This window comes from Vreelandella sulfidaeris Esulfide1, from assembly GCF_054072535.1.
In genome coordinates, this window is record NZ_CM133364.1 from 3,845,634 (window position 1) to 4,215,308 (window position 369,675).

Here is a 369,675-nt window from a genome sequence, read left to right on the forward strand (position 1 = left end):
GACATGGTACTAGAGGACATTGCGGTTACCGGTTCGACCCTGAACTTGGAACAGCGCGCCGAGGGATCAAGTAACTGGACGCTTGGTGACGACGAACAAACCAACCAACAAACACAAGCCGAGGAAAGTAACGCCTCACCTGTCGATTTCCGTAACCTCTCAGTGTCTGAATCAGAAGTGCGTTACTGGCCCGCGGAGACTCAAACCCCACTCGACATCGCCATTTCATCTCTCCAGTTGCAAGCGGATGACGAAGCACTGCATACCCAGGCGACACTCACATTTCAGCAGAAAGAGTTCGAGCTGGAAGCACAAACGGATCCCATCGCCACCTTCCTCGATGATGCCCAGGCATTCGAGGGCGATGCGTCCCTCAGCTCGGGAGATAGCCTACTCTCAAGCACTTTCGAGCTTCCCCAAGCGCCAGCATTCGATCATTTTAAAGCGAGCAGCGAGTTAAGCCTTAATAATCTTGCCGAATGGTCACAATGGCTGGAATTACCTCAGGTCGAGCTGGAAGGCCTTGAAATTGCGGCACAGCTGGAACGCCAAGGCAGTGAATGGCGCTTATTCGACATCGATACCGCCGTCGCCAACAGCCAGGTAAGCGGGGAACTGACGATGGATACCGCGGGTGAAACGCCGAGGCTTAGCGGCCAGTTGAACTCGTCACAACTTGATGTGGCAGCATTGCGCGCGGCCGTGCCTGAGTCGGAGGAAGAAAGGGGATTTTCCTTGCCCGTGTTACCCGATTGGCGCGGAGAAGTTGCTCTCTCTATTGACCGTTTGATACTGAAAGAAGCACGGCTACAAAATATCCAAACTCAGCTGCAGCTTGCCGAACATTCGGCTGTGCTTGCCCCCCTGACCTTTGATATCGCAAATAGCCATGTCGAGGCAGAGATCAACCTGACCAGTAGCCCTGAAAGGGTTACCGCAGGCGCGCAAATCAGCCTGCAAGATTTGGATATGACAGAACTGAGTAGCGACCTGCCCGCTGGCGCCACGCTGGACGCCGACCTTGCCCTTGAGCTTCAGTCACTCGAACAACGCCCGACGTTCGAGTTCGATACGCTGCTTGCCCACCTGCGTATCGACAATGCTCGCTTTGCTTATCGCAATGCCGAGACCGAAAGTGACCTGCAGGGAACGCTTGAAACCGACGGAGAAGCAGAGCCGCCGGGCCTGCTTTTCAATGTGAATGGCAGTTTTCGTGACAAGTCACTGACATTGCAAGCCAGTGGGGCTCCGCTGCCCCGCCTAGTCGACTTGGAGGATATTTCTTTACAACAAGATTACCCCCTTGATATTGAGGCAACCTCAACCGGCTTGTTCGTTCAGGCGGATACCACCTTGGCTTCTGTTTTAGCACCGCAGACCTTTGAAGCGGATATGCTTCTGGATGCGGACGACGGGCGTGCTCTCGAAGCCTGGATTGGCTCGGTGTTGCCCCCTTTGCCTAACTTTCGACTCGCAGGCCGCTTGAACCGCGACCATCAACAGTGGAACGCCACCGGGCTTGAAGGCGAAATAGGCTCGACCAATGTCACCGGCCGACTAGAGGTACTCACTACGGAGCACCCGGTAGTGGATATCGTCGTCAATGCCGGACGTATCTATCTTTCCGAACTGATCGCCGCTGCGAACCGAGAGCCCGACGATGAAGCCCAGGACGTCTCCCTTTTGGCACCGTTACGCAGTTTCGATGGGCAGCTTAATCTACAGGCGGATGCGCTGGTGCTGCCTAACGACTTGGTGTTACCCGAATTCGCGCTAGCAGCAGAGCTTGAGGACGGCAGGCTACAAGCGGAGCCAATCCAGTTTCGCCTGGGTGAAGGCTCACTTACCGCTAACCTCGCACTGGATGCGACACAAACACCGGCCTCCGGTCAGTTGGACGTTGATGTGAACGACCTTTCACTGGCCAGGCTGGGCGACACCTTTAGCCCTATCGAAGACCGGCTGGGCAGAGTATCCGGCGAACTCCACCTGGAAATGCGCGGAACGCTCCCAAGCGACAGACGCGATGATCTGCTGTTACCGTTCATCGGCCAACTTGCTTTCGAACCTTCAGAGCTGCGTTTCAGCGACCCCCAAGCCGGTACCGACCTGACACTGACTATGGAGACCCAAGGTACCGACACAGCGTCGCAAACGTTTCACATGCGAGGGGAAGGCCGCTACGATGGCGCACCAGCCTTCTTTAATTTGCAAGGCGACCCCCTACTGAATGCTCGCGACCCGAATCGCTCTTACGCGGTGGATCTCGACGCAGATATCGTCGACACGACTATTAGTTTAAGGGGCACGCTTCAGCGCCCCCTGGCGCTGGAAGGGTTGAACCTTTCCCTCGCTATTGAAGGGCCGAACCCGCAACGCCTGAGCCGTCTGCTAGGCATTGCGCTACCGGAGCTTCCCGCCTACTCGGTATCGGGAGAGCTGGATCTAGAAGGCCAGCGCTGGGTCTTTACCGAGATACAAGGACGCATCGGTGATAGTGATCTCAATGGGCGCTTAACACTCAATACCAATGTCAGCCCTCTTCACGTGAGTGGCGAGCTTAGCTCCACACATCTGGATATTGCAGACCTGGGTTTCCTTGCCGGGGCTACGCCAGAGGAGATCGACAATAACGACCGTTTCGTATTGCCCGACACCGAGATAATCACCGATGCATGGCAAGGTATATCGGCTGATGTTAGCTATCAGGGCGATTCTGTGCGGGCGGGCGATGTTCCATTGAGCAACGTGGAGATCGATTTTGTTCTTGAAGATGGGCGCGGACAGTTTGACCCCGTAAGCTTCGGCTTCGGCGAAGGAAGTGTTGATCTCACACTCGATTTGGATTCCACCACCAATCCTCCCAGCGGCACGATGCAGGTGGAAGTACAGAGAGTCGATCTCGACGATGCATTACGCAACTGGGATCTGGCGGACGACAGCGTGGGCATCATCGGGGGGCGCGGCAAACTTTGGGTAGAAGGTTCTTCGATTGCAGCGCTTTTGGCCTCCGCAGATGGCGGCGTGGTCCTGCTGATGACCGGCGGAAGACTCGACGCCTTGCTTGTGGAGATGGCGGGGCTCGATGCCGGCCAGACGTTTCTGAGTTGGGCACGAGGACGCGACCCAATCCCCATTGATTGCGCTTACGCTGATCTACAGGTAAGAGACGGTATTACCCAACTGGACACGTTCTTGGTAGACACCGGCGACACCACGTTCACCGCGGGTGGCCAAGTGGACTTGAATACGGAACGCCTAGACGTCAGTATCATCGCCCACCCCCACGACCCCAGCCTCTTTGTAGGTCGCTCGCCGCTTCACCTGGGCGGCACCTTTGCTAATATCGAAACGGGCGTACATCGTGAAGAGCTTATAATGCGTGCAGGCGCAAGCGCGGCACTTGGCGCCCTTGCCGGTCCGCTCACTGCTCTTTTGCCGCTAGTAGATGTGGGCGCAGGCCCCGACATGGAACACTGCCAAGGCTTGATCAGTCGATCTCGCGAGGCCATACAAGAGGGAGATGCCGAATAATGTGTCAACGCCACGGGTACAATCGTTGGATAGTAGGCGGCCTGCTCTTAATCACATTGCTGGTCGGCTGTGCCGGCTCGCCGGTTAATGAATCCGCAAGGCTCGAGCAACAAGATTCACTCGAAGCGGTTCAGATCAAAGCTCAACTTCTCGAGGCCCCAGATTTGGCCGGCTCGGCCATTGACGTGGATTTGGACGGCAACCGAGCCATTCTGAATGGTTTTGTTGAAACCTCGCAGCAGCGCGACCGGGCTGAAGCGATCGCCCAAGACCATGATCAGGTGAAAACGGTGGAAAACAACATCACCGTTAAATAAACATCACCGCCAAATAGCAATGGCTAATTTAAAGCTTACTGCATGGAGATCATGGATGAACCAGCCGTTACAAAGTCTTCAACAATTGCTCGAACGAGTGGGTGAATTGACACGACACAACGATCAGGTCTCGATCGGGATGGTCGTTGAGTCAATTGGCAGCCGTTCTTTCGGCCCCCTGCTAATGCTTATCGGCATCACGCTCTTTTCACCATTGAGTGGCGTGCCAGGCATGTCAATATTTATGGCGTCGTTCGTATTGCTGGTAGCGGTACAGATGTTGTTCGGACGAAAGCAATTCTGGCTGCCACATTACATCCTCAACCGCTCGGTTGAGCACGGCAAGCTGCAAAAGGTGCTGGATTGGCTCAACAAACCTGCACGTGGTATAGACCGGGTGCTCAAGCCGCGGCTAACCTTTCTAGTGCGAAATGGTGGTAGCTATGCGATTGCCGCAATCTGTGTTGTCGTCGGTCTATTTATGCCATTCATGGAACTGGTGCCGTTTTCATCCTCGGCTGCTGGGCTGGCATTACTGGCGCTAGGCCTTTCACTCGTTGTGCATGACGGGGTGCTGGTCCTGCTGGCGCTTGTGATATTCGGCGCAACGTTCACGCTTATCGTTATTAACCTACTGTGAGCTGCTTCTACCCATCTGCATCCCTCCCTATGAGCTAGTTTCTGGTCCCGAATTCTATGCCTATCTAAACGGCAGGTTGCCACAGTAATGGCTCCGATCACACCGAACATAACCTGATTGCAATACTGGTAGAGCCTCGTAGCCGTTTACAGATGGTTTACAGCTTAATTGCTAACTGTAACGAACTCGACTAGGTTGGTATAAACGTAGGGTCGGTAAGAACTCTCAACGCTGGCTTACTCAATTGCCTCTGAACAACGCTGGCTGCGGCTCAGTTCATCTGACACGCCTCATTATCGGCGCAGTCAGCCTGGGTTAACCAGCCAAGGAGAACATCGAATGTCGATAACATCAGAAAAGCAATTACCCGAAGCTGTCGCTGCCTGGCGTGATCCAGAAATGGACTCGGTTAAAGGAACCGAGACCCCCAAGGATCCAAACAAGGGTTATATCGCCCTTCTTGGCTGGAGCGTTAATGCGATCAAGGCTGCACAAAAGTTTGACCGTCGCTATGTCGTTGTTGCTCCAGAATGGGCAGAAGATTTCTGCACTGCCAACAACATACCTTTTATATCCTGGGATTTTATCCGCTTGAATGATCGGTCCATCGAGATTGCGCAAAGATTGAAGGCGGAAGGCGTTGATGTAGCGATACCCCTGTTCGAAGAAACAGTGGAATGGTCGGGCGCTATCAACTCGGTTCTCATGGATAGCCCGCGTATGTATGGGCAGTCCATACTGTTTCGTGACAAAGCACTAATGAAACGCCGCGCTCAGCTGGGTGGTATTCGCGTCGGGATCTTCGAAGAAGCACATGAGAAAGAAGACATCGTTCGCTTTATGAAACGCGTCAACCAAACGTTGCTCAAGCTCGATGGCGACCCGGACGACCCGATTCACGTCAAGGCATTCGACAAGGCCGGTTGCCTCGGCCACCGCATGATCCGCACCATAGAAGAAATCGATAACATTCCGGACGAAGAATACCCGCTGCTGATGGAAAGTCACTTGAGTGGCTGGGAATTCGCGGTTGAAGCCTGGATCCATGATGGCAAAATCCAGTTCCTGAATATTTCAGAATACGTCACGTTGGGTTATTCGGTATTCGTGCCTGCGACGGCTGAGCTTGAGAGCTGGCGTAACGCGATCACCAAGCAAATCGAGTTATTGATCAAGACGTTTGATATCCAGTTCGGCTTAATTCACCCCGAGTACTTTGTCACGGCGGATGGCGAAATGTACTTTGGCGAAGTGGCCTACCGCCCACCCGGTTTCAAAGCGTTTGAGCTGATTGAACGGGCTTATGGGTTCAATGCCTACCAAGCTTCAATGTTGGTGTTCGATCCGAAAAGCACCAAAGAGGAAGTAGCAGCATTCTTCCCCAAAGAAGTGGTCGATGCGAAAGGCTATGCGGGTTGCTTTGGTGTATACCCGCGCCGTCGTGTTGTCAGCAAACTGGAAATGCCTCCAGAATGCGTGGATCACCCCTATTTTGAATCACATGAATTGGTCGCGCCGGCAGAAGAAACGGTTCCTGATCGGTCGGCCTTCGGGACGCATTGGGGGCTGGTCTTCTTCTTCGGTGATGACCCCATCAAGATGCGGGACCTGCTGAAAGCGCAAGAGGATTTGGATTTCTACGTTTAAGCTTATGTGAAACCAAAAATCTTGTAACACAGTACGTTTCATTAGGGGCGCCCTGTCATCATCTGAGATACTTAACCTCAAGATGCTGACAGAGGCGCCTTTTCTTATTTGACAACCATCGCTCTGTCAGCCAAGTGACGTTGCCTTAATTGACTGTTGAGAAATGCGATGCGTCTACCTTTTCTTAGGCACCTAGTGTTCATGCTCCCCCTTATACTGCTGGCTGGCTGCGAGGAGACACCAACTGGGCGCTCCCAACTGGCGCTGGTACCCGAGAACCTGATGGGCCAGATGGGCGAGGACGCTTTCGACCAGATGCGTCGTCACCAGCCAGTATCGAATGATGCGGCCATCAATCAACGAGTACAGTGCGTAGCCCAGGCGATAGTGACCGCCGCCGAGGCAAGCTACCCGGCCGTCAGCCTGCCCAGCGTATGGGAAGTAGTCGTCTTTGACGATTCTTCACCCAATGCCTTCGCCCTGCCTGGGGGCCGCATCGGTGTGCATACCGGCCTGCTGCGGGTAGCTGAGACACCGGCCCAACTGGCGGCAGTGATCGGCCACGAAGTCGGCCATGTATTGGCTGAGCATGGCAATGAGCGACTTACCCAGCAACTCGGCATTAAGGCCGTGCTATTGTTGGTCGGTTTTTTTGGGGAAGGTGATTTAGGGCACCAACAGTTGATGCAGGCCTTGGGCCTCGGCGCTCAGCTCGGCATCAGCCTACCGTTCAGCCGCACCCACGAAGAGGAGGCCGACCTAATGGGTTTGGCGATCATGGCGCGGGCAGGTTTCGACCCGCAACAAAGCGTGGCACTGTGGCGCAATATGGCAGCCGCCGGTGGTGGTCAGCCCCCTGAGTTTCTCTCTACTCACCCCGCCCACGGGTCGCGCATCGAGGCATTGCAGCAGGCGATGGAAGAAGCCATGTCGACCTACCGTACCGTCACACCGGCTGTCTGTTCCTGGTAGAGCATTATCAGCGCCCCTGCCACTAAAAGAGTAGGTTATGTTTTATGCTAAAAGTTGCCATATTGGTTGATGTTCAAAACGTGTATTACACCGTACGCGGAGCCTACGGCAGAAACTTTGATTACAATAAGTTTTGGGCTCAAGCAACCGCAAATAGAGAAGTGGTGAAAGCGTTTTGCTATGCCATTGATAGAGGTGACCAAAAGCAGCGAGAGTTTCAAAACATCCTCAGAGCGATTGGCTTTGATGTGAAGCTAAAACCTTTTATTCAACGATCTGATGGTTCCGCAAAAGGCGATTGGGATGTTGGCATCGCTCTTGATGCCATAGAGTACGCTGAGCAGGCAGATGTGATAGTGCTGGTCTCGGGCGATGGAGACTTCGATCTTCTCGTTAATAAAATTCGTGTTAAATATGGAAAAGAAGTTGAAGTTTATGGCGTTCCTCAATTTACAGCCGCGTCACTAATGAATGAAGCCAGTGAGTTTTTAGCGATTGATGAGAACTTTTTATTGGGTTAAGTTTTCTCTTATATTATTAATCTTCCAGCATCGCTACTAATAGTAAATAAAATACTTATGTATATTTTTATTTCCTTAAGTTATTCCTAAAACCTAACGGAAGTGAGAAAAGGCTGCTTTCGTTTATTTAACGTTTACTAAGGTTTCTAAGTTCCGCCAATGCAGCCGCACGGCACTATACTTTAGTCGTTCATTTCTTCATTTTTGCCCATACCGAACCTGCATAGGCTATGCAAAGAAGCATGCTGACAGTTAAATATTCTCACGCTCTGGCCAGCCAATCTTTATTAATAACTGTCACGGTATGCTCTTATGCCCTATGTCCACGATACGCTTACACGACTTCAGAAAAGTAGTCCTGCACAGTCAGAGTTTTACCAAGCCATCGAAGAAGTGCTCGAATGCCTACGCCCACTGTTCGAACAGACTTCTCATTACCATCAACACAGCATCATTGAGCGAATCGTTGAGCCTGAACGACAAATCATGTTCCGGATAAGCTGGGTAGATGATGCCGGACGCGTACGAGTCAATAAAGGCTATCGCGTACAGTTCAACTCAGCTCTTGGCCCTTACAAGGGCGGCTTACGGTTTCACCCCAGCGTTACGTCAGGCACGATAAAATTTCTCGGCTTCGAGCAGATTTTCAAAAATGCGCTAACTGGTTTGCCTATTGGCGGTGGTAAAGGCGGCTCCGATTTTGACCCAAAGGGCAAATCCGATAACGAGATCATGCGTTTTTGCCAAGCCTTCATGAGCGAACTGTACCGCCATATTGGCCCGAACTGCGATGTGCCTGCAGGTGATATTGGCGTCGGTACGCGTGAAATTGGCTATCTCTTTGGCCAGTACAAGCGGCTCACCGGCCACTATGAAGGCGTGCTAACAGGCAAAGGGCTTACCTGGGGAGGCTCGCTTGGCCGTAAAGAAGCCACCGGTTACGGTGCGGTCTACTTCGCACAAAATATGTTGGCTGACCGTGGAGAAAACATTCGTGACAAGACCTGCCTCGTTTCTGGCGCTGGTAATGTTTCGATCTACACCATTGAGAAACTCTACGAACTGGGAGCCAAACCGGTCACCTGCAGCGACTCACAAGGCACCATCCATGATAAAAATGGTATTGATTTAGGCTTACTTAAGCAGCTCAAAGAAGTGCAACGTACCTCTCTTGAAGCCTACTTAAGCGAACATCCTGATGCGCACTATATTTCATCGCGTGATTACCCCCAGGGCGGGCATGCCGTATGGCGTATTCAAGCCGATGCAGCCTTCCCTTGCGCAACACAGAATGAGCTGACCGAGAGCGATGCAGAAATCCTGCTTGCTAACGGCGTAACGTGTATTAGTGAAGGGGCCAACATGCCCTCCACAAAAGAAGCCGTCGATCTTTTCTTAAAGGCAAAGGTTGCCTATGGGCCGGGTAAGGCCGCCAATGCTGGTGGCGTCGCTACCAGCCAGCTAGAAATGGCGCAAAACAGCAGCATGGAGCAATGGCCGCTGGAAAAGGTCGATGAGAAGCTGAAGCAGATTATGGCTAATATTCACAGGCAGTGTGCAGACACAGCCGCCGAGTTTGGCGATGCGACAAACCTAGTGCTAGGGGCTAATATTGCAGGTTTCAGAAAGGTCGCGGATGCCATGATTGAGCAGGGCGTCACCTGATCGTCTTTATTATTTAAATCACTTATACTGCAAAGAGTATGCAGTCCTTTCTTTATTAAGGAAGGGCTGTTTTTTATTGGCCTAAATGGATTGCTTTCCAAATAAAGTAAATAGGCTAAGGAGAGTAGATATGAAACAACGTACTCCTATTATCATTAACCGTCTTGATGCCGAGCGTCTCCAGCGCTTGATTGATAATGCCTCTGATAAAGACATGCCTGTAGCTCAGCTACTTGAGGAAGAATTGTTGCGAGGAGAAGTCTGCGATCCAGAAGATATTCCGGATGACGTGGTCAGCATGAATAGCCAGGTCCGCTTCACCGACCTCACGCGTGGACTTAAGATGATTCGTACCCTGGTCTATCCTCATTCCATGGATAGCGTCGCGGATGGCATTTCGGTCATGGCGCCCATTGGCGCCGCACTCATCGGTCTCAAAGTCGGCGACACCATCGAATGGCCGCTTCCTAACAATACCGAAGCACGCCTGCGTATCGATGCCATTTATTGGCAACCCGAACGCGAAAAGCAATACCACAGGTAGCGGAAGCGGACGCCACAGAGAGCTAGCGTTACAGAAAGCGTGCTGACTCAGCTAGCTCCTGAAGTTATGGATTTATAAAAATTGCCGGTATCGAATGCCTCTCTCAATAGTTAAAGGTTAGCCAATCTTTAACACCGGCTTGACCGTCGTTCCATCCTTCGAATCTTGAAAGGCTTGATTGATCTGGTCCGCCGGGTAGAACTTGACCAGTTTATCGAAGGGAAAGCGTCCCTCTTTGTAGTAAGCCACTAGTTGCGGTATGAAGACACGCGGTACCGAGTCACCCTCAATGACACCAATCATCGACTTACCCTCAGCCATCAAGTCGTGGTGCACATCCAGCGTGACCTCCGGGGTAACACCGACAATTGCCGAGACACCCAGGGGGCGTAACGCCTGCAGCGATTGACGTACCACAAGGGGCGCACCGGTGGTCTCCACAGCATACTCACTGCCGCCGCCGGTAATCTCGTGCACGCGATCGACCGTTTCTTCCTGCTTGCCATTAACGGTGTGAGTAGCCCCTAACTCACGAGCAAGCGCCAAACGATCATCGTTAATGTCGACTGCGATGATGCGCTGACAACCAATGATCTTAGCTGCCATGACCGCGGAAAGCCCCACCGCACCACAGCCATACACTACTATCGAGCTACCAAACTCAGGTTTAAGACGGTTGAGCACCGTTCCCGCCCCCGTTTGTATACCGCAACCTAATGGGCCGAGCAGCGCCAGCTCTACCTCGGGATCGACTTTTACTGCGTTACGCGCACTTACTACGGCGTGGGAGGCAAACGAAGATTGGCCGAAGAAAGTGGCCAACGCTTCATCATCCCGTTGCAGCCGGTGGCTGCCATCATCCATGGCGCCGCCAAAATTGAGTTCGTTAAAGGTGTCGCAGACGGTTGGATGCCCGGTCAGGCAGTGACCACACCCCCCACAATGAGCAAACGACAGCACCACATGGTCGCCAATATTCAGCCCGGTCACACCTGCACCAAGCGCCTCGACCACGCCCGCCCCTTCGTGCCCGAGCACAATAGGAAACGGTGCAATCCCCAAATCGCGTGCCACCGCATCGGTGTGACAAACGCCGGTCGCAACGATACGCACGCGTATTTCGCCGCTAGCCGGATCAGCCAAGTCCACGCCTTGCCACTGAAAATCGTCGCTTTGCTTTAACATCAACGCTGCTTGAATTTGCATGGCTATTCTCCCTTCATACTCCCGCTCAGTTTGAACGGGAGCCGCTCAAATCAAAAAAATTGGTCAACTGCAAACGGAGAGTGTCACCATCGCTCTCTAGACCTTTTAAGCCACCGGCCTGCGTGTCGTTAGAAGGGATAGTGTCGCGGCGTTTGCTGCACGCTGATCCAGTGATCAGTGGTAAATTCTTCAATCGCCCAGTCGCCGTTAAAGCGGCCAAGGCCGGAGTTTTTCTCACCACCGAAAGGCACATGAGCCTCATCGTTAACCGGCATGTCATTGACGTGTGTCATGCCTGCCTTGATGCCCTGGGCAAAGCGCACGCCACGCTCGATATTGCCACTGAAGATGCTACTGGAAAGGCCATACTCGGTGCCATTGGCGAGTTCTAGCGCGTGTTTTTCGTCGCGGGCTTTTTGTATGCCGACCAACGGGCCGAAGATCTCTTCGCGACTGATCTCCATATCGGGAGTGACGTTACCGAACACGTGCGGCGGCACCAGTTGGCCTTTAATCTCACCCTCTACCAGTACGCTGGCACCTTCACGCTTGGCAGTAGCAATCTTCTCTTCGAGCCCTTCACGCTGTTTGGTATTAATAACCGGTCCAATGACGGTGGTCATCTCGTTGGGATCGCCTACCTGCAGCCCTTTCACTTTGGCGACAAAGCGTTCCACAAAGTCATCATAGATACTTTCATCGACGATAATGCGGTTGACCGCCATGCAGATCTGCCCCTGATGGAGGAACTTGCCCATCGCCGCGGCATTAACTGCCTGCTCAATATCCGCGTCATCCAGCACGACGAAGGGACTATTGCCACCCAGCTCCAGCGCTACCTTTTTGATATGTTCACCGCCGCTGGCGATACGACCGATACCACGGCCCACCGGCGTCGAGCCTGTGAAGGAGATCATCCGCGGCACGCGATGCTCGACAAACGCATCACCGATTTCACTGCCAGCACCGACGACCACACTGAGGAGTCCTGCGGGCAGGCCTGCCTCCTCGAAGATTTTAGCTAGCAGTAATCCACCGGTAACCGGCGTATCGCTGGCGGGCTTAACGACGACTGCATTACCCAGCGCCAGCGCGGGGGCGATGGAGCGCTGAGAAAGATGCAGTGGAAAGTTCCATGGGCTAATCACCCCCACTACACCCAGCGGTTTGCGATAGATGCGGTTCTCTTTACCCGATACGTTGGAGTCCATTGTCATACCATGGACACGCCCCGGCATGCTGGCGGCTTCCTGGGTAATTCCACGCGCCGCGCCCCACTCAACGTTAGCTTTTAACCGGGTGCTGCCCGACTCACGGATCAGCCAGTCGATGATCTCTTCCTTACGCGCATCAAATATCTCGATCACCCGATGCATTAACCCAGCACGCTCGACCGGTGGCGTTGCCGCCCATTCAGCCTGGGCTTTTTCCGCCTGCGTAAACGCAGCGTCCAAATCTTCACGGTTAGCTAGGCGCGTTGTCAGCAGCGTGCTGCCGTCGTAAGGGTTGCTGACGTCAGTGGTGCGCTCGCTACTGCCTTCGCGCCATTCACCGGCGATGGGCTGAAGATGAAAATCGCTGTAGTGTGCGGTCATTTCGATTCCTCCAATGGCCATGTATCACAAATACTAATACTCGATACTATGGCCAAGATATTAGATGACAGGTTTTACTCGTAGATATCGAGATCACTTGCCAGCTTAAAGTTTCCGTCGTAATAGCTGGCCATCTCGTCATGAAGCTGCTCGTCAGTCTGACCAAAGAGTAGCGGATGGGTCATCACCAACAACTCAGGCGCTACCTTGTTACCAATCTCTGCCAGTTGCTGAGTACTAGTGTGAGCGTGATACATATAATCTTGCCAATCCTGCGCCATCTGTCCGACGCCAGCCTCACTCATTACCTCATGAATCAGGATATCGGCCCCCTCGAAGTGCTCATAGAGTGCTTCGTCGTGACGCGTATCGCCGCTGATGACCACGATCTTGTCCGGCGTTTCGACGCGATAACCGAAGGCCATCCCTTCGGCCCAACTGCCATGGGGAACGCGGAAAGCCGTCACCGTAACCTTGTCGTCCTCATGCACCACTTGGTTATCGCTGATTTCGGTCACATCAACCGTGAAGCCAAGCTCATTGGCCGGCTGTGTACCGTACAAGCGATGATCAATGTCACTTTGGTAGGCTTCGATAATGTTGCTGGCCATCTCATTGAGGCCTTGGGGACCAACCATCTTCAGTGGTTCACTTCGTCCCATGATCCAAGGACGCAACATCAGTTCAGGTAGACCAAGAACGTGGTCAGAATCAAGGTGCGTAATAAACACCTTGTTCATCTCTCCATAAACAGAATCGTTACTGAAGTAAATGTCTTCCGGCATAAAGGATTTGCCAGAAAGAGCATCAAAACCCTTGACGAAGCCAGGGCCTGCATCAAAAAGATACATCTGCTTATCCACTACAATCAGTATGGCCTGCCCAGCCCGGTCATGCTTCAGGACGGGGGTCCCGGTCCCCATCATGACCACGGTGGTACGGGTCTGGGGCGATACGTCATTACTACTACCACCCATAGTGTCATCAGCCATGCCTGGCAGGCTGAAGGAAGCAGCCAGTAAGGCAACTACAAAACAATTCCTATAACGCTTAACCATAAATAGCTCCAACTTATTGTTTTAGCTGTTCACGAGGCGTCTCAGGGCCACATCAATGGCCATGAGAACCACTGTTGCGTCGCCACTGAGACACTTCAGTTGCTGGGGATTACTGGCGAATACCCGACTTGCCAGGCGAGAAAATACCGTTGGGATCGAGCGCATTCTTGAGTGCGGTATGTACATTGCGCAGCGGTTCACCGAACGTACCGGCTACTTGCTCCATGAACTCAGTATTGGTGCGGTAGAGGCCATAGCCCCGCTTGGCGAATTCGTCGATCAACTCCGCAAAACAGTCGTGGGCGCGTTGCGTCTCCTCTGGGTCTTCACGGTTATAGAGGAGATCGATGACATGGTGCATATCCCGCCAGCCGACGATGTATTCGGCGACGTAGTCAAAGCCATACTTGCCAAGAATTTGCTGGGCTAGTTCGGTCTGATCCTTGGTCTCGCTGCCCTTAGCTTGAGATACCGGGGCAAACCACATAGAACCGCCGCCCCCACGCCAGTTATAAAGACCAAACTCCTGCAGGTTCATGTCGCCTTTCATCAACGCTGCGCGGTACTCGAAGCCACCGCCACGCTGCTCGGCTTCATCGCCGTACATAATTTTAGCTTTGCCACTAGCGCCGAAAGCTTGCTCGACGATCTTCCAGTTGACCTCGATCTGCTCGGGCGTGCCGTAAAGTGCCGCGTAGACGTTCCACTCGCCGATGCCTTCATCCTGCTTAATGCGCTCAATGGCTTCTCGCGGGATGGAGTCTTTACCATCGTAGTAGCTTTTACGCACCACATGGGTACCGGCATCCCAAAGGGTATGCACGATGACCACGGCATTAGGAATGATCTGCGAGATACGCAGCGGACGCAGCACATCAACGATCTCGGCGATATCTTCCGGGTCCTGATACTGGATCAAAAAGGGACGATACGCTGGCGGCTCGGGCATCAGCCATAGTCCCATTTTGGTCACAACGCCATAGTTGGATTGGGTGAACAATCCATCGATGTAGGGACCATAGCCCCATTTGAACACCTGCCATGAACTGGAGTTTTCAATACCGCCCATGCCGGTGCGAATCATCTCGCCATTGGCCAGCACCACTTCCATGCCGCACTGAAACATAAAGTGTTCGCCGTAAGGCGTATAACCCACACCACGATCCAGCGTATTGCCTACAGGCCCGGCAATGGCAGACGGCGCGGGCGGGTCCAACCACAGCTTATAGCCCTTCTCCTGGATATAGTCGTAGAGCTGCTGATAGGTAACGCCGGGTTCGATCAGTGCGGTACACACTTCCGGATCAACGTTGATAATTCGGTTCATGCGGTGCAGATCAAGAATTACCTGCCCCGTCTCGCCAGGGGCAGCCGACCCATAGCCAAGGTTTTTACCCGTCGAAATAGTCCAAATCGGCACTTTATACTCGTTGCAGATACGTACAAGTTCCTGCACCTGTTCGGCGTCATTGGGCAATAACGCTGCCGAGGGAATATAGTCGGCGTCCTCACCGGCCATCATGATCTTGGTATAGGGTGCTAGCTGTTCGCTCTCAGTCAGAACGCTCTCGCTTCCAATCGTGTCGCGAAAAAGACTTAACGCGGCATCGAAATCAGCTTCCGCAACGCCTTTAGGCAGAATACGCTGTGTAGTGCTCATAAACGTGTCTCTCGATTATTGTGATATAGCTTCAGAGTTGGACCAGGAAGCTCAGCTCGCGGATATTGGCTGCCGTTGCCGCGCGAGGGAGCTCTTTAGCATGACGACCGCGACCGGGAGTCGACACTAAGCGACCATATTCACGCCCGAGGGACGCTTGCCAACTTCCTGTTTCAACTGTCATTGAATCGATGATAGGGCCACGATGGCTTAGCAACTGATGCCGGTCTGCCTCATGGCGCCCTAGCGCAAGAATCCGACCACGCCCGGCAAGTAGGCTCGTCAGCAGCACGATTCCCGACTCATCCGTAAAGCCAGCTGCCAGCGTTCCGCTAGGCAAGGCACTCAGCGCGAGCGGGTTAAAATGCCCTTCATAGCGGGGTACTAAGCCTTGCTGGCGTAGCCCAAGCCCTAGCTCGGTGGTCGACGTATTACTGCCATAAAGGGTGATTGGGCCTTGCGGTGCCACGCTTGCTGGGTTCGAGGCAAGCGCACTGCCAAGCGAAAGTGGGGCAGTGGCGCCCAGCAAGAAGCTGTTTTTGAGTAATGCTCGGCGTGTTAACTTCATGGCACTACTCCTCACCAGTAGCGGTATTCGCCAGTTCACCGCGTAATAAAGCGTCAATCAGCCCCTCAAGTTCGGCATCACTGATTTTGGCTTCACGGAATGAAGGCATCGCCGCACGGCCTTGCCTAACCGTGGTACGAATATGATTACCGCGCGCCTCCCAGGCACCTTCAGGAAAAGGCATGGTAATCATGGGTCCAACTGCTTTATCTAGGTTGTGACAATGAGAGCAAACCTGTCGATACACCTCGGCAGGTTCTCGCTCCTCGGCAGCCGTCACCAAGCTAGCGGTTGCTATTGGCAGTAAGAGGCTACTGACCATTGCCAAGCGCTTAACAGCGGCATATGAAAGGAACCAAAACGGCAGGCGGGTTGTGCCGTTGCTATTCACGGCACACCTATCGGTTATTGTGTTGTACATATCAGCATCATCCGTTATTTCGACAGGGGCATGTCATTAGCAAGGAACCCAGCACGACCATTGAAAATCTAATACTTTAGTATAAATCAATGGCTTATCGCTGGCCTTCTAGCAACTACCTTTCAAAAAACATGCCGATATTAGAAATAGGACGGCTATCAAGGCATTAGCTAACCTACGTGGTTTTCAAGTCCGCCTTGCGAACGCCTGTTCGCAAATACCGTTTAACCATTTGATGAACACTTCATCAAATCATCAACGTCGTTCACCTCTTTGTCACTGTGGTCCTTTTCTAAGGCTGCAAACCAAGTGATACTCTTTTGCCACTATCCCCTTCGCTACCAACCTCAACGTGAGTCGGCATGTTTATCTCATCTTCTGACTACCCGAATGCTCGCGACTTAATGGACGCGCTACGTTTTCTGCCCGAAGAGGGCCAAATTTGGCTAGGCGAGCAGCGCATGCTGCTGATGCCGCTTGCTGCGTCGGCGTTCTTTCGCAACGAGTTAATTACGACGTTGGGTATGGAGCGCGCCCGGGGCATCTTTATGCGCCTGGGATATTACTCAGGACTGATGGATGCCGAGCTTGGCGCGTCATTGAGGGGAGAGCGTTTAGGGTTGGAGGAGAGCTTTCTCGCCGGGCCACAGCTACATGCGCTGCAAGGGCATGTGCAGGCAGTACCGATCAGCCTGGAGATAAATCTCGAACAGGATCGTTTTTATAGCGAATTTATCTGGAAAGGCTCGTTTGAAGTCGACGTATGGCGTTCCCGTGGACCGCAGCGCGAACCGGCATGTTGGACACTGCTGGGTTACGCATCAGGCTACGCCACCCAGCTTCTGGGACGCGAGGTACAATACAGAGAAGTGAGTTGCCGCGCCTGTGGTGACGACAACTGCCGCATTATTGGCAAGCTGGCCGAAGAGTGGCCCGACCATGCCGCCTTTGCTGAATTACTACGCGAGGCCCCGCTAATCGACGAGCTTTACGAGCTGCAAGCACGCATTGCCACACTGGAAAGCGACCTTGCCCGCACGCGTGACCAGGAAACCTGGGGGCTAATTGGCTCAACGCCAGCCTTTCGCGAAATGCTCAACATGCTCGACAGTGCAGCGCCCTCAGAGGTGCCCGTTTTACTGCTGGGTGAAACCGGTACGGGAAAAGAGATTCTTGCGCGACGCTTGCATGATCATAGCCTGCGCGCCAGCGGGCCGTTTATAGCAGTGAACTGCGCGGCCATACCGCCTGAGCTCATAGAATCGGAACTATTTGGTGTCGAAAAAGGTGCCTACACCGGTGCGGTGCAGTCGCGTATGGGGCGTTTTGAGCGCGCCGATGGGGGCACTCTATTTCTCGATGAGCTTGCTGAACTTTCACCGCGAGCGCAGGCAGCACTTTTGCGTGCGCTACAAGAGGGCCAAATCGAGCGTGTCGGCGGAGAGAGCGTCAAAGAGGTCGACGTACGTATCGTTGCCGCTACCCATACTGACCTAGTAACACGCGTTGAACAGGGTAGTTTTCGCCAAGATCTGTTTTACCGCCTTAACGCCTTTACATTAAGTGTGCCACCCTTGTCCCAGCGCCTTGCCGACATCGTGCCATTGGCGGAACACTTTCTCAGCCACTTTGAAAATCACTATCAACGCCGCACGCTCGGCTTTTCCGATCAGGCTCGTTCAGCCATGCACCAGTACCGCTGGCCGGGAAACGTACGCGAACTTAAAAATTGCGTCGAGCGTGGTGTGATTCTTACCGCTGATAACAAACACGTTACTGAAAAAGCGTTATTTGGCGATTATCGCGTCCCTACCCTAGAGCGCGAAAAAGCCCAAGGCCTGGATAATACGGGCATGCTCAAGTCATCACCCGATGAGAGTTCAAGCCACGCCTCTCAACGCCAGCGTATTCAGCCACTGCTAGACGCAGGCATGTCCTTGGAAGAAGTCGAAAAAGCGCTCATTCAAGCCGCCAATAACGACAGCGGCGGTAATATAACGGCGGCAGCACAACGCCTGGGAATGACGCGCGCAGCCTACGCCTACCGACTTAAAAAATATGAGTTCTGATTGTTATCGAAAAGTAATTTACGCCGCGCTCAATGCCTCGGCAGGCCCAAAGTGCTCATAATGTCGCTTCGATTCAGGGACACCCAAGCGCCCCAACTCTTGATTAACAAGCGCCATAAAACCATGTGGCCCCACAAAATAGCAGCGGGCCTGTGGCGGCAGATAGCTCGCCAGCAGACTCTCGTTGATACGCCCTTGATGATCGCCGCCCGCTTCATTTTCATAGAGGGTGACGGTTTCCAGCAGGTTAGGATAGGCGCTGCGTAGCTCCTCTACTGCGTCGACAAAGGCATGGTGCTCGGCATCTAGCGCAGCATGCAGGTAAGTGACATAGCGTCCCTGCTCAAGCGCCTGCTTGGCAATTGGCAGCAAGGGTGTTTGACCGACGCCCCCGCTAATCAGCATTAGCGGCTCTTTATCACCCGCCAAGGTTAGCTCACCCGCAGGCGGCAGCAGTTCGATGGTATCGCCGACGCTAAGCTGGTCATGAAAAAAGCGGCTCGCTTCTCGCTTAATAGGAAGCCGGTAAGAGCGTCCGTTGGGTACATCCGAAAGGCTATAATGGCGATAAACCGACTGGCCATTGATACTGAGTTTGACACCGATATATTGCCCTGGAAGGTGCGCAGCCACTTGGCCACCATCTTTTGGTTCGAGAATAAACGAGCGAATCACGCGGCTCTCAAGGCTGATGCGTATTCATTCCCACTCTCACCGTTCATCACTAACCGCTTGGTTGAAGACTCCTATGCCATTGGGCTCTTTGCCTTACTGCGCCTGGAGAGCCTGCAGCGTCAGCAATTTGCGCCGCTGCACGAAGAGCGTGATCAAAATTACCCGTTGATTAAAGAGATAGTCCACCGAAAAGACATGAGTACGTGGTACCCAAGCGTCACCATCGGTATCGCTATAGCGCACGTTGAAGAGTTCGACCTCGACTCCCTGATCTCGCGAGCAGACAAAATGCTTTATGTTGGCAAGCGCGATGGCAGGAACCGAATTGTGATGTGACTCAAGGCATGATGTTGGAGCTAGGGTTTATTGAGGCACGCATCTTCGGAGAGGGATTAAAGTTTTTATCGATCCGGGCCGATATCAACGATATAGGGATATCAATCTTCGTGATAACGAAGCATAACAAGAGAACGAGAAACTTCATTTGCATGCGCAGCACGCGTGAGTAAATAGCGAATGGCTTTCCTGAAGAACCCTCGTTGAAGCAACGCTTAGGTGGAGTAATCTTCAATGTTAAAATGTAGCGACAATACAAACTTATACTACCCAGCACTGGCCGACGCCTCTGAGCTGAGTGAGACGGGTATTAAACCGCTTACCCAGGCGTTAGTTGAAGTGGGAGCCCAGACATTGGCAAGTGCGAATGGGCAAACCTACCCGACATTTCGAGGGTGGCTAGGAAAGATCTTTCCCTGCAATGCCAAGGTGCCCTATCGTCCCTATGCCACATTCAGCGCCTCGGAAGACTTTGCACGGTGGTTTCAGCGCTTCTATGACACCTCGACTGAAAAATTTTACTACCGATGGTCAATTGAGGGCCCTTTTCATAGCCAGGGGTATTCACTGGTGTGGACGATAGCGCCTTCAGATATTCGATTAGCAAAAGGGGATGTCGAAACAATCTTCATGAAAAATGACCTGCGCGCCCTCGCCACCGTGGTAAGGCAGGCAGCGGTGAACATTACAGTCAGCCCAGCGCCATGTATTTATAAACATTAGCTATTACAATCATCTATATAGCCTATGAAAAACCAGCGTTATATCTCGAACAATCACCTAGACATAAGAAATTAACAGGATTAGGCAATCTTCAGCGAGAAATACACCTACTGCCTGTGCCCCTCCCCCTCTATCATTTCTCTCACGGTCGTTACGGCCATCACATGCCGCCACCTGGGCACCTATCGCAACATATCCCACTGGATCCAAGCGAACGGGTAGATAGAACGAATTCCTCAGGTTATGCGGTTATGTCATTCAACGAGAGGAAGTAATTCCATGAAATACGCCACTATCATTATGCAGACCCTCACCGCTAGCGCTTTGGTCTTGGGCATGGCCGCTCAAGCCACCGCCGCAGAGCCAACCCAAACGAGCTTCGACACCAGCAGCCCTATCCACGGCGGTACGCGGGAAGGCAGCCCTCAGCACCGTTTTGAGACGGAAGATGGCCAAGCCGTTGATTACCAAGCGAACCCCTCCTACCGCACTACTTTCGAGGCCGGTAGCCCTGCACTGGGCGGTACGCGTGAAGCATTGTACCGTGAGCGCGTTAAGATCGAGGGCAATCAGACCATGTCTCAACAGATTGCTCATTCTGATCATGCTGACAACCTGGTACGAGGCACACGCGGCTAAAAACAGCGTTAACCTATCAGACAACACGGGCCACCCAATCGGGTGGCCCGTTCGTGTATCTAAGCAACTATAAGACAACGATAAGTACAATGATAAGTACAACGTCACTGAAAATGCGGTCTAAGCGGGCATGCTAATGCGTGTTTCACCACGCAACTTAATCATATCGGTCCGTGGCGGTGCACCAAACATGCGGCTGTATTCGCGACTGAATTGCGACGGGCTTTCGTAACCGACGCGATAGCTGGCGGTGGAAGCGTCAAGCCCCTCTCTAAGCATCAATAACCGCGCTTCGTGCAGCCTCAACTTCTTCTGGAACTGTAACGGCGACATATACGTGACCTGCTTGAAGCTGTGATACAACGCAGATTCGCTCATATTCACATCTTCCGCTAATTGCCTTACCCGCAGCGGCTCGGCGAAGCGATCTTTGAGTACCGAAATCACCTGAAAAATACGGTTTGACTGGCTATCAGCGGAAGCGAACTCACGCATGCGTGGGCCCATCTCGCCAACCAGTGCTCGGTAAACAATTTCGCGCTGAATTAGCGGCGCCAGCACACGGGCGTCGGCGGGCGAATCAAGCAATCGAACTAGCCTTGTCATCGCATCCAAAATCCCCAGATCGACCGGGGCGACACACATGCCGCAGCCTGAAGAAGAGCCAGTGGATTCACTGGCCTTAGCGCCCTCGTCCAACTGCAGCACTAGCTCAGCGACATCGGCAGGGTCGATATTGATCTTAACGGCTAGAAAAGGCGTCTCTGGCGTGGCATCTATCACCAGCTTATTCACCGGTAGGTCGACGCTGGAAACCATATAACTGAGAGCGCCGTAAACGATCTCCTGATCCCCTAGTTGTACAGTCTCTCGCCCCTGGGCAATGACGCAGAGTGAGGGCTCGTAAACCGTTGACATGCAACTGGTAGGCGCATCCGCGCGAAACAGGTTTAAGCCTGGAATAGCTGTTTCATACAACCCTTCTTCGCTCATTCTGGACGAGACGAGATCGGCAAGTTGCCGACACATGGGTGCCGCAGTTAACGGCGCAGGCGCTGATAAATAATTAGGATAGGTAATATTATTCATGGCTGACCTCTCAATACGTGGAGGCAGCATACAGGATCAGGTAAAACATAGCCCGCTAACGAATATTTGAGAGAAGCAGATATTAAGCTGGCAACATCACTCAAAGCTATGCCTAAAGGCACAATTTTGACGCTATTGGCTAATTTTAAGGGCTCTTTTTTGATTTTGGCTTGTTGTAGCTTGTTTCACTGAAAATAGGATTAGGCAATAATTCAGCAGTAATGTGCATACTGCCATTGCTCCCCAACCGAAACGAAACCCGGCGACCTCGCTGGTCGTCGACATGCGGGGTAATACAAATGCTGGCCGCTATGCTTCTCTAACTGGTCAGACAAGATAACGAGCCTTCATGGCTCATTAGGGCCCGGTCCGCTAGGTGTTGGAAGTTGCGCTACTGAACCCAGCAGGTTAAGAATCTCATCAGCGACAATGACCGGATGATCCTCTGGGTTAAAATGACGTCCACCAGGAATACAATGCAATGGCGCCCCAAGTAAAGTAGCCAGCCTCTCCGCCGATTCGATGCTCAACGAATCCTTCTCTCCCCAGACAATACGCACCGGAATATCATATCCGTCAGGTGGAAGATGATCAGCGATTGCTTGCGTGTCACGCGAGCTGACGTGGCGCGCCTGATTGGCGAAACCGGACGGCCCCGTCGAAGAATTATACGGCTCCCATAGTAGTGTCGCGGCTTCTCTGCCTCGCTGTGCATTGTCATGGCCCAGGTTACGAAGGCCGACATGAAAGATTGGCTTTAGCAGTGTTGGCGGCAATTTATCAAATACAAAATGGAACTGACGGGCCATTTCCATTGCAACCACTGGCCAATTATCAAAAGCCACCGTATCGACTAGCAAGAGACCAGCGACTCGTTCTGGATAAGCCGCCAGTAACCCCTGCATAACACCGCCGCCAACATCATGGCCCACGAAAACAGCTTGATCGATACCCTGGTCATCCAACCAAGCGCGAAGGTATTCGACTTGCTTGGGGATAGAAATATCACGCCCCAACCCAGCATTGATCGACCAACCGAATCCCACTAGTTCCCAGGCAAGACAATGCAGCCCTGAACGGGTCAGTCGTGGAATGACATAACGCCAGATCCGGGGGTTGGTAGGGATGCCATGCACCATAATCACTGGAAGCTGCGACGTTTCTCGCTCACCGTGTTCCTCCCAGCGCATTAGGACACCGTTAATCAAGGCGGTGCGTATCAACTCTGGTGCAATAGGTGGAGAGACACCTTGATGTGGTGCCTCTCGTTGTAACTGCTTTTTTCGATAAGCATGATAGGCCAACCAGGTTGCTGTCCCGGCTAACGCTAAACGGCCAAGGATCTTAAGACTGCGAGGACGCTTATTCATATAATGCCTGCATGCTAAAGGCCAAGGAGCATGGCCCGAGTTGTCTTATGGGGGAACCTGCCCGTTAGCATAGCTTGCAAAAAGCAGTGCGCAAGGCAGGTCCTATTTCTGAGGGCCTCTCGTTGGTGAAGATCCACTTATGGATGTCGATTATTGGCTGCATGATCAGCTCGGCGTGGGGGCATTTTCGGCGATCAGCCCTTCTTCCTTCAGCGCCTGCCAGAATTCAGCCGGAATATCAGCATCCATCGAGGCACGATTTTCCCGTGCCTGAACCGCATTGCGCGCACCGGGAATGGTGGCGGCGACCACATCAGGCGCGGCGGTGAATTGCAGAGCTGCGGTGCGCAGATCGGTGCCATGCTCATGCGCGATGGCGCTCAACCGATCACGCTGCTTCCAATAGCCCTCGGGAATATCCTTGCTGTACATCCAGTAGTTGGTGCCAGCAAGGAAGCCCGAACCCAGCGGCGCGCCGATCACCAACGACACATTGTTGTCGCGGCACTTGGGGAACAGACGGTTCAAGGCGTCTTCATGGTTGATCAGGGTGTACTTGGTGGCCTGTAAAATCACGTCCGGGTCGGCGTTATCGATGGCGGCAAGGCTGGGTTCGATGTCATTGACCCCCATTCCCCAGGCACCGATGATGCCTTCCTCGCGCATGCGGGTCAGCTCGGGCATGGCCCCATCAATCGCGGTCTGAAGGTACTGCCTCCACTCCTCGCCCATATCCTCATTGCTAGGCGCCAGATCATGAATGTAGACGATATCGATCTTGGGCAGCCCCAGGCGCTGAAGGCTGTCCTCCACCGAGCGACGCACCCCCGCGGCACTGTAATCGTAGCGGTAATTGAAATTCAGCCTTCCCGCCCAGATGCTGATATCGCTCGCCGAGGCATCTGGCACCAGTAGCCGTCCTACCTTGGTGGATAGCACATAGTCTTCGGGTGCCTTGTTGTCCAGAAAATGCCCCAGGCGGCGTTCAGATAACCCCAGCCCGTACCAGGGCGAAGTATCGAAATAGCGCACCCCGTTGTCCCAGCATGCTTCGAGCATTAGCCGGGCCTCATCATCGGGGGTCACCCTGAACATGTTGCCGAGCTGAGTACCGCCCACACCGAATCGCGCCTCCGGGGGAAACAGATCCAAGGCGAGTGGCGGATTCTCAGGCAACAGCGACGCGCGGGTGGCTTTAGCAGCGTTGCTCCCGCCGGTTCTATTGTCGGACGCCAGCAGTGGCGATGCAGCGGTGGCGGCAGCAGCCATGACTGCGCCGCTCAGAAATTCTCGACGATTCGGCATCGTTTCTCTCCCTGAAAAGAATAAGACTCCATCGACACTAGAACAGGATTGCCAGACTCGCCAGTCCATCCAACCCTTCGGGTCTTCCCGGTCAGAGACGAGGGCGGCATCCTATCTCAAACGACCGCCCGAGCGACCAACGGAGGCGCTGGGCAATAGAGAATTGTCTCGGGATCGCCTCAGGTGCGATGTCATACCTCGATGCCGTTGCCCCCGGCACGGGGGCTTTCTAAATTAAGCTGCTTTTTCGGCAGTGCTGTCTAACAATAGCTGCGCATATTCACCGCCTAATGTGGCTTCAGAAAGTGCTTCCTCAATTAATGCGCTGGTCACGGGGCTCATTTTGTCGCCTTCATATCGACGAATATTTTCAAGTAACGCCAAAATTCGCTGAAAATGTCCCTGTTGCTGTTCAAAGTGGTTAATCATTGCTATTCCCTTCCTTTGCTTAATTTTTCGTCATGGCTTCACGAATCACTTCGTTTATACATATTGCTTATTATTGGAGCGGCTTCGGGTTTGCTTGCCCGATTGATGCCCGTCAAACTCTATGCCAGCCGCTCTGAGGCCACCCTTTACGCTACCATAATGTAACAAAGTGAAAGTAAAAGTATATGCAAGGTAATCTAAAAAGGCTAATAAAACTCAAGCTTTTAAATTGACCCACTTGACCTAACCGTATTACGTCACTTTTTTTGTGATGGTCTCAAAATCTACGTATCTGGGCTTACCGGGTGAAAGCGCATCGCTTGCTTCAATATCCGCAAATTCCTCGCAGCTGATAAAGGGTTACTGTATGAAGGGGTAGAAAGTTAGAAAGTCCTAGCAATTGACTCATCGTGAATTCGAAGAGCACGACTGGGTTAGTGTGTCACGATTACCTATGGACCATGGCGATAAGGAACGTTTGCATGACCAGCCTGCCAGGGGATGTTCTACGAGACGAAGCGCAATGGGAAAGTCTCTTTAATGAGGTGGGAGGTATGACTTACCACACTAGACGCAGCCTTACTGCCTCAGCCCCGGGGATAAGTCCGATCGTGCTAGTACATGGTTTCGGAATGTCCGGCGGCTATTTAATGCCCACTGCAAAGCGACTCGCCGCACAGGGTGCCGCCGTTTACGTGCCCGATCTACCCGGCCATGGCAAAAGTGATACCCCCGAATCGCCCTTGAACATGCTCGGATTGGCTAATGCCCTGATCGATTGGCTGGATGCCATGGACATTGCACAAGCCGACCTGGTGGGGCATTCAATGGGCTGTCAGATAGCGTCTGATGTGTCTTTTCGTTTCCCCACTCGGGTAAGACGCTTGGCCCTGATAGGGCCGACAGTCGACCCTTCTCATCGTAACATCCGCGCTCAGCTGCCTCGGGCGCTCTACGCCTGTACCTTCGAGCGCCCCGGGCTCTTTCTGCATTTCATGGCTGATTATTGGCGCATGGGAACGCGGCTCTGGCCCGAAGCGATCGCCATGCTCAATTATCCTATCGAAGAGAAGCTTTCTTGCATTGAGCAGCCTGTGTTACTGATTCGTGGCCAGCGGGATAAGATCGCGCCACAACGCTGGCTCGACCAAGCGAGCCAAATGACGGGCGCGGAACGGGTAGTGACCATCCCTAACTGGGGTCATAATGTCATCTACAGTGCGCCTGAGGCGGTAGTGGCGGAGCTATGGTCATTCTTGGGTTAGGGGCTACCTCTTTTGGCCTCCACTTTGCGATCAAGGCGGTGAAGCGACACAGCGGCAGCAGCCTTATCGTTTGTAAAGATAAGCTAGGAAACAGGCTATTTTTGCCCTAGTTATGGAGAGGAATGCTCTACACGTTGATGGCAGGATTTGAACTGCGACCCTCGGCTTCGGAGGCCATGCCTTGCTAGTTTCAGTTTTCTTATTACTAAATCCAAATATTAAAATAACCATTTTAAATCATAAACATACATTAAAAACCAGTAAATAATTCTAGCAACTTAGCACCGACTAACAACGAGACATGCCTTTTCTAGCGATAGCCATGGACACATTTCGTGAATTTCATACGTCTCTTTTTCAGACAGAAATGACCATTGGCCAATGATAAAATTCCTAAGTATAGAAAAATAAAGCTCATGGGAGAGAGGGTTCATATCGGCCTAGGTTTTGTACAAAAAGCTGGCTCGCAAGCAACAGTATTAAAATAAGCGATATGAATAAATGAAGGGAATGAATACTGACAGCCCTTCGTTAAAGCGGGCTCAATGAAATCAGCGAAGGAGATAAATGCATCTCAGTTCGAACCTGTCAAAGCCGCTTTCTTGATGTCGCGCTCAACGCTGGATCATCGGCTGGTGCGTTTCTGAATGCTGAATGCGCTTGCTCAAGTGTTTCGTAAGTGGCGACAGCTGTATAACTACTGGTGCGATCGGTACTAATCGGTACTAGATGTTTAGTCCCGCAAAGAAGTGGTTTAGATCATCATAAAATCTTTGAGGCTCTTTTTGCCGCTGTTCAATAATAAATCCGATGGGTGTCTTGCCTTTGAGCGCCCTGATGGCGGCGACTTGGCTAGACAGTTGGGTGCAGAGGCTCACCTTAACAATGAACGAATGGGTGTCTCATTCCTGACACAGAACGCGGGCAAGGGGTCTGTAACCCTCGACTAGAAAAAGACCGAAGATCGTGAAGCGTTCATTGAACTTGGTAGAGAAAGCCGATGTGTTGGTGGAGAACTTTTGCCCCGGAGTCATGGCACGCCGGGGATTGAGCTACGACTCACTGAAGCAGGTTAACAAGAGGCTTATATACTGCGCCATCTCAGGCTTTGGCCAGGAAGGGCCTCTGTCTACGTTCCCTGCTTATGACCAAATCATTCAGGGCATGTCCGGGGTAATGAGCATCACCGGGGATGCCGAACACTCGTCCTACCGTGTCGGGTATCCATTGGCTGATACCATCGGCGGGCTGACTGCCGCCATGGCGATCAACGCAGCTCTTGCAGAGCCTGAGCGCAAGGCCCGTTTTATTGAAGTTGACGGGTTCATCATGATCAGCAAACCCTGCATTGGTTGATGGGCATAAGCGTTAATATCAAAGTGCTTGCGCCGGGTAAGTGGCCAGTAACCATAAAGGCGAATGCGGCCAAGGTAATCGCGCATTACAAGGGCCTGTTGACGTTTCATCAGCGTAGCGGGGACGGCTCGGGCAAGTGCGATATTGTATCTACGACTTCCGTAATGCCGGTTCTTCTCGATAAACACCAAACTCTCCCGCCACTTCCGCCAGCTTATTGTGTAATGCTGTCAGTAGCTCGGCCTTGGCCGAACTGGCGCGATGGATCATGCCAATTTGTCTGAAGACCTGGGGCTCACCGAACGGCAATGTCAGCATGTCGCGACCGTTCTCGCGCACCGCGATATTTGGCACGATGCTGGCACCAAGACCCGCGGCCACGCACTCCACGATAGCAGGCACGGTGTCAATCTCAGCAATATCCTGCACCGCTATGCCTAGCCGGGCGAGCTCGTTGTTGATCATCGCGCCCAATGGCACGTTACTGCCGAAACGCACGAAGGGCAACGTTTCCAGCAACTGCTGAACCGGCATAGCCGGTGTGCCGGGCGGCGCTATCACTACTAGCGGCTCGCGTATGAACGGCGACCACAAGAGATCGCGCGACACGCCGGAGTGCTCGGCGACCACCGCCACATCCAGCCGGTCGGCGTTGACATCACTGATCAACGTCGAAGACATGCCCACTCGTAGGTTTACGTTCAGCTCGGGAAATTCCTGACGCAGTGTCACGATGGCTCGCGGCAATAGACCGATAGTACTGGTGCGCACCGAGCCAATATTGAGCGTACCCGTCATCTGCTTCCCGGACAGAACGCCACGTGTTTCATCCACCAAGGCCAGAACCTGTTTAGCCGTTTCCAGCATTTTCAGCCCCTGGAGGTTGAGGCTAGGAGGGCGGGAGTCACGATTGAACAGCTTAATATCTAGTTCCTGTTCAAGCGAATGGACCTGTTGGCTAACAGCGGAAGGGGTCAAATTTACAATCAAGGCCGCCCGCGCGAATGTGCCATGCTCAGCGATCGCTACGAATGTTCGTAGTTGGCGAGTGTCCATAACCCCTCCTCAAATGAAGAAATGCTTAATATAAAGGCAAATTTTATTCGCTTTTGTATAAAAAATCTTCCTGTATTCTAAAAATCAATTCGAAAGCAGTCGCCTGTGATGCTACGCCGATCAGTGTTCGGCTGCCTCGTTACAACAGGGAGGATCTGATTTGGCACTACAACCTTTAATTCTAATAACAGGCCCCGACCTTGCTCCCACTGCAAAGCAAATGGCCGAAGACGCTGGCTATACCATCGTTCACACCCCCCCATATCCATCTGAGGAGGTACTCGCTGACTTCCTCAAACAGTACGACCCGGTTGGAGTCGTGTCTCGAATGGGGCAATTTGGTGCCGGTGCTGTCGCAGCAGGGAAATCGCTGCGAGTTATCTCCAAGCATGGCGCAGGCGTCGACAATATCGACATCGATGCAGCAACCCAACATGGCATCCAAGTCATCCGGGCGGCAGGTGGCAATGCCGTCTCTGTCGCGGAACACACGGTTGCTCTAATGTTCTCGACGATTAAACGTTTGCTGCCGCTAGATGCGGGCATGCGGGCAGGGCGCTGGGAAAAGGCGGGTTTCCTCGGTCGAGAATTATCCGGCATGCGTTTAGGTCTTGTGGGTGGCGGTGCAATCGCTGCCGCCGTAGCGAAGCTGGTGAAAGGCATGGGTCTCGATGTGCTCGTCTACGATCCCTATGCCTCGGTGGACGCTATCAACGCTATGGGCGCACGCCGCGTCGAACGCCTCGAGGACCTGCTCCGCCAATCGGATATCGTTAGCCTGCACTGCCCCCTTACCGAAAGCAATACGCACCTGCTTAACGCCGAGATGCTGGCCCTGATGCCGGCCGACAGCTACGTTATCAATACTTCTCGGGGTGGTCTGATCGACGAGGCGGCCCTGCTTGCCGCCCTAGAGAGTGGGCATATCGCAGGTGCAGGACTAGACACGTTCGAACAGGAGCCGCCATTAGACGTGAACGTTCTGGCCGCGTCTGAGCGCGTCATTCTCACCCCTCATATCGCAGGCGTCACCAAAGAAGCTGGCAAGCGCGTCGGCGAACTGGCGGTGAGCGGTATCGTGGACTTCCTCGCTGGAGAAACCCTACCGAAAGCCCGCTTGGCCAACACCCTCGCCCGAGCGAACCATCTTTAATGTTGAGTCACATGACGGAGTAATGCCATGACAGTCGGAAATAGAGTTCTTCAGCGCCAGCGCCGTGTCGACGACAACCTCGTTAAGGCGTTCGCGGCACTGCCCGTCGCGGTGGTCAGCGATAGCATGTCCCGCGTCTTCGCTGGCGGCCCAAATCTTCGCCCGATGCATCGCGCTGGCAACTTAGCCGGGGTTGCCTTTACTGTTCGTACACGCCCCGGTGATAACCTGATGCTGCACAAAGCCATCGACATGGCCCAGCCCGGTGACGTCATCGTCTGCGATGCCGGAGGGGACACAACCAATGCCCTGATGGGTGAGCTAATGCTGGCCTACGCGGTCAAGAAAGGCGTTGCGGGCTTCGTGCTCAACGGTGCGCTGCGCGACCTAGACGGCTTTCGCGATACCAACCTGCCGACCTTCGCCGTGGGCGTCACGCATCGCGGCCCATACAAAAACGGGCCAGGTGAGATCAATACTCCGATCAACCTTGGCGGGATGGTTATCGAGCCGGGCGACCTAATCCTGGGTGACGCCGATGGAGTGCTGGCCGTTCCCTACGCTGATGCCGAGACAGTGCTTAAAGCCGCCCAAGCGAAACAGGTCTCCGAAGAGAAGCTAATGGCCGCCATACATGCTGGCGAGAACGACCGCACCTGGGTCGATAAGGCTTTGGAAACGACGGGCTGCAGCCTACTGCGAGGCTGAGTTTGCACCTGCCCAAAGTCGCGGCCCCGCTGGCAAACGCTCGGCTTCGCGAGTATTTGGCGGGCAACGCGGCTTCGGCTGTTGGCACCTGGGCGCAACGTGTGGTGCTGCTATGGCTCGCCTGGGAGATGACACAGTCGAGCTTCATGCTAGGACTCATGGCAATGGCGGACCTGCTGCCATCAATGGTCGTGGCTCCCTTTGCAGGCACATTGGTCGATAGACAAGACAAAATTCGCCTAGCCCTGTGGCTACAGCTTCTCTCAATAGCACCGTCTTGCATTATGCTGATTGCCATCATGGCCGAGCTTGTCAGCCCGACAATGTTGCTAATCGTGGCTGGATTAACTGGCATCCTGAGCGGATTCGATCATCCAACGCGTATGGTCGTTGTCGGCAGCATCGTCCCTAAAGAAGATGTGCCTGGAGCGATAACGATCAACTCCATGGTGTTTAACCTTGCACGGATGTTAGGTCCAGCCGCCGCCGGCATGGCGCTAACGCTGGAAGCACTTTGGTCGGTCTTCTTATTTAACACAATTAGCTATTTGCTCTTTGCACTGATACTAGCGCGGCTTTCCCAATCAGGAAATACTAACCAAAGGCTAGGGTCTGAGGGACTGGAGGGGTCGACGGAAGGCAAACTCAGCAACTCAACATGGTCAACGGTAATACATGCACTGACTGGACATCACAAACTCTTGCTGCTGTTCTTCGCCCTTCTAGCGCTATGTTATAGGCCTATTTTCGAATTATTACCGGCTTTTGCCGGTCAGGTCGTTATTGGAGAAGCAGCAAAAGCAAAGGCCTTCTCTTTGATGACATCAGCTCAAGGGCTCGGTGCGATAGGCGGTGGGTTGATGACCTCCTTCTTACTAACAAAAGGCTCTCCTCTCTCACTGTCCATAGGCTTCGGACTATCAGCAGTATTGGCATGCGGATTATTCCTAATTAGTCATGTGTTATGGGCAGGATTATTAACCCTCGCCTGTTTGTCAGGAGCCATCCTTGCCAATGGTGTGTGTACACAAGTTGTTCTGCAGACACAGGTGCCAGAGTCGGTGAGAGGAAAAGTGCTGTCACTCTATACAATGATCTTTCGAGGCCTGCCAGCGATGGGGGCCATGGCAGCCGGACTAATCGCCGAAAATACATCCAACCGCGTTATCTTCGGCTTGAGCAGCCTACCAATAGTAGCAATGTTGCTCGTGCTGCTAGTGGCTCTAAACAAGGATCGAAAAAAGCTGAGTGACTCATAGCCCTTGAATCTGCAGAAGACTTCAAATCAATAACGTTCATAGATGCGTTACTATTATGGGTTACTAGATAATCTGTAAAACCTCATCATGTAACAAGCCAACTTACCTCTTTTGTTATGGATTGGCGGGATCCGATTCGGCTCGATTCCCGTTCCAAGATTGTCTCCCCCCAATGCAGTCGTATAGGTTGATATCGCCTAAGGCACATTTGCATCTTTTTGATACGCCACGCCAATAAACTAAAACTAAAGCGGCATATACAAGTCTGCAAAATCGAGGATCTTTAATAAAGAAATTCTTCATACTTCTTCAAGAAAAACGCGCTTTATACAGAAAGTCTTTTCATGTTCAACTTCTGCTAGAAACACGCTTACCAATGGTTTAGATGCCCGTGGCTTGCGTCTTTTCGATCATAGATCAACACCTAACAACCTACGCTGTACCGCCAGTTCCTCGAACGGTAGAGACATAACAACGATTAATGAGGTATCGATATGAAAGCCTTCAAGCCCTCTTTGATAACTAGCCTACTCATCATGGGTATAGCCACGACAGGTGCTGCTCAAGCCGCTGACTGGACCGGCTATACCTATTCGGCGGTTTCAACCACCGCAGCAGTGAAGGGGATGCAGCGCATCATAGATCGTACTGAAGCTGAAACCGAAGACCTGTCGATCACGCTGCATTTGGGAAAGACACTGCAGATCGCCTCCAGCGATATTACCCAGGCGGTCGGTAATGGCTTTATCGATTTCTCGGCTGATCTGTTTTTCTCCGGCAATGTGCCCATCGCGCGCATCCTCAATCTGCCAATGCTGATCCAGAACGATGAGGAGTGGGATAAAGCCTACGCGGCCATGGCTCCCTATCTCACACAGGGCTTCGCCGAGCAGGATGTTACCTTTCTGGGCGCTTATCGCTACCCTCAACAAGTCATTTTCACCTCGTTCGAGATCGACTCCCTCGACGATCTCGAAAACCATAAGATCCGCGTGACCTCGCCCGAGCAGGGTGCCTTCGTCGAGGCCTTCGGGGGTTCGCCGATCACCCTATCTGGCTCCGAGGTTCCAACTGCCCTGGAGCGCGGCGTAATTGATGGTGTGCTAACAGCCAGTGCGGGCGGCGCAAAAAACTGGCACGAGTTCCTCGACTACAACTACCGATTACCGGTGAACTACGCCTATAGCGCCATTATCGCCAATACCAACGCCTACGAGTCCCTGAACGAAGCCGATCGCGAAACCTTCGCCACCATCATCGGAGAGGAGGCTTCTAACATCACCGAGGCCTTCCTTATAGATGAGCAGGCCCAAAAGGAATCTCAGGGGGACGCTGGCATGACCATTGTTGAAGCAAGTGACGCAGAGATCGTCAAGGCCCAGGAAGCCCTAGCCCCCTTCTGGCAGGAATGGGCCAGCGAAGCCGGTCCTGAGCATGAACAGGCATTGCAGGATGTGCTCACAGCGCTCGGCAAGTGATTGATCTTTTAGAGGATCTCAACATGTCTACCCCCCAACATGAAACAAGAAAAGGGCCGGCCTCCGCCGGCCCCATCTTTGACGTGCTCTCCGCTATTGTGCGTATTCTCGCCAGCGCTGGACTAATAACGCTAACGGTATTGGTCGTCGCCGAGATCGGATCACGGTTGCTTTTCAACAGCTCCCTACATGTAGTGGAGGAGCTCTCCGGCTACTTGGTTATCGCCACCACACTGTTCGGCGCTAGCCTAGCGATCAGGAACAATGCATTGTTTCAGGTCGGTTTTATATACGAAACCTTGCCGCCTCGGGTCAGACAGGCGCTTGGTCTGGTGTACGTCGTGCTAGCCATGGGCATCTGCGGCGTACTCGCCTGGCACTCCCTCCTGCTCGTCATGAGTTCGTTCGCACGCGGCAACGTGGCGCCCACTGCCCTGATGACACCGCTTTGGATCCCGCAGATGCTGCTGCCTGTGGGCCTGTCCGTGATGACCCTTTTCCTGTTAGAGCGTGCCTTGCTGCAACTAGGCATCGGAGGACAACGCTGATGGATGCAATCATTGCCTTTTCCGTCTTGCTGCTACTGATCCTCGGCGGTCTTTGGGTGCATTTCGCCGTAGGAGCCGCGGCCCTTGGGTATCTGTGGCTGATGAAGGGATTTGCTGGCTGGAATGCCCTTGGAATGGTTAGCTGGGGGGCATCCAACAGCTTCACTCTAGCCGCCATTCCGCTGTTCATCTTGATGGCGGAAATCCTACTCGGCAGCGGCTTGAGTGGCCGTCTCTATAACGGCATCGCACCATTCATGCGCCGCCTGCCGGGCGGACTGCTACATACCAACATCATAGGCAGCGGCATCTTCGCCGCCGTCGCTGGCGGCAGCGCTCCCACAGCCGCAGCCATGTCGACCGTGGCCCTGCCAGCCCTATCCGCACGGGGCTACCAGAAGCGTATCATCGCAGGTTCACTGGCCGCCGGTGGCACCCTGGGCATATTGATTCCGCCCTCAATCACGATGATCATCTACGCCACCTTCACCGAAACCTCCATCGCCAAGCTGTTCGCAGCCGGGCTGGTGCCGGGTATCCTACTGGCTGGCTGCTACAGCCTGTTTATTGCCGCGCGCTCGCTACTCAATCCCTCGCTGGTGCCACGTGACACCACCCAGTTACGGCTTTCCGATTACCTGAAGGCGGCGCTGGATGTCGTGCCATTCATGATATTGATCAGCTTCGTGCTGGGCAGTATCTATTCGGGCATCGCTACGCCTACCGAGGCCGGTGCTGTTGGCGTAGTTGGGGCAGTAGTGATCGCCGCCGCCTACCGCAGGCTCAGCTTGAGCATATTACGCAAAGCCATCTCACGTACCCTGGTGATGAGCGGCAACGTGCTGTTCATCGTCTTCATTTCGATGATTTTCGCCTATGCCACCGCGCTGTCCGGCGTCGGCGAGGATCTGGTGAGTTGGGTGTCCAACGCGGACATGTCGCCGTTCGCTTTTCTAATGATATTGCTGGTCACCTTCGCCATCCTCGGCTGCTTTATGGAAGGTCTAGGCATGATCGCGATCATTGTGCCGGTCATCTTTCCAGTGCTGATGGCGATGAATATCGATCCAGTGTGGTTTGGCGTGTTCGTGGTCATCCTGGTCGAGCTCGGCCAACTGACGCCGCCACTGGGCATCATCCTGTTCGTGGTCGCCAGTTCGGATCCCACCGTTAAAGTCGAAGACGTCGTCATGGGTGTGCTGCCCTTCTTCCTGATCATCCTGGCCTTCCTTATTCTGCTGATCTGGTTCCCCGACATCGCCCTGTGGCTCCCAACCACGACCTTTGGAGGTTGAACATGGCATTCCCCCATCCCGACCCGATACTGATTGAGGCCGAGGTTTTCACCACACTGCCGACGTCACTGAGAAGATCCGGCCAACGCTCTTACTGGGCGGATCGCAACCGGCGTGGGGCAGTGGTCGACAGCTTTATCGAGGGTCCATCCTTCGATCTTGAGGGCAACCTGTGGTTCGTTGACATTCCCTTCGGTCGGATCTTTCGCGCCTCACCTAACGGCGCCGTCGAGCAGATCAGCGAGTACGAAGGCCAGCCCAACGGCCTGAAGATCAACGCGGCCGGACACATCTACATTGCCGATTTTCGTAACGGCATCATGCAATTGAACCCGAACACCGGCGAAGTGACCACGGCGCTGGGCGATGCTGACACCGAGGGCTTCAAGGGCTGCAACGACCTGCACTTTGGCCCTGACGGGGCGCTTTACTTCACCGACCAGGGCCAGACCGGCCTGCAGGACCCCAGCGGGCGCGTCTACCGCTGGTGCCCGGACAGCGGGCGGCTGGACTGCCTTATCGACAAAGTGCCGAGTCCCAACGGGCTGGTGCTCGATAAGGCTGGCCATGCACTCTATGTGGCGGTAACCCGTGCCAATGCTGTCTGGCGTCTGCCGATCTCGGACAGCGGGCGCGTGGTGAAAGCCGGGCTATTCCTGCAGTTTTCCGGTGGTCGAGCGGGTCCGGACGGCCTGGCACTGACCGAGGATGGCGGCGTGGTGGTCTGTCAGACCGGCATGGGGCTGGTTTGGGTACACGATGCGCTCGGTGTGCCAATCGCCGTGGTGAGATCCCCTCGTGGGCTCGGCACCACCAACTGCGCCTTCGGCGGGCCGGAGAATCGTACGCTATTTATCACCGAGTCTGACACCGGCACCATCCTACACGCAGAGCTGCCCGTCGGCGGCTTTCCCATGGCCTCCGGCTGGGGCCAGTAACCCCTCCGACGATAGCTGGCTCGCCACCATGATTCTGAATCTCGACGACTACGAGGTCGCCGCCCGCCAGCGGCTTCCTCGCCCGCTGTTCCAATACGTCGCTGGCGCCGCCGAGACCTCGGCGGCCTTCGCCGACAATCGCGCCGCCTTCGACGCCCTGAAGCTGGTGCCGCGGATGCTGCGCGGGGTGGAAGGCCGCACCACTCGCCAGCGCCTGTTCGGCCAAGAGTGGTCGGCGCCGTTCGGCATCGCGCCGATGGGCATCAGCGCACTGATGGCATTCGACGGCGACAACGTCGCCGCACGGGTCGCCGCTCGCGAGGGCATCCCCTACGTGCTCAGTGGCTCCTCGCTGACGCGCATGGAGGAGGTCATTGAGGCCAATCCCCAGGCCTGGTTCCAAGCCTACGTGCCTGGCGAGGACGACCGCATCTCGGCGCTGATCGAGCGCGTCGCGGCCGCGGGCTACGAGACGCTGGTGCTCACCGCCGACACCGCCGTGCTGGCCAACCGCGAGAATAACTTGCGCGCCGGCTTCTCCACTCCGCTGCGCTTCACCCCACGCATGCTGTGGGACTTCGGCACCAAACCGCGCTGGCTGGCCGGCACCTTCCTGCGCACGCTTCGGAGGCGCGGTATGCCCCACTTCGAGAACTCCGACGCCCGACGCGGGGCGCCGATTGTCTCGCGCCAGGCCGCCCGCGACTTCGGTCGCAAGGACCATCTCAACTGGGAGCATATCCGCTGGGTTCGCGACCAGTGGAGGGGCCGATTGGTGCTGAAAGGGCTGCTGTCCCATCACGACGTAGCGATGGCGAGAACGATCGGCTGCGATGGCGTGGTGCTGTCCAACCACGGCGGACGTCAACTCGATCACGCTATCTCAGCAATGCGTGCACTTCTCTTGGCGAGAGCCGAGGCGGGCGACATGGCTGTGATGCTGGACGGGGGGGTACGGCGCGGCACCGATGTCGTCAAGGCTTTAGCGCTCGGTGCCGACTTCGTCTTCATTGGCCGCCCTTTTCTCTTCGCCTCCGCGGTCGGTGGAGACAAAGCACTAAGTCACGCTGTGCGCATTATGCAGAGTGAAATTCACCGGAACCTGGGCCTGCTCGGATGTCGTTCCCTAGACGAGCTCGATGCATCGATTATTCTCGATTCAAGCTGGGCACCTTGACCACCCCACGCTTTGAACAAAAAAGCTGCGGGCCAATGAACCAACAGAGGGAGGGATGCGTGTCGACCCAACGGAATCATCAAGACAGTGACGATGCCGCCAACGAGCGACCCTGGCGCCGACGCCCCGCCGTAGACTCACCGAACCCGCCGCCGCGGCCGGACTGGCTCACCCAGGTTCGGGAGCCCTCGCTGGCTCCGGATCAGAAAATCGTCGATGCCCATCACCACCTTTGGGATCGCCGAGGCTTTCGCTATCTGCTTGAGGAGTTCACCGACGACATCGGCGACAGTGGTCATCGGGTGACTGCCTCGATCTACATCCAGTGCCGTACGATGTATCGCGCGAGCGGCCCCCAGGCCTATCGATCCGTCGGTGAGGTCGAGTTCGTCCGAGGCCTCTCCGCCCAGTCGCGTAGCGGCCACTACGGGCCCACCGACGTGGCAACGGCCATCGTTGGCTATGCCGACCTGCTGATGGGTGCCAGCGTCGCGCCGGTGCTCGAGTCGCTGATGGAGGCCGGCGGCGGGCGCTTTCGCGGTGTGCGCATGCCCGTCGCGGCGCATCCCGACCCCACCGTTCGTTCCAACCCTGTGCCAGCACCGGAGGGGCTGATGGTCAGCAAGCCCTTCGTCGAGGGAGCACGGCATCTGTCCCGCCTCGGTCTGTCGTTGGATATATGGGCCTACCAAACCCAGCTCGACGAGGTAGCAACCTTGGCCCGCCGCCTGCCCGAACTGACCATCGTTCTCGACCATGCTGGCGGGCCTCTGGGCGTCGGATCCTATCCCAGTCCTCATAGTGACCATAACTCGATCCATCGCCGGGCCTGGCGCGACGGCTTGGCGCGACTGGCCGAACTCCCCAATGTGATGCTCAAGATCGGCGGCTTTGGCATGCCGATAATGGGCTTCAGCTTCAACACAGGAAAGACGCCACCGAACTCACAGCACCTTGCCGATGCCATCGCCCCCGACGTGGACGCCTGCATTGAGCGCTTTACACCATCTCGTTGCATGTTGGAGAGCAACTTCCCTGTCGATAAGGGCAGTATCTCTTATGGCGTGCTGTGGAATGCCTATCACCGACTCACCGCCTCCTGGAGCCAGGAGGAACGCAACGCCATGTTTCACGACACGGCTACACGGGTCTACCGGCTACCCGCTGGTTCCTGACCTAACTAACCGCGCCGTTAAAGAGCCATGCCCGCAAGTTCAACAACAAGATCGGAGTAAGCCAACATGAAACAACGTTTTTTAAGCTTGTCCCTCGCCGCTGTCGCGTCGACTTCCCTCCTGGCCGGCGCCAGCCTCGCTCTAGCCGACTATCCCGACAAACCGATCAACTTGGTGGTCGGCTACTCCGCCGGTGGCGGCACGGACGTCATGGCCCGCACAGTCGCCAAGTATCTGGAGGAGCAACTGGGCGACGGCGCCACGGTGGTGGTTAAGAACATGCCTGGCGCGGGCGGCCAGATCGGATTTTCGGCTCTAGCCTCGGCCAGTCCAGACGGCTACACGATTGGCACCATGAACCTGCCAGCTGCCCTGGCGCTGACCTATGACCGCGAGGCTGACTACGACGTGGACAGCTTCACCTGGCTGGCCAACTTTGTCTCCGACCCTAATACCCTAGTGGTGCCAAAAGGCTCCGACATCGCCACGGTGGAAGACCTGATCGCACACGCCAGGGACGTCCAAGGCAAGATGCCGGTGGGCCTATCCTCACTAGGCGGCAACGACCATTTCTCCGCTATCCAGTTCGCCGAGGCGGCCGACATTCAACTAAATTACGTACCGTTTAATGGCGCAGCCCAGGCGCGAAGCGCACTGATGGGCGGGCACGTGGCCATGGGTACCATGGCCTACAGCCAGACGGTGGGCTTTGAAGAAGAGCTACGCGTACTGGCCGTGCTGGCCGACGAGCGTCTGGAACAAGCCCCCAACGTGCCGACTGCGAAGGAGCTCGGCTTCGATATCGAGATGGGCTCCTTCCGCGGTTTGGCGGCACCAGCCGACCTGCCGGATGATATCCGCTCTGCCCTGTTGGATGCCCTTGAGGATGTGGCCGAGGACACTAACTTTCGCTCCGACATGGCACAGCAGGGCAATCCGCTGAGCGTCATCTATGGGGAAGACTATAGAGCCCTGGCCGAGACCCAGGATGAGTTGGCGCGGCGCACCTGGGAAGAGACGCCCTGGAAATAATCACATTTAACAGACCGACGCGAGGCACTGCTGTCCCGCGCCGGTTTATCTCTATTCCATCCCCGGCGCATCTTCCTCACTCAACACATTGTCACACTGAATCACCCCCACTCCCCCCGACCATAGTCGTAAGCCCTTTACTGGCCGTTCGTCATAGCATTAGCGGCCAACCCCGATGACATGGGCTTTATAAGCTCCCCTCTCACCAGATACAGAAAAACTTACCATACAGTTAAACATTATTCGCTTTAATCAAGTAATTCTGTACTGTTCACTGCACTAGACAGGCTTAACCTTTTAGACCATCCGTGAATGTAAACGGGAGCACAACAACATGATCACTAAGTTTTCTACCATCGCCGCCACTCTCTGCCTCGCTAGCATTACCTCGACTCAGGCTCTCGCTGACTATCCCGAGAAAAAGATAGACCTGATCGTCGGCTATGCGGCAGGTGGTGGAACCGACGTCATGGCCCGCACCGTTGCGCCTTTCCTTGAGCAGTATCTTGGCGATGACGCTACGGTCGTAGTGAAGAATATGCCCGGCGCCAGCGGCCAGATAGGCGTCACCGCCGCGGCCGAGGCCGATCCCGATGGCTACACTATCGGCACCTACAACCTGCCCGGCATGATGGCCCGTACCCTTGACCGAGATGCCGACTACGACGCCGATAGCTTCACCTACCTGGCCAACGTGGTAGACGATCCCAATGTAATCGTCACCCCTAAGAGCAGCGACATCGACAGCATGGATAAACTGGTCGCTGCAGCCCAGGAACGTGATGGGGCCATCACCGTCAGCATGTCGAGCCTCGGCGGCGATGATCACTTCTTCCTTATTCGGCTCTCCGAAGAGACCGACGCTGAATATACCATCGTTCCCTTCTCGGGCTCCGCGCCAGCACGTAGCGCTCTTATGGGCGGTCATGTCGCCATGGGGATCATCAACTTATCCGAGGTGGTCAATTTCCGTGACGAGCTAAATGTGCTCGGCATTGCAACCAATGAACGCTCTGAACTACTGGAAGGTGTGCCGACCTTTACCGAGCAAGGCTACGACCTTGTCAACGGTTCGCTGCGTGGATTTATTGCCCCCTCCGGCCTGCCGGAAGAGGTCGAGGCAAGTCTTATTAGTGCCTTCGAGAAGGCCTATGAGGATCCAAAATTCCAAGAGGCTATGCTCAAATCTGGGAATCCTATCAGTCTGACGACAGGCGATGATTTTCAAGCACTCAACGCAGAGCAGCTTGAACTGGCCGAGCGTGTGTGGGAATCCTCACCCTGGAAATAAAGTGATTGGCCGGGGTGTTCAATCACCCCGGCTGGCCATAACCAGCCCCCTTCGTCACGCCCCGTCACTGGATAAAACGTCCCCTCCACCATGTCGCTCAACTTGCTTGGTGGTAGACGCTCTACGAGCAAGCCAGCCAGAGAATAGAACATGAAACAAACCACTTCAGGGCAAGGACCTCATCCCGACCTCATCACCGGTATCGCCATCATTGTTGTCGCAGGGTTTCTTTTGCTACGCACACCCGACATGCCGACCATGAGCTCGTTGCTGCCTATAACAATGCTGAGCACGCTAATCGGGCTTTCTGTATTAATGATCTTACGAGTTTTCATCGCCAATCGAAGCGAGCGTTTTAAAGCCCCGCGGTACCAAATCTTCGATAATTTGCCGCGCTTTCTCGGCATCGTCGTAGCTATTGGGCTCTATGTGGCCGGTGTGAGTTTGATCGGCTTTTACACCACCACCGCGGTTATGGTGCCTTTGGTGGCGTGGAGCTTCGGCTATCGGGATATCAAGCGGTTACTGCTGGCGGATCTGATATTCACCGGAGGCTTGGCAATAATTTTCGCCTTGCTGATGGGGCAAGATCTTCCCACTGAATTCTTCATACGCTGAAAGAGGGCTGACACATGTATGGAAGTTTAATTGATGCGCTCCCAGCGGTACTGTCTCTCGGCAATTTCGCCGCTGTCGTGCTCGGCGTCATAACGGGCATCTGTATTGGTGCCTTGCCCGGGCTCAGCGCCACCATGGCAATCTCGGTACTGATTCCCTTCACCTTCGGCATGGACCCACTAGTGGCACTCGGCATGATGGCCGGTATCTATAACGGCGCCATGTACGGCGGTGCTATTCCCGCGGTGCTGTTGCGCATTCCCGGCACCCCCGCCGCCGTAGCCACCAGTTTCGACGGCTACCCAATGGCCCAGCAAGGCAGGGGCGGCTATGCGCTTCAGGTGTCAGTGGTATCTTCCGCCATCGGCGGCATCGTCTCGGCCATCGTGCTCATGCTATTGGCCCCGCCGCTGGCCAAGGTAACCCTGCTGTTTGGTCCCTCAGAGGTTTTCTGGGTCGCCGTCTTCGGCCTCTCGGCCATCGTCTTTCTGCTCGGCGGCGACGTCCTCAAGGGCCTGTTAAGCGCCTGTTTTGGCGTTTTCGTCTCGCTGGTCGGGCTAGACTCCATCTCCGGCTACGACCGCTACACCTTCGGCCACCTAGAGTTACTCGACGGCATCAACATCGTTGTGCTGCTCGTCGGGCTCTACGCCATACCGCCGGCAATCGCCCTCCTGGAGGAGGTCATGGATGTCGACACCTCCACCGCCGGAAGGCTCAATACGACAAGCCTCTGGAAAGCCTTGCCGAGCATGCTGAGATTCTGGAAGACTTGGCTGCGCTCCTCGGTGATCGGCGTGTTCGTCGGCATTCTGCCAGGCGCTGGTGGATCAATGGCGGCCTTTCTTAGCTACAACGAAGCACGTCGCGCATCCAGTAATCCCGACGAATGGGGCAAGGGCGAACCCGAGGGCGTAGCGGCCTCCGAGACCGCTAACAACGCCGATACCGCCTCGGCACTGATTCCCGCCCTGACTCTCGGCATCCCCGGCACTGCGGTGGCTGCAGTGATGCTCGGTGGTCTGATGATCCACGGTCTGCAACCTGGCCCGATGCTCTTCCGTGACAACCCCGACATTGTGTTCGGCTTCATGTGGCAGTTTCTGTTCGCCGCTATCTTGCTGATCGTGCTCGGCGGCGCCCTGGCCACCAATAGTTTTGCCCAAGTGTTACGCCTACCGCGCCCGCTGCTTGGCGCCTTCATCATCACCTTAGTGGTTGTAGGTGTTTACTCGATCAATGGCCGGATGTTCGACGTCTACTTGATGCTAGGCTTCGGTTTTATCGGCTACTTTATGGACAAACTGAAGTTCCCATTGCCCCCCGTCGTGCTGGGCCTAATTCTCGGTGGCTTCGCCGAGCAGAACCTGCGACTGGCTCTGCGTATTGGTGGCGGCGATTGGACAGCCTTGGCAGCGAATACAACGTCGAAGGTGCTTATTGTCATGATTCTTCTGGTCATTCTTACGCCACTCTTTTCACGACTGTCCCGCCGCAAGAAGAGTCAGTCGACGGCATAGAAACCCGTTAATAATTTAGGCCATCCGGTCTGATACGGCATGAAAGCGCGGCGCCCCTGCCGCGCTTTTCTGTTGTTTGCCCCCCGGTGGCCGAGTAGGTGCATGGCAATGCTGATGGCGCGCCCCTTCTCATCGTGCTGGCAGGCGATGCCGGACTGACCGCTCTAAAGGAAGTGATCAGCATGGTCGGCCTGCCGATGTTTATTCTGGTTTTTATTATGATGTTCGTGTTATATCGCGGCCTCTCGCATGAGGAAATCAGGGAGGTGTGGGTAGGTAGCCCAGCCAGGCAGAGTTGAAGCCTGAAGACTTGATGACACAAGACAGGGGGCTGTGAACAATTGCCGGCTCCTATCTTGAGATTGGAAAACCTTGGTAGAGAAGCGATCCACTACATAGTTGCACAAGCTATAGAGCAGAGGGCCTCAGCCACGGGATGCACAACAAAAAATGCAGAGCGTTTTAACTCTGTGGAGCTAAAGGTTAATATAAAATATAGATGTTTAAATTTTAAACTCTTACAAGCTATTCCTTCTCTAGCCTAATATTCAGGCAATGAAAAATAACCACTTTATATGCCCACGGCATTGTAATTAAAAAGATAGTCACTTTGATAATTTTTTATTTCTCGAGGTGGCATCAAGTGCTAGTCTAAAAAGATTCTGTCGCCTTCAGTTAAAGGGGCCATTAAAAGCCAACCATAGATATATTTGCATTCAATAAAAGGAAAAAAACTTCATGTTATGCAATAATAACGCTGGACTAATAGGGTATTATCCTGTAGAGCCTACTGATAAAAAATTACCGGATGATAGAAGTTAATTTTTTCTCAGCTATGTTCTGAGCAAGCTATAACTGCCTAGTTTTATGGCTTGTCTCATAAACTTCAAACTGTCTTGGCTCGCAAACATGCAAATCACCACTTTCGAAAAAAACGAAATTATTCCCTTTTGAAAAAGAGCTTTTAAATAACAAACCTCCAACCCCAGAAACACTTTTAATAAACTCACAAAGGAATTGCGTTGGTATATACTCTAACTCACTACTTTCTTTACTAACTGGCCTAGATAAATCTAAAGACAACTTTTCAAGTAAATTTAAATAATTTAAAACTATTGATAGCTGTTCTTCTTCGAACGAAGAAGCTGCACAAAGGTGCCTTGGATTTGTTAAATCTAGCACTACTAGCTCCTTGATGGGTGAAAACTCTGATATAAACAAACGACTAGCATTTGAAGGTCTTACTTCTGCAACGCAGGTATCAATATTATCTGCCAAGTATAAGTAAGGAATACCAGCAGGATTGGCCCTTCCTGCTGTCGCAATATTTTTAGGCGGACAACCCATTCCAGCGACATCAATTTTAGTTTCTGAGAGCCTTGCTCTATAAAATATTTCTTGAGGATAGATCTGAATTTCTAATTGTTCAAGCAGTTGAAAAAACACAGCAGCATCTACACTTTCCTTTGAATTTGAAAAAAGGGATGAATAAATTGTTCCTCTTGGAAAAAATCGGTTTCCATGCTTAATCTCTTCTTTAAACTCTTCCCACTGCTCTTTGAACCCATCCAAATCAAAATTAAAGATATATTTTTTATTTAAAATATTCTCGCCAAAAGCATCAGAAACTATATTATTAATAACTGTTTTTTCGCGACTAAACACACCATAATAAATTAATATTTCAGCAAAGTCTTCACCATCAGCATCTTCCGTCAAACCATAAAAAAAGATCTCAAGCTTTTCTGACAGATTCCTAACATTAATACAATGAACACCTTTAGAGCCACAATATGTGCATCTGGCAATATTTTCTTCTTGATGAACTTTTGTTAACAAAGCCGAGTCAGAGATACAGTTTACACAGCAGTTAGACATGCTTTTATTCTCCGATATAACAGCACGTTGTTTCAATATGATGTTTCATTGAAAGCTTCTTAACATGCCCAAGCCCTGGAAAAGAGCTGTCTTTTAAAGCAATAAATTCTTTCAAACCAGAAGTTAGGTAAAACTCATTAGGATTTTTTTCGACAAACTCACAAAGATTTAAAAGCGCATTTTTAAATTTACCACCAGGATTTGCAGGAGACTCATCATCATAAGAAGAAAAATGTCTTACACGCATAGAATAAAAAGAATCTTCATCTATATAGCTAAGGTGTATTGTAACAACATATGCTGGGCCACCAGCTTCGGTATATTCTTGACTTAAAACCGTATAATCTCCGAACCCTATAGCTCCATTATAGTTTTTCCACTCCGTATGTAGAGTAGAGAAAAAAGATGTCTCGGCGTAGTCAGCATTCCTGTTTTTTTTATCAAATGAATCTGAATAAAGAATCACTCTATTCAACTGAGCTAAAGCACCAGGATGTATTTTTTCCCTATTGGCTAAAACACATTTAGCTTTATGCAAACAGCTAAGCATATTTTTATCAACACTACCAGATACAAAAACCGCAACATCTTCAAGCTCTAACGAGTAGCTTTTAATATTATCAAAATCGCTTAAACTATTGACTTTTACGCAAGGAGTATACATCTCTGAACATTCGCTTATATCATTAAAAAAAGCTATATTCTCTCCTTTTTTAATAAAATTTCCCACATCAGGATTTATTATTAAAAATGGCTTTATCCCCTTTTTAGAAAGCACTTCCAGCGTCTTCTTCAGAGGGTTTGTATTTATCCTCACAGGCTCAATAACCGGGCAAAATAACTTGTTATCAAGAACCTCTGACAGCTCCCTAAGAGCAATTAACTCGAACTGCTTACCTCTGAGAATCGGGTAGTACATAGCATTTCCTTACTTAAATTAATATTTAAGTTATTGACAAATGTCTTTTTGCTACTTTGCTTCATGCTGTAGCCGATACCTGCTATCAATAGTGATTCAGGCAATTTAGTCACATAACCTTTATCAATTTTTCTTGTTTCTTTGAGCACTTTGCAGAAAAGCTCTCTAATTTTTTGGGATGATATTTTAGAAAGCTCTTTTTCACATTTTTCATAAATTTCTGTATTATTCTCTGATGGCGCCTTCCCTGTAGCCAAACGTACCATTTCCTTGTATTCGTTCAATCGCAAAGATTTCATCAAAATCGGAATATCGACAGGTTCACTACTATTATTGCTAGCATTTTTCACAATACTTAAAGTATTTCTTTTAGTCAGCTCACTCACCCCGACATCACATGGAATACTTTCTATCACTTTCTCTAAATGCTCACGACTAGTTACAACAACAACCTCGTCAAATATTTTTTTATATGATGCTAATTGATCAGGCAAACGCGACAAATTATCATAACTTGATTTTATTTCGTAACAGACACTTCTCCCGTTCAAAACAACACAATCAGCTTTATTTTTACCAACACGGAATTCAGGAATAACAGTTGCTGTATTTAAAGAGTGAATGCCAAATAATATTTTTCTTGCTACAGTATTTTTAAAATAATACTCAGCTCTATAGTTTTTAGACAGCTCAAGGAAACAAAGCTCGAAAACATCCAGTACTGAAAAAAATTCTGGTAGCTTTTTTTCATGTACAGCAGCTATCTCTAATAAAAAGCTTAGATCTCCATTGGCGATTTCATTGATTCGCCTACTCGTAAAAAGCTGAGCATTCCTTTTAGGATCATGCATTTTGTCACCAAAATCGAATCTCAACTGCATTAAACTTAATATAGGCTGCCATCACTTCTACTTGCAACCGTACTCTGAGAAGTAAGTAGCCTCAACGAAAAAACCCCGAGCAGAAAAAATAGCTGCTCGGGGTTTCAATTTGGCGCGCCCGGCAGGATTTGAACCTGCGACCCTCGGCTTCGGAGGCCGATACTCTATCCAACTGAGCTACGGGCGCTTGTGGGTGCGTATCGTAACCGTGCGGGGCGGCTGTGTCCAGCCGTATGGCGCTTGAGTCCTTTGGTCAATTGACCGTTTTCCCCGCGGTGGTGCATGCTTTGGGAGCACTTCTGCACCTTCATCGATTGGGAACATAATAATATGAAAACATTTGCACTTAGCACGCTGGCACTGGGCATATCACTGGCGCTGGTCAGCGCCGCGAACGCCGCTGATTTTGCTGATATGGATCCGGTTACCCTGCGCCTGGCCCATGTGGTCAATGAGCAGGATGGTTTCCACATCGCCGCCACCAAATTTGAAGAACTGGTGGAAGAGCGCACCGACGGCAAGGTGGATATCGAGATTTATCCCAATGCCACCTTGGGTGACGAACGCACGCTGCTGGAAGGCATGCAGATCGGCACCGTGGATATGGGCGTGATCACCAACGGGCCAGTCGCCAACTTTGTCGAAGAGATGGCGGTATTCGAACTGCCGTTCCTATTCCCCTCCCCGGAAGCCGCTTACCAAGTGCTCGATGGCCCGATTGGCCAGGAGTTGCTCGACAAGCTTTCTGAGGTGAACCTGAAAGGTATGGCCTACGCCGAACGCGGTTTCCGCAACCTGACCAACAGCGAGCGCGCCGTAAACTCGCCGGAAGACCTGGACGGCCTGCGTATCCGCGTGATGGAAAATCCGGTCTACACCGACACCTTCCGCGAGCTGGGCGCCAATGCGATTCCCATGGCGTGGACCGAAGCGCTTACCGCTATGCAACAGGGCACCATCGACGGCCAGGAAAACCCAGTGAACGTGATCCACTCGTTCAACCTGGATGAAACCCAGAACTACATGACCCTTTCACGCCACACCTATGCGCCGGCGATTTTTGTGATGGGTATGCCTGCATGGAGCCAACTGCCGGAACAGGCCCAAGAAGTGCTGCTTGAAGCCGCCCAGGAAGCTGCCGAGCATGAGCGCCAGGTGAACGCAGAGATGGAAAGCGAACAGCTGCAAGCGCTGCGTGATGCGGGCATGGAGATCAACGACGATCCAGATATGGAGGCCTTCCAAGCCGCCGTCGCGCCGGTGTATGAGAAGTACGGCGAACAGTTCGGTGATTACTTGCCGCGCATCCAGGAGGCGCTTAAGTAATTCGCTTCCCATCGAGGCAAGCCAGACAGTAGCTAAAATGCTTTTACAGCAATGGCTGAGGGCTGTTCCCGCGCCGGGACGGCCCTTCCAACCAAGAGACATGCCTGATGGCTGACACCACCAATGCGAAGCTGGCGAACAGGCTCAATAAGATAAATCTCAATTTACTATTGGTCTTTCACACGCTTTATTGGAAACGGAGTTTGACGCTGACCGCACAAGCGCTCTGCCTGACGCAACCGGCCGTCAGCCACTCGCTGAAAAAGCTCCGCCTATTAATGGACGACCCGCTTTTCATCAAGACGCTGGAGGGCATGCAACCGACCCCGCTTGCCCGGCAGATGGATGCCGCCGTAGCCAAAGGGCTGTTCTACCTCGATCAGGCAGTTCACAGTAGTAACGAGTTTTCACCTGCCACATCAAAGCGGGAGTTTCGTGTCAGTTTGGTGGACTATGTCAGCCAACAGCTACAACCCAAGCTTATTCAGCACTGCTTGGAACACGCGCCAGATTTGTGTTTCAACATGCTCTCCACGCGCATCGCAAGTGCAGAGGGTGCCCAACAAGTCCTTCAAGAGCACGATATCGACCTGGCGGTAGTGCAGTTCGAAACCTTGCCGCTCACCTCTCATCATGAGTACCTGTTTGACGATGTGATTGGCTGTGTGGGTGATGCTACATTTCATGGCGAGGGCAGTACCATTAGCCTTGAGGCGTTTTTAAGCTCCCCGCAGGTCGCTTTGTCGCACCGTGAAGATAGCCCGCTGTTAATTAATGAAAAACTGAGGGAGTTGGGGTTAGGACGCAAAATCGTCGCCAAGACGCCCTACATCAATCCGCTGCAGGAAATATTGGCGTCCACAGCACTGCTTTGCGTGGTGACAGAGAGCGCGGCCAGGGTCATTTGCCGCAATAATAGCTTGAAGTTCTACGCTCTGCCCTTGGACGTCCCAGCATTCAAAGTCTGCCTGTGCTGGGATGAAAGAAAGGATCACGATCCTGGCATACACTGGTTGCGGCAATTAACCCGGGAGCTGATGACACCAGCCCCCTCCGACCTGGGCGGCCTTTAATCAAACCGCCAAACTCACTCTACCGCCACGACTTTGCCGCGGTTCAACAGCAGTTTGGGATCCAGAGCGACCTTCATGCGCTTCATTAAAGCGATCTCTTCGCTGGAGCGGGAAATACTCAGGTAGTCGCGCTTTTCGAGCCCGATGCCGTGTTCGGCAGAGATCGAGCCGCCGTACTCTTTCAGGGGGGAGTAAACCAACTGCTCGACCTGGCGGCGGCTTTGCGAGCTGTCGTCGCGCACCGTGATCATGATGTGCAGGTTGCCATCGCCAAGATGGCCGAACACGATCATTTTACCTGTTTGGGGAAACTGCGCCTTGAGGTTTTGCTCCAGTGTAGCAACATAGGCGTCCATATACGGAATCGGCAGGCTGATATCATAGGAGAACATCGGCTTCAGCTCTTTCACTAGCACTTCGATATCTTCCCGAATCGCCCAAATGCCCTGGCGCTGAGCGCCAGAATTGGCCAGCACGGCATCGGTGATCAAGCCGTCTTCCATCGCCTTTTGCAGAATCTCTGAGAAATGCTCTGCATCCTGGGTGTCATCAAGCCCCAGGGTTTCGATGATCGCGTAGAAAGGCGAGTCGTCGGCCAGCGGGGGCGCGTGCTTGCCGCTCTCTGTGGTCACTAGTTTGTAGTGGCTATTCCACAACGCCTCGAAGGCGCTAAGGCTATTGGCGAGCTGTTGGGAGACTCTTCGTAACAGCTGAGTCAGGGCATCGAAGGAGGGCACCGCGACCAGCGCGGTTTGTTCGCTGGGCATATGCGGCTGCAGCCGGAGTACTGCTCGGGTGACGATACCCAAGGTGCCTTCGCTGCCGATAAAGAGCTGTTTGAGGTCGTAGCCCGCGTTGTTCTTGAGCATTTTGTTCAGCGAGCTGACCACGGTGCCGTCGCTGAGCACGGCTTCCAGCCCCAGTACTTGCTGGCGCATCATGCCGTAGCGAATGACCCGTATACCGCCTGCGTTGGTGGCGATATTGCCGCCAATGGTGCACGAGCCTCGGGCGCCAAGGTCGAGCGGAAACTGCATATCGATCTCCGCTGCGGCTTCCTGCACACGTTGGAGCGTCACCCCGGCCTGAACCTGAATCGTAGAGCCGATTAGGTCAACCTCTTCGATCTGGTTCATCAGCTCCAGAGAAACCACCAGTTCCTCAGGGCTGGCTTCACCGCCGTGCACGATGCCGGTCATGCCGCCATGGGTCACCACCAGTTGGTCGGCCTGGTAGCACAGGGCCATCACTTTGCTGAGCTGTTCGGTATTGCGGGGCCTGACAATGGCCTTGGCACGACAGGGCGCCCCGGTAAACCAGTCGACGCTACGCTGGGAGACATCGTCACCGAGCAACACGTTTTCTGAGCCGACTACCGCCACTAGATCGTTAAGCAACTTATCCATTGGTTATTCCTGTTTTAGCTGGCGTTGCCATGGTGTCAAGACGTCGCCATCGGCTAAGCCTTACAATTGCCCTTCAAGGCAGTTAATCAATCATCAATGCTTGCAGGCTATCGCTATCCTTTAAATCACTCAAGCCCAAGATCTATAAAGATTTTTTGGATTATTATTGCGAATAGTGGAATAAAAATAAGTAATTTGCCCTGTTAGTTCGATGTGGTATAGATGAAGCCCACCAAGATAATAAGAACAGCCACCACTAGGAGATAATGTGAATAATCGCGCCCGCTTTACCGCTCACGCCGCATCCTGTTATACAAGTAAATTCAAACAGTTAAACCTAACCTTGCTATGCGCTGGCCTGCTGGGTTTACCGCTAATGGCCCATGCTGAGGAAATTACCCCGACCAACCTGCGCTTAGCGACCGTGGTAAATACAGAAGATACTTACCATATCGCCGCCGAGCGCTTTCAGCAGTTGGTCAGCGAACAAACCGACGGCGCGGTCACGGTAGAGATCTTTCCCAACGCCTCCCTGGGCGACGAGCGCACCATTCTGGAAGGGATGCAGATCGGCACCGTCGATATGGGCGTGATCACCAACGGGCCGGTAGCCAACTTCGTTGATGAATTCTCGGTATTTGAGCTGCCGTTTCTCTTTCCAAGCGCCGAATCCGCTTACTCCGTGCTGGATGGCGAGATCGGCCAGGAAATACTGGCCAAGTTAGAGAATGTGAACCTGAAAGGGCTGGCCTTTGCGGAGCGCGGCTTTCGCAATATCACCAATAGTCAGCACGCGATTAATGCGCCCCAGGATCTCGACGGCCTGACACTGCGCGTCATCGAGAACGAGGTCTATGTGGATACGTTCCGTGAACTCGGCGCCAATGCCGTGCCAATGGCGTGGACAGAAGCGCTGACCGCCCTGCAACAAGGCACGATTGATGGCCAGGAAAACCCGGTTAACGCTATCCATGCCTTTAACCTTGAGGAAACCCAGGACTACCTCACCATGACGCGGCACATTTATGCGCCAGCGATTTTCATTATGAGCTTACCCGCCTGGAACGGCCTTCAAGAGGAGGTGCAGGAGATCGTGCTTGATGCCGCCAGCGAAGCCTCTGCCTATGCCAGGGAACAGAACGCTATTATGGAAGCCGAGCAGTTAGCCGAACTGGCCGAGGCAGGCATGGAAATTAATGAGTCACCGGATATCGCCGCCTTTCAAGAAGCCGTTGCCCCGGTCTATGAGAAGTACGGTGATCAGTTCGGCGACTATCTGCAGCGTATCCAGGAGGAAGTGAAGTAAGTGCCCACACAAACGCACCCATTGGTAACGCTGCTACAGCGTACTGAACGCTTTCTGGACGCCATTCTTCAGCCCGTAGTCTTTGCGGGCATGGCGGCGCTGATTGGGGTGATTACCCTGCAGATCGTCTCACGCGTGCTGTTCACTGCCGTCGGCTGGACTGAAGAGGTCGCGCGCTTTCTGCTGGTGTGGATCACCTTTTTGGCGGGCACGCTGGCGTTTCAGCGTGGGCGACACATTGCCGTGACCTTTGTGGTCGATGCCCTGCCCGGCCGCCTGTGCCAAATCGCACGGATTGCTGCCCTGCTGGTGGTACTTGCGTTTATGATCACGCTGATCGTGATCGGCTATCGCTACATGCAGGTGCAGAGCTTCCAGAAATCCGCCTCGCTGCGGCTTTCGATGACCTACGTCTACGCGGTGATGCCAATCTGCGCGGCGATGATGGCTTGGTATGCGCTGGTCGATATCATCGAGCTGCTGATTAACGGCAAGACCTCCCAGCCCCAGGAGGAGTCGCTATGACGCTGTTGCTGTTTGGGCTGTTCTTGCTGTTTATGCTGCTCGGTGTGCCGATTGCCTTCGCGATTGGTGCCAGCACGCTGTATGCCCTGCACCAATCCGGCGTGCCACTGATGGTGGTGACCCAGCAGATGTTCCAGGGCATCAACTCCTTCGCCCTGGTCGCAATCCCCATGTTTATTCTCGCCGGGGACTTGATGGCCCAGGGCAAGGTGAGCGAGAAGCTGGTCAGCTTCGCCGATTCGCTGGTCGGCTTTATGCGCGGCGGGCTTTCGGTGGTCTCGGTGATGGCGGGCATGTTCTTTGCGGCCATCTCCGGCTCCGGTGCAGCCACCACCGCAGCGGTGGGCTCCAGTCTGGTGCCCGAGCTTAAGCGCAAAGGCTATGACCCGGCCTCAGCGGCCAGCTTAATCGCCGCCAGCGGTACCATTGGGGTGGTGATCCCGCCCTCGGTGCCGATGATCATCTACGCCGTTATCGCCCAGCAGTCTGTCTCCAAGTTGTTTTTAAATGGCTTTTTGCCGGGGCTGGCGATGGGACTGGGGTTAATGGCGATTGCGATTGCGCAGGCTTATAAGCGCCAATACCCCAAGGGCACGCCGCTTTCGCTTTCAACCATCTGGACGACCTTTAAAGACGCCAGCTGGGGCTTGATGACGCCGGTGATTATCCTCGGCGGTATCTTTTCAGGGATCTTCACACCATCGGAGGCGGCCGTAGTGGCGGTGAACTACGCCATGCTGGTGTCGCTGTTTGTGTATCGTGACCTCAACCTGCCCCAGATTTACAAGCTGCTGATCCGTTCGGCGATGACCACCGCGGTGATTATGCTGGTGATTGCCATGTCGGCGGTGCTGAGCTGGACGCTCTCTAGCTGGCAGGTGCCGGGGGCAATTGCCCAAGCGGTGCTGTCACTCTCCACGAACCCGTACGTGATCATGCTGCTGATCGTCGGGATTATTCTGCTCACTGGGGTGTTTATTGAAACCGCCAGTGCGCTGATTATCCTCACGCCGGTGCTGTTGCCGCTGGTGCTGCAGCTGGGGATTGACCCGATCCACTTTGGTTTGATTATCGTGGTAGGGCTTTCCATCGGCATGATTACCCCGCCAGTGGCGATCAATCTGTACGTGGCGTCTTCCATCACACAGTTACCGTTGGAGCGTATTACCCGCGCGATTATTCCCTATATGCTGGGGCTGATCGGAGTGTTGCTACTGGTGGTCTACGTACCGATCCTGCTCGGCTGGTCGGGTAATTAACGAAGTTTATCTTAAGTGGCGTTAACGCAACGGGGCTTGCCAATGGCAAGCCCCGTTTTTTATACCCGTCGATTACAAGTAGTGAGCGTTAGAACGCTTCCCACTCCTCTTCTGCCTTACGCATAGAAGATGGCTTTGCAGCAAGCGCAGGACGTTTCAGACCACTATCATTGCCGCGGTGCTGAGAGGCCGGAGACGCTAGCGCTTGGTGACGTTGCGTGGGTTCATCTTCGCCGAGCACGAAGGAGTTGATTAACTGGTTCAGATGCTCAGCATGGCGGCGCATATTGGCAGCGGCAGTGGTCGATTCTTGCACCATGGCAGCATTCTGCTGGGTCATGGTATCCATTTCCGCCACCGCGGTATTGATCTGGCCGATACCACTACTCTGCTCTTTAGCGCCGGCTGTAATCTCACCGATCACATCGGTGACTTTCGCTACACTGGAGACGATCTCGCGCATAGTGTCGCCCGCACTACGTACCAACTTCGCACCTGAATTGGTGTGCTGCACCGAGGCATCAATCAGCGTACGAATCTCTTTCGAGGCATCGCTGGAGCGGCTGGCCAACGTACGTACTTCCTGGGCGACGACCGCAAAGCCGCGGCCATGCTCGCCCGCCCGCGCAGCTTCCACCGAGGCGTTGAGCGCCAGAATATTGGTTTGGAAGGCAATCGCATCGATCATGCTGATGATGTCACTGATGCGCGACGCAGAGTCATTGATATCGCGCATTGTAGTTTCAACTTGCCCCATCGCAGCCTCACCCTCACGAGCGACTTCGGCGGTCGACAGCACCAGCGTATTGGCCTGTGCGGCGTTGTCGGCACTGTGGTTGACCGTGGAAGTGATCTCTTCCATCGAAGCAGAGGTTTGTTGTAGGTTTGCCGCGGCCTGATCAGTACGGGTGGCAAGCTCTTCCGAGCTTTGCGAGATTTCGCTCGCCGCCTGGTGGACGCTGAGGGTGCTGCTGCGCACATCGCGCAGGGTATCCTGCATACGCGCTACAAAGGCATTAAACTGAACGCTAAGGTCGCCAATTTCGTCACCGCTCTCAACCGCTAGGCGGCGAGTCAAATCCCCGCGCCCTTGGGCTATATCGTGCATAGCAGCAGTCGTGCGTTTGATGGGCCCTAACGTGCGACGCACTAAGCCGAACGCTATCAGTGCAATGACGAGGAACAACCCTAGGCCCAATAGAGAGGCAACTATAATCCCTTGACGTAAATCGGCAGCCGCAGCGGTTTCAAGTTCAGCAACGGCGCCATCGACATCAGTCACGTAAACGCCTGCGCCAATCAACCAGTCCCATTTCTCAAGACGATCGACGTAAGAGTGCTTGGGTTCAATTCTGTCGGTACCTGGGTAATCCCATAAGTAGCTATAGGGCCCTCCGCCACTCTGCGCGACCTTAATGATCTCGCGGATGAGGTAGGTGCCATCAGGGGTCTGAGCATCGATCATGTTGGTACCTTCACGCTCCGGCGCAGGCGCCGTGACGATATTGTTACCCTCATAATCATAAATAAAAATGTAGTTGTTATCTTCAAAGCGCATGGAGCGAACCAGTTCAGCCACCTGCTGCTTTGCTGCCTCATCATTCGCACCAGCGTTTTCATAGATAGGGGCAATAGCGGTAGTCGCCATTTGCACAATATCGCGCACCGCATTGCGGCGCTCGTTGATCAGCTGCTCGCGCTGTTCGGCCAACGTCTCACGAGTATCCTGGATATTGCTGTAGGTTTTAAAACCAACCAGCGCGACTGTCACCAACAGAAGAGGAAGCAGTACCAACATCAGCACCTTGGTTTGTAAACCCAAGGATCGTTTAGGGAGGGGAGTAGTAGGAGTGGTCATAAGTATATGTGTTCCAGAGCAAAGCGTGCGTGATTGGTTTTATCGTTATCTTTGGCCTAGATCGGCCTGAAGCACGTAAACTTTAACAATTTTGGATACTTTTTTACTGGATACACAGCTATTTAGCTAATAATGATTAGATGCATAACCTAAGTTAATGATAACAAGAGGCTAAAAGTACACTGTGTAGGTGTGGTGGCCAGGGATGGCCCGTTTTAGCACGACGCTAAACCACAATCTTCGGTTGCCCTGACCCTTCTACCGCCTGGTCAGGGCGACCTTTTTGTTTTTAGATTGTTTTTTAAAACTCTCCTTTCGTGCATGTCGTCTATGACTACCCCCTGGAACCCAGCCGGATAAGCACTTACTTTCCCTGTTACTTGCTCTTGTTACTTGCTATCGCCATCAGCGTATCATGGCCTAAGTGCACAAGGAGAATGGCAGCATGGTCCGAAACTCTGCGTTTTTTAAAACTTTCCTGCTCCTGCTTCCTCAGTTGGCTCACTTTGCTTGGCGCGTAGTACGCAACTTCCTGAAAAATCACGGTGTCCTTCTGGCGGGCGGGGTGGGCTACAATATACTGCTCTCCATCGTGCCGCTTTTTGCCGTACTGGTGGTGTTATTGACCCAAGTGGTCGATCAGCAGCATCTTCTCAATGTTCTAGCCATTCAGGCACGCCACATGGCGCCAGCACACGCTGAAGTGCTGTTAGAGGCCGTCCGCAGCCTGCTCGACTCGCGCGATGTGATCGGCATCTTGAGCTTTCCCATTCTATTACTGTTCAGTTCATTCGCCTTTCGTATGCTGGAAGACGCCCTGGCCATTATTTTCCATGCGCCGGAGAGCCCGCATATCAAGCGCAGCGTATGGGTATCGGTGATGCTGCCTTACGCTTTTATGGTGGTGCTAGGGGCAGGATTGATGGCGCTGACACTGGTGGTTACCTTGGCCAGTTCGCTCAATACGTTGGTGTTTTTGTTATTTGAGCGGGAACTGCCGTTAGCCAACTTTTCAGAACCAGTACTGAACCTGGCCAGCTTCATTGGGGTTTTTCTACTTTTCAGCGCTATTTACAAAGTGCTACCCGTCGTGCGCATCGCCTTACACCGTGCGGTCGTGGGAGGGTTCGTCGCGGCGCTCATGTGGGAAGGCGTACGGCTGTTACTGGTCTACTATTTTGCCAACCTATCGTTTGTTAATGCCGTTTACGGCTCGCTGGCAACGCTGGTGATCGTACTGATCAGCCTTGAAGTGGGCGCCATCATTTTACTGCTGGGCGCCCAGGTGATTGCAGAGTTAGAACGCAATACGCGCCTTGGCCTGCCTTGGCACATTGATCCAGCCCGCCAGCCGGTTACACGGGTCGATTGACCCGCCAACGTGCGGTATGGACGACATTAGCTAGTGGTCACTTCTAGCTGCGGGCGCCGCTCGTCCAGCATTCCTTTGTCGAGAATAAAGCGAATAATCTCTTCAAGCCCTATCCCGTCGTAAAGATTGGTAAACACGAAGGGCCGCTCGCCACGCATTTTCTTGGAATCGCGCTCCATGACTTCTAGCGAAGCGTGCACCTGCTCGGCGATATCGATCTTGTTGATAATCAGCAAATCCGACTTGGTGATGCCCGGCCCACCCTTGCGGGGAATCTTGTCGCCAGCGGATACGTCGATCACGTAAAGCGTCAGGTCGGAAAGCTCGGGGCTGAAGGTGGCCGAGAGATTGTCGCCGCCCGACTCTACCATCACCAGCTCCAGCTTCGGGTGCCGCGTCTGCAGCTCGTCAATGGCTGCCAGATTCATCGAGGCATCTTCACGAATGGCGGTATGCGGGCAGCCGCCGGTCTCTACACCTAGGATACGATCCGCCGCGAGGGCGTCGTGCTTAAGCAGGAAGTCGGCGTCTTCGCGGGTATAGATATCGTTGGTGACCACGGCGATATCGTAGTAGTCCCGCAGCGCTAAACAGAGCCGCTTGAGCAGCGCGGTTTTACCGGAGCCTACCGGGCCACCCACACCAACGCGTAAACAGTGAGTCATCGTTCTCTCCTCGTTAACTTCTAAGCTATTTAACTTCTAAACAGGCGTGAATACTGGGTTTCGTGCAGCGCACTGGCCAATGCTAGGCCGGGCAGCACCGGACCTAGTTCGTCATCTTCCAGCGTTAGCGCTTGGTTAACAGCATCCACCAAGGCTGGGCGGAGCTTCTCAATCACGCGCTGAGCAGCGGTGTGGCCTAGCGGCAAGGCTTTACAGGCCACCGCCAGTTGGTTCTCTAACCACGCCCACGCAAAGCCCAGCAGGGTTTGGCGAACGGACACGCCACGCAAGTGAGCCGTATAGGCAAACAGCGTAACGTAGCCCGTGTGTGTCGGTAACAGGGGTGTTAGTAAGTCTTCACTTGGCAATAATCCCAAGCTGCCCAGCAAGCGTTTAAGCGAGGCGCCCAAGCGGCTGTCTTCAGCGGTCAGCTCGGCGGTTTCCCGGGTGGCGGCCAGCCACTCATCCCATGCGGCAATTGATTGACTATCCGCTTGGTCGAACGCTTCATGCAATCGCGCCAGCACGGGCAGCTCGCAGCGGGTCAGACCATCTTCCAGTACGCCGCTTAACCACTCGGCAAGGCTCGCTTCATCGCGCACCCAGTCCAGCTCAAAGGCACTTTCCAGGCCTTGGGAAAACGCGAAGGCGCCAATCGGTAGCGCGGGGCTTACTAGTTGCATCAGCCCCAGCAACGCCAGTTCGTCGCTTTGTCTTTCTAGTGCGGTGAGCTCAGTGTGCATGGTGGTGCTCATGCGGGTGGTCATGATCGTGGCCGTGGGAATGCGAATGCCCGCCGCCCACTTGGTTATAGGCGCCTGGCTCTGGGTCGAAGGTGGCATTGTGGTGCTCCAGCTCGGCGCCCAACAGCTCGGCGAGTTCTTCCAGCACGTGGTCCGGCGGGAAGCGCACCCAGCCGCCCTTTTCATCTTCACCCAGCGCCAGCTGTACGTGGCGATTGCCCAAGTGATAGGCCAACCGCGCCAGGGGTAAGCCAGTACTCACTCGCGCGGTAACCACCGGTTCCACGGCGGCACAAACACGTACCACTTCGCCGCTTTCGGCTTTCAGGCCTTCACCGCTGCGCAGCACCGGGCCGCGATCAAGAAACAATCCCAGCTCACGGCCGCCATCGCTCTTGGTTTTTAAGCGCCCGCGAATGCGCAGCTCGAAGGGCAGCGTCAGCGTGTCGCTGGCTGCGCTTTCCTCTATCGGCCCTAAGCGTTCTATTAGTTTTAGCATGACTAGCGTCCTTTCTCACTCGGTGCGGCTGTGCCGGGGGTGGGCCGTAGAGAGGGTCTTTTGCCATGGATGGCAAAAGTAGCGTACACGGATGTATTCACAGCGCCCTCTCGTAGGCCTACCCCCGGCTCCCCGGATAATGGCTCAATCAAAACAAATGATATCGCTGAGCCAGCGGCAGCTCGGTGGCGGGCTCGCAGGTTAAAATTTCACCATCGCAGCGCACTTCGTAGGTTTGCGGGTCGACGGTCAAATCGGGGCAGGCATCATTGAGCTTCATATCCTGTTTGCGCACTTGGCGTACATTTTTACACGCCGCGAGTTGGCTATTTAATCCCAGTGTCTCTTTGATGCCCCCATCCAGCGCGGCCTGGCTGACAAAACTGAGCCGGGTTTGGCTCGCGGCGCGGCCAAAGGCGCCAAACATGTACCTGTAGTGAACCGGCTGCGGCGTGGGAATCGAAGCATTGGGGTCGCCCATGGGCGCCGCTGCGATCATACCGCCTTTAATCATCATCGCCGGCTTCACGCCAAAGAAGGCCGGTTTCCATAGCACTAGATCCGCCAGTTTGCCGACTTCGATGGAGCCCACTTCGTGGGCGATACCGTGGGTGATCGCCGGGTTAATGGTGTACTTGGCGATATAGCGCTTGGCGCGCAGATTATCAGCGCCCAGGGCTTCATCTTCCGGCAGCAGGCCACGTTGCACCTTCATTTTGTGGGCGGTTTGCCAAGTGCGGCAGACCACTTCGCCTACCCGCCCCATGGCCTGAGAGTCAGAGGCGATCATCGAAATCACACCCAGGTCGTGGAGGATATCCTCGGCGGCGATGGTTTCGCGGCGGATGCGTGAGTCGGCGAAGGCGACGTCTTCGGGGATATTCGGGTCTAGGTGGTGGCACACCATCAGCATGTCGAGGTGTTCGTCGATAGTGTTGACCGTATAGGGCCGCGTCGGATTGGTGGACGACGGCAATACATAGGCTTTTGAGCAGGCGGTGAGAATATCCGGCGCGTGGCCGCCGCCTGCGCCTTCGGTGTGGTAAGTGTGAATGCAGCGTTCTTTGAACGCGGCCAGGGTGTCTTCCACAAAGCCTGATTCATTTAGCGTGTCGGTATGGATCGCCACCTGCACGTCGTAGGCATCCGCCACGTTGAGACAGTTATTGATCGAGGCAGGTGTGGTGCCCCAGTCTTCGTGCAGTTTGAGGCCCATAGCACCCGCTTGGAGCTGAAGCTCCAGGGATTCGGGCAGGCTGGCGTTACCCTTGCCCAGGAAGCCGATATTCATCGGCATATCGTCCACCGCCTGGAGCATTTTGCCGATATGCCAGGGACCTGGTGTGCAGGTGGTGGCGTTGGTGCCAGTGGCTGGGCCGGTGCCGCCGCCGAGCATGGTGGTCACCCCACTCATCAGCGCTTCTTCGACCTGCTGGGGGCAAATGAAGTGGATATGGGAATCGATGCCTCCCGCGGTCAGGATTTTGCCTTCGCCGGAAATGATTTCGGTGCCGGGACCAATCACGATCTCCACATCAGGCTGTACGTCGGGGTTGCCCGCCTTGCCAATCGCGGCGATGCGACCTTTCTGAATGCCCACATCAGCTTTGACGATGCCCCACCAGTCGAGAATCAGCGCATTGGTGATGACCGTATCCATGACCGTGTCGTCGGCGCGCTGGCTTTGGCCCATGCCGTCGCGGATCACTTTACCACCGCCGAACTTCACTTCATCGCCGTAGTGGGCGGCGTCTTTCTCGACTTCGATCCACAGCTCGGTATCGCCCAGGCGCACGCGGTCGCCCACTGTGGGGCCGTACATTTCGGCGTAGGCTTGTCGGCTGATCTTGTTGGCAGGCTTCATGACAGACCTCCCGCTTCGCCTGGTTTTTGTTCATTTCGCGCGGCATCGGGCGCGTTAGAGAGTAGCGCGCCCATGACATCACCCCGGAAGCCGTAAATTTCGCGCTTGCCGACGTAGGGAATCAACGTAACTTCGCGGGTCTGGCCGGGCTCAAAGCGAATCGCCGTGCCTGCGGCCACGTCCAGGCGAAAGCCTCGGGTTTTGTTGCGATCGAACACCAGCGCCGGGTTGGCTTCGGCGAAGTGGTAGTGAGAGCCGATCTGGATTGGGCGGTCGCCGGTATTGGCCACTTCGACACTAATTCGCTCACGCCCAGCACACAGCTCGATATCACCCTCTTTTAATTGATACTGTCCTGGAATCATTGGGCCGGGAACCATGGCAGCCTCCTGGTTGCTGAAAATTAGTTGATAGGTGTGTGGACAGTGACCAGCTTGGTGCCGTCCGGGAAGGTGGCTTCGACCTGCACTTCGTCGACCATGTCAGCCACGCCCTCCATCACATCGTCACGGCTGAGAATCTCACGACCATAGCTCATCAGGTCGGCTACACTGCGGCCATCCCGGGCGCCTTCCATGATCTCGAAGCTGATCAGCGCCACTGCTTCGGGGTAGTTGAGCTTTAAACCACGCGCTTTGCGGCGCTCCGCCAGTTGGGCGGCAGAGAACAGCAGCAGCTTGTCTTTATCTCTTGGGGTTAATTCCATGGGGCGTTTCTCCAGCAATCTATTCGATTAGGTTAACCAAATACGCGGTGTGTGGGCGTCTCGCTCAATCCAAAGGGGGCGCAAAAGTTGCCAAGCCTGCTCGCATAATGCCCAGGCTTCATTACGCGAGTTACCCAAGTAGCGTAGTAGCAGCACACCATGGCGGACGGTCACCGCCCAGCGCGGGTTATCCGGCAGCGCTTCACGTAGAGCCTCGATAGCCGCAGGCGAGTCATCAATGCCTACCGACCAGAGGGTGGCCTGCACCGTGGCTCCACCCTGCCCCCAGCGCCCAACAAAGCGTGGGTGGAGTGGGTCTAGCGGTTGGCGCTCTAGCCACAGCGGCTTGCCATCCAGGGATAAGCGGAAGTGCTGCTCAATGCGTCCGGAAACATAGGGTAAGTCGCTGGCCGGGCGGCCCAGTGCCATCACTTCCCAGCCCAAGCAGCGGGCACTGCCGTGCAGCTCGATATGGGTGCGCTGCTCGCCTTTCGAGCCATCGAAGGCGATGGTCTCCTGGGGCAGCCACTCCAGGGTGGCACCATCTTCAACGCTTAACCGGGTGTGCTGGGTCCACGCCACGCCCTGGCTGTCGGCTTTATAGAGTTTATTGGCGGCAGGCGTTGTGAGTAGCGCATGGGCACCTCGCTCGACATGCGCGTTAATAGTGAGCGCATCGCCGCTGACCAAACCGCCCGGTGGGTGAAGCACGTACACATGGCACGCCTCACTGCGGCCTTCCGGATAGAACGGCCGCTGCACCCGCAGCGGGCCCTGGTGGCGCGCCTGCACCATGCGGGTAACGCCATCGCGCTGGGCAAACCGCAGATCTAGCGATGCCGCCCAGTGGCGGCCGTGATCAAAGCGGTGGCCGGAGGCAAGGGGAGATTTTGCGATATCGCATAGCATCATAATTAGCTATCGCTTCCTGTCAGTAAGCCGTTAGCTAAGCAGTGCAATTAATGCGCCAAAATGGTGAAAGGCTAAGTTCTGCGACCGTTATACAGAGTCAAGATACGGAGAGTGGTCCGTATCTCTCTCTTCTAAAGCACCAAAATAGAGCAAAAATAAAGCAACATGCACCACAAACAAGCACTTAAAAGCCCTACCTCTTTGATGTTATGAAAGAGTTGTCATTAAGTAAGATAGAAGCAAAGTAAATAACAGGAAAGAGTGCCGAGCCTAATCGACAACCCAAGTACGCGATTGACAATTAAAGCATTCCACGGGGCTTAACCCATTTGCACCACGACTCGGTCACGACCACTGCGTTTCGCTTGGTAAAGGGCTTGGTCAGCCCGCTGCATAGAGCGCTGGTAGTCAGGATAGCCATCGTGCATAGTGACCCCTACACTAACAGTCACCTTAATTAACGTATCTGCTGCGGCAAGCATTGGCTCCTTTGCTACCGTTTGGCGCAAGCGTTCAGCAAATAGCCGACTACCGTCTTGGTCGGTATCAACCAGTATGATCAGGAATTCTTCTCCTCCCATTCGGAATACATAATCTCCCCCGCGAGTGGAACGGTCTAAGATACTCGCTACCTGTTGAAGTACGTTGTCGCCGGCATCATGACCATAGTTATCATTGATCGACTTAAAATGATCGATATCAACCATGAGCAACGCAAAGCACTTCTCAGAGTGGCGAGCTAGTTCAATTTCTCTGCTAAGCACCACGGATAGAAACTTGCGGTTAAGTAGCCGAGTCAAACTATCGCGCCCAGCTTCTAAACTAGAGGCACGTTTAAGCACGTCTTCTAACAACATTAATATAGTGCGTGTTGCATCACGAATATTACTTAATGCTTTCATCGATTCGGTTGTAGTGCTTTGGGCCAAGGCGTCTAACCATTCATTATCGACCTGATGAATATTCCTTGAGATAGTAATAATTTCTGGCGCACCCTCAAATGCGTGACAGGCTTTATGGAAATACCACAAACCAAACTCGGAATTGGCAAGCTTAGGTAGTTGACTAACGTTCTGTTGCACTGCAACCGAAAACATCAACGCATTTTCCCAACTTAGCAATGCTGAACGCTGGCGTTCACGCTCGTCACCGATATTTTGGGTCAAGGAAAAGAGCTTATAGGCTTCTTCGGTGCGTGCGTTACGGTCGCTGGCTACAGAGTATGCGTGACTCATAATCTCCATGCCCATATCGATGTGATCGGATACATAAACCGAGGCATCACCTGGCGATAAAGGGCTTTTAAAAGAGGCATTGATCTGCTCATAAAGCGACTGCTTAAGTTGCCTTGCTCCGCTAAGTACCAGGTTTACAGGAATATCGATGCGGGCGTGCACTTGTCCCACTTTCTCCTGGAGATCAACAAGGGCTTCAAAGTCCGCATGTTCCACTGAAAACATCGCGCTTAACCAGCGGCGCATAGAGGGGTTCAAGCGCTGCTGAACTTAGTCGTTGGAGAGAAATAACGATGCATGGGGATCTTCCATCATTACCGAATAAAAACGATCGGCAAAAGTGTGACATTGAGATTCCACCAGCGTTTCTACTGCTTGACGCATCGGCTTAGGGGTACGTTCTAAAAGCGCTTGCCACTCAGCAGCAAGCTGGTCTTTATCTTTATGACGCATACACACCCCACCCGGTTTTTTTAGAATTAAGCGTGGCATATTACACGTAAACGAAAACCTTCAACACGCACACAGAAAGGTTTTTTTAACTAGGTATAACACCTTGTTACGCATTGATTACGTCTTTGAGAATGACAAGCTAATGTATATTGCAACGTAGCTCACTTCCTTATGAACCACGATTCTTTACTATTTAATTCGTCAAGTGCTGCTTGTTAAACCGTCAGATGCTGCTTGATCAGCTCGTTAGAAAGCTCGCTAATCTCACCTTTGGCCACCGGTCGGCCGCGGTCCATAATCACAAAGCGGTCGGCGTATTTGCGGGCGAAAGGCAGCTTCTGCTCAACCAGTAGTACCGTGAGGCCATCCTCATTAATCAACTGACGGATCACTTGGCCAATTTGAGCGACGATATTGGGCTGAATGCCCTCCCCCGGTTCGTCCAGAATCAGCAGCTTGGGTTCGATGACCAGCGCACGGCCAATCGCCAGCTGCTGCTGTTGCCCACCGGATAAATCACCGCCACGGCGGTTTTTCATCTCTTTAAGCACGGGGAACAGCTCGTAGACCCGCTCGGGGATTTTCTTCAGCCCATCGCTTCGGGCGGCTAGCCCGGTGCGCAGGTTCTCCTCCACGGTCAGCAGCGGAAATATCTGCCGCCCCTGGGGCACGTAGCCAATACCCAACCGCGACCGCGCTTCAATGGCTTTTTTAGTCAGTTGGATCTCGCCTTCCTCGGTGGCGTAGCGCAGCTCGCCGCTTTTTACTGCCACCTCGCCCATTACGGCTTTCAGCAGCGTGGTTTTACCCACGCCATTGCGCCCCATTACGCAGGTACACTGCCCGGCGGGCACATCAAGATCCAAATCCCATAGGGTGTGGCTTTCGCCGTAGAACTGGTTGAGCTTTTCAATGGCTAGCATTAGGCGGCCTCCTCGTCATCAGCACCCAGGTAGACCTCGATCACTTTGGGGTCGTTGGAGACTTGATCCATGCTGCCTTCCGCCAGCACGCTGCCCTGGTGCAGTACGGTCACCTGGCGAGCAATAGAGCGTACAAAGCCCATATCGTGCTCGACCACCACCACAGACTGTTTGCCAGCCAACCCGGTGAGCAGTTCGGCGGTGCGCTCCATCTCCTGTTCGGTCATGCCCGCCACCGGCTCATCCACCAGCAGTAGGCGCGGGCGCTGCATCAGCAGCATGCCGATCTCCAGCCACTGCTTCTGGCCGTGGGAAAGAATGCCCGCGGGCTGATGACGCAGTGCCGTCAGGCCGGTGGTTTCCAGCACTTCATCGATGCGGTCTTTGATCTCGCCGGTCATGCGGGCGGTCAGGGTGGGGAAAATCCGCTTGTCCGCGGCCATGGCCAGTTCCAGGTTTTCAAACACCGAGAGCGCCTCGAAGACCGTGGGCTTTTGAAACTTACGGCCAATGCCCAGGCTGGCAATATCGGGCTCGTTCATGTGCAGCAGGTTATGGCGGCTACCGAACCATACACTGCCGCTGGTGGGGCGGGTTTTGCCGGTGATGATATCCATCATGGTGGTCTTGCCCGCTCCGTTGGGGCCGATAATGCAGCGCAGCTCACCGTCGTTGATGGTTAGGTTGAGGTTATTGATGGCTTTAAAACCATCAAAGCTAACGGTGACATCTTCCATATACAGAATCGGCCCATGGCGAACGTCCACCGGCGAGGCTTGGGGCGCCATAAAATCGAACACCCGATCACGCTGTGTCAGCGATTGCAGAAAGCTCATGCGGAGGCCTCCTTGGACGTGTGTTGATGGTCAGGATCCGTCGTTTGATCCTCGCGCTTGCGACGCTTGAGGTAGCCAAACAGCCCCGCCACCCCCTTGGGCAGAAACACCGTGACCAGTACGAACATCGCGCCCAGGGCAAACAACCAGGCATCAGGCATTACGCCGGTAAAGATGGTTTTGGCGTAGTTGACTAAAATGGCACCAATCACTGCGCCATATAGCGTGGCGCGGCCGCCCAGCGCTACCCACAGCACAATCTCGATGGAGAAAATCGGCGAGAATTCGCTGGGGTTGATAATCCCCACTTGCGGCACGTAAAGCGCTCCCGCCAGGCCTGCCAGCATAGCCGAGACCACAAACACAAACAGTTGAAAGCGCTCGACCCTATAACCGAGAAAGCGCGTGCGCGCTTCGGCGTCGCGGGTAGCCACGCTTACCCGGCCCAGCTTGCTGGTGACGATCGCACGGCAGAGGATATACCCCAGCGCCAGCGCAACGCCGGTGGCCAGGAATAGCCCTAAGCGTGTGGCGTCGCTGCGTAAATCGAAGCCGACGATTTCGCGGAAATCGGTCAGGCCGTTATTACCGCCGAAGCCCATCTCGTTGCGGAAGAAAGCCAGCATCAAGGCAAAGGTCAGCGCCTGGGTAATGATCGACAGATACACCCCGGTAACCCGCGAGCGGAACGCCAAGAAGCCGAATACCAGTGCCAGTAGCCCGGGGGCCAGCAGCACCATGATGAAGGCGAACCAGGCCATATCGAAGCCGTGCCAAAACCACGGCAGGCTGTCCCAGTTCAGGAACACCATAAAGTCGGGCAGCACCGGGTGGCCGTAGGTGCCACGATCCCCAATCTGGCGCATCAGGTACATGCCCATGGCGTAACCGCCAATGGCAAAAAAGGCGCCGTGGCCGAGGCTTAAAATACCCAGATAGCCCCACACCAAGTCCACCGCCACGGCCAGCAACGCATAACTCAGGTACTTACCGAACAGGTTGACGGTGTAGGCGCCCACATGCAGCGGATTCTCCGGCGGAATCGCCACGTGCAGGATAGTGACCAGCGCCAGCGCGGCGACCAGCACGCCCAAAAAGATCTGTGTCGAGCGCTCGCTGAGTGGGCGTGTTAGCCAAAAATTCGTCGATGATTCGGTCGTTAGTGACATCGTTTAGCCCTCCGCAGCCCGGCCCTTCTGCGGGAAGAGTCCACGCGGGCGTTTCTGAATGAATAGGATGATGAAGACCAGCACGATGATCTTGGCCAATACCGCGCCTGCCCAGGGTTCCAGCACCTGGTTGATGACCCCCAGCGATAGCCCGGCCACCAGCGTGCCCCACAGGTTACCCACGCCACCAAACACCACCACCATGAAGGAGTCGATGATGTAGTTCTGCCCCAGGTTAGGGCCGACGTTGGTAAGCTGGGAGAGCGCCACCCCGGCAAGCCCGGCCACGCCGGAGCCCAGCGCAAAGGTCAAGATATCCACGCGAGTCGCGCGAATGCCCATGGAGCGCGCCATGGCGCGGTTCTGGGTCACAGCACGCACCTCCAACCCCAGCCGTGTACGGCGCATAATCAGCATCAGGCCGGCAAACACCACCAGGGCAAAGCCAAGCACGTACATGCGGTTGAGCGTCAGCGACAGCGCATCGTTCACTACCAATGAACCGCTCATCCACTCAGGGGTGATGACGGTCCGGTTGAGCGGAGAAATCACCGTGCGCACCAACTGCTGCAAAATCAGGCTGATACCAAAGGTGGCTAGCAGGGTTTCCAGTGGGCGGCCTTTGAGGAACTGAATCACGCCGCGCTCGATCGCCACGCCTGCTAAGGCGGCAACCATAAAGCCTGCCGGAATTGACAGAATCAACGCCAAACCCGGCTGGCCGGGCAGCAGTTGCTGCATCGCCCAGGTGGTATAGGCGCCCAGCATCATCAGCTCGCCGTGGGCCATATTAATCACGCCCATCACGCCGAAGGTGATCGCCAGGCCAATGGCGGCAAGCACCAGCACCGAGCCAAGGCTCAAACCGAAATAGAGGGTCTCCAGGCCACGATTGATTTTGAGCTGCTGCTCAATGCCCGTTAGAGAGGCCGCAGCTGCATTGGCGACCACCGGGTCGTCGCTGTTGGCCGCCCGACTTAACGCCACCCGAGAGCGAGGGTGAAGGCTGCCGTCTAGTGCTTCAACACCAGCCATTTCGCCCTCTTCAGCACGATAAATCGCTACGGCCTGGGTCAGCCGATAGCGCACTTGGTCGTCTTCTTCTTGTTCGATCAGATCGTTGAGGGTCGGCACCAACTCACCGTCGACTTCCCCTAACAAGCGCTCAGCCGAGGTGCGGCGACGCTCAACGTTAGGTGAATAAAGGTCAACGACAGCGATGGCACTGCGCAACTGATTGCGCAAGTTGTTGTTAATACCGATACGGTCGAGCTCGCGGCGGGACATTTCGCCCAGCGCTTCGCCGGTGAGTACGTCGGCCACCGGCCAGTCGCGACCGCGGTTTTCCAATACCAGTACAAAGCGGCCGTCTTCGGTGCGCTGTAGGCGGCCATCCAATAAGGCCTGCAGCCAATCGCGGGCGCGCTCATCGTCGCTTTGTAAAATCGCGGTAATGGCTTCGCCTTTGGCGGCGTAGGACTCAACGTCCAGCGCTTCTAGCAACTCGAGCGCGGCGGCGTCATTTGTTGTGCGACTGGCGGTGTCCGTTTGCGCCTGCCCGGCAAAAGAAATACCCAGCAGTAGGCAGCACAACAGCGCCAAGGAAAGGAAACGCCTCATAGGGTTCTTCCTTTGGTTATCTGAAAAGGGAGGATAGCGTGCTCCTTGCTGCGTCGTGGTGAACGACGCAGCAAGGGGTTATTTCAAAAAGCGCGTTACTCGGCCAATGCCGCTTCGGCTTCTTCTGCTGCGGTGCTGCCACCGCACGAGCCGTTCACGACGTTGAAGTTGCCGCATTCCATCGGCTTGCGCCAATCGGCAATCAGGTCACGCGAGCCAGGCAGGTAGTCAGACCAGGCGTCGCCCGCCACGGTAGACGGCGTTTGCCACACGATGTCGAACTGGCCATTGTCCTGAATCTCACCGATCAACACCGGCTTGGTGATGTGGTGGTTGGGCATCATGGCTGCATAGCCGCCGGAGAGGTTCGGCACGGTGACACCGATAATGGCGTCTTTCACCGTGTCGACATCCGTCGTGCCCGCTTTGCGAACCGCTTCGGCCCACATATTGAAGCCGATGTAGTGCGCTTCCATGGGGTCGTTGGTGACGGCCATATCGTCGCCGGTGTACTCGATCCAGGCATCGATAAAGTCGTAGTTGTCGTCGTTATCGACGCTCATGAAGTAGTTCCAGGCGGCCAAGTGACCCACTAGCGGCGCGGTATCAATACCGGTCAGCTCTTGCTCACCCACCGAGAAGGCGATAACCGGAATATCGGCCGCGTCGATGCCCTGGTTGGAAAGCTCGGTGTAAAACGGCACGTTGGCGTCGCCGTTGACGGTCGAGATCACCGCAGTCGGTTTGCCTTCTTCACCGAAGCGGCGAATTTCGGCCACGATGTTCTGCCAATCGGAGTGACCGAACGGCGTGTAGTTGACCATGATGTCTTCGTCCGCGATGCCGTGCTCATCCTTTAGGTACGCTTCGAGGATACGGTTGGTGGTGCGCGGGTAGACATAGTCGGTACCTACCAGCGCAAAACGCTCGATACCCACTTCGTTGATTAGGTATTCAACCGCAGGAATCGCCTGCTGGTTGGGCGCCGCGCCGGTGTAGAAGACGTTTTCAGAGGACTCTTCGCCTTCATACTGCACCGGGTAGAACAGCAGGCCGTTGAGTTCCTCGACGACGGGCAGTACCGATTTACGCGATACCGAGGTCCAGTTGCCGAAGATGACATCAACCTCTTCCTGGGCCAGCAACTCACGGGCGCGTTCGGCAAACAGCGGCCAGTTGGAGGCCGGATCCACCACCACGGCTTCAAGCTGGCGGCCCAGCAGGCCACCGGCTTCATTCTGCTGCTCGATAAGCATTTCGACGGTGTCTTTAAGGACAGTTTCGCTGATCGCCATGGTGCCAGAGAGGGAGTGCAGGATACCGACTTTGATCGGGTCATCGTCTTGAGCGATGGCCTGGGTACTGGCACCCATGATGGCGGCGGTAAGTATCGCGGTCGCGAAACGTCCACTTGAAAGGAGTGAGTGCGGATGTGTCGAGCGTTTGAGAGTCTTCATTGTTAATCTCCTTGCACCCCTTATGACTGGGGTTTGTTATGACCGGGGCTTGATGATTGGCTTCGCACTTGGGGTTGCTGTGTTAGCTTCCCCAATACGTCCACTAGCCATTAACATCTGCAAGGGATGCGCCAGATTGGCACAAAGTTTCTTTATAGCTATCTAATCAGCCACTTAATAACCGCCGTAAAATCTCAATATTCACTTTGTGCACCAAAATAAAGCGCATGAACGCTGCTAAAGCACCCTATCAATGCACCCATCTGTACCGTTGCACCAACTAAGCACTTACTCTGTGTTTGAGACCAAACACTTGTAATCAGTCAAAAGCGGAAATAAAAAAAGGAGCCTTGGCATCATCACCAAGGCTCCTCGCTATTCCCCCTTAAACAGCAGCGTTAAACCGCCACGTCGGGTGGGATTTTCTTACGGCGTTTCTTCAGCAACGGCAAGCCTAGCGATAGCACGGCCACCACCAGCAGGCCAAGCGAGATGGGCTTGTCGATAAAGGTCATCCAATCGCCACCGGAGATCTGCAGTGCGCGGCGCATGGATTCTTCCATGATATTGCCCAATATCAGCGCTAAAATCAGCGGTGCCGCGGGGAAGCCGAACAGACGCATACCCAGGCCAATCAGACCAAAAGCGAGCAGCAGCAGCAGATCGAACACGCTGAAGCTCATGCCGTAGACGCCGATCATGCAGAAGATCAAAATCAGCGACAGCAGTAGCGGCTTGGGCAGATCAAGAATCTTGGCGATTATCGGGATCAACGGCAGGTTCAGCACCAGCAGGAAGATATTACCAATATACATACTGGCGACCACGCCCCAGAATACGTCTGGACGCTCTGTAAGCATCATCGGGCCAGGGTTCACGCCCATGACCAGTAGTGCGCCCAGCAGTACCGCTGTAGTACCCGAACCCGGTACACCCAGCGTCAGCAGTGGCACGAATGAGCCGGTACAGGCAGCGTTGTTGGCTGCTTCTGGTGCCGCCACGCCTTTGATATTGCCGGTTCCAAAAGTGTCGCCATCTTTGGCAATACGTTTTTCCATGCTGTAGCCCAGGAAAGAGCCGATCGTCGCGCCTGCACCAGGCAGTACGCCGGTGAAGAAGCCCAACACCGAGCTGCGGCCCACCGGACCAGCAATTTCTTTGACTTCGCTACGGGTTAATTTCAATGAACCAATCGCATTGCGGGGCGCCTCTTTACCACCACCCCCGCGAAGCAGCATATAGAAGACCTCGGCAAGGGCGAAAATACCCAAGGCCACCACCAGGAAGTCGATGCCGTCTAGCAGTTGAATAGAGCCGAAGGTGAAACGCTCGGTACCCGTCTGCGTGTCGATACCAATAATCGAGATAATCACCCCGACCACGGCGGCAATTAGCCCTTTAATCAGCGATTTATCCGACAGTGAGACCACCGCCGTTAACCCCAGTACCATCAACGCAAAGTACTCGGCAGGACCAAAGCTCACGGCGACTTTGGAGAGCAGCGGCGCTACCAGCATCAGGAAAATAACCGATACTGTGCCGCCTACAAACGAGGAGTAGGCGGCAATTGCCAGCGCTTTACCCGCCAAGCCTTTTTTGGCCATTGGGTAGCCATCAAAGGACGTTGCCACGGTACCCGCCACGCCGGGAGCGTTAAGCAGAATCGACGACGTGGAGCCACCGAAGATGGCGCCGTAGTAAACCCCTGCCATTAAAATCAAACCCGAGGAAGGTTCCATAGCAAAGGTAATAGGAATCATCAGGGCAAGCGCACTAATAGGACCTAGGCCCGGCAGCATGCCAATAATGGTGCCAGCAAATACACCGGCAAACACGTAAGCAATATTGATAGGCTCAAGCGCGATGCCAAAGCCGTACATCAGATTATTGAAGGCATCCATGGGAATTACTCTCTTAAAAATCTGCTAGCAGGAAAACTTACTAGCACGGCTTTGTTTAGAAAGGCAGCACGCCAGTGGGGAGATAAACATCCATCACCCGCGTCATGGTCAGGTAGAGTGCAAGCACTACCCCCAACGACGTGGCAAGGTTAACTCCATGGCGGCGGTAGCCATAGTAGGCCGTTAGCCCAACGCAGAGCAGCGTTGAAGCGAGCACAAAGCCCAGCGGTACCAGCAGAAACGCATAGGCGGCAATCGCCAGCGAGGTCACGATGACCCGCGCCCAAGGCGTCAGCAATAGCGGCCCATTTTGCGCCTCTTCGTCGACTTCATCGGCACCGGCGATCGGAGTGGGTTTCTCGAAAAACAGAAACACCGACAGGATCAGTAGCGAGAAGCCTAATACTTTAGGAAATAGGTCAGAGTCGACCGGACGCGGCAAGGGAAAGATAGGGATTTGCCACGCCATCGCGATATAGCCAGCAGCCAATACCGCAAATACCAGTGCTAACCACTGATTGGTATTTAAACGAGTCATAGGAGTCTCTCCGAAGGAGCCAACACGTCTCCCGCGGTTAACACATTTTGTTAACCGCGGGAGACTTCCAGCCGCCCTTTGGGCGGCTGGACGATACAGGTAGGATTACTGGCGCAGGAGGCCAAGCTCGCTCAGCACGTCGCTGAACTGCTCTTGCTGCTGATCCAGGAAGTCGCCGAATTCTTCGCTGTCTTGGTAAGCGTCGATCCAGCCCAGTTGATCACTCGCTTCGCGCCATGCGTCGGTTTCCAGCATTTCAGCGAACAGGTCTTCGTAATAAGCCACGGCTTCTTCAGGCATATCAGGCGCGCCCATCACGCCGCGCCAGATATCGAAGGTGTAGTCGAAGCCCTGTTCTTGATAGGTGGGTACTTCGCTCAAACCGGCGCCTAAACGCTCTTCAGAAGAGACACCCAAGGCACGCAATTGGCTGCCTTCACCCAGTTGACCAACCGCTTCACCCGCGCCACCCACGACGGCTTCGATGTGGCCGCCCATCAGGTTGGTCATCGCGTCGCCACCACCAGAGAACGGAATGTAGTTCACTGACGAAGCTTCCATACCCGCTGCTGAGGCAAGGCCTGCAATGGAGATATGATCCATAGAGCCTGGCGCACTGCCACCGCCAACGCTTAAGCTGGGATCTTCTTTCAGCGCATTGAGTAGGTCTTCAAGATCCTGATACTCGGAATCCGCTGCGACAAGAATGATGGAGTAGTCGGTGTTAATTCGCGCGACCGGGGTAAAGTCGGTGTGATCATAGCGAGACGCGCCTGCCAGCGGCACTAGAATCATCGGCGGGCTGGTGGCAAACAACTTGTGCGGGTTGCCTTCATCCCGCGCGACTTGGGCCCATGCTACCGCACCGCCGCCGCCAGGTACGTTGATCGCAGCGAAGCTCTCGTCGGCCAGCTCTTCTTGCTGAATTACACGCGACATGGTGCGAACCAATGTATCCCAACCACCACCTGGGTTAGCCGGGGCAACGAATTCGATTGAGCGTTCGGGTGTCCACTCTTGCGCCTGTGCGGCGGAGTTTAAACCGGCAACAGCAGCCAGGGGCAGAGCAAATAGCGATAAACGCTTGAGGGTAAGCGACGTCATTATGGCGTTCTCCAGATATCAGTGTTGTTGTATGAGGCGTCTTATTATGAGACTACACGCCGCGAACGTTAGAAGACCGCCACCCTGACCGACAAGCTTGTGCGCATAAAAGGCAAAAAGTTCTTTATGTGCATTTTGTTCATTCTGTTCACGCTATTAATTCACAGCGCATATTTATAAAGTATCCAGCCACTCATGCGCCGTTTCTAACAGACGGTAGCGTCGCTCGGGTCGCCCCACGTCGCCATAACCCAGTTCGGCACTAACGGCCTGCTCGGCCACTAAAAACTCTAAATAACGGCGGGCAGTGGAGCGGCTTGCGCCCATGGTGCGCGCCATCTGCATAGCGGTAAGCGAGTCGGGGGCGTCGGCCAGGGCATCAATCACCCGACGCAGCGTCAGTCGATCAATGCCTTTCGGTAAGGCTTGAGACCGAGTTTGAGAATGGGCTTGAGATAGCGTTTGGTTTTTAACACGCGACGGGGCGCCGGGCTGCAAACGCGCCAGTACTTGATCTAACTCCTCTTGGCTCATCTCGGCACGGTTGGCCAACGCTTCACGCTCGCGACGAAAACGCGTCAACATCTGAGCCATCCGGTCGGCTTCAATGGGCTTGATCAGATAATCGAATACCCCGCCGCGCAGCGCCTCGCTGATGGTCTCCACTTCCCGTGCGGCGGTGACCATGACGATATCTACATGCACATAATCGCGACGAATCGTCCATAGCAGTTCCAGCCCCTCCACGTCAGGTAGATAGGCGTCCAATAAAATCAATTGGATGCTGGCGGCTTGTTCCGCCATGATCGCCTTGGCTTCGCTTCCATTGCGCGCCATGCCCACCACATAAAAGCCCTCGCTCTGTTCAATAAAAGCCTTGTGGATATCCGCAATACGGAAATCATCTTCAACGACCAAAATGCCGTACTGCCGTTCAGACATCTCGTTCCCTCCTCGCTGTTCTGGTCATTATTGTTAGGCTATTTTTTGGCACAGCGAACGATTGAGTACCGCAGTAAAACATACCCCGCCCAGCTCACTCTCTTCTAGCGTAACAGCGCCGCCATGCTGGCGACACAGCCTTGCTACCAACGCTAGGCCGATGCCTTGATGCTTGCCGGTTTTGGTCGAAAAACCTTCTTGGAAAATCGACTCGGCAAACTCAGCGGGCACCCCCGGGCCGTTATCCTCGACCTCGACCAGTAGTTGCTCGCCCAGGTCGGTGAAAAACAGTCGCACGCTGGGCTCTTTACTCGGCCCATTTAGCGCTGCGTGGCAGGCGTTATCCAATAAATTGCCCACTACGCTCATCATCACTTCCTGGCCGGTAGGCGTTAGCGGGCAGGAGAGCGAGCTTTGCTCATCAATTTCCATCGCTACGCCCAGTTCCCGTGCGCGTGTTAGTTTACCCAGTAGCGTACCGCTAAATACGGCGTCGGCCACGTTGCTGATCAAAAAGCTCATCTGCGCCTGAGCGCGTTCTGTTTCCTGATGAATCAGCGCCAGGGCTTCTTCAATGCGCTGTAACTGCAGTAACCCGGAAATGGTGTAGAGCTTATTGGAAAATTCGTGGGCTTGGGCGCGGAGCATATCCACATCACGGCTGGCCTGGGTGAGCGCATGGGAGAGATCGACGATCTCACGCCGACTACGGAAGGTCGCCACCGCCCCCTCAATTTCTCCTTCATGCAGTATCGGTACCCGGTTAACCACCACAGGATGGTCGCCCAGCCACATCTCTTGGTCGAACTCCTGCTCGCCACGCCGTAGCACTTCCAATAGTCGAGAATTGGGCACGACCTCACGGATAGGCTGGCCGAGCAGCACGTGCTCATCATCTAAATTGAGGAAGCGCCGCGCCTGCTGGTTAACCAACGTAATATGACCTTCACGATTAACCGCCAGAATGCCCTCATGAATCGACTGCAAAATGGCCTCTTTCTCCATGGCTAAGCGGGCAATTTCGTAGGGTTCCAGGCCTAAAATGACCTTTTTAAGATGTTGCGATAGCCAGTAGGCACCGGCAAAGCCCAGGCAGATCATCAACGCTACTAACGCCCAGCCAAAACTGTTGTAGCGCGCCACGTCCATCTCAATACGGTCCATCATAAAGCCGACAGAAACCAGCCCGATGATATTGCCTTCTTCATCCCAGATGGGTGCTTTACCGCGAATGGCAGTACCCAGTGATCCGGTGGCTTTGGAGACATACGATTGACCATGGATTAGCGCTTGGTCGTTATCGCCCCCGACCATTGTTTTCCCTAACCGTTCTGGCAGTGGATGGGAGTAGCGGATGCTTCGAGCGTTGCCTACGACGACATAGCGCGCCCCGGTTTCATGGCGAACTCGCTCCGCGATAGGTTGAATAATGAAAGAGGGGTCGGCGATCGCGAACGCATTGATAATTTGTGGCATTGACGCCACCGTTTTGGCCACCGCTAGCGCTCGCTCGCCCATCTGCTGGCTTATAATTTCCGCCTTACGGTGATTGAGATAGGTGCCCTGTGCCAGTAGCATGCCTGCCAGCAATAGTCCGACTAACAGCATTACCTGCAGACGAAAGCTGCGTTTATACCAACTGCGCCTTGCGCGGGTTCGGCGCCAGCGTTGCAGGTCGGCTAACGTTCGGGGGCGGGATGCGCTCATAAGTAGACTCAAAATGCGTGACCGCGCCATTATGGCACGCGCCAGTAAACGGCGTTAATCGTCGGCACTTTATGCCATCGTTCGCTGATATAATGGCTGACTGCCTTACTCACGGAGGGATGTTGTGGTTATCGTTCGATGGATGTTTGTGCTGGCCTGTTGGCCACTATGGTTAACGGCGGCCTATGCCAGTCCGTTTTATGGCCCTCCTCCTCCACCTGATGACGCCCCCGTTTTCAGCGGCGATGCTGAGCTCGGCTTTACCCGCCTTTCGGGCAATACCAATAGCCAAACACTGATTGGTAAAACGCGGCTGATGTGGTTAACCGGTAAATTCACCTACACACTGCGCGGTGAAGTGCGCAATGTCAGTAAAGATAACGAAACCAGCGCTGAGCAGTATCTGATCGCGGGGCGCGAACGCTATGAGTTAGAGGGCCCGCATTATCTATTTGGCTTTGCTCGCTGGGAGAAGGATCGCTTTGCCGGGTATGACCAGCAACTGTCAGCGATTGGCGGTTACGGGCGCCAGATTCTGGAGAACAGCACCCATACCCTGTCACTCGAAGCAGGCCCTGGGTATCGACATGATCGACTGCGCGATTACGACGATGAACGCTTGATGGTGACCTATACCGCGCTGGACTACCGTTGGGGAATGTCTGACTACGCCGATATCGAACAGGAAATGTCGCTTGAGTATACCGATCAGAACATCACCTCTCGGTCGCTAACAGCGCTCACGGCAAGGCTTAATTCAAAACTGTCGCTGCGCTTATCCCACGAAATCAAGCACAACTCCCAGCCGCCTGACGAGACTAGCGAACGCACCGACAGCACCACCAGTGCGTCGCTGCTCTATCGTTGGTGAGCGATGGTAGCACCCGAACAGCACTACCAGTTAATACCTTAAAAGTGGAACTTCACCAACGCACTGACGGCGCTTTCGGTATCCATCACGTTATCGGCCAAGCCATACTTATTCTCCCAGTAGGAGTACTCGATACCTGCATAAAGCACACCAGGATGGCCGCGGTAGTGGCCAAGGTCGAGCTTCAACTGCGGATTGAAATGGAACTCAGCGTCGTGATCCGACGCGGCCGATGAATAGTCGATATAGCCATCGAATAAAAAGCGCGATGCGCCTAGTTCAAATGGCGCGCCCCAGGTGAGCGTAAGCTGAAGATCATCGGCAATTTCACTGTTATTGACGTAATAAAACGTGCTGTTGAAATATTGGGTACCCGGCACGTCCCAGGCAAAATTGATACCCGTTAGAATATTGGTAGCATCGGTACCACCACCAAATTCGTAAGTACCCGCCAATGAGATATCTTTCATCGGCCCACGCTGTAAATCGACACCGCTGAGCCAACTAAGACTAAGTGCCGGTGAAAACTCACCGTAGAGGTCGTCGTCGCCATCGACCGAACCCCGCCCGTGGTTGCTGTCAACAAATAAGAAGGTGCCGCCCCAATCATGCGCGGTGACGTTCTCAAACGTCACGTAGGTGTCGGTGCGCTCATCGCGGCCAAACGCTTCATATTGATCACTGTAAAGCAGCGAGATACTCGAATCTGAAAACAATTTTTCAGCCGATGCCAGTGGCGATATCAATATGGCAGCCGCCATACCAGCTGTGGATAAGTATTTCATTCGTTCCCCCGAAAGTAATCGCTGGCTCAATGCCAGCTTTTTAGTACTGCAGCGATACGATGCCGCCGCAATGGTTAGCGCCCCTGGCCGCGATGCGCCCAGGCGGTCATACGTTTCTCTAATTGGGCAAAAAGCTCGTACATCACCATGGCCATGGCGCTGATAACCAATAACCCTGCAAATACCAGCCCCATACGCATTTGCGAACCAGCGCTCATCATCAGGTAGCCAATGCCCTGATTGGATGCGACAGTTTCCGACACAACTGTGCCAACAAAGGCCAACGTAATGGCGACTTTCAACGAGGCAAAAAAGTAGGGCAGCGAGCGCGGCAGACCCACTTTCAGCAGTACGTCCATCCGCCGTGCACCGAGCACTCGCAGCACATCTTCCATCTCGGGTTCTAGCGTGGCTAAGCCGGTAGCGACGTTGACCACAATGGGAAAGAAGCAGATCAAAAAGGCGGTAAGAATTGCCGGCACCGAACCAATCCCAAACCAGACCACTAAAATCGGCACAAAGGCCACTTTGGGAATAGCATTAAAACCCACTAACAACGGGTAGCATGCGTTATATAGAAAGCGTGACGAGCCGATAATAAAGCCCAACACCAACCCTACGGCAACGCCCAGACCAAAGCCGATCAGCGTGGTCCAGAAGGTTTGCCAGGAGTGCATGGCGATGGGGCCGGAATAAGTCACCAGCGCCTGTGCGGTCTCCAAGGCGCTAGGGAAGATAAAGCTAGGCACATCAAATACCCGCACCGTGGCTTCCCAGATAATGACCAGTGCGGCCACTGCAATCCAGGGCGCCAATCGCTCTACTAACTGATTATGTTTCGTCATAAGCGCGTCTTCTGTTACATACTGCGCACTTCACCAATCTGAGCGCGTAGTTCTTGCACTAGATCAATAAAGGGCTTTTGGTAAGTGGTTTCCAGTGCACGAGGGCGCGGCATTTCGATTGAACGCCGCTCAATCACCCGACCTGGGCGGCGACTCATGATATAGACGGTATCGGCCAGAAACGCCGCCTCGCGCAGATCATGAGTAACCAATACAACGGTAAAGCGCTGCGCTTCCCACAGGTCGCGCAGCACGCACCATAGCTCTTCGCGGGTAAACGCATCCAACGCGCCGAAGGGCTCGTCCAGCATTAACAGCCGGGGTTGATGAATTAATGCTCGACAGATCGATGCGCGCTGCTGCATACCGCCGGAAAGCTGCCAAGGGTATTGGTCTTCATAGCCTTCAAGCCCCACGGTCTTGAGCAGCTTGCGCGCCCAGTCAACAAACTCCTCGCGCCGCTTACGAAACTGATGGCGGTAAGGTTTGACGATTTCCAGCGGCAGCAAAACGTTATCCAGCGTAGTGCGCCAAGGCAGCAGGTTGGCGTTTTGAAACGCCATGCCGGAGATCTTCAGCGGCCCAGTCACCGGTTCTCCGTCTACCTTAATAGTACCGCCGGTCGGCGGTTGCAGCCCTGTACACAACTTCATGAAAGTGGATTTACCACATCCGGATGGCCCCACGAAGGCAACAAATTCGCCCTCGTGAATGCTCAAATCGATCGCTTCAATGGCATTACCGCTACCATCGTAGGCGTGGCTAACATCGTCAAACGTAACAAAACCAGACGCCATACTTATTCGCCTTCTTGATCTAGCAGTTGGCGTTCACTGCTCGGCGGCAGGTAGCGAGAATTGAACACTTGGTCAGGCGACGGCAGCGCCGGCAGGTCATAGGCATCGGCAACCAGCTGGATGGCCTCGCGCAAGCGCTCTTCATCAACACCCCCCACGCCATACTCGCGGGCATCCGGTGTATCTACCACGCTATCCAATGCCAATTTCAAACGGCGTGTTTCTATCTCCACATCAATCAAGCTATCGCGCTCACGTACGTACTCAATCGCTGCTTCAGGGTCTTTAAGCGTTTCGCCCAGGGCGCGATTAAACGCCCGCAAAAAACCTTGCACCGCCTCAGGATGTTCATCGGCAAACTCGTCGCTGGCGATAATGGCGTTGCCATATAGCGGTACACCATATTCGGGGAACGGCATAATCGTCAGCTCATCTTCACTCATACCTCGCTCTTCAAGGTTGAGCAGGCTGGTGAAGTAGAAACCGGTAATGGCATCCACATCGCCGCGGCTAAGCAGTGTTTCACGCAAAGAAGGGTCAACGTTCTGCCACTCAACAGCGTCAGCTTCCAGATCGTTGGCCTCGGCAAAAATACCCCAGGCGCGGTAACCGGTATCGAAGGCAGGTGCAGCAATGGTTTTACCAGCTAAGTCCGCCGGGGATTCGATATTGCTATCCTTGCGGGCAAAGACAGCTGCAGGCGTTCCATCGTATACAATGTAAACACCGCTAATGCCGGGGCCATCGGGGTTTTCTGCGAGAAACTCGACCAGCGCATTGAGATCGCCAAAGCCCATTTCGTAGGCACCCGAGGCAACACGATTAATCGCACCTGCTGAACCGCTGCCGGAGTCAATTTGAACATCCAGGCCCTCGTCGGCGAAGTAGCCGCGCGCTTCCGCCATTAGGAAAGGTGCCGCCGGGCCCTCAAAGCGCCAATCTAGTTGGAAGCGAATCTTAGTTTCTTCGGCATGACCCAGTACAGGCAGCCATAAGAAGACGGTAGCACCCGTTAATACAGCACGTTTTAATCCGCTACAGAGCATTGATGAAGCGTTCATGGCAAGCGTCCTTGTATACAAAAACTGTCTTATACCTTTAGCACGAACACTGCCATTTTTAATTAATTGCAATTATTTCAATAACTTAATTTATTTCCCTTCTGACACATACGATCACTCAGATAGACCTCCACGACACTGACCTACCCTCAATGCGCTAATAAAGTGCGCATAAAAACATTCCGCACCAAAAACTTTCTTTATTAGACGTTGGTCTATATTACCGATATACTGTGACCAGTTTCCTGTCCTCGCGCCATTCTTTGAATGGCGCTTTTTTTTACCCGCAATTTCCCTTTGTGTGTTCAGGAACCTCTTCACTGCCATGCGGCGTTAATCCGCTTAACGGTGCCTTTTGATAGGCTAAATTTCCGCTCCTTCCCGCTTCCCCATAAGGTATTTGATATGACCCAACCAAGCCCCAACCCTGAGGGCTCCCAACGTTTTTCGCTTGGCGATCCATTAGTGCTGACCCTCAGCATCGGCTTTATCGTCGCTTTTCTTGGGCTGTCCTTCTATGACGTTTCCCTGGTTGCGGACAGCATCAGTGCGAGTTTTGCCTGGACGGCATTGGTGCTGGGTAGCTACTTCCAGCTGCTGCTCTTAATGACGTTTTTCATTGCCATCGGCTTGGCCATGACCCCGGCGGGAAAAGCCAAAATCGGTAATCTGGATGCACCAGAAATGAGCACGTTCAAGTGGCTCTCGATCATTCTGTGCACGCTGCTGGCAGGTGGCGGGGTTTTCTTTGCTGCGGGTGAGCCGGTTTATCACTTTGTGGTGACGCCGCCTGCCTTTGATAGCGAAGCGGGCACTGCAGAAGCCGTTTCCGGTGCTTTGGGGCAGTCCTTTATGCACTGGGGCTTTATGGCCTGGGCCGTATTGGGGTCATTGACGGCAGTCGTTCTAGCGCATGCTCACTACGTGAAAGGGCAGCCGCTGCAGCCACGTACGCTGCTTTACCCTATTCTGGGTGAGCGCTTAATGCGTGGCCCACTGGGTGGCTTGGTCGACGCCTGCTGTGTGATTGCGCTGGTGGCGGGCACCGTGGGCCCAATCGGCTTTCTCGCCACGCAGGTTAGCTTTGGTCTTCATGAGCTGTTTGGTCTGCCGGAAGGCTACACCGGCCAACTGATTATTCTGGGCATACTTGCCAGCATTTATGTGCTCTCTTCCATGAGCGGCGTACACAAAGGTATTCAAATACTTAGCCGGTTCAACGTGTTATTGGCGCTCGCCATTGGGGCGGTGATTATTGTATTTGGCCCCACCCTGTTTCTGGTTAATAGCTACGTTTCAGGCATGGGCGCTTATATCAGTGAATTCTTCACCATGGCGACCATGACCGCTGAAACGGCACCAGCGTGGTGGATGCAGTGGTGGACAGTGTTCTTCTTTGCCTGGTTTATCGGTTACGCACCGGTAATGGCCATTTTTGTGGCGCGTATTTCGCGCGGTCGCAGCATCCGCGAAATGATCATCGCCGTGGCGGTGCTGGCGCCGATTGCTACCACCGTGTGGTTTACCCTGCTGGGCGGTTCGGGCATTTACTATCAACTCACTGGCGTGATTGATTTAACCGACGCACTGAATAACTTTCAGTTTGATGTCGCCACGTTAACCGTCGCCCAAGCACTGCCCGGCGGCACCTGGATGGCGCTGGCCATTTTGCTGCTAACGACGATTTTCGTAGCGACCACCGGCGACTCAATGAGCTACGCAATCGCAGTGGTCGGCGCGGGCCATGACAACCCAAGCCCGGTAATGCGTGCCTTCTGGGGCATCGCCATGGCGCTAATGGCTGCCGTGCTGCTATATATGGGCGCCGGTCAGATTAGCGCGCTGCAGCAGTTCATTGTTATCACCGCGATTCCGGTGTCGTTGATCCTGCTGCCGTCACTCTGGAATGGCCCGCAGGCAGCTTATGCCATGGCGCGGGAACAGGGCATCATTGAATAGGTAAGCCGCTCTAGCCCCAGCTCCCTTAAAGACTTTCCAGCAGCCGCAGAATCATTTGCGGCTGCTGATTGGCCTGGGCCAACATAGCAATGCCTGCCTGCTGCAAGATTTGCGCACGAATAAGATTGGAAACTTCCTGGGCATAGTCAGCATCTTGGATGCGCGAACGGGCGGCGGAAGTGTTGACAATATTGTTATTGAGGCCATCGATCACGCTCTCAAAGCGATTCTGCACAGCGCCCATATAGCTACGTTGGTGATCTAGCCGCTTGATAGCTTCATCAACCATATCGATAGGCTTTTCCGTCCCACTGCCATCGTCCAGTACGCTTAAGCCTTCCAGCCCCAGCCCTTGTAAATTCATGGCTTCAAAACGCACCGCGATGCTATCGCCAGCGTTGGCACCGACCTGAATATGTAACGACCTGGTCTCATTGATCAGCCCAATGCCGTTGAAGTTACTTTGCCCGGCAATGCGGTCGATCTCTTCCAAGCATTGACCGATCTCATTTTGAATCGAAGCAAGGTCACCAGAGGAGTTGGTGCCGTTAGCCGCTTGCACACTCAGTTCGCGTATGCGCTGAAGGTTATCGTTGATCTGATCGAGCGAACCTTCCGCTGTTTGCACCATAGAGATGCCATCATTGGTATTGCGGATCGCCTGGGTCATACCGCTGATTTGTGCCGTCATACGGTTGGCGATCGCCTGCCCGGCCGGGTCATCCTTGGCACTGTTGATGCGTAGCCCGGATGAGAGGCGCTGCATAGCGGTCTGCGTCGCTTGCTGACTGCCGCGCAGATTGTTTTGCGTGATGAGGGACATCAAGTTGGTGTTAAGGCTGAACAACGCGCGCCTCCGGGGGCGTTAGCCGACCCAGGCAAGGGCGGCTATATCGCTATTATCGGCCTTCTGATGGAAATCATGAGCGTTTTGCCGGTTCAAGCGTACGACCGCTGCTAGCGAGTACTTCATCGACCGGTGTTTTTACATAGTCGTGCTGATAGTAGCCTTCATCAACCACCTTTCCATCCCATGCCACAATGTCCAGATCCATCGTACGCGGTCCCGATTTAATTGTTCCCCGCACCCTGCCTAAACGATCTTCTACTTCTTTGAGATAGGCTCGAAACGCCTCATACTCAAGGTGCGTACTGACGAACAGCGCTGCATTTAAGAAATCAGGTTGTTGCTTGAAACCCACTGGCGTCGTGAGAATCGCTTTTGAACGAGCCAGCAAATTGCATTCACGGCCAATAATGTCGAGAGCTTGAGCGAAATAGTGGTCAGGGTCGATATTCGATCCCAATGAGATTAAACACTCATGAAGGGGGGTAGCCTGCTCGGTAGGTAAAGAGGGTGATGGCATTGCAACATCCTATTCAAGTGGCACTTTCTAGAACAGCTCTATTGTGATACAGCGGTATAAATACCTTCAGGCCAGCGCTGCGTGCAAGCTCTGTACAAGTTATTGACAAACGTTACACTCACGCAGAAAGTCTTTTCATGCCCATTAATCTCTATGCCCATTAATATACCCAATAAACAGTAGGGAACGCTGTATGCACCAACATGCTGCTCTGGTAACTGGCGGTGCCACTCGCTTAGGCCGGCACTTTGCTGAAGCCCTGGCCGATGCGGGTTATGACATCGCCTTGCACGTTAATCGCTCTCGCAACGAAGCTGAAGAAGTCGCTAAAGGCATTCGCGCCAAGGGACGCGAGTGTGAAATTTTTCACTGCGATTTTTTGAGTGATCAGTTAAGCGAAGAACTAGGCGGTTTACTTCAGACGGCGAAGCGACGCTTTCCTGGCCTTAACCTGCTGCTCAATAGCGCTTCCGCCTATGAGCCTGCACCCATTGCCGCTACAGAACTCGCTATGCTGGAAACGCAGTTCCGGGTCAATATGTTTACCCCGCTTTTGCTAACACGCCACTTTGCCGAGACGGTTCATGAGGGCCAAGTGATCAATATCATTGACAACAAAGTGGCCTACCACCAATACCCTTACGCGGCCTATTTACTCTCAAAAAAGAGCTTGGCGGAGATGACTCGAATGGCAGCGCTGGAGTTCGCTCCACGCATTCGGATTAACGGCATTGCGCCTGGCGTGGTGCTGCCTGCCTCTCAGCGTACTAGCGACTACCTTGAGTGGCGCACTGAAGGAATCCCCCTTCAGCGCCGAGGCGAGCCGGCCCATCTGGTGCAAGCTTTACACTACCTGCTGGGCAATGCCTTCGTCGCTGGTCAAATTCTGTTTGTCGATGGCGGTGAATCAATCAATGTCGAAGGGCGCCACTCAGAAAACTATAGCCCTTAAAAAACCGTGACATTAGAAACAGTAACCCTTAAAACGCAGCGGGGCCACCCGAAGGTGACCCCGCTGTAGCGCTTGATAACGGCCGATTTACAATAACGACAGGTTAGGTTTCATCGACGTCATCATGGTCGGGCTTAAGATGGTCAGGCTCATTGGTTTGCTGCACGCTTTGCTGGGTATCGTCCCGAGCAATGGGCGCCTCTTCCACTTTCTTCTCTTTAGCGGTCGACTCCAAGACCCGCACATTGGCAGGTGGTGTCTTCCCATTTTTGGTCTCACCAAAGTAGAGCGTGGTGTGCGGGAAAGGAATTTCTATACCCGCTTCATCAAAGCGCAGTTTAACCAGGCGATTGTAGGCGCGACCGACACCCCACTGATCGCCCGGCGTGGTTTTAATCACCACGCGGATATTCACAGAGCTATCCGCCAGCGCAGTAACGCCTGCCACGGTTAAGTCGTCCAATAGCTTTTTGCCGTGCTCCTCGCTCGCTTTGAGATCTTCAAAGGCCAGCTTGAGCTGTTCAATCGCCTCGTCAATGCTTTCATTGTAGCCAATACCGTATTCACCCACATGGTTGCCGTACTCACGCATGTAGTTGGAAACGGTATCCACACTTGAGAACGGCACGATGTGGTAAGTACCGGATAGATCGCGAATACCGACCGAGCGAATGCTGAGGCGTTCAGCGGTTCCCGTCACACCGCCCACCGTGACCACGTCACCGGTGTTCATGGCATTTTCTACCTGGATGAACACACCGGTAATCACATCCTGCACCAGCTTCTGGGCACCAAAACCAATGGCCAGACCCAGCACACCGGCACCGGCAATCAGCGGGCCGATATTGATGCCAATTTCCGATAGCACAATCATGCCGGTGATCGTCACCATGGCGATCGCCAGCGCATTGCGGAACAGGCCGAGCAAGGTTTTCGCCCGCGCAGAGGGCTCGCCGTAGCCGGTTTCCGGGTTGAGCTTATGCTCAATCAGGCTCGCTAGACCCAGCCAGACAGCTAAGGCCACTATCAAAATCACTGCCACACTGGCCAGGTTACCAACCAGATTAGCGCCACCTTCAGAGGCATACCAGGCGGCTAGATCAAAGGCACCCCAGGCATTCAGCACAACCATGACGACCACGATCAAAATGATCGTGCGCAGCACACGCAATGCATTAGGTACATAGCTATTTAAACGCTTTTCAAGCAAGGGCAGTTTGCGCCGCAGGTCGTCGGACAGCGTGATACGGCGGCCAATGGTCTGGGTAAGGAAAGACGATACCAACAACCCGACGACAATCGCAGCCAGGGACTTGAGGGTAGCAAACAACACAAACGGCAGCGCATCGCCGGGGCGGGTTAACGTCAGTACCAACACGATCAAAAAATACAGCAGCGCGAACAGGTGCCAAGTACGGGCAAATAGCTGCAGCGAGACACGGCTGGCGGTTAGCGTCGACTTGGCAGCCATATCATTAAGGTTATCGCGAAGGCGCTTGCGGTTTTTAAGTACGACGACCACCGCATAGATAAATGCCAACAGCATAATCAGCGTGCCTATCGCTTGTCCCAACGAGGCCGCCACGTAGAAATTGACCAGCGGCACTACGACCATCAGGCCGTAACCTACCATGCCGATCAATCGGGCTAACCAGCGGTTCCAGTAGGACGCTTCCTGGGCCGAAATAGGCAGCAGGCGAAGCCCTTCGTAGCGTGAAGAGAACAACATCCGCACACCGGCCTTGAGTAACTCAATAATCAAGAACGCGTTTAAAAACAGCGAGGCGCGAGTGGAAAGCTCACCGGCTTCACCAATGGCAAACGTAGCCAGTAAGTTGCCGCCAACGTAGGCAAAGGCGACAAGCAACACATCAATGATGGCGGCAATCGCTACGCAGGCAATCAAACGCAGTACCGGTGTTAAATTGGTGCCATTTAGCGACCAGCCGCTGATTTTAGTAAACAGCGGCTTTGCTAGTCGCCGGAAAATCATAAACATGGCAAAGGTAGCGACAATCACAATACCCAGATTGATCGCTGCACTGATGAACGCGGCCATATCAAAGACACTGTCTGCCTCTTGCCCCGTAAACAGTTCTCCCACGATGCTAACCACTTGCTCAAACTGACCCCCCACATCGCTTACTACGCGACTGGTGAGTTCAGCTAACTGGCGTGGCAACGACACATCTTCAGGCGCTATTTCGCTGCCCTGGGCAGCCGCTTCTGGCGAGAGCTCATCGGCAATACCATCGGGCAGCGCTGACGCTTGGCTGCGCAACATCTCAATCAGCTCTTGCCGCGCCTGCTCATCTTCCAGCAGATTAGCCAACGCCTCATAGGACGTAGGCGACGACTCAGCTGATTCTGCTGCGTCTTCTTCGGCGCTGGCAGGCTCAGTTGCCGTGCTCTGCGCCATTGCTGGCATGGCCATAATAGCGATCATCACTAATAGCCATGCAGCTAGCCAGGGTAATAAACGAAGTGGCTTCACACCTTAGCCTCCTTTGGGTGAGTGTTCTGTTCGATCTAACGGCTGCTTGGCCTTACCAAGCCTACCGTTTTAAGCAAGTCTGCTAGACAATCGCTACTGCCTGCACTGTACACTGCTAGCGCAGCTTGTTAAAAAGTTGTACAGGGTAACATGAGTTGATTAATAAGGTGTTTCACTGACACAACGGCGCTAACCAATGGTGCGCTAGCAACAATACCACGGCGTAGCGGGCACCTTTGGCGACCACAATCCACGCTAACGCCCGCCACCAGGGCAATCGAAACACACCGGCTAGCACGGTAAGAGGGTCGCCAATAATCGGCGTCCATGAAATCAGCAGGCTCAGCTCGCCAAAGCGGTGATACCAGCCCTCAGCGCGAGCCAAGCTCCGCGGTGATGCGGGAAACCAGCGACGGTCCTGAAACTGCCGTGCATAGCGTCCCAGGGCTACGTTGACCATACTGCCCAGGGTATTCCCCGTGGTAGCCACCACCCAAAGCGCCAGCGGCGCCTCTCCCAGACACCACAATCGCGCCAGCCACACTTCTGACCCACCGGGTAGCAGCGTAGCGCTCGCCAGGGCGACAAAAAACAGGCTCAGCATAGCTCAGCGGACCCCATTAGCGTGGCACCTGACCACCCAACTGTTGGGTGATCTCATCCGCCAGCTGGCGAACCAGTTCGCCGAGCGCTAACAATCGAGCCTCAGGAATACGCGCCATCGGGCCTGACACCGAGATCGCCGCCAGTGGCGTACTGTGCTCGTCGAATACGCAAGCAGCCACGCAGTGCAAACCGATAGCATGCTCTTCGCGGTCACAGGCAAAACCCTGAGCGCGAATCTGTGCCATCTCGGTTTGCAGGGGTTCCGGTTGATAAAGCGTATTGGCGGTCACTCTTACCAACTCGCGGCCATCTAGCAATTGAGCGCGCTCGTCATCTGACATCCACGCTAGCAGCGCTTTACCGACGCCGGAGGCGTGCAGCGGCGCACGGGAGCCTAGGCGAGTGATCATACGCATCATCTGGGGAGATTCATGCTGGGCGAGAAACACCGCCGTATCCCCATCACGGATACCCAAATTAGCGGTTTCGCCGGTTTCGGCCGTTAGGCGGCGCAACAATGGTCGGCTGGTCGCCACCACGTCGCGCGCTTCAAGAAAGCTATTGCCGATACGGAAGGTTTTAACATCAATTCGCCATAACCCTTGCTCATTCTCTTGGGTCACAAACCCCTGGCTTTGTAGCGCCTGTAACAGACGATGGGTCGTCGATGGTGCTAACTCGGCCATTTCTGCCACTTCCGAAAGGGCTAATCCTAGGGGGCTCGCTGCAAGATACTCCAGCAGCGTTAAGCCGCGTACCAGCGACTGGCTATGGCCGCCGCTAGCTTTGGCGGTATTCGCCGGACGACCGACCGTCCTGCGCTTGGCTTCACTCACCTGGTTTTCTCCTAAAGACGCTCCTAAAAAGACGCTTACAAAAGGCGCTCTTACCTAAAGCGCCTTTGACTAAGATGCCTTTCCTAAAACACAAAGGGCGCCAGGATAACGTGCCAACATAGCCGTTGTCGCGCTTTCGGAAACGAATTCCATTCATTGGCAAGCTTTATCAGCGATGCCGCCATTGCGGTGATCGTTTAGCCATGAACGCATCGATTCCCTCGCCGACATCCTCAGCCAGCATATTGCAGGCCATGGTTTCCCCGGCGAAGGCGTAAGCTTCCTCAAGTGGCATGGCAAGCTGGCGAGCAAACATCGCTTTGCCCGTTCGCACTGCCACAGCGCTTTTAGCGCAGATGCTGGCGGTCAGCGCGTCAGTTGCCTCATCCAGCGCATCGTCTTCTGCTACACGGTTAATCAAGCCCCACTCGGCGGCCTGATCGGCGCTGATAAACTCCCCGGTAAGCAGCATTTCCATAGCGCGCTTGCGTTGGATATTACGCGAGAGCGGTACGGCCGGGGTGGAGCAAAACAGGCCAACGTTAATGCCGGAGACGGCAAACCGGGCGCTGCGCGCCGCTACTGCCAGGTCACAACTCGCGACCAGTTGGCAGCCCGCGGCGGTAGCGATGCCCTGCACTTTGGCAATCACCGGTACCGGCAGGTGCACAATGGCCTGCATCACTTCGCTACAGCGGGAAAATAGCGCCTGGTAGTAGGCTTTATCGGGGTTGGCGCGCATCTGCTTTAAGTCATGCCCGGCGCAGAAGGCTTTACCTTCGGCGGCAAGTACCACGCAACGCACGCTGCTATCGTGAGCAATCTCGGTTAGCGCATCTTGAAGGGCTTGCAGCATGGCTTCAGAGAGCGCGTTAAATCGCTCGGGTGCGCTCATGGTGAGCGTTACAACGCCTTGATGCTCAAGGCGTTGGAGAAGAGAAGCAGTAGAAGATGGATCGTCTGAGCTGAAGGACATGGTGAACTCCTGGTATGAGTAGCACAGTGTCCATTAGTCTAGCGCACAAGCTTTTTATCAGGCTTTTTTCATTAGGCGGGTATCGCGGCCTAAGGGGTGCGGCTCGCCGCGCTGTTTCGCTAGATCGATTTGACGCTGGCGCTCACGGGCAGCGGCACGCGTCTTCTCCGGCAATGAATCGATGCAGTGGGGGCAGCTTATTCCCGGCTCATACGCAGATGACTGCATATCCTCGGCTGAGATGGGCATGCGGCAGGCGTGACACTGCTCGAACTCGCCTTTCGTTAAATCGTGGCGCACCGTGACCCGGTTATCGAACACGAAGCACTCACCGCGCCATAGCGACTGCTCTTCCGGGACTTTTTCCAGGTAATTCAGCACACCACCTTTCAGATGATAAACCTCTTCAAAGCCTTCTTTAAGCATAAAGCTTGAGGCTTTTTCACAACGGATGCCGCCGGTACAGAACATGGCCACTTTCTTGTGCTTTTCCGGGTCGTAGTGCTCACGCACATACTCGGGAAACTCACGGAAAGTAGTGGTTTTAGGGTCAATCGCCCGTTCAAAACTACCGATCGCTACTTCGTAGTCATTGCGGGTATCGATCACCAGTACTTCCGGGTCAGCGATGATGTCGTTCCACTCTTCGGGCTCAACATAGGTACCGACAGTGTCGTTGGGATCGATATCGGGCACGCCTAACGTGACGATCTCTTTTTTGAGCTTCACCTTGGTGCGATAGAAAGGGGTTTCGTCGCAATAAGACTCTTTATGATCAATATCAGCCAAGCGTGGGTCAGCGGTCAGCCAGGCAAGCAAGCCGTCAATACCTTCACGACTGCCAGCGACGGTGCCGTTAATGCCCTCTTTGGCGAGCAGCAGCGTGCCCTTTACGTCGTTATCGAGCATGGTTTGCCGCAGTGGCTCGCGCAGCGCTTCGAAGTCGCTCAGGGTGACAAATTTATACAGCGCCGCAACCACGATGGGCGGCGTTTGAAGAGTGGTTGTCATGGAGTGCTCCAGGTAGTCGCCCTCGTAAAGGGCGGACCGGGTTTAAACAGGCCGCGATTTTACTCGAAAGCTAACCAAAAGTTTAGCGCTGGCGATCACATTTGATGCATCGATTTATTCGAAGATATCGTGCTGAAAGCTTCACCCCACACAGCCGCAGTGAGGCGTATATTGTCACTATTCCCTCACGCAACCTGCGGAGCACAGCATGATTATTCGTCGTTCAAACGAGCGGGGCTACGCCGACCACGGCTGGCTACGCTCTTTCCATACCTTTTCATTTGCCAACTACGTTGACCGCAACCACATGGGCTTTCGCGCCCTGCGCGTGATCAACGAGGATCGCGTCGCGGGCGGCCATGGCTTTGGCGCCCACCCCCACCGGGATATGGAGATTATTTCCTACGTGCTGGAAGGGGAAATGGAGCATAAAGACAATATGGGCAACGGCGAGGTGATGCGCCCAGGCGATGTGCAGCGTATGTCGGCAGGCACCGGGGTGCTGCACAGCGAGTTCAATCACTCCAAACAGAACGAGCTGCATTTCCTGCAAATATGGATTGAGCCTAAACAGCTCGGCATTAAGCCCAGCTACGAGCAGAAAGCATTTCCTACCGCTGAGCGGCAGGGCCAGTGGCGGCTTGTTGCTTCTGAAGAAGGCCACGAAGGCTCAGTAAGCATCAATCAGGACATGAACCTTTACGCGGGCTTGTTCAACGCTGGCGAACAGCCAACCCCGCCGCCTGCGCGCTACGCTTGGTTGCATGTTGTTAATGGCGAAATGGAGGTCAATGGCGCGACGCTTCACGCAGGCGACGCTGCAGCGTTCCAACCGGATGAGGCGATCAATCTCACTGGTAAACAAGCAGGCGAAGTGCTGCTGTTTGATCTCGCTTGATTAGTTGTTTTTCGACGCTAACCAAAACGGCCCCAATGAAGGGGCCGTTTAATGTCTGAAACAACGTCTTAGCTAACAGGATTAGCTATTTTGTGACGAGTAGAGCGCACGAATTTTCAGTGTGTGATCTACCTCACGCAACGCTTCCAGCGCCTGAGGGCCGTAGGCTTTATCCACGTCGATGACCACATAGCCGACTTTCTCGTTGGTCTGAAGATACTGGCCCGAGATGTTAATGCCGTTTTCAGACAGCACGCGGTTAATCTGCGACAGCACGCCCGGCACGTTGTCGTGAATGTGCAGCAAGCGGTGCTTGTCCGGGTGAGCCGGCAGCGCCACTTCGGGGAAGTTGACCGACGTCACGGTGGTACCGTTATCGGAGTAAGTGATCAGTTTTTCCGACACTTCAATACCGATATTCTCCTGGGCTTCCAGGGTAGAACCACCGATGTGCGGCGTCAGAATCACGTTCTCTAGGCCGCGTAGCGGGCTTTCGAACTCTTCGTCGTTGCCTTTGGGCTCGACCGGGAAGACGTCGACTGCGGCACCGTTGAGATTACCCGCTTTAATGGCCTCGGCCAACGGTTCAATCTCCACCACGCTGCCACGCGAGGCATTGATAAAAATCGCGCCAGGCTTCATGGCAGCGATCTCTTTTGCGCCGATCATCCAGCGGGTAGAGGCAAGGTCGGGCACGTGCAGGCTAACCACATCGGCGCGCCCCAATAGCTCTTCCAGGCTGGCGACCTGACTGGCGTTACCCATACCCAACTTGGTGATCACATCGTAATAAATGACGTTGAAGCCCAATGATTCCGCCAGTACGGAAAGCTGCGCACCAATGCTGCCGTAGCCCACAATGCCCAAGGTCTTGCCGCGCGCTTCGTGGGAATTCTTCGCCGACTTTAACCAACCCCCCTGGTGGGCACGGGCGTTCTTCTCGGGAATACCGCGCAGCAGCATGATCGCTTCCGCCAGCACCAGCTCGGCCACCGAGCGGGTGTTGGAGTACGGCGCATTAAACACCGCGATACCCCGCGTAAGCGCGGCGGTCAAATCGACCTGATTGGTGCCGATACAGAAACAGCCAACGCCGACCAGCTTCTCGGCCGCCTCGAACACGCGCTCAGTCAGCTGGGTGCGGGAACGAATACCAATGAAGTGCACATCACGGATCTTTTCGATCAGCGCGTCTTCATCAAGCGACGTGGGGAGATGCTCGATATTTTCATAACCGGCGTTGTGAAAATTGTCCACCGCACTTTGGTGGACGCCCTCGAGTAGCAGGATCTTGATCTTGCTCTTGTCCAGGGACGTTTTGGCCATGGCTGAATCAACCTCTATGGTCGGCGGCATGCGCCGTGTATCGGTTCACGGGAGGCGCATATCGTAGCACAGCCCACTCCATTCAGGCCGGGTCTAGATGATGAAAAGTGTGCGTGCTGACAATGAATACAGCGCAAGTCGTTACTATAAGCGTAGGCTGAAAGGCAGACGCCACCCCCTGGCGTCGGTGTATACTGTGCGCTTATTTCAGCTTATTTTAAAAACATACCGGTTTGCAGGCGCACCCCATGAGCGATACGACATCACCTCCGCAGGATTTTGCCGCGACGGTTGAACAACTCGAAACTATCGTTGAACGTCTTGAGTCAGGCGAGCTCTCATTGGAAGATGCGCTGACCGCGTTTGAACAAGGCGTGCGGCTAACGCGCGATGCTCAGCAGCGCCTGGATAGCGCCGAGCTTAAGGTTCGTGCGCTCAGTGAAGACCGCGAAGGCCGTCTAAACGTAACGCCGTTTGATGGCCCCGACGACCCCAAGGATGCGGCCGACGAAGAGAGCAAGGAGACGCCCCCATGGTAGCCACGCAGCGAAGCCCGCTTGCCACCCAGCGCCATACCAGCACTGCCCGCGTTGATGCCACTTTGGCAGCCCTGTTTGATAGTCGTCCAGCGGTAGCGCCACGTCTTGAGGCCGCCATGCGCCATGGCCTGCTGGTGGGCGGTAAACGCCTGCGCCCGTTGCTGGTGTATATGGCCGGCCATGCGCTAGGGGCTAAAAACGACGACTTGGATGCACCCGCCGCAGCCATTGAGTTAATCCATGCCTACTCGCTGATCCATGACGATTTACCCGCAATGGACGACGACGACCTGCGCCGCGGCCAGCCTACTGTGCATAAAGCCTTCGATGAGGCGAGCGCAATACTGGCTGGCGATGCACTGCAAGCACTAGCGTTTGAAGTACTCGCCAGTACTGCCCATCCACGTCTGGCGAATATGGTACACACGTTAGCTGACGCCTCGGGGCGAGATGGCATGGTGGCAGGACAGGCGCTGGATTTAGACGCCGTTGGCGGTCACCCCGATGTTGACGCCTTAGCCCATATGCATGCTCATAAAACCGGCGCCCTCATTGTGGCGGCTGTCCGCCTGGGCGGCTTGGTGGCGGTGGCTGACGATGACCCCCGCTTAACCGCGTTGACTCGCTACGCACGCGCCATTGGTCTAGCCTTTCAGATTCACGACGATATCCTGGACGTGATCGGCGACACCGTTACGCTAGGCAAAACGTCAGGCGCTGATGCCGCCCGAGCCAAGCCCACCTACCCCAGCCTGCTGGGGCTTGAGGGCGCTCAACGAAAAGCACATAGCCTGATTGACGAGGCCATTGCCGCGCTCGCCCCCTTGGGCGAACGTGCCGCACCGCTGGCCGACTTAGCCCACTACATGATCGAGCGCGACCACTAAAGATGCCCATGAAGCTGTTCGACGTAATACCCCGCGAGCGCCCCGCGACGCCGCTGCTCGACTCCTTTGACCACCCCGCTGCCCTGCGGGCCATGAACGCCCAACAGCTCGGCCAATTGGCTGACGAGCTACGCGCCTATCTACTTTATAGCGTGGGTGTCTCGGGTGGTCATTTTGGCGCCGGGCTCGGCGTGGTTGAGCTGAGCGTTGCCTTGCACCACATTTTCCATACGCCCCATGACCGCCTGGTCTGGGATGTGGGCCATCAAGCCTACCCGCATAAAATCCTTACCGGCCGGCGTGAAACGATGCTCAGCATTCGCCAGCACGGCGGTTTGGCGGCGTTTCCACGCCGCGCCGAGTCTGAGTACGACACCTTCGGGGTCGGTCACTCCAGTACGTCGATTTCGGCGGCGCTAGGCATGGCATTGGCGGCGAAAGCTCAAGGCGATAAACGGCGAGTGTGCGCGATTATCGGCGACGGCGCGCTTACTGCAGGCATGGCATTTGAAGCCCTTGCCCACGCGGGCCATGTCGATGCCAATCTGTTGGTGATACTCAACGATAACGAAATGTCGATCTCCGAGAACGTCGGCGGCATGGCGACCTATCTCGCCCGCGTGCTCTCCAGCAAGCCCTACCTCAAAATGCGCGAAGAGGGCAAAAAAGTGCTGTCGCATCTGCCCGGCGCATTGGAACTTGCCCGGCGCACCGAAGAGCATATGAAAGGCATGGTGAGCCCCGCCACGCTGTTTGAAGAGATGGGCTTTAACTACGTTGGCCCGATCGACGGCCATGACCTCGAATCGCTGACCGATACGCTGGAAAACCTGCGTGATCTAGAAGGCCCGCAGTTTCTGCATATCAAAACCGTGAAAGGTAAAGGTTTCCTGCCAGCTGAAGCAGATCAAATTGGCTACCATGCGATCACCAAGCTGGAGAAACCAAGCACCACAGTCAGCGCCGCGACGGTTAGCAAACCGGCGGTTAAGAGCGTCGCCAAGAAAAAATACTGCAATGTGTTCGGCGACTGGCTATGCGATATGGCCGCCGTTGATCCGCGCCTGATGGGTATTACGCCCGCGATGCGCGAAGGTTCCGACCTGATTCGCTTCTCCAAAGAGTACCCACAACGCTATTTCGATGTTGCGATTGCCGAGCAGCACGCCGTGACGCTAGCGGCGGGTATGGCCTGCGAAAGCATGAAGCCGGTGGTAGCAATTTACTCAACCTTTCTACAGCGTGGCTACGATCAGTTGATTCATGACGTCGCGGTGCAGAATCTGGATGTCACCTTCGCCATTGACCGGGCGGGGCTCGTCGGTGAAGACGGCCCCACCCACCACGGCAGCATGGATCTTTCCTTTCTGCGCTGCGTACCGGGCATGGTGATCCTGGCGCCGGCCGATGAAGCCGAATGCCGTGCCATGCTCAGTGCGGCTTACCATCATCCTGGCCCCGCTGCGGTGCGCTACCCCCGGGGCACCGGCCCAGGCGTGGAGATCCCTGCCCACCTAGAGCCGCTTCCCATCGGCAAAGCCGAGGTGCGCCGCCAAGCGGCGAACGATAACGTCCGTATTGCATTGCTTGCCTTTGGCAGCCTGAATAGCGCTGCCGCCGACGTCGCCCAACGGCTTAACGCTACCCATATCAATATGCGCTCCATTAAACCCTTGGATCGCGATGCGATACTGAATGCTGCCGATGAGCATGAATTATTGGTAACACTGGAAGAGAACGTGATTGCCGGTGGCGCGGGCAGCGCCGTGAATGAGTTACTCCACGCTGAAGGGGTACAGGTAGAAGTGCTCAACCTCGGCTTACCGGACGCTTTTGTGGAGCACGGCACACCCGCACAGCTGCTTGCCGACTGTCAGTTGGATAGCGAAGGCATCGAGCGCGCCATTCGCGCCCGTCTGCCATAGACTGCGGCCCTAGGCCCTTACTTTAAAACGACACTTGAGATTGCCATGCTATTGCTTATTGTTATTTTCGGCCTGATCGGTCTTGCGTTCGGTGGCCCAGTGGGGCTATTGATCGGCGGCGGCCTGGGCTGGTGGCTGGGACGGCGCATCAGCCGTCGACTGAATATCGCGCGGACACGCATCCAGGAAGGCTTTCTAGAATCGATTTTCTCTGTGATGGGTTGCCTGTGCCAAGCCGACGGTAAAGTAACGGATGGCGAGCTGGATGTAGCCGAGAAGTTATTTGACCAAATGCGACTTCAGGGCGAACAGCGTGCCAAGGCCCGCGCTGCTTTTGAGCGCGGCCGCGCCGATGACTTCAACCTAGACGCCGAACTCGCCAACGTTAATCAGTTAACCCAGCGTCAGCCCGTATTACGCCAAGTCTTTATTCAGGTTCAACTTTCAGCCATCGCCGCTGACGGTGTGCTCCACCCCGCCGAGCACGATATGATCCTGCGGGTCGCGCGCGGCGTGGGCTGCAGCGATGCCGAAGTTCAGCAGATTGAAGCGATGCTGCACGGCGCGGCCGCTAACTCCAAAGGCGCCAGCGAAGAAGCCCTTAAAGATGCTTACCGCGTTTTGGGGATCTCTGAAGATGCCAGCGACACCGAGATTAAAAAAGCCTACCGCCGCCTGATGAGCCAAAATCACCCCGACAAACTCGCCGGAAAAGGCCTGCCAGAAAGCATGCGCGACATCGCCCAGGCGCGCACCAGCGAAATCGGCAACGCCTACGAGCGTATTCGCGAAGCGCGGGGCAGCGCCTGAAGATCGTCACGCTTAGGTAATCGACAGCGCCACGAACCACCGCTAGATTGAAGCATTGATATTGAAGCATCAATTATTGTCGGCAGGAGCACACGCCATGATTACGCTATACAGCTTTCCCCAATCGCGCTCGCTAAGAGCGGCGTGGACACTTGAGGAGCTAGGCCTGGAGTACCAGTGCCAGCATGTGGCGCTGGATAAAGGTGAGGGCCAAACAGCCGAGCATTTGGCGCGCCACCCGGACGGTAAGGTACCGGTCATGGTGGATGGCGATATTCAGTTGTTTGAGTCGGCGCCCATTTGCCGTTATCTAGCCGATACCTATGGCGATGGCACGCTGCTACCCAGCGATCCTGCCGCCCGCGCGCAGGTCGATCAATGGCTCAGTTTTATCATTACGGAAATCGAGCAACCGCTGTGGAATCAAGCCAAGCATAAGTTTGCCCTGCCCCAAGATAGGCGTGTACCCGCCATTTTACCGGTCTGTGCCTGGGAGTTTCAGCGTGCGTTAAGCGCTCTGGAGCGCCGCCACAATGGCCAAGCAACCCTGGTAGGCACCACCTTTACCCTGGCGGATCTGTTTTTAACTCATACCCTGTCGTGGGCAGTCAGTATGAAGCATCGCTTACCCGAGCCGTTACAGGTCTATCGCAAACGCCATACTCAGCGCCCCGCCATGGCTAAGGCCATTGAAAAAGAGCAGACGGCCGCAAAGAGCTGAAGGGTCTCTTAAAAGCCAAGCTCATCAAGCAGGTCGTCTACCTGATCCTGTCCTGCCACTGCGTCCGCCTTGTTTTGGCTTACCTGCGGCCCATTACGCAGTCTGGCGTGTTCATCTCGATCATCTTCAGTCTTAACCCCATCGGTGATATTAGGAACATTATCCACCAATACCTGAACAAGCTGTTCTTCGATTAGCTTAATGACTTCCATCATTTTCTTAATCACTTGACCGGTGAGATCCTGGAAGTCTTGAGCCATCATAATTTCTAGCAACTCTTTTTGCGTAGCCCCTGTTGCGGTGGGAAGCTTATTGCTCAAAAAGTGCTGCGTATCCTCAACAAGCGCTGGGTCGCTTTCTACCACTGCAGTCGCTACCGCTGCCTGCCAACGCTTATTAAGCGCGGCGCCTTCATCTTCCAGTCTATCTTGCAAGGGTTGCGCGCGTTCAACGGCATTTAGCGCGCGTTCTGCGGCCTGCTCCGTCATCGAGGCAACATAGTTAAGCCGGTCGTTCGCGTCAGGTATCGCTTGCGCTGCCTGGGAGATCTGCTGATCTAACCCCAGCTCTTTCATACTGTCCCGCAGCAGTCTTGTTAAGTGGCCTATACGATGAACCATGTCATCGGCGCTGCCTTGCTTTGCCAGCACCGACGGCATCGTCGAGTCGTGGGCATTATTTGTCGAACTCATGCTAATCCTCTTTTTGGAAAAGCTCGTTAAGCTTTTCCTTTTTGGTCTTGCCCATTAACGATAAGTACCTCAAAGCGATACTACCTTTTTATGAGAAAAACATTGGCGACATTAATGATATAAAACGTCTGTCGACGGACCTTACAGTAGTTGTGAGAAAGCCACCATCGAAGCTCAAGCAAATTAGGTATGAGGTAGTACGGCGCTATAAACGGCAAAGTAATGACAGACGCTTCCGACAATGACAAATAAATGCCAAATAGCGTGGTTATAGGGGATAGCACGCACGGCGTAAAAGATAACGCCTAGTGTGTAGACCACTCCCCCGGCGGCTAGTAGTACGATGCCGTTCGCCGATAAGCTTGCCGCCATTTCGCCAGCTGCCAGTACAATCATCCAGCCCATGAGGAGATAAATTGCTACGCGTAACATCGAAAAGCGATGCGGCCAACGTAGCTTGCAGGCAATCCCCACCAGCGCCAGCGACCATACAGCGACAAACAAGACCCAGCCCGTTGGTCCGCGCATATTGACGAGCAGAAAGGGGGTATAAGTTCCTGCAATGAGGAGATAGATCGCGCAGTGATCCAGTAGTTGAAAGCGCTGCTTCCACTGACGATGAGAAATACCGTGGTAAAGGGTCGAGGCAGTGTAAAGCAGCACCAAAGTAGTGCCGTATAGGCTTAAGCTGGCAATTTTCCATGGGTCGGCATGAGCCGTTAAGCTCGCTGCAACCAGCAGTACAACCATTCCCACCAGGCTGAGCACAGCGCCAATACCGTGGGTGATACTGTGTAGCCACTCTTCGATAACGCTGAATTCGCCCAGCGGGTCGTCGACACGAGTATTGTTCATTGGAGGCTCCTCTAAACGCCCTTACGAATTCATCGCTTAATTATTTTATAGCTTGGGCATGCAAAAATGACGAGTCGCCTTCATCAAGAAACTGCTCGCGGCAGTTGGCTCCCTACTTAACAGAATAAAACCGAACCCGGATACATGTGCCGAGTTCGGTTCTTTATAGAGCCATTACTCTGATCTTCGCAGATTCTCGCTGACGCTCTTAAAGCGTTGGATAAGGCAAGGCATCTTTCATATCGGCGGGCACTTGAAAATCTTGAGCGCCCCCCCGTGCGCTTGCTAGTCCTTGTGGAAAACCGCTTCGATGACTGTAATCAGGCGTTATGCCTCTTTGATAGGCATGTCGTGGGCTTAAACCCTTGGCACAGGCGCAATCAATGGCAGTAAGGATGCCCACGACGGACAATGCCAAGTAGACGTTTTCTTTCTTGGTATTGTGTTCATCTTTTAAGGCATACGTGAGTACGGCAAGATCAACAACATCGCCTCCCAAGCGGCTCCATATTGCGGGAGTGGGGTTATCTGAAAGCGCACCAATACCACTCATTATTTCTCTTGCCCCACAGGCACGCATGCTGTTTTCATTGCCTTGCATACCGAGCTGACGGGTAAGTTTACCTGGCGCTAACAGCTTATAGAGCCCCATACCCAAGCTTAGCCAGCCGAGCCCACGGGCGAGTTTGTCTGATGAGCTTTGCGAATGAGTCATACTTGATTGCTTATGCATCATTACCTCATTACCTCCGTGTCTGGTTTGTTCAAGGCTTGAGAATCACCTTGACGCAGCCATCCTGTTTATCGCGAAAGGTCTTATACATTTCGGGACCTTGGTCCAAACCAACGGAATGCGTGATAACAAATGAGGGATCGATCTGCCCCTCATCAATACGACGGAGCAAATCATCAGTCCAGCGATTAACGTGCGTCTGACCGGTACGCACAGTCAGCCCTTTGTTCATTAATGCGCCCATGGGGATCTTATCGACCAGACCGCCGTAGACGCCAGGAATAGACAGCACCCCAGCAGGACGACAGACATAGATCATCTCGCGAAGTACGTGGGCACGGTCACTTTCCAACATCATCGATTGCTTGACTCGGTCATAAACAGAGTCAAGTGAACGGGTGGCATGCGCTTCGAGACCTACGGCATCGATACATTTTTCTGGCCCCTTACCGTTGGTTAGATCCTTTAACCGACTCAAGACGCTTTCTTTGTCGAAGTTGATAGTAATCGCCCCACCCGCCTCTGCCATGGAGAGCCGCTCGGGAACGTTATCGATGACTACGACTTGTTTTGCGCCTAAAAGCACCGCGCTGCGAATACAAAACTGGCCCACGGGGCCTGCGCCCCAAACCACGACCGTGTCTGTCGGTTGAATGTCGCACTGAACCGCTGCCTGCCAACCCGTAGGGAAAATGTCACCGAGGAACAGCACTTGTTCATCGGTTAGGGTGCTGGGTACTTTTATATGCGTAGTGTCGGCGAAAGGCACCCGGACAAACTCTGCCTGACCACCGGCATACCCACCCGTAAGATGAGAATAGCCAAATAGGCCTGCACCACCATGGCCAAACGCCTTATCAGCCAAACTCTTATTACGGTTAGAACGCTCACAAACCGAATAATTGCCGCGCTGGCACTGTTCGCATTCACCGCAGAAAATGGTGAAAGGCACCACCACCCGATCGCCTACTTTCAGGTTTTTCGCTTCGCTGCCGACCTCCATCACCTCGCCCATGAATTCATGGCCAAGTACGTCGCCCGATTGCATACTGGGAATAAAATGATCGTATAGATGAAGGTCTGAGCCACAGATCGCACAGCTACTTACATTAACAATAGCGTCGCGAGGGTGCTCAATTTCCGGGTCTGGTACCGTGTCATAACGAACATCATTTTTGCCGTGCCAGCAAAGTGCTTTCATCGTTGCTTCTCCTTAACATTTTCCCCTGGGTTAGCCTCCTGCTCTATTCAACATAGCTCAGTTGCCGGGCAAAAAAGATTAAAAAAAAGCAAGTTTCCGACGTCGCTACAGCATCATATCCTGATCATCACCCCTTGCGCTCAATATCCACATCGCTGGCGTGGGTGAAGTCATCCAGGGCCATCATATGGCCGAGTTTTCCCGCTTTGGTGGAAAGATACTGCTCGTTATGCGGATTCAGGCCGGTGGTAATCGGTAGGCGTTCCACTACGTTGACGCCATCGCGGGTCAGTGCGTCCACTTTGCGTGGGTTGTTGGTCATTAACCGCAGTGATGTGATGCCCAGATGGTTGAGCATCGGCACGCACAGATCGTAGCGACGCATATCGGCACCAAAGCCAAGTTGCTCATTGGCTTCAACTGTATCAGCGCCCTGATCCTGCAGGTGGTAAGCGCGAATTTTGTTTAATAGCCCTATACCGCGTCCTTCTTGGCGCAGGTAAAACAGCACACCGCGACCCTCTTCAGCAATGCGCTTAAGCGCTTCTTGTAGCTGATAGCCACAGTCGCAGCGCATTGAAAAGAGCGCATCACCCGTCAAACACTCGGAATGTACCCGCCCTAACACCGGCTGGTCGCCAGTCACATCACCCAGCGTTAGAGCGATATGATCCTTGCCGGTGGCCTCGTCTTCGAAGCCATGCATAGTAAAAGTTGCCCAGGGCGTGGGCAGTTGAGAAGCGGCAATGAAGCGAATGGTCACAGGTTACCTCGCTGATTGACCAAACCAGTTAACCACACCAGTGTTGGCAAAGTGGGCAAGTATTCTAACAGGAAGCGGCGCCCGCCTCACGGTGGTAACGCGGCTTAAATCGGTTAATTAGCGGAGAAAAATTGGCTGGGTGCGACGATTTTTGCCACCCAGTACGCCGCTCTAGCGCCTAACTTCAAGTACAATTGTCCCATACGATCCCACGTAAGATGCGGGCAAATTTCTTAAGAGCAAGTGTCTATGACCACCACACCATTGCAAAATGACCGTTTCCTCCGCGCCTTGGCGCGCCAGCCCGTTGACCGCACCCCGGTGTGGATGATGCGCCAAGCGGGCCGCTACCTGCCGGAATACCGCGCCAGTCGTGCTGATGCAGGTAGCTTTATGGACCTGTGCCGCAACCATGATCTGGCCTGCGAAGTCACCCTGCAGCCTCTGGAACGTTACCCATTAGATGCAGCCATTCTGTTTTCGGATATCTTGACCATTCCTGATGCCATGGGCCTGGGGCTCTATTTTGAAACTGGCGAAGGCCCCAAATTTCGCAAAACCGTGCGCACCCAGGAAGAGGTCGCAGCGCTTAGCGTGCCCGACGCCGAGCGAGACCTCGATTACGTGATGCGAGCGGTGTCCACCATTCGTCGTGAGCTAAACGGTCGCATGCCGTTAATTGGCTTCTCCGGCAGCCCCTGGACGCTAGCGACCTATATGGTAGAGGGCGGATCAAGCAAAGACTTTCGTCACCTGAAAACCATGCTCTACGACACCCCAGACACCATGCACCAATTGCTGGACACGCTGGCTCACGCGGTGACCGACTACCTGAATGCGCAGATTCGTGCAGGTGCTCAAGCGGTACAGATTTTTGATACTTGGGGCGGTGCGCTCTCTACGCCTGCGTATCTGGAGTTTTCGCTGCGCTATATGGAGCAGATCGTCGCTGGACTGATCCGCGAGCACGACGGGCGTCGCGTGCCGGTGATTTTGTTTACCAAAAATGGCGGTCAGTGGATTGAGCATATCGCCTCTGTCGGTGCCGATGCGCTGGGTATCGACTGGTCCACCGAGCTCTCCAATGCCCGCGCCCGCGTTGGCCACAAGGTAGCGCTGCAGGGCAATCTTGACCCTAATGTACTGTTCGCCCGCCCCTCGGCTATCCGTGCTGAAGTGGCTCGCGTGTTGGAAAGCTATGGCCACGGCCCCGGTCACGTTTTTAATCTGGGCCACGGTATCAGCCAGTTTACCAACCCGGACAACGTCACCGCCTTCATGGAGGCGCTGCACGAGCTTAGCCCGCAGTACCATCGGGATATTCCAACGCAACCCAATACAGCGCACTCAGGAGTCAATTAATGAGCGAATTACGCGACGACCAGTGGTTTACCGAAGTCTTTGATAGCCACGGCAGCGCCTTCTCGCTGAAGATCTCTGAAAAACTGCTGGATGTGCAGAGCCCATACCAGCACCTGGAAGTTTACGCCACCGAGACTTACGGTAACCTGATGGTGCTGGATGGCTGCGTGATGCTGACCGACCGAGACAACTTCCTCTACCACGAGATGATTGCTCATCCGGCGCTGTTTACTCATCAAGACCCTAAGCGGGTGGTGATTATTGGCGGCGGCGACTGCGGCACCTTAAAAGAAGTGCTGCGTCACCCCGGCGTTGAAAAAGTCACTCAGATCGATATCGATGAGGAGGTCACGAAAGCCTCCGAGCGCTTCTTCCCGTCGTTAGTAGAATCAAATAACGATCCGCGCGCCGAGCTACTGTTCGCCGATGGTGTGAAATGGGTAGATGATGCACCTGATGAGAGCATCGATGTACTGATTATCGACTCCACCGACCCGGTCGGCCCTGCGGAAGGCCTGTTTAAGACCGACTTTCTTAAGCGCTGCCACCGAATATTGAAAAGCGGCGGTGTAATGGTGCAGCAGAGCGAGTCACCGCTGTACCACAGCAGCTCGATTATCCGTGAGCTGCGCAACGATATGCTTGAAGCGGGTTTTGACAGCGTTGCTACGCTGCCCTTCCCGCAGCCAGTTTACCCCTCGGGCTGGTGGAGCGTGACGTTGGCGGGTAAAGCCACTGACGTTAATGCCTTCCGCGAGCAAGCAGCCGCCAGCCACGGCCTACCGCTTGAGTACTACAGCATTGAAGCCCATCGTGGCGCCCTCGCCCTACCTCCGTTTATGCGCAAGGCCTTTTCCGCCGAATAACACCGTCAGAAAGTCACTTTACGCTGCTGCCCCATCTTTTTGCGCCACGAAGGTGCAGAAAGGTGGGGCAGTTTTATTTTTTGCACCTATACGTTCGTATCAAACGTTCGCTTTATCGTTGAAAAGCGCTGAATTAGTCCCTGTACCCATGTTGGCATCTTCCTTGCTAGGTTAAGTGACATGCTTCGGCATGCATAACTATTTTAATTACTGATTTTAATAACTTCGAGGGAAACTAAATGTTCAATAAAAAACATCTAGCGCTACTGGCATCCGCTGGTTCGCTTAGCCTAGTGGGAATGGCGACCGCTCAAGCCGACACCTTAGAAGATACCATTGAGCGTGGCGCCGTTCAGTGTGGTGTGAGCGATGGTTTGCCGGGCTTCTCAGCCCCGGATGACGATGGTAATTGGCAAGGCATTGATGTCGATGTTTGTCGCGCAGTAGCCGCCGCGGTACTTGGCGATGCGGATGCAGTTAACTACATTTCCCTAAACGCCGTTGAGCGCTTCACTGCGCTGCAGTCTGGTGAGGTTGACGTACTTTCACGTAACACCACCTGGACCACCACCCGCGACACCACACTGGGCCTGAACTTCACCGGGGTTACTTTTTATGACGGCCAAGGCTTCATGGTTGCCCGCGACTTGGGTATTACCAGTGCCGACGAGCTTGATGGCGCCTCTATCTGCATTCAGTCAGGTACCACTACCGAGCTGAACCTGGCGGACTACTTCCGTGCTAACGATATGGAATTCAATCCGATCGTTTTTGATACCTCTGAGCAAACCGTTGGCGGCTACCAAGCTGGCCGCTGTGACGTGCTGACATCTGACACCTCTCAGCTAGCGGCCCTACGTATCCAGCTAGATGATCCTAGCGCTTCAATGATCCTCTCAGAAGTCATCTCCAAAGAGCCGCTGGGCCCGGTGGTTCGTCAGGGCGACGACCTTTGGTTCAACATCGTAAAATGGTCGCTGTTCGCCATGCTTAACGCAGAAGAGTACGGCGTTACCAGCGAAAACGTTGATGAGATGACCTCGTCTGAAGACCCCAATATCGCTCGCCTACTGGGCCAAGACGGCAACTATGGCGAAGGTATGAACTTAGAAGCCGACTGGGCTTACAACATTATTAGCCAAGTGGGTAACTACGCTGAAAGCTTCGACCGCAACGTGGGCATGGACTCTCCGCTTGAAATCGAGCGCGGTGTTAACGCCCTATGGACTGACGGCGGCTTCCAGTACGCTCCCCCGATTCGCTAAGCGTCTCGCTTGACCCCGGCCCGCCCTCTCTCAAGTACTTATTACGAGAGTATAGGCGGGCCATTTGATTGACCCTTTCCGTGTAGCGGAGACGCCATCCATGTCTGTCAGACCCAACGTTCGCCCCGCCGGCCACAAGCCGCCGTTTTGGCGAGACCGTGCTAAGCGCGCACTTATTTTTCAAATCATTTTAGTCGCCGTTGTGGCGGCTTTCCTGATCTATATTATCGGCAATACCCAAGCCAACCTGAACGCCCGCGGCATCACCACTGGCTTCGGCTTCCTGGGCAATACAGCCGGCTTTGGTATTGGTCAAACCTTGATTGAGTACTCCTCCCAGAGCACCTATGGCCGCACGTTCGTGATTGGCTTGCTCAACACGCTGCTGGTCGGGGGGCTGGGGGTATTGGCTGCTTCGATTATTGGTTTTATCGTCGGTATCGCGCGGCTATCACCCAACTGGCTGATCGCTAAGTTAGCCAACGCCTATATCGAAACGTTTCGTAATATCCCGTTGTTGCTACAAATCTTCTTCTGGTACTTCGCAGTACTGCGAACCTTACCCAGTGCTAGAGAAAGCATGGCGTTTGGCGAAGCCATTTTCCTGAACGTGCGTGGGCTTTACCTGCCGCAACCGCTGTTTGAATCCGGTTTCGGGCTTATTCCTATCACGTTTGTGGTGGCGATCATCGCCAGCATTGCGCTGATTGTCTGGAACAAGCGCCGCCACGAAGCGACCGGCAAACGCTTACCGGTTTTCTGGATGTCGCTGGTGATTATTTTTGGCCTGCCACTGCTGGTACTAGTGGCGACTGGCGTCCCGGTCACCTGGGAAATGCCGGTACTGCGTGGCTTTAACTTCGGTGGTGGGATAACCATCATTCCGGAGTTTTTGGCACTGTGGCTGGCACTGTCTATCTACACCGCGTCGTTTATTGCCGAAATTGTGCGCTCGGGCATTCAGGCTATTCCCCATGGCCAAACGGAAGCCGCCCAAGCGCTGAGCCTGCCACGCAAACTGGTACTGCGCCTGGTAGTGATTCCCCAAGCAATGCGCGTCATCATTCCGCCACTCACCAGCCAATATCTCAACTTGATTAAAAACTCGTCTCTGGCCACCGCCATCGGTTACCCCGACTTGGTATCGGTTTTCGCCGGCACCACGCTCAACCAGACCGGTCAGGCAATCGAAGTGATTGCCATGACCATGGCGGTTTATCTGATCATCAGCTTGCTGGTGTCCATGTTCATGAACTGGTTCAACGCTCGCGTTGCGCTGGTAGAACGCTAGGCCGGAGACGACCCCATGATTCACAACAAAGAAACCATACCTCAGCGTCCAGCGCCTGAAGGCACGATCGGTCCGGTTGCCTGGTTACGCGGCAACCTGTTCAACGGTCCCATTAATAGCATCTTTACGCTATTGGGCCTGTACGTGCTTTACCTACTGGTGGTACCCACCATTCAGTGGGCCTTTATCGATGCCAACTGGGTGGGCGATAGCCGCGAAGACTGCACACGGGCGGGCGCCTGCTGGGTATTTGTTAACGCGCGTTTTTCCCAGTTTATGTACGGTCTCTACCCAAGCGAGGAGTACTGGCGCGCCAACATCGTATTTGCCATGTTCGCGGGCATTATTGCCTGGATGGTGATCCCGCGCCTGCCGTTTAAACGCTGGATGGCCCTGTTTGCGCTACTGATTTTCCCGGTGATTGCTTACGTGTTACTCCACGGCGGCTACTTCGACTTACCGCGTGTTTCTACCCACCGCTGGGGTGGCTTGATGCTGACGCTGCTACTGGCCAGCGTGGGCATGATTGGCGCGTTGCCTATTGGTATCGTGCTCGCCCTTGGTCGACGCTCGAACATGCCGATCGTCAAAACCTTTTGTGTAATCTTCATTGAGTTCTGGCGCGGTGTGCCACTCATCACCATTCTGTTTATGGCCTCGGTGATGCTGCCGCTATTCCTGCCGTCAGAAATCAGTGTGGATCGCCTGGTACGCGCCTTGATCGGGCTTACGCTGTTCCAGAGCGCCTATATGGCGGAGGTTATTCGCGGTGGTTTGCAGGCCATACCGAAAGGCCAGGACGAAGCCGCCGCGGCGTTGGGAATGACGTATTGGAAGCGCATGGGGCTGATCGTTATGCCCCAGGCGCTGAAAATGATGATCCCCGGTATCGTCAATACGTTTATATCGCTGTTTAAAGATACCACCCTGGTGATGATCATCGGGCTGTTTGACCTGTTGGGCATTGTACAAGCGGCGCTTTCCGACTCGCGCTGGCTGGGCTTCTCGATTGAAGGCTATGTCTTTGCCGCGTTCGTGTTCTGGATCTTCTGTTTCAGCATGTCGCGCTACAGCCAGTACCTGGAACGCAAGCTAAATACCGGCCATAAGCACTAGTTCATGTACTCGCTTAAGTACGATTGCCGAATCTCTTTACGTTTTGAGTAGGACTTCAACATGACACAAGCAGCCACTAACACCTCTGACACGCGTACTCCTGACACCCGTACTTCTGACCTGATGGTCGAGATGCACAACGTCAACAAGTGGTACGGCGACTTTCACGTACTGCGCGATATCTACCTTGAGGTAAAGCGCGGCGAGCGCATCGTGGTTTGTGGCCCTTCGGGGTCGGGTAAATCAACGCTGATTCGCTGCATTAACCACCTTGAAGAGCACCAAAAGGGTGAAATTGTGGTCGGCGGCGTGCCGCTAACCCAAGACGTTAAGCGTATTGAGCAGATTCGCCGCAGCGTCGGCATGGTGTTCCAGCACTTCAATCTGTTTCCGCATTTATCAGTGCTGGAAAACTGCTGCATCGCGCCAATGTGGGTGCAAAAAAAGCCCCGCAAAGAGGCCGAAGCGCTGGCAATGGAATATTTGGAACGCGTCCAGATTGCCGAGCAGGCCACCAAGTACCCAGGGCAGCTATCGGGCGGTCAGCAGCAGCGCGTGGCGATTGCCCGCTCACTGTGCATGCACCCCGATGTCATGCTGTTTGACGAGCCCACCTCAGCTCTCGACCCCGAGATGATCAAGGAAGTGCTCGACGTCATGGTTGAGCTGGCGGAAGAAGGCATGACCATGATCTGCGTGACTCACGAAATGGGCTTCGCCAAGAAAGTGGCTGACCGGGTGATCTTTATGGACCAGGGGCAGATCATTGAAGAGAACGCGCCTGAGCCCTTCTTTAACAATCCGCAGTCCGAGCGCACCCAGCTGTTCTTAAGCCAGATTCTTGGGCATTAATCCACAGCCCCGGTCACAAAGCAGCTGTTGATAAGTACGTCATCATGGGCCTCGTTTGAGGCCCATGATGTTTTAACGTGTTAAAACATATCCAAACCACACGCTTGGCATTGCGACCTACACCCTATGTCATTGAGACCTAAACCCTAGGTCATTGCGAGCGAAGCGAAGCAATCTCAGGGTTACACCACTACAAACAAGATTGCTTCGTCGCTCCGCTCCTCGCAATGACGTGTTACAAAAAGAGGTAATCGTATGATTGAGAAGCTGTTTATCGACCGCGCCCCGCAGCCCATTGCGCCCTTTTCCCACGCCTGCCGCGTGGGTGATCTGGTGTTTATCACCGGCCAAATGCCCACCGTGCCGGAAACCAATGAGATGCTGTTAGGCACCTTCACCGAGCAGACTCACCGGGTGATGCAGAACCTGGCGATCGTGCTGGAAGAAGTCGGCAGTGCCTTTGAATATGTGGTTCAGTCCCGAGTATTTATTACCAACATGGGCCACTTTGACGAAGTGAATCAGGTATACGCTAGCTACTTCCCGCAGCCGCTACCTACCCGTACCTGCATCGGCGTGACCGGCCTCGCGGGCGGTGCCGACGTGGAAGTCGATATGATTGCCTGGATTCCACCTGCTGCTGAGAACGCCTAACATTCTAGTTACGTACGTCCTATTTGGGTAATACTCGCAGGCAGTAACGCTGGCTGCTCGCGATGCTGGGTAAGCGGCTTATTCCCCAAAGCCGTGAGCAGGATTTGTAGCGGGTCACCGTGGCTTACTACTAGGATGGTTTCACCTTCGTCCTGCTGCTCAAGCGCTTCAATCACGGCGCTCATCCGCGCCGCTACCACGCTCACGGCTTCCACCTGATAATGACCATGTTCGGCATCACGGCTATCCAGCGCCCATACGTCGGGATAATGCTCATCAGCCTGCCCATCGAATTCGCCAAAGTAGCGCTCACGCAAGCGCTTATCGGCGGCCATCTCAAGCTTAAAAGCACTCGCCACGCGGGCGGCCGTTTGGGTCGTTCGTAAAAAATCTGAATGCACTATTTTGGTGGGTTTAGGCCAACCCCATTCGGCCACTGCCTGGGCTAGCTGGCGCTCGCCAATCACAGAGAGTCCAAACTCGTTAATGCCGCGCTCAGGGCTGCTAATAATTAACCCTTGCTGGTTTGCTTGGCTATGGCCATGGCGCATTAATAAGTAGCGATTGCGCCAATAGTCGGAGAGTGGCTGTAAAGTATTTGACATAAGTTTGTCACAAACTCTAGATTGAAGGTGTCTGCTTTCGAAAATAACCATTCTTCACGCAAAATGTCTACTTACGGAACATTTTCCGTTTTCATTAGTGGCAAAACGCAGTGAAGAGAACACGACATTATCCATAGCAAGCACACAACAATAACCGCACAAACGAGGCACACCATGGCAACTTCGCTCTTCCGCAAGCGCCCGCTTGCGTTGCTTACCGCAGCATCACTTCTACCGCTCGCCCTGCTAACAACCCCAGCTTTCGCTGAGTGTGAACGCGGCGATTTGGATGCTATTTATTGCGATGAAGACGGCAACATGGTCGCTGACCGTCCGTCTGAGGAATCTGAGTGGGTTAACCCCGATACACTGATTTTTGCTTACACTCCCGTAGAAGACCCGGCTATTTATTCGGACATTTGGCAGCCGTTTATCGATCACTTGGCAGAGGTCACCGAGCGGGATGTACGCTTCTTTGCGGTACAGTCAAACGCTGCCCAAGTTGAAGCCATGCGCAGCGGGCGCTTACATATCGCCGGTTTCTCTACTGGCCCTACACCGTTTGCGGTGAACTTGGCCGGTGCCGTGCCGTTTGCGTTAATGGGCTCCGATGACGGCCAATTTGGTTACAGCCTGCAGCTGTTTACTCACGTCGACTCCGATATTCATGAAGTAGAGGACCTCAAAGGCAAACGCGTCGCCCACACTTCTCCCACCTCCAACTCGGGTAACCTAGCCCCGCGCGCATTACTGCCTGAACTTGGTATTACGCCCGATGAGGATTACGAAGTGGTCTACTCGGGCAGCCACGACCAATCCATGCTGGGCGTCGTGGCCAAAGACTACGATGCTGCCCCGGTAGCCTCAGAAGTAGTCGAGCGGATGGCCGCCCGCGACCTGTATGACGAAGAGGATGTGCGCCTGATTTTTGAGTCTGACCGCTTCCCCACTACTTCGTACAACTACGCGCATAACCTGCACCCAGATTTGGTCGAAAAAATTGAGGAAGCCTTCTTCACCTTCGACTTTGCCGGCACCGAGCTAGGCGAGGAGTTTGAAGGCGTCGAGAAATTTATTCCCATCAACTACCAGGATAACTGGAAGGTGATCCGCACCATCCAAGCCGCTAATGATGTGAGCTATACACCAGAAAACCTGGAGTAAACGTAACGCACCGCCACCGGCGGTGCGGTTATTTTCTCGACGATGGAAGCGGACACATGCTGGAAATCACCAATCTGGTCAAACGTTATGGCCACGATGAAGCCGTGCTGAAAGGGCTTGACCTCAAGGTAGAGGGAAACAGCGTTGTTTCTATCGTAGGCGCCTCAGGTGCGGGTAAAAGCACCATGCTGAGATGTATCAACCGTTTGGTCGAACCGACGTCGGGTTCTATCAAACTCAACGGCAATGAGTTGGTGAATCTTAAAGGCGCTGAGTTGCGCCGTGCGCGTCGCAAAATCGGCATGGTGTTCCAAGGCTTTAACTTGCTTGATCGCTTAACCGTCATGGAAAACGTGCTGGCCGGGCGACTGGGCTACGTCAATCTCTACCAAGCGATATCACGCCGCTACCCCCAGGATGATATTGAGCGCGCCTTTGTGCTGATGGAGCGGGTGGGCATTGCCCACTACGCCAACAAACGTGCTGATGAACTTTCCGGCGGCGAGCGCCAGCGGGTAGGCGTGGTGCGTGCATTAATGCAGGAACCAGAAGTCCTGCTTGCCGATGAACCCACTGCCTCTCTCGATCCACGGACTTCCGAGCAGATCATGATACTGCTGCAGAGTCTGGCCAGTGAGCTGTCACTACCGGTGCTGATCAATATCCACAACGTCGCTCAAGCCAAAACCTATACCGAGCGCATTGTGGGCCTGCGCCATGGCAAAATGATCTTTGATGGCGTGCCTGCTGACTTCAATAAAGAGGCGTTAGACGCTATTTACGGCGGCATTGAAGCACCGGACGATGCGATTACGGATACGCCCGTGGAGGAGCGCTCCCATGACTCCGCCTGACGCGCATTCAAGCGTACCCCGTACCTGGAGAAAGCCGCCGTTTATTGCTAACCCGCTGCTGCGCTACGGGCTGATTATTATAGCGGTCGTCTATTTGGTGTGGGCGTTTGGCTCGCTACCGTTTAACTGGGCGCGCATCTCTGAAGGTTTGCCCCGTGCAGCGCGTATTTTTAGTGGCGGCTTCCCGCCCAATCTGGAGCGCTATGAGCTTCTGCTAACGGGTTTTAAGGAGAGCTTTCAAATCGCCATTTTGGCCACCTTGTTAGGGGTTTTTCTATCGATTCCTTTTGCTGTGATGGCCGCCCGCAATATCGCTCCCATGCCTATCTATGTGATTGGCCGGGCAGTGATTATTGTGTCGCGCAGCTTTCACCCGGTGATCGTTGCGATTCTGTTTGTGGCAGCCGTAGGGTTTGGTCCACTCGCTGGAATTTTGACACTCACGCTCTACTCGATCGGGTTTGTGGGCAAATTGCTCGCCGAGGAGATTGAAGAGATCGACTGGGGCCAGGTGGAGGCGATGAAAGCCGCTGGTGCGGGCTATGTGGCCATTCTGTTTTACGCCGTTTTCCCGCAGATACTGCCACGCCAAGTAGGACTCTCCATGTACCAGCTAGACAGCAACCTGCGCGCTTCTGCAGTGGTCGGTATTGTCGGGGCAGGCGGTATTGGCGGCACACTAATGAACGCCTTTGGGCGCTACGATTACGATTTCGCCTTTGCGATTCTGCTCATTATCATCGCGGTCATTTTGCTCAGCGAAGGTATCAGTGGCTGGGTAAGGAAAAAAATATGGTAGATCACGCACAGCAGCTTGCCGACCGTATTTGGCAACGCTACGACCGCAAACAGCGCCTTATTCGCTATGCCGTACTCTTAGCCACCTTGATGGTGGTGGTTTGGGCGGTGCGCGATATTGATATTTTCTGGCCTTGGGTATGGGATGCACCCAATCAAATTTCTGGGCTTGGGGCACGCATGTGGCCACCCAGTACTGCGGGGTTAAACGGCATAATCGCGGCGCTTATCGAGACCGTGCATATTGCTACCCTGGCCACGTTCTTAACGATCTTCCTGGCACTACCGGTGGCCTACATCGCTGCCCAAAACACCACGCCCAACCGTGCTTGTCTGTGGTTGGGGCGTTTTATCCTGGTTTCCAGCCGCTCGGTGAACACGATTATCTGGGCGCTGCTGTTCGTGGCGATTTTTGGCCCAGGGGTGTTAGCGGGCATTCTTGCCATTGTATTTCGCTCCATCGGTTTTATCGGCAAGTTAATGGGCGAAGCCATCGAAGAGATTGATCGGCGACCGGTAGAAGCCATGGAAGCCACGGGTGCTTCCAAAGCCAAAGTGGTCGCCTACGCGATTGTGCCTCAAGTGATGCCGGCTTTTTTTGCCATTGTGATTCTGCGCTGGGATATCAATATCCGCGAATCGACAGTATTGGGGCTGGTGGGTGCCGGTGGTATTGGGGTCATTCTTCAGGGCGCGATTGATACCTTCGCCTGGCCTACCGTAGCGACCATTTTGATGGCCATCATCGTCTTGGTGTTAATCGGCGAAGCCGTGACTAGCCTGTTGCGCAGCAAAGTGTTGTAGGTGGTCTAAGCGTTTGACCTAGCGCCAAACGCTTGCCATGGTTAACAGACCATCAACGACATGGAGAATGCACAGCGATGACAACCTATATCGTGGTAGCCGACGCCGCTCGCGCGCGTATTTTTACCCGTGATTCGCTTAATCTTGCCGAAAAGGAAAGCCTGGTACATGCAGCAGGAAGGCTGCATGAAGGCGATTTGATTACAGATCGCCGCGGCGCAGATGTGCAAGAGTCGACATCTTCTGCAACACGCTCGTCTGGGGAAGAAGAAGTTGCCTCGAAGCACGAAAACGAACTGTTTGCCAAAGAGGTTGCGCAGCATCTCTACAAAGCGCGTGTTGGAAATAACCTGGAGAAGTTAATCATGGTCGCTCCCCCAAAATTCTTGGGGTTGCTGCGTGATAAGTTGGATGGCCCTACTCAGAAGCTGGTCACTCATACGCTCTCTAAAGACCTCAGCAAAGCATCGATGGCGGACATACAGGCTGCCGTCAGCGATTTACGTTAACCACATTAATTTTTTAACTTAATCACTAGCCCTAAAGTAGCGATCGCTCTCGCCGATACTCAGAAGTTGCACTAACAGTACCTCCCCCTGGGTACTGACAATAACTTCAACGTCGAGAGCGACCATGTTTTCTACCCTCCGAGCACGCATCCTATTAGCTGCGCTAGTAGTGATTACTCTTGCCTTGGTGATTAACGGCATTGCCAGTTACACCACGGTAAAACATCATAATAACCAGCAAATAACACGCAATCTTAGCGCCGTGGTTAAAGGTAATACGCAAGCTATCAATGAATGGTTTAGCGCACGTTATACGATGCTGGCCAGCATGGAAGATGCAGTTGATAGCGATGATCCGCTTGCCGCACTGAGCCAGCTGGCGGCCTCAGGCAATTACATAAGTGCCTATATTGCTTATCCTTCCACATCCGATGCTATTTTTTCCGATGGCTGGCAGCCCCCCAGTGATTACGACCCTCGTCAGCGGCCCTGGTACAAAGGCGCAAACGAGGCGCAGGATACGGTTATCACGGCACCTTATGTAGATGCCCAATCAGGCGGGTTGATTGTTACCTTTGCACGCCCCTTTTATCGTAATGGACAACTGGCCGCTGTCATCGGGGCTGACATTGCGATCACTGATGTTATTGAGATAGTCAGTGGTATCGCACCTACTGAGTCTAGCTTTGGCTTTCTCACCACGAGCGACGGCACACTGGTTGCCCACCCCGACGCGAATCTAACGCTAGAACCTTCCACGCGGCTGAGCGATGCCCTGACTCAAAGCCGTCTTAACCAAATCACCCAAGCAGATGTGCCCCAAGCACTGTCGCTGCAAAATAGCGATAAGCTACTCATGGGCAGCCAAGTTGGCGGTGACAGCGGCTGGCAGTTAGTCATTGCCATGGATGAAGCTGAAGCCACCGCAGGCCTGCGAGCCATCGCCACTACCTCCATTGTGACGCTACTGATCGTCGCTGCCATCACTGCAGTCTTATTTGGCCTGCTGCTTACTTTGCTGCTGCGCCGGTTGCTCGTTGCACGCGACGCGATGAACAACATCGCCTCAGGAGAAGGTGACTTAACCCGACGCTTGCCTGAAGAGGGCAACGATGAGGTCACTCAGATTGCCAGCGCCTTCAACCTCTTTGTTGGCAAAATGGAAGCTGTGTTAATTGATGTACGCACCAGCAGCGAATCCGTTCACCATGCGGCTAACGAAATTGCCATGGGCGGCCAGGATCTCTCCCGTCGTACCGATAACGCGGCCGCTAGCCTGCAGCAGACTTCAGCATCGATCGAGGAAATCACCAGTACGGTTCAACACACGGCAGCATCAGCCAAAGAAGCCAACAAACTGTCTCAAACCGCCTCTGAAGTAGCGAACGAAGGCGGAAAAGTCGTGGCGAATGTGGTTACCACCATGGAAGACATTACCAAAGCGTCCGACAAAATTGGTGACATTGTGACGTTAATGAACAGCATTTCGTTTCAGACCAACCTGCTGGCGCTTAACGCCTCGGTGGAAGCGGCGCGTGCTGGCGAGCATGGCCGCGGTTTTGCAGTGGTAGCTGATGAGGTCCGTAAGCTGGCGGGGCGTAGTAGCGAAGCAGCCAACGATATCCAAAAACTGATCGAGGACTCACAGAGCAAGGTGAACAACGGCACCACATTAGTCCGTAATGCCGGGGCCACCATGCAGGATATCGTGGCGCACATTACTCGCGTTACCGACGTGCTGGAAGAAATAAATGCGGCCACCAGCGAGCAGAGCGATGGCATTAATCAGGTCAACATCGCGGTTGCCGAACTGGACCGTATGACGCAAGAGAATGCCGCTATGGTGGAAGAGTCCACCACCGCCGCCGAGCAGTTGAAAGAGCAGGCCGACCATCTGGCAGGTACGATCAGCAGTTTTAAGCTGTCTCACGCCGCTGCACCCGCTCTGCAAGTGCCCTATCAAGCACATGACAACCGCCGCCATCACATCACTTAAAGGGTAATACTTATGCATTTCCGTTCGTTACGCTCTTTCGTCGTCGCACTTGCTGGCCCCTGTCTGCTCGCTATTGTGGCTGCTTTAGTGATCTATAATCTGTTTGCAGCGGCACGCACCCAACAAACAGTCGATGAGCACACCGGCGCATTAGTGGAAAGTGCATTGAATGCTCGCCTTGATGCCATTGCCGAGGCAGAAGGCGAGCGTATTCAACGCGAACTAAACAACGCCATGACAATCGCCAACCAGCTGGCGACCACCAACGCACTGATGGGTATGGAGGACGAAGAGGGCCAGCGCTCGCTTTACCTTAGCCGTCGCCAGTTGTCGAACTTGGTACGCCAAACCGTAGCTGAAAACCCTGCACTGCTTGATGCATTTATTGGCTGGGAACCGAATGCCTTTGGGGATGATGATCGATACGTCGGCGATGAACGCTATGGCCATGATGGCAGTGGTCGCTTTATGCCTTGGTGGTACCGCACTGACGACGGAACGCTGGCGGTGCTACCGTTGGGCGACACTATGGAGAGTGATGAGCGTCTTCCCAGCGGCGTACGGGAAGGCGAATACTACCTTTGCCCCCGAGAAACTCTGGCTCCCTGCATTATCGACCCTGCCGCTTATGATTACGATGGTGTAACACAACTGGTCACTTCCTTTAACGCCCCTATTATCGTGGATGGCGAGTTTCATGGTGTCGCAGGAGTCGACCTCGCCCTTAATTTTATACAAACCCTGCTAAGCGATGCCAACCAAGCACTTTACGACGGTGCGGGGCGCATGGCGCTTGTCGCTGGAAGCGGAGGACTGGTAGCCGATACGGCGAATGAAGAGGATTTGGGCTTACCTGCCAGCGATGCTCTAAGCGACACCATCCTGGCCGGTATTCGCGAAGCATCAGAGCAAGGCAGCCTGCAAAGCAGCATTAACGATGGTCTACTACAGCGCTATCAGCCTATTACCATTGGCGATACCCGCCAACCCTGGGTACTGGTTCTCCAGCTCCCTGAACACGTAGCGCTTGCAGAGCTAAGTGCGCTACAAGCAGTACTCGGCGAGCAACGTCAGCAAAACACGCTGGGCATGACCGCAGTAGGGCTACTGCTAGCATTAATTGGCGTTATAGCGCTGTGGTTGATCGGCGGACGAATCGCTCGTCCTCTCAAGCGGCTCGCTGACCGCATGGAAGAGATTGCTTCGGGTAGCGGTGACCTAACCCAACGATTGCCGGTTCATGGGCGAGATGAAAGCGCCGCGGTGGCTGAACAATTCAATGCCTTTGCAGAAAAAATCCAGGCCATTCTGCTGGACGTTCGCCGCAGCAGCGAAGCGGTCAATCACGCCGCCACTGAAATTACTCAAGGTGGGCAAGACCTCTCGCGGCGTACTGAACAGGCTGCCGCTAGCCTTCAGCAAACTTCCTCTGCTATGGAAGAGATCAGCAGCACCGTTAGCCACACCACTCACGCCTCCGAAGAAGCTAGCGGGCTTTCCCAAACCGCCTCACAGTTGGCTTCCCGCACCAACAATGCTTTTGAGCAGGTAGTGGCTACTATGGATGACATACAAGCGACCTCCGGTGAGATTCAAAGCATTGTCAGCGTAATTGACGGCATCGCCTTCCAAACCAATCTGCTCGCCCTGAACGCCTCGGTGGAAGCCGCGCGGGCTGGCGAACATGGCCGTGGTTTTGCAGTGGTCGCCGACGAAGTTCGCAAATTAGCTTCACGCAGTAGCGAAGCTGCCAAAGATATCCGCCAACGTATTGATACCTCGACGGGCAAGGTTGAAAGCGGTACTCAAATGGTTCGCGATGCCGAAGCAGCCATGCATGAGCTTGCTCAAAGCGTCATGCGAGTATCCCAGATGCTTGGCGATATCAGTACGGCCGCCAGAGAGCAGAACGAGGGGATCAGCCAGGTGAGCATTGCAGTGACCGACTTGGATCAAATGACTCAGCAAAACGCCGCACTTGTAGAGGAATCGACAACCGCCGCTGAGCAGCTAAACAATCAAGCGGACCGGCTCGCCGAACTAGTGGGTGGCTTTACGCTTGAGAAAGGAAGCAGCCAGAGCAACCATCAACTGCCGGCTCCCGCAATAGCTAAATAATGAACGTTTAAGGAATCGGCGGTAACGGAATATCGTCGCTGCGCTTAGCCCCAGCGGTCATTTCACGGCAAAGGCGTAGAAATTCACGTATCCCCGTCGTGAGGTATTTATGGCGATGCCAGATAAACGTGAATTGACGCTTTAGATCCAACTCCGGCGTCGGCAGCGGTACCAAGCTGCCACGCCGGAAGGCATCGCGCAGCGCTAAGCGCGAGACGCAGCCAATGCCCAGCCCTGACTCCACGGCGCGTTTAATACCTTCCGTATGTTCTAGCTCTAGCAGAGTGTTAAACCGGCTGCGGCGATGGCGGGCAGCGTGCTCTAGCGTCATACGTGTGCCCGAGCCCTCTTCGCGCATGATCCAGTCTTCACGCAGCAGTTGTTCAAGCTCAAGGTGCTCACGACCTGCCAGTGGATGGCGCGGCGAGCAGAACACGCACAGCTCATCCTCCACCCACGGCTGACTGATGATCATCTCATCGTCGCACTGCCCTTCAATCAATCCTAAATCCAGCGAATGTTGGCGCACGCTTTCGATGATATGGCGCGTATTGCGCACCGCCAAGCGCACACGGCTACCGGGGTGACGTTGCATAAAGTCGCTGATGAGTAACGTAGCCAAGTAGTTACCAATGGTCAGCGTGGCACCTACATCAAGCGACCCAACCCCCTGCTGGCCGCGCAAGAGTTCCTCGATCTCCTCACCTCGGTCGAGTAGTGCGACCGCTTTGGGCAACAGCTGAAAACCCAGCGCGTTGAGCTTTAAGCGCTTACCGATGCGGTCCAACAATTGGCAGTCGAACTGCCGCTCAAGTTCAGCAAGCGCCGTGCTTGTCGCCGACTGGGACATGGCCAACGCTCGCGCCGCATGGGAGACGCTCTCATGCTGAGCAACCGCCACAAAGACTTCCAACTGTCGCAAGGTGTAGTGCATAAAATCTGACCTATCATTGATCTATATCTGTTTTTCAGATAAGTGTTATCAATATAATTCGCTTAACAGATATACCATCCTTTGCTTAGACTTGCTGGAAACATATTTAATCATTTTTATTCTTTTTAAGAATATGATCGATGCGGTTTTGGGCCAGCGTCGGCTAACGGAGAAATGGCATGAGTAAGTTTGCTCTGGAAGAAGTGCTTAGCGTTCACCACTGGAACGATACCCTGTTCAGCTTCCGCACTACCCGCGAGCGCAGCCTGCGCTTCAAAACCGGTCAGTTTGTGATGATTGGTCTGGAGGTGAATGGCAAGCCGCTGATGCGCGCTTACTCGATTGCCAGCCCCAACTACGAAGACCACCTTGAGTTCTTTAGCATCAAAGTACCTGACGGCCCGCTGACGTCACGCCTTCAACACCTGAAAGTAGGCGATCAGATTATGGTCAGCCGTAAGCCCACCGGCACGCTAGTGACCGACGACCTACTACCCGGTCGAAATCTGTATATGCTCTCGACCGGCACTGGTTTGGCACCGTTTATGAGCCTGATTCAGGACCCTGAGGTTTATGAACGTTACGAGAAAGTAGTATTAGTGCATGGTGTCCGTGAAGTCTCTGAGTTGGCCTATGCGGACTTCATCACCAAAGAACTTCCGGCGCATGAGTATTTGGGCGAAGATATCACAGAAAAATTGGTTTACTACCCAACCGTTACCCGTGAAGAGTTTCACACGATGGGACGTCTGACCGACCATATCCGTTCAGGCAAACTATTTGAAGATACGGGCTTGCCGCCTATCGACCCACGCCAAGACCGTGCCATGATCTGCGGTAGCCCCGCCATGCTGGACGATACCAGCGCACTGTTAGACGAGCTGGGCCTTAATATCTCTCCGCGTATGGGCGAGCCGGGCGACTACGTAATTGAACGCGCTTTCGTCGAAAAGTAAGTTAACCGCTAGCCATTAAAAACCCCCGCTAATCGGTTTGAGGATATAAACCGGTTAGCGGGGGTTTGTGCTATGGCATGATGCTTAAACCGCGTCTTTGCCCGTTTCGCCAGTACGAATACGGATCACCTGCTCTAACGGCATAACAAAGATTTTGCCGTCGCCGATTTTCCCTGTATTAGCAACCTGAGTAATAGCATCAATCACCTGCTCGACCATGTCATCGTCTACTGCTACCTCCAGCTTCACCTTTGGCAGGAAATCAACCACATACTCAGCGCCGCGATACAATTCGGTATGCCCCTTCTGGCGTCCAAAACCTTTCACTTCCGTCACCGTAATACCCTGCACGCCGATATCCGAGAGCGACTCGCGTACATCGTCGAGCTTAAACGGCTTGATAATAGCTGTGATCAATTTCATTACCCTATCCTCTAAGTGGGTGGCCGTGATGAGATTGGTTTATTCGGCTGCTGGTGTCGTAACCGTTAACCGCTGACAAATAGCATACACCGCTATCGGCAGAGAATAAAAAAGCCTCCCACTAAGGGGAGGCCAGACAGAGCACACCAGCTCACTTAATCAGCATCACATTACTTTTTAATTCCAAATTCAGGGTAGGCTTCGAGACCACATTCAGCGATATCAACGCCTTCATACTCTTCTTCTTCGCTAACCCGGATACCCATGATGGCTTTCAGGATCAACCACACCACCAGACTTGCCAGGAACACCCAGCCGAAGATACCGACGATACCGATGAGCTGCGCACCAAAAGATGCACCGTCGTTAGTCAACGGTACCGCCAGCACACCCCAGATACCAACAACACCGTGAACAGAGATCGCACCAACCGGATCGTCCAGTTTTACCTTATCAAGGGTCACGATGGCAGCGACGACGATGATGCCGCCCACTGCACCAATAATCGTGGCGCCCAGTGCGGTCGGAGAGAGCGGATCAGCGGTGATGGCGACCAGGCCTGCCAGCGCGCCGTTCAGTGCCATGGTCAGGTCAGCTTTACGGAACCACAGTTTGGCCAGAATCAGTGCTGCAATAACACCACCTGCGGCCGCCGCGTTGGTATTTACAAACACTTGCGCCACGTTGTTAGCAGAATCGACGGCCGCCAGCTTGAGTTCAGAGCCACCGTTAAAGCCGAACCAACCCATCCACAGAATGAAAGTACCCAGCGTTGCCAGCGGCATGTTGGCACCAGGAATGGCATGGATAGAACCGTCTTTGCCATATTTGCCTTTACGCGGACCTAGCACAATCACCCCTGCTAGTGCCGCTGCTGCACCGGCAAGGTGCACAATGCCTGAGCCCGCGTAATCAGAGTAACCAACTTCAGACAACCAACCGCCGCCCCAAGTCCAGTAACCAGACACAGGATAGATAAACGCAGTCATTACCACAGCAAAGGCCAGGAATGCCCATAGTTTCATGCGCTCAGCAACGGCACCCGACACAATCGACATGGCGGTGGCGACGAACACAACCTGGAAGAAGAAGTCAGAACGCATTGAGTAGTAGGGGGCGTCATCGCCGCCTGCGGTCACCGCATCAGCACTATTCTCAGCGCCAATCAAGAAACCCAGATTAGGTAAAAAGCCGCCAGCACTGCTGGAGTACATGATGTAGTAGCCCACCAGCAGGTACATGGTGCAGGCGATCGCAAATAGCGCGATGTTTTTGGTAAGGATCTCTGCGGTGTTTTTGGAGCGTACCAAGCCCGCTTCCAACATGGAGAAGCCTGCGGCCATCCACATCACAAGCACGCCGCAAATTAGAAAGTAGAACGTATCGAGCGCGTAGCTCAAATCAGCTAACTCATTCATGAGGTGTTCCCCGTTATTCTATGAGAAGTTATACGCAAAAAAAGGCGCTGCAGCCTGTTCGCGTGGCGTCCGTTATACGGCGTCAGCGCCGCGCTCACCGGTGCGTATACGAATCACGTCTTCCAGTGGCGTAACAAACACCTTGCCGTCACCGATCTTGCCGCTGTTAGCCGCGCTACAGATCGCATCCAGCACGCTTTCTAAACGCGCATCGTCCACGGCCACTTCCACTTTCACTTTGGGAAGAAAGTCGACGACGTATTCTGCGCCACGGTACAACTCGGTATGCCCTTTCTGACGGCCAAACCCTTTCACTTCGGTAACCGTAATGCCCTGTACGCCGTTGTCGGCGAGTGCCTCACGAACGTCGTCGAGCTTGAATGGCTTGATGATAGCGGTGATGAGTTTCATCCCGGATCTCCCCTGCTGGATAAGTCCTGCTAGATTGGTAGCGGCACAGCCGCCAGAATAAGCACCTGAACCGATAATGCGCATACCGTGCCAGCTGACTTTTTTTAAATAAAAATCAGTCAATTAAGTAAAAATCAAAGCCCCTTTCCACGCTCACTCTCATCAAACCAAACTCCACCACACCGCTATTGCACCAAAAAAGAGCAACATAAAATGTTGACCGCTCTATTTCGATGCAAACCACTCGCCAAGCAGTAAATCCATTCGGCGCATGCGAATTTGCCAACTGTTGCGTATCCTTACGGGTAAGCGTTTTTATATTCATTTAGCTAGTAATCAAGGAGAGAGCAGCTATGGCCCCTCAAGACCGCATCAGCCGACTGGCCCAGCAGATTGGCGATCGCTTACAGAACGCCTCGCAGGCGCCGGAAGATATTCAAAAAGGCGTGCAGCAAGTTGTGCGCGGTGCGTTTGACCGCTTAGAACTTGTCTCAAGGGAAGATTTCGATATTTTAATGGACGTATTGCAGCGCACGCGTTCACGGGTAGAGGCGCTAGAGCGTCAGGTTGCGACACTTGAAGCCACGGTAGAAGCTTCTACTGCTCCCACTGCCACCCCGCTAGAAGCAGAAGTACCGCCGGTGCCTACCCCCGAGCCAGATACAGATACAGATACAGATACAGATACAGAAAAGAAGAATAAGCCCACTTAACACTTCCGCCTCATTAACAGCAGCAATAGGTTAATGCCCTATTGCTGCATGGATTAGCGTTAACTGGATAAACTATAAACACGAATCACTATCATTGACTTTATGTTTCCTGGTGATACTCTCCGCCTACTCACCCTTATTGTTCGCGGACTGATCCCCATGTATGTTTTGCACTCCTTACCTACTTCACTTATTGGTACCGGGCTACTGCTGTGCCTCTCCAGTAGCGTTTTCGCCCAAGAAATGACCTCTAGCGCAAACGCCGACGACACTATGGTCGTGGTTGGATCCCGCACGCCCACTCAAATCAGTCAAATTCCCGGCGCTGTTTGGGTGATTGACAAAGAGATGCTGCAACAGCAGACCCGCAATGGTGCAGACCTAAAGACAGCATTGGGGCGTCTGGTGCCGGGGCTGGATCTGGCGCCGCAAGGGCGCACCAATTATGGGCAGAACATGCGAGGTCGGGGCGTGCAGGTGCTTATCGATGGTGTATCGCTGAACAGTTCGCGAGGGCTTTCCCGTCAATTCGATGCCATTGATCCCTTCAATATTGAGCGTGTGGAAGTGCTTTCTGGCGCCAGCAGCCTGTATGGCGGCGGTGCTACGGGTGGCTTGATCAATATTATTACCCGCAAAGGCGAGGAAGGCCTGAACTGGCGTACCGAAGCGGGCATCACCACTGGCTTCAATAGCAGCGATGACATGGATCGGCGCCTGTCACAATCGATCAGCGGCGGCAATGAGCGGGTTCAAGGCTATCTGGGCACTGCCATTGGTGACAACGGGCGCCACTATGACGGTAGCGGCCAGGAAATCTTCCCCGATATCGCCCAGACCGACCTGCAGGACAATCGTAGCATTGATGTATTGGGCAACCTCTCTTTCCGTTTGACCGATGAACAGAGCCTGGAACTGGGCGCCCAGCTGTACCGTTCAGGCTTCGAAGGTGATCGAGGTGTTTACTTTCCCAACCTCGACGCCGCCACGCCCAACTTGAACGATGCCGAGATTCGCGATGGCTACCGCTCACAGCGCGATCCAGAAACCGACCGTAAGCTCGTCAACGTCAACTATCACCACGCTAACCTGTGGGGACAAAACTTCTACCTGCAGGCGTTTCACCGGGAGGAGGAGTCCAGCTTTCAGGCATTTCCCTACCCAGTCGCCGACGGCCTGCAGTTTCGCGCCTCACAACAAAACACCGATTTAAGCGGCATCAAAGCGCTGTTTGAATCGCGCCTGGGTGATGATGTTTCGCTAACTTACGGCCTTGATCTGGATCGTGAAACTTTCGATGCCAGCCAGAAGCTGTTCGATACCGACATATCAGATGCTTCCGGCGGCCTGGATCAGCAGGCATCGGGGGTTGAGCCCCGCTATCCAGGTTATCAAGTGGACGGGCTTTCAGGCTTCGTCCAGGGCGACTGGCAAGCCACCCAGGCGCTCAAACTCTCCGCGGGGTTGCGCCAGCAGCACATGGACGTCGAAGTGGATGAATTCCAGGGGATTCCTGGCGGCAAGAATGACTACGAAGCGACGCTCTTCAATGCCAGCGCCCTCTTTGATCACCGCAACGGCCACCAGAACTGGCTGCAGTTCAGCCAGGGCTTCGAACTGCCAGACCCCGCCAAATACTACGGCAAGAGCCCCGACATAAGTGTCGATAACAACCCCTTATCTGCCATCGAGACGGATCAAGTAGAGCTAGGCTGGCGCTACCAGGGGGGCAACTGGACGGCCCAAACAGCGCTTTACTACGCCTGGTCGGACAAAGCGGTAGAGAACGCCGAAGATTTAAGCGTCAGCGTCGTCGATGAGAAGAAGCGCGACTTCGGCCTGGAAAGCGCCGTGACCCGTTACTTCGATAATGGCCTGGAGGCCGGGGGTACTCTGCACCTGGTGCGTTCCGAGCAGGAGAACGACCAAGGAGAGTGGGAGAAGCGTGACGCCCGTTATGCATCGCTCTCTTCCGCCACCGCCTTTATTGGCTGGACGGACTATGTACGTTCGGCTCGCTTGCAGGCCAATCACAATTTCGACCTGAAAGACGCTGCCGATAGGGAGATCGATGGTAATACCACCCTCGACTTATCGCTCAGCCAGGAAACCGATTTTGGCACCTTAAGCCTGGGAGTGCAGAACCTGCTGGATGATCAGTACTCCACCGTCTGGGGTCAGCGAGCCGCCATGTTCTATTCGCCCTACTACGGCCCAGAGTACCTCTACGACTACCAGGGCCGTGGGCGTACTTACACCCTAAATTGGTCGATGGATTACTGAGTGCTGGTTGGCTACTCGCTGATAACAGCTCAAGGGTGAGGTAACGAGGATGGCGACACTCGGCTCAATAGCGCCGTCTTGCATACCCATTACCACTCATGACCTGCTGGCTATTGGTCAGCGCTTCGGGATCGACTACCGCTTTCCCGAAGCGCCTGACCGCTCCCAGCCAGCGCCTTGCGTTGCTCGTGGGCGGGTGATGGATGTCGAGATAGACCCCACACTGCGCGTGACACACTCGGATCTAGACGTCCTACACGCTTACGCCTCCACTTCCCGGCGTACTGCGCCGTGGTTTCTCAGCGTGATACTCGAAGGCCGTATTCAAGTCAGTCTCGGGCGCCAGTCGTTTCAGTTGCAAGCCGGCGACGCCTTCAGTGCACATTTCAACGAGCAGACTGGGCTTGAGGTCTTCCAGCCCGCGCCACAGCGTTTGCGCATCCTAAACGTCTCGCTTCTCGCTTGCACAGAGCCGCCCACTTTCTCGTCCATTAACTGTTCGCCTATCAATGTTACCCCTCCGGTAACGCCCCTACTGCATACCTGGAAGGTGCCGCAGTTCCTTATTCATAGTCTGGAGACGGCACTGGCTTCGAACTGGCCAATCGAACGGCAGCGCCTGTTATGGCAAGGCCTAGCACTTCAGTTGTTAGCTCATGGACTGCCTGTGCCTATCGCTAGCCTTGAGCCCAGCGACGAAAGGGGCGTGGGAAGCATCCCACCGGGCCTCTCCCATCGCGATCACCAACGTCTGGAGCGCTTGCGTCAGCAGCTCGAACACTCCCCCAACCAGGATTATCGGCTTGAGCAGTTGGCCCGAAATGCCGCGATGAGCCCTAGCAGCCTACGCACCAAGTTTCAGCGCTGTTACGGCTGCTCAATCTTCGATTACCTACGCCGTTGTCGCCTGACCCAGGCTCAAGAGTACTTACGCAGAGGGTATAGTGTTCAGCAAACCGCTCACGCCTGCGGTTATCGCCACGCCACCAATTTTGCCACCGCCTTTAAGCGCGCTTTTGGCATTGCGCCCCATGAAGTACACCATCGCCATTAAAAGCCGCAGGGTTGTTTTTAGAGCGCTAAGTTCCTCTGTTGGACGTTTTTTAGCATTACGCATACCCCCTTTGTCATTGCGCATACCTTTCCACTGCAATAAAGGGCAATAATTCTCATTAACACAAAGTTAATTGCTTCTTATTGCAGGTGCCTCCCATGTTTACTTCTCACCATCGCTTTCTACGCTCTCCCCTTAGCGCCGCGGTTATCGCGGCACTGTGGGCATCACCGCTATATGCCCAGGAGAGCACCGAGCTGGGCACCGTCACGGTGACCGCGCAGCAAGCCGCCACCAAAGTCGAGACACCTTTTATTGAAACGCCCCAAAGCGTTTCCACCATTAGCCGTGAGCAGATGGAGAATCGTGGGGTGAGTACCGTGCAGCGCGCCACCGACTACACGCCCGGTGTCTATAGCAATCAGATAGGTGCCTCCAATCGCTTCGACTACCTGGTGTTGCGCGGATTTTCTGATGGAAGCCTGAGTAACACATTCTTGGATGGTTTGAAGATCATGGGCGATGCCAACTCGCATAGCAGCATGCGCATCGACCCCTGGTTTTTGGAAAGCATTGAAGTGGTGCGCGGGCCTGCCTCGGTGCTTTATGGCCGCGCCTCCCCAGGCGGTGTGGTGGCTTTGAATAGTAAACGCCCCGAATTTGAACAGTCCGGTGAGCTGCGTTTTCGGTTGGGCAATAATAATCAACGCAGCGCCGCTTTTGACCTCACCGGGCCAATTGGCGAGGAGCAACGGGTTGCTTTCCGCCTGACCGGTATTGCCAGCGCCGCCGATACCCAGTTTGGTCCGGCTAAAGAGGAGCGCTATGCCATCGCGCCACGACTAACCTGGGACATCACTGATGACACCAGCCTCACCGTAGAAGCCTATTTGCAGGATGAACCAGAAGGCGGTTACCACTCTGGTGTTCCTTTCGAAGGGGCCGTGGTTGCCCGTAATGGGCGCAAAATCAGCAATAATTTCTTTGATGGTGAAGAGGATTACGACACCTACGAACGTACCCAGCGCATGGTCGGCTACGCCCTTGAGCACCGCTTTAATGACCAAGTGACCGGCCGCCAACTGATGCGCTACCTCAATTCAGATGTAGTGCTGAATCAGGTCTACGGCTATGGCTGGACGTCGCCCACCTCTGATGAACTCACCCGCTACTACTCTGGCAGCGATGAGTCCTTGGAAGCCTGGACGTTAGACAACCAGTTAGAAGCCAACCTCAGCAGTGGTTTTATGGACCATACGCTGCTTTTTGGGGTGGATTACCAACAGCGGGAAAACGACGTGTCATGGCCGTCGGGCGCCTTCCCCGCCATTGATGCCTTTAACCCTATTTACGGCGCCGAGCCGAGCGCTCCTATTTATCAGCCGATGGGCGAACACCATGAGATAGATCAGACCGGTGTCTATCTACAAGACCAAGTAGCCCTCGATAACTGGCGCTTCACCTTGGGCGGCCGCTACGACTGGGTGAATATCGACAATGCCAACCGCGATAGCGGTGACACCAGCTCTCTCAGCGACACCCAGCTTAGTGGCCGAGCTGGGGCGGTCTATTTATTCGATAACGGCGTAGCGCCCTACCTGAGCTATTCCACCGCCTTCACCCCCACCAGTTTCGTGGATGAGAGTGGTGATCTGCTTCAACCGATGGAAGGCGAACAGTGGGAAACCGGCGTCAAATTCCAACCTAACGACAGCCAAAGCCAGTACAGTGCTGCACTGTTCCACATCAGTCAGGAAAACGTCGCCACCAAAGAACAGCCCACCGACCCTTATCGCGCCGTGGGGGAAATCGAGTCTCAGGGGGTGGAACTAGAAGCGCAAACTCAGCTAACGGATACCCTCTCGCTACAAGGGGGCTATAGCTTCACCGACATCACCTACGCCAAAAGCGACGACGGCAACCAGGGCAATAACGCGATTTACTCACCCCGGCACCAAGTGCAGCTCTGGGGGCATTACGAGGCCAAGGACGGCTGGCTAAACGGCGTGGATATGGGGGTCGGTGTCCGCCATTATGCGGATATCGCCGCTGACCGGGCCAACACCGAAAGCGTACCCGACTACACCCTGGTCGATGCCACCCTTGGCTACGACCTAAGCCATGTCGGCATCAAGGGGGTCGAAACACGCTTAAACATAAACAATCTGCTGGATAAAGATTACGTGGCTTCCTGTAATTCGCTTGAGTATTGCTATTTCGGCGCCGAACGCGGCGTGACTGCCAGCGTCCACTATCGTTTCTAAGTGCTCGTTTGTTTCTAGGCACGACTAATAACGTTACGTTGCCCAGGCCAATGCACCTGGGCATTTTTTCTCTGGAACGAGGTTTGCAAACAATAAATATTATCGTTTAAATACAGCTCATATTTTTCTTGATGACCTCTCACCACCATGCGCCACTCCATTCTGTTTTCTTTATTTGCACGCTGCGGTCTATTCGTGGCTTGTCTGCTGATCGTTTCTACCGCCAAGGCGCAGTGGGCAACGGTCGACTGGACCATTGCCGAAACCTTGCTGGCCATTGATGCGCCTGTCAGCAGCGTCGCCCAACAAAGCGACTATCACGCATGGGTGGGGGAGCCCCGTATCCCCAACAGTGCTACCGATATGGGGCTACGCTCCCAACCTAACCTGGAATTGCTAGCCCAAGCTCCTCCTGAGCAGATACTCATTTCGCCAATGTTCGCTGGCTTAACGCCTCGCTTGGAGCGCATCGCCCCGGTTACCTCGTTCTCGCTCTATTCCCCTGCCACCGACACTTGGCAAGAAATGCAAACCTTGACCCGTCAATTGGGCGAGTTAACCGAGCGCCAAACCCAGGCAGAGCAACTGATCACGGAAACCCACGACTTGATGGCCAGCCTGCGAGAATCAAGCCCCCTCTCACAGTCTGATACCGCGCCGCTGCTGATGGTGCAGTTTATGGATGCCCGCCACGTGCGGGTGTTTGGGGATAACAGCCTCTACAATGCGGTGCTGGAGCAACTAGAGTTGTCCAATGCGTGGGAACAAACCACCAACGCCTGGGGATTTTCGCTGGTAGGGATTGAAGCGTTAGCACGCTACCCAGAGGCAATGTTGGTGATCATCGAGCCGCTGCCCGCCGGCGTCGAAGCGCAACTTGCCGACAGTGGCTTATGGCAGCAGCTTCCAAGCGTCAAAAACAACAACCTTCTACGCCTACCGCCAGTATGGAGCTTCGGGGCGCTACCCTCCGCCCAACGCTTTGCACGAGAGCTGACCGCTGCACTGAAGGTAGCGCCTGAGGATAGGGATTACCCCATGATGAAGGGAGGATGACACTACCAAAGTGTTCTTAATTACGGTACGTTAACCCCTCAAGCAAAATAGGCTTAACCTCAATGGGGTTAGGTTGACACCAAAGTCAGCGAGGGAATGCAATGACGCTAGCCATTGTTGCCACGCGCGCGGGCGTAGGCTTAGACGCACCCGCAGTGCATGTTGAGGTGCATCTGGCCAATGGCTTACCGGGCCTAACGCTGGTGGGCCTACCGGAAACCGCCGTCAAAGAGAGCCGCGAGCGGGTACGCAGTGCGCTCGTCAATGCTGGCTTTGATTTTCCTAATACTCGCCGTATTACCCTTAACCTCGCGCCCGCCGATCTTCCCAAAGAGGGCGGCCGCTTTGATCTACCTATCGCCTTAGGCATTCTCGCCGCCTCTGGGCAAATCCCGGTAGAGGCATTAGAAGGCATAGAGTGTGCTGGCGAGCTGGCCTTGGATGGCAAGCTGCGTGCAGTACCCGGCATACTGCCTTTTGCTCTGGCGACTCGACGGGCAAAAAAAGCACTGATTATTCCTCGCGACTGCGCCGATGAAGCGGCACTGGCGGGAGATTTACCGGTGCTGCCTGCGGACACCCTCTGGCAAGTCGTCGCCCATCTGCTGGGGCAAGAGAAAATCCCACCGCACAAATTGAGCGCCTCGGTTAAAACGACCGCCCCGGTAGATGATCTCGCCGATGTACGCGGTCAGCAGCAGGCGCGGCGTGCATTGGAAGTCGCCGCCGCTGGGGGCCATAACCTGTTATTTGCCGGCCCTCCAGGCACCGGTAAAACCATGCTGGCTAGCCGCCTGCCGGGCATTCTGCCGCCACTTTCCGAGGAAGATGCACTGGAAGTCGCCGCTGTGCGCTCGGTATGTGGCTTGCCGCTCGAAGCCGACTGGGGCAAGCGGCCATTTCGCCAACCCCATCATAGTGCCAGCGCCGCGGCTCTGGTCGGCGGCGGCTCAAAACCCAAACCCGGCGAAATTTCACTTGCTCACCACGGCGTGCTGTTTTTGGATGAACTGCCCGAGTTTTCCCGCAATGTATTAGAAGTGTTAAGACAACCACTGGAAACAGGCACTATTCATTTGGCCCGTGCCAGTCATGAACGCCGTTATCCAGCTCGGTTTCAATTGGTAGCCGCGATGAATCCTTGCCCCTGCGGCCACTTAGGTGACCCCCGCCAGCGCTGTCAGTGTACCGCCAGCCAGATCCAGCGTTATCAAGCGCGGCTTTCCGGGCCACTGCTGGATCGCATCGACCTCCAGGTAGAAGTCCCTGCGCTGCCGCCTGAGCAGTTGACGGCACAAACCCAAGGTGAATCATCAGCAGCCGTGCGAGAGCGGGTAATGGTAGCCCGGGAGCGGCAAATGACGCGCGGCGCGCTGAACAGCCAGTTAAGCGGTAAAGCCCTGGAAGCCGCCTGTGACCTTAATGATGAAGAACGTGCTTGGCTTGCGGGCGTGCTTGAAAAGCTCAAGCTTTCCGCTCGCGCTTACCACCGCGTATTGCGGGTGGCACTGACACTCGCCGACTTACAAGGCGCTCCTAAGCCCACCCAACCACACCTTATTGAGGCCATTGGCTATCGGCAGTTGGATCGTATGCTAAAGGGGGCTTAACGATGGTTATTAGCCATTACATCGGCAAGCTGGTGGCATAGGGCGTTAAGCTTTTCACAGGCCGCGTCATCTTTTAACGCGCCTGACCCGCTCAACCGGTGATGCTGCCAACAGCGCCGCCCACTTACCGCCAGCCAAAACCTACGTTACTAAGTGCTACTTTCTGCCCCTCTGTTAGACCATATCGAACTACATATGGAAGTACCCGCCCTGCCGCCAGGACGACATAAACGATCAAAGCATCACATCATACTGACATTTACACACTGCATATAACGGAGTAATTCGCCTAAGAGTACCGATCCTACAAAACTAGTAATTTTTATTTTTAAAACACTTCTCAATTAATATTTAAAGTATTAATCCACTAAAATTTTGGATCAAAATAATCATTCTAGTATCACAATCTTTTACGCTTATTTTGAATATTTTATATATAAGACACTGTAAAATAAGGAATTATATGGGAATTCAATTTTTCACGTTTCATTTATGTTATTTTTTATTAAAAATTGTGACAAAAATGAGTCAAAGATATTAAAATGATAAACAAGCCTTAGGATACTTACTTCAAGCTAGCCTTTTATTACGCTCTTTTAGAAGTATTCCTCAGCACTATTAAAAATTATTTTTATCTAATTTAATGTTCAAGAGTTTAACAATGGTAATTTCAATTGGGGGTTCAGTATCAACGGGTTCCTCACCTTGGATCGATATCGTCTCTGCTTACGAGGAGGTGGGGGTATTAGAAAAAGAGTTACGTATAGGGGAGTCTGGGCTTTATTCTATTGCTAGTAAGATCTACTTACAAAACACACCAACGAAGAATGAATTTTCTCAAGTTAAAAGATCGCTTACAGAGTTCGGCCAACAAGTACCTCTCCCCCTGCGATTAGCTTTTGCTTTGTTCACTAGATTGCCGGGGATTTCAGCGGGCATAAAAACCGAAATCACTAAATATCGGTCTAGGAAGCGATCATATGATAAGTTTTTACCTGGATTCTCTTTATATTCGAGACGCATGCTGAAAGAGTTAGAGATATTAATAGGTGAATTAAAGCAACTTGAAAACACGGAAAAAAAATTAAAAATAGAAAAAATAATGAATGAATATATTGCTTCATTAGAGAAATGCATTTGTAGTGATAAAAAAATCGTGTTTGATCAGCTAATTTCACCTAGATTATTGTTCGATGAAAAATACGGCTGTGTGGCCTCTAATGTCCTTAGCGAAGTTAAAATCATCGTGGTTAGGCGCGATCCTAGAGATCAGTTTATTGATTTACTTTTAAAGAAAAAAAAGGGTTACCATTTAATGCAGACTAGTGAAGCTGCTTCTTTGTTCGTAAATGAATATATGCCTAGGTATGATCGAATGGCAGACATGCTGGATACATGTGACCATAGCAATATAATTGATGTTTGGTTTGAAGATATTTTCTTTGATTTTGAAACAGCGTTAGATAAGGTAGAAACCTTTCTTGGATTAAAAAGCAGGCCCAATTTTTTTCATACTTTTGATTTCTCTGACGCATCAAGTAAAGTTAAAATGCATGAAAACGATAAATTTTCCAAAGAAGTTGCATTTATTAAAGACAATATGAAAAGACATCTGTATCGCTACTAGCGATAGTTATCGTGTCAAAACAGGTTGACTGATTTTACACATTAGGAGTATTAGCGTAAAAAGGCAGTCCGTCTAGGGGCAGTTGAGACCGGTTGCGCTTGGGTTTTATAGCCCAAACAGCCCCATACAGCTACACTAAACCCTAGAAATCCGCTGAATCCTCTTAGGTCTCTGAACATTGCTTGTGAGAGACCAAAATCGAAAAATCCTATAATTACCATTAGGCCACTAATAGCCAACAGACGAGAGCGTACATTATCATTCGCGTGTAACGCTTTTTTAGCAAATGCTGAGGCAAATCCAACATACAATAACAACAGACTAATAACGCCTAACAGCCCTCGGCGGGCGAGCGTATCAATAATATCGCTATGTAACTGTGGAACAGTCATACCTCTATCAGAAGCTATCTCATGGGCTACCAAAGATTCCAATCTTTCTTGAATACCACCCTCACCGATACCCAAGATAGGGTTCTCGATGAACATGATCCATCCTGCACGCCAAAACTCGAAGCGAGTACCCAATGAGGTGTCAGCATTATTATTTATAAAATATTGATAGATATCATCGAATATAGCCACTAAACGTAACCAGATGCCCGATGCGGGGTAAGCAATAATAAAAATAACAAATATAGTTATCAGTAACAGAGCTACATTACGCACTTTAGAGCTTATTAGATTAGTAGTTGCCGATAACATTAAGGCAGTGAGAAAAGGAATCGCTACCCAGCCGCCGCGTGTTCCAGACAATAAAGACGCTAAAAAGCCGAAAAAGGCAGCGCAAACAGCTAACAGGGCAAACCCAAAAGAGTAAGTTTTTCGTTGCTGCAACCAATAAATGCTCGCTACTACCGATAGCGCACCCGTCAAGAGCGATAAATTACCAAAAGGAATCGCATTGATGCCGTTACTGGCTCTTCCTACGCCAATGATAACTCGTTCATATATCGCGATCATACCTGAGCCTAACGCACCACAGCATACTCCCCACCAAAGCCAATAAGGAGAAGGAGTAAATGTACGCAAGGCAAGTAAAAAAAAGGCTGCTAGAAAAGGCCACAGATAAAGATGGTGTACCCCATCTCGAGCCAGCAAAGGTAGGCTGTCATCCGCCAATACACTCCACCACCACACGCTGCCAAAGAACACCAACGCAACGACTAGTTTGTAATCGTCGCCCGTGAATACTCTTGGGGATAGTTTGTAGCTAGCAAAAACAGCGCATCCTATTAGCGACGATATAAAGGCTGCCAAGCCTAACCACCAGTAAGCTTCTGGAATAAGAATAAGCGTGGCAGCAAAGACAAAGATAATAATGCCGTTAAGGAGTGAGAGAGCCTGCCCGGCTCTTCCTGTCTGCATTGTTTGAAGCCTATTCATTTAAGATAAGTCATGCTGGTAGTACTTAGCCTGACGGCTAAATAAATCATGATAGATACCCTTTTGCTCAAAAAGAGACTCATGGGTGCCCGATTCCTTAATTTCGCCATCATCCATCACGTAGATGTAGTCGGCTAACCGAATGGTCGACAGCCGATGACTAATAACCAAGGCAGAGCGATGGTTAATGCGTTCACGGAAGTTTTCGAATAGCTCGGATTCTGCCACAGGGTCCATGGCACTGGTGGGCTCGTCTAAGATGACGATGTTCGACTTCAGCATAAAGGCACGTGCGAGTGCTATTTTTTGCCACTGCCCGACGCTAAGCTCTTTACCATTATCGAACAGTCGTGTCAGCATCGTATCGTACTTATCATCCATCTCCTCAATAAATGCGGCCGCCCCTGCGTTTTCAGCAGCATTGGGCACGGTATGTTCGGCATCAGTACCGTTTATATGGCCAAAGCGAATATTTTCGTGCACTGACTCGGCATAATGTGAGTAATCTTGAAAGATAACGCTAAATAGTTGTCTATACTCATCAATGTCACAGTCTTGAGCGTTAACGCCATTAATGCTTACGCTCCCTTCCGTGGGGTCATAAAGTCGCGTCATTAGTTTAATCAGCGAGGTTTTACCTGACCCATTAGCGCCCACTAACGCTACAATTTGACCAGGTTTTATCTCCAAATTCACATTCTTGATAACGTCTTTATGGGTACCAGGGTAAGAAAAACAGACGTTTTTAAGCGCTAATGTGGTCTGTTCAGATTGAACAATATCAACGGGCTGAGACGAGCGAGGAACGGTATGCTGCATATCCATAAACTCAAACAGCATTCCCATATATAAATGGTCTTCATAAAGTTTGGAGAGTTGTTGTACAAGCTCTTGTCCCATCGATTGAGCACGTTGGAATATCAGCAGAAATAGCACTAAATCGCCTACGCTATTTTCTCCTTGGGCGGTATTCCACGCCAAATAACCTAGTGAAGTAAAAAATATTACCGACGCTATAGCTGCAACAATAGATTCAACGGTGGTTCGCTTGCGGCTGATGGCGAGTTTTTCTTCACGAATATCGCTACGAATACGTTTATATTTGTGCCGTAAAAAATCACCTAATTGGTTAAGTCGTAGTTCTTTCGCGTGAATGTCAGAAGTCATTAACCAGTCTAGATAACCTGCTCGGCGCTCCATTTGTGTCCTTCGACGCTGCCAGTCATAAAGAATTCGAGTAAAGTAAATCCTTGCAATGAGCGCAGGAATAATAGCGATTAAAATAATAGGTAGTAAACGCCAATTGATGGTAGCCAGGAGTACGATGATAGCTGAAAGCATTAACGCATTTTTGCCCAAGAGCATTAAATTGCTCGCTACCTGAGCAGGTCTTTGGCTACCGGATTGACGGGCACGCTCTAAGGTGTCGTGATAAAGAGGGCTTTCATAAAAAGCCAGGTCAACACTGATTGCGGTTTTCTGAACTATATTATCAACATAATCCGCGACCATCATACCTTGCGTTTCTCGAGAAAAACCGGCTAACGAGCGTGAAATAACGTAGGCCAGCGTACCCAGGCCAGTTAACACTACATAGTATAGAACTGATTTAACATTCTCTGCCGCTTCAGGCTCGGCAAGCACAGTGGTGACGACATCTACCATTTGTTTTAGAAGATAAAGCACGCCAAGCCCTGAAATAATCTCCAGCCCCATAAATAACGTACTTAAAAGTGTCCACTTTCGGCTACTTTTCCAAGATATCGAAAGTATACGCACCAATGAAAAGAAAGATGAAACAAACTTATTGACAATAGACATGTAGCAAAACCGCCTTGTTAATTAACCGTTTTTTTTATGACCTAAACGCATATAAGCTTCATGAAAGGGACGTATACAACGATAGACCCATTGCCAGTTACGGTTCAGTGGCCAAGCTACATAGGTATCATAGGTGGGTCGAAATATCCGCCTCCACCCCAACAGACGCCATTGCCATACCTCAACAGTAGAAGTTTGCCAAGCAAATGAAAAATCAGGGGTAGGTTTTTTGCGGCTAAGCGAGTGTTCAAACTCCACATCGCCATGCATGGCGAGTATAGATGTGCGTACCAGCTCGCGAGTATTAGGTGTCAACTCTTCCATATTGCGCTGCACTGGAGAACTGAAAAAATCAATCATTTCTAGGCATGAACGAACTGTATTGCCAAGTGAGTAGTGCTCTGCACGCGCTAAGACTTCATCAAGATTAAAATCTTGATGGTTTTGCATAGCCGTAATATCAACTAACCAATGCAGTCGGGACCAGTAATGCTTGGTATGGTGCCAGCATAAATAGACAAAAAGCTCGCTAATAGGCATAACCCAGGTGTCAACAGAGCTGATAGTAATGGGCTGCCGTTTTTCAAGCATATGCGATGCATCAAACACACTTCCGGTATTGTCAATTTTTGCATGGAATTCCACAGCGACGTTACGAGGCGAAAGCAAGGTGACTACTTTTTGATGGTTAGCTGCAAACTCAACGCTTTCTTCACTGGCTGTTAACGCCTTTGGATCATGAGCCCGATAGCCATTTTTAAGCGCGTATTGTAGTAGTTTTGGTAAATCTTTTCGTGTAACCAAAATATCCACATCACGACAGAGACGTTGAGCAGGCTCTGGGTAATATTGATAAGCCAAAGAAGGTCCTTTGAAACAAAGGTGTGGAATTTTGAGAGGCGATAATACATCTCTAACGATATGCTTGAACTCAGCTGAAATATTCAAATTATGCTGCAAGGCACGCAACGTGTAGTGTTTCATCACGTCGATATAAGGCTCAGGAATTCGATCTCTCCATCGCCTGCTAAGGTGGCTATGAACAATGGGTAGCACAAAGCGATCGGATGCTTGACGAGTAAAAGAATCCCAATCTTCTACTCGAGGAATGAGCTCATCAACCGCCCGAATGTGCTCCTGGGTTAGCTCCAGGCGAGATAGTAGCAATAGTAGCTGAAAACTTGGGTCCGCCATGAGGCGGTCAGGGGATTCAGATATCGTTCGCTCATTCATATTCTTTAATTATTCCAACTTTAGAAAGCGGTAAGCGGTTCTCTCATCCTTGCTACATGCCAGTCATCTACGTACCAGTCATGGTGCCAGCTACGAACATCGGTATTTTCCCCATCACATACGTTACTGATTGTTACTTCTGCTGATAGCCTTGGGGAAGCCCATCATCGCGGCATTAGCGACTATGGTTACAGCTAACGCCTCAAATGCATTACATGCATAGTGCTGTATTTCACCTAATTTAACTATTATCTTTACATTTAATGTTACCTTATGTAAACAGAATTTATATTTTAGCGATGCAATGCTCGGTTCCCAGCAGGATTACATACCCTCATGCAAAATCGAGTGTACTGGCTGCCTGGCTCCCGGCGACAAGGCCCCATAAAGGACGATTAATCGATACTATGACGACTTATACCCTTCAACCCGATACAAAATGCGCCTCTGAAGATGTCTTTCAGGTATCCATGCCGTGGGAAATCCCGGCGTTTTCCCAACCTGAAGAACACGTGCCAGAGAAGGATCAGCATTTTCATTTTGTCGAAAGTGCAACACGCGCCATTTTGATGGGGTTCGCCCAAAACCGTCGTGTCTATCTGTATGGGCCTCATGGAAGCGGTAAGTCATCACATATTGAGCAGGTCGCTGCCCGACTGAACTGGCCGTGTATACGCATTAACCTGGACGGTCACATCACTCGTGCTGACCTCATTGGCCGAGATATGGTGGTCATTCGTGATGGCAAGCAAGTGACGGAGTTTGTTCCCGGCATGCTGGTGTGGGCCATGCAACGCCCCATCGCGCTTATTCTTGATGAATACGATGCTGGTCGTCCCGATGTCATGTTTGTGATTCAGCGCGTGCTAGAAACGCAAGGCAAACTCACCTTGCTTGATCAAAATCAGGTCATTACTCCCCACCCTTGTTTCCGTCTTTTTGCTACGGCGAACACTGCTGGTCAGGGCGATGCCACAGGTCTCTATGTCGGCACTCAGGCGCTTAATCAAGCCCAGCTTGACCGTTGGCACGTGACTACCGAGCTTGGCTATATGACAGCGGAAGCAGAAACACAGCTGTTACAAAGAAAGCTTAGTGACTTACCCATCGAGCAAGTACAGCGCATGGTCACCTGCGCAGGTCTTCTCCGCCAAGCATTTGCCCAAGGCGACCTGACCACGCTTATATCGCTACGCACGCTGATTGCCTGGGGAGAAAATACCCTTCTATTAAACGACCCTCATGAAGCTATGCGGTTGAGCTTCTTTAACCGCTGTGACGAAGTAGAACGCTCTCTGGTGTCTGAAATTTATCAACGCTGCTTTGATATTGAGTTGTCATGAGGGGTATGTAATGCCAACAATCCCTAGTAAAGAGCAAGCGCTGATTGAAGCTTGGACACGTACCTACTCGTCTGGGCGTATTACTCGACCGCTATCGACTAGCGCGCAACCGGCTGCACAAAAAGATCGCGGGGCTGCCGATGCACTGGCTGCTTGGCGACGTTGGCATGACCCGCGCCAGCAGGCTCGTTTTACTAGCGATGAACAACGCTGGTACAGCTTGCTTGAACGAGCACGTGTTGAAACACTAGCTAGCCAAGAATTGCCTGGTATTGCGCGCAACTTAGCACAACCGACCGCAACGGCCCCAGCCAATAAGGAGATGGCGGCGCTTTACCGAGCTGCCCGTTTCACCTTCCAGGGTCTGCCGCAGCCCGATAAAATTTTATCTTCTTCGCCAATAAACCAGTCCTCGAAAGGGTTATTAAAACGTACATTGGGTCAGTTTTTAGGCCAACAATCGCCTGCTCCTCAGCCTTCGCATTCTTTAACCGATAACCAACTTCAAGCGTCGCTGCTAGAGGCCACTCATCATTTGGAAGATAGCGCTGTATTCGCGGAGATCGTTGCACCACTGGTTAAGCAGCTCGCTCACTTTTATGAACCTAATCAAACATCACATCCACGAATAAAAACTAGCGTTGCGCTCGAAGACGACGACGTAGAAGAGGATGTATCTGAACAAGCAGATTTAACTCAACCGGGGTTAACCGAAGAGCTAGCTGAACGTGACGATCAAAAACAACACTATGCCGTGTTCTCACGTGCTTGGGATGAAACTCAACCCGCTAGCTACTGGTTGCAGCGCACGGATACTGAAGCCCTTAAGCAACTCCATCAGCTTGACCAACGGCGCGTTAAGCAGCTTGCCCACCGTTTACAAAGACGTCTTTTAGCGGCTAGCCAACGGCAATGGCTATTTGATCAAGAGGACGGCAGGCTGGATAATCGCCGCCTAGCAAGGTTACTAGATGATAAACCCACCCAGCGCGTTTTTCGCTTTGAGAAAGAAGCCCAAATGCCTGAGGCGTGTGTGACGCTCTTGGTAGATCAATCTGGTTCTATGGATCTACGGCGTCGGCAGATGGCTGCCATGGCCATTGAACTCGCCATTCACACCTTGGAAATCTGTAAAATTCGCTGTGAAGTGCTGGGTTTTACCACCCGCTATACTGCCGATAACCCTGTATTGAGAAGCTGGCTACAGCGAGGAAAACCCGAGTATCCGGGTCGACTTAACGCTCTACAGCATATTATTTATAAAACACCTGAGCAGCCATGGCGACGCACCAAGCATCAATTAAGCCTATTGCTACGCCCGATGCCGGGTCACGAAAATATTGACGGAGAAGCGCTGCACTGGGCGGCTAATCGACTTAGCCGCCAGCCGCAGCCTCGCAAAATCATGATCGTTATATCGGATGGTGCCCCCTACGACAAAGCAACCGCCCAGGCCAACGGGCGCGATTTTCTAGAGCGTCACCTACGCCGTATTATTAGTGATATTGAAAAAAGCCCCATCACTCTGGCAGCGATTGGCACCGGTCAGGATGTTGCACGTTTCTATAACAATGCGTTAACCGTCCGTAGTCCAGAAGCGGTCGCGGAGAACTTATTCGAACAGCTAGGCGACCTACTTGTGCCAGCGCAAACCAATGGGGGTTCATTATGAGTGCTATTGCAGGCCTGATTCACCTTGATGCTAGTACCGTGGACCGTGACACCCTGCAGCGTATGCAGACGCTATTAACGCCGTATGGACGCGATGCACAGCATAGTTGGCACCTACAAAACGTGGGCCTTACCCGTACGTTGCTCCGCACGACTCCCGAAGACAGCCTTGATCAGCAACCTTTATGGCGCGGGACCGAAAAGTTGGCGCTAGTGTTTGATGGGCGAATCGACAATCGTGATGAGCTTTGTGAAAAGCTGGGGATAGGCACTGAGCAAGCTGCCTTAATGGCGGATAGCGAACTGGTTTACCAAGCTTGTCTTCGTTGGGAGACAGCGACTCCTAAGCACTTACTTGGAGACTTCGCAATCGCGTGCTGGCAGCCGCAACGTCAGCGTTTATGGTTAGCTCGTGACCCGCTCGGCATGCGCCCCCTTTACTGGTACCAGCGGGATGATCAAATCGCATTTGCTACGATGCCTAAAGCGCTTTTCGCGATACCAGGGTTCACTAAAGCGACCAGCGAAGAGCAACTGCATGACTATGTTTGTCTAATACCCATGTCGGGTCCAAAAACACTTTTTAAAGATATTTATCGCGTTGAAGCGGGGCAGGTGGTTAATTTTGAAAATGGTGAGTTGAACGCTCATTTTTATCATCGCTTTGACCCAGAACGTGAAATTCAGCTTGAAAGTGACGAGGCATATGTTGATGCCCTTCGTGAACATCTTGAACAAGCAGTCAATCGGCGTCTTCGATCAAGCGGGCCTATCGGCGCCGAACTAAGCTCAGGCTTAGACAGTTCCACCGTGACCGCAACAGCCGCTAAATTGCTGGCCAAGCACAAACAACCGTTAGCGGCCTTCACGGCACTGCCACGCGAAGGATTTGATGGCCCAGTTCCCCCAGGACGCCATGCCGATGAGTCTGTAGGCGCCAAAGCGTTAGTTCGTCGTTTCGAGAACATTGAGCATATTATAATTCGAACCGGAGAGGAAACACCGCTTGACCAGCTACAGGAGGCGGTTGAACTGCTTGACCGGCCGCCTCTCAATGCGTGCAATATGGCTTGGTGGATCGCCATTCGCAAGGATGCCGCCAAGCGAGGTATCAAAGTTCTGTTGACCGGATCAATGGGAAACTTCAGCATTTCCCATGATGGTTACCCCTATTTAGCATGGCTGACACGTAAAGGGCATTGGTTAACGCTATATAATGTCTATAAAGAGCTTAAGCAGCATCAGCCGACCCTACGATGGCGCAAGTTGGTTAGGCCATGTTTGGCACCGCTATTACCCAATTTTTTATGGAAGCTGCGGGAAAGCGCTCAAGGTAGGGCTTTAGGATTAAAAAAATATTCGGCTATCAATCCAGCCTGGTCTAAACAGATGGGTTCACAACAACGGGCTAAGCAAGCGGATTTCGATACTAGTTTTCAGCCTGCCTGGCAAGGCCGCCAACAGCGCATCCAAGCGATCAATAAGATGGAAAATGGTGACTATAACGCGTTAGCAAACGTCTATGGTCTTGAAATGCGAGATCCTACCGCGGATGTGCGTTTAATTGAGTTTTGTTTAGCTATTCCCGAATCCCAGTACCTAGGGGGTGGTCAATTTAAATGGCTTCTTAGACGCTTGATGAAGGATGTGCTTCCGCCAGAAATCCTTGATATTAAAACGCGCGGGTTACAGTCAGCCGACTGGCCAGAGCAAATGGATCGTGCCATACCACAAATACGCGAGGAGCTTGAAAAGCTCAAAGCTCATGGTAGCGCGAGCAATTATTTAGATATTAAAAGCCTAGAAAAAGCATTAGACGATTGGACCTCTACTGGTGCCTTAAACATCAAGGAAGCGGAACTTCGTTATCGAATCCGTATGTTGCGGGGGTTATCAGTGGGGCGCTTCATACGCTATGCGGATGAGCAAAACGAGTAACAAATAGCAATAATTTCATATAGACTAGTTACAAACAACTTACTATAGTGGTGTCGTTGCCACATTTGAGGCAACTATTAACCCTAAGGAGATCGAAATGCTACATACAGATCGCAAAACTTATAATGCCCCTGCGCTGCAAGAGCTGGGCGCAATGAAAGACATTACCGAAGGCGGTAACCAGAGCTTTGCTGAGTCGCTTGGTGGCCAAGACGGTACTGCGTTTGATGTCGCGTCCTAATTAATTTAGGAAATTGACATCATAAGCAGTACACCGCATGCCACTCACGTGGCATGCGGTTACACTATTTATAATTTTTCCCCTTCTTTCTCTTCCACCCTCTTCGTTCCAGCCTATGTACTCAATGAGATACTGCCGATGACAACTGACGGTATTAACTCAACGTACGGAGCAAATAGTTAGCAGACTGCATCGTCTGACAGAACTGGTTTCAGCTTTTCGCATATCAATCTCTGCTCATGTCTATGCTTTTGCTCTAAATTAGGAGTACTAGCGCTGTTTCAACTCCTCTCATACAAACTCTCCATCACAAACTCTCCATCACAAACTCCGAGTAGGCATTTTGATACGGTTACGGTCGATGGGAGGCAGAAAACTCAAACATTGCCTTCAAGACGAACTGAGTGCCTTAATTACAGATGCTGAGCTGGGGTTTGTCATTATTCTTGGATGGTAAAGCCAAAGGGGTTAATAATCCCTGGAAACCCCTGCCGCCACCGTTCTTACAAAATGTCAGGCCCAGGGAGCATGGGGGAACTGACGAATTAGGTGGTGCTAGGCTGTGTAGAAAACCCAATTTTTTTTTAAGTGTTTGACGCATCTCCTAATACTCTAGGATGAATTTAAAAACTAGTAAAAAATTGTAACAAATAAGTGTAGACGTGTAACAAAGAAGTTACTATAGTGAAATTGTTGCAAGACGGCTGGCAACAACCAATTTAAGGAGATCAATATGTTACAAACGGATCGCAAATCTTATGAAGCCCCAACACTCCAAGAGCTAGGTGTGATGAAGGACATTACCGAGCAAGGGAATGTACCAAACGCTGATTCACCGAATGGTTTAGATGGCACTGCATTTGTACCAGGCTCTTGATTTAGGATAATAGTTTTGACAAAAGCAGCACCCCGCATGCCACTCCCTGTGGCATGCGGCTTTGTTGCATATCACAAAATTATTACGATGAAATTTTTATAATTTTATGTAATTGTAATCTTTTTATTTAACATTACTTCTTCCCCTAACATTTATAAGTGGACAATGAAGCTATTACCATGACAACGATGACACTCTCTTCAACCACACTTTTACAACGCAACCCCGACATGGTCGCTGCCAACCTTGACGGTGATCTAGTCATGATGAATGAGAAACTCGGCCGCTATTACGGCATTTCCGGTGTTGGTGCACGTGCTTGGGAATTACTGGAAACACCGGCAAGCATAGATGACTTGGTGGCTAATCTTTGCCAGGAGTACGACATTGATAGCGATACCTGTCATCAGGATATAGCTCGGTTCGCCCATGACCTTATGAAGGTCAACTTGATTGAGCCAGTCGAGAAGTAAGGCTCGCGTGTTTAACGACGCTAAATCAATTGGCGGCAAGGCGCTGAGCTTTTTCCGCAAACCCGCTTTTACACAGTGTTGGTTTGTACCGGTTTGGCTAATGCTGGGCATTAGCCGGCTGCTGATTATTACGGTTACCTTCCGCCGCTTGGCCCCATATCTTGGTGAGCCTGTAGGCTTATGCGCCTACTCGCATATTTTAACAAGCAAACAAGAGGAGCAAGCATTACGCATTGCGCGTGTAATCCGTGTAGCTGCACGCTATTGCCCCTGGGTTGCCAATTGCTTTCCTCAAGCGATTACAGCGCGTCTACTACTGGGTTTCTACCGCATCCCCTATTCACTTTATTTCGGTCTTTGCCGGGATTCAGACACTAACGAATTTAAAGCACACGCTTGGGTAACCGCAGGGCGTATACCCGTTTCCGGGGGTCAAAGCTTTCAGCACTACACCTTCGTAGGCTGCTATTTAAGTACTGAGTGCACCACCGCTAAATGACCGGCTAGTGGCTTTCTTAAGCCTTAACTTGCCAGCGCCGCGCCCCTTATTGGAATAAAATCAAAGAGCTTATGTAGATGTATATTTTGTCGATATGATGTAATATTTTCAAGTTACTCCTAATATTGCTTTATTGATCCGTCGCTTTTAGTAAATACTGTCGTTTCAAGCTTAGGCAATTTCATTGCGACCGCTTTGCCATGAAAATGTGATCACAAAACTGGTAGCAACACCAGTGCCTTGGTGATTTTAGCATGCTACCCTTAGCCGCTACGTAGAATTGATTATAGAAAATTAATTTTGCAAAAATTATAATTTATCCTACCCTAGCAATACTTAATAAAATTTAGTTAACACATTATAAATTACTTACCAATTAATTTTTTAATTTTTCCTCGCATAAAAGAAATAGTTTTCTCTAATCTAAACCAAGCATTTTGCTTGTAAAAACTAACGTTAGTCTCAGGGATGAGATCATTATAAAAATCAATCAATTTACTTGCGCCTATTTTTACTTCATGATTTTGATTGAAAACATCAATCACCCACTCTTTATAAAAACTAGGATTTTCTTTACCATCTAGGTAATTAAAAAAAACATTCAAAGCTTTTTCTGCATCAATTCCATCATGGATACTCAGCCGGGGAGAAAAATTCTTATGAAATGCTTTATTATAATTTTTTTCTGTAGTAAAACAAGGTATTTCAGACCCTTTAAGAGGAAAGAAAACAAATTTCCCGTAAGACATTCCTTCCATATAGCTTCTACCAGTACCTATCACTACATCTGAATACCGTATGAGTTCCGAAGCTTCAATACAATATTCAGGCGTTACAAATAATTTAATATTTTTACAATCCTTGACTATTTCTTCTATTTCTAACAATACTGCTTCATCTTCTACATAACCCACGATAGCTAAAAAAACGTTATCAGAACCATATTTAATTTGAATGCGATTAAGTAAAGCTATGCTCTGCTTAATACTATCTCTATACGCTTTACCAATCCTTGAAATTCTTAATAGTTTAATACAATCGTCGCCGCTACCTTCAAAGGGATTTAGTCTTTTATTTTTCGCTAGTTTCGATGGTACCGATACTCGATTAGCGATCAAAGCTAGCTTTTTAGGCTTAGTAAGCAATCTCTTACTTAAAAGATCGAAGTCCTCTCCATGAAACACAATCATATGTTTATATACAGGTGAGTATACTTTTAATGCGCCCCCCCCGGGTTTGGTTACTACTAGAGGAATTTTAAATTCTGCAGCTGTTTTATTCGCAAATATTGCTGAATTGTTATCATAAGCATGAATTATTGTCGGTTCAAAAAACATTAAATCTTCTTTAGGGTTGAACTTATCGACCTCATTAACACTAATTTTAATAAAATCTACGTTTTCTTTATTTTTATATACATCAGGAAAAAAATCACCTACTACAACGATTTTATATAATACGGGAATTTCTTTTGCCAAATTTAGAAGAGAGTAATAATGTCCACCATTACCTGTATTAATACCTGAAAAACAGCCAATAAAAAAAACAACCATATATCCTCTCTTTACTTTGAATTATTTAAATAGTCTATCGGAAGCTTTTCCCCATGAGGAGTAACATAAAAGGCTTCAGGCTCCATATAATGACCAGTGCTATTTTTAACTTCTAGGCTGATTTCAGCAATAAGTTTTAAAATATTACTTGCAGTCGCACCTCCTGTATTTACTATAAAATTAGCATGTTGTAGTGAAACTTGCGCTCCACCTTGCCTCCTCCCTTTAAAACCTAACTTTTCTATGATTAGTCCAGGCGATCCAATCTCAGCATACATTTCAGGGTTGCTTTTAAACACGGATCCACAGCTGGGTAGTTTACGAGGAAATTTACGACTACGATCAGCTAATATAGCAAGCATATCTTGACGAATATTAGAGAGTTTCCCCGGACTAAACTTGAGCGTTACCGATGTAATCACTTCATTATTAGCTTGATAAATCGAATTACGGTAGGAGAAGTTACACTCACTAGCAAAGCGGTGAAAGATGTTGCCAGTGGTATCAACACTTTCAACACTCACCACGTTGCTACCAATACCTTTTCGCTGGCTACCACCGTTCATGCACACTAGTCCTCCTAGCGTGCCTGGAATACCACAGATATGTTCTCCCCCCGTCAATCCTGCCAGCATCAGCCGCCGAGCTAGACTTGGCACCCACACACCAGCTTGTACGTGCACTATGTTGCTGTACATAGTGAGTTGCGAAAGACGGTTACCTAACTGAACGCAGGGTGCACGGAGCCCTTCATCTGAAAACAGCAAGTTACTAGTAGAACCAATCGTGAAATGGTGAATACTATTACGATAAAACCAACTACGTAGATCGGCTACCTGTTTTGTCGTTGATGGGCGAATTAATATATCAGCCTTCCCGCCGACACCCCACTGACTAATTTCTGCCAGTGATACATTTTGCAGGACGCCCCCAGGACAAATTTTACTTAACTCAGCAACATTTATTCGCTCCATTGCGCGCTTACACCTAGTGATGCTAGTTTTTCTGGCAAATTATTGTAGCCTCTTAAAGCAAGTTCTACCCCATTAATCTGGCTTGCTCCTTCACTACAAATCGCGGCCATTATCTGAGCCATGCTCCCCCTTAGATCAGTAGACTCAGCTTGCGCACCTAGCAATGTATTAGGGCCATGTACTATGATTTTACCGGGCTCAGCCTTTACCGCATTATGCGCAAATTTGTTAAGCTCCTGTGCATATGCAATACGCTGGGGATAGCGATAGTCAAATATAGTAGAGCGGCCATTTGCAAAGAGCCCTAGGAATGTATAAAACGACTGCATGTCTGATATTACACCTGGGTGAGTACCCGTAGCTAATTCGAAGGGCTGGATTCCATGTGGGCCAATGCAGTCAGGCGATACCATGACAGTATTACTGTTTTTAAATAGATCTATACCTGCATCTCGCAGGTGGATTAAAGGGACCTCCATAGTTTCAAAAGGTACGTTTTTAATTAGCACAGTACCTCTAGTTACCGCAGCTAATATAATCCATGTTAATGCTTCAATTCGGTCAGGCATTATGCTGAACGAAGCACCACGCAGCAAGCTTCCAGCCCCTTGTATGCGTATATGACTACTTCCTTCTTGTACTATATTCGCCCCCATTTCTCTTAGAAACAGAATAAGATCGCTTACTTCTGGAGTTATGTAAGCATTACGAATTAACGTTTCACCCTTAGCAACTGCTGCACACATTAAAGCGTTTTCAGTACCACCGACTGTAGAAATAGGGAAATCAACTACTCCCCCTGTGAGTTCGCCTTCTACCAAAATGTATTCGGGCCACTCTTCGACCTTACAACCAAGCTGCTTCCAAACCATTAAATGGAGATCGTAGCCACGGCTACCTATCTTACATCCGCCAGGATAAGGTATTTTCACTTTCTTATTATGAGCTAGTGCACCTGCAGCAAGTAAGTAAGTCGTACGAATTGGCAAATCAAAATCTACGATTTTATCTGTCGAGATTGAAGAAGCTGACAACTCAATCTCTGAGCTAGCAAAATTTTCTTCAATACAAGCTCCCATCATTCGCATAAATTTTATTTTAGCTTTCACATCTTCCAATAAAAGAGGAAAGTTACGCAACGTAATTTGCCCTGAAGAAAGGAGCGCTGCAGCAAGCACACGTGTTGCACTGTTTTTAGCACCACTAACAGCAACTGTGCCATTAAGAGCTTGAGGCCCTGATATAACCACCTTCATGAACTTCACCCTCGATTATCAAATAAAATTAATTTCTTAACATCAATAGCTATAATCACATTAAAATCCAGCTCTATTTCTTACTTTATAATCTTCGATTAAAAAATATAATGCGAAGCGCATAAACAAATATACAGATTAATTTGTAAATAAATATAGTAGACAAACACTAATTACATACGTTCCATATCATTAAAAAAAGATACCACTCGTTTTTTTGTAAGCTTCAGATAAAGTAGAACTTAAGCTCCGACGACCAGCTTCTCTTGTGGGGCCATGCCCCCTAGCGGCATGTTCGATTGCTCCCCATTAAATGTTCATTACCATCTTATTAACTATTGCAGCACTTTCTCAATAGAATAAAACAGCTATAGGGCTAGTTAGTTATAATGTGCGATGGGGATGTAGCGCTCACAGTCAGATTTTTGCTGCGGGGGCTTACCCCAACATTAGAAGTTCGATCAATGCCCGCATGATATACTCAGTAGATAGGGACCGGTCCAGCTCAATCAGATGCTCTCCACCGATCAAGTTAAATACCCTTTAGCTACAGCTTTTCTCTAACTATTCGTGCATGAATTTTATAAAGCAACTGGGTCTAATGAGCGCGGACTATACAACTAACTCTGATTTCTCGTGTGCCAGTCACTTGTAAAACTAGATACCCCAGTCTAGAGCCAGTTCTCAGTAGTTATGATAGGCGATTTAGTGGTTCTAGAGATAATCATTAGCGTTATGTAAGTAAAGAAGTTACAGACCAAATTCCCATTTGCGCTGATATTAGCTAACCGTTCCATCTGTCTAGGGATCTCGATATTTTCAATCATAAGTTTTGCTTAATTCAGACAGTAGGACTCACTGTCAATGGAATTAAGTAAACGTAGCAAGAGCTATAGCAGAGACGGAGCGTCACTTTTAGGATGTTTTAAGATTATAAAAACTAGCTATCAGGAAAGCGTAATGCCTTAATATGTATATTTTTCTTTTTTTTACATAAAAAATCTACTCTTTCTCGCTCTAATTTTGTGAGGATTAACGGCCAATTCACATATGATATTAATATTCTAAAAACAATAATGAAGTCGTAGTAAAGAAAACCAAAGCCACGAAAGAATCACTCTGGATATCGCCATTTTTCACCAAGCTTCATATCAACTTCTGTGGGCTCAAAGCGAGCATATCCATTATTTGGACACTGAGTTATTTCGCCAAAATATACTTCGCCATCTAGCTCATACAGATCGACTCGAGCAAAATCAAAATAGCAACCGATCTTTTCTGCAATCAATATCATTTTATGCACAACCGGATTTAACTTGAAGCCAATATCTATTTCTTTTTTATTATACCTCTTTACTGCCAACCTATTTAGGCTTCTATCGAAGTGGGCATAGCACGGTTCTTCATCTCGCCCAGTAATAATTTGAACCAGCTCGACTTTTCCATGAAAAACATAAAATTTGTAATCTTCAAGTAAATCATTACCCAAGTTCGAATACATTTTTTCGACAAGAAACTCTTTTTTCATCTGTGTCGCAGGCCATACTAAACGTTGGGGGGCATATTCCTTTTTTTGCCACTCTAGCAATTTATTTTTAATAGATGCCCAGTCTTCTAACTGAGGTTCTTTTACGAAAACGTTCATTCCCGACGCCCACGCTGCTTTAATGACCACAGGCTCTTTTATATTACTAAATTCAAACTTCTCCACATCATCAATTATATGAATTTTCGGAATAAGTTTGACATCATCGTTTAATTTGCATTCAACGAGCCAACGCCGCACCTCAATTTTATTTGTCACTATAGGCCATAACGGCGACCTGCAGTAAAGACGTCGATGAATTGATTTTTCATTAAAACTTTTTGGCTTTTTTAAATTTGGTGTATAGCCGAGCTGTATAGCTCCTTTTAGTTTTGTGTATTTAAAATCACTTTTAGTTTCGCTTTCAAAAAAAGAATTAAAACTATTATAAGCGCCAGATTTTTTTAAAAAAAAACTATACATTTTGATAAGAACTTTATATAGATAAATTCTCATAACTCTCTCATTTATATTTTATCATTACACAGGTTCAGACAATGAGGCCGACACTGACTTATGAACAACTATAAGCTATTTTAATACCTTATTAACAATCGTTCAGCACTTAAATTAGAGACTTAAAGTTAAATCGTTTACGAGACCGTATATTTAATCAGAAAGCGATGATAATATCCGCAGCCTGGGGAATTTGAGCAAGCTGACTAATTCTTGCCCCTACTCATACGCCATGGATATAATCTATTCTCAGACTATAGCAGCATAGTATACGTTTTTTTCATTCTTTATTAGCCATAAAAAAGAATGATGTTCATAGCCATCTATTTAAGTTTAAAGGTAAAGCCGACGCTGCTATAAACACCACGTCTATACTAACTAACTCGACTGACCATTAATTTCATCAAGCAATGGCTTTAGGTTTTGATCCATATCCTCTAGTGACCACGGGCGCCGAAAGCGATAAACACGAATTTGCTGCGCCAAACGAATACACTCACGCATAAGCTGTTCATCAGTGTTGAATTCGCTGCCTAATTCAGGCCGATAAATGGCGCCCATAACAGTCTTAAAGGCTTCAACCCCGGATAATTTCTCCAGAGTGGCTTCTTCCCCTTCATCAGCACGTTCTAATTGCACCAACGCACTTAGCCGGTGGGCATCGTAACGCACACCCTTGTTCATCATTAAGTGAAACTTATCTGCACGCATCAAGTCGCGCACAAGCCCTTCTGTTCCTATTCCTAAAGCGGTTAACGCATCGCGCCAAAGTTTTGCACGCGCCGGGCCAGGGTGAAGTAGCGGCTCAGCTTCATCGGGCTTGATAACTGCCACATCATCGGTAATCAACGGCCATTGCTGCGTATAGTGTAGCCAAGCACTCATTGTCGACTTGCCCGCGCCGGAGTGTCCGGTAAACGCCCAAGCACCCGCAGGTGTTTTTAACGCACTCACATGAAGCGGTAGCCAGTGGCGCTGATGCAGTAGCGCTCCCAGTGCACTACCTAACAGAAACAAGCGTACATCGCCAGGATTCGCCACTGTATCTACGCCCTGCGACATACGTCGATCTAGCAAAATGCGCTGCCCTTCCTCTACACGGTAACGCGCAATACCTTCAACTGTAATCTGACAACGGTCATCGCCTACTTCCAACCAGTTTCTAAGGTAGGCTCCATCTTCAAGCCGATCAACGACCCCCGGAGTCGTTACAAATACATCTGGTTGGTCGCATGGCTCAATTTCCGGGAGTTCGGGCAGCTCAAGCGTAGAGCAAATTTTGAGCCCATAAGTAAGGTAATAATAACGCTGTTCTGTGGCGGGTAGATTACCCCGCCGTTCCTTGTGGTCTAACAGACTATCGTCCGCGGTGTCGGTAGCATGTCTTTCAGCCATCTTGATTCCCTAGGTATATACTGGCATATGTATTGCCATTGGTATCAGTTACCAACTAAATATGCTTTAGCTCTTGCCGTAGGCATGAAAAAACCTGCAGCTTCATTAACACTGCAGGCCTTAAGAAGCATAATTATGTAATATTTTTGACAACAAAAGAGCAACCTTTAGCCTAAGCTTTAAACCCACTTAGGAATCAGGTGAATTTGGATAGCCATCTCCCTTAGAGCCATGACCACCACGTCCCCAACCATGGCCCCAACCATGGCCCCAACCATGGCCCCAGCCATGACCACCGCCACGGCCCCAACCAAAGGTTTGGGTAATTTCTCCCATCGTGCCGATCTCGATTAAAGCTGGACGCTCGTACACTTTCCGCACTTCAGTAATCGCCATTTCAACTCCCCTTTTTTTGCTTTTCTATAGCTTAGTCTGCTCAAGAGCTTTAAAGACCAAGAAAGCCATGCACAGCTCAATGTTTTAACACCAACACCAAAACCTTACATTAAGATACACAAAATTACAATATGCATTGCAATACAAGCACTTTTTTTGAAAAATTATGTACTCTAGGCTCGATAGCCAATAAATCTAGCCAATGCGAGGCTAAAGCATGAGTGCTTGTAGATAAAATTGCTGTGCTGGTGATCTTGTGCTTTGTTCCATGAAATACGAAACTTAAGGCTTTGATCTATGGTGATATTTTCAAACTGGCTTGGATCATTTTGGCACGATACATAACAATCGGCTTAAAAATTCTGGTTTTATAGTCCAGCCAACATGCTGAAAAAAAGTGGTATCGTGCCTAGTTGAATGCTCTCCTTTTAAATGGGGAGATTACCAGGGTTAGGTAGATGCATAGGCAGAGATTCCTTTCTACTAGCTGAAAAGACTCTCAACAAGGATGAATAAGCAGCAAGCTGATTTAATAAAACAATCTTACTTAAACCCTGCCCAATAGCTTTTTATATACCCCCACTACACCATCGGGCATTAGTAAAAAAATGGTTCTTGCCCATTGTGATAAGCCGAATTGAGAATAAAAGAAATTTCTGAATTCTGCATATTCAAACATTCCTTTCATCTTTCGTTGCATTGCCCACCCCAATGCTTTGCGATTTGAGAACATCATCAAGTGCTTTTTCGTAGTTTTTTCTCTTTCGTTAGGCAGCAAAGTTTTGACGGTAACAGTAACAGGATGCATGCTACCGGTTGTTCTGGCGTCTTTGACCACTCCGCTTGCTTCTATATAATAACGGCTTGTAACAATATCTGAAACGTAAATATACTCTACGTTCATTACTGCCTTAAAAAAAAGGTCAGTATCTCCTGCGCGTTTTGTTTTTCCATCTGGGAACATACCTACATTTAAAAGAATTTCTTTTTTTAACAAAACCCCATTAGTATAAAAAATTTCTTTTTTTGCAAGAATTTTTAAAACATCTTCTCGTTGAAACTTACCTGATTCACTTATGTTGAATTTCGCTTTTTCAAAATACTTTTGTGATTTCGAGTAACACACCGTTGCATAGTTATGGCTAATAAATTTGATATCCGGATTTTCAGTGATGATATTTTGACTGGCCATTAAATGAGTTGGAAGCCATTCGTCGTCTGCGTCTAAAAAACCTATCCACTCAGAGCGAGCATTTTTAATGCCCAAGTTTCTCGCAGCGTAACCGCCTGGACCAGGTTTTTCGCGCTGAAAAACGCGAATTCTATCGTCGTTAAACGCAGCTACCTTAGCATAGCTGTCATCTGTTGATGGATCACAAACTATGATAAGTTCAAAATTAGTGAACTCTTGTGATAGTACTGACCTAATCGCCCGTCCTACAAATTTTTCTTTATTGTAAACAGGTATCACCACACTGAAAAATGGCTCTAAATTTTCTGGCGGCATACAAATCCTTTTAAAGCTATATGCTTTAATTCATATTTAAACTAAGACCTAGATGCTGTCTGTTAGTTTATCTTTCAAGAATTTGAAAAATTCACAAAACTTTCCAGGGCGGCCTCAGTGAGCACTTTTGATATTTTACGCTGAAAATTCAGAGCTGATTTTACTCGGCTTACCGAGACCTCTAAGTAAGTCGTTTAAAGTCTCAGATCAGCCTGGCCTTTGGGCAACAAGTATTTCAAGTCATAAAGTACATGAAGAGGCTTACCCCAACTACGCATGGAAGCTACCGATAGCTCTCTAAATTCATTATGTGCAACAGCTAGTATAATGGCATCGTAGGCAGAGGCCTCCGGCGAATCGATGAGTGAAACACCATAGGCCTGCTCGGCTTCCTGTTTATTCACATGCGGATCATAAACATCGGTTTGAATATCATACTCGCCCAGCTCGGCAAGAATATCCACCACGCGCGTATTACGGAGATCAGGACAGTTTTCCTTAAACGTTAACCCCATCACTAGTACCCGTGCGTTTTCTATGTGAATACGCGTCTTAATCATTTGCTTAATCAGTTGGCTGGCAACATATGCGCCCATACCATCGTTGATACGACGCCCGGAGAGAATCACTTCGGGATGATAACCAACCTGCTGAGCTTTATGAGTCAGGTAATAGGGGTCGACTCCGATGCAATGTCCGCCTACTAGCCCGGGTCGAAATGGCAAGAAATTCCACTTAGTACCGGCTGCCGCTAACACTTCTTCAGTATCGATATCGAGACGATTAAAAATAAGGGCTAATTCATTGATCAGTGCAATATTCACATCACGCTGCGTATTTTCGATTACCTTGGCGGCTTCAGCAACGCAAATACTGCTGGCTAGATGCGTACCTGCAGTGATCACACGGCGATAGAGTGCATCCACAAACTCAGCGGCTTCTTTAGTTGAGCCCGAAGTGACTTTCTTAATCGTGGTTACCCGGTGTTCTTTATCGCCTGGGTTGATACGTTCAGGACTATAGCCCGCAAAGAAATCCTGATTGTAAACCAACCCAGAAACACGCTCTACCACAGGAATGCAGTCTTCTTCTGTCGCTCCCGGGTAAACAGTGGACTCATATATGACAACATCGCCCTTACTGACTACTTGGCCTAACGTTTCGCTAGCTTTAATCAATGGGGTCAGATCGGGACGACGGCTTTCATCAATGGGTGTAGGCACGGTGACAATATAAACATTACAGTCACGCAGCGCCTCTAGGTCACTGGCAAAACTAAGCTGAGTAGATTCGGCCAGTAGCTCCGGTTCCACTTCCAAGGTGCGATCAATACCGTCGTTTAGTTCTGCAATGCGTTTAGCATTAATATCGAAACCGATTGTTGGCATTACCTTGCCGAACTCAACGGCCAGCGGCAGACCCACGTATCCCAGGCCGATGACTCCTAAACGAACGTTATCCATGCTCAACATTATGATGCTCCTTGTGATGTAGTATTAATCTCGGTGCGATACCCATGGGGGTTCCGGCGTTGCCAGCGCCAAGTATCAGCAACCATTTCGTCTAAGCTTCTTCTAGCCTTCCATCCCAACTCTTTTTCAGCCTTGCTTGGGTCCGCCCAAAAGGCTGCCAGGTCACCCTCCCGGCGTGGGGCAAACTGATAAGGAATTGGCCTTTCACTGATACGCTCGAAAGCTTCTACCATCTGCAGCACCGACAGCCCTTGGCCGGTGCCCAGGTTATATGCTTGCGCGCCAAGCACGGTTAGACGATCGAGTGCACTAACATGCCCCTCTGCAAGATCCATCACGTGAAGGTAATCCCTTACACAGGTGCCATCTGCGGTGGCATAGTCGTTACCAAAGACCGTTAATGTTGACCTACGACCCACCGCCACCTGGGCGATGTAAGGTAACAAGTTATTAGGTATACCTTGGGGGTCCTCTCCTAATCTGCCCGTAGGATGCGCCCCGATCGGGTTGAAATATCGCAATAGCACTACCGACCAGCGCCCGTCGCTCTGAACCAGATCCTCAAGGGTTTGCTCCACCATTGATTTAGAAGTGCCGTAAGGGTTGGAGGTGCGGCCACGTGGCATGCTTTCTTGGTAAGGCACCGGTGCGTCAGGCCCATAGACAGTTGCCGACGAACTGAACACCAAACGAAAAACACCAGCCTGCTGCATGGCTTTGCAAAGCGTGACCGTGCCTGCCACGTTGGTGTCGTAGTAGGCTAATGGCTGCGCGACACTCTCACCAACGGCTTTCAGACTCGCAAAATGAATCACTGCATGGATATCGTGCTCTTTGAACAACTGATCCAGACAGGCCCGATCGCGAATATCACCTTCGATGAAGGACAAGGTCCGGCCAGCAATTTCTTCTACACGGCGCAACGCTTCTTTTGAAGCGTTGCAGAGGTTATCAAGCACCACCACGTCGTGTCCGGCTTCAAGCAGAGAGAGAGCGGTATGCGATCCAATATAGCCAGCGCCACCGGTGACTAAAACTTTCATAGTAACTTCCCACCTACAACATGAATTATTTAGAACCTGTTAACCCTGAAAAATACATTTTCAACTAATACTTTAACTCTACCTTTAGCAGACGTACGCTGAGAGGTTGGAATAGCAAGCACACCCGGCCAAAGCTTTTCGCATACTGCCAAGTGCATTTTGTCTTGAAGCCGGTCTTCAAAACTGGGTGTAAGGAAGTTATTCATGAGAATACGGTTATTCATGATAGCGGTAGCATCATGATAAATATCGTGATCTTGCATGCCTAAAGAGGCACAGCAGGCAGTCCTATGCTCCCAAAAGAACAAATCGTAATCATCATAGCCTAAAGATGAAAATCCAAACTCTCCCTTGCGCTTAAACTCCTCAAAATAACCATCAACCCGCTTCAGTAGATGGCGAGGATAAAAAGCTTTTTTATACAGGTTACTCATAGCGCGTGCGTCAAGCTCCGGGAAATTCTTGATACCAGAGCGCTTTGTGTACGTAGCTCTTCCTACTTCCGAAGCCTCACCCTTGACTTCCAGAGCGTCCTGAGGAAACCAACGTAGCAAGGCAACCAGCTTTTTAAACTCGGTTGTTTTATGCTTTCGTAGATACGCAGACGTTCTGTCCAGCACGCCAGCTAACTCATTAGCCTCCTCAAGGGGCACGTTTTCAGTATCTATCACATGGTGCTTAACACCGATTAACTTAGCAAATTCGTGTACTTTATTTGCTTCAGCAGTTTCAACCTGATTGCCACAATAGGAGTAGGCCTCGATTTGCTGTCGCCAGTCATGAAAAGCCGACAAACTGATACGGCTATCTTGTCCAAGAGAGAGGCTTACTCGTACGGGGCGACTAGCAACATAAAGTTCAGCCGTTTTCTTGAGGATATCGGCAGACTCAAGCACCACTTCTGTAAAAGTTCTACTGTCTTTATCTAGAGGTTCACGCGGGAATATTCGGACTCTTTTTTTCAACAAGGAACTTATATATACGTTCGCGCCCAATAACTCTATACCCTTGAAAGGGCTCTTATAACCAGGCAAATGCTTTCGGCCTACGCTATAGAACCCTGAATCAATGATTTCTTGTACCTCACTATCCCTTTCACTTCCCACCGTCTCGGCCAATAGCTGAGAATGAGAAGATAAATAGATAGAGTCATCCTGCTGGAAGAAGTAAAGTGAAGCCAAGGCAGTTGCATCACACAGAGCACAAACAGCACCATTTTCAATAAACATTAGTCGAAAACGGCCTGTCAGCTGGTCTACGTAGTCGATTAACTCTGTTCGTAACCTGCCGTCTTCCAACTTACCGACTTCGTTTGCAAGAAAGTGGTCGACTATGTTTTGCTCAAGCTCGCCCGTAAACGGGTTAACGGCATTGCCTACCAATACAACAGCCCCGGTTTGATGAACGCTAGAGAAAACCGATGCCTGGGGATGGTACCTTAATATATAGCCGTTGATTTCTTTTGTTGGCCACGTTTCAAGCTCATTCCATACAGGTGCTGATACATCGGCATGACGGGGATATAGGGCAAAACCACGCGCAAAAAGCATATCGTTAACATTGGAAACATGATTCATAGTCATCTTAGATCCCTGTCCATTAATAACCCGCCGCTTGGTCAACCAACGTGACCATGCGTTGCCCTTTTGAAAATGCAGCATAATTATCGAGGAACACATTCAATGCCCGCTTCAGATAGTGCGGTGTAGTCCCCGACACATGCGGTGTGATCAAAACATCCTCCCGCTTCCACAACGGCGATTCTGATGGTAAAGGCTGCTGTTCGAATACATCCAGAGCAGCACCTTTTAGAATCCCAGAATCTAGCGCCTTGAGCACTGCATCCCCCTTCACTACCCCACCGCGGGAAATATCGATCAGCACTGCACCGGGCTTAAGCTGGCTCAGTAACTTATCGTTTACCAAGCCCCTGGTAGCTTCTGTGAGTGGTAAGCAGCACACTAAAAAATCCGTGCGCGCCAGTTCTGGTCCGATATCCTCAAGGGCAACAACACGATCGACACTTGATATCGAACGAGGAGTGCGTTGAGTGCCGACCACCTGCATATCGAAGGCCTTGGCGCGCCGGGCCAGACTCTGACCAATATGCCCCAAGCCAAGCACTGTGAGCTGTTTGTCTGTCAGTTCATCTAGCCAGCTGCGCTGCCAAAGTGCCTGCTTGGCCAAGTCATGAAAGCGGCCAAACTGCTTGTCAAAATAGAGCATGGTACCCATGGCATATTCGCTCATCGGCGCACCATGCACACCGCTGCTCTTGGTCATCAAAATTGAGGTTTTATCGAAGTCCATGTCCCAGATCTTCTCGACCCCAGCGGAGAGAAAGTGTATCCATCGATATTGGTCCAATCGGGCCAGCGCAGCGGGTAGCCACGGCAGCGTCGGAGTAATGATCACATCGACCTTCGTATTTCTCGGCACTGCCTCTACACTGTCGGCAAAGAGGAACTCCACCTTTGGGAGCGCTGATTGCAAAGTTCGAATTACCAGCGCTTTTTGCTGTGTGATCACCTCGGGCTTCTGGAGATAGAGCACACGACGAATGGGGTCAGAAAGTGATGGCATCAAACCCCACCCCGACTACCCAGACGATAAGCACATTCAGCGAGTTCCCGCTGGTTAGCCAATAACGAGGCTTCATCAGCGCTACGCCAATGCGACTCGGCTTGGCGCAGTTTGTTAATTTCTGACGGGAAATCGAGTGTTTCAAGCAACTCAGCCGAAGTCGCGGCACCAGAGTGGAACGCCCGTGAAAGGATGATCCATTGCGAACCAAGACGAACGTGCTCACCTATCACCGTTTCGGCGGGTAATTCGCCCTGCCCGATACGTGCGACGCCACCCACGCCCCATGTCACGCCTGCCTGGTTGAGAGCGGCGGCGGCGGGGTCTAATAAGCGTGCCGCCATGGGCTCAAACAGAAAGCTCAAGCCCATGCTTAACGAGAGATCATTCAAGCCGATGTGCACTTCGTCACGCCCCGGCGTAAGCAATCCTAGCCAATCGGGCAGTCGCACCAACGAGGCAGCTGTTTCGGCGAGAAAGGTAACCGGGACACGACTATTAACCATATCCAGAAATTGACCCACTTCGTTACGCGAGGAAAACATCGGCAACATCAAGCGTTGGGCGCCATGTGCAATAGCTGCGTCCACTTCTTGGCGGGTCGATGCTTGTAGAGGGTTAAGCCTCACCATCAACTCTGCCTGCTTGAGTACGCTAGCAACGGAGGCGATCTCTTCCAATGAGTGCGCCGCTTTGTGGGTATCCAGATGCCCTTGGCGTTCAGCCTTCCCAAGCACCTCTTGATCCATAAAAATTCGATCCACGCCATGTAGTTCGATAAAAGAAGCTACATCAGGGCTGGCGGTAATCATCATAAAGCTGAGTTGACTCATCGCATTGCCTCCTCAACATCACTATCCCGTGGAGGCTGGCCATTCAGTCGATCACGGTAGGTACGCCAATTCAGTCCCGCCTCCCCATAAACCCCGCCCCCCGTCACAACCACCTTGACTGTCAGCAGCAAGATTCTGAAATCGAATGCGAGGCTTTGCTTATCGACGTACTCAGCGTCAAAAGCTAGTTGCTGTAACCAGCCAAGGCTACGACGCCCCTTCACCTGGGCAAGCCCGGTCAAGCCCGGGCGAACGCTGAAACGTTTTTTATAACTGGGCGGGACTACAGCAGTCTGCTCCATAAGCACAGGGCGAGGCCCTACCACACTCATATCGCCCTTGAAAATATTGATTAGCTGGGGTAATTCATCAAGGCTGGTAGCGCGAATGAAGCGGCCCGCCCGGGTAATCCGCGGGTCGTGGCCGCCACTGACTACCTGCTCCTGATTCTGGTCGATGGACTCAGGGGCACGATGTAACATGGTGCGGAATTTGAAAATCTTGAAGGGCGTTTGTCCGCGCCCGGCTCTCTGCTGCATGAAAAATACTGGCCCCTTGCTATCCAGCTTGATCCATATCGCTACTAATAACAGCAGCGGCGACAGCACAATCAACCCAGCGCCGCTAGTGATTAGGTCGAAAAGTCGCTTAATGCCTTCTCTCATGCCAACTCCATTGCCTCGAGAATCACTTTGTTTACTTTGCGAACATCGTAATGACGTTCGACTAAGTTCCTTGACGCCTCTGCCATCTGCGGCACTAGCGCCGGCTGCTCGACAAACTTACGCATTGCCTCAAGCAGAGGCGCACTAGTGCGCGGCGCTACCAAGAACCCGTTCACACCTTCTTCCACCGTTTCACGACAGCCCGGCGCGTCACTGGTGATGATTGGTCGCCGCATGCTCATCGCTTCGAGCACCGAGCGAGGCGTTCCCTCACGATACGATGGCAGCACGAAAACAGAACACTGCGCTATCCACGGGCGAACATCCGCAACGTTACCAATAAATTCCACCCCCCCTTCTTCCTTCCAACGCTGCAGGTCTTCGGCAGCACATGAGTGAGGTAAGTTAGGATCATGTGGCCCTACTGCAATAAACCGTACCCCAGGGTGCTCAGCTCGCAGCTGGACCGCGGCCTTGCAAAACTCTGCGATCCCTTTCTCCGTCAGCAACCGTCCGATGAACAGGAATGTCAATTTCCCTTCGGGAAGTGGAGTGGCTGGAAAACGCTCTATATCCACTCCTGAACCATAAGTGCGAACGGCCTTAGCAGCATCGCGCAGGATCCCTCTCTCGGTGAATTCCTGCAGGTCATCGGGATTTTGAAAAAAGACTTTATGATTACAGGCAAGACCTGCTCGATAGAGCAGCGTAACGACCTTCATCAAGCGGCGATTCTTGGCGCTATTAGTCGTGAACACATGGCCAAGACCGGTAATCATTGAGTAAATGCGGGGCACACCGGCAGCTTTGGCGGCAAGGCTGCCATAAACCACGGGCTTGATGGTATAACCGAATGTGGCTTTAGGTTTTAACCTTCGAATCAGGCGGTAAAGCGACCAAAGCGTCTTGAGATCGTGTAGCGGATTGATACCGGTACGCCCCATTTCGATCGGGAATATCTCAATGCCAAGCTCCTCAACCTCAGGGAGATAGTCGGCGGTGGGCACTGCCGCTGCCACGACCAAGCCCCGTGCCTGCATATCCTTTACCAGATCCCCTCGATTGGCTATTAGAGAGCGTGCATTGCCAGCAATTATCAGGACGTCCAAGAGATCATTTCCTTGTAAAGCGTATTCGAAAACTATTAAAAGAAGAGGCAGCGAGAATCACGAACAAACCGAGTAACTTGGTTTTATGCCGAATCGCCGTGCCAATATTGTTAACCCCAAGGGCAAATACGAAAGTAATCGCACCAAAGATGAACAACATCGCCACACACTCCTCCCTGTGTTTGAGTTCACCCCAACCACGATAAACACGCCAAGCCAAAAACCAATAAAGAACTGATGAAATCAAGCCTGTTATTTGAAGAGGACTGCGAATATCCCAAGGGAATGGCGAGAAATGAAAATAGATGATACGGGCGGGGATCAACCAGGGTTGTGTATAGGGGTTACCTTGCGCGACGAAGCTAGGGTAAGCCGAGCCCCCGGACGCTTCTCCAGTAAATTTCTCTTCAATAGTCGCACCAATGCCACCTTCAGATTCCCCACCTATTTCGACACCTTTACCCAGTGAGATACCCCCGCTGAGAGTTACCATACCCACAGAAAACAACAGCATGCCAATAGCCAGTACTATCTTGCTAGCATGAAGCTTGGTGACAAATCGCTGACGATCTTTAAAAAGATTATGGTAAAGGAAATAAACAAGGTACGCCGCTACACCCACAAAAGCGGCTACCCAGCCGGGGTGAAATAGAACGGCCACACCGAAGAGTAGCCCACCCCATAACAGCCCAAGCGGCGATTTCCCTGCCACCCAGCGTATATAAAAATAGAGCCCCATTAAGAAGAACATAATGGCTATTTCTTCACGCATAGCCAATACTGAATTAAAAGCACCAAAGGGATAAAGCGCCATAATCATGGCTGCCCAAATAGCGGCACGTTTACCCCAAAGCTGATAGCAGATAATTGCCGTAACAGCGACGACCACGTGGCCAAAAAAGAAGTTGGTAGCAATCAAAAAAAATGGGGACTCTCCTACTACCTTTTGAAATATACCCCCCAGCCACGCATAGTAGCTCGAATGGAATAAAGGTATATTATTAAAAAGTGTATACCAATCCCTGCTAGCAAACTCATCAGCATGGCGAATAAAACGAGCACCATCAGCGGTAGATCCTGGGGGCCGAAAAACCCGTGTATAGTCCAGTATGAACAATAGAGTACGGAACAAGTAAGCGAAAACTAATGGCCATAATAACCAGCGATGCCGATAACCCATCCAAAGGCAATAGACCGCGGTAAGCACAAACAGAATTAGAATAAAAGAGACTTCAGGCATGAGAGGGCAACTGACGCTTCAAGCGGTTGTAGAGTTCAATATGGCGCTCAACTGCGTTATCCACCTTATAGTGTTGCGAATTTTCCAAGGCATTATTGTGTAAACGTTGGCGCAATGATTCATCTTCGATGAGCTGTTTAAGCTTTGCAGTGTAATCTTCGAACTCAACATTGGCGACAAGTCCGTTACCAACGCGTTCTACAATCTCTGAGCACCCCCCTACATCAGTTACGAGTACGGGTAATCCCGTCAATGACGCTTCGATTTGAACAATTGGCAAGCCTTCCCAGGCAGATGACATAATAAACAGATCAGAATCGTGGAGAAGCTGTTTAACATTATTGCTATTGCCAATGAATTTAACTTTATGATCAATACTTAGATCTTCTACCAAATGCTTTAACTTTTCACTTTGTGAGCCCTCCCCCGCAACAGTAAGGGTAAAATCCTGATCGGTTAATTGTGCGATAGCTTGGAAGAGCAGTTGATGGTTTTTTTGAACGGATAAAGTACCAACTGAGACTATTTTAAGAGGCCTACTTGGTATGTACTCTTTCTTAACGATGATCCTGCCGCTATCGACACCATTATCGATATGGACGACCTTCCGTGACGTAACGCTTTTCAAAAGCTTTGTACAAGCACCGCAAATGCCAATATACGCTGACGTGCGTAGATCGAGAAATTTGTAAAAAAATGGCTTAGCTTTTAGCTTTATGTTGTGGTGCGTGTATACATGAGGCACACCGAACTGGAAGAGCGAGAAAACTGCGCCATAGTAAAGATGAGAATGTAGGATATCGGGCTTGAAGATACGGCATAACCGAGATAGGCCGACAATACCTTTGTAAGGATTTTTTCTACATAAGCCCCCGAGAAAACCATACTCAACACCGTATTGCGTTAGTTCAGCAAGAAACGATGCCTCAAACTCAGCATCACGACCTGATTCAGACGCACGATCAAGCAAAACAACAAATACGGAATGACCTTTTGCCGACATCGACTTGGATAAATCTTTTACATATATTTCCGCACCACCAGCCGCTGCGGAAGAAATAACATGCATTATTCTCATTACAAAAAAGCCCTAGAAGAATTATTCAAAAAACTATTTTCAAAGAACTATATCTCGCTTTATTACTTATAACCGAGCAATTACTTGTTAACTACTGATTCATATAAAGCTTCAAGTCTTACCATTTCTTCTTTATATGAAAAACCAGCTTCCTGAATTTTTTTCCATGCAATGCTTCTTTCATTTACAGAGCCAACATGATCGCTAAGCCTTTCATTTACAAAAAATGCCACACACTCTAACCATTCTTTATAACCAGAAATATCAATTGATAACCGCTTGGTAATATTTTTATTGATTACAACTTCATTTGTTATTTTGTCAGAAATCAAGCAAGGAAGCCCGCAAGCCTGTGCTTCTAAAACTGCGTTAGGAAACCCTTCGTAAAAACTTGGAAATAAAAATATATCTAATGCAGAAAAAAGACTGGGCATATCTTCACGTTTACCAAGAAATAAAACTTTATCACCCAGGCCTAATTCATCTACCAAACTCATTACATTCTGTTTTAAACTACCTTCTCCAATAAGCAGTAATTTAGCGTCTATGCCTGAGTTAATCGTCTTTTTTAAGACATTGACGGCAAACTCCTGATTTTTTGCAGGAACAAAAGCCCCAACATTTCCCAGCAAACAAGTACTACTATCGATTCCCAAGCTTTCACGGAGCGCAATTCTTTCCTCTGGCAAAAAATGAAATTTATCAAGATCAATGCCATTGTTAAGAACATTAAAATTTCCATTTTTACCAAACAACCACTCTCCAGCAAGCTGGCTAACAGAAACTTTCGTTATTTTATCAGCTAAAGCCTGAATTCGGACTTTATTTATCTTATGGAGAAACTGAGTTAAATTGGAGCCCGCCGCCCCTGCATTTCTACTGTGAATAATTACTTTCACATTATTCTTTAAAGCAAATAAAACTGGGTCGATATAACTCAGTGTATTCACATGAAAGTGTAATATATCAAATTCACATTCACGAAATAGTTCTTTTAAATCCCTTTTATTTTTCCAAATATTTTTTCTACGCGACGTTATGTCGTAGAATTCACAGCCCATTTCTGATAGTTCTTCATAAAAACAAGGGAAAGATGATGTAGAATTTATAAACGAAAATGAAAATTTTTCGTTATTGATGTTGGAAGATATTTTATGAAGATACGTTTCAATTCCACCACGATTTAAACTTAAACCGAAATGTAAGACCTTAATTTTGTCTGTTTTCATAACTTGCATTCATCATCCCTAAAACTGCGTATATAAGATCGATCACTAAACAAGCGCAGCGTGATTAAACATGACCAATAATTAAAATAAAAAGATATAGCTCAACTCCCAAAAAAAACTAACTATCAAAGTATTTTATTCTTTTATTCATTTTAAGTCTTAAGCGCCAGTACTGCAAGTAACGTACAGGCAAAAAATATCTATAAAAATAAGGTTTAATGATTTTACGGTAAACAAACTTACTATCTTTCATTTCTTTTTTAAGCTTTGGATCAGAAAAAAATCTAGAAAGTATATAAGAAGTGGCCGCCCTTGAGTATGAGAGTTCAATATAGTGCCAAATAAAACAATTATCCTTACTAAGCAAACTAAATTTTTGATTTTTAGAATCGTTCCTCAAATAATTAAAACTTGTAGGGAGAGGATAGAATTTTATATCGGGAATGTTAACCAAAATATGAGTTAATTCTTTTTGATCTTTAACCAGATTGTTATTTACAATTACTGAATTCCACCTTGAAAAAAAATCTTTCACCAATTCTGTTTTTTTAAACAGCATAACACCTGAATTAAATTCACCATACCGCTTAAGTATTTCAAATTTCTCTTTAGGTTTTTTTTCAGAGGATAAGTCACCAATTGAAAGAGGTTCAGGCCGGATTAAAAGATCGTATTCAGTTAGCAAATCGCTACAAATTGAAAGGTCGCATTTTACTTCAGTATCAGCGTCTATAAATATTGTTTTTTCAAACGGGCTTAATTCGTATAGATCTGTTTTATAAAAGCGACTGTGCGAAGAGGGCTCATCAAAATATTTCACAATGACATTTATATCACTGATTTCTACATCTGGTACGTTTGTTACAATACAAACGCTGAGGTTCGGATTGAATTTGCGTAATGTTTGCAAAGAAAATAGTGCCTGCGCTAAATAGACACGTCCAAACGCTACATAAATTACACCAAACGCATTATTCACAAATATTCCTTTTAATATAATTAGTTTCGAGTTACGTGAAACTGGTCACACGGTTAGTAAATAGCCCTAGAATTTTTATCTCAAAATCTTCATTACTGTAATCACTAGTTAATATTGCTAGCCTTTAAGCTTACTTTATTTTTGGATATACATGCGAAGGTTTCCCTTTCTTTTGTAAAGCGCAACTTGAACATTTAAAAATATCGACTACTCAAGCTACATAATGAACTCCTGAAAAACACTTGCCGGATTAGTTACTAGCGATTGATAGCAGCTGGCTTCGGTAATAGCCCAGAGAGCTTATTTGTATAGCATTATAAAAGCATCAAATTCTTTGTGGTTTGTCCCAGCCATTGATCAATCTAATGCGATAATAACAACTCATAATTTTCATGTAATATGAAACTATATAAGCCGCACATTTTTCTACAAAGGTAGTTTCATTATTTCTTATTATTTTCTTAACGCCTCTGAGAGGAGGTACTAATGCCCTAACTGCAAGTATAACTTGTTCATGCTTTGAAAACGTTTTGCCTTTTGAAAAGCTGACTGCTACAACGCCTCCAGCAACTCTTCTTGCTTTCATAAGTAGCTCTCTGACACTTTTTCGTGCCGGGTGCTTAACAATAATATTTTCTGAATAAGTAATATTGATACCTTGTTTATACGCTCTCAAGCCCCATTCTGTATCTCCACCAGAAAAGAGCTTTTCATTAAATAGGCCCACAAGATCAAAGTTCTTAGCCCAAGTAATCATATTTGCTGTTACTGAGGCGCCCTTATAGGCATTCGACTTTTGATCAAATGCATATATTTTATCGTAAGCTTCAGCAAAATTTAATTTCTTTGAACTTCCAAAAATTTGGATTTTGCCCGCCACACGTTCACTACCATTACAAAGCAAACTTGCTGCAGCCTCAACCCAATTTTCAAGGGGTATGCAATCAGAATCAGTAAATGCTAATATTTCACCTTTAGCTGCTCTTATTCCACTATTTCTTGCAGCATATGAGCCATGTTTAGCTTCATTTAGCAACACAATATTATCTAAATTACAAAAAGAGTTTGGTATAGGATCTTCGGGGTCGTTATTAACAATAATTATTTCAAAATAGTGCTTAGGGTAGGTTTGCTTTTTCAACGCTTCTACACATAAAGCAAGCCGCACCCAATCATGGTAAATGGGTATAATTATTGATACAAACACCATTACTAAATTACTCGATAAATGATTGGTAAACTAAAAAGCAGAAGCGGCAAGCGGCTGCGACTGACTCGAACTCTCGTTGGTGTAGGCTCATCCGTGCGAACAGGGATAAATACTAATTAAAAAACTATATTAGCTAAGTAATAATTTTTAAAACTGTACTGAAGTATGCAAAACCCATTTATCAGTTTTCTTATAAATATATATATAGTGACACCAAATTTTATGAAGTCTTTAAAGCCGTTAGTCCAAAGGCAAAGATAATTTTATATATAAATCATATTTAATTTCATAGCCAGTAATGTACCAACTTTTAAATGATTAATCTTATTATAGTGCTTATCATCTTCATGCAAAAAAATTAACTATCTTTAAAACCGATTCAACTTGATCATTCGAAACAACTATATCCCCAGTGATGCCGCTATCATCACTTTCTACTTGGCGACATATATAAGGGTAATAAATTAATTTATTTTGCTCAGCCAGGATCTTAAAACAAGGGTTTAAATGTTTTTCCGATAAAAAATCGATGACTACTGCTCCAGGATTGCACCAAACCAAGTTAGTTAAAGAAGCGCCATGAGGCGCACAAATTATAGAAGCGGAGGAAAAGAGCTGCTGCTGTTCAGCCAAGCTTAATCCGTTCAGCGTATGCACTTCAAATCCTTTTTCGTACAGAAGGTCACGGAGGATGCTTTCATTAGCAACCCGCCTTCGACTCGCATCAGCGCGTGATACGAAGATAAGGCGCTTCCCTTTTGGCGATCTTGGCAACCATCCACTCATCTCATGTATTGCATGACATAGCCACGGCGGCAAATTAACAGAGCCCTTGTCTCTAATTGGTATAATCAGTTCACCGACTGTTACTACATCATGCTTGGCGTAAGGAATCACCTGTGACTCTTGTATGCCGCACAGATTCATAACATCCCACTGCCATGGCGTATTGGAGTGAGGTACAAGATAATAATCGGGTTGATGATTAGCAGGAAGGTGTTGTTTTATATACCAAATATCGACAATTACATCACTCCAGAAGTGATAATAGTTGGTATTTTCCCACACACTGTTTCCCAACAGCGCAACTTTACCAAAAATGGTTACAGAATTTTCTTTTTTCGTCCAATGACTAAAATTGCTGCGAATTAATCCCAGAAAATAGGTTAGAGACTGTAAGTGAGGATATTCTAAAGGACGATAGCTTTTGGTGCAAACTATTGCCTTACGTGAATCTGGATGATGCTGAAGATGATTTAAAGGTTTACACATCAGCAATTTCCCGCTTGGCAGAACACATACGCCCGACAACTCTACCGGGCTATAGGATTTCCAAACCACAGGCTCGGAACTTAGCTCTGGTATGTGCTTGTAATTAGAATTTTCACTCCCTTGTACAACGAGTTCATCTCTATACCATACTGAAAATTTGCATTTTTCCGGGCTAACAAACCAGACATCTTTTAGCAGTATCAGGGGCTTTTGTAGAAGTGACTTTATTAGTTTTTTCACTACAGGCCTCATGAATTTTCTTGTTGTACTAAATATCTGATTGCTTACTTTGTTGTAGGTGCAGCAATGAAAACACCGACTTGAAAATGCCTCATTTCCCGTATAATTAATTGGACTAGCATCAAAAAATTTAGCTTTACCAACAAAACGTTTTCTAAAGGTGCTTCTGCGAATTAAGCGTCAAGACGTCTCACGGGTATGTTATCGCAAAGTGATTTCTAGATTAACATTCAAAGCACCACTATTAAGTTATAGAACCCCTGTGAAATAGCCGATCGTTTTCATCAGTCCCTCTTCCAGTGCGACACTAGGCTTCCATCCCAGCTTCTCTTTTGCCTGGCTAAGGTCGGGGCGCCGTTTTCTTGGATCATCCATTGGTAGAGGCTTATATATTAGTTGGCTGCTACTTCCCGTTAGTTTGATGACCTTCTCCGCGAGTTCAAGCATCGTAAATTCACTATCGTTGCCCAGGTTGATAGGTCCGGTCACTTTTTCTGAATTCATGAGAATCATCAACCCGTCAACCAGATCATCAACATAACAAAAACTACGAGACTGCTGGCCGTCTCCATAGATAGTGATATCCTCTCCATTTAGTGCCTGCATGATAAAGTTGCTAACCACCCGGCCATCGTCTGGTTGCATACGCGGCCCATAAGTATTAAAGATACGCGCTACTTTTATATCTAAGTGATACTGTCGATGGTAGTCGAAGAAAAGCGTCTCGGCACAGCGTTTACCTTCATCATAGCAGCTTCTTATGCCAATAGGATTGACATTACCCCAGTAGGTTTCAGGCTGAGGGTGCACTTCAGGATCACCATATACTTCGCTTGTTGATGCTTGCAAAATTCTAGCTTTAGTCCGCTTAGCCAAGCCCAGAAGATTAATAGAGCCATGTACGTTAGTCTTTACGGTCTGCACAGGGTCATTCTGATAGTGTAGTGGGCTTGCCTGGCATGCGAGATTGTATATTTGATCAACCTCCACATACAAAGGGAAATTAACATCATGCCGGATAAGTTCGAATCTAGGATTTTCTAATAGCTTCAGGATATTATCCTTGCTACCCGAAGAAAAATTATCAACACAAATGATATTATTTTCCTCGCTAAGTAAGCGCTCACACAAGTGTGATCCGATAAAGCCTGCGCCGCCAGTCACTAGTATTGTACTTTTCATTGCTCCTCCTTTTACTGCGGTTAATTTAGAGCGATTCCTATATTCACCGGGAGGAGCACTCTAATAATCAAAAAGGCATTGCCACCATTAAAATCTTAGATAGCTTAGTATTTAAGGATCAATAAACTTTTTAGAAAGCTTTACGCCTGTTAAAAACAGGCGTTAACCACCCTCGTCTGAAAAACTTTATGTACATATTTTCTTAAGACGAAGATTAGCTGTCTGACAATACAGGCGAAAAAGGAGGATCTTATACCCATCGCTTCGGTGCGATAACCAGCTTATAAGTAAAACGGAAATTTATGTTTAACACCTTACTTGTTATGCATGTTGCGCCATGCGCTGGAAGGTTTGATTACGCTGGACCAAGTCGGAATAATTGCCAAAGTCAATCACTCGCCCTCCTTCCATCAGGTAAACACAATCACATTGTTTAACAGTAGCAAGGCGATGAGCGATCATGACGATAGTTTTCTTACCCGAGAAGTCGTGAATGGCGTCCATGATCAGCTTTTCGGTGATGCCATCCAACGCACTGGTCGCTTCATCCAAGATCAGCACGTCTGCATCGTTGTAAAGCGCACGAGCAATACCAATACGCTGGCGTTGGCCGCCGGATAGTTGCACGCCACGCTCGCCAACCCGCGTATCCAAGCCATTGGGCAGTTCCGCAATCAGTTCGTCCAGGTGCGCCATGCTGGCTGCCCGCTTGACGTTTTCTTCTTCGATTGCTTCCGGCGGTAGGCCAAAGGCAATATTCTCGCGGATACTGGTGTCGGCCAGAAATATCGCCTGGGGCACGAAGCCCAAGCTATTTTGCCACGCACGGCGATTGCTATCGGTGACAGGTATTCCATCCACCATTAATGCTCCCTGCTGAGATTCGAGCAGGCCAAGCAGCAAGTCAATAGCCGTAGACTTGCCGGAGCCAGAGGCCCCCACTAGGCCGATCACTTGATTGGCAGGGATCTCCATTGTCAGGTTTTTGAGAGCAGGTTCTTCCTTGCCGGGATAGGTGAAAGTTACATCCTTAAGCTGGATTGATTGACGTGGCCGCCATTGATTATCTTGCTTTTCATTGAGTGAGACGCTTCCACTCTTTTGGGAAGTTTGGGAGCTAGCACGCAGATCATCTCGTAGGGTATCGAAGGCGGCAAGATTACCGCGGATATTTGAGATGCTGGTATACACTTGCTGGAAGGCTGGTAGCAGCTTAAATCCCGCCAACGCATAGACAGAAAGCACCGGTAGGATGCTACCAAGATTACCTTCATAGGCAGCCAACAGGTAAAGAATCAAGAGGATCACACTACAAAAGGCAACCAACTCCATAGCGTAGCGGGGAACCTGGCCCATCGCCTGGTTGGTTCCTTGGGCCCGCGCCAAACGAGAGCTAGCCATGTCGAAGCGTTCTGTAAATACGGCCTGGCGGCCGAGCAACAGGGCATCTTTAATCCCGCCAAAACCCTCGGACATAAGTTTGAATCGAGTCCGTTGGGCTTTGGTGATTCCCTTTCCGTTGCGAATCAGCCGCTGGCGCACTATACGATAGAGCAGCATATAGGCCACGGAGAATATCACCGAGCCAGCCAGAGCCACCATCGGATTGTAGATAAAGATCGCCACAGCCATCATCGTCGCCATTACCAGTTTAGCGTTCATCTGCATTAGCGGCTTGATGATGCTAGTCGTGATGCGATCACACTCCTGCGAGATCTGGCTAGTCAGTTGGGTGCTGCTGCCACTAGCGTGGAACAGCCAAGGCTGATACATGTAATAGTTGTATAGTCGGCTACTAAGCTCAGCGCCCACTTGGGCGCCATATATGGAAAGCCGCCATATAGTGTACATGGAGATCAGTGCTGAACCTGTGAGCACCACTACTACTAGGATGCCAATAAAGAATAGAAAAGTGCGTGGCTCTGAAAAGCCGCTGGCTTCATAGAGCGTTGCGATCATGCCATCGCCCTGAAGCTGACTTATATCGCCCACCAAGGCCATGAATGGACCGATGGAGACCACCCCAGCGATCTCTGCTATGGACATTAACACCACCAAAACCTGCAAGCGCAAAAGTTTTTGTCGCTGCTCGGTGGTAAGTAGAGAATAGAGTTCTTTGAGCTGAGTCAGCATAGTATCGACAACTTAAAAAAAACAGCGAGAGGGAGGCAACGCGCAACGTTACTTTATTTATCGTCCTACCGAATAGTAAACGAAGCCTTTATCAACCATGCGGTGCGGTTCGAACATATTGCGCCCATCAAACAGGATCGGGTCGTTGAGCTGAGATTTAATAAGCTCAAAATCCGGTGCACGGAAACTCTGCCATTCAGTCACTATGATCAGTGCACTTGCGCCCTTCAAGGCGGCTTCTTTGGTGCCACAAAGAGTCAGATCATCACGCGTACCATAGATGCGCTGCGTCTCTTCCATGGCTTCAGGATCGTATGCCTGCACGTTGGCACCCGCTTGCCATAAGGCTTCCATCAGCACACGACTTGGTGCTTCACGCATATCATCAGTGTTTGGCTTGAAAGAGAGCCCCCACACAGCAAAGGTCTTGCCTGCTAGCTGCCCTTCGAAGTGGCGATGTATCTTCGCAAACAGCGTGGTCTTTTGTTCCTGATTTCGCGCTTCAACGGCCTTGAGCAACTTAGCGTCAAAATCAATGTCACCAGCCGTGCGAATTAGCGCCTGAACGTCTTTAGGGAAGCATGAGCCTCCATAACCTACCCCAGGGTAAATAAAATGGTAGCCGATACGTGGATCGGAACCTATCCCTTGGCGAACCATCTCGATATCGGCACCTAACAGCTCAGAGAGATTGGCTATCTCATTCATGAAGCTTATCTTGGTCGCCAGCATACAGTTAGCCGCATATTTGGTGAGCTCCGCACTTCTCACATCCATAACGATGACTTTGTCATGGTTACGATTGAACGGCGCATACAACTCGCGCATCACCTCAATGCTGGCCTCGTTCTCGGTGCCAATGATAATTCGGTCGGGTTTCTGGCAATCGGCAACTGCGCTACCCTCTTTCAGAAACTCCGGATTGGACACTACATCGAAGTTAAGGTCTTCCCGGTCACGCTTGGCAAGGACTTCCGCCACCTTGGCTTTTACCTTGTCGGCGGTACCCACTGGCACTGTTGATTTGCCGATGACTATCTTATCGCACTGCATGTGTTCGGCAATGGTTTGCGCCACTGCCAGCACATATTTTAGATCAGCGGAGCCATCTTCGTCTGGTGGCGTTCCCACAGCAATGAACTGTACTTGGCCATGCTTCACGCCTGCTTCAGCATCGGTAGTGAACTCTAACCGACCTGCTGCGTAGTTCTCTTTCACAAGAGATTCCAATCCTGGTTCATAGATAGGAATATGCCCCTGGGTTAGCCGCTCGACCTTCTTTCCATCCACGTCGACACACACCACATGGTGTCCCACATCAGCCAAAATAGCGCCTTGCACAAGGCCTACATACCCTGTTCCAAAAACCGTGACGTTCATGATATTCCTTTCCTATTACTTGTGTGTCTCAACGACTGCTAAGGTGCAGTCTCGGCCGCGATAGTACTCACACTTGATAGTAATCACGGTACCAAGCGACAAAGTTTGCAACCCCTTCTTTTACCGGCGTAGCGGGTTGGTAATCAACGGCTTTTTTGAGCTCACTGCTATCGGCATAGGTATCGGGAACATCACCTAGCTGTAGCGGTAGTAGATCCTGCTTGGCAGTTTTGCCCAGTGCTTGCTCAAGCGCCTCGATATAAGCACTCAGCTTCACCGGGTTATTATTGCCGATGTTAAAGAGCCGGTAAGGGGCATTGCTGGTAGCGGGATCTGGCTCATCGCTATTCCAGTCGGCATTGGCTTCTGCTATCTGGTCACTGGCTCGAATGACACCTTCTACGATATCACCCACATAGGTGAAATCACGGGTATGGTTACCATGATTAAAAACCGAAATAGGCTCGTCCGCTAGGATGCTCTTGGTGAACTTAAACAATGCCATATCCGGCCGGCCCCAAGGGCCATAAACGGTAAAGAAACGGAGTCCTGTCGTTGGTAGGCCAAATAGATGGCTATAGCTGTGGGCCATCATTTCATTGGCTTTTTTAGTGGCTGCATAAAACTGTAGCGGATGATTGGCGCCAGCATGTTCAGAGAAAGGCATGCTTGTGTTAGCACCATAAACAGAACTAGTGCTAGCGTAAGTCAGATGCGGCGTTTTAGCGTAACGACAGGCTTCTAATACGTTGGTAAACGCAATGATGTTGCTTTCCACATAGCTATGCGGGTTTTCAATTGAATAACGCACACCCGCTTGTGCCGCCAAATGAATCACACGATCAAAATTGTGCTCTTCAAAACAGTCGTTTACTGCTTTTTGATCTGCTAAATTTTCACGAATAAAGTGAAACGGCGTTCCTGTCTCTGTTGATAAAGCGTGCAGCTTCTCAAGACGCCGTTCTTTAATATCAACATCGTAATAATCATTGACGCTATCAAACCCAACGACTTCATCGCCTCTTTCCAATAGACGACTGGCGGTGTGAAAACCAATAAAACCTGCCGCACCGGTCACAAGAATCTTCATATTATCTCCTTTTAAATCCGTAGCTTACCTACTGATACTTGTAGGTGCCGTATCCGTAATAGCCTGATGCGCCTCTTGAGGAGATTTTAACGCCGTTAAGGATCGCTCCTTGTATTTGGATGCCGCTACCTTCAAGGCGTTTTTTAGCCATTTGAATTTCACGGACCGTATTCTTGTCGAACCTTGCCACCATTAGTGTTGTGCCACAATGTTTACCAGCGACACAGGCATCTGTTACAGCTAAAACAGGCGGAGTATCTACAATTACCATGTCGTACATTTCGCTTAAATCTTCCAATGCTTGCTCAAACCCAGGCCGCATCAGTAGCTCAGAAGGATTGGTTGCCACGACACCCCGGGTAATAACATCATAATGAGCGATCCCCGTGGGCTTAATAATTTCTTCTAGCGTTAGCTCGCCACTGAGAAATTCGACCAGTCCGCCTGAGCTCGCTTGGCCAAAGGCGTGATGTAAGTTACCTTTTCGTAGATCTGCATCAATAATAAGAACTTTCTTACCCGCCATTGCAGAGATAGCACCTAAATTGATACTGACAAAGCTTTTACCTATCCCAGGACTTGGCCCTGTCAACATGATCCGATTATTACGCCCATCCATCATGGTAAAGTGAAGGCTAGTGCGTAAGCCTCGTAGCGACTCGAGAGAGAGATCCATCGGATCTCGCTGGGCCAACACGCCTCCCACCACACTTTTGGACGTCTTTTTTCCACGCCGTTTTAGTTCCCGATTGAGTTTACGCTGCGACGAAGATTGCGGCACAGTGGCATAGACCGTTAAGCCCGCACCTTCAATTTGCTCTGACGACTCAACACCGCGTTTTAAAAGTTCTTTTAATACGACATAGCCGATAACAAGCAGTAAGCCCAAAACGGTATAAAGTAAGAAGATACGTAAAACGTTAGGAGCGACTTGCCCATTGAGCACAGCACTGTCGATAATCCGAATATTGCCAATAGTCCCAGCCCTGGCAACTTCGAGTTCCTGTACTTTATTGAGAATATTAACGTATATCGCCTGCGTCACCTCAACGTCACGCGTACGTCTTAACACTTCTTGCTGAGCAGCAGGTAACTCGTTAACCCTGGCGTTGAGCTCCTGTAAATCTTGCTCTATCTGGCGGCGCTGACGAAGTAGGGCTTGATAGTTGGGGTGGCTGGGGGTGAAGCGCTGTGCAAGCTCGGCTTCTTGAAACTCCAGTTCGTCAAGACGAGTATCTAACTCTATATAACGCTGGATAGCCGCTTGAGCCTCACTGCTAAGATCAACACTGTCCAGATTGGAGCGGTAGTCATTTAGATTTTGCTCCGCCAAATCCAGTTGCTCGCGGAGCTCTGGTGCTTGTTCCTGCAGAAACTCTAGGCTTTGCTGTGCCTGCTCGGATTGACGCTCAATATTCTGGGTTAAAAAAGTTTGTGCCACGGCGTCTAAACTACGCGTAATCTCCCTTGGCTCTTCCCCGTACATCATTAAACGAATCATTCCCGTTGTGGTGCCTGCTCCACCTACTTCAGCTACTTGCAAACGGCTGGCAATTCCTTGAATAGCCGATGTCTTATGTTGCCGGGTCAGTACATACTGCGCGCCTTCGGCAGCATCAAAGCTTTCAATAGTGAGCTCAAGGTCGCCTTCATAAAATACTTCAGGCTGCCCTAGCGTGCCCGTTACTGCACGATTATCCCCTTGCATAACAAAATAGGTGTCTTCAGGGCCTCGCTCTACAGTAAAGCTTTGCCCGCGGCGGCTCTCATCGGTATTAAAACGAGCAACATTGATGCTCTCATTACCCCATACATGCGGATAACCCACCATAAAGTCAGGGCGTGTGATCCCCTTGCGTAGTACAAAGCCACCGATAAAAGGTAATTTAACGGGAGAAATATTGAAATCGCCATCTACCCGCTCCACCACTTGGCCAAGCACCATCCGCGACTGCAGAATTTGCAGCTCTGCCGATGTGTTTAGCTCACCTGAGCCGGTCCCTGCCCCTGTGACATTCTCAACATTGCCAAGTGGACTAACGGTATTGCGCCTTTCAACTTGCACCAGTGCATCGGCGCGATAAATCGGCGTCGCCAGCATGCCCTGCAGAATACCAATCAATGCGAACACTAGAGTAACGCCTATGATTAGCCACTTCCTATGAAAAAGCGCGCCAAACAGTCGGCTCAGGTCAATCGTGTCTTCCGGCGTATTCTTCTGGGATGAGTCTGACATTGGTTCTATCGCTACACTCTCAGTCACACGCCATTAAGGCGCGCGAAAATGGAAAATTAAAAAAGCTTTAAAACTATTACCACACGCTTTTACTGCCGGTGTCTAAAAGCTTTTCTCGCCAGGCGAAACTTGCTGTTTTGATCGTGTCGTAAACTAACTGACAGACCTCATCACTACGCTGGTAGGGATCAGGAATATCTCGATCGTCTATCGGCTTATCCGTTCGCCACATACCAAACAGCAACGTTTTCCCCAACATCTCTGGCCATGTGCGAGCAATCAGCTGTCGTTGCTTGGCGCTCATCACTAGCACAAGGTCTGCGTTAGCCAGCAGATTGCGATCTACTGGCTTTGCCTGATGCTGGCTAAGGTCGTACCCATCCGCTTTTGCAAGCGCAGCTATACGCGGTTCTACGCCTCCCTGCCCGGCAGCTAACCCCGCCGACTTCACTTCGATATCGGTGAGGCCTTGCTGCAACATGGCAGCAGCAACCGGGCTTCGGCAGATATTACCGGTACAAACAATAAGGATACGTTTTGTCATATTAAAGGAGGTCGTTAAGACCATCGCTGCTATTGCCCACATTACCAGGTAAGTTGACTGAGGGCAGGAGAAGACTAATAACACGGTTCCAGCGAGCTATCGGCGCGGTGGTTACGTAGACCACATCTTGCGGCTCTAATTGGAAGTTGCTGGCCATTGCAAAGGCTATAGCATTGCTAATATCTAATTGATAAACGGTGGCTAGCTTTTCAGCGCCAGGCGCATTACGACGTAGCACAAAGATTCCTGAAGGCTCAGCGGTCTCTTCATTAACCCCTCCTGCACGTGATAACGCATCGGTTAGTGACAAGCGTTCACGGTTCATACGTAGGTTCCCGGGTGAACGCACTTGGCCCAACATGGCAACACCTTGGTTATCATCGCTGGGGATATGCAACAAGTCGCCGTCTCTAAGCAAGCGGTTTTGACGCTGATCCCCCTCACTTAATAGGGAGAAAAGCGAGAGCTGTTCTTCCGTGCCATTACGGAATAAATACATTTCATGCCAAAAAGCGTTATCTGTTGGTCCACCCACTTCATTAACAGCATCAAGTATAGTCAAAGGTACGTTAGTCACCGGAACTGAACCTGGCGAAGCAACAGCGCCAGTTACATGGAACCGCTTGGAATTAAACGCCGCGATAAAGACATCGATCTGGGGTTCTGTAAGGAAGTCGGCAAGACCCCGAGTTAGTTGGACACGAATCTCTTCGGTGGTTTTCCCTGCGACATGCACACGCCCTATAAACGGGTAGAAAATAGTGCCATCTGAACGCACTATATTGCCTGCCTCCACAGCGCTACGCTCGCCGCCGGTAGGAATAGTGAGCTCAGGATGGTCATAGACAACGATACTCAGTACGTCACCGACGCCTACTGTATATTCATAGTCTGATAGCTCGTTACGCAACTCTTCAGTAACGGGGTGTACCGGAGGCTCTTGGGTTTCTTGCGCCCAAATCAGTTCCGGCGTTATTGGCTTAATATCGACTATTTTCATTAAATCAGGCGACTCCGACTCCGGAGCTTCATAATCAATATCGCCCCCCGGAGCTAGGGCACAACCTGTTATAAACAAGGCAAGCGAGAGCACAACCAGCAAGCGAAAATTAGTTTGTTTTCTCATGAGAGCATCTACCTGGGCGTGGATTGAACGAAGACATGTACTATTAGTGTTAGCTCACTGTCTGCTTAACTAATACTACATTAGCGCTTTGTACCTGAATTCAGGACTTATGCTAAAAAAATTTTGGCACGCTACCGCCCCGAGGTTTTTTTGGCTCATCCCCGAGGCCGGCTAACTAATCTGTACATTTTAACTACACAGCAATAAAACCGCGTTTAAAGCTTAACTACCGCCTGCCTCACATGAGGAAAATTTTAGCTAAAAGCGCCTTAATAAAATCAAACTAACACTTTCTATTATTAGCCCCATCCATTAACAATCCCGTCCTCGAAAATGCCGTCATTCTCTCCAACGACGTTTTCTCTGCCGTAAATTGGCTTTCATTTTTTTCTATATAGGAGGCAGTTGTATCTTTTGAAATGACCGAAGAATTAGCGAGGGCTTTTTTTGCAGTAACTTGATTCGCTGTAGATAGCCAAAAATGATCGACAATATCTGACAGCGGTTGGTAGGCAGTAGGCGCAGCTATGAGTAAATCACGTATTTTGGCAGCATCCTGTTTTTTACACGCTTCTTCCAGTTGAGACAGCACCGGCTCCAGCGATGACCAAGGCAAAAATTCTTCTGACGCTGTCATAATTCTGGGATGCCGTGTCTTATTTGCGCTTTCTGTTGCTAGAAGTTCTTCGTATAGCTTTTCACCGGGCCGCAAACCAGTAAAACGAATCGTTATTTCACCTTTTTTATCATCCGAAATAGTGTTTTCTTGCGCAGCTTTAGTGTTCTTTGCATCGTCAGGCACAGAAATAAGAGTTAAGCTCAAGTCTGGTGTATGGGAGGAGGTAGGAAGGGTGGCGTATCCTGTTGATTGATCACGACCAAGATCTCAACCAACACGAGTGGATACGCCATGGCCGATTCTACCCTCCGGACTCTTTCACAACCAGAACCCCAGGTCGCTGACCCGCTGCACGAGCTGCTGCGCCAAGGTGCCCGTGACCTGATCGCCAAGGCCGTCGAGGCCGAGTTGGCCACCTTTCTGGCGCAGTATGCCGATCAGCGGCTCGACGATGGACGCCAGGCCGTGGTCCGCAACGGCTACCTGCCCGAGCGCACGGTCCAGACCGGGATCGGGGATGTCAGCGTGCAGGTGCCCAAGGTGCGTGACCGCAGTGGCGGTGGCGCTCGCTTCAACAGCAGCCTGCTGCCGCCCTATCTGAAGCGAGCCCGCAGCATCGAGGAGTTGATCCCTTGGCTCTACCTGAAGGGGATCTCCACTGGCGACTACCAGGAGGCGCTGGCGGCACTGCTGGGCGACCAGGCCAAGGGTCTGTCGGCCAACACTGTGTCACGGCTCAAGAAGCAGTGGGAGGACGAGCATACCGAGTGGCGAAAGCGGGACCTGTCAGACCGTCGCTACGTCTACTGGTGGGCCGACGGGGTGTACAGCAACGTGCGCATGGATGACCGCCTGTGCCTGCTGGTGATCATCGGGGTCACCGAGCAGGGCCGCAAGGAGTTGGTGGCCGTCGAGGACGGCTTCCGCGAGTCGGCGGACAGCTGGAAGACCCTGCTGACAGGCCTGCGAGAACGCGGCCTGACCCAGGCTCCCAAGCTGGCGGTGGGCGACGGCGCCATGGGGTTCTGGGCGGCCCTGAGCAAGATTTACCCGGAGACCGACCATCAGCGCTGCTGGGTTCACAAGACGGCTAACGTGCTGAACAAGCTGCCAAAGTCAGTACAGCCCAAGGTCAAGGCCGACCTGCATGACATCTGGATGGCCGAGACCCGCGACGAGGCGCACAAGGCCTTCGATCGCACGCTGAAACGCTTCGAGGCCAAGTACCCCAAGGCGATGGCGTGCCTGGCCAAGGATCGGGAGGAACTGCTGGCGTTCTACGACTACCCGGCAGAGCACTGGGTGCATATCCGCACCACCAACCCGATTGAGTCGACCTTCGCCACGGTCCGCCTGCGGAGCAAGCGCAGCCGGAACTGCGGCTCCAGAGCGACGACCCTGGCGATGGTCTTCAAGCTGCTCCAGAGCGCCGAGAAGCGCTGGAAGCGCATCAAGGGGTTCAGCAAGCTGGAACTGGTCGTGAACAACGTCCGGTTCCAGGATGGAGAGCAAGTAACCGATCAGTCAGACAGGACTGCCGCCTGACCGCCATCCACCAGATTTGACTATAACTCCAGAAATAAAGCGATAGTTTAAACCTGACAATTTCACCATTCGAGTAGCAAGCTCTACGATCTTGACCGGCTTGCCCATATCCAGAACAAAGACATCTCCGCCTGTCGCCATACCGCTGGCTTGAATCACAAGCTGGGCAGCTTCAGGAATCGTCATGAAGTAACGAGTAATGTCTGGGTGCGTAACGGTGATAGGGCCGCCTTTCTCAATTTGGCGCCGAAAAAGAGGAACAACGGATCCCGATGAACCCAATACGTTGCCAAAGCGCACCATTGAAAAACGTGTACCCGTTTGCTCATCAGCACATGCCTGACAAACCAGCTCTGCCATTCGTTTACTAGCGCCCATCACATTGGTTGGGCGCACTGCCTTGTCGGTAGAAACCAGGACAAAAGACTCTACGTCCTCTTTGATGGCCGCCCTAGCAACTTCCAGTGTTCCAAAGACATTATTGAGCACTCCCTCCGCCGGATTAAACTCTACGAGAGGGACGTGTTTATAAGCGGCCGCATGATAAATTGTATTAATTTCAAAAGTACGCATTAGGCGTGCGATAACGTCACCATTGCGAACAGAAGTCAGAGCCGGCTTAACGACAACGTCAAGATCGCCCTTATCGATTAACTGAGCTAGGTCTTGGTCAATTTTGTAGAGAGAGTATTCAGAAGAGTCAACGATGATTAGTCGTTTGGGATGTAGCTGAACAATCTGACGGCATAGCTCGCTACCAATAGAGCCGCCAGCGCCCGTCACCATCACCGACTTATGCGTAATGTTCGTTCCCATTAGCTTAGGGTCAGGCGGCACGGGATCTCGTCCTAATAGATCCTCTACACGAACATCACGGAGCTCATTGAATTTTGCTTTGCCTGAAACAATATCTGCCATATCCGGTATGGTTTGTACTGGAATCGACAGTGGCTCAATAGATTCAATAATTTCCTGGCGACGTGCACGTGTTGCTTCTGGAATAGCCAATAAGAATTTTTCTACGCCAAAATTCTCAATTAATTTGGGCGTCGACTCTGGCTTATAAACTCTTAACCCCTGTATATGCGTACCTTGAAGAAGGGGGGCATAGTCAACAAAGCCAACGGGTTCGTAATCTCTACCATGGCGCAGTGAAACCACCAACTGGCGCCCTGCTGCTCCGGCGCCATATATCAACACCCGGGTTTTTTGGAGCTGCTGACCACGCTGATACATTAATCGTAACGCTAGCCTTATGCCGCCAATCGTTATAAATGCCAGCATCGTATAAATAAAAGGCACAGATCTGGGTACAGGTAAATTTAACGTCATGCTGACGATGTACAATGTTAATGCAGAGCCGATGACACCAGCAGAAAGCGCCTGCAGCGCCTTCATACCCATAAAACGTACGATGGAGCGGTAAAAACCCAGGCGTATAAAAATGAATAGACTTACCGGTATCATGACGGGCAATGCCAACCACACCGACCCGTTAGCTAAAAATTCCAAGGAGTCTAATCGCAGGAGCATTGCCAACAGAAAGCTAGCAATGATCAAAAAAGTATCTACCAAGAGCTGAATGAACTGCTTCCGACGCCTTGTCAGGCCAAATAATGTCTTAATGACAAACATCATAGCGATTTCCCTGTATTGAACTCACCAGTGGCCTACCAGCACGCCATTAATAGCGGTCATGTTGCACTCCCTTGCCACTCACTCTTGCTTATTGGTTATGAACGTTGCTCTATTGGGCCGCCGAGTGCATGAACCCCGTCTAGCACCAAGCAGGCTATTGAAAACCGCAAAGCCATAATCCGTAACATTTCATTACGCTACTTCTGCAAGCCCTATCTTGTTGACCCTTCTCATCAAACCTATACTTAATATAAAAACAAACACTTATAGCTATCCCGGTCAGTGACAGCTACCTTGATCAACCTAAGCTTACGTATTAATAACCATAAAGTCTCAACTGATTACTTACTTTTCTACACTCTTTATTCACGTTTCGCAACAATTCTATTTTGTTAACATTCCCTTGACATACCTGAAGAGGCTGCTACGAAAAACGTGGAAGTGGCAGCCACTTGACTCCCATAAAAAAATCACCCTCCCTAATTTAAATTAAAAAATATTCATAAGCTTTTGTTAAAAAAGCGCTTATTGGATTTTAGTATTTTTCCTTACAATGCGTAATTTAAACTTAGGGAATCTCCCTATATAGACCTTGTGACGGACGAAAGTCCGAGAGCCTATAGCTAGGTCCAGGGTGAATAATTATGGACAAATCAGGAGAGATCAGATCAGCTAAAAAATCTTTTCAATTACAATTCATTAGGTGAGATGCTTATTTTTTCGACAAACTCATCCAGGGTAGTAAATAAAGCTCGCCTGATGGGTTCAGCTTCATTCACTAAGTGATGACGCGCTTCGGGGTGGCAATGGATGTCGGCGTTGGGAAATTTTTCCGCCAGAATTGCTAAATTCCACTTCCAATCGACGGTGACGTCTTGCTCACCTTGCAAAATCAGCGTAGGTAGCAGGCTAGGCTCCTGCGCCAGCAGACGGGGCATCCAGCGGCGCATGGCGCTAACCCAGGCCACGTCCAACTGGTTATGCTGAAGCGGGTCCTGTTCGCGGAGGAAAGAAGTGAAGGACTCATCGGTGGTATTAGCCCGATATTTGCGCGGCAATTGATTCACGAAGGGGCTTGCCAACCAATGAACCCAACTCGATTGGCTCCATCCCCAAGGTCTCACCAGCGGCGCCAGTAATACCAGCCCAGCCCAATGACCGCTATCCGGACGGGTCAGAGCGTCGGTAGCCAGTATCGCCGCGCCGGTGCTTTGTCCGACACCCAGCCAAGGTTTCGGCGCCAAGCCTTGTTGCCCAAGGTAATCTTGCAGATGGATCAGACAGTGTTGATAGTCTTCAAAATCTTCTATCGTCGCGCGTGGCCCGCTAGAAAGGCCGTGGCCGGGCAAATCCCAAAGCACCACCCGAAAGCGTTGCGCCAGCAGACGTTCGAGTAGATGTCGGTAGAGCCCCAAATGGTCGTAATAACCGTGCACCACAAAGGCCGTGCCTATCGGTTCTGAGGGGCTCCAAACCTGGCACCACAACCGGAAGCGTGGCGTGTCGAGATAACCGACGTATAGCCCCACATGCTCAGTGAGCAGCGGTGCCAAGCCATAATATTTCAGGTAGTCATCCAGCGGCTGGTCGCCCTTCGAATCGAAAGGTGCAATCGGACCCAAAGCCTGCAGGGGGGTAAAGTCGGTCATCGTATCCTCCAACAGGTAGGACAGGAGCGTGCCGCGAGCCGTTCACGCCGGGATGAAGTCGACTGGCAGGCGCACAGCAGACCCTCACCATACCAGAAGACACTGGCATTTTTATTGCTGGCATTGCTGGCTTGTCTCCAACTCGTCTACAGAGCACTGGCGGCGTAGCTCTGCCCAATGAAAAAGGGCAGAGTAACTGTTGGATGAGTGCCGGGTTAGCCCTATGTCTAGGGCAGGAATTTGATCTTCGAGTTTACATGTGGAAGTATTTTCCACAAAATCGTGACATGCTGGTTGGAAGACATCACACACCGCTGATTCCTGCGATTGGCGCAAGCCGACCGCCGACGCACATGAGGAGCTCTCTATGTCTCAACGTATCTCTCGCCATCGCCTTCAGGTGGCCGCCGATTTAGATCGTTTTATCAATGAGCAGGCACTACCGGGAACAGGCATTGATGAAAATGCCTTTTGGGCCGGGGTAGATGCCCTGTTTCATGATTTAACACCTAAAAACCGTCAACTGCTGGAAGAGCGCGACACGCTGCAAGAGAAGCTTGACGTGTGGCACCGGGAAAACCCCGGTCCGGTCGCGGATATGCCTGCGTATCGTCGTTTCTTGAAAGAGACCGGCTACCTGGCAGAAGCCCCGGCTAACGTCAAAGCGACAACGGCTAACGTTGATCGCGAAGTGGCCGTTCAAGCAGGGCCTCAGTTAGTGGTACCGGTGAGCAATGCTCGCTATGCGCTGAATGCTGCCAACGCGCGTTGGGGCAGCCTTTACGACGCTCTTTATGGTACTGACGCGATTTCAGAAGACGACGGTGCCGAAAAAGGTACCAGCTTCAACCCTAAACGCGGTGCCAAAGTAATTGCCTATGCCCGCGGCGTGCTTGATCGCGCAGCACCGCTGGCCACAGGTTCCCACCGCGATGCGGTTAAATACGCGATTCGTGACGGTCATTTGGTAGTGACTCTGGAAGGTGGTCGGGAAACCGGGCTAAAAGACCCCGCCAGGCTGATTGGTTTTAACGGCGAAGTGGCTAAACCAGAGTCGATTCTGCTGGCTAATAATGGCCTGCACCTGGAGATCCTGATCGATCCTAACGACTCCATCGGTAAAACTGACCCGGCAGGCGTTAAAGATCTAGTGGTAGAAGCCGCTTTAACCGCCATCATGGATTGTGAAGACTCTGTCGCCGCGGTGGATTCAGAAGATAAGGTCGTTGTTTACAGCAACTGGCTCGGTCTGATGAAGGGCGACCTGGAAGAGAAGATCGAAAAAGGCGACAAGACGTTTACACGTAAGCTTAACGACGACCGCTCTTGGCAAACCACCGATGGCGGTAGCGTCACGTTACCAGGTCGTTCGTTAATGTTCGTGCGTAATGTGGGTCACTTGATGACCACACCAGCGATTCTGGATGAAAACGGCAACGAACTGCCGGAAGGTATTCTTGATGCGGTGGTTACCTCGCTGCTAGCGCTACACGACCTGAAAAAAGACGCCAGTCAGCCGCGTAACTCGCGCACCGGCTCCGTCTACATCGTAAAGCCGAAAATGCACGGGCCTAAAGAGGTCGCCTTCGCCAATGAACTGTTTGGTCGTGTCGAGGACATTCTAGGCATGAGCCGCGACACCCTGAAAATGGGCATCATGGACGAAGAGCGCCGCACCACCGTTAATCTCAAGGCGTGTATTGCCGAAGCCGCCTCCCGCGTTGCATTCATCAACACCGGTTTCCTGGATCGTACCGGCGACGAAATGCATACCGCGATGGAAGCAGGGCCCATGGTGCGCAAGGGCGATATGAAGAGCGCTGCATGGATCCAGGCTTATGAGAAGAGCAACGTGCAAGTCGGTCTTGCCTGCGGCCTGCGCAGTCGCGCTCAGATCGGTAAAGGCATGTGGGCCATGCCCGATTTAATGCATAACATGCTGGAGCAGAAAATCGGCCATCCCAAAGCCGGCGCCAACACGGCCTGGGTACCGTCTCCTACGGCGGCCACCCTACACGCGCTGCATTATCATCAAGTCAACGTCATCGGCGTCCAGCGCGAGCTAGAAGCGCTAGGCGAACCCGACTACCTGGATGATCTGCTCACCGTACCGGTGGCGGAAAACCCCACTTGGTCCGATGAAGAGATTCAGCAAGAGCTGGACAATAACTGCCAGGGCATTCTGGGTTACGTGGTGCGCTGGGTAGAACACGGCGTGGGTTGTTCGAAAGTACCGGACATTCACAATGTCGGCTTGATGGAAGATCGCGCGACGCTGCGTATTTCCAGCCAGCACATCGCCAACTGGCTACACCATGGCATTGTTGATGCGCCGCGGGTTGAAGAGACGCTCAAGCGCATGGCGAAGGTGGTGGATGAGCAGAACGCAGGCGACCCCACCTATACCGCCATGAGCGCCGACTTTGACGGCTCTACAGCGTTCAAAGCAGCCTCTGACCTAATCTTCAAAGGTCGCGTTCAGCCCTCAGGCTACACCGAGCCGCTTCTGCACGAGTGGCGTCAGGTACATAAGGCGAAGTAAACTCGCCTTACGCTACAATCAGCCTCGAGGCGCATGCCTCGGGGCTTTTTTATGAGGATAACAACAATGACCGTCATGACGGCTGAACAGATCGAGCACTTCCTGGATGAGGTTTTTCCCCAGCGGATGGGCAAAATAGAGAGCGTTGGTGAGATGCGCGCCACCATGCGCTTAGCGATTGGCAACGAGCATCTTCGCCCTGGGCCAAGGGTTTCCGGGCCCACCATGATGGGCTTTGCGGATGTGGCCATGTACGTCGCTATTTTGGCCCAAATAGGTCCTGAAGCGATGGCCGTGACCAGCGACCTTAACTGCCACTTTCTGCGCGCCGCTTCCGGCGATCACGATATTATCGCCCACGCCAAACTGATCAAACTCGGCCGCCGTCTAGCGGTAGGCGAAGTGCAGATATTTTCAGCGAGTGATGACATACGCCCAGTGGTGCATGTTACCGCCAGCTACGCACTGCCAGATTTACGATCAGACGTACGTTCAGGCAATGCTTAACGTGTGACAGTTGTTTAAGGCGCCAGCGTCATAAATGGCGCATCTTCCTGGTCTGTAAACGCGTATACATTGTAAGGGGCTTCTTGTGGCCCCGGCATACCCGGCGTGCCAATGGGCATACCAGCCAAGCCAATGCCATCGATATCGGGCTGTTGTTCAAACAATGCCTGCACAGCCTCCATCGGCACATGGCCTTCAATCCAGTACTCGCCCATCTCAATGGTATGGCACGACCCTAGGCCATAGGGCACGCCCGCCTGTTGTTTGATATCACCTAGCTCTACGTCATCAACAATCGTCACCTCTACACCGAGTTCTTCAAGATGGCGTGCATAAGCGTCGCAGCAGCCGCACTGGGGGTTTTTATACAGTGTGGCTTCATCAGGCAGCGCCGCATGCGCCGAGACCGACCCTAAAATGAGTGCGGAAGAAAGTAATAGCGATGCATGTAAGCGGCTCATTAATGCTCTCCTTGATACGAACGACTAAAAAGTTATTTAGTAAGCACCTTTAACCAGCCTACCCAGCCCACAGAACCCATAAAGGCAAAACAGTCTGCGTTCATCATGGCTAATTTCCTTACCACAATAGCGCAATCTGAAAAGATGCTTATCACTTGATCAAAGCTTACAACCTATGGGTAAGGCTGAGGTCAAGGTTGCCATCAAGATTAACTGTGCTTCTTTGACGCAGGTCATGCTCTGAGTGCCATCGAAGCGCTCTTTTAGTGCCCTGGATTTGGCGTCTTTGCCGAGGTAAAACAGCGATTAACCCTTTCTGTTAGCTAATACAGACTGTTAGCTAATACAGAATTGATCAAAGATGCCTGTTTGGCCTTTTGTATCATTAGAAAATCGCTCAACGCACCCCCTACACACAAACAGCAACAGCAACCGCTTATGTATCAACACATGTGTATTTATATTTCGAAAAGTTATAACAAAGTTTTTTAAAGTTATTTCACGTTGCGTCGATAAAAAACCTACCTCCCTGTATTCCTCCCCTGAAAAGCAAGGACACGATAACAATGTCAGATGCATCTTTTGCAAACCATATTGCACGAACCGACAGGCTCATGTGGTTGCCGTTGGGGTTCGTCGCTTTTTTGTGTTTAGTGATCGGTATTTTCACGCAAACACTATTGTTAGCGGTTATCGTCGCGACGATAACCCTCCCACTAGCGTACATTGCGCAACATAAATGGCATGGCCATATCGTCAACGGGTTCGTCAAAGCCACCATTATGATGGCCTGGGCAGCCGTATTGATTGAACAAAGTGGCGGCTTGATAGAGGCCCACTTTAGTATCTTTATCCTGTTATCCGTTTTAATTCTCTATAGTGATTGGCGGGTTATCGCGTTTGGCGGTTTGGTTATTGCGCTCCACCATGCGCTATTCACGTGGCTTCACTACCAAGGCGTTGTCCAGCTTTACGCCAGCATGGGCGATATGGACAGCATGGCCAACGGTGACACCCGCCATAGCGTTGCCGCCTTACTCTCCTGCTTGCTTATGCATGGCGGTGCCGTGGTGGTCCAGGTCATTATTCTCGGCTACCTGGCTAAGGTGCTGGAAAGCATGGTCCAAGAAAGCCTTCACGTGACCCGTTTCGCCGTGGCCGCGGGCGGGGGCAATCTGGACATGATATTCACGGATAAAGAGCAGCAGTTACCTGCAGTCGCAGCGGTTATCAGCATGCGCGACCAGGTCACAGAGAGCTTGCGTAAAACCCAAACCGCAGCGAGTCACATTACCGACTACAGCCAGCAGTTGTTCGTTGCCCAGGAGCAGCTACGCACGCAAACGGCACGTAACAGCAGCCAAACCGAACGCATATCCACAAGCACCGCGGAGCTTGCCGCCACGACCCGTGAGACCGCTGAAGAATCCCAGCACATCCGACAACTGGCCAGTCACGCGGAGCAAATCGCCCGTCAAAATGGTGCACAAGTTGAAGAAATGCGCGAAATGATGCGTCTACTGAATCAGCATGCGAGCAAGATTCACGAAATGCTGAGCGAGATTGATAACATCACGTTCCAGACCAATCTTCTGGCCCTGAATGCCTCGGTGGAAGCCGCACGAGCCGGTGAGCATGGGCTAGGCTTCGCGGTAGTCGCAAACGAAGTGCGTACGCTTTCAAAAAATACTCACCAAACCGCGTCGCGGATTCGCCAAACCATTGCCGACACTACCGATCAAGTCTCTCTGGGCGTTAGCCAGACGACCACCATCGCTGAAACCACTCAGTCACTGATTCAAAGCTTCGAGCAGGTAGCGATGCGCTTGACCAATATGGACAATGCCGTTCAGCAGCAACACCAGGGCGTTGAAGAGTTAGAGCAAAGTGTCAATGAAATCTACAATGCCCTTGAGCTTTCGCGTGACGCGGTGGATAACTCGCACAGCATGGCCGAACAGCTTTCCGAGACGGCTGATACCATGATGCAGGCCGTGAGTGGTTTTGTATTACCAGTTTCACCTGCCTTTAGCCAACGAGTGTTGAGCCTCTCTTAAGTTGAGCCTCTCTTAACCAACACAACGCCCCCTTCACGTAATGACGCGAAGGGGGCGATAAGCTATTGACGATCGGCTGTTCAACTGCAACAAGCCAGAACGAAGGTTCGGGTGACGATTATTGCCCCTGCATTATTATCGGCGTTGCCATCACTTGGGCAATTGGTCGATCATCCGATCCAGCGTCATTGGATAATCGCGTAACCGCACTCCGGAAGCGTTATAAACCGCGTTGGCAATCGCCGCCGCTACACCGCAGATACCCAGCTCCCCCACCCCTTTGGCTTTTAGGGGCGTTGATGCAGCATCGGCGGTATCCAGAAAGATAATTTCCTGTTCAGGAATGTCGGCATGCACCGCTACCTCATAAGCCGCAAGGTCGTGATTAACAAAGAAACCGCGCTCAAGGTCAACGTTCATTCCCTCCATTAAGGCCGCACCCGTGCCCATGACCATACCGCCAAGCACTTGGCTGCGCGCCGTGACCGGGTTAAGAATGCGTCCTGCATCGCACACCGAAAGCATACGCCGGAGACGCGTTTCGCCGGTGTGGGCGTGCACCGCTACCTCAACAAAATGCGCTGCGAAGGTGGCGATCTGCATCTTGTCTTTAAAGTCGCCAAAGCTGATGGAGTCTTCGGCAACAAGTTCCTCGCCGTCTGCCACATCCCCTAGCGCCAGGTCGGTATCACCACTTACCACACGGCCATTTTCAAAACGGGGCGACTCAATGCCCAACCGCTTGGCTATTTCATTTTGCAGCGCAACACAGGCGGCATACACCCCAGCAGTGGAGCTTGCCGCCCCAAACTGCCCGCCCGAGCCCGAGGAGGTGGGGTAAGCGCTGTTGCCAAGACGAACCTCTACAGCGTTGATGTCCAACCCCATGGTCTCCGCGGCCGTCTGGGCAATAATGGTGTAGGAACCGGTGCCGATATCGGTCATATCAGTTTCTACAACCAGGCGTCCGTCTTGTAACCGCACGCGCGCGCCAGAGGTCATCGTGGGCGCCCCGCGGTAGGCGCCCGCCATGCCATGACCAATCAACCACTGTCCTTCACGCTTGCCACCTGGCGTGCGATTACGATCGGCCCAACCAAACGCCTCTGCGCCTTTGCGTAAGCACTCAACATAGTGGCGATCGCTAAACGGCTTAGAGGGATCTTCGGGGTCTACCTGAGTATCGTTGAGTATCCTAAATTCGACGGGATCCATGCCTAGCTTTTCCGCCATTTCATCCATGGCGATTTCCAGCACGGCAAGCCCTGATGCCTCCCCAGGAGCACGCATATCCGCCGACTCGGGTAAATCCATGTCGATCGCTTGGTGAGCGACGCGACGACTTTTGCCAGCATAAAAGTGGCGCGTTTGATCAACGGGATTTTCGCCACTGCCGCCGGGTAGCGTGTGAGAGATCGCCGAGTGCTCGAAGGCGGTAATCCTGCCCTCAGCATCGGCGGCAATGCGCAGTCGCTGAATAGTGCCAGAGCGATGCACTGTATTATTGAACATTAACGGTCGTGGCAGCGCCAGCTTGACCGGCTGCCCCGCGGCCCGGGAACCCAGCGCGGCCAGCACGGCGTCAGCACGCAGCCACAATTTACCGCCAAAGCCGCCACCGACAAAAGGGCTTTCTAGCCGAATGGTGTCGGCATCGATATTGAAGGTGGTAGCGAGCGCTTGGCGTGTCCATTCAACCATCTGGTTTGAGGTCCATACCGTCATTTGCCCACCATCGGACCAGTCGACGATAGAGGCGTGAGGCTCCATCATGGCGTGGCTTTGTGAGGCGGTACGGTACACCTCGTCCAGCGTCACCGGGGCATCTCGAAAAGCAGCGTCTACGTCGCCCACATCAGCTTGTGGCTCGCCGACGTCCTGCAGGCGTTCCCAAGCGGCTTCAAGGTCGAAGACGCCCTTCTCTTTCTCATAACGGACCTCAATTAGTGCCGCTGCACCCCGCGCCTGTTCTAACGTTTCCGCAACCACCACGGCAATCGCCTGATGGTAGTGCTCAATCGTCGCGCCGCCAAACAGGTGGGCGATATTACTCTCAGCACGATCAAGTGGCTCAAGTTCAAGGGTCGTGACCACGGCTGCCACGCCAGGTGCGGCGCGGGCAGCGGAGGCATCCATATGCATGATCCGCCCCTTGGCAATCGTTGCGCACAAGGGATAGCCCACCAATTGATTGGCCACTACATCGTGTCGTTCATACGCATAGGGCGCGCGGCCCGTTACCTTAAGAACGCCGTCGATGCGGGTATGGGGTTTGCCAATCACGCGGGCGCGGTCAAACAGGTTGTCTTCGGTCGATTGGTTAAAATCCATCGGTCACTCCTGAGCCAGCAGTGAGGCAAGCGTTCGCTCTGCCAGTGTCAGCTTAAAGGCGTTGTCTTGCGTGGGACGGGCACCATCAAGCAATCGAGCCATGACCGCTTGGGCCCCCTTGGGCAGCGCCGCATCCGCGTCAGTTCGCCGCCAGGGCTTGGGTGCCACGCCGCCCAGCGCCACACGCCCGGTACCATCCGGCTTTTGGATTAACGCCACGGATACGAGGGCGAAGGCGTAGGATGTCCGATCACGCACCTTGTAATACGCCTGACGGCCTTCAACAGGCGGGGGGAGTACAACCGCGGTAATCATTTCACCCGGCTTTAACGTGCTTTCGGCCTCGGGGGTACCGCCGGGTAACGGATAAAATGCATCCAGCGTCAGGCGCCGTGTTTCTCCGCTGGGAGTAACGGTTTCCACCTCGGCCTCCAGTGCACTGAGCGCCACGGCCATATCAGAAGGGTGCGTAGCAATACACGCCTCGGACGTGCCGATAATGCCCAATTGACGTGTCGTAGCGCCATCACCGAGTGCAGCACAACCCACCCCAGGTTGGCGCTTATTACAAGGCATTCCGGTGTCGTAGAAATAGGGGCACCGGGTACGCTGTAAAAGATTGCCACCGGTAGTGGCTTTATTGCGCAGCTGGCCTGAGGCGCCTGAGACCAAAGCGCGGCTTAATACTGCATAATTTTTGCGCACCCTTGAGTCGGCCGACAGAGTACTATTGCTGACTAATGCCCCAATCTTCAAGCCACCACCATCGGTGGCCGTAATATCGTTGAGGCCGGTTTTGGTGACATCGATCAAGTGTGTCGGTGTTTCAATTTCATGCTTCATTAAATCCAGCAGGTTGGTACCACCGGCAATAAATTTGGCACCCGGCACTTCGGCAGCGCGTGCTGCCGCCTGCGCTGGATCCGTTATTCGTTCATAGGCGAAGGCTCTCATGGGCGCGCCTCCGCCACCTGAGTGATGGCTTTGAGTATGTTGGCATAAGCACCGCAGCGGCAAATATTGCCCGACATCCGCTCACGAATCTCGGCGTCAGTGATCTCAACAGGCGAGGTTAAATCCTTCGTGACGTGGCTTGGAAGCCCCGCCCGAATCTCCTCTAATACCGCCTTGGCTGAGCAAATTTGGCCTGGGGTACAATAACCACACTGAAATCCATCATGTTCGACAAAGGCCGCCTGCATGGGGTCAAGGTGCTCGACATCGCCCAGCCCTTCGATGGTCGATATTTCGTCACCTTCATGCATGACCGCCAGCGTTAAGCAGGCGTTAATGCGTGTGCCATTTACAAATACCGTGCAGGCGCCGCACTGACCATGGTCACAGCCCTTTTTGGAGCCGGTTAATTTCAAGTGCTCGCGCAAGGTATCCAGCAGCGTTGTTCGGTTATCCAGTTCAAGCTCATACGCTTCCCCATTTACCACTAAAGAGACGACTGAATGATTAGCGTTAGCTAGGCATAAATCTTCTGCGGAAGCGTCTTTTGGGGCTGTTTTGCGACGCATTTCGCCGTTATTAGGTGGGTGCATAACAATGTGCCTTCCATGCTCATGGCTGTCACTTAATGAATGTCATAACAACCTCAGCATAGACATAATTAGTGCCAGCAACCCAGCTCTAGGCCATAAACATCTTGAGAATGACGTAAGGCTACGCTAAAAAAGGCAACGAATAGCGTTTGCGAACTCATTTAAGCAATTGAAAAACTATTTATTTATATACCCTTGAGCGTTGATCCCAAGAAGCAGGGACAATGCTGAGAGTCATGGCGCTTTCACCACTACCACCGCTAGCGCCAGCCATCCAGCCATCAGCAATACACCGCCAATGGGCGTCACGATACCGAGCCCCATCCCCGCCAATGCCATCAAGTAAAGCGAGCCTGAAAAACACACCACTCCCAGCGACCACAGCGCCAGCACCCAGCGCTGCCCAGTCAGTGGTTGTACCTGGCGCCACACCAGCACTACCATCAGGGCAAGCGTATGCCATGCTTGGTAACGCACGCCCGTTTCCACAGCACTCACCATCGCTTCGGTGGTACGCGCCGCCAAACCATGGGCCGCATAGGCGCCCAGTATCACCATCACAGCGCCTGAAAGCGCCGCTATACACCACCACACTTTGTCTGTTTGCTGCACGCTATGCTCCTTTGTCACATTCCTGCTCCCAATTTCGCTTCGACCGTCGCGCTGATTATACCCATGGCGTACCTTGCACGGCGCTAAACCGCTACAATAGAAAACGAACTGCCATGACGAATGAGACGCGCCCTATTATGTCTATACAGATACGTCTAAACGGTGAACCTCATACACTGTCCACCGGCCTAACCGCCGCTGACTTAGTTGAACAGCTGGGTCTTAGTGGCCGTCGTATTGCCGTGGAAATTAACGAAGAGATTGTCCCCCGCAGCCAACACGCCGACACCCACCTAGCCGATGGCGACCAGGTGGAAGTGGTTCACGCGATTGGCGGCGGCTAGAGGAAACACTATGACTCAATTAACGCATGAACCGCTAACGGATACGCCGCTTACCATTGCCGGACGCGATTTTCATTCGCGCCTGCTGGTGGGCACTGGCAAATATAAAAACTTTACCGAAACCGGTGCTGCCATTACCCAGAGCGGCGCTGAGATTGTGACCTTTGCCGTACGCCGTACCAACTTAGGTCAGGATGCCGATGCGCCTAACCTGCTGGATGTAATCTCGCCCGAGCGCTACACCCTGCTGCCCAATACCGCCGGCTGCTATAACGCTAAAGACGCGGTGCGCACCTGCCGTCTGGCCCGCGAGCTGCTCGACGGTCACAAGCTGGTCAAGCTGGAAGTGCTCGGCGACGATCACACGCTTTATCCCAATGTGGTCGAGACGCTAAAAGCCGCGGAGACACTGCTCGCCGACGGTTTCGACGTTATGGTGTACACCAGCGACGATCCTATTGTGGCACGCGAATTAGAAGCCATGGGCTGCTGCGCCATCATGCCGCTAGGCTCGCTGATTGGCTCGGGCCACGGCATTCAGAACCCGCACAACGTGCGCCTGATTGTTGAACAGAGCAAGGTACCGGTACTAGTGGATGCGGGCATTGGCACGGCGTCGGACGCTGCCATGGCGATGGAACTCGGCTGCGACGGGGTGCTCTTAAACAGTGCTATTGCCCACGCCCGCGACCCGCTACGCATGGCCAACGCCATGAAGCTGGCCGTCGAAGCTGGCCGCGATGCGTTTTTAGCCGGTCGCATGCCACGCCGCCAGTCTGCCGATCCTTCTTCACCTTTCGCTGGCCGTATTAACGGTTAATTGATTCGAGACCCCATGACTGAACCCAACGATACCGTACCAGAAAGCCACACCGCGCCCGAAAGCAATGCCACCACAGGCCCGGAAGGTACGGATGCACCGCTGCACCGCCGCGGCATTAAAAGCTACGTGATCCGCGCGGGTCGTATGACCCAGGCCCAGAACCGTGGCTTAGAAGATATCTGGCCGCGTTTTGGCCTGACCATCGCCGACGGTCGTCAAGACTTGGACGCCCTGTTTGGCCGTAAGGCACCCCGGGTAGTGGAAATTGGCTTTGGCATGGGCAACTCGCTGATAGAACAGGCCGAGACTCATCCAGACACCGACTTTATCGGCATCGAAGTCCACGCCCCTGGCGTCGGCAAATTGCTCGATGAAGTCGATAAGCGTGGTCTCACCAACCTGCGTGTTTACCGCGAGGATGCCCTGGCCGTGCTCGAACAGTGCCTTCCCGAGGGCTCGCTGACTACGCTGCAGCTGTTCTTCCCCGACCCCTGGCCGAAGAAGAAGCACCACAAGCGGCGCATCGTTCAGCCTGCCTTTGTTGAGCTGATCCGCACTCGCCTGATGCCCAGCGGCACCTTCCATATGGCCACCGACTGGGAAGCCTACGCAGAGTGGATGGCCGAGGTAATGGAAGCCGCGCCCGGTTATACCAACACTGCCAGCGCGGAAACCGCCCCGTACGTACCACGCCCGGCGTTCCGCCCGCTAACCAAGTTTGAAGCCCGCGGCGAAAAACTTGGCCACGGGGTTTGGGATTTGATCTACCAGCGGTGCGATTAACCTGCGCTATTCAAACGCCGTCAGCGCAAAGCTGATATAAGAAAGTGCAACGGCAACGGTAATCGGCCCAGGGTGCGCTGGGAACTGCCCACCAGCATGCTTACGGCCGATCACCACATAATAGAGCTGCAGGGATGCCTTGTGATTATTGTTGCAGATCACTAAGCGATTTGTGGCTAGTCCAGTTTGGCGTTAGCCACCCGATGCATGGTGCCACTTCCGCTTTCAAAAGCGTCAATATTCGCCAATGTGGTTTCAGCGATATTGGTCAGCGCCTCGGTGGTAAAGAACGCCTGATGGCCGGTGATCAAGACATTATGGAACGTCGTTAGGCGCATGAACTGGTCATCATCGATCACGCCTTGGGAGAGATCTTCAAAGAATAGCTGTTCCTCTTCTTCGTAGACATCCAGCCCTAAGCGACCGATTTTGCCGCTTTTCAAACCAGCGATTACCGCTTGGGTATCGACCACCCTTCCTCGGCCGGTGTTGATGATCATCACACCGTCTTTCATTTGGTTGATGGCGTTGGCATCGATTAAATGATGCGTTTCAGGCGTTAAGGGACAATGCAGCGAGATAATATCAGCGCTTGAAAACAGCGTTGCTAGCGGTACGTATTCAATAAAGGCGTTAGCATCCGGGTTGGGGAAAGGGTCATTGGCCATTATGCGGCAACCAAAGCCGTGCATAATATCGGCAAAGATCAATCCGATCTGACCAGTTCCGATAATGCCCACCGTCTTGCCATGCAGATCGAATCCTAACAAACCATCCAGCGAAAAATTCCCTTCCCGTATGCGGTTATAGGCGCGATAGGTCATACGATTCAAGCTTAGCACTAGGGCCACCGCATGCTCTGCCACTGCGTGGGGCGAATAGGCGGGCACCCGCACCACCGTCATACCCAACTGTTCGGCAACAGCCAAATCGACATGGTTGAAGCCCGCTGAACGAAGAGCCACTAACCTCGTGCCGCCTTCATAGAGCTGCTGTAATACGGAGGCATCCAAGCAGTCGTTAACGAAAACACAGACTCCCTCAAAGCCTTTGGCCAAAGGCGCCGTATCAATCGTTAGGCGCACGTCAAAAAAGTTGAATACGTGGTGCTCCGCCGCATTTGCTCGCGAGATAAAGGTGTGGTCATAGGGTTTGGCGCTAAATACGGCGATACGCATGGGTATTACTCATTAAGTGGTTCAAGTGGCTTCCAATTAGTACGATTAGCCAGGAACTCAGGCCTAGGGCGGTTACCGCAGTAAGGATCGTGAAGAGTATTTTCAACACTGTTATAAACAAAGAATAAATTGCTTCTTGGCCAGCAAGACATGTTTATATTGGAGCCGTGCATGGTATTGCACTCGAAAATCACCAGAGAGCCGGCGGGCCCCTTAGGTGCTTCAATATCGTTCTCTAACATTAGCTCACGTAGGCTACTGATGGGCGGAACGCCCACCTCTTGGCTTTTTAGCGACTCTTTGTAGTTATCTTGCGGCGTTCGTCCCACACAGGGGATAAAGTAACGGTGAGAACCGGGAATCAACATCAGTGGCCCGTTAAACTCGCCGTTGTCCGTGAGCACGATGGAACAACTTAGCGCGCGCATACGTGGCATGCCGTCTTCGCTATGCCACGTCTCAAAGTCAGAGTGCCAATCAAAGCCCTTGCCTTTAAAACCTGGCTTATAGTTAATTCGTGATTGATGGATATAAACATCACTGCCCAGCAATTGTTTGACGATCGCTAACAGCTTGGGGTCCTGGGTTAGGCGTTGGAAACGTTCTGAAACTTCATGAATACCGAAAACGGTGCGTATCTCTTCACGCCCCGGCTCAAGAATAGTACCTTCTGAAAGCTTAAGATCGGCATCGTCCTCATACTCTCGCAGCTCTTGAAGAAAAACCTGCATATCATCAGCATCGTAAAAACCTTCAAATGATAGAAAGCCCTTTCTTTCGTACTCATCAATTTGTGCTCTATCTAAGGGCCCATTCTCACGTTGAGACTCATCGCCGTATACCACGGGATCGATGCGCTCAAACATTCCCAACTTTCGTTCCAATCGAGTAGGGAAAAGATCTTGGGTATCGCTCATGGCAAACTCCTCCATTAGTATGCGTTTCTATAAACACCTTTAGGCGCTACTTATAAAACGTAGACGCCAAAATGCACCTCAGCAATGCTAAGGCAGCCTGCTCACCGTTACAGCAGTCATCTTTTTAGAATCATCAGTGGCTAATTAGTGAGAATATGTACTGACAATAAGTACTGAAAAATAGGCATGAGGAAGTAGAGGAAGCAAAGGTCTGGGCAAGCGCTAGAAAAAAGAAAGCCGCTCCAATGGAGCGGCAAAAGACCGTGACTAGCAATGAGAGGGAGAAACCATGACAGTAAACTGGCGATAATTTTTACCAAGTAGCTGTCTTGGTTGCCAACGTCTCATCAAACGCTGACAATCACACTATAATAATTCTCATTTACCCCGTCAATACAAATACGAATATTTTTTATTTACATTTTTTTGACATGCAGAGGATCAACTAACCAGTCGTAGCCAAAACGGAAGCGTGAGCATCGCCAATAGGGTTTGGCCGGTGATAATGGCGGCCATCAGCTCGGCATCACCGCCTAATTGTCGGGCTAGAATATACGCAGAGGTGGCAGTGGGGAGCGCTGCGAACAGTAGCGCCACATCGCGACTTATGGGGTCCAACTGCAATACCCACGTTAATGCCAATACAAACGCAGGCATAAACACCAACTTAACACTATTGGTGGCCAGCACGCCGCGGTCAATACGCAGCAGCGCCATCGGGCGAAGCGCTACACCAACCGCTACCAACCCCAACGGCAACGCCGCTCGTCCGAGTAATTCGACCGTGTCCTGACTCCAACCAGGTAAACCAACGCCAGAAAGGTTCAGGCCAATGCCTGCAAGGCAGGCTAAAATCAGCGGATTTTTAATCAATGCCATTACGCTTTTACCCACACTGGCACCACCCAAGGTACCCGCGGCAACAAAGCTCGCCACGCACATAACGTTCACCACCGGCACCATCAGTGCCACGGCGACCGCTGCGGTGGTCGCACCTAAGCTGCCATGTAACGCGGCAGCTCCGGCAACCCCTACATAGGTATTAAAGCGAACTGCACCTTGGAAAACAGAGGTAAACGCTGCGGGTGTCAGTTTTAGCCAGCTGCGAAAACACCATAGCAATAAACCAAACAGCATCATCGCGCCCAATAGAACTAACGCTAAACGGCCTACTGGCACCTGCCTCACATCGGCAGTGGCTAAGGTTCCCACCAGCATCGCAGGAAATAGCACAAAATAGATCAGCCGTTCCATTTGCGGCCAAAAGGTATCGCTGGGCCAACGCCAATAGCCGAGTATGGCGCCTAATAAGATCAACAAAAAAAGTGGGCCTAAAGCGCCAGTGATACTTTCCATTTGTGTCCCTTTTGCCTGCGACATCCCATCACAGCGATATCGGCTCGATTGCTGTTACCATGGCGACAATCCCCGCCTCACGGCTTGCGTAGCGATTATTCTGCCATGAAGATGATATCAAAACCTGCTTACCCGGCAGGCTTCCCTACCCTAAGGGTACTCATACTGGTCACTGGTTTGGCTCTGGCTGCCTGTGCGTGGTACGCCTTTTCCCATTGGCTGCACAGCGACAGTGAGGTGACATGGTTTCCACCCGCTGCAAGTTGTAACTTGCATACATCTCCCTGTTCCGCCACGTTAGGCGATAAGGGCCGCGTCACGCTTCACGTGCAGGTGAATGGAAGGATTGATGCTTTAGAGGTTTTACCTCTGGAAGTTGAGGTAGAGGGCGTTAAGGCTACCCAAGTTGACGTCGACTTTGTTGGTCGCGACATGGATTTGGGGTTACACCGTTTTGCGCTTAGTGCTAGTGCGCCCGGCCACTTTCAAGGCCAAGGGCAAGTAGGGATGTGCACTCAAGCCGTTATGCCTTGGCGAGCGCGTGTCATACTGGAAACCGCAGAAGGCAAAATGGGCAGCTGGTTCGATTTTGATGTAATTCGGAGTTAACGCACATGGCAAGCAAATCATTATGGCTGGGCGCTGGGGTAGTCGCTGTCTTGGTGGTGGCCAGCAGCATCGGCCTCTATCAGTACGCTTTCGCCCCTAACAATGATGGCCCGGTAGGTGGCCCTGTAGAAATGCCCTCGACCCGGGGCGATTTTTCGTTGACCCAATTGGATGACGATCAAGTCGCAGTGCTTTCGTTTGGTTATACACATTGCCCAGACGTATGCCCGATGACCCAGTCGGTCAAACGCCAAGCCTTGGCCCAACTCTCAGACGAACAGCGCGAGCGTGTGGTGCCGGTAATGATTACCGTTGACCCTGAGCGTGACACTATTGAACGCATGCAGGAGTACATGGGCTTTTTCGGTGAGGAGTTTGTTGGCGCAGTGGGCAGCCAGGAACAGCTGGAGGATGTTGCGTCGCGTTATGGCGTCATATGGCGAAAAGTCGAAGCGCCAGACTCAGCAATGACGTACACCATTGATCACAGCGCTTCACTTTATTTAGTCAATCGTGAGGGTGATATTCTTCAGCGAGTGCTCTACTCACCGACCCCGCATGGTTTAGTTTCAGCGTTAGAAAGTGAATTGGGCAGCTAATCGGTCCGCTCTGACGAGGGCTTCTCTGGAGCAGCTTGCAAGCGATCCAGCATAGCCATTAGCGCGCCAATTTGGGTGCCATTACGGGTATCGTGCTGAGGGTTTAGCTGCCAGGTACTTTCGGCGAATCCCCACCAATCCCAGCAGCCTTGCGGATTCGCCATGCTGCTTTCTGTCTGAGGATAAAGCACGATCTGCTGGTGCGTTGCCGCCCAAGCGTTTAACCCAGAATAACGCACGAAGGTATCACTAATGGATGCCTCGTTCATTTGACAACCGTGCAGTGCTAGCGTTACCGGGCACTCACCCGCTTCACAGCCTTCAGGTATAAATACGTAGCCGGTGTCTGCGAGGCCTTTCACGGCAAACTCGGATTGGTCGAAAGCGACTAATTGACCGCTATGCTCGCTACCACTAGATGCATCATGCTCGGGGTAGAGCCAGTTCAACATATCACTGGCGATATCTTCATCACAGGCTAATACATAGCTACCGCCGCCCTGACCACAATCACCCCACTCTTGTGAGCCGGGCGATACGTCATTAGGTAACCGCACCGGCCAGCCATGCCCGGTATTTTCGCTACGCGCAACACGCAGTTGATCGGGCGAAGCCAGCCATTGCTCCCACTGCTCCGCAAGCAGGTCACCTAGTAACGGATCAACCACATCATCTTCTTCGCCGTGCCAAAAATAAGCTCTGAGCTGGCTTAGATCCTCGGTACTTCCTACCTGCTCAAGCCCAAGGTAGCGCTGGCGGCGGCTCTCCAGTTCATCGAGTGACGGCGCGCCGCGGCGCGTCATCATACATTGGTTAAGTGCCAAACTCAGCGAACCCTGTGCACAGCTCCAGGGGCCCGCTGCCAGCACACCCAGCCCACTAAAACGCTCGGGCCAAGCAACCGCTAACTGGGTCGCCATATAGCCGCCTGACGAGACACCCACCACGCTTGCCTGCTCGCTCGCAGCAGCCAAGGCGGGTAAATCATCAGGCTCATTGGCCGCTTCGGCCTGTGCTAACAGCGGGGTGCAAAGGCCCAGGCAAGCCAAAACATAAGCCAGCGGGTGCAGCTTAGAAGGAGCGGTTGAAGTCATCGCTTATTCGACGTCTAACAAATCAACGCGGAAGGTCAGCACTTCATTAGGACCAATGGGGCCTTGGCCACTTTCACCATAGGCAAGATCCGCAGGGATATACAGCATCCAGCTATCGCCAACGCTCATCATCTGCAGCGCTTCCTGCCAACCTTCGATCACTTGGTTGGTCTGGAAGCTGACTGCTTCACCACGCTCAAAGGAGCTATCGAAGACGGTACCGTCTAACAGCATCCCCTCGTAATTCACTTCGACGGTGTCTTCAGGGCCAGGTGTGGCACCATCACCCGAGTCCAACTCTTCATATTGAAGGCCGGAATCCGTCACGGTCACTTCCTCGCGCTCAGCGTTCTCGGCCAGGAAGGCTTCACCTTCTTCAAGGTTGCTCTGAGCCATCTCTTCAGCTTCAGCTTCACGCGCTTGCATTGATTGCTCTTGGAACGCCATCAATGCTTCGGTCATCTCTTCTTCACTGAGCGCTAAATCATTACCTTCAAACACGTCGCTCATGCCATCGTTAAACGCATCCAGATCGAGGTCTTCGATATCGGCCTGCATGCTTTCACCCAGGGTGACACCCAGGCTATACGCTAAGCGCTGTTCATCGGTTTCGGGCGCTGCCGCTGCAAAAGGGGCGACCAATAACAAACCTGTCAGAGCCGTGGTAGATAGCAGTTGTTTCATAAAATGTCCTTTTTAATCGCGGCGCCGAACGCCAATCAGTATCGCTTAAAGACTAACACCCACCGGCCCGAGCTGCATCTTCGGAGCGATGGGTGTTGTTAAGACCACAAAATGAGCGAGAGGTTTAGCCTATCTAGACCACCAGTGTGGGGCAGAGTGCAGCGCCAGCGACGCGCTGAGAAACGCTGCCCAGTAGAGGGTTCTTATCGCCGTTGGTGCCTTGGGCGCCAATTACGATTAGGTCGCACTCTCGCTTGCGGGCGAAGCGTACGATAATCCGCGAAGGCCGCCCGCCTTTCACAAAAGCGCGCACACGAGCACTGTCAGCACCCAGCTCAATAGCATGGGATTTAGCATGCACGGCAATCTCGGTAGCGTACTCTTTTAGCGCATCGTCCGGTATATTCAGTTGATTAGGCCGCACCATAGAGAGTGAGGCTTCCAGCAGGCTGTGGTGTTTAAACACGCATAGCAGATAAAGCTCAGCGCCGGTTAACATCTGCAGGCCTACCGCTTTTTCCAGCGCCTTCAAAGCGCCTTTTGAACCATCCACCGGGACTAAAATGCGATTAAACATTCGCGTACTCCTTGTGGCTGTTAGCGGAAGGCAACATCGCGCAGGAACAGCGCAATTTGCGGGAACATGATCAACAGGGCAGCCGCTAAAATCAGCATGAAAATAAACGGCGGCGTACCTTTGATGACATCCCAGTAGGGGCGTTTAAAAATCGCAATCGCGGTAAAAATATCGCACCCAAAGGGCGGGGTTGCCGAGCCTATCGCCACCTGCAAGGTAATCAAAATACCCACCAGCACAGGATCTAAGCCCGTTGCCGCAATAGCCGGCGCAAAAATAGGCGTTAGCACCAAAATGACCACGATCGGATCAACAAACATACAGGCCACAAAGAAGGAGATACAGATGGCAATCAATACACCGGTTGGGCCTGCATCATTGACCCCGACCGCCTCCAGGATCATTTGCGGAATCTGAGCAAACGAGATAATCCATGAAAAGCCATTACCCACCGCCACCAGAATAAATACCACGGCGGTAATCAAGCCGGTTGATTTAGCGATGGCGTAAATGTCGTTCATTTTGAGCGAACGGAAGACCACAAACTCAAGCAAAACGGCATACAGTACGCAGGCGGCCGCGGCTTCCGTTGGGCTGAAGATACCGCCATAAATGCCGCCAACAATGATCACCGGGAAACCGAGTGGCCACAGCGCCTGCTGAACTGCTACTGCACGCTGCTTCCAGCTTGACTTTGGTTCGGTGGGCACGTCTTTTACGATGGCGTAAATAATGCTGTAAGTCGAAAACATCAACAGAATCATTAAGCCTGGGCCAATCCCGGCAATAAACAGCTCACCGATAGAGGTACCCGAAATAACCCCGTAAATAATCATACCAATACTAGGAGGGATCAAAAACGCGATGTCGCTAGCATTAATGATTAGCGCAAGTGTAAAAGAGTCCGAGTAGCCCGCTTTGAGCATTTTTGGGCGCAGCGGTGAGCCCACAGCCACCACCGTTGCCTGGGTAGAACCCGATACGGCGCCGAACAGAGTACATGAGGCCGCGGTGCTCACTGCCAAGCCACCTTTAACATGACCAATAAACGACATCACCATATCAATTAAACGGTTAGCGGATTGCCCGCGGGTCATGATGTCGGCGGCAAGGATAAACATGGGGACCGCAATAAGCGATGCAGGGCGTATACCCGCCATCATCTGCTGGATCAGCGTATCCATTTGGCCGAAGCCGTTAAACATCATATAGAAGCCAATTACCGCAGCGGTAATTAACGGGATCATCATAGGAAAGCCCAGCAGCAGCAGGGCAATCATAGTGGAGACCATTATTGTCGTCATAGCTATTCCCCTAGAGTGCAGTGCTTTGCATCAGACTTCAGTTTCGGTGTCTTTGTAACCATCCACTACGCCCGTCGAGAGATACACATCGTGAGAGGTGAAGTTTTTAACGGCGGTCAGCAAGTATTGAATACCGGTAATCAAAAAGCCCATCGGCACCCACAGATAAATGATCCACACCGGTAAGCCCAAGGAGGGCAATACCCGGCCTTTGCTATACAGATCAAGGATATAAACAATCGAATAGTAGAGCAGGAAAAACATCACTAGCGATGTAAACAGCGCGATGCAGATCATCAGCACTCTGCGCCCCCCTACCGGCAGCGCATCGTAGATAGCCGACATGCGAATATGACGGCCATGTCGAGCAGCATAACCAATCCCCGCAAAGGTAATCATAATGATTAAAATCCGGTTTAACTCACCGGAAAACATGATGCTGTTACCAAAGACAAAACGAGCAACCACATTGATGACCGTATTCAGCGCCATTAGCAAAACACCCATCGCAAGGATCACGGCTTCTATTTTGCTAATTGCAGTGTCGATCATCCCTAGTGCCCCCGGTAAACCGGAGCGATAATCCCTTTCCATTTCTTCGTCGGTCATGGCCGGACTCCTTTTAACGGCTCTAACGGCATCAGTTGAGTGTCGTCGGCACGATTAACACAGCATTATTCCAGACCCACCTAGCGCCATTGGGCTAAGAATTAACTCTAGCGTAACGGCATGCCGCTGTAGGTGATTCAACGCTAGATGTACGTAACTCAACAGTAACCTTGTTAAAACCCGCCCGAATAGCGCGAACCCCGGAGGACTCACACTTTAGTACCGTAAAATAAAAAGGGGCAGCCTTTGCTGCCCCTGGGGTAATCCATCCGTGCGACTATGCGGCTTAAAGGATGATTACTCGTTGGTTACGGCTTCAAGGTCAGCTTTAAACTGCTCAAGCAGCTCTTCACCGTCTTCGCCAGTCATTTCCAGGAAGGCTTCTTCAACCTGTGGGGCACGCTCACGGAAGGCTTGAATTTGCTCTTCGTCCAGACGTGTCACCGTCACTTCATCAGACGCTTCCTGAATTTTCTCTAGCGACTCCTCGGCCAAACCTTGAATATGCTCAATGGTATGGTCGTAGGCTACTTGTGATGCTTCATCAACCAGTTCCTGGTCTTCTTCGGAAAGGCCTTCGTAGAAGTCCTGGTTAGCCATCATGGCGGTGGTGAACCAACCATGACCGGTAAACGTCAGGTGCGGAGACACCTCGTACAAACCACCGGACTCAATCCAGAAAATGGGGTTTTCTTGGCCGTCAATGATGCCGGTCTGCAGACCACCGTATACTTCACCCCACGGTAGCGGCGTCGGCGTTGCGCCGAAGGCGTCGTAGGTTTCCGTTAGAAGTGGGTTGGTCATCGTACGGATTTTCTTGTTATCCAGCTCCTCCGGCGAGGTGAAAGGCTCGTTAGTGGTAATCACCATTTCGCCTTCTGGATACATCTGCAGTAGCTCTAGACCTTGCTCGGCGTAAAGCTCTGGGAACATTTCGTTGATGGCTTCACTTTCTTCGAAGAACTCCAGTACGGTGTCTTCGTCGGTCGGCAGCAGATAGGGAATGAAGAAAATTTGCGCTTCAGGGATAAGAGCGCCGGTAAAACCAGGCGACTGATTCACAAACTGCAGGATACCGTTTTGCGTCTGCTCCATGATGTCGTCAGACTCACCCAGCTCGCCAAAACGATATACCTGAACTGTGTGGTCGGAATTTTCTTCAATATGTTCTTTAAAAGCATAGGCAAAGACATCTTGGACGTCGCCTTCATACTCCTCGTGGGCGTAACGCCAGTTGTCTGCTTGTGCGACAGCCGTCATGCCCATTAGCAGTGCACCGACGCTTGCGGTCGTCACTAATTTAGTGGTGACAGAGCGGGTAGAAACGGATTTGCTTGCCTTCATGCGGAGTTCCCCTTGCAGTGGTAAGCGCGCTGTACGAATGCGCAAAAACCTAGATCAGTCTCGCATTTTTCATCACGACACTATGATTTATTCGCTAATCGATGTTCGCTAACAGCCACTGAAATACTGTTCTTAAAGGCGTATTAGCGGGCGAATAACGCTAGGTATTTCAAAAACAGCTTAAATCCAGGCTAGCGCGCTCCTTGGTAAGGGTCAAGCTGGCAAGTAAGCGTTTGTATCGAACGAAGCAATGATTCCTGGCGCGTAAAGCTATCGTCAGGCTTAAAAATACTCTTGCCAGAAAAAAGCTGTTTTAGCAGCCATTTAGCAGCATTTGGCGGCGTAGTTGAGATAGTTGTTGAGATGTTCGTCACCCGCTGCTCTTCTGCTGACGCTTCCCACACCCATGTTTGCCAACGTTGAAGGTTCTCACGCTCGGCCATGAGTTCCGCCTGTTTAATGGTTTCACGCAGTGCCGCCACAGACTCACGCTCTGCCGCAGAGGCTTTTAAATCGCGGCGTAATCTTCGCAATACCGCTGTTACATGGCGTTGCCAAAAACAACACTGCTCACGCTGATGAGCGAGTGCCGCGGGCTTGGCTTCCAAGCCACATGAGTAAAGCCAACAATGAAAAAGCAGCTCGCAAACATCGAGGCCGGCTTCCTCTTGTAACGTCAGGCAGGCCGCTTCTACGCCCGGCTTGGCGTAAAGTGTCAGCGCGAAATCCCATAACGGTACCTGCTGTAAGCGCTGCAATCGGGTAGAATCAAGCGTCATAGAATCTGGCATCGTACGACCCACTTTTTTCGGGAGAAGGCATGATCGCACTGCGCCAAGTCGCCTTGCAACGCGGCACGCAAACGTTACTCGACAACGCGGACGTTACCCTTAACAACGGGGTAAAGGCCGGGATTATCGGGGCAAATGGCGCCGGCAAATCAAGCCTCTTCAAGCTTCTGCTTGGCGAGCTTGGGCCCGATCAGGGCGAAATTGAAATGAGCGGCGGCCAGCGTATCGCGCATATGGCCCAGGAAGTCGACGCCCTCGACCGCCCTATCATTGAATATGTACTCGATGGCGACTTAGCACTGCGCCAAGCAGAAGCCGACTTAATGGCCGCCCAGGAAGCCGGGGAAGCCCACCGCGAAGCTGAACTGCACGGTTTGATTGAAACGCTGGATGGCTACCGTGCAGAGTCACGTGCGGCGCAGCTGCTGGTGGGGCTGGGCTTCGTCCAGACTGACCTCACCCGCCCGCTCTCGGCGTTTTCAGGCGGCTGGCGAATGCGGGTCAACCTCGCGCGTACGCTGTTTATGCCTTCCGATCTACTGCTGCTGGATGAGCCCACCAACCACTTGGATCTGGATGCGCTACTGTGGCTGGAGCAATGGCTGACCCGCTACCCTGGCACGCTGCTACTGATTTCCCACGACCGCGACTTTTTGGATGCCGTGTGCGATCACATCGTGCATATGCATCATCAAACCTTGGAGCTATATCGCGGCAATTACTCTCAGTTTGAGCGTACCCGCGCTGAAAAGCTTGCCCTGCAGCAAGCTGAAGCCGCCAAGCAGCAAGCGCGCCGAGAAGAGATCGAGCGCTTTATTGCCCGCTTTAAAGCCCAGGCAACCAAGGCCAAGCAGGCCCAGAGCCGGGTCAAAATGCTTGAGCGCATGGAAGATATTGCCGTCGCCCACGTGGACTCCCCTTTCCACTTCACCTTACCGGCCGCCGATAAAACCTCACGCCCGCTGCTGGTGTTGGATCAGGCGCAGCTAGGCTATCGCGGTAAAACGGGCGATGGGAGTGACGACAACATCCAATTGGACAAGGTCAACGTTACGCTACTGCCCGGCAGTCGCATTGGCCTGTTAGGCCCCAACGGGGCGGGTAAATCGACGCTGATCAAGTCACTCACTGGCGAGCTTGAGCTACTCAATGGCAAGCGCGTCCCCGGCGAGCACTTGGCGATTGGTTACTTTGCCCAGCACCAGCTTGAAGGACTAGATGTTTCATCGACGCCTTTTGTCCATGTGCAGCGCCTCTCTCCCACTGCCAGCGATCAGGAGATTCGCAACTTCCTGGGCGGCTTTGGTTTTAAGGGTGACGACGCCTTCGGCAAAGTCGCCAACTACTCTGGTGGTGAAAAAGCCCGCTTGGCACTAGCCCTCGTCGCTTGGCAAAAACCTAACCTGCTGCTGCTTGATGAACCCACCAACCACCTGGATCTGGAGATGCGCGAAGCGCTGACCCAAGCGCTGGCCAGCTTCGAGGGTACGGTTATTCTGGTCTCCCACGACCGCCACTTATTGCGCGCAACGGTCGATGAGTTTTGGAAGGTGGCGGATAACCGCGTCGAGCCTTTCGATGGCGATTTGGAAGACTACCGGGTTTGGCTGAAAGCGCGCCTGGAAGAGAGCCGCCGCGACTCTCGCGGCGAAAAGGCCGAGCGGCAGAACCAGCAACCCAGCGGCGACAGTCGCGAAGCACGCAAGGCGTCACGCAAAGCAGCCGCTGAGCTACGCGAGAAGCTTCGTCCACTGAAAAAGCAGCGCGATCAGGCGGAAAAAGCCATGGAAAATGCTCAGCAGGCCCTTGAGGCCGTCGAGCAAGTGCTAGCAGACCCTGAGCTTTACACTGATAGTGCGCGTAAAACCGAACTGACCAAGACGCTTAGCCAGCAAGCTGAGATTAAAGCGCGCCTGGACGAAGCCGAACGACAGTGGCTTAGCGCCGAAGAGTCATTGGAGGCAATGGAAGCAGAGCTACTGGCCAGCGAAGAGACGACTGGTTAGCGTCCTGCTTGGCTGCTAGCTTTCTAGTAAAAACGTGACCGGGCCATCATTGATCAATGCCACCTGCATATCGGCGCCAAATTCACCGGTCGCCACCTGCGACCAGGCAGCACGGGCCTGTTTAACCAGCAAATCGAATAGCGCCTCGCCCTGTGCAGGGGGGGCAGCGCTGGAGAAACTAGGCCGCAGCCCTTTGCGGGTATCCGCCGCCAGGGTGAACTGGGAAACAAGCAGCAAACCGCCGTTCACCTGCTGCAGGTTTTGATTCATTTTGCCCTCGGCATCACTGAATACTCGGTAGTGAAGCAGTTTATGCAGCAATTTTTCCACACTGGCCGCGTCATCGTGTTTCTCCACGCCTATCAGCGCCAGCAGACCATGATCAATACTACCGACAACCTTGCCTTCCACTTCAACACTAGAGCGCTTTACCCGCTGAATGAGTGCCTTCACAGTGCCACTCCTCGGCTAACAAACGGACAGTGTAACGACCGTTAGTTAATTTTTCCTAGCAGTACATAGAGAACGCTTTTACTTGTGCTAACGAGTTGGATTAGCAATTTGGATTACCAAGCACGGCAGAGCATCAAATCGCAGTGCGGCTCACACAGCAGCATCTCGGTTAGCTGGCTTACGTGGTGGGGTTGCCCACGGCTGCCGATCATGACGAGATCGGGCGAATGGCGTTTCATATAGGCCTGTAGCACATCACAGGGTGCGCCCTGCTCTAGCACCAATTCAACGTCAGGTACCCCGTCTAGTTCGCTCATCAGGCTATCAACCTCGTTAGTCAGCTGTTCGCGCAAACGCTGCAGTTCATGCTCGCGCCAGTGGGCGTAATACGCCTGTGAGCCTAACTCACGCTCACCAGGCAGTGTCCAGGCGTGCAGTAAGGTCAGCGTGGCATCAGGAAAGCGAATCAGCGCTTCTTTTAAAGTATGCCGCGCGGTCAGTGAAAAATCGATGGGTACTAAAATATGCTGCCAGGGCTGGGTAGGCTGGTAGGAAGCCACTACCACCGGGCAAGGGGCACTATGCAGCACACGCATCAATATAGTGCCCACCAGCAGGTCTTTTTGACCACGTTTACGATGCATGCCCAGCACAATCAATTCGGCTTTGCGCTCATGGGCTTCGCGAATAATCTCGACGTGGGGAGAGCCGGTCACGGTTTGGATCAGCGTTTTCGGTGCCTCTAGGGCGTAATCTTCGCGTAAATCCGTCAACACAGTAGTGATGTCTTCCACCACCGCACTCTCTACATCAAGCAGGACACGCCGTGGAAGGTACGGGTCCAACACATGCAGTACATCAAGCTGAACCCCCTGGGCGTAGGCCAAACGTAACGCCCGAGCAAAGGCGGCGCGATTATCAGCAGAAAGATCGGTGGCAAACAGAATGGTACTTGGAACAGTACTTGGAACGGTGCGAGGCATGGCGAAACGCTCCTCAGCCGATTGACTCAGCTTTATAAGTCGTTAAGCAAACACTCCTCAGCATGGTGTGCAATCTCTTTTCCCGCAAGCTACCTGCTACTCTCGTTTTTACTCTCGTTTTTACTCGCGTTGTACGCCGTCTTACCACCATGCGTGAAAATGATGCACTGGCCCACGTCCTTTACCCACGTTTAAACGCACGCTCGCCTCGAGCGCTGCATGTAGCCAGCGTTTGGCATCGCCAATGGCCGCCACTGGCGCGTTAGCGTTTGCCTGGACAGGTAGTTTCGCCAAACAAGCGGCAATCGCCGAGGAGAGCGCACAGCCGGTGCCATGCAAATTGTCTGTGTCGATACGCGAGGCGGGCAACCATTCATGGCCGTTAGGTGTTGCCAGCAGGTCCGGACAAGTAGCCCCCCGCAAATGGCCGCCTTTCAATACCACATAGGGCGCACCCAACTGCGTTAGTCCCGGCAGCATCGCCTCCATGGCGTCTAAGCTCGTAGGTGAGGGAGAATCGAGCAGCACCGCTGCTTCCGGTAGGTTGGGTGTAATTACATCAGCGAGCGGCACCAGAATATCGCGCACGGCGCGAATACCGGCGTCATCAACCAGGATATCACCGCTCTTGGCGACCATTACCGGGTCGAGCACGATCCAACGTGGACGGCGCTGACGCAACACATCGGCAATCACCTCGGCGACTTCGCGGCTTGCCACCATGCCTATTTTAACTGCGTCCAGCTCGACATCATCCAGCAGATGCTCTAACTGCTCGCGAATGGCTTGGGGAGCAACGGGATAAACCGAGGCTACGCCGCAGGTATTTTGAGCGATCACCGCGGTAATCACGTTGGTGCCGTAAACGCCGAGCGCTGAAAAGGTTTTCAAATCGCCCTGTAAACCAGCCCCGCCTGACGGGTCCGAGCCAGCGATGGTAAGTACATTACGAAGACGGGAATTGTTAGACATGAGGCTCCTTCACGACAAAATCGTCAGTATTTGCCTAGGATACCCAAGCTGCGCGTCTTATGCTGCCGAAAACGTACATGCCAAACACCCAAAAGCCGCCCGAAGGCGGCTCGTTCTTGTGCGTCAAGCAAGACAAACTATTGAGTTGCGTCGCCTTCCGGGTTGCGGGCGTTGTAGTACGCCTGTTCGGAGATGGCGTGGTAATCCTCGACCTTCTCCTGGAACGCTTGATAAGAGTCATAGATACGCGTGGCTAATTCGCTTGATTCCGCCAGCTCGGCCACCACATCTTGCGAGTGCTCACGCGCTTGAGCAAGCACATCGTCAGGAATGCGGCGTAGCTCAACGTCGTGCTCGTTCACTAGTGTTTCTAGCGCATCGTTGTTCCGTGCGGTGTATTCATCCAACACGCTTTGGTTAACGTCACTGATAGCAGTCCGCAGGATCGCCTGAAGATCGCCTGGTAGCTCCGCCCAAGCCTCTTCGTTAACGATCGCCTCAAACATGACTGTCGGCTCGTGCCAGCCGGGGTAGTAGTAGTAATCCGCCGCCTGGTGCAGGCCAAAGGCTAAATCGTTGTAGGGGCCGATCCACTCGGTAGCATCAATGGCACCGGACTGCAGCGAGGTGAATATCTCGCCGCCCGGCATGTTCACAATCGCTACACCCATGCGGTTCATTACTTCACCGCCCAGGCCGGGCATACGCATTTTCAAACCATCAAGATCATCAACCGAATTGATCTCTTTGTTGTACCAGCCGCCCATCTGTACACCCGATGCCCCGGCCACCAACACGTCAACACCGAACTCATCGTAAAGCTCGTTCCACAATTCCATACCACCGCCGAAGCTTAACCAGGCGTTCATTTCCTGGGCGTTCATGCCAAACGGTACAGCGGCGAAAAACTGAGCAGCGGGGGCCTTGCCTTTCCAGTAATAGGAGGCAGAGTGTCCCAGCTCAGCAGTGCCGTCGGAAACGGCGTCAAACACTTCAAAGCCCGGCACTAACTGACCAGCACCAAACACTTCGATGGTCAGTCGGCCATCCGACATTTCATCGACCAACTGCGATAGGCGTTCAGGGCCTTGGCCAACGCCAGGAAAATTCTTCGGCCAGGACGTCACCATTTTCCAACGGAATTCGTCCTCTTGGGCCTGAGCTTGGTTATCAAAACTGGATACCACCAACAAGCTGGCCGACAGGGCGGTCGTCATGGCGATGGCGGCAGGTATTGCTTTGGCTTTCATAGGGTAACCCTCTTACTTTCTATTATTACTATTATGGGTAGGGAAGACGCCATCTAGCGCAATGCGCTAGATGGTTTGTTACAAGCCGTTATTTGTTAGCTTAACTTTTTTAAGTAAGGTTGCCATTTCCTTGCGTTGATAGCAGCGATGCTTTTCAACTTATCGTCAGTCCATTAAAACTGATCAGGGAGCCAAGTTGCCAACTGCGGGAAGAAGGTCAGCAAAAGCAGCATACCCAGTTGCATCAAGATAAACGGGATAACGCCACGATAGATCGCCGATGTAGACACAGAAGGCGGTGCCACCCCGCGAAGATAGAACAGCGCAAAACCAAACGGCGGCGTTAAGAAAGACGTCTGCAGATTGATCGCGATCATGATGCCCAGCCAAATCGGGTCAAGCCCCATGGCGAGCAGGATCGGCCCGACAATCGGCACCACCACGAAGGTGATTTCAATAAAGTCGAGAATAAAGCCGAGCAGGAAGATAACCAGCATGACGATAATTGTCGCGCCCACCACGCCGCCGGGCATCGCCTCGAATAGCTCGGTCACCATGTGTTCGCCGCCGTAGGCACGGAATACCAGCGAGAACAACGCCGCGCCGATCAGGATCAGAAACACCATGGTGGTCACGTGAGTCGTCGAGCGCAGCACATCTTTAAGGGTCGCCCAGTCGAGTTGACGGTAAGCCAGCGCCAACACCAAGGCGCCAAACGCCCCCACTGCGGAGGCTTCAGTGGGCGTTGCAAAGCCGCTCAGAATAGATCCCAGCACCGCTACAATCAGCACAACGGGCGGCACTAGGCCTTTGAGCAGCAACATACCAATTCCTGAGGTATGGCCAAGCTCCGCCATTAACTCTTCACGGTCGGCAGCAGGCGCCATGTGTGGGCGCAACCACGCCACCAGGCCCACGTAAATCATATAAAAAACCACCAGCAGTAGCCCTGGCACCAGCGCGCCCATAAACAGGTCACCCACAGAGACCGTTTTAGGGCTAAAAATCCCCATATCAAGCTGTGCTTGCTGGTAGGCTGATGACAGCACATCGCCCAACAACACCAGGGCGATGGAAGGGGGGATAATTTGCCCCAACGTGCCGGTGGCACAGATAGTGCCGGTCGCAAGAGAAGTGCTGTAGCCACGTTTTAGCATGGTGGGCAGCGACATTAACCCCATGGTGACTACCGTGGCTCCCACAATACCGGTAGACGCGGCCATCAACATACCTACCAGCGTCACCGAAATACCCAACCCACCGCGCATTGAACCAAACAGTAGGGCCATGGCATCCAGTAGCGTTTCAGCCACTTTAGATTTTTCCAGCAAGACGCCCATCAAGACAAACAGCGGTACTGCCAACAGCGTTTGGTTGGTCATGATGCCGTAGAGTCGGTTGGGTAAGGCGGCCAGATATCCGCCATCGAAGTTGGCATCAATACCAATGGCTTCCAGGCCCAGCCCCATCCCAGCAAACAGTAGTGCCGTACCCGCCAGCGAGAGCGCCACAGGAAAGCCGAACATCAGGACAATACAGATGACGGCAAATAAAATAACTGGCATAAACTCCAGCATCAAACACGCTCCTCAAGATGGTTTGTACCCTCGGCAGAAGGCTCTATCCGCCCCGCCATGACATAGCCATTGCGCACAATCTCAATCACACCCTGCACGATCATTAGCACGGCAAACAGCGGGATTAAGGTTTTCAGTGCGTAGACAGCCGGAATACCACCATAGTCGGAGGAGGTTTCCAAAATGCGCCAGGAGTTGGCCACGTAACCCAAGCTGGAAGCGATAATGAAGACCATGACGGGAATCAGCAGCGTAATAATACCCACTATATTGATTAACGCTTGGCGGCGCGGCGTCATTCCTCGATAGAAGATATCAACCCGCACGTGGCCGTCATGGCGAAAGGTATAAGCGGCAGCAAGCATAAAGACACTAGCGTGCATATACATCACTAGCTCTTGCATAAAGATACTGTTCACACTGAAGGCATAACGAAGGAGTACAATCGCGAACTGAATCAACATCATAATGATGATCAGCCACGCAAGGGTGCGCCCGAACCACTCTGAAGCGCGGTCCAGCGCACCAATAAACGCAGGTAGTTGTGTTGTGTCCGACATGGAAGTGTCTCGCGTAAAACGACTAAGGGGGATCAGCGTCCCAGACAATAGCGCATCTAAGCGGACAATGCAGCGCCCACTTACAGCAAGACAAGCTAATTCTTAAACGGTTGAGCGAATAGCCGCTAAACAGGCCTCCGGCAAGGGCAGATCAACAGCAATCGGTAGATGATCAGAGAAGAGATTATCTAGCACGCGCACTTCAGCGGCCTCTAACGACTGTGACAATAAGATATGGTCCAGCGCTTGGCGTGGTTGCCAGGAGGGGTAGCTGAAAAGAGGTTTAACCGGGTGCAGCGGCAACGACGTACTAAAACGCTCATGGGCGTGTAACTGATCGGGGGTGCAGTTGAGGTCCCCCATCACGACCACATGGCGAAGTGGTTGAATAATATCACTTAAGTAGTTGAGCTGACGCACCCGGCCACGATGGCTAAGTGCCAGGTGAGCAACAAACAGATGCAGCGCATCCGGCCCCTCACCAAAGCGTGCGTGAATAGCACCGCGGCCAGGCATGGTTCCCGGTAAACGGTGCTCCTCTACTTGGCTAGGCACCAAGCGCGACAGTAAACCATTGCTATGCTGGGCGATACGCCCAAGATTACGATTAAGCTGTTGAACATGATGGGGAAATCCCGCTTTTGTAGCGAGATATTCCACCTGGTTGACGCGGCTTGAACGAAAGCTACCACCGTCCACTTCCTGCAGCCCTACGACATCAAACTTGCTCAGCACTTCGCCCATTAGATCCAGTCGCTGCTGGCGGCGTGGATGGGGCAATAAATGCTGCCAGCTACGTGTGAGGTAATGGTGATAGGCAGAGGTCTGGATGCCCACCTGCAGGTTGAAGGTCAGCAAGCGCAGATGGCCATCTTCCAATAGCGTCGAGCGGTTGCCGCTCGTCACTGTTTTATCGAGCTCTTTTACATTACGTAGCACAATTATTCTGCGCGCTCAGCACGCACCTGTTCGATCAATGAATCAGCGATTTTCGGCATATTTTCCAGACTACCGGCTGAACTCGGCGAAACAACGTAACGGCCATCAATCACCAGGGCGGGCACACCCATTAGTTTCATTTCGCGCATACGGTTATGGGCTTCATTCACTTCGCTGCGAACACTGAAGTCGGTCAGCGCTTTTTTGGCTTCTTCCTCGCTGACACCATAGTTGGCGAAGAAAGCTGCGATATCATCGGGCTCAGTGAGCGACTGATCCTCCTGATGAATAGCATTAAAGAAATCGGCGTGTAGCTCTTCTTCGATACCCAGCGACTCCGCCGCATAGAAAGCGGTGGCGTGAGTGTTCCAATCGCCGCCCATCGTGGCGGGCATTTTGACTACGCTAACGTCGTCTTCCAGCGTCTCGTACCACTCGTTAACCGGTGTTTGTAGCCGGTAACAGTGAGGGCAACCGAACCAAAATACTTCGGTCACTTCAATTTGCCCGTCTTCGACGTGGGTTTCTACCGGCGAATCAAGTAGCTCATAGTGCTGACCTTCAACCACTTCCTGGGCACTCACTACCGCAGAAAGCCCTAGACCGGCCATCGCGACCATTAGCGTTTTAAACATCGAATCAATTCTCCATGGGTAAGCGAAGAGTGAGACCGTGGATATATTAGCGGGTTCCCTCTTATGGCATACAACGCCAAAAGAGGGCCCACAAACGACATAAGAAAGTGACCGGACTTAGGCCTCTATTTTAAAATTCTAGTACAGGCCCAACACATAGTTAGCCACTGCTTCCATATCGTTGTCGCTCATTTTAGAGGCGATATCGCCCATGATGTTATTGGGATCATTGTTACGCTCGCCTGACGCAAAAGCCTGAAGCTCCCCAATCGTGTACTCAGCATGCTGGCCTGAAAGACCTGGATAAACAGCCGTACCGATACCGACCCCTGTCGGTGTATGGCAGGCGGAACAGGCGGGAATGCCCTTGGACATATCACCAGCGCGGTAAATTGTTTCGCCACGAGCCAGTAACTCAGCATCTTCGTCGCTGGTTTGGCCTAAATTAGCGTCCTGCTCTGCAAAGAATGCCGCGGAATCCCAAGCATCCTGGTCAGAGAAATCAGCCACAATAGGTTGCATTTGAGGTACGTCGCGAACCCCATCGCGGATATCGATAATCTGCTTGGCCAGATACGACATTTGCTGACCCGCTATGTTAGGGAAAGCAGCGGATGGACTAATGCCCTGCTGTCCATGACAAGCTGCGCAGACTTGGGATAACTCCTGGCCTGCTGACGCATCAGCATTGGCTTGAAGATCGGTTTGAGCGTGGGTAGCGCCAACGGCGCCCATGGTAATTGCCAGGCTTGCCAGTAACTTTCTCATTGCTCTTCCACTATGCCGTTTTATGTTTGACTGGTACGCACCCTGGGCGCTTCCCAGGCTCCACAAATTACCAGGGTTAGCTCCGCCAAAACGACCAACGTCTCACATTGGTCGCTGTCGGCTAGAGCGCGATGGTACACTAGCGCCCCAGGTCGCAGATATAAACCGCCTACATTATAACGAATCACCCCAGCGGCGGGAATGCAAGTCCTAGACTGCTTTAGGGGTAATTCGTCGCGGTACTGCTCTCGATTCTCTATTATGGCTCTCTATCATGCGCTCTACTTTACGTGATAGCGAAATGAGATAGTGAAATGATAGTGCGCTGAGCAGGCCGTTTTTTGTTCGTTTTTCAGGATCAAGTCCATGACTACCCCCCATGATAGCCCAGTCCCTCGGCTGAACTACCCGACGGCAAGTTTTATAATCAGCGCTCCCACCCTGGCACTATGCCCAGATGATACGGGTGCAGAAGTTGCCTTTGCCGGACGCTCTAACGCGGGAAAATCAAGTGCTATCAATGCGTTGACGCAACAAAATGCGTTGGCGCGCACCTCGCGCACACCTGGTCGCACCCAGCTAATCAACTTTTTTAGCGTCATGAATGACGAGTCGCGGCGCTTGGTCGACCTGCCCGGCTATGGCTACGCCAAGGTACCCGAAGCGGTCAAAATAGAGTGGCAGAAGCACTTGGCCGAGTACCTTCGTAATCGTTTTAGCTTACGCGGCTTAGTACTGCTAATGGACGTACGTCACCCACTGACCGAATTTGATCAGATGATGCTCGATTATGCTGATCAACGCGAAATGCCGGTGCATATTTTGTTGACTAAAGCCGACAAGCTCAAAAAAGGGCCTGCCAGCGCTGCGTTGCAAAAAGTTCGCTCGCGTTTAAAGGAGTGGGAAGACTTAGTCTCCGTTCAGTTGTTCTCTTCACTCAAGCGCGACGGCGTCGATACACTGTCACAAAAACTGAATCAGTGGTTGTATACCCCTCCTGAATGACGCTTTTCTAAAGACTCCAGTAACTGGGGTAGCTCTTTTATATGAGCAATGCGGTGGACCCGCGGAGGTAGCGTTTGATCCCCCGTCTCAGCAATCCATACAGCATGCATACCCAACTGCTGAGCGGGCAATATATCTTCCTGCCATGAGTCGCCTACATGCATGGCGCACTCGGGGGCCACCTTCAGGCGCGAAAGTGCGGTGAGAAACGACGCGGGGTCAGGCTTAGGTGCCAACAGCTCGCCCGCCGCAATGGCCACCGGAAAGTAAGCAGCCAGCGGCTGTCGCGCCAAATGGATATTGCCATTGGTGATGGCCGCCAACTGATAACGCTCCGCCAACGCGGCAAGCAAACCAGCCGCCTCCGGATGAGGAGTGACCAGCACGCGCAGACGATGAAACTCGTTCATCGCTGCAGCCGCCCACATCAACGCAGCACTGCGGGGCAGGCCAGCAGCTTCGAGCTGCGCTTCCAGCGCACGCAGCCGCAGCCATGTAAAGTCACCGCGCCGTTCGGGTACCTCTTTCGCCCACTGTTGGCGACGCTGAAGATAATCCTCCCTGCCGCTTTCTTGGCTTAACGCCAGCGCTGGTTCCTTACGCGCGGCTCGCCATGCTTCAAGCGCCTCTAACAACCAGCGGTAGTGCCCCTCTTCGGTACGCGCCATAACGCCGTGGTTATCCCATAGCGTGTCGTCTAAATCGAAGGTAATCGCCTTGAGGTGCTTCATGGCTTACTCCGAGGGCTATTGTTTTCAGAGTTACGATTTTCAGGGCTAGGATTTTTAGAACGATGATCCCGTTTTGCGCGTGGGTGGGCTGCATCGTAGCTCGTTGCAAGATGCTGCCAGTCAAGCCGCGTATAGACCTGAGTCGTCGACAGGTTGGCATGCCCCAACAGCTCCTGTACGGCGCGCAGATCCTGGCTCGACTCCAATAAATGACTGGCAAAAGAGTGACGCAAACGGTGAGGATGAAGATGCTCGGGCAAGCCGCGGGCAATCGACAGCTGCGCTAAGCGTTTTTGAATGGCGCGATGACCCAAACGCGCACCGCGCTGACCCACAAACAGCGCCTGCTCATTAAGAGGTGCGAGTACGGAGCGACAACCCAGCCATTCGGTCAGTGCCTGATGGGCGCGGCGCCCTACCGGTACCTGACGCGGCTTGCCGCCTTTGCCGATGACCCGTACCCGGCTGTCTTGCAAATCCTTAAGATCAAGCGCCGCCAGCTCCGCCAAACGCAGGCCGCTGGAGTAAAAAAGTTCAAGAATGGCCTGATCACGCGCGCCCAATGGTGTGCCGTCGTGGGGGGTATCGAGAAAGCGTGCCAAAGCGTCTACATCAACCGGGCGTGGCAGGTGACTCGGCTGTTTAGGCGTTCGCAATAACCCGACTGGATTATCTACCAGCTCGCCCTGCTTGACTAAATAGTCAGCGAAGCGTGATAGGGCCGCGCGGCGCCGGGCAAGGCTTCTAGGCGCCAAGCCACGGCTGCGCTCTGACCCTAGAAACGCACGCAGAAGGACGGTATCGAGTGCCGCTGGCTCAGTCACTTCGCGGCGCTCGGTGAAGGCGCAAAGTGCCGCCAGATCATGTCGGTAAGCAGCCACGGTGGCCGGGCTTGCATGGCTCGCCAAGGCAACCAAAAACGCCTCAACGCACTTGGCTATCCGAGTCTCACCTACCGGCGTCTCAACTAACGAGGTCTCACCTAACGACGTCTCAACTAAAGAGGTCTCGACTAGCGATGTCTCGGCCTGGGGTGATTTAGCCATAATCGCCCAAGCGCACCAACAGGCGTGCGACAATATCACCTAAATATTCGGTGAAGAGCGTATCCATGCTGGCCCGGTAGGCATCGGGGCTAGGGCTTGCCAGCAGCAGGTAACCCAATGGATCGCCTGCCGAGAGGCGCGAAATAGCGCAGGAACCCGCTTTGCGGGGCGCCTTGACATGCGGCAGCAGGCACTTCCAGTCGCTAACGCTAAGCTTAACGCAACGACTGGTGCGGCCATCCAACAGCGCCGCCAAGCGTGCGCTGGCGTGCTGGTCCAACACATGCCGCGGCGGCTGAGGCGGCGTCGGCTCAGTGTCGCTTAAGCTGGCTGGGCACCATAGCGCCATAGCGGGCGTCTCAAAGCGCTCGCTTAGCTGGGTGGCCAGCGCTTGCGCCAAGGCATCACGGTCCGGCGCTTCTACCAAGGCGACCAAGGTTTCACGCAGCCGACGGTACTGGGACTCGTTATGGCGGGCAGTCTCCAGCAAGTGCTCCAGGCGGCCCTCGGCAGTTTCAGCGCGCTGGCGCAAGTCGTAAACCAGTCGCTCTAGCAGTGATACCGCTCCGTCTATATGCGGGTGGGGCACCTGCAACTGTTGAAGCAGCCCTTCGCGACCGACAAAAAAATCGGGATGACGCGCCAGCCAGAACGCCACTTGATCAGGATCGAGCGTTTTGCGGGGTTCGGGGGCTTGTGACATCGCCGTTCTCCTCGAATTAATTGAGTACTACGCGACCATCAAAGACGCGTGTCGCCGGCCCCACCATCGTCAGTGCCCCTTCAGGGTCAGGCCATTCAATGCTGAGTTCTCCACCGGGCAAATGGACTTTCACAGGGCTTTTCAGCAGCCCCTGGCGAATGCCGCTGGCGACTGCGGCGCAGGCACCTGTGCCGCAGGCAAGCGTTTCGCCACTGCCGCGCTCATAAACACGCAGACGAATTTCGCTGGGCGAGAGTACCTGCATAAAACCCACGTTAACACGCTTAGGGAAACGGCGATGCGCCTCCACCAACGGTCCCAGACGCTCGACCGGAGCGCTATCCACGCTATCAACCTGCAGCACCGCATGAGGATTACCCATGGAGACCACGCCGATCTGCAGCGTTTCATCGCCGACGTCCAGCGGATGCAGTGGCCGATCCCCAGTCGCATCAAACGGCAGAGCCAAGGGGCTAAACCGCGGGCGGCCCATATCCACCCGCACCATGCCATCGTGCTGCACGGTCAGCATCAACGGGCCCCCGGCGGTTTCTACGTGGATTTCATGCTTGTGAGTCAACCGCTGATCGCGCACGAAGCGGGCAAAGCAGCGCGCCCCGTTGCCACAATTTTCCACTTCACTGCCGTCGGCATTGTAAATGCGATAGCGAAAATCCATCTCAGGGTCGCGGGGTGGCTCGACGACTAATAGCTGATCAAAGCCAATCCCAAAACGTCGGTCTGCCAACGCGCGAATTTGCGCCTCATCCAGCCGGGCACGCTGAGTCACGAGATCTACCATGACAAAGTCATTACCCAAGCCATGCATTTTGGTGAAGTGTAAGAGCATCAGCGCCCCCCTTCAGGCAGCAGCGCCTCACCCGCCCATAGGCTGGCAACGGTTTCCCGTGCGCGCACCACGTGGCAGCTATCGCCATCGACCATCAGCTCGGCAGCACGCGGGCGGCTATTATAGTTTGAGGCCATGACAAAGCCGTAAGCTCCCGCCGAGCGCACCGCTAGTAGGTCACCTTCGGCGATTGCCAGTTCGCGCTCTTTACCCAGAAAATCACCGGTTTCACATACCGGACCGACCACATCGTAAAGGGCGCTTTCGCGTACTTCGCGAGTATCGACTGGCACAATCGCCTGCCATGCCTGGTAAAGCGCCGGGCGAATCAAGTCGTTCATGGCCGCATCGACAATGGCAAAGTTCTTGGTTTCGCCGGGCTTGAGAAACTCCACCCGAGTCAACATGAGGCCAGCATTGGCGGCGATGGAACGACCGGGTTCAAACAACAGCGTGAGTGCTTCGCCACCTTCCCAGCGCGATAGCCGTGCCAACAATTGGCTGGCGTAATCAAACGGCTGTGGTGGCTTTTCATCGCGGTACGGCACACCTAAGCCGCCGCCTAGATCGAGGTGATCGATTTCGATGCCATGCTCGCGCAGACGCTCCATCAACATCAGCAAGCGTTCCAATGCATCCAGAAACGGGGCTGTTTCGGTGAGCTGAGAGCCAATATGGCAATCGAGCCCTTTTACCTGCAGGTTGGGCAAGCTCGCTGCTAATTCATAGACCGCCAACGCCTCATCCACCGGAATACCGAACTTGTTATCCTTTAAACCGGTAGAGATATAGGGATGGGTGCCCGCATCGACATCGGGGTTCACCCGCAGCGAGACCAGGGCAACCTTACCCAACTCACCCGCGACGCGATTCAAGCGCTCAAGCTCAGGGCGTGATTCAACGTTAAAGCACTTAATGCCAACCTCGAGGGCGCGGGCCATTTCGTGGGCCTGCTTGGCAACCCCGGAAAAGACGATTTTAGCCGGGTCGCCGCCTGCCTTGAGCACTCGCTCAAGCTCACCGATGGAAACAATATCAAAACCCGCACCAAGTTTGGCCAAAAGACCCAGCACTGCCAGGTTGGAGTTGGCTTTCACGGCGTAACAGATCAGGTGCGGATGACTGCCCAGAGCTTCGGTGTAGGCCCGAAAGTGACGTTCAAAAGTCGCTTTGGAATAGACATAGCAGGGTGTACCGAACTCGTCGGCAATTCGCGATAGCGGCACATCTTCGGCATACAGCACGCCATCGCGGTAGTTAAAATGATCCATGGTGTTCTCCCCTTCTCCTGGGCCTGCGGCTATCTATTCAGACGCCTGGTCAGCGGGTGCATCGTCCGGCAAATAAAGCGGTCCTTTTTGACCACAGCCTGCTAACCCAGTTAACAGCAGCGCCGTAAAGGCCAGGATTGCCAATGTTTTCATGCGCCCGCCTTGAGCGCGGCCAACGCCTCACGCGCTCGCTGAGCGGCAGCCCGCACTTGGTTAGGTGCAGTGCCGCCAATGTGGTTACGCGCAGCCACCGAACCTTCCAGGGTCAATACGTCGAAAACATCCTGCTCAATGGTAGCGGAGAACTGCTTAAGTTCATCAAGGCTCATTTCGGAAAGGTCTTTTCCGGTTTTGAGGCCGTAGGCCACCGACTGACCGACTATTTCGTGAGCATCGCGGAAGGCGACACCTTTGCGTACCAGGTAGTCGGCCAAGTCGGTCGCAGTGGAAAAGCCACGCCGCGCGGCTTCATACATGCTGGCTTTCTTTGGCTCAATAGCAGGCACCATATCAGCGAAGGCTTTCAAGCAGTCGTGCACGGTATCCACCGTATCAAACAGCGGCTCCTTATCTTCCTGGTTGTCTTTGTTGTAGGCCAGTGGCTGGGACTTCATCAGCGTCAGCAGGGCCATTAAGTGGCCGTACACGCGGCCGGTTTTGCCGCGCACCAGTTCGGGCACATCAGGATTTTTCTTCTGCGGCATGATCGACGAGCCGGTGCAGAAGCGGTCAGGTAAGTCGATAAAGTTGAACTGGGCACTGGTCCACAACACTAGCTCTTCGCTCATCCGCGATAGGTGCATCAACAGGATGCTGGCAAAGCTGGTAAATTCAATCGCAAAGTCACGATCCGACACCGCATCCAGAGAATTCTCTGACGGTCGATCAAAGCCTAAAAGCTCCGCCGACACGTGGCGATCAATCGGGTAAGTGGTGCCAGCGAGGGCAGCCGCGCCCAGCGGCATTACATTAACGCGCTTGCGGCAATCCAGCAGGCGCTCGTGGTCCCGGGCCAACATCTCCTGCCAAGCCAACAGATGGTGGCCAAAGGTAACCGGTTGGGCGGTTTGTAAATGGGTAAAGCCCGGCATAATGGTTTCGGCTTCGCGATCAGCCAATTCGATCATGCCTTCGCGTAGTCGTTTTAACTCAACTTCAATAACGTCGATCTCATCGCGCATAAACAGTCGAATATCGGTGGCGACTTGGTCATTACGCGAACGCCCTGTATGAAGTTTTTTGCCGGTAATGCCGATTTTGTCGGTCAGCCTCGCTTCGATATTCATGTGCACATCTTCAAGCGGCACCGACCAATTAAACTCGCCGCGCTCGATCTCACCCTGAATTTCTGTCAGGCCTGTGATAATCGTATCGCGCTCGTCATCGGTCAGCACGCCCACCCGGGCCAGCATGGTGGCGTGGGCAATGGAGCCCTGGATGTCCTGGCGGGCCAGGCGCTGGTCGAAAGTAACAGACGCGGTAAAACGTGCGACAAAGGCATCGGTGGGCTCGCTAAAGCGACCGCCCCAAGACTGATTCGTAGCTTGGCTCATCGAAGGTATATCCTGCTGACAAAACAATGGAGTCGTGGCGGAAAGTGTACCAGAGTCGCCGGTCAGCAAGCAGTAAACACCGGGGGAGATGCCAAAAATGCGCAGAGGGCGTCTAACGGCATGGGGCGGGCAAAGTAATAGCCCTGAAAATAGTCACAGTGACGCTGCTTAAGGTAGGCAAACTGCTCTGACGTCTCTATCCCTTCGATCAACACCTCTAGCCCCATTTTGCCCGCCATGGCAACCACGCCATCGATAATAGCCGCGTCGTGGTGGTCAGTAATGACATCACGTACAAACGAACGGTCAATTTTGATTTTGTTGATAGGCAGGCGCTTTAAATAGCTCAGGCTAGAGAAACCAGTGCCAAAGTCATCTAAAGCAATATGAACCCCCAGCCCACGCAAATCCTGCAACGCTTGGATCGCCTGTTCGGCGCTATCCATCAACACGCCCTCAGTAATTTCAAACTCCAGCAGCGCGGGCGCTAGGCCACTATCAGACAGCACCTCCTCAATAGAGGCGACAAAACCTGGCCGTTGAAACTGCATGGGAGAAATATTGACAGCCATGGTTATCGGGCCAATCCCCATGGCGTTGAGTTGCCGGGCATCCTGGCAGGCAGTGGCTAACACCCAATCACTGATAGGAATAATCTGCCCGGTGTCCTCTGCAAGGCTAATGAAATTAGACGGCGGAATATTACCGCGCTCAGGGTGCTCCCAGCGGATCAGCGCCTCAACCCCCACCACGCGACCACTCGGGGCATGGATCTGTGGCTGGTAATGAAGTTCAAACTGATGTTGTTCAATGGCTTGCTGTAGCGCGCTGCGTAAGTTGACGCGTTCGCTCACCTTGCGATTTAAATCTTCGGTATACCAGTGATAGGTGTTGCGTCCGCGTCGTTTGGCCTTATACATCGCCAAATCCGCCTGTTGTATGAGCTGCTGGGGATCTTTCATGCTGCCATCGTTGCTGGCAATCCCGATACTCGCCGTGATGCGCAGCCCACTGCCGCGATACCAATAGGGCGGCGAAAGCCGCTGCAATACGCGCTCTACCACCTGCACCGCATCTTTCTCATGGGCTAGATCCGGTAGCAGCACCACAAATTCGTCGCTGCCAAAGCGCAACACGGTATCACAAGGGCGCAGCTCCTTTTCAAGACGCCTAGCGACCTCAACCAAGATAAAATCGCCCGCCTCATGGCCGAGCGTATCGTTAATCGGTTTGAAATCGTCCAGATCAATAAACAGTACCGCTATAAAGCGCTGATAACGACGCGCCAACGTACATCCTTGCTCCAAACATTGTCCAAGCATTGCCCGATTAGGCAGCCCGGTCAAGGCGTCGTGGTTGGCGTTATGAGTAAGCTGAGCCTGGTATTCGCGCTGCTCAGAGATATCATTTTGCACGCCGATAAAATGGGTCACTTGGCCGCTTTCATCGCGCACAGGAGAAATATACAAATCGTTCCAAAAAACACTGCCATCCCGCCGATAATTACGGATAACGACGTGCACTTCACGCTGTTGGGCAATGCCTACCCGTAATTGTTTGATGGTGGCGGGATCCGTGTCTTCGCCCTGCAAAAAGCGACAATTGCGCCCTAGCGCTTCGCTGCGGGAGTAGCCGGTAATTCGCTCAAAGGCGGCATTGACGTAGACCATCGGCAGATCACTACGCTGGGTATCGACAACTACCAGCCCATTCGTACTCGACTCGACGCTACGCTCCAGCAACTTCAGTTGATGCTCGGTCGCCTTACGCTCGCTTATATCGCGAAAGTAAACTGCAAGCCCCTCCGCCGAAGGGTAGGCATTTACTTCCAGCCACCTCTCTAGCCGAGGGTTAAATGCTTCAAAATGGACTGATTTTTGTTGACTGACAGCACGCTGATACTCCTCATCAAAGCGGCTGCCTTTGACACCAGGAAAGCTTTGCCAAAGGCGCTGCCCCAGCAGTTCTCCTCCGCAGCGCTTCAAGATGCGTTCCGCTTCAGGATTAACGTAGGTGAAGCACCAGTCAGTATCTAACGTAAAGAAACCGTCGGTAATACTGTCTAGTGTAATGGTGAGTCGATGTGCCAGCTTGGTTAGCTTTTCGCGCAGCTGTTTTTGCTCAGTAATATCTTGCGTTGAGCCCTGCACCTGTGTGATTTGCCCTTGCTCATCGCGTACAGCCTTACCAATAACACGGACCCATATGTGCTTACCTTGGTAAGTAATCACCTCTAGTTCTTCGTCAAAACTTACCCCCTGTTGGCAACAGGTATTAAAGACTTCCTGAATACGAGGCTGGGAGGAAGGCGCGTAAAACTCAATCGCTTGTTTAACAGTCGGTTGGAAACCGGCTGGCAAACCATGAATACGGCAAATTTCATCAGACCAATTAGGCAGCCCCACAGCCACATCGACATACCAGCCACCAATCAGCGCGGTTTCACCGACAATTTTAAATAACCGTTGGTTGCGCAGTAACTGCTCTTCATTGGCCTTACGGCGAGTGGCCACCCGAGCGATCACATAGATCACTCCATTCTTAAATGAAGCAGTCACCTCTAGCCAGTGTTGCTTGCCAGTTGCACTAAGCGCACGCACTTCGAACGAAATAGCCTTATCGCCTTGGTGCATACAACGCAACGCCTGCTCGATCACTGGATAATCGAGGGGGTGCACGATAACGCCACAGGCCCGACCAATTAATTTTTCGGATGGATAGCCTAGCAGCGTTTCAAAGGCTGGATTGACTTGCAGAAGCGTGCCTTCAATGTCGATGCAACAGAACAAGTCCTGTGAGAGCAGGAAGAACTGATCAAGCCGACTATGAGGTAGCACTGAAGTCATAGGGTTTCCTAAAAGGCGAAAAGACACGCAGCGTGAGAGCATAATTAACTTGGTTATTTTTACTGTGACGCTCGGTGCTTTATGATGACAAGTATCATAGTTTGACTCGCCGTGTCTGCGGTATAGGGAGAATAACGTGCTATCTATCACCAAACTGCGCATTGCTACGCGTAAAAGCCAACTGGCCATGTGGCAGGCTGAGTACGTTCGCGACCGCCTAATGGCGGAGCACAGCGGCCTTGAAGTCGAGCTTGTGGCACTTTCTACCAAGGGTGACAAAATTCTGGACACGCCGCTATCAAAAATTGGTGGCAAGGGGCTGTTTGTAAAAGAGCTGGAAGACGCCATGCTGGATGGCCGCGCCGATATTGCCGTCCACTCCATGAAGGATGTGCCGATGCACTTTCCTGAAGGATTGGGGTTGTCCGTTATTTTAGAGGGCGCCGACCCAACTGATGCTTTCGTGTCTAATCACTACGCTAGCATCGATGAGCTTCCGGAAGGGGCGCGTATTGGCACAGCAAGCCTACGCCGTGGCCTGCAAATTCGCGAAGCTCGCCCCGATCTGCAAATTCTTAATCTGCGCGGCAACGTACAAACGCGGTTAGGCAAATTAGACGCCGGCGAATTTGACGCTATTATTCTGGCCACTTCCGGCCTTAAGCGGTTGGGCTTGGATGAGCGGATTGCCCAGGCGCTACCGCCGGAAGTGTGTTTGCCCGCCTGTGGACAAGGCGCGCTAGGTATTGAGTGCCGCCTGCACGATCCTGAGCTTATTGCGCTTTTGGCCCCGCTTGATGACGCCGATACGGCCACGCGTGTGCGCGCCGAACGGGCCATGAACACGCGATTAGAGGGCGGCTGCCAAGTACCCATTGCGGGCTATGCGGTGCTGGATAGTAACAATGAAACTCTATGGTTACGTGGCTTAGTCGGCAATCCAGAAGGTACCGAAGTGCTGCGCGCTGAAGGCCGCGGCTCAATGCATGAGCCAGAAGCGTTGGGCATTCGCATTGCCGAAGAGCTACTCGACCAGGGTGCTGGGGATATTTTAGCTGAGGTTTACGGCCGCGAAATATGAGCCAACCGGTACTGATCTGCCGCCCAGGTGAACGCGGCGATGCACTAGCCGCTGCGCTAAGCGAGCGAGGCGAGAGCGTTGAATCACTCAATGTGATGCAGCTCGAAGCCTTGCCTGAAGATCCGGTTACGCGGCGTATTTGGCTAGATATTGATCAGTACCATAAGATAATAGTCATTAGCCCCTTCGCCGCCTTATGTTTAAGCGAGGCGTTGGACCGTTTCTGGCCCCAGCTACCAGTGGATATTGACTATTACAGCGTCGGCAGTGCCACCGCGAGTACGCTTTATAACCAGCTGGGCGTCCGTGTGCATGTGCCTTCGCCCACGGCGGGCGAAGATACCAGTGAAGCACTACTGGCGCTCGCATCGCTGCAGCAACTGAACCATCAGCGTGTTTTATTAGTAGCGGGAGAAGGTGGTCGCCCACTGCTCGCCGAAACGCTTGCCGAGCGGGGGGCAGAGGTGACACGTATTGCCGTGTACCGGCGCAGGTATCAACCCCTTGCCCCTGCTTTGCAGGCGCGCCTTTGCTCAGGGAATTACCGGGCGTTGATCGTCACCAGCAGCGAACTACTGGAACATCTGGCAAAATGGTGCAATCAGGCGGCTTTGAACCAACCGCTAATCGTTTCCAGTCGCCGTTTGGCTACACTGGCTGGCATACTGGGGTTTTGTGACCTCAAGGTGGCGTCGGGAGCAACGCCAGCTGCGTTGATAGCGGCGTTGGAGACCTGCGACCCACAGGATGCCGATGTCGATCAAGGAACTTACTAAAGGCTAGCGACAGATGAGCAAACAAGTAAACGATCAGGACGATGTACAACCGACGTCCGCCGATGCCTCTCAAGGTGTCCCTAATACGACCGACAAGGCAGCTTCCAAAACTGACGCGCCTGAGCCCAGTACGCCGACCTCACCACCGAGCTCAACGACGGCTGCGCAAAACAGTGCGAAAAATAACCGTTCGCGACGTCGTGGAAAGGGCTCGCCCACTGCGAGTTCAGCAGCGGCTACCAGCACGACCAAGCCAGTCGATACGACGTCTAGCAGCGCGAGCGAACCTGGCAAGCCTAAAGAGAGTGCCAGCAGCACGGCTTCACCTTCACCGAGCGCAGCTCAACCAAGCCCTTCTTCTTCAAGTGGGTCCACATCTAGCTCGCCCTCTTCAAGCGCCTCATCGTCAAAGCCGACCAGTGACAAAACATCGGCTGGCACCACGCCGCCCAACGGTAACAAAGGCAGCGGCTCCAACCAGAGCGGTGGTGGCAAAAACGGTGGCGGTAAAAGCAATGGCGGCAAAAGTGGCGGCCTCGCGCTTGCACTGGTAATCATCCTGGCGATTGCCTTGGCGTTTGTCGCTTGGCAAGGCTGGCAGCGCTTTGAGAACCAGCAACAGCGCCTCGACGAAGTAGCGCAGCAGGCTGAAGACAGCGCCTCGCAGCAAACGGTTAATGACCTAGAGTCACGCCTGGATAGCGGCGAAGCCGAGCGCGATGAAGCACTGCAGAGCGCGCTGAGTGATTTGCGCAGCGAATTTGAAAGTTACCGTAGCAATGTCGATGAAACCTTGGGGCAAGTGCTAGATCAGCTCTCTCAAGAGCAGGACACCGACGAGCGCGAATGGCTGCATGCCGAAGCCGCTTACCTGCTACGGTTAGCCAATCAGCGCCTGCAGTTTGAAGGCGATGTTGAAGGTGCGGCCGCACTTCTGCGCACTGCCGATGCCCGCCTGGCCGATGCTGACAACCCTGCGTTGACCCCCGTACGCGAAGCGATTGCCAATGAGTTAGCAGCGCTTGATGCTGTGGCCCAGGTTGACCGTACAGGGCTTTACTTAGCATTGAATGCTCAGCAAGAGCGTATTTCAGAACTTCGTCTCTCACAAGAAATCGAAGAGCACGCAGTTACCTCTGGTATAGAAGAGCCGCCTACCGGTACCTTCCAGCGCCAGTTGGCGCGCTTCGGTGAGGAGCTCAAAGACTTGGTGGTGGTGCGCCATCACGACGAAGCCCTGGAAGCATTGATTACCCCGGAGCAAGAATCTTACCTACGCCAAAGCCTGCGCTTAGTGCTGGAACAGTCGCAACTGGCACTGCTGAATGAAGAGCCAGAGCTGTACGAGGCGAGCATTGACCAAGCACTACAGTTACTGAACGACTACTACGACACCTCTCGCGAAGAGACACAAAGCGTTATCACGCGCCTTCAAGAACTACAGCAAGCCCAGGTAAAACCGGAACTGCCGGATATCAGCGGTTCTCAGCAGGAACTCGCTCGCTTTATTGAAAATCGCCATGAGACGCGCGACCAAAGCGGAGGTGATGCATGAGAAAGCTCGTTCTCCTCATCGTCGCCGGGCTTGCCGTTGGGGCCCTGTTTGGGCACCTGATGATGTCGGTGCCCGGCTATTGGCTGATCCGTGTAGGTGACACTTCCGTCCAAACCTCGTTTTGGTTTGGCCTGGTGCTGCTGTTTGCTGCGTTTATCGTGCTGCACTTTGTGCTGCGCCTACTCAGCGGCATTATTCGTCCTATGGGGCGCTTTCGTAGCTGGAACAGTCGTGCGCGTAACCGGCGCGCCATGCAGCGCACTCAGCGTGGCTTGTTAGCGTTGACGGAAGGGCGTTGGAAAAAAGCCGAAAAAACCTTGGTTAACGCTGCTGATGATTCCAGTACACCGCTGGTCAACTACCTCTCGGCAGCACTGGCCGCTCACTACCAAGGCCATCATGAGAAATCCCAAGAACATCTCAACCAAGCGCAGCTCACCACCGATGGCGCCGATACGGCCGTTGGCCTGATGCAAGCGCAAATGATGATTGAGCGTCAACAGCCGGAAGAAGCCCTAGCGATTCTTAACCGCCTGGATAAAAAACTCTCAAACCACCCGCAAGTGCTCAAGCTACTCAAGCAAGTGCATTTAAGTGTTAACGACTGGGAAGGCCTGCGGCGCTTAATTCCCCGGTTGGCGGCGCAAAAGCTAATCACGCAGCAAGAACGCGAGCAGTTGGAGTTTAAAGCCTACCGCGAGCTAATCGTGTTTGAAGCCCAAAACCCCACCAACATTGAGCGGGTGCGTGGGCTGTGGGCAGATATGCCCGACTACTTGCGTGGCAATACCGAATTGATCGTGCTTTACAGCGAAGGGCTGATTCAAGCCAACGAAGAGCCGATTGCCGAGCGACTGCTCAACCACTCGCTGGACCACCACTGGGACGCACGCTTGGTGAAACGCTATGGCTTGCTAAATGTGGACGCAGGCCGCCAACTGGCGAAAGCCGAGAAGTGGTTACAGGAGCGACCCAACGACCCTGAGCTGCTACTGGCATGCGGTCGTCTCTCGTTGCGAACCGGCCAGTGGGAAAAAGCCCAAGAGTATTTTGAAGCTAGCCAGCGTCAACGCCCCAGTGGGGTAGTCTGTGCTGAACTTGCCCGTCTTTATGCAAGCCTTGGCGAGCACAACAAAAGTCAGCTTTATTACCGCCACAGCGTAGAAATGCTGGCCAAGTCGCTACCTTCGCTGCCCCAACCAAGCGATGCCAGCGATAGTCAGAAGCCGGACGGCAAAACGGGTAAAACGCTCAAAAAACGCGCTTAAGATAACTGATCAAGAACTCTGCAAGCGTAGGAGACTGCGCAAAAGGTGCCTATACAGGCACCTTTTGCTTATTGGTCATTACTTGGCGAGTGGGGTTTCAGGCGGTTCTGTAGAGCGCTTTTCTACTGATGCGTTAGTCACTGCTTGAGATGGTAAGGCCGCAGTACAATGGCCACACCGTGTGGCTTTGATCGGCACGACCATTAAACAATACGGGCAAGGCTGCTCAGTAGGACTTGCTGGCGCCACCGCTTCTTCCCGCTTTAATCGGTTGATGGTGCGCACCAACAGGAACACCACAAACGCGACAATCGTAAAGCTGACAACTGCATTGATAAAAAGGCCCACATTAAGCGTTACCGCCCCTGCCGCTTGGGCATCCGCCAGCGTTGCATAAGGCCCAGCCACCGCGCCTTGGCGCAACACCAAAAACAAATTTGAAAAATCGACCCCGCCTACCAGCAGCCCAATTAGCGGATTCATTACATCCGCCACTAGGCTTTTTACAATGAGCGTGAAGGCTCCACCAATAATGATTCCCACCGCCATATCTACGACATTGCCTTTGACTGCGAACTCACGAAATTCCTGGAAAAACTTTGCCATTTTCAAACGTCCTAACGTTTCATTTTAGCCGACACCCAGAGCCACTTTATTCAATTAAGAGCATGAGTGACAGCGCGTTAGTCGGCAAGTAAGTGAAACAAAAAGCCCAAGCGTCGGCCTGGGCAAGGGGAGGATAAATGGGGGAAGGTTAGTCACTATTCCAGCGATTCATAGGGCAAGCCGACATAATTTTCGGCGATGGTCGTCATCCCTGCTTTAGAGCTAGTCACGTAGTCCAACTCGGCCAGCTGCATGCGGCTGTTGAAATCCTCTTCGTCGGAAAAATTGTGCAGCATAGAAGTCATCCACCAAGAGAACCGCTCGGCTTTCCAGATACGCTTCAGACACGTTTGCGAGTAGCGCTCGATCAAATCCGTGCGGCCTTCCTGATAAACCTTCATCATCAAACGGTAGAGCGTATTCACATCGCTGGCGGCTAGGTTAAGCCCTTTAGCGCCGGTGGGCGGCACGATATGCGCCGCATCGCCGACTAGAAACAGTCGCCCGTACTGCATCGGTTCGACGACAAAACTGCGTAGCGGCGCGATACTCTTCTCGATTGAAGGCCCAGTGACAAGCTTTGCGGCCACCTCGTCAGGCAGGCGGCGCTTGAGTTCTTCCCAAAAACGTTCGTCGGACCAGTTCTCAACTTTCTCGTCTAGCGGTACTTGGAGGTAGTAACGGCTGCGAGTAGCGGAACGCATACTGCAGAGACTGAAACCACGCTCGTGGCTTGCGTAAATCAGCTCGTCAGAGACCGGGGGCGTATCCGAGAGCATGCCCAGCCAGCCAAACGGGTAAACCTTTTCAAACTCTTTGATGCGGTCTTGAGGAATCGCCTGGCGGGAGACGCCATGATAGCCATCACACCCGGCGATGTAGTCGCAGTCGAGCCTGACCGCTTCACCATTGTGTTCAAAGGTGAGATAGGGGCTGTCACTCTCCAGGTCGTGGGGCTGGACGTTTTCCGCTTCATAAAGCGTGGTTGCACCAGCGGCTTCGCGCGCCTCCATTAGATCCCGCGTTACCTCGGTTTGGCCATATACCATGACTTTGCTGCCGCCGGTTAGCTCGTCCAGTGCGACTCGCACGCGACGGTTGTCGAAAACAAGCTCAAAACCGTCATGGGGCAAGCCCTCTTCATCCATACGCTGGTCAACACCCGCTTCGCGCAGCAAGTCCACCATACCCTGCTCAAGCACGCCGGCACGGATACGGCCCAATACATACTCACCGCTACGCCGCTCAACAATCACATTATCAATGCCTTGACGATGCAGTAGCTGCCCCAGCAGTAGGCCAGAAGGACCAGCACCAATAATCGCGACCTGTGTTTTCATAGGGGATGCCTCATCATTGTCATTATCCAAAACTTATGACTTGTATTTTTCAATGAAACACGCCGCATAATAAGGCATGATCTAGATCAATTATTGGACATTTAGCGGCTTATCACTCAACCTTAGTCGTATAGGAGATATAGGCGATGCCAGCCTCGTCGACAACGTCCGTTCCGGTATTTAAGCTCTATGGCGAGACGCAGCATTGGCCCACGCCCGACTTGCTCCACTGCGAATCTATCGCCGAACGCAGCCAGTTACATGACTGGCGCATCCGCCCGCATCGCCACGCCGATCTAGTGCATATTCTGTTTATTGCTCAAGGTAGCGTTGAGTTAGAGCTGGAGGGAACGAGCCACCAGCTTCAGAGCGCCAGCGCTATCGTTGTGCCCGCGATGACTATTCATGGCTTTATCTTTTCACCCAATGTGCAGGGGTACATTATTACCCTGGCCAAACCGCTGGCCGACCATTTACATGGGCTAATAGGTGAAAACAGTACGCTAAAAAAAGCCGACTTCTACCCGCTGCTACAGGCCAACCGGGCTGAGCGCATTGCCACCCTGGTAACTCAGATCGACCAGGAGTATCGCCAACCGGCTCCCGGACGGAACAGCCTACTCGAAGCACTTATTCAAGCCTTGGTGGTCGAGCTATCGCGCCTTTGTGCTTATACCGGCAGCACGGCAAAGCGCTACTGCCCTCGCCAAAGCAACAAAGGGCTGCAGCATTTAGAGCACTATCAAGCGCTGATTGAAACGCACTATCGCGAGCAGCCGAGTATTGAACGGTTAGCCGAACAGGTAGGGGTGAGTAGTGCACACTTGAATATGTTATGCCGTCAGTTGGCCGGGCGTAGCGCTCTTCAGTTGCTACATGAACGCCTGCTGCTGGAAGCCAAGCGCCAGCTCACCTATACCAATATGACCATTGGCCAAGTCTCTGACAGCTTAGGCTTCTCTGAACCGGCTTACTTCACGCGCTTTTTTAAACGTAATACAACGTTTTCCCCTCGCGACTTTCGGGTTCGTCAGTCGCAAGAGCATTCATAACGTTTAGAGCAAGAAAAAAGTGGAGAGCACGGGAAAGAGTATGAGAAGGGTTAAACGTAGTAAGTCAGACACCACAAAGGGCGTTACTCCTTTAAAAATCTCTCCCAGGCCAACGTGCGGTGCCATCGCTTTAATCACAAACACGTTCATTCCCACCGGCGGGGTCATTAGCCCCAGCTCAACGGTCAGTACGGTCAGAATACCGAACCAGACTGGATCAATGCCCATCGCCTGAATGATCGGGTACACCACCGGTACGGTGATCACCAGCATCGCGATGGAGTCCATAAACATGCCCAGCACAAAGTAGAGCGCCAGAATGCACAACACCACGACAATCGGCGTGAGATCCATGCCGTAGAGCAGGTCAGTGATGGAAAATGAAATGCGCGATACCGAGATGAAGTAACCCAGCGTTTCAGCCCCGACCAGCATAAAGAACACCACCGCGGAAAGCGCCAGCGTCTCTTGTACGCTGTGCCATAGCTGCGCACCACGCATGCCTTTCACCAGAGCGTAAAGTAGCGTGGCGAATGCCCCTACACTAGCCCCTTCCGTCGGTGTAAAGGCACCAAAATAGATACCTAAAATCATCACCAGGAAAACCCCAAAGAAGGGCACTAAGCCGGTCAGCGAGAGCAGCTTCTCTTTCCAGGCCGTGGGTTCGCCCGCTACTGCCAGGGAGGGACGTAAGTACATTACTACCGTAATAGTCAATGAATACATCACCAGCCCCAGCAGGCCGGGAATCAGCCCCGCCATGAACATATCGCCCACGGACTGTTCGGTAAGGATGGCGTAGATAAGTAGCGCAATACTGGGCGGAATCATAATGCCCAGCGTGCCGCCTGCGGCCAGTGCGCCGGTGGCTAAACCACGGTTATAGCCATAGCGCTCCATCTCCGGCAACGCTACCCGGGTCATGGTACTCGCCGTCGCTAACGAAGAGCCGGAGATAGCGGAGAAGATGCCGCAAGAGCCCACGGCCGCAATTGCCAGGCCGCCCTTCCAGCCCCCGCAAATAATACGGGTTGAATCAAACAGCTTACCGGCCATCCCCGAATGGGCTGCCAGTACGCCCATCAAGATAAACATGGGCACGGCGCTGAAACTGTAGTTGGAGAGTACTTCTACCGGTACCGTTTTTAACTGCGCAACGGCCGCGTCCCAGCTAATGATTTGCGCAAAGCCCACCACTCCCACGATCAACATCGTGAGGGCAACTGGCACACGCAGAATCATCAATACCAATAAAAGCCCTAGCCCGATGGCGCCAATTGCTTCACTCCCCATGCGATGCCTCCTCACCCACTGCATAAATAACGCCGAGCAAGGCGTGAATAAAACTACGTATTCCCAGTAGTAAGCTGAGCACCGCTGCCAACTGATAAATCGGCCCCAAGGGCAGCCGCAGGTCTTGAGTTATCTCACCGTGCCGACTGGCTGCTGCGGCCGAATCCAGCAAGCCCACAAATAAAATCAACCCCAGCGCCATAAAGCCGAGGAAAAAGAGCCCTTGCAGGCGATTTTTTATCGCTTGCGGCAAACCGTGAGAGAACGCCTCTACCACCACTTGGCTTTTCTCCACATTAGCGGCCATGGCGGCCAATAGCGCAAACAGCATCAAATAGCTGACCAGCTCTACGCTGCCAGAAACGCGCAGCGCAATCGCACCTTCCGTTACACGCGATAGATAACGCGTACTGACATCGGCAATGGTCACCGCCAATAGCCCGATCAGGGCGACACCCGCCACCAAACGACAAATGAGGGCCAGCCAGTGGCTGGCCCTATAGAGAGTAGACTTCATAAAACCTTACCCCTATTGGGTACCACAAGACTCACTGGCGGCCAGTGCTGCTTGATATACATCTCGAGCCTGATCCAAACCGCGCTCTTCGAGCTGTGTGAGGTAGTTTTCAATACCGGTTTCGAGCGGCTCTTGCCAGTCAGGATGGTCTAGCGGGTTTTCAATTTCGCGAATGGTATGGCCAGCATCGACTGCCTCTTGCTTGCCTTCCACATCAAGCCGATCAAACACCGCACCGGCGTTTTCAGCCCATTTCATGCCTGAGTTATTATCGATCACCGCCTGCTGCTCTGGGGATAGGCCGTCATAGGTGCGCTGGTTCATCGTCGCAACGAAGATCAGCGTGTAGAACGGCACTTCGGTGTGGTAATTGACGAGTTCGTTAATGCGGAACCCTTTTAGGCCTTCCCAAGGGAAGCTCAGGCCTTCAATAACACCGCGCTGCATGGAGGTATAGATATCCGGTGCTGGCATACCTACCGGGATCGCGCCCATGTTTTCCAGCATTTCACCTGCCACAGCAGTGGGACGACGGATACGCATCCCTTCCAGATCGGCAGGTGTTTGCACGTCAGTATCGATGGTATGAATTCCACCAGGGCCGGTGGTAAACATAAACAGCGGGCGGGTATCTTCGTATTCGCTATCCAAATGGCCATCGTCGTAGAGCGTCTGTAGTACGCAAGCACCTTGCGTTGCCGTGCTCGCTATCCCAGGTAGTTCAACGATTTGGGAGAGAGGGAAACGGCCAGCCGTATAACCCTGTGCCGTGGCGCCAATATCGGCAATACCGTTGGCAGCGGCTTCATAAATGGAATCCGGTTTGGCTAAGGTACCGGCGGGAAACATTTGAACCGTCAGATCGCCATTGGATTCTTCTTCAATGGTATCGGCCCACGCCTGTAAAACATCTTGGTTCACGCCTGAAGGGCCAGGCCAAAAGTGAGCCATCCGCAGCGTGGTCTCTGCCTGCGCCGAACTAACGGCAAGGCCAGCAATCGCTGCTGCCAACACACACCGAGATAGGGAAATTTTCATGGAAGCCTCCAGGATTTTTTTGGATTATTATGTGTTCGTATAGCGAATACTAGTTCGCTTATTTCCTCAACCATAATTCACTATGCCCAATAGGGGTAATCGACATTGGTCTATACTGCGCCAAGTGCCATATTTATCAGCATTATAAATGCTAACCAGTAAGCAAAAAGCCGCCTTCGAAAATGCGAAGACGGCTTACTGACAAGAGCAAATACTGGCTACATTGTCTGCTCGGTATACTTCTCTACCAATCGGGTCGCCTCATCATAGAGCAGTTGACCATCAAAGCCTCGGTTACCCATGTCGTCAATCCATTGAGCCGTGGCCGTCTCGGCAGCCGCTTGCCAGGGCGCCTGTGCGTCTTGAGCGATGTAGAACATTTCACCCTCACCACTCGCTTCAATAGCTTCAATCGCCTTCTCTTCCGCTTGATCCATGACCTGACCGATACGCTGCGCTTCTTGAAGCCCGGCATTATCGTCAATTACCTGTTTTAGTTCCGGCGAAAGTGCATCATAGCTAGCTTGGTTTAAGCCCAGCACCATCATCGCCGTGTATAACCCCTGTTCGCCCTCGAAAAAGGTGTGGTTCTGAGCAACATCCAGCACGCCCAATGCCGCCGCGCTTTCAAAGGGCAGGGTCAGGCCGTCGATCACCCCGCGCGAAATTGCTTCAGGAATTTGTGGCATCGGCATGCCCACCGCTTGAGCACCCAGAAGCCCCAGATAGCGATTCATGGTTTTCGAGGGTGCGCGCATGGCTAATCCTTTTAGATCATCAGCACTCTCTATAGATACATCTCTGGTATGGATCTTGCCCGGTGTATGCGCAAACACGGCGATGGGATAAACGCCCTCGAAGGCGTCTTGCATGTGCGTTGTCGCAAATTCATGAGCGGCCATACTGGTCGCCTCTCCCGTTGTGGGCAGGAAGGGCTGGTCGAATGCCTCGGACTCCGGGAAGCGATTAGGCGTATAGCTGAGCAACGTCCAGGCAATATCCACCACCCCGTCCTTGGCCTGATCATAGAGCGATGGGGCTGAACCCCCCAGTTGCATGGCAGGGAATATTTCCACCTTGATAGCCCCCTCGGACTGCTCTTCTATACGCTTAGCCCAAGGTTCCAGATACTCGGTCTGGACTGGCGTGGCAGGAGCAGCAAAGTGGTGCAAGCGCAGGGTCACAGGGTCTTGGGCGTAGCCACTAGCGCTGAGGAGTATGCCGCTTAACAACGCGAGGCTGGCGAATGTGGGTTTTATTGTCATTGTAATGAACTCCTTTATTTTCGTCGCTTTCTTGCAAGACATATTGCTTGCGCTTATTTAAATAGGGTAATGGCGCGGGCCAAGTTGCATGGTCATCCAGCGCAGATCAGTGAACTCCTCAATCCCGGCCTTACCGCCAAAGCGCCCATAGCCGCTCGATTTAACGCCGCCAAAGGGCATCTGCGGCTCATCGTGGACGGTGGGGGCGTTGATGTGGCAAATACCCGACTCAATGCGTTGAGCAAACTGCATCGCCCGGGCAGTGTCGCGGCTGAACACAGCAGCCGAAAGACCATATTCGCTATCATTCGCCACGCGCAGGGCTTCCTCTTCATCCTTGACGCGCATCATCGCGACTACCGGGCCAAACGACTCTTCGCCATAGAGGCGCATAGACTTGGTAACCCCATCGACCACGGTGGGCTGCATAATCACGCCTTCGGCCTTACCGCCACAGGCTAAACGAGCGCCATGCTGTTGAGCGTCGTCCAACAGGGCGTTGAGTTTCTCCCCCGATTCGCGGTTGATCAGCGTACCCAGCACGTTACCTTCACCTCGGGGATCGCCAGCGCGCAGCGTTTCCGCTTTGCGAGCCAGTTTTTCGACGAAGGCATCAGCGACTGCATCCACCACGATTAGCCGCTCGGTGGACATACAGATCTGGCCCTGATTGAAGAAGGCACCAAAGGCAGCGGCCTCAACGGCAGCATCCAGGTCGGCATCTTCAAGCACTACAAAAGGCGCCTTTCCGCCCAGTTCCAGCAAGACCGGCTTAAGATGGCGCGCCGCTTTTTCGGCAATAATGCGCCCCACCTGCGTGGAGCCAGTGAAGTTGATACGCCGCACGGCTTGATGCTCAATCAACGCCTCGACGACCTCGGCGGCCTGTGGCGGCGCATTGGTCACCACATTAACGATGCCATCGCCCAGGCCCGCCTCGATCAGTACCTCCCCAATTAGGTGATGCGTCGCGGGACACTGTTCAGAGGCCTTAAGAATCACCGTGTTGCCACACGCCAGCGGCGTCGCAATAGCACGCGTACCCAGAATAATAGGGGCGTTCCAGGGCGCAATCCCCACCACCACGCCGCAGGGTACCCGCACGCCCATCGCCAAACTTCCAGGCACGTTGGAGGGTATGACCTCCCCGCCTACCTGCGTAGTCAGCGACGCCGCCTCGCGTAGGATGCTAGCGGCGACCATGACGTTAAAGCCTGCCCAACCTGGCGTAGCGCCGGTTTCGTCCACCATGCGTTCGATAAAATCGGTCTGGCGCGCCTCCATCATCTCTGCCGCCTTGAGCAGCTTGGCGCGCTTTTCGCCAGGGCCCGTCGCTGACCAGGCGGGAAACGCTTTCTCAGCCGCCTCAACCGCCCGGACCGCATCGTCAGCGGATGCCGCCGCAGCCTGGGTGACGACATCACCGGTAAGAGGGTTGGCCCGAGTAAAGGTCGCGTCTTGATGAGCGGCACAGCGCTCACTGCCGATTAACAGATTAATATCCATGACTGACTCTCGTTCAAAGATTGGCGATTTTTGTTAGGCAGCGCTTATCGCTGGTAACTCTCCAGCCCTGGTTTGATGCTCTTGTCATCGAGGAACTGTTTGAGCCCCTGCGCCCGGCCCTGCTCAGGGTCAAGCTGCTGCGCCTGATCGAGCTTGGCGTAGAGGTACTCCTCGTTCTGCTCCCAGGTCAGTTCGCGGCACATTTTGAAGCCGATCTTGGCGGCACGCAGCACAACGGGGTTCTTATCACGCAACGTAGCGGCCAGCTCGCGGGTGGCTTCGCGTAATTCAGTTAATGGCACACTTCTGTTAACCAGCCCCATTTTAGCTGCCTGGGGGCCGGTAAAGGTTTCCCCGGTCATGATGTAATAGAGCGCTTCACGGTGGCCCACGGTATCCGCCATGGCTTTGCTCACCAGGTTGCCGGGAGGAATACCCCAGTTGATTTCGGAAAGGCCGAATACCGACTCATCAGCGGCAATCGCCAAATCGCAGGCCACCAGCGGCGAGAAGGCCCCGCCAAAGCACCAGCCATTGACCATGGCGATGGTGGGCTTGGCATAGTGGCGCAGTAGCTTCCACTGCCAGGTAGAGGCATCGCGGCGCACTTTGACCTGAACAATCTCAGGGCTGGCGTCGATCTCGCGGAAGTACTCTTTAAGATCCATACCGGCTGAAAAGGATTCACCCTCGCCGGTCAACACCAGTACGTGAGCCTCTTGATCCAGCTCGATGGTTTCCAGCACATCGATCATTTCACGGTTGAGCGTCGGGCTCATGGCGTTGCGCTTTTCAGGGCGGTTCAACGTCACCCATGCAATACCCTCTTCGACGTTAACTTTCACGGTTTGCCAGCGATCTTGGTAGTTACTCATCTCTTACTCCTTGGGTGTTATCAAACGATTTATAACGTTACTTATCAAAAACGACTGTTTAACAATCTGTTCAGCGCTGAACTTTTCGATTAGCTATCTCCTCGCCATCAAGGTGGGCGTTAACCTTCGCTGGCTCGCGTCTTGGGACATGTCCAACCCCCTTGGTCAATTGATTAAGTAAACGAAGCCAAGCGAGATGGCGGGGAAAAGCACCAGCAAAATAATGCGAATAAGATCGGCCGCTAAAAAAGGCAGGATGCCTTTAAAGGTCTCCGTTAAGGGAATGCGCGGCGCCATGGAGTGGATAATGAAAATGTTCAGCCCCACCGGCGGGGTGATCATGCCAACCTCGACGACCACCAGCGCTAAGATGCCGAACCATATCGCCACATCCGTTGCGGGCATGCCGAAGTCCATCCCCGTGACGATAGGCAGGAAGATGGGCACGGTGAGCAGGATCATCGAGAGGCTGTCCATAAAGCAGCCAAGCACTAAGTAGCAGAACAGAATGCCGGCCAGAACCACCCAGGGGCTGATCTCGAGCCCCACTATCCAACCGGCAGTCATTTGCGGAAGCTGGGTCAGGGCAAGAAAGCTATTGAAGACACTGGCGCCCAGTACAATGAAGAAGATCATTGCCGAGGTCACCGCGGTCTCAAGTACACAGTCCCGCAGGCCGTTCCAACGCAGCCCGCCTTTTGTTATTGCCAGAGCACCGGTGGCAACCGCACCGACGGCGGCCGCTTCGGTAGGGGTAAAAATGCCGGAATAGATGCCTCCAATCACGACGATAAAGATCGCTGCGCCTGGCCATACCTCCAGCAGTGAGCGCCAACGCTCGCCGCGAGATGCTTTTGCCTTACTCGGCGCACTGTCAGGAAAAAATCGCACGTAAAGCGAGATAGCCAACATGTAACTAATTACCGCTAACAAGCCCGGCACCAAGGCGGCGGCAAACATTTCGTTAATGTTCTGTTCGGCGAGGATGGCATAGATAACCAGCACCACAGAGGGGGGAATCAAAATACCCAGGGTGCCGCCTGCAGCCAAGGCACCGGTTGCCAGGCTGCCGCGATACCCTTGACGCTCCATTTCAGGTAGCGCTACTTGGGTCATGGTCGCGGCGGTCGCCAGCGAAGATCCGCAAATGGCCCCAAAAGCACCACAGGCGCCAATCGTGGACATCGCCAGCCCACCGCGACGGTGACCCAACCAGTCGTTGGCCGCCTGAAACATGGCTCGGGAGAGACCCGCTCTCGCCGCAAACTGCCCCATGAGCAGGAAAAGCGGAATGATGGATAGCGTATGGCTAGAGAAGTGTTCGTAAGGGAGCGTCTTTAAGCCATTTAAAATGCCCATCGGGCCAGTAATCAGCACCATCCCTACGGCACCAACAACCAGCATGGCCAAGCCGATGGGAATACGCGTCGCCATCATGAATAGCAGAACCACAAAGCCGCCAGCGCCCAAAGTGAGTGGTGTCATCACAGGTCTCCTTGGGTGGAGCTTTCTTGAACTTGAGCCGAGCTGCTTTGAGTCGGACTATTTTGTTTAGAATCTGGCTGTTGCGGATCGTAAGTAAACGCATCGCAGGTGCGATACAGGCAGACAAGCGTCAACAGCGCGAAACCCACCAGGCCGCCGACATACCCCCACCAGAGCGGTATATCCAGCAGCATGCTGGTTTCCATATAGCGATGTTTATCAAGCAAGCCGTGATAGAGGCGCCAGGTGATTAACCCAGCGACCACCAAAAAAAGCGTTTCGGCGACAACGGCGAGCAGGCGTTGAACCATGGCCGGCGCGTGCATGACCAGTAGATCCACCGTGACATGCCCGCCGCGAAGATGGCAGTAAGGTAAAAACAGAAAAACGGCAATGGCAGTGCCCATTTCCACCAGCTCATAATCGCCAGTGATGGGGCTCACCCATGCTAGCATCGCCATATCGCTTAATACTGGCGCGCTGGCTACCCACCGGCCAACAATACTGATAACCGTGATGATAGCGAGTGCTGCGATCAATAATCCGCCGCTTATCGCGGCAACCCTACAGGGTATCTCAAGGCTACGGCGCATCAATGTAGTGCCGATGGTCGGTGCCGTCGCTAAGCTGCTCATCGTTTAGTCTCTTGTTTTTGGAATTCGCTGTATGGCTGAAACCAACCTTGCGCTATACATCGCGAGACCGTCACAACCAAACTAGTTACTTAATATAAGTAATTCTCTTTGAGAAAGCATGCAAGCGTTGCCGACAAAAATACGCCTAAAGTTTTATTCCTCGCTGGTTTCTGCTGCGTATATTTTCACTAATAGAGATAGCAGCTGGCGCCGCTCAATCTCACTAAGTGTTTGTGTTGCATTGATATCGCTCTGCTCAGCCAGCTGTTTTAGCTGTTCGGTTAAGGCTTCACCTTTTTTGCTAAGAAAAATCCCATGGGAGCGCTTATCTCGCTTACATCGCACCCGCAAAGCCAGCCCTCTTTCCTCTAGATTATTAATTAGGCTAACGATTCTAGGCGGATCAATGTCCAATATTTTAGCTAAATTGGTTTGAGTAATACCCGGATAGCCCTCAATCACCACGAGCGAAGAGAACTGGGCAGGGCGTATCTCATGCTCCTGCATGGCCTCATTAAAATGTTTAAAAACAGCCAGCTGTGCTCTTCGCAAGGCGTAACCAAGGCGATTTTCAAGCACCAGACCGGCGACAGAAGTCGGCTCTTTTTCATCGGGCTCCACTTGCTGAACAGACGTGCTCTTTTTAGATATGGCCATGCGTTAATTCCTGTCTCATTTAAATAATTACAACTATGGTCTTAAATCAGCATCCTAGCCAATCATCTAGTTAACAACTATAACTATATTCTCCAAGATGACAGCACACAACAAATCCAAGATTTTTTGCTATGGAGCTATTCATGTCCCTCCCCCCTCCGCTGACTGACACCTTACAAGAGTTCCGACTAAACGGAGGCGATGTCCCCTCTTATCCACACAGCATTACCCAGCGCCTTGCCCATTGGGCAAACAAAAAACCCCTGAATACCTTTTTGGCCGAGCGCGAAAAGGGCCAGCACAGGTGGCGAACGCTAACCTTTGGTGAAGCAATGCCACAAGTGATCCGCCTGGCACAAGCACTGATTGATCATGGTCTGTCGACAGAGCGACCGCTGATGGTGCTGTCGGGAAATAGCATCGAACATGCTCTGCTTGCCTGTGCCGCCATGCATGTGGGTATTCCTTATGTGCCGGTGTCGCCCTCTTACGCCCTGCTATCAGAAGATTTCGTTAAGCTGCGGCATGTGGTGGAACTGGTGACCCCGGGGATGCTATTTGTCGATGAGGAGGCACGCTTTAAACGGGCACTGACGGCCGTTTGCGATGATGGCGTCACCTGTGTAGCCAAGGTGCCAACTCTGCGAGCCCTGACCTTTGATTCCCTCGCCGGGACGCCAGCGACTGTCGCGGTGGAGAGTGCCCACGCCCGCGTAACGCCTGACACTATCGCCAAACTACTGTTTACCTCAGGGTCGACGGGCATGCCCAAAGCGGTGATCAATACCCACCGTATGCTGTGTAGCAATCAAGCCATGCTAGCGAGACGACTGAGCTTTCTAGAGCAGCACACCCCGGTGTTAGTCGACTGGCTGCCCTGGCACCACACATTCGGCGGCAATACGATTTTGGGGATGGCAATACACAACGGAGGGTCGCTATATATTGACGATGGAAACCCCACCGCGCAGGGGGTTCAGCGAACCATCGAGAACTTGCGCGAAGTTTCGCCCACGTTTTACTGCAATGTCCCCAAGGGGTTCGAAGCGCTGGTCGAGCACCTGCGCACCGATGACTCCCTGCGCGAGGCCTTTTTCCGCGATCTGAAAATGCTGCACTTCGGAGGCGCCGTGCTACCCGCCCATGTGCGCACCGCTCTCGAAGCGTTAGGTAAGCAGACGTGCGGAGCCGCCGTTCCCATGTTGACGGGGCTTGGATCCACCGAAGCATGCCTAGCTTTTTGCACCGAAGAGCCCAGCGACATACCGGGCTTGATCGGAAAGCCCGTGCCAGGCATGAAGCTGAAGCTAGTGGCGACGGACGATAAGTGGGAGGCGCGCCTTAAGGGCCTCAACATCACACCAGGTTACTGGCGCGATACACAGCGAACCAGTGAGGCGTTTGACCACGAAGGTTACTACTGTACCGGGGATGCTATGCGCCTAATTGACCCCGACCGCCCCGAGCGTGGGTTAATCTTTGACGGCCGACTAAGCGAGAACTTCAAACTGGTGACCGGCACCTGGGTCAATGTGGGCACCCTGCGCCTACACCTTGTGGAACACTTCGCCCCGCTGGTACAGGACATCGTGGTGGTCGGCGAAGGGCGCGACTACCTGACGGGCATCGTCGTGTTGAACCTTCCCGCCTGTGAGCAGCAACTTGGCAAAGTGGGTCCCCCTCTCGACGCTCTGTCCACAGACGCCAACCTGCATCAGTGGTTCGCCCAGCGCCTGGCAACCCACTGCCGCGGCCAATCAAGCTCCATGCGGCTAGAGCGCCTGCTACTGCTCAACCAACCGCTCTCCGTTGACCGTGGCGAATTGACCGACAAAGGCTCGGTGAACCAACGGCTTGTGCGCGAACGCTACTCGGATCTCGTGGCATGCCTATACGCTGAGCCACCCCAGGATCCACGCACCATCCTCCCCTCGACTAACTCAGTGTCTTAATAGCGGGACTTTTTTAACATCAATACGGCAGCCATCACCACTAGAGCGCATGGGCAGCCCTATGCCGCTCGCTACGCTATTTGAGGAGAATAACTATGACACGCGGGCACTACATGGCATTTGAGGACACCCATTTAGTTGCCGCTGTACGCACACCGTTCACCGACCTGAACGGTGCGCTGGGTGCGATCTCGCCCACTGACCTGGGCATCAAGGTCGCCAAGGAAGTGCTCAACGTGAGCGGTGTGGCACCGGCAGACGTTGATTCAGTGATCGCTGGTTCTGTGGCCCAAGCGAGTTTCGATGCCTATTTACTCCCTCGTCATATTGGGCTGTACGCCGGCGTACCCCAGCAGGTGCCTGCGCTGCACGCGCAGCGCGTCTGCGGCACCGGCTTTGAACTGTTAAAGCAAGCAGCAGAACAGATTGCGCTAGGACAAGCCAAATGCGTGCTGTGCGTCGGCACGGAATCCATGTCCCGCAATCCGATTGCAGCCTACACGCATCGCGGCGGATTCGGGCTTGGCGCACCGGTGGCCTTCAAAGACTTCCTGTGGGAGGCGCTAATGGATCCGGCACCCAATGTATCGATGATTCAGACCGCCGAAACCTTAGCACAGCGCTACGGCATCACTCGCGAGCAGGTAGATGCCTACGCCGAGCGCAGCTTCTCCCTAGCGGTAGGAGCCCAAGCACACGGTGTCCTCTCTGCGGATATCATTGCGATTGAAAACGAAACCTTCGCCCTCGCCGGCTATAGCGATAGGCGCATTCAGCTACCGCGTAAAATCATCCGCATAGACCAAGATACCCATATTCGGCCTTCGCCTCGGCAGGTGTTGAGTCAATTATCGCCGGTATACGATGGGGGCCTCCAAACGGCAGGCAACAGCGCCGCCGTTGTCGACGGCGCTGCAGCGGCGCTGGTAATGGCAGGTTCGCACGCGGCCAGATCATCTCTTGCGCGCCTATGCGCCACGGCTGTGGTTGGCGTAGCGCCCGAGATCATGGGTATCGGGCCTGCCCCCGCCATTCGGCTGCTGCTGGAGAGTAGCGGCCTCACGCTCGATGATATCGACCGAATAGAAATCAATGAGGCTCAAGGGGCGCAGGTGCTCGCCGTCGCCCGCGAGTTGGATCTCGACCTAACTAAGCTCAACGTTCATGGCGGCGCTATCGCCATCGGTCACCCATTGGCCGCAACGGGCTTGCGGCTAGCAATGTCTTTGGCCCGACAACTCAAGCGTGATGGCCTGCGCTATGGCATAGCAGCAGCTTGCATTGGCGGCGGTCAAGGCATGGCCATTCTGCTTGAGCACTCAGCCGAATAAACCGCTCGTTCACGCCTTCAATCTACACTCTTCTGTGCACGTTTGAGGAAGTACTCTCTTCCATACGTGACCAAAAAAAGGCTGGCAAAGCGCCAGCCTAAAACGTGATCGAAACAACGCTAAAGCACTTACACAGTCACCTCACTCCAAAGCGCAGATCGTTAGAACTGGAAGGTGGCACTCGCTTGAAGGCGACTCGCATCATTGGAGACCCCATTCACCTGCTCAATATCCGCATGCTGGTACTCAAGACCTATCGCCATGCGCTCGGTAACATCCCAAATCACATTGGCAAACCCATAGTCGAGCGTTTCGAAATGTTCGCCATAGCCTGCGGGTAGGTCTTGCTCAAGGCGTGAAACGCCCACAGAGCTGAACCAGCTATCCGTCCAATGGTGATTAAGTGAGAGACCAAATGCCTGGGTTTCAATAGCTTCAAGATTATTACCCGTCACATAGACGTCAGGTGCGTTACGGTGACCTACGTTGCCAGGATTACCCATGTAGTTACCGATACCCTCACCGTATGTGGCACTGCCTCGCAAGCTGGTTGAGGCATTAAATGGCAAATTAAACTGCGCCTGCACCCCGTAACCAGTGACCTCGTCATCAATGGTATTGGTGATGTTATTAGTCGAAAGTTGACGCGCTATCCCCGATAGCGCAAATAAACGCTTATATTCGTAGCGTAGCGTCAAATCTGGAAGCTGACTCTCCCCATCGGCTACTGAAGCATCATCGCGAGCAATAACCGTCGTGGGGTTTTCCAATGCAACCGAGAAGCTACCTTCGCCAACAGGCTGCGTGTAGCGCAACTGGGCCTGCCGCTCGAAGGCATAGCCCTTGGGATCCCCTAGTGCCAGGGTGCGTGTTCCGCCCACGAAGCTCATAAAATTTGACCACGTTTGCCCGGCGAGAAAACCGTTCAGCTCGCCATACGCATGGCGTAGCCCGAACTTACCGTCAGGAACAAAATGCCCTTCGAAATAAGTGGTTAAACGCCCATAGTCAGTGGCTGTGTGGGTACGGAAATTCAGGCGGGACTCATAGGCCGTAAAGCTAGTTCGACCATCGGTTCTATTGCCTGGGTTCATAACGGCGTAAGGATCAGTTGATGTTCCAAGGTCATAGTCGAAATCGTAAAACGCATCGAGCTTAACGTATCCGCCAAAGGCAATATCTGTTTTGGTGCCTGGAATGTTAATCGTTGATCGATGATTCCATGGTGGGCCTACACGGCTTGGCTCACCGGTAACGACAGGTTGTCCGGCTTCTACAACATCAAACGCATGGGCCTGGGCAGCAAGCGCACAAGGAGCGAGAAGGGCGCATGCAACAAAGTGGTTAATTTTCATTGTTTGTCTCTGCTTTTGGTCGTAGTGGTTAGTTGTAGTTGTAGTTGTAGTTGTTCTCAATGCGAACTCTGATCCGCACTACGTACCAAAGCTGCAAAAAAAACCTCCATCTGTCAATTACAATGGAGGCCATGCATCTTTTGAATTTAGTAACTCTTTGAATAAAAATGATTTTATATAATTAATACTTTGGTTTAATTACACTCTATAACTAAATTATCAGGTGTTTTTATTCAGAATCGGCCAGCAGCTCAGGGTACCGCAGCCCAATCAGCGCATGCTCACGCATCAGCATTTCGGCCCTGGCCCCCTCCCCCCTCTTAAGTGACTGAAATATAAGCTCATGATGAAACTGAGCTAACTGCAATTTTTTAAATTCACGCTCTAAGTCATCGTCATCAATAATGATTGAATCGGCGGCAGCAAAGGGAAGGTGATTATTTCTTGCAATGGCATCTGCTACAACGCCGCTGCCGATAGAGTCAATGATAATACTGTGAAAATGTGCATTAAGTTCACTCCATTGATTAATATCTGATTCCAAAAGGTATCCTTTGGCGATTAGCATCTTTCCTTTTTGGATCCAAAAATTCAATTTCTTATCGACCTCGGGTGGTAGGCCTTGCTCAGCCAGCCGCCGAGCGGCCAGCCCTTCCAATACCCCGCGAACCTCAACCGCACAGTGCACATCTACCTGGGTAAATTCCCGCACCATGAACCCGCGCTTGCCCGCCTGCTGTAGCAACCCCTCCTGCTCCAACGTGCGAAAAGCAAGCCTTACAGGTGTTCTCGAAACACCCAGCTGCTCCGCAACTGCGACTTCACCAAGGCGCTCCCCAGGTGAATAAGCCTCCTCACTGATTAATTTACGCAGCCGACTGACGACACTTTTATCGTTGCTACTCATTTATTTTTTCTCTCATATCAACACTGTGTTGCTCTTCATTGGCGAGCTCTACGAAAGTATAGGTTGACTGCAAAAACCTTCCCAGTCTTTACTTTGGATCCAATAAGCATAATTACAACACTAAACCAAAAAGGAGTTTACCGTGACTCAACAAGCCCCCTTTCCTTTAAATACTTGGTACGTCGCCTGCACCCCAGAAGAGCTTACAGAGAAACCGCTTGGGCGAACTATTTGCAATAAGCAACTAGTTTTCTTCCGTGGTGACGAAAACCGCGTGGCCGCAGTCGAGGATTTTTGCCCTCACCGTGGCGCCCCGCTTTCCCTGGGATTTGTGCGTGATGGCAAGCTGGTTTGCGGCTACCATGGCCTTGAAATGAACTGCAGCGGCAAATGCGACAGCATGCCCGGCCAGCGGGTTCGAGGCTTTCCAAGCAATCGTGCCTACCCCGTTGAAGAACGCCACGGCTTTATCTGGATCTGGCCCGGCGATCCCGAGAAAGCTGACGCCGATTTAATCCCCGAGCTGCAATGGGCCAACAACCCGGACTGGGCGTATGGCGGCGGTCTCTACCATATTCAGTGTGAATATCGGCTGATGATCGACAACCTTATGGATCTTACCCATGAGACCTATGTTCACGCCTCCAGCATCGGCCAGCCGGAGATAGAGGAAGCCGCACCGGAAACGACGGTTAATGGCAGCGAAGTAATCACCAGCCGCGAGATGGAGAATATACCCGCGCCGCCTTTCTGGCAGGCCGCTCTAAGGGGTAACGGGCTCGCTGATGACGTGCCCGTCGACCGCTGGCAAATTTGCCGCTTTACCCCCCCCAGCCATGTCTTAATCGAAGTCGGCGTCGCCCACGCAGGCAATGGTGGAGCAAACGCACCGGCAGATGTCAGAGCCTCAAGTATAGTAGTCGACTTTATCACTCCTGAGAGCGACACCTCTATCTGGTACTTCTGGGGCATGGCCCGCAACTTCAAGCCAGAAGATCAGGCGCTCACCGACAAGATCCGCGAGGGCCAGGGCAAGATCTTCGAAGAAGATCTTGAGATGCTCGAGGCACAGCAGCGCAACCTACTTCGCTACCCCGACCGCCAACTGCTGAAGCTCAATATCGACGGCGGCGGCGTTCAGGCGCGCCGTATCATTGACCGCATTCTGACAGAAGAGCTGGCAGAGGAGCAGGCAACACAAGCGAAGGAGACGCCAGCATGAGCCACCCTGCTCTATCGCTCGTCGTTGAAGTCAAAGCGCGCCATGAGGAGGCACTTGGCATCGCCACCTTTGAGCTTGCTGATCCTCATGGCCGTCCGCTTCCCCCCTTTAGCGCCGGCGCCCACATTGATGTGCAGGTGAAAGAGGGGGTAATCCGGCAATACTCGCTGTGCAACCACTCTGAAGAGCGGGATCGCTATTTGATCGGCGTGTTGCGTGATGAGGCCTCCAGAGGAGGCTCCATCGCCATGCACGATGAAATTAAAGTGGGCAACCTGCTACTCATCAGCGCCCCCAAAAATCACTTCCCGCTTAAACCAGCAAAGCGCACTTACCTGCTGGCAGGCGGGATTGGCATCACTCCGCTGCTGTGTATGGCGGAGCGATTAGCGCGCACCGATGCGGATTTCGAGCTGCACTACTGTGCGCGCTCCGCCGAGCGCATGGCTTTTCGAGAACGTATCAACACATCAAGCTTTGCCGATAGAGCTCACTTTTACCTGGACGACGACAACGCCTCCCCAACCCTCGACCTGGAAAAACTGCTTAGTGAGCCGGAGGCTGATGCACAGGTCTACGTCTGCGGCCCTAGCGGATTTATTAACGCCGTCCTATCGACAGGCAAACAGTGTGGCTGGCCAGCCGACCAACTGCACACCGAGTACTTTGCAGGCGCGGAAACAGCCAGCGAAGACGACGGCAGTTTCGAGGTGCGCATCGCCAGCAGCGGCGCCGCCTTTACCGTGCCTGCCGACAAAACGGTTTACCAAGTGCTGGCTGAAAATGGTATCGACATCATGGTGTCCTGCGAGCAGGGAGTATGCGGCACCTGCCTAACCCGTGTGCTCGAAGGCGAACCCGACCACCGGGATTTATACCTGGATGACGATGAGCACGCGGCCAACGACCAGTTCACACCCTGCTGCTCCAGAGCCAAGAGCAAAACCCTTGTATTGGATCTTTAAATAATCATAAAAGCAGCCACAAGAACAACCACAAACGCAATTACAAAAACGTACCCCCGTTGACTAGCTATCAGGATAACGACAATGAAAAGATTACCCACCCACCTAGCCAAAGCGACCCTGTTTGGCGTGTTTGCCGTTTCATTCGTGGCCCCTGCCGTGGAAGCCAGTACCACGCTTCGGGTGGCGCACGTTTGGCCGGGTGGCTCTATGATAGACCGTGAGCTGTTTCAGACCTGGGCTGAAAGCGTCGAAGAGGCGTCAGATGGACAGCTGACAGTAGAAGTTTTCCCCAGCCAGACACTAGCGAAATCGGCTCAAACCTACGAAAGCGCTGTCAGCGGTATCGCCGATATTGGCGCCTCTGCCCAAGGTTATACAGCGGGCCGCTTTCCACTCACACAAGTCGTCGAGCTGCCGGGGGTGTCAGCAAGTGCCCGCCAAGGGGCCTGCATTCTCCAGTCGCTTTACGATCAAGGGCATTTTGAGCAGGAGTACGCCGATACACGCCCGCTGTTCTTGTTTACCACCGGCCCAGGTTACCTACATACCAAGAATCAGCTGATTGAAACCCCGGCTGATCTTGAGGGGCTTCGCCTACGCCGCCCTACGCCCGTGGTGGGTGATATGTTCGAACGCCTAGGCGCCCAAGCGGTGGGCATGCCAGCGCCGGATGTGTTTACCTCCATGCAGCGTGGTGTCGTCGACGGCCTCAGCTTCAACTGGGAAGGCATGAAGACCTTCCGGCTAAACGAACTGGCGCAGCACCATACTGAAGTCCCCCTGTATGACCTTTCGCTGTTCGCTACCATGAGCCAGCGCAGCTACGACAGTTTGCCAGCCGATTTGCAGCAGGTGATTGATGACCACAGCGGCTTAGAGTGGTCGCTTCGCGCGGCGGAGGTTTACGACGAGATGATACGCCAAGGGCGTGAAGAAGCCGTCGAGGCCGGGCATGAGATTGTCGTCATTGAAGACGCGCTGGAAGACCCTGAATGGGGCCCGGTGCTGCAGCAAACCATTGATGACTACTTGGAGGACATTGGCGGCTCTGCCAACGACATCTACAAAGCCGCGATGGATTTACAACAAAGCTGCGTGGCTTAGTTTAGGAAATAGAAGTAACTATCGCTATCGACATACTATAAAGGCAGCCAATTGGCTGCCTTTATAGCTGTATTAAAAACTCTGCCTAGATCAAAAATCAAAAAATACCGTCTCACCCTCGCCCTGCAGGCGAATATCCAAGCGATAACGCACCTGACCATCCACCTCTTCACGCTTGGCGATCAGCGTTTGGCGGCGTGCCGGTGATTCGATACGTGTGAGCACCGGGCACTGGGCGTTCGCTTCCGCTTCATCATCGAAGTAGAGCCGCGTTTGTAAGTGGATATTCACCCCACGGGCAAACAGCGTCAGGTTGATATGCGGCGCCATTGGTTGGCCACTGGGGTGCTTCACCGCGCCAGGCTTGATGGTCGTCAGCGACCACTCGCTGCCGTGATCAAACGTCGTCGCGGTGCGTCCGAAGCTATTGAACGGCTTGTTGAGATCGTAATCGGCCTGATAGTCACCGTTGGCATCGGCCTGCCATGCTTCTAGAAAGGCATCGCGTACTAAGTCGCCGTTGCCATCGATGACCGTTCCGACCACTTCGATAGGTTCACCCTCGGCGTCGGGCTTGGCCATCTCGTTCCAGATCTCTTCATCGCGCACCGGGTTGCCTGCCGCGGCAAGCGCCAGACCAATGTGCACGTAGGGGCCAGCAGTTTGCGAGGCGGTTTCACGCAGCATTAGCTCACTGGTCGGCTGGCTGTTGGGCTGAATAGAAGGCTGTTTCATGATGTCCCCTCGCCCTTATTGGTTTTCAAAGTAGGTTTGCAGCTCGCCGCGTACCACGATGTCAAACCGATAGGCCAAGCAGTCCATCGGTTTGCTGTTGGCCATATCCAACCGGCCGATCATGGTTTCAACGGCTTCAGGGTCTTTCAGCGTATGCACGATCGGGCATAGCGGAATCAGCGGGTCACCTTCAAAGTACATTTGGGTGATTAACCGGGAGGAGATGGAGGGCCCAGTCACTGAAACGTGGATATGCGCGGGCCGCCAGCTGTTCATGTCATTCGGCCACGGGTAAGGGCCGGGCTTGATCGTACGGAAACGATAAACACCTTGGTCATCGGTCAGGCAGCGCCCCACACCACCAAAGTTAGGATCTAGCGGCGCCAGATAGCTATCATTTTTGTGGCGGTAGCGGCCACCAGCATTCGCTTGCCACATCTCTACCAGCGTGTGCGGCACGGGCTTACCGAACTGGTCGACGACGCGGCCGAACATAATGATCCGTTCGCCCTGGGGCAGACCTTGAGAATGTCCCTGACTCGGATCTTGGCGGAAATTCATTAGCAGGTCGTTGTCGTGGGGCCCCATGCGCAGGTGGCTAAAATCCGGGCCGGTCAATTCAGAGACAGTCGGCTGCTGCATGCTCACCAGCGCTTGCTGGGGCGAGCGCGCTACCGAGGTTTTATAGCCCGGCGCAAAGGCAGGCGGATGCCAGTTGCGATCACGGGCTACAAAGCGTTTGTTATCGTGGGTCATCACCCTTACCTCTCATCCATTATTTTGACTTGCTACTCACCCCAACCCAACTCTTTGGCAAGGGCAAAGGCGTGATTGGCCGCCGGAACGCCACCGTAAATAGCAACGTGCATCAGCACCTGGCGCAACTCGACTTCAGTAAGGCCAATACGCTTGGCGGTTTTTAAGTGCAGCGTTAGCTCTTCACGGCCAAGCGCGGCGAGAATACCGGTGGTGATCATGCTGCGCTCACGCCGAGTTAAGTCGTCATTGCTCCACAGCTCACCCCAGGCCAGGCGGGTAATCATCTGCTGGAAGGGTGCATCCAGACTGTTGGCGTTGGCGGTCGAGCGCGCCACGTGATCCTCGCCCAGTACCTGCTTGCGGGTCTCAAGACCAGTGGCATATGCCACGCCGTGGTTAGCCACATCGCCCAGGTCCGTTGCCAGCACGGCGAGGAGCTTTTGCGCGAACAGCGCCGGGGCTTCTACCGCAGGCACGTGGCCGATGCCGTCAAAAATCTCCAGCGGTGCATCATCGATTTCCGCTGCCAGAGATTCCAGCGTGGCAGGCGGCGTGGCCATATCTTCACTGCCGCCGAACAGCTGCACCCTGACCTTATGAGGGACACTCTTACCGGAAAGTTTGCCGGTAAAGGTATCGCGGCCAAGCATTTCACACAGCTGAGCGTAGGACTCATCATCGCCACGGCCCATTTGCACGCACCATCCCGCTTTTAGCGCCGGGCTTGCCTCAAAGGCCTTGGGGGCAAACCAGCGCGGTACGATCTCTTCAGCCATGGCCGCCAAACCTTCCTGACGCACGCGGCCTGCGCGAGTGTTCCAGAGATCCGGGGTGCCGATCACCGCGCCGGTATTGGTCAGCGTGGCAGAGAGCAAGCGTTCGCTATGCGCGGCAATCAACTGCTGGCCGACGACACCGCCAATGGAGGTACCGGCGAAGTGAAAGCGCTCAGCACCCGCCCGTTCCACTAATGCCAAGACCTCTGCTGCCAGATCAGCAGGAGTGATGCGCTCGCCGCCCACCGCTTGACTGGCACCGTGGCCGGGAAGATCCCAAGTCAGTACGCGATAGCGGGGAAGCAGTGCGGGAATCACGTCGTCCCATACCGCCTGAGTCATGCCCAGCGGGTGCGCCAGCACGATAAGTGGATTCACTACCGAGCCGAGCAGCCGGTAAGCCACGCTGCGACCGCTGATGGAATGAAAAGCCATGCTTGCCTCCGTTAAACGCGTTCGATCAGCGTGGCGATACCTTGCCCGACGCCGATACACATGGTGCACAGTGCATAGCGGCCCTGCTTGATCTCAAGCTCATGCATGGCGCTGGTAATGATGCGTGCACCCGACATGCCCAGCGGATGGCCGAGTGCGATAGCACCGCCATTGGGATTGACCCGCGAATCGTTGTCGTCGATACCCAGCTCGCGCAGGCAGGCCAGTGACTGGGCCGCGAAGGCTTCATTAAGTTCGATATGGTCAAGCTGATCGAGGCTCATGCCCAAGCGCTTTAAAAGCTTCTGGGTGGCCGGTACCGGGCCGATACCCATGATGCGTGGCTCCACCCCAGCGGTGGCCATGCCGTGAATGCGCGCCATGGGTGTCAGGTTATAGCGTTTCACCGCCGCTTCGCTGGCGACAATCACTGCAGCTGCACCATCATTGACGCCGGAGGCGTTACCGGCAGTGACTGACCCCATCACGCTGGAGCCGGCGGCTCGAAACGGGGTCGGCAGGCTGGCAAGTTTTTCTAGTGTTGTTTCGCGGGGATGCTCGTCGGTATCGAAGATCAGCGGCGCTTGCTTGCGCCGCGGGATCTCGATCGGGACGATTTCCCGCGCCAGGCGACCGTTGTCCTGAGCGCGCTTGGTTTTGAGCTGCGAATCAAAAGCGAACTGGTCCTGGTCCTCGCGAGAGATCTTGAACTGCTCGGCAACGTTCTCGGCGGTCTCCGGCATCGAATCGACCCCGTACTGCTTTTTGAGCAGCGGGTTGATAAAGCGCCAGCCAATGGTGGTGTCTTCCATGGTCTGGGTGCGCGAAAAGGCCGTGTCGGCCTTGCCTAGCACGTAGGGCGCGCGCGACATTGACTCGACGCCGCCAGCTATCATCAACTCGGCCTCACCAGCACGCACAGCGCGTGCTGCCGTACCAATGGCGTCCATGCTCGAACCGCACAGCCGGTTGATGGTGGTGCCGGGAACACTCGTCGGCAGACCCGCAAGCAGTAACGCCATACGTGCCACGTTGCGGTTGTCCTCGCCCGCCTGGTTGGCGCAGCCCATAATGACATCGTCGATGCCCGCCGGATCGAGACCGGGGGCGCGAGCCAGCAGCGCTTCGAAAATACGCGCGGCGAGATCGTCAGGACGCATGCTCGACAGCGACCCGCCAAATTTGCCGACGGCCGAACGTACTGGATGGCATAGATAAACATCGTTCATTGCATGACTCCTTATTCGCCGGCGTGGGCACGTTCAGTACGTGCTTTGAGCTCACGCAAGATGGTTAGCTCTTTCTCGCTGGGCTCAGGGGTACTTTCAAGCTGCTCAGCAAAGCGCACTTCCCAGCCGGTCGCTTCAATCACATCTTCGCGACTCACGCCGGGGTGCAGCGATACCACTAACAGCTCTTTGGTCTCCGAGTCGGGCTTCATCACGCACAGGTCGGTAATCACTCGGGTAGGGCCTTTGCCGATATTGGGCACGTTATCGCGCCCTTTGCCGTCGCGGCCAAAGCCCAGCGTGGTGACAAAGTCGACATCTTTCACAAAGGCGCGCTTCGAGTGCTTCAGGGTGATAAACACTTCACCGGCGTTGGTGGCGATTTCCGGCGCACCGCCGCCGCCCGGCAGGCGCACCTTGGGCGCTTTGTAATCGCCGATCAGCGTGGTGTTCAGGTTAGCAAAACGGTCGATTTGTGCCGTGCCCAGAAAGCCCACATCCACCTTGCCACCCTGCAGCCAGTAGCGGAACATTTCCGGCACTGCCACGGTGGTCAGAGCGGATTCGCACAGTTCACCATCACCGATGGAGAGCGGCAGAATATCGGGCTTGGTTTGCAGCGTGCCGGACTCGTAGATCAGCACCACGTCAGGGGCGTGAGTAAGCCGCGCCAGGTTGGCAGCTTCAGAGGGTAAACCAATGCCCACAAAGCAGGTCATGCCATTTTCCAGCGCCCGCGCGGCGGTCACCGACATCATTTCAGAAGAGGTGTATTCCAGACTCATCAGGCTTGGCCTCCTGCAGAATGGTGAGCAGTACTGTAAACGTTGTCATCAAGCCACTGGGTGAAGGTATCGCGGTCTCGAGCGATGGCATCCCACTCTTTGTAGAAGCGGTTGCTGCGGCCGTAGTAGCCGTGGGTGTAGGATGGCAGTGCGCCTTTCTCGGCGACCGAAATAGCGCTGATAGCCCAGCTGGGAATGACACAGGCATTCGGGTGCGCCTTCAGGTCATCGACGATCTCTTCTACCGTCACGATGCTGTGCTTGGCGGCCAGCACTGCTTCTTTCTGTACGCCAACAATGCCCTCGACCAACACATTGCCCTGGCGATCCGCTCGCTGAGCGTGGATGATCGAGACGTCTGGGCGCACCGACGGTACAGCTGCCAGGCGCTCGCCAGTAAACGGGCACTCGATGAATTTGATTTGGTCGTTGACGCTGGGCAGTTCGCTGCCGATGTAACCACGAAATACCGCCATCGGTAATCCCGCAGCGCCTGCCTCAAAGGCGCAGGCCATGGCGGCATGGCTATGCTCAAGAATCTCGATCTTGCACGGCCAGCCTTTCTCGACCGCATCACGCAGGCGGTGAAGCGATCCTACGCCTGGGTTGCCGCCCCAAGAGAAGATCACCTTTTTAGCGCAGCCCGCGCCAATCATCTGATCGTAAATGATGTCAGGGGTCATACGGATCAGGGTGAGGTCGCGCTTTTTCTGACGGATTACTTCGTGACCCGCCGCAAACGGAATCAGGTGGGTAAAGCCTTCCATGGCAACGGTGGCGCCGTCTTGAACGTAGCGCGCTACCGCGTCATGCAAGCTGAGAAACTCGGCCATGATGGGTGCCTCTTAGCTGATCGTGACTAACTTATTGGTATTTGTTCGTTAAACGAACATAGATTCTCTATACGAACAAGTTACTGCTGAACGCTAACCCGGTCAAACCCTCACGCGCTAATTTAGCGCCTAGCCAGCCCTTCCCTATTACTAATGCATAAAATAAAAGCCATTCTTTTCAGCTTCTTAGTTATTTTCTAGCCACTTTTTAGTGCGGATAACCTGGGCTGAGCTGCTACCAAGGTATAACGCAGGATCGCAGGCTTTACGCAGTGCATCGGCATCAACGATGCCTTTTATTTCGGGTTGGTCAGCGAGCACGTCGGCATAAGCGCGCACTTGTAGGCGAGCGGTTTCCGCTGCTTCTGCGCTAACGGCTTTGGCTCTGTCCGCCCCTAGCGTAGGCGCCAGTAATCGCGCTACCGGCTCGGCCATAATACCGCCCCCGGTGGCTGCCAGATTTCGCCACATGTTCGCAGGGTTCACCTCAAGGCCCTCGAGCAGCACCGCCACCTGCTCTAGTGCACCCTCGACCAGCAGAGCACTCTCCATCAACGGCGCCCACTCCGCGTGCCACTCGCCCAGCCCACGTTCAAGAGGCTGGGCGGCTGCGTTGATCAGCACGCTGGTGTGGCCATGCACTTGTTTCGCCGCAGCGCGGATCAGTGCGCTGCGAACGGGGTTACGCTTATGGGGCATGGAGGAGGACTCCCCCATCCCGGGTGCCGAGGGTTCTGCCACTTCGCCGACTTCGGTTTGCGTGAGCAGCGATACATCCAGCGCAATTTTTTCAGCCGCGCCCGCCACTGCATCTAACGCGCTACCAAGTGCATGGATCGGGTAACGGTCGGTATGCCAGGGCAATACTGGAGCGGCCAAGCCTAACCGCTCGGCCAGCGCGTCCATCCATTCAAGCCCCGAGGTGTCCCAACCTGAGTGCACGCCCACCGCACCGCCGAACTGAACGGGGAGCTCAATGTGGCTTAACCGGCGGCGGCTCTGCTCCAGGCCGATCGCCCAGTGGGCCACCTTGACGCCAAAGGTGATCGGCAGCGCCTGCTGCATTAGCGTACGCCCCACCATGGGCGTGTCGATGTGAGCTTCCATTAACGTCGTCGCCGCCGAGCGACAGCGCAGCAGCAATGCATCCAGCGCGGCCAAACGTGGTTTAAGTAACAGCATTAGCGCTGAGTCGACCACATCCTGGCTCGTCGCGCCTTGATGCCAGTAGCGCTTGAGCTCATCGGCGAGCAGCGCCCTGCCCTGCTTTACGAAAGGGATAGCCACGTTGCCGCCGCTGGCAATGCCCTCGGCAATATCGGCAACATTAAAGTTGGCGCTTTCCAGTTGACTGCGCATTTGCTGGCTAACGCCGTTAGGAACCGCACCGCTCGTTTCCTGGACCTCGGCTAGGGCTAACTCAAAAGCCAACATGGCATGCACCATGGCGCTATCGTCGCACGCGTCTACTGCGTGCTGGCTCATAAACGGGTGCTTTAAAAATCCAGCGGGCATGGGCAGCAGGCCTCCTTGATAACGTTGTCCAGGGCAAAATTGTACATATGTTCGTCATTCGAACTATACGCTAAATAGACAGGCGCTAACTTGCAAACACCAGCTTGCCAGAAAAGGTAGGCACGCGATGGCTTGTGTTCCGGTTTAAGACAGCTTCTCGTCGGCGCGCACGTAGCGCAACACCATGTCGGTAACATGTTCTTCTAACTTTTGCTGGTTTTCCGGTGCGGCCTGATGCCAATCAAAAATACGCGAAAACGTGTGCTGGTTTGAGACATTAAAGAAGGACAACGCGCTAATCAGCCAGTGCAACTCCCGTGGGTCTAAACCCTCACGAAAACAGCCAGCCTCGACACCTCGCGCATACACATTGGTAAGCACATCGATTACCCCGGCATTGAGCGATTGAATTAACGCTGACTGCGCTATAAACCGGCCATGATGAATATTTTCGATCATGACCAGACGAATAAAATCGGGATTTTTGGCGTGATGACAGAAGGTAAAGCGCACCAGTTTGCTAAGCGCCTCGAGCGGGGCCAGGTGATCAAGATCCAGTTCGGCCTCTTGAAGACGCACTTTCTGATAAGCCGCCTCCAGGGTATGTAAATAGAGTGTCTCTTTATCATTGAAATAGTAATAAATCATCCGCTTGGAGGCGCGGGTTTTCTCGGCGATCTCATCAATTCTTGCCCCAGAGAGGCCCTTTTCTGAGAACTCACGAGTAGCCACTGCGAGAATATCGGCGCGCACGGATTCGGGGTCATTCTTGCGCCGACGCCGCGTGGCAGGAGGACTGGCCTTGGTCGAAGGGGCTGTCATAGAGCTTGCCTTTTATTGTCGTGGTCATCTTTTGTCTAGTATGCCACAGCTTGACTGAACGTACCATTTCGTACATTGTTGCTCGGGAAAGGGTTAAAAGGCGACGCACGCCACTGCTAGAGGTCTTTTCAACCCCCTGACAACGGCCCAATAAGAGGACAATAACAATGTCTTTACGCCCACTGTTTGTATTAAAACCTGCCTCCGTAAAACGTGCCTTGACGGCGGCTATCGCTGCCGCCGCGCTAGCATCTGCCGCCACCGCTTCCGCACAAACACTACGCTTTGCCCACGTTGATCCTGATGATTGGACCACGTCGAAAAAAGGCGCGGCGGGCCAGGTATTCAAAAACCTTGTCGAGGCTGAAACTGACCTAACCGTGGAACTCTACCCTGCCGGCTCCCTCGGTGGTGAAACCGAGCTAATCGAAGGCGCCCAGGATGGCACGATTAGCATCGCCATGGTTTCCGGCGCCTACGCCAATTTCTGCCCAGCGGTGGCGGTGACGGATATCCCTTACACTTTCCCGTCGGCGCCAGTGGCATGGCAAGTATTGGACGGCGAATTTGGCGCCGCGCTTGCGGAGCACTGCTTACAGCAAACCGGCCTGCGTACATTAGCCTACGGCGAGACTGGCTTTCGCCACTTCACCAACTCCGTGCGCCCCATCAACTCGCCCGAAGATATGGAAGGCCTGAAATTCCGCGTACAAACCATTCCGCTCTACCTGGAAATGGTCAGCGCGCTGGGTGGTGAGCCCCAGGGCATCGCTTGGGGTGAAGTACCGACAGCACTTGCCACTGGCGTCGTTGATGGCCAAGAGAACCCTATCTCGGTGATCTACGGCAATAACTTCTACGAGTTCCAGGACTATCTCACGCTTGATCGCCACGTTTATGGCGTGGATCACATCCTGGTCAACGATGAGATATTCCAGTCGCTCTCTGAAGAAGAGCAAGCCGCTGTAAAACGTGCCGCTGTGGTCGCTGGCACCACCGGACGTGCCATCCAGCAGTTCAACTCTGCGCAGGGGATCACCAAGCTGCAAGAAGAAGGCATGGAAGTGACCCAGCCCACCGCTGAACAGATGGAAGCTTTCCGCGAAGCAGCGCAGCCACCGGTTCAGGCATATCTGCGTGACGAGCTTGGCGATGACGCCGAATGGATTGATCGCCTCTCATCGGCTGTCGAAGAAGCCTCCGCGAACTTTTAATCCCGCCTGCTCAAACGCTTGCGAGTGAACCATTGATGGTTCACTCGCAATCCTACGTGGCAACCCTGCGTGCCTGACTATTGATTGAAGGTGCTCTTATGTCTGCTCTTCTCACCCGGCTACATCGTGGTCTGATCTTGTTCAATGGCAGCTTGGCAGGGCTTGCCATGATGCTGATATTTCTGCTGGTCGCGGGCAATGCCTTTGCCCGCTACACCTATGGCGGTTCCATTAGCTGGGGAGAAGACACCGCCATCTACCTGATGATTTACGGCCTGATGTTCGGTATGTCCTGGGCATATTTACAAGACAAGCACATCGGCTTTGACCTTATTCGACGCTTGCTGCCGCCTCGCTGGGTGCGCTGGCAAGCCGTGCTCGTCGACCTGATCGTCTTCGTGGTGGGGATTGGTCTGATGGTGTCGGCGGTTGAGTTTATCGCCTCTCGCGGCGGGCGCACCTCGTCGAGTACCGGCATGCCTATGTGGCTGTTTCAGACGTCTATGCTGGTAGGCGGCGGCTTGCTCAGTCTCTCTGCCTTGGTAATGGGCGCGCTGCGTTGGAACGAGCAGCTTGGTGAGGAGGCTTCGCCATGATTTTTATACTGCTGTTAGCACTCGTATTACTCGGTGTGCCATTTGCCTTTGCCATCCTCGGTTCGCTGACGGTGCTCATGAGTACCGGCGATTTGCCCTACCATATTCGCATTGTGTCGCAGCAGTTTTTCGGTGGCATGGAGTCTTTCCCGCTGTTGGCGATTCCGCTGTTTATTCTGGCTGGTGAGCTGATGAACGAAGCGGGCATCACCCACCGTATTATTAATCTAGCCAGCGCCATTGTCGGCCGACTTAAAGCTGGCTTGGCACACGTTAATATCTGGGCGTCGGTCATTTTTGCCGGGCTTTCAGGGTCGGCGATAGCGGATACCTCGGCGCTAGGTCGAGTATTTATCCCCTCAATGGAAAAAGAGGGTTATCCGCGTGATTTTGCCGCCGCGCTGACGGCCGCATCCTCGGTGATTGGCCCCATTATTCCCCCTAGCATTCCGGTGATTATCTATGCGCTCACGGTGTCTGGCGTGTCGGTACCCGGGCTCTTTTTGGCCGGTATTGTGCCGGGTTTTCTGCTGGCGCTAGGGCTTTCGATTTACGTTTACTTTTTTGCTGGCGACATGGTCACCTCAAAGACCAAGCAGCAGTCACGCCGCCACGCGCTTCTGCACGGCTTACTACCCGCACTGATGCCCGTTTTTGTCGTTGGGGCGATTCTCGCCGGTATTGTGACACCCACCGAGGCGGCGGCTTTTGCCGTGGTCTATGCGTTAATTTTGGGCGTCGTGCTCTACCGCAACATCAAGCTGGTCAACCTGCCGGGTATCTTCGCTCGTGCCATGCGCGATAGTGCAGTGATCATGGTCATCATGGGGGCCGTTGCCGCCGCCAACTGGGTGCTAACGTTCGAACGTGTGCCCAATATGCTGACTGATTGGGCGCTGATGAGTATCGATACCCAGTGGACCTTCCTGATTGCCGTCATTCTTCTATTACTGGTGGTAGGCCTGTTCTTGGAGGGCATCGCGGCCATTTTGGTACTCGTGCCCATTCTTCACCCCATTGCGATGGCGCTGGGTATCGACCCATTGCACTTCGGCATCGTGGTGATTTTCAACCTGATGATGGGGCTGATTACGCCACCCATGGGGCTGTGCCTATTTGTTGCAGAGTCCGTCTCCGGGGTGGGAATGGGACCGATTATTCGCCGCATTCTACCCATGCTGGGCGTACAGTTCTTGATCCTACTGCTGATTACCTTTGTGCCTGAGCTGGTCACCTTCCTGCCACGCCTGGCGGGCTACTGATTCAACGCACTATAAGGAGCATGACGCCATGTACTCATCTATTGCCACGGTTTGCCTAAGCGGCTCGCTGGAAGAAAAAGTAGACGCCATTGCCGACGCTGGCTTCGAAGGCCTTGAGCTGTTTGAGAACGACCTCACCGCGTTCACCGGCACGCCCCGCGAGGCAGGCGAGCTGATTCGCTCCCGGGGGCTTAAACTGGTCACTCTCCAGCCCTTTCGTGACTTCGAAGGGCTGCAAGGGCGCGCCCGGGAGCGAGCGTTTGACCGCGCCGAGCACAAGTTCGACCTCATGGAAGAGCTGGGTACGGATCTGCTGATGGCGTGCAGTACCGTTCATCCCGACTCATTACCAGGCTTAAGCCGCGCCGCCGATGACTATTATGAGCTCGGCGAGCGTGCCGCGCGGCGTAATTTGCGCGTGGCTTATGAGGCGCTGGCCTGGGGGCGGCATATTCACGACTACCGCGACAGCTGGGAGGTAGTCCGACGTGCCGCGCATCCCAATGTCGGCTTAGTACTAGATACCTTCCATATCTTTTCCCGCCAAACGGAGCTGGGCACCATTGGGCGTATTCCGGGGGATCGCATCTTTCTGGTACAGACCGCCGATGCGCCGCGTCTTTCCATGGATCACCTATCGTGGAGCCGCCACTACCGCTGCTTCCCCGGCCAGGGCGAGCTGCAGATGGATAGCTTTATGGCCATGCTGGAAGAGACCCGCTACGACGGCCCGCTTTCCCACGAGATTTTTAACGACGTCTTTCGCATGGGTCATAGTGACCAGACCGCCCGCGACGGGCTGCGCTCGTACCATTTGCTGCGCAGTATGCAGAGTGGCAGCGGGATTCCCGCGCCGCAACCGATCGAGTCGGTCGCCTTTCTGGAGATCGCCGTTGAGCCCGCGGATTTGGAATCGCTGCGGGCGCTACTCGGCGCGCTGGGCATGGCCTGCGTGGGTCGCCACCATACGCTGAATGCCGAGCGCTGGGCTGCCGGTGACGTTAATCTGGTGCTCAACACCGAATCGAGCTTTACCGGCCGTGTGCCGGGGCGCGATGCCACCGCGGTCACCGCCATCGGCCTGCGGGTAGGTAACGCTTATGAAGCATTCAAGCGCGCCGATAAGCTCGGATACGATATCGTCGAACCCGAAGAAGTCGGTGCTAGCCACCGCATGAGCGCGCTACGCAATGTGGATGGCAGCCTCTCCTATATCATTGATGACTCGCAACTCAGCCGCACTTGGGACCGTGAGTTCCCTGTCGATGTTCAGCCCGTTCCGCAGGGGGCGCTGGTGGATATCGACCACATTAGCGTGGCGCTCTCCTACCATGATTATCTCTCATTGATGCTGCAGTACCGCGCTATTTTCCAGCTGGAGCCCACGCCCTCGTTCGATGTCACCGACCCCCGCGGCTTGATCCAGAGCCAAGTGCTACAAAATCATAACGGCCGTTTTCGCTTGGCGCTTAATGCCAGCGCCTCGCCGGATACTGCCAGCAACCGGTTTGTGCGCCAGTACGGTGGCTCGGGGATTCATCATGTCGCCCTGCGCACCAGCGCTATGCGTGAGACCAGCGCAGCGCTGCAACAGGCAGGGATACCGGTACTGCCGATTCCCGGCAACTATTACCGCGACCTGGCCGCACGTTTTGACCTTCCAGCACAAACACATGCGTGGATGCAGGATCACCATATCCTCTTTGATCAAGACAGTGGCGGTGACTTCCATCAGCTGTATACACAGCCCGGCAGCAAAGCGTTTTTCTTCGAGCTGGTGCAGCGTGACGGCTACCAAGGGCTCGGTGCACCAAATGCCTTTGTGCGTGTCACCGCGCAGCAGCGCCTGGAAGCTACCATTGACGGCCTTACGCAAGACGCGCCGAACCATGACGCAGGGGAGAAACAAGCATGATCAAACTGGGACTGGTCGGCGAGGGCATCGCCAAATCGCAATCTCCCGACCTGCATGAGCGCTTAGGGGCATCGTTAGGCGTACCGGTGCGCTACGATTTAGTCGACAGCCTGGGGGTCGCGGATTTTGATTTTCCCAACGCCATTCAAAGGCTGCGTGAGGAGGGCTACCGCGGCACCAATGTCACCTTCCCTTTTAAAGAGCAGGCCGCACAGTTGGCCGATATCCGCGGTGAAGGGGTGAAGCGCGTTGGCACCGCCAATACCTTACTGTTCGATGCGGCGGGTTTGCGCGCTGAAAATACGGATTACACCGGTTTTATCAGCGCCTACCGCCACTCGTTCGGTGATCAGCCAGCGGGGAATGTCTTATTGATCGGCGCTGGGGGCGTGGGTCGGGCGGTAGCATGTGCACTAGGGGAGCTCTCGGCCAGCTGTGTCCATATTCTTGAGCGCGATGAGCGTCGCGCGCAAAGCCTTAGCCATGACCTCAACAGCATGGGCATCACCGCACAATGCATCACCCCTGAGCAGGCACAGCGCGAACTATCCCAGTGGCACGGCGTGGTCAACTGCTCGCCGATCGGCCACATCAATCACCCCGGTTGCCCGATCGATACTGCTGGGCTAGGCGCCCAGCACTGGGTGTTTGATGCCGTCTACATTCCCGCCCACACCGAACTTTTGAAGGCCGCCCAGCAAGCCGGCGCTAAAACGCTCTCGGGCGTTGATCTGTTCGTGTTTCAAGGTGTGGATGCGTTTCGCTTTTTCACCCATGACCGCATCGCTACTGAGCAAATCGACCCTCATGTGATACCGCTGCGTACTCACTATATTGAACAGCTTGTCTCGCCAAGCGCGCAAAGTAAGCCATGATGCCTTTGTAAAATAGCGTACAATAATTCGCCATTCGAACTACGCTATTGACCACCATGAGGCGCTGAAGAGGCTGCTATGCTCGCAATACTCGCGATTACCACTCCTATCTTTCTGCTGATCGGTATTGGCTATGTGGCACGGTGGAGTGGTGTGATGCAGCGCGAGCAGGTGCAAGGTGTCGGCATTTTTGTGCTGTATTGCGCCCTGCCTGCCCTGGTCATTCGCGCACTAAACCAGCAGTCTTTGGAGGCTATTTTTCAGCCCCACTATTTGGTTGCTTATGGGCTTGGTTCGCTAGTGGTGTTAGGGGCTGGGTTGGTGCTTTGTTTAAAGTTGCAGCGCCAGCCCCTTAATGCTAGCGCAATGCAGGCGCTGGGCATGGCCGCAGCCAACAGTGGTTTTGTTGGCTACCCGGTGGCGGCGATGGTCATCGGTTCGCCGGCGGCGGTGCTCTTGGCGCTCAACATGCTCATTGAGAACCTGCTTGTTATTCCCACCGCACTGATTCTTGCTGAAATGGGTAACCAGCATGGGTCAAGCGTATGGAAAACCGTTCGTCAAACCGCGCTCAATCTGGCCAAAAACCCGGTACTCATCGGGCTCACGGTGGGTATACTGATTGCAGTAACAGGCGTCGCCATACCCGGCCCAATTGAGAAAGTGATCAATATGCTGGCGGATGCGGCGGGGCCAGCGGCGCTGTTCGTTATCGGGGGGTCGCTATTTGGCCTTCAGGTTAAGGGGATGATGCGCGATGTGGGGCAGATCGTGATCGGCAAGCTACTTATTCACCCCCTCGCCATCCTGGTCGCGTTCCTGCTTATTCCGGATATCGAGCCGATCTACTTTGCCGGTGCGCTCTTATTCGCTGCCTCGCCAATGATTAGTATTTATCCGCTATTCGGCCAGCGCTATGGCTTAGGCGGGGTTAGCGCCACCGCCATGCTAGTGGGGACGATCGCTTCTTTCTTCACAATCAGCTTAATCATTTGGCTAATGACGCTGTCAGGACTAATAACGTTTTAAGCCTCGAACTCAAACAAAGATAAAATTTTCGCAGCCAAGGATAACAAAATGAGCCAACCTGCTGATCAACAGCCCTGCGCCGTCGTGACCGGTGGCGCTAGAAACATTGGTCAAGCCATCGCCCTGCGCTTACAGCAAGATGGCTATCGCGTGGTCGTTGTGGATATCGTCGAACCCGAAGCACCGACCCTACAAGCAGATGCGTATCAGGTCGATCTGGCTGATGCAGACGCTACTCGCCGCGTAATGGCAGAAATCGCCGAACACCATGCAGTAACACGGCTGGTCAATAACGTAGGCATTGTTGCCCCCGCACTGATTGAAGAGGCGCAGCTTGAGGACTTCGATAAATTAATGCATCTGAACGTACGCTCTGCGCTGATCTGCACCCAGGCGCTGCTCCCCAGCATGAAGGCAAGTGGCATGGGGCGTATCGTTCTGAACACCAGCCGAGTGGTACTTGGCAAAGAGGCACGTACGATCTATAGCGCCACCAAAGGGGCACTGCAATCCATGGCGCGCACATGGGCGTTGGAACTTGCCGAACACAATATTACGGTTAATTGCGTTGCGCCAGGCCCCATTGCGACCAGTGCTTTCTGGCAAAACAACCCACCCGATTCTGAACGCGCCCGACGCATCGTCGAAAATATTCCGCTAAAACGCATGGGCCAGCCCGAGGATGTCGCTCAGGCCGTTAGCTTTTACTGTGATGAGCGCAGTGGTTTTATTACTGGCCAGACGCTGTTCGTATGTGGTGGGGTGACCGTCGGCTAGGCAGTGAAGCTTACTTCACAACCCCTTTTTCACGCAGGGTGCTGATTTCCTCAGCGCCTTTTTGCAGTAAGCGCGCTAACACGCTATCGGTGTCCTCGCCCAAGCGTGGCGGCGGCTTGTGATACTCCAAGGGAGTTTTGGAGTATTTGATAGGATTGGCCACCCCCGGTATTGAGCCATTTTCGGTCTCCAGCGCAACCTGCATTTTGCGCGCTTTCACCTGGGGATCATCAAAGACCTGGGCAATATTCTGAATCGGCCCACAGGGAACGCTGATAGCACTGAGTACCTCGATCCATTCACGGCTTGAGCGACCCTGGGTGATGGTGACCATTTGCGGGATTAGATCAAGCCGGTGCTTGACGCGCTCAGGGTTAGTGCTGAACCGGGGATCGCTTGCCAAATCAGGTCGCCCGACGGCATCACAAAACCGTTTGAACTGCCCATCGTTACCGATTGCAATGATGACTTTTTCACCGTCGGCCGTCGGAAACGGTTGGTAAGGCACTAGGTTAGGATGGTATTCGCCCGTCCGGGTCGGTGGGGTGCCACTGCAAAAGTAGTTCATCGCTTGGTTCGCCAGCCAGCTCACCTGAACATCCAGCAGCGCCATATCGATATATTGGCCCTCCCCCGTCTGGTGCCGGTGGTGCAATGCGCCAAGAATAGCGATGGTAGCGTTCATCCCGGTGGTCAGGTCTGAAACGGCCATGCCTACCCGCTGTGGCCCAGCGCCCGGTTCTCCATCGGCGGCTCCGGTAATGCTCATTAATCCGGCTTGTGCTTGAATCAGATAGTCGTAACCTGCCATGGAGGCCATTGGCCCCGTCTGGCCAAATCCGGTAATCGAGCAGTAAATCAGTCGCGGATTGATCGCCTCTAATGTCGCGTAGTCGAGCCCTTTTCTTGCTAAACCACCGCTTTTGAAGTTCTCTACCAGAATATCGCTTTCAGCTGCCAATTCACGCACCAGCGCCTGACCTTCAGGCTGGCCGATATCCACGGTCACCGAATGTTTGCCGCGATTGGCGGAAAGGTAATAGGCCGATTCCGAGGTGTCGTTGCCCTCCCGGTCTTTTAACCAGGGAGGCCCCCAGTGGCGGGTATCATCACCAAGTGTGGGGTGTTCGATCTTGATGACCTCAGCGCCCATATCCGCCAGTATTTGGGTACACCAAGGCCCCGCCATTACCCGGCTTAGATCCAGTACTCGTAGTCCTTTCAGTGGTCCCGCCATGGCAGCCCCCCGGTCATTATTGAACCTCCTGGGATTGATCGCCGACATGGCGCGCGTCACGGCGCGATGAAATAAACCGATAAAGTGCTAGGGTGATAGATCCCACCGTGAGCGCAATAAACACCCAGGTGATCGGACCTCGTACGAAGATCGATAGGTCATTACCGCCAATGAGCAGTGAGCGGCGCAGATTATCTTCAAACATCGGCCCTAAAATAAATCCGATCAGGAACGGTGCCGCCGGTATGGCGGCGCGATTGAAAATATAACCCACTACGCCAAAGGCCAGCATCAGCCATACGTCAAAGGTATCGTTATTGACTGCGTAAGCACCATAAACGCAGAACATCAACACAATGGGGAAGAGAACCGACTTAGGAATATCGGCTATCAAAGAGAAGTACTTAATCGCCGCATTGCCTACGACCAGCAGTATCACAGAGCTGCACATGATGCCGATGAATAGGGCATAAATAAGTGTTAGGTTTTCCTGGAACATAAGCGGACCAGGCGTCAGCCCATGCACCATGAAAGCACCTAGGATGATGGCAGTGATAACGTCCCCTGGTATACCTAGCGATAACAGAGGAATCAACGTAGCCCCGGCGACACCGTTGTTCCCAGCTTCAGCAGCCGCTACGCCTTCCACCTCCCCCTTACCAAAATTTGCTCTATTAGGAGAACGCCGGCGTGCATCACTGTAAGAAATAAAAGCGGCAGCGGTGGCGCCGGTGCCGGGAATCGCACCGATAATGACGCCGATCAAGCTACCTCGCACGATGCTTTTCATGCACCGTTTTAGCTCGGCGAATGATAAGCCGACGCCACTCGCTTTCGTTTTTAGATGGGGAATCGCTTTCTTACGATAAAATTCCATAATTTCTGGAATCGCAAAAAGGCCAATTAACAGCGGAATAAAGGAGATGCTGTCCATCAAGTTATAGTTGCCGAAGGTCAGGCGCTGAGAACCAAATACATCGTCCAACCCGACCAGGGACAGCAAGATACCCAGCAAGGCGGCCATCAGCCCTTTAATCATAGAGCCGCTAGCCAGGGATATGATGATGGTAAGTGAAAAGCAGATCAGCCAGAAAAACTCGGGCGCACCGAAATTAAGCGCGATTTTAGCCAAATAAGCGGCAAAGAAGATCAACGCAATATTAGAGATAAAATCAGCGATAACCGACGAGTAGAGAGCGGCTTTAAGGGCTTTCTTCGCATGCCCTTGTTGGGCCATGGGGTAGCCATCGAGCAGTGTACAGGCAGAAGCGGGCGACCCCGGCGTTCTTATCAGAATAGCCGTAATCGAACCACCGTACATACCCCCTTTATAAATACCTACCAGCAAAAGGATGGCTGCAATGGGTTGCATTGAAAAGGTAAAAGGCAACGCTAGCGCCACTGCCATAGTTGCCGTCAAGCCTGGTATAGACCCAACGACCACGCCGATGACCACCCCCACGGCGATCGCCAGAAAATTTTCCAAGCTAAAAAATAGTTGTATGACTTCCGAAAAATTATCCATAGCTCACCTAGAAAATAATGAGAAATTCAGAGCCAAAATGGCATTATCGGAAGCGGCACATTCATTACCTCAACAAACAAGAATGTAACGACGATAGGAAACAGGAATGCCATGCTATATACCCACCACGTACGAACAGGGTGCGCTATAAATAAGACCAGTGTTGCCAGAATGCCGCAGAACACAGCTCCCATCGATTCAAACAAGGCAATATAGATCGCCAATGCGACGATCATCATTACAAAACGCCGTGGCGAACCTTTTTTTATCGCTCGTTCATCTTCCTCACTATTGCCTGCCACCAATAACCCTTGAAAGATGAGCAGAACGGAGAACAGCAATATTAACCAGCCAACGATCCGTGGCAGCCATTGAGGCGACATCATGGGGTTTTGTAAAATCGGTGGTTCATTGATGTAGTTAGGCACTAAGTAAAAAACCAGCACGAGGGAAAAGCAAAGCAGCACAACCCCCGCTATCACATCACGGGGATCCTTTACCTTCACTCTACGCTTGGAATCCGAGGTAATCATTGCTGCCTTCTCCAGGGAAACAGGAGAGGCGAGGACACGTGTCCTCGCCTCAGTGTTTAATGAGCGATTACCTAGCTTACTGGCTGATACCAGCCTGCTGAGCTACGCCTTCCCAACGCTCTACTTCATCAGCGATGAATTGCTTAAATTCTTCGCCAGCAACCTGGCCCGGTTCAGCCCCCAATTGTTCAGCAAAATCTAAAAACTCTTCACGCTCCATGACGTTTGCTAGAGCATCCTTCATAACGCTTTGCGCTTCTTCTGGGAAAGAGTTATGCGCGACTAGGCCGAACCACGCAGTAGTGACGAACTGGTCGAGGTTATACTCGCCCACTTCCGATAGCGTTGGAACATCAGGTAGGTATTCGGAGCGTTCAGCAGAGGTAACGGCCAATGCGCGCAAATCGCCCGAGCGGATATGGGAAAGTACGGTTGGCATGTTCTCGAACGAAACATCCACATCGCCACCTAATAGCGCAGGTAGCGCTGCGCCACTGCCCGCAAAAGGCACCGCGGTCATGTTGGTGTCGGTCAACGTCTTGAATAATTCGCCAGACATATGAATAGAACTGCCCACGCCGCTATGGCTGAAGGTCATGTTCTCTTCTTTCGCAGCTTCAACAAACTCAACCACGCTTTCGTAAGGGCTATCTGCCGGAACGACCATGACATTGGGAATATCGATCATGTTTTGTAGAAAAACAAAGTCCTCTACCGGGTCATAAGTTAGATCAGGGTAGATGGCAGCGCCGATGGTGTGACCGGGTGAAGCCATGAGAATAGTGTGGTCGGCATCACGCCCACCCCGAGCGAGACGTCCAGTGCCTACGGTAGAACCTGCGCCCGGGCGATTTTCTACAACCACGTTCGTATCAAGCTGTTGCTGAAGTAAGTCAGCAACGCGGCGGGACAAAACATCCGTTGTGCCGCCTGGGGCATAGGGAACCACAAGCCGAACGTCATCGGTTGGCCACTCATTGGCGTTGGCAGAGGAGACAGTAAGGCCGAGTGCTAGGGCGCTACCGCAAGCAGCCAGACATGTTGAGCTAAGGAATTTGTTCATTTTTCTTCCTGTGCGTTGTTTAGTTATTTTTTATACTTAAGCATTGTTCGTAATACGTACACGTATTCGTATCTACTACTCTGAGATTACGTTGTTGCTAACCTTTTAAAAAACACAACTTTAGTAGCAAGGGGCTTTAATCACTGCGGATAGGGGCCCATCGCTCACTTTACCAACGTTCACCCATCGATAAGTTCGCAATGCGAACTTTTTTACGATATCTTTTATTTCATACCTCAAGACAATTTCAAATTTCAAGGCAATGGATAGTAAAAAATGCAGGAAGAGATATTGAGTGAAGATAGCCGTGATTTTGTAACAGCGCTTGCTAGCGGCTTAGAGGTTATACAGGCATTCGACCATGACCACCCGCGTATGACATTAAGCGAGGTGGCTACGCGGACAGGAATGAATAGAGCAAAAGCTAGGCGCTTTTTACTCACGCTGCATGCTCTGGGGTATGTCCGTAAGCAACAACGTTACTTTGAATTAGCTCCCCGTGTTCTCCAGCTAGGCTATGCCTTTTTATCGGCTAATAATTATAGGGACGTTATCCAGCAATATTTAGAAGATATTACTGCTGAAACCGGAGAGTCCTCATCGCTTGGCGTGCTTGATGGCAATGAGGTCATTTACGTAGCACGCTCTGCAGCAAAGCATCGCTTGATGGCAATTACGCTGTCCGTAGGCACCAGATTGCCGGCGGCGCATACGTCCATGGGGCGCATGCTACTGGCTCAACTTAGCGATACGGATCTTGAACACGTCCTGTCGTCGCTTGTGCTAGAACCCTACACCGATAAAACGGTGACTGATGTTCATGAACTACGAAGCCAAATCAGTAAAGCGCGACAGCAGGGCTATGCTATTTCTGATCAAGAACTTGACTCCGGCTTGCGCTCCATCGCCGTTCCTGTCTATGACGCCAAGCAGCATTTAATGGGCGCGATTAATATCAGTACTAACGCTGCTCGGGTCGATCTCGATACGTTGATTAATGTTTACTTACCTGTCTTGCAAAAGAAAGTGGCTCAAATACGGTCGCACATTAATTAGACCCTACCATCACAGCCTCTAGCGCAGCTCGATAACCTTGCGTCCCTAGCCCGGCAATCACACCATCGGCACGCAGCGAGACGTAAGAGTGATGCCTAAATGCTTCTCGCTTGTGCACATTAGATAAATGTACCTCAATCACTTTGCCATCAAAGGCATTGAGGGCATCAAGAATGGCCACTGAAGTATGCGTAAAAGCGGCGGGATTGATAATAATCGCCTGGGTGCCATCAAGGCGTGCGGCGTGAATAGCATCAATCAACGCCCCTTCGTGATTACTTTGTAGGCAGAGTATGTCCCAATCTGCCATCACCGCTTTCTCTCGCAACATGTTATTTACATCGTCTAACGTCTCGTAGCCGTATATCTCCGGCTGACGACTACCCAGCAAATTTAGATTAGGGCCATGTAATACCAAAACTTTGCCTTGACTCATTACTCACTTCCACCCTGCGCAGTGTTTTTATAAACTGGTTTTTAAACTAATTTTATAAACTGGCTAACCGCTTAGATTGACGATACTGCCTGTTCTATCACTTAACTCGCCAATTGCGCCAGCGCCTGTTCAAGCGATACCTGCTGGCGTTGGGTATACAGTTCAATCTCATCTATCACGGTAGTCCCTAAAGCCTGCTCGAATTGCTGTTGGCTGGCGCTACTGCCGTAGTTATCGTGGCTGCTTTCGCCCAAATTGGACTGGAAAATACCGGCCGCACTCACGGGTAAGAAATCTTCATAAATCATTGGTGTGACTGACAGGGAGCCCTGCTCGATCAGTTGATCGACTTGTTCTGCTGAAACCGACCCTTGCACCGACACTCCCTTCACGGCGTGGTAATGAAAGAAAGCTAGCGCTTCACGACGCAGAGTGGCGTAATCATCGGGGAACGCGGTAAACACTTCCGCCAAATGGGCTTGATGAGCGTCATTATCCGCGGCCTTGGGCGCGCTTTCTCGCGCCGTCGCCAGCAGGCGATCATAAAGCTCGCGTCCCTTTTGGGTTAACGCAACACCGCGCTGCTCGATTTCACCAAAGCGCGCGGTGTGCTTGCCCTCGGCGGCATCCGCGAAAGCGATGGTTTCCTCTAACGCTTTGAAACTGGTCTGGCGCAAGAGTATCGGGCAGTCGCGGCGGGGCGGGCCTTCAATGGTTGCTTTTGGGTCAATACCTACACTGGGCATACGTCGCTGTACTTCATCGATATCCAGCGTTCTCGGGGTTAGGTGATTAATGTGGGGCCCGCGGAAACAGACCACGTCGGCAATTAGCCGATGCTCATTATGTAAACGGTCATAAGTAGCCAAATCGACCGTGGCGTTGTCATGCCAGCGGAACGTTTCCAGCGCCTCCTGAACAAACTGCTCGGCATCGGCAGCATTAAGCCCACCCTGCTGTTCAAAGCGCTCGATCAACGTTTTGACGTTGTCAGTAAAAATATCGCGACCACGTACAATCTTGCTCGCCTGTTCCCTTAGTTCGACTTTTTCAATCAGCTCAAGGCGCAGTAACGAGGTAAAAACACGAAAAGGATTGCGCTTGAGTGCACTATCAGCGACCGGACGAAACGCCGTGGAGTGAACGGGCACGCCTGCTGCCGACAGATCGTAATAGCCAACCGGCTCCATCCCCATCACCGCGAACATGCGACGTAGCATGGCAAGTTCGTCCGCGCTGCCCACTCGGATAGCGCCGTGTCGTTCTACGTTGATCCGCGTCAGCTCATCGCTATCCTGCAGCGCACTGTTAAGCGCAGGATTAGCAGCTAGCACCTCTCGATTAACGGCTTCAACCAGCGACAATAAAGTGCCGTATTGCGGCACCTCCTGCTGATACATCGCCGACATCGCGCTGGAAAACTGGTCGCGGATTTTATCGCTGCTAACGTACACTGAACACATGGCGCCATCCTGATAATTAATAAGCATTCTCTACATAGTAGCGCTATTAGTAGCGAATGAATTTCATATTTTCCGCAGCTTGCTATACATAAAGCCCATTCAATGCAGGCTATAAAACCTGCCTGGAGCACGGTGCCAAACCTGTTACATTAAGCCCTTCACCCTGTGGACGTAGGCTGGCTCCATGACGCTTCCTCTCTATTTAGGCCTACCGATGTGGGCCAATCAAGATTGGCTCGGTAGCCTTTATCCGCGCCATGCAAAATCCGAACTGTTAAGCGACTATGCCACGGTATTTTCGAGCGTTGAGGGCAATACCACCTTTTATAGCGGTATACCAAAGCCCGAAACAGTCGCCGCCTGGGCACGCCAAGCCCCTTCCCACTTTCGTTTCTGCTTTAAGCTGCCGGCTAGCGTGACCCATGACCAACGGCTGACCCGTTTAGACCAAGCGTGGGATTTTTTAGCCGCCCTTGAACCGCTTCACGATCGACTGGGTCCGACCATGGTCCAGTTACCGCGGGATTTTGGTCCCCAGGAGCTTCCTCAGCTTGAGGCGTTGCTCGCCGCTTGGCCAAGCCATTTACCTTGCGCAGTAGAGGTACGCCACCCTGCGTTTTTCCACAAAGGGAGCGCAGAAATTGCTCTTAACCGCTTGTTGATAACTTATTCGGCCAACCGCGTGATGCTCGATGTTCGTCCGCTCTTCTCAACCCCGGCAAACGACCATATGGGCCTGGCCCATGCTCAGCAAGAAAAGCCGAAACTCCCGCTACACGTACTTTCCACGGCAAATTATCCGGTGATTCGCTTCATTGGCCATATTGACAAAACAATAAATAGTGGTTACTTCACCGCCTGGAAGGCTCAACTAAAGCTGTGGATAAATCAGGGGAAAACCCCTTTCTTATTTGTGCATACTGCAGATAATCGTGAGTCCCCACAGATGGCCCGTTTACTTTATAACACGCTCGGAGAAGTGACCTCATTGCCTCCCCTTGGCCCCTTTGCAGGTGAAAAGCAAAGCCAGCTGTTTTAGTCCTCCTTTTTAGGTCAGCTAACTGGCATGCTTGCGGTTGATCAGATAAATTGCGCTTACTTTCGGAAAAGGACGCTGGCAATAACGCTATTTTCCGAAAACTCGCGTGTACAGCACGCAGTAACGTACACAACAATCGACTAAATGGGTGATGTATGGCGAAGCTTGCACATGCGCAGTGGTCATCGCGAATGACCTTTGTGCTGGCCGCCGCTGGTTCAGCGGTGGGCCTAGGGAATATCTGGAAATTCCCCTACATGGTGGGCGAAAGCGGTGGGGCTGCTTTCGTCTTTGTCTATTTACTCTGTATCGCGCTGATTGGCTTGCCCATTCTCGTTTCTGAGTGGCTACTGGGGCGTCGTGGCCAGAAGAACCCTGCCAGCACGATGTCAGAGCTGGCCCGCACAGCGAATAAGCCTAAAGCATGGGCCATTGTTGGCATTAGCGGCATTATCGGGGCCTTTTTGATCTTGTCGTTTTACAGCGTGATTGGCGGCTGGTCGCTCTACTACACCTTAAACTCGGTCAGCGGTGCCTTTAGTGGTCAAGACGCCGACGGTATTGGCGCACTGTTTAATGGCATGCTCAGTAACCCAGGATTACTACTACTGGGTCACTCGGTCTTTATGCTGTTGGTTATTGGCATTGTCGCCCGCGGTGTTACTAAAGGCCTTGAGGGTGCTGTGCGAATCTTGATGCCGGTACTCGCGCTATTGCTCGTTGTGCTTATCGGTTACGGCATGTCGACCGGCCACTTTGGCGAAGCACTAACGTATATGTTCAACCCTGACTGGAGCAAACTTACAGCGGAAACCGTGCTAGCCGCCCTGGGCCACGCCTTCTTCACCCTCTCTTTGGGGATGGGCATTATGATGGCTTACGGCTCTTACCTGGGTAAAGATATCAATCTGCTGCAAACCGCCCGCACGGTTATCATCATGGATACCGTCATCGCCTTGGGCGCTGGTTTAGCCATTTTCCCAATCGTATTTGCGAATAACCTGGATCTTGCTTCAGGTCCTGGGTTGATTTTCGTCACTCTACCGCTGGCATTTGGCAATATGGACGGCGGCATAATCCTGGGCTTAATGTTCTTCTTGCTGCTCACGTTTGCGGCACTAACCTCGGCGATTTCACTGCTTGAGCCGGTGGTTGAATTCATTGAAGAACGCACGCCGCTCAGCCGTGTCATGGCAACGGTTGTGGCAGGCGTAGGCGCCTGGTTACTGGGCATTGCGGCACTGCTTTCGTTCAATGTGTGGAGCGAGCCGCTCATGTTTGGGCTAGGCGTGTTTGATTTGCTGGATACGCTGACCAGCAAAATAATGCTGCCGCTGACGGGGCTAGGTGCGATTCTTTTCACCGCCTGGTGCTTAGAGCGCAAGAGTGTAGAAGCGGAACTTGGGCTTTCAGAGACCGGTAAGAGTGTATGGAATATCATCGCGCGCTATTTAGCGCCCGCTGGCGTTATCGCTGTGTTCGTGACAGGGCTTATTTAAAGTAAGCCGTCACTATCCTACTGTTTGCTAGCCCCAGAAAAGCTAGCCTCAGTGCAATTCGCTCTCTTGCCGATCTTCATCGGGCAAGGGGGCGATATCCCGCGATAATTTCTGAAACTCACGATGCAACTCAATACCGCGACGCGCTCTTAAGCTTCGCTGGGCAGCGCTACGCTGGCGCTGAGCGTGCTCATCCACTTGCATGCTCATAAAGATATCGAGCAATTCGCTTTTAACCGAGGTGATTCGTTCGACGTTTCTCATAATCGACGTTCCTCCAGGTGAATATGCCTTCTTCCACCTGCATCCATGGCGACTGTTATGATGCAGTGCGGCACTTCAATTCTTACTATAACTTACTTGACAAAATGATGACTAATCTTAAAAAAATTTGCTTAACGGCCTTTAAACGCTGGCAAAACGCCGCCTGTTAGTCAGTAGCTCTATTCACATAGACAGTAAATCGGTCCCCATAAGAAGTAGCTCTGCCCACATAGTTAGTGGCCCCGCCCACTCATTGAGGCATACTGTGGTCACCAGCATTAAAGCAACGCAAAGCTAGCAAAGAGCAAATAGGCTAAAACGATCGTTTAAAACATTTGTGTATTAACGTACTGTTGTATACCTGTTTGTTGAGCACCTAATTTGTTGAGCACCTAAGGAGCTGAACGTGAGTCGCGCCCTGTTCGATGAAATGAGACGCCGCATGGAGCACTTTCGACGCTCCGAGCAAAAGGTGGCGCGGTTTGTACTGCGCAATCCAGAAGAGGTCATCCACATGCGTATCGTGGATTTGGCCACCGAAGCCACCGTTAGCGAACCCACTGTGGTGCGCTTTTGTCGTGCGTTGGGTTGCAATGGTTTTCAGGATTTCAAGCTACAGCTAGCGCAAATGCTGGCCAGTGGCAGCCAGTTCGCGCAGTTCTCCATGAACGATAGCGACTCTGTCGCTGAATTCTCCCACAGCATTTTTGACTCTACCGTGGGCACATTGCTCTCGGTGCGAGACCGGCTGGATAATGAATCCCTAGGGCGTGCGGTGAATGCGCTGGCAATGGCTAATCGCGTGGAGTTTTACGGCTTTGGCGCGTCTGGTGCCGTGGCCTTTGATGCCCAACACAAGTTTTTCCGATTACAAATTTCTACCTCAGCCTACGCCGACCCCCATATGCAGAATATGTCGGCGGTGACGTTAAAAGAGGGCGATGTGGTCGTAGCGATTTCACAAACCGGGCGCACCAAAGCGCTGGTAGCCAGCGTGCGCTTGGCTCGTGAAGCGGGTGCGACAGTCATAGGCCTATGCCCCAGCGGCTCACCCCTTGCTGAAGAGGTCAGCCTGCCGCTGTATATCGATGTTCATGAAGACACCGAAATCTACACCCCGCTTAGCTCGCGCATTGCCCACCTGGTCCTGATCGATGTACTCGCTGTCGGCGTGGCCAAAACCCGCGGGCCGAAACTCGCCGAACAGCTCAAAGCGGTTAAAAAGAGCCTTAACACGCTGCGCTTTCCTGAAGAATCCTAATCGTTAACCTGTATACACAGCCAGTTCGCTGGCTGTGCTAGACTAGCCGCCTATTTTTTGATCCGGCAGCGGCTACTATGGACGACGTCACGGCGATTCTCGATCAGCTCAACTCCGCCCAGCGCGAAGCAGTGAGCGCCCCCCAAGGTAACCTGTTGGTGCTCGCAGGCGCAGGCTCCGGCAAAACCCGTGTGCTGGTTCATCGTATTGCCTGGCTGATGCAGGCCGAAGGGCTTTCACCCTACGCGCTACTGGCGGTCACCTTTACCAATAAAGCCGCCAAAGAGATGCGGACACGTCTTGAGGCGCTGCTGAGCATCTCGATGCGCCATGTGTGGGTAGGCACCTTTCACTCCATCGCCCACCGCCTGCTGCGCACCCACTGGCAGGATGCCCGACTGCCGCAACACTTTCAGATTATCGACTCCGACGATCAGTTACGCCTGGTCAAGCGGCTGTTGAAAGATTACTCAATCGACGACGAACGCTATCCGCCGCGTCAGGTGCAGCATTTTATTTCCGGCTGCAAAGAGGAAGGACTGCGCCCCCACCAGGTGAATGTGGATGGCGATGCTTATATGGGCCAGATGGTCGAACTCTACGAACGCTACCAACTCACCTGCGAACGGGGCGGCTTGGTTGATTTCGGTGAATTGCTGCTGAGAAGCCTTGAGCTGCTGCGCGATAACCCAGCGCTTTTGAAGCACTACCAAGAGCGCTTTGGTCACGTCCTGGTAGATGAGTTTCAAGATACCAATACCCTGCAATACGCCTGGCTAAAACTGCTCACCGGCATGAAGACGCCGATGACCGCCGTCGGCGATGACGACCAGTCAATCTACGGCTGGCGCGGCGCCAAAGTGGAAAATATCAGCCGCTTTGAGCAGGAATTCCCGCAAACCCATACCGTGCGACTAGAGCAGAACTATCGCTCCACCAGCGCGATTCTGGAGGCCGCCAATACACTGATCAGCCACAACAGCGAGCGGATGGGTAAAAACCTGTGGACTGACGGTATCGAAGGCGAGCCGATCTCGATTTACGCCGGGTTTAACGACCTGGAGGAAGCGCGCTATATCGTCGATACCATCAAAGAGAAGGTCGACGAAGGCTTTAACCGCCGCGATATCGCGATTCTCTATCGCTCCAACGCCCAGTCGCGGCTGCTGGAAGAGACGCTGATTCGCCAAGGCATGCCCTACCGCATTTACGGCGGTCATCGCTTTTACGAGCGCCTGGAGATCAAGAATGCCCTGGCCTACCTTCGCCTGATGCTCAACCGCGATGACGACGCCTCGCTGGAGCGGGTGATCAACGTCCCCACCCGCGGTATCGGCACGCGCACGGTAGAGATTGTCCGCCTGCGGGCTCGTGAACAAGGCATTCAGCTGTGGCAGGCACTCCACGATGCGATTAACGATGGCACCTTGAAAGGCCGCGCGGCCAATGCAGTGCAAACCTTCGCCAACTTGATTGAGCAGCTCGATAACGATGCCTCGGGGATGGCGCTGCATGAAATTATCGATCACGTTACCGTCCATACCGGCCTGATTGAACACCATAAAAGCGAGCGCGGTGAGAAAGGCCAAGCGCGGGTCGAGAACCTGGAAGAGCTGGTTACCGCGGCTCGCGCTTTTACACAAGGCGATGTTTTCGAAGCGCCCGAAGCGGGGGAAGGCATGGCGGCGTTGGAAGCATTCCTCTCGGAAGCGGCGCTTAATGCAGGTGACCACGAAGCCGAAGAGTTTGAAGACAGTGTCCAGTTAATGACGCTGCACTCCGCCAAAGGTTTGGAGTTCCCCGTAGTGTTTATTGCCGGGGTCGAGGAGGGGCTGTTTCCGCATAAGATGTCTATCGAGGAGCCGGGCAGGCTCGAAGAGGAGCGCCGGCTCTGCTACGTAGGCGTTACCCGCGCCATGCAAAAACTCTACCTCACACACGCCGAAACCCGTCGCCTGCACGGCAAAGAGGTGTTTCCGCGGCCCTCACGCTTTTTGCGCGAACTACCGCCGCACCTGCTGGAAGAAGTGCGCTTGCGCGGGCATATTTCTCGCCCGGTGACCGCCTCACGTACCTCCTTTGCCCAGCAAAGCGTCGAGAGTAGCGGCGATTTACCCGCCCTGCATGTTGGCCAGGGGGTTGAGCACCCGGTCTTCGGCGAAGGAATTATCCTTAACGCGGAAGGCGAAGGGGCCCGCGCCCGTGTCCAGGTCAGCTTTGAAGGCGAAGGCGTCAAATGGTTGGTACTTGGCTTTGCCAAACTGACGCCACTATAGGCAACTTTCAAGAGGGCATTATGAAACAACGCTTTAAACGCCTATTTCCTGAAGTTAGTAACGGTTGGCAAACACTGAGCGGCTACCAGCGCTTTGAACGTTTAGTATCAATGGTGCTGACCCTGGCCATCGGCGGAGCCGTGCTAGTGGCCATGTACTATCTGGTGATTCACGTGGTACAGCTGCTGTTTATTCAGAGCCGTGATCCCTTCGACTACCGCGTATTTCAAGCGTTATTCGACATGATTCTTACCGTCTTAATTGCCATGGAATTCAACAATTCTATCATTCGCACGATGACCAGTGGGAAAGGCTTTATTCACGTCGAAATCGTGGTGTTAATTGCGATTATGGCATTGGTGCGCAAATTTATGGTGTTGGATATGGAAGTCATCGATCCTTGGCAAATTGGTGCGCTATCGCTGGCGGTCTTGGCGTTAGGCGGCTGCTATTGGCTAGTGCGTCATGGCAACAGCATGAAAGACGCAGCGGATGATTGATCAGAAGGCTTGCGAGCTAAATTCGCTATAAAGCATACTAACAAACGAACATGGCGCACTTAGCGCCCTATAACAACAGCATGATTACTTTTGGAGTTTTGCTCACATGCAACGCCGTAACTTTCTCAAAACCGTTGGCCTAGGTGCCGCCGGTGTCGCTGCTGCCCCTTTTGTAACCACTTCAAGTGCGCGCGCTCAAGAGACCTACACGTGGGATATGGTCACCTCGTGGCCGAAAAACTTTCCTGCCCTGGGCACTGGCGCAAATGACTTCGCCCGTCGGGTCGAGCAACTTTCCAATGGTCGCATGCAAATCCGTGTACATGGCGCGGGTGAACTAGTACCCGCACTCGAAGTATTCGACGCCGTGGCGGCCGGTACCGCTGAAATGGGTCACTCTGCGTCTTACTATTGGCGCGGCAAAGTGGCTGCCTCGCAGTTTTTTACCGCCGTACCGTTCGGTATGAACACCACCGAAATGAACGCCTGGTTGTACCATGGCGGCGGCCAGGAACTGTGGGATGAAATCTACGCTAACCACAACCTGAAACCCTTTGCAGTCGGTAACACCGGCACACAAATGGCGGGCTGGTTTAAGAAAGAAATCAACTCACTGGAAGATATGCAGGGGCTGAAATTACGCCTGCCTGGCTTGGCGGGCGAGGCCATGAATGGCATCGGTGTGAGCACCGTCAACATGCCGGGGTCTGAGATTTTCACCTCGCTGCAAACCGGCGCTCTGGATGCCGCTGACTGGGTTGGGCCCTATAACGACCTGGCCTTTGGCCTGCACCAAGTGGCTGATTACTACTACACCTCGGCGTGGAACGAGCCAACGGCTGTGCTGGAAGGTACGATCAACCTTGATGCGTGGAATGCGCTCCCTGAAGATCTACAGGACGTCATTCGCGAAGCCGCCCGCGCGTCTAACTTGGCAATGATCAGCGAATTCGCCTTCCGTAATGCCCAGGCGTTGGAAGCACTGGTCGATGAGCACGGCGTTCAACTGCGCACCTTCCCTGAAGACGTCATGGCGGCACTTTACACCTCGTCACAGGAAGCCATTCAGCGCCAGATAGACAGCGATGAGGAGTCACGCCGTGTGTATGAATCTTATTCAGCGTTTCAGAAACTCCTACGTCCGTTTAGTGACGTGGGCGAATACGCCTATCTCAAGAATCGTGACAACGTAGATGCCTAATCATTTAGGCAGATAAGCGGCAGGCACGGCAAAAGGGCGCTCTTAGCGCCCTTTTGCTATTTTGGGCTGGACCATCATTGAAGGGCTCTAAGAAGGGCGCTACTCGCTATGAACGGCTCTTATACGTCCATTATCGTCTAAGGCGACCATGACAAAACGCGCCTCCGTCACTTTTTGACGCTCTTCTATCCGCTGCCCATGGGGCGGGCGCACCCAGACCTCGACGTCAATTTTGATTGAGCTATGGCCAATCTCTTGTACCTGGGTGTAGACGCTGACCATAGAGCCAACACGCACTGGACTTAAAAAATCCATGGCTTCAATGGCTACAGTGGCCGTACGGCCACCCGCTTCACGCCCAGCTGCCAATTCAGCAGCCTGATCCATTTGATTAACCAGCCACCCCCCGGGAATATCGCCATAAAGATTGGTATCTTGACGAGAAGCCAGTAATTTTAAAGTAAGCTTTCCTTGAGGGGCGGGTACGTCGTCCAAATCGGTTTCCAGAAGAGTCATGGGTTAGTCGCTTAGTCAGTTTATTGTTGTAAACGTTGTAGAAAGTCTACGTTGTCGATGGGTATTGCTGCATCGCAACACAAAGGGATGAATTTAGTTAACCATAAGAGGACGCCCGTTTGAATACTCTTTTAATTATTCTTTTAAGAACGCTTACAAATATACCTTTAAAAGCGATTTCCTCTTATGAAGACTTACGCTTCGTTTTAAAACGCACCCTACTACGCTGGATGTTGGCATTTCTGTTGGTGGTAACGCCCTTCGCCTGGGGGCAATCGTCCTCAATGAGCGGTACTTTAGGCGCAGTGGGCTCTGACACCATGGCAGGCCTAATGCTACGTTGGGGCGAAACGCTGACCGCCCGCTACCCAGACGTTAAGCTGCAATTTCAAGCAAGCGGTTCTGCCAGCGCGCCCACCGCCTTAGTAGCCGGTACGACTCGGCTTGGGCCGATGTCGCGTCCGATGAACACGGAAGAACGGGATAACTTTATTGAGCGCTACGGCTACCCGCCACTGGAGTTAAAGGTTGCCCGTGACGCCCTCATCGTTGTTGTCCACCGGCATAATCCATTACGTGCGCTAACCCGCCAGCAGGTCGATGCGATCTTCTCAACTACCCGCGCCTGTGGTGCCGATGCACCGATAAGGCGATGGGATCAGCTTCCGGCAACCCATGACTGGTCATTTGGCAGTATTGCGCTACATGGGCGTAACCTTGCATCCGGCACCCATGGGTTATTTCAACAACGAGCGCTATGCGGCGGCCTCTTTCGCAACGATATTAGCGAGCACCCTGGTTCATCGGCTGTCGTCGCTGCGGTGGGTGAGTCTGCTAATGCAATGGGGTACGCCGGGTTTAATCACCTGACCCCGGCCGTGCACGCGTTAAGCCTGTATAACGAAGACGGTATCGCTATACCGCCCGATGAAGCGGCGATACAGAGCGGTGATTACCCGCTATCGCGCTACCTTTATCTTTATGTGAATCTTCCGCCAGGAGAGAGCTTACCACCAGCCGAGCAGGCGCTGCTCACGTTGATTATGTCCGAAGAAGGCCAACAGATTGCGCGCGCATCCGGGTTTGTGCCTTTAACCCCAAGTGTTCTTAACGCTCAGCAAAGGTGGTAAACCACTGTCATCTAAATGACACATAAGTGTCTTAGTGTAGGGAGTCAATTTATGTACGTTGTTCTACGCCCACTGGTCAGTTCTGTGGCCACCCTGGTTGTGCCATGCCTAGTTTTGTCATGATAGTGATATGATCCCACCTCGCTTAACCTCTCCCAGGCAGTCATTACGTTTGCTGCAAGATCGGGTGGCCACGGGGCTAATCACCGCCGGTGGTGTCGGCGTGCTGTTGGCGATTCTCGCTATCGGCATCTTTTTGGTGTGGGAAACCCTGCCGCTGCTGGCGATTGGAGATACCTTGGCTCTGGCTAAGCTCTCTCCTCTGGCGTGGGGCACCCTTAAAGCTGCGCTAGCCGCGCTGCTATTCGCGATTCCCGTTGCCTTAGGGGCGGCGATCTACTCTGCTCTGTTTATGTCAGCGCGCCTGCGTGCGCGTATCAAGCCCGCGCTAGAAATGATGGAGGCCATTCCCGGCGTGGTGGTAGGTTTTATCGCCGGGCTCATTTTAGCACCATGGGTAGAGCGCCACTTGGCCAGCGCTTTAGTGCTGATTATTTGGCTGCCGCTCAGTGCCGGGCTTGCGGGTTTGCTCTGGCAACTGGCCAAAACGCGCCTGCGTCGTCGCTTACCGCTCTCCTGTGCAGGTCTCTGGTTAGTGCCTTGGCTCGCCTTAATGGTGGCGATAGCGTTATGGCTAGCTCCCTGGATAGAGCAGCTGTGGTTAGGTGGTGATCTGCGTCAGTTGCTGGACCAACGCTTTGGCATGGATTACGCCACCCGTAACGCGCTGATTGTTGGTCTTGCGATGGGCTTTGCCGTTATCCCCAGCATCTATTCGCTGGCAGAAGATGCGCTCGTCGATGTGCCATCTAGCTTAATTGAAGGTGCCCAGGCGCTGGGTGCCAGCCGTTGGCAAGCGTTATGGAAAGTTGCTCTCGTGGCCGCTGGCCCAGGGATCTTTTCGGCAGTCATGATCGGCGCTGGACGGGCGGTGGGTGAAACCATGATTGTGCTTATGGCCAGTGGCAATACCGCCCTGTTTAGCGCCAGTCCCTTTGAAGGCATGCGCTCCATGGCCGCCGCTATCGCCATTGAGTTGCCAGAAGCGTCACCCGGTGGGCTGACCTACCATCTGCTGATTTTGGCCGCGCTGGTGTTGTTTCTCTTTACGTTCCTGGTTAATACCCTCGCAGAGGTAGTTCGCCAGCGCTTGCGCCGCCGTTATCGCCAGATGGGGGGCACGTCATGACCTCTGGCGCAGCTAACACCGCCTCTCGCCACGCTCGTTTTCACTGGCTCAATGACGCTTGGCCCTGGCTATGTGCCGCCAGCGTGGCGCTTTCTCTCTTGATGCTCGGCGCATTACTGGCGCTACTGCTAACACGCGGGCTTGGTCACTTCTGGCCCGCTGCGCTGGAAGAGGTGACTCTCCGTTCAGGCGAGACCTTGGCAGGCGAAGCCGTACGTGATGTGGCGCTACCGCAACAGCCGGGGAATGAACGCCTCTATTTTACCGGTAATCAGGACATCAATGGAGTGCGTTGGCGTTGGGTAGCGATTGAAGAAATTGCCGAGCGCTCCCAACCCAACGACCTGATTCGTCTAGAGCGAAGCCCCTGGGGAGATTTTATCGGCCGCTTGGTCGCCATTGAGCAGAACGACCAGCGCTGGGAGGGAGATGCCGCTTGGCAACGGCTAAACACGCTGCTGGCGCTGCCTGCCAGCCAGCGTCCCGAAAGCCAGCTATTACTCGCCACGGTGAACGGCCAAACTTTGCGCCAACCGCTTGCCAGCGTAGTGAGTGCTGAAGCTCCCAATGCCATGAACGTTTGGCAGAAAACGGTCACCTGGAGCGATGCCGTTTGGCGGTTCCTAAGCGAAGGGCCCCGAGCAGCCAATACTGACGGTGGTGTCTGGCCAGCTATCTTTGGCACGGTATTAATGGTTATTTTAATGTCTGTCATCGTGACCCCGTTTGGGGTGCTGGCGGCGATTTATCTCAATGAAATTGCTCACCAGGGGAAGCTGACTCGGCTGGTGCGCATTGGTGTGCGCAATCTGGCGGGCGTACCGTCGATTGTGTACGGCGTTTTCGGCTTGGGAGTGTTTGTTTACGGCATTGGCGGGTCGTTGGATGAATGGTTCTTCAACGATACGCTGCCCTCGCCAACGTTCGGCACTGGCGGCCTGCTATGGGCGTCACTTACCCTTGCGCTGCTGACCCTGCCGGTTGTGATTGTGGCAACCGAGGAAGGGCTGGCGCGTATTCCTGAGGCCCAGCGCGAAGGCGCCGTGGCACTTGGTGCTACTCGCTTAGAGATGCTTACCCGCATCGTACTACCTATGGCGGCCCCCGCTATGCTGACAGGGGTCATTTTGGCCGTTGCCCGCGCCGCCGGTGAGGTGGCTCCGTTAATGCTGGTCGGTGTCGCCAAGCTAGCACCACAGATGCCGATTGATAGTGAGTTTCCTTACCTTCATCTAGATCGCAAGTTTATGCACCTTGGCTATCATTTATTTGATACCGCCTTTCACGGTGAAGATGTGCAGGCTGCCATCCCGCTAGTTTATGCCACAGCGCTACTTTTAGTGTTGATTGTGCTGATGCTTAATCTAACTGCCATATTTCTACGTCATTATCTTAGGCGTCAACGGGGAAGCGAATGCTAGCGCAATCACATTCAATCAATACCTCTCAGCCACCAGTGACGCACTTTTCAGCCGACAGCTGCTGCCTGAGCATTGATCACTTGAGCCTCGCCTATGCGGGGAAAGAGGCGTTGCGCGACTTAACCCTTAGCGTTCCGCGTCATCGTGTAACGGCTTTTATCGGTCCCTCAGGGTGCGGTAAATCAACTCTGTTAAGAGCTATTAATCGTCTCCACGACCTGAATGAATCGGTAACGCATAGCGGTAAAATCACGCTGGAAGGGCAAGATATTCACGCCCCGCAAACGAATGTGACCGAGCTACGGCGACGGGTAGGGATGGTATTTCAAACGCCCAACCCCTTTCCTATGTCGATCTATGAAAATGTCGCCTTTGGATTACGCTTGCAGCAGCGCCTTCCTAAACGCAAAAGGGATGACATTATCGAATGGGCCTTAACTTCCGCCGCGCTATGGGACGAGGTTAAAGACCGCCTGCACCGCTCCGCCTGGCAGCTTTCAGGTGGCCAGCAGCAGCGCCTCGTCATCGCCCGCACGTTAGCCGTAAAGCCCGACGTACTGCTGCTGGATGAACCGGCCTCAGCGCTAGACCCCATTTCAACGCTCAAAATTGAGGAGTTGATTCGTAACCTCAAGTCAGAGCTGACGTTAGTACTGGTTACTCACAATATGCAACAAGCGGCGCGCGTATCGGATTACACCGCCTTTTTGCACCAAGGTGAGCTGGTTGAATACGGCCCTACTGATCAGGTCTTCACCAACCCCCGTTTGCAACGCACCGAAAACTACATCACCGGCCGCATCACCTAGGCCTTATCGACTGAAATGTCAGGAGTGCTCCATGGATATTACGAGCGATACCCACAGCCAGCATATCTCTCGCCAGTTCAACCAGGAGCTGGAAGAGCTAAAAACCCATCTGATGGCGATGGGCGGTTTGGTAGAGAAGCAAGTGCAGGATGCCGTTTTTGCCTTGCTGGAAGGCGATACCCGCTTGGCCGAACAAGTGCGAGACAATGATCGCCAGGTCAACGATCTACAGCTGCAAATCGACGATGAATGTACCCGGGTACTGGCGCGGCGCCAGCCTGCCGCGTCCGATCTACGCTTGGTGCTCGCCGTTATCCGTGCTACTTCTGATCTTGAGCGCATTGGCGATGAGGCCAGCAAAATCGCCCGCAATGCCCTGCTGCTGAGTGAAAGCACCAGCACTATTCGCGGTTTGGTGGAAGTGCGTCATATCAGCGAGCATGTCCGCAAAATGCTGCGCGATGCACTCACCGCCTTTGCCCGCTTTGACACCGACTTGGCCATGCAGGTTGTGCGTGAAGATGAGCTGGTGGACGACGAGTACAGCAGCGCGATGCGCTCACTCATGACGTTTATGATGGAAGATTCACGCTCCATTACCTCTGTCCTCAGCATTATGTGGGTTTTGCGCGCGCTTGAGCGCGTCGGTGACCATGCTGATAACCTTGCCGAGTACGTGGTTTATCTTGTCAAAGGGTTGGATATCCGCCATAGCGATCCCGACAACCTGGACCCGCAGGTACTAAAAAAGTCTTGACCTGAAAGGGGTTTCCTCCTGCAATACGTCCAGGCCGCTGAGCGGCCTGGACGTTTGAATCATAAGGAGTCTCCCCATCATGCTGGATGCTGTCACTGCGCTTAGCCGAGGCACACGCTGTGTGTATCAGCCAGGTATGCGCCGCTATGTGTTTCTACCCATTCTGGTCAACCTGATTGTTTATGTCAGCATGTTCAGCTTTGTGCTTAACCGCTTCGATGGGTGGTTGGCCCACTGGATGAATATGGTGCCGACCTGGCTCGATTGGCTCTCCTGGCTTATTTGGCCCCTGTTCGTGGTTAGCCTGCTAGTGGTGGTGTTTTTCACCTTCACGCTGGTAACCAGCTTAATCGCCGCCCCGTTTTACGGTTTTTTGGCCGCCAAGGTCGAAACGCAGGTAACGGGGAACGAACCCATCGACGACCGCAACCTTACTAAAACAGCCATTGATGCTGTTGGTCGCGAGTTTGTTAAGCTTGCTTATATACTGCCGCGCGCCGCTGGCCTGTTTGTGCTTAGCTGGATCCCGGGGCTGAATTTAGCTGCCCCGCTGCTGTGGGCGCTCTTCTCCGCCTGGGTAATGGCCATTACTTATTTGGACTACCCTATGGATAACAACAAAGTGACGTTTGCCGATATGCGCCAACGACTTTCGAAACGCTGGTGGCAAAGCCTCAGCTTTGGCGGATTGGTCACACTTATCACCTGGATTCCATTGGCCAATCTTTTTCTGCTTCCTGGTGCAGTGGCGGGCGCCGTACTGCTCTGGGATGACCACTACAGAGACGCATATAATGACGCACGCGGCATCACACCACAGTAGGCGCTTATTACCTGTGCTCGGCGACTTTGCTACTGTTACGTGCTAGATCACGCTCCTGCTCTCAATCAACAATAAAGGAATAAACGAATGATCAAACCCATCACTTGGCTGGGTGTGTGTGTTGTCAGCGCCCTTTCTCTGGTGGCGTCAGTAGCGATAGCTCATGACGTCCAAACAGACGCTATGCGTATCGCGCACCCCTTCGCCACCCCAACCCCTCCGGGAGCTAGCAACGGCGCTGCTTATGTGGATATCACCGCCTTGTCAGCCCCTGTTACCCTGATGGGTGCAAGCAGCCCAGCCAGCGACACAGTTGAACTGCATGAAATGCAAATGGACGGCGATATGATGCAGATGCGCCATGTGGACGAGATTCACGTCGAGGTCGGGGAGACCACTACCATGCGCCCCGGAGGCGGCTTGCACTTAATGCTGATTGGATTAGCCGAGCCGCTAAAAGAGGGCGAACGGTTTCCCCTCACGCTCACCTTTGCTGAACAAGGTGATGTGGACATCGAAGTCTGGGTACAAAGTGCCCAAGAAGGTAGCGAAGCTGCGGAAGGCCATCACCATCACTGAGTGCTATTGTGCTTCTGGACACAAAAAATCAGACCCCGCCTAGGCAGGGTCTAAGAACACAATTTATGACAATGGCTAACACTAGCTTCCATTCCTTTTGTGGGATTCCAACCTTGGAATTTAACCCTGACTAGCGCTCTGATTGTCGTTTGATCCATTCCTTGAATCCATGTGCATCCCTGATGTGTGGCATGCATTTGCATGATTCACCCACCCCATTAACGTAACATATCTCCAGCCTATTGCAAGTTTTTGTTACAAAACGTGTCCAATGCTTTCATGCTGCGTTAAAAAATTTATGCGTATGCCTAAACTTCGCAGTTGCTCATTATTTCTAGCCAGCCTTAGCTAGACCAACCGGTGCAATCGTTATAGAAAACAGAGAGAAGGGATGTAAAAAGGTAAAGAAAGAGAAAGAAAAGGAAAGAAGAAAATACTGGGATAGCGAGGATAGCGAGGATAGCAAAAGCAGGCAACAAAAATTAGGCCCCGTTTACGCGGGGCCTGACATCAGAATAGGTAATAACTAACACTAGCTTCCACTCCTTGTGCGGGACTCCAACCTTGGAATTTACCCTCACTAGCGTTTTGATTGCCTACTGATTCATCCATGAATCTAAAAACCATCCTTGCCTATAAAACTTCCTGTTTTGATCGCTTCATCATCCATTGAAAAAGCATATCTTGGATATCGTAAAACTAACCTTTGATATCAAATAATTGAAAAATTAATCAGCGCTATTTTCTTCAACTACTTCTTCAGGTGTGTACTCTTGATCGCCACTAGCATCTGTTGAATTTGGCTCACCGACAGTATCTGGACCTTGGGTATTATGGTCAGTCGTCAGTTCTTTTTCTTCGTAGTCGCCTGATTCTGCCTTATCATGAGATTGGGTATCCAACGGCTGCTCCTCAACCGTAATACCTTGGTTTTCATCAATAGCAGAGTCTTCATCTGTTTGAGCAAAGGCTAATGGGCTCGCCACTAAACCAAAAGAAACACCTAAAATGCCAGCTTTCTTGAGAAAATCCTTGGACATCATATTCCACCTCCGATCGCTGTTTGATACTGCTTCGTTAAGAAAGAAGGGCTAACCAGTAGCCAGCATTTCCTGCGGTCGTCTTCCTTAACCATAATAGTGCAGTGATTATGCCAATCAACCAATAATTAAATAAAGTATATAATAATCAACAATTTAATAAAAAATTCAGCTATTTTTTTAAAGCGAAACAACTAAAATATAACGTAGAAAATGTGTAGAAATGACACATGCGCAAAGTATTACCAATCTTGCATGCCAACATTGCACACATCTACAAGAATTATGCGATGTAACCCGTCTCAGGATTGGATAAGACGCGAGGAGGGGAAGATGCAGCGAAAAAGTGCGCCTTTGCCGGGGTGGGATTCAACGTGCAGTTGCGCATCATGACGTAACAACACGTGCTTCACGATCGCCAAGCCTAAACCGGTGCCGCCGGTCGCGGTGCTACGTCCTTTATCAACACGGTAGAAACGTTCGGTTAGTCGGGGGATATGGACGGGGTCAATACCCTCGCCATTGTCTTCAACGTCTATGCAACCACCGCCGGTAGTGCTCTTTTTCCAGCGTATTGTGATATGGCTTCCCACCGGTGTATAGCGAACGGCGTTGAAGGCTAAATTTGAGATCGCACTACGGATTTCCTGCTCACTACCAAGTAAGCATGCATCACTTTCAAGCGCTACGGTAATGGTATGTCGCTGATGCGAAAGAGCCAGCGCATCATCACAAATGCTTTGTAGTAAAGGACCCAGTGACAGTGGATGATGATCTTTACCCCCCTGGTCAATTTCGAGACGAGATAGAAGCAATAAATCATTCACCAAATTTTGCATTCGCTGCGTCTGTTCTTGCATTTGGTGAATGCTCTTTCCAAGACGCGGAGGCAGTTGGTCGGCAATATCGGTGTAGGTTTCCAGGTAGCCGGAAAGGACCGTTAAAGGAGTGCGCAGCTCGTGGGATACGTTGGCAACAAAATCACGCCGCATCTGCTCTAGGCGATGCAAGCGAGTAATATCCCGTGCCATTACCAGCCTTTCATCATCACCATACAAAGTAATTTGATACTGCAGGATTTGCCGCTCATCAATCGGCGACGTTAGCGTTAGCGGCTCGCTATAGTCCCGCGCATTAAAATAGCGGATAAAGCTTGGGTCGCGCAGGAGATTGGTAATGTGCTGACCACGGTCATGGGCGGTTTGTAGCCCCAGCATGGCTGTTGCAGCGCTGTTCCACCATTCCAGGTCACCATGTCTATCAAGCATCACCACACTGTCGCGCATCGCTTCAGACGACTCTTGGATGCGCGCCAAGGTGGCCCGCAGTCGGCTTTGAGTTATACGCTGACTCTTTTGGTAGCGGTACAAGCGATCAAACAGTTCGCCCCACATTCCTCGGGCCGCAGGCGGTTCGTCGTGAGGATGAAGGGTTAACCACAAGTAGAGTTCGCGCAGCTGCCGCAGGTGGTAAAACAGGCAAACTGCAAGCCCGGCCGCGAGCCCCAACCCAGCAGCGCCCAGCAACCATCCTAAGCAAGTGCCCAGCGCGGCTAGCCACACTAGTCGCCACAGTTCACGACTCCATAGACGCACACTTATACCCGTGCAGAGAAACGGTAACCGGTGCCCCGAACCGTTTGAATCAGGCTTTGATGCACATTGCCTAGCGCTTTTCGTAAGCGACGAATATGCACATCGACTGTACGCTCTTCAACATACACATTGCCACCCCACACTTGGTCAAGCAGTTGGCTGCGTGTGTAGGCACGCTCTTGATGGGTCATAAAAAACTGCAACAAACGATACTCGGTGGGACCCATTTCCAGCGCTTTGCCGTGAGCGCTTACCCGGTGGCTCACTGGATCAAGCAACAGGCCGTTAATCTCAATCGGGTCTTCGACGCCACGCGGGGTCGCGCGGCGGAGCACTGCTTTTAGCCGTGCCACCAATTCACGAGGAGAAAACGGTTTGGTGATGTAATCATCGGCGCCGGCTTCAAGCCCTTGAATTTTATTATCTTCTTCACCCTTGGCGGTGAGCATGATAATGGGGATCTCAGCGGTGGTTTCTTCACGCTTTAAGCGTCTAGCCAGCTCAATACCACTAGTTCCAGGCATCATCCAGTCAAGCAGCAGCAAATCGGGCTGGTGATCAACGACCATGGCATGAGCATCCTGGGCATTATCCGCTTCAAGCACGCGATAGTCAGCCATTTCCAGCGCTACCGCGATCATCTCGCGAATCGACGCCTCATCATCGACAATCAGAACGGTCTTGGCGGTCATACCAGAGCCTCACGGTGTTCAAAAAAACCAGTTCAGAGAAAGCTAGCTAAAGGAAACTAGCTCAATGACATGTCAATGACGATAACACCATGTCTTGATGACAGTTAGATGACAATAGTGATTATTGCCCAGTTGCAGGCCACCAACTTAGCGCGATACCAGCAAAAATCAGCAGGCCCGACCAGTGGTTATTAAGAAACGCCTGGAAGCAGAGATCCCGGTCGCGCTGGTAAATCAAGCGCTGCTGGTGCAGAAAGGTGGCTGCCATGGCGGTAAGCCCCAACCAGAAAAAACCGCCTAATCCGACCCGCCAGCCTACCCAGCCCAGCAATCCTAGCGTGGCCACCTGCAGTAAACCGATCATCAAACAATCCGCATTTCCAAACAGTACAGCTGTCGACTTGATACCAATTTTCAAATCATCGTCGCGGTCGACCATGGCGTATTGCGTGTCGTACGCGACAGTCCATAGCACATTGGCAAAGAACAGCAGCCATGCTTCCAGCGGTACGTAGCCCAGCACTGCACCAAAGGCCATCGGAATGGCCCAGGAGAACGCCGCCCCCAATACCACCTGTGGAAAGTGGGTATAGCGCTTCATAAAGGGGTAAATAACCGCCAGCAATACACCACCCAACGAGAGCAGTACCGTAAACCAATTGGTCAACAGCACCAGGATAAACGCAGCGGCTACCAGAACAATAAACAGCAACTGAGCCTCGGTTTCACTGATACGGCCGGTGGCTAGCGGACGATGTTTAGTACGTTTCACATGGCCGTCAAAGTGGCGATCCGCATAATCGTTCACCACACAGCCAGCAGCACGCATTACATAGACGCCGGCCACAAAAATGAGCAGCACATTTCGCCCCGGTACTCCCTCGCTGGCAAACCACAGCGCCCAAAGCGTCGGCCACATCAACAGCCACGTACCAATGGGTCGATTCAGGCGCATCAGCTGTAAAAAATCTGACACGCGAGCAAACCCCTTTGGCCGTAACAGTGAACGATCCATGTTTACCTCACAGAAATAAGATGCAGACGTTAGCCTAGCGCGAAGGCAAATCCAGTTCATCCGCCATCGCACACGAAAAGTACTCTTGAACCAATAGTGACAGACCGCCGTGTTGACAGCCGTGATGAAAAACCGAGCGCCGGCCCCAAGCACAGCTATTCTCTATTCCCTTCACACTGACACTGGCAAACGGCAGGGGTTGAGACGTGACCTCCAACGGCCCACGCACTACACCTGGCTGACGAAATAACCAGCTGCCTAGCGAGCGCTCACCCAACCCTTCCAAACGATGGCCTTTTACCTGCGTTAGCGGGGCGACCGAGCGCGCCACCACCCATGGCGTGTTATCTAAACACAACGCTACTTCACGCAGCCATGCATAACGCTTAGGGGCAATGCCCAACGCCCGTGCCTCATCTTGTCGTGGCCAGCCTACACCCTGGCACAGCAGCCGCACTCGAAACTGTTTTTCACCACCAGCAGCCATTAAACGAGCGGTTAATGAATCTGTCGAAGCAACCCACTGCCACCAGGAGGTACTCATTGCCGGGCGCGCTGCCGCCACAGGCCGCCAGCGCTGAAAAAGCGGAGCTTGCCGCAGTGATATGTTAAAGCCTGGATTCATAGAATAATGTCAGTATGTTAGTCCATAAGATAAGGCAGGAAGCCAGGCTACTCACTCCACAAGAAAAGGCTACCCATCATTCAATTGCTACTTTTCGGCATTGACATGAAAAAGATAAAACCCTGTGATAGCTAAGGTTGCTCCGATAAAGTTGAAAACAATATCAAGCAGCGTGTTGTAGTAGCCACCAACCCCATTATCCGGGACTAACAACACGACAATAAACTCGATCATTTCATTTACCGCGCCCACGCCCTGTGCTGCCATAAGCGCGATAAAGCCGATGAGTAGCGGGGGCTGTTTCTGACCCAAATAATTTCTCAGCAAATGAAGAAACAGTAAAGCGACGACGGCATAAAGGTAGACATGCACGAATTGATCATACTTGAAAATATAAAATTCCCCTCCGCCGTCAAAAAGGGGAACCATCCGCCACGTGTAAAGTATGTCACCGTCTACTGGAACGCTCCCTCCCAACATATGAAGCAGCCCGCAGACAGAGATGCCCCACAATACGGAAGCCGGGATTCGAGTTTCATAAAGGGTTCCGTAAAGCAGTGCAAAAACAAGTACAATCACCCCGATATAACCCAGAAATTCAATATTCAAATTGACGATAAAATAGGCCGAAAAAACCGTCGTATACAAAGCAGTAAAAATAAGCGCAGCCTTTTCTGACGTTAAAAAATTCATCACCAATCAGCGTCTCCAAGGCAGTTAAAATAGGGGTAATTAGTATAACATAATGCCTTTAAAGGCTTTTTTTCCAGAAACTCTTTTGGTGTTTGCATGCTCGCATCCCCCCATACGCAGGCAGTTTCAACATTTCACACTGAGCTAGTCATTATTGGTACTGGAATGGCCGGTATAGGCCTTGCACGTGCACTGCGACGCTTGGGTGATCAGCGCTCCATTACAATGATTAGTGCTGACAGCGGTGATGATTACAGCAAACCACTGCTTTCAACCGGCGTTGCCAAAGGACTAGCCCCTGACCAATTAGCACAGCGCAGCGCCGCAGAACTTGGCGATGAGCTGAACGCTCGCATTGTTACCCACACCCCAGTAAGCACATTGGATGTGGATAACCGATCAATCCTTCTTGAAGATGAGCAAGCTTCCAGTTATGAAAGACTAAGCTACGACACCCTCGTATTAGCCACTGGCGCTGCACCGCGAGAGCCTTTCAAAGTCGATCCCAGCGTGTCTTCGCGCTGCTTGGCCATCAACAATTTAGATGACTACCGTCGCTTTTATGCAGCTTTAGACCACCGCCATGTTCGAGTGGCAATTATTGGCGCGGGGCTAGTCGGCTGTGAGTTTGCCAACGACCTGCACGCGGGGCGCCATCAGGTCAGTATCGTTGCCCCTGAAACTACACTGCTTCCACGCTTGCTGCCCGCCCCATTGGGCAATGCCTTAGGCGCAGCCTTCAGCGAGGCAGGTATCCATCTCTACTTAGGCCGCACGATCAACTCGATCGCGCCCCACAGTGTTGAAGGCATCGTATTACGCTTAGATAATGGTGATACTGTCAGCGCTGATTTAGTGTTGATGGCCACTGGCCTTGCGCCTCGTACGGCGCTTGCCGAAGCTGCTGGTTTAAGCGTATCGCCTACTGGCATAGAGGTGGATCGCCAGCTGCGTACTTCGCATCCAGATATCTACGCCTTGGGCGATGTCGCTTGCGTAGACGGCGTTAATGCCATGTACGTACAGCCGCTGCAAGCCAGTGCTAAAGCGCTGGCAGCAACCCTAACGGGCACACCAACTTCTGTCAGCTTTGGCGCATGGCCGGTAGTGGTTAAAACACCGCTGCTGCCGGTGGTGGCCTACCCACCAAAAGAAACACCTGAGCGGTGGCGAATTGAAGGCGAAGGCGGCGATATCAGTGCCTTGGCTGAAAATAAAGACGGACGTTTGATTGGTTTTGCGTTGACAGGCGGCTGCGTGAGAAGGAAAGTGGAGCTTTCCAGAGCAGCACCTACGCTGCTAGGCTGATTTTCGCCGCGTTCGCGATTAGGCTAGATAAGCTAGCCTAATCAAGTGACGCACCCAACAACATACATTTGCTTTTCGCTCGAAACATTAATAAAGGGAGATTCCTTATGCGCAAACCTGAACTCGCTGCTGCGATCGCTGAAAGTGCCGACCTATCCAAAGATAAAGCAGGCCAAGTGCTGAACGTCATTTTGGATGAAATCACTAACAGCGTTGCTAAAGGCGAAGATGTCGCGTTAATTGGCTTTGGTACTTTTACCGTACGTGAGCGCGCAGCCCGTACCGGTAAAAATCCGCAAACCGGTGCCCCGCTGCAAATTCCGGCCAGCAAAAACGTCGCCTTTAAGCCAGGCAAAGCGCTTAAGGACGCTGTTTCCTAATGAAACTCAAGTTGACGCTGTGGCTGCTGGGCGTGATGCTCAAACGAGCCCTGCGCCGCAAGCCGCGCTTTCGCGAGCAGTTAGAACGTATGCGCGGCTTGGACTGGGGGATTGCCACGGAAGACCTAAGCATTGCCCGCTACTACCGGATGACGCCAAAAAGCATCAGCACCGGTAATGGGCTACCCGTGGACCTAGATCTCGAGTTACGTTTCCGTGATCAGGATACTGCCTTGAGAGTCCTCAAAAAGCCCACCCAGCAGGCCTTTCTCGACGGCATGATGAGCGGCAGCGTGCGCTTGGTGGGAGACTCTGCCGATATGAACAAGTTACAAAAACTACTCAAGTATTTGTAGCTCTCACCCGCCACGTATACGTGGCGGGGTTTACCCCTAATCTCCATCCCAACCCCCTCAACACCGGTTAACTTTTATTGGCTACTTTCTGCCGTAACGCGAAGACAACCACGGCTTTTAGCCTCTATACTAGCTGCTTATACTAAAGTCTAATAATCACCCATAAGAGCTTCTATGCCTATTTCTTTGCCGCTGCGGCGCCTTTGGACGCTGGATAAATTCGCCTATAGCCTGCGCGTATTTATAGCCTTCAGCGGTGCGCTGCTGTTTAGCGGCTTAATGGGTGATGTCGCGCTGGTGATTCCCCTCTTTCTAGGCATCATCGCCTGTGCGCTGTCTGAAACTGACGACAGCTGGCAAGGTCGCTTTCAAGCTCTGCTGGTCACCCTGGTGTGTTTTACCTCGGCGTCTTTTATTGTCCAGTGGCTGTTTCCCTGGCCGTGGCTGTTTGCCATCGGACTGGGGGTTTCTACCTTCACCCTGATTATGCTTGGCGCCATCGGCCAGCGTTATGCCACGATTGCCTCGGGCACGCTTATTCTATCGATTTACTCAATGATCAACATCGAGCAGCATGGCGGCGTGGATGAGGACGTGGCTGCACGCCAATTGCTGTTGTTGGCAGGAACAGTTTGGTACGGATTAATCTCGGTGGTGTGGTGCGCGCTGTTTTCACGCCAGCCAGTGAAGCAAAGCATGGCGCGAGTGTACAAAGCGCTGGGCGAGTTTTTGATTCTGAAATCGGCGCTGTTTGAGCCGGTGCGGGGCGTAGATGTGGAGGCACGTCGGGTAGCACTGGCACGCCAGAACGGCAAAGTGGTCGATGCACTTAATCAAGCCAAAGAGATGATTTTTAGGCGCTTAGAGGGCCAGCGCGGCGATCGCAAGCTCAACCGTTACCTGCGCATCTACTTTATTGCCCAGGACATCCATGAACGCGCCAGCTCTACCCACTACCCTTACAGCGCGCTCAGCAAAGCGTTCTTCCATCATGATGTGCTGTTTCGCTGCCAAAGGCTGCTGGATCAGCAGGGGCGCTCCTGCCGCCAGCTAGCCAAATCACTGCTGCTCAATCGCCCCTTCGATCACCAGCAGAGCGAAGAGGCGCTGGCTGACTTGCACGCTTCCATCGAGAACCTACGTGACCGCGGCAAACCCGAATGGCAACCGCTGCTTTACCCGCTCAGCGCCCTGGCAGAGAACTTGGCCACTTTGGAAAACCAACTCGCCAGTGCCCACAATCCTGGTGTCAGCGATGAACGGCGCGACAGCTCACTGTATGACCGCTCGCCGTCCAGCCTACTGGAAGCGTGGAAACGGGTACGGCTTAACTTCACCCTCGGCTCGCCCACTTTTCGCCACGCGGTGCGGCTCTCCATTGCACTCATGGCGGGCTACGGGCTGCTGCAGTGGATCGACCCCGAGCAGGGCTTTTGGATCCTGCTCACTACGCTGTTCGTCTGTCGCCCGAACTTCGCTACCACGCGTCGGTTCCTATCGCAGCGAATTCTGGGCACGGTACTGGGCTTAGTGGTGGGTTGGGCATCCATCAGTCTCTTCCCTCATCCGCTGGTACAGAGCATGATCGCCGTGGCCGCTGGGGTGTCGTTCTTCGCTAACCGCGAAAAACATTACGTGATCGCCACCGCCTCGATCACGCTGCTGGTCTTATGCAGCTTCAACCAAGTGGGCGACGGCTACGACTTGATCCTGCCGCGCCTGCTCGACACCCTGCTTGGCTCCCTGATCGCGGGCTTAGCGGTGTTTTTTATTCTGCCCGACTGGCAGGGACGCAGGCTTTACCGCGAAGCCGCCAACGCGCTAAATAACCACCGCCGTTACCTGGAGGAGATTATCCACCAGTACGAGGAGGGCAAGCAGGATGACTTGGCTTACCGATTGGCGCGGCGCAATGCCCATAACGCCGACGCGGCGCTCTCGACGCTACTCACCAATATGCTCCATGAGCCGGGACATTACCGAAAATTGGATGCAGACAACGGCCTGCGTTTTCTGGTGCTTTCCAACACCCTGCTTAGCCACCTCTCCGCCCTGGGGGCTCATCGCCATCAGTTGGCAGACGATGAAGACGACGCCACGCTGGTGCCGGTAGCTAAACGTATTGGTGAGCTATTAGGCCAAATCGCTGAACAGCTCAATAAACGCCAACCGGTTGAGGCAACAAAGGAGCAAGCCGCCGAACTGTTAGCCCAGCTAGAAGAGCAGAGTGCGGTAGCAGCGGACGAGCCAGCCATTACACTTTATCGCCCTATCCAAAGCCAACTACGCCTCATCGCTGAGCAACTGGCCCCGCTAGGCGAAGCCGCTAATCGATTGGTGGGAAGTGAAGAGAGTGAAAAGCACGCCTCCAACAGCGTCTCTGCTTAAACCTGCCCATAGCGGCCTGCAGCCTCACCCAGCCAGCGACGCACCAGCACGGCCGTGACCTTAGGGTCGCCTTGCAGCGTTTGGGCGAGTGCCGTTACCCGCTCCAACAAGTCCGCATCGCGTTCAAGGTCTGCGATTTTCATCTGCGCCAAGCCGGTTTGGCGGGTGCCGAGCACTTCGCCCGGGCCGCGGATTTCCAGGTCTTTCTCGGCAATGCGGAAGCCGTCGGTGGTTTCGCGCATGACGGCAAGACGCTGGCGCGAGCTTTTCGACAGCGGCGGATGATAGAGCAGCACGCAGAAGCTTTCGGTGCTGCCCCGACCCACCCGGCCACGCAACTGGTGAAGCTGAGAAAGCCCTAGGCGCTCGGGGTTTTCAATAATCATCAGGCTGGCATTGGGGACATCTACGCCCACCTCGATTACCGTGGTGGCCACCAGCAAATCCAGCTCCCCCGCTTTGAAGGCAGTCATTACCTCGGCTTTCTCGCTCGATTTCATGCGTCCATGCACCAAGCCTACCGCCAGCTCGGGCAACGCTGTCGTCAGTTCATCACGGGTCACTTCGGCGGCCTGACACTGCAGCACTTCAGACTCATCAATGAGTGTGCACACCCAATACGCCTGACGGCCTTCACTGCAAGCCAAACGGATGCGTTCGACCACTTCTGGGCGCCGCTCGTCGGGCACCACCACGGTTTTCACCGGTGTGCGGCCGGGCGGCAGTTCATCGATTACCGAGACATCCAGGTCCGCATAGGCGCTCATGGCCAGGGTGCGTGGAATCGGGGTGGCGGTCATGATCAGCTGGTGCGGAGTGAGTCCGCCCGCTTCCCCTTTCTCGCGCAGCGCCAAACGCTGGTGCACGCCAAAGCGGTGCTGCTCGTCAATAATCGCTAGCCCCAGGCACTCAAAGTGTACGTCGTCCTGAAACAGCGCATGGGTGCCCACCACCATCCGCGCGCGCCCATCGGCAATCGCCGCTTTGGCATCTAGCCGCGCTTTGCCTTTGAGCTTGCCCGCCAGCCACGCCACTTCGATCCCCAGTGGCTCAAACCAGGCTTTGAACGAGCGGTAGTGCTGCTCGGCGAGAATCTCCGTCGGTGCCATGATGGCCGCCTGGCAGTTGCCCGCTAGCGTTGAGAGCGCGGCCATGGCGGCGACCACGGTTTTACCCGAACCCACATCACCCTGGATCAGCCGCAGCATCGGCGCGGGGCGGCTCAAGTCGTGGCTAATCTCTTCCAGCACGCGGCGCTGAGCACCGGTCAGTGCAAAAGGAAGCTGGGCCAGGAAGCGCGCCTGCAGGCTGCGCCCAGACGGTAGCGTTGGCGCGCCATCGGCCTGAATGCGCAGGCGCACCTCGCGAAGGCTTAATTGATGAGCGAGCAGCTCTTCCAACGCTAAACGCCGCGTGGCAGGGTGGTGGCCGCCGCTAAGTTGTTCGATGTTCACATCCGGCGGCGGCTGGTGTAGCAGGTGAAGGCTGGCGTGGAGGCCGGGTAACTGAAAGCGTTGAAGCAGCGTCTCGGGAATCACATCAGGCAGCGCCTCGGGGGCGTTATCCAGCAGCCCGAGCGCCTGCTGCGCCAGGGCACGCAGCCGGGGCTGGTTCAAGCCTTCGGTAGTGGGGTAAATAGGCGTGAAATACTCCTCTACCGGCGTTTCACTACCACCACTGAGGCGGTATTCAGGATGATAAATCTCTAAGCCGGTGGCACCGGCGCGCGCTTCGCCAAAGGCGCGCACCGTGGCGCCGGGGCGCATCTGTTGCTGCTGGGCGGGCGAAAAGTGAAAAAAGCGCAGGCTGAGAATACCGCTGGCATCGCGCAGGCGAACTAACAGGCTGCGGCGACGCCCCTTTACCACATCGCAGGCGGTCACTTCGCCCTCAATGACCGCTTCTTGGCCCGATCTCAGCAGGCCTATTGGCGTCAGCCGTGTACGGTCCTGATAGCGCAGCGGCAGGTGAAACAGCAGATCACTGACCCGCTCGATCCCCAACCGGCCAAGTTTCAGCGACAGCGCTTCGCCCACGCCTTTCAGCGCCGTAATGGGCGCGGCGAGATCGCTCATGGGGCGCTGTTCACGGCCTTGGCAGGCTGCTGGCAGTGGCTGATCGCCTGGATGAGCGCTTCAATGGCTTTGGGCCGCGGAAAACTCGCCCGCCAGGCAATCGCCACGGTACGCGATGGCGCCGGGTCAACAAACGGCCGACTCACTAACATGGCATTCTCATACTGATTAGTGCCCAGCGCCGACTGCGGCAATACCGTAATGCCCAACCGGGAAGCGACCATATGGCGAATGGTTTCCAGCGAGCCGCCTTCGGCAATCAAGGTGTTGTTGGGGCTGTTGAGCTTTTGGGTAATCGCCGGGCAGGCTTCCAGAATCTGATCACGGAAGCAGTGCCCTTCGCCCAGCAACAACAGCCGCTCTTCGAGTAAATCCTCTTTATTGATCGCTTCGCGTGAAACCCAGGGGTGATTGGCGGGCATCAGTACTTCAAAAGCTTCGTCGTAGATCGGTTTAGTAACCACGTCGGTTTCGGTAAACGGCAGGGCCACAATAATCACATCCAGCTCACCGCTTCTTAGCTTGGCGCGCAGCGTGCCGGTCATGCCCTCTTCAATGTACAGCGGCATCTGCGGCGCCGCACTTGCCAATGCAGGAACCAAATGGGGAAACAGATAAGGGCCAATCGTATAAATCGCACCAATGCGCAGCGGGTTGGCCAGCTGATCTTTACCCGTGCTGGCCAGCTCAAAAATCAGCGTGCTCTGTTCCAGCACACGCTGCGCCTGGGCAACAATTTTTTCGCCCAGCGGAGTAACTTGTACGGTAGACTTGGAGCGCTCAAACAACGGCGTTTCCAATTCCTCTTCCAACTTTTTCACCGCGACCGAGAGCGTGGGCTGTGAAACGTGGCAGCGTTCCGCCGCACGGCCAAAGTGACGCTCCTGGGCGAGGGTTACGATGTAGCGAAGTTCTGTTAAAGTCATAGCGGTGCCAGTGGCATCCTCTCGTAGCAGCTCGTGACTAATATCATGGCGGTCAGCGGGATGGAAAAGGACAAGCAAGCTCTGCCGACGGTTTCCTCATCTGCCGTGTTCTAAAGCGACAATGTCACATTAGGTAGAGACTTTGCATCTAATAGGGAATATTAATCAAGAGGAGTGAGCACGGTGAAGCTAACCGTACTGATTATCGGCTGTGGCGATATTGGGATCAACCTTGGGCGTGAGTTGCTTGAGGAAGGGCACCAGGTGATTGGCTTACGTCGCAATGTCGAGGCTTTGGAAGGCACCGGTATCAAACCGCTAAAGTTGGATTTAAACGACCTCGAAGACGCCGAACCCAGCAGCCTTCCCCAAGCCGACTATGTCGTCTACACCGTCAGCGCTGATCGTTTCGAGGAGAGCGCCTATCAAGCCGCCTACCCAGAAGGGTTAAAGCGCGTGCTGCGTATCATGGAACAACACAAGACGCCCCCGCGCCGAGTGTTTTTCGTCTCATCGACCAGCGTGCATGGCCAACAGGAAGGCGAAGTCGTTAACGAGGAGACCCCCCCCGATTCGACCAGCTTCTCTGGCACGCTGATGTGTGAAGCGGAACAGGCGCTGATTAATCATTCGCTACCCGGTACAGTGATTCGTTTTTCAGGCATTTACGGCCCGGGCCGCGACCGGCTGATTCATCAGGTGGCTGAGGGCCGTGTGGCCGCAATCACGCCAGTGGTGTACTCCAATCGTATTCACCGCGACGACTGCACCGGCATTATTGCGCACTTGATTCGCTATCAGGAAAGCGGCGAAACACTGGCGGACATTTACTTAGGTAGCGACTGCGAACCCGTTACCATGCACAACGTGATGATGTGGCTGGCCAAGCAATTGAACGTAGAGGCCTCAGAAACGATGCAGTCTCCTTTGCGTCGCCGTACCAGCAAACGGTGTGATAACCAGCGCATTATCGGCACTGGCTACCAGTTTCGCTTCCCCAGCTACCGTGAAGGGTATGCACAGGTGCTCAAAGAGGGCGGCTTTCTAGAGGTCAATAAGGCCTAGGCCAGATTGGCTTAATCGCCAATGACCATAACCGCTTCAGCTTCTACCTGACTGCCTTTGGGGAGCGCTTTTACACCGACGGCAGCACGGGCGGGGAAAGGAGCGGTGAAGAACTCTTCCATGACTTGGTTAACGATCGCAAAGTTATCCAAGTCCACTAAATATAAATTCAGCTTCACGATATCGCTTAACGAGCCCGCCGCTTCTTCACACACTGCTTGCAAGTTAGTGAAGACTTGGCGTGCTTGAGCTTCAAAATCCTCGGAGACAATCGCCATGGTCGTGGGATCTAGCGGGATCTGCCCGGAGAGATAAACCGTGTTACCTGCTTTAATGGCCTGGGAGTAAGGACCAATCGCAGCGGGGGCTTTGCTGGTGTTGATAACGGCTTTATTGCTCATGCGGTGTTTCGCTCCTTAATGAATATTGCTTAATTACTTAATATTTATAAATAGCAATTGCTGCCGATTTGTTATCAGCATGTCGTTGTGTTCGGTGTTAGTTGGCGAGTCGGGTAATTTTGCTAACGCTGGGTAAATTACGGATGCGTTTAATGATCCGTGCCAAGTGCACACGGCCTTTCACTGACAGTGTTAGATTGACGGTGGAAAGGTGGGCATCGCGCTCTTCAATGCCAATCCGTTCGATATTAGCATCGGCATCGGTGACCAGCCCGGCAAGCTCGGCGACCAATCCTCGGCGGCTCTCAATTTCGATACGCAGCGCCACCGGAAAATCTTCATCAATGGTGTCCGACCACTCAAGCGTGAAGAGTTTATCGGGATCGTTCTTATCAGTAACGTTCTTGCATTCGGCGCGGTGAACGACCAAGCCTTTGCCCACAGAAAGATGGCCCACCACAGGGTCGCCTGGCAGCGGATGACAGCAACGGGCAAAACTAATCACCATGCCTTCGCTACCACTGATCACTACTGCCCGACTCCCCTCACCCGCATTTTGCTGTTCGTAATTGTCGCCGTGCGCGGCATCCACTAACCGACGCGCCACTACATGAGTCATGCGGTTCCCTAAGCCCAGCGACTCTAACAGCGACTCTTCAGAGGAGACGTCCAACTGCTTAAAGGCACGTTTGAGTACACTCTCATCGAGTTCTTCCAGACTGGTGTCGAACGGCGCTAACGCTTTATTGAGCAACCGCCGTCCCAGCATGACCGCTTCGGTCTGCTGCTGATGTTTAAGCGCATGACGGATCGCCGAGCGCGCCTTCGCCGTAGTGACAAAGTTAAGCCAGGCGAGATTAGGTCGTGCGCCGGGAGCGGTGATAATTTCCAGCGTCTGACCACTCTCTAAACGCGTTGAGAGCGGCGCCAAGTGGCGATCGATACGACATGCAATGCAGTTATTGCCGATATCCGTGTGCACGGTGTAGGCGAAGTCGATTACGGTAGCTCCCTGAGGAAGTTCCATAATGTCGCCTTTGGGCGTAAACACGTAGATATCGTCGGGAAAAAGGTCATTTTTAACGTGTTCGATAAACTCTAACGAGTCGCCGGCATGGCGCTGCATTTCCAGTAGGCCCTTCACCCAGGCGCGAGCACGGGCATGGCTACCCTCGGCAATCGGATGAGAAGTTTGCCCCGCCTTATAAAGCCAGTGAGCGGCGATGCCGTTATTGGCCATAGCCTCCATTTCGCGGGTGCGTATCTGTACTTCGATGGGCATACCGCGGGAACCGAACAACGTCGTATGCAGGCTCTGGTAGCCGTTAGCTTTAGGAATCGCGATATAGTCTTTAAAACGTCCCGGCACTGGCTTATAAAGGTTATGTACTACGCCCAGAATACGGTAACAACTGGCCACGTCTTCGGTGATGATGCGAAAACCAAACACATCCATAATTTCGGCAAAGGGCTTACGCTGGTCGCGCATCTTTTTATAAATCGACAGCAAATGCTTTTGCCGCCCAATCACCGTGCCGTTAAGGGCATCATCATCCAGGCTTTTTTGCAGCGACGACTGGATTTCACGCATGGCACTGCGCCGGTGCCCTCGCGCTTTAGCAACCGCACGCTTAATGCGCTCTGAACGCATCGGGTGAATCGCTTGAAAGGAGAGATCTTCGAGCTCAATGCGGATGGTGTTAATACCCAATCGACCGGCAATACGCGCGTAAATTTCCAATGTTTCACGGGCGATGCGGCGCTTCTTATCTGGCCGCAGCGCACCCAGCGTGCGCATGTTATGCAGCCGATCGGCAAGCTTGACGATAATGACGCGGATATCGCGCGACATCGCCAGCACCATCTTCTGGAAGTTTTCTGCCTGAGCAACGGCTTTATCTTCGAAGGTGATTTGGGTAAGTTTGGATACCCCATCTACCAGCTCGGCCACCGGTTTGCCGAACTGGGCCTCAAGGGCCTTTTTGGAAACGCCGGTGTCTTCGATAACGTCATGCAGCATGGCAGCCATCAGGCTTTGATGATCCATGTGCATATTGGCAAGAATATTCGCTACCGCGAGCGGATGGGTAACGTAAGGCTCGCCGGAGCGCCGCCGCTGACCATCGTGGGCCTGCTCAGCGTAATAAAAGGCACGTTTGACCTGCTGGATTTCATCCGGTGGTAAATAGCCGCCGAGTCGATCGGCCAGGTCATCAATGGTAAACATCTACCGCGCCTCTATCGGTGTCGTAGTAAACGTTAGTCGTCGATATGAGTTGGTGCCATCGCGGGACGCGGACGGACAGCGGCTTCAACGGGCTCGTCCAGCACCGTATGATCAACCAAGCCTGCGGCAATTTCACGCAGTGCCATCACGGTGGGCTTGTCATTTTCCCACGGCAGTAGCGCATCACGAGACCCGCGCGCCAGCTGGCGAGCACGCTGAGTGGAAATCATCACCAGCTTGAAACGGTTTTCAACATTATCAAGACAATCTTCAACGGTTACGCGAGCCATGGGAGCCTTCCTGTTATGACGGAACCGGGCCGACACCGTTATAAAAAAGCCAACGGCGCCGACCCAGCGAAAAAACGCATTTAGAACTGTACTAAAAACACAGTAGAACCGAATAGATTACTCGACCGCAGGCGCCTGTGACAAGAGCGCAGCTAATAGCGGCGCGTGGCGCTCGCTCATTACCGGGCGGCTTAAGCGTCGGCTGATCACCAATGACTGTAATTCCTGCAGCGCCGTGGTGAAGTCATCATTCACTACCAAGTAGTCATATTCATGATAATGGGTCATTTCACTCACTGCATCGCGCATACGTCGGGCAATCACCGCATGCTCATCAGTGCCGCGGCTCGCGAGGCGCCGCTCCAACTCATCGCGCGAAGGCGGTAAAATAAAAATCGACACCGCTTCAGGCATTTGATCACGCACTTGCTGGGCACCCTGCCAGTCGATCTCTAGTATGACGTCTTGCCCTGCTGCCAATAATGCCTCTACTGCCTTACGCGAGGTGCCGTAGTAGTTATCAAAGACGTTGGCATATTCAAAAAACTCACCACGCGCGATCATCGCTTCAAACTCAGCCACATCAGTGAAGTGATAATTCACACCATTCACCTCACCCTCGCGCTTGGCGCGCGTGGTGTGCGACACAGAAACCTGAATCCCATCCAGGCTTTCAATTAGCTCGCGTACCAAGCTAGTCTTGCCTGCACCCGACGGGGCAGAAACGATAAAAAGCGTACCTTGGGACATGAAGCGCTTTCCCTTCAGTTAGCGACAATAAGCCATGAAAATAAGTAGAGCGACTGCAGCAGAGCAGCAAGGCTGCGCAGTATCGCACACCCATCGCGATGACTGTAGCGTTGGCGGTGACATACACGGAGGTAGACATGCGCAGTACGCTTTTTATTTTAGGCCTGATTGCATTGGGCGTAGCCCTACAAAAAGGCATTATCGAGATTCCCCGCCACTGGGCGCCCTGGGCACCGCTGCACATTGATGACCCCATCACGCCGGTCACTCAACTCAAGCTAAACCGCTTGGCGGATGATCGTGCTGGCTGTTTAGCTGCGTTAGATACGGTTCCCGGAGGTGAACTGCATTACACACCATTGGCGGATTACTCACCTACGGCAAGCTGCCCGCTGTCCAACATCGTGCGCATGCAGTCTAGTGGCGTTGCATTTAATCAAAGTTTTGTAGCGTCCTGCCCTATGGCGCTGGCATGGGTAATGTATGAGCGGCACGCATTACAGCCTGCTGCAGAGGAAATAATGGGCAGCCGAGTGAGCCAGGTCAACCATGTGGGCAGCTTTGCCTGCCGCAATGTCTATGGCCGTGAAACCGGTAGGCGTAGCGAACACGCCACCGCCGAAGCGCTGGATGTTGTGGGGTTTGTGTTTGAAAACAGCCAGCGCGTTACCCTGATCAATCACTGGGATGATGAAGGCGAAACGGGAGAGTTTTTACGAGCCGCGCGTGATGGTGCCTGCAATACCTTTGGCAATGTATTGGGGCCGGATTACAACGCCGCGCATGCAGACCACTTCCACATGGGCATGCGCGGGTTTCGGCTATGTCGTTAACGAATCAACCAGCACTACTTAGTCGAGGCTAACATCGTCTTCATCCGTGGCGGCGCCTGTGGCAGCACCTACACCACCACCAATAACGGCACCTTGGGTTACGCTACCGCCAGTTGCCGCGGCAGCACCCGCGCCGACGGCAGCGCCAACACCGGCACCGCTAGCAGTACGTTCACCTGTCGTTGAGCCGCAGCCCGACAAACCGACGGTTAGCGCCACCAACGCGCCTAGAGTCACTATACGTGTCGTTTTGAATAAATGAGTTTGCATGATCATCTCCATATGGGTTGCAACCCTTACACACTAGAAAGAATTTGACGTAATTGCCACGTTAATTATCACTGTTCGATAACTAAAAAAGCTAAGCACGCTGTGCCACGGCGCTGTAAGTGCGCTTTTCCAGCCAGCGCCCAGCCGCAAAAATCACCAACCCACAGAGCGCTAAGCCAGCACCGACTAACCCCGTACTCGACCAACTAAAACCAGCGCTGATCGCCAGCCCCGCCAACCACGCGCCTAAAGCATTCGCTCCGTTAAAGGCCGCATGATTGAGCGAGGCCGCCATGGTTTGGGCATCTTCGGCCACATCCATCAAACGTGTTTGCAATGAGGGCGCCAACGCTATGCTGGTCCCCACTAAGCCGACAAACAAAAGCCCCGTCCAAACGTTATTCGCGGCAAAGTAAAACAGCCCTTGAATCACCCCGCACCACAGCAGAATAATCGGAATGGCGCGCATCAAATTTTTATCCGCCATGCGCCCGCCGATTAAGTTACCGGCGATAGAACCCAAGCCAAAAATCACCAACACCAGCGGCCCCAGCGCCTCACTCATGCCTGCCTGCAGGGTTAACGTTGGCATCACATAGCTAAAAATAGCAAACATCCCGCCGCAGCCGATGCAGGCGAGTGCCAACGTGACCAATACCCGCTGTTTAAGCAGCGCGGACAGCTCACGCACGGGGCTGGCTAGCGTATCCACAGGCTGGATCGGCACATAAAACCTGATCAATAGCGCGGTGAGCAGCGCAATGCCCCCGACCCCCACAAACGCAATCTGCCAGCCAAACAGATTGCCGGTCCAGGTCCCCAGCGGTGCTCCTATCAGAATCGCCACCGTTAAGCCCATCATCACTCGGGAGATAGCCCGTGCCCGCTGGTCGACCGGCACCGCTCCCGCCGCCACCAACGCTGCAATGCCAAAATAAGCCCCATGAGGTAAGCCCGCCAGAAAACGCAGGCCCACGAATGACCAAAAACCCGGTGCAATGGCACTGGCAATATTGCCTACCGCAAACACCAACATCAGCACAATTAATAGCAACCGCCTGGGTGCTCGCGCGGCCAGCGCTGAAATCAATGGCGCCCCTACCACCACGCCCAAGGCGTAACTACTAATGGCATAACCCACCTGGGGTACTGTCACGGCTAAATCACCCGCCACGCGGTTCATCAACCCCATAATGACAAACTCGCTAGTGCCAATCCCAAAGCCACCCAGCGCCAACACAAACTCTGCCAAACGCGGGTTACGCGCCAGCCCTTGGGACGACGAAGCTGTCGAATTCTGCATGCTTATCTCCTTGGGATACCGTACTTGTGGGTATCTCGCTTAGCGCTAAATGATCGCAGGATTAGACGAAAGTAGAAACACGCTGCGTTTAAAAAGTTAGCAAGCGAAATGCATAGGACCCCTAAACCAAGTACCTGGCCGTCATTGAGCTTTCTCAACGAGTCTGGGCACAATGCTCACTTAATATGCGGCTCACTTAACACACTGTTTAACAAACCAGCACGAGGTCGCCATGACGCCCGAAACAATCGAACAGGCCATGCTGGCGTTAGCCGAGGCCGACCCAGATATCGCCCGCGCTCTGCCGCTGGTGGGCGCCCCCTCGCCACGCGAACGCGACAGAGGCTTCTCTACCTTCTTCTCCACTATCGTTAGCCAGCAGATATCTACCGAAGCCGCCCGCGCCATTATGGGCCGCGTCAATACGCTGCTACCGGAATTGCATGCCAAAGCGGTCATGGAAGTGGAAAGCCAAGCGCTGCGCGATGCGGGGCTTTCCTGGCGCAAGATTGAGTACGCCAAAGGGCTTGCAGAGGCGGAGCTTGCTGGCACCTTTAGCGCCGATGGGCTTGAGCACCTTAGCGATGAGGAAGTGATAACGGCGATTACCGCGCTGCGCGGCTTTGGTCGCTGGAGCGCCGAAATCTATCTGATGTTTTCGCTCAAGCGCCCGGATGTCTTCCCCGCGGATGACCTTGCCCTGCGAGTAGCGCTGGGCCGCCTAAAAGGCATGGACCACAAACCCACGCCCAAACAGGCGCGCCAGCTAGTCGAACACTGGGCGCCCTGGCGCAGCGTGGGTTCGCTGTTTCTTTGGCATTATTACCGCGGCGAGCCGCTTTAAATATTAAGCATCCAGCCCGCCGAATTTGCCGTTCTGATAATCGTCGACCGCCTGAACGATCTCTTCGCGGGTATTCATCACGAAAGGGCCATGTGAGTAGAGAGGCTCATCGATCACATCGCCGTGGCCAAACAGTAGACAAGCGTCGCTGCTGGCTTCGATCAGTAGGCAATCGCCGTCGCGATCCACTTCAATGAGATGGTGAGGCTGAACTGGCTCTCCGCTCACTTCGACATCACCCTTTACAACGTAAAGAAACACCTGCCGCCCTGGGGCAATGGGTAATCGCTCATGTGCACCGGCAGACAGCTGCAGCGTCGACATGAAGACGCCGGTTAATGACTCGATAGGGCCGGCGCGATCCTGCCACTCACCGGCAACCAGGTTCAGCGTACTGCCGCCAGGTAACGTAATGGCGGGTATGTCCGCCTGCTGCAGCCCCACATAGCGCGGCTCGCTCATTTTCAGATTCGCTGGCAGGTTGACCCACAGCTGCAGAATTTCCAGCGGGCCACCTTCGCGCAGAAACTCGGGCGGCGAGATTTCCGCATGCACAATGCCACTACCCGCGGTCATCCACTGCACGCCGCCCGCATGGATCACACTTTGATGGCTGGCGCTGTCCGCATGCGCCAGCGAACCTTCCAGTATAAAAGTGACCGTTTCAAACCCGCGGTGCGGATGCGGGCCAAACGGCAATCCACGGTTATTGGCCGGGTACGTCTGTGGGCCGTGATGATTCAAAAACAGAAATGGATCGAGCTGCTCTAACTGCGGTCCCGGCAGCGGCCGCCGGGTGACTAAATCGCCAATATCATCGCGCTTGGCTGGATGCTGGGCGATCACGCGGCGCACGGTTGGGTTAGTATCTGATGACATTACTCACTCCTTATCAATACCCCCAGCGTAAAACCTACAGCGGCAGATGAGGAGCGAATAATTTGCCTCGTTTCGTTGCAGGAAATTGTTATTAACAAGCTGAGCGGTTTCCTCAAAACTCGGTCACCACCGTCACCCCCGCTCCTGCGAACTTATCCATATTCATCAGCGCATCGATCGACTGCTCGAGCGTGATGCATTTGCCGATCAGCTTTTCCGGCGCCAGCTTTCCCGACTCGATCATCGCCAGCATGGCGTCGTAACGATGCGCCTGCATGCCATGGCTACCCAGTATCTCAAGCTCATTGGCGATCACCTTGCTCATGGGAATGGCGGGCGTGCTGTTCTCGGCCAACATCAACCCGACCTGAACATGCTTGCCACGTTTACGCAGGTTGCTGATGGAGTTAAAGCAGGTCATTGGATGGCCTAGCGCATCCAGCGATACATGAGCGCCTCCCCGGGTTATCTCCACCACCGCTTCGACCACATTGGTTACCTTAGCGGCATTCACGGTGACAGTGGCGCCCAATTGGCGGGCCAACTTAAGCGCCTCTTCCGAAATATCGATAGCGACCACGTTGGCGCCAATCGCATTGGCAATCATCACAGCAGAAAGCCCAACACCGCCACAGCCGTGAACCGCCACCCACTGGCCTGGCGCTGTGTTGCCCTGATCTACCACTGCCCGAAATGAAGTGACGAACCGGCAACCCAAACTCGCCGCCGTCGCAAAATCCAGTGTTTCAGGAAGCGCGACCAAATTGACGTCGGCGTAGTGAATGCCTACATACTCGGCAAAGGAGCCCCAGTGGGTAAAGCCGGGCTGAAACTGGCTATCGCACACCTGATGATTGCCCGAGTAGCACTCAGGGCAAGTACCGCACCCGCCCACGAAGGGCACCGTGACGCGGTCGCCAATGCGCCACTTTTTGACGTCTTTACCCACGGCTTCCACAACGCCAGCAAGCTCATGCCCCGGCACATGGGGAAGCTGGATATCGGTGTCATGCCCTACCCAGCCGTGCCAATCGCTGCGGCAAACGCCGTTCGCCCTGACGTTCACCACCACGCCATGCGGCTCAGGGGTGGGGTCAGGCAGTTGTTGAATGGTCGGCGGGGCGGAAAATTGCTCAAAAACAACGGCTTTCATAACGAATCCCTAACCTAAATCTTTTTACTTTATAACGGCTCCTGTGGAGAAGACGCAAATTACTGGCCGCTAATGCGTACTCGCCCCACGACCCGAAACGAATCATCCGTTGGACGCACCACGATCATCTCACCCGAGCCAACGCCGCCGCCAATCAACGCGGTGATATTGACCTGATGAGTGACCAACAACAAATTGCCCGACCCCTGCCAGGCAGCGATCTGCTCTTGAGCCGTTTGGGTGATGAACTCCTGATCTCCGCGCCCACGAAAGAACGAATCCAGCCAGGGAGTAAGCGTTACAGGCCCCAGCGCCATCAACTCAGCGGTATCCAGCGCCCGGCACCAGCGCGACGAATACACCGCCGCAATGGGAATATCTCGCTCACGAAACGCGCGGCCAGCGGCTTCAGCCTGATTACGGCCAGCCGTTGAGAGATTGCGCTGGGTATCGCAGCGGTCACGCTCAAACCCTGGCGGGTCACCAATGCCAGGGGCCAGGGAGTGGCGCATGAGAATCACCAAGCCGCCTTCCTTAAGCGCCTGCCAGGTAGCGTCGTTTGCTTGGGCGCTGATAGGTAGCGCACCCAGCACACAGAGCAGTAGGATTAAGGTGAGATGGCGTAGGGTGGGCATAGGTTGAAGTTCTCCATCGATGGCAAACAAGAACCGCTCTAGCCCCGTTCGCTGGTTGTCTGGGCAAGAACTTTGATGTCACCAACTTGCGTAATATGCGCCACTTTTACCAGAGCTTTCCAAAACGGAACGCAGTGCGTACCGTTTTGAGTTGGGCGCACTATCGCACCCTACTGCGGGTGAAGAATACCCAAGCCCGCGACTGGTATTTAAAAGAAACTATCAATTAAAGCTTGAGAGTCTTTAACTAGGACTATATTCCCACAATCATGTAAAAGATGGGAACATAGTCCTTTTTCTTGGTGCGACGATTTGAATTTTTTTAAAGTTGGACTATATTCCCACTATGTTTTTAAAAATGGGAATATAGTCCCTTTAATGGTAATCGTATGGCAAAGCGAAACTTACACAGCGTGCTGTTTCCAAAGCAGCGCAAAATTCTCACTCATTTTGGTGAGGATTTGTTGCTAGCAATGAAGCGACGAGGGTTGACCAAAAAAATGCTCTGCGAGCGAACAGGCTTTGATCATAAAACCGTGAACAAGGTGTTTGCTGGCGATCCTGGTGTGGCAATTGGTGCCTATTTGAAAATCATGGCTGTGTTGGGTATGGAAAGTAACTTCTCTGAAGTGGCCGCACATGACGAATTAGGTATCAAACTGCAAAACATCAAACTTCTGGAAGGTTCAAAATGAGCCGTGAGTTGGTAGAGGTTTATGCGGATTGGTATCCCATTGAGCAACCACTATTAATTGGTCAATTGGCTTATAGTGACTCAAGCCGTGGCGGCGTATTTAGTTTTGCCTATGACAACGCTTTTTTAAAATCCCGCTACAGTTTGCAAATTGACCCCTTGCTGACTCTGCATGCAGGTGAGTTTCACAATGACGAAGCCGATAAAAACTTTCGTGCCTTTTTAGATTCATCGCCAGATCGCTGGGGGCGTATTTTGATGCAGCGCAGGGCGGCTATCGAAAATCGCAAAGGTATTCGGCCGAGTAATCGATTAACGGAGCTCGATTATTTGCTTGGGGTACATGATTCCTATCGCATGGGCGGAATTCGCTTTAAAAGACCAGACTCACCTCATTTTCTTGATAACAATGCCGAATTTTCGGCGCCCCCCATGGCAGCGCTTCGCGAGTTAGAGCATGCCGCCATCCAAATTGAAAAAGACGATAACATCAACAGTGATGAATACTATCGGTGGTTGAAAATGTTGATTTCTCCCGGCTCATCTTTGGGCGGTGCAAGACCAAAAGCTTGTGTTACTGACGAGCAAAATCACCTTTGGATAGCTAAATTCCCAAATTTAAATGACACCTGCGATATCGGCGCGTGGGAGATGGTGTGTTATGAGCTCGCTTTAACAGCCGGTATTGAGATGTTTCCAAGCGAGATCCGAAAATTCTCGACTCAGCACCATACCTTTTTGACCAAGCGCTTTGACCGGAGGGGTGACAAACGCCTACATTTTTCATCCGCAATGACGCAGCTCCAGTACTACGATGGTGAGCATTCGCACGGTGCTAGTTATCTTGAAATCGCAGAGTTTCTCTCTAATCAGGGCGCACAAACAAAAGCTGATCTTGTCCAATTATGGCGACGGATTGTGTTTAACATTGCGGTGTCGAACACAGATGACCACTTGCGTAATCACGGCTTTCTGTTAACCGATAAAGGCTGGAAGCTATCACCTGCTTACGATTTAAACCCTATTGTGGGAAAGCAAGGCCTTCACCTGAATATTACCGATACAGACAACGCGCTCGACTACCAGCTAGCCTTTGAAGTGCAAGATTTCTTCAGGCTGACTGAAACCGAGGCAATGCAAATTTACGATGAGGTTTTAAATGCCGTGAACCAGTGGCCATTGGTTGCACAGCGATTAGGCATCAGCCGAGCAGAGCAAACCATGAAGCAAGAGGCCTTTAATGTTTGATAGGCGTCGTGAGCAAAAAATACCTGACATAGTGATCCTGACCGATCACCACTCTACTTAGCCGCCGTCAAGATTTGCGAACTGGTTCGCTAGGCACATCGGTTGCAGATGATCACACCAAAGTTCCAGCAAGTTGTGTACTCAATGCATTCGCCTTCTATAGGTGCGCTGGCATCAGTTCATCGAGATTGATGGGGAGTTTGTGGTCAATGTGTTTTTCCCTCCCGCTCAAATACTGCAGCGATCACGCGGGATCCGACTGTCGCCCAGTTTCAAGTCGATGGCAACGAGGCGTTTCAGGCGGCGGTTGTTAAACAGCAGGTCGATGCTTTTTGCCATGCGACAAATCTAAAGCCTGCTCCAATAGAAATTGCTCCAGCTCTCTTGCGCGTAAATTTGGCTATAAAAGTCGCGCTTAAGCGTATCTTTTAAGTAGGTCGACTCTAAAAAGTTGCTCCATGACAATTGTCTCAACAGTGTCGAGACAATCCACACGCCTCGGCAAAGCCGCAGCATGTAGCGTAGGTTGTTAGCAGAGAAGCTGCGGTCGTACACCTGTTCTAATTTAAAGGCAATCTGCTCGCCATAGGCAGCTCACTGGACCTGATTGCGCACCCGCAAAGCCCATTAGTTTTAGCATGTATAAACCACTGAACTTTGAACATCTGCCTCTGGTAAAGACAATCAATATACGTTTACCGATTGCGCTAGTATTTGCCATTTTTGAATTACGTACCCCACAACAATGTGGGGTGGCTATTAGCTAATTCAGTAGACAGCTACAGCGTCAGCGGCTATGCGAGTCAAAGTGCTCGCACATTGGCTCATCGGCTTAGTTTGAAAAGGGCGGTGCATTGTCTTTATCAATTCAGCAAGGCCAATACTTCGTCACTCAATATTCTGAATCTGTTCCCGCATCTGCTCGATCAACACCTTCAGCTCTACCGCACAGCGGGTAGTCTCAGCCACTACCGATTTGGACGAGAGCGTATTAGCTTCGCGGTTGAGTTCCTGCATCAGGAAATCCAAACGGCGGCCTTTGGGGCCTTTCTGGGCGAGCTGGTGACGCACTTCTTCGATATGCGCGGTTAGGCGGTCTAGTTCTTCATCTACATCGGCTTTTTGCGCCACCAATACCAGTTCGGCTTCCAGGCGCTGCGGGTCGAGTTCAGTTTTGGCGACTTCCAGGCGCTCAAGCAGTTGGGCGCGTTGGCGTTCCAGGATCTGCGGTAGCAGGCTGCGTACGGTGGCGACCTGTTCGCTGACTGCCTTCAGACGGGTAGCGATCATCTCAGCAAGCTTCTCGCCTTCCCGGGCGCGGGCGTCGATCAGCTCATTCAGGGCCTGATCAAACAGCGCTTTGGCGGCAGCCTTGATGGCGTCTTGGTCCAGATGCTGAGTCTCCATCACACCGGGCTGGTTGAGTAGCGCAAGTGTGGTGGGTGGCACCGCGCTGGGCACTTGCTGCTGAATGGCCGCCAGGGCATCGGCAATCTCTTTCAGGCGCTGGGCATTCACCGCAGGCGCTTGTGCGGTGTCGGCGCTCTCGAACCGCACGCTGCACTCGACTTTACCCCGCGCCAAACGGGTGCGCAGCGCTTCACGCAACACGGGCTCCAGGTCACGCAGGCTTTCGTGTAGGCGGAAGTGAGGCTCTAAATAGCGTTGGTTTACCGAGCGAATTTCAACCTGCAAGGTACCAAAAGGGGCGGCCTGCTCGGTGCGGGCAAAGGCGGTCATGCTGTGTACGCGGCGGAAAGCAGCCATGGTTTATCCTATTAGTGAATATCGGTTTATAAGGCATTGCCAACAGTCTACCCGATAGGCCAATCAGCATGCGCCCAGACGTGTACAATGGACGGCTTTTCCTTGTAATGCGTTTATTGTGAGAGGTGCTATTTGTGAGCAGTGCTAAGCGTCCTGACGTTGTTCGCCCTAGTGGTCGCCAGCCTGACCAGCTTCGTGAGATTCGCCTGACCCGCGATTTTACCCGCCATGCGGAAGGCTCCGTGCTGGTGGAATTTGGTGATACCAAGGTGTTGTGTAATGCCAGTGTAGAAGCCACGGTGCCTCGCTGGCTGCGCGGCAAGAATCAGGGCTGGGTAACGGCAGAGTACGGCATGCTGCCCCGCGCGACGCATTCGCGTAGCAATCGAGAAGCGACCAGTGGTAAACAGGGTGGTCGTACGCTGGAGATCCAGCGCTTGATTGGTCGGAGCCTACGCGCCGCGGTCAATTTGAAAAAGCTGGGCGAATTCACCATTACCGTGGATTGCGATGTGATCCAGGCCGATGGCGGTACCCGCACCGCGGCGATTACCGGTGGCTGCGTGGCGCTGATGGATGCCATTCGCTACCTGCAGCGCGAGAAGAAGATTAAAAGCGACCCCTTCAAGCAGTTGGTGAGCGCTATTTCCGTGGGTATTTACAAAGGCGTGCCGGTGCTGGATCTGGACTACCCGGAAGACAGCAAAGCCGATACCGACCTGAACGTAGTGATGACCGAAAGCGGCGAGCTGATCGAAGTGCAGGGCACCGCCGAGGCAGGCGCATTCACCCGTGCCGAACTAAACGGTATGCTCGATTTGGCCGAGAAAGCAGGTGATGCACTGCGCGACCATCAGCGCGAAGCGCTGGGTATTCGTGGTTAAACGTTGAGCCCGTTACAACGCAACAAGCCGACTCAAGAGTCGGCTTGTTGCTTATGACTACTACTGACAGACGGCGACGCGGGAAAAGTGCGTTGTCTAGCGCTTATAGCGCTAGGTCGTACTCAATGATCAGCGGTGCGAACTCGGAGAAGGTCGCATCGTAATCAATCCACGCGTCAACCACGTGGCGGCGGAAGTTGGGGCCGACTAGCTGATAGTCGATCCGCCAGCCTTCTTGGCGCTCACGGGGCACGTCTTGGTCAAGCTTCGGCCACCAGGTATATTCACCTGCATCGCGGTTAATTTCGCGGAAGGTATCGATAAACCCGGTGGGGCCAAGCACCTGATCCATCCAGGCGCGCTCTTCGGGGCGGAAGCCTGAGGTCAGTTGATTGTCCGACCAGTTGGCCAAATCGACGGTTTTATGGGCAATATGCCAAGTACCACAGAGAATATATTCGCGGCGTTTACGCGACATCTTCGTCAGGTACTCTTGGTACTGATCCATAAATGCCTGTTTGGCTTTTTGGTCACTTCCGTCAGGCATCAGGAAAGAGACGATACTGAAGCGTTCATAATCCGCCTGCAGAAAACGTCCTTCATGATCACACTGAGGGAACCCCAGGCCATACATAATCGCCTTGGGGATTTTACGGCAATAGAGTGCCACACCGGAGAAACCATCCTCTTCGGCATCCAGGAAGTAGCCTTCATAGCCGTCCGGATACAGAATATGGTCACCCAGTTCAAAACTTTTTGCCTTGATGTTCTGCACGCAGACCACGTCGACATCCTGCTGAGCCAGCCAGTCCAGGAAGCCACGATCAACGGCATCACGAATACCATTGACATTGATGCTGGCAATTTTCATAAATCGTCCCTTTTGCGTCGCTGCTGTATGATACCCGACGTTTAGACGTTTGGGTAAAGGCGCTTACTAAAACTTGCCATTTACCCTCCTTTTATTGTTGCTTTCGTGCCGTTTTAAACCTAACGCCTAGTGAGGAATGCTGTGGTCACTACTCTACAACCCTATCAGCGCGATTTCATTGCCTTTGCCATTGAGCAAGGCGTGCTTAAGTTTGGCGAGTTTACGCTTAAATCCGGCCGCGTTAGCCCCTATTTTTTCAACGCCGGGCTGTTTCAAACCGGGCGTGCTCTGGCCAAACTGGGGCGTTTTTACGCCCAGGCGATTGTCGATAGCGACTTAAACGCCGATGTCCTGTTTGGCCCGGCGTACAAAGGCATCCCCCTGGCAGCGGTGACCGCAGCGGCGCTGGCCGACCATCACGACCGCGATATGCCTTACGCCTTTAACCGCAAAGAAGCCAAAACCCACGGCGAAGGCGGTAACATTGTCGGTGCACCGCTGGCTGGCGATATTTTAATTATTGATGACGTGATTACCGCGGGCACTGCCATTCGCGAAGTGATGAGCCTAATCGAGCAAAGCGGCGCCCGCGCCGCAGGCGTCATTATAGCGCTTGATCGCCAGGAGCGCGGCCAAGGAGAGCAAAGCGCGATCCAGGAAGTACAAGCACAGTACGCCATGCCGGTCGTCAGTATCGTCACTTTAGAGCAAGTACTCACTTACTTGGAAGAGCACGCCGGTGGAGAAATGCTCGCCTACGCCGAAGCCATCAGGGCTTACCGTGACCGCTATGGGATTGCTAGTTAGTTAGCTAAAACCTGCGCCAGCAAAGCCTTGCTGGCGCCACGCTTCGTAGCTCACAATAGCCACCGCGTTGGAGAGGTTCAGGCTACGGTTATTGGGCTGCATAGGCAGGCGCAGTTTGTGCTCAGCGTCTAGCACTTCGTGCACCTGGGGTGAAAGCCCGCCGGTTTCCGAGCCGAACAGCAGTACATCGCCTGGGGCAAAGTCGGCATCGCTGTAGGTGCGCGTGCCTTTAGTGGTGATCGCCCAGATGCGCCGCCCCTGCATCGCCTGCTGAAAAGCGTTAAAATCCGCGTGGCGGGTCACGTTGTCGATATCACGGTAATCCAGCCCGGCGCGGCGCAGCTTTTTCTCTTCCAGATCGAAGCCAAGCGGCTCAATCAGGTGTAAACGGCAGCCATTGTTGGCGACCAAGCGCATGATATTGCCCGTATTGGGCGCCATGCGCGGTTCAAAAAGCGCTACTTCAAACATCTCCACCTGCCTGTTTATTATGCCTTCGCCAAGCGGCTGATTGTACTTGAAACCGTACTTGAAGCCGACTAGCAACTCTCGTAGAGGATGACCGACGCCATGACGCCTGCCACGCCCAAGAACATTCTTAGCCGCATTAAAGGGCTAAACCCGCGCCAGCAGGAAGCCGTGCGCTACATCGATGGTCCTTGCTTGGTATTGGCGGGCGCCGGTTCGGGCAAAACCAGCGTGATTACCACCAAAATTGCCTATCTGGTGCAAGAGTGCGGGATGAGCGCGCGTAAGATTGCCGCGGTGACCTTTACCAACAAGGCCGCCCGGGAAATGAAAGAGCGTGTCGGCCAAATGCTCCACGGCAAAGAGGGCCACGGGCTTACGGTCTCCACCTTCCATACCCTGGGGTTGAATATTATCCGCGGCGAGCTTAAAACCCTGGGCTACAAGCCGGGCTTTTCGCTGTTTGACCCGGAAGATGCCAAGGCGCTGTTGCGCGATTTGATGAACAAAGACGCCCAGGTGGACGCCGAGCAGATCAATGCCGTGCAGAGCAAAATTTCCACCTGGAAGAATGACTTGGTACTGCCCAGCGATGCCCTCTCGTTTGCCGCCGATGACGATGAGCACTTTGCCGCCCGGGTGTATGAAGCCTACGTACGCCATTTAAAAGCCTACAATGCGGTGGATTTTGACGATCTGATTCTGCTACCGGTGGTACTACTGCAACGTGATCCTGATGCGCTGGAACGTTGGCGGCGCAAAATCCACTATATGCTAGTGGATGAGTACCAGGACACCAATGTTTCTCAGTACCTGCTGGTGAAACTACTGATGGCGGAGCGCTCCACCTTTACCGTGGTGGGCGACGATGACCAATCGATTTATGCCTGGCGCGGCGCTCGGCCTGAAAACCTGATTACCCTAGGCGAAGATTTCCCTCGCCTGAAAGTCATCAAGCTTGAACAGAACTACCGCTCTACCGCCACGATACTGCGCGCCGCCAACACGCTGATCGCCAATAACCCCCACGTTTACGAGAAGACCCTGTGGTCGGATATGGGCGACGGTGCGGCCATTCGGGTCATCGTGAATCGGCATGAAGAGGCGGAGTCCGAGCGGGTTGCCAGCGAAATGCTCACGCGCAGGATCAAAGAGAAGGCCGAGTGGCGCGACTTTGCGGTGCTTTATCGGGGCAATTTTCAGGCGCGATTACTGGAGCTGAAGCTGCAGCACTATCAGATTCCTTACAAGCTCTCTGGAGGTACGTCGTTTTTCTCGCGTAACGAGATTAAAGATGCTATGGCTTACCTGCGCCTGCTGATTAATCCCGCCGACGACAACGCCTTTTTACGCATTGTGAACGTGCCGCGCCGTGAAGTGGGCCCCGGCACCGTTGAGAAACTCGCCAACTACGCTACTGAGCGCTCGATATCGCTGTTTGCCGCCTGCCACGAGTTAGGGTTAGAGCAAGTACTGCCTACCCGAGCGACAGAGCGCTTGAGCCGCTTTACCCACTTTATTGATGGCGTGCGCAAGCGCATGGATCAGGGCGATGCGATTGCCGCTATTCGCGATATGCTGCGGGATATGGATTATGAGGCGTGGCTGTACCAGAACGCCAGCGCGCCCACGGTGGCCGAGCGACGTATGGCCAACGTGTGGATTTTGATCGACCAACTAGAAAAATCACTTAACCGCGACCCCGAAGAAAGTACCGACTCCACCGATACCGAAACCGACGGCGTTGAAGCAGCTATTTCACGCTTGGTACTGCGCGATATTCTGGAGCAGCAGGCAGAAGAGGATGACTCGGATCGAGTGCAACTACTCACCATGCATGCCTCCAAGGGCCTTGAGTTCCCGCATGTGTATTTGATGGGGTTAGAGGAAGACCTGTTGCCCCACCGCAACGCCATTGAAGTAGGCACCGTGGAAGAGGAGCGTCGCCTGGCCTATGTGGGCATTACGCGGGCGCGGCGTACGCTGACGTTGACACTTGCCCGCCAGCGGAAAGCCTACGGTGAGTTGATGGATTGCCAGCCGAGCCGATTTTTAGAAGAACTGCCTGCTGAGGATCTGGAGTGGGAAGGTCGTGCCGATAAAGAGAATCCTGAACAGAAGCAGGCGCGAGGCAAAGACGCTATCGCCGGTCTGCGTTCGCTGCTGGGGTGATAAAGCGGACGTTATTAGGGGGAAAGCGTTAAAAGACAGGCTTTAAGAAAAGAAATATCCACAGGGCAGTGACCAAATCACCCTGTGGATAAATTACTTAACCGTTCACTGCTTGCTGTCGCTTATTCAGCTTCAGCCATCATGTAATCAACAATCGCCATCACTTCTTCGTCTGCAAGGTTCGGGTTGCCGCCTTTGGCGGGCATAGCGCCAATGCCGTTAATGGCGCTGGCATAAAGTTCATCAGCCCCTTTTTCCAAACGCGCTGACCAGGCATCAGCATCTCCCAGCTTCGGAGAACCAGCTACGCCAGTTGCGTGACACGCCGAACAGCCAGCGCTTGCGTAAAGCGATTCACCGTCCAGGTCGCTTCCACCACTCGCTGCTTCGTCACTTGCGGAAGCCTCATCTTCACTCGCGGCGTCTTCGCTAGCCGCCACTTCTTGCTCAGCAGTAGCACCCTCTTCAGAGGCAGCGCCATCTTCAGCGGCTGCAGTCTGTTCCGCAGTTTCCTCTTCAGGTGCTGCCTCTTCTGAAGCGGCTTCATCGCCGCCGCCTAATTCTGGCACGTCCATCACCGGCTCGACCAAGTGCGCTACCGCGGCTTCAACCTCTTCATCAGAGAGGTTAGGATTGCCACCTTTAGGGGGCATTGCGCCAATACCGTTAATAGCATGCTCTAACAGCGTGGCAAAGCCTTGCTCGGTACGCTCAGCCCAAGCTTCTTCGTTACCGCGAACAGGCGCACCCGCAGCGCCGGATTCGTGACAGGCACTACATACATTGCCGTAGATACCTTCACCATCGATATCACCGCCACTGCTAGCACTATCGCCTGCTGGTGCCGCCGCTGTTCCACAGTCTTGGCCTTGTAAACAGAGTTGACCTACCGGCGCTAAACGCTCGGCAATCGCATCACGTGCTGCGTCCTGAGCGTAAGCACCTGTTGTGCCCGCCATGACGCCGAGGGCCGCCAGCCCACTCATGATCAGCTTAGCTTTCACTCTCACCACCTCTTGAGTATTGTCATCAAACGTTTTCCCTCAACCCCTGTGCGCGGCAGCGCCAACATCAACGATGCACCGCCGAGACGCCAAGACATGCGTATTGGTGCTAGTATAACGGCAACGCAAAGCGCAAGAAAATGCTACTAAGCGCGCCTATGTCACTAATGGCTGCTATTTAGGCCTTATCTTAATGCTTCGTCCCTTGCTCCACCCCTTTCCATGCTAATAAATGCTGCTGTGCATAGCGCACAAAACCAGCCTGCTGGTACAGCCGTTTGGCCGGTAGATTGACGTCATCAACCGCCAGCACAACGTCAAGTGCTCCTGACTGTTGGGCAAGCTCCAAGGCTTTATTTAACAGCGAGCGGCCTAAGCCTTTACCACGCCAATCAGGCGCTAGCCCCATTAACATAAGCTCCCATCGCTCTAAGTCCGGATGGGGGGCCATCAACAGAACGCCCACGGTAACGCCTTGATAATCCACGGCATACCAATATTGTGGCGCTTGGGGAGCCTGCTGATAAAAGCCGGCTAATAACTCGTTCTCTGAGAGTACGTTACGCAGAGCACGGCTATCCAGCGAATCGTGTCCCACGGCGGCCAAAAGGGCCAACTGTTCCGTTTGAGTTAACGCAGCAAACGGTTGCAGTGACAATGGTCTCGTTTCATTCATTGCTAAACGGCGGTGACTGCTGCCAGTTAAATGCTCCAAGCAGACCAAGCGCTGCATGCCATGCTCACTCAACAGTGCTTCTGTCTCAGTAGCCTGGGACGATAGCGTCAGGTGGCATAGGCGCATATTCTGCGTTGTTACCCATTGGTATGCCGCACGCAACAGCGCGTGGGTATGTTCAGCCGCTACGCTGGGTAACGGCAACCATAATTGGGCCATTTGTCTGGGTAAGCACTGCACCCAGATGGCGCCACTCAGTCGCCCAGCCGTGTAACTTACCCACAATCCTTCCCAGGCTTCTTCTGGTGCGTTCGACATTGTCTTCAAAGCACTACTGAGCGATGACTGTAATGCAGAATCATGCGCTGCTGCTAAGTAGAGCAATGCTTCGCGCCGCTGGCTTGGCGGGCAGGGAATAGCAGATAAGGAGTTTAAAGGACGCTGATGCGGTTTAACCAATGACGAGACTCCGAAGCAGTGATAAAGCATGCTACGTTATTAACCTACCGCCCATCCTGACGGTCTGAACCTTCTAATGCTACTTTTTCAATATCTAACGGTTTAAGTACCAAGCAACAGCAGCCCCATAGGAGTGAGCACCCTGCCATGCGTATATTGTTAGTCGAAGATGATCCCAGCTTGGCCGCGGGCATTCGCTTGGCATTAAAACCCGAACACTTCACGGTGGACCACCTTAGCGATGGGGTTACCGCCTTGGCTGCATTAAAGGAGGGCGAGCCCTTTGATGCGGTTATTCTAGATCTGGGGCTGCCACGCATGGATGGCATGCAAGTGTTAGAAGCCGTTCGACGGCAGGGCAATCGCGTACCCATTTTGGTATTAACCGCTAGGGATGCCGTCGATGAACGTATCGCCGGGTTGGACGCAGGTGCAGACGACTACTTAACCAAGCCGTTTGAAGTCGCTGAATTAAAAGCACGCCTGCGTGCCCTGTTGCGCCGCAGTAGTGACCAGGTAAATAGTGCCCTGGAGTGTCGCGGTATTCACCTAGACCCGCTAACCATGCGTGTTAGTTATCACGGTCAACCCGTGGTGTTATCACGTCGTGAACTGACATTACTGCAAGAGTTTATGAGCCACCCTGGACGAGTGTTCACCCGCGATACGTTAACGCGCTTGGTTTATGGCTGGGACGAGGACGTCGAAAGCAACACTATTGAAGTACATGTGCACCACCTACGACGAAAATTCTTTCCTGACCTAATTCGCACGTTGCGCGGCATTGGTTACGTCATGGATAAAGCGGATCAGGATGGGCACTCATGAGTTCCATTCGCCAACGCACGCTAGGGCTGGCGCTGTTGGTGTTTGGTATTAGCATGCTGATGATTGGCTTTATCAGCTATCGCTACGCTGCCCATGAAATTGAAGCGTTGTACGATGCCAGCCTTGAGCAAAACGCACGTTTATTAGAGGGCTTACTGCAAGCCCCGCTGCCGGAAGAAGCGCGTAACGTATTACTCAACAGCCTGGAAAACGCCTTAGGGAATGCGAATGCGGCGAGAACTGACCGGCGCTTGGCAGAATACCACGAGGATAGCCAGTTGGGATTTCAGTTATGGGAAAGGGACAGACTCCTTCTGCGCTCAGCCAACGCCCCCGTGTCGCCGCTAATCAATCCCCCTTACGGGTTCACTAGTCAGCTTATCGATGGGTACGAATGGCGCCTTTATGTACTTGAAGTCACCGGCACCGCTCAGCGAATTGTAGTCAGCGAGCGTGAAGATATGCGCGGCGATATTATAAGCGCGGTTGCACTGCGTACATTGATGCCCGACTTGATTGGCCTTCCGCTACTTACCCTTCTGCTGTGGTGGTCTATCGGTTGGGGGCTAGCCCCTCTCTCGCGTGTGGCCGAGCAAATACGCAGTCGTGATCCACATAATTTACAGCCCTTAACGCTTAACCCACTACCCCGAGAATTAGCCACTATTGCCGGAGCGCTTAACCGCCTGTTAGAACGGATCCGAATAATGCGCGTGCGCGAGAAGCGCTTTATTGCGGATGCCGCCCATGAACTACGCACTCCTTTAGCGGTACTTGACCTACACGCCCAGAATGCACTGATCGCTGACAATGTTAAAGATCGCCAAGAGGCTCTCAACCACCTGCGCGATGGCGTCGCAAGGGGCACCCGTTTGGTTACCCAGCTGTTAACGCTTGCTCGCCTGGAGCCTGAAGATGAGTCGCAACCCGAGTACCGCACCACCAACCTACTGAGTGAAGTGCGTGAGATGTTGGCCAAAATTTCGCCATTGGCTGCTGAACGTGAACAGCAGTTGTTGCTAAACGCTGATGAACAGGCAGATTGGTTGATGTTAGAAGAGCCAGGCGCCATTGAAACCCTGGTACAAAATCTGGTGGGTAATGCTATTCAACACTCGCCGAATCATAGCGTGATCAGCATTACGCTAGCGACGACGCCGCAATACTTTCAATTAATAGTGGATGATCAGGGCCCCGGCATACCGATCAATGAGCGCAAAAAAGTAGTGGAGCGCTTTCAGCGAGCAGGCCCTAGCGCTGGTTCAGGGCTAGGGCTTTCTATCGTTGAGCGGCTAGTTATGCGCCACAACGGCACGCTACAGCTTGATGATGCCCCCAACGGGGGATTACGCGTACAAGTTGCTCTACAGCGCCCAAAGGAAAAATCTAAATAATACGCCTGTTCTTTGTACACTCGCGTTTTATGGGTCTCTTAAGGTTGCGGTAAGAATTGCATGCAACTGTGGAACTGCATGGTGAGCCAGACAACAACGGCTCTCCTTTTCTCCACATGGAGGTCCCTGATGAACCAAGTAACCTTTTCACCTAAACCATTAGTTCAACTAAGCTCAACGCCGCTACTAGCCATGCCTGCACCGCGGCGTCTGCTGCCCACTAGCCCTGCGATGACCGTGCTTACCGATTTTTCTCAGGTAGTACCTCAATCTGTAGGTGCCGAGACGCCCATCGACGAGGCGCACCTAAAGATGCGTTATGGTGGCGTTCGTTTGCTGTTTGTTATGGATAAACAGGCACACTGTATTGGCGTTATAACCTCGAAAGAAGTCATTGGCACTCGGCGAATTAACCTAGCCATGCAGCAGCGTAACCTCACCCGTGCGGAAGTCACGGCTGAAATGATCATGACACCCTGGCACAAACTCAGCGCCATGCCCGTTGCACAGCTTGCCTCGCTGACGATTGAAGATTTAGTGTTGTCGATAGACACGGTTACCGATCAGCATCTATTAATCACTGAGCAAAACGATAACCACGAGCTTAGAATTCGCGGCATTATCTCAACAAGCGATATACAGAGCGCGGTGGGTAAAGAAGCTAACCCAGTACCTATGGCAAAGAGTTTCGCCGATATTTGCCAGGTCATAACCGGCCACGACTTATAACGTTTCAGCGTTGATAAGCCTTTAAAAAAATTTAGTAGTCCTTTAAATAAAAACGCCCTTCACCGATTTCTCGGTGAAGGGCGTTCTAATTTATAAGAAGATGTTTAAAACATCGACGCATTAATCCACAGGTGCGTGGCGATACTCGCCGCATAGCCTAATAAAATGGCCGGCATCCAGCGCAGGTGCACGGCAAAGGTATAGATCCCGCGTGCCTGCCCCATCAGAGCGACGCCTGCAGCGGAGCCCATCGAAAGCAAACTGCCGCCCACGCCTGCCGTCAGCGTCACCAACAGCCAGTTACCTTCCGACATATCTGGGGCCATGGAAAGTACCGCAAACATGACCGGAATGTTATCCACTACCGCCGAGATAAGACCCAACACCACGTTCGCCCACACGGGATTCCAGCTGCCGTAAAGCGTTTCAGAGAGCAGGCTGAGATAGCCCATAAAGCCAAGGCCACCCACACACATTACCACCCCGTAGAAGAACAGCAGCGTATCCCACTCGGAGCGCGCAATACGGCTGAAAATATCAAACGGCACCACGCTACCGAGCTGCTCGAGTTTTTTCCAATCGCCACGGCGCGAGTAGCGCTCGCGCTTGCGTTCCAGCGAACGCGGCAGGCTGCGGCGCAGGTAGTAACCAAAGAACTGCAGCAGGCCTAGGCCAAACATCATGCCCATGGCAGGCGGTAAGTAAAGGATCGAGTGGCACAGCACTGAAATAGCGACGGTGATCAAAAACAGTACGATAATCCGCCGCGCCCCACGCTTGAGCCAAACATTTTCTTGTAAAGCGGCCGGCTGGCGATTCGCGATAAAGAAATTCATGATCACCGCAGGCACCATGAAATTGACTATCGCAGGAATCAGCAGTGCGAAGAAACCTTCGAACGGTACCTGGCCCGCCTGCCACACCATTAGCGTGGTGATATCGCCAAACGGGCTGAACGCACCGCCAGCGTTGGATGCCACCACCACGTTCACACAGCAAAGGCCGATAAACTTGTTATCGCCTTCGGCCACTTTGAGCACTACGGCGCACATCAGCATGGCGGTGGTCATATTGTTGGCGATCGACGAAATACCAAACGCCATCACCCCTGTGATCCAGAACAGGCTGCGATAGCTGAAGCCTTTGCGCACAAGCCAAGAACGTAGCGCATCAAACACGCGGCGCTCTTCCATGGCATTGATATAAGTCATCGCGACCAGCAAAAACAGCAGTAGCTCGGCGTATTCAAGCAGCGTTTCGCGGAAGGCGGTTTCTGCCTCTTCCGGCATGCCCGCTTGTACATAGACCCAGGCCACGAGTGCCCAGATAAGGCCTGCGGCGACCAATACAGGCTTAGACTTACGCATGTGCAGTAACTCTTCACTCATCACCAACGCGTAGGCGAGCACGAAGATCACGACAGAAGAGATACCGGTTAGCGTGAGGGTAAGATCAAGTGGCCCGGCGGCAGCATAAGAGAGAGATGGGAGTAGAAAAAGCGAGCAGGCGAGCAACAACCAAGCGACCCGGCGAGCTAAATGCCGAGTTACGAGGACGTTTGGTGGTTTCATGGCGATATTATCCAATCAGGGGGAGAAAGACCGCCACGATCATAAGCACCCTAATGAAATGCTGCAACGCAACGGTTGCGCATAAGATGCGACGTATTGCCGCATCTTGTAAAGGCTTTTTTATTAGTTTTACTACGCATAAAGTTTGGCGTGTTCATCATTACACCGCCACGCTTTTGGCTGGATTACGTGACGGGCCTAAGTGAGAATAGATATACGGTTTTAAGTACTAGGCTTCGTCTTTTTACTAGGGCGCAGCCAGTCAATTTTTTCTATCTGGCGACTGCGCGTTACTGCCAAGGCGTAGTCGGTGACGTCTTTAGCAATCGTAGAACCAGCCCCCACCGTAGCACCTTTGCCTACCGAGACAGGTGCAACCAGGGCTGTATTAGAGCCAATAAAGGCGTTATCACCAATGTCTGTGTGGTGTTTATTGGCACCATCGTAGTTACAGGTAATCGTACCTGCGCCCACGTTCACGTCACGCCCTAAGCGTGCATCACCTACGTAACTTAGGTGATTAATTTTACTGCCTTCACCTACATCGGCATTTTTGGTTTCAACAAAATTGCCTACCTTGGCTTTTATTGCCAACCGTGTTCCAGGGCGTAGCCTTGCAAAAGGGCCTATCTGATTGAGGCCGGCCGCGACCGTACCCTCTATTACGCTGTGGGAATCGATTACGCTTTCTGCGCCAATGGTGCTGTCTTTGATCACGCAATAAGGACCAATACGTACGCCCTCGCCTAATTCAACGTTACCTTCGAATACACAGCCCATATCGATAAAGACATCATGACCGCAGCTCAAACGTCCGCGAACATCCAAGCGTGCGGGGTCGGCAAGCGCCACTCCCTCTGCCATCAATTTATCGGCAACCTGCTGTTGGTAAGCGCGTTCGAGTCGAGCCATTTGCGCTCGATTATTGACCCCTTCCACTTCTACCGCGGTGGCCGGCTGGGCTGTACATACTTTAATTCCCTCATCCGCGGCCATGGCAATCACATCGGTAAGGTAGTACTCGCCCTGCGCATTCTCAGCAGAAAGTTGCGGTAACCAGCGTTTCAGCTGGGCACTGGTCATCGCCATAATACCGGTATTACATTCGCTGATCGCAAGTTGTGTGCTGCTGGCATCTTTCTGTTCAACTATTGCCACTGCATCGCCTGCGTCATTGCGTACTATCCGTCCATAGCCCGCAGGATCCTCTAGCGTGACCGTTAACAGCCCCATATGCTGCTCATCTACTTGGGCCAACAGCTCGAGAAGCGATTCCCGCCTCAATAGCGGTACGTCGCCGTATAGGATCAACACCTTGCCGCTGCCCAACTGCTCAAGCGCTTGAGCTACCGCATGCCCGGTGCCCTTCTGTTCAGCCTGAACAGCAAATTGAACAGCATTTTCTGCCAACGCCTCGCGCAACTGCTCAGCCCCATGGCCTATCACTACATGGGTGCGATCCGGCTGCAGCCCTGAGGCCGTATCCAGTACATGCTGCACCATGGGCTTGCCAGCCAAGGTATGCAGCACTTTGGGAATTTGGGAACGCATGCGCGTCCCTTTACCTGCTGCGAGAATGACGATATCCAGTTCTTGCATATTATTCCCCTGTTACCGGTTGTTCGGCGGGCATGGTCGTTTGCGGAATGGCGGTTGGCAATGAAGGAGCGGGTAATTGTTCAATGCCTAACTCATTAACCAGCGTTTCACCAAAATAATTAACAAATTCTGGTGTGGCGATGCTGCGCCACTGTTCGCCTTCGCGAACGAGCAAAAGTGCCTTGAGATTGTTCTCAATAGCCATCTGCATAGCGTCTTGTTCGCCCACTACCAACAGTGCTGTTGCCCAAGCATCTGCCCAAGCGTTTGAAGGATGAAAAACTGACACCGAAGCAACTTGGTGAGTCACTGGCCGCCCCGTACGCGGATCAATGGTATGGGAGAAACGTTCCCCTTCTACTTCAAAATAGTTGCGATAATCGCCTGAGGTGGCCACCGACATGCTCTCTAGCGGAATAATATGCTGGGCACGCTGCTGCCCATCTTCAGGCACCTCAATGCCAATTCGCCATGGTGTCTGTTCGTCTTCATCACGCAGACCACGGGCGATCAAATCACCGCCTAAATTGACTAGGTAATGTTCCAATCCCTGTTGATCTAGATATGCAGCCACTCGATCAGTGGCATGGCCTTTGGCTACACCGGAAAGGTCGACAAATACATCGCGGGTACGGCGTGCCTGCATATTTTGAGTATCTACCTCTACCGCATCAAAACCCACCTGAGCAAGTTGCTGGGCCAGATCATCGTCAGAAGGCACTTCTTCTGGTCTTGCGCCAGGCCCAAAACTCCATAGATTAACCAAGTCGCCCACGGTAATATCAAAGGCACCGTGGCTGGCTTCAGCGACTGTCTGGCTGATCGCCAATACCTCAATGAGTTCATTGGAGAGCGGCTGCCACTCTTCTAAAGGCGCCTCGTTAAAGGCGATTAGTTCGGAATCATCGCGGTAAGTGGACATCGCCTGGTCAACACTCTCCAGCTCTGCCAAAAAGCCTTCTTTCAATTCAAGGGACTCACCCTGAGTGAGCGGATCCATAATGGTGACTTGATAAAAGGTACCAAATATATTTCCCTCAAAGCGCACGGGAGGTTCCAGCGGGCGGTCATTCTCTGAACAGCCTGCGATACCTATTAGTAAGCCCAGCATAGCGACTATTAATAAGCTTCTTCTCCTGACCATACGCCCACCATGCATATACCCACCAGACTTGTTTCTAACAGTCTTTTCCATAGCTGCTTTGCCTTAAAAAAATAAAGCTTTAAGAATGAAGCCCTAAAAATGAAAGAACCATAGCAGCCAGGCGCCGAACAGCACCCGATAAATAACAAAGGGCTGCATGCCTATTTTTTGGATAATTACCAAGAAATAATGGATGCACAAATAGGCACTAATACCCGACAGTAACGTACCCACTAACATTGCGACCCAATCTATCGACTGCTGCGTGTTAAAAAGCCCAACGGCTTCTAACCCGCCTGCCAGCACAATGACTGGAACCGACAGTAGAAACGAGAAGCGAGCGGCCCCTTCTCGACTCATCCCCACCATCAAGGCCGCCGTAATGGTGATACCCGAACGCGACGTGCCGGGTATTAGCGCCAGCGCCTGGGCACCACCTATGATCAGCACATCCTTTAAACGTAGTTGGTATTCACTACGCGTTCCCCGCATACGCCAATCGGCATAGCCCAACAACAGTCCGAAAGCAATTAAGCTGATGCCGATAATCAACGTAGAACGCATGTAATGCGAAATAACATCGTGCAGTAGTAAACCAACTAACCCCACGGGAATGGTCGCTAACGTCACCCAAAATGCCAAGCGCGCATCTTCATTTACGCCTTTCCCGCTGACCGCGGCTAGGCTATTGATAACCATCTGCCAAATTTCCCGGCGGAAATAGATAATGACCGCTGAGAGGCTGCCTAAATGCAGTGCCACATCAAAGGCTAAGCCTTGATCTTGCCAATCTGTCAGCACAGGCACCAAAATCAGGTGGGCAGAGCTGGAAACGGGTAAAAATTCTGATATCCCTTGCACAACCGCCAACACCACCACCTGTAGCCAATCCATAGGTAATCCTGTGTGTAAAAAATTAATGTATTCGTTTGTAAAGACGCTTAAGGATACACATCCGCGATTTTTTTGTCCGCTCTTACCGGCATTAACGTTAAAAAGCAGCGTTTTAACGGCCGAAAGAAGTTGAGACTGTAGAGGAACAAGCGTAGTGCGCTACAATAGGCCACTAATGAAAGCGTGCGTCCTTGTAAGGTACCCATGACTCAGACCATCGAAACGCCAGTGGTTCACGACCAAGAGCGACTTAGCCAAGAGGCCAAGCGTGTCACCTATATAGGCGCGTGGCTGGATGCATTGCTAAGTATCGTCAAAGTCACCATTGGTTTTATGGTCGGTTCAGCGGCGTTGATCGCCGACGGTATTCACTCCCTATCAGATTTAGTCACCGACGGTTTTGTGCTGGCGGCGATTCATTACGGGCGTCAGGAACCCGATAAAGATCACCACTACGGTCATGGCAGAATCGAAACCCTTACCACCCTACTGTTGGGCAGCGTACTGATCTTCGTAGCGGGAGGTATTGCCTGGTCTAGTATTGATCGTCTAATTAGCGGTACCGACGTTAATGCACCTGGCATGCTGGCGATCGTCATTACAGTGATCGCGCTATTTAGCAAAGAGTGGATTTTTCGCTACACCATGCGGGTTGCCAAGCGGGTAAAGTCCAAGTTACTCGAAGCTAACGCGTGGCACTCGCGCAGTGATGCCTTATCCACTGCCGTGGTACTGGTGGCATTAGTCGGCGCCCAGTTTGGGTTGGGTTGGCTGGATGCCGTGGCTGCCATCATCGTCGGGTTATTAGTCGGTAAGGTAGGGTTGGACTTGTTGTGGGAGTCGGCTCGCGAGTTGGTGGATACTGCGCTGCCGGTGGATGTACAGAACCAAATGCACGATGTGGCCTGTAGCGTGCCGGGGGTGGATAGCGTTCACGACCTGCGTACGCGCCAGTCAGCCGGTTGGGTAATGGTCGATTTGCACGTGGTGGTGGGACCTAAGATTACCGTCTCCGAAGCCCATGAAATTGGTAATGAAGTCAGCCGCCGCCTGCGCCATGAATTCCCCGCGCTCACCGATGTGATTTTTCACGTTGACCCGGAAGACGATGCCGGTGCAGGCGACCCCAGCCGCCTGCCTGGGCTACCGCTGCGGCCTGAAGTAGAGGCTGCCCTGGATGCGCGTTGGTATAAGCACCCGGTATGGCGCACGCTGAATGAGCTACAGCTACACTACCTGGACGATAAGGTCTCGGTATCGCTAATCATTGCTGATGCGGTACACCAACCGCCTCAGTGCCTCGCTAGCCAGTTAAAAGCGCTGGCTAGCGATATCGAGTGGCTGGGCCATGTGGAAGTGCTGTTTATTACCCGCGCGGCCAGCAGCTCTATGCGCTAGGGCTTCGAGCTTTTATGGGTTAGCGCAGACTTTATGAGAGCAATAGTGTCGCTATGCTGAAGTAAATCACCACTCCAGAAGCGTCAATAAGCGTGGTCACCAGCGGTGCCGAGGCCGTGGCAGGGTCGACCTTAAAGCGCTCTAATACAAACGGAAGACACATCCCCAGCAGGCTACCGAATAGCACGATGGTGACCATGCTAAAGGCAACCACCATCGCCAGCGCTTCACCCCCACGCATAATGCCAATCGGCGTTACCGCGATGGCCATGGTGATACCCAGTGACCCGGCGACAAGTAGCTCACGCCCCAGTAGTTTGCCCCAATCTTTGACACCCACGTCTCCGGTCGCCATACCGCGCACCATCAGCGTGGCTGCCTGGGCCCCGGCGTTACCGCCACTACCGATCAACAGCGGTAAAAAGAACACCAGCGCTACCTGAGCAGCAATGGTTTCTTCAAAATAGGCAATCCCAGCGCCCGAAAACAGGTTGGCGAAGACCAGCAGAACCAGCCAAAACACCCGTTTACGGTAAAGGCTCCAGAGCGGCACACGGCTAACGCCATCCTCCAGTTGACCGATCGACATCCCTTTGTGGAAATCCTCTGTCGCCTCGGACTCAGCGACATCCATTGCATCATCGTGGGTGACAATGCCGACCATGCGGTCACCGGCATCAATCACCGGCAGCGCTAACAGGTCGTACTTCGCCACAATTCGGGCGACATCTTCCTGGGCGTTATCGACCCGGGTGCTGATAACATCTTTAATCATAATGTCATCTACAATAGCCCCCGGTCGCGCCACCATCAGTTGGCGTAATGACATGGTGCCAATCAGTTCACCGTCGCTATCCAGGATATACAGCTGGTAAACCGTTTCCGCATCGGGGGCCGTCTGGCGTACCCGCATCATCGCTTGCGACACCGTCATGCCACTGGCTATGGAGACATAGTCAGAGGTCATGATGGCGCCTGCCGTACCCTCTTCGTAACTGGCAAGCCGCTTTAGATCTTCGCGCTCACGGTGGGCCATACGACGTAATAACGCCTCACGGCGGTCTTCACTGAGGAGATTAAACAGGTCGGCACGTTCGTCCGAGCCCATCTCTTCCAGCAGCTTGAGTACCTGACTGTCGTCCAGCTCCTTTACTACCTCAAGCTGGCTTTCACCAGGCAAATAGCCCAGCACATTAGCGGCGCGCTCGGCAGAAAGAATATCCAGCAGCGTGAGCGCAGCAGACAGTTCTTCATCATCCTCGATCATCTCTTCGAGCACTTCACCGATATCCGCTGAGCGGGTTTCGGCTAAGCGTAAAGAAAGCACTGATTTACTAGGCACTTCCTTAGCCAACTCATCGAGCAGTTCGGCTTTTAATTCCTGTAGGCTTTCATCATTCAGTGCCATGGCTCTCTCCTTCACGCTAACAAACGACGTGCTGCCGACTTACTCCAACTATATTACCAGACAAAAAAAACGCCCCTTAAACCCACATTTGCGGGGTTAAGGGGCGTTGGATGCACGCCAAACGCGTGAAAGTTAGCCTTTACCCGCCTTTTTACGCAGTTGCTGAATCGTTCGCAACTGAGCAACGGCTTCGGCAAGTTCAGCGGCAGCCCGGGTATAATCGAGCTCCGATGATTTCTCGTTAAAGGCTTTCAGCGCTTGCTGACGCGCTTCTTCGGCAGCAGCCTCATTGAGGTCGCTGGCACGTGATGCAGAGTCGGCCAGAATCGTCACGACATCCGGCTGGACTTCCATGAAGCCACCCGAGACAAAGAAGTTATCTTCCTTGCCATCATCATGAATCACGCGGACCGGACCCGGCTGAAGCTCAGTCAGCAGCGGGGCGTGGCCGGGTAAAATACCCAAGTCACCCATCATCCCGGAAGCGATCACCTGCTCAACAGTACCTGAGAAGATGGATGCTTCAGCGCTGACGATATTGCAAGTAAAGCTATTCGCCATAGCGAATCCCCCTAATGGACGGGATTACTTCTTCATCTGGTTGGCTTTCTCGACAGCTTCGTCGATTGAACCGACCATGTAGAAGGCCTGTTCCGGCATATCGTCGTATTCACCCGCAAGGATGCCCTGGAAGCCACTGATCGTGTCTTTCAATGAAACATACTTACCTGGTGAACCGGTGAATACCTCAGCCACGAAGAACGGCTGCGACAAGAAGCGCTGGATTTTACGCGCCCGGGAAACGGCCTGCTTGTCTTCATCAGACAGCTCATCCATACCCAGAATGGCGATAATATCCTTGAGTTCCTTGTAGCGCTGAAGAACGTTCTGCACACCGCGAGCAGTCGCATAGTGTTCTTCACCGACAACCAGCGGGTCCAACTGGCGCGAGGTGGAATCGAGCGGGTCGATCGCCGGGTAGATACCCAATTCGGCGATAGAGCGCGCTAATACCACGGTAGCGTCCAGGTGCGCAAAGGTGGTCGCTGGCGATGGATCGGTCAAGTCATCCGCAGGGACGTAAACGGCCTGTACGGAGGTGATTGAACCGGTCTTCGTCGAGGTAATACGCTCTTGCAGAACGCCCATCTCTTCAGCGAGTGTCGGCTGGTAACCTACTGCTGATGGCATACGACCGAGCAGGGCTGATACTTCGGTGCCGGCCAGGGTGTAGCGGTAGATGTTATCAACGAATAGAAGAACATCGCGGCCTTCATCACGGAATTTCTCAGCGATAGTCAGACCGGTCAATGCAACGCGCAAACGGTTACCCGGGGGCTCGTTCATCTGACCGTAAACCAGCGATACCTTATCGATAACGTTGGATTCAGTCATTTCATGATAGAAGTCGTTACCCTCACGTGTACGCTCACCTACACCGGCAAATACAGAGTAGCCGCTGTGCTCGGTGGCGATGTTGCGGATAAGTTCCATCATGTTAACGGTTTTACCAACACCGGCGCCGCCGAACAGACCCACTTTACCACCCTTAGCAAACGGGCAGACCAAGTCGATAACTTTGATGCCGGTTTCCAACAGCTCGTTTGACGCTGCTTGGTCGGCATAGCTCGGTGCTTTACGGTGAATCGGCATGCGCTCTTGCTCGCCGATTGGTCCTGCTTCATCAATCGGCTCACCGAGTACGTTCATAATACGGCCCAGCGTTTCCTTACCTACCGGTACGGAAATAGCGGTACCTGTGCTGGTCGTTTCCATGCCACGCTTCAAGCCCTCAGTAGAGCCCATGGCAATGGTGCGCACCACGCCGTCGCCCAGCTGCTGCTGGACTTCGAGGATAGTCTCAACATCGGAGACCTTCAGCGCGTCGTAGACCTTGGGCACAGAGTCCCGCGGAAACTCTACGTCAATCACCGCGCCGATGATTTGTACGATACGTCCGCTCATCTTGGTTCCTCTCTAAAACCTGCAAATGAAACCTGTCTGCCGGGAGCCGCTAGCAATAATGGCTCCCTAGGCGTTAAACGGCAGCTGCACCGCCGACGATCTCAGAAATTTCCTGGGTAATGGCGGCCTGACGGGCCTTGTTATAAACCATCTCCAGATCGTCGATCAGGCCGCCTGCGTTGTCAGTGGCACTTTTCATAGCGATCATTCGGGCAGCTTGTTCACAAGCGCCGTTTTCCACTACCGCCTGATACACCTGTGATTCGATGAAACGAACCAGCAGGCTATCAAGCAACGCCTTGGCATCCGGTTCATACAGGTAGTCCCAGCTTCCGGGACGGGCGTTTTCTTCGTCTTGTTCAGCGTCTTCGCCTAAATCAGACGACAGCGGAAGAAGCTGACGAACCACTGGCTTTTGCGTCATGGTGTTCACAAACTCATTGTGCACCACGTAAACCCGGTCAAGACGTCCTTCATCGTACGCTTCGAGCATGACCTTGATGCTGCCAATCAACCCTTCAACCGTTGGGGTTTCGCCTAAACCGCTCTTCGCCGCCACCAAATTACCACCGTAGTTGCGGAAAAAGCTGCTGGCCTTGGCGCCCAGGGCGCAAAAATCCTGCTCCACACCCTGCTGCTTCCAACCGACTGATTCTTTCAGTAAGGCTTTGAAAAGGTTGTGGTTCAAGCCACCGCATAGACCACGGTCTGTGGAGACCACAATGTAACCTACGCGCTTAACCTCGCTACGCTCGACCATGTAGTCGTGCTTGTATTCGGGGTTAGCGTTGGCAAGGTGGCCAACCACATTACGGATCTGCTTAGCGTAAGGCTGACTAGCTCTCATCAGGTCTTGCGCTTTACGCATTTTCGATGCAGCTACCATTTCCATGGCGCTGGTGATCTTCTGCGTATTTTTAATGCTCCCAATTTGGGAGCGTATCTCTTTTGCAGCTGCCATAGCGATCTACCCTTCGTTCGTGGCTCTCAGAAAGCATGCAAACCCGCCCATCACAGGCGGGCTAGACATTACCAGCTCTGAGTCGCCTTGAACTTCTCGAGACCCGACTTCAGGCTGTCTTGAATCTCACCATTGTAGTCGCCGGTCTGGTTGATCTTGTCGAGTAGATCGCCGTGTTCAGACTTCATGTAGTCGTGCAGAGCACGCTCAAAGTCCAACACCTTGTTCACTTCGACATCATCCAGATAACCTTCGTTGGCGGCGTACAGCGAAAGCGCCATTTCCGCTACCGACATCGGCGAGTACTGGTTCTGCTTCATCAACTCAGTGACACGTTGACCGTGTTCGAGCTGCTTACGCGTGGCTTCATCAAGGTCAGACGCAAACTGCGAGAACGCCGCCAGTTCACGGTACTGAGCCAATGCCAGACGTACACTACCGCCTAGTTTTTTGATGATTTTGGTCTGTGCCGAACCACCTACACGCGAAACCGACAGACCCGCGTTAATCGCCGGACGAATACCGGAGTTAAACAGGCTGGTTTCCAGGAAGATCTGACCATCGGTGATCGAAATCACGTTGGTCGGAACGAACGCAGACACGTCGCCACCCTGGGTTTCGATGATTGGCAGGGCGGTCAAGGAACCGGTTTTGCCTTTCACTTCACCATTGGTGAACTTCTCAACGTAGTCGACGTTAACGCGCGCAGCACGCTCCAGAAGACGCGAGTGGAGATAGAACACGTCACCAGGATAAGCTTCACGGCCGGGCGGACGACGCAGCAGCAGCGATACCTGACGATAGGCAACGGCCTGCTTGGAAAGGTCGTCATACACAATCAGCGAGTTCTCGCCGCGGTCGCGGAAGTATTCGCCCATGGTGCAGCCAGAGTAGGGTGCGAGGAACTGCATCGGCGCGGGATCAGCAGCACCGGCAGCCACTACAATGGTGTGTTCCATGGCGCCATGTTGTTCCAGCTTGCGTACTATGTTGGCAATGGTCGACTGCTTCTGACCAATGGCAACGTAGACACAGGTCACGCCTTTGCCTTTCTGGTTGATGATCGCATCAATGGCAATGGCTGACTTACCGATCTGGCGGTCACCGATAATCAATTCACGCTGGCCACGACCGATCGGCACCATCGCGTCGATTGACTTCAGACCGGTTTGAATCGGTTCATCAACGGATTGGCGGGTGATAACGCCCGGCGCTACTTTTTCAACAGCGTCGGTCATTTTAGCGTTAATGTCGCCCTTACCATCGATGGGGTTACCCAGCGCATCGACAACACGACCAATCAGCTCAGGACCCACCGGCACTTCGAGAATACGACCGGTACACTTGGCGGTCATGCCCTCTTCAAGCTGCAGATAGTCACCCAATACCACGGCACCTACGGAGTCACGCTCCAGGTTCAGTACCATGCCAAAGATGCTGTTGGGAAATTCAATCATTTCACCAAACATCGCGTCTTCGAGGCCGTGAATTTTCACGATACCGTCGGAAACAGTGACGATGGTGCCCTGATTACGGGCTTCGGATGCGACGTCAAGCTTTTCAATTCGCTGCTTGATGATGTCGCTGATCTCGGAAGGATTCAGTTGCTGCATGCCATGTCCCTCAGACTCAAGCGGTTAGCGCTTCGGAAAGGCGGTTCAATCGACCACGTACCGACCCGTCAATAACGGTGTCGCCAGCACGCAGGATGACACCGCCGATTAGCGACTTGTCCACCTGAGTAGTAATGGAGATTTCGCGATTCAGACGTTTCTTGAGCGCGTTTGCGAGCTTGGTCTTCTGCTTACTATCTAATTTGTATGCAGAGGTGACGTTCACTTCAACTCGCTGCTCGTGTTCGGCACGTAAGTGCTCAAACTGAACAGCGATGGAGGAAAGTGACATCAAACGACCCTGGTCTGCCAAAACATCTAAAAAACGGCGTAAAGCCTCGTCTTGCTCGCCAGGTAGCATATCGGCCAGCAGAGATACTTTTTTCTCGTTCTCGAGTTTTGGACTGCCTAGCAAACGACGAACATCACTGTCAGCTACCGCAGAGCTTAAAAAGCTCAGCGCCTGTGACCAGCTATCAAGCGCATCATGATCACGCGCGTATTCAAACGCTGCTTTAGCGTAAGGACGAGCGACGGTCAGTAATTCCGCCATAATTCACCTCCTTACAGTTCAGCAGCAAGCTCATCGAGTAACTTGCGATGTGCTTGTTCGTCGACCGATGCTTCAAGAACACGCTCGGCACCCATAACAGCGAGATAAGAGACTTGGGCGCGAAGCTCGTCTTTGGCACGGTTCACTTCTTGCTCAATCTCTGAACGTGCACTGGCTACTAAACGTTCACCTTCGGCACGGGCTTGCTCGCGGGCTTCTTCGATCATCTGAGCAGAACGCTTATTGGCCTGCTCAAGAATCTGAGAAGCTTGCTCCTTGCTTTCACGCAGCGTCTGCTCCGCCCGTTCTTGAGCAAGCTCAAGATCGCGGTTAGCTCGGCTGGCTGCGTCCAAGCCATCAGCAATTTTCTTCTGACGCTCATGAAGCGCGTTGCTGATCGGAGGCCACACATACTTTGTGCAAAACCAGACAAAGATCGCGAAGGCGATCGTCTGCCCGATTAGCGTCATGTTGATATTCACAGGAATGTACCTCTGACAAGTTCGTGGCAACCGGAGTGAAACAAAACCGAGCGCTTAGCGCCCGGCTGAGCTGTCATTAACCGGCAACAACGAAAATCAGGTACATCGCAATACCAACACCGATCATCGGTACGGCGTCCAACAGGCCGGCCATGATGAAGGTTTTGGTTTGCAGCTGGTCGCCTAGTTCTGGCTGACGCGCAGTGGACTCCAGCAGCTTACCGCCCAAAATAGCGAAGCCAATGCCGGTAGCCAGTGCGCCCAGACCGATGATGATGGCAGCTGAAAGATAAACCATTTCCATGATAAAGCTCCTGAGTTTAAGTTTTGGTTAAGGGTTGAGGGTTAATGAAATCGTTTTTGCTAGGTTAGTGATGTTCGTGTGCAGAATTCAGGTATACAACTGATAGTGTTGTAAAAATGAAGGCCTGCAGCGTAACTACCAGGATGTGGAAAATCGCCCACGGCACATCCAGCATCCAGATCGCCCAGAAGGGCAGAAGAGAAATCAGAATAAAGATCACTTCACCGGCAAACATATTGCCGAACAGACGCATGGCAAGACTGAAGGGTTTTACCAGTAACGAGACAATTTCCAGCAGCAGGTTAAAGGGAATTAGCGCCCAGTGGTTGAACGGCGTCAACGAGAGCTCTTTGGCAAAACCACCCACCCCTTTAACTTTGAAGCTGTAGTAAAGGATTAGACAAAACACCCCGAGCGCCATGCCTAAGGTGACATTAATATCGGTGGTCGGGACGATTTTCATATAGTCGACGCCGAGCTTGGCAAATAATACCGGGAAATAGTCAACCGGAATTATTTTTAGCGTGTTCATTAGCAATATCCAAGTGAACAGCGTCAAGGCAAGCGGTGCTATGAAAGGGTTACGCCCGTGAAATGCACCACGTACCAAGTTTTCAATAAATTCAAATACCATCTCAACGGCATTTTGTAGCCCGCTGGGAACACCGGTGGTAACAGTTTTACCGACTTTACGAAACAGCCAGATAAACAGCACCCCCATCGCGATGGACCAGCCCATAGAGTCTAAGTGAATAGCCCAAAAGCCCATTTCTCGGGCTTCTTCAGCAGAATTTGCCAGCGACCAACCATTCTCCGGGTGGTTGCCAAAGGTCAAATTCTGCAAGTGGTGCTGGATATAGTAAGTCGGCGAGACTTCGTTTCCTGCGGCCATGGCTGTATCACCTCAATCAGTTGTGCAATTTTCTAGGCATTAGCGTTTTTTGGCATTAACCAAGGCGTGAGCCAATGCGTAAGAACAACCGCAACATAAGCATAAAAAAAGAAAGTAGGGTTTGAGGGAGGCGCTGCAACAAACACTGCTACAAACAGTGCCACCGTCAAACCAAACTTGCCTGCTTCGGCGCGAAATAGGCGCATCGCTGTCTGTGAAGACCTACTTGCTCTTAGAACCCCCATCCGTTTGATAAAGAAAACATGGGGTAATAAGGCTACCAGTGCTCCTTTAAAAACCGACGACATGCTTTCGATGTCTGCGACTAGATAGGCTGCCAGCATACCTATCAGGGTAATCATCAGTTGCGCGATTGTGAGTCGAGCGATATACGCTTTTCGCCGCTGGGTTTCGTATCGCTGCATAACACGTGGGAAAACACCCAGCCTCACTGATGAAAGCCAATCTTCGGCAAGCCCATAGTTCGATGAAAATAATTCGATGAACCAGGACAACCTACACAAATCTTGCGCGATTATAGGGAAGCGCTATCACACCTTCAACCGAAGTCGCACCGATTTTGCCCGTTTAAGGGCTGATTTGCGACCAAAGAGGGAAAACGTGTGCGCTTCTTACGCGATATTGCATAGCCTGCTATTTAATATGATTTAAGATGCCGTCCAGTTCTTCCAAGCTCGTGTAGCGTATCGTTAATTTCCCTTTACCTTTTTGGCCATGATCAATGGAGACAGGCGCGCCGAGCAGTTCACCGAGATGTGTTTCAAGCTTCGCTACATCGGGCTGTTTATTTTGGCGGGTTGAAGGTTTGGTTGGCACTTGGCTGGTTTGCACTTTTTTCACCAGCGCTTCGGTTGCCCGCACCGTCATGTCGTTGTTTACCACTTCATGGGCAACTTGCCGCTGCTGAGTACTGTTCAATGTCAGCAGGGCACGCGCATGGCCCATATCAAGATCACCTCGTTCGAGCAGTGTTTGCACTTCGGGATCTAGCGCCAGCAGGCGTAACAGATTGGCCACCTGGGTGCGCGATTTACCCACCGCGTCGGCAATTTGCTGCTGGGTAAGCTCAAACTCTTCGCCAAGGCGCTTAAGCGCTAGGGCTTCTTCGATAGCATTGAGGTTTTCACGCTGGATATTTTCAATTAATGCGAGTGCCAACGCGACTTCATCGCTGACTTCACGAATCACCGCGGGAATTACGTCCAACTCAGCAAGCTGAGCCGCTCGCCAGCGGCGCTCACCGGCGATGATCTCGTAGCGATCCACACCGATTGGGCGTACCACAATTGGCTGCATAACGCCCTGGGCGCGAATGGAGTCCGCCAGTTCTTCTAATGCTTCAGGCTGGATATCACGGCGCGGCTGATACTTACCACGGGTTAATTGACCTAATGGCAAACGTTCAAGACGATCTTCGCTGACGTCATCGGTTGCCGCGCTACGCGTTGCATCAGTATGCGCCAAAGGCGTACCGCTACCGGCAAGTTCCAAGCTGTCACGGCGACGGGCACCGGCACCAATCAGGGCATCCAGGCCACGTCCCAGCGCGGGTTTACGCGTCATTCGCTTTCCCTCATTTTCACAGCGCGTCGGTTATGAAGTGAATAGTATTTAAAGTGAAAGACGACGAATCATCTCTTTTGCCAACACACGATAGGCCTGACTACCCCGGGAGAACCGAGCATATTGCGTAACGGGTAATCCATGGCTCGGCGCTTCAGCGACTTTAACATTGCGCGGAATGGTGGTTTTTAACACCATATCGCCAAAATAGTCACGCAGTTGCTTATCTACTTCCCGCGTTAGGCTGGTTCGCTTGTCGTACATGGTGCGCAAAATGCCTGCAACCGCCAGGGCAGGATTCACATTTTGCTTAATCTGCTCAACGGTATCGAGCAGTGCCGATAATCCTTCTAGCGCATAGAACTCACACTGTAGAGGGATCAGCACGCTGTCGGAAGCCGTTAACGCGTTCACGGTTAGCATATTCAACGAGGGCGGGCAGTCGATCAGTACCACATCGTACTCATCCGCTACCGACGCCAGCGCTTTCGTCAAACAGCTTTCACTACGCTCGCGATCCAATAGTTCAACTTCGGCGGCGGTGAGATCTCCATTGCCTGGCAGCACGTCGTACTTGACCGCCAGCTTTTTGACAATCGTTTCAGCTGCCGTTGCGTCGCCCAGCAGTACATCAAGTACGCTTTTTTCAAGCTCATACTTGTCGATGCCGCTGCCCATGCTGGCATGCCCCTGGGGGTCAAGATCCACCAACAGTACGCGACGGTCGAGCGCAGCGAGACTGGCCGCCAGATTAACGGCCGAGGTGGTCTTGCCCACGCCGCCTTTTTGGTTGGTCAGGGCAATGATCTGGCTCACTTACTCAACTCCTTCTGGGGGTCAGAATCAACATTCAGCTCTCAACATTCAAGATCAGCAGCTGCCGCTGGGCCGCTTCAAAGGGTACTTCCAATAGGTGACGCTGGTGTAAACGTATACCGGCGGGCAGGTCGCGCAGTTCATCATCCGCCCCCGGGCCTTTCATGGCTAACCACTGGCCATCGGCGCTGGGTAGCTGGCGGGTCAAGGTGACAAAGTCCACCAAGCTGGCAAACGCCCGGGAAATCACCTGGTCAAAAGTACCCGCTTGAAACTGCTCTACCCTCGCCTGGACGGGGGTTACATTTTCAAGCCCTAGCTCCATCACAGCCTGACGCTGAAAGCGTACCTTTTTGCCATTGCTGTCCAGTAGCGTGACTGCAAGTGCTGGCTTCAAGATAGCCAACACAATACCGGGTAGTCCTGGGCCTGAGCCGACATCAAGCAGTCGCGGCCCTTGCACATAGGGCAACACAGCGGCGCTATCCAACACGTGGCGAGACACCATGTCATCTACCTCGCGTACCGCTGTGAGGTTATAAGCCCGGTTCCACTTGTGCAACAGTCCCAATAAGCCTAGCAGCTGTTCACGTTGATGTTCGTCAACGGCGATGCCTAACTGGCTAAGCCCTTGATCGAGCCGTGTTGCAACGCTTGCAGGCAGAGTTTTCAACAGTGGGTTCAACGAACTCATCCGTTAACCACCTCAGCTGCGGCCACCAACCGGCGCTTTTTCAGATGCACCAGCAAAATAGAGACGGCCGCCGGGGTGACGCCTGAAATCCGCGCCGCATGGGCAAGCGTTTCTGGCCGCGCTTCAGCCAGCTTTTGGCGAATTTCGTTAGACAAGCCTTCCACTTTCAAATAATCCAGCTCCGCAGGCAGTGGAGTGGCTTCGTGGCGCTTGAGCTTATCGATCTCATGCTGCTGGCGATCAATATAGCCTTGATATTTTGCCTGAATCTGCACCTGCTCAGCGACGGCAGGATCGGTGACCAGGGTGCCCTCGATACCGGGTAGATTGGCCAAATCGCTGTAATTCAATTCAGGGCGTTTAAGCAGATCGCTCAGGCAATACTCGCGAGTGAGCGGTGCGCCGGTTTTTTCGGCGACTTGCTCCGCCGCTGGGCTTCCCGGTTGTATCCACAGGGTGCTTAGCCGCGCGCTCTCTTGTTCGATAGCCTCGCGTTTTTGGCTAAACGCTGCCCAGCGCGTGTCGTCGACAAGACCCAATTTCCGGCCCGCTTCGGTTAAGCGCAAATCCGCGTTGTCTTCCCGCAACAGCAGGCGGTACTCCGCACGGGAAGTAAACATCCGGTAGGGCTCCTTGGTGCCCATGGTGATCAGGTCGTCGACCAATACGCCTAGATAGGCTTCATCGCGGCGGGGATACCAGGCGTCCAGCTCTTGAGCGCGGCGGGCAGCATTCAGGCCTGCCAGCAAACCTTGTGCACCGGCTTCTTCGTAGCCGGTGGTGCCGTTGATCTGTCCAGCAAAAAACAGGTTGTGGATAAATTTTGTTTCCAGCGAGTGTTTTAAATCCCGCGGATCAAAAAAGTCGTACTCAATAGCGTAGCCAGGCCGGGTGATATGGGCGTTTTTCAAACCTTTGATGGAACGCACCACCTGAATCTGCACGTCAAAGGGCAGCGAGGTCGAGATGCCGTTGGGATAGAGCTCATGGGTATCCAAGCCTTCGGGTTCGATAAACACCTGGTGGCTGGATTTATCGGCAAAACGATGCACTTTGTCTTCAATCGATGGGCAGTAACGCGGCCCGATGCCTTCGATGACACCGGAGTACATCGGTGAGCGATCAAGGTTGGCCAGAATCAGATCGTGGGTCTGTTGATTGGTGTGAGCAATATGACAACTCACCTGCCGAGGGTGCATCTCCCGCGACCCCAGGTAGGACATCACCGGCGTTGGGCTATCGCCTGGCTGCTCTTCCAACTGAGAAATATCAACGGTTTTGGCATCGATGCGCGGCGGCGTACCGGTTTTTAAGCGATCAACCCGAAACGGCAGTGCGCGCAGACGTTCGGCCAGCGCGTTGGAGGGCGGATCGCCTGCTCGGCCACCTTTGCTTTGATCCAAACCAATGTGAATCACGCCCCCCAAAAATGTCCCGGTACACAGAACGACGCTTTCAGCATGAAAGCGAATACCGGTTTCCGTCACCACGCCACGGACGGTGTCGTTATCCACAATGAGATCACCAGCGGCCTGCTGGAAAATCGTCAAATTGGGTTGGTTTTCCAGCATTCCGCGGATCGCTGACTTGTAACGAATGCGGTCAGCCTGGGCACGGGTGGCCCGAACGGCGGGCCCTTTGCTGGCATTGAGCACGCGAAACTGAATTCCACCTAAATCCGTGGCAAGCCCCATAGCGCCGCCGAGTGCATCAATTTCCTTGACCAAATGACTTTTGCCGATGCCGCCAATGGCGGGGTTACACGACATTTGGCCGAGGGTTTCGATGTTGTGGGTGAGCAGCAGGGTCTGACAGCCCATACGAGCAGAGGCCAATGCGGCTTCGGTTCCCGCATGGCCACCGCCGATGACAATCACGTCAAAGCGGTCGGGATAATTCAAGAGACACCTCGTCTTGTGCCTATTGGCACGGATGATGTGGCCAGCGTCGACAATTTCTGACGGCGCTACCTTAGATCAATGAGCCGGCAAGTATAAACCCCCTGTGGGTAACCGTCAGGTTTTTCCACACCCGGATTACTCAGAACAACTCTATTAATAACAACATAAATATAAAATAAGAGAAGTTCTGTAAATGTTGTAATTACTAGTGTGGACAATTTCTGTGCATAAACAATTTATCATTAATATTTTCAATAGCTTATATTGTTGACTTCTACGTGTTTGAAGGCGGGATTCCCTGGGTAGAAGGGGTGCTAAGCCTGTGGATGGAATAGCGCCTTATCCACCGATACAACTAGGCACCGCTTATCCACCGGCCAGTACCTGGGTTGTTACCGCACCTGTGAACAACGCTAGACTGGTGTGGAGCTAACGCTTAGCGACGTCCATGGTAGGCCTTACAGAGATAAAGACGCACAATGTAAAAAAACTTTATCCACAGGCAAAAAAAAGGCCTGTCGTGTCGACAGGCCAGTAAAAAGCGTCATTCAGTGAAAATTAATACTTATTTTAAAGCGCTAACAGGGCTCAATTTAGTGTTTTAGCACGCGTGCAAGGAAGGATTGAGTACGTTCATGTTGAGGCGAATCGAACAGTTGTTCAGGCGGCCCCTGCTCGGTAATTTCACCTTTATGGATAAAAATAACCCGGTCGGCGACTTCGCGGGCGAAGCCCATTTCATGGGTAACAATCACCATGGTCATGCCTTCTTTAGCCAGCTCGCGCATGGCATCCAGTACTTCCCCGATCATTTCCGGGTCAAGCGCCGAGGTGGGCTCGTCAAACAGCATTAAGCGCGGTTCCATCGCTAGGGCACGGGCCAGTGCCACCCGTTGCTGTTGGCCGCCTGAGAGCTGGCTGGGGTACTTTTCGGCTTGGTCGGCGATGCCCACTCGGTCTAGTAGACGCTTAGCGTTACTAATGGCGTCATCACGGCTTAAACCACGGACTTTCATGGGGGCCAGAGTGACGTTGTCAATCACGCTGAGATGAGGAAATAGATTGAACTGCTGAAACACCATGCCCACTTCGGTACGGATGGTTTGCAGCGCTTGTGTGCTCTTTCCGTGTGGTAACAGTTCATTGTTATCGACGACCAAGTTGCCCGTTTGGAACTCTTCCAAGCCGTTAATACAGCGAATCAGCGTGGATTTACCTGAGCCACTGGCACCGATAATCACCACCACCTCGCCAGGTACAATTGTAAGGTCAATGTCGTTGAGTACGTGCAGGCTACCAAAGTGCTTATTGAGCTGCTGCATACGCACAATAGGTTGCGTTGTGCTGTTCATTGTATCGCTCATTGCGCGTGTCCTTATTGTCCTGCCAGGCCTCTGCGCTCAAGTTGGCGCAGGATGATGGAGAGCGTCCAGGTAATGGCTAGATACATCAAGGCGACCATGAAGTAGACCTCAAGCGCCGTGAAGGTGGTGGCGATATAGATCTGCCCTTGACGAACCAGCTCTCCGACGCCAATGACTGAAAACAGCGACGTGTCTTTAATACTGATAATCCCTTGATTACCGAGAGGTGGGATCATGCGCCGAAACGCCTGGGGCCAGATAACATAGCGAAATGCCTGAGTGCGCGAGAGACCCAGGGAGAGTGACGCTTCCCCTTGGCCGCGTTCAATGGACTGCACACCGCCGCGCACGATTTCTGAAATGTAAGCACCGGAGTTGACCGCTATGGCGGCAATACCCGCGACAAGGGCATTGATTGGACCTCCTAGGAGCTGGGGTAAGCCGTAAAAAATAAACAGCACCTGTACCAGAATAGGTGTGCCGCGGAATACTTCGACGTAAACGATGGCCGGCCAACGTAGCCAGCGCAGGCGGCTAATACGTAAAAGGCCAAAGAAAATACCGATAAAAAAACCGATGGCGAGGCCGCCAAACGAAATAAGTAACGTCCAGGGGATACCCGGCAGCAAGTAAGGGATAGACCCAAACGCTGCTGACCAATCAAACTGAAAATTGACGTCCACGCGTAGACTCCTGAAACAAAAAAGAAGATGAGAAAAAGTGGATGACAAACGCAGCAGGGCCGGGGGTTGTGGCCGCCCGGCCCTGTAACGACGTTACGCTATTAGTAAGTCTTTACGTTCATTCTTCGCTGGGAGCTTCGCCAAACCACTTGGTATAGATTTCGTCGTAAGTACCGTCTTCTTTCATAGCGGCGAGTGCTTCATTGGTAGGTTCTACCCATTCGCTACCTTTATGAAACACAATGCCGTATTGCTGGCCTTCATACAGCGGGCCAACGACCTTGGTGCGGCCTTCTCCGCGGGTTTGCGAGAAGTAAGCAACGTTAGGTGCGTCATAAAGCACGGCGTCAACGTTACGACCTAAGAGCGCCATGTACATGTCGGCGGTGCCGGGGAAGGGCGTAATATTGGCATCTTCACCTAGCTCTTGCTGGAGATAGTCATAGCTGGTGGAGCCAATTTTGGTGCCAATGGTGAGTTCTTGAAGGTCTTCTAGCGTCTCGACGCTATCATTATCGGCGCGAACAATAATGCGCAGGCCTGAATCGTAGTAGGGGTCGGAGAAATCAACTACTTCTGCGCGCTCTTCGGTAATAGTAGTACCGGCAATAGCGATTTCCTGGCTACCCGTTTGCACGGCGGGAATAATGCCAGAGAACTCCATGGTAGTCAGGTTGACTTCAAATCCTGCACGTTCGGCGACTTCGTTGATGATGTCCATGTCGAAGCCGACCATCTCGCCGGTTTCTTGATCCATCATTTCAAAGGGCACAAAGCTTGGGTCAGTGGCCACGTTCACCGATGGCGTTTGGGCCACCGCAGCAGTGGCGCTGCCTAACCCTAGTGCGATAGCCAGTGACACTTTTGTTAGGCTAACTGGTAATGCTACTTTCATAAGTTTCCCCGTGTTTTATGTGGCTGCTAGCGGGTTGCAAAGCGGTATATACCGTTTGATAAACCCAATAAGCCGTTATTGACCTATTAACCTTGGCGAGAAACCGTCAGGGCGTCAAGTCACGGGGAGCGTCATTGTCCAACGCTGTTTAGACCATAAAGGAAGCGCCACAGCCGCAGGTGGTGGTGGCATTAGGGTTTTGAATACGAAAACGCGCGCCAGCCAGGCCTTCTTCGTAGTCGACAGTGGAACCTACCAAATATTGGTAAGAGAGAGGATCAACCACTAACGCAGCGTTACCAAATTCAATAACGGTGTCATCATCGGCGACGTTTTCTGCAAAATCGAAGCCGTACTGAAAACCAGAGCAGCCGCCACCGGTCACGTAAACACGCAGTTTTAAGGATGGGTTATTTTCTTCTGCAATCAGCGCGTTAATACGTTTGCGTGCGCTGTCAGATAGTAGTAATGGAGTAGGAACAAAGGCTTCTGCACCGCTCATGGGTACCTCCCGCGAGCTTTAAGAACGAATAAATCGGCATTGGGGGGTGATTATGAGTAATTCCCAGCAAATTGGTCAACTATTGCTGGGAATTAGTGAAGTGTTAAGGCATCAGCGCAGGCGCGGTTAGGCCGGTATTTTCTTCGAAGCCAAACATCAAATTGAGATTTTGAATCGCTTGGCCGGAAGCGCCTTTGACTAAATTATCAATCACCGATAGCACGACCACAGTATTGCCATTGCCGGGGCGATGCACCGCTAGACGGCAAGTATTGATGCCTTTCACGCTGCGTGTCTCGGGATGACTCCCTGCAGGCATGACATCAACAAACGGTTCATCGGCATAGCGCTGCTCAAACAGCGCCTGTAGATCACCCGGCTCAGCGGTTAGCTGGCCGTATAGCGTGGCATGGATACCGCGGATCATTGGCGTTAGGTGGGGGACGAATGTCAAACCAACCGGTGCCTGCTGGATATCTCTTAACCCCTGACTAATTTCTGGCAGGTGGCGGTGGCCAGCGGCACCGTAGGCTTTCATCGACTCGCTGGCTTCGGCGAGCAATGAACCGACTTTAGCGCCACGACCTGCACCGGTGACACCCGATTTGCAATCGGCAATTAACTGCTGGGGCGCAATCAGACCGGCTTCCAATAACGGTAGATAACCTAGCTGAACAGCGGTGGGATAGCAGCCGGGAACGGCAATTAACCGTGCGGTTTTAATTTTCTCCCGGTGCATTTCCGGGAGACCGTACACCGCTTCTTCCAATAATGCCGGGGCGCCGTGGGCCTGGTCATACCAACGGCTCCATTCATCGGCATCGCGCAGCCGAAAGTCGGCAGACAGATCAATCACTCGCGTGCCGTTTTCAAGTAGCTCACCGGCTAGGGCATGAGCAACGCCATGGGGCGTCGCGAAAAACACGGCATCCATAGCACCTAGCTGTTTAGCATCTGGCTCGCTAAATGCCAGTGTATCGTAATGGCCGCGCAGGTTAGGGTACATATCGCACACTTTGACGCCTGTTTCCGAGCGCGAAGTAATCGCGGCGACGCTAACGTGGGGGTGTTGGGCGAGTAGCCGTAGTAATTCAACGCCGGTGTAACCGGTACCGCCAACAATGCCGACCTTAATCACAACTAACTCCTTGCGGATTACGCAGAACAGTTTTTAAACATTTTCTTAAAACAGCCTAAGAAACAGCCCAAAAAATCAGCTTTTTACGGCAGTTCTCTAGAATAGTCTGGATAACACAGCGTAAGCGGATTACTGCAGGCTGTCGAAGTGTATCGGGCTATGATACACAAGAGGATAAAGAGACAAGAACACTAAGACCATAACAAGGAAGGTCGCTGTGGCGCGTTTTTCCCGATCAGATTTTACCTTAGAGAGTTTTCGTCGCCAGTTGGCTAATGTCGACGCCCTTCCTCAACTCTGTTTGTTGGGCCTTGTCTCGGGGGTTATTACCGGTGCAGTGATGGTGGCGTTTCGATTGCTGTTGGCAGCGGGGGCCTCGCTGTACATGACGGATGGCGATCCCGAAGCGTTTGAAAGTATGGTGCCCTGGCTACGCGCGTTGTTACCGATGCTGGCGGTGACCCTAGTTGGGGTGCTGCTGTATCGGCAAAAACCGACAGCGCGCAAGCTAGGCGTAGGTCACGTTATTGAGCGACTCACCTACCACCAAGGCCGTTTTCCGTTACGCAACTGGTTAAATCAGTGGTGGGTCGGGGTGGTGGTGGTCTTGGGTGGCCTCTCTGCCGGCCGTGAGGGCCCAGCTATCCACTTGGGTGCGGCAGCGGCGAGTGGGTTGGGCCAGCAAATGCGCTTACCCAATAACAGCCTGAGAGTACTCGTGGCTTGTGGTACCGCTGCTGCTATTTCCGCCTCCTTTAATACGCCAATTGCAGGGGTAATCTTCGCCATGGAAGTGGTGATGATGGAATATACCTTGATGAGCTTTATGCCCGTCATTTTGGCTTCCACCATGGGCGCGCTGGTGGCGCAGTTAGCTTATGGGAATGAGCCGGCTTTTCGTATTCCTGAAGTGGCTCTTGGCTCGTTGATCAATTTACCTTGGATTGTGCTAACTGGGTTAATGATTGGTTTACTAGCCGGTTTATTCATCCATATTTCGCGTAGTCAGCGGATTATGGAATGGCCGCTTTGGTTTCGCCTTGGCCTTGTGGGGGTTACTACTGGGGTTGTTGCTTGGTGGTTCCCACAAGTGCAGGGCATTGGTTACGACAGCGTGGCGGCTGCGCTCAATAACCAGCTTGAAATCAAAGTGTTAGTGGCACTGATGATTGCAAAACTGCTCCTGACAGCGTTAACCGTGGCTGGAGGTGTGCCGATTGGTATTATCGGCCCGGTGCTGGTGGTGGGGGCTGCTACGGGCGCGCTATTTGGTCTGCTGGGTGGTTGGCTATGGCCAGATAAAGCCGCCGACCCGGGAATTTATGCAATGCTCGGCATGGCTGCGATGATGGGTGCAGTCCTGCAAGCTCCGCTTGCCGCGTTGATGGCCCTTTTGGAGTTAACCCACACGCCGAGTATTATGCTCCCGGGAATGTTAGCGGTGGTCGTTGCGTGTTTAACCTCGCGTCAGTTAACCGGCTGTGAGGGGTTTTTTATTAGCACGGTACGTTACGGACTGCACCCACTTCAGCAACCGTTGATGCAGGCACTCTCAAGAGTCTCGGTGCCAGCGGTGATGGAGCGTCAACTAGTACGTACTGAGCGAATGATTACCCCTGATCAGGCGCGTCACCTGCTGGAAACGAACCCGGTGTGGTTAGTGATTGAGCGCTCAAGTGAAGAAAAACCGGTGCTGGCGCTTAAAGCCGTTGAACTGGCGCGTTGGCTACTTGAACACGATGAGTCATTGCAGGGTAAAGAGCCGCCTGAGGATGAATTAATCGATTTGTTGGAGATTCCTGGGCAGCGTTTGGAGCTGGCGCCGATTGGCCTACAAGCCACGCTTTCGGAAGCGTTCTTAAAGCTTCAGGATAATGCACTGGGGGCGCTCTACGTGGTACACGGTTATCGCCCTAAACAGCGGCGTATTTCAGGTATTATCACTCGTGGCGCTATTGAGCGATATTACCACTACACTGATCCTCGTGGTGCTGATACTCATGGCACCGATACACATGACCCTGATGCACGAGAGAAGAATTCATCAGTTTAAGGAGCGACAATGTACCTATGGGTGAAGGCTATTCACTTAATGGCAGTAGTCACGTGGTTCGCCGCGCTGTTTTATTTACCTCGGTTGTATGTTTATCACGCCACAGCGCGTGATAACGGCGATGCACAAGCGATCACTTATTTCAAAACGATGGAGCGTAAGCTTTACCGTGGGATCATGACACCCTCCATGATTGCGGTACTTATTTTTGGTGGCTGGATGCTCTATCTAGTGCCCGAATGGTTTAGCCAGGGCTGGATGCATGCCAAGCTGGCGCTAGTGATTCTGCTCATCGCCTATCATCACGTTTGTTTAATTTACTTAAAGCAGTTTGCCCAGGATCGCTGCACCAAGGGCCATGTGTTTTTCCGCTGGTTTAACGAGGCGCCAGTGATCGCTCTGGTAGCCATTATCCTGCTTGCCGTTGTGAAGCCCTTTTGATGCGCCAACCCCTTCCTCCCGTCGTGTTAGTACTCGCTGGGCACGATCCGACCGGTGGCGCAGGGTTAGTGGCTGACAGCGAAGCTATCGCTGCCTGTGGTGGCTGGGCGGTGACGATTCCCACTGCGCTGACGGTACAGAATTGCCATAATGTCACGCGAGTGATCCCCGTCGATCCTACCGTAATGCGTCAAATGGCTGAGGTACTTAGCGAGATGCAGGTGGCGGCAATTAAAATTGGCTTGCTCGCGGATGAAGCGACGCTGCGCGCTGCGGAACAAATTATCCGCCGTTTTCCGGGGGTTCCCGTCGTCGCGGATCCGGTTTTTAAGGCGGGGGGCGGAGCTGAGTTATCCACACCCGCGTTACGTCAATTATTTATTGATCGTTTACTACCACTTGTGGATATCTTAACACCCAATCGCGCGGAGCTTTCCCAACTTGCCCCAGACATCTTCACACCTTTCGATGATACAGCCCGCGCGGTGACGCTAATGTCACAAGGGTGCCAATCCATTCTGGTGACAGCCACTGACGACCCCCTGCCCGGCAATGATCAGCAGGTAGTGCATACCTTGCACTCGCCAGAGGCCACCCGCCAGTGGCAATGGCCACGTTTGCCAGAGCGGTTTCATGGTTCTGGCTGTACGCTGTCATCTGCCATTGCAGCTCGTCTGGCTGTTGGTGAGCGCTTGCTTACAGCATGCGAGCAGGCGCAGCACTTTACCTGGAAAAGTCTGTCACAGGGTTTCCAGCCGCCTAGTGGCCAGTGTTTGCCAAACCGTGTTTCACGGGTTGTCCATTTTTAATCCTTCTTCTACTTGCCCTTGACCGAGAGGATGCCATGACCACATCAGCTGAACTGTTTGATCTTGCCAGCCGCCATATTCCGGGCGGGGTGAATTCACCCGTCCGGGCATTTAAAGGTTTACATCGCCCGCCTATCTTTGTGGAGCGTGCTCAGGGTGCCTTTTTATTTGACGTCGAAGGTAATCGGTACGTGGATTATGTGGGTTCCTGGGGACCGATGATCACTGGACATGCGGACCAGGACGTATTGGCCGCGGTGCGTGCACGGTTAGATAATGGTCTTTCATTTGGTACCCCCACCGCAGTGGAAACCACCATGGCAGATTTAATCTGCGAGATGATCCCTTCCATGGACATGGTACGCATGACCAGCTCGGGCACCGAAGCGACCATGTCGGCGATTCGCTTGGCGCGAGGCACCACTGGCCGCGATAAGATCGTTAAGTTTGAAGGTAATTACCATGGCCACTCCGACTCGCTGCTGGTAAAAGCCGGGTCGGGTGCGCTCACTCATGGCGAGCCTAGCTCACCGGGCGTGCCGGCTTCGCTGGCTGAACACACCATTACGCTGTCGTTTAATGACCCGGAAGGTGTAGAAGCGTGTTTCGCCGAAATCGGTGATCAGATTGCCTGCATTATCGTGGAACCCGTTGCCGGTAATATGAACTGCATTCCACCGCAGCCGGGGTTCCTGGAAACGCTGCGTCGGGTCTGTAATGAGCATGATAGCGTGCTGATTTTTGATGAAGTAATGACCGGTTTTCGTGTGGCGCTGGGCGGTGCCCAGGCACATTACGGTATAACGCCCGATCTCACCTGTCTGGGTAAGATTGTAGGCGGTGGCATGCCGGTGGGGGCATTTGGTGGTAAGAAAGAGATAATGCAGAACATTTCACCTCTTGGGCCGGTATATCAAGCGGGCACGTTGTCGGGGAACCCATTGGCCATGGCGGCGGGCGTTGCGCTGCTTACCAAGCTAAAGGTGCCGGGTTTTCATGATGCGCTAACTCAGCGGGTTAATACGCTATGTTCCGGCCTTCAGGAACGTGCCAATGCCGCAAGGGTGCCCATGATCACGCAATCAGCAGGCGGCATGTTTGGACTCTTTTTTACCTCTCAAAGCCGTGTGGATAACTTTGCCCAAGCTACGGCCTGTAACCCGGATGCCTTCCGCCGCTTCTTTGGCGCAATGATTGATCACGGCGTTTACTTGGCGCCTTCTGCCTATGAAGCGGGCTTTATGTCTAGCGCACATACCCCAGAAGACATCCAGTTCACATTGGACGCAGCGGAAAAAGCCTTTGCAGTGATGTAACGGCAAGTCCCTCAGAGCCCACTATACTGCAAGAGCCGCTCACTACGAGCGGCTCTTTATTTAGGTAAGAGTCATAAACATGAAAAGGCTAACAGCTTGGCGATGCGTGTTCTGTACAGTGGGCTTGCTCGCTGGCTTCCCCCTCTCTGCACAGTCGCCCCAGGAGCAGAATATGACCCAGATCCATATCACCATGAGCGGCTCGCCAGGTGCAGAATTTTCTGCCCACTGGCGCATCATCCACGAAGGTGAAACCACTGAACACATTGAAGAACGCGGAACAGTGCCAGCAGAATACACGTTTACCGGTACTGAGCTTGAGGGCACCGTGAAGCTGCTAAGTAACGACGAACGGCTAGAAGTAGATATCCAAAAAGGCAGCAATCGCTCAAGTTCGTCGACTCAGGGGACTGGAGGTACATTAACAGTGATGATCCGTTAACGAGTGATTATATAACCAAGCTGCCCTCTGTAAGGGCGGCTTGCTAGCATTCATTATTAAGTTAGTTTAATAATTGTTTTTTGTACATTAGTTTTTATTGTATTAGTGGTTTTTTGTGCTACGTTCGGCTTCGATGTTGGGTAGAATTGGCCCAAGATTTTGGTGAATCCAATTTAACGCTTGAATGCGATTATGGACGTTGATTTTCCGAAATATATTGTATAAATGTGATTTTACGGTGTGCTCACTGACAAATAGCTTTTCTGCTATTTGCTGGTTTGACGAACCATTACTTAACAAAGAAATTATTTCCATTTCGCGGTTAGTCAGCCCACAAGCTGGGCGAAAGGCGTTGCTTTGGTATTTCCGATAAAAAAGGATCAAGCGAGCCATCAAATCACGCGACATCCAAAGCTCGCCATCTAATAAGGCATGGATACCCTTACAGATCACCTCTAGACTTTCGTTGCGGTAAAATACCCCTTTCAACTGAGCACTCGAAAGCGCTTCTAACGCGTGATCCATATCACGTATATTAATGGCTGCCAGTGGGGCTTTAGTCAAAGCCTCAGGAAGCTGCTCTTGCCATTCCGGTAGTGCTTCAACACCGATATGATCAATGTCAATCAGAATCAGTGCACGCCCTTCAACAGAAGTAGGTAGCGGAAGATTAGGCGAGTAAGTATGGACCGGGCAGCCAGTGTGTTCTTTTAGGTATTCAGCAAATAGCTGAACTTGAGGGCTTTTTTCGGTGACAATATATACTGTGCCAGTAGTTTTTTCTTGCGACATTAAAAAGGTCCTCATGAAAAGGAGAGTCAGCAAATGATCTTCATAGTGTTACCTATTAGGCACTGTTCGTAAAGTTTTGTTATATAAATCCTACGAAAGTAAATGTTATTACTATATAATTTATGGTTATATGTATTTTATACTATTGATATTATTAATTATATTGAGCTAATGAAAAGCGGTTTAATATGTAATAATTACTTTACGTTACTTTTCATCTCTTTCTGATACGTTCAATGAGCGCGTAAACTGTTGCTCTATTGTTTGGAGTGCGTGTCATGACAGCTGTAAACACCCTTGTTCTTGCCAGCGGAAATGCAGGTAAGCTAAGAGAATTCAATGAATTACTTTCCCCACTCGGCTTCGATGTTCGTCCTCAAGCAGATTTTGGTGTCAAGGAGGTCGAGGAGACTGGGCTCACATTCGTTGAAAATGCACTATTAAAAGCTCGTGAAGCGAGCCTTGTCAGTGGGTTACCTGCTCTGGCAGACGATTCAGGGCTCGAAGTAGATGCATTGAACGGCGCACCGGGTATTTATTCGGCGCGGTACGGTGGTGAGCCAAAAAGTGATGAGAAAAATAATGAAACGTTGTTAGCCGCACTTAGTGATTATGCTGAAGGGCAACGCAGTGGCCGGTACTGGTGCGTGCTGGTCTATTTACGCCATCCGAAAGATCCTGTACCGATCATAGTGCAGCGCAACTGGGAAGGTGAAATTCTTGCTCACCCGAGGGGGGAGAAAGGCTTTGGCTATGATCCGCTTTTCTGGTTACCTGAGCAGGGGATGAGCGTTGCAGAGCTGCCAAGTGAAAGTAAAAACCGCCTTAGTCATCGTGGACGAGCGCTTCAAGGCTTGGTGGAAAGCCTGAAGGTGGCGCATGGCTGATACGCTACCGCCTCTTTCACTTTATATTCACACCCCTTGGTGTGTACGCAAATGCCCCTACTGTGATTTCAATTCTCATGAGCCAGGGACGCACGGTTTTACGCCTCGAGAATTGCCTGAAACCGCCTATCTTGATGCGTTGTTACAAGACCTGGATAGCGATCTAGCCCTAGCGGCTGGGCGGGAAATTCAGACCATTTTTATCGGGGGTGGGACACCCAGCCTACTGTCGCCCAGTTTTTATGATCGTTTATTGAAAGAGATTAAAGCCCGTTTGGTTTTTGCTAGAGACATCGAAATCACGTTAGAGGCTAATCCTGGCACTACTGAGCAGGCGCGTTTTACGGGTTACCGGAATGCAGGCATTAATCGTTTATCGTTAGGTATTCAAAGTTTTCAACCTGATCAACTTCATGCGCTTGGGCGTATTCATAGCGGTGACGAAGCGATTACTGCAGTAACACAGGCGCGCCAGGCTGGCTTTACCAATATTAATATTGACCTTATGCACGGTTTACCCGACCAAACGCCCCAATTGGCTATGGATGATATTGCTCAGGCGTTGGCATTGGCACCGGAGCATCTGTCTTGGTACCAACTTACTCTTGAACCGAATACTGCCTTTCACTCCCACCCACCGACATTGCCTGAAGAAGAGGCGCTTTGGGATATCCAGGACAGCGGTCATCAGCTTTTGGAGCAGGCCGGGTTTAAGCGCTACGAAATTTCAGCTTATGCCACCGCAGGTCATCAAAGCCGACATAATCTTAATTACTGGCAGTTTGGTGACTACCTTGGAATTGGCGCCGGTGCCCATGGCAAGCTTAGTCATATTGATTTATACGGCGAATGGCACATTGAGCGGCGCTGGAAAACTCGACAGCCAGATGCTTATTTAAAGCGCAAGGATGATTTGCGAGGCTTTGTAGCGGGTAAGCAGTTTATAAAAGCAGAAGAACTGCCGCTGGAGTTTGCTATGAACGCTCTAAGGCTCACGGAAGGGGTCACGCTTGATACCTGGAGCGCTAACAGCGGACAGCCCACTGGTATGTTACTGGCACGTTTACAATCTGCCGAGAAAAAAGGACTTTTGATGCAAATGCCTGAAAAATTACGTGCATCGCCTCAAGGTCTATTATTCTTGAATGAGTTGCTGGCTTTAATTAGTGAAGATTGACCAGTGATGAATAAATAGATGTTCCGAGCACAAACAAGGAGTGAGTGATGCGTATTTCTCGACTACTGACACCGCTGGCAGCCGCTATTTTATTAGCGGGTTGCGCTACATCGGACCCATACGGTGGCCAAACGCAGCGCTCTAGCACCGCGATGGGATCTGGGATTGGTGCCGCCGTCGGTGCAGCAGCAGGCGCGCTGTCTGGCGACGGTAGCACCAGTCGTCGCGACCGTGCCTTAATTGGCGCGGCCGTTGGCGCTGCAGCCGGTGCAGGCATTGGCGTCTATATGGATCGTCAAGAGCAGCAACTGCGTGAAAACTTGCAGGGGTCACGCATTGAAATTGATCGCCGTGGCGACGATATCGTGCTCAATATGCCTAGTGGCGTCACCTTTGGTTTTGACTCAGCTGACCTTACTAGCGAGGCGCGCGGTTCTCTAAACGAAGTCGCTAACGTTCTCTCCGAGTATCAAGATACACGCGTCAGTATTGCTGGCCACACCGATAGTACAGGTGATGCCAGCTACAACCAGCGCCTTTCTGAACGCCGTGCCCAAGCAGTCGCGAGCTACCTCTCACAGAACGGCGTTTCATCCACGCGTCTGAATACCTCGGGCTATGGTGCTACCCAGCCAGTGGCGAGTAATGATAATGAACAGGGCCGTGCCCAGAACCGTCGAGTAGAAATTACCTTAACCCCAACCGGCGACGGGCAAGGTTGATACTCTATTGAGTTAATCTAGCTATTACTGCTTAAAGCCCGCTATGCTTTCATAGCGGGCTTTTTTATTCACACGCCGATGAGTCTCTATGCTGTCGTACCAACATGCCTACCACGCAGGTAATTTTGCGGATGTACATAAACATCTGACGCTTTACGCGGTGATTGATTATCTATTACGTAAAAAAACGGCTATTACATATATCGATACTCATGCGGGTCGAGGGCTTTACCCTCTGGACGCTCAAGAGACTCAACGCTTGCAAGAGTATCGCGAGGGCGTATGGCCGCTGTGGCAGCAGCGTGAACGGCTTACCGAAACGCTACTCACCTCTTGGCTAAGCGCCATTGCCGGCGCACAGTCAGATAACCATGAATTGACGCACTACCCAGGTTCTCCCTGGTGGCTGAGCCACTCACTGCGTGAGCAGGATCGACTGCGCCTTTATGAGCTTCATCCTGGCGAGCACCAGCACTTGAACGCCCAGGCGCTCCCCATGCAGGCCGAGCGCGTGTATAGCGACGGGCTGGCAGGGCTAACCGCGATGCTGCCGGTGGCCACGCCCAGGCTTTGTGTATTGATTGACCCAAGCTTTGAGCGCAAGGCGGAATATCAGGAGGTTGCCGATGCGGTTACCTATACACTGGAAAAGGCCCGCCACGGCGTGGTGTTGATCTGGTATCCGCTGCTGCCCGCTGGCCATCATCACGTTTTGTTGGATGCGTTAAAAGCGAGCGGCATACGTAAGATATGGCGCAGCGAGCTGTTACTGCGTGAACCCGATGCGCAGGCTCACGGCATGTACGGTAGCGGTATGCTGGTGATTAACCCACCCTGGGGGCTAGATGAGCGTCTAGCTGCCGCCATGGCGGAGGTAACTCGCTGCCTTGGGGATGAAAGCCGCTTTGAAGCGCAGTGGTGGGTAGAGGAGTAGCGGGGCCTTTAGCTAATCCAAGTCAAAGCGTTGGGCTAAATGACGTCAAGCGTGGTTTTGACCCGGTCCAGCACAACGATCGTTCTGAACCATTTGACGTTGGGATTACGGTGAAACAGCCTGTCACAGATGTCTTGAAACCGGCTCATGCTGGGCACCAGTAATACCAGCATAAAATCGGCCTCACCGGTAACGTAGTAACACTGCTGAATTTCAGGCCCGGAAAAGCGGGCCTTGAGCAGTTCCAGATCAGTCACGTGGGTTTTATCCGCCTGTACTTCGACCAGGATAGTGATCACCTGACCCAGTTTGTCGGGATCAAGGATCGCGACATTAGCTTGGATATAGCCCTCTTTCTTGAGCTTCTGTATGCGCCGTTGCACGGACGCCGTCGATAGATGGACCGTTTCAGCCAGCTCGCGAAGGGGCGCCTGGCAATCCTTCTGCAAAAGCTTAAGCAGTGAGCGGTCAAAATTATCCAGTGTCATCAAGGCAGCCAAGTGAGAAAATTTATCGCTGGCGGTAGGTAATACAAGCGCCTTTATCAAGTGTACTGCAATAAAATATCGCTAAATTTATCTGACTAGAAGCGGTTTATGCGCACTGATTCCACTACGGCATTTGGCGTCACGTTGAATGTGATTGCCTCCATTCTTTTCGCGTTATTGTTTGCCTATACCCCTTTGTTGTCAGCCTTGATGGGCGGAGAGATTTACGGCTGGCGCATGGGCGCATGGTGCTGACTTTTCCTTGTTTGACGCTTTTTATCTTGTTCAGAGGGTATTGGCCACAAGTGGTGGCTATCTATCGGCGCCTGTTTGGCGAGCGTTACTTCTGGCCCACGCGCTTGCTGTCGTCTTTCATGCTAGGCGTACAGCTATGGTTATTTATGTGGGCACCGGGTAATGGCTATGGGCTTGCCGTCTCGCTGGGCTATTTCATGATGCCGATCGCCATGGTCATTGTTGGACGCATCGCGTTTCAGGATCGTATGTCGCGCTTTCAGCAGATTGCCTGCTTGCTAGCTGTATTGGGCATTTTAAATCAGTTGGCGATATCCCAAACCCTGGCCTGGCCGACATTGGTGGTGTGCGTGGGCTACCCTGTCTATTTTTGGCTACGGCGTAAAACGGATACCAATAATATTGGTGCGCTCTGGTTTGATATGCTGCTTAGCCTGCCGGTGAGTGGTTACTTTATTCTTCAGGGTGGCTATGTCATCGGTGAACTGACGGCCAGCCTTCATATTGTCTGGTTAGTGGCGGGCATGGGGCTGCTTAGTGCTTTAGCGCTTGGGTTTCAGGCGCTCTCTGCACCCCTGCTTAATCTGAGCCTGTTCGGCTTACTGGTGTATGTCGAACCCGTGCTGTTGCTCGCGGTGTCCCTCTTGCTGGGCGACGTTATCAGCCCGGCTGAGTGGCCGACGTATATTGCTATCTGGCTGGCCGTCGTGGTGCTTTTGCTGGAAGGTCTTCGAAGTTTAAAAAGACAGCGGGCCGAGCGTACAGGTGCGTTAACAGCGTCATCCGTTAAGTATTAAACGTTGAGCAAACTGGTTTATTAAAATGATTCATGTTGATTCAAGAAATGATCACTTTAATGCATGCAGTTGATAGCGGAGTATAGCCCTTATGACGAGCCGCTAAATGTAACGATGGAGATGTTGGATGAGCCTGAATGTCGCCCCTTTCCGAGCCGATGTCGTTGGTAGTCTTTTACGCCCTTCAGCGATCAAGCAAGCCCGCCTGGCGTATCAGTCAGGTGACTTGAGCGCGCCCGAGCTTAGAAAAGCAGAAAATGATGCCATTCGCCACGCCGTGCAAAGCCAGTGCCAGTGCGGCTTGAACGTCGTCACTGACGGTGAATTTCGGCGTGCCTGGTGGCATTTTGATTTCTTTGAGGGTCTTGAGGGTATTGAAGGGTACGATGCCGAGCAGGGTATTCAGTTTGCCGGCGTACAGACCAAATCGCGCAACGTGCGTGTGACGGGCAAGCTGGGCTTTGGCAACCATCCAATGCTTGAAGATTTTACCTTCCTTGCCAGCGTTGCCGAGGGCGCCATGCCCAAGATGACTATCCCCAGCCCCAGCGTGCTGCATTTTCGGGGTGGCCGTGGGGTAGTCAGTGAAGAGGCTTATCCGAACATCAATGTCTTCTTTGCCGACTTGGCAAACGTTTACAAAGAAGCAATCAACGCCTTTTATGCCGCTGGCTGTCGCTATCTTCAGCTTGACGATACCGTGTGGGCGTATCTGTGTTCACAAGAGCAGCGCGCCCTGGTGATTGAACGCGGAGAGGATCCGGATCATCTTGCCCGCGTGTACGCCCAGGTTATCAACCAAGCGCTTGAGGACAAGCCGGATGACTTGGTAGTGGGAATGCATGTATGCCGGGGCAACTTCCGCTCAACCTGGATATCCGAAGGTGGTTATGAGCCGGTCGCCGAGCTGCTGTTTGGTTCGGTGAATATTGACGCCTTCTTTCTGGAGTACGACTCGGATCGTGCCGGAGACTTTGAGCCCTTGCGCTTTATCAGGCCGGGCAATCAGAAGGTAGTGCTGGGGTTGATTACCACCAAGACGGGGGAGCTTGAAGACCCGGAAGAGATCAAGGCCCGTATCCATGAAGCGGCCCGATTCGTGAGCCTTGATCAGTTATGCCTGAGCACGCAGTGTGGCTTTGCATCGACGGAGGAGGGCAATGCGCTAACCGAAGAGCAGCAGCAGGCCAAGCTTGAACTGGTCGCTCAAATTGCACGTGACGTGTGGGACGAGCAACACTCTTAGCGTTATTGATAATCGTTGGCCTGGGGCGATGAGTTAAGTGAGTGGTGAGTTACACCCCTCATATCGCCCCTTGGCATGCTATTTCCCGATACAGAAGCTACCGAAAATCTCACCAAGCAAATCATCGGCGCTGAATTCGCCGGTAATCTCGCCCAATGCCTGCTGAGCGTCGCGCAGATCTTCTGCCAGCAGCTCTCCTGCGCCGTAGCCGTCTAATTGGGCGCGGCCAGTATTGAGCGCTGCCATGGCGCGATCAAGCGCGTCCAGGTGTCGCCGACGAGCAGAAAAGCGGCCTTCGGTTGTAGCGGCAAAGCCCATCACGTCCTTCAGATGCGCTTTTAAGTTATCCACACCCTCTCCGGTTTTAGCGGATAAACGCACGGTCGGTGGGACAGTGGATAAATCAAGTTCTGCCGGTTCCGCGCTGGTGTCAATTTTATTGCGCACTAACGTCAAGCGCTGTTGGTCGGGCAGGCGCGCAACAAACTCGGGCCAGATGGCCATGGGATCGGTCGAGTCGGTGATGCTTGCGTCAACCAACAGCAAAACCCGATCCGCTTTTTCTATTTCGGCCCAAGCACGGGCGACGCCGATCTTCTCAACGGCATCGGGCGTGTCGCGCAGGCCTGCAGTGTCGATGATATGCAGCGGCATACCATCAATGTGAATATGCTCGCGCAGCACATCCCGGGTAGTGCCGGCAATGTCCGTGACAATGGCGGTGTCCTGCTCTGTGAGGGCATTGAGTAGGCTCGATTTGCCAGCATTGGGTCGTCCTGCAATCACCACGCTCATGCCTTCACGCATCAGTGCCCCTTGGCCTGCCGCCTGGCGTACGTCGCTTAACGCTTGCTGGACGCTGCTTAGATGTTCGGCCACGTGACCATCGGCAAGGAAATCGATTTCCTCTTCAGGAAAGTCGATCGCCGCTTCAACATAAACGCGTAGCTCGATTAGCCGCTGCCGCAATGCTGAAACGCGCTTCGAGAACTCACCCTGTAGCGAGCGCACAGCATTTTCCGCCGCAGAGCGAGAGGTGGCATCGATTAAATCGGCGATGGCTTCTGCCTGGGCCAGATCGAGCTTATCGTTCAAAAACGCCCGTTCGGAAAATTCTCCCGGCCGCGCTAGCCGAGCGCCGAGTGACACGCAGCGCTCCAACAGCATATCCATGATAATGGGGCCGCCGTGCCCCTGGAGTTCGAGCACGTCTTCACCGGTAAACGAGTGGGGGCCGTTGAAGAGCAGGGCGATACCTTCATCAATACTGCCCTCAGCGCCCAGGAAGCGCCCGTAGTGAGCGTAGCGGGGAGCAGGGCAATGCCCAATCATGGCTTGGGCGATTTCCCGGCAGGCGGGGCCAGAGACACGGATAATCCCCACCCCACCGCGACCGGGTGGCGTCGCCAGTGCCGCAATCGTGTCAGGCGTATAGAGGCGTTCGGCCATGGTCAATCTCTTTATAAATGGCGGATAACGAAGTTGATCGGCCTAGTGTGAATTTGTTGGGTTTAAAACGCCAGACCCCCGCTCGGGGCGGGGGTCTGAAGGCGTCGATCTACATGGCAGGCTACTTCGTTTTAACTACTTGGTCTTCATGCCTTTGCCGATGGTCGGATCATTCTCGATTTTGCGCGTAATGTAATACTGCTGTGCTACCGAAATGATGTTGTTGACCACCCAGTAGATGACCAGGCCGGCCGGGAACCACAGGAAGAAGAAGGTAAAGATGATAGGCAACATCTTCATTATCTTCGCCTGCATAGGATCCGGAGGCGTCGGGTTCAACATCTGCTGAACGAACATCGAAATGCCCATCAGGATTGGCAGGATGAAGTATGGATCCTTCACCGATAGATCCTGAATCCAGAAGATAAACGGTGCGTGGCGCAGCTCAACCGATTCCAGCAGCATCCAGTAGAGAGCGATGAAGACCGGCATCTGAATCACAATAGGTAGACAGCCCCCCAGCGGATTGATCTTTTCCTTCTGGTAGAACTTCATCATCTCTTGCGACATTTTTTGCCGATCGTCGCCATACATCTCTTTCAGGCGCTGCATTTCCGGACCGAGTTTACGCATCCGACCCATGGATTTATAAGCTTTGGCCGAAAGCGGGAACAGTACCGTTTTGACCAGTACGGTTAGCAGGACGATCGACCAGCCCCAATTACCAACCACATCGTGGATTTTATCCAGTAACCAGAAAAGCGGGTTAGCGATAAACCACAGCCAGCCGTAGTCCACGGTTAAGCGAAGGTTGGGCGCGACTTGCTCTAGGTAGTCTTGCACCTTCGGGCCCATGTAAAGGGTGGCACCTAATGTGGCTTCGCCTTCCGCCGCAATACTGTTAGTGGGACCCGCAAAAGCGACAACATTTCGATCACTTGAGTCGGTGGTAACGTAGTAGAGGTTTTGCTGATCCTGCTGAGGCGCCCATGCCGAGACAAAGTAGTGCTGGATAATCGCAATCCAGCCACCTTGTGCTTCGCGATTTTCAAAGTTACTGCCTTGAATATCCTCGAAGTCGATCTTCTCGTAGCGTGCATCCGGCGTTGAGTAAGCGGCACCCAAATAAGAATTCATACCCATTGAAACGCCACTGGACGGGTCCGGGCTACTATCACGCGCTAACTGGCCAATAAAGCGTGCACTGACTGGCGCATCGGTATTATTGGCTAGATAGTAATTGACGTCGACCGCATAGCTTCCACGCTCAAACGTAAGGCGCTTAGTGACCTCAACGCCGTTAACGTCGGCGGTTAGGTCAACGCTTAGCTCTTCATCGTTATCGCCTAAACGATACTCTGTCTTTTCAGGCGTAAACGCTATGCGACTTGCCTGTCCATCGAGCTGTAGGCCTGAGCGAGCGACGTAGCTACGGTTGCTGTTATCCGACAACAGAACATAGTTACGCTCGGAGTCGAGAGATAGTTTGTGCTGCGGTAACGCGGCATAAACAATATCGCCACCGTGTGGATCGATGCGTACATCCAGGACATCAGTCGTCACGGCAATGAAGTCGCGACTTGATGTCTCGCTTTCAGTATCGTCAGGAATACCTTCTCCAACGGCATTTTGCGGTGAAGAGGTGCTTGGAACGGTCAAGTCACCGTCTCCATCTTCAATATCCCGGGAAGGAGCCGGGTTGCTGCGTTGAGTTGTCTCGGGCACTGAATCGTAATTCGGCTGCCCGTAATCCTGATTCCACTGGACGACTAGCAAGTACGCAAGCACGGCTAGTGGAATCAGTAATAAAAGTCGTTTTACGTCCATGAGGGTTCTGCCCGCTGGGTGGTGAACATGCTAATGGCGCAGTGCCTTTTGCTCGACCCTTGACACACGAAAGCCTGCCAGGCGGCAGGCCGAGGTCGAGCGGTGAGGTGTGCACCAAAGGTCACGTGTCACGCGCTGACGTTGCTACTGCGATCACCGTCGGTGCGTCACGCTGCAGTCGCTTCCACATACCGTGTAACTGGCGATGCAAGGTGTCGTTATCGATGTCCTGAACACCGCGCTTGGCAAGCACCACGATATCCACAGAGGGTAAGTGATCTTGACGAAGACGGACGGATTCCCGAACGAGACGCTTGAAGCGGTTGCGATCTACGGCGCGTTTGACATTTTTCTTGCTGACTATTAATCCAAGGCGGGGATGCCCCCGTGTACTCAAGCGGACTAACGCCATCATACCTTTGCCATGCACTTTTAGATCAGCTTGCTCAAATACGTGACTAAAATCCCCAGCATTTAGTAACCGTAATTGCCGGGGAAAGCCTTGCTGCGGCACACGCAATCCGAGATCAGGCGCTCAGACGCTTGCGGCCCTTGGCACGGCGACGTGCGAGGACGGCGCGACCGTTTTTGGTTGCCATACGAGCACGGAAGCCATGCGCGCGCTTGCGCTTGAGAACGCTAGGTTGAAAAGTGCGTTTCATAACTCGTTATTCCCACGTGGTTTAGGACGGAAAATGAATTCCAAAAAGCCCGGTCCAGTGAGGAACTAGCCGGGGAGATTCAATTCAAGACCGGAAATTGTAGAGACTTCCTCTGCTGGGTGCAATTTTTCCTTGCATAAAAAGCTTCCCCGCGCCGTAGCGATCCGTTTGGCGTACTGGTAAGCACCGCTCTTGGCTATGTCTATTATTACTAATAGGTATTTCTAAACCTGTTGTTATTAATAGTGGGGATACTATTTGTGGATAAGATGATTTATTTTCTAATTTTCAATTGCCTATGTATATAAAAAATCTGTGTGTAAGTCTCGTATAAGCGGTCCAAAAGGTGTTGGCTAGGTGTGGTTAAACTTCTAGAAAAGGGCATTGTGAAAAATTGTCCCCTTTCCTCCACACGGTTTTCCCATAGGCTCATGTCAAGTTGTCCACAGGCCAGTATTGAGGGCTAAACCCGTGTGGATAACCGAGGCTTTGGGCGCTACAATGGTCGACCGTTTTCAACCGATGGTGAGAAGA

At 52.9% G+C, this 369,675-nt stretch carries 346 protein-coding genes, 1 tRNA gene and 1 pseudogene (1 of these 348 cut by a window edge); 143 read left to right on the plus strand and 205 right to left on the minus strand.

The window, feature by feature from the left end; all coding sequences use genetic code 11:
• The 8 genes from ACW44H_RS17880 to rnk form a co-directional block, all read left to right on the plus strand.
• Nucleotides 1-3,534, plus strand: partial view of an AsmA family protein gene (locus ACW44H_RS17880; protein ID WP_457505863.1) — the 3' portion only. 273 nt of this gene lie to the left of the window's left edge; 3,534 of the gene's 3,807 nt are visible here — the last part of the coding sequence; its start codon lies off the left edge, out of view; its stop codon occupies nucleotides 3,532-3,534.
• The gene (locus ACW44H_RS17885; RefSeq protein WP_457505864.1) at nucleotides 3,534-3,851 is read left to right on the plus strand and encodes a BON domain-containing protein; all 318 of its coding nucleotides are present in this window, start codon (nucleotides 3,534-3,536) and stop codon (nucleotides 3,849-3,851) included. The genes ACW44H_RS17880 and ACW44H_RS17885 overlap by 1 nt, the downstream gene beginning before the upstream one ends.
• Nucleotides 3,852-3,906: 55 nt before the next feature.
• Nucleotides 3,907-4,491 carry an exopolysaccharide biosynthesis protein gene (locus tag ACW44H_RS17890; protein WP_457505865.1) on the plus strand — a complete coding sequence of 195 codons (585 nt, stop codon included), beginning with the start codon at nucleotides 3,907-3,909 and terminating at the stop codon, nucleotides 4,489-4,491.
• 339 nt (nucleotides 4,492-4,830) lie between these two features.
• The gene (locus ACW44H_RS17895) at nucleotides 4,831-6,138 is read left to right on the plus strand and encodes an ATP-grasp domain-containing protein (RefSeq protein WP_457505866.1); all 1,308 of its coding nucleotides are present in this window, start codon (nucleotides 4,831-4,833) and stop codon (nucleotides 6,136-6,138) included.
• 201 nt (nucleotides 6,139-6,339) lie between these two features.
• Nucleotides 6,340-7,110 carry a M48 family metallopeptidase gene (locus tag ACW44H_RS17900; RefSeq protein ID WP_457505867.1) on the plus strand — a complete coding sequence of 257 codons (771 nt, stop codon included), beginning with the start codon at nucleotides 6,340-6,342 and terminating at the stop codon, nucleotides 7,108-7,110.
• Between the two features lie 44 nt (nucleotides 7,111-7,154).
• Entirely contained in the window at nucleotides 7,155-7,631 is a 477-nt protein-coding gene (locus ACW44H_RS17905) for an NYN domain-containing protein (protein WP_457505868.1), read from the plus strand.
• A 312-nt stretch (nucleotides 7,632-7,943) separates the two neighbouring features.
• The gene (gdhA, locus tag ACW44H_RS17910) at nucleotides 7,944-9,296 is read left to right on the plus strand and encodes an NADP-specific glutamate dehydrogenase (RefSeq protein ID WP_457505869.1); all 1,353 of its coding nucleotides are present in this window, start codon (nucleotides 7,944-7,946) and stop codon (nucleotides 9,294-9,296) included.
• A gap of 130 nt (nucleotides 9,297-9,426) precedes the next feature.
• Entirely contained in the window at nucleotides 9,427-9,840 is a 414-nt protein-coding gene (gene rnk / locus ACW44H_RS17915) for a nucleoside diphosphate kinase regulator (protein WP_457505870.1), read from the plus strand.
• A 117-nt stretch (nucleotides 9,841-9,957) separates the two neighbouring features.
• On the opposite strand, the gene ACW44H_RS17920 is transcribed toward rnk, so the two are convergent.
• The 6 genes from ACW44H_RS17920 to ACW44H_RS17945 form a co-directional block, all read right to left on the minus strand.
• Entirely contained in the window at nucleotides 9,958-11,046 is a 1,089-nt protein-coding gene (locus ACW44H_RS17920; protein ID WP_457505871.1) for an NAD(P)-dependent alcohol dehydrogenase, read from the minus strand.
• A gap of 128 nt (nucleotides 11,047-11,174) precedes the next feature.
• A complete protein-coding gene (locus tag ACW44H_RS17925) occupies nucleotides 11,175-12,641 on the minus strand; it encodes an aldehyde dehydrogenase family protein (protein ID WP_457505872.1) in 1,467 nt (488 codons plus the stop codon).
• Between the two features lie 74 nt (nucleotides 12,642-12,715).
• Nucleotides 12,716-13,699 (minus strand): MBL fold metallo-hydrolase, encoded by a 984-nt coding sequence (locus ACW44H_RS17930; RefSeq protein ID WP_457505873.1) that lies wholly within the window; start codon nucleotides 13,697-13,699, stop codon nucleotides 12,716-12,718.
• A gap of 109 nt (nucleotides 13,700-13,808) precedes the next feature.
• Nucleotides 13,809-15,359, minus strand: a complete 1,551-nt coding sequence (locus tag ACW44H_RS17935) for an FAD-binding oxidoreductase (RefSeq protein WP_457505874.1) — start codon at nucleotides 15,357-15,359, stop codon at nucleotides 13,809-13,811.
• 31 nt (nucleotides 15,360-15,390) lie between these two features.
• Complete coding sequence (locus ACW44H_RS17940; protein WP_457505875.1) at nucleotides 15,391-15,927, minus strand: hypothetical protein; 537 nt, start codon at nucleotides 15,925-15,927, stop codon at nucleotides 15,391-15,393.
• Between the two features lie 4 nt (nucleotides 15,928-15,931).
• Entirely contained in the window at nucleotides 15,932-16,348 is a 417-nt protein-coding gene (locus tag ACW44H_RS17945; protein ID WP_457505876.1) for a c-type cytochrome, read from the minus strand.
• A 362-nt stretch (nucleotides 16,349-16,710) separates the two neighbouring features.
• Between ACW44H_RS17945 and ACW44H_RS17950 the strand changes: the two genes are divergently transcribed.
• Nucleotides 16,711-18,417 (plus strand): sigma 54-interacting transcriptional regulator, encoded by a 1,707-nt coding sequence (locus tag ACW44H_RS17950; RefSeq protein ID WP_457505877.1) that lies wholly within the window; start codon nucleotides 16,711-16,713, stop codon nucleotides 18,415-18,417.
• An 18-nt stretch (nucleotides 18,418-18,435) separates the two neighbouring features.
• Here ACW44H_RS17950 and ACW44H_RS17955 read toward each other — a convergent pair whose 3' ends face one another.
• On the minus strand, nucleotides 18,436-19,050 hold the full coding sequence (locus ACW44H_RS17955; protein WP_457505878.1) for a hypothetical protein: 615 nt from the start codon (nucleotides 19,048-19,050) through the stop codon (nucleotides 18,436-18,438).
• On the opposite strand from ACW44H_RS17955, the gene ACW44H_RS17960 reads away from it, so the two are divergent.
• From ACW44H_RS17960 to ACW44H_RS17970, 3 genes are all read left to right on the plus strand, one after another.
• Complete coding sequence (locus ACW44H_RS17960) at nucleotides 19,051-19,428, plus strand: diguanylate cyclase domain-containing protein (protein ID WP_457505879.1); 378 nt, start codon at nucleotides 19,051-19,053, stop codon at nucleotides 19,426-19,428.
• 234 nt (nucleotides 19,429-19,662) lie between these two features.
• Entirely contained in the window at nucleotides 19,663-20,151 is a 489-nt protein-coding gene (locus ACW44H_RS17965) for a hypothetical protein (RefSeq protein WP_457505880.1), read from the plus strand.
• A gap of 279 nt (nucleotides 20,152-20,430) precedes the next feature.
• Nucleotides 20,431-20,790 carry a hypothetical protein gene (locus tag ACW44H_RS17970; RefSeq protein WP_113270951.1) on the plus strand — a complete coding sequence of 120 codons (360 nt, stop codon included), beginning with the start codon at nucleotides 20,431-20,433 and terminating at the stop codon, nucleotides 20,788-20,790.
• Between the two features lie 120 nt (nucleotides 20,791-20,910).
• On the opposite strand, the gene ACW44H_RS17975 is transcribed toward ACW44H_RS17970, so the two are convergent.
• The 4 genes from ACW44H_RS17975 to ACW44H_RS17990 all read right to left on the minus strand — a co-directional run bounded on the left by ACW44H_RS17975 (nucleotide 20,911) and on the right by ACW44H_RS17990 (nucleotide 24,983).
• Nucleotides 20,911-21,879 carry an AraC family transcriptional regulator gene (locus tag ACW44H_RS17975; protein WP_457505881.1) on the minus strand — a complete coding sequence of 323 codons (969 nt, stop codon included), beginning with the start codon at nucleotides 21,877-21,879 and terminating at the stop codon, nucleotides 20,911-20,913.
• Nucleotides 21,880-22,226: 347 nt separating this feature from the next.
• Complete coding sequence (locus tag ACW44H_RS17980) at nucleotides 22,227-23,249, minus strand: alpha/beta fold hydrolase (protein ID WP_457505882.1); 1,023 nt, start codon at nucleotides 23,247-23,249, stop codon at nucleotides 22,227-22,229.
• 165 nt (nucleotides 23,250-23,414) lie between these two features.
• A complete protein-coding gene (locus ACW44H_RS17985; RefSeq protein ID WP_457505883.1) occupies nucleotides 23,415-24,554 on the minus strand; it encodes an aldo/keto reductase in 1,140 nt (379 codons plus the stop codon).
• 234 nt (nucleotides 24,555-24,788) lie between these two features.
• Complete coding sequence (locus tag ACW44H_RS17990; RefSeq protein WP_113270947.1) at nucleotides 24,789-24,983, minus strand: hypothetical protein; 195 nt, start codon at nucleotides 24,981-24,983, stop codon at nucleotides 24,789-24,791.
• A 482-nt stretch (nucleotides 24,984-25,465) separates the two neighbouring features.
• Here ACW44H_RS17990 and ACW44H_RS17995 point away from each other — a divergent pair, with 482 nt between their 5' ends.
• Together ACW44H_RS17995 and ACW44H_RS18000 are read left to right on the plus strand one after the other, a co-directional pair.
• Nucleotides 25,466-26,248 (plus strand): alpha/beta fold hydrolase, encoded by a 783-nt coding sequence (locus ACW44H_RS17995; RefSeq protein WP_457505884.1) that lies wholly within the window; start codon nucleotides 25,466-25,468, stop codon nucleotides 26,246-26,248.
• 966 nt (nucleotides 26,249-27,214) lie between these two features.
• Nucleotides 27,215-27,604: a CoA transferase gene (locus ACW44H_RS18000; RefSeq protein ID WP_457505885.1), complete on the plus strand. Its 390-nt coding sequence runs from the start codon at nucleotides 27,215-27,217 to the stop codon at nucleotides 27,602-27,604.
• Nucleotides 27,605-27,754: 150 nt separating this feature from the next.
• On the opposite strand, the gene ACW44H_RS18005 is transcribed toward ACW44H_RS18000, so the two are convergent.
• Nucleotides 27,755-28,660, minus strand: a complete 906-nt coding sequence (locus ACW44H_RS18005) for a LysR substrate-binding domain-containing protein (RefSeq protein WP_457505886.1) — start codon at nucleotides 28,658-28,660, stop codon at nucleotides 27,755-27,757.
• Between the two features lie 160 nt (nucleotides 28,661-28,820).
• Between ACW44H_RS18005 and ACW44H_RS18010 the strand changes: the two genes are divergently transcribed.
• The 14 genes from ACW44H_RS18010 to ACW44H_RS18075 all read left to right on the plus strand — a co-directional run bounded on the left by ACW44H_RS18010 (nucleotide 28,821) and on the right by ACW44H_RS18075 (nucleotide 43,151).
• Nucleotides 28,821-29,813: a hydroxyacid dehydrogenase gene (locus tag ACW44H_RS18010; protein WP_457505887.1), complete on the plus strand. Its 993-nt coding sequence runs from the start codon at nucleotides 28,821-28,823 to the stop codon at nucleotides 29,811-29,813.
• 27 nt (nucleotides 29,814-29,840) lie between these two features.
• Complete coding sequence (locus ACW44H_RS18015) at nucleotides 29,841-30,521, plus strand: RraA family protein (RefSeq protein WP_457505888.1); 681 nt, start codon at nucleotides 29,841-29,843, stop codon at nucleotides 30,519-30,521.
• A 56-nt stretch (nucleotides 30,522-30,577) separates the two neighbouring features.
• The gene (locus ACW44H_RS18020; protein WP_457509081.1) at nucleotides 30,578-31,780 is read left to right on the plus strand and encodes an MFS transporter; all 1,203 of its coding nucleotides are present in this window, start codon (nucleotides 30,578-30,580) and stop codon (nucleotides 31,778-31,780) included.
• Between the two features lie 494 nt (nucleotides 31,781-32,274).
• Entirely contained in the window at nucleotides 32,275-33,258 is a 984-nt protein-coding gene (gene dctP / locus ACW44H_RS18025) for a TRAP transporter substrate-binding protein DctP (protein WP_457505889.1), read from the plus strand.
• Between the two features lie 23 nt (nucleotides 33,259-33,281).
• Entirely contained in the window at nucleotides 33,282-33,806 is a 525-nt protein-coding gene (locus tag ACW44H_RS18030; RefSeq protein WP_457505890.1) for a TRAP transporter small permease, read from the plus strand.
• Nucleotides 33,806-35,101, plus strand: coding sequence for a TRAP transporter large permease (locus ACW44H_RS18035; protein WP_457505891.1), 1,296 nt, complete (start codon nucleotides 33,806-33,808; stop codon nucleotides 35,099-35,101). Before ACW44H_RS18030 ends, ACW44H_RS18035 begins: the two co-directional genes overlap by 1 nt.
• A gap of 2 nt (nucleotides 35,102-35,103) precedes the next feature.
• Complete coding sequence (locus ACW44H_RS18040; protein WP_457505892.1) at nucleotides 35,104-36,039, plus strand: SMP-30/gluconolactonase/LRE family protein; 936 nt, start codon at nucleotides 35,104-35,106, stop codon at nucleotides 36,037-36,039.
• A gap of 28 nt (nucleotides 36,040-36,067) precedes the next feature.
• A complete protein-coding gene (locus tag ACW44H_RS18045) occupies nucleotides 36,068-37,216 on the plus strand; it encodes an alpha-hydroxy acid oxidase (protein ID WP_457505893.1) in 1,149 nt (382 codons plus the stop codon).
• A gap of 59 nt (nucleotides 37,217-37,275) precedes the next feature.
• Nucleotides 37,276-38,391, plus strand: coding sequence for an amidohydrolase family protein (locus tag ACW44H_RS18050; RefSeq protein ID WP_457505894.1), 1,116 nt, complete (start codon nucleotides 37,276-37,278; stop codon nucleotides 38,389-38,391).
• Nucleotides 38,392-38,457: 66 nt separating this feature from the next.
• Entirely contained in the window at nucleotides 38,458-39,423 is a 966-nt protein-coding gene (locus ACW44H_RS18055; protein WP_457505895.1) for a tripartite tricarboxylate transporter substrate binding protein, read from the plus strand.
• Between the two features lie 334 nt (nucleotides 39,424-39,757).
• Nucleotides 39,758-40,714 (plus strand): Bug family tripartite tricarboxylate transporter substrate binding protein, encoded by a 957-nt coding sequence (locus ACW44H_RS18060; RefSeq protein WP_457505896.1) that lies wholly within the window; start codon nucleotides 39,758-39,760, stop codon nucleotides 40,712-40,714.
• 150 nt (nucleotides 40,715-40,864) lie between these two features.
• Nucleotides 40,865-41,332, plus strand: a complete 468-nt coding sequence (locus tag ACW44H_RS18065) for a tripartite tricarboxylate transporter TctB family protein (RefSeq protein WP_457505897.1) — start codon at nucleotides 40,865-40,867, stop codon at nucleotides 41,330-41,332.
• Between the two features lie 14 nt (nucleotides 41,333-41,346).
• A complete protein-coding gene (locus ACW44H_RS18070) occupies nucleotides 41,347-42,852 on the plus strand; it encodes a tripartite tricarboxylate transporter permease (protein ID WP_457505898.1) in 1,506 nt (501 codons plus the stop codon).
• Between the two features lie 98 nt (nucleotides 42,853-42,950).
• Nucleotides 42,951-43,151: a hypothetical protein gene (locus ACW44H_RS18075; protein ID WP_457505899.1), complete on the plus strand. Its 201-nt coding sequence runs from the start codon at nucleotides 42,951-42,953 to the stop codon at nucleotides 43,149-43,151.
• Nucleotides 43,152-43,701: 550 nt separating this feature from the next.
• Here the strand turns inward: ACW44H_RS18075 and ACW44H_RS18080 are convergent.
• From ACW44H_RS18080 to ACW44H_RS18095, 4 genes are all read right to left on the minus strand, one after another.
• Nucleotides 43,702-44,766: an RES domain-containing protein gene (locus ACW44H_RS18080; RefSeq protein WP_457505900.1), complete on the minus strand. Its 1,065-nt coding sequence runs from the start codon at nucleotides 44,764-44,766 to the stop codon at nucleotides 43,702-43,704.
• Nucleotides 44,735-45,649 (minus strand): sce7725 family protein, encoded by a 915-nt coding sequence (locus ACW44H_RS18085; RefSeq protein ID WP_457505901.1) that lies wholly within the window; start codon nucleotides 45,647-45,649, stop codon nucleotides 44,735-44,737. Before ACW44H_RS18085 ends, ACW44H_RS18080 begins: the two co-directional genes overlap by 32 nt.
• Nucleotides 45,610-46,500 carry a sce7726 family protein gene (locus tag ACW44H_RS18090; protein ID WP_457505902.1) on the minus strand — a complete coding sequence of 297 codons (891 nt, stop codon included), beginning with the start codon at nucleotides 46,498-46,500 and terminating at the stop codon, nucleotides 45,610-45,612. The genes ACW44H_RS18085 and ACW44H_RS18090 overlap by 40 nt, the downstream gene beginning before the upstream one ends.
• 140 nt (nucleotides 46,501-46,640) lie before the next feature.
• Nucleotides 46,641-46,717: transfer RNA gene (locus ACW44H_RS18095), tRNA-Arg, on the minus strand.
• Nucleotides 46,718-46,860: 143 nt separating this feature from the next.
• Between ACW44H_RS18095 and ACW44H_RS18100 the strand changes: the two genes are divergently transcribed.
• The gene (locus ACW44H_RS18100) at nucleotides 46,861-47,856 is read left to right on the plus strand and encodes a TRAP transporter substrate-binding protein (RefSeq protein WP_457505903.1); all 996 of its coding nucleotides are present in this window, start codon (nucleotides 46,861-46,863) and stop codon (nucleotides 47,854-47,856) included.
• Between the two features lie 107 nt (nucleotides 47,857-47,963).
• A complete protein-coding gene (locus tag ACW44H_RS18105) occupies nucleotides 47,964-48,929 on the plus strand; it encodes a LysR family transcriptional regulator (protein ID WP_457505904.1) in 966 nt (321 codons plus the stop codon).
• 14 nt (nucleotides 48,930-48,943) lie between these two features.
• Here the strand turns inward: ACW44H_RS18105 and ACW44H_RS18110 are convergent, their stop codons facing one another.
• Nucleotides 48,944-50,335 (minus strand): FAD-binding oxidoreductase, encoded by a 1,392-nt coding sequence (locus ACW44H_RS18110; RefSeq protein WP_457505905.1) that lies wholly within the window; start codon nucleotides 50,333-50,335, stop codon nucleotides 48,944-48,946.
• A gap of 268 nt (nucleotides 50,336-50,603) precedes the next feature.
• On the opposite strand from ACW44H_RS18110, the gene ACW44H_RS18115 reads away from it, so the two are divergent.
• Genes ACW44H_RS18115 through ACW44H_RS18125 form a run of 3 tightly spaced genes read left to right on the plus strand, consistent with a single transcriptional unit; the run spans nucleotide 50,604 to nucleotide 53,425 of the window.
• Complete coding sequence (locus ACW44H_RS18115) at nucleotides 50,604-51,641, plus strand: TRAP transporter substrate-binding protein (RefSeq protein WP_457505906.1); 1,038 nt, start codon at nucleotides 50,604-50,606, stop codon at nucleotides 51,639-51,641.
• On the plus strand, nucleotides 51,642-52,166 hold the full coding sequence (locus ACW44H_RS18120) for a TRAP transporter small permease (protein WP_457505907.1): 525 nt from the start codon (nucleotides 51,642-51,644) through the stop codon (nucleotides 52,164-52,166).
• Nucleotides 52,163-53,425 carry a TRAP transporter large permease gene (locus tag ACW44H_RS18125; RefSeq protein WP_113270525.1) on the plus strand — a complete coding sequence of 421 codons (1,263 nt, stop codon included), beginning with the start codon at nucleotides 52,163-52,165 and terminating at the stop codon, nucleotides 53,423-53,425. Before ACW44H_RS18120 ends, ACW44H_RS18125 begins: the two co-directional genes overlap by 4 nt.
• Nucleotides 53,426-53,513: 88 nt before the next feature.
• Here the strand turns inward: ACW44H_RS18125 and ACW44H_RS18130 are convergent, their stop codons facing one another.
• A complete protein-coding gene (locus ACW44H_RS18130) occupies nucleotides 53,514-55,283 on the minus strand; it encodes a methyl-accepting chemotaxis protein (protein WP_457505908.1) in 1,770 nt (589 codons plus the stop codon).
• Nucleotides 55,284-55,728: 445 nt separating this feature from the next.
• Here ACW44H_RS18130 and ACW44H_RS18135 point away from each other — a divergent pair, with 445 nt between their 5' ends.
• Nucleotides 55,729-56,655 carry a YihY/virulence factor BrkB family protein gene (locus ACW44H_RS18135; RefSeq protein ID WP_457505909.1) on the plus strand — a complete coding sequence of 309 codons (927 nt, stop codon included), beginning with the start codon at nucleotides 55,729-55,731 and terminating at the stop codon, nucleotides 56,653-56,655.
• 26 nt (nucleotides 56,656-56,681) lie between these two features.
• On the opposite strand, the gene ureG is transcribed toward ACW44H_RS18135, so the two are convergent.
• The 19 genes from ureG to ACW44H_RS18230 form a co-directional block, all read right to left on the minus strand.
• Nucleotides 56,682-57,320 carry an urease accessory protein UreG gene (gene ureG / locus ACW44H_RS18140; protein ID WP_457505910.1) on the minus strand — a complete coding sequence of 213 codons (639 nt, stop codon included), beginning with the start codon at nucleotides 57,318-57,320 and terminating at the stop codon, nucleotides 56,682-56,684.
• A 29-nt stretch (nucleotides 57,321-57,349) separates the two neighbouring features.
• The gene (locus ACW44H_RS18145) at nucleotides 57,350-58,063 is read right to left on the minus strand and encodes an urease accessory protein UreF (RefSeq protein ID WP_457509083.1); all 714 of its coding nucleotides are present in this window, start codon (nucleotides 58,061-58,063) and stop codon (nucleotides 57,350-57,352) included.
• A complete protein-coding gene (gene ureE, locus ACW44H_RS18150) occupies nucleotides 58,053-58,562 on the minus strand; it encodes an urease accessory protein UreE (RefSeq protein ID WP_457505911.1) in 510 nt (169 codons plus the stop codon). Before ureE ends, ACW44H_RS18145 begins: the two co-directional genes overlap by 11 nt.
• Before the next feature lie 148 nt (nucleotides 58,563-58,710).
• Complete coding sequence (gene ureC, locus ACW44H_RS18155; protein WP_457505912.1) at nucleotides 58,711-60,426, minus strand: urease subunit alpha; 1,716 nt, start codon at nucleotides 60,424-60,426, stop codon at nucleotides 58,711-58,713.
• Nucleotides 60,423-60,791 (minus strand): urease subunit beta, encoded by a 369-nt coding sequence (locus tag ACW44H_RS18160; protein ID WP_457509085.1) that lies wholly within the window; start codon nucleotides 60,789-60,791, stop codon nucleotides 60,423-60,425. The genes ureC and ACW44H_RS18160 overlap by 4 nt, the downstream gene beginning before the upstream one ends.
• 38 nt (nucleotides 60,792-60,829) lie before the next feature.
• Entirely contained in the window at nucleotides 60,830-61,132 is a 303-nt protein-coding gene (gene ureA / locus ACW44H_RS18165) for an urease subunit gamma (RefSeq protein ID WP_298968613.1), read from the minus strand.
• A gap of 27 nt (nucleotides 61,133-61,159) precedes the next feature.
• On the minus strand, nucleotides 61,160-62,044 hold the full coding sequence (locus ACW44H_RS18170; protein ID WP_457505913.1) for an urease accessory protein UreD: 885 nt from the start codon (nucleotides 62,042-62,044) through the stop codon (nucleotides 61,160-61,162).
• A gap of 320 nt (nucleotides 62,045-62,364) precedes the next feature.
• Nucleotides 62,365-63,525, minus strand: a complete 1,161-nt coding sequence (locus ACW44H_RS18175) for a GGDEF domain-containing protein (RefSeq protein WP_457505914.1) — start codon at nucleotides 63,523-63,525, stop codon at nucleotides 62,365-62,367.
• A gap of 24 nt (nucleotides 63,526-63,549) precedes the next feature.
• Complete coding sequence (locus tag ACW44H_RS18180) at nucleotides 63,550-63,732, minus strand: hypothetical protein (protein ID WP_457505915.1); 183 nt, start codon at nucleotides 63,730-63,732, stop codon at nucleotides 63,550-63,552.
• Between the two features lie 215 nt (nucleotides 63,733-63,947).
• Complete coding sequence (gene urtE, locus ACW44H_RS18185) at nucleotides 63,948-64,655, minus strand: urea ABC transporter ATP-binding subunit UrtE (protein WP_457505916.1); 708 nt, start codon at nucleotides 64,653-64,655, stop codon at nucleotides 63,948-63,950.
• Nucleotides 64,655-65,491 (minus strand): urea ABC transporter ATP-binding protein UrtD, encoded by an 837-nt coding sequence (urtD, locus tag ACW44H_RS18190; protein WP_457505917.1) that lies wholly within the window; start codon nucleotides 65,489-65,491, stop codon nucleotides 64,655-64,657. Before urtD ends, urtE begins: the two co-directional genes overlap by 1 nt.
• Complete coding sequence (gene urtC / locus ACW44H_RS18195) at nucleotides 65,488-66,660, minus strand: urea ABC transporter permease subunit UrtC (RefSeq protein WP_457505918.1); 1,173 nt, start codon at nucleotides 66,658-66,660, stop codon at nucleotides 65,488-65,490. The genes urtD and urtC overlap by 4 nt, the downstream gene beginning before the upstream one ends.
• A gap of 3 nt (nucleotides 66,661-66,663) precedes the next feature.
• On the minus strand, nucleotides 66,664-68,280 hold the full coding sequence (gene urtB, locus ACW44H_RS18200; protein WP_457505919.1) for an urea ABC transporter permease subunit UrtB: 1,617 nt from the start codon (nucleotides 68,278-68,280) through the stop codon (nucleotides 66,664-66,666).
• Nucleotides 68,281-68,375: 95 nt separating this feature from the next.
• Nucleotides 68,376-69,737, minus strand: a complete 1,362-nt coding sequence (gene urtA / locus ACW44H_RS18205; RefSeq protein ID WP_457505920.1) for an urea ABC transporter substrate-binding protein — start codon at nucleotides 69,735-69,737, stop codon at nucleotides 68,376-68,378.
• 398 nt (nucleotides 69,738-70,135) lie between these two features.
• A complete protein-coding gene (locus tag ACW44H_RS18210; RefSeq protein ID WP_113270510.1) occupies nucleotides 70,136-71,638 on the minus strand; it encodes a tripartite tricarboxylate transporter permease in 1,503 nt (500 codons plus the stop codon).
• A gap of 55 nt (nucleotides 71,639-71,693) precedes the next feature.
• Nucleotides 71,694-72,176: a tripartite tricarboxylate transporter TctB family protein gene (locus ACW44H_RS18215; protein ID WP_113270509.1), complete on the minus strand. Its 483-nt coding sequence runs from the start codon at nucleotides 72,174-72,176 to the stop codon at nucleotides 71,694-71,696.
• Nucleotides 72,177-72,281: 105 nt separating this feature from the next.
• On the minus strand, nucleotides 72,282-73,280 hold the full coding sequence (locus tag ACW44H_RS18220) for a Bug family tripartite tricarboxylate transporter substrate binding protein (protein WP_113270508.1): 999 nt from the start codon (nucleotides 73,278-73,280) through the stop codon (nucleotides 72,282-72,284).
• Nucleotides 73,281-73,454: 174 nt separating this feature from the next.
• A complete protein-coding gene (locus tag ACW44H_RS18225) occupies nucleotides 73,455-74,222 on the minus strand; it encodes a response regulator (protein WP_457505921.1) in 768 nt (255 codons plus the stop codon).
• Nucleotides 74,223-74,255: 33 nt separating this feature from the next.
• A complete protein-coding gene (locus ACW44H_RS18230) occupies nucleotides 74,256-75,929 on the minus strand; it encodes an ATP-binding protein (protein ID WP_457505922.1) in 1,674 nt (557 codons plus the stop codon).
• Nucleotides 75,930-76,071: 142 nt separating this feature from the next.
• Here ACW44H_RS18230 and ACW44H_RS18235 point away from each other — a divergent pair, with 142 nt between their 5' ends.
• Nucleotides 76,072-76,800 carry a DUF481 domain-containing protein gene (locus ACW44H_RS18235; RefSeq protein ID WP_457509086.1) on the plus strand — a complete coding sequence of 243 codons (729 nt, stop codon included), beginning with the start codon at nucleotides 76,072-76,074 and terminating at the stop codon, nucleotides 76,798-76,800.
• A gap of 38 nt (nucleotides 76,801-76,838) precedes the next feature.
• Here ACW44H_RS18235 and ACW44H_RS18240 read toward each other — a convergent pair whose 3' ends face one another.
• The 4 genes from ACW44H_RS18240 to ACW44H_RS18255 form a co-directional block, all read right to left on the minus strand.
• A complete protein-coding gene (locus tag ACW44H_RS18240) occupies nucleotides 76,839-77,585 on the minus strand; it encodes an outer membrane protein OmpK (RefSeq protein ID WP_457505923.1) in 747 nt (248 codons plus the stop codon).
• A 74-nt stretch (nucleotides 77,586-77,659) separates the two neighbouring features.
• Entirely contained in the window at nucleotides 77,660-78,430 is a 771-nt protein-coding gene (locus ACW44H_RS18245) for an ABC transporter permease (protein ID WP_113270503.1), read from the minus strand.
• Between the two features lie 14 nt (nucleotides 78,431-78,444).
• Nucleotides 78,445-79,227, minus strand: coding sequence for an ABC transporter ATP-binding protein (locus tag ACW44H_RS18250; protein ID WP_113270502.1), 783 nt, complete (start codon nucleotides 79,225-79,227; stop codon nucleotides 78,445-78,447).
• Nucleotides 79,228-79,229: 2 nt separating this feature from the next.
• Nucleotides 79,230-80,288 carry an ABC transporter substrate-binding protein gene (locus tag ACW44H_RS18255; protein ID WP_457505924.1) on the minus strand — a complete coding sequence of 353 codons (1,059 nt, stop codon included), beginning with the start codon at nucleotides 80,286-80,288 and terminating at the stop codon, nucleotides 79,230-79,232.
• Between the two features lie 405 nt (nucleotides 80,289-80,693).
• On the opposite strand from ACW44H_RS18255, the gene ACW44H_RS18260 reads away from it, so the two are divergent.
• Nucleotides 80,694-82,247 carry a BCCT family transporter gene (locus ACW44H_RS18260; protein ID WP_457505925.1) on the plus strand — a complete coding sequence of 518 codons (1,554 nt, stop codon included), beginning with the start codon at nucleotides 80,694-80,696 and terminating at the stop codon, nucleotides 82,245-82,247.
• Nucleotides 82,248-82,272: 25 nt separating this feature from the next.
• Here ACW44H_RS18260 and ACW44H_RS18265 read toward each other — a convergent pair whose 3' ends face one another.
• Nucleotides 82,273-83,094: a flagellin N-terminal helical domain-containing protein gene (locus ACW44H_RS18265; RefSeq protein ID WP_457505926.1), complete on the minus strand. Its 822-nt coding sequence runs from the start codon at nucleotides 83,092-83,094 to the stop codon at nucleotides 82,273-82,275.
• Between the two features lie 73 nt (nucleotides 83,095-83,167).
• Nucleotides 83,168-83,614: a 2-amino-4-hydroxy-6-hydroxymethyldihydropteridine diphosphokinase gene (gene folK / locus ACW44H_RS18270; protein WP_457505927.1), complete on the minus strand. Its 447-nt coding sequence runs from the start codon at nucleotides 83,612-83,614 to the stop codon at nucleotides 83,168-83,170.
• A 193-nt stretch (nucleotides 83,615-83,807) separates the two neighbouring features.
• On the opposite strand from folK, the gene ACW44H_RS18275 reads away from it, so the two are divergent.
• Nucleotides 83,808-84,566: an SDR family oxidoreductase gene (locus ACW44H_RS18275; RefSeq protein ID WP_457505928.1), complete on the plus strand. Its 759-nt coding sequence runs from the start codon at nucleotides 83,808-83,810 to the stop codon at nucleotides 84,564-84,566.
• A gap of 103 nt (nucleotides 84,567-84,669) precedes the next feature.
• Here ACW44H_RS18275 and ybiO read toward each other — a convergent pair whose 3' ends face one another.
• The 5 genes from ybiO to trhO all read right to left on the minus strand — a co-directional run bounded on the left by ybiO (nucleotide 84,670) and on the right by trhO (nucleotide 90,489).
• Nucleotides 84,670-87,060, minus strand: a complete 2,391-nt coding sequence (gene ybiO, locus ACW44H_RS18280) for a mechanosensitive channel protein (RefSeq protein ID WP_457505929.1) — start codon at nucleotides 87,058-87,060, stop codon at nucleotides 84,670-84,672.
• Between the two features lie 172 nt (nucleotides 87,061-87,232).
• On the minus strand, nucleotides 87,233-87,664 hold the full coding sequence (locus ACW44H_RS18285; RefSeq protein WP_457505930.1) for a YqaA family protein: 432 nt from the start codon (nucleotides 87,662-87,664) through the stop codon (nucleotides 87,233-87,235).
• A 16-nt stretch (nucleotides 87,665-87,680) separates the two neighbouring features.
• Nucleotides 87,681-88,502 (minus strand): IclR family transcriptional regulator, encoded by an 822-nt coding sequence (locus tag ACW44H_RS18290; protein WP_457505931.1) that lies wholly within the window; start codon nucleotides 88,500-88,502, stop codon nucleotides 87,681-87,683.
• A 169-nt stretch (nucleotides 88,503-88,671) separates the two neighbouring features.
• On the minus strand, nucleotides 88,672-89,478 hold the full coding sequence (locus tag ACW44H_RS18295; RefSeq protein WP_113270493.1) for an enoyl-CoA hydratase: 807 nt from the start codon (nucleotides 89,476-89,478) through the stop codon (nucleotides 88,672-88,674).
• 57 nt (nucleotides 89,479-89,535) lie between these two features.
• The gene (trhO, locus tag ACW44H_RS18300) at nucleotides 89,536-90,489 is read right to left on the minus strand and encodes an oxygen-dependent tRNA uridine(34) hydroxylase TrhO (RefSeq protein ID WP_457505932.1); all 954 of its coding nucleotides are present in this window, start codon (nucleotides 90,487-90,489) and stop codon (nucleotides 89,536-89,538) included.
• Nucleotides 90,490-90,697: 208 nt separating this feature from the next.
• On the opposite strand from trhO, the gene ACW44H_RS18305 reads away from it, so the two are divergent.
• Nucleotides 90,698-91,387, plus strand: a complete 690-nt coding sequence (locus ACW44H_RS18305; protein ID WP_457505933.1) for a pirin family protein — start codon at nucleotides 90,698-90,700, stop codon at nucleotides 91,385-91,387.
• 81 nt (nucleotides 91,388-91,468) lie between these two features.
• Here the strand turns inward: ACW44H_RS18305 and serA are convergent, their stop codons facing one another.
• Nucleotides 91,469-92,713 carry a phosphoglycerate dehydrogenase gene (serA, locus tag ACW44H_RS18310; protein ID WP_457505934.1) on the minus strand — a complete coding sequence of 415 codons (1,245 nt, stop codon included), beginning with the start codon at nucleotides 92,711-92,713 and terminating at the stop codon, nucleotides 91,469-91,471.
• 248 nt (nucleotides 92,714-92,961) lie between these two features.
• Here serA and ACW44H_RS18315 point away from each other — a divergent pair, with 248 nt between their 5' ends.
• The 5 genes from ACW44H_RS18315 (at nucleotide 92,962) to ACW44H_RS18335 (ending at nucleotide 97,595) form a co-directional block, all read left to right on the plus strand.
• Nucleotides 92,962-93,252: an exodeoxyribonuclease VII small subunit gene (locus ACW44H_RS18315; RefSeq protein ID WP_113270489.1), complete on the plus strand. Its 291-nt coding sequence runs from the start codon at nucleotides 92,962-92,964 to the stop codon at nucleotides 93,250-93,252.
• Entirely contained in the window at nucleotides 93,246-94,139 is an 894-nt protein-coding gene (gene ispA / locus ACW44H_RS18320; RefSeq protein WP_457505935.1) for a (2E,6E)-farnesyl diphosphate synthase, read from the plus strand. The genes ACW44H_RS18315 and ispA overlap by 7 nt, the downstream gene beginning before the upstream one ends.
• 2 nt (nucleotides 94,140-94,141) lie before the next feature.
• Entirely contained in the window at nucleotides 94,142-96,064 is a 1,923-nt protein-coding gene (gene dxs, locus ACW44H_RS18325; RefSeq protein ID WP_457505936.1) for a 1-deoxy-D-xylulose-5-phosphate synthase, read from the plus strand.
• 45 nt (nucleotides 96,065-96,109) lie between these two features.
• The gene (gene djlA, locus ACW44H_RS18330) at nucleotides 96,110-96,874 is read left to right on the plus strand and encodes a co-chaperone DjlA (protein ID WP_457505937.1); all 765 of its coding nucleotides are present in this window, start codon (nucleotides 96,110-96,112) and stop codon (nucleotides 96,872-96,874) included.
• Between the two features lie 97 nt (nucleotides 96,875-96,971).
• A complete protein-coding gene (locus ACW44H_RS18335; RefSeq protein ID WP_113270485.1) occupies nucleotides 96,972-97,595 on the plus strand; it encodes a glutathione S-transferase family protein in 624 nt (207 codons plus the stop codon).
• An 8-nt stretch (nucleotides 97,596-97,603) separates the two neighbouring features.
• Here ACW44H_RS18335 and cheZ read toward each other — a convergent pair whose 3' ends face one another.
• The 5 genes from cheZ to ribA form a co-directional block, all read right to left on the minus strand.
• A complete protein-coding gene (cheZ, locus tag ACW44H_RS18340) occupies nucleotides 97,604-98,287 on the minus strand; it encodes a protein phosphatase CheZ (protein WP_457505938.1) in 684 nt (227 codons plus the stop codon).
• A 183-nt stretch (nucleotides 98,288-98,470) separates the two neighbouring features.
• A complete protein-coding gene (gene trhA / locus ACW44H_RS18345) occupies nucleotides 98,471-99,142 on the minus strand; it encodes a PAQR family membrane homeostasis protein TrhA (protein ID WP_457505939.1) in 672 nt (223 codons plus the stop codon).
• A gap of 208 nt (nucleotides 99,143-99,350) precedes the next feature.
• Nucleotides 99,351-99,857, minus strand: a complete 507-nt coding sequence (locus tag ACW44H_RS18350) for a hypothetical protein (RefSeq protein WP_457505940.1) — start codon at nucleotides 99,855-99,857, stop codon at nucleotides 99,351-99,353.
• A 49-nt stretch (nucleotides 99,858-99,906) separates the two neighbouring features.
• Nucleotides 99,907-101,076, minus strand: coding sequence for a zinc-dependent alcohol dehydrogenase (locus tag ACW44H_RS18355; protein ID WP_457505941.1), 1,170 nt, complete (start codon nucleotides 101,074-101,076; stop codon nucleotides 99,907-99,909).
• 127 nt (nucleotides 101,077-101,203) lie between these two features.
• The gene (gene ribA, locus ACW44H_RS18360) at nucleotides 101,204-101,839 is read right to left on the minus strand and encodes a GTP cyclohydrolase II (RefSeq protein ID WP_457505942.1); all 636 of its coding nucleotides are present in this window, start codon (nucleotides 101,837-101,839) and stop codon (nucleotides 101,204-101,206) included.
• A gap of 249 nt (nucleotides 101,840-102,088) precedes the next feature.
• On the opposite strand from ribA, the gene hemE reads away from it, so the two are divergent.
• From hemE to ACW44H_RS18395, 7 genes are all read left to right on the plus strand, one after another.
• Nucleotides 102,089-103,201 (plus strand): uroporphyrinogen decarboxylase, encoded by a 1,113-nt coding sequence (hemE, locus tag ACW44H_RS18365; protein ID WP_457505943.1) that lies wholly within the window; start codon nucleotides 102,089-102,091, stop codon nucleotides 103,199-103,201.
• Entirely contained in the window at nucleotides 103,201-104,067 is an 867-nt protein-coding gene (gene speE, locus ACW44H_RS18370; protein ID WP_457505944.1) for a polyamine aminopropyltransferase, read from the plus strand. Before hemE ends, speE begins: the two co-directional genes overlap by 1 nt.
• A 239-nt stretch (nucleotides 104,068-104,306) precedes the next feature.
• Nucleotides 104,307-105,332, plus strand: a complete 1,026-nt coding sequence (locus ACW44H_RS18375; RefSeq protein WP_457505945.1) for an amino acid ABC transporter substrate-binding protein — start codon at nucleotides 104,307-104,309, stop codon at nucleotides 105,330-105,332.
• A 100-nt stretch (nucleotides 105,333-105,432) separates the two neighbouring features.
• Complete coding sequence (locus tag ACW44H_RS18380; protein ID WP_457505946.1) at nucleotides 105,433-106,623, plus strand: amino acid ABC transporter permease; 1,191 nt, start codon at nucleotides 105,433-105,435, stop codon at nucleotides 106,621-106,623.
• Nucleotides 106,624-106,638: 15 nt separating this feature from the next.
• Nucleotides 106,639-107,739, plus strand: a complete 1,101-nt coding sequence (locus ACW44H_RS18385; RefSeq protein WP_457505947.1) for an amino acid ABC transporter permease — start codon at nucleotides 106,639-106,641, stop codon at nucleotides 107,737-107,739.
• 123 nt (nucleotides 107,740-107,862) lie between these two features.
• Nucleotides 107,863-108,591: an amino acid ABC transporter ATP-binding protein gene (locus ACW44H_RS18390; RefSeq protein ID WP_447045935.1), complete on the plus strand. Its 729-nt coding sequence runs from the start codon at nucleotides 107,863-107,865 to the stop codon at nucleotides 108,589-108,591.
• Nucleotides 108,592-108,849: 258 nt separating this feature from the next.
• Nucleotides 108,850-109,245, plus strand: coding sequence for a RidA family protein (locus tag ACW44H_RS18395; protein ID WP_457509087.1), 396 nt, complete (start codon nucleotides 108,850-108,852; stop codon nucleotides 109,243-109,245).
• A gap of 8 nt (nucleotides 109,246-109,253) precedes the next feature.
• Here ACW44H_RS18395 and ACW44H_RS18400 read toward each other — a convergent pair whose 3' ends face one another.
• Nucleotides 109,254-109,850, minus strand: a complete 597-nt coding sequence (locus ACW44H_RS18400) for a histidine phosphatase family protein (RefSeq protein ID WP_457505948.1) — start codon at nucleotides 109,848-109,850, stop codon at nucleotides 109,254-109,256.
• A 174-nt stretch (nucleotides 109,851-110,024) separates the two neighbouring features.
• Between ACW44H_RS18400 and phnD the strand changes: the two genes are divergently transcribed.
• The 7 genes from phnD (at nucleotide 110,025) to ACW44H_RS18435 (ending at nucleotide 118,093) form a co-directional block, all read left to right on the plus strand.
• On the plus strand, nucleotides 110,025-111,014 hold the full coding sequence (gene phnD, locus ACW44H_RS18405; RefSeq protein ID WP_457505949.1) for a phosphate/phosphite/phosphonate ABC transporter substrate-binding protein: 990 nt from the start codon (nucleotides 110,025-110,027) through the stop codon (nucleotides 111,012-111,014).
• 56 nt (nucleotides 111,015-111,070) lie between these two features.
• Nucleotides 111,071-111,868: a phosphonate ABC transporter ATP-binding protein gene (gene phnC, locus ACW44H_RS18410; RefSeq protein WP_457505950.1), complete on the plus strand. Its 798-nt coding sequence runs from the start codon at nucleotides 111,071-111,073 to the stop codon at nucleotides 111,866-111,868.
• Nucleotides 111,855-112,667, plus strand: a complete 813-nt coding sequence (gene phnE / locus ACW44H_RS18415) for a phosphonate ABC transporter, permease protein PhnE (RefSeq protein ID WP_457505951.1) — start codon at nucleotides 111,855-111,857, stop codon at nucleotides 112,665-112,667. The genes phnC and phnE (ACW44H_RS18415) overlap by 14 nt, the downstream gene beginning before the upstream one ends.
• Complete coding sequence (phnE, locus tag ACW44H_RS18420) at nucleotides 112,661-113,470, plus strand: phosphonate ABC transporter, permease protein PhnE (protein ID WP_113270470.1); 810 nt, start codon at nucleotides 112,661-112,663, stop codon at nucleotides 113,468-113,470. The genes phnE (ACW44H_RS18415) and phnE (ACW44H_RS18420) overlap by 7 nt, the downstream gene beginning before the upstream one ends.
• 77 nt (nucleotides 113,471-113,547) lie before the next feature.
• A complete protein-coding gene (locus ACW44H_RS18425) occupies nucleotides 113,548-113,979 on the plus strand; it encodes a host attachment protein (protein WP_113270469.1) in 432 nt (143 codons plus the stop codon).
• A 124-nt stretch (nucleotides 113,980-114,103) separates the two neighbouring features.
• Nucleotides 114,104-115,975 (plus strand): methyl-accepting chemotaxis protein, encoded by a 1,872-nt coding sequence (locus ACW44H_RS18430; RefSeq protein ID WP_457505952.1) that lies wholly within the window; start codon nucleotides 114,104-114,106, stop codon nucleotides 115,973-115,975.
• Between the two features lie 12 nt (nucleotides 115,976-115,987).
• Nucleotides 115,988-118,093: a methyl-accepting chemotaxis protein gene (locus ACW44H_RS18435; RefSeq protein ID WP_457505953.1), complete on the plus strand. Its 2,106-nt coding sequence runs from the start codon at nucleotides 115,988-115,990 to the stop codon at nucleotides 118,091-118,093.
• 7 nt (nucleotides 118,094-118,100) lie between these two features.
• On the opposite strand, the gene ACW44H_RS18440 is transcribed toward ACW44H_RS18435, so the two are convergent.
• Nucleotides 118,101-119,027 carry a LysR family transcriptional regulator gene (locus tag ACW44H_RS18440; protein ID WP_457505954.1) on the minus strand — a complete coding sequence of 309 codons (927 nt, stop codon included), beginning with the start codon at nucleotides 119,025-119,027 and terminating at the stop codon, nucleotides 118,101-118,103.
• 179 nt (nucleotides 119,028-119,206) lie between these two features.
• On the opposite strand from ACW44H_RS18440, the gene ACW44H_RS18445 reads away from it, so the two are divergent.
• On the plus strand, nucleotides 119,207-119,983 hold the full coding sequence (locus ACW44H_RS18445; protein ID WP_113270466.1) for a ferredoxin--NADP reductase: 777 nt from the start codon (nucleotides 119,207-119,209) through the stop codon (nucleotides 119,981-119,983).
• Nucleotides 119,984-120,067: 84 nt separating this feature from the next.
• Here the strand turns inward: ACW44H_RS18445 and glnK are convergent, their stop codons facing one another.
• The 3 genes from glnK to ACW44H_RS18460 form a co-directional block, all read right to left on the minus strand.
• Nucleotides 120,068-120,406, minus strand: a complete 339-nt coding sequence (gene glnK, locus ACW44H_RS18450) for a P-II family nitrogen regulator (protein WP_027957942.1) — start codon at nucleotides 120,404-120,406, stop codon at nucleotides 120,068-120,070.
• Nucleotides 120,407-120,576: 170 nt separating this feature from the next.
• A complete protein-coding gene (locus ACW44H_RS18455) occupies nucleotides 120,577-121,824 on the minus strand; it encodes an ammonium transporter (protein ID WP_113270465.1) in 1,248 nt (415 codons plus the stop codon).
• Between the two features lie 72 nt (nucleotides 121,825-121,896).
• Entirely contained in the window at nucleotides 121,897-122,235 is a 339-nt protein-coding gene (locus ACW44H_RS18460; protein WP_007112359.1) for a P-II family nitrogen regulator, read from the minus strand.
• 353 nt (nucleotides 122,236-122,588) lie between these two features.
• Here ACW44H_RS18460 and ACW44H_RS18465 point away from each other — a divergent pair, with 353 nt between their 5' ends.
• From ACW44H_RS18465 to ACW44H_RS18495, 7 genes are all read left to right on the plus strand, one after another.
• Nucleotides 122,589-122,948 (plus strand): accessory factor UbiK family protein, encoded by a 360-nt coding sequence (locus tag ACW44H_RS18465; RefSeq protein ID WP_457505955.1) that lies wholly within the window; start codon nucleotides 122,589-122,591, stop codon nucleotides 122,946-122,948.
• 159 nt (nucleotides 122,949-123,107) lie between these two features.
• Nucleotides 123,108-125,231, plus strand: a complete 2,124-nt coding sequence (locus ACW44H_RS18470; RefSeq protein WP_457505956.1) for a TonB-dependent receptor — start codon at nucleotides 123,108-123,110, stop codon at nucleotides 125,229-125,231.
• Between the two features lie 49 nt (nucleotides 125,232-125,280).
• A complete protein-coding gene (locus ACW44H_RS18475; RefSeq protein ID WP_457505957.1) occupies nucleotides 125,281-126,285 on the plus strand; it encodes a helix-turn-helix transcriptional regulator in 1,005 nt (334 codons plus the stop codon).
• Nucleotides 126,286-126,443: 158 nt separating this feature from the next.
• Nucleotides 126,444-128,549 carry a TonB-dependent siderophore receptor gene (locus ACW44H_RS18480; protein WP_457505958.1) on the plus strand — a complete coding sequence of 702 codons (2,106 nt, stop codon included), beginning with the start codon at nucleotides 126,444-126,446 and terminating at the stop codon, nucleotides 128,547-128,549.
• A 147-nt stretch (nucleotides 128,550-128,696) separates the two neighbouring features.
• Nucleotides 128,697-129,605, plus strand: coding sequence for an ABC transporter substrate-binding protein (locus ACW44H_RS18485; protein ID WP_113270461.1), 909 nt, complete (start codon nucleotides 128,697-128,699; stop codon nucleotides 129,603-129,605).
• Between the two features lie 101 nt (nucleotides 129,606-129,706).
• The gene (locus ACW44H_RS18490) at nucleotides 129,707-131,215 is read left to right on the plus strand and encodes a YifB family Mg chelatase-like AAA ATPase (protein ID WP_457505959.1); all 1,509 of its coding nucleotides are present in this window, start codon (nucleotides 129,707-129,709) and stop codon (nucleotides 131,213-131,215) included.
• A gap of 661 nt (nucleotides 131,216-131,876) precedes the next feature.
• Complete coding sequence (locus ACW44H_RS18495) at nucleotides 131,877-132,842, plus strand: hypothetical protein (protein WP_457505960.1); 966 nt, start codon at nucleotides 131,877-131,879, stop codon at nucleotides 132,840-132,842.
• A gap of 50 nt (nucleotides 132,843-132,892) precedes the next feature.
• Here the strand turns inward: ACW44H_RS18495 and ACW44H_RS18500 are convergent, their stop codons facing one another.
• The 3 genes from ACW44H_RS18500 to ACW44H_RS18510 are packed head-to-tail and all read right to left on the minus strand — an operon-like array spanning nucleotide 132,893 to nucleotide 137,281.
• Nucleotides 132,893-134,209 (minus strand): O-antigen ligase family protein, encoded by a 1,317-nt coding sequence (locus ACW44H_RS18500; protein WP_457505961.1) that lies wholly within the window; start codon nucleotides 134,207-134,209, stop codon nucleotides 132,893-132,895.
• An 18-nt stretch (nucleotides 134,210-134,227) separates the two neighbouring features.
• Complete coding sequence (locus ACW44H_RS18505; RefSeq protein ID WP_457505962.1) at nucleotides 134,228-136,048, minus strand: ABC transporter ATP-binding protein; 1,821 nt, start codon at nucleotides 136,046-136,048, stop codon at nucleotides 134,228-134,230.
• A gap of 21 nt (nucleotides 136,049-136,069) precedes the next feature.
• Nucleotides 136,070-137,281 carry a nucleotidyltransferase domain-containing protein gene (locus ACW44H_RS18510; RefSeq protein WP_457505963.1) on the minus strand — a complete coding sequence of 404 codons (1,212 nt, stop codon included), beginning with the start codon at nucleotides 137,279-137,281 and terminating at the stop codon, nucleotides 136,070-136,072.
• A gap of 407 nt (nucleotides 137,282-137,688) precedes the next feature.
• Between ACW44H_RS18510 and ACW44H_RS18515 the strand changes: the two genes are divergently transcribed.
• The 7 genes from ACW44H_RS18515 (at nucleotide 137,689) to ACW44H_RS18545 (ending at nucleotide 144,323) form a co-directional block, all read left to right on the plus strand.
• A complete protein-coding gene (locus ACW44H_RS18515) occupies nucleotides 137,689-138,624 on the plus strand; it encodes an AAA family ATPase (RefSeq protein WP_457505964.1) in 936 nt (311 codons plus the stop codon).
• Nucleotides 138,625-138,634: 10 nt separating this feature from the next.
• Nucleotides 138,635-140,296: a cobaltochelatase CobT-related protein gene (locus ACW44H_RS18520; protein WP_457505965.1), complete on the plus strand. Its 1,662-nt coding sequence runs from the start codon at nucleotides 138,635-138,637 to the stop codon at nucleotides 140,294-140,296.
• Complete coding sequence (locus ACW44H_RS18525; protein ID WP_457505966.1) at nucleotides 140,293-142,233, plus strand: asparagine synthetase B family protein; 1,941 nt, start codon at nucleotides 140,293-140,295, stop codon at nucleotides 142,231-142,233. The genes ACW44H_RS18520 and ACW44H_RS18525 overlap by 4 nt, the downstream gene beginning before the upstream one ends.
• 97 nt (nucleotides 142,234-142,330) lie before the next feature.
• Nucleotides 142,331-142,474, plus strand: a complete 144-nt coding sequence (locus ACW44H_RS18530; RefSeq protein ID WP_457505967.1) for a hypothetical protein — start codon at nucleotides 142,331-142,333, stop codon at nucleotides 142,472-142,474.
• 733 nt (nucleotides 142,475-143,207) lie between these two features.
• On the plus strand, nucleotides 143,208-143,351 hold the full coding sequence (locus ACW44H_RS18535) for a hypothetical protein (RefSeq protein ID WP_457505968.1): 144 nt from the start codon (nucleotides 143,208-143,210) through the stop codon (nucleotides 143,349-143,351).
• Between the two features lie 179 nt (nucleotides 143,352-143,530).
• Complete coding sequence (locus ACW44H_RS18540) at nucleotides 143,531-143,824, plus strand: PqqD family peptide modification chaperone (RefSeq protein WP_457505969.1); 294 nt, start codon at nucleotides 143,531-143,533, stop codon at nucleotides 143,822-143,824.
• 7 nt (nucleotides 143,825-143,831) lie between these two features.
• Nucleotides 143,832-144,323 (plus strand): lasso peptide biosynthesis B2 protein, encoded by a 492-nt coding sequence (locus ACW44H_RS18545; RefSeq protein ID WP_457505970.1) that lies wholly within the window; start codon nucleotides 143,832-143,834, stop codon nucleotides 144,321-144,323.
• Nucleotides 144,324-144,688: 365 nt separating this feature from the next.
• On the opposite strand, the gene ACW44H_RS18550 is transcribed toward ACW44H_RS18545, so the two are convergent.
• From ACW44H_RS18550 to ACW44H_RS18685, 28 genes and pseudogenes are all read right to left on the minus strand, one after another.
• Nucleotides 144,689-145,876 carry a hypothetical protein gene (locus ACW44H_RS18550; RefSeq protein ID WP_457505971.1) on the minus strand — a complete coding sequence of 396 codons (1,188 nt, stop codon included), beginning with the start codon at nucleotides 145,874-145,876 and terminating at the stop codon, nucleotides 144,689-144,691.
• 11 nt (nucleotides 145,877-145,887) lie between these two features.
• The gene (gene murB, locus ACW44H_RS18555) at nucleotides 145,888-146,850 is read right to left on the minus strand and encodes a UDP-N-acetylmuramate dehydrogenase (RefSeq protein ID WP_457505972.1); all 963 of its coding nucleotides are present in this window, start codon (nucleotides 146,848-146,850) and stop codon (nucleotides 145,888-145,890) included.
• A complete protein-coding gene (locus tag ACW44H_RS18560; RefSeq protein WP_457505973.1) occupies nucleotides 146,838-148,106 on the minus strand; it encodes a UDP-N-acetylglucosamine 1-carboxyvinyltransferase in 1,269 nt (422 codons plus the stop codon). The genes murB and ACW44H_RS18560 overlap by 13 nt, the downstream gene beginning before the upstream one ends.
• A gap of 1,114 nt (nucleotides 148,107-149,220) precedes the next feature.
• Nucleotides 149,221-150,147 carry an ATP-grasp fold amidoligase family protein gene (locus ACW44H_RS18565; RefSeq protein WP_457505974.1) on the minus strand — a complete coding sequence of 309 codons (927 nt, stop codon included), beginning with the start codon at nucleotides 150,145-150,147 and terminating at the stop codon, nucleotides 149,221-149,223.
• A gap of 378 nt (nucleotides 150,148-150,525) precedes the next feature.
• The gene (locus ACW44H_RS18570) at nucleotides 150,526-151,542 is read right to left on the minus strand and encodes a hypothetical protein (protein WP_457505975.1); all 1,017 of its coding nucleotides are present in this window, start codon (nucleotides 151,540-151,542) and stop codon (nucleotides 150,526-150,528) included.
• A 189-nt stretch (nucleotides 151,543-151,731) separates the two neighbouring features.
• Nucleotides 151,732-151,914 carry a hypothetical protein gene (locus tag ACW44H_RS18575; protein WP_457505976.1) on the minus strand — a complete coding sequence of 61 codons (183 nt, stop codon included), beginning with the start codon at nucleotides 151,912-151,914 and terminating at the stop codon, nucleotides 151,732-151,734.
• 571 nt (nucleotides 151,915-152,485) lie between these two features.
• A complete protein-coding gene (locus ACW44H_RS18580; protein ID WP_457505977.1) occupies nucleotides 152,486-153,445 on the minus strand; it encodes a glycosyltransferase family A protein in 960 nt (319 codons plus the stop codon).
• Nucleotides 153,446-153,639: 194 nt separating this feature from the next.
• The gene (gene tviB / locus ACW44H_RS18585; protein WP_457505978.1) at nucleotides 153,640-154,917 is read right to left on the minus strand and encodes a Vi polysaccharide biosynthesis UDP-N-acetylglucosamine C-6 dehydrogenase TviB; all 1,278 of its coding nucleotides are present in this window, start codon (nucleotides 154,915-154,917) and stop codon (nucleotides 153,640-153,642) included.
• Nucleotides 154,917-155,960: a UDP-glucose 4-epimerase GalE gene (gene galE / locus ACW44H_RS18590; RefSeq protein ID WP_457505979.1), complete on the minus strand. Its 1,044-nt coding sequence runs from the start codon at nucleotides 155,958-155,960 to the stop codon at nucleotides 154,917-154,919. The genes tviB and galE overlap by 1 nt, the downstream gene beginning before the upstream one ends.
• 29 nt (nucleotides 155,961-155,989) lie before the next feature.
• A complete protein-coding gene (locus ACW44H_RS18595; protein WP_457505980.1) occupies nucleotides 155,990-157,543 on the minus strand; it encodes a hypothetical protein in 1,554 nt (517 codons plus the stop codon).
• A gap of 16 nt (nucleotides 157,544-157,559) precedes the next feature.
• Nucleotides 157,560-158,543, minus strand: a complete 984-nt coding sequence (locus ACW44H_RS18600; RefSeq protein WP_457505981.1) for a D-2-hydroxyacid dehydrogenase — start codon at nucleotides 158,541-158,543, stop codon at nucleotides 157,560-157,562.
• A complete protein-coding gene (locus ACW44H_RS18605) occupies nucleotides 158,543-159,376 on the minus strand; it encodes an aldolase/citrate lyase family protein (RefSeq protein ID WP_457505982.1) in 834 nt (277 codons plus the stop codon). Before ACW44H_RS18605 ends, ACW44H_RS18600 begins: the two co-directional genes overlap by 1 nt.
• Complete coding sequence (locus tag ACW44H_RS18610; RefSeq protein WP_457505983.1) at nucleotides 159,373-160,041, minus strand: sugar transferase; 669 nt, start codon at nucleotides 160,039-160,041, stop codon at nucleotides 159,373-159,375. The genes ACW44H_RS18605 and ACW44H_RS18610 overlap by 4 nt, the downstream gene beginning before the upstream one ends.
• Nucleotides 160,038-161,150, minus strand: a complete 1,113-nt coding sequence (locus ACW44H_RS18615) for a glycosyltransferase family 4 protein (RefSeq protein WP_457505984.1) — start codon at nucleotides 161,148-161,150, stop codon at nucleotides 160,038-160,040. Before ACW44H_RS18615 ends, ACW44H_RS18610 begins: the two co-directional genes overlap by 4 nt.
• Nucleotides 161,151-161,154: 4 nt before the next feature.
• Complete coding sequence (locus ACW44H_RS18620) at nucleotides 161,155-162,390, minus strand: glycosyltransferase family 39 protein (RefSeq protein WP_457505985.1); 1,236 nt, start codon at nucleotides 162,388-162,390, stop codon at nucleotides 161,155-161,157.
• Nucleotides 162,383-163,459, minus strand: coding sequence for a glycosyltransferase (locus ACW44H_RS18625; protein ID WP_457505986.1), 1,077 nt, complete (start codon nucleotides 163,457-163,459; stop codon nucleotides 162,383-162,385). Before ACW44H_RS18625 ends, ACW44H_RS18620 begins: the two co-directional genes overlap by 8 nt.
• Before the next feature lie 89 nt (nucleotides 163,460-163,548).
• Nucleotides 163,549-164,706, minus strand: a complete 1,158-nt coding sequence (locus ACW44H_RS18630) for a glycosyltransferase (RefSeq protein ID WP_457505987.1) — start codon at nucleotides 164,704-164,706, stop codon at nucleotides 163,549-163,551.
• 109 nt (nucleotides 164,707-164,815) lie between these two features.
• Nucleotides 164,816-165,676, minus strand: coding sequence for a glycosyltransferase (locus ACW44H_RS18635; RefSeq protein WP_457505988.1), 861 nt, complete (start codon nucleotides 165,674-165,676; stop codon nucleotides 164,816-164,818).
• Nucleotides 165,677-166,001: 325 nt separating this feature from the next.
• Nucleotides 166,002-166,886 carry a glycosyltransferase gene (locus tag ACW44H_RS18640; protein ID WP_457505989.1) on the minus strand — a complete coding sequence of 295 codons (885 nt, stop codon included), beginning with the start codon at nucleotides 166,884-166,886 and terminating at the stop codon, nucleotides 166,002-166,004.
• A gap of 345 nt (nucleotides 166,887-167,231) precedes the next feature.
• On the minus strand, nucleotides 167,232-168,398 hold the full coding sequence (locus ACW44H_RS18645; protein WP_457505990.1) for a glycosyltransferase family 61 protein: 1,167 nt from the start codon (nucleotides 168,396-168,398) through the stop codon (nucleotides 167,232-167,234).
• A 249-nt stretch (nucleotides 168,399-168,647) separates the two neighbouring features.
• Nucleotides 168,648-169,580, minus strand: a complete 933-nt coding sequence (locus ACW44H_RS18650) for a UDP-glucuronic acid decarboxylase family protein (RefSeq protein WP_457505991.1) — start codon at nucleotides 169,578-169,580, stop codon at nucleotides 168,648-168,650.
• A gap of 321 nt (nucleotides 169,581-169,901) precedes the next feature.
• Complete coding sequence (locus ACW44H_RS18655) at nucleotides 169,902-171,626, minus strand: ABC transporter ATP-binding protein (protein WP_457505992.1); 1,725 nt, start codon at nucleotides 171,624-171,626, stop codon at nucleotides 169,902-169,904.
• A 144-nt stretch (nucleotides 171,627-171,770) separates the two neighbouring features.
• Entirely contained in the window at nucleotides 171,771-173,093 is a 1,323-nt protein-coding gene (locus ACW44H_RS18660; protein ID WP_457505993.1) for a UDP-glucose dehydrogenase family protein, read from the minus strand.
• Between the two features lie 67 nt (nucleotides 173,094-173,160).
• The gene (locus ACW44H_RS18665) at nucleotides 173,161-174,183 is read right to left on the minus strand and encodes an NAD-dependent epimerase (protein WP_457505994.1); all 1,023 of its coding nucleotides are present in this window, start codon (nucleotides 174,181-174,183) and stop codon (nucleotides 173,161-173,163) included.
• 28 nt (nucleotides 174,184-174,211) lie between these two features.
• On the minus strand, nucleotides 174,212-176,419 hold the full coding sequence (locus ACW44H_RS18670; protein WP_457505995.1) for a polysaccharide biosynthesis tyrosine autokinase: 2,208 nt from the start codon (nucleotides 176,417-176,419) through the stop codon (nucleotides 174,212-174,214).
• 76 nt (nucleotides 176,420-176,495) lie between these two features.
• Nucleotides 176,496-176,963, minus strand: coding sequence for a low molecular weight protein-tyrosine-phosphatase (locus ACW44H_RS18675; RefSeq protein ID WP_457505996.1), 468 nt, complete (start codon nucleotides 176,961-176,963; stop codon nucleotides 176,496-176,498).
• A 1-nt stretch (nucleotide 176,964) separates the two neighbouring features.
• Entirely contained in the window at nucleotides 176,965-178,089 is a 1,125-nt protein-coding gene (locus tag ACW44H_RS18680; RefSeq protein ID WP_457505997.1) for a polysaccharide export protein, read from the minus strand.
• A gap of 651 nt (nucleotides 178,090-178,740) precedes the next feature.
• Nucleotides 178,741-178,825, minus strand: a pseudogene (locus ACW44H_RS18685) (polysaccharide biosynthesis protein); the annotation flags it as partial.
• 174 nt (nucleotides 178,826-178,999) lie between these two features.
• On the opposite strand from ACW44H_RS18685, the gene ACW44H_RS18690 reads away from it, so the two are divergent.
• Nucleotides 179,000-180,253, plus strand: coding sequence for an IS256 family transposase (locus tag ACW44H_RS18690; RefSeq protein ID WP_113271324.1), 1,254 nt, complete (start codon nucleotides 179,000-179,002; stop codon nucleotides 180,251-180,253).
• On the opposite strand, the gene ACW44H_RS18695 is transcribed toward ACW44H_RS18690, so the two are convergent.
• Together ACW44H_RS18695 and ACW44H_RS18700 are read right to left on the minus strand one after the other, a co-directional pair.
• Nucleotides 180,233-181,720: a polysaccharide biosynthesis protein gene (locus ACW44H_RS18695; protein WP_457505998.1), complete on the minus strand. Its 1,488-nt coding sequence runs from the start codon at nucleotides 181,718-181,720 to the stop codon at nucleotides 180,233-180,235. The two genes, ACW44H_RS18690 and ACW44H_RS18695, sit on opposite strands and share 21 nt — an antisense overlap.
• A gap of 860 nt (nucleotides 181,721-182,580) precedes the next feature.
• A complete protein-coding gene (locus tag ACW44H_RS18700; RefSeq protein WP_457505999.1) occupies nucleotides 182,581-183,540 on the minus strand; it encodes an alpha/beta hydrolase in 960 nt (319 codons plus the stop codon).
• A gap of 367 nt (nucleotides 183,541-183,907) precedes the next feature.
• Between ACW44H_RS18700 and ACW44H_RS18705 the strand changes: the two genes are divergently transcribed.
• Together ACW44H_RS18705 and ACW44H_RS18710 are read left to right on the plus strand one after the other, a co-directional pair.
• Nucleotides 183,908-186,082, plus strand: coding sequence for a malate synthase G (locus ACW44H_RS18705; RefSeq protein ID WP_457506000.1), 2,175 nt, complete (start codon nucleotides 183,908-183,910; stop codon nucleotides 186,080-186,082).
• Between the two features lie 66 nt (nucleotides 186,083-186,148).
• Complete coding sequence (locus ACW44H_RS18710; protein ID WP_457506001.1) at nucleotides 186,149-186,589, plus strand: PaaI family thioesterase; 441 nt, start codon at nucleotides 186,149-186,151, stop codon at nucleotides 186,587-186,589.
• Nucleotides 186,590-186,603: 14 nt separating this feature from the next.
• On the opposite strand, the gene ACW44H_RS18715 is transcribed toward ACW44H_RS18710, so the two are convergent.
• Nucleotides 186,604-187,050, minus strand: a complete 447-nt coding sequence (locus ACW44H_RS18715) for a DUF411 domain-containing protein (RefSeq protein ID WP_457506002.1) — start codon at nucleotides 187,048-187,050, stop codon at nucleotides 186,604-186,606.
• 566 nt (nucleotides 187,051-187,616) lie between these two features.
• On the opposite strand from ACW44H_RS18715, the gene ACW44H_RS18720 reads away from it, so the two are divergent.
• Entirely contained in the window at nucleotides 187,617-189,107 is a 1,491-nt protein-coding gene (locus tag ACW44H_RS18720; protein ID WP_457506003.1) for a methyl-accepting chemotaxis protein, read from the plus strand.
• Nucleotides 189,108-189,257: 150 nt separating this feature from the next.
• Here the strand turns inward: ACW44H_RS18720 and paoC are convergent, their stop codons facing one another.
• The 4 genes from paoC to ACW44H_RS18740 form a co-directional block, all read right to left on the minus strand.
• Nucleotides 189,258-191,438 (minus strand): aldehyde oxidoreductase molybdenum-binding subunit PaoC, encoded by a 2,181-nt coding sequence (gene paoC / locus ACW44H_RS18725; RefSeq protein WP_457506004.1) that lies wholly within the window; start codon nucleotides 191,436-191,438, stop codon nucleotides 189,258-189,260.
• Between the two features lie 3 nt (nucleotides 191,439-191,441).
• Nucleotides 191,442-192,392, minus strand: a complete 951-nt coding sequence (locus tag ACW44H_RS18730; protein WP_457506005.1) for an FAD binding domain-containing protein — start codon at nucleotides 192,390-192,392, stop codon at nucleotides 191,442-191,444.
• A complete protein-coding gene (paoA, locus tag ACW44H_RS18735) occupies nucleotides 192,389-192,985 on the minus strand; it encodes an aldehyde dehydrogenase iron-sulfur subunit PaoA (protein ID WP_457506006.1) in 597 nt (198 codons plus the stop codon). The genes ACW44H_RS18730 and paoA overlap by 4 nt, the downstream gene beginning before the upstream one ends.
• Before the next feature lie 234 nt (nucleotides 192,986-193,219).
• Nucleotides 193,220-193,597 (minus strand): DUF423 domain-containing protein, encoded by a 378-nt coding sequence (locus tag ACW44H_RS18740; protein WP_113270783.1) that lies wholly within the window; start codon nucleotides 193,595-193,597, stop codon nucleotides 193,220-193,222.
• A gap of 137 nt (nucleotides 193,598-193,734) precedes the next feature.
• Between ACW44H_RS18740 and thiS the strand changes: the two genes are divergently transcribed.
• From thiS to trmB, 3 genes are read left to right on the plus strand one after another with little or no spacing between them, the layout of a single operon-like run.
• Complete coding sequence (thiS, locus tag ACW44H_RS18745; RefSeq protein WP_113270807.1) at nucleotides 193,735-193,941, plus strand: sulfur carrier protein ThiS; 207 nt, start codon at nucleotides 193,735-193,737, stop codon at nucleotides 193,939-193,941.
• A gap of 10 nt (nucleotides 193,942-193,951) precedes the next feature.
• Nucleotides 193,952-194,761 carry a thiazole synthase gene (locus ACW44H_RS18750; RefSeq protein WP_457506007.1) on the plus strand — a complete coding sequence of 270 codons (810 nt, stop codon included), beginning with the start codon at nucleotides 193,952-193,954 and terminating at the stop codon, nucleotides 194,759-194,761.
• A gap of 15 nt (nucleotides 194,762-194,776) precedes the next feature.
• A complete protein-coding gene (gene trmB, locus ACW44H_RS18755; protein ID WP_457506008.1) occupies nucleotides 194,777-195,547 on the plus strand; it encodes a tRNA (guanosine(46)-N7)-methyltransferase TrmB in 771 nt (256 codons plus the stop codon).
• A gap of 176 nt (nucleotides 195,548-195,723) precedes the next feature.
• On the opposite strand, the gene ACW44H_RS18760 is transcribed toward trmB, so the two are convergent.
• The 3 genes from ACW44H_RS18760 to ACW44H_RS18770 form a co-directional block, all read right to left on the minus strand.
• Nucleotides 195,724-196,725 (minus strand): 2-hydroxyacid dehydrogenase, encoded by a 1,002-nt coding sequence (locus tag ACW44H_RS18760; RefSeq protein ID WP_457506009.1) that lies wholly within the window; start codon nucleotides 196,723-196,725, stop codon nucleotides 195,724-195,726.
• A 5-nt stretch (nucleotides 196,726-196,730) separates the two neighbouring features.
• Complete coding sequence (gene thpD / locus ACW44H_RS18765) at nucleotides 196,731-197,642, minus strand: ectoine hydroxylase (protein ID WP_457506010.1); 912 nt, start codon at nucleotides 197,640-197,642, stop codon at nucleotides 196,731-196,733.
• Nucleotides 197,643-198,083: 441 nt separating this feature from the next.
• On the minus strand, nucleotides 198,084-198,998 hold the full coding sequence (locus ACW44H_RS18770) for an AEC family transporter (RefSeq protein ID WP_113270778.1): 915 nt from the start codon (nucleotides 198,996-198,998) through the stop codon (nucleotides 198,084-198,086).
• A 105-nt stretch (nucleotides 198,999-199,103) separates the two neighbouring features.
• Here ACW44H_RS18770 and ACW44H_RS18775 point away from each other — a divergent pair, with 105 nt between their 5' ends.
• Together ACW44H_RS18775 and ACW44H_RS18780 are read left to right on the plus strand one after the other, a co-directional pair.
• Nucleotides 199,104-199,607, plus strand: a complete 504-nt coding sequence (locus tag ACW44H_RS18775) for a hypothetical protein (RefSeq protein WP_113270777.1) — start codon at nucleotides 199,104-199,106, stop codon at nucleotides 199,605-199,607.
• A gap of 5 nt (nucleotides 199,608-199,612) precedes the next feature.
• Entirely contained in the window at nucleotides 199,613-200,206 is a 594-nt protein-coding gene (locus ACW44H_RS18780; protein WP_113270776.1) for an SCO family protein, read from the plus strand.
• Here ACW44H_RS18780 and ACW44H_RS18785 read toward each other — a convergent pair.
• From ACW44H_RS18785 to ACW44H_RS18815, 7 genes are all read right to left on the minus strand, one after another.
• Nucleotides 200,203-201,300, minus strand: a complete 1,098-nt coding sequence (locus tag ACW44H_RS18785; protein WP_457506011.1) for a poly(3-hydroxybutyrate) depolymerase — start codon at nucleotides 201,298-201,300, stop codon at nucleotides 200,203-200,205. The genes ACW44H_RS18780 and ACW44H_RS18785 overlap by 4 nt on opposite strands.
• 3 nt (nucleotides 201,301-201,303) lie before the next feature.
• Nucleotides 201,304-201,984 (minus strand): FKBP-type peptidyl-prolyl cis-trans isomerase, encoded by a 681-nt coding sequence (locus tag ACW44H_RS18790; RefSeq protein WP_457506012.1) that lies wholly within the window; start codon nucleotides 201,982-201,984, stop codon nucleotides 201,304-201,306.
• 133 nt (nucleotides 201,985-202,117) lie between these two features.
• Complete coding sequence (locus ACW44H_RS18795; protein WP_457506013.1) at nucleotides 202,118-202,561, minus strand: universal stress protein; 444 nt, start codon at nucleotides 202,559-202,561, stop codon at nucleotides 202,118-202,120.
• A gap of 20 nt (nucleotides 202,562-202,581) precedes the next feature.
• The gene (locus ACW44H_RS18800; RefSeq protein ID WP_457506014.1) at nucleotides 202,582-203,865 is read right to left on the minus strand and encodes a TRAP transporter large permease; all 1,284 of its coding nucleotides are present in this window, start codon (nucleotides 203,863-203,865) and stop codon (nucleotides 202,582-202,584) included.
• A gap of 30 nt (nucleotides 203,866-203,895) precedes the next feature.
• Nucleotides 203,896-204,474, minus strand: a complete 579-nt coding sequence (locus tag ACW44H_RS18805; RefSeq protein ID WP_457506015.1) for a TRAP transporter small permease — start codon at nucleotides 204,472-204,474, stop codon at nucleotides 203,896-203,898.
• A 297-nt stretch (nucleotides 204,475-204,771) separates the two neighbouring features.
• Nucleotides 204,772-205,818 carry a TRAP transporter substrate-binding protein gene (locus ACW44H_RS18810; protein ID WP_113270770.1) on the minus strand — a complete coding sequence of 349 codons (1,047 nt, stop codon included), beginning with the start codon at nucleotides 205,816-205,818 and terminating at the stop codon, nucleotides 204,772-204,774.
• A 191-nt stretch (nucleotides 205,819-206,009) separates the two neighbouring features.
• Nucleotides 206,010-206,609: a TIGR02444 family protein gene (locus tag ACW44H_RS18815; protein ID WP_457506016.1), complete on the minus strand. Its 600-nt coding sequence runs from the start codon at nucleotides 206,607-206,609 to the stop codon at nucleotides 206,010-206,012.
• Between the two features lie 29 nt (nucleotides 206,610-206,638).
• On the opposite strand from ACW44H_RS18815, the gene ACW44H_RS18820 reads away from it, so the two are divergent.
• Complete coding sequence (locus ACW44H_RS18820) at nucleotides 206,639-208,615, plus strand: ATP-binding cassette domain-containing protein (RefSeq protein ID WP_457506017.1); 1,977 nt, start codon at nucleotides 206,639-206,641, stop codon at nucleotides 208,613-208,615.
• Between the two features lie 15 nt (nucleotides 208,616-208,630).
• On the opposite strand, the gene dtd is transcribed toward ACW44H_RS18820, so the two are convergent.
• The 9 genes from dtd to ACW44H_RS18865 form a co-directional block, all read right to left on the minus strand.
• Nucleotides 208,631-209,068: a D-aminoacyl-tRNA deacylase gene (dtd, locus tag ACW44H_RS18825; RefSeq protein WP_457506018.1), complete on the minus strand. Its 438-nt coding sequence runs from the start codon at nucleotides 209,066-209,068 to the stop codon at nucleotides 208,631-208,633.
• A 113-nt stretch (nucleotides 209,069-209,181) separates the two neighbouring features.
• Nucleotides 209,182-210,051: a universal stress protein gene (locus ACW44H_RS18830; RefSeq protein WP_457506019.1), complete on the minus strand. Its 870-nt coding sequence runs from the start codon at nucleotides 210,049-210,051 to the stop codon at nucleotides 209,182-209,184.
• Between the two features lie 141 nt (nucleotides 210,052-210,192).
• A complete protein-coding gene (thiD, locus tag ACW44H_RS18835; protein ID WP_457506020.1) occupies nucleotides 210,193-211,023 on the minus strand; it encodes a bifunctional hydroxymethylpyrimidine kinase/phosphomethylpyrimidine kinase in 831 nt (276 codons plus the stop codon).
• A 137-nt stretch (nucleotides 211,024-211,160) separates the two neighbouring features.
• A complete protein-coding gene (locus tag ACW44H_RS18840; protein ID WP_457506021.1) occupies nucleotides 211,161-212,273 on the minus strand; it encodes a TRAP transporter substrate-binding protein in 1,113 nt (370 codons plus the stop codon).
• A 173-nt stretch (nucleotides 212,274-212,446) separates the two neighbouring features.
• Nucleotides 212,447-213,850 carry a TRAP transporter large permease gene (locus ACW44H_RS18845; protein ID WP_457506022.1) on the minus strand — a complete coding sequence of 468 codons (1,404 nt, stop codon included), beginning with the start codon at nucleotides 213,848-213,850 and terminating at the stop codon, nucleotides 212,447-212,449.
• Complete coding sequence (locus tag ACW44H_RS18850; protein WP_457506023.1) at nucleotides 213,850-214,410, minus strand: TRAP transporter small permease subunit; 561 nt, start codon at nucleotides 214,408-214,410, stop codon at nucleotides 213,850-213,852. The genes ACW44H_RS18845 and ACW44H_RS18850 overlap by 1 nt, the downstream gene beginning before the upstream one ends.
• Nucleotides 214,411-214,512: 102 nt before the next feature.
• Entirely contained in the window at nucleotides 214,513-215,316 is an 804-nt protein-coding gene (locus tag ACW44H_RS18855) for an endonuclease/exonuclease/phosphatase family protein (RefSeq protein WP_113270806.1), read from the minus strand.
• A gap of 35 nt (nucleotides 215,317-215,351) precedes the next feature.
• Nucleotides 215,352-215,984 carry a thiol:disulfide interchange protein DsbA/DsbL gene (locus tag ACW44H_RS18860; RefSeq protein WP_457506024.1) on the minus strand — a complete coding sequence of 211 codons (633 nt, stop codon included), beginning with the start codon at nucleotides 215,982-215,984 and terminating at the stop codon, nucleotides 215,352-215,354.
• A 138-nt stretch (nucleotides 215,985-216,122) separates the two neighbouring features.
• A complete protein-coding gene (locus ACW44H_RS18865; protein ID WP_113270760.1) occupies nucleotides 216,123-216,752 on the minus strand; it encodes a c-type cytochrome in 630 nt (209 codons plus the stop codon).
• A gap of 366 nt (nucleotides 216,753-217,118) precedes the next feature.
• On the opposite strand from ACW44H_RS18865, the gene yihA reads away from it, so the two are divergent.
• A complete protein-coding gene (gene yihA, locus ACW44H_RS18870) occupies nucleotides 217,119-217,757 on the plus strand; it encodes a ribosome biogenesis GTP-binding protein YihA/YsxC (RefSeq protein WP_113270759.1) in 639 nt (212 codons plus the stop codon).
• Here the strand turns inward: yihA and ACW44H_RS18875 are convergent.
• From ACW44H_RS18875 to ACW44H_RS18910, 8 genes are all read right to left on the minus strand, one after another.
• Entirely contained in the window at nucleotides 217,730-218,488 is a 759-nt protein-coding gene (locus tag ACW44H_RS18875) for an HAD family hydrolase (RefSeq protein WP_457506025.1), read from the minus strand. The two genes, yihA and ACW44H_RS18875, sit on opposite strands and share 28 nt — an antisense overlap.
• The gene (locus tag ACW44H_RS18880; RefSeq protein WP_457509088.1) at nucleotides 218,485-219,429 is read right to left on the minus strand and encodes a tyrosine recombinase XerC; all 945 of its coding nucleotides are present in this window, start codon (nucleotides 219,427-219,429) and stop codon (nucleotides 218,485-218,487) included. Before ACW44H_RS18880 ends, ACW44H_RS18875 begins: the two co-directional genes overlap by 4 nt.
• 97 nt (nucleotides 219,430-219,526) lie before the next feature.
• Entirely contained in the window at nucleotides 219,527-220,237 is a 711-nt protein-coding gene (locus ACW44H_RS18885) for a DUF484 family protein (protein ID WP_457506026.1), read from the minus strand.
• A 16-nt stretch (nucleotides 220,238-220,253) separates the two neighbouring features.
• Entirely contained in the window at nucleotides 220,254-221,087 is an 834-nt protein-coding gene (gene dapF / locus ACW44H_RS18890; RefSeq protein ID WP_457506027.1) for a diaminopimelate epimerase, read from the minus strand.
• The gene (lysA, locus tag ACW44H_RS18895; RefSeq protein ID WP_457506028.1) at nucleotides 221,087-222,358 is read right to left on the minus strand and encodes a diaminopimelate decarboxylase; all 1,272 of its coding nucleotides are present in this window, start codon (nucleotides 222,356-222,358) and stop codon (nucleotides 221,087-221,089) included. The genes dapF and lysA overlap by 1 nt, the downstream gene beginning before the upstream one ends.
• Before the next feature lie 33 nt (nucleotides 222,359-222,391).
• Nucleotides 222,392-222,511 carry an LPS translocon maturation chaperone LptM gene (lptM, locus tag ACW44H_RS18900; RefSeq protein WP_113270753.1) on the minus strand — a complete coding sequence of 40 codons (120 nt, stop codon included), beginning with the start codon at nucleotides 222,509-222,511 and terminating at the stop codon, nucleotides 222,392-222,394.
• Entirely contained in the window at nucleotides 222,508-223,911 is a 1,404-nt protein-coding gene (gene argH, locus ACW44H_RS18905; RefSeq protein WP_457506029.1) for an argininosuccinate lyase, read from the minus strand. Before argH ends, lptM begins: the two co-directional genes overlap by 4 nt.
• Before the next feature lie 62 nt (nucleotides 223,912-223,973).
• A complete protein-coding gene (locus ACW44H_RS18910; RefSeq protein ID WP_457506030.1) occupies nucleotides 223,974-226,757 on the minus strand; it encodes an EAL domain-containing protein in 2,784 nt (927 codons plus the stop codon).
• Between the two features lie 136 nt (nucleotides 226,758-226,893).
• Between ACW44H_RS18910 and hemC the strand changes: the two genes are divergently transcribed.
• Genes hemC through ACW44H_RS18930 form a run of 4 tightly spaced genes read left to right on the plus strand, consistent with a single transcriptional unit; the run spans nucleotide 226,894 to nucleotide 231,437 of the window.
• A complete protein-coding gene (hemC, locus tag ACW44H_RS18915; protein ID WP_457506031.1) occupies nucleotides 226,894-227,838 on the plus strand; it encodes a hydroxymethylbilane synthase in 945 nt (314 codons plus the stop codon).
• A complete protein-coding gene (locus tag ACW44H_RS18920) occupies nucleotides 227,835-228,614 on the plus strand; it encodes a uroporphyrinogen-III synthase (RefSeq protein ID WP_457506032.1) in 780 nt (259 codons plus the stop codon). Before hemC ends, ACW44H_RS18920 begins: the two co-directional genes overlap by 4 nt.
• A 13-nt stretch (nucleotides 228,615-228,627) precedes the next feature.
• Entirely contained in the window at nucleotides 228,628-230,169 is a 1,542-nt protein-coding gene (locus ACW44H_RS18925) for a uroporphyrinogen-III C-methyltransferase (RefSeq protein ID WP_457506033.1), read from the plus strand.
• Nucleotides 230,166-231,437 (plus strand): heme biosynthesis HemY N-terminal domain-containing protein, encoded by a 1,272-nt coding sequence (locus tag ACW44H_RS18930; protein WP_457506034.1) that lies wholly within the window; start codon nucleotides 230,166-230,168, stop codon nucleotides 231,435-231,437. Before ACW44H_RS18925 ends, ACW44H_RS18930 begins: the two co-directional genes overlap by 4 nt.
• 78 nt (nucleotides 231,438-231,515) lie before the next feature.
• Here ACW44H_RS18930 and mscL read toward each other — a convergent pair whose 3' ends face one another.
• Complete coding sequence (gene mscL / locus ACW44H_RS18935; RefSeq protein ID WP_457506035.1) at nucleotides 231,516-232,043, minus strand: large-conductance mechanosensitive channel protein MscL; 528 nt, start codon at nucleotides 232,041-232,043, stop codon at nucleotides 231,516-231,518.
• 155 nt (nucleotides 232,044-232,198) lie between these two features.
• Complete coding sequence (gene pobA, locus ACW44H_RS18940) at nucleotides 232,199-233,383, minus strand: 4-hydroxybenzoate 3-monooxygenase (RefSeq protein ID WP_457506036.1); 1,185 nt, start codon at nucleotides 233,381-233,383, stop codon at nucleotides 232,199-232,201.
• Between the two features lie 146 nt (nucleotides 233,384-233,529).
• Here pobA and ACW44H_RS18945 point away from each other — a divergent pair, with 146 nt between their 5' ends.
• Nucleotides 233,530-234,435, plus strand: a complete 906-nt coding sequence (locus ACW44H_RS18945; RefSeq protein ID WP_457506037.1) for a helix-turn-helix domain-containing protein — start codon at nucleotides 233,530-233,532, stop codon at nucleotides 234,433-234,435.
• Between the two features lie 3 nt (nucleotides 234,436-234,438).
• Here ACW44H_RS18945 and ACW44H_RS18950 read toward each other — a convergent pair whose 3' ends face one another.
• The 9 genes from ACW44H_RS18950 to ACW44H_RS18990 form a co-directional block, all read right to left on the minus strand.
• Complete coding sequence (locus ACW44H_RS18950; protein ID WP_457506038.1) at nucleotides 234,439-235,728, minus strand: TRAP transporter large permease; 1,290 nt, start codon at nucleotides 235,726-235,728, stop codon at nucleotides 234,439-234,441.
• Nucleotides 235,718-236,245 carry a TRAP transporter small permease gene (locus ACW44H_RS18955; protein WP_457506039.1) on the minus strand — a complete coding sequence of 176 codons (528 nt, stop codon included), beginning with the start codon at nucleotides 236,243-236,245 and terminating at the stop codon, nucleotides 235,718-235,720. The genes ACW44H_RS18950 and ACW44H_RS18955 overlap by 11 nt, the downstream gene beginning before the upstream one ends.
• Nucleotides 236,246-236,257: 12 nt before the next feature.
• Nucleotides 236,258-237,283, minus strand: coding sequence for a TRAP transporter substrate-binding protein (locus tag ACW44H_RS18960; RefSeq protein ID WP_457506040.1), 1,026 nt, complete (start codon nucleotides 237,281-237,283; stop codon nucleotides 236,258-236,260).
• 218 nt (nucleotides 237,284-237,501) lie between these two features.
• On the minus strand, nucleotides 237,502-238,548 hold the full coding sequence (locus ACW44H_RS18965) for a TRAP transporter substrate-binding protein (protein ID WP_457506041.1): 1,047 nt from the start codon (nucleotides 238,546-238,548) through the stop codon (nucleotides 237,502-237,504).
• A gap of 57 nt (nucleotides 238,549-238,605) precedes the next feature.
• Nucleotides 238,606-240,054: an aldehyde dehydrogenase gene (locus ACW44H_RS18970; RefSeq protein WP_457506042.1), complete on the minus strand. Its 1,449-nt coding sequence runs from the start codon at nucleotides 240,052-240,054 to the stop codon at nucleotides 238,606-238,608.
• A 44-nt stretch (nucleotides 240,055-240,098) separates the two neighbouring features.
• Nucleotides 240,099-240,929 carry a p-hydroxycinnamoyl CoA hydratase/lyase gene (locus ACW44H_RS18975; protein WP_457506043.1) on the minus strand — a complete coding sequence of 277 codons (831 nt, stop codon included), beginning with the start codon at nucleotides 240,927-240,929 and terminating at the stop codon, nucleotides 240,099-240,101.
• Nucleotides 240,930-241,094: 165 nt separating this feature from the next.
• A complete protein-coding gene (locus ACW44H_RS18980) occupies nucleotides 241,095-242,414 on the minus strand; it encodes a TRAP transporter large permease (RefSeq protein ID WP_457506044.1) in 1,320 nt (439 codons plus the stop codon).
• Nucleotides 242,414-243,049, minus strand: a complete 636-nt coding sequence (locus ACW44H_RS18985; protein WP_457506045.1) for a TRAP transporter small permease — start codon at nucleotides 243,047-243,049, stop codon at nucleotides 242,414-242,416. Before ACW44H_RS18985 ends, ACW44H_RS18980 begins: the two co-directional genes overlap by 1 nt.
• A gap of 153 nt (nucleotides 243,050-243,202) precedes the next feature.
• Nucleotides 243,203-243,706 carry a MarR family winged helix-turn-helix transcriptional regulator gene (locus ACW44H_RS18990; protein WP_457506046.1) on the minus strand — a complete coding sequence of 168 codons (504 nt, stop codon included), beginning with the start codon at nucleotides 243,704-243,706 and terminating at the stop codon, nucleotides 243,203-243,205.
• Between the two features lie 143 nt (nucleotides 243,707-243,849).
• Between ACW44H_RS18990 and ACW44H_RS18995 the strand changes: the two genes are divergently transcribed.
• Both ACW44H_RS18995 and ACW44H_RS19000 read left to right on the plus strand, forming a co-directional pair.
• The gene (locus ACW44H_RS18995; protein WP_457506047.1) at nucleotides 243,850-245,658 is read left to right on the plus strand and encodes a feruloyl-CoA synthase; all 1,809 of its coding nucleotides are present in this window, start codon (nucleotides 243,850-243,852) and stop codon (nucleotides 245,656-245,658) included.
• 95 nt (nucleotides 245,659-245,753) lie between these two features.
• Nucleotides 245,754-246,989 (plus strand): thiolase family protein, encoded by a 1,236-nt coding sequence (locus ACW44H_RS19000; protein ID WP_457506048.1) that lies wholly within the window; start codon nucleotides 245,754-245,756, stop codon nucleotides 246,987-246,989.
• Between the two features lie 161 nt (nucleotides 246,990-247,150).
• Here ACW44H_RS19000 and ACW44H_RS19005 read toward each other — a convergent pair whose 3' ends face one another.
• Together ACW44H_RS19005 and ACW44H_RS19010 are read right to left on the minus strand one after the other, a co-directional pair.
• Complete coding sequence (locus ACW44H_RS19005; RefSeq protein ID WP_457506049.1) at nucleotides 247,151-248,344, minus strand: DcaP family trimeric outer membrane transporter; 1,194 nt, start codon at nucleotides 248,342-248,344, stop codon at nucleotides 247,151-247,153.
• A 229-nt stretch (nucleotides 248,345-248,573) separates the two neighbouring features.
• Nucleotides 248,574-249,251 (minus strand): GntR family transcriptional regulator, encoded by a 678-nt coding sequence (locus tag ACW44H_RS19010; protein WP_457506050.1) that lies wholly within the window; start codon nucleotides 249,249-249,251, stop codon nucleotides 248,574-248,576.
• A 142-nt stretch (nucleotides 249,252-249,393) separates the two neighbouring features.
• Here ACW44H_RS19010 and ACW44H_RS19015 point away from each other — a divergent pair, with 142 nt between their 5' ends.
• From ACW44H_RS19015 to ACW44H_RS19025, 3 genes are all read left to right on the plus strand, one after another.
• The gene (locus ACW44H_RS19015) at nucleotides 249,394-250,473 is read left to right on the plus strand and encodes an aromatic ring-hydroxylating dioxygenase subunit alpha (RefSeq protein ID WP_457506051.1); all 1,080 of its coding nucleotides are present in this window, start codon (nucleotides 249,394-249,396) and stop codon (nucleotides 250,471-250,473) included.
• The gene (locus tag ACW44H_RS19020) at nucleotides 250,470-251,438 is read left to right on the plus strand and encodes a PDR/VanB family oxidoreductase (RefSeq protein ID WP_457506052.1); all 969 of its coding nucleotides are present in this window, start codon (nucleotides 250,470-250,472) and stop codon (nucleotides 251,436-251,438) included. Before ACW44H_RS19015 ends, ACW44H_RS19020 begins: the two co-directional genes overlap by 4 nt.
• A gap of 84 nt (nucleotides 251,439-251,522) precedes the next feature.
• Nucleotides 251,523-252,545, plus strand: coding sequence for a TRAP transporter substrate-binding protein (locus ACW44H_RS19025; protein WP_457506053.1), 1,023 nt, complete (start codon nucleotides 251,523-251,525; stop codon nucleotides 252,543-252,545).
• Between the two features lie 90 nt (nucleotides 252,546-252,635).
• Here the strand turns inward: ACW44H_RS19025 and pcaG are convergent, their stop codons facing one another.
• From pcaG to ACW44H_RS19065, 8 genes are all read right to left on the minus strand, one after another.
• Nucleotides 252,636-253,280 (minus strand): protocatechuate 3,4-dioxygenase subunit alpha, encoded by a 645-nt coding sequence (pcaG, locus tag ACW44H_RS19030; protein ID WP_457506054.1) that lies wholly within the window; start codon nucleotides 253,278-253,280, stop codon nucleotides 252,636-252,638.
• 15 nt (nucleotides 253,281-253,295) lie between these two features.
• A complete protein-coding gene (gene pcaH / locus ACW44H_RS19035) occupies nucleotides 253,296-254,036 on the minus strand; it encodes a protocatechuate 3,4-dioxygenase subunit beta (RefSeq protein ID WP_457506055.1) in 741 nt (246 codons plus the stop codon).
• Nucleotides 254,037-254,068: 32 nt separating this feature from the next.
• Nucleotides 254,069-255,250, minus strand: a complete 1,182-nt coding sequence (locus tag ACW44H_RS19040; protein WP_457506056.1) for an alpha/beta fold hydrolase — start codon at nucleotides 255,248-255,250, stop codon at nucleotides 254,069-254,071.
• Between the two features lie 11 nt (nucleotides 255,251-255,261).
• A complete protein-coding gene (gene pcaF, locus ACW44H_RS19045) occupies nucleotides 255,262-256,479 on the minus strand; it encodes a 3-oxoadipyl-CoA thiolase (protein WP_457506057.1) in 1,218 nt (405 codons plus the stop codon).
• 11 nt (nucleotides 256,480-256,490) lie between these two features.
• A complete protein-coding gene (locus tag ACW44H_RS19050; protein WP_457506058.1) occupies nucleotides 256,491-257,264 on the minus strand; it encodes a CoA-transferase subunit beta in 774 nt (257 codons plus the stop codon).
• Nucleotides 257,264-258,097, minus strand: a complete 834-nt coding sequence (locus ACW44H_RS19055) for a CoA transferase subunit A (protein ID WP_113270122.1) — start codon at nucleotides 258,095-258,097, stop codon at nucleotides 257,264-257,266. Before ACW44H_RS19055 ends, ACW44H_RS19050 begins: the two co-directional genes overlap by 1 nt.
• A 186-nt stretch (nucleotides 258,098-258,283) precedes the next feature.
• Nucleotides 258,284-259,612, minus strand: coding sequence for a class-II fumarase/aspartase family protein (locus ACW44H_RS19060; RefSeq protein WP_457506059.1), 1,329 nt, complete (start codon nucleotides 259,610-259,612; stop codon nucleotides 258,284-258,286).
• Nucleotides 259,613-259,756: 144 nt separating this feature from the next.
• Nucleotides 259,757-260,434, minus strand: coding sequence for a TetR/AcrR family transcriptional regulator (locus ACW44H_RS19065; RefSeq protein ID WP_457506060.1), 678 nt, complete (start codon nucleotides 260,432-260,434; stop codon nucleotides 259,757-259,759).
• A gap of 167 nt (nucleotides 260,435-260,601) precedes the next feature.
• On the opposite strand from ACW44H_RS19065, the gene ACW44H_RS19070 reads away from it, so the two are divergent.
• The 7 genes from ACW44H_RS19070 (at nucleotide 260,602) to ACW44H_RS19100 (ending at nucleotide 268,102) form a co-directional block, all read left to right on the plus strand.
• Entirely contained in the window at nucleotides 260,602-261,648 is a 1,047-nt protein-coding gene (locus ACW44H_RS19070) for a DctP family TRAP transporter solute-binding subunit (protein WP_457506061.1), read from the plus strand.
• Between the two features lie 98 nt (nucleotides 261,649-261,746).
• Complete coding sequence (locus tag ACW44H_RS19075) at nucleotides 261,747-262,244, plus strand: TRAP transporter small permease (protein WP_298965345.1); 498 nt, start codon at nucleotides 261,747-261,749, stop codon at nucleotides 262,242-262,244.
• Nucleotides 262,241-263,506, plus strand: a complete 1,266-nt coding sequence (locus tag ACW44H_RS19080; RefSeq protein ID WP_457506062.1) for a TRAP transporter large permease — start codon at nucleotides 262,241-262,243, stop codon at nucleotides 263,504-263,506. Before ACW44H_RS19075 ends, ACW44H_RS19080 begins: the two co-directional genes overlap by 4 nt.
• 28 nt (nucleotides 263,507-263,534) lie before the next feature.
• A complete protein-coding gene (locus ACW44H_RS19085) occupies nucleotides 263,535-265,421 on the plus strand; it encodes a bifunctional sugar phosphate isomerase/epimerase/4-hydroxyphenylpyruvate dioxygenase family protein (protein ID WP_457506063.1) in 1,887 nt (628 codons plus the stop codon).
• Entirely contained in the window at nucleotides 265,418-266,296 is an 879-nt protein-coding gene (locus ACW44H_RS19090; protein ID WP_457506064.1) for a shikimate dehydrogenase family protein, read from the plus strand. The genes ACW44H_RS19085 and ACW44H_RS19090 overlap by 4 nt, the downstream gene beginning before the upstream one ends.
• 78 nt (nucleotides 266,297-266,374) lie before the next feature.
• Nucleotides 266,375-267,325, plus strand: a complete 951-nt coding sequence (locus tag ACW44H_RS19095; RefSeq protein WP_457506065.1) for an AEC family transporter — start codon at nucleotides 266,375-266,377, stop codon at nucleotides 267,323-267,325.
• A 48-nt stretch (nucleotides 267,326-267,373) separates the two neighbouring features.
• The gene (locus ACW44H_RS19100) at nucleotides 267,374-268,102 is read left to right on the plus strand and encodes an SDR family NAD(P)-dependent oxidoreductase (protein ID WP_457506066.1); all 729 of its coding nucleotides are present in this window, start codon (nucleotides 267,374-267,376) and stop codon (nucleotides 268,100-268,102) included.
• A 10-nt stretch (nucleotides 268,103-268,112) separates the two neighbouring features.
• Here ACW44H_RS19100 and ACW44H_RS19105 read toward each other — a convergent pair whose 3' ends face one another.
• From ACW44H_RS19105 to ACW44H_RS19120, 4 genes are all read right to left on the minus strand, one after another.
• Entirely contained in the window at nucleotides 268,113-269,339 is a 1,227-nt protein-coding gene (locus tag ACW44H_RS19105; RefSeq protein ID WP_457506067.1) for a CaiB/BaiF CoA transferase family protein, read from the minus strand.
• Nucleotides 269,340-269,355: 16 nt separating this feature from the next.
• Entirely contained in the window at nucleotides 269,356-270,864 is a 1,509-nt protein-coding gene (locus tag ACW44H_RS19110) for a tripartite tricarboxylate transporter permease (RefSeq protein WP_113270132.1), read from the minus strand.
• A 26-nt stretch (nucleotides 270,865-270,890) separates the two neighbouring features.
• On the minus strand, nucleotides 270,891-271,397 hold the full coding sequence (locus tag ACW44H_RS19115; protein ID WP_113270133.1) for a tripartite tricarboxylate transporter TctB family protein: 507 nt from the start codon (nucleotides 271,395-271,397) through the stop codon (nucleotides 270,891-270,893).
• 76 nt (nucleotides 271,398-271,473) lie between these two features.
• Nucleotides 271,474-272,460, minus strand: coding sequence for a Bug family tripartite tricarboxylate transporter substrate binding protein (locus ACW44H_RS19120; RefSeq protein WP_457506068.1), 987 nt, complete (start codon nucleotides 272,458-272,460; stop codon nucleotides 271,474-271,476).
• A gap of 276 nt (nucleotides 272,461-272,736) precedes the next feature.
• On the opposite strand from ACW44H_RS19120, the gene ACW44H_RS19125 reads away from it, so the two are divergent.
• The gene (locus ACW44H_RS19125) at nucleotides 272,737-273,516 is read left to right on the plus strand and encodes an IclR family transcriptional regulator domain-containing protein (RefSeq protein WP_457506069.1); all 780 of its coding nucleotides are present in this window, start codon (nucleotides 272,737-272,739) and stop codon (nucleotides 273,514-273,516) included.
• Here the strand turns inward: ACW44H_RS19125 and aroQ are convergent.
• Nucleotides 273,509-273,952: a type II 3-dehydroquinate dehydratase gene (gene aroQ, locus ACW44H_RS19130; RefSeq protein ID WP_113270136.1), complete on the minus strand. Its 444-nt coding sequence runs from the start codon at nucleotides 273,950-273,952 to the stop codon at nucleotides 273,509-273,511. The two genes, ACW44H_RS19125 and aroQ, sit on opposite strands and share 8 nt — an antisense overlap.
• A 101-nt stretch (nucleotides 273,953-274,053) precedes the next feature.
• A complete protein-coding gene (hglS, locus tag ACW44H_RS19135; RefSeq protein ID WP_457506070.1) occupies nucleotides 274,054-275,415 on the minus strand; it encodes a 2-oxoadipate dioxygenase/decarboxylase HglS in 1,362 nt (453 codons plus the stop codon).
• Nucleotides 275,416-275,599: 184 nt separating this feature from the next.
• Between hglS and ACW44H_RS19140 the strand changes: the two genes are divergently transcribed.
• Both ACW44H_RS19140 and ACW44H_RS19145 read left to right on the plus strand, forming a co-directional pair.
• Entirely contained in the window at nucleotides 275,600-276,454 is an 855-nt protein-coding gene (locus ACW44H_RS19140; RefSeq protein ID WP_457506071.1) for a DUF72 domain-containing protein, read from the plus strand.
• Nucleotides 276,455-276,609: 155 nt separating this feature from the next.
• On the plus strand, nucleotides 276,610-277,953 hold the full coding sequence (locus tag ACW44H_RS19145) for a sodium-dependent transporter (protein ID WP_457506072.1): 1,344 nt from the start codon (nucleotides 276,610-276,612) through the stop codon (nucleotides 277,951-277,953).
• Nucleotides 277,954-278,001: 48 nt separating this feature from the next.
• Here ACW44H_RS19145 and ACW44H_RS19150 read toward each other — a convergent pair whose 3' ends face one another.
• Nucleotides 278,002-278,217: a PA3496 family putative envelope integrity protein gene (locus ACW44H_RS19150; protein ID WP_008956472.1), complete on the minus strand. Its 216-nt coding sequence runs from the start codon at nucleotides 278,215-278,217 to the stop codon at nucleotides 278,002-278,004.
• 406 nt (nucleotides 278,218-278,623) lie between these two features.
• On the opposite strand from ACW44H_RS19150, the gene hexR reads away from it, so the two are divergent.
• The 4 genes from hexR (at nucleotide 278,624) to ACW44H_RS19170 (ending at nucleotide 283,455) form a co-directional block, all read left to right on the plus strand.
• Nucleotides 278,624-279,478, plus strand: a complete 855-nt coding sequence (gene hexR / locus ACW44H_RS19155; RefSeq protein ID WP_113270140.1) for a transcriptional regulator HexR — start codon at nucleotides 278,624-278,626, stop codon at nucleotides 279,476-279,478.
• A 77-nt stretch (nucleotides 279,479-279,555) separates the two neighbouring features.
• A complete protein-coding gene (gene uvrD, locus ACW44H_RS19160; protein ID WP_457506073.1) occupies nucleotides 279,556-281,754 on the plus strand; it encodes a DNA helicase II in 2,199 nt (732 codons plus the stop codon).
• Between the two features lie 20 nt (nucleotides 281,755-281,774).
• A complete protein-coding gene (locus ACW44H_RS19165) occupies nucleotides 281,775-282,254 on the plus strand; it encodes a phosphate-starvation-inducible PsiE family protein (protein ID WP_113270142.1) in 480 nt (159 codons plus the stop codon).
• A gap of 106 nt (nucleotides 282,255-282,360) precedes the next feature.
• Nucleotides 282,361-283,455 (plus strand): TRAP transporter substrate-binding protein, encoded by a 1,095-nt coding sequence (locus tag ACW44H_RS19170; protein WP_457506074.1) that lies wholly within the window; start codon nucleotides 282,361-282,363, stop codon nucleotides 283,453-283,455.
• Between the two features lie 99 nt (nucleotides 283,456-283,554).
• On the opposite strand, the gene ACW44H_RS19175 is transcribed toward ACW44H_RS19170, so the two are convergent.
• Nucleotides 283,555-283,971 (minus strand): acyl-CoA thioesterase, encoded by a 417-nt coding sequence (locus ACW44H_RS19175; RefSeq protein WP_113270144.1) that lies wholly within the window; start codon nucleotides 283,969-283,971, stop codon nucleotides 283,555-283,557.
• A gap of 230 nt (nucleotides 283,972-284,201) precedes the next feature.
• Between ACW44H_RS19175 and ACW44H_RS19180 the strand changes: the two genes are divergently transcribed.
• The 7 genes from ACW44H_RS19180 (at nucleotide 284,202) to ACW44H_RS19210 (ending at nucleotide 290,739) form a co-directional block, all read left to right on the plus strand.
• Complete coding sequence (locus ACW44H_RS19180; RefSeq protein WP_457509089.1) at nucleotides 284,202-285,101, plus strand: PstS family phosphate ABC transporter substrate-binding protein; 900 nt, start codon at nucleotides 284,202-284,204, stop codon at nucleotides 285,099-285,101.
• A gap of 130 nt (nucleotides 285,102-285,231) precedes the next feature.
• Nucleotides 285,232-286,350, plus strand: a complete 1,119-nt coding sequence (locus tag ACW44H_RS19185; protein WP_457506075.1) for an ABC transporter permease subunit — start codon at nucleotides 285,232-285,234, stop codon at nucleotides 286,348-286,350.
• Nucleotides 286,347-287,771, plus strand: a complete 1,425-nt coding sequence (gene pstA, locus ACW44H_RS19190) for a phosphate ABC transporter permease PstA (protein ID WP_457506076.1) — start codon at nucleotides 286,347-286,349, stop codon at nucleotides 287,769-287,771. Before ACW44H_RS19185 ends, pstA begins: the two co-directional genes overlap by 4 nt.
• Nucleotides 287,765-288,580 carry a phosphate ABC transporter ATP-binding protein PstB gene (gene pstB, locus ACW44H_RS19195; protein ID WP_457506077.1) on the plus strand — a complete coding sequence of 272 codons (816 nt, stop codon included), beginning with the start codon at nucleotides 287,765-287,767 and terminating at the stop codon, nucleotides 288,578-288,580. The genes pstA and pstB overlap by 7 nt, the downstream gene beginning before the upstream one ends.
• Before the next feature lie 31 nt (nucleotides 288,581-288,611).
• Complete coding sequence (gene phoU, locus ACW44H_RS19200; RefSeq protein ID WP_113270148.1) at nucleotides 288,612-289,337, plus strand: phosphate signaling complex protein PhoU; 726 nt, start codon at nucleotides 288,612-288,614, stop codon at nucleotides 289,335-289,337.
• A gap of 79 nt (nucleotides 289,338-289,416) precedes the next feature.
• Nucleotides 289,417-290,160, plus strand: a complete 744-nt coding sequence (gene cysZ / locus ACW44H_RS19205; RefSeq protein ID WP_457506078.1) for a sulfate transporter CysZ — start codon at nucleotides 289,417-289,419, stop codon at nucleotides 290,158-290,160.
• Between the two features lie 87 nt (nucleotides 290,161-290,247).
• Nucleotides 290,248-290,739 carry a copper chaperone PCu(A)C gene (locus ACW44H_RS19210; protein ID WP_457506079.1) on the plus strand — a complete coding sequence of 164 codons (492 nt, stop codon included), beginning with the start codon at nucleotides 290,248-290,250 and terminating at the stop codon, nucleotides 290,737-290,739.
• Nucleotides 290,740-291,467: 728 nt separating this feature from the next.
• Here ACW44H_RS19210 and ACW44H_RS19215 read toward each other — a convergent pair.
• The 6 genes from ACW44H_RS19215 to ACW44H_RS19240 form a co-directional block, all read right to left on the minus strand.
• On the minus strand, nucleotides 291,468-291,779 hold the full coding sequence (locus ACW44H_RS19215) for a hypothetical protein (protein WP_113270265.1): 312 nt from the start codon (nucleotides 291,777-291,779) through the stop codon (nucleotides 291,468-291,470).
• 302 nt (nucleotides 291,780-292,081) lie between these two features.
• Entirely contained in the window at nucleotides 292,082-293,374 is a 1,293-nt protein-coding gene (gene phoR / locus ACW44H_RS19220) for a phosphate regulon sensor histidine kinase PhoR (RefSeq protein ID WP_457506080.1), read from the minus strand.
• Nucleotides 293,375-293,376: 2 nt separating this feature from the next.
• The gene (gene phoB / locus ACW44H_RS19225) at nucleotides 293,377-294,066 is read right to left on the minus strand and encodes a phosphate regulon transcriptional regulator PhoB (protein WP_447046041.1); all 690 of its coding nucleotides are present in this window, start codon (nucleotides 294,064-294,066) and stop codon (nucleotides 293,377-293,379) included.
• Between the two features lie 121 nt (nucleotides 294,067-294,187).
• Nucleotides 294,188-295,081, minus strand: a complete 894-nt coding sequence (ubiA, locus tag ACW44H_RS19230; RefSeq protein WP_457506081.1) for a 4-hydroxybenzoate octaprenyltransferase — start codon at nucleotides 295,079-295,081, stop codon at nucleotides 294,188-294,190.
• Nucleotides 295,082-295,115: 34 nt separating this feature from the next.
• On the minus strand, nucleotides 295,116-295,625 hold the full coding sequence (locus ACW44H_RS19235; protein ID WP_457506082.1) for a chorismate--pyruvate lyase family protein: 510 nt from the start codon (nucleotides 295,623-295,625) through the stop codon (nucleotides 295,116-295,118).
• Nucleotides 295,626-295,793: 168 nt separating this feature from the next.
• The gene (locus tag ACW44H_RS19240; protein WP_457509090.1) at nucleotides 295,794-296,399 is read right to left on the minus strand and encodes a DUF2238 domain-containing protein; all 606 of its coding nucleotides are present in this window, start codon (nucleotides 296,397-296,399) and stop codon (nucleotides 295,794-295,796) included.
• Between the two features lie 96 nt (nucleotides 296,400-296,495).
• Here ACW44H_RS19240 and ACW44H_RS19245 point away from each other — a divergent pair, with 96 nt between their 5' ends.
• The 4 genes from ACW44H_RS19245 to yccS all read left to right on the plus strand — a co-directional run bounded on the left by ACW44H_RS19245 (nucleotide 296,496) and on the right by yccS (nucleotide 300,831).
• Complete coding sequence (locus tag ACW44H_RS19245; protein ID WP_457506083.1) at nucleotides 296,496-297,707, plus strand: NAD(P)/FAD-dependent oxidoreductase; 1,212 nt, start codon at nucleotides 296,496-296,498, stop codon at nucleotides 297,705-297,707.
• Between the two features lie 107 nt (nucleotides 297,708-297,814).
• Nucleotides 297,815-298,087: an HU family DNA-binding protein gene (locus ACW44H_RS19250; protein ID WP_018918476.1), complete on the plus strand. Its 273-nt coding sequence runs from the start codon at nucleotides 297,815-297,817 to the stop codon at nucleotides 298,085-298,087.
• Nucleotides 298,087-298,443, plus strand: a complete 357-nt coding sequence (locus tag ACW44H_RS19255; protein ID WP_113270157.1) for a hypothetical protein — start codon at nucleotides 298,087-298,089, stop codon at nucleotides 298,441-298,443. The genes ACW44H_RS19250 and ACW44H_RS19255 overlap by 1 nt, the downstream gene beginning before the upstream one ends.
• 174 nt (nucleotides 298,444-298,617) lie before the next feature.
• Nucleotides 298,618-300,831 (plus strand): YccS family putative transporter, encoded by a 2,214-nt coding sequence (yccS, locus tag ACW44H_RS19260; protein ID WP_457506084.1) that lies wholly within the window; start codon nucleotides 298,618-298,620, stop codon nucleotides 300,829-300,831.
• Here the strand turns inward: yccS and recG are convergent.
• Nucleotides 300,828-302,906, minus strand: a complete 2,079-nt coding sequence (recG, locus tag ACW44H_RS19265; protein ID WP_457506085.1) for an ATP-dependent DNA helicase RecG — start codon at nucleotides 302,904-302,906, stop codon at nucleotides 300,828-300,830. The two genes, yccS and recG, sit on opposite strands and share 4 nt — an antisense overlap.
• Nucleotides 302,903-303,832 carry a hydrogen peroxide-inducible genes activator gene (locus ACW44H_RS19270; protein WP_457506086.1) on the minus strand — a complete coding sequence of 310 codons (930 nt, stop codon included), beginning with the start codon at nucleotides 303,830-303,832 and terminating at the stop codon, nucleotides 302,903-302,905. The genes recG and ACW44H_RS19270 overlap by 4 nt, the downstream gene beginning before the upstream one ends.
• A 183-nt stretch (nucleotides 303,833-304,015) precedes the next feature.
• Here ACW44H_RS19270 and ACW44H_RS19275 point away from each other — a divergent pair, with 183 nt between their 5' ends.
• Entirely contained in the window at nucleotides 304,016-304,897 is an 882-nt protein-coding gene (locus ACW44H_RS19275; RefSeq protein WP_457506087.1) for an SDR family oxidoreductase, read from the plus strand.
• Between the two features lie 11 nt (nucleotides 304,898-304,908).
• On the opposite strand, the gene ACW44H_RS19280 is transcribed toward ACW44H_RS19275, so the two are convergent.
• The 4 genes from ACW44H_RS19280 to gmk form a co-directional block, all read right to left on the minus strand.
• A complete protein-coding gene (locus ACW44H_RS19280) occupies nucleotides 304,909-305,298 on the minus strand; it encodes a RidA family protein (RefSeq protein ID WP_113270167.1) in 390 nt (129 codons plus the stop codon).
• Between the two features lie 97 nt (nucleotides 305,299-305,395).
• Nucleotides 305,396-307,525, minus strand: coding sequence for a RelA/SpoT family protein (locus tag ACW44H_RS19285; RefSeq protein ID WP_113270168.1), 2,130 nt, complete (start codon nucleotides 307,523-307,525; stop codon nucleotides 305,396-305,398).
• A 32-nt stretch (nucleotides 307,526-307,557) separates the two neighbouring features.
• Nucleotides 307,558-307,815 carry a DNA-directed RNA polymerase subunit omega gene (gene rpoZ, locus ACW44H_RS19290; protein ID WP_113270169.1) on the minus strand — a complete coding sequence of 86 codons (258 nt, stop codon included), beginning with the start codon at nucleotides 307,813-307,815 and terminating at the stop codon, nucleotides 307,558-307,560.
• A 117-nt stretch (nucleotides 307,816-307,932) separates the two neighbouring features.
• The gene (gmk, locus tag ACW44H_RS19295; RefSeq protein WP_113270170.1) at nucleotides 307,933-308,565 is read right to left on the minus strand and encodes a guanylate kinase; all 633 of its coding nucleotides are present in this window, start codon (nucleotides 308,563-308,565) and stop codon (nucleotides 307,933-307,935) included.
• 137 nt (nucleotides 308,566-308,702) lie between these two features.
• Here gmk and ACW44H_RS19300 point away from each other — a divergent pair, with 137 nt between their 5' ends.
• Complete coding sequence (locus tag ACW44H_RS19300; RefSeq protein WP_457506088.1) at nucleotides 308,703-309,398, plus strand: extensin-like domain-containing protein; 696 nt, start codon at nucleotides 308,703-308,705, stop codon at nucleotides 309,396-309,398.
• 18 nt (nucleotides 309,399-309,416) lie between these two features.
• On the opposite strand, the gene ACW44H_RS19305 is transcribed toward ACW44H_RS19300, so the two are convergent.
• Both ACW44H_RS19305 and ACW44H_RS19310 read right to left on the minus strand, forming a co-directional pair.
• The gene (locus ACW44H_RS19305) at nucleotides 309,417-309,668 is read right to left on the minus strand and encodes a hypothetical protein (RefSeq protein ID WP_457506089.1); all 252 of its coding nucleotides are present in this window, start codon (nucleotides 309,666-309,668) and stop codon (nucleotides 309,417-309,419) included.
• Between the two features lie 91 nt (nucleotides 309,669-309,759).
• Nucleotides 309,760-310,971 (minus strand): MFS transporter, encoded by a 1,212-nt coding sequence (locus tag ACW44H_RS19310; RefSeq protein ID WP_457506090.1) that lies wholly within the window; start codon nucleotides 310,969-310,971, stop codon nucleotides 309,760-309,762.
• Nucleotides 310,972-311,203: 232 nt separating this feature from the next.
• Here ACW44H_RS19310 and ACW44H_RS19315 point away from each other — a divergent pair, with 232 nt between their 5' ends.
• The gene (locus ACW44H_RS19315; protein WP_457506091.1) at nucleotides 311,204-311,815 is read left to right on the plus strand and encodes a DNA-3-methyladenine glycosylase family protein; all 612 of its coding nucleotides are present in this window, start codon (nucleotides 311,204-311,206) and stop codon (nucleotides 311,813-311,815) included.
• 3 nt (nucleotides 311,816-311,818) lie between these two features.
• On the opposite strand, the gene ACW44H_RS19320 is transcribed toward ACW44H_RS19315, so the two are convergent.
• The 3 genes from ACW44H_RS19320 to ACW44H_RS19330 all read right to left on the minus strand — a co-directional run bounded on the left by ACW44H_RS19320 (nucleotide 311,819) and on the right by ACW44H_RS19330 (nucleotide 314,482).
• The gene (locus tag ACW44H_RS19320; RefSeq protein ID WP_457506092.1) at nucleotides 311,819-312,694 is read right to left on the minus strand and encodes a pirin family protein; all 876 of its coding nucleotides are present in this window, start codon (nucleotides 312,692-312,694) and stop codon (nucleotides 311,819-311,821) included.
• 112 nt (nucleotides 312,695-312,806) lie between these two features.
• Nucleotides 312,807-313,847 carry a zinc-dependent alcohol dehydrogenase family protein gene (locus ACW44H_RS19325; protein ID WP_457506093.1) on the minus strand — a complete coding sequence of 347 codons (1,041 nt, stop codon included), beginning with the start codon at nucleotides 313,845-313,847 and terminating at the stop codon, nucleotides 312,807-312,809.
• Between the two features lie 59 nt (nucleotides 313,848-313,906).
• Entirely contained in the window at nucleotides 313,907-314,482 is a 576-nt protein-coding gene (locus ACW44H_RS19330) for a histidine phosphatase family protein (protein WP_457506094.1), read from the minus strand.
• Between the two features lie 95 nt (nucleotides 314,483-314,577).
• Between ACW44H_RS19330 and ACW44H_RS19335 the strand changes: the two genes are divergently transcribed.
• The 3 genes from ACW44H_RS19335 (at nucleotide 314,578) to ACW44H_RS19345 (ending at nucleotide 316,424) form a co-directional block, all read left to right on the plus strand.
• Nucleotides 314,578-314,712 carry a DUF1016 N-terminal domain-containing protein gene (locus ACW44H_RS19335; RefSeq protein WP_457506095.1) on the plus strand — a complete coding sequence of 45 codons (135 nt, stop codon included), beginning with the start codon at nucleotides 314,578-314,580 and terminating at the stop codon, nucleotides 314,710-314,712.
• Between the two features lie 159 nt (nucleotides 314,713-314,871).
• Entirely contained in the window at nucleotides 314,872-315,177 is a 306-nt protein-coding gene (locus ACW44H_RS19340; RefSeq protein ID WP_457506096.1) for a helix-turn-helix domain-containing protein, read from the plus strand.
• Nucleotides 315,174-316,424 (plus strand): type II toxin-antitoxin system HipA family toxin, encoded by a 1,251-nt coding sequence (locus ACW44H_RS19345; RefSeq protein WP_457506097.1) that lies wholly within the window; start codon nucleotides 315,174-315,176, stop codon nucleotides 316,422-316,424. Before ACW44H_RS19340 ends, ACW44H_RS19345 begins: the two co-directional genes overlap by 4 nt.
• 348 nt (nucleotides 316,425-316,772) lie before the next feature.
• On the opposite strand, the gene ACW44H_RS19350 is transcribed toward ACW44H_RS19345, so the two are convergent.
• Both ACW44H_RS19350 and ACW44H_RS19355 read right to left on the minus strand, forming a co-directional pair.
• Nucleotides 316,773-316,979: a DUF1016 N-terminal domain-containing protein gene (locus tag ACW44H_RS19350; RefSeq protein WP_457506098.1), complete on the minus strand. Its 207-nt coding sequence runs from the start codon at nucleotides 316,977-316,979 to the stop codon at nucleotides 316,773-316,775.
• Between the two features lie 333 nt (nucleotides 316,980-317,312).
• Nucleotides 317,313-318,191 carry a YicC/YloC family endoribonuclease gene (locus ACW44H_RS19355; protein ID WP_457506099.1) on the minus strand — a complete coding sequence of 293 codons (879 nt, stop codon included), beginning with the start codon at nucleotides 318,189-318,191 and terminating at the stop codon, nucleotides 317,313-317,315.
• 134 nt (nucleotides 318,192-318,325) lie between these two features.
• Between ACW44H_RS19355 and rph the strand changes: the two genes are divergently transcribed.
• Nucleotides 318,326-319,075 (plus strand): ribonuclease PH, encoded by a 750-nt coding sequence (rph, locus tag ACW44H_RS19360; protein ID WP_457506100.1) that lies wholly within the window; start codon nucleotides 318,326-318,328, stop codon nucleotides 319,073-319,075.
• A gap of 103 nt (nucleotides 319,076-319,178) precedes the next feature.
• On the opposite strand, the gene ACW44H_RS19365 is transcribed toward rph, so the two are convergent.
• Complete coding sequence (locus ACW44H_RS19365; protein ID WP_113270179.1) at nucleotides 319,179-319,946, minus strand: exodeoxyribonuclease III; 768 nt, start codon at nucleotides 319,944-319,946, stop codon at nucleotides 319,179-319,181.
• Between the two features lie 141 nt (nucleotides 319,947-320,087).
• On the opposite strand from ACW44H_RS19365, the gene pyrE reads away from it, so the two are divergent.
• Nucleotides 320,088-320,753, plus strand: a complete 666-nt coding sequence (pyrE, locus tag ACW44H_RS19370) for an orotate phosphoribosyltransferase (protein ID WP_457506101.1) — start codon at nucleotides 320,088-320,090, stop codon at nucleotides 320,751-320,753.
• Here the strand turns inward: pyrE and ACW44H_RS19375 are convergent, their stop codons facing one another.
• Entirely contained in the window at nucleotides 320,754-321,224 is a 471-nt protein-coding gene (locus ACW44H_RS19375) for a tRNA (cytidine(34)-2'-O)-methyltransferase (RefSeq protein WP_457506102.1), read from the minus strand. It abuts the gene before it with no gap.
• A gap of 99 nt (nucleotides 321,225-321,323) precedes the next feature.
• Between ACW44H_RS19375 and rep the strand changes: the two genes are divergently transcribed.
• Nucleotides 321,324-323,393 carry a DNA helicase Rep gene (rep, locus tag ACW44H_RS19380; RefSeq protein WP_457506103.1) on the plus strand — a complete coding sequence of 690 codons (2,070 nt, stop codon included), beginning with the start codon at nucleotides 321,324-321,326 and terminating at the stop codon, nucleotides 323,391-323,393.
• A gap of 122 nt (nucleotides 323,394-323,515) precedes the next feature.
• Here the strand turns inward: rep and ACW44H_RS19385 are convergent, their stop codons facing one another.
• Nucleotides 323,516-324,397, minus strand: coding sequence for a c-type cytochrome (locus ACW44H_RS19385; protein ID WP_457506104.1), 882 nt, complete (start codon nucleotides 324,395-324,397; stop codon nucleotides 323,516-323,518).
• Between the two features lie 190 nt (nucleotides 324,398-324,587).
• Nucleotides 324,588-325,391, minus strand: coding sequence for a GNAT family N-acetyltransferase (locus ACW44H_RS19390; RefSeq protein WP_457506105.1), 804 nt, complete (start codon nucleotides 325,389-325,391; stop codon nucleotides 324,588-324,590).
• A 288-nt stretch (nucleotides 325,392-325,679) separates the two neighbouring features.
• Between ACW44H_RS19390 and ACW44H_RS19395 the strand changes: the two genes are divergently transcribed.
• From ACW44H_RS19395 to ACW44H_RS19405, 3 genes are all read left to right on the plus strand, one after another.
• Nucleotides 325,680-326,360 carry a response regulator transcription factor gene (locus ACW44H_RS19395; protein ID WP_457506106.1) on the plus strand — a complete coding sequence of 227 codons (681 nt, stop codon included), beginning with the start codon at nucleotides 325,680-325,682 and terminating at the stop codon, nucleotides 326,358-326,360.
• Complete coding sequence (locus ACW44H_RS19400; RefSeq protein WP_457506107.1) at nucleotides 326,357-327,754, plus strand: ATP-binding protein; 1,398 nt, start codon at nucleotides 326,357-326,359, stop codon at nucleotides 327,752-327,754. The genes ACW44H_RS19395 and ACW44H_RS19400 overlap by 4 nt, the downstream gene beginning before the upstream one ends.
• A 129-nt stretch (nucleotides 327,755-327,883) precedes the next feature.
• Entirely contained in the window at nucleotides 327,884-328,483 is a 600-nt protein-coding gene (locus ACW44H_RS19405) for a CBS domain-containing protein (RefSeq protein WP_113270187.1), read from the plus strand.
• A 104-nt stretch (nucleotides 328,484-328,587) separates the two neighbouring features.
• Here ACW44H_RS19405 and nhaD read toward each other — a convergent pair whose 3' ends face one another.
• From nhaD to ACW44H_RS19425, 4 genes are all read right to left on the minus strand, one after another.
• On the minus strand, nucleotides 328,588-330,054 hold the full coding sequence (gene nhaD, locus ACW44H_RS19410) for a sodium:proton antiporter NhaD (RefSeq protein ID WP_113270188.1): 1,467 nt from the start codon (nucleotides 330,052-330,054) through the stop codon (nucleotides 328,588-328,590).
• Nucleotides 330,055-330,276: 222 nt separating this feature from the next.
• Complete coding sequence (gene glmU, locus ACW44H_RS19415) at nucleotides 330,277-331,653, minus strand: bifunctional UDP-N-acetylglucosamine diphosphorylase/glucosamine-1-phosphate N-acetyltransferase GlmU (RefSeq protein WP_457506108.1); 1,377 nt, start codon at nucleotides 331,651-331,653, stop codon at nucleotides 330,277-330,279.
• Between the two features lies 1 nt (nucleotide 331,654).
• Nucleotides 331,655-332,797 (minus strand): FAD:protein FMN transferase, encoded by a 1,143-nt coding sequence (locus tag ACW44H_RS19420; protein ID WP_457509091.1) that lies wholly within the window; start codon nucleotides 332,795-332,797, stop codon nucleotides 331,655-331,657.
• A gap of 93 nt (nucleotides 332,798-332,890) precedes the next feature.
• Nucleotides 332,891-333,691, minus strand: a complete 801-nt coding sequence (locus ACW44H_RS19425) for an undecaprenyl-diphosphate phosphatase (RefSeq protein WP_457506109.1) — start codon at nucleotides 333,689-333,691, stop codon at nucleotides 332,891-332,893.
• A gap of 204 nt (nucleotides 333,692-333,895) precedes the next feature.
• Between ACW44H_RS19425 and ACW44H_RS19430 the strand changes: the two genes are divergently transcribed.
• On the plus strand, nucleotides 333,896-335,089 hold the full coding sequence (locus ACW44H_RS19430) for a cation diffusion facilitator family transporter (protein ID WP_113270191.1): 1,194 nt from the start codon (nucleotides 333,896-333,898) through the stop codon (nucleotides 335,087-335,089).
• Nucleotides 335,090-335,120: 31 nt separating this feature from the next.
• Here the strand turns inward: ACW44H_RS19430 and mgtE are convergent, their stop codons facing one another.
• The 19 genes from mgtE to argC form a co-directional block, all read right to left on the minus strand.
• Nucleotides 335,121-336,497, minus strand: coding sequence for a magnesium transporter (gene mgtE / locus ACW44H_RS19435; RefSeq protein WP_457506110.1), 1,377 nt, complete (start codon nucleotides 336,495-336,497; stop codon nucleotides 335,121-335,123).
• A gap of 132 nt (nucleotides 336,498-336,629) precedes the next feature.
• Complete coding sequence (locus tag ACW44H_RS19440; protein ID WP_113270193.1) at nucleotides 336,630-337,058, minus strand: F0F1 ATP synthase subunit epsilon; 429 nt, start codon at nucleotides 337,056-337,058, stop codon at nucleotides 336,630-336,632.
• A 24-nt stretch (nucleotides 337,059-337,082) separates the two neighbouring features.
• On the minus strand, nucleotides 337,083-338,462 hold the full coding sequence (gene atpD / locus ACW44H_RS19445) for a F0F1 ATP synthase subunit beta (RefSeq protein ID WP_113270194.1): 1,380 nt from the start codon (nucleotides 338,460-338,462) through the stop codon (nucleotides 337,083-337,085).
• A 73-nt stretch (nucleotides 338,463-338,535) separates the two neighbouring features.
• The gene (gene atpG / locus ACW44H_RS19450; protein ID WP_113270195.1) at nucleotides 338,536-339,423 is read right to left on the minus strand and encodes a F0F1 ATP synthase subunit gamma; all 888 of its coding nucleotides are present in this window, start codon (nucleotides 339,421-339,423) and stop codon (nucleotides 338,536-338,538) included.
• 68 nt (nucleotides 339,424-339,491) lie between these two features.
• A complete protein-coding gene (gene atpA / locus ACW44H_RS19455; protein ID WP_113270196.1) occupies nucleotides 339,492-341,036 on the minus strand; it encodes a F0F1 ATP synthase subunit alpha in 1,545 nt (514 codons plus the stop codon).
• A gap of 16 nt (nucleotides 341,037-341,052) precedes the next feature.
• A complete protein-coding gene (locus tag ACW44H_RS19460) occupies nucleotides 341,053-341,589 on the minus strand; it encodes a F0F1 ATP synthase subunit delta (RefSeq protein ID WP_113270197.1) in 537 nt (178 codons plus the stop codon).
• An 11-nt stretch (nucleotides 341,590-341,600) separates the two neighbouring features.
• On the minus strand, nucleotides 341,601-342,071 hold the full coding sequence (locus ACW44H_RS19465; protein WP_113270198.1) for a F0F1 ATP synthase subunit B: 471 nt from the start codon (nucleotides 342,069-342,071) through the stop codon (nucleotides 341,601-341,603).
• Nucleotides 342,072-342,147: 76 nt separating this feature from the next.
• Nucleotides 342,148-342,375 (minus strand): F0F1 ATP synthase subunit C, encoded by a 228-nt coding sequence (gene atpE / locus ACW44H_RS19470; RefSeq protein WP_018918432.1) that lies wholly within the window; start codon nucleotides 342,373-342,375, stop codon nucleotides 342,148-342,150.
• 64 nt (nucleotides 342,376-342,439) lie between these two features.
• Nucleotides 342,440-343,267, minus strand: coding sequence for a F0F1 ATP synthase subunit A (atpB, locus tag ACW44H_RS19475; protein ID WP_113270199.1), 828 nt, complete (start codon nucleotides 343,265-343,267; stop codon nucleotides 342,440-342,442).
• A gap of 32 nt (nucleotides 343,268-343,299) precedes the next feature.
• Complete coding sequence (locus tag ACW44H_RS19480) at nucleotides 343,300-343,692, minus strand: ATP synthase subunit I (RefSeq protein WP_113270267.1); 393 nt, start codon at nucleotides 343,690-343,692, stop codon at nucleotides 343,300-343,302.
• Between the two features lie 229 nt (nucleotides 343,693-343,921).
• Entirely contained in the window at nucleotides 343,922-344,851 is a 930-nt protein-coding gene (locus ACW44H_RS19485) for a ParB/RepB/Spo0J family partition protein (RefSeq protein ID WP_457506111.1), read from the minus strand.
• Nucleotides 344,852-344,899: 48 nt separating this feature from the next.
• Nucleotides 344,900-345,667, minus strand: coding sequence for a ParA family protein (locus ACW44H_RS19490; RefSeq protein ID WP_447045962.1), 768 nt, complete (start codon nucleotides 345,665-345,667; stop codon nucleotides 344,900-344,902).
• A gap of 34 nt (nucleotides 345,668-345,701) precedes the next feature.
• Complete coding sequence (gene rsmG, locus ACW44H_RS19495) at nucleotides 345,702-346,361, minus strand: 16S rRNA (guanine(527)-N(7))-methyltransferase RsmG (RefSeq protein WP_457506112.1); 660 nt, start codon at nucleotides 346,359-346,361, stop codon at nucleotides 345,702-345,704.
• Nucleotides 346,358-348,262, minus strand: coding sequence for a tRNA uridine-5-carboxymethylaminomethyl(34) synthesis enzyme MnmG (gene mnmG, locus ACW44H_RS19500; protein ID WP_457506113.1), 1,905 nt, complete (start codon nucleotides 348,260-348,262; stop codon nucleotides 346,358-346,360). Before mnmG ends, rsmG begins: the two co-directional genes overlap by 4 nt.
• Before the next feature lie 593 nt (nucleotides 348,263-348,855).
• Nucleotides 348,856-349,614, minus strand: coding sequence for an amino acid ABC transporter ATP-binding protein (locus tag ACW44H_RS19505; RefSeq protein ID WP_457506114.1), 759 nt, complete (start codon nucleotides 349,612-349,614; stop codon nucleotides 348,856-348,858).
• A 23-nt stretch (nucleotides 349,615-349,637) separates the two neighbouring features.
• A complete protein-coding gene (locus ACW44H_RS19510; protein WP_447045959.1) occupies nucleotides 349,638-350,309 on the minus strand; it encodes an amino acid ABC transporter permease in 672 nt (223 codons plus the stop codon).
• A gap of 118 nt (nucleotides 350,310-350,427) precedes the next feature.
• Nucleotides 350,428-351,204, minus strand: a complete 777-nt coding sequence (locus tag ACW44H_RS19515; protein ID WP_457506115.1) for a transporter substrate-binding domain-containing protein — start codon at nucleotides 351,202-351,204, stop codon at nucleotides 350,428-350,430.
• Nucleotides 351,205-351,352: 148 nt separating this feature from the next.
• Nucleotides 351,353-351,706 (minus strand): iron-sulfur cluster insertion protein ErpA, encoded by a 354-nt coding sequence (gene erpA, locus ACW44H_RS19520; RefSeq protein WP_113270206.1) that lies wholly within the window; start codon nucleotides 351,704-351,706, stop codon nucleotides 351,353-351,355.
• Between the two features lie 103 nt (nucleotides 351,707-351,809).
• On the minus strand, nucleotides 351,810-352,844 hold the full coding sequence (gene argC / locus ACW44H_RS19525) for an N-acetyl-gamma-glutamyl-phosphate reductase (protein WP_113270207.1): 1,035 nt from the start codon (nucleotides 352,842-352,844) through the stop codon (nucleotides 351,810-351,812).
• Between the two features lie 217 nt (nucleotides 352,845-353,061).
• On the opposite strand from argC, the gene ACW44H_RS19530 reads away from it, so the two are divergent.
• The 5 genes from ACW44H_RS19530 to ACW44H_RS19550 all read left to right on the plus strand — a co-directional run bounded on the left by ACW44H_RS19530 (nucleotide 353,062) and on the right by ACW44H_RS19550 (nucleotide 357,905).
• A complete protein-coding gene (locus ACW44H_RS19530) occupies nucleotides 353,062-354,897 on the plus strand; it encodes a chloride channel protein (RefSeq protein WP_457506116.1) in 1,836 nt (611 codons plus the stop codon).
• Nucleotides 354,898-354,906: 9 nt separating this feature from the next.
• On the plus strand, nucleotides 354,907-355,338 hold the full coding sequence (gene hemJ / locus ACW44H_RS19535; protein ID WP_113270209.1) for a protoporphyrinogen oxidase HemJ: 432 nt from the start codon (nucleotides 354,907-354,909) through the stop codon (nucleotides 355,336-355,338).
• A complete protein-coding gene (gene thiD / locus ACW44H_RS19540; protein WP_457506117.1) occupies nucleotides 355,338-356,147 on the plus strand; it encodes a bifunctional hydroxymethylpyrimidine kinase/phosphomethylpyrimidine kinase in 810 nt (269 codons plus the stop codon). The genes hemJ and thiD (ACW44H_RS19540) overlap by 1 nt, the downstream gene beginning before the upstream one ends.
• A gap of 35 nt (nucleotides 356,148-356,182) precedes the next feature.
• Nucleotides 356,183-357,463 carry a glutamate-1-semialdehyde 2,1-aminomutase gene (gene hemL, locus ACW44H_RS19545; protein WP_457506118.1) on the plus strand — a complete coding sequence of 427 codons (1,281 nt, stop codon included), beginning with the start codon at nucleotides 356,183-356,185 and terminating at the stop codon, nucleotides 357,461-357,463.
• Nucleotides 357,464-357,635: 172 nt separating this feature from the next.
• The gene (locus ACW44H_RS19550) at nucleotides 357,636-357,905 is read left to right on the plus strand and encodes a hypothetical protein (protein ID WP_457506119.1); all 270 of its coding nucleotides are present in this window, start codon (nucleotides 357,636-357,638) and stop codon (nucleotides 357,903-357,905) included.
• 102 nt (nucleotides 357,906-358,007) lie between these two features.
• Here ACW44H_RS19550 and ACW44H_RS19555 read toward each other — a convergent pair whose 3' ends face one another.
• A complete protein-coding gene (locus tag ACW44H_RS19555; RefSeq protein WP_457506120.1) occupies nucleotides 358,008-358,697 on the minus strand; it encodes a LuxR C-terminal-related transcriptional regulator in 690 nt (229 codons plus the stop codon).
• Between the two features lie 278 nt (nucleotides 358,698-358,975).
• Here ACW44H_RS19555 and rdgB point away from each other — a divergent pair, with 278 nt between their 5' ends.
• The 4 genes from rdgB to ACW44H_RS19575 all read left to right on the plus strand — a co-directional run bounded on the left by rdgB (nucleotide 358,976) and on the right by ACW44H_RS19575 (nucleotide 362,417).
• Nucleotides 358,976-359,584 carry an RdgB/HAM1 family non-canonical purine NTP pyrophosphatase gene (gene rdgB, locus ACW44H_RS19560; RefSeq protein WP_457506121.1) on the plus strand — a complete coding sequence of 203 codons (609 nt, stop codon included), beginning with the start codon at nucleotides 358,976-358,978 and terminating at the stop codon, nucleotides 359,582-359,584.
• A complete protein-coding gene (gene hemW / locus ACW44H_RS19565; protein ID WP_457506122.1) occupies nucleotides 359,577-360,761 on the plus strand; it encodes a radical SAM family heme chaperone HemW in 1,185 nt (394 codons plus the stop codon). The genes rdgB and hemW overlap by 8 nt, the downstream gene beginning before the upstream one ends.
• A 47-nt stretch (nucleotides 360,762-360,808) precedes the next feature.
• Entirely contained in the window at nucleotides 360,809-361,483 is a 675-nt protein-coding gene (locus ACW44H_RS19570) for an OmpA family protein (protein WP_113270215.1), read from the plus strand.
• Nucleotides 361,484-361,571: 88 nt separating this feature from the next.
• The gene (locus ACW44H_RS19575) at nucleotides 361,572-362,417 is read left to right on the plus strand and encodes a 23S rRNA (adenine(2030)-N(6))-methyltransferase RlmJ (RefSeq protein WP_457506123.1); all 846 of its coding nucleotides are present in this window, start codon (nucleotides 361,572-361,574) and stop codon (nucleotides 362,415-362,417) included.
• Between the two features lie 35 nt (nucleotides 362,418-362,452).
• On the opposite strand, the gene ACW44H_RS19580 is transcribed toward ACW44H_RS19575, so the two are convergent.
• Nucleotides 362,453-362,905, minus strand: a complete 453-nt coding sequence (locus ACW44H_RS19580) for an Lrp/AsnC family transcriptional regulator (RefSeq protein ID WP_113270217.1) — start codon at nucleotides 362,903-362,905, stop codon at nucleotides 362,453-362,455.
• 108 nt (nucleotides 362,906-363,013) lie between these two features.
• Between ACW44H_RS19580 and ACW44H_RS19585 the strand changes: the two genes are divergently transcribed.
• The 3 genes from ACW44H_RS19585 (at nucleotide 363,014) to ACW44H_RS19595 (ending at nucleotide 365,203) form a co-directional block, all read left to right on the plus strand.
• Entirely contained in the window at nucleotides 363,014-363,160 is a 147-nt protein-coding gene (locus tag ACW44H_RS19585; protein ID WP_457506124.1) for a hypothetical protein, read from the plus strand.
• Nucleotides 363,151-363,957, plus strand: a complete 807-nt coding sequence (locus tag ACW44H_RS19590; protein WP_457506125.1) for an EamA family transporter — start codon at nucleotides 363,151-363,153, stop codon at nucleotides 363,955-363,957. Before ACW44H_RS19585 ends, ACW44H_RS19590 begins: the two co-directional genes overlap by 10 nt.
• Nucleotides 363,958-364,084: 127 nt before the next feature.
• A complete protein-coding gene (locus ACW44H_RS19595; RefSeq protein ID WP_457506126.1) occupies nucleotides 364,085-365,203 on the plus strand; it encodes a cobalamin-independent methionine synthase II family protein in 1,119 nt (372 codons plus the stop codon).
• Between the two features lie 78 nt (nucleotides 365,204-365,281).
• Here the strand turns inward: ACW44H_RS19595 and mnmE are convergent, their stop codons facing one another.
• The 4 genes from mnmE to rpmH all read right to left on the minus strand — a co-directional run bounded on the left by mnmE (nucleotide 365,282) and on the right by rpmH (nucleotide 369,141).
• Nucleotides 365,282-366,652, minus strand: a complete 1,371-nt coding sequence (gene mnmE, locus ACW44H_RS19600; RefSeq protein WP_457506127.1) for a tRNA uridine-5-carboxymethylaminomethyl(34) synthesis GTPase MnmE — start codon at nucleotides 366,650-366,652, stop codon at nucleotides 365,282-365,284.
• A gap of 135 nt (nucleotides 366,653-366,787) precedes the next feature.
• Nucleotides 366,788-368,479, minus strand: a complete 1,692-nt coding sequence (yidC, locus tag ACW44H_RS19605) for a membrane protein insertase YidC (RefSeq protein ID WP_457506128.1) — start codon at nucleotides 368,477-368,479, stop codon at nucleotides 366,788-366,790.
• 121 nt (nucleotides 368,480-368,600) lie between these two features.
• Nucleotides 368,601-368,993, minus strand: a complete 393-nt coding sequence (gene rnpA, locus ACW44H_RS19610; RefSeq protein WP_457506129.1) for a ribonuclease P protein component — start codon at nucleotides 368,991-368,993, stop codon at nucleotides 368,601-368,603.
• A 13-nt stretch (nucleotides 368,994-369,006) separates the two neighbouring features.
• Nucleotides 369,007-369,141: a 50S ribosomal protein L34 gene (gene rpmH / locus ACW44H_RS19615; RefSeq protein WP_008959105.1), complete on the minus strand. Its 135-nt coding sequence runs from the start codon at nucleotides 369,139-369,141 to the stop codon at nucleotides 369,007-369,009.
• Nucleotides 369,142-369,675: the final 534 nt, after the last annotated feature.

Coding starts and splice junctions, on each gene's coding strand:
- hemJ (WP_113270209.1), top strand. CDS start 354,907: ATGTACCTATGGGTGAAGGCTATTCACTTAATGGCAGTAGTCACGTGG.
- dxs (WP_457505936.1), top strand. CDS start 94,142: ATGCCCATGAAGCTGTTCGACGTAATACCCCGCGAGCGCCCCGCGACG.
- ACW44H_RS18315 (WP_113270489.1), top strand. CDS start 92,962: ATGAGCGATACGACATCACCTCCGCAGGATTTTGCCGCGACGGTTGAA.
- ACW44H_RS18600 (WP_457505981.1), bottom strand. CDS start 158,543: ATGCCATCACTTTCTGACCCCATTCGTCGTGTGCTCTATCTCCAGAAG.
- paoC (WP_457506004.1), bottom strand. CDS start 191,438: ATGGATTTTAACCAATCGACCGAAGACAACCTGTTTGACCGCGCCCGC.
- urtD (WP_457505917.1), bottom strand. CDS start 65,491: ATGAGCTTTCTGCAATCGCTGACACAGCGTGATCGGGTGTTCGATTTT.
- ACW44H_RS19080 (WP_457506062.1), top strand. CDS start 262,241: ATGATTTTTATACTGCTGTTAGCACTCGTATTACTCGGTGTGCCATTT.
- gdhA (WP_457505869.1), top strand. CDS start 7,944: ATGCCCTATGTCCACGATACGCTTACACGACTTCAGAAAAGTAGTCCT.
- ACW44H_RS19430 (WP_113270191.1), top strand. CDS start 333,896: ATGACTCAGACCATCGAAACGCCAGTGGTTCACGACCAAGAGCGACTT.
- ACW44H_RS18560 (WP_457505973.1), bottom strand. CDS start 148,106: ATGAAGGTGGTTATATCAGGGCCTCAAGCTCTTAATGGCACAGTTGCT.
- ACW44H_RS19400 (WP_457506107.1), top strand. CDS start 326,357: ATGAGTTCCATTCGCCAACGCACGCTAGGGCTGGCGCTGTTGGTGTTT.
- ACW44H_RS18305 (WP_457505933.1), top strand. CDS start 90,698: ATGATTATTCGTCGTTCAAACGAGCGGGGCTACGCCGACCACGGCTGG.
- ACW44H_RS19210 (WP_457506079.1), top strand. CDS start 290,248: ATGATCAAACCCATCACTTGGCTGGGTGTGTGTGTTGTCAGCGCCCTT.
- ACW44H_RS18245 (WP_113270503.1), bottom strand. CDS start 78,430: ATGACGAAACATAATCAGTTAGTAGAGCGATTGGCGCCCTGGATTGCA.
- ACW44H_RS17890 (WP_457505865.1), top strand. CDS start 3,907: ATGAACCAGCCGTTACAAAGTCTTCAACAATTGCTCGAACGAGTGGGT.
- ACW44H_RS18260 (WP_457505925.1), top strand. CDS start 80,694: ATGACCCAACCAAGCCCCAACCCTGAGGGCTCCCAACGTTTTTCGCTT.
- ACW44H_RS18460 (WP_007112359.1), bottom strand. CDS start 122,235: ATGAAACTCATCACCGCTATCATCAAGCCATTCAAGCTCGACGACGTT.
- ACW44H_RS18930 (WP_457506034.1), top strand. CDS start 230,166: ATGAGAAAGCTCGTTCTCCTCATCGTCGCCGGGCTTGCCGTTGGGGCC.
- ACW44H_RS19060 (WP_457506059.1), bottom strand. CDS start 259,612: ATGCCCGCTGGATTTTTAAAGCACCCGTTTATGAGCCAGCACGCAGTA.
- ACW44H_RS18465 (WP_457505955.1), top strand. CDS start 122,589: ATGGCCCCTCAAGACCGCATCAGCCGACTGGCCCAGCAGATTGGCGAT.
- uvrD (WP_457506073.1), top strand. CDS start 279,556: ATGGACGACGTCACGGCGATTCTCGATCAGCTCAACTCCGCCCAGCGC.
- rdgB (WP_457506121.1), top strand. CDS start 358,976: ATGACAGCTGTAAACACCCTTGTTCTTGCCAGCGGAAATGCAGGTAAG.
- ACW44H_RS18070 (WP_457505898.1), top strand. CDS start 41,347: ATGTATGGAAGTTTAATTGATGCGCTCCCAGCGGTACTGTCTCTCGGC.
- ureE (WP_457505911.1), bottom strand. CDS start 58,562: ATGCTAAAACTAATAGAACGCTTAGGGCCGATAGAGGAAAGCGCAGCC.
- ACW44H_RS17950 (WP_457505877.1), top strand. CDS start 16,711: ATGTTTATCTCATCTTCTGACTACCCGAATGCTCGCGACTTAATGGAC.
- ACW44H_RS18705 (WP_457506000.1), top strand. CDS start 183,908: ATGTCTCAACGTATCTCTCGCCATCGCCTTCAGGTGGCCGCCGATTTA.
- yihA (WP_113270759.1), top strand. CDS start 217,119: ATGACTACCCCCCATGATAGCCCAGTCCCTCGGCTGAACTACCCGACG.
- gmk (WP_113270170.1), bottom strand. CDS start 308,565: ATGTCCCAAGGTACGCTTTTTATCGTTTCTGCCCCGTCGGGTGCAGGC.
- ACW44H_RS19310 (WP_457506090.1), bottom strand. CDS start 310,971: ATGCAGAATTCGACAGCTTCGTCGTCCCAAGGGCTGGCGCGTAACCCG.
- ACW44H_RS19320 (WP_457506092.1), bottom strand. CDS start 312,694: ATGTCATCAGATACTAACCCAACCGTGCGCCGCGTGATCGCCCAGCAT.
- ACW44H_RS18135 (WP_457505909.1), top strand. CDS start 55,729: ATGGTCCGAAACTCTGCGTTTTTTAAAACTTTCCTGCTCCTGCTTCCT.
- ACW44H_RS18445 (WP_113270466.1), top strand. CDS start 119,207: ATGAGTAAGTTTGCTCTGGAAGAAGTGCTTAGCGTTCACCACTGGAAC.
- ACW44H_RS19215 (WP_113270265.1), bottom strand. CDS start 291,779: ATGTCCAAGGATTTTCTCAAGAAAGCTGGCATTTTAGGTGTTTCTTTT.
- ACW44H_RS18500 (WP_457505961.1), bottom strand. CDS start 134,209: ATGCAGACAGGAAGAGCCGGGCAGGCTCTCTCACTCCTTAACGGCATT.
- ACW44H_RS18620 (WP_457505985.1), bottom strand. CDS start 162,390: ATGCCTGAAGTCTCTTTTATTCTAATTCTGTTTGTGCTTACCGCGGTC.
- ACW44H_RS18350 (WP_457505940.1), bottom strand. CDS start 99,857: ATGACTCATTCGCAAAGCTCATCAGACAAACTCGCCCGTGGGCTCGGC.
- ACW44H_RS19185 (WP_457506075.1), top strand. CDS start 285,232: ATGATCCCACCTCGCTTAACCTCTCCCAGGCAGTCATTACGTTTGCTG.
- ACW44H_RS19440 (WP_113270193.1), bottom strand. CDS start 337,058: ATGGCGAATAGCTTTACTTGCAATATCGTCAGCGCTGAAGCATCCATC.
- hemE (WP_457505943.1), top strand. CDS start 102,089: ATGACCACCACACCATTGCAAAATGACCGTTTCCTCCGCGCCTTGGCG.
- mgtE (WP_457506110.1), bottom strand. CDS start 336,497: ATGGCACTGAATGATGAAAGCCTACAGGAATTAAAAGCCGAACTGCTC.
- ACW44H_RS18520 (WP_457505965.1), top strand. CDS start 138,635: ATGCCAACAATCCCTAGTAAAGAGCAAGCGCTGATTGAAGCTTGGACA.
- thiS (WP_113270807.1), top strand. CDS start 193,735: ATGTCTATACAGATACGTCTAAACGGTGAACCTCATACACTGTCCACC.
- ACW44H_RS19020 (WP_457506052.1), top strand. CDS start 250,470: ATGAGCCACCCTGCTCTATCGCTCGTCGTTGAAGTCAAAGCGCGCCAT.
- ACW44H_RS18035 (WP_457505891.1), top strand. CDS start 33,806: ATGGATGCAATCATTGCCTTTTCCGTCTTGCTGCTACTGATCCTCGGC.
- phoB (WP_447046041.1), bottom strand. CDS start 294,066: ATGACCGCCAAGACCGTTCTGATTGTCGATGATGAGGCGTCGATTCGC.
- ACW44H_RS19245 (WP_457506083.1), top strand. CDS start 296,496: ATGCTCGCATCCCCCCATACGCAGGCAGTTTCAACATTTCACACTGAG.
- hemL (WP_457506118.1), top strand. CDS start 356,183: ATGACCACATCAGCTGAACTGTTTGATCTTGCCAGCCGCCATATTCCG.
- ACW44H_RS19355 (WP_457506099.1), bottom strand. CDS start 318,191: ATGGCTGCTTTCCGCCGCGTACACAGCATGACCGCCTTTGCCCGCACC.
- ACW44H_RS18130 (WP_457505908.1), bottom strand. CDS start 55,283: ATGACCACTCCTACTACTCCCCTCCCTAAACGATCCTTGGGTTTACAA.
- ACW44H_RS19300 (WP_457506088.1), top strand. CDS start 308,703: ATGCGCAGTACGCTTTTTATTTTAGGCCTGATTGCATTGGGCGTAGCC.
- ACW44H_RS18215 (WP_113270509.1), bottom strand. CDS start 72,176: ATGACTCGTTTAAATACCAATCAGTGGTTAGCACTGGTATTTGCGGTA.
- rsmG (WP_457506112.1), bottom strand. CDS start 346,361: ATGAGTTCGTTGAACCCACTGTTGAAAACTCTGCCTGCAAGCGTTGCA.
- lptM (WP_113270753.1), bottom strand. CDS start 222,511: ATGAAAACATTGGCAATCCTGGCCTTTACGGCGCTGCTGTTAACTGGG.
- ACW44H_RS19315 (WP_457506091.1), top strand. CDS start 311,204: ATGACGCCCGAAACAATCGAACAGGCCATGCTGGCGTTAGCCGAGGCC.
- ACW44H_RS18100 (WP_457505903.1), top strand. CDS start 46,861: ATGAAAACATTTGCACTTAGCACGCTGGCACTGGGCATATCACTGGCG.
- phnC (WP_457505950.1), top strand. CDS start 111,071: ATGCTGGAAATCACCAATCTGGTCAAACGTTATGGCCACGATGAAGCC.
- djlA (WP_457505937.1), top strand. CDS start 96,110: ATGCTATTGCTTATTGTTATTTTCGGCCTGATCGGTCTTGCGTTCGGT.
- ACW44H_RS18255 (WP_457505924.1), bottom strand. CDS start 80,288: ATGAACGCTTCATCAATGCTCTGTAGCGGATTAAAACGTGCTGTATTA.
- atpA (WP_113270196.1), bottom strand. CDS start 341,036: ATGCAGCAACTGAATCCTTCCGAGATCAGCGACATCATCAAGCAGCGA.
- ACW44H_RS18795 (WP_457506013.1), bottom strand. CDS start 202,561: ATGTTTAATCGCATTTTAGTCCCGGTGGATGGTTCAAAAGGCGCTTTG.
- ACW44H_RS18810 (WP_113270770.1), bottom strand. CDS start 205,818: ATGAAGGCAAGCAAATCCGTTTCTACCCGCTCTGTCACCACTAAATTA.
- ACW44H_RS18045 (WP_457505893.1), top strand. CDS start 36,068: ATGATTCTGAATCTCGACGACTACGAGGTCGCCGCCCGCCAGCGGCTT.
- ACW44H_RS19485 (WP_457506111.1), bottom strand. CDS start 344,851: ATGACGCGTAAACCCGCGCTGGGACGTGGCCTGGATGCCCTGATTGGT.
- atpE (WP_018918432.1), bottom strand. CDS start 342,375: ATGGAAATGGTTTATCTTTCAGCTGCCATCATCATCGGTCTGGGCGCA.
- ACW44H_RS18085 (WP_457505901.1), bottom strand. CDS start 45,649: ATGTACTACCCGATTCTCAGAGGTAAGCAGTTCGAGTTAATTGCTCTT.
- ACW44H_RS19005 (WP_457506049.1), bottom strand. CDS start 248,344: ATGAAAATTAACCACTTTGTTGCATGCGCCCTTCTCGCTCCTTGTGCG.
- urtA (WP_457505920.1), bottom strand. CDS start 69,737: ATGAAGACTCTCAAACGCTCGACACATCCGCACTCACTCCTTTCAAGT.
- ACW44H_RS18570 (WP_457505975.1), bottom strand. CDS start 151,542: ATGGCTGAAAGACATGCTACCGACACCGCGGACGATAGTCTGTTAGAC.
- ACW44H_RS18785 (WP_457506011.1), bottom strand. CDS start 201,300: ATGACTTCAACCGCTCCTTCTAAGCTGCACCCGCTGGCTTATGTTTTG.
- ACW44H_RS18860 (WP_457506024.1), bottom strand. CDS start 215,984: ATGTTTAAAACGCTAATGGTCGCGATGGCCGGTCTAGGGCTTTCTGCG.
- ACW44H_RS18105 (WP_457505904.1), top strand. CDS start 47,964: ATGGCTGACACCACCAATGCGAAGCTGGCGAACAGGCTCAATAAGATA.
- ACW44H_RS18250 (WP_113270502.1), bottom strand. CDS start 79,227: ATGGCGTCTGGTTTTGTTACGTTTGACGATGTTAGCCACGCCTACGAT.
- ACW44H_RS18060 (WP_457505896.1), top strand. CDS start 39,758: ATGATCACTAAGTTTTCTACCATCGCCGCCACTCTCTGCCTCGCTAGC.
- ACW44H_RS18655 (WP_457505992.1), bottom strand. CDS start 171,626: ATGTCCATAGCAGAGATCGCTGGGGTGGTCTCCATCGGTCCATTCATG.
- ACW44H_RS17970 (WP_113270951.1), top strand. CDS start 20,431: ATGAAATACGCCACTATCATTATGCAGACCCTCACCGCTAGCGCTTTG.
- ACW44H_RS18440 (WP_457505954.1), bottom strand. CDS start 119,027: ATGCACTACACCTTGCGACAGTTGGAAGTCTTTGTGGCGGTTGCTCAG.
- thpD (WP_457506010.1), bottom strand. CDS start 197,642: ATGAGCGATACCCAAGATCTTTTCCCTACTCGATTGGAACGAAAGTTG.
- ACW44H_RS18435 (WP_457505953.1), top strand. CDS start 115,988: ATGCATTTCCGTTCGTTACGCTCTTTCGTCGTCGCACTTGCTGGCCCC.
- ACW44H_RS19330 (WP_457506094.1), bottom strand. CDS start 314,482: ATGCCCACCCTACGCCATCTCACCTTAATCCTACTGCTCTGTGTGCTG.
- ACW44H_RS18275 (WP_457505928.1), top strand. CDS start 83,808: ATGCACCAACATGCTGCTCTGGTAACTGGCGGTGCCACTCGCTTAGGC.
- atpG (WP_113270195.1), bottom strand. CDS start 339,423: ATGGCAGCTGCAAAAGAGATACGCTCCCAAATTGGGAGCATTAAAAAT.
- ACW44H_RS18965 (WP_457506041.1), bottom strand. CDS start 238,548: ATGACAATAAAACCCACATTCGCCAGCCTCGCGTTGTTAAGCGGCATA.
- ACW44H_RS18335 (WP_113270485.1), top strand. CDS start 96,972: ATGATTACGCTATACAGCTTTCCCCAATCGCGCTCGCTAAGAGCGGCG.
- ACW44H_RS19280 (WP_113270167.1), bottom strand. CDS start 305,298: ATGAGCAATAAAGCCGTTATCAACACCAGCAAAGCCCCCGCTGCGATT.
- ACW44H_RS19595 (WP_457506126.1), top strand. CDS start 364,085: ATGAGCCTGAATGTCGCCCCTTTCCGAGCCGATGTCGTTGGTAGTCTT.
- hemW (WP_457506122.1), top strand. CDS start 359,577: ATGGCTGATACGCTACCGCCTCTTTCACTTTATATTCACACCCCTTGG.
- glnK (WP_027957942.1), bottom strand. CDS start 120,406: ATGAAATTGATCACAGCTATTATCAAGCCGTTTAAGCTCGACGATGTA.
- ACW44H_RS18690 (WP_113271324.1), top strand. CDS start 179,000: ATGGCCGATTCTACCCTCCGGACTCTTTCACAACCAGAACCCCAGGTC.
- yccS (WP_457506084.1), top strand. CDS start 298,618: ATGCCTATTTCTTTGCCGCTGCGGCGCCTTTGGACGCTGGATAAATTC.
- ACW44H_RS19345 (WP_457506097.1), top strand. CDS start 315,174: ATGAGCCGTGAGTTGGTAGAGGTTTATGCGGATTGGTATCCCATTGAG.
- ACW44H_RS18910 (WP_457506030.1), bottom strand. CDS start 226,757: ATGACTTCAGTGCTACCTCATAGTCGGCTTGATCAGTTCTTCCTGCTC.
- ACW44H_RS17995 (WP_457505884.1), top strand. CDS start 25,466: ATGACCAGCCTGCCAGGGGATGTTCTACGAGACGAAGCGCAATGGGAA.
- rep (WP_457506103.1), top strand. CDS start 321,324: ATGACGCCTGCCACGCCCAAGAACATTCTTAGCCGCATTAAAGGGCTA.
- ACW44H_RS18470 (WP_457505956.1), top strand. CDS start 123,108: ATGTATGTTTTGCACTCCTTACCTACTTCACTTATTGGTACCGGGCTA.
- argH (WP_457506029.1), bottom strand. CDS start 223,911: ATGAGCCAAGCTACGAATCAGTCTTGGGGCGGTCGCTTTAGCGAGCCC.
- ACW44H_RS18800 (WP_457506014.1), bottom strand. CDS start 203,865: ATGACGACAATAATGGTCTCCACTATGATTGCCCTGCTGCTGCTGGGC.
- ACW44H_RS18780 (WP_113270776.1), top strand. CDS start 199,613: ATGGCAAGCAAATCATTATGGCTGGGCGCTGGGGTAGTCGCTGTCTTG.
- mscL (WP_457506035.1), bottom strand. CDS start 232,043: ATGGCAAAGTTTTTCCAGGAATTTCGTGAGTTCGCAGTCAAAGGCAAT.
- ACW44H_RS18605 (WP_457505982.1), bottom strand. CDS start 159,376: ATGAGTCAACTCAGCTTTATGATGATTACCGCCAGCCCTGATGTAGCT.
- ACW44H_RS18090 (WP_457505902.1), bottom strand. CDS start 46,500: ATGCATGATCCTAAAAGGAATGCTCAGCTTTTTACGAGTAGGCGAATC.
- pobA (WP_457506036.1), bottom strand. CDS start 233,383: ATGAAAACACAGGTCGCGATTATTGGTGCTGGTCCTTCTGGCCTACTG.
- phoU (WP_113270148.1), top strand. CDS start 288,612: ATGGATATTACGAGCGATACCCACAGCCAGCATATCTCTCGCCAGTTC.
- ACW44H_RS19075 (WP_298965345.1), top strand. CDS start 261,747: ATGTCTGCTCTTCTCACCCGGCTACATCGTGGTCTGATCTTGTTCAAT.
- ACW44H_RS18660 (WP_457505993.1), bottom strand. CDS start 173,093: ATGAACGTCACGGTTTTTGGAACAGGGTATGTAGGCCTTGTGCAAGGC.
- ACW44H_RS18535 (WP_457505968.1), top strand. CDS start 143,208: ATGTTACAAACGGATCGCAAATCTTATGAAGCCCCAACACTCCAAGAG.
- ACW44H_RS18625 (WP_457505986.1), bottom strand. CDS start 163,459: ATGCATGTTATTTCTTCCGCAGCGGCTGGTGGTGCGGAAATATATGTA.
- ACW44H_RS19580 (WP_113270217.1), bottom strand. CDS start 362,905: ATGACACTGGATAATTTTGACCGCTCACTGCTTAAGCTTTTGCAGAAG.
- phnD (WP_457505949.1), top strand. CDS start 110,025: ATGGCAACTTCGCTCTTCCGCAAGCGCCCGCTTGCGTTGCTTACCGCA.
- ACW44H_RS17945 (WP_457505876.1), bottom strand. CDS start 16,348: ATGTACAACACAATAACCGATAGGTGTGCCGTGAATAGCAACGGCACA.
- ACW44H_RS19425 (WP_457506109.1), bottom strand. CDS start 333,691: ATGGATTGGCTACAGGTGGTGGTGTTGGCGGTTGTGCAAGGGATATCA.
- atpD (WP_113270194.1), bottom strand. CDS start 338,462: ATGAGCGGACGTATCGTACAAATCATCGGCGCGGTGATTGACGTAGAG.
- ACW44H_RS18990 (WP_457506046.1), bottom strand. CDS start 243,706: ATGGCCATATCTAAAAAGAGCACGTCTGTTCAGCAAGTGGAGCCCGAT.
- ACW44H_RS18630 (WP_457505987.1), bottom strand. CDS start 164,706: ATGCAAGTTATGAAAACAGACAAAATTAAGGTCTTACATTTCGGTTTA.
- ACW44H_RS17985 (WP_457505883.1), bottom strand. CDS start 24,554: ATGCCGAATCGTCGAGAATTTCTGAGCGGCGCAGTCATGGCTGCTGCC.
- ACW44H_RS18925 (WP_457506033.1), top strand. CDS start 228,628: ATGAGCAAACAAGTAAACGATCAGGACGATGTACAACCGACGTCCGCC.
- ACW44H_RS19055 (WP_113270122.1), bottom strand. CDS start 258,097: ATGGCCGAGTTTCTCAGCTTGCATGACGCGGTAGCGCGCTACGTTCAA.
- ACW44H_RS17975 (WP_457505881.1), bottom strand. CDS start 21,879: ATGAATAATATTACCTATCCTAATTATTTATCAGCGCCTGCGCCGTTA.
- ACW44H_RS18015 (WP_457505888.1), top strand. CDS start 29,841: ATGACAGTCGGAAATAGAGTTCTTCAGCGCCAGCGCCGTGTCGACGAC.
- ACW44H_RS17940 (WP_457505875.1), bottom strand. CDS start 15,927: ATGAAGTTAACACGCCGAGCATTACTCAAAAACAGCTTCTTGCTGGGC.
- phnE (WP_457505951.1), top strand. CDS start 111,855: ATGACTCCGCCTGACGCGCATTCAAGCGTACCCCGTACCTGGAGAAAG.
- ACW44H_RS19170 (WP_457506074.1), top strand. CDS start 282,361: ATGCAACGCCGTAACTTTCTCAAAACCGTTGGCCTAGGTGCCGCCGGT.
- thiD (WP_457506117.1), top strand. CDS start 355,338: ATGCGCCAACCCCTTCCTCCCGTCGTGTTAGTACTCGCTGGGCACGAT.
- ACW44H_RS17925 (WP_457505872.1), bottom strand. CDS start 12,641: ATGACCGCACACTACAGCGATTTTCATCTTCAGCCCATCGCCGGTGAA.
- ACW44H_RS18235 (WP_457509086.1), top strand. CDS start 76,072: ATGTTTGTGCTGGCCTGTTGGCCACTATGGTTAACGGCGGCCTATGCC.
- ACW44H_RS18390 (WP_447045935.1), top strand. CDS start 107,863: ATGGTCGAGATGCACAACGTCAACAAGTGGTACGGCGACTTTCACGTA.
- ACW44H_RS18710 (WP_457506001.1), top strand. CDS start 186,149: ATGACCGTCATGACGGCTGAACAGATCGAGCACTTCCTGGATGAGGTT.
- ACW44H_RS19105 (WP_457506067.1), bottom strand. CDS start 269,339: ATGGCGGGACCACTGAAAGGACTACGAGTACTGGATCTAAGCCGGGTA.
- ACW44H_RS18970 (WP_457506042.1), bottom strand. CDS start 240,054: ATGGATATTAATCTGTTAATCGGCAGTGAGCGCTGTGCCGCTCATCAA.
- ACW44H_RS18760 (WP_457506009.1), bottom strand. CDS start 196,725: ATGCGTATCGCCGTATTTAGCGCCAAACCCTATGACCACACCTTTATC.
- ACW44H_RS18475 (WP_457505957.1), top strand. CDS start 125,281: ATGGCGACACTCGGCTCAATAGCGCCGTCTTGCATACCCATTACCACT.
- ACW44H_RS18485 (WP_113270461.1), top strand. CDS start 128,697: ATGCGCCACTCCATTCTGTTTTCTTTATTTGCACGCTGCGGTCTATTC.
- dctP (WP_457505889.1), top strand. CDS start 32,275: ATGAAAGCCTTCAAGCCCTCTTTGATAACTAGCCTACTCATCATGGGT.
- ACW44H_RS19480 (WP_113270267.1), bottom strand. CDS start 343,692: ATGCAGCGATACGAAACCCAGCGGCGAAAAGCGTATATCGCTCGACTC.
- ACW44H_RS19090 (WP_457506064.1), top strand. CDS start 265,418: ATGATCAAACTGGGACTGGTCGGCGAGGGCATCGCCAAATCGCAATCT.
- ACW44H_RS18995 (WP_457506047.1), top strand. CDS start 243,850: ATGTCCCTCCCCCCTCCGCTGACTGACACCTTACAAGAGTTCCGACTA.
- ACW44H_RS19010 (WP_457506050.1), bottom strand. CDS start 249,251: ATGAGTAGCAACGATAAAAGTGTCGTCAGTCGGCTGCGTAAATTAATC.
- ACW44H_RS18510 (WP_457505963.1), bottom strand. CDS start 137,281: ATGAATGAGCGAACGATATCTGAATCCCCTGACCGCCTCATGGCGGAC.
- paoA (WP_457506006.1), bottom strand. CDS start 192,985: ATGCACCCACCTAATAACGGCGAAATGCGTCGCAAAACAGCCCCAAAA.
- thiD (WP_457506020.1), bottom strand. CDS start 211,023: ATGTCTAACAATTCCCGTCTTCGTAATGTACTTACCATCGCTGGCTCG.
- ACW44H_RS19180 (WP_457509089.1), top strand. CDS start 284,202: ATGTTGGCATTTCTGTTGGTGGTAACGCCCTTCGCCTGGGGGCAATCG.
- dapF (WP_457506027.1), bottom strand. CDS start 221,087: ATGCTCTTACACTTCACCAAAATGCATGGCTTGGGTAATGACTTTGTC.
- ACW44H_RS18850 (WP_457506023.1), bottom strand. CDS start 214,410: ATGTCGGACACAACACAACTACCTGCGTTTATTGGTGCGCTGGACCGC.
- ACW44H_RS18040 (WP_457505892.1), top strand. CDS start 35,104: ATGGCATTCCCCCATCCCGACCCGATACTGATTGAGGCCGAGGTTTTC.
- ACW44H_RS18680 (WP_457505997.1), bottom strand. CDS start 178,089: ATGAGAAAACAAACTAATTTTCGCTTGCTGGTTGTGCTCTCGCTTGCC.
- yidC (WP_457506128.1), bottom strand. CDS start 368,479: ATGGACGTAAAACGACTTTTATTACTGATTCCACTAGCCGTGCTTGCG.
- ACW44H_RS18775 (WP_113270777.1), top strand. CDS start 199,104: ATGAAGATGATATCAAAACCTGCTTACCCGGCAGGCTTCCCTACCCTA.
- tviB (WP_457505978.1), bottom strand. CDS start 154,917: ATGTTGAGCATGGATAACGTTCGTTTAGGAGTCATCGGCCTGGGATAC.
- ACW44H_RS18065 (WP_457505897.1), top strand. CDS start 40,865: ATGAAACAAACCACTTCAGGGCAAGGACCTCATCCCGACCTCATCACC.
- ACW44H_RS18920 (WP_457506032.1), top strand. CDS start 227,835: ATGAGCCAACCGGTACTGATCTGCCGCCCAGGTGAACGCGGCGATGCA.
- glmU (WP_457506108.1), bottom strand. CDS start 331,653: ATGCAAGAACTGGATATCGTCATTCTCGCAGCAGGTAAAGGGACGCGC.
- ACW44H_RS18110 (WP_457505905.1), bottom strand. CDS start 50,335: ATGGATAAGTTGCTTAACGATCTAGTGGCGGTAGTCGGCTCAGAAAAC.
- ACW44H_RS19335 (WP_457506095.1), top strand. CDS start 314,578: ATGCGCCACTTTTACCAGAGCTTTCCAAAACGGAACGCAGTGCGTACC.
- ACW44H_RS19305 (WP_457506089.1), bottom strand. CDS start 309,668: ATGCAAACTCATTTATTCAAAACGACACGTATAGTGACTCTAGGCGCG.
- ACW44H_RS18425 (WP_113270469.1), top strand. CDS start 113,548: ATGACAACCTATATCGTGGTAGCCGACGCCGCTCGCGCGCGTATTTTT.
- ACW44H_RS19110 (WP_113270132.1), bottom strand. CDS start 270,864: ATGGATAATTTTTCGGAAGTCATACAACTATTTTTTAGCTTGGAAAAT.
- ACW44H_RS17935 (WP_457505874.1), bottom strand. CDS start 15,359: ATGAGCACTACACAGCGTATTCTGCCTAAAGGCGTTGCGGAAGCTGAT.
- ACW44H_RS19365 (WP_113270179.1), bottom strand. CDS start 319,946: ATGAAAATTGCCAGCATCAATGTCAATGGTATTCGTGATGCCGTTGAT.
- ACW44H_RS19085 (WP_457506063.1), top strand. CDS start 263,535: ATGTACTCATCTATTGCCACGGTTTGCCTAAGCGGCTCGCTGGAAGAA.
- ACW44H_RS18565 (WP_457505974.1), bottom strand. CDS start 150,147: ATGAGAATTTATCTATATAAAGTTCTTATCAAAATGTATAGTTTTTTT.
- speE (WP_457505944.1), top strand. CDS start 103,201: ATGAGCGAATTACGCGACGACCAGTGGTTTACCGAAGTCTTTGATAGC.
- cheZ (WP_457505938.1), bottom strand. CDS start 98,287: ATGAGTTCGACAAATAATGCCCACGACTCGACGATGCCGTCGGTGCTG.
- ACW44H_RS18695 (WP_457505998.1), bottom strand. CDS start 181,720: ATGATACCGGTAAGTCTATTCATTTTTATACGCCTGGGTTTTTACCGC.
- rpmH (WP_008959105.1), bottom strand. CDS start 369,141: ATGAAACGCACTTTTCAACCTAGCGTTCTCAAGCGCAAGCGCGCGCAT.
- ACW44H_RS18865 (WP_113270760.1), bottom strand. CDS start 216,752: ATGAGAAAGTTACTGGCAAGCCTGGCAATTACCATGGGCGCCGTTGGC.
- ACW44H_RS18430 (WP_457505952.1), top strand. CDS start 114,104: ATGTTTTCTACCCTCCGAGCACGCATCCTATTAGCTGCGCTAGTAGTG.
- ACW44H_RS18875 (WP_457506025.1), bottom strand. CDS start 218,488: ATGAAGCACCTCAAGGCGATTACCTTCGATTTAGACGACACGCTATGG.
- urtE (WP_457505916.1), bottom strand. CDS start 64,655: ATGCTAGCCATTGAAAAGCTCAACCAGTTCTACGGCGAAAGCCACACC.
- ACW44H_RS18805 (WP_457506015.1), bottom strand. CDS start 204,474: ATGACCGACGAAGAAATGGAAAGGGATTATCGCTCCGGTTTACCGGGG.
- ACW44H_RS18220 (WP_113270508.1), bottom strand. CDS start 73,280: ATGACGTCGCTTACCCTCAAGCGTTTATCGCTATTTGCTCTGCCCCTG.
- rpoZ (WP_113270169.1), bottom strand. CDS start 307,815: ATGGCTCGCGTAACCGTTGAAGATTGTCTTGATAATGTTGAAAACCGT.
- ACW44H_RS18490 (WP_457505959.1), top strand. CDS start 129,707: ATGACGCTAGCCATTGTTGCCACGCGCGCGGGCGTAGGCTTAGACGCA.
- ACW44H_RS18285 (WP_457505930.1), bottom strand. CDS start 87,664: ATGCTGAGCCTGTTTTTTGTCGCCCTGGCGAGCGCTACGCTGCTACCC.
- ACW44H_RS19025 (WP_457506053.1), top strand. CDS start 251,523: ATGAAAAGATTACCCACCCACCTAGCCAAAGCGACCCTGTTTGGCGTG.
- ACW44H_RS18945 (WP_457506037.1), top strand. CDS start 233,530: ATGCCAGCCTCGTCGACAACGTCCGTTCCGGTATTTAAGCTCTATGGC.
- ACW44H_RS17900 (WP_457505867.1), top strand. CDS start 6,340: ATGCTCCCCCTTATACTGCTGGCTGGCTGCGAGGAGACACCAACTGGG.
- ACW44H_RS19270 (WP_457506086.1), bottom strand. CDS start 303,832: ATGACTTTAACAGAACTTCGCTACATCGTAACCCTCGCCCAGGAGCGT.
- ACW44H_RS18950 (WP_457506038.1), bottom strand. CDS start 235,728: ATGGGGAGTGAAGCAATTGGCGCCATCGGGCTAGGGCTTTTATTGGTA.
- folK (WP_457505927.1), bottom strand. CDS start 83,614: ATGCCATCACCCTCTTTACCTACCGAGCAGGCTACCCCCCTTCATGAG.
- ACW44H_RS17905 (WP_457505868.1), top strand. CDS start 7,155: ATGCTAAAAGTTGCCATATTGGTTGATGTTCAAAACGTGTATTACACC.
- ACW44H_RS18540 (WP_457505969.1), top strand. CDS start 143,531: ATGACAACGATGACACTCTCTTCAACCACACTTTTACAACGCAACCCC.
- recG (WP_457506085.1), bottom strand. CDS start 302,906: ATGAGCGATCTCGCCGCGCCCATTACGGCGCTGAAAGGCGTGGGCGAA.
- ACW44H_RS18955 (WP_457506039.1), bottom strand. CDS start 236,245: ATGAAGTCTACTCTCTATAGGGCCAGCCACTGGCTGGCCCTCATTTGT.
- ACW44H_RS19145 (WP_457506072.1), top strand. CDS start 276,610: ATGGCGAAGCTTGCACATGCGCAGTGGTCATCGCGAATGACCTTTGTG.
- ACW44H_RS18715 (WP_457506002.1), bottom strand. CDS start 187,050: ATGAGCCGCTTACATGCATCGCTATTACTTTCTTCCGCACTCATTTTA.
- ACW44H_RS19515 (WP_457506115.1), bottom strand. CDS start 351,204: ATGAAAGTAGCATTACCAGTTAGCCTAACAAAAGTGTCACTGGCTATC.
- trmB (WP_457506008.1), top strand. CDS start 194,777: ATGACTGAACCCAACGATACCGTACCAGAAAGCCACACCGCGCCCGAA.
- ACW44H_RS17990 (WP_113270947.1), bottom strand. CDS start 24,983: ATGATTAACCACTTTGAACAGCAACAGGGACATTTTCAGCGAATTTTG.
- ACW44H_RS18985 (WP_457506045.1), bottom strand. CDS start 243,049: ATGAGCAGCTTAGCGACGGCACCGACCATCGGCACTACATTGATGCGC.
- pcaF (WP_457506057.1), bottom strand. CDS start 256,479: ATGAACGATGTTTATCTATGCCATCCAGTACGTTCGGCCGTCGGCAAA.
- ACW44H_RS18030 (WP_457505890.1), top strand. CDS start 33,282: ATGTCTACCCCCCAACATGAAACAAGAAAAGGGCCGGCCTCCGCCGGC.
- ACW44H_RS18225 (WP_457505921.1), bottom strand. CDS start 74,222: ATGTCTGAACGGCAGTACGGCATTTTGGTCGTTGAAGATGATTTCCGT.
- ACW44H_RS19065 (WP_457506060.1), bottom strand. CDS start 260,434: ATGACAGCCCCTTCGACCAAGGCCAGTCCTCCTGCCACGCGGCGTCGG.
- ACW44H_RS18145 (WP_457509083.1), bottom strand. CDS start 58,063: ATGCACACTGAGCTCACCGCACTAGAAAGACAAAGCGACGAACTGGCG.
- ACW44H_RS19590 (WP_457506125.1), top strand. CDS start 363,151: ATGGTGCTGACTTTTCCTTGTTTGACGCTTTTTATCTTGTTCAGAGGG.
- ACW44H_RS18840 (WP_457506021.1), bottom strand. CDS start 212,273: ATGAAAGCCAAAGCAATACCTGCCGCCATCGCCATGACGACCGCCCTG.
- ACW44H_RS18700 (WP_457505999.1), bottom strand. CDS start 183,540: ATGACCGACTTTACCCCCCTGCAGGCTTTGGGTCCGATTGCACCTTTC.
- ACW44H_RS18550 (WP_457505971.1), bottom strand. CDS start 145,876: ATGGTTGTTTTTTTTATTGGCTGTTTTTCAGGTATTAATACAGGTAAT.
- ACW44H_RS19550 (WP_457506119.1), top strand. CDS start 357,636: ATGACCCAGATCCATATCACCATGAGCGGCTCGCCAGGTGCAGAATTT.
- ACW44H_RS19420 (WP_457509091.1), bottom strand. CDS start 332,797: ATGGTCAGGAGAAGAAGCTTATTAATAGTCGCTATGCTGGGCTTACTA.
- cysZ (WP_457506078.1), top strand. CDS start 289,417: ATGCTGGATGCTGTCACTGCGCTTAGCCGAGGCACACGCTGTGTGTAT.
- ACW44H_RS19375 (WP_457506102.1), bottom strand. CDS start 321,224: ATGTTTGAAGTAGCGCTTTTTGAACCGCGCATGGCGCCCAATACGGGC.
- hglS (WP_457506070.1), bottom strand. CDS start 275,415: ATGTGTTCAGTGTACGTTAGCAGCGATAAAATCCGCGACCAGTTTTCC.
- ACW44H_RS19050 (WP_457506058.1), bottom strand. CDS start 257,264: ATGAGTCTGGAATACACCTCTTCTGAAATGATGTCGGTGACCGCCGCG.
- ACW44H_RS18380 (WP_457505946.1), top strand. CDS start 105,433: ATGTCTGTCAGACCCAACGTTCGCCCCGCCGGCCACAAGCCGCCGTTT.
- ACW44H_RS19585 (WP_457506124.1), top strand. CDS start 363,014: ATGCGCACTGATTCCACTACGGCATTTGGCGTCACGTTGAATGTGATT.
- mnmE (WP_457506127.1), bottom strand. CDS start 366,652: ATGGCCGAACGCCTCTATACGCCTGACACGATTGCGGCACTGGCGACG.
- ACW44H_RS18670 (WP_457505995.1), bottom strand. CDS start 176,419: ATGTCAGACTCATCCCAGAAGAATACGCCGGAAGACACGATTGACCTG.
- ACW44H_RS19150 (WP_008956472.1), bottom strand. CDS start 278,217: ATGAGAAACGTCGAACGAATCACCTCGGTTAAAAGCGAATTGCTCGAT.
- ACW44H_RS19255 (WP_113270157.1), top strand. CDS start 298,087: ATGAAACTCAAGTTGACGCTGTGGCTGCTGGGCGTGATGCTCAAACGA.
- ACW44H_RS18595 (WP_457505980.1), bottom strand. CDS start 157,543: ATGACTATGAATCATGTTTCCAATGTTAACGATATGCTTTTTGCGCGT.
- ACW44H_RS18525 (WP_457505966.1), top strand. CDS start 140,293: ATGAGTGCTATTGCAGGCCTGATTCACCTTGATGCTAGTACCGTGGAC.
- ACW44H_RS18750 (WP_457506007.1), top strand. CDS start 193,952: ATGACTCAATTAACGCATGAACCGCTAACGGATACGCCGCTTACCATT.
- ACW44H_RS18815 (WP_457506016.1), bottom strand. CDS start 206,609: ATGCCAGATTCTATGACGCTTGATTCTACCCGATTGCAGCGCTTACAG.
- ACW44H_RS19125 (WP_457506069.1), top strand. CDS start 272,737: ATGCAGGAAGAGATATTGAGTGAAGATAGCCGTGATTTTGTAACAGCG.
- ACW44H_RS18770 (WP_113270778.1), bottom strand. CDS start 198,998: ATGGAAAGTATCACTGGCGCTTTAGGCCCACTTTTTTTGTTGATCTTA.
- ACW44H_RS18515 (WP_457505964.1), top strand. CDS start 137,689: ATGACGACTTATACCCTTCAACCCGATACAAAATGCGCCTCTGAAGAT.
- ACW44H_RS19570 (WP_113270215.1), top strand. CDS start 360,809: ATGCGTATTTCTCGACTACTGACACCGCTGGCAGCCGCTATTTTATTA.
- ACW44H_RS19040 (WP_457506056.1), bottom strand. CDS start 255,250: ATGGCTTTTCATTCCATCAGCGGTCGCAGCGTGGCTTACCGGCTGCTC.
- ACW44H_RS17885 (WP_457505864.1), top strand. CDS start 3,534: ATGTGTCAACGCCACGGGTACAATCGTTGGATAGTAGGCGGCCTGCTC.
- ACW44H_RS19235 (WP_457506082.1), bottom strand. CDS start 295,625: ATGAGTACCTCCTGGTGGCAGTGGGTTGCTTCGACAGATTCATTAACC.
- ACW44H_RS18830 (WP_457506019.1), bottom strand. CDS start 210,051: ATGCCTCGCACCGTTCCAAGTACTGTTCCAAGTACCATTCTGTTTGCC.
- serA (WP_457505934.1), bottom strand. CDS start 92,713: ATGGCCAAAACGTCCCTGGACAAGAGCAAGATCAAGATCCTGCTACTC.
- ACW44H_RS18675 (WP_457505996.1), bottom strand. CDS start 176,963: ATGACAAAACGTATCCTTATTGTTTGTACCGGTAATATCTGCCGAAGC.
- ACW44H_RS19555 (WP_457506120.1), bottom strand. CDS start 358,697: ATGTCGCAAGAAAAAACTACTGGCACAGTATATATTGTCACCGAAAAA.
- ACW44H_RS19115 (WP_113270133.1), bottom strand. CDS start 271,397: ATGATTACCTCGGATTCCAAGCGTAGAGTGAAGGTAAAGGATCCCCGT.
- ACW44H_RS19575 (WP_457506123.1), top strand. CDS start 361,572: ATGCTGTCGTACCAACATGCCTACCACGCAGGTAATTTTGCGGATGTA.
- ACW44H_RS18180 (WP_457505915.1), bottom strand. CDS start 63,732: ATGCGTCATAAAGATAAAGACCAGCTTGCTGCTGAGTGGCAAGCGCTT.
- ispA (WP_457505935.1), top strand. CDS start 93,246: ATGGTAGCCACGCAGCGAAGCCCGCTTGCCACCCAGCGCCATACCAGC.
- lysA (WP_457506028.1), bottom strand. CDS start 222,358: ATGGATCATTTTAACTACCGCGATGGCGTGCTGTATGCCGAAGATGTG.
- ACW44H_RS19390 (WP_457506105.1), bottom strand. CDS start 325,391: ATGTCGAACGCACCAGAAGAAGCCTGGGAAGGATTGTGGGTAAGTTAC.
- ACW44H_RS18055 (WP_457505895.1), top strand. CDS start 38,458: ATGAAACAACGTTTTTTAAGCTTGTCCCTCGCCGCTGTCGCGTCGACT.
- ACW44H_RS19405 (WP_113270187.1), top strand. CDS start 327,884: ATGAACCAAGTAACCTTTTCACCTAAACCATTAGTTCAACTAAGCTCA.
- ACW44H_RS18295 (WP_113270493.1), bottom strand. CDS start 89,478: ATGTCCTTCAGCTCAGACGATCCATCTTCTACTGCTTCTCTTCTCCAA.
- pstB (WP_457506077.1), top strand. CDS start 287,765: ATGCTAGCGCAATCACATTCAATCAATACCTCTCAGCCACCAGTGACG.
- ACW44H_RS18650 (WP_457505991.1), bottom strand. CDS start 169,580: ATGAAAAGTACAATACTAGTGACTGGCGGCGCAGGCTTTATCGGATCA.
- ACW44H_RS19070 (WP_457506061.1), top strand. CDS start 260,602: ATGTCTTTACGCCCACTGTTTGTATTAAAACCTGCCTCCGTAAAACGT.
- ACW44H_RS18480 (WP_457505958.1), top strand. CDS start 126,444: ATGTTTACTTCTCACCATCGCTTTCTACGCTCTCCCCTTAGCGCCGCG.
- ACW44H_RS19285 (WP_113270168.1), bottom strand. CDS start 307,525: ATGTTTACCATTGATGACCTGGCCGATCGACTCGGCGGCTATTTACCA.
- ACW44H_RS18495 (WP_457505960.1), top strand. CDS start 131,877: ATGGTAATTTCAATTGGGGGTTCAGTATCAACGGGTTCCTCACCTTGG.
- ACW44H_RS19250 (WP_018918476.1), top strand. CDS start 297,815: ATGCGCAAACCTGAACTCGCTGCTGCGATCGCTGAAAGTGCCGACCTA.
- ACW44H_RS18665 (WP_457505994.1), bottom strand. CDS start 174,183: ATGAAGATTCTTGTGACCGGTGCGGCAGGTTTTATTGGTTTTCACACC.
- ACW44H_RS18790 (WP_457506012.1), bottom strand. CDS start 201,984: ATGAAACAACTGCTATCTACCACGGCTCTGACAGGTTTGTTATTGGTC.
- ACW44H_RS18375 (WP_457505945.1), top strand. CDS start 104,307: ATGTTCAATAAAAAACATCTAGCGCTACTGGCATCCGCTGGTTCGCTT.
- rnk (WP_457505870.1), top strand. CDS start 9,427: ATGAAACAACGTACTCCTATTATCATTAACCGTCTTGATGCCGAGCGT.
- ACW44H_RS17980 (WP_457505882.1), bottom strand. CDS start 23,249: ATGAATAAGCGTCCTCGCAGTCTTAAGATCCTTGGCCGTTTAGCGTTA.
- ubiA (WP_457506081.1), bottom strand. CDS start 295,081: ATGGATCGTTCACTGTTACGGCCAAAGGGGTTTGCTCGCGTGTCAGAT.
- ACW44H_RS18160 (WP_457509085.1), bottom strand. CDS start 60,791: ATGATTCCAGGACAGTATCAATTAAAAGAGGGTGATATCGAGCTGTGT.
- ACW44H_RS19140 (WP_457506071.1), top strand. CDS start 275,600: ATGACGCTTCCTCTCTATTTAGGCCTACCGATGTGGGCCAATCAAGAT.
- urtB (WP_457505919.1), bottom strand. CDS start 68,280: ATGAGGCGTTTCCTTTCCTTGGCGCTGTTGTGCTGCCTACTGCTGGGT.
- ACW44H_RS18960 (WP_457506040.1), bottom strand. CDS start 237,283: ATGAAAATTTCCCTATCTCGGTGTGTGTTGGCAGCAGCGATTGCTGGC.
- ACW44H_RS18610 (WP_457505983.1), bottom strand. CDS start 160,041: ATGAGAGAAGGCATTAAGCGACTTTTCGACCTAATCACTAGCGGCGCT.
- erpA (WP_113270206.1), bottom strand. CDS start 351,706: ATGAGCGGTGCAGAAGCCTTTGTTCCTACTCCATTACTACTATCTGAC.
- ACW44H_RS18175 (WP_457505914.1), bottom strand. CDS start 63,525: ATGCGCCGCTGGTTAAGCGCGATGTTTTCAGTGGAACATGCGGACTTT.
- ureA (WP_298968613.1), bottom strand. CDS start 61,132: ATGGAATTAACCCCAAGAGATAAAGACAAGCTGCTGCTGTTCTCTGCC.
- ACW44H_RS19000 (WP_457506048.1), top strand. CDS start 245,754: ATGACACGCGGGCACTACATGGCATTTGAGGACACCCATTTAGTTGCC.
- galE (WP_457505979.1), bottom strand. CDS start 155,960: ATGAAAGTTTTAGTCACCGGTGGCGCTGGCTATATTGGATCGCATACC.
- pcaG (WP_457506054.1), bottom strand. CDS start 253,280: ATGAAACAGCCTTCTATTCAGCCCAACAGCCAGCCGACCAGTGAGCTA.
- murB (WP_457505972.1), bottom strand. CDS start 146,850: ATGGAGCGAATAAATGTTGCTGAGTTAAGTAAAATTTGTCCTGGGGGC.
- ACW44H_RS19460 (WP_113270197.1), bottom strand. CDS start 341,589: ATGGCGGAATTACTGACCGTCGCTCGTCCTTACGCTAAAGCAGCGTTT.
- ureG (WP_457505910.1), bottom strand. CDS start 57,320: ATGACTCACTGTTTACGCGTTGGTGTGGGTGGCCCGGTAGGCTCCGGT.
- ACW44H_RS19395 (WP_457506106.1), top strand. CDS start 325,680: ATGCGTATATTGTTAGTCGAAGATGATCCCAGCTTGGCCGCGGGCATT.
- ACW44H_RS18400 (WP_457505948.1), bottom strand. CDS start 109,850: ATGTCAAATACTTTACAGCCACTCTCCGACTATTGGCGCAATCGCTAC.
- ACW44H_RS18640 (WP_457505989.1), bottom strand. CDS start 166,886: ATGGTGTTTGTATCAATAATTATACCCATTTACCATGATTGGGTGCGG.
- ACW44H_RS18845 (WP_457506022.1), bottom strand. CDS start 213,850: ATGCTGGAGTTTATGCCAGTTATTTTATTTGCCGTCATCTGTATTGTC.
- pstA (WP_457506076.1), top strand. CDS start 286,347: ATGACCTCTGGCGCAGCTAACACCGCCTCTCGCCACGCTCGTTTTCAC.
- ureC (WP_457505912.1), bottom strand. CDS start 60,426: ATGAAGCCTGCCAACAAGATCAGCCGACAAGCCTACGCCGAAATGTAC.
- ACW44H_RS18005 (WP_457505886.1), bottom strand. CDS start 28,660: ATGGACACTCGCCAACTACGAACATTCGTAGCGATCGCTGAGCATGGC.
- urtC (WP_457505918.1), bottom strand. CDS start 66,660: ATGTCACTAACGACCGAATCATCGACGAATTTTTGGCTAACACGCCCA.
- ACW44H_RS18580 (WP_457505977.1), bottom strand. CDS start 153,445: ATGCCGCCAGAAAATTTAGAGCCATTTTTCAGTGTGGTGATACCTGTT.
- ACW44H_RS17930 (WP_457505873.1), bottom strand. CDS start 13,699: ATGGTTAAGCGTTATAGGAATTGTTTTGTAGTTGCCTTACTGGCTGCT.
- ACW44H_RS18170 (WP_457505913.1), bottom strand. CDS start 62,044: ATGATGCTATGCGATATCGCAAAATCTCCCCTTGCCTCCGGCCACCGC.
- pcaH (WP_457506055.1), bottom strand. CDS start 254,036: ATGACCCACGATAACAAACGCTTTGTAGCCCGTGATCGCAACTGGCAT.
- trhO (WP_457505932.1), bottom strand. CDS start 90,489: ATGACAACCACTCTTCAAACGCCGCCCATCGTGGTTGCGGCGCTGTAT.
- ACW44H_RS19505 (WP_457506114.1), bottom strand. CDS start 349,614: ATGAACAGCACAACGCAACCTATTGTGCGTATGCAGCAGCTCAATAAG.
- ACW44H_RS18530 (WP_457505967.1), top strand. CDS start 142,331: ATGCTACATACAGATCGCAAAACTTATAATGCCCCTGCGCTGCAAGAG.
- aroQ (WP_113270136.1), bottom strand. CDS start 273,952: ATGAGTCAAGGCAAAGTTTTGGTATTACATGGCCCTAATCTAAATTTG.
- ACW44H_RS18975 (WP_457506043.1), bottom strand. CDS start 240,929: ATGAGTAACTACCAAGATCGCTGGCAAACCGTGAAAGTTAACGTCGAA.
- ACW44H_RS17965 (WP_457505880.1), top strand. CDS start 19,663: ATGTTAAAATGTAGCGACAATACAAACTTATACTACCCAGCACTGGCC.
- phnE (WP_113270470.1), top strand. CDS start 112,661: ATGGTAGATCACGCACAGCAGCTTGCCGACCGTATTTGGCAACGCTAC.
- ACW44H_RS19175 (WP_113270144.1), bottom strand. CDS start 283,971: ATGACTCTTCTGGAAACCGATTTGGACGACGTACCCGCCCCTCAAGGA.
- atpB (WP_113270199.1), bottom strand. CDS start 343,267: ATGGCCGCAGGAAACGAAGTCTCGCCGACTTACTATATCCAGCACCAC.
- ACW44H_RS19340 (WP_457506096.1), top strand. CDS start 314,872: ATGGCAAAGCGAAACTTACACAGCGTGCTGTTTCCAAAGCAGCGCAAA.
- ACW44H_RS17895 (WP_457505866.1), top strand. CDS start 4,831: ATGTCGATAACATCAGAAAAGCAATTACCCGAAGCTGTCGCTGCCTGG.
- ACW44H_RS18980 (WP_457506044.1), bottom strand. CDS start 242,414: ATGACACCACTCACTTTGGGCGCTGGCGGCTTTGTGGTTCTGCTATTC.
- ACW44H_RS18125 (WP_113270525.1), top strand. CDS start 52,163: ATGACGCTGTTGCTGTTTGGGCTGTTCTTGCTGTTTATGCTGCTCGGT.
- ACW44H_RS19120 (WP_457506068.1), bottom strand. CDS start 272,460: ATGAACAAATTCCTTAGCTCAACATGTCTGGCTGCTTGCGGTAGCGCC.
- ACW44H_RS19100 (WP_457506066.1), top strand. CDS start 267,374: ATGAGCCAACCTGCTGATCAACAGCCCTGCGCCGTCGTGACCGGTGGC.
- ACW44H_RS18210 (WP_113270510.1), bottom strand. CDS start 71,638: ATGGATGCCTTCAATAATCTGATGTACGGCTTTGGCATCGCGCTTGAG.
- ACW44H_RS18730 (WP_457506005.1), bottom strand. CDS start 192,392: ATGAGAGCCTTCGCCTATGAACGAATAACGGATCCAGCGCAGGCGGCA.
- trhA (WP_457505939.1), bottom strand. CDS start 99,142: ATGAACAATACTCGTGTCGACGACCCGCTGGGCGAATTCAGCGTTATC.
- ACW44H_RS18720 (WP_457506003.1), top strand. CDS start 187,617: ATGTCAGATGCATCTTTTGCAAACCATATTGCACGAACCGACAGGCTC.
- ACW44H_RS19325 (WP_457506093.1), bottom strand. CDS start 313,847: ATGAAAGCCGTTGTTTTTGAGCAATTTTCCGCCCCGCCGACCATTCAA.
- ACW44H_RS18505 (WP_457505962.1), bottom strand. CDS start 136,048: ATGTCTATTGTCAATAAGTTTGTTTCATCTTTCTTTTCATTGGTGCGT.
- ACW44H_RS19240 (WP_457509090.1), bottom strand. CDS start 296,399: ATGAATTTTTTAACGTCAGAAAAGGCTGCGCTTATTTTTACTGCTTTG.
- ACW44H_RS18885 (WP_457506026.1), bottom strand. CDS start 220,237: ATGTCACAAGCCCCCGAACCCCGCAAAACGCTCGATCCTGATCAAGTG.
- ACW44H_RS18355 (WP_457505941.1), bottom strand. CDS start 101,076: ATGAAAGCACTTTGCTGGCACGGCAAAAATGATGTTCGTTATGACACG.
- ACW44H_RS19165 (WP_113270142.1), top strand. CDS start 281,775: ATGAAACAACGCTTTAAACGCCTATTTCCTGAAGTTAGTAACGGTTGG.
- ACW44H_RS19095 (WP_457506065.1), top strand. CDS start 266,375: ATGCTCGCAATACTCGCGATTACCACTCCTATCTTTCTGCTGATCGGT.
- ACW44H_RS18820 (WP_457506017.1), top strand. CDS start 206,639: ATGATCGCACTGCGCCAAGTCGCCTTGCAACGCGGCACGCAAACGTTA.
- nhaD (WP_113270188.1), bottom strand. CDS start 330,054: ATGAAACCACCAAACGTCCTCGTAACTCGGCATTTAGCTCGCCGGGTC.
- ACW44H_RS18240 (WP_457505923.1), bottom strand. CDS start 77,585: ATGAAATACTTATCCACAGCTGGTATGGCGGCTGCCATATTGATATCG.
- ACW44H_RS17920 (WP_457505871.1), bottom strand. CDS start 11,046: ATGCAAATTCAAGCAGCGTTGATGTTAAAGCAAAGCGACGATTTTCAG.
- ACW44H_RS18230 (WP_457505922.1), bottom strand. CDS start 75,929: ATGAGCGCATCCCGCCCCCGAACGTTAGCCGACCTGCAACGCTGGCGC.
- ACW44H_RS18385 (WP_457505947.1), top strand. CDS start 106,639: ATGATTCACAACAAAGAAACCATACCTCAGCGTCCAGCGCCTGAAGGC.
- ACW44H_RS18455 (WP_113270465.1), bottom strand. CDS start 121,824: ATGAATGAGTTAGCTGATTTGAGCTACGCGCTCGATACGTTCTACTTT.